This window comes from Nocardia sp. NPDC052254, from assembly GCF_040679495.1.
Taxonomy (GTDB): domain Bacteria; phylum Actinomycetota; class Actinomycetes; order Mycobacteriales; family Mycobacteriaceae; genus Nocardia.
In genome coordinates this window covers 1-461,373 of record NZ_JBFAUW010000001.1, presented here as the reverse complement: position 1 = coordinate 461,373, position 461,373 = coordinate 1, and the positions used below count along the sequence as shown (strand labels likewise).

At 68.0% G+C, this 461,373-nt stretch carries 408 protein-coding genes, 1 tRNA gene, 4 pseudogenes and 1 riboswitch (1 of these 414 only partly in view); of the genes and pseudogenes, 216 read left to right on the top strand and 197 right to left on the bottom strand.

Annotated features, from left to right (window positions below; all coding sequences use genetic code 11):
* Positions 1-797, bottom strand: the beginning of a protein-coding gene (gene acnA, locus AB0L57_RS02065; RefSeq protein ID WP_364955610.1) for an aconitate hydratase AcnA. It extends 2,002 nt beyond the left edge of the window; only the first 797 of its 2,799 coding nucleotides appear in the window; the start codon lies at positions 795-797; the stop codon falls past the left edge of the window.
* Positions 798-1,131: 334 nt separating this feature from the next.
* Here acnA and AB0L57_RS02060 point away from each other — a divergent pair, with 334 nt between their 5' ends.
* The 10 genes from AB0L57_RS02060 (at position 1,132) to AB0L57_RS02015 (ending at position 11,295) form a co-directional block, all read left to right on the top strand.
* Positions 1,132-1,695 carry a DUF6676 family protein gene (locus AB0L57_RS02060; protein ID WP_364955607.1) on the top strand — a complete coding sequence of 188 codons (564 nt, stop codon included), beginning with the start codon at positions 1,132-1,134 and terminating at the stop codon, positions 1,693-1,695.
* 456 nt (positions 1,696-2,151) lie between these two features.
* Positions 2,152-3,570: an NlpC/P60 family protein gene (locus tag AB0L57_RS02055; RefSeq protein ID WP_364955604.1), complete on the top strand. Its 1,419-nt coding sequence runs from the start codon at positions 2,152-2,154 to the stop codon at positions 3,568-3,570.
* 132 nt (positions 3,571-3,702) lie between these two features.
* Entirely contained in the window at positions 3,703-4,779 is a 1,077-nt protein-coding gene (gene mraY, locus AB0L57_RS02050; protein WP_364955602.1) for a phospho-N-acetylmuramoyl-pentapeptide-transferase, read from the top strand.
* A gap of 193 nt (positions 4,780-4,972) precedes the next feature.
* Positions 4,973-6,097: a MoxR family ATPase gene (locus AB0L57_RS02045; protein WP_364957242.1), complete on the top strand. Its 1,125-nt coding sequence runs from the start codon at positions 4,973-4,975 to the stop codon at positions 6,095-6,097.
* A 26-nt stretch (positions 6,098-6,123) separates the two neighbouring features.
* A complete protein-coding gene (locus AB0L57_RS02040) occupies positions 6,124-7,101 on the top strand; it encodes a DUF58 domain-containing protein (RefSeq protein WP_364955599.1) in 978 nt (325 codons plus the stop codon).
* Positions 7,098-8,099, top strand: a complete 1,002-nt coding sequence (locus AB0L57_RS02035; RefSeq protein ID WP_364955596.1) for a VWA domain-containing protein — start codon at positions 7,098-7,100, stop codon at positions 8,097-8,099. The genes AB0L57_RS02040 and AB0L57_RS02035 overlap by 4 nt, the downstream gene beginning before the upstream one ends.
* Positions 8,100-8,194: 95 nt before the next feature.
* Positions 8,195-8,539: a peptidase inhibitor family I36 protein gene (locus AB0L57_RS02030; RefSeq protein ID WP_364955593.1), complete on the top strand. Its 345-nt coding sequence runs from the start codon at positions 8,195-8,197 to the stop codon at positions 8,537-8,539.
* A gap of 82 nt (positions 8,540-8,621) precedes the next feature.
* Positions 8,622-9,341 (top strand): 3-oxoacyl-ACP reductase FabG1, encoded by a 720-nt coding sequence (gene fabG1, locus AB0L57_RS02025; protein WP_364955589.1) that lies wholly within the window; start codon positions 8,622-8,624, stop codon positions 9,339-9,341.
* Positions 9,342-9,391: 50 nt separating this feature from the next.
* A complete protein-coding gene (gene inhA, locus AB0L57_RS02020) occupies positions 9,392-10,228 on the top strand; it encodes an NADH-dependent enoyl-ACP reductase InhA (protein WP_364955586.1) in 837 nt (278 codons plus the stop codon).
* Between the two features lie 20 nt (positions 10,229-10,248).
* Complete coding sequence (locus tag AB0L57_RS02015; protein WP_364955583.1) at positions 10,249-11,295, top strand: ferrochelatase; 1,047 nt, start codon at positions 10,249-10,251, stop codon at positions 11,293-11,295.
* A gap of 95 nt (positions 11,296-11,390) precedes the next feature.
* On the opposite strand, the gene AB0L57_RS02010 is transcribed toward AB0L57_RS02015, so the two are convergent.
* Complete coding sequence (locus tag AB0L57_RS02010) at positions 11,391-12,140, bottom strand: serine protease (RefSeq protein WP_364955580.1); 750 nt, start codon at positions 12,138-12,140, stop codon at positions 11,391-11,393.
* Positions 12,141-12,196: 56 nt separating this feature from the next.
* On the opposite strand from AB0L57_RS02010, the gene AB0L57_RS02005 reads away from it, so the two are divergent.
* Both AB0L57_RS02005 and AB0L57_RS02000 read left to right on the top strand, forming a co-directional pair.
* On the top strand, positions 12,197-12,688 hold the full coding sequence (locus AB0L57_RS02005; RefSeq protein ID WP_364955577.1) for a pyridoxamine 5'-phosphate oxidase family protein: 492 nt from the start codon (positions 12,197-12,199) through the stop codon (positions 12,686-12,688).
* A gap of 75 nt (positions 12,689-12,763) precedes the next feature.
* Complete coding sequence (locus AB0L57_RS02000; RefSeq protein ID WP_364955574.1) at positions 12,764-13,609, top strand: hypothetical protein; 846 nt, start codon at positions 12,764-12,766, stop codon at positions 13,607-13,609.
* Here AB0L57_RS02000 and AB0L57_RS01995 read toward each other — a convergent pair.
* The gene (locus tag AB0L57_RS01995; RefSeq protein WP_364955572.1) at positions 13,606-14,415 is read right to left on the bottom strand and encodes a hypothetical protein; all 810 of its coding nucleotides are present in this window, start codon (positions 14,413-14,415) and stop codon (positions 13,606-13,608) included. The two genes, AB0L57_RS02000 and AB0L57_RS01995, sit on opposite strands and share 4 nt — an antisense overlap.
* A gap of 63 nt (positions 14,416-14,478) precedes the next feature.
* Positions 14,479-15,126, bottom strand: coding sequence for a TetR/AcrR family transcriptional regulator (locus tag AB0L57_RS01990; RefSeq protein WP_364955569.1), 648 nt, complete (start codon positions 15,124-15,126; stop codon positions 14,479-14,481).
* A 146-nt stretch (positions 15,127-15,272) separates the two neighbouring features.
* Here AB0L57_RS01990 and AB0L57_RS01985 point away from each other — a divergent pair, with 146 nt between their 5' ends.
* On the top strand, positions 15,273-15,761 hold the full coding sequence (locus AB0L57_RS01985; RefSeq protein WP_364955567.1) for a nitroreductase family deazaflavin-dependent oxidoreductase: 489 nt from the start codon (positions 15,273-15,275) through the stop codon (positions 15,759-15,761).
* Between the two features lie 47 nt (positions 15,762-15,808).
* Here the strand turns inward: AB0L57_RS01985 and AB0L57_RS01980 are convergent, their stop codons facing one another.
* From AB0L57_RS01980 to AB0L57_RS01960, 5 genes are all read right to left on the bottom strand, one after another.
* The gene (locus AB0L57_RS01980; RefSeq protein ID WP_364955564.1) at positions 15,809-16,273 is read right to left on the bottom strand and encodes a DUF3237 domain-containing protein; all 465 of its coding nucleotides are present in this window, start codon (positions 16,271-16,273) and stop codon (positions 15,809-15,811) included.
* Entirely contained in the window at positions 16,270-17,931 is a 1,662-nt protein-coding gene (locus AB0L57_RS01975; protein ID WP_364955561.1) for a CocE/NonD family hydrolase, read from the bottom strand. Before AB0L57_RS01975 ends, AB0L57_RS01980 begins: the two co-directional genes overlap by 4 nt.
* Positions 17,928-18,383: a MarR family transcriptional regulator gene (locus tag AB0L57_RS01970; protein WP_364955559.1), complete on the bottom strand. Its 456-nt coding sequence runs from the start codon at positions 18,381-18,383 to the stop codon at positions 17,928-17,930. Before AB0L57_RS01970 ends, AB0L57_RS01975 begins: the two co-directional genes overlap by 4 nt.
* On the bottom strand, positions 18,380-19,615 hold the full coding sequence (locus tag AB0L57_RS01965; RefSeq protein WP_364955556.1) for a flavin-dependent oxidoreductase: 1,236 nt from the start codon (positions 19,613-19,615) through the stop codon (positions 18,380-18,382). Before AB0L57_RS01965 ends, AB0L57_RS01970 begins: the two co-directional genes overlap by 4 nt.
* A gap of 106 nt (positions 19,616-19,721) precedes the next feature.
* Entirely contained in the window at positions 19,722-20,543 is an 822-nt protein-coding gene (locus AB0L57_RS01960; protein WP_364955553.1) for a DUF3097 domain-containing protein, read from the bottom strand.
* A 142-nt stretch (positions 20,544-20,685) separates the two neighbouring features.
* On the opposite strand from AB0L57_RS01960, the gene AB0L57_RS01955 reads away from it, so the two are divergent.
* From AB0L57_RS01955 to AB0L57_RS01930, 6 genes are all read left to right on the top strand, one after another.
* On the top strand, positions 20,686-21,117 hold the full coding sequence (locus AB0L57_RS01955; protein ID WP_364955551.1) for an NfeD family protein: 432 nt from the start codon (positions 20,686-20,688) through the stop codon (positions 21,115-21,117).
* Positions 21,118-22,365, top strand: coding sequence for an SPFH domain-containing protein (locus tag AB0L57_RS01950; protein WP_364955549.1), 1,248 nt, complete (start codon positions 21,118-21,120; stop codon positions 22,363-22,365).
* Between the two features lie 105 nt (positions 22,366-22,470).
* Positions 22,471-23,769, top strand: a complete 1,299-nt coding sequence (locus AB0L57_RS01945) for an ABC transporter substrate-binding protein (RefSeq protein WP_364955546.1) — start codon at positions 22,471-22,473, stop codon at positions 23,767-23,769.
* Positions 23,766-25,814, top strand: a complete 2,049-nt coding sequence (locus tag AB0L57_RS01940) for a hypothetical protein (RefSeq protein WP_364955544.1) — start codon at positions 23,766-23,768, stop codon at positions 25,812-25,814. Before AB0L57_RS01945 ends, AB0L57_RS01940 begins: the two co-directional genes overlap by 4 nt.
* Positions 25,811-27,970 (top strand): hypothetical protein, encoded by a 2,160-nt coding sequence (locus AB0L57_RS01935; protein WP_364955541.1) that lies wholly within the window; start codon positions 25,811-25,813, stop codon positions 27,968-27,970. The genes AB0L57_RS01940 and AB0L57_RS01935 overlap by 4 nt, the downstream gene beginning before the upstream one ends.
* A gap of 392 nt (positions 27,971-28,362) precedes the next feature.
* Entirely contained in the window at positions 28,363-28,698 is a 336-nt protein-coding gene (locus tag AB0L57_RS01930) for a transglycosylase family protein (RefSeq protein ID WP_364955537.1), read from the top strand.
* Positions 28,699-28,782: 84 nt separating this feature from the next.
* Here AB0L57_RS01930 and AB0L57_RS01925 read toward each other — a convergent pair whose 3' ends face one another.
* The 4 genes from AB0L57_RS01925 to AB0L57_RS01910 are packed head-to-tail and all read right to left on the bottom strand — an operon-like array spanning position 28,783 to position 32,950.
* Positions 28,783-30,126 (bottom strand): LLM class flavin-dependent oxidoreductase, encoded by a 1,344-nt coding sequence (locus AB0L57_RS01925; RefSeq protein ID WP_364955535.1) that lies wholly within the window; start codon positions 30,124-30,126, stop codon positions 28,783-28,785.
* 31 nt (positions 30,127-30,157) lie between these two features.
* A complete protein-coding gene (locus AB0L57_RS01920; RefSeq protein WP_364955532.1) occupies positions 30,158-31,036 on the bottom strand; it encodes an ABC transporter permease in 879 nt (292 codons plus the stop codon).
* A 4-nt stretch (positions 31,037-31,040) separates the two neighbouring features.
* A complete protein-coding gene (locus AB0L57_RS01915) occupies positions 31,041-31,874 on the bottom strand; it encodes an ABC transporter ATP-binding protein (protein ID WP_364955529.1) in 834 nt (277 codons plus the stop codon).
* Positions 31,871-32,950 (bottom strand): ABC transporter substrate-binding protein, encoded by a 1,080-nt coding sequence (locus AB0L57_RS01910; protein ID WP_364955526.1) that lies wholly within the window; start codon positions 32,948-32,950, stop codon positions 31,871-31,873. Before AB0L57_RS01910 ends, AB0L57_RS01915 begins: the two co-directional genes overlap by 4 nt.
* A 306-nt stretch (positions 32,951-33,256) precedes the next feature.
* On the opposite strand from AB0L57_RS01910, the gene AB0L57_RS01905 reads away from it, so the two are divergent.
* On the top strand, positions 33,257-33,685 hold the full coding sequence (locus AB0L57_RS01905) for a hypothetical protein (protein WP_364955523.1): 429 nt from the start codon (positions 33,257-33,259) through the stop codon (positions 33,683-33,685).
* Positions 33,686-33,708: 23 nt separating this feature from the next.
* On the opposite strand, the gene AB0L57_RS01900 is transcribed toward AB0L57_RS01905, so the two are convergent.
* Positions 33,709-34,398 carry a TVP38/TMEM64 family protein gene (locus AB0L57_RS01900; protein ID WP_364957240.1) on the bottom strand — a complete coding sequence of 230 codons (690 nt, stop codon included), beginning with the start codon at positions 34,396-34,398 and terminating at the stop codon, positions 33,709-33,711.
* Between the two features lie 266 nt (positions 34,399-34,664).
* On the opposite strand from AB0L57_RS01900, the gene AB0L57_RS01895 reads away from it, so the two are divergent.
* From AB0L57_RS01895 to meaB, 3 genes are all read left to right on the top strand, one after another.
* Positions 34,665-36,524, top strand: a complete 1,860-nt coding sequence (locus tag AB0L57_RS01895) for a methylmalonyl-CoA mutase family protein (protein WP_364955521.1) — start codon at positions 34,665-34,667, stop codon at positions 36,522-36,524.
* Positions 36,524-38,785, top strand: a complete 2,262-nt coding sequence (scpA, locus tag AB0L57_RS01890) for a methylmalonyl-CoA mutase (RefSeq protein ID WP_364955518.1) — start codon at positions 36,524-36,526, stop codon at positions 38,783-38,785. Before AB0L57_RS01895 ends, scpA begins: the two co-directional genes overlap by 1 nt.
* 101 nt (positions 38,786-38,886) lie before the next feature.
* Positions 38,887-39,912, top strand: a complete 1,026-nt coding sequence (gene meaB, locus AB0L57_RS01885; protein ID WP_364957237.1) for a methylmalonyl Co-A mutase-associated GTPase MeaB — start codon at positions 38,887-38,889, stop codon at positions 39,910-39,912.
* A gap of 25 nt (positions 39,913-39,937) precedes the next feature.
* Here meaB and AB0L57_RS01880 read toward each other — a convergent pair whose 3' ends face one another.
* Both AB0L57_RS01880 and AB0L57_RS01875 read right to left on the bottom strand, forming a co-directional pair.
* A complete protein-coding gene (locus AB0L57_RS01880) occupies positions 39,938-41,497 on the bottom strand; it encodes a carboxylesterase family protein (RefSeq protein ID WP_364955515.1) in 1,560 nt (519 codons plus the stop codon).
* Positions 41,498-41,603: 106 nt separating this feature from the next.
* Complete coding sequence (locus AB0L57_RS01875; RefSeq protein ID WP_364955512.1) at positions 41,604-42,440, bottom strand: alpha/beta hydrolase fold domain-containing protein; 837 nt, start codon at positions 42,438-42,440, stop codon at positions 41,604-41,606.
* A gap of 95 nt (positions 42,441-42,535) precedes the next feature.
* On the opposite strand from AB0L57_RS01875, the gene AB0L57_RS01870 reads away from it, so the two are divergent.
* A complete protein-coding gene (locus AB0L57_RS01870; protein WP_364955509.1) occupies positions 42,536-43,171 on the top strand; it encodes a TetR/AcrR family transcriptional regulator C-terminal domain-containing protein in 636 nt (211 codons plus the stop codon).
* A gap of 1 nt (position 43,172) precedes the next feature.
* Here AB0L57_RS01870 and AB0L57_RS01865 read toward each other — a convergent pair whose 3' ends face one another.
* The 4 genes from AB0L57_RS01865 to AB0L57_RS01850 all read right to left on the bottom strand — a co-directional run bounded on the left by AB0L57_RS01865 (position 43,173) and on the right by AB0L57_RS01850 (position 46,824).
* Complete coding sequence (locus tag AB0L57_RS01865; protein WP_364955506.1) at positions 43,173-44,102, bottom strand: amidohydrolase family protein; 930 nt, start codon at positions 44,100-44,102, stop codon at positions 43,173-43,175.
* Positions 44,099-45,151, bottom strand: a complete 1,053-nt coding sequence (locus AB0L57_RS01860; protein ID WP_364955503.1) for a nucleoside hydrolase — start codon at positions 45,149-45,151, stop codon at positions 44,099-44,101. Before AB0L57_RS01860 ends, AB0L57_RS01865 begins: the two co-directional genes overlap by 4 nt.
* A gap of 134 nt (positions 45,152-45,285) precedes the next feature.
* Positions 45,286-45,807, bottom strand: coding sequence for a gluconokinase (locus tag AB0L57_RS01855; protein WP_364955500.1), 522 nt, complete (start codon positions 45,805-45,807; stop codon positions 45,286-45,288).
* Between the two features lie 330 nt (positions 45,808-46,137).
* Positions 46,138-46,824 carry a TetR/AcrR family transcriptional regulator gene (locus AB0L57_RS01850; RefSeq protein WP_364955497.1) on the bottom strand — a complete coding sequence of 229 codons (687 nt, stop codon included), beginning with the start codon at positions 46,822-46,824 and terminating at the stop codon, positions 46,138-46,140.
* Positions 46,825-46,963: 139 nt separating this feature from the next.
* On the opposite strand from AB0L57_RS01850, the gene AB0L57_RS01845 reads away from it, so the two are divergent.
* From AB0L57_RS01845 to AB0L57_RS01810, 8 genes are all read left to right on the top strand, one after another.
* Positions 46,964-48,181, top strand: coding sequence for an oxygenase MpaB family protein (locus AB0L57_RS01845; protein ID WP_364955494.1), 1,218 nt, complete (start codon positions 46,964-46,966; stop codon positions 48,179-48,181).
* A gap of 27 nt (positions 48,182-48,208) precedes the next feature.
* Entirely contained in the window at positions 48,209-48,517 is a 309-nt protein-coding gene (locus tag AB0L57_RS01840; protein ID WP_364955490.1) for a hypothetical protein, read from the top strand.
* Positions 48,514-49,488: an FAD:protein FMN transferase gene (locus tag AB0L57_RS01835; protein ID WP_364955487.1), complete on the top strand. Its 975-nt coding sequence runs from the start codon at positions 48,514-48,516 to the stop codon at positions 49,486-49,488. Before AB0L57_RS01840 ends, AB0L57_RS01835 begins: the two co-directional genes overlap by 4 nt.
* Positions 49,443-50,051 (top strand): ferric reductase-like transmembrane domain-containing protein, encoded by a 609-nt coding sequence (locus AB0L57_RS01830; RefSeq protein WP_364955484.1) that lies wholly within the window; start codon positions 49,443-49,445, stop codon positions 50,049-50,051. The genes AB0L57_RS01835 and AB0L57_RS01830 overlap by 46 nt, the downstream gene beginning before the upstream one ends.
* Positions 50,048-51,109: an NADH-ubiquinone oxidoreductase-F iron-sulfur binding region domain-containing protein gene (locus tag AB0L57_RS01825; RefSeq protein ID WP_364955481.1), complete on the top strand. Its 1,062-nt coding sequence runs from the start codon at positions 50,048-50,050 to the stop codon at positions 51,107-51,109. The genes AB0L57_RS01830 and AB0L57_RS01825 overlap by 4 nt, the downstream gene beginning before the upstream one ends.
* Positions 51,097-51,360 (top strand): ferredoxin, encoded by a 264-nt coding sequence (locus AB0L57_RS01820; protein WP_364955478.1) that lies wholly within the window; start codon positions 51,097-51,099, stop codon positions 51,358-51,360. Before AB0L57_RS01825 ends, AB0L57_RS01820 begins: the two co-directional genes overlap by 13 nt.
* Before the next feature lie 134 nt (positions 51,361-51,494).
* Complete coding sequence (locus tag AB0L57_RS01815; protein ID WP_364955475.1) at positions 51,495-52,676, top strand: damage-control phosphatase ARMT1 family protein; 1,182 nt, start codon at positions 51,495-51,497, stop codon at positions 52,674-52,676.
* 171 nt (positions 52,677-52,847) lie between these two features.
* Complete coding sequence (locus AB0L57_RS01810; protein WP_364955472.1) at positions 52,848-53,258, top strand: hypothetical protein; 411 nt, start codon at positions 52,848-52,850, stop codon at positions 53,256-53,258.
* Position 53,259: 1 nt separating this feature from the next.
* Here the strand turns inward: AB0L57_RS01810 and AB0L57_RS01805 are convergent, their stop codons facing one another.
* Positions 53,260-54,516 (bottom strand): FAD-dependent monooxygenase, encoded by a 1,257-nt coding sequence (locus AB0L57_RS01805; RefSeq protein WP_364955469.1) that lies wholly within the window; start codon positions 54,514-54,516, stop codon positions 53,260-53,262.
* An 87-nt stretch (positions 54,517-54,603) separates the two neighbouring features.
* Between AB0L57_RS01805 and AB0L57_RS01800 the strand changes: the two genes are divergently transcribed.
* The gene (locus AB0L57_RS01800) at positions 54,604-55,173 is read left to right on the top strand and encodes a TetR/AcrR family transcriptional regulator (RefSeq protein ID WP_364955467.1); all 570 of its coding nucleotides are present in this window, start codon (positions 54,604-54,606) and stop codon (positions 55,171-55,173) included.
* Here AB0L57_RS01800 and AB0L57_RS01795 read toward each other — a convergent pair.
* Entirely contained in the window at positions 55,127-55,540 is a 414-nt protein-coding gene (locus AB0L57_RS01795) for a DUF2784 domain-containing protein (protein WP_364955465.1), read from the bottom strand. The two genes, AB0L57_RS01800 and AB0L57_RS01795, sit on opposite strands and share 47 nt — an antisense overlap.
* A 562-nt stretch (positions 55,541-56,102) precedes the next feature.
* Complete coding sequence (locus tag AB0L57_RS01790) at positions 56,103-57,578, bottom strand: SDR family NAD(P)-dependent oxidoreductase (RefSeq protein ID WP_364955462.1); 1,476 nt, start codon at positions 57,576-57,578, stop codon at positions 56,103-56,105.
* 203 nt (positions 57,579-57,781) lie between these two features.
* Here AB0L57_RS01790 and AB0L57_RS01785 point away from each other — a divergent pair, with 203 nt between their 5' ends.
* Positions 57,782-58,927 (top strand): acyl-CoA dehydrogenase family protein, encoded by a 1,146-nt coding sequence (locus AB0L57_RS01785; RefSeq protein WP_364955459.1) that lies wholly within the window; start codon positions 57,782-57,784, stop codon positions 58,925-58,927.
* Positions 58,911-59,567: a helix-turn-helix domain-containing protein gene (locus AB0L57_RS01780; protein ID WP_364955456.1), complete on the top strand. Its 657-nt coding sequence runs from the start codon at positions 58,911-58,913 to the stop codon at positions 59,565-59,567. The genes AB0L57_RS01785 and AB0L57_RS01780 overlap by 17 nt, the downstream gene beginning before the upstream one ends.
* Positions 59,568-59,584: 17 nt before the next feature.
* On the opposite strand, the gene AB0L57_RS01775 is transcribed toward AB0L57_RS01780, so the two are convergent.
* The 5 genes from AB0L57_RS01775 to AB0L57_RS01755 form a co-directional block, all read right to left on the bottom strand.
* Positions 59,585-60,625: a DNA primase small subunit domain-containing protein gene (locus AB0L57_RS01775; RefSeq protein WP_364955453.1), complete on the bottom strand. Its 1,041-nt coding sequence runs from the start codon at positions 60,623-60,625 to the stop codon at positions 59,585-59,587.
* Positions 60,622-61,716, bottom strand: a complete 1,095-nt coding sequence (locus tag AB0L57_RS01770) for an ATP-dependent DNA ligase (RefSeq protein ID WP_364955450.1) — start codon at positions 61,714-61,716, stop codon at positions 60,622-60,624. Before AB0L57_RS01770 ends, AB0L57_RS01775 begins: the two co-directional genes overlap by 4 nt.
* A 94-nt stretch (positions 61,717-61,810) precedes the next feature.
* The gene (locus AB0L57_RS01765; RefSeq protein WP_364955447.1) at positions 61,811-62,194 is read right to left on the bottom strand and encodes a cold shock domain-containing protein; all 384 of its coding nucleotides are present in this window, start codon (positions 62,192-62,194) and stop codon (positions 61,811-61,813) included.
* Between the two features lie 32 nt (positions 62,195-62,226).
* Entirely contained in the window at positions 62,227-63,333 is a 1,107-nt protein-coding gene (locus AB0L57_RS01760) for an SPFH domain-containing protein (RefSeq protein WP_364957234.1), read from the bottom strand.
* A 14-nt stretch (positions 63,334-63,347) separates the two neighbouring features.
* Positions 63,348-63,587 (bottom strand): hypothetical protein, encoded by a 240-nt coding sequence (locus AB0L57_RS01755; protein ID WP_364955444.1) that lies wholly within the window; start codon positions 63,585-63,587, stop codon positions 63,348-63,350.
* Between the two features lie 214 nt (positions 63,588-63,801).
* Between AB0L57_RS01755 and AB0L57_RS01750 the strand changes: the two genes are divergently transcribed.
* The 3 genes from AB0L57_RS01750 (at position 63,802) to AB0L57_RS01740 (ending at position 66,599) form a co-directional block, all read left to right on the top strand.
* Positions 63,802-65,325 carry a DHA2 family efflux MFS transporter permease subunit gene (locus tag AB0L57_RS01750; RefSeq protein WP_364957231.1) on the top strand — a complete coding sequence of 508 codons (1,524 nt, stop codon included), beginning with the start codon at positions 63,802-63,804 and terminating at the stop codon, positions 65,323-65,325.
* Positions 65,326-65,571: 246 nt separating this feature from the next.
* Complete coding sequence (locus tag AB0L57_RS01745; protein ID WP_364955441.1) at positions 65,572-65,922, top strand: hypothetical protein; 351 nt, start codon at positions 65,572-65,574, stop codon at positions 65,920-65,922.
* A complete protein-coding gene (locus AB0L57_RS01740; RefSeq protein WP_364955439.1) occupies positions 65,919-66,599 on the top strand; it encodes a hypothetical protein in 681 nt (226 codons plus the stop codon). The genes AB0L57_RS01745 and AB0L57_RS01740 overlap by 4 nt, the downstream gene beginning before the upstream one ends.
* On the opposite strand, the gene AB0L57_RS01735 is transcribed toward AB0L57_RS01740, so the two are convergent.
* Entirely contained in the window at positions 66,508-67,989 is a 1,482-nt protein-coding gene (locus AB0L57_RS01735; protein WP_364955436.1) for an MFS transporter, read from the bottom strand. The genes AB0L57_RS01740 and AB0L57_RS01735 overlap by 92 nt on opposite strands.
* Positions 67,990-68,042: 53 nt before the next feature.
* Between AB0L57_RS01735 and AB0L57_RS01730 the strand changes: the two genes are divergently transcribed.
* Positions 68,043-68,852, top strand: coding sequence for a TetR/AcrR family transcriptional regulator (locus tag AB0L57_RS01730; RefSeq protein WP_364955434.1), 810 nt, complete (start codon positions 68,043-68,045; stop codon positions 68,850-68,852).
* 13 nt (positions 68,853-68,865) lie between these two features.
* Here AB0L57_RS01730 and AB0L57_RS01725 read toward each other — a convergent pair whose 3' ends face one another.
* The 9 genes from AB0L57_RS01725 to AB0L57_RS01685 form a co-directional block, all read right to left on the bottom strand.
* Positions 68,866-69,495 carry a TetR/AcrR family transcriptional regulator gene (locus AB0L57_RS01725; protein WP_364955431.1) on the bottom strand — a complete coding sequence of 210 codons (630 nt, stop codon included), beginning with the start codon at positions 69,493-69,495 and terminating at the stop codon, positions 68,866-68,868.
* A 78-nt stretch (positions 69,496-69,573) separates the two neighbouring features.
* A complete protein-coding gene (locus AB0L57_RS01720) occupies positions 69,574-71,442 on the bottom strand; it encodes a Na+/H+ antiporter (RefSeq protein WP_364955428.1) in 1,869 nt (622 codons plus the stop codon).
* 123 nt (positions 71,443-71,565) lie between these two features.
* Positions 71,566-72,537, bottom strand: coding sequence for a 2-hydroxyacid dehydrogenase (locus AB0L57_RS01715; protein ID WP_364955426.1), 972 nt, complete (start codon positions 72,535-72,537; stop codon positions 71,566-71,568).
* Positions 72,534-72,686 carry a hypothetical protein gene (locus tag AB0L57_RS01710; protein ID WP_364955423.1) on the bottom strand — a complete coding sequence of 51 codons (153 nt, stop codon included), beginning with the start codon at positions 72,684-72,686 and terminating at the stop codon, positions 72,534-72,536. The genes AB0L57_RS01715 and AB0L57_RS01710 overlap by 4 nt, the downstream gene beginning before the upstream one ends.
* Positions 72,683-74,008: a pyridoxal-phosphate dependent enzyme gene (locus AB0L57_RS01705; protein WP_364955420.1), complete on the bottom strand. Its 1,326-nt coding sequence runs from the start codon at positions 74,006-74,008 to the stop codon at positions 72,683-72,685. The genes AB0L57_RS01710 and AB0L57_RS01705 overlap by 4 nt, the downstream gene beginning before the upstream one ends.
* Positions 74,008-75,501: an alanine racemase gene (locus AB0L57_RS01700; RefSeq protein ID WP_364955417.1), complete on the bottom strand. Its 1,494-nt coding sequence runs from the start codon at positions 75,499-75,501 to the stop codon at positions 74,008-74,010. Before AB0L57_RS01700 ends, AB0L57_RS01705 begins: the two co-directional genes overlap by 1 nt.
* Positions 75,498-76,772: a heavy-metal-associated domain-containing protein gene (locus AB0L57_RS01695; protein WP_364955415.1), complete on the bottom strand. Its 1,275-nt coding sequence runs from the start codon at positions 76,770-76,772 to the stop codon at positions 75,498-75,500. The genes AB0L57_RS01700 and AB0L57_RS01695 overlap by 4 nt, the downstream gene beginning before the upstream one ends.
* Complete coding sequence (locus AB0L57_RS01690; RefSeq protein ID WP_364955412.1) at positions 76,769-78,121, bottom strand: aminotransferase class V-fold PLP-dependent enzyme; 1,353 nt, start codon at positions 78,119-78,121, stop codon at positions 76,769-76,771. The genes AB0L57_RS01695 and AB0L57_RS01690 overlap by 4 nt, the downstream gene beginning before the upstream one ends.
* Before the next feature lie 121 nt (positions 78,122-78,242).
* Positions 78,243-78,749 (bottom strand): DUF2599 domain-containing protein, encoded by a 507-nt coding sequence (locus tag AB0L57_RS01685; protein WP_364955409.1) that lies wholly within the window; start codon positions 78,747-78,749, stop codon positions 78,243-78,245.
* Positions 78,750-78,920: 171 nt separating this feature from the next.
* On the opposite strand from AB0L57_RS01685, the gene AB0L57_RS01680 reads away from it, so the two are divergent.
* On the top strand, positions 78,921-80,009 hold the full coding sequence (locus AB0L57_RS01680) for a TerD family protein (protein WP_364955407.1): 1,089 nt from the start codon (positions 78,921-78,923) through the stop codon (positions 80,007-80,009).
* 196 nt (positions 80,010-80,205) lie between these two features.
* Positions 80,206-80,685, top strand: coding sequence for a hypothetical protein (locus AB0L57_RS01675; RefSeq protein WP_364955405.1), 480 nt, complete (start codon positions 80,206-80,208; stop codon positions 80,683-80,685).
* A 57-nt stretch (positions 80,686-80,742) separates the two neighbouring features.
* On the opposite strand, the gene AB0L57_RS01670 is transcribed toward AB0L57_RS01675, so the two are convergent.
* Entirely contained in the window at positions 80,743-82,467 is a 1,725-nt protein-coding gene (locus AB0L57_RS01670; protein ID WP_364955402.1) for a GMC family oxidoreductase, read from the bottom strand.
* A gap of 251 nt (positions 82,468-82,718) precedes the next feature.
* Here AB0L57_RS01670 and AB0L57_RS01665 point away from each other — a divergent pair, with 251 nt between their 5' ends.
* From AB0L57_RS01665 to AB0L57_RS01650, 4 genes are all read left to right on the top strand, one after another.
* Positions 82,719-83,426, top strand: coding sequence for a WHG domain-containing protein (locus AB0L57_RS01665; RefSeq protein ID WP_364955400.1), 708 nt, complete (start codon positions 82,719-82,721; stop codon positions 83,424-83,426).
* 108 nt (positions 83,427-83,534) lie between these two features.
* Positions 83,535-85,469, top strand: a complete 1,935-nt coding sequence (locus AB0L57_RS01660) for an LCP family protein (protein WP_364955397.1) — start codon at positions 83,535-83,537, stop codon at positions 85,467-85,469.
* Between the two features lie 33 nt (positions 85,470-85,502).
* The gene (lexA, locus tag AB0L57_RS01655) at positions 85,503-86,159 is read left to right on the top strand and encodes a transcriptional repressor LexA (protein WP_364955395.1); all 657 of its coding nucleotides are present in this window, start codon (positions 85,503-85,505) and stop codon (positions 86,157-86,159) included.
* Positions 86,160-86,419: 260 nt separating this feature from the next.
* A complete protein-coding gene (locus tag AB0L57_RS01650) occupies positions 86,420-87,358 on the top strand; it encodes an alpha/beta hydrolase family protein (RefSeq protein WP_364957228.1) in 939 nt (312 codons plus the stop codon).
* A gap of 57 nt (positions 87,359-87,415) precedes the next feature.
* On the opposite strand, the gene AB0L57_RS01645 is transcribed toward AB0L57_RS01650, so the two are convergent.
* From AB0L57_RS01645 to AB0L57_RS01635, 3 genes are all read right to left on the bottom strand, one after another.
* Positions 87,416-88,765 carry a family 1 glycosylhydrolase gene (locus tag AB0L57_RS01645; RefSeq protein ID WP_364955392.1) on the bottom strand — a complete coding sequence of 450 codons (1,350 nt, stop codon included), beginning with the start codon at positions 88,763-88,765 and terminating at the stop codon, positions 87,416-87,418.
* Between the two features lie 81 nt (positions 88,766-88,846).
* Positions 88,847-90,862, bottom strand: coding sequence for a glycosyltransferase family 39 protein (locus AB0L57_RS01640; protein WP_364955389.1), 2,016 nt, complete (start codon positions 90,860-90,862; stop codon positions 88,847-88,849).
* 82 nt (positions 90,863-90,944) lie between these two features.
* The gene (locus AB0L57_RS01635) at positions 90,945-92,207 is read right to left on the bottom strand and encodes a KasA/KasB family beta-ketoacyl-ACP synthase (protein ID WP_364955386.1); all 1,263 of its coding nucleotides are present in this window, start codon (positions 92,205-92,207) and stop codon (positions 90,945-90,947) included.
* A 291-nt stretch (positions 92,208-92,498) separates the two neighbouring features.
* Between AB0L57_RS01635 and AB0L57_RS01630 the strand changes: the two genes are divergently transcribed.
* Positions 92,499-92,747: a hypothetical protein gene (locus AB0L57_RS01630; RefSeq protein WP_364955383.1), complete on the top strand. Its 249-nt coding sequence runs from the start codon at positions 92,499-92,501 to the stop codon at positions 92,745-92,747.
* A 98-nt stretch (positions 92,748-92,845) separates the two neighbouring features.
* Positions 92,846-94,345 carry an NAD(P)/FAD-dependent oxidoreductase gene (locus tag AB0L57_RS01625; protein ID WP_364955380.1) on the top strand — a complete coding sequence of 500 codons (1,500 nt, stop codon included), beginning with the start codon at positions 92,846-92,848 and terminating at the stop codon, positions 94,343-94,345.
* A 63-nt stretch (positions 94,346-94,408) separates the two neighbouring features.
* Here the strand turns inward: AB0L57_RS01625 and AB0L57_RS01620 are convergent, their stop codons facing one another.
* The 11 genes from AB0L57_RS01620 to AB0L57_RS01570 all read right to left on the bottom strand — a co-directional run bounded on the left by AB0L57_RS01620 (position 94,409) and on the right by AB0L57_RS01570 (position 105,157).
* A complete protein-coding gene (locus tag AB0L57_RS01620; protein ID WP_364955377.1) occupies positions 94,409-96,118 on the bottom strand; it encodes a hydrogenase maturation protein in 1,710 nt (569 codons plus the stop codon).
* 88 nt (positions 96,119-96,206) lie between these two features.
* Positions 96,207-97,541: a family 1 glycosylhydrolase gene (locus tag AB0L57_RS01615; protein ID WP_364955374.1), complete on the bottom strand. Its 1,335-nt coding sequence runs from the start codon at positions 97,539-97,541 to the stop codon at positions 96,207-96,209.
* A gap of 189 nt (positions 97,542-97,730) precedes the next feature.
* On the bottom strand, positions 97,731-98,633 hold the full coding sequence (locus AB0L57_RS01610) for an Imm49 family immunity protein (protein ID WP_364955370.1): 903 nt from the start codon (positions 98,631-98,633) through the stop codon (positions 97,731-97,733).
* A 241-nt stretch (positions 98,634-98,874) separates the two neighbouring features.
* Complete coding sequence (locus AB0L57_RS01605; protein ID WP_364955367.1) at positions 98,875-99,711, bottom strand: immunity 49 family protein; 837 nt, start codon at positions 99,709-99,711, stop codon at positions 98,875-98,877.
* Between the two features lie 10 nt (positions 99,712-99,721).
* Entirely contained in the window at positions 99,722-100,360 is a 639-nt protein-coding gene (locus tag AB0L57_RS01600) for a metallophosphoesterase family protein (RefSeq protein ID WP_364955360.1), read from the bottom strand.
* Positions 100,357-101,034 (bottom strand): nucleotidyltransferase domain-containing protein, encoded by a 678-nt coding sequence (locus tag AB0L57_RS01595; RefSeq protein ID WP_364955357.1) that lies wholly within the window; start codon positions 101,032-101,034, stop codon positions 100,357-100,359. Before AB0L57_RS01595 ends, AB0L57_RS01600 begins: the two co-directional genes overlap by 4 nt.
* A gap of 95 nt (positions 101,035-101,129) precedes the next feature.
* Positions 101,130-101,606 (bottom strand): HIT domain-containing protein, encoded by a 477-nt coding sequence (locus tag AB0L57_RS01590; RefSeq protein ID WP_364955354.1) that lies wholly within the window; start codon positions 101,604-101,606, stop codon positions 101,130-101,132.
* Between the two features lie 37 nt (positions 101,607-101,643).
* Positions 101,644-102,132 (bottom strand): hypothetical protein, encoded by a 489-nt coding sequence (locus AB0L57_RS01585; protein ID WP_364955352.1) that lies wholly within the window; start codon positions 102,130-102,132, stop codon positions 101,644-101,646.
* Positions 102,133-102,188: 56 nt separating this feature from the next.
* Positions 102,189-103,409 (bottom strand): site-specific integrase, encoded by a 1,221-nt coding sequence (locus AB0L57_RS01580; protein WP_364955349.1) that lies wholly within the window; start codon positions 103,407-103,409, stop codon positions 102,189-102,191.
* A 112-nt stretch (positions 103,410-103,521) separates the two neighbouring features.
* Positions 103,522-104,304, bottom strand: a complete 783-nt coding sequence (locus tag AB0L57_RS01575) for a hotdog domain-containing protein (RefSeq protein WP_364955346.1) — start codon at positions 104,302-104,304, stop codon at positions 103,522-103,524.
* Between the two features lie 91 nt (positions 104,305-104,395).
* Positions 104,396-105,157, bottom strand: a complete 762-nt coding sequence (locus AB0L57_RS01570; protein WP_364955343.1) for an enoyl-CoA hydratase — start codon at positions 105,155-105,157, stop codon at positions 104,396-104,398.
* A 266-nt stretch (positions 105,158-105,423) separates the two neighbouring features.
* On the opposite strand from AB0L57_RS01570, the gene AB0L57_RS01565 reads away from it, so the two are divergent.
* The 3 genes from AB0L57_RS01565 (at position 105,424) to AB0L57_RS01555 (ending at position 106,789) form a co-directional block, all read left to right on the top strand.
* Positions 105,424-105,720, top strand: coding sequence for a DUF6412 domain-containing protein (locus tag AB0L57_RS01565; RefSeq protein ID WP_364955340.1), 297 nt, complete (start codon positions 105,424-105,426; stop codon positions 105,718-105,720).
* A 123-nt stretch (positions 105,721-105,843) separates the two neighbouring features.
* Positions 105,844-106,137, top strand: a complete 294-nt coding sequence (locus AB0L57_RS01560) for a hypothetical protein (protein ID WP_364955337.1) — start codon at positions 105,844-105,846, stop codon at positions 106,135-106,137.
* A 148-nt stretch (positions 106,138-106,285) separates the two neighbouring features.
* Positions 106,286-106,789 (top strand): DapH/DapD/GlmU-related protein, encoded by a 504-nt coding sequence (locus AB0L57_RS01555; RefSeq protein ID WP_364955334.1) that lies wholly within the window; start codon positions 106,286-106,288, stop codon positions 106,787-106,789.
* 65 nt (positions 106,790-106,854) lie between these two features.
* Here AB0L57_RS01555 and AB0L57_RS01550 read toward each other — a convergent pair whose 3' ends face one another.
* The 4 genes from AB0L57_RS01550 to AB0L57_RS01535 all read right to left on the bottom strand — a co-directional run bounded on the left by AB0L57_RS01550 (position 106,855) and on the right by AB0L57_RS01535 (position 109,578).
* Positions 106,855-107,259, bottom strand: coding sequence for a GtrA family protein (locus tag AB0L57_RS01550; protein WP_364957226.1), 405 nt, complete (start codon positions 107,257-107,259; stop codon positions 106,855-106,857).
* A gap of 121 nt (positions 107,260-107,380) precedes the next feature.
* The gene (locus AB0L57_RS01545; protein ID WP_364955331.1) at positions 107,381-108,148 is read right to left on the bottom strand and encodes a TetR/AcrR family transcriptional regulator; all 768 of its coding nucleotides are present in this window, start codon (positions 108,146-108,148) and stop codon (positions 107,381-107,383) included.
* Positions 108,149-108,296: 148 nt separating this feature from the next.
* Positions 108,297-108,788: a VOC family protein gene (locus tag AB0L57_RS01540; RefSeq protein WP_364955328.1), complete on the bottom strand. Its 492-nt coding sequence runs from the start codon at positions 108,786-108,788 to the stop codon at positions 108,297-108,299.
* Between the two features lie 49 nt (positions 108,789-108,837).
* Positions 108,838-109,578 (bottom strand): SDR family oxidoreductase, encoded by a 741-nt coding sequence (locus tag AB0L57_RS01535; protein WP_364955326.1) that lies wholly within the window; start codon positions 109,576-109,578, stop codon positions 108,838-108,840.
* Between the two features lie 349 nt (positions 109,579-109,927).
* Here AB0L57_RS01535 and AB0L57_RS01530 point away from each other — a divergent pair, with 349 nt between their 5' ends.
* Both AB0L57_RS01530 and AB0L57_RS01525 read left to right on the top strand, forming a co-directional pair.
* Positions 109,928-110,902, top strand: a complete 975-nt coding sequence (locus AB0L57_RS01530) for a hypothetical protein (protein WP_364955323.1) — start codon at positions 109,928-109,930, stop codon at positions 110,900-110,902.
* Positions 110,903-111,056: 154 nt separating this feature from the next.
* Positions 111,057-111,863, top strand: a complete 807-nt coding sequence (locus AB0L57_RS01525) for an SAM-dependent methyltransferase (RefSeq protein ID WP_364955320.1) — start codon at positions 111,057-111,059, stop codon at positions 111,861-111,863.
* Between the two features lie 28 nt (positions 111,864-111,891).
* Here AB0L57_RS01525 and AB0L57_RS01520 read toward each other — a convergent pair whose 3' ends face one another.
* Positions 111,892-115,068 (bottom strand): carboxyl transferase domain-containing protein, encoded by a 3,177-nt coding sequence (locus AB0L57_RS01520; RefSeq protein WP_364955317.1) that lies wholly within the window; start codon positions 115,066-115,068, stop codon positions 111,892-111,894.
* A 135-nt stretch (positions 115,069-115,203) separates the two neighbouring features.
* Between AB0L57_RS01520 and AB0L57_RS01515 the strand changes: the two genes are divergently transcribed.
* Positions 115,204-115,962 (top strand): MerR family transcriptional regulator, encoded by a 759-nt coding sequence (locus AB0L57_RS01515; RefSeq protein WP_364955314.1) that lies wholly within the window; start codon positions 115,204-115,206, stop codon positions 115,960-115,962.
* Positions 115,963-116,014: 52 nt separating this feature from the next.
* Here AB0L57_RS01515 and AB0L57_RS01510 read toward each other — a convergent pair whose 3' ends face one another.
* Positions 116,015-116,686, bottom strand: a complete 672-nt coding sequence (locus AB0L57_RS01510) for an NAD(P)H-binding protein (RefSeq protein ID WP_364955310.1) — start codon at positions 116,684-116,686, stop codon at positions 116,015-116,017.
* A 223-nt stretch (positions 116,687-116,909) separates the two neighbouring features.
* On the opposite strand from AB0L57_RS01510, the gene AB0L57_RS01505 reads away from it, so the two are divergent.
* The 4 genes from AB0L57_RS01505 to narI are packed head-to-tail and all read left to right on the top strand — an operon-like array spanning position 116,910 to position 123,623.
* Entirely contained in the window at positions 116,910-120,605 is a 3,696-nt protein-coding gene (locus tag AB0L57_RS01505) for a nitrate reductase subunit alpha (protein WP_364955307.1), read from the top strand.
* The gene (narH, locus tag AB0L57_RS01500) at positions 120,602-122,260 is read left to right on the top strand and encodes a nitrate reductase subunit beta (protein WP_364955304.1); all 1,659 of its coding nucleotides are present in this window, start codon (positions 120,602-120,604) and stop codon (positions 122,258-122,260) included. The genes AB0L57_RS01505 and narH overlap by 4 nt, the downstream gene beginning before the upstream one ends.
* A complete protein-coding gene (narJ, locus tag AB0L57_RS01495; protein WP_364955300.1) occupies positions 122,257-122,892 on the top strand; it encodes a nitrate reductase molybdenum cofactor assembly chaperone in 636 nt (211 codons plus the stop codon). The genes narH and narJ overlap by 4 nt, the downstream gene beginning before the upstream one ends.
* Before the next feature lie 2 nt (positions 122,893-122,894).
* Entirely contained in the window at positions 122,895-123,623 is a 729-nt protein-coding gene (gene narI / locus AB0L57_RS01490) for a respiratory nitrate reductase subunit gamma (RefSeq protein ID WP_364957223.1), read from the top strand.
* Positions 123,624-123,627: 4 nt separating this feature from the next.
* Here the strand turns inward: narI and AB0L57_RS01485 are convergent, their stop codons facing one another.
* Positions 123,628-124,950, bottom strand: a complete 1,323-nt coding sequence (locus AB0L57_RS01485; RefSeq protein ID WP_364955298.1) for a cytochrome P450 — start codon at positions 124,948-124,950, stop codon at positions 123,628-123,630.
* A 182-nt stretch (positions 124,951-125,132) separates the two neighbouring features.
* On the opposite strand from AB0L57_RS01485, the gene AB0L57_RS01480 reads away from it, so the two are divergent.
* From AB0L57_RS01480 to AB0L57_RS01470, 3 genes are read left to right on the top strand one after another with little or no spacing between them, the layout of a single operon-like run.
* Complete coding sequence (locus AB0L57_RS01480; RefSeq protein ID WP_364955295.1) at positions 125,133-125,759, top strand: DUF308 domain-containing protein; 627 nt, start codon at positions 125,133-125,135, stop codon at positions 125,757-125,759.
* Positions 125,760-125,768: 9 nt separating this feature from the next.
* The gene (locus AB0L57_RS01475) at positions 125,769-126,362 is read left to right on the top strand and encodes a 1,4-alpha-glucan branching protein (RefSeq protein WP_364955292.1); all 594 of its coding nucleotides are present in this window, start codon (positions 125,769-125,771) and stop codon (positions 126,360-126,362) included.
* Between the two features lie 19 nt (positions 126,363-126,381).
* The gene (locus tag AB0L57_RS01470) at positions 126,382-126,981 is read left to right on the top strand and encodes a DUF4232 domain-containing protein (protein ID WP_364955290.1); all 600 of its coding nucleotides are present in this window, start codon (positions 126,382-126,384) and stop codon (positions 126,979-126,981) included.
* Between the two features lie 264 nt (positions 126,982-127,245).
* Here the strand turns inward: AB0L57_RS01470 and AB0L57_RS01465 are convergent, their stop codons facing one another.
* The 4 genes from AB0L57_RS01465 to AB0L57_RS01450 form a co-directional block, all read right to left on the bottom strand.
* On the bottom strand, positions 127,246-128,145 hold the full coding sequence (locus AB0L57_RS01465; protein WP_364955287.1) for a class I SAM-dependent methyltransferase: 900 nt from the start codon (positions 128,143-128,145) through the stop codon (positions 127,246-127,248).
* A 316-nt stretch (positions 128,146-128,461) separates the two neighbouring features.
* Positions 128,462-129,232, bottom strand: coding sequence for a glycoside hydrolase family 19 protein (locus AB0L57_RS01460; protein ID WP_364955284.1), 771 nt, complete (start codon positions 129,230-129,232; stop codon positions 128,462-128,464).
* A gap of 1,234 nt (positions 129,233-130,466) precedes the next feature.
* Positions 130,467-130,673, bottom strand: a complete 207-nt coding sequence (locus AB0L57_RS01455) for a hypothetical protein (protein WP_364955281.1) — start codon at positions 130,671-130,673, stop codon at positions 130,467-130,469.
* A 721-nt stretch (positions 130,674-131,394) separates the two neighbouring features.
* On the bottom strand, positions 131,395-132,921 hold the full coding sequence (locus AB0L57_RS01450) for a helix-turn-helix domain-containing protein (protein ID WP_364955279.1): 1,527 nt from the start codon (positions 132,919-132,921) through the stop codon (positions 131,395-131,397).
* A gap of 193 nt (positions 132,922-133,114) precedes the next feature.
* Here AB0L57_RS01450 and AB0L57_RS01445 point away from each other — a divergent pair, with 193 nt between their 5' ends.
* From AB0L57_RS01445 to AB0L57_RS01430, 4 genes are all read left to right on the top strand, one after another.
* The gene (locus AB0L57_RS01445; RefSeq protein WP_364955276.1) at positions 133,115-133,561 is read left to right on the top strand and encodes a GreA/GreB family elongation factor; all 447 of its coding nucleotides are present in this window, start codon (positions 133,115-133,117) and stop codon (positions 133,559-133,561) included.
* A gap of 662 nt (positions 133,562-134,223) precedes the next feature.
* A complete protein-coding gene (locus AB0L57_RS01440; RefSeq protein WP_364955273.1) occupies positions 134,224-135,597 on the top strand; it encodes a glucose-6-phosphate dehydrogenase in 1,374 nt (457 codons plus the stop codon).
* A gap of 6 nt (positions 135,598-135,603) precedes the next feature.
* Positions 135,604-136,134 (top strand): gluconokinase, encoded by a 531-nt coding sequence (locus AB0L57_RS01435; protein WP_364955270.1) that lies wholly within the window; start codon positions 135,604-135,606, stop codon positions 136,132-136,134.
* 140 nt (positions 136,135-136,274) lie between these two features.
* Positions 136,275-136,625, top strand: coding sequence for a UBP-type zinc finger domain-containing protein (locus AB0L57_RS01430; protein WP_364955267.1), 351 nt, complete (start codon positions 136,275-136,277; stop codon positions 136,623-136,625).
* Between the two features lie 512 nt (positions 136,626-137,137).
* Here AB0L57_RS01430 and AB0L57_RS01425 read toward each other — a convergent pair.
* Positions 137,138-138,166, bottom strand: coding sequence for a LysR family transcriptional regulator (locus tag AB0L57_RS01425; protein ID WP_364957220.1), 1,029 nt, complete (start codon positions 138,164-138,166; stop codon positions 137,138-137,140).
* 99 nt (positions 138,167-138,265) lie between these two features.
* On the opposite strand from AB0L57_RS01425, the gene AB0L57_RS01420 reads away from it, so the two are divergent.
* Positions 138,266-139,768 carry a CoA transferase gene (locus tag AB0L57_RS01420; RefSeq protein WP_364955264.1) on the top strand — a complete coding sequence of 501 codons (1,503 nt, stop codon included), beginning with the start codon at positions 138,266-138,268 and terminating at the stop codon, positions 139,766-139,768.
* On the opposite strand, the gene AB0L57_RS01415 is transcribed toward AB0L57_RS01420, so the two are convergent.
* Together AB0L57_RS01415 and AB0L57_RS01410 are read right to left on the bottom strand one after the other, a co-directional pair.
* Complete coding sequence (locus AB0L57_RS01415) at positions 139,755-140,966, bottom strand: cytochrome P450 (protein ID WP_364955260.1); 1,212 nt, start codon at positions 140,964-140,966, stop codon at positions 139,755-139,757. The two genes, AB0L57_RS01420 and AB0L57_RS01415, sit on opposite strands and share 14 nt — an antisense overlap.
* A 400-nt stretch (positions 140,967-141,366) precedes the next feature.
* Positions 141,367-142,197: a TetR family transcriptional regulator gene (locus AB0L57_RS01410; protein WP_364955257.1), complete on the bottom strand. Its 831-nt coding sequence runs from the start codon at positions 142,195-142,197 to the stop codon at positions 141,367-141,369.
* A 137-nt stretch (positions 142,198-142,334) separates the two neighbouring features.
* On the opposite strand from AB0L57_RS01410, the gene AB0L57_RS01405 reads away from it, so the two are divergent.
* Positions 142,335-143,798, top strand: a complete 1,464-nt coding sequence (locus tag AB0L57_RS01405) for an MFS transporter (RefSeq protein WP_364955254.1) — start codon at positions 142,335-142,337, stop codon at positions 143,796-143,798.
* Between the two features lie 43 nt (positions 143,799-143,841).
* Here AB0L57_RS01405 and AB0L57_RS01400 read toward each other — a convergent pair whose 3' ends face one another.
* The 13 genes and pseudogenes from AB0L57_RS01400 to AB0L57_RS01340 form a co-directional block, all read right to left on the bottom strand.
* Positions 143,842-146,742 carry an AAA family ATPase gene (locus AB0L57_RS01400; protein ID WP_364955251.1) on the bottom strand — a complete coding sequence of 967 codons (2,901 nt, stop codon included), beginning with the start codon at positions 146,740-146,742 and terminating at the stop codon, positions 143,842-143,844.
* A gap of 304 nt (positions 146,743-147,046) precedes the next feature.
* Positions 147,047-147,427 (bottom strand): VOC family protein, encoded by a 381-nt coding sequence (locus AB0L57_RS01395; protein WP_364955249.1) that lies wholly within the window; start codon positions 147,425-147,427, stop codon positions 147,047-147,049.
* Positions 147,428-147,434: 7 nt separating this feature from the next.
* Entirely contained in the window at positions 147,435-149,354 is a 1,920-nt protein-coding gene (locus tag AB0L57_RS01390; protein WP_364955246.1) for an FAD/NAD(P)-binding protein, read from the bottom strand.
* A gap of 16 nt (positions 149,355-149,370) precedes the next feature.
* A complete protein-coding gene (locus tag AB0L57_RS01385; RefSeq protein WP_364955243.1) occupies positions 149,371-151,341 on the bottom strand; it encodes an ABC transporter ATP-binding protein in 1,971 nt (656 codons plus the stop codon).
* Positions 151,338-152,204 carry an ABC transporter permease gene (locus AB0L57_RS01380; RefSeq protein WP_364955240.1) on the bottom strand — a complete coding sequence of 289 codons (867 nt, stop codon included), beginning with the start codon at positions 152,202-152,204 and terminating at the stop codon, positions 151,338-151,340. Before AB0L57_RS01380 ends, AB0L57_RS01385 begins: the two co-directional genes overlap by 4 nt.
* A 3-nt stretch (positions 152,205-152,207) precedes the next feature.
* Positions 152,208-153,194, bottom strand: a complete 987-nt coding sequence (locus AB0L57_RS01375) for an ABC transporter permease (RefSeq protein ID WP_364955237.1) — start codon at positions 153,192-153,194, stop codon at positions 152,208-152,210.
* Complete coding sequence (locus tag AB0L57_RS01370; protein WP_364955234.1) at positions 153,191-154,660, bottom strand: ABC transporter substrate-binding protein; 1,470 nt, start codon at positions 154,658-154,660, stop codon at positions 153,191-153,193. The genes AB0L57_RS01375 and AB0L57_RS01370 overlap by 4 nt, the downstream gene beginning before the upstream one ends.
* A 236-nt stretch (positions 154,661-154,896) precedes the next feature.
* On the bottom strand, positions 154,897-155,784 hold the full coding sequence (locus tag AB0L57_RS01365) for an SDR family NAD(P)-dependent oxidoreductase (RefSeq protein WP_364955231.1): 888 nt from the start codon (positions 155,782-155,784) through the stop codon (positions 154,897-154,899).
* Positions 155,785-155,886: 102 nt separating this feature from the next.
* The gene (locus AB0L57_RS01360; protein ID WP_364955228.1) at positions 155,887-156,804 is read right to left on the bottom strand and encodes a hypothetical protein; all 918 of its coding nucleotides are present in this window, start codon (positions 156,802-156,804) and stop codon (positions 155,887-155,889) included.
* A 53-nt stretch (positions 156,805-156,857) separates the two neighbouring features.
* Positions 156,858-160,934, bottom strand: a pseudogene (locus tag AB0L57_RS01355) (alpha/beta fold hydrolase); the annotation flags it as partial.
* A gap of 59 nt (positions 160,935-160,993) precedes the next feature.
* Positions 160,994-169,540 carry a type I polyketide synthase gene (locus tag AB0L57_RS01350; RefSeq protein WP_364955225.1) on the bottom strand — a complete coding sequence of 2,849 codons (8,547 nt, stop codon included), beginning with the start codon at positions 169,538-169,540 and terminating at the stop codon, positions 160,994-160,996.
* A gap of 52 nt (positions 169,541-169,592) precedes the next feature.
* Positions 169,593-174,503 carry a type I polyketide synthase gene (locus tag AB0L57_RS01345; protein WP_364955223.1) on the bottom strand — a complete coding sequence of 1,637 codons (4,911 nt, stop codon included), beginning with the start codon at positions 174,501-174,503 and terminating at the stop codon, positions 169,593-169,595.
* Positions 174,500-182,986 carry a type I polyketide synthase gene (locus tag AB0L57_RS01340; protein ID WP_364955220.1) on the bottom strand — a complete coding sequence of 2,829 codons (8,487 nt, stop codon included), beginning with the start codon at positions 182,984-182,986 and terminating at the stop codon, positions 174,500-174,502. The genes AB0L57_RS01345 and AB0L57_RS01340 overlap by 4 nt, the downstream gene beginning before the upstream one ends.
* A gap of 221 nt (positions 182,987-183,207) precedes the next feature.
* Here AB0L57_RS01340 and ccrA point away from each other — a divergent pair, with 221 nt between their 5' ends.
* Together ccrA and AB0L57_RS01330 are read left to right on the top strand one after the other, a co-directional pair.
* Positions 183,208-184,587 (top strand): crotonyl-CoA carboxylase/reductase, encoded by a 1,380-nt coding sequence (ccrA, locus tag AB0L57_RS01335; RefSeq protein ID WP_364955217.1) that lies wholly within the window; start codon positions 183,208-183,210, stop codon positions 184,585-184,587.
* A 196-nt stretch (positions 184,588-184,783) separates the two neighbouring features.
* Positions 184,784-185,485, top strand: a complete 702-nt coding sequence (locus AB0L57_RS01330) for a hypothetical protein (protein ID WP_364955214.1) — start codon at positions 184,784-184,786, stop codon at positions 185,483-185,485.
* 184 nt (positions 185,486-185,669) lie between these two features.
* Here the strand turns inward: AB0L57_RS01330 and AB0L57_RS01325 are convergent, their stop codons facing one another.
* Positions 185,670-186,224, bottom strand: coding sequence for an OsmC family protein (locus AB0L57_RS01325; protein ID WP_364955210.1), 555 nt, complete (start codon positions 186,222-186,224; stop codon positions 185,670-185,672).
* Between the two features lie 129 nt (positions 186,225-186,353).
* On the opposite strand from AB0L57_RS01325, the gene AB0L57_RS01320 reads away from it, so the two are divergent.
* The 7 genes from AB0L57_RS01320 to AB0L57_RS01290 all read left to right on the top strand — a co-directional run bounded on the left by AB0L57_RS01320 (position 186,354) and on the right by AB0L57_RS01290 (position 194,953).
* Positions 186,354-187,382 carry a helix-turn-helix transcriptional regulator gene (locus AB0L57_RS01320; RefSeq protein WP_364955207.1) on the top strand — a complete coding sequence of 343 codons (1,029 nt, stop codon included), beginning with the start codon at positions 186,354-186,356 and terminating at the stop codon, positions 187,380-187,382.
* A gap of 262 nt (positions 187,383-187,644) precedes the next feature.
* Entirely contained in the window at positions 187,645-189,048 is a 1,404-nt protein-coding gene (locus AB0L57_RS01315) for an NtaA/DmoA family FMN-dependent monooxygenase (protein WP_364955204.1), read from the top strand.
* Positions 189,045-190,268, top strand: a complete 1,224-nt coding sequence (locus tag AB0L57_RS01310; RefSeq protein ID WP_364955201.1) for an acyl-CoA dehydrogenase family protein — start codon at positions 189,045-189,047, stop codon at positions 190,266-190,268. Before AB0L57_RS01315 ends, AB0L57_RS01310 begins: the two co-directional genes overlap by 4 nt.
* Complete coding sequence (locus tag AB0L57_RS01305) at positions 190,265-192,229, top strand: ABC transporter permease (RefSeq protein WP_364955198.1); 1,965 nt, start codon at positions 190,265-190,267, stop codon at positions 192,227-192,229. Before AB0L57_RS01310 ends, AB0L57_RS01305 begins: the two co-directional genes overlap by 4 nt.
* Entirely contained in the window at positions 192,207-192,998 is a 792-nt protein-coding gene (locus AB0L57_RS01300) for an ATP-binding cassette domain-containing protein (RefSeq protein ID WP_364955195.1), read from the top strand. The genes AB0L57_RS01305 and AB0L57_RS01300 overlap by 23 nt, the downstream gene beginning before the upstream one ends.
* On the top strand, positions 192,998-193,711 hold the full coding sequence (locus AB0L57_RS01295; RefSeq protein ID WP_364955192.1) for an ATP-binding cassette domain-containing protein: 714 nt from the start codon (positions 192,998-193,000) through the stop codon (positions 193,709-193,711). The genes AB0L57_RS01300 and AB0L57_RS01295 overlap by 1 nt, the downstream gene beginning before the upstream one ends.
* Positions 193,712-193,756: 45 nt before the next feature.
* Positions 193,757-194,953, top strand: a complete 1,197-nt coding sequence (locus tag AB0L57_RS01290; RefSeq protein ID WP_364955190.1) for an ABC transporter substrate-binding protein — start codon at positions 193,757-193,759, stop codon at positions 194,951-194,953.
* A 697-nt stretch (positions 194,954-195,650) separates the two neighbouring features.
* On the opposite strand, the gene AB0L57_RS01285 is transcribed toward AB0L57_RS01290, so the two are convergent.
* The 4 genes from AB0L57_RS01285 to AB0L57_RS01270 form a co-directional block, all read right to left on the bottom strand.
* Positions 195,651-196,058 carry a hypothetical protein gene (locus AB0L57_RS01285; protein ID WP_364955188.1) on the bottom strand — a complete coding sequence of 136 codons (408 nt, stop codon included), beginning with the start codon at positions 196,056-196,058 and terminating at the stop codon, positions 195,651-195,653.
* A 548-nt stretch (positions 196,059-196,606) separates the two neighbouring features.
* Positions 196,607-196,966 (bottom strand): hypothetical protein, encoded by a 360-nt coding sequence (locus AB0L57_RS01280; protein ID WP_364955186.1) that lies wholly within the window; start codon positions 196,964-196,966, stop codon positions 196,607-196,609.
* A 13-nt stretch (positions 196,967-196,979) separates the two neighbouring features.
* Positions 196,980-197,480, bottom strand: a complete 501-nt coding sequence (locus tag AB0L57_RS01275) for a helix-turn-helix domain-containing protein (protein ID WP_364955183.1) — start codon at positions 197,478-197,480, stop codon at positions 196,980-196,982.
* 32 nt (positions 197,481-197,512) lie between these two features.
* Positions 197,513-197,722, bottom strand: a complete 210-nt coding sequence (locus AB0L57_RS01270; RefSeq protein ID WP_364955180.1) for a hypothetical protein — start codon at positions 197,720-197,722, stop codon at positions 197,513-197,515.
* 446 nt (positions 197,723-198,168) lie between these two features.
* Between AB0L57_RS01270 and AB0L57_RS01265 the strand changes: the two genes are divergently transcribed.
* Both AB0L57_RS01265 and AB0L57_RS01260 read left to right on the top strand, forming a co-directional pair.
* Positions 198,169-199,188, top strand: a complete 1,020-nt coding sequence (locus AB0L57_RS01265; RefSeq protein ID WP_364955177.1) for a tetratricopeptide repeat protein — start codon at positions 198,169-198,171, stop codon at positions 199,186-199,188.
* A gap of 109 nt (positions 199,189-199,297) precedes the next feature.
* Complete coding sequence (locus AB0L57_RS01260) at positions 199,298-199,471, top strand: hypothetical protein (RefSeq protein ID WP_364955175.1); 174 nt, start codon at positions 199,298-199,300, stop codon at positions 199,469-199,471.
* A gap of 43 nt (positions 199,472-199,514) precedes the next feature.
* Here the strand turns inward: AB0L57_RS01260 and AB0L57_RS01255 are convergent, their stop codons facing one another.
* From AB0L57_RS01255 to AB0L57_RS01245, 3 genes are all read right to left on the bottom strand, one after another.
* Positions 199,515-200,069: a hypothetical protein gene (locus tag AB0L57_RS01255; RefSeq protein ID WP_364955172.1), complete on the bottom strand. Its 555-nt coding sequence runs from the start codon at positions 200,067-200,069 to the stop codon at positions 199,515-199,517.
* A 647-nt stretch (positions 200,070-200,716) separates the two neighbouring features.
* On the bottom strand, positions 200,717-201,250 hold the full coding sequence (locus AB0L57_RS01250) for a VOC family protein (protein WP_364955170.1): 534 nt from the start codon (positions 201,248-201,250) through the stop codon (positions 200,717-200,719).
* Positions 201,251-201,747: 497 nt separating this feature from the next.
* On the bottom strand, positions 201,748-202,227 hold the full coding sequence (locus AB0L57_RS01245) for a CGNR zinc finger domain-containing protein (RefSeq protein WP_364955168.1): 480 nt from the start codon (positions 202,225-202,227) through the stop codon (positions 201,748-201,750).
* Positions 202,228-202,333: 106 nt separating this feature from the next.
* Between AB0L57_RS01245 and AB0L57_RS01240 the strand changes: the two genes are divergently transcribed.
* Positions 202,334-203,197, top strand: a complete 864-nt coding sequence (locus AB0L57_RS01240) for an alpha/beta fold hydrolase (protein WP_364955165.1) — start codon at positions 202,334-202,336, stop codon at positions 203,195-203,197.
* 51 nt (positions 203,198-203,248) lie between these two features.
* Here AB0L57_RS01240 and AB0L57_RS01235 read toward each other — a convergent pair whose 3' ends face one another.
* A complete protein-coding gene (locus tag AB0L57_RS01235; RefSeq protein ID WP_364955162.1) occupies positions 203,249-203,821 on the bottom strand; it encodes a TetR/AcrR family transcriptional regulator in 573 nt (190 codons plus the stop codon).
* A gap of 125 nt (positions 203,822-203,946) precedes the next feature.
* Here AB0L57_RS01235 and AB0L57_RS01230 point away from each other — a divergent pair, with 125 nt between their 5' ends.
* Both AB0L57_RS01230 and AB0L57_RS01225 read left to right on the top strand, forming a co-directional pair.
* Positions 203,947-205,470: a hypothetical protein gene (locus tag AB0L57_RS01230; protein ID WP_364955159.1), complete on the top strand. Its 1,524-nt coding sequence runs from the start codon at positions 203,947-203,949 to the stop codon at positions 205,468-205,470.
* Positions 205,471-205,630: 160 nt separating this feature from the next.
* Positions 205,631-206,551 carry an SMP-30/gluconolactonase/LRE family protein gene (locus tag AB0L57_RS01225; RefSeq protein WP_364955156.1) on the top strand — a complete coding sequence of 307 codons (921 nt, stop codon included), beginning with the start codon at positions 205,631-205,633 and terminating at the stop codon, positions 206,549-206,551.
* A 37-nt stretch (positions 206,552-206,588) separates the two neighbouring features.
* Here AB0L57_RS01225 and AB0L57_RS01220 read toward each other — a convergent pair whose 3' ends face one another.
* Both AB0L57_RS01220 and AB0L57_RS01215 read right to left on the bottom strand, forming a co-directional pair.
* On the bottom strand, positions 206,589-208,166 hold the full coding sequence (locus tag AB0L57_RS01220) for a serine/threonine-protein kinase (RefSeq protein ID WP_364955153.1): 1,578 nt from the start codon (positions 208,164-208,166) through the stop codon (positions 206,589-206,591).
* Between the two features lie 95 nt (positions 208,167-208,261).
* Entirely contained in the window at positions 208,262-209,521 is a 1,260-nt protein-coding gene (locus AB0L57_RS01215; RefSeq protein WP_364957218.1) for an MFS transporter, read from the bottom strand.
* A 522-nt stretch (positions 209,522-210,043) separates the two neighbouring features.
* Here AB0L57_RS01215 and AB0L57_RS01210 point away from each other — a divergent pair.
* From AB0L57_RS01210 to AB0L57_RS01195, 4 genes are all read left to right on the top strand, one after another.
* Entirely contained in the window at positions 210,044-211,915 is a 1,872-nt protein-coding gene (locus AB0L57_RS01210; protein ID WP_364957215.1) for an amino acid transporter, read from the top strand.
* 345 nt (positions 211,916-212,260) lie between these two features.
* A complete protein-coding gene (locus tag AB0L57_RS01205) occupies positions 212,261-216,139 on the top strand; it encodes a Pls/PosA family non-ribosomal peptide synthetase (protein WP_364957212.1) in 3,879 nt (1,292 codons plus the stop codon).
* A gap of 43 nt (positions 216,140-216,182) precedes the next feature.
* Positions 216,183-217,517 (top strand): M1 family metallopeptidase, encoded by a 1,335-nt coding sequence (locus tag AB0L57_RS01200; protein WP_364955151.1) that lies wholly within the window; start codon positions 216,183-216,185, stop codon positions 217,515-217,517.
* On the top strand, positions 217,517-217,813 hold the full coding sequence (locus AB0L57_RS01195) for a hypothetical protein (RefSeq protein WP_364955148.1): 297 nt from the start codon (positions 217,517-217,519) through the stop codon (positions 217,811-217,813). Before AB0L57_RS01200 ends, AB0L57_RS01195 begins: the two co-directional genes overlap by 1 nt.
* 10 nt (positions 217,814-217,823) lie before the next feature.
* On the opposite strand, the gene AB0L57_RS01190 is transcribed toward AB0L57_RS01195, so the two are convergent.
* Complete coding sequence (locus AB0L57_RS01190; RefSeq protein WP_364955145.1) at positions 217,824-218,663, bottom strand: patatin-like phospholipase family protein; 840 nt, start codon at positions 218,661-218,663, stop codon at positions 217,824-217,826.
* Between the two features lie 32 nt (positions 218,664-218,695).
* Entirely contained in the window at positions 218,696-221,674 is a 2,979-nt protein-coding gene (locus AB0L57_RS01185; protein ID WP_364955142.1) for a crotonase/enoyl-CoA hydratase family protein, read from the bottom strand.
* Positions 221,675-221,884: 210 nt separating this feature from the next.
* On the opposite strand from AB0L57_RS01185, the gene AB0L57_RS01180 reads away from it, so the two are divergent.
* Positions 221,885-222,196 (top strand): hypothetical protein, encoded by a 312-nt coding sequence (locus tag AB0L57_RS01180; RefSeq protein ID WP_364955140.1) that lies wholly within the window; start codon positions 221,885-221,887, stop codon positions 222,194-222,196.
* A 73-nt stretch (positions 222,197-222,269) separates the two neighbouring features.
* On the opposite strand, the gene mshC is transcribed toward AB0L57_RS01180, so the two are convergent.
* The 4 genes from mshC to AB0L57_RS01160 all read right to left on the bottom strand — a co-directional run bounded on the left by mshC (position 222,270) and on the right by AB0L57_RS01160 (position 225,881).
* Positions 222,270-223,508: a cysteine--1-D-myo-inosityl 2-amino-2-deoxy-alpha-D-glucopyranoside ligase gene (gene mshC, locus AB0L57_RS01175; RefSeq protein ID WP_364955138.1), complete on the bottom strand. Its 1,239-nt coding sequence runs from the start codon at positions 223,506-223,508 to the stop codon at positions 222,270-222,272.
* Positions 223,509-223,679: 171 nt separating this feature from the next.
* Positions 223,680-224,519, bottom strand: coding sequence for an SCO1664 family protein (locus tag AB0L57_RS01170; RefSeq protein WP_364955136.1), 840 nt, complete (start codon positions 224,517-224,519; stop codon positions 223,680-223,682).
* Between the two features lie 6 nt (positions 224,520-224,525).
* Positions 224,526-225,113: a DUF3090 domain-containing protein gene (locus tag AB0L57_RS01165; RefSeq protein WP_364955134.1), complete on the bottom strand. Its 588-nt coding sequence runs from the start codon at positions 225,111-225,113 to the stop codon at positions 224,526-224,528.
* A gap of 24 nt (positions 225,114-225,137) precedes the next feature.
* A complete protein-coding gene (locus tag AB0L57_RS01160) occupies positions 225,138-225,881 on the bottom strand; it encodes a histidine phosphatase family protein (RefSeq protein WP_364955131.1) in 744 nt (247 codons plus the stop codon).
* A 270-nt stretch (positions 225,882-226,151) separates the two neighbouring features.
* Here AB0L57_RS01160 and AB0L57_RS01155 point away from each other — a divergent pair, with 270 nt between their 5' ends.
* The 4 genes from AB0L57_RS01155 (at position 226,152) to AB0L57_RS01140 (ending at position 230,296) form a co-directional block, all read left to right on the top strand.
* Positions 226,152-227,114 (top strand): aldo/keto reductase, encoded by a 963-nt coding sequence (locus AB0L57_RS01155; protein ID WP_364955128.1) that lies wholly within the window; start codon positions 226,152-226,154, stop codon positions 227,112-227,114.
* Between the two features lie 64 nt (positions 227,115-227,178).
* Entirely contained in the window at positions 227,179-228,261 is a 1,083-nt protein-coding gene (locus tag AB0L57_RS01150) for an ABC transporter substrate-binding protein (protein ID WP_364955125.1), read from the top strand.
* Positions 228,258-229,448 (top strand): iron ABC transporter permease, encoded by a 1,191-nt coding sequence (locus AB0L57_RS01145; RefSeq protein ID WP_364955122.1) that lies wholly within the window; start codon positions 228,258-228,260, stop codon positions 229,446-229,448. Before AB0L57_RS01150 ends, AB0L57_RS01145 begins: the two co-directional genes overlap by 4 nt.
* Before the next feature lie 14 nt (positions 229,449-229,462).
* Positions 229,463-230,296 carry a heme ABC transporter ATP-binding protein gene (locus AB0L57_RS01140; RefSeq protein WP_364957209.1) on the top strand — a complete coding sequence of 278 codons (834 nt, stop codon included), beginning with the start codon at positions 229,463-229,465 and terminating at the stop codon, positions 230,294-230,296.
* Between the two features lie 246 nt (positions 230,297-230,542).
* On the opposite strand, the gene AB0L57_RS01135 is transcribed toward AB0L57_RS01140, so the two are convergent.
* Genes AB0L57_RS01135 through AB0L57_RS01125 form a run of 3 tightly spaced genes read right to left on the bottom strand, consistent with a single transcriptional unit; the run spans position 230,543 to position 233,479 of the window.
* A complete protein-coding gene (locus AB0L57_RS01135; RefSeq protein WP_364955119.1) occupies positions 230,543-232,636 on the bottom strand; it encodes an MMPL family transporter in 2,094 nt (697 codons plus the stop codon).
* Positions 232,637-232,643: 7 nt separating this feature from the next.
* On the bottom strand, positions 232,644-233,177 hold the full coding sequence (locus tag AB0L57_RS01130; protein WP_364955116.1) for a hypothetical protein: 534 nt from the start codon (positions 233,175-233,177) through the stop codon (positions 232,644-232,646).
* A 56-nt stretch (positions 233,178-233,233) separates the two neighbouring features.
* The gene (locus AB0L57_RS01125; RefSeq protein WP_364955113.1) at positions 233,234-233,479 is read right to left on the bottom strand and encodes a hypothetical protein; all 246 of its coding nucleotides are present in this window, start codon (positions 233,477-233,479) and stop codon (positions 233,234-233,236) included.
* Positions 233,480-233,739: 260 nt separating this feature from the next.
* Here AB0L57_RS01125 and AB0L57_RS01120 point away from each other — a divergent pair, with 260 nt between their 5' ends.
* From AB0L57_RS01120 to AB0L57_RS01105, 4 genes are all read left to right on the top strand, one after another.
* Positions 233,740-234,762 carry a hypothetical protein gene (locus AB0L57_RS01120; RefSeq protein WP_364955110.1) on the top strand — a complete coding sequence of 341 codons (1,023 nt, stop codon included), beginning with the start codon at positions 233,740-233,742 and terminating at the stop codon, positions 234,760-234,762.
* Positions 234,762-235,052, top strand: a complete 291-nt coding sequence (locus AB0L57_RS01115; RefSeq protein WP_364955107.1) for a DUF5703 family protein — start codon at positions 234,762-234,764, stop codon at positions 235,050-235,052. Before AB0L57_RS01120 ends, AB0L57_RS01115 begins: the two co-directional genes overlap by 1 nt.
* A gap of 3 nt (positions 235,053-235,055) precedes the next feature.
* Positions 235,056-236,153 (top strand): quinone-dependent dihydroorotate dehydrogenase, encoded by a 1,098-nt coding sequence (locus tag AB0L57_RS01110; RefSeq protein WP_364955105.1) that lies wholly within the window; start codon positions 235,056-235,058, stop codon positions 236,151-236,153.
* A gap of 124 nt (positions 236,154-236,277) precedes the next feature.
* The gene (locus tag AB0L57_RS01105; protein ID WP_364955102.1) at positions 236,278-238,107 is read left to right on the top strand and encodes an AMP-dependent synthetase/ligase; all 1,830 of its coding nucleotides are present in this window, start codon (positions 236,278-236,280) and stop codon (positions 238,105-238,107) included.
* Positions 238,108-238,189: 82 nt separating this feature from the next.
* On the opposite strand, the gene AB0L57_RS01100 is transcribed toward AB0L57_RS01105, so the two are convergent.
* Positions 238,190-238,741 carry a YbhB/YbcL family Raf kinase inhibitor-like protein gene (locus tag AB0L57_RS01100; protein WP_364955100.1) on the bottom strand — a complete coding sequence of 184 codons (552 nt, stop codon included), beginning with the start codon at positions 238,739-238,741 and terminating at the stop codon, positions 238,190-238,192.
* A gap of 33 nt (positions 238,742-238,774) precedes the next feature.
* Positions 238,775-240,130: a M20/M25/M40 family metallo-hydrolase gene (locus AB0L57_RS01095; protein ID WP_364955097.1), complete on the bottom strand. Its 1,356-nt coding sequence runs from the start codon at positions 240,128-240,130 to the stop codon at positions 238,775-238,777.
* Between the two features lie 190 nt (positions 240,131-240,320).
* On the opposite strand from AB0L57_RS01095, the gene AB0L57_RS01090 reads away from it, so the two are divergent.
* Positions 240,321-240,974 carry a hypothetical protein gene (locus AB0L57_RS01090; RefSeq protein WP_364955094.1) on the top strand — a complete coding sequence of 218 codons (654 nt, stop codon included), beginning with the start codon at positions 240,321-240,323 and terminating at the stop codon, positions 240,972-240,974.
* 3 nt (positions 240,975-240,977) lie between these two features.
* The gene (locus tag AB0L57_RS01085) at positions 240,978-241,352 is read left to right on the top strand and encodes a hypothetical protein (protein ID WP_364955092.1); all 375 of its coding nucleotides are present in this window, start codon (positions 240,978-240,980) and stop codon (positions 241,350-241,352) included.
* A 17-nt stretch (positions 241,353-241,369) separates the two neighbouring features.
* Here AB0L57_RS01085 and AB0L57_RS01080 read toward each other — a convergent pair whose 3' ends face one another.
* A complete protein-coding gene (locus AB0L57_RS01080; RefSeq protein ID WP_364955090.1) occupies positions 241,370-242,260 on the bottom strand; it encodes a sterol desaturase family protein in 891 nt (296 codons plus the stop codon).
* A 160-nt stretch (positions 242,261-242,420) separates the two neighbouring features.
* Here AB0L57_RS01080 and AB0L57_RS01075 point away from each other — a divergent pair, with 160 nt between their 5' ends.
* Together AB0L57_RS01075 and AB0L57_RS01070 are read left to right on the top strand one after the other, a co-directional pair.
* Entirely contained in the window at positions 242,421-243,842 is a 1,422-nt protein-coding gene (locus AB0L57_RS01075; protein ID WP_364955087.1) for a histidine kinase, read from the top strand.
* The gene (locus AB0L57_RS01070; RefSeq protein ID WP_364955085.1) at positions 243,839-244,498 is read left to right on the top strand and encodes a response regulator transcription factor; all 660 of its coding nucleotides are present in this window, start codon (positions 243,839-243,841) and stop codon (positions 244,496-244,498) included. The genes AB0L57_RS01075 and AB0L57_RS01070 overlap by 4 nt, the downstream gene beginning before the upstream one ends.
* Positions 244,499-244,507: 9 nt before the next feature.
* On the opposite strand, the gene AB0L57_RS01065 is transcribed toward AB0L57_RS01070, so the two are convergent.
* Positions 244,508-244,861 carry a helix-turn-helix domain-containing protein gene (locus tag AB0L57_RS01065; RefSeq protein ID WP_364955082.1) on the bottom strand — a complete coding sequence of 118 codons (354 nt, stop codon included), beginning with the start codon at positions 244,859-244,861 and terminating at the stop codon, positions 244,508-244,510.
* 135 nt (positions 244,862-244,996) lie between these two features.
* Between AB0L57_RS01065 and AB0L57_RS01060 the strand changes: the two genes are divergently transcribed.
* The 5 genes from AB0L57_RS01060 (at position 244,997) to AB0L57_RS01040 (ending at position 247,151) form a co-directional block, all read left to right on the top strand.
* Positions 244,997-245,863, top strand: a complete 867-nt coding sequence (locus AB0L57_RS01060) for an NAD(P)-binding domain-containing protein (RefSeq protein WP_364955080.1) — start codon at positions 244,997-244,999, stop codon at positions 245,861-245,863.
* Between the two features lie 221 nt (positions 245,864-246,084).
* Positions 246,085-246,399 carry an integration host factor, actinobacterial type gene (gene mihF / locus AB0L57_RS01055; RefSeq protein WP_025349974.1) on the top strand — a complete coding sequence of 105 codons (315 nt, stop codon included), beginning with the start codon at positions 246,085-246,087 and terminating at the stop codon, positions 246,397-246,399.
* 95 nt (positions 246,400-246,494) lie between these two features.
* Positions 246,495-246,580 (top strand) — tRNA-Leu (locus AB0L57_RS01050).
* A gap of 226 nt (positions 246,581-246,806) precedes the next feature.
* Positions 246,807-247,001, top strand: coding sequence for a hypothetical protein (locus AB0L57_RS01045; protein ID WP_364955076.1), 195 nt, complete (start codon positions 246,807-246,809; stop codon positions 246,999-247,001).
* Positions 247,002-247,151 (top strand): hypothetical protein, encoded by a 150-nt coding sequence (locus AB0L57_RS01040; RefSeq protein ID WP_364955073.1) that lies wholly within the window; start codon positions 247,002-247,004, stop codon positions 247,149-247,151. It abuts the gene before it with no gap.
* Positions 247,152-247,410: 259 nt separating this feature from the next.
* Here the strand turns inward: AB0L57_RS01040 and AB0L57_RS01035 are convergent, their stop codons facing one another.
* On the bottom strand, positions 247,411-247,803 hold the full coding sequence (locus AB0L57_RS01035; RefSeq protein WP_364955069.1) for a recombinase family protein: 393 nt from the start codon (positions 247,801-247,803) through the stop codon (positions 247,411-247,413).
* 47 nt (positions 247,804-247,850) lie between these two features.
* Between AB0L57_RS01035 and AB0L57_RS01030 the strand changes: the two are divergent.
* Positions 247,851-248,035 (top strand): annotated as a pseudogene (locus AB0L57_RS01030) (DUF1508 domain-containing protein).
* Here AB0L57_RS01030 and AB0L57_RS01025 read toward each other — a convergent pair.
* On the bottom strand, positions 248,025-248,363 hold the full coding sequence (locus AB0L57_RS01025; RefSeq protein ID WP_364955066.1) for a hypothetical protein: 339 nt from the start codon (positions 248,361-248,363) through the stop codon (positions 248,025-248,027). The pseudogene AB0L57_RS01030 and the gene AB0L57_RS01025 sit on opposite strands and share 11 nt — an antisense overlap.
* A gap of 215 nt (positions 248,364-248,578) precedes the next feature.
* On the opposite strand from AB0L57_RS01025, the gene AB0L57_RS01020 reads away from it, so the two are divergent.
* Both AB0L57_RS01020 and AB0L57_RS01015 read left to right on the top strand, forming a co-directional pair.
* Positions 248,579-249,115, top strand: coding sequence for a hypothetical protein (locus tag AB0L57_RS01020; RefSeq protein WP_364955063.1), 537 nt, complete (start codon positions 248,579-248,581; stop codon positions 249,113-249,115).
* A 146-nt stretch (positions 249,116-249,261) separates the two neighbouring features.
* The gene (locus tag AB0L57_RS01015) at positions 249,262-249,462 is read left to right on the top strand and encodes a hypothetical protein (protein WP_364955060.1); all 201 of its coding nucleotides are present in this window, start codon (positions 249,262-249,264) and stop codon (positions 249,460-249,462) included.
* 168 nt (positions 249,463-249,630) lie between these two features.
* On the opposite strand, the gene AB0L57_RS01010 is transcribed toward AB0L57_RS01015, so the two are convergent.
* Complete coding sequence (locus tag AB0L57_RS01010) at positions 249,631-251,322, bottom strand: thiamine pyrophosphate-binding protein (RefSeq protein WP_364955057.1); 1,692 nt, start codon at positions 251,320-251,322, stop codon at positions 249,631-249,633.
* A gap of 253 nt (positions 251,323-251,575) precedes the next feature.
* Here AB0L57_RS01010 and AB0L57_RS01005 point away from each other — a divergent pair, with 253 nt between their 5' ends.
* The 5 genes from AB0L57_RS01005 to AB0L57_RS00985 all read left to right on the top strand — a co-directional run bounded on the left by AB0L57_RS01005 (position 251,576) and on the right by AB0L57_RS00985 (position 255,934).
* The gene (locus tag AB0L57_RS01005) at positions 251,576-251,968 is read left to right on the top strand and encodes a helix-turn-helix transcriptional regulator (RefSeq protein ID WP_364957206.1); all 393 of its coding nucleotides are present in this window, start codon (positions 251,576-251,578) and stop codon (positions 251,966-251,968) included.
* A 31-nt stretch (positions 251,969-251,999) separates the two neighbouring features.
* On the top strand, positions 252,000-252,830 hold the full coding sequence (locus AB0L57_RS01000) for an MBL fold metallo-hydrolase (protein WP_364955054.1): 831 nt from the start codon (positions 252,000-252,002) through the stop codon (positions 252,828-252,830).
* 532 nt (positions 252,831-253,362) lie between these two features.
* Positions 253,363-254,184, top strand: a complete 822-nt coding sequence (locus tag AB0L57_RS00995; RefSeq protein ID WP_364955051.1) for a zinc-dependent alcohol dehydrogenase family protein — start codon at positions 253,363-253,365, stop codon at positions 254,182-254,184.
* Positions 254,185-254,273: 89 nt separating this feature from the next.
* Positions 254,274-254,732, top strand: coding sequence for a hypothetical protein (locus tag AB0L57_RS00990; protein ID WP_364955048.1), 459 nt, complete (start codon positions 254,274-254,276; stop codon positions 254,730-254,732).
* Positions 254,733-255,322: 590 nt separating this feature from the next.
* Entirely contained in the window at positions 255,323-255,934 is a 612-nt protein-coding gene (locus tag AB0L57_RS00985; RefSeq protein ID WP_364955045.1) for a Uma2 family endonuclease, read from the top strand.
* A gap of 637 nt (positions 255,935-256,571) precedes the next feature.
* On the opposite strand, the gene AB0L57_RS00980 is transcribed toward AB0L57_RS00985, so the two are convergent.
* Positions 256,572-257,750: a helix-turn-helix domain-containing protein gene (locus AB0L57_RS00980; RefSeq protein ID WP_364955042.1), complete on the bottom strand. Its 1,179-nt coding sequence runs from the start codon at positions 257,748-257,750 to the stop codon at positions 256,572-256,574.
* A 373-nt stretch (positions 257,751-258,123) separates the two neighbouring features.
* Here AB0L57_RS00980 and AB0L57_RS00975 point away from each other — a divergent pair, with 373 nt between their 5' ends.
* From AB0L57_RS00975 to AB0L57_RS00945, 7 genes are all read left to right on the top strand, one after another.
* Positions 258,124-258,975, top strand: a complete 852-nt coding sequence (locus AB0L57_RS00975; RefSeq protein ID WP_364955039.1) for an alpha/beta fold hydrolase — start codon at positions 258,124-258,126, stop codon at positions 258,973-258,975.
* A 25-nt stretch (positions 258,976-259,000) separates the two neighbouring features.
* On the top strand, positions 259,001-259,861 hold the full coding sequence (locus AB0L57_RS00970) for a VOC family protein (RefSeq protein ID WP_364955036.1): 861 nt from the start codon (positions 259,001-259,003) through the stop codon (positions 259,859-259,861).
* A gap of 35 nt (positions 259,862-259,896) precedes the next feature.
* Positions 259,897-261,681, top strand: coding sequence for an FAD-dependent monooxygenase (locus AB0L57_RS00965; protein ID WP_364955033.1), 1,785 nt, complete (start codon positions 259,897-259,899; stop codon positions 261,679-261,681).
* A complete protein-coding gene (locus AB0L57_RS00960; RefSeq protein ID WP_364955030.1) occupies positions 261,674-263,356 on the top strand; it encodes an FAD-dependent monooxygenase in 1,683 nt (560 codons plus the stop codon). Before AB0L57_RS00965 ends, AB0L57_RS00960 begins: the two co-directional genes overlap by 8 nt.
* On the top strand, positions 263,353-265,473 hold the full coding sequence (locus tag AB0L57_RS00955; RefSeq protein ID WP_364955027.1) for an acetate--CoA ligase family protein: 2,121 nt from the start codon (positions 263,353-263,355) through the stop codon (positions 265,471-265,473). Before AB0L57_RS00960 ends, AB0L57_RS00955 begins: the two co-directional genes overlap by 4 nt.
* Positions 265,470-267,137, top strand: a complete 1,668-nt coding sequence (locus AB0L57_RS00950; RefSeq protein ID WP_364955024.1) for an AMP-binding protein — start codon at positions 265,470-265,472, stop codon at positions 267,135-267,137. The genes AB0L57_RS00955 and AB0L57_RS00950 overlap by 4 nt, the downstream gene beginning before the upstream one ends.
* A gap of 76 nt (positions 267,138-267,213) precedes the next feature.
* On the top strand, positions 267,214-267,642 hold the full coding sequence (locus AB0L57_RS00945; RefSeq protein ID WP_364955021.1) for a hypothetical protein: 429 nt from the start codon (positions 267,214-267,216) through the stop codon (positions 267,640-267,642).
* A gap of 111 nt (positions 267,643-267,753) precedes the next feature.
* Here the strand turns inward: AB0L57_RS00945 and AB0L57_RS00940 are convergent, their stop codons facing one another.
* From AB0L57_RS00940 to AB0L57_RS00930, 3 genes are all read right to left on the bottom strand, one after another.
* Positions 267,754-269,088, bottom strand: a complete 1,335-nt coding sequence (locus AB0L57_RS00940; protein WP_364955018.1) for a hypothetical protein — start codon at positions 269,086-269,088, stop codon at positions 267,754-267,756.
* A 259-nt stretch (positions 269,089-269,347) separates the two neighbouring features.
* Positions 269,348-270,298, bottom strand: coding sequence for a hypothetical protein (locus tag AB0L57_RS00935; RefSeq protein WP_364955014.1), 951 nt, complete (start codon positions 270,296-270,298; stop codon positions 269,348-269,350).
* Positions 270,299-270,407: 109 nt separating this feature from the next.
* The gene (locus AB0L57_RS00930) at positions 270,408-270,626 is read right to left on the bottom strand and encodes a hypothetical protein (protein WP_364955011.1); all 219 of its coding nucleotides are present in this window, start codon (positions 270,624-270,626) and stop codon (positions 270,408-270,410) included.
* A 341-nt stretch (positions 270,627-270,967) separates the two neighbouring features.
* On the opposite strand from AB0L57_RS00930, the gene AB0L57_RS00925 reads away from it, so the two are divergent.
* Complete coding sequence (locus AB0L57_RS00925; protein ID WP_364955008.1) at positions 270,968-272,407, top strand: MFS transporter; 1,440 nt, start codon at positions 270,968-270,970, stop codon at positions 272,405-272,407.
* Positions 272,408-272,628: 221 nt separating this feature from the next.
* Here AB0L57_RS00925 and AB0L57_RS00920 read toward each other — a convergent pair whose 3' ends face one another.
* Positions 272,629-272,826, bottom strand: coding sequence for a CsbD family protein (locus AB0L57_RS00920; protein ID WP_364955005.1), 198 nt, complete (start codon positions 272,824-272,826; stop codon positions 272,629-272,631).
* A 312-nt stretch (positions 272,827-273,138) separates the two neighbouring features.
* On the opposite strand from AB0L57_RS00920, the gene AB0L57_RS00915 reads away from it, so the two are divergent.
* Positions 273,139-274,488 carry a TIGR01777 family oxidoreductase gene (locus AB0L57_RS00915; RefSeq protein ID WP_364955002.1) on the top strand — a complete coding sequence of 450 codons (1,350 nt, stop codon included), beginning with the start codon at positions 273,139-273,141 and terminating at the stop codon, positions 274,486-274,488.
* 141 nt (positions 274,489-274,629) lie between these two features.
* On the opposite strand, the gene arfB is transcribed toward AB0L57_RS00915, so the two are convergent.
* A complete protein-coding gene (gene arfB / locus AB0L57_RS00910; protein ID WP_364954999.1) occupies positions 274,630-275,040 on the bottom strand; it encodes an alternative ribosome rescue aminoacyl-tRNA hydrolase ArfB in 411 nt (136 codons plus the stop codon).
* Between the two features lie 258 nt (positions 275,041-275,298).
* Here arfB and AB0L57_RS00905 point away from each other — a divergent pair, with 258 nt between their 5' ends.
* Entirely contained in the window at positions 275,299-276,324 is a 1,026-nt protein-coding gene (locus AB0L57_RS00905; protein WP_364954996.1) for a serine hydrolase, read from the top strand.
* A gap of 114 nt (positions 276,325-276,438) precedes the next feature.
* Here AB0L57_RS00905 and AB0L57_RS00900 read toward each other — a convergent pair whose 3' ends face one another.
* A complete protein-coding gene (locus AB0L57_RS00900; protein ID WP_364954993.1) occupies positions 276,439-276,717 on the bottom strand; it encodes an OB-fold domain-containing protein in 279 nt (92 codons plus the stop codon).
* Positions 276,718-277,015: 298 nt separating this feature from the next.
* Complete coding sequence (locus tag AB0L57_RS00895) at positions 277,016-277,414, bottom strand: hypothetical protein (protein WP_364954990.1); 399 nt, start codon at positions 277,412-277,414, stop codon at positions 277,016-277,018.
* A gap of 332 nt (positions 277,415-277,746) precedes the next feature.
* On the opposite strand from AB0L57_RS00895, the gene AB0L57_RS00890 reads away from it, so the two are divergent.
* Positions 277,747-279,234 (top strand): FAD-dependent oxidoreductase, encoded by a 1,488-nt coding sequence (locus AB0L57_RS00890; RefSeq protein WP_364954987.1) that lies wholly within the window; start codon positions 277,747-277,749, stop codon positions 279,232-279,234.
* A gap of 216 nt (positions 279,235-279,450) precedes the next feature.
* Here the strand turns inward: AB0L57_RS00890 and AB0L57_RS00885 are convergent, their stop codons facing one another.
* Complete coding sequence (locus tag AB0L57_RS00885; RefSeq protein WP_364954984.1) at positions 279,451-279,786, bottom strand: helix-turn-helix domain-containing protein; 336 nt, start codon at positions 279,784-279,786, stop codon at positions 279,451-279,453.
* A gap of 2 nt (positions 279,787-279,788) precedes the next feature.
* Positions 279,789-280,172 (bottom strand): nuclear transport factor 2 family protein, encoded by a 384-nt coding sequence (locus tag AB0L57_RS00880; protein WP_364954981.1) that lies wholly within the window; start codon positions 280,170-280,172, stop codon positions 279,789-279,791.
* Positions 280,173-280,286: 114 nt separating this feature from the next.
* On the opposite strand from AB0L57_RS00880, the gene AB0L57_RS00875 reads away from it, so the two are divergent.
* Positions 280,287-281,177, top strand: coding sequence for an SAM-dependent methyltransferase (locus AB0L57_RS00875; RefSeq protein WP_364954978.1), 891 nt, complete (start codon positions 280,287-280,289; stop codon positions 281,175-281,177).
* A gap of 126 nt (positions 281,178-281,303) precedes the next feature.
* Here AB0L57_RS00875 and AB0L57_RS00870 read toward each other — a convergent pair whose 3' ends face one another.
* Positions 281,304-282,305 (bottom strand): serine/threonine protein phosphatase, encoded by a 1,002-nt coding sequence (locus AB0L57_RS00870; protein ID WP_364954975.1) that lies wholly within the window; start codon positions 282,303-282,305, stop codon positions 281,304-281,306.
* A 572-nt stretch (positions 282,306-282,877) separates the two neighbouring features.
* On the opposite strand from AB0L57_RS00870, the gene AB0L57_RS00865 reads away from it, so the two are divergent.
* Positions 282,878-283,216 (top strand): nuclear transport factor 2 family protein, encoded by a 339-nt coding sequence (locus AB0L57_RS00865; protein WP_364954972.1) that lies wholly within the window; start codon positions 282,878-282,880, stop codon positions 283,214-283,216.
* Between the two features lie 75 nt (positions 283,217-283,291).
* On the opposite strand, the gene AB0L57_RS00860 is transcribed toward AB0L57_RS00865, so the two are convergent.
* Positions 283,292-283,474 (bottom strand): hypothetical protein, encoded by a 183-nt coding sequence (locus AB0L57_RS00860; RefSeq protein ID WP_364954969.1) that lies wholly within the window; start codon positions 283,472-283,474, stop codon positions 283,292-283,294.
* Positions 283,475-283,620: 146 nt separating this feature from the next.
* On the opposite strand from AB0L57_RS00860, the gene AB0L57_RS00855 reads away from it, so the two are divergent.
* From AB0L57_RS00855 to AB0L57_RS00840, 4 genes are all read left to right on the top strand, one after another.
* Positions 283,621-284,376: a class I SAM-dependent methyltransferase gene (locus AB0L57_RS00855; protein WP_364954966.1), complete on the top strand. Its 756-nt coding sequence runs from the start codon at positions 283,621-283,623 to the stop codon at positions 284,374-284,376.
* A 238-nt stretch (positions 284,377-284,614) separates the two neighbouring features.
* Positions 284,615-284,947, top strand: a complete 333-nt coding sequence (locus AB0L57_RS00850; RefSeq protein WP_364954963.1) for a hypothetical protein — start codon at positions 284,615-284,617, stop codon at positions 284,945-284,947.
* A gap of 105 nt (positions 284,948-285,052) precedes the next feature.
* Positions 285,053-286,306, top strand: a complete 1,254-nt coding sequence (locus AB0L57_RS00845; RefSeq protein WP_364954960.1) for an FAD-dependent monooxygenase — start codon at positions 285,053-285,055, stop codon at positions 286,304-286,306.
* A gap of 226 nt (positions 286,307-286,532) precedes the next feature.
* Positions 286,533-286,793: a hypothetical protein gene (locus AB0L57_RS00840; RefSeq protein WP_364954957.1), complete on the top strand. Its 261-nt coding sequence runs from the start codon at positions 286,533-286,535 to the stop codon at positions 286,791-286,793.
* 140 nt (positions 286,794-286,933) lie between these two features.
* Here the strand turns inward: AB0L57_RS00840 and AB0L57_RS00835 are convergent, their stop codons facing one another.
* The 3 genes from AB0L57_RS00835 to AB0L57_RS00825 all read right to left on the bottom strand — a co-directional run bounded on the left by AB0L57_RS00835 (position 286,934) and on the right by AB0L57_RS00825 (position 289,389).
* Positions 286,934-287,575, bottom strand: coding sequence for a TetR/AcrR family transcriptional regulator (locus tag AB0L57_RS00835; protein ID WP_364954954.1), 642 nt, complete (start codon positions 287,573-287,575; stop codon positions 286,934-286,936).
* 217 nt (positions 287,576-287,792) lie between these two features.
* Positions 287,793-288,938, bottom strand: a complete 1,146-nt coding sequence (locus tag AB0L57_RS00830) for a thiolase family protein (protein ID WP_364954951.1) — start codon at positions 288,936-288,938, stop codon at positions 287,793-287,795.
* Positions 288,931-289,389, bottom strand: a complete 459-nt coding sequence (locus tag AB0L57_RS00825; protein WP_364954948.1) for an OB-fold domain-containing protein — start codon at positions 289,387-289,389, stop codon at positions 288,931-288,933. Before AB0L57_RS00825 ends, AB0L57_RS00830 begins: the two co-directional genes overlap by 8 nt.
* 471 nt (positions 289,390-289,860) lie before the next feature.
* Here AB0L57_RS00825 and AB0L57_RS00820 point away from each other — a divergent pair, with 471 nt between their 5' ends.
* Positions 289,861-290,514, top strand: coding sequence for a TetR/AcrR family transcriptional regulator (locus AB0L57_RS00820; RefSeq protein ID WP_364954945.1), 654 nt, complete (start codon positions 289,861-289,863; stop codon positions 290,512-290,514).
* A 22-nt stretch (positions 290,515-290,536) separates the two neighbouring features.
* On the opposite strand, the gene AB0L57_RS00815 is transcribed toward AB0L57_RS00820, so the two are convergent.
* The 3 genes from AB0L57_RS00815 to AB0L57_RS00805 all read right to left on the bottom strand — a co-directional run bounded on the left by AB0L57_RS00815 (position 290,537) and on the right by AB0L57_RS00805 (position 293,425).
* On the bottom strand, positions 290,537-291,424 hold the full coding sequence (locus AB0L57_RS00815) for an alpha/beta hydrolase (RefSeq protein WP_364954942.1): 888 nt from the start codon (positions 291,422-291,424) through the stop codon (positions 290,537-290,539).
* Positions 291,425-291,584: 160 nt separating this feature from the next.
* On the bottom strand, positions 291,585-292,556 hold the full coding sequence (locus AB0L57_RS00810) for an alpha/beta fold hydrolase (RefSeq protein ID WP_364954939.1): 972 nt from the start codon (positions 292,554-292,556) through the stop codon (positions 291,585-291,587).
* On the bottom strand, positions 292,553-293,425 hold the full coding sequence (locus AB0L57_RS00805; protein WP_364954936.1) for a transporter substrate-binding domain-containing protein: 873 nt from the start codon (positions 293,423-293,425) through the stop codon (positions 292,553-292,555). Before AB0L57_RS00805 ends, AB0L57_RS00810 begins: the two co-directional genes overlap by 4 nt.
* Positions 293,426-293,660: 235 nt before the next feature.
* Between AB0L57_RS00805 and AB0L57_RS00800 the strand changes: the two genes are divergently transcribed.
* On the top strand, positions 293,661-294,908 hold the full coding sequence (locus AB0L57_RS00800; RefSeq protein WP_364954934.1) for an FAD-dependent oxidoreductase: 1,248 nt from the start codon (positions 293,661-293,663) through the stop codon (positions 294,906-294,908).
* A 16-nt stretch (positions 294,909-294,924) separates the two neighbouring features.
* Positions 294,925-298,428: a carboxylic acid reductase gene (gene car, locus AB0L57_RS00795; RefSeq protein WP_364954931.1), complete on the top strand. Its 3,504-nt coding sequence runs from the start codon at positions 294,925-294,927 to the stop codon at positions 298,426-298,428.
* A 50-nt stretch (positions 298,429-298,478) separates the two neighbouring features.
* Here the strand turns inward: car and AB0L57_RS00790 are convergent, their stop codons facing one another.
* The gene (locus AB0L57_RS00790) at positions 298,479-300,758 is read right to left on the bottom strand and encodes a LuxR C-terminal-related transcriptional regulator (RefSeq protein ID WP_364954928.1); all 2,280 of its coding nucleotides are present in this window, start codon (positions 300,756-300,758) and stop codon (positions 298,479-298,481) included.
* A 205-nt stretch (positions 300,759-300,963) separates the two neighbouring features.
* Between AB0L57_RS00790 and AB0L57_RS00785 the strand changes: the two genes are divergently transcribed.
* The 3 genes from AB0L57_RS00785 (at position 300,964) to AB0L57_RS00775 (ending at position 302,141) form a co-directional block, all read left to right on the top strand.
* Positions 300,964-301,338: a hypothetical protein gene (locus tag AB0L57_RS00785; protein WP_364954925.1), complete on the top strand. Its 375-nt coding sequence runs from the start codon at positions 300,964-300,966 to the stop codon at positions 301,336-301,338.
* Entirely contained in the window at positions 301,335-301,565 is a 231-nt protein-coding gene (locus AB0L57_RS00780; protein WP_364954922.1) for a hypothetical protein, read from the top strand. The genes AB0L57_RS00785 and AB0L57_RS00780 overlap by 4 nt, the downstream gene beginning before the upstream one ends.
* 120 nt (positions 301,566-301,685) lie before the next feature.
* Positions 301,686-302,141, top strand: coding sequence for a GtrA family protein (locus AB0L57_RS00775; RefSeq protein WP_364957203.1), 456 nt, complete (start codon positions 301,686-301,688; stop codon positions 302,139-302,141).
* Between the two features lie 7 nt (positions 302,142-302,148).
* On the opposite strand, the gene AB0L57_RS00770 is transcribed toward AB0L57_RS00775, so the two are convergent.
* Positions 302,149-303,324 (bottom strand): cytochrome P450, encoded by a 1,176-nt coding sequence (locus tag AB0L57_RS00770; protein ID WP_364954919.1) that lies wholly within the window; start codon positions 303,322-303,324, stop codon positions 302,149-302,151.
* Positions 303,325-303,693: 369 nt separating this feature from the next.
* On the bottom strand, positions 303,694-304,047 hold the full coding sequence (locus AB0L57_RS00765; RefSeq protein WP_364954917.1) for a hypothetical protein: 354 nt from the start codon (positions 304,045-304,047) through the stop codon (positions 303,694-303,696).
* A 269-nt stretch (positions 304,048-304,316) separates the two neighbouring features.
* Between AB0L57_RS00765 and AB0L57_RS00760 the strand changes: the two genes are divergently transcribed.
* Both AB0L57_RS00760 and AB0L57_RS00755 read left to right on the top strand, forming a co-directional pair.
* Positions 304,317-305,228, top strand: coding sequence for an SAM-dependent methyltransferase (locus AB0L57_RS00760; protein ID WP_364954914.1), 912 nt, complete (start codon positions 304,317-304,319; stop codon positions 305,226-305,228).
* A gap of 184 nt (positions 305,229-305,412) precedes the next feature.
* Positions 305,413-305,643 (top strand): hypothetical protein, encoded by a 231-nt coding sequence (locus tag AB0L57_RS00755; RefSeq protein ID WP_364954912.1) that lies wholly within the window; start codon positions 305,413-305,415, stop codon positions 305,641-305,643.
* 71 nt (positions 305,644-305,714) lie between these two features.
* Here the strand turns inward: AB0L57_RS00755 and AB0L57_RS00750 are convergent, their stop codons facing one another.
* Complete coding sequence (locus AB0L57_RS00750) at positions 305,715-306,629, bottom strand: AraC family transcriptional regulator (RefSeq protein ID WP_364954909.1); 915 nt, start codon at positions 306,627-306,629, stop codon at positions 305,715-305,717.
* Positions 306,630-306,780: 151 nt separating this feature from the next.
* Between AB0L57_RS00750 and AB0L57_RS00745 the strand changes: the two are divergent.
* A pseudogene (locus AB0L57_RS00745) lies at positions 306,781-307,457 on the top strand (nitroreductase).
* Positions 307,458-307,536: 79 nt separating this feature from the next.
* On the opposite strand, the gene AB0L57_RS00740 reads toward AB0L57_RS00745, so the two are convergent.
* Both AB0L57_RS00740 and AB0L57_RS00735 read right to left on the bottom strand, forming a co-directional pair.
* The gene (locus AB0L57_RS00740) at positions 307,537-308,211 is read right to left on the bottom strand and encodes a cupin domain-containing protein (protein WP_364954906.1); all 675 of its coding nucleotides are present in this window, start codon (positions 308,209-308,211) and stop codon (positions 307,537-307,539) included.
* A gap of 58 nt (positions 308,212-308,269) precedes the next feature.
* Positions 308,270-309,706 (bottom strand): carboxylesterase family protein, encoded by a 1,437-nt coding sequence (locus AB0L57_RS00735; protein WP_364954904.1) that lies wholly within the window; start codon positions 309,704-309,706, stop codon positions 308,270-308,272.
* Between the two features lie 59 nt (positions 309,707-309,765).
* Between AB0L57_RS00735 and AB0L57_RS00730 the strand changes: the two genes are divergently transcribed.
* Positions 309,766-310,389, top strand: a complete 624-nt coding sequence (locus AB0L57_RS00730; RefSeq protein ID WP_364954901.1) for a TetR family transcriptional regulator C-terminal domain-containing protein — start codon at positions 309,766-309,768, stop codon at positions 310,387-310,389.
* A gap of 42 nt (positions 310,390-310,431) precedes the next feature.
* On the opposite strand, the gene AB0L57_RS00725 is transcribed toward AB0L57_RS00730, so the two are convergent.
* Positions 310,432-311,403, bottom strand: coding sequence for an SDR family NAD(P)-dependent oxidoreductase (locus tag AB0L57_RS00725; protein ID WP_364954899.1), 972 nt, complete (start codon positions 311,401-311,403; stop codon positions 310,432-310,434).
* 100 nt (positions 311,404-311,503) lie between these two features.
* On the opposite strand from AB0L57_RS00725, the gene AB0L57_RS00720 reads away from it, so the two are divergent.
* Positions 311,504-312,112, top strand: a complete 609-nt coding sequence (locus tag AB0L57_RS00720; RefSeq protein ID WP_364954896.1) for a TetR/AcrR family transcriptional regulator — start codon at positions 311,504-311,506, stop codon at positions 312,110-312,112.
* 87 nt (positions 312,113-312,199) lie between these two features.
* Positions 312,200-312,424 (top strand): hypothetical protein, encoded by a 225-nt coding sequence (locus AB0L57_RS00715; RefSeq protein ID WP_364954893.1) that lies wholly within the window; start codon positions 312,200-312,202, stop codon positions 312,422-312,424.
* Positions 312,425-312,455: 31 nt separating this feature from the next.
* Here the strand turns inward: AB0L57_RS00715 and AB0L57_RS00710 are convergent, their stop codons facing one another.
* The 7 genes from AB0L57_RS00710 to kdgD all read right to left on the bottom strand — a co-directional run bounded on the left by AB0L57_RS00710 (position 312,456) and on the right by kdgD (position 319,264).
* Positions 312,456-313,157 (bottom strand): hypothetical protein, encoded by a 702-nt coding sequence (locus AB0L57_RS00710; RefSeq protein WP_364954889.1) that lies wholly within the window; start codon positions 313,155-313,157, stop codon positions 312,456-312,458.
* A 200-nt stretch (positions 313,158-313,357) separates the two neighbouring features.
* On the bottom strand, positions 313,358-313,831 hold the full coding sequence (locus AB0L57_RS00705; protein WP_364954886.1) for a RidA family protein: 474 nt from the start codon (positions 313,829-313,831) through the stop codon (positions 313,358-313,360).
* The gene (locus AB0L57_RS00700) at positions 313,828-315,483 is read right to left on the bottom strand and encodes a M24 family metallopeptidase (RefSeq protein ID WP_364954883.1); all 1,656 of its coding nucleotides are present in this window, start codon (positions 315,481-315,483) and stop codon (positions 313,828-313,830) included. The genes AB0L57_RS00705 and AB0L57_RS00700 overlap by 4 nt, the downstream gene beginning before the upstream one ends.
* A 23-nt stretch (positions 315,484-315,506) precedes the next feature.
* On the bottom strand, positions 315,507-316,286 hold the full coding sequence (locus tag AB0L57_RS00695) for an ABC transporter ATP-binding protein (RefSeq protein ID WP_364954880.1): 780 nt from the start codon (positions 316,284-316,286) through the stop codon (positions 315,507-315,509).
* Between the two features lie 19 nt (positions 316,287-316,305).
* Positions 316,306-317,349 carry an ABC transporter substrate-binding protein gene (locus AB0L57_RS00690; protein ID WP_364954877.1) on the bottom strand — a complete coding sequence of 348 codons (1,044 nt, stop codon included), beginning with the start codon at positions 317,347-317,349 and terminating at the stop codon, positions 316,306-316,308.
* Entirely contained in the window at positions 317,346-318,200 is an 855-nt protein-coding gene (locus AB0L57_RS00685) for an ABC transporter permease (protein ID WP_364954874.1), read from the bottom strand. The genes AB0L57_RS00690 and AB0L57_RS00685 overlap by 4 nt, the downstream gene beginning before the upstream one ends.
* Positions 318,201-318,334: 134 nt before the next feature.
* Entirely contained in the window at positions 318,335-319,264 is a 930-nt protein-coding gene (gene kdgD / locus AB0L57_RS00680) for a 5-dehydro-4-deoxyglucarate dehydratase (protein WP_364954871.1), read from the bottom strand.
* A gap of 437 nt (positions 319,265-319,701) precedes the next feature.
* Between kdgD and AB0L57_RS00675 the strand changes: the two genes are divergently transcribed.
* Positions 319,702-321,303 carry an aldehyde dehydrogenase (NADP(+)) gene (locus AB0L57_RS00675; protein WP_364954868.1) on the top strand — a complete coding sequence of 534 codons (1,602 nt, stop codon included), beginning with the start codon at positions 319,702-319,704 and terminating at the stop codon, positions 321,301-321,303.
* A gap of 34 nt (positions 321,304-321,337) precedes the next feature.
* A complete protein-coding gene (locus AB0L57_RS00670) occupies positions 321,338-322,231 on the top strand; it encodes a LysR substrate-binding domain-containing protein (RefSeq protein WP_364954865.1) in 894 nt (297 codons plus the stop codon).
* Here AB0L57_RS00670 and AB0L57_RS00665 read toward each other — a convergent pair.
* The gene (locus AB0L57_RS00665) at positions 322,228-323,424 is read right to left on the bottom strand and encodes an aminotransferase class V-fold PLP-dependent enzyme (protein ID WP_364954862.1); all 1,197 of its coding nucleotides are present in this window, start codon (positions 323,422-323,424) and stop codon (positions 322,228-322,230) included. The two genes, AB0L57_RS00670 and AB0L57_RS00665, sit on opposite strands and share 4 nt — an antisense overlap.
* A gap of 409 nt (positions 323,425-323,833) precedes the next feature.
* On the opposite strand from AB0L57_RS00665, the gene AB0L57_RS00660 reads away from it, so the two are divergent.
* Positions 323,834-325,801, top strand: coding sequence for a S9 family peptidase (locus tag AB0L57_RS00660; protein ID WP_364954859.1), 1,968 nt, complete (start codon positions 323,834-323,836; stop codon positions 325,799-325,801).
* A gap of 66 nt (positions 325,802-325,867) precedes the next feature.
* Here AB0L57_RS00660 and AB0L57_RS00655 read toward each other — a convergent pair whose 3' ends face one another.
* Positions 325,868-326,806 (bottom strand): decaprenyl-phosphate phosphoribosyltransferase, encoded by a 939-nt coding sequence (locus AB0L57_RS00655; protein ID WP_364954856.1) that lies wholly within the window; start codon positions 326,804-326,806, stop codon positions 325,868-325,870.
* Positions 326,807-327,113: 307 nt separating this feature from the next.
* On the opposite strand from AB0L57_RS00655, the gene AB0L57_RS00650 reads away from it, so the two are divergent.
* From AB0L57_RS00650 to AB0L57_RS00635, 4 genes are read left to right on the top strand one after another with little or no spacing between them, the layout of a single operon-like run.
* Positions 327,114-329,063, top strand: a complete 1,950-nt coding sequence (locus tag AB0L57_RS00650; RefSeq protein ID WP_364954854.1) for a hypothetical protein — start codon at positions 327,114-327,116, stop codon at positions 329,061-329,063.
* The gene (locus AB0L57_RS00645) at positions 329,060-330,481 is read left to right on the top strand and encodes a hypothetical protein (protein ID WP_364954851.1); all 1,422 of its coding nucleotides are present in this window, start codon (positions 329,060-329,062) and stop codon (positions 330,479-330,481) included. Before AB0L57_RS00650 ends, AB0L57_RS00645 begins: the two co-directional genes overlap by 4 nt.
* Entirely contained in the window at positions 330,478-331,947 is a 1,470-nt protein-coding gene (locus tag AB0L57_RS00640; RefSeq protein WP_364954848.1) for a glycosyltransferase, read from the top strand. The genes AB0L57_RS00645 and AB0L57_RS00640 overlap by 4 nt, the downstream gene beginning before the upstream one ends.
* Positions 331,944-333,590, top strand: coding sequence for a glycosyltransferase family 39 protein (locus tag AB0L57_RS00635; RefSeq protein WP_364954846.1), 1,647 nt, complete (start codon positions 331,944-331,946; stop codon positions 333,588-333,590). Before AB0L57_RS00640 ends, AB0L57_RS00635 begins: the two co-directional genes overlap by 4 nt.
* Before the next feature lie 3 nt (positions 333,591-333,593).
* On the opposite strand, the gene AB0L57_RS00630 is transcribed toward AB0L57_RS00635, so the two are convergent.
* From AB0L57_RS00630 to AB0L57_RS00605, 6 genes are read right to left on the bottom strand one after another with little or no spacing between them, the layout of a single operon-like run.
* Positions 333,594-334,817 (bottom strand): allantoate amidohydrolase, encoded by a 1,224-nt coding sequence (locus AB0L57_RS00630; RefSeq protein WP_364954844.1) that lies wholly within the window; start codon positions 334,815-334,817, stop codon positions 333,594-333,596.
* A 44-nt stretch (positions 334,818-334,861) separates the two neighbouring features.
* Positions 334,862-336,175, bottom strand: coding sequence for an FMN-binding glutamate synthase family protein (locus AB0L57_RS00625; RefSeq protein ID WP_364954842.1), 1,314 nt, complete (start codon positions 336,173-336,175; stop codon positions 334,862-334,864).
* A 23-nt stretch (positions 336,176-336,198) separates the two neighbouring features.
* Positions 336,199-336,933, bottom strand: coding sequence for a protein glxC (locus tag AB0L57_RS00620; RefSeq protein ID WP_364954839.1), 735 nt, complete (start codon positions 336,931-336,933; stop codon positions 336,199-336,201).
* Complete coding sequence (locus tag AB0L57_RS00615; protein WP_364954836.1) at positions 336,918-337,817, bottom strand: glutamine amidotransferase family protein; 900 nt, start codon at positions 337,815-337,817, stop codon at positions 336,918-336,920. The genes AB0L57_RS00620 and AB0L57_RS00615 overlap by 16 nt, the downstream gene beginning before the upstream one ends.
* Before the next feature lie 27 nt (positions 337,818-337,844).
* Complete coding sequence (gene glnT, locus AB0L57_RS00610) at positions 337,845-339,206, bottom strand: type III glutamate--ammonia ligase (protein ID WP_364954833.1); 1,362 nt, start codon at positions 339,204-339,206, stop codon at positions 337,845-337,847.
* 36 nt (positions 339,207-339,242) lie between these two features.
* On the bottom strand, positions 339,243-340,433 hold the full coding sequence (locus tag AB0L57_RS00605; RefSeq protein WP_364954830.1) for an FAD-binding oxidoreductase: 1,191 nt from the start codon (positions 340,431-340,433) through the stop codon (positions 339,243-339,245).
* A 440-nt stretch (positions 340,434-340,873) separates the two neighbouring features.
* Between AB0L57_RS00605 and AB0L57_RS00600 the strand changes: the two genes are divergently transcribed.
* Complete coding sequence (locus tag AB0L57_RS00600; RefSeq protein WP_364954827.1) at positions 340,874-342,223, top strand: ammonium transporter; 1,350 nt, start codon at positions 340,874-340,876, stop codon at positions 342,221-342,223.
* Positions 342,224-342,261: 38 nt separating this feature from the next.
* Here AB0L57_RS00600 and AB0L57_RS00595 read toward each other — a convergent pair whose 3' ends face one another.
* Complete coding sequence (locus AB0L57_RS00595) at positions 342,262-342,930, bottom strand: XRE family transcriptional regulator (protein WP_364954824.1); 669 nt, start codon at positions 342,928-342,930, stop codon at positions 342,262-342,264.
* 186 nt (positions 342,931-343,116) lie between these two features.
* Between AB0L57_RS00595 and AB0L57_RS00590 the strand changes: the two genes are divergently transcribed.
* From AB0L57_RS00590 to AB0L57_RS00530, 13 genes are all read left to right on the top strand, one after another.
* Positions 343,117-344,142: a helix-turn-helix transcriptional regulator gene (locus AB0L57_RS00590; protein WP_364954821.1), complete on the top strand. Its 1,026-nt coding sequence runs from the start codon at positions 343,117-343,119 to the stop codon at positions 344,140-344,142.
* Positions 344,143-344,310: 168 nt separating this feature from the next.
* Positions 344,311-345,585 carry an urea ABC transporter substrate-binding protein gene (urtA, locus tag AB0L57_RS00585; RefSeq protein ID WP_364954819.1) on the top strand — a complete coding sequence of 425 codons (1,275 nt, stop codon included), beginning with the start codon at positions 344,311-344,313 and terminating at the stop codon, positions 345,583-345,585.
* A gap of 24 nt (positions 345,586-345,609) precedes the next feature.
* Positions 345,610-346,494, top strand: coding sequence for an urea ABC transporter permease subunit UrtB (urtB, locus tag AB0L57_RS00580; protein ID WP_364954816.1), 885 nt, complete (start codon positions 345,610-345,612; stop codon positions 346,492-346,494).
* A gap of 110 nt (positions 346,495-346,604) precedes the next feature.
* Positions 346,605-347,624: an urea ABC transporter permease subunit UrtC gene (urtC, locus tag AB0L57_RS00575; protein ID WP_364957200.1), complete on the top strand. Its 1,020-nt coding sequence runs from the start codon at positions 346,605-346,607 to the stop codon at positions 347,622-347,624.
* Positions 347,621-348,415 (top strand): urea ABC transporter ATP-binding protein UrtD, encoded by a 795-nt coding sequence (gene urtD / locus AB0L57_RS00570; RefSeq protein ID WP_364954813.1) that lies wholly within the window; start codon positions 347,621-347,623, stop codon positions 348,413-348,415. The genes urtC and urtD overlap by 4 nt, the downstream gene beginning before the upstream one ends.
* Complete coding sequence (gene urtE, locus AB0L57_RS00565; protein ID WP_364954810.1) at positions 348,409-349,119, top strand: urea ABC transporter ATP-binding subunit UrtE; 711 nt, start codon at positions 348,409-348,411, stop codon at positions 349,117-349,119. The genes urtD and urtE overlap by 7 nt, the downstream gene beginning before the upstream one ends.
* Positions 349,120-349,146: 27 nt before the next feature.
* Complete coding sequence (locus AB0L57_RS00560) at positions 349,147-349,869, top strand: urease subunit beta (protein WP_364954807.1); 723 nt, start codon at positions 349,147-349,149, stop codon at positions 349,867-349,869.
* 6 nt (positions 349,870-349,875) lie between these two features.
* Positions 349,876-351,591 (top strand): urease subunit alpha, encoded by a 1,716-nt coding sequence (gene ureC / locus AB0L57_RS00555; protein WP_364954804.1) that lies wholly within the window; start codon positions 349,876-349,878, stop codon positions 351,589-351,591.
* 11 nt (positions 351,592-351,602) lie between these two features.
* A complete protein-coding gene (gene ureG, locus AB0L57_RS00550; protein WP_364954801.1) occupies positions 351,603-352,232 on the top strand; it encodes an urease accessory protein UreG in 630 nt (209 codons plus the stop codon).
* Between the two features lie 80 nt (positions 352,233-352,312).
* Positions 352,313-353,179: an urease accessory protein UreD gene (locus tag AB0L57_RS00545; RefSeq protein WP_364954798.1), complete on the top strand. Its 867-nt coding sequence runs from the start codon at positions 352,313-352,315 to the stop codon at positions 353,177-353,179.
* A 9-nt stretch (positions 353,180-353,188) separates the two neighbouring features.
* Positions 353,189-353,728, top strand: coding sequence for an urease accessory protein UreE (locus AB0L57_RS00540; RefSeq protein WP_364954795.1), 540 nt, complete (start codon positions 353,189-353,191; stop codon positions 353,726-353,728).
* Positions 353,715-354,422 (top strand): urease accessory UreF family protein, encoded by a 708-nt coding sequence (locus tag AB0L57_RS00535; RefSeq protein WP_364954792.1) that lies wholly within the window; start codon positions 353,715-353,717, stop codon positions 354,420-354,422. The genes AB0L57_RS00540 and AB0L57_RS00535 overlap by 14 nt, the downstream gene beginning before the upstream one ends.
* A 24-nt stretch (positions 354,423-354,446) precedes the next feature.
* Complete coding sequence (locus AB0L57_RS00530) at positions 354,447-355,505, top strand: HoxN/HupN/NixA family nickel/cobalt transporter (RefSeq protein WP_364954789.1); 1,059 nt, start codon at positions 354,447-354,449, stop codon at positions 355,503-355,505.
* 215 nt (positions 355,506-355,720) lie between these two features.
* Here AB0L57_RS00530 and AB0L57_RS00525 read toward each other — a convergent pair whose 3' ends face one another.
* Complete coding sequence (locus AB0L57_RS00525; RefSeq protein ID WP_364954786.1) at positions 355,721-356,659, bottom strand: universal stress protein; 939 nt, start codon at positions 356,657-356,659, stop codon at positions 355,721-355,723.
* Between the two features lie 212 nt (positions 356,660-356,871).
* On the opposite strand from AB0L57_RS00525, the gene AB0L57_RS00520 reads away from it, so the two are divergent.
* The 6 genes from AB0L57_RS00520 to AB0L57_RS00495 all read left to right on the top strand — a co-directional run bounded on the left by AB0L57_RS00520 (position 356,872) and on the right by AB0L57_RS00495 (position 362,645).
* On the top strand, positions 356,872-357,861 hold the full coding sequence (locus AB0L57_RS00520; RefSeq protein WP_364954783.1) for an NAD(P)H nitroreductase: 990 nt from the start codon (positions 356,872-356,874) through the stop codon (positions 357,859-357,861).
* A gap of 125 nt (positions 357,862-357,986) precedes the next feature.
* On the top strand, positions 357,987-358,445 hold the full coding sequence (locus AB0L57_RS00515; protein ID WP_364954781.1) for a pyridoxamine 5'-phosphate oxidase family protein: 459 nt from the start codon (positions 357,987-357,989) through the stop codon (positions 358,443-358,445).
* Between the two features lie 63 nt (positions 358,446-358,508).
* The gene (locus AB0L57_RS00510; RefSeq protein ID WP_364954778.1) at positions 358,509-359,159 is read left to right on the top strand and encodes a response regulator transcription factor; all 651 of its coding nucleotides are present in this window, start codon (positions 358,509-358,511) and stop codon (positions 359,157-359,159) included.
* Positions 359,156-360,154: a hypothetical protein gene (locus AB0L57_RS00505; RefSeq protein ID WP_364954775.1), complete on the top strand. Its 999-nt coding sequence runs from the start codon at positions 359,156-359,158 to the stop codon at positions 360,152-360,154. The genes AB0L57_RS00510 and AB0L57_RS00505 overlap by 4 nt, the downstream gene beginning before the upstream one ends.
* Before the next feature lie 71 nt (positions 360,155-360,225).
* Positions 360,226-360,780, top strand: a complete 555-nt coding sequence (locus AB0L57_RS00500; RefSeq protein WP_364954772.1) for a flavodoxin domain-containing protein — start codon at positions 360,226-360,228, stop codon at positions 360,778-360,780.
* A gap of 137 nt (positions 360,781-360,917) precedes the next feature.
* On the top strand, positions 360,918-362,645 hold the full coding sequence (locus AB0L57_RS00495; protein ID WP_364954769.1) for a GAF domain-containing protein: 1,728 nt from the start codon (positions 360,918-360,920) through the stop codon (positions 362,643-362,645).
* A gap of 134 nt (positions 362,646-362,779) precedes the next feature.
* Here the strand turns inward: AB0L57_RS00495 and AB0L57_RS00490 are convergent, their stop codons facing one another.
* Positions 362,780-363,376 (bottom strand): hypothetical protein, encoded by a 597-nt coding sequence (locus AB0L57_RS00490; protein WP_364954767.1) that lies wholly within the window; start codon positions 363,374-363,376, stop codon positions 362,780-362,782.
* 230 nt (positions 363,377-363,606) lie between these two features.
* Here AB0L57_RS00490 and AB0L57_RS00485 point away from each other — a divergent pair, with 230 nt between their 5' ends.
* From AB0L57_RS00485 to AB0L57_RS00475, 3 genes are all read left to right on the top strand, one after another.
* The gene (locus AB0L57_RS00485; RefSeq protein ID WP_364954764.1) at positions 363,607-364,020 is read left to right on the top strand and encodes a hypothetical protein; all 414 of its coding nucleotides are present in this window, start codon (positions 363,607-363,609) and stop codon (positions 364,018-364,020) included.
* 43 nt (positions 364,021-364,063) lie between these two features.
* Positions 364,064-365,008: a universal stress protein gene (locus tag AB0L57_RS00480; RefSeq protein WP_364954761.1), complete on the top strand. Its 945-nt coding sequence runs from the start codon at positions 364,064-364,066 to the stop codon at positions 365,006-365,008.
* A gap of 294 nt (positions 365,009-365,302) precedes the next feature.
* Complete coding sequence (locus tag AB0L57_RS00475; protein ID WP_364954758.1) at positions 365,303-366,040, top strand: MerR family transcriptional regulator; 738 nt, start codon at positions 365,303-365,305, stop codon at positions 366,038-366,040.
* A gap of 38 nt (positions 366,041-366,078) precedes the next feature.
* On the opposite strand, the gene AB0L57_RS00470 is transcribed toward AB0L57_RS00475, so the two are convergent.
* Positions 366,079-367,581: an alpha/beta hydrolase gene (locus AB0L57_RS00470; RefSeq protein WP_364954756.1), complete on the bottom strand. Its 1,503-nt coding sequence runs from the start codon at positions 367,579-367,581 to the stop codon at positions 366,079-366,081.
* A gap of 90 nt (positions 367,582-367,671) precedes the next feature.
* On the bottom strand, positions 367,672-368,562 hold the full coding sequence (locus tag AB0L57_RS00465; protein ID WP_364954754.1) for a universal stress protein: 891 nt from the start codon (positions 368,560-368,562) through the stop codon (positions 367,672-367,674).
* Positions 368,563-368,745: 183 nt separating this feature from the next.
* Between AB0L57_RS00465 and AB0L57_RS00460 the strand changes: the two genes are divergently transcribed.
* The 6 genes from AB0L57_RS00460 (at position 368,746) to AB0L57_RS00435 (ending at position 374,764) form a co-directional block, all read left to right on the top strand.
* Positions 368,746-369,621 carry a GyrI-like domain-containing protein gene (locus AB0L57_RS00460; protein ID WP_364954751.1) on the top strand — a complete coding sequence of 292 codons (876 nt, stop codon included), beginning with the start codon at positions 368,746-368,748 and terminating at the stop codon, positions 369,619-369,621.
* A gap of 179 nt (positions 369,622-369,800) precedes the next feature.
* Entirely contained in the window at positions 369,801-370,730 is a 930-nt protein-coding gene (locus tag AB0L57_RS00455) for an ATP-binding cassette domain-containing protein (RefSeq protein ID WP_364957197.1), read from the top strand.
* Entirely contained in the window at positions 370,727-371,572 is an 846-nt protein-coding gene (locus tag AB0L57_RS00450) for an ABC transporter permease subunit (protein WP_364954748.1), read from the top strand. The genes AB0L57_RS00455 and AB0L57_RS00450 overlap by 4 nt, the downstream gene beginning before the upstream one ends.
* Positions 371,573-371,765: 193 nt before the next feature.
* A complete protein-coding gene (locus AB0L57_RS00445) occupies positions 371,766-372,221 on the top strand; it encodes a hypothetical protein (protein WP_364954745.1) in 456 nt (151 codons plus the stop codon).
* Positions 372,222-372,541: 320 nt separating this feature from the next.
* Positions 372,542-373,990, top strand: a complete 1,449-nt coding sequence (locus AB0L57_RS00440) for an aldehyde dehydrogenase family protein (protein WP_364954743.1) — start codon at positions 372,542-372,544, stop codon at positions 373,988-373,990.
* A gap of 36 nt (positions 373,991-374,026) precedes the next feature.
* Positions 374,027-374,764 carry an MgtC/SapB family protein gene (locus tag AB0L57_RS00435; protein ID WP_364954740.1) on the top strand — a complete coding sequence of 246 codons (738 nt, stop codon included), beginning with the start codon at positions 374,027-374,029 and terminating at the stop codon, positions 374,762-374,764.
* 34 nt (positions 374,765-374,798) lie between these two features.
* Here the strand turns inward: AB0L57_RS00435 and AB0L57_RS00430 are convergent, their stop codons facing one another.
* The 3 genes from AB0L57_RS00430 to AB0L57_RS00420 form a co-directional block, all read right to left on the bottom strand.
* Positions 374,799-375,140 carry a hypothetical protein gene (locus AB0L57_RS00430; RefSeq protein WP_364954737.1) on the bottom strand — a complete coding sequence of 114 codons (342 nt, stop codon included), beginning with the start codon at positions 375,138-375,140 and terminating at the stop codon, positions 374,799-374,801.
* A 74-nt stretch (positions 375,141-375,214) separates the two neighbouring features.
* The gene (locus AB0L57_RS00425; RefSeq protein WP_364954734.1) at positions 375,215-375,706 is read right to left on the bottom strand and encodes a DNA starvation/stationary phase protection protein; all 492 of its coding nucleotides are present in this window, start codon (positions 375,704-375,706) and stop codon (positions 375,215-375,217) included.
* A 244-nt stretch (positions 375,707-375,950) separates the two neighbouring features.
* Entirely contained in the window at positions 375,951-376,370 is a 420-nt protein-coding gene (locus AB0L57_RS00420; protein WP_364954731.1) for an anti-sigma factor, read from the bottom strand.
* A 414-nt stretch (positions 376,371-376,784) separates the two neighbouring features.
* On the opposite strand from AB0L57_RS00420, the gene AB0L57_RS00415 reads away from it, so the two are divergent.
* Entirely contained in the window at positions 376,785-377,624 is an 840-nt protein-coding gene (locus tag AB0L57_RS00415; protein ID WP_364954728.1) for a SigB/SigF/SigG family RNA polymerase sigma factor, read from the top strand.
* Between the two features lie 73 nt (positions 377,625-377,697).
* Here AB0L57_RS00415 and AB0L57_RS00410 read toward each other — a convergent pair whose 3' ends face one another.
* A complete protein-coding gene (locus AB0L57_RS00410) occupies positions 377,698-378,162 on the bottom strand; it encodes a hypothetical protein (RefSeq protein ID WP_364954725.1) in 465 nt (154 codons plus the stop codon).
* Between the two features lie 268 nt (positions 378,163-378,430).
* Here AB0L57_RS00410 and AB0L57_RS00405 point away from each other — a divergent pair, with 268 nt between their 5' ends.
* Positions 378,431-378,742 carry an SH3 domain-containing protein gene (locus AB0L57_RS00405; RefSeq protein WP_364954723.1) on the top strand — a complete coding sequence of 104 codons (312 nt, stop codon included), beginning with the start codon at positions 378,431-378,433 and terminating at the stop codon, positions 378,740-378,742.
* A 93-nt stretch (positions 378,743-378,835) separates the two neighbouring features.
* On the opposite strand, the gene AB0L57_RS00400 is transcribed toward AB0L57_RS00405, so the two are convergent.
* Positions 378,836-379,333: a hypothetical protein gene (locus AB0L57_RS00400; RefSeq protein ID WP_364954721.1), complete on the bottom strand. Its 498-nt coding sequence runs from the start codon at positions 379,331-379,333 to the stop codon at positions 378,836-378,838.
* Positions 379,334-379,589: 256 nt separating this feature from the next.
* Positions 379,590-379,904, bottom strand: a complete 315-nt coding sequence (locus AB0L57_RS00395) for a hypothetical protein (RefSeq protein WP_364954718.1) — start codon at positions 379,902-379,904, stop codon at positions 379,590-379,592.
* A gap of 305 nt (positions 379,905-380,209) precedes the next feature.
* Here AB0L57_RS00395 and AB0L57_RS00390 point away from each other — a divergent pair, with 305 nt between their 5' ends.
* Positions 380,210-381,118 (top strand): helix-turn-helix transcriptional regulator, encoded by a 909-nt coding sequence (locus AB0L57_RS00390; RefSeq protein WP_364954715.1) that lies wholly within the window; start codon positions 380,210-380,212, stop codon positions 381,116-381,118.
* The gene (locus AB0L57_RS00385) at positions 381,108-381,311 is read left to right on the top strand and encodes a DUF397 domain-containing protein (protein WP_364954712.1); all 204 of its coding nucleotides are present in this window, start codon (positions 381,108-381,110) and stop codon (positions 381,309-381,311) included. The genes AB0L57_RS00390 and AB0L57_RS00385 overlap by 11 nt, the downstream gene beginning before the upstream one ends.
* Positions 381,312-381,361: 50 nt before the next feature.
* Here AB0L57_RS00385 and hrpB read toward each other — a convergent pair whose 3' ends face one another.
* Positions 381,362-383,803 (bottom strand): ATP-dependent helicase HrpB, encoded by a 2,442-nt coding sequence (gene hrpB / locus AB0L57_RS00380; protein WP_364954709.1) that lies wholly within the window; start codon positions 383,801-383,803, stop codon positions 381,362-381,364.
* A 95-nt stretch (positions 383,804-383,898) separates the two neighbouring features.
* On the opposite strand from hrpB, the gene AB0L57_RS00375 reads away from it, so the two are divergent.
* Both AB0L57_RS00375 and AB0L57_RS00370 read left to right on the top strand, forming a co-directional pair.
* On the top strand, positions 383,899-384,336 hold the full coding sequence (locus AB0L57_RS00375) for a hypothetical protein (RefSeq protein WP_364954707.1): 438 nt from the start codon (positions 383,899-383,901) through the stop codon (positions 384,334-384,336).
* 49 nt (positions 384,337-384,385) lie between these two features.
* Positions 384,386-385,063 (top strand): TetR/AcrR family transcriptional regulator, encoded by a 678-nt coding sequence (locus AB0L57_RS00370; protein ID WP_364954704.1) that lies wholly within the window; start codon positions 384,386-384,388, stop codon positions 385,061-385,063.
* Between the two features lie 52 nt (positions 385,064-385,115).
* Here the strand turns inward: AB0L57_RS00370 and AB0L57_RS00365 are convergent, their stop codons facing one another.
* The 5 genes from AB0L57_RS00365 to AB0L57_RS00345 all read right to left on the bottom strand — a co-directional run bounded on the left by AB0L57_RS00365 (position 385,116) and on the right by AB0L57_RS00345 (position 389,694).
* Positions 385,116-386,459 carry a DUF2236 domain-containing protein gene (locus AB0L57_RS00365; protein WP_364954701.1) on the bottom strand — a complete coding sequence of 448 codons (1,344 nt, stop codon included), beginning with the start codon at positions 386,457-386,459 and terminating at the stop codon, positions 385,116-385,118.
* A gap of 92 nt (positions 386,460-386,551) precedes the next feature.
* Positions 386,552-387,607, bottom strand: a complete 1,056-nt coding sequence (locus AB0L57_RS00360) for a DUF4185 domain-containing protein (protein ID WP_364954698.1) — start codon at positions 387,605-387,607, stop codon at positions 386,552-386,554.
* Positions 387,608-387,615: 8 nt separating this feature from the next.
* A complete protein-coding gene (locus AB0L57_RS00355; RefSeq protein WP_364954695.1) occupies positions 387,616-387,951 on the bottom strand; it encodes a hypothetical protein in 336 nt (111 codons plus the stop codon).
* Between the two features lie 21 nt (positions 387,952-387,972).
* The gene (locus tag AB0L57_RS00350; RefSeq protein WP_364954692.1) at positions 387,973-388,923 is read right to left on the bottom strand and encodes a hypothetical protein; all 951 of its coding nucleotides are present in this window, start codon (positions 388,921-388,923) and stop codon (positions 387,973-387,975) included.
* Positions 388,924-389,082: 159 nt separating this feature from the next.
* The gene (locus AB0L57_RS00345; RefSeq protein ID WP_364954689.1) at positions 389,083-389,694 is read right to left on the bottom strand and encodes a DUF4232 domain-containing protein; all 612 of its coding nucleotides are present in this window, start codon (positions 389,692-389,694) and stop codon (positions 389,083-389,085) included.
* 165 nt (positions 389,695-389,859) lie between these two features.
* Between AB0L57_RS00345 and AB0L57_RS00340 the strand changes: the two genes are divergently transcribed.
* Positions 389,860-390,657, top strand: coding sequence for a hypothetical protein (locus AB0L57_RS00340; RefSeq protein ID WP_364954686.1), 798 nt, complete (start codon positions 389,860-389,862; stop codon positions 390,655-390,657).
* A 20-nt stretch (positions 390,658-390,677) separates the two neighbouring features.
* On the opposite strand, the gene AB0L57_RS00335 is transcribed toward AB0L57_RS00340, so the two are convergent.
* Together AB0L57_RS00335 and AB0L57_RS00330 are read right to left on the bottom strand one after the other, a co-directional pair.
* Positions 390,678-392,102, bottom strand: a complete 1,425-nt coding sequence (locus AB0L57_RS00335; protein ID WP_364954683.1) for an amidase — start codon at positions 392,100-392,102, stop codon at positions 390,678-390,680.
* A gap of 269 nt (positions 392,103-392,371) precedes the next feature.
* Positions 392,372-393,334, bottom strand: coding sequence for an acyl-ACP desaturase (locus AB0L57_RS00330; protein ID WP_364954681.1), 963 nt, complete (start codon positions 393,332-393,334; stop codon positions 392,372-392,374).
* A gap of 299 nt (positions 393,335-393,633) precedes the next feature.
* On the opposite strand from AB0L57_RS00330, the gene AB0L57_RS00325 reads away from it, so the two are divergent.
* On the top strand, positions 393,634-394,353 hold the full coding sequence (locus AB0L57_RS00325; RefSeq protein ID WP_364954679.1) for an enoyl-CoA hydratase/isomerase family protein: 720 nt from the start codon (positions 393,634-393,636) through the stop codon (positions 394,351-394,353).
* A 157-nt stretch (positions 394,354-394,510) separates the two neighbouring features.
* On the opposite strand, the gene AB0L57_RS00320 is transcribed toward AB0L57_RS00325, so the two are convergent.
* The 4 genes from AB0L57_RS00320 to AB0L57_RS00305 all read right to left on the bottom strand — a co-directional run bounded on the left by AB0L57_RS00320 (position 394,511) and on the right by AB0L57_RS00305 (position 398,124).
* The gene (locus AB0L57_RS00320; RefSeq protein WP_364954676.1) at positions 394,511-394,774 is read right to left on the bottom strand and encodes a hypothetical protein; all 264 of its coding nucleotides are present in this window, start codon (positions 394,772-394,774) and stop codon (positions 394,511-394,513) included.
* A gap of 9 nt (positions 394,775-394,783) precedes the next feature.
* Entirely contained in the window at positions 394,784-396,091 is a 1,308-nt protein-coding gene (locus tag AB0L57_RS00315; protein WP_364954674.1) for a S8 family serine peptidase, read from the bottom strand.
* 373 nt (positions 396,092-396,464) lie between these two features.
* Entirely contained in the window at positions 396,465-396,905 is a 441-nt protein-coding gene (locus AB0L57_RS00310) for an META domain-containing protein (RefSeq protein ID WP_364954671.1), read from the bottom strand.
* Positions 396,906-396,927: 22 nt separating this feature from the next.
* A complete protein-coding gene (locus tag AB0L57_RS00305) occupies positions 396,928-398,124 on the bottom strand; it encodes an Ig-like domain-containing protein (protein WP_364954669.1) in 1,197 nt (398 codons plus the stop codon).
* Positions 398,125-398,394: 270 nt separating this feature from the next.
* On the opposite strand from AB0L57_RS00305, the gene AB0L57_RS00300 reads away from it, so the two are divergent.
* From AB0L57_RS00300 to AB0L57_RS00275, 6 genes and pseudogenes are all read left to right on the top strand, one after another.
* Entirely contained in the window at positions 398,395-399,081 is a 687-nt protein-coding gene (locus AB0L57_RS00300; protein WP_364954666.1) for a rhomboid-like protein, read from the top strand.
* A gap of 88 nt (positions 399,082-399,169) precedes the next feature.
* A riboswitch (SAM riboswitch) is annotated at positions 399,170-399,259 on the top strand.
* A 7-nt stretch (positions 399,260-399,266) separates the two neighbouring features.
* A pseudogene (locus AB0L57_RS00295) lies at positions 399,267-399,671 on the top strand (GNAT family N-acetyltransferase); the annotation flags it as partial.
* A 264-nt stretch (positions 399,672-399,935) separates the two neighbouring features.
* On the top strand, positions 399,936-401,540 hold the full coding sequence (locus AB0L57_RS00290; protein ID WP_364954663.1) for an ABC transporter substrate-binding protein: 1,605 nt from the start codon (positions 399,936-399,938) through the stop codon (positions 401,538-401,540).
* A 5-nt stretch (positions 401,541-401,545) separates the two neighbouring features.
* Positions 401,546-402,502, top strand: a complete 957-nt coding sequence (locus tag AB0L57_RS00285) for an ABC transporter permease (protein ID WP_364957193.1) — start codon at positions 401,546-401,548, stop codon at positions 402,500-402,502.
* Positions 402,495-403,361: an ABC transporter permease gene (locus AB0L57_RS00280; RefSeq protein ID WP_364954660.1), complete on the top strand. Its 867-nt coding sequence runs from the start codon at positions 402,495-402,497 to the stop codon at positions 403,359-403,361. The genes AB0L57_RS00285 and AB0L57_RS00280 overlap by 8 nt, the downstream gene beginning before the upstream one ends.
* Positions 403,351-404,967 carry an ABC transporter ATP-binding protein gene (locus AB0L57_RS00275; RefSeq protein WP_364954658.1) on the top strand — a complete coding sequence of 539 codons (1,617 nt, stop codon included), beginning with the start codon at positions 403,351-403,353 and terminating at the stop codon, positions 404,965-404,967. Before AB0L57_RS00280 ends, AB0L57_RS00275 begins: the two co-directional genes overlap by 11 nt.
* A gap of 15 nt (positions 404,968-404,982) precedes the next feature.
* Here the strand turns inward: AB0L57_RS00275 and AB0L57_RS00270 are convergent, their stop codons facing one another.
* On the bottom strand, positions 404,983-406,053 hold the full coding sequence (locus tag AB0L57_RS00270; protein ID WP_364954655.1) for an ABC transporter permease: 1,071 nt from the start codon (positions 406,051-406,053) through the stop codon (positions 404,983-404,985).
* 273 nt (positions 406,054-406,326) lie between these two features.
* Here AB0L57_RS00270 and AB0L57_RS00265 point away from each other — a divergent pair, with 273 nt between their 5' ends.
* The 5 genes from AB0L57_RS00265 to AB0L57_RS00245 all read left to right on the top strand — a co-directional run bounded on the left by AB0L57_RS00265 (position 406,327) and on the right by AB0L57_RS00245 (position 411,811).
* Positions 406,327-407,412, top strand: a complete 1,086-nt coding sequence (locus tag AB0L57_RS00265; protein ID WP_364954653.1) for an LLM class flavin-dependent oxidoreductase — start codon at positions 406,327-406,329, stop codon at positions 407,410-407,412.
* Between the two features lie 2 nt (positions 407,413-407,414).
* Positions 407,415-408,779: an NtaA/DmoA family FMN-dependent monooxygenase gene (locus AB0L57_RS00260; RefSeq protein ID WP_364954651.1), complete on the top strand. Its 1,365-nt coding sequence runs from the start codon at positions 407,415-407,417 to the stop codon at positions 408,777-408,779.
* Positions 408,776-409,909: an LLM class flavin-dependent oxidoreductase gene (locus AB0L57_RS00255; RefSeq protein ID WP_364954648.1), complete on the top strand. Its 1,134-nt coding sequence runs from the start codon at positions 408,776-408,778 to the stop codon at positions 409,907-409,909. The genes AB0L57_RS00260 and AB0L57_RS00255 overlap by 4 nt, the downstream gene beginning before the upstream one ends.
* An 18-nt stretch (positions 409,910-409,927) precedes the next feature.
* On the top strand, positions 409,928-410,524 hold the full coding sequence (locus AB0L57_RS00250) for a TetR/AcrR family transcriptional regulator (protein ID WP_364954645.1): 597 nt from the start codon (positions 409,928-409,930) through the stop codon (positions 410,522-410,524).
* 279 nt (positions 410,525-410,803) lie between these two features.
* Positions 410,804-411,811, top strand: a complete 1,008-nt coding sequence (locus AB0L57_RS00245; protein ID WP_364954642.1) for a polyprenyl synthetase family protein — start codon at positions 410,804-410,806, stop codon at positions 411,809-411,811.
* Between the two features lie 21 nt (positions 411,812-411,832).
* On the opposite strand, the gene AB0L57_RS00240 is transcribed toward AB0L57_RS00245, so the two are convergent.
* Positions 411,833-413,737: a VWA domain-containing protein gene (locus AB0L57_RS00240; RefSeq protein ID WP_364954639.1), complete on the bottom strand. Its 1,905-nt coding sequence runs from the start codon at positions 413,735-413,737 to the stop codon at positions 411,833-411,835.
* 135 nt (positions 413,738-413,872) lie between these two features.
* Between AB0L57_RS00240 and AB0L57_RS00235 the strand changes: the two genes are divergently transcribed.
* From AB0L57_RS00235 to AB0L57_RS00215, 5 genes are all read left to right on the top strand, one after another.
* Entirely contained in the window at positions 413,873-414,559 is a 687-nt protein-coding gene (locus AB0L57_RS00235) for a TetR/AcrR family transcriptional regulator (protein WP_364954636.1), read from the top strand.
* 139 nt (positions 414,560-414,698) lie between these two features.
* Positions 414,699-415,517: an SDR family oxidoreductase gene (locus tag AB0L57_RS00230; protein ID WP_364954633.1), complete on the top strand. Its 819-nt coding sequence runs from the start codon at positions 414,699-414,701 to the stop codon at positions 415,515-415,517.
* A gap of 37 nt (positions 415,518-415,554) precedes the next feature.
* Positions 415,555-416,778 (top strand): acyl-CoA dehydrogenase family protein, encoded by a 1,224-nt coding sequence (locus tag AB0L57_RS00225; RefSeq protein WP_364954630.1) that lies wholly within the window; start codon positions 415,555-415,557, stop codon positions 416,776-416,778.
* Between the two features lies 1 nt (position 416,779).
* Complete coding sequence (locus AB0L57_RS00220; RefSeq protein WP_364954627.1) at positions 416,780-417,550, top strand: SDR family oxidoreductase; 771 nt, start codon at positions 416,780-416,782, stop codon at positions 417,548-417,550.
* Positions 417,547-418,587, top strand: coding sequence for a phosphotransferase family protein (locus AB0L57_RS00215; RefSeq protein ID WP_364954624.1), 1,041 nt, complete (start codon positions 417,547-417,549; stop codon positions 418,585-418,587). The genes AB0L57_RS00220 and AB0L57_RS00215 overlap by 4 nt, the downstream gene beginning before the upstream one ends.
* A 3-nt stretch (positions 418,588-418,590) precedes the next feature.
* Here AB0L57_RS00215 and AB0L57_RS00210 read toward each other — a convergent pair whose 3' ends face one another.
* Together AB0L57_RS00210 and AB0L57_RS00205 are read right to left on the bottom strand one after the other, a co-directional pair.
* A complete protein-coding gene (locus AB0L57_RS00210; protein WP_364954622.1) occupies positions 418,591-419,574 on the bottom strand; it encodes a hypothetical protein in 984 nt (327 codons plus the stop codon).
* A 150-nt stretch (positions 419,575-419,724) separates the two neighbouring features.
* Positions 419,725-420,897: a helix-turn-helix domain-containing protein gene (locus tag AB0L57_RS00205; RefSeq protein WP_364954619.1), complete on the bottom strand. Its 1,173-nt coding sequence runs from the start codon at positions 420,895-420,897 to the stop codon at positions 419,725-419,727.
* Positions 420,898-421,292: 395 nt separating this feature from the next.
* On the opposite strand from AB0L57_RS00205, the gene AB0L57_RS00200 reads away from it, so the two are divergent.
* Entirely contained in the window at positions 421,293-421,826 is a 534-nt protein-coding gene (locus tag AB0L57_RS00200) for a hypothetical protein (protein WP_364954616.1), read from the top strand.
* Positions 421,827-421,905: 79 nt separating this feature from the next.
* Here the strand turns inward: AB0L57_RS00200 and AB0L57_RS00195 are convergent, their stop codons facing one another.
* A complete protein-coding gene (locus tag AB0L57_RS00195) occupies positions 421,906-422,499 on the bottom strand; it encodes a TetR family transcriptional regulator (protein ID WP_364954614.1) in 594 nt (197 codons plus the stop codon).
* 63 nt (positions 422,500-422,562) lie between these two features.
* Between AB0L57_RS00195 and AB0L57_RS00190 the strand changes: the two genes are divergently transcribed.
* Positions 422,563-423,483 (top strand): hypothetical protein, encoded by a 921-nt coding sequence (locus AB0L57_RS00190; RefSeq protein ID WP_364954611.1) that lies wholly within the window; start codon positions 422,563-422,565, stop codon positions 423,481-423,483.
* On the opposite strand, the gene AB0L57_RS00185 is transcribed toward AB0L57_RS00190, so the two are convergent.
* Together AB0L57_RS00185 and AB0L57_RS00180 are read right to left on the bottom strand one after the other, a co-directional pair.
* Positions 423,368-425,197: an MFS transporter gene (locus AB0L57_RS00185; RefSeq protein ID WP_364954608.1), complete on the bottom strand. Its 1,830-nt coding sequence runs from the start codon at positions 425,195-425,197 to the stop codon at positions 423,368-423,370. The two genes, AB0L57_RS00190 and AB0L57_RS00185, sit on opposite strands and share 116 nt — an antisense overlap.
* 99 nt (positions 425,198-425,296) lie before the next feature.
* Positions 425,297-425,746: a MarR family transcriptional regulator gene (locus AB0L57_RS00180; protein ID WP_364954605.1), complete on the bottom strand. Its 450-nt coding sequence runs from the start codon at positions 425,744-425,746 to the stop codon at positions 425,297-425,299.
* A 79-nt stretch (positions 425,747-425,825) separates the two neighbouring features.
* On the opposite strand from AB0L57_RS00180, the gene AB0L57_RS00175 reads away from it, so the two are divergent.
* Positions 425,826-426,038: a hypothetical protein gene (locus tag AB0L57_RS00175; protein ID WP_364954602.1), complete on the top strand. Its 213-nt coding sequence runs from the start codon at positions 425,826-425,828 to the stop codon at positions 426,036-426,038.
* A 120-nt stretch (positions 426,039-426,158) separates the two neighbouring features.
* Positions 426,159-426,953, top strand: a complete 795-nt coding sequence (locus tag AB0L57_RS00170; protein WP_364954599.1) for a hypothetical protein — start codon at positions 426,159-426,161, stop codon at positions 426,951-426,953.
* Between the two features lie 13 nt (positions 426,954-426,966).
* Here AB0L57_RS00170 and AB0L57_RS00165 read toward each other — a convergent pair whose 3' ends face one another.
* Positions 426,967-427,707 (bottom strand): M50 family metallopeptidase, encoded by a 741-nt coding sequence (locus AB0L57_RS00165; protein ID WP_364954597.1) that lies wholly within the window; start codon positions 427,705-427,707, stop codon positions 426,967-426,969.
* Between the two features lie 122 nt (positions 427,708-427,829).
* Here AB0L57_RS00165 and AB0L57_RS00160 point away from each other — a divergent pair, with 122 nt between their 5' ends.
* The gene (locus tag AB0L57_RS00160; protein WP_364954594.1) at positions 427,830-428,162 is read left to right on the top strand and encodes a hypothetical protein; all 333 of its coding nucleotides are present in this window, start codon (positions 427,830-427,832) and stop codon (positions 428,160-428,162) included.
* A 53-nt stretch (positions 428,163-428,215) separates the two neighbouring features.
* On the opposite strand, the gene AB0L57_RS00155 is transcribed toward AB0L57_RS00160, so the two are convergent.
* Complete coding sequence (locus tag AB0L57_RS00155; RefSeq protein ID WP_364954591.1) at positions 428,216-429,769, bottom strand: succinic semialdehyde dehydrogenase; 1,554 nt, start codon at positions 429,767-429,769, stop codon at positions 428,216-428,218.
* A 111-nt stretch (positions 429,770-429,880) separates the two neighbouring features.
* On the opposite strand from AB0L57_RS00155, the gene AB0L57_RS00150 reads away from it, so the two are divergent.
* From AB0L57_RS00150 to AB0L57_RS00125, 6 genes are all read left to right on the top strand, one after another.
* Positions 429,881-430,873, top strand: a complete 993-nt coding sequence (locus AB0L57_RS00150; RefSeq protein ID WP_364957190.1) for an endonuclease/exonuclease/phosphatase family protein — start codon at positions 429,881-429,883, stop codon at positions 430,871-430,873.
* A gap of 51 nt (positions 430,874-430,924) precedes the next feature.
* Positions 430,925-432,124 carry an MFS transporter gene (locus AB0L57_RS00145; protein ID WP_364954589.1) on the top strand — a complete coding sequence of 400 codons (1,200 nt, stop codon included), beginning with the start codon at positions 430,925-430,927 and terminating at the stop codon, positions 432,122-432,124.
* 308 nt (positions 432,125-432,432) lie between these two features.
* A complete protein-coding gene (locus AB0L57_RS00140; protein ID WP_364954586.1) occupies positions 432,433-434,799 on the top strand; it encodes a sensor histidine kinase in 2,367 nt (788 codons plus the stop codon).
* Positions 434,777-435,202 carry a roadblock/LC7 domain-containing protein gene (locus AB0L57_RS00135; RefSeq protein WP_364954582.1) on the top strand — a complete coding sequence of 142 codons (426 nt, stop codon included), beginning with the start codon at positions 434,777-434,779 and terminating at the stop codon, positions 435,200-435,202. Before AB0L57_RS00140 ends, AB0L57_RS00135 begins: the two co-directional genes overlap by 23 nt.
* Positions 435,199-435,582, top strand: coding sequence for a DUF742 domain-containing protein (locus tag AB0L57_RS00130; RefSeq protein WP_364954580.1), 384 nt, complete (start codon positions 435,199-435,201; stop codon positions 435,580-435,582). Before AB0L57_RS00135 ends, AB0L57_RS00130 begins: the two co-directional genes overlap by 4 nt.
* Before the next feature lie 6 nt (positions 435,583-435,588).
* Complete coding sequence (locus AB0L57_RS00125) at positions 435,589-436,170, top strand: ATP/GTP-binding protein (RefSeq protein ID WP_364954578.1); 582 nt, start codon at positions 435,589-435,591, stop codon at positions 436,168-436,170.
* A gap of 27 nt (positions 436,171-436,197) precedes the next feature.
* Here the strand turns inward: AB0L57_RS00125 and mtnC are convergent, their stop codons facing one another.
* The 4 genes from mtnC to AB0L57_RS00105 form a co-directional block, all read right to left on the bottom strand.
* Positions 436,198-436,887 carry an acireductone synthase gene (gene mtnC, locus AB0L57_RS00120; protein WP_364954575.1) on the bottom strand — a complete coding sequence of 230 codons (690 nt, stop codon included), beginning with the start codon at positions 436,885-436,887 and terminating at the stop codon, positions 436,198-436,200.
* A complete protein-coding gene (locus tag AB0L57_RS00115) occupies positions 436,884-437,453 on the bottom strand; it encodes a cupin (protein WP_364954573.1) in 570 nt (189 codons plus the stop codon). Before AB0L57_RS00115 ends, mtnC begins: the two co-directional genes overlap by 4 nt.
* On the bottom strand, positions 437,450-439,066 hold the full coding sequence (mtnA, locus tag AB0L57_RS00110; RefSeq protein ID WP_364954571.1) for an S-methyl-5-thioribose-1-phosphate isomerase: 1,617 nt from the start codon (positions 439,064-439,066) through the stop codon (positions 437,450-437,452). Before mtnA ends, AB0L57_RS00115 begins: the two co-directional genes overlap by 4 nt.
* 373 nt (positions 439,067-439,439) lie before the next feature.
* The gene (locus AB0L57_RS00105; RefSeq protein WP_364954568.1) at positions 439,440-440,684 is read right to left on the bottom strand and encodes a KasA/KasB family beta-ketoacyl-ACP synthase; all 1,245 of its coding nucleotides are present in this window, start codon (positions 440,682-440,684) and stop codon (positions 439,440-439,442) included.
* A gap of 39 nt (positions 440,685-440,723) precedes the next feature.
* Between AB0L57_RS00105 and AB0L57_RS00100 the strand changes: the two genes are divergently transcribed.
* Both AB0L57_RS00100 and AB0L57_RS00095 read left to right on the top strand, forming a co-directional pair.
* Positions 440,724-441,302: a TetR/AcrR family transcriptional regulator gene (locus tag AB0L57_RS00100; protein WP_364954566.1), complete on the top strand. Its 579-nt coding sequence runs from the start codon at positions 440,724-440,726 to the stop codon at positions 441,300-441,302.
* A gap of 48 nt (positions 441,303-441,350) precedes the next feature.
* Positions 441,351-441,791 carry an SRPBCC domain-containing protein gene (locus tag AB0L57_RS00095; RefSeq protein WP_364954563.1) on the top strand — a complete coding sequence of 147 codons (441 nt, stop codon included), beginning with the start codon at positions 441,351-441,353 and terminating at the stop codon, positions 441,789-441,791.
* Between the two features lies 1 nt (position 441,792).
* Here the strand turns inward: AB0L57_RS00095 and AB0L57_RS00090 are convergent, their stop codons facing one another.
* The 4 genes from AB0L57_RS00090 to AB0L57_RS00075 all read right to left on the bottom strand — a co-directional run bounded on the left by AB0L57_RS00090 (position 441,793) and on the right by AB0L57_RS00075 (position 444,847).
* Positions 441,793-442,017, bottom strand: a complete 225-nt coding sequence (locus AB0L57_RS00090) for a hypothetical protein (protein ID WP_364954562.1) — start codon at positions 442,015-442,017, stop codon at positions 441,793-441,795.
* A gap of 35 nt (positions 442,018-442,052) precedes the next feature.
* Complete coding sequence (locus AB0L57_RS00085; RefSeq protein ID WP_364954560.1) at positions 442,053-442,829, bottom strand: HNH endonuclease family protein; 777 nt, start codon at positions 442,827-442,829, stop codon at positions 442,053-442,055.
* Positions 442,830-443,094: 265 nt separating this feature from the next.
* Entirely contained in the window at positions 443,095-444,213 is a 1,119-nt protein-coding gene (locus AB0L57_RS00080; RefSeq protein ID WP_364954558.1) for a nitronate monooxygenase family protein, read from the bottom strand.
* A 250-nt stretch (positions 444,214-444,463) separates the two neighbouring features.
* Positions 444,464-444,847 (bottom strand): hotdog domain-containing protein, encoded by a 384-nt coding sequence (locus AB0L57_RS00075; protein WP_364954555.1) that lies wholly within the window; start codon positions 444,845-444,847, stop codon positions 444,464-444,466.
* A 290-nt stretch (positions 444,848-445,137) separates the two neighbouring features.
* On the opposite strand from AB0L57_RS00075, the gene AB0L57_RS00070 reads away from it, so the two are divergent.
* Positions 445,138-447,420, top strand: a complete 2,283-nt coding sequence (locus AB0L57_RS00070) for an FdhF/YdeP family oxidoreductase (RefSeq protein ID WP_364954552.1) — start codon at positions 445,138-445,140, stop codon at positions 447,418-447,420.
* A gap of 9 nt (positions 447,421-447,429) precedes the next feature.
* Here the strand turns inward: AB0L57_RS00070 and AB0L57_RS00065 are convergent, their stop codons facing one another.
* Complete coding sequence (locus tag AB0L57_RS00065) at positions 447,430-448,173, bottom strand: MerR family transcriptional regulator (RefSeq protein ID WP_364957187.1); 744 nt, start codon at positions 448,171-448,173, stop codon at positions 447,430-447,432.
* A gap of 111 nt (positions 448,174-448,284) precedes the next feature.
* On the opposite strand from AB0L57_RS00065, the gene AB0L57_RS00060 reads away from it, so the two are divergent.
* Positions 448,285-449,499 (top strand): erythromycin esterase family protein, encoded by a 1,215-nt coding sequence (locus AB0L57_RS00060; RefSeq protein WP_364954550.1) that lies wholly within the window; start codon positions 448,285-448,287, stop codon positions 449,497-449,499.
* 190 nt (positions 449,500-449,689) lie between these two features.
* Here the strand turns inward: AB0L57_RS00060 and AB0L57_RS00055 are convergent, their stop codons facing one another.
* Genes AB0L57_RS00055 through AB0L57_RS00045 form a run of 3 tightly spaced genes read right to left on the bottom strand, consistent with a single transcriptional unit; the run spans position 449,690 to position 453,866 of the window.
* Complete coding sequence (locus tag AB0L57_RS00055; RefSeq protein ID WP_364954548.1) at positions 449,690-450,841, bottom strand: M20 family metallopeptidase; 1,152 nt, start codon at positions 450,839-450,841, stop codon at positions 449,690-449,692.
* Positions 450,838-452,271: an aldehyde dehydrogenase family protein gene (locus AB0L57_RS00050; RefSeq protein ID WP_364954545.1), complete on the bottom strand. Its 1,434-nt coding sequence runs from the start codon at positions 452,269-452,271 to the stop codon at positions 450,838-450,840. Before AB0L57_RS00050 ends, AB0L57_RS00055 begins: the two co-directional genes overlap by 4 nt.
* A 32-nt stretch (positions 452,272-452,303) precedes the next feature.
* Positions 452,304-453,866, bottom strand: a complete 1,563-nt coding sequence (locus AB0L57_RS00045; protein WP_364954542.1) for a GMC family oxidoreductase — start codon at positions 453,864-453,866, stop codon at positions 452,304-452,306.
* A 93-nt stretch (positions 453,867-453,959) separates the two neighbouring features.
* Here AB0L57_RS00045 and AB0L57_RS00040 point away from each other — a divergent pair, with 93 nt between their 5' ends.
* Positions 453,960-454,481, top strand: a complete 522-nt coding sequence (locus tag AB0L57_RS00040) for a hypothetical protein (protein ID WP_364954539.1) — start codon at positions 453,960-453,962, stop codon at positions 454,479-454,481.
* A 48-nt stretch (positions 454,482-454,529) separates the two neighbouring features.
* Here the strand turns inward: AB0L57_RS00040 and AB0L57_RS00035 are convergent, their stop codons facing one another.
* From AB0L57_RS00035 to pdhA, 5 genes are all read right to left on the bottom strand, one after another.
* Positions 454,530-455,609 carry a Glu/Leu/Phe/Val dehydrogenase dimerization domain-containing protein gene (locus AB0L57_RS00035; RefSeq protein ID WP_364954536.1) on the bottom strand — a complete coding sequence of 360 codons (1,080 nt, stop codon included), beginning with the start codon at positions 455,607-455,609 and terminating at the stop codon, positions 454,530-454,532.
* 73 nt (positions 455,610-455,682) lie between these two features.
* Positions 455,683-457,056 (bottom strand): dihydrolipoyl dehydrogenase, encoded by a 1,374-nt coding sequence (lpdA, locus tag AB0L57_RS00030; protein ID WP_364954534.1) that lies wholly within the window; start codon positions 457,054-457,056, stop codon positions 455,683-455,685.
* Positions 457,057-458,376, bottom strand: coding sequence for a dihydrolipoamide acetyltransferase family protein (locus AB0L57_RS00025; protein ID WP_364954531.1), 1,320 nt, complete (start codon positions 458,374-458,376; stop codon positions 457,057-457,059).
* The gene (locus tag AB0L57_RS00020; RefSeq protein WP_364954529.1) at positions 458,373-459,377 is read right to left on the bottom strand and encodes an alpha-ketoacid dehydrogenase subunit beta; all 1,005 of its coding nucleotides are present in this window, start codon (positions 459,375-459,377) and stop codon (positions 458,373-458,375) included. Before AB0L57_RS00020 ends, AB0L57_RS00025 begins: the two co-directional genes overlap by 4 nt.
* Before the next feature lie 4 nt (positions 459,378-459,381).
* Positions 459,382-460,500: a pyruvate dehydrogenase (acetyl-transferring) E1 component subunit alpha gene (gene pdhA, locus AB0L57_RS00015; RefSeq protein ID WP_364954526.1), complete on the bottom strand. Its 1,119-nt coding sequence runs from the start codon at positions 460,498-460,500 to the stop codon at positions 459,382-459,384.
* A 154-nt stretch (positions 460,501-460,654) separates the two neighbouring features.
* Between pdhA and AB0L57_RS00010 the strand changes: the two genes are divergently transcribed.
* Positions 460,655-461,134 (top strand): Lrp/AsnC family transcriptional regulator, encoded by a 480-nt coding sequence (locus tag AB0L57_RS00010; protein ID WP_364954523.1) that lies wholly within the window; start codon positions 460,655-460,657, stop codon positions 461,132-461,134.
* Positions 461,135-461,183: 49 nt separating this feature from the next.
* Here the strand turns inward: AB0L57_RS00010 and AB0L57_RS00005 are convergent.
* Positions 461,184-461,373, bottom strand: a 190-nt coding sequence (locus AB0L57_RS00005) for a hypothetical protein (protein ID WP_364957314.1), incomplete at its 5' end; no start/stop codon positions are given.

Here is a 461,373-nt window from a genome sequence, read left to right as displayed (position 1 = left end):
ATGTCGGTGACGGTGAGCACGACGTCGGTGGCGGTCACGCCCGGTTTGATCTCACCGGTCAGCTTGAAGCCGACCACGCGCGGGATCAGCATGGATACCGGCTGGCCCAGCATCGCGGCCTCGGCCTCGATACCGCCGACGCCCCAGCCCAGCACGCCCAGGCCGTTGACCATGGTGGTGTGCGAGTCGGTGCCGACACAGGTGTCGGGGTAGGCCTGACCGTTGCGGGTCATGACGGTCGGCGCCAGGTACTCGATGTTGACCTGGTGCACGATGCCCATGCCCGGCGGGACGACGCGGAAATCGTCGAAGGCGCCCTGACCCCAGCGCAGGAACTGGTAACGCTCGGAGTTGCGCTCGTACTCGAGGTCGACGTTGCGCTCGAGCGCGTCGGCGCGGCCGAAGACGTCGAGGATGACCGAGTGGTCGATGACCATGTCCGCGGGTGAGAGCGGGTTGACCTTGTTCGCGTCACCACCCAGCGCGGTGACGGCCTCGCGCATGGTGGCCAGGTCGACGACACAGGGCACGCCGGTGAAGTCCTGCATGATCACGCGGGCGGGGGTGAACTGGATCTCGATACTCGGCTCCGCCGACGGGTCCCAGCCGGCGATGGCGCGAATGTGGTCGGCGGTGATGTTGGCGCCGTCCTCGGTGCGGAGCAGGTTCTCCGCCAGGACCTTCAGGGCGTAGGGCAGCTTCTCGGTGCCGGGCACGGCCGAGAGGCGGAAGATCTCGTAGGAGTTGCTTCCGACCTCGAGGGTGCCCTTGGCGCCGAATGTATCGATACTTGTCATACGTTCAGCTCCACTCGTCGGTGTTCCGATCGGGGCGCGCGTGCGTACCCCGTGGGTGGCCACCGGCGGGGCTGCGCCGGTGGCGTGCGTCGAGGGCGCGTTTCGGGCTGCGCGCCTCGTACCTCAGAACTCTAACAGTACGCTTGTCCTATGAAGCGTGCGGGGCACGCCCGGCGCGGCGTGCCGCAATCCATCATGCCCTCGTCGCGTAATGTGCTCGCAGGCCCCGTCGGAGTGTCGTCTCCGATGTGCGGGCCCGGTGTGTGTGTTGATCATGTGAATGTGTTGGACGTCCGTCGCTGGAGTCGACGGCTCGACAAAGACCGGATGGAAGATGACCGTCTCGTATGCCTCGGTTTTCACCCCCATGGCCGCGGAGCTGCCGCAGGATACCGACGTCGATGCCATCGTGGCGGACCTTGCCGACAATCACGTCGCTGCCTCGGAGGACGTCGATCAATCCGAGCTGGCCGCCGTCGTCGCCGACGCGCGGGACCATGGAATGCCGCTGAACGTCGTGGTGGTCAAGGGGAATCCGGCGCCGGATTCCTCGCTGCGTGACCTGGCGACCGTCATCGGCAAGTCCGAACACGGCACGGTGCTGGTTCTCAGCGACGACTGGGCGGGTACCTCGAGCGACACCGTCAGCCGGTATCGGCTCGAGCGGGCCGAGGATGTGGCGAAGTTCCGGCATGGCGGGCACAGCGTCGAAGCGGCGCGTGCCTTCGTGCACCGGCTGGAGACGCCGTCGACGGTCTCGTGGACGGGGATCACGATCGTCCTGCTCGCCGGCCTGGTCGCGGTGATCGTCGGGCTGCTGATGGTCAAGAGCCGGCGTGGGCCGGACGCGGGACCCGTGCCCGAGGCGATCGCGGAGCAGGACGCGTCGGTTCGGTAGTCCGGCGCCTGTTCGCGTACCTGCTGGCGGCGGGGTCTGCCGGTTGCCCGCGATGTGTGCGGGAATTCGAGGCGCCGCCGATGATGCCGAGAGTTCGCGGTGGTGACGCCGAAGTGTGTGCGGCAGTGCGGTATCCGAATCTCGAGTCGCGCTTTCGGAAAGAGAACTGAACGATCGGTTTGGTTCTCTCCGGTTATCTGAACTTGCGTTAGCAAATACTCGGCTACCTCGAAAATTACCCCTATGTGATTCGTCGTTCGATGTTTTTTCTGTGAAAGAAGTGTCGTACGGTTTCGATTGACGCTTTTGGGGAAGAAGTGTCACATGGGCTTCCAGTGTCCCCTCGGGGATGGATGGGGTGCTGGTGCCCATGCGGCGACGCCTCGACCGGTCGCCCAGCGCAGTTCTGGCGAATCTCGATTCGCCGGGAGTGGCAGCGGGATCCAGGGAGGTGTGATGCGAACATCGACGAAGCGGCCGGGGGGCACCGCGAAGATCGCTGTGGGTTTGCTCTTATGTGGGGTCGCGCTGACGATCGTGGCGCCGTCGGTGACCGCCGTGCCGCCGCCACCGCCCAATCCGAGCGACGGCGACATCGCCGCGGCGGGTGCGCAGGTCGACGCCGGGGTGAATCAGGTCAGCGGACTGATCAACCAGGTCGCGACCGCGGATCAGCAACTGGCACAGCTCGATACCGAGGTCGCGGGTAAGCGCGAGGCGGTCAACAAGGCTCTGGTCGATCTGCAGAACGCCCGCGACGCCGCCGACGCGGCCGCGGCCACGGTGACGGTCACCCAGCACGATCTGGCGGCCGCGGGCACCCAGGTGGGCCAGGCGCAGGGCAAATTCGACGAATTCGCGGTCGACGCCTACACCCGTCCCGGATCCACGTCGATGGTGAACTACCTCGCCGGTTCCGATCCGTCGGCCGCGCTCGATCGCGCCGATCTGCTCGGGATGGCGTCGAAGAATCAGCAGTCCGCGATCGACGGCCTGCGGCGTGCGCAGATCGAACAGGCCAACCGGGATTCCACGGCCCGCCAGGCCAAGAAGACAGCCGATGCCGCGGCGGCCGAGGCCGAGCAGAAACGGCAACAGGCCCAGGATGCGGTGGCGGCGGCCAAGGCCGCCCTCGACGAACAGGCGCAGAAACGTGATGCGCTGATGGCGCAGCGGAATTCGGCCCAGCAGCAACTCGATTCGGCGCGTGCGAACGTCGTGGGCCTGCAGGGGCAGCGCGATGCGTACCTGACCTGGGACCGGCAGCGCCGTGCCGAGGTCGCCGCCGCGCAGGCCGCCGCGAGCGCCGCGGCAGCCCGGGCCGCCGCCGATCAGGCCGCTCGTGACCGCGCCGCCGAACTCGGCTCCAGCCGCCGCCCGCACACCCAGCTCGACGACGCACCGCCACCGCGCCGATCGATGTCGACGCCCAGCCGGCCCAGCGGCGACCGCACCGAACTCGTCGAGACGGTCGTCGATCGTGCGATGTCACAACTCGGGGTCACCTACGCATGGGGCGGTGGCGACGAGGACGGGCCGTCCAAGGGCATTCACGACGGTGGTGTCGCCGACTCCTACGGCGACTTCGACAAGGTGGGCTTCGACTGTTCGGGCCTGATGCTCTACGCCTTCGCCGGCGTGGGTATCTCGCTTCCGCACTACAGCGGTTACCAGTACACGATGGGCACCCGGGTGAAGGTCGCGCAGCGCGAACGCGGCGACATGTTGTTCTGGGGTGCCAACGGCAGTGAGCACGTGGCGCTGTACCTGGGTGACGGCAAGATGATCGAAGCGCCCGAATCCGGTGACGTGGTGAAGATTTCGCCGGTCCGCGAGGGTGGCATCATGCCGTACGCGGTCCGTTTGATCACCTGAGATCGCCACCGGGCCCGTGCCGGGCGGGCCGGAGGCGGTGCGGCCGAATGATCTTGGCTACCATGCGAATCGGCACAATGGTGCCGTTCCGTTCGGTAGGGTGCCGGGAATTCGGCAGTAGTTGGGGTATTGATGAGGCAGATCCTGTTCTCGGCGGCGATCGCACTCGCGGTCTCGATCACCGTGACGCCGTTGCTGATCAGGTTGTTCGCACGTCGCAACATCGGCCAGCAGATCCGGGTCGACGGCCCGCAGAGCCATCAGGCCAAACGCGGCACCCCGACCATGGGCGGGATCGCGATCGTGGCGGGGTTGTGGGCCGGATATCTCGCCTCGCACCTGATCGGCCTGCGGTACGACGTGGCCGGGCCCTCGGCATCGGGCCTGCTGGTGCTGGGCCTGGCGACCGCGCTCGGATTCGTCGGCTTCCTCGACGACTTCATCAAGATCCGCAAACATCGCAACCTCGGCCTCACGGCGACCGGCAAGTACATCGGGCAGATCGGCGCCGCGGTGGTCTTCGGCGCCCTGGCGCTGCGATTCCCCGGCGCCACCGGCCTCACCCCGGCCGGTCGGCAGGTGTCCTATGTGCGGGACTGGCCGACGGTGTCGTTTCCGCTGGTCGTCTTTCTTCTGGCCGTCTGTTTCGTGGTGGTGGCCTGGTCGAACGCGGTGAACATCACCGACGGTCTCGACGGGCTGGCGGCCGGTTCGATGGGCTTCGCACTGGGTGCCTATGTGATCGTCACCTTCTGGCAGTACACCAATTCCTGCGCGGCCCGGCCCCTGCCGGGGTGCTACAGCGTGCGCGATCCGCTGGATCTGGCCGTGGTCTGCGCGGCCGGTGGTGCCGCGTGTATCGGATTCCTGTGGTGGAACGCCGCCCCGGCCAAGATCTTCATGGGCGACACCGGCTCACTGGCGCTGGGCGGTCTGCTCGCGGGTATCTCGATCACCACCCGCACCGAATTGCTCATGGTGGTCGTGGGTGCGCTGTTCTTCGCCGAAATTCTGTCGGTGGCGGTACAGATCATGGTTTTCCGCACCACCCGCAGCCGGGTGTTCAAGATGGCGCCGTTCCATCACCATTTCGAACTCGGTGGCTGGCCCGAAACAACGGTGATCATCAGGTTCTGGCTGCTCGCCGGTATCGCGGCCGCGGTCGGCCTGGCCCTGTTCTACGCCGAATATCTGGCCGCGGTCGGCTGACGGGTAAATCGGCCAATCCGGACACGAATACGCCGCTCCCGATCCGCCCGGGGGCCGGTGTGGCGACATTGTGCGAGCCCAGTTGCGGCAAACTCGCTCGATACCTGGAATAGTTGGGGCGGCACGCATAGAGACCGAAGTGAAAGCGGGGATTTTGGTGACTTCGACGGACGATGTGAGCGCTGCGAGTGCGGTGAAGCAGACGCCGGAACCGGTGTCGGCCAGCCTGGAGCGTGACGTCGCGACCCTGGAGAAGGCGATCTACGAAGTCAAACGGGTCATCGTCGGTCAGGACCGGTTGGTCGAGCGGCTGCTCGTCGGCGTTCTGGCTCGCGGGCACGTACTGCTCGAGGGTGTTCCGGGTATTGCCAAGACGCTGGCCGTCGAGACCTTCGCGAGAGTGGTGGGCGGCAGTTTCTCGCGCGTGCAGTTCACCCCCGACCTGGTGCCCACCGATCTCATCGGTACCAGGATCTACCGGCAGGGCCGCGAGGAGTTCGACACCGAACTGGGCCCGGTGGTGGCCAACTTCGTCCTCGCCGACGAGATCAACCGCGCGCCGGCCAAGGTGCAGTCCGCACTGCTCGAGGTCATGGCCGAGCGGCACGTCTCCATCGGCGGCAAGACCTACCCGATGCCGGATCCGTTCCTGGTCATGGCGACCCAGAACCCGATCGAGAGCGAGGGTGTGTACCCGCTGCCCGAGGCGCAGCGCGACCGGTTCCTGTTCAAGGTCGTCGTGGACTACCCGACGGTCGAGGAGGAACGCGAGATCATCTACCGGATGGGCGTGACCCCGCCGGAGCCCAAGCAGATCCTCGCCCCCGATGAGCTGATCCGGCTGCAGAAGCTCGCATCGAACACCTTCGTGCACCACGCGCTCGTCGACTACGTCGTGCGGGTCATCGCCGCCACCCGTACCCCGGCGGAATTCGGTCTCGACGATGTCGCGGGCTGGATCGCCTACGGTGCGTCGCCGCGCGCGAGCCTCGGCATCATCGCCGCCGCCCGCGCGGTCGCGCTGATCCGCGGCCGCGACTATGTGGTGCCGCAGGACGTGGTCGAGGTGATACCGGACGTGCTGCGCCACCGTTTGGTGTTGTCCTACGACGCGCTCGCCGACGAGGTCAGCCCCGACGATGTCATTCGCCGGGTACTGCAGACGGTCGGTCTGCCGCAGGTCGCCACCCAGGCCAACGCGCCGGCACCCGCGGCGGCACCGATGCCGGGTCAGCAGGCCGGTCCGCCGCAGCCTGTGCCCCCGCACCCGGCTCAGCCGCAGAACGGTCAGGGCGCCGGGCAGCCACAGCGCCAGTGAACAGGGCATCGGATCCGGTTGTGCCAGTGAACAACTCAGCACATGTCCCTGCCCACCCCGACAGCGCGCCGCCGTCGTTCCGCGCTGGTGATCTCCGTGATCCCCGGCTGGCGGCGGCACTGAAGACGCTGGAACTGACGGTGCGCCGCCGCCTGGACGGCGTCCTGCACGGTGACCATCTCGGCCTGATCCCGGGTCCCGGGTCCGAACCCGGTGACGCCCGGCTCTACCAGCCCGGTGACGATGTGCGCCAGATGGATTGGTCGGTCACCGCCCGCACGACCCATCCGCACGTGCGGCAGATGATCGCCGACCGTGAACTCGAGACCTGGCTGGTTGTCGACCTGTCGGCGAGTCTCGACTTCGGCACCGCGTTGTGTCAGAAGCGCGATCTCGTGGTCGCGGCCGCCGCGGCGCTCACCCATCTCACCAGTGGCGGCGGTAACCGGATCGGCGCGGTCATCGCCAACGGCGAACGGCTGTACCGGATTCCGGCGCGCAGCGGCCGTGTGCACGCGCAATCGCTGCTGCGGCGCATCGCCACCACCCCGCATGCGAGCGACGGTGTGCGCGGTGATCTGCGCGGCGCCATCGAATCGCTGCGCCGGCCACAACGCAAACGCGGTCTGGCCGTCGTCGTATCGGACTTCCTCGGCGAGATCGACTGGCAGCGTTCGCTGCGAGCGATCTCCGGCCGTCACGATCTGCTCGGTGTGGAGATCCTGGATCCGCTGGATCTGGACCTGCCCGATGTCGGCGATGTGGTGCTCCACGATCCCGAGACCGGCCGCACCCGCGAGTTCACCGTCACCTCCGCGCTGCGCGCCGATTTCGGGCGCGCCGCCGAACAGCATCGCGTCGAGGTCGAGGCGGCCCTGCGCAGTTGCGGTGCGCCGGTGATGACGCTGCGCACAGATCGTGACTGGATCGCCGACGTGGTCCGTTTCGTGTCCACCAGGCGCCATACCTTCGGCGCTCCGACCGGGCAGGTGCCCCGACAGTGAGTATTTCGCATTTCACGTCCGCGATCTGGCTGGCGTTCCTGATCGTCGTCGTCGCCATCGCGCTGCTGTATGTGCTGGTGCAGCGTCGCCGCAAACGTCATATGTTGCGGTTCTCCAATATGGAGACCCTGGAACGGGTCGCGCCGAAACGGCCGAGCGGCTGGCGGCATGCGCCGGTGGCGCTGATACTGGTCGGCCTGGTACTGCTCACGGTGGCGGCCGCGGGTCCGCAGGCGGCGAAGAAGGTGCCGCGCAACCGCGCCACGGTCATGCTGGTCATCGATGTCTCGCTGTCGATGGAGGCCACCGATGTGCCACCGAGCCGAATCCAGGTGGCGAAGAAGGCCGCCAAGCAATTCGTCGACGGGCTGCCCGCCGGGGTCAACATCGGGCTGGTGTCCTTCGCCGGCACGGCGTCGGTGCTGGTGTCGCCGACGACGAATCACGAATCGATGAAAGCCGCCATCGGGAATCTGAAACTCGCCGAGCGTACGGCGACGGGTGAGGGCATTCTGTCCGCACTGCAGTCGATCGACAATCTCGCATCGGTGCTCGGTGGTGCGGAGGAACCGCCGCCGGCGCGGATCGTATTGATGTCGGACGGCAAGCAGACGGTCCCGGACTTTCGCGATATCGAGAATCCGCGACACGAATTCGTCGCCGCCCGATTGGCCAAGGAAAAGCACGTCCCCATTTCCAGCATTTCTTTCGGCACCAAATGGGGTGTGGTGGAGCTGCCGTCGGAGAACGGGCCGCCGGTTCAGCAGGCGGTGGCGGTCGACGACGACGCGCTGCAGCAAGTGGCGACGCTGAGTGGCGGTGAATTCTATACCGCGTCCTCGCTGCAGGAGTTGTCGAAGGTGTACGACACCTTGGAGGAGCAGATCGGCTACGAGATGACCATGGGTGACGCGAGTCGGCCCTGGCTGCTGCTCGGACTGCTGATCACCGCCGCCGGCGCGGTCGCCGGACTCGCCTACCGGCAGCGGTTGCCGTAGGCGGGCCGGACGTGGCCACCGGGTGCGTGAAACCCGTTGTCGTTCACCGCGGTTCCGGATAAGATCTCCTCGTCTACCAAGGGGAGGAGTCGACAATGCGGGCGGGTATTGCTTTCATTGTTTCTTTTGTTGTCGCGCTGATGATGGTCGGTGCGCCCGGTGCGAACGCGGCAGACGGTTGCCCGGGCGGATCGGTCTGTATGTGGTCCGGCGCGAATTACTCGGGCACGCCCCGGGAATGGATTCCGAAGGTGGAGGTCGCCGCGTGTCTGCCCACCTATCCGGAGGGCGGAACGGCGCGGTCGGTGGCCAACAGCTCCGGTGAGTCACTGACCTTCTGGGAGAATGGCAATTGCACCGGACGGTCGACCAATGCTGCGACCACACCGTCGGACTTCGGTTTCGACGCCGCATCCGTTTCCTGGTGCAAACCGTGCTGATTGTTTGATGCCGTTGTGGCCTACCCTCGAGTCCTGACGCCCCATTGGTCTGCGGCAGGTCTCGGAGGGTAGGTTTACCCCCATGTCGAACTTCACATCTCGGTCCGTTCTGGTGACGGGCGGTAACCGCGGCATCGGTCTCGCGGTCGCCCAGCGGCTCGCCGCCGACGGACACAAGGTCGCTGTGACGCATCGGGGCTCGGGAGTGCCGGAAGGCCTGCTCGGTGTCAAATGTGATGTGACCGATGCTGATTCGATCGACCAGGCGTTCTCGGAGGTCGAGGCCAAGCAGGGACCGGTCGAGGTGCTCGTCGCCAACGCAGGCATCGTCGACAACACCTTGCTGATGCGGATGAGCGAGGAGCAGTTCACCCGCGTCATCGACGCCAACCTCACCGGTGCGTGGCGCTGCGCCAAGCGGGCCAACCGGGCGATGCTCAAGGCGCGGTTCGGCCGGATCGTATTCCTGGGCTCGGTCGTCGGCCAGATGGGTATTCCCGGACAGGTCAACTACGCCGCCGCCAAGGCTGGTCTGGTCGGTATGGCGCGCGCGATCACCCGCGAGATCGGCTCGCGCAACATCACCGCCAATGTGGTCGCCCCCGGATTCATCGACACCGACATGACCCGGGAGGAGATGAGCGAGGAGTTGCGTGAGACCGCGTTGAAGGCCATTCCGGCCGGCCGGATCGGGCGCCCGGAGGAAGTCGCCGCGGCGATCAGTTTCCTCGCCTCCGACGACGCGTCCTACATCAGCGGCGCGATCGTGCCGATCGACGGCGGTATGGGCATGGGTCACTGACCCCACCGCCACATCCACTCCCGAGCTTCCAAGAGGAGAATCCACCACTCATGAGCGGCATCCTGGACGGTAAGACCGTCCTGATCACGGGCATCATCACCGATTCGTCGATCGCCTTCCACGCGGCGAAGGTCGCCCAGGAGCAGGGCGCGAAGGTGATCATCACCGGTATACCCGAGCGGTTGCGCCTGATCGACCGCATCGCGAAGCGGCTGCCGCAGGAGGTGCCGCCCGCGATCGGACTCGATGTGACCAATGAGGAGGATCTGGCCGGCCTCGCGGACAAGGTGCGCGAACTGGCGCCCGAAGGGGTCGACGGTGTTCTGCACTCGATCGCCTTCGCACCCCGCACCCTGATGGGGCCCGAGGCGCTGCCGTTCCTCGACGGTCCGGGGGGTGACGCCGCCAAGGCGTTCGAGATCTCCGCCTGGAGCTATGCCTCGCTGTCGCGCGCGGTTCTGCCGGCCATGAACGAGGGTGGCTCGATCGTGGGCATGGACTTCGACCCGCGCACCGCGATGCCGTTCTACAACTGGATGGGCGTGGCGAAGGCCGCGCTCGAATCGGTGAACCGCTATGTGGCGCGGGAAGTGGGCGCCGCCAAGAAGGTTCGTTCCAACCTGGTCGCGGCCGGGCCGATCAAGACGCTCGCCGCCAAGGCCATCGCCGGTACCGCCACCGACGACGCGTCCAAGCTCAATCAGCTCAACCTGTACTGGGACGGTGCCTCGCCGATCGGCTGGGATGTCGACGACCCGACCGTGGTCGCGCGGTCGATCGTCGCGCTGCTGTCGGACTGGCTGCCCGGCACCACCGGCTCGATCATCTACGTCGACGGTGGCGCCAGCCACAACACCTGGTTTCCGGAGAACTGGTCCGCGAACTGAGTGCCGGGAGGTAATTCGCCGTGTCCGGGACCGTCGATGCGCTGCTCCTGCTGTCCTTCGGTGGTCCCGAACGCCCCGAGGACGTCATGCCGTTCCTGGAGAACGTCACCCGGGGCAGGGGAGTACCGCGCGCGCGGCTGGAAGAGGTCGCGCAACACTATCTGCACTTCGGCGGCGTCTCGCCGATCAATCGACTCAACCGTGAGCTGATTGCCGCCATCGAGGCCGAATTCGGCACGCGCGCACTGGATCTGCCGGTGTACTTCGGCAACCGCAACTGGGATCCGATGGTGGAGGACACCGTCGCGACCATGCGAGCCGACGGTATCGGCCATGCCCTGGTGTTTCCGACCTCGGCCTGGGGCGGGTATTCGGGCTGCCGGCAATACGACGAGGACATCGAACGTGCTCGCGCGGCGGTGCCCGAAGCGCCCGATCTGACCAAAATGCGCCAGTACTTCGATCACCCGCTGCTGATCGAATCCTTCACCGACGCCATTCGCGCGGCGGTGGATCGGCTCCCGATCGAGTCGCGGGACGGCGCGCGGCTGGTGTTCACCGCGCATTCGATCCCGGACTCCGCCGATATCGCGGCGGGCCCTCCCGGCGACGGTGGTCGGCTCTACAGCCGCCAGGTCGCCGAGGCGGCTCGATTGTGCGCCGCGGCAGCGGGTTTCGACGAGTACGACGTGGTATGGCAGTCCCGGTCGGGACCGCCGCAGGTGCCGTGGCTGGCACCCGACATCGTCGACCACCTGGAATCGCTGTCGGCAATCGGGGTCGGTGCCGTGGTGGTGTGCCCCGTGGGATTCGTCTCCGATCACCTCGAGGTCGTCTGGGATCTGGACAATGAGGCGGCCGCCAGGGCGGCCGAATTGGGGATGGCCTTCGCCCGGGCGGGGACACCCGGGCCGGACCCCCGTTTCGCCCGGATGGTCGCCGAACTGGTCGACGAGCATCTGAACGGAGCCACGCCGCGGCGCCTCGGCACGGTGCCCGGATACGGCTGCACCCGCAACGGGCAGCCGTGCGCCCCCGGCTGCTGTGCGCCGGTGCGCCGACCCTAGCGCGACGGTGTGGATGGTCGGCGGCACGGAAAGGCCACCTCGCCGTGCGCATGTCGCGGCCGGTGCGGTTCGTGTGCCGGGTGCGCGCGCAGCGGTCAGAAGTCGAGTGCCGGCACCCGGGCGTAGACGCCGGGGAAACCGGGTTCGGCGGCTCCCTTGGCCCATGAGGTGATCCCGGCGAGTCTGCCGTCCACCAGCAGTGGTCCGCCGCTGTCGAAGTTGGCGGTATCGGCGGCGGGTGAGCCGGCGCAGACGGCCTCACGCGCATCGAACTCGCCGCCGTAGGCAGCCGCGCAGGTGGCGTCGGGCACCAGTGGAATGGTCGCCGATCGGAGCACGGTGTTGGAGTCGTCGTCCTCCGACGTGGCGCCCCAGCCCACGATGGTCGCCGAGTCCCCGTGCGGCACACCGATATCCAGCGTCGGAAGACGGACGGGGGCGGCGAGGACGAGAACCGCGACGTCGTTGTGGAAGGCCAGGTCGGTCCCGAACAGTGACACCCGGAAGTCGGGATGGGTCCGGACATCGGCGATCGCGACGGTGAGACCACCGCCCGCCGCGTTGTCACCGCGCCCGAACGTCGCTGTGGTCCCCGGCAGTGTGCGCGCCAGGACACCGCAGTGCGCGGCGGTGACGATCCGATCCGGCGCGATCAGGGTGCCGGCGCAGAACTGCCCGCCGGGCCGGGTGGCATAGGCGGGGCTGCCGATGGCCGCCAGCCAGGGGTGGTCCGACGCCTGTGCGGGTGTGCCGCCGACCACGGCATGGGCGGCGGTGGTCTGGCCGAGTGCGCATGTGATCGCGGCAGCGGCCACCAGCGCCGCCCGGCGGGATAATTTCGTCATGGGTACGGTCCCTCGATAATCGTCTGGCGTTGCCGCCGCAGTTTTACCCTACGACGATGACGGACTGGACCGAATTCGCCGGTGTCGCGCCGCGGATCGCGGCGACGTTCCTACGCCGGCACGGCGCGACCGGCAATCTCTGCCTGCTGGGCACGACCCGCCGCGACGGATATCCGCGGATCAGCCCCATCGAACCCCGGCTGTTCGACGGGCGGCTGTGGCTGGTCGGTATGCCGGGCACGGTGAAATTCCAGGATCTGCGGCGGGATCCACGCTTCTGCCTGCACACCGCCACGATCGACCCGCAGGTGGGCGACGGCGACGCGAAACTGTGGGGTTTGGTCCATCAGGTGGACGATGCGGATCTGCAGCGACGCTGGGCCGCGGCGTTGTATGCCGACACCGGGTTCGACCTGCGCGGACAGCAGCTCGACCCGTTCTTGGCCGCCGATATCACCGGTGCTTCGGCGGTCGAGGTGGGTGCCGGGCATCTGGATGTGGTGATCTGGAAACCCGGCGGTGGCGAAACGGTGGTCCGCAAACACTGAGTCCTCGATCTCGGTCGTGCGTATTTCCGGCGGTAAATAGCCTGTTATCAGCTATTTCACCGCTATTGTGCGGAGGTGGACATCGCGCTGGAGTGGGACCAGCACCCGGGGACGGGCCTGCGATTGGCGGCCGAGCTCGCGGGGCGTACCGGCCTGCCGGTGCTCGAGGACATCTCCGTGGCCGACGGCACCGCCGATCTGCTCGGGGTGATCGCCGCCCGCGGTGGTGGTGAACTGCTCGGCTGGGCCGAACTGCGCGATGCCGGTCTCGGTGAGGCGTGGGTGCAGGCGGTCTCGGCGCAGCGCCTGGTGCATTCGCTGCAGCTGGGCCGTGCCGACGAGTCCGAGCCGCAGGCCGCGGAGACCGAGATGGTGTGCCGGTTGACGGCCGAGGCGGCACGCCGGGCCACGGTGGGCGGTTATCGCGTGCTGCGATGGCAGGGCACCGATATCGGCCCCTCGGGCCGGGCGGCGGTGTCGCTCGGGGCGCGGCGGGTGGACGAGTACGCGCGATTGTGGGAGTTGAATCCGGCCGCGTCGCGGTACGGCTACTCCGAGGCACGGAACCGGTTGGTACACACCATCGCCGAATCGGACGATCCACCCGGGCGGGTGCTCATCACCGCGGTGTTGTCCGCCGGAAACGGTGTGGAGCCGGTCGCGACGCTCACGACCTTCGCCGGTGTTTCGGACGCCTACATCAGCGCCGAGGAGGGGTTTCCACATCGTGAGGCCGACGCCGATCTGCTCACCGAGATCTTCGGCGCGGTGACAGCCGAATTGCGGTCGGCGATGCCCGATATCACCGTGCTGCGGGTGTTCGAGTTCGACGACGAGACGGTGCGGGAAGCGTTGTCGCGCATCGGTATGCGGATCTGCGGCCGGTACAACGACTACGAGCTGGAGCTGGGAGCGGGTTAGCGCGGCCCGGTGGCCGCGTTGACCGCCGCCAGCCGAGCGGCTCGGATCGCGTTCCACAGTGGCCGCAGCAATGTCTCCTGGGCGTGCAGCGCGCTCGCCGAACTCGGAGAGGAGGGCGCGGTCTGCTGGGCCACGGTGAGGATGGCGGCCACATGGTCGGCCGAGTCGAGGATGCGGCGGGCGCGCAGTGGCGCGGAGTCCGGATAGATGTGGCGGGAGTAGTCGGCCAGTTCGTCCTCGATCAGCTCCCGCGGATCGTCGTCACCGCCGACCGCGGTGGTGTGCAATTGCATCAGTGCCTCGGCGGCCTCGCGGACCGCCTCCCGCATCGCGTATTCCGCCTCACCGAGGGCCATGTCCGGGACCGGGACCGGAATCGCGGTGTCGAACACCGTCCACTGCAGCGTGTCCTCGCCGATCCACTGCGGCACCAGCGCGACGCCGTCGCCGCCGGGTACACCCGCGATCACGCCTTCTTCGGCATCCATTGCCGCGGTGGCGAATTCGTTACCGGTGGGCAGTCCACGCGCATCGCCGGGGACCGGCAGCACCAGCCGCATCTGGGCGTCGGGCTCGGCCATCGCCTGGCGAATGACTTTGAGCAGCATCATGATTCCGGAACCTGCCTCGAGCGGCTCGGCCGTGGGCCACGGCAATCCGGTACGCCCGCCGGTGACCGGATCACCGGCGGCCACACTGTGGTGGGCCGACCAGGCGTGCAGGGCGTCCAGTACGTCGTCGGGCGCGCTGCGGCCGGCCAGCCACGAGCCGGCCCACACCGTCAGCGTGGCACTGGGAGAACACATGTGATCGAGGATAGTGGCGACTCGGCACTCGCGTGGCCACAGACGAGACAACCGCCGGCAAGTTCACGACGGCGCCGTGGTGCGCGGCGATCGTCCGCGACCACGGTCACCGGCGGTGCGGGTGGCTGCCGAGAGCGCCGGCGCGACCCAGGTGGTGAGGTAGTCGCGCAGCTCACGCCCGGTTCTCGGAGGGCGGCCCGGGTCGATCACGAAGGACTGGACGATGCGCAGCATATGTTCGACGAGTTCGTCGAGATCGGTGATACCGGCCGCGGCCCAATCGACCGGAAAGCGTTGCAGGATGGAGCGACCGAACGCCAGGGCGGTGTCGGAGGTCACCCCGGCGGAGAAGGCGCCGGCGCGGCCGGGGGTGAGCAGGAGATTGAGATATTTCTCGTGGGGCAGGCGTTCGAGGGTGTGGGCGATGCCCTCGACGACGGCCGTGGCGGGGTCGCGGACACCACTGAGATGTTCGGCCAATACGTCGAGGAAATGTCCGGTCTGCGCGACCGCGGTCGCGGTCACCAGGGCGTCGGCGCTGGGGAAATAGCGGTAGACGGTCTGCCGCGTGACGCCGAGATCGCGCGCGATCTCGGCGATGGTGAATTCGCCGGCCGTCCGATCGATCACCGTGCGCGCCGCGGCGAGAATGCGCGCGATGGCCTCGTCGTCGTCGGCCGGTGCGGCTCCCGACCATCCGTGCGTGCGCACCACTCACCTCCTCGCCGTGCCGATCGCGATCGACGGTACCGGCTGGTGCGATCGGGCCGGGGTGTGGCGGCCCCGGCAGGGTTGACCATACACACGGTCCCAGATGTATGGTCGCTCCGACAGGTTGTTCGATGGAAGGAAGTGCCATGGCCGCAACGACGCCGCCGCGTCCGAAACAACTCGATCACCCGATTCTGCCCAAGATCTTCAAATACGCTGGGCGAGTGCAGGTGTGGGTGTTCCGCCGCACGGGCGGGCGGATCGGCGGCACGTGGCGCATCGGCGCCGGATTCCGCAAGCCGGTACCGACGCTGCTGCTCGAACATCGCGGCCGCCGGTCCGGGACCGCCTACACCACGCCACTGCTGTACATCACCGACGGCGCCGACACCGTGATCGTGGCCTCACAGGGCGGGCTGGTGAAGCATCCGCAGTGGTACCACAACCTGGTCGCCGATCCGGACGTGCACATTCAGATCGGCCGTGACCGGCGTGCGGTGCACGCGGTGACCGCCGACGCGGAGCAGCGGGCGCGGTTGTGGCCGAGGCTTGTACAGGCCTACGCCGATTTCGACACCTACCAGGCATGGACCGAGCGTGAGATCCCGGTGGTCGTACTGCGGCCGCGCGCGTGAAGTGATCGGGGTGCACACGAAGGGCGTTGCGCGCGTGCGTTGTCGGTTCAGGTGACCCGGTAGGCGATGTAGCGGACCCGGTCGGCCTCGCGTAGCGCCGAGGCCACGTACAGGTGATGTTCGAGCTGGGCCAATCCGGGGTCGGACGTCTCGAGCCGGACACCGAGCCGGAAGTAGTAGTCGGCCGGGTCGACCGCACTGCCGGCGTGCAGCGCCCGCAGGATGTCCGGCGGTCCGGTGCGGACGCCGAAGGTACGGAGATGGACAAGGGGACCGGCGTCGGTGCGGGCGGAGTAGCGGGTGTCGATCTCGATCGCGCCGTCGGGTCGCACGATCTGCCAATCCGCGCCGCCGGCAAGGATGTTCGCGTCGAACTCGCCGGTGATCCGGCCGCCGGTGATCGGCACCACCCGCCGGTGCCCGGCGCGGGTGACGCCGTGGTCCTCGAGCGGGCCGAGGTGTGCCTCGACCTCGAACGCGGGTTCCAGTCCGGGTACGGGCGGGGTGGTCATCGGCGGCTCCAGACCGGCAGATCGATGCGTGCGGGCGCGGTGGGCGAATGCGAGATCTGCTGAGTGGCGCGATGCAGCGTCGTCGCGGTGACAGCGGGCTCGCCGTTTCCCGGATTGCGGGCATACCGCGGGTGCGCTCCCGAGCTGATCTGCACGCCGATGCGATGACCGGCCGCGAATCGGTGGAAGGCGGGCCACAGTCGCACCTCGACCTCCCGGAAGCCGTCGGCGTCCGGCTCGGGATCGGTGCCGGTCACAGCACCGATGCGGCGGATACCGTCGCACACCGTCATCGACCGGCCGTCGGGATGAATGTCGCAGAGCCGGACGAACACGTCCGCGCCGGGCCGACCGGAGCGGAACCCGATGCGGGCCACGGGTTCTCCGGCCACGATCACCGGCTCGGGCAGGGAATCGCCCCGGAATACGACGACATCGTCGCGGCGCTCGTGGGCCGCGTTGTCCAGCGGCACGCAACGCGGTTCGAGACTCGGACCACCCACGGCAGGGGTGGGATCGGCGGGATCGTAGACGTACTCGGTGACACCGCCGTCCGGACGCTCGGGACCGATGGCGCCGCGGCGGTGCAGGTAGGCCGGTTCGGTGCGGACACCGGGCGGTGGCCAGGCCGTCAGATCGTGCCACTGCCGGGCACCGGTCAGGTACGCGCGCACCGGTGCGACCCGGGTGTCGGGTGCCACCGCGAAACGCTCACGCAGGAATGCCGCCGACTCTTCGACGGCAGTCGCACCCAGCCCACGTGACAGGTGACCCCAGGGCCCGATGGTGAGCCGTGGTGGCCGGCCCGCGGCCGCGAGCTGGGCGTAGTTGCGCAGTTGCCAGGGCAGGAAGATGTCGTACCAGCCCGTGATCATGTAGACGGGCGCGGTGACGTGCGTGACGTCGGCGGTGTGCGACTGCGAGGTCCAGTAGTCGTCGGTGAGGCTCTCGTGCGCGACCCAGTCCTGATACCAGTGCACGCGGCGCCCGGTCGCCGCGATGTCGCCGTCGGCCAGGGGCAGGGTGTCGAATCCGCTGCGCAGCTTGCGATCCGGGCCGCGCATACCCAGCAGCAGGGCGCCGAACTCGCGGTGGGCCATGCGATCCATGAGCTGGGTCCAGCCCAGGGCATTGCGTAGTGCGAATGCGCCGTTGTCCCAGGTGACGGCGCCGAAGTCGGGCATGGTGGTGATCAGGCAGAGGGCGTCGGGGGCATGTGCCGGTTCCTGCGCGCACAGCCGCCCCGCCACCGCCCATTGGGTGTAGCCCATGTAGCTGGTGCCGAAAGTGGCCACCGTTGCGGTCGCCCACGGCTGCGACCGTACCCAGCGATGGGTGGCGATACCGTCGCGCTGCTCGTCGACCTGCGGGGTGAACACGCCACCGGAACCCCAGGTGCCGCGGCAACTCTGGAACAGGACGGTGAATCCCGCACGTGCGAGAGCGCGCGCCTGGGCCGCGACCGGCCCGCTACGGCCGTAGGGGCCGCGGATCACGATGGTGGGAAGCCGGGGATCGGCGCCGTGGGTCGGTGTGATCAGATCCGCGAGCAATTCCACTCCGTCGTCCATCGGCACGCGCAACTTCTTGCGGACGGTGACGGCGAACGGCCCGGGGACGGCCTTGCGGATCCATCGGGTGAGGCGCGTGGTGGTCATTCGGTGTCCTCGGGTAAGTGCCGCAGGGCATCCCGCAGCCGTTCGAGTGCGGGCAGGGCGGCGGTGAGCGCCGCGCGGTCGGCGGGGTCGAGGGTGCCGACGGCTCCGGACATCAGCGTGCTGCTCGCGGTATCGAAGCGGGCGAACAGGTCGCGGGCGCGGGCGGTGGTGAGAATATCGACGCGGCGGCGGTCACCGGGCCGGGGACAACGTTCGATCAGTCCGGCCGCCTCCATCGTGGTCAGGAGATTGCTGACCGTCGGGCGGCTCAATCCCAGGTGGTGCGCCAATTCGCCCGAGGTGACCGCGGTTCCGGGCGGCAGTGCCCGGATGATCTCGATCTGCGCGTCGGGGATCTCGGGCAGGTGCTCCACCGCCCGGGTGGCATTGAGCAGTGTGCGGCGCAGTGGGGAGATCACCGCCGCCAACCGGGCGGAATCCTCGGCCTTCACAGCTGTTCCCGGATATTCGGGGGTGTCAGCGAGGCGCGGGTGTTGAGCTCGTCCGGATGGAATCCGGCGGCTCGCTTGTACGCGGTGGCGATCGCGCCGAGCTCCTCGGCTCCGATCACATCATGGATGTCGTCGAATCCCTCGGGTGCGCGTTCGTGGGCGAGCACCATGACCTGTTCGGGTCCCTGACTGCGATTGCTGCGCACCAGTGCGGTGGTGGCCGGCCGGCGATCGTTCTCGTAGGCCGTGAGCGCGGCCTCCACCGATTGCGCGGTGGCGAGATGGAAGGCGAGGGTCCGGGCATCGAGCACCGCCTGTGAGGCCCCGTTGGAACCGTTGGGGTACATCGGATGTGCGGCGTCTCCGAGCAGTGTGGTGCGCCCGAAGGTCCAGCGGGACAGCGGGTCCCGGTCCACCATCGGATACTCGAGGATCTCGTCGCACGCGCCGATGAGGCCGGGGACATCCAGCCACGGGAACTGCCACTGCCCGAAGAGTTCGACGATCGGCCCCGCGGCGACCGCGCGATTCCAGTTGGCCTCGTGCTCGGCCGACCCGGCGGTGCGGCGCTCGGCGATCACGTTGACCCGGTCGCCCAGCGGGTACGCGACGAATTTCTGTTCGGCGTCGCCGGCCATGATCATGGTGCGTCCGTCGAGAAAACCGGGCGCCCGGGCGGTGCCGCGCCAGAGGACGAGGCCGTTGGACACCGGCGGGCCTTCGTCCGGTCTGCGCCGGCGGCGCAGAGCCGAATGGATTCCGTCGGCCCCGATCACGAGCTCGGCGGCGACATCGACCGTGCCCTCCGCGGTGGTGAAGCGCGCGCCGCCGTTCGCGTCCGCGTCGACGAGCCGGTGCCCGAGGCGGACGGTGCCGCGGCCGAGCCGCTCTCGCACGGCGGCGAGCAGTTCCATCTGCAGCGCGCCGCGATGCACCGACAGCTGTGGCCACCGATAGCCCGCTGCCACCCCGCGTGGCTCGGACCAGATGAGCTGGCCGTGTCGGTTGTAATAGGCAAGTGTCTCCGGTGCGGTGCCCAAGGCGGCCAGCCGGGAACCCAGGCCGAGTTCGGTGAGCTCCCGGACCGCGTGGGGGAGCAGATTGATACCGACCCCGAGCGGGCGCAGGGCGTCGACGCGGTCGTATACCGAGATGTTCCGGAATCCGACCGCGTGCAGGCTCAATGCCGCAGTGAGACCGCCGATGCCGGCGCCCGCGATCACGATCGTCATGGTGCGATAGTTTTGCAACAAAGCTAATTTCGGTCAACCGTCGCCGCGTGCGGATCCGCATCGTCGACGCCGCGATCCAGGCGTGGCGGGTGCGGCCGCCGCGGGGTCAGGCGGGCTCGGTGACGAAGTCGATGAGCCTTTCCACCGCACCGAGCAACGGCGCCTCGAGATCGCGGAACGTGTCCACGGCGTTGTAGATCCGCCGCCAGCCGTCGGACGGTGCGCCCCAGCCCAGACGGTGGCACACGCCGGTCTTCCAGTCCTCGCCGCGCGGGACCCGGGGCCAGGCCTCGATCCCCAGTGTTCGTGGGCGCACCGCCTGCCAGATGTCGATGTAGGGGTGTCCGGTGACCAGGACGTGCGGACCGAGACCGGTGGTCAGATTCGTCTCCTTGGACCCGGTGACCAGGTGATCGACCAGCACTCCGACGCGGCGCCCCGGTTCGGGTACGAACTCGGCGAGGCGTTCGGCGAGGTGGTCGAGCCCCTCGAGTTGTTCCACGACCACGCCCTCCACCCGCAGGTCGTGTCCCCAGACCCGTTCCACCAGCGCCGCATCGTGCACGCCCTCGACCCAGATGCGGCTGCCCCGTGCGACCCGGGCGCGCAGGCCGTCCACCCGGGTGGATCCGGACGCCGATCGGGTCGGCTTCGCGGGCCCGGCCACCTTGGGCCGGACGAGGGTCACCGGCTGCCCGTCGATGAGAAACGCGGCCTCGCGCAGTGCGAACAGCCGCACACGTCCCGCGCGGTCCTCCAATTTGACGAATTCACCGTCGTAGGTGCGTTCGAAACCCACCACCGCGCCGCAGAATCCGCTCGCGGCGTCCTCGGCGACCAGATCACGCTCCGCGGCGACCTGCGGTACCGCGCGCTTGCGGGTTCGATCGTGGCCGGAATAGATGTCACCGTAGTTGCGCGCGCTCACCCGCCCGAAACTACCTGTTTCGCTTGTTCTTTGGTGGGACGCGAGATCGCGGGGCGGCATCGGGCCCGTCGGCGACTCGGCGATGCTCGACTCTTCCGCATGAAAGGCGCGGAAATTCGGACAGGCGCGGTACGGTGAACGCGTGGCCGCAATCGTATGGCTGGTCGCGGGAATTCTGCTCGCCGCAGCCGAGATGCTCACCGGTGATTTCACGCTGCTCATGTTGGGCGGGGCGGCGCTGGTCACCGCGGGGGTGTCGGGGATCGGACAGACGTCGTTGGTGATCGACGCCGTGGTCTTCGCCGTGTCCGCGATCGCGCTGCTTCTGCTGGTGCGGCCGATGTTGTTGCGCCGCTTCGCAACTCCGCCGCCCACCCCCACCAACGTCGACGCGCTGCCGGGAAAGACGGCGAAGGTGCTCGAGGCGGTGAACGAGAACAGCGGTCAGGTGAAGATCGGTGGCGAGGTGTGGAGTGCGCGCTCGTTCGATCCGGCCGATGAATATGCCGAGGGTGACACTGTCTACGTCATGAAGATCGACGGCGCGCACGCCGTTGTCTGGAAGGGGCCGTAAATGGCTGTACTGATCGTCGCGATCGTCATCGTGGTGCTGGTCGCGGTGGTGGTCTTCAAGTCGATCGCGCTGGTGCCACAGGCCGAAGCCGCGGTGATCGAGCGGCTGGGCAGGTATTCGCGCACCGTGTCGGGGCAGCTGACCTTCCTGGTCCCGTTCGCCGATCGGATCCGTGCGAAGGTGGATCTGCGCGAGCGGGTCGTCTCGTTCCCGCCGCAGCCGGTGATCACCCAGGACAACCTCACCGTGCAGATCGACTCGGTGGTGTACTTCCAGGTCACCAGCCCGCAGGCGGCGGTCTACGAGATCAGCAACTACATCGCAGCCGTCGAGCAGCTGACCATCACCACGCTGCGCAACGTGGTCGGTGGTATGACCCTGGAGGAGACGCTGACCTCCCGCGATCAGATCAACTCCCAGCTGCGCGGCGTTCTCGACGAGGCGACCGGCCGCTGGGGCCTGCGGGTCGCGCGAGTGGAGCTCAAGGCCATCGATCCGCCGCCGTCGATTCAGGAGTCGATGGAGAAGCAGATGAAGGCCGATCGTGAGAAGCGCGCGATGATCCTGACCGCCGAGGGTAATCGCGAGGCGCAGATCAAGACGGCCGAAGGTGCCAAGCAGTCGCAGATCCTCGCCGCGGAGGGCTCCAAGCAGTCCGCGATCCTGTCCGCCGAAGGTGAACGTCAGAGCCGGATCCTGCGGGCACAGGGTGAACGCGCGGCGGCCTACCTGCAGGCCCAGGGCCAGGCAAAGGCCATCGAAAAGGTCTTCGCGGCAATCAAATCCGGCAAGCCCACACCGGAACTCCTTGCCTACCAGTACATGCAGACCCTGCCCCTGGTCGCGAAGGGGGACGCGAACAAGGTGTGGATGGTGCCGAGCGATTTCGGCAAGGCACTGGAGGGTTTCGCTCGCAATTTCGGAACCCAGGGCGAGGACGGAGTCTTCCGGTACGAGCCCAGTTCCGAGGACGACTCGGCCACCTCACCCGAGGACGATGCCCAGGAAGTCGCCGATTGGTTCGACATCAAGACCGACCCGGCCGCGGAGCGAGCCGTGCGTGCCGCCGAGGCGGCGGCAGCGACCCCGGTCGATTCACCGCTGACCGCACCTCCGCCGTCGCCACGGTCGCTGCCCACCCAGAGCGCCCCGATCCCGCCGGCACCTCAACAGCAACCGCAGCAGGCCCCGCGGCCCGGTGAGGCCGAGGGCAGGCCGTGGCAGCCGCCGGAATATCCGGGGCGTTAACGGGTACCTGACAACCAGCGATGATCCGAATGCCGGCCCGCGAGTGCGGGTCGGCATTCGAATTTTTGTGCCCGGCAGGTGGACTCGGTTCTCACGGGGGTGGCGATGGCGAAGCGGAGGACGGTGTTGCGGGCGGCCGCGCTGGCACCGCTGTTGTCCGCATGCGCACCGGGGGTCCTGTTCGGCCATCCGGCGTCCGTCCGAATCGCGGTGCCGTGGAGCGGATCCGAGCTCACCGCGTTCCGCCGGGTCCTCGGTGATGCGGGGCTGGCCGATACGGTGGCCGTCCTGCCGCTGGGCGACGATATCGACACCGCCCTGCAGGCACGCGGGCGCTCGGCTCCAGATCTGGTGATGCTTCCCGATATCGGCCGTATCGCCGAGCTCGCGGGCGATACGTTGCGTGCTCTGCCGGCCACGCTGTGGTCGGGCGAGGACGGTCCGCGCTATCCGCGGCAGTGGGAGTCGCTGTTGTGGAAAGACCACGCGCTCTACGGCATTCCGTTCAAGGCCGCCGACAAATCGCTGCTGTGGTACGACCGCTATGCCTTTCGCGGTGGCGGTCCGCGCGACGACCCGCAGGAGTGGACGGTGTCGGACTGGCCGATGCGCGCCGCGGCGGCGACCGAGCGGAATCCACTGGCGCTCGGAGCGGCCGACGGCTGGGTGCTCGCGGATCTGTTCGGCAACCTGCTCTACAGCGAGTCACCGGAGGACTACCGCGATCTCGCGGCGGCCGGTGATTCCCGGACCGAACCGCGGAACTGGAATCGCGGCGCGGTGCGCGCCGGTATGCGCGGTCTGGCCACCCTGTGGTCACCGCGCGACACCTTCCCCGGTGGGCTGGCCGCCACACTGACCTCGCAGTTCCCCGATTCGGTCCGGCAGGTTTTCGAACATCGCACCGCGGCCATGGTGGCGGCACCCGATTTCGCGGAACCGATCGTCCGCAGTTGCCTGCGCCGTGCGCGGCGTCCCGCCGACGCGGTCGGCGTGATGCCGTTCCCGGCGGTGGCGCCGGGCAGGCCGCGCCCGGCGATCGGTGGCGGTGACGTGATCGTGGCGACCGCTTCGGGGGCCCACGACATCGTGCCGGTGATCGAGGCGCTGATCGCACCCGGCGCGGTCTCGGGCTGGATCACCGATTTCGGTGGTTTCCTCGCACCCGGGCGCCGGACGTTGCCCGATCACCCTCCGATGCTGGAACCGGTTGCCGGCGAACTGCATTCGTGGACCGACTTCGATTTCGCGGACCTGATCGGTGCCGCCGGTCGCCGGGAGGGACTGTGGCGGGCACTGACCGATCTGCTCATCACCGTCGGTGACGGCCGGGGGGACCGCACCGACACGGCCGTCGATCACGCGGTGCGCACACTGCAAGATTTCGAACGGAGGCCGCGATGACGGCCGGCAATCTGAGCGCGCACGGCCTGACCCTGGAGCTGGCGCCGGCACGCCTGGCGGGGCCGGTCGTTCCGGGGCGGCATCCGCGCCGGTGGGCAACCTGGCCGGCGCAACTACCGGCTCTGGCGCTGATTCTCGTACTGCTGGTGGGGCCCGCGGCCACCACCGTGTGGACGGCGGCACGCGCGCAGTGGGCCATGGTCGCGTGGTGCACGCTGCTGGTGGTGCTGATCGCGGTGTCGACGGTGCTGTGGCGGGCCGGAAAACCGAAGCCGGGTGCGGTGACCGAACAGCCCGTGGCCCTCGCGGAATCGGCCCGCGACCGCACGGACCCCGCCGCGGATGGCACGGACCCGCTCGTCGACACAGCGGCTCCGTGGTCGCCGGCCGGTGGACCGGTGTCCTCGGCTGCCCCGGGGACGAGCAGGTCCTCGTGGTGGCGAAAGACGCTGCGGCAGCGAAAGGTCGGCGTCGGCGAATCGCGCAGGCGCCGGTGGCCGCGGTGGCAGTCGCTGTGGTGGCCGATTCTGGTGGCCGCGCTCGCGGTGACCATCTACGGCATCGGCGTCGAATTGGGCCCCAGCGGGCGAGGCGCCTACTTCCGCACGTTGCTGTGGGTGCTGTGCGGGGTGGGAGTACTCGCCTTGGCCCTGGAACTCGCCTGGCACGGCCGCCGCGGCTGGTGGCCGTGGCAACCGCTGATCCTGCCGTTCGGTGTCTCCGCCTTCGTCGCCGGGCTGGCGCTGCGACTGCTGACCGAGAACCCTGGCTACCGGATGCCGGTTCCCGGGGTCACCGGGCAGCGGATCTGGTTGATGTCCATGCTGATCGTGGCCTTCCTGTGGTGCTGGCTCGGTGCGCTGTTCTGCTTGTTCCGGGCCGCGATCGCCGCGATCGAGGCCGATCCGGTGCGGCGTGGCTATCTGGAGGACGCCGGAACCACGATCCGGACCCGGATGCGGTTGCTCGAACTGGTGCGCCCGGTATTCCTGATTCTGGGCCTGGTCGTCGCGGTCGCCGCGGCCCGCATCTTCGATCTCGTTCTGATCGCCGTACCCGGCGCCCTGCAGTACTCCCTGGATTCCGCGACCGTGCACTGGTGGCGGCTGGTGTCGGACCCCGATGCCGATCCCGGTGTCGCGGCGGCATATTCGCTTCCGCTCGCGGTTTTGATCGGCTCGGCGGCGTGGATCCTGCAGACCACCGTGCGCCGCCACCGCGTCGGATGGATACGCCGGCCCGGCGCCGATCCGGTCCGGGCACGCCGCAACGCGCGCGGCATGGTGCGCGTCGGTGTGGTGTCGCTGCTGTCGATCGGCCCGCTGGTGGCCCTGGGGATCTTCAGCTGGGCGGGTGCCGACGGGCCCGCCTTCACCGGTCCCGGTTCGGTCTGGCAGCACCGGGAGTTGTTGCATGCCATGGCCAATACCGGGTGGGTCGCGATCTGGGCCACCGTGCTGGTGCTCGGCGCCGCGTTCCCGGTCACGCATCGCCTGGCCGCGCTACCGGCCGACGCACCGCTGTCGCGGCTGGCGGTGGTGGTGCTGGTGGTGTTCACCGTGTTGCCCGCACAGCTCTACGTCGGGCCGATCCGGCATGTGATCGATCTGTTCGGACTGTCCGGTACATCGATTTCCTCGTTGATCGTGGTGCACGCCGCGATCGGATTGCCCATCGCCATCCTGATTCTGCGCGGTGCCCTGCTGGCACCGGCCGACAGTTCGGTCGCCGACACCCTGCGCGGCTTGGCCCGGCCGTGGGCGGTACTGGGCCGCTTGGTGTCGACGGCGTGGCCGGCGGTGGGCGCGGTCGCCGTCCTCGAATTGGTGCAGGTGTGGAACGACTTCTTCGTCGGCTTGCTGGTCAGTGGTGCCGATGTGAGCCCGTGGTCGCTGCTGCTGTGGGGTGATGCGCGCCAGTTCCAGGAGAACAGCGCCCACCTGGCGGCCGGGGCGCTGCTGTCCACCGTGCCACCCGTCCTGCTTCTGCTGGCGACTTGGCGCCGATTTCTGGTCCCCGGCCTGACCGGCGGGTTCGTGCGATGAGCGACACGCCGCAGGGAGAACGGCACGAGTCGGTGTCGGCGCTGATAGCGACGCCGAAATCATCGGTGTGGCAGGGTTTTCTGGGCGCGGCCTGGGTGCTGTCGTCGTCACTGCTGCTCGAAGTGGTGGCGAAACTGCTCGAGGGATCGGTCGGCCAGAGCCACTTCTTGAACTCACTGGCCGGCGTGCTGCGCTGGGTCGCGGTCGCGGTGGTGTCGATCGCGGCGCTGTATGTGCTCTGGCGCAAGTGCATGGACCTGCGCGAGAGTTTCCGCATCAGGCGGGAACTGGACCTGACCGCCGATCTCGTCGAACCGCCGACAGCGCTCGGCACGACTCCGGAGATCGTCGCGGAGCCGGGTGCCGAGATGGCTCGCCAGAGCCCCGACGCCGACCCGCGGGACCCGGATATCGCCGGTGTCCTGTGGGACCTCCCATTCGGCGAGTACGAATCGGCCGCGCTCTACGACATGGTCACCGCCATGCTCGACTGTGCCGATGCGCTGCCGGGCGAGCACCCGGTGGCGTATCGGGACGCCAGTGGTGTCCTGGCCCGGCTCACCGGCGACCATGTCGTGGTCCACAGTGGCCACGACAGGTTCCAGGTGAACAAACCGTGCCCGCCGCGCGATGCCGATACCGAAGATCACACCGCGGACACCGGCGGCACCCGCACGCCCGCACAGCCGCTCGATGTCCGCCGGACACCGCAATGGCGGGCCGCGCTGCCCGCGCTGATCCGCCACTACGCGGATCTGGCGGACCGGTGGTCGGTGGCCCTGGATTCCGAACGACTCGGCGCCGGGGCGCATCGATGGTTCGATGGTTCGGCCGAGCGGCTGGCGGATCTGCTGCAGGAATGCGCCGCGTTCGACCACGGCATCGAGCTCGACACCGTCGCCCTGGCCAGGATCGCCGACGCACTCGACATCTGGTACGCCCGCATCGGGGTTCGCGGCTGCGCACAGACCGCCGAGGCGATGCGCGTCCTCGCCGGGCCGTCGCATCCCGAGATCGCGGATCTGGCGGCGCTGCGCTGCGGTGATCTCGGCGAACTGCCTGCCCGACGCTCACGGTGGCGCCGCCGACGCGCAACGACCGGGCTGCGTGCGCGACGCGCACACGAGATCGCACTGCGCCGCCTCGACCGGTACCGGCATCCCGACACCCACATCGCGGACCCCGCCGCGGCGGGGTCCGCCGAGAACACGGCACGCGTGGTTGTCCCGGCACCCCTCGGGTCGGCGAGGCAGTACGACGTGCTCCGGACAACCCCGGATGCGGTCGACAAGGCCGGTGATGCCGCGGTCAAGAGTGATGTCTCCGTGACGATCGATATCTCTGGGGATATTGATGCCCCTGTGGCACATGGTGCTCTTGTGAAAAATGTGGCTGTATCGGACGGTGACTCCGATGCGGGCACAGATGCCGTCGAACGTGCTGCCGGTGGGAACGACGCTGCGATGACCGGTGAGGCCGAGGTGGTCCCCGGCACGGACCCGGTCGCCGGCGAGACAGGTCGACGCAGGCGCTGGTCGTGGCGTCGCCGATCCCGGGTGCGGGCCGATGCGAACCCGCTGGCGGCGGCCGTGGACGGGTTCGAGCGGGCGTGGTGGTTGTTGCCGCGCCGCGATGTCACCGGCGAGGTGGCCGCGCTGGTGGACCTGGCCATCGCCCATCTGTATCAGGGTCGTCTCGATGCCGCCCGTGACCGGCTGGAGCTGGCCGAATCGCTGACCCGTGGCGGTCGCAACCCGTCCGGCCGCGCGCACACCTTCGAGATTCTCGGTGTGCTGTGGTGGATGCGTGGCGAGCCGCGGCGTGCGCTGCGGTGGTGGCTGCTCGCTCTGACCCGATACCGGGATCTCGGTCACGAGCTGGGCATCTGCCGGTGCCTGCAGCATCTGGGCAGTGCGGCGGTCGTGGTGCCCGGCTATGGCGGACTGTTGCTCGGTGAGTTGCCGGATCAGGAAGAGGTCCTGGTCCAGGCATGGGCCTGGCTGTCCTACGCGGAGAATCGGCGCCCCGACCGTGCGGCGGAGAAGTCCCTGATCACGGGCATGTACCGGGCGAAAATCGAGAGTCATCTGGGCCGGACGGATCGTGAGCTGGCCGGGGTCCGGATGCGCTGGCCGATGACGGTCTCCGAGCACTGATATCGCGCCATATCCCAATTTGCGGGGCATTTTCTGGGTGCCGATGGACCAGTTTTCGGTGAAATCGTGCGACTGACGTCACTATATCTCAGTGATCTCCGACACATAACGTTTGAATAACTACAGATATGTAAGGCGTGTTTATCCGCCGATGCGCTGGGTAAATGCGAATACTCGACGGAGTTGCTGGAAAGTAGTTGGTTGTTACCACAACGTGATCAAGCGAGATTCGTTCGTTACCGTCTTTGGCAGCTCGGATTTCCGGGCTGACGCTCGAATCGCTGAACACCGGCAACCCTGTCCCGCGGTTCGAGATCGACCCCGACACACCTGGGGACAGGGACCCGCGATCGTCACCGTCGGGCCGGATGGGCGCAGGCAGGAATGCTCATATGTCTCGTAACCGGAAGTTCAGCACTCGCGCTCTCGGCTTCGCCGCCGTCGCCGGCGCCATCGTCGCCGTCCCCTTCGGCCTGACCGCTACCGCGTCTGCGGACGGCGGCCACGACTGGGACGCCGTGGCGCAGTGCGAGGCCAGCGGCAACTGGGGCGCCGACACCGGCAACGGATTCTACGGTGGCCTGCAGTTCACCCAGAGCACCTGGGAGGCCAACGGCGGCAGCGGCAGCCCGTCCAACGCCAGCCGTGCCGAGCAGATCCGCGTCGCGGAGAACGTGCTCGACAGCCAGGGCCCCGGCGCCTGGCCGGTCTGCGGCGCGAACCTGTAAGGGTTTTCCGTGCGGCACGTGCCGCATCAGCTCTTCGACAGGGCCCACCCGCAACATTCGGGTGGGCCCTGTCTGCGTATCGGATCAGGCGCTGACCGGGCGCTCGGTGGCGAATCGGCTCTCCACCGGCGACAACCCGTAGTGCCCGCGCAGGGTGTCGGTGGTGTATTCGGTACGGAAGATGCCGCGTTCCTGCAGGATCGGCACCACGTGGTCGACGAAGTCGGTCAGCCCGCCGGGCAGATACGGCGGCATGATGTTGAAGCCGTCGGCCGCGCCCGCCTCGAACCAGCTCTGCAGCTCGTCGGCGATCTGCTCCGGGGTGCCGGCGAAGCTGCGGTGACCGCGACCGCCGCCGAGCTTGCCGATCAGCTCGCGCACGGTGAGCTGCTCGCCGGCCGCCAGCTCCTTGATCAGTGTGAACCGGGACTTGCCGCCCTCGATGTCGGTTTCGTCCGGGAGCGGGGGTAGCGGTGCGTCGAGGGGATGGCCGGTCAGATCGATGCCGAGCTGGGTGGACAATTGGCGCAGTGCGTAATCGGGTGAGATGAGGTCGGTGAACTCCTGTTCCAGTGCCAGCGCCTCGGCGGTGGTCTCGGCGATGTAGGGCACCAGACCGGGCAGTACCTTCAATTCGTCGGGGCCGCGGCCGTACTTCGGCATCCGCGATTTCAGGTCACGGTAGAAACGTTGTCCCTCGGCGAGGCTGCGCTGGGCGGTGAACACCGCCTCCGCGTAACGGGCCGCGAATTCCCTTCCGCTCTCCGAAGATCCGGCCTGCACGAGCAGTGGCCGCCCCTGCGGGCCGCGCGGCGAGTTCAATGGCCCCCGGACCCGGAAACGGTCGCCGGCGTAGTCGATGGTGTGCACCCGGTCCGGATCGGCGAAGACCCCGGCCTCCGGGTCGAGCACGATCGCCGAGGACTCCCAGCTGTCCCACAATTGCAGTGCGACATCGACGAATTCGGTGGCGCGCTCATATCTGCGAGCATGTTCGGGTATCGCGTCGTAGCCGAAATTGAAGGCCTCGTCGACGGTGCCCGAGGTGACTATGTTCCACCCGGCGCGCCCGCCGCTGATGTGATCGAGTGAGGCGAATTTCCGTGCCAGATTGAAAGGCTCGTTATATGTGGTCGACGCGGTGGCAATCAGGCCGATGTGCTGGGTCGTGGCGGCGATGGCCGACAGTAGGGTGACGGGTTCGAATACCGCGAGTGTGTTGCGCTGAATTCGCGGGCCCACCGCCAATCCATCGGCGAAGAAGACCGAATCCAGTTTGCCGCGCTCCGCGATCCGGCCCAGCTCCTGGAAGTGCTCGACATCCAGGACCCCTCGCTCGTCGGTGCGGGGATGGCGCCAGGCCGCCTCGTGGTGGCCGACGCCCATCAGGAAGGCGTTGAGATGAAAGGTTTTCGGTGAGGGCGACATCGGTCGTCGACGTCCTTTCCGGGGAAGTGCTTCAGCGATCCGACTCGGGGCGCCAGCGCGTGAGACGGCGCTCGATGGCCACGAGAACGGCGTTGTACCCCAGACCCACGACAGCGATGGCGAGGATGCCGACATACATGTCGGGAATCTGGAAATTCTGCTGGGCCGCGGTGATGAGGTAACCGAGACCGGCTCGTGCACCGGCCATCTCGGTGGCGATGAGGACCAGGATGGAGGCGGAGGCCGCCATCCGGATCCCGGTGAAGATGGTGGGGACCGCGGCCGGCAGAATCACCTTCTGGAACAGGCGCAGGGGTGAGAAGCCCAGTGACACCGCCGATTTGATGAGCAGAGGGTCCACCGACCGGACACCGCTGATGGTATTGAGCAGGATCGGGAAGAATCCGGCGTAGACCACGATCGCGACCTTGGAGGTCTCACCGATTCCCAGGATGAGGATGAAGACCGGCAACAGCGCCAGCGCGGCGGTATTGCGGAACAGCTCCAGCAGCGGATTGAGGAAGTCGGCGATCGGCTTGTACCAGGCGATCGCGACTCCGGCTGGTACGGCGAGGACCACCGCGATCGCGAAGCCGAACAGGGACCGGCCCAGACTCGCGGAGGTGTTGTCCCAGAGCTGGCCGTTGCGGATGAGCTCAGCGGCTCGTTGCACCACGGTGGAGAACGGCGGCAGGAAGATCTGGTCGACCAGTCCCAGCCGGGGAGCGAACTCCCAGAAGGCCAGGAACAGGGCGATGACCACAGCCGGCTTGAGCAGTCGCCACGCCCAGCGACCGGTCAGGACGATCAAGCCCCGGCCGGCGGCGTCGGTGCGCCGGACCGTGGCCGCAACGGTCGACTTCTCGGATACCGGTGCGCGTTCGGCGGTGGTGGGCAATGCGGTGGCCATGGTCTTACCTCCTGTCGGTGGCTGCGAGATCGGCTTGCTCCAGGCCCTGGGCGCGGGTCACCTCGTCGTGCAGCAGTGACCAGATGTGGTGCCGGATCTCGCTGAAGCGCTCGCTCGAGCGGATGTCGGCGTTCGGATCGGCGTCGCGGTCGAGATCGATGTCGACGACCGCTTTGATGCGCCCCGGCCTCGACGTGAGTACGGCTACCCGCTGGCCCAGATGGACCGCTTCGTCGATGTCGTGGGTGATGAACAGAATGGTCTTGCCGGTGGTGCGCCAGATACGCAGCAATTCGTCCTGCAGCGATTCGCGGGTCTGTGCGTCGAGCGCGGCGAACGGCTCGTCCATGAGCAGCACTTCGGGATCGAAGGCGAGGCTGCGCGCGATCGCGACACGCTGTTTCATGCCACCGGACAATTCGTGCGGGTAGCGGTCGCCGAATCCGGTGAGGCCGACGAGATCCAGATACTGCTCGGCGATGTCGCGGCGCCTGCGCCGGCGAATTCGCTTGGCCTCCAGTCCGAATTCGATGTTGCCACGCGCGCAGCGCCAGGGCAGCAGTGCGTACTGCTGGAAGACGATGCCGCGGTCCAGTCCCGGGCCGGTGACCGGTCGGCCGTCGAGCAGGATCTGCCCGCGGCTGGGGCGGGTGAGCCCGCCCAGTAGATCGAGCAGCGTGGATTTACCCGAACCGCTGGGGCCGACCAGGACCAGGAATTCCCCGTCCCGTACGTCGACGGTGATGTCTTCGAGAGCGGTGAACGCAATCGCGGCACCCCGGCCGGCGAATTCCTTGCGCACTCCGTCGAGCGCGAGTTTGACTGCCGTGTCACTCATTTGGCGGCTACCGCCTCTCCGGTCGGCCCGCTGCCTGGCGGGTATTGCCCGTTGGCGTAGGGATTGAACTCGTTGGTGTAGATGTCCTCGGCGGCCAGCTTCCCGGCGGGCAGTTCACCGTTGCGGACCAGCCAGTCGATCCAGATCTGCACTTCGCGGTCCTCGATCACCGCGCCGGGCACCGGGATGCCGGCGGATTTGTAGGAGTTGAGCAGCGTCGTGTTCTCGTTGCGGCCGCGCTTGCCGATGATGTCGGCCAGCCGTGCCACCACCCGGTCGTGCGGGGTGGTCTGCAACCAGCGGGTGGCGCGGGCGGTGCCCTGGACGAAGTCGGCTACCGCATCCTTGTGGCCTTGGATGTAGTCCTTGCGGAAAACGTAGGTGCCGTAGTCGAACTGGCCGAACAATCCCTTGTCGGTGTAGAGCGGATGAATGCCGCCGTGGGCGAGCGCGATGTCCTGCAATGGTCCGCTCAGTGCCGCGATATCGATCTGTTTCTCCCGCAGGGCCTGTTCGGTATTGACGGGCGGCAGCACCACCAGTTGGACCTGCTCGATCTCGCCATCGGTGAGGCCCTGATCGTGCAACCACTGGCGGGTGACGAATTCATGATGCGCGCCGAGGGTGTTGACGCCGACCTTCTTGCCGATCAGATCCCGGGCGGTCGTGATGCCGGAATCGTCACGGACGTAATAGCCGGTGAAGCTGAGGTCGTCGGCGCCGTAGGAACTCAGCACCGAAGTCACCGGCGCACCGCCCGCGACCAGCTTGACGACCGCACCGTTGAAAGCGCTGCCGAATTCGATCTGTTTTGTGGTGGCGGCCTGGATGTTGGCCGGGCCGCTGGTGGTATCGCCCACCCACTTCAACTCGATGGCGGCGAAGTAGCCGAGGTCAGCGGCGAGTTCGACGGGGCTGACCGTGCCGGTCTGGCCCTGATAGCGGAGGATGGTTTTGCCGTCGGCGGTCGTGCCGGGGCCCGAATTCGAGCATCCGGAGGCGAGTGCGACGAGCACGGGCAGGGCCGAGACGGCGGCGAGGATGTGCGTGATCCGGGGTCGTCCGAACGACAACATGGCTGGTTCTTTCAGTTCTTCGAAACGAATTTCGTTATGTCGCACTCTGGTCCGCCCGTGCACCTGCGGCAATGGTTGTGCGCAGGGAGAGCGGATTCGCCTCCGCAAGTGAGCGGACCCATCGGTGTGTTCTGTCCGGGTGAGCTGTCCGGACCCGATAGACTCCGTTGCGCGCCGCGGGGCCGGTGCGCGGGCCTGGCGGCCCGAAGTCGCCGTGGGGCGAAATGTGCTGCGGTGCACGGTGTATCGGTGGGGAGCCGGTTCGGTGCGGCCGGCGTCGACTGCGGAGAGAAGGAGTGATGCGGCGTGCGGTATTCCTCCGGTGAGGAGTTTGCGGTCCGGCTCAATGTCCTGTTCGACCGATGGGAGTGCGCGAACGGCGAACGCCTGTCGAATTCCGTTGTGGCGGACCGGCTGACCGCGGCCGGGCATCGGGTCTCCAAGCCCTATCTCTCGCAACTGCGCAGCGGCAAACGCGGGAATCCGTCCTGGGACCTGGTGCGCGGGCTGAGTGAAGTGTTCGGAATGGACGGGGAATTTCTCGTGCACGGACTGCTGCCGACCGGAGCCGGTGACGGGACGATCGTCGGGCGGTTACGTGACGAATCGCTGCGGGAATTGACCAGTATCGCCGCCGTGTTGACCGCGGAGAATCTGGACTATCTCGTTCGGATCGCGGATATGTTCCGCGCGGCCGAGGGCTTGCCGAGCGAAGACGGCTCGGCCGGGCTGTAGCGGCGGTTGCGCTGTCGCCGCGGTCAGCGTGCCGCGGGTTCCGGTTCTGTCGCGGTCGCCGTCTCGGTGAACTGGTCTGCGCCCCACCGCGCGTCGACGATCAGGCCGATCACGCCGATGGTGATGCAGACCCCGGACAGTACGAGCAGCCCGGGATCGGTCCGCCCGGTGAGGGCGTCGCCGAGGACGACCACGCCCACCGTGCCGGGAATGATGCCGATGAGTGTCGCGAGCAGATACGGCACCATGCGTACCGAGGACAGTCCGGCACAGTAGTTGATCACCGAGAACGGCACGGGGGCGATCAATCGCAGCGATCCCACGGCGAGCCAGCCGCGCCGGGCCAGTCGCCGGTCCACCGCGCGGACCGCGGGATGGTTCAGCCGGGCCGCGACCTGGTCCCGGTCCAGGGCGCGGACCAGCAGCAGTGCCACGATGGCGCTCACCGTCGTCGCGGCCACGGCGAGGGTGACTCCGAGAATCGGACCGAACAGCAGTCCGGCGCTGAGCGTGAATACGGTGCGCGGGAACGGCGCGACGGTGACGATGGCGTGGACCAGGAAGAAGACCAGCGGGAAGATCGGGCCGACCGAATCGGCCCAGTCGCGAATCTGTTGCGGGGCCGGATGCGGAGCGAGTACCGCGACCGCGGCGAGCGCGGCGGCGAGCACCAGCAGCATCACGACTCGTCGATTGCGAAGCAGCCGCACCACCACTTCTCTCGTCCTCGCCACCGCGACAGGTTACCGGTAGGTAGGGCGAGGCTGTGCGAAGAGCCTGCGAATGCCGGGCTAGCATCAAATGAAGGTTGAGGAATGATCGTTAACCAAAATGCGTGTTGACCTGCCGATATCGCCTATCGGGTGCGCTGTGAAGCGGGCACACAGCCGGTTGCGAAGACCCTGCGAAGAGTTGGGTTGGACAGCGGATTCCGGTACAGGTGGATTATCGCCAGTCGAGTGGAAGAGGTACAGCAGCGATGCCGATCGGTTCAGATCCAGGTGCGGACACCGTGCCTGGATACGCCGCATGGCGTAAGGGTGTGGCCGGAGTACTGGCCAAATCCCGCAAGGTGGATGCGTCCGAACTCGGAGACGAGCCCGAGCGCCTGCTCGAGGTCACCAACTACGACGGCGTGACCATCGCCCCGCTGTACACCCGGCGTGATGAGCTGCCCGAGCAGCCGCTGCCGGGCCGGTTCCCGTTCGTCCGGGGGAACGACGCCACCCGGGACGTGCATCGGGGCTGGTATGTCAGCGCTCGTTTCGGCGGTGCGGATCCCGCGGCGGTGAACCAGGAGATCCTGGCCGGGTTGGACAACGGCGTGAGCGCCGTGTGGCTGCGGGTGGGTGCGGACGGCGTGGCCGTCGATGCCGTGCCGGCCGCGCTGCGCGGACTGCTGTTCGAGCTGGCGCCGCTGACGGTGCAGGCCGGGCCCGACACCACGGCGGCCGCCGAGCGGGTGCTGTCGGTGCTGGACGGCTACCAGGTGGCCGACCGCTCCGATATCCGCGTGTTCCTGGGTGCGTCTCCACTGACCAGCGACTTCGCCGCACTGCCGGATATCGGCGCCGACGATGCCATCGCGCTGGCCCGCACCGCGGCCGGTCGGACCGAGTCGGTGCGGGCGATCACCGTCTCCGGCACCGTGTTCCATGATGCCGGTGCCTCCGACGCACAGGAGATCGGCGCCGCCGTCGCGGCGGGCCTGGAGTACCTGCGGCTGCTCACCGATGCCGGACTCGACACCTCCGATGCGCTGGACCAGGTGAGTTTCCGCTTCGCCGCGACCGACGATCAGTTCGAGACCATCGCGAAATTCCGTGCCGCACGGCGGCTGTGGGCGCGAGTGGCCGAGCGGGTCGGCGCGCCCGAATTCGGGAACGCGCCGCAACACGCGGTCACCTCCGAGGCGATGCTGAGTCGCCGCGATCCGTGGGTGAACATGCTGCGTACCACCCTGGCGGCGTTCGGCGCAGGCGTCGGTGGCGCCGATCTGGTCACCGTGCTGCCCTTCGACGCGGCCCTGCCCGCCGGGGAACTCGGTGTGTCGCAGCCCTTCTCCGAGCGCATGGCACGCAACACCCAGTTGCTGCTGCTCGAGGAATCGCATCTGGGGCATGTGCAGGACCCGGGTGCGGGCTCCTGGCACGTGGAGAGCCTGACCGCGGAGGTGGCGGCCGCGGCGTGGGGGTTCATGCAGGACATCGAGCGCGCCGGCGGATACCGTGCCGCTCTGGAATCCGGACTGCTGGGCGAGCGTATCGCCGAGACGAAGGCGCGCCGGGAATCCGATATCGCGCATCGCCGCACCGCGGTCACGGGTGTGAACGAATTCCCGAACCTCGCCGAGGAGCCGCTGTCGGAGGCGGCGCGGTCGACGGTGCCGGTGGCTCGCTACGGTGCGGCCTTCGAACAGCTGCGGGACCGTTCGGACGCATATCTGGCAGCTCACGGCAGCCGCCCGCGTGCACTGCTGGTGCCGCTGGGACCGGTGGCCGAGCACAACGTGCGGGTCACCTTCACGGCGAACGTACTCGCCTCCGGCGGTATCGAGACCGTCAATCCCGGCGCCCTGGAGATCTCCGGAATCGGTGCGGCCGCAACCGAATCCGCCGCGACCCTGGCGGTGCTCTGTGGAGCCGATTCGCGCTACGCCACCGAGGCCGCGGCCGCGGTGGAGCGGCTGCGTGACTCCGGAGTGACCACGGTGTTGCTGGCGGGGCCGGAGAAGGCGGTGGCCGAGGTCACCGGCACCCAGCGGCCCGATGGATTCCTCACGGCCCGTATGGACGCGGTGGCGACCCTGTCCGGCCTGCTCGAGAAGCTGGGAGCGTAATGACTACTCGCGATGTGAACGACGTGATCGGCAGCTTCGCCGAGATACCGCTGGGCGATCCAGCGGCCGCGCAGGTGGACGCCGACGAGGTGACGGCATTCGTCGCCGAATCCGCGTCGGCCAACAACTACGCGCCCGAACAGCTGGTGTGGCCCACGCCCGAGGGCATCGACGTCGCTCCGGTCTACACCAGGGCCGACCGCGATGCCGTTGCCGAGCAGGGCTATCCACTCGACAGCGTGCCCGGTGTGGCCCCGTTCCTGCGCGGACCGTACCCGACGATGTATGTGAATCAGCCGTGGACCATCCGCCAGTACGCGGGCTTCTCGACCGCGGCCGATTCCAACGCCTTCTACCGCCGCAACCTGCAGTCCGGTCAGAAGGGCCTGTCGGTCGCCTTCGACCTGGCCACCCACCGCGGCTACGACTCCGATCACCCGCGCGTCACCGGTGACGTCGGTATGGCCGGTGTCGCCATCGACTCCATCCTCGACATGCGGGAACTGTTCGATCAGATTCCGCTGGACCAGGTTTCGGTGTCGATGACCATGAACGGTGCGGTGCTGCCGATCCTGGCACTGTACGTCGTGGCCGCCGAGGAACAGGGCGTCAAGCCCGAACAGCTGGCCGGAACCATTCAGAACGACATTCTGAAAGAGTTCATGGTCCGCAACACCTACATCTATCCGCCGAAGCCGTCGATGCGGATCATCTCCGACATCTTCGCCTACACCAGCGCGAAGATGCCGAAGTTCAACTCGATCTCGATCTCGGGTTATCACATCCAGGAGGCGGGTGCGACCGCCGATCTGGAGCTGGCCTACACCCTCGCCGACGGTGTGGAGTACCTCCGCGCCGGTCTGGACGCGGGAATGGAGATCGACAAGTTCGCGCCGCGGCTGTCGTTCTTCTGGGCGATCGGCATGAACTTCTTCATGGAGGTCGCCAAACTGCGCGCCGGGCGGTTGTTGTGGAATGAACTGGTCTCGAAATTCGAGCCCAAGAACCAGAAATCGCTGTCGCTGCGTACGCACTCGCAGACCTCGGGCTGGTCGCTGACCGCGCAGGACGTGTTCAACAATGTCGCGCGCACCTGTGTCGAGGCGATGGCCGCGACGCAGGGCCACACCCAGTCGTTGCACACCAACGCCCTCGACGAGGCGCTGGCGCTGCCCACCGACTTCTCCGCGCGCATCGCCCGCAACACCCAGCTGCTGCTACAGCAGGAATCGGGTACGACCCGCCCGATCGACCCGTGGGGCGGCTCGTACTACGTCGAGTGGCTGACCCATCAGCTGGCCGAGCGCGCGCGGGCCCACATCGCCGAGGTCGAGGCCCACGGCGGTATGGCGCAGGCGATTTCGGAGGGCATCCCGAAGCTGCGCATCGAAGAGGCCGCCGCACGCACCCAGGCGCGCATCGACACCGGCGCGCAGCCGGTGATCGGCGTCAACAAGTACCAGGTGCAAGAGGACCAGGAGATCGAGGTCCTCAAGGTCGAGAACTCGCGGGTGCGGGCCGAGCAGAACGAGAAGCTGCAACGGCTGCGTGCCGAACGCGACAGCGCCGAGGTCGAGCGGGCACTGGGCGAATTGACCCGTGCCGCGGCCTCTTCCGAGGGCGGCATGGGCAACAACCTGCTCGCCCTGGCCATCGACGCCGCCCGCGCCAAGGCCACCGTCGGTGAGATCTCCGACGCGCTGGAGAAGGTGTACGGCCGCCATCAGGCCGAGATCCGTACACTGTCGGGCGTCTACCGGGAGGAGGCCGGCAAGGTGACCAACATCAGCAAGGCGATCGAGCTGGTGGAGGAGTTCGCCGAGGCCGAGGGGCGTCGTCCCCGCATCCTGGTCGCGAAGATGGGCCAGGACGGTCACGATCGCGGGCAGAAGGTCATCGCTACCGCCTTCGCCGATCTGGGTATGGACGTCGATGTGGGCCCGCTGTTCCAGACCCCGGAAGAGGTGGCGCAGCAGGCGGCCGACAACGACGTGCACATCGTCGGTGTGTCGTCGCTGGCGGCCGGGCACCTCACGCTGGTGCCGGCCCTGCGGCAGGCGCTGGCCGATGTCGGGCGCCCCGACATCATGGTCATCGTCGGCGGTGTGATCCCGCCCGGTGACTTCGACGAGTTGTACGCCGCGGGCGCCGCGGCCATCTTCCCGCCCGGCACCGTGATCGCCGATGCCGCGATCGGCCTGCTGCAGAAGTTGGCGGCCGAACTCGGGCACGAGATCGGCGGACAAGCCGAGGCACAGTGAGCGACGCCGACCTGACCCCGGCGGGCGCCGCGTCCGCCGGGGCCGAGTTGCCCGGCACCCAGGCATTGTCGACCGAGCGCGGAATGCCACCACCACTGCGGATGGCGGGCCCGGAACGCGGGGGCGGGCCGTCCGGCAGGCGTGAGATCGATATCGCGGCGCTGGCCACCTCGATCCGCGGGAACCAGCGTGCCGCACTCGCGCGGGCGATCACCCTCGTCGAATCCACCCGGGCCGACCATCGCGAGGCCGCGCAACGTTTGCTGCTGGAGTTGTCCGACGCCGGCGCTGCGGTCGCGTCCAACCGGGTCGGCATCACCGGCGTGCCCGGGGTGGGTAAGTCGACCTTCATCGACGCGCTCGGGATGTATCTGATCGGTCAGGGCCACCGGGTGGCGGTGCTGGCGGTGGATCCGTCCTCGACCCGCACCGGCGGCTCGATCCTGGGGGACAAGACCCGCATGGCGCGGTTGTCGGTCGAGCGCGACGCCTATATCCGTCCGTCGCCGACGGCCGGCACCCTCGGCGGTGTCGCCAAGGCGACCCGGGAGACCATCGTGCTGCTGGAGGCGGCGGGCTACGACGTGATCCTGGTGGAGACCGTCGGTGTCGGCCAGTCCGAGGTGACCGTCGCGAACATGGTCGACGTCTTCTGCTTCCTCACCCTGGCTCGCACCGGAGATCAGTTGCAGGGCATCAAGAAAGGTGTGCTGGAGCTGGCGGATCTGGTGGCCGTCAACAAGGCCGACGGCCGCCACGAAATCGAGGCGCGGGCCGCCGCGCGAGAGCTGCAGGGTGCGATGCGGCTGATCCATCCGCGCGAATCGCTGTGGCGCTCACCGGTACTCACCATGAGCGGGCTCAACGGGAGTGGTCTGGACACCTTCTGGGACACCGTGCTCGAACACCGCCGGGTGCTGACCGAAGCGGGGGAGTTCGCGGAGAAGCGCCGGCGTCAGCAGGTCGACTGGACCTGGACCATGGTGCACGACAACCTGCTGCGGCGGCTGGCCGACAATCCGGGCGTGAGATCCATTCGCGCCCAGGTCGAAAAGCAGATCCGTGACGGTTCGCTGACCCCCGCGCTCGCCGCCGAGGAATTGCTGCGCGCCTTCGACGAGGGGTAGCGGCCACAGCCGGCTCGGCCGGCGATCAGGTGAGGGCTATACCGTCCCACAGCGTCCGGACCGGGTACGGGTCGTCCACGACCGCGGGCGGCAGGTCCCATCGTTTGGTGGTCCTGCGGGCCGGGGTGTATCGCGGCCAGTTCACCCGGCCGGTGGCCGCGAACTGCACCCAGGCGCCGTGCACCAGATCGGCCAGTTGCTGCGGTGGGGTCGGTCCGGTGATCCAGTGCATGCGCGGATCACCGAGTTGGTCGAAGGCGAACGGTACCTCCAGGAAATGGCATGATCCGAGCTGGCCATCGAACTGGGGCGAGCGCCAGGTGAATTCGTACATGTAGGTGGCTGCCGGTGCCTGGGCCCGGGCATCGGCCAACCGGAGGCCCGGGACGGTGTAGAACCAATCGGCCTGCAGGATCGCCAGCAGCGCGCCGGGGCTCGCCCCCGGATACGCGGTGCGGTAGGCGGCCAGTGCCCGGTCGACGGGTAGCCGGTACAGCGCCATCGCGGTAGCCAGTTCCGTCTCGGAGACCGAGTCGAGGCTGCGGAAGGGCACCAGCGACAGCCGTCCCTCCTCGCTGTTGTGCCCGAGCAACACCTCCACCCGTGCACCGGCACCGGCTGCGACGGCGTCGAGGGGAATCGCAGGCAGAACGGTGCCGTCGACCGTGGGCCGCCACATGTTGATCCGGCACCCCGGTTCACCGCCCCATCGCTGCGGATCCGGTTGCCGTGCCAGATCCTTCATCACCGCGGTCTGCGCGGCCAGCACTCGTTCGACGCCGACGGTCGCGACCGCGTCCCGGGTGGCGGCCACACCCAGCTTGTCGACGAGGCGCTGCCCGATCTCGCGGGCAGTGCCGGTGGAGTAACAAAGGTTGCCCGCTCCGCTCTCCATGATCGCCCGCTGGAACAATCCTTCGGCGCGCGGCATCGTGAGCAGGGTGCCGATGGCCATCGCTCCGGCGGATTGCCCGGCGACCGTCACGTTGCCGGGGTCGCCACCGAAGGCGGCGATATTGTCGCGCACCCATTCCAGTGCCGAGATCTGATCCAGCAGAGCGACATTCGCCACCCCGTCGTCGAGAAACAGGAATCCTTCGGCGCCGAGCCGGTAGTTCATCGCGACGAACACCACGCCGTCGCGCGCGAAGGCGGTCCCGTCGTAGAGGCCCGTAGTCCCGGTGTCGAAGCCGCCGCCGAAGATCCACACCAGCACCGGCAGCCGCGCCGCACCGGGGCCGGGCGTCCAGATGTCGAGGTTGAGATAGTCCGTGCCCGCGATCGGCGGTGCGAAGAAGTCGAGCGGCGGCGGGGTCGGCGGTTGCGGCGGCGTGGGACCCGGTGCGATGGCGTCGCGCACACCGGTCCACGGCTCGACCGGGCGCGGCGGAAGATACCGGCCCGTCCCCTGTGGCGGCGCGGCATACGGCACACCACGGAAGGTGTGGACCCCCGCGCGCACGCTGCCACGCACCTGTCCGGAACCGGTCGCGACGACCGAATCCGCCTCGCCCTCGGTGCAACCGGTGGCGAACGGGAGTGTGGAGGCCGCGGTCAGTCCGCGCAGAAATGCCCGGCGGTTCACGACAGCGAGATTCGCAGGAACGCGGCGATGTCGTCCCGCGCGGCGTGCGCCTGTGCGACCACACCCGACAGTGTGAGGAATGCGTGCGGGGCGCCGGGATACTCGATCATCCGGACCGGCGTGCCCGCGGCACCGAGCCGCTCGACATAGCGCCTGCCATGATCGGCGACCGGACCTCGGTGGGCACCAGTACCAACGCGGGGGCCAAGTCTGCGAGAACATCGGCATACAGCGGAGATACCGCGCGCGGATCGGTGCCCGGTGGTGCGGCCAAGCGCCGGAACAGCGGAAATTCGGTATCGAACCGGGTGTGTACGAGCCCCGAGGTCTGCGCCTGCGCGGTGATCGACGGGTAGTCGAGCATCGTCCCGGTGACATCGACAGCGGGGTTCACCAGCACCTGTGCCCGCAGGCGCAGTCCCGCCTCCCGTGCCCGGATGGCGATGAGTGCGCTGATCAGCGCACCGCAACTTTCGCCGAGGAGGGCGATTCGGGTGGGGTCCAGGCCCCATCCGGTGGTATTGCCCAGTATGTGGCCGAGTGCATCCCACCCGTCTGCCACGGCGGCCGGCAGCGGCGTTCGAGAGTCCAGCAGACGGTGTTCGACCGACACGACCACTGCGGGCAGGTGCGCGGCGAGATAGCTGTTGGCCCAGTCGCACTGCGCCGCCGTGCCGACGAACCCGCCGCCGTGCACATGCAGTACCACGGGCAGATCCGTGGACCCGGTCGAGGGGCGATACACCCGGACCGGGAGGTCGCGGCCCGGCAGTGCGATGTGCTCCCATTCGATGGTGGCGCCCGGATCGGGAAATCCGATGATCGCCCGCGCGCCCGGCGAGGCGCGAAAACGGTTCTCCGCCTCGCGATAGGTGATCAGTTCCTCGTCGGTGACGGTCGTCCAATCCGGCTCCGGCGGCCGCTGTGCGGTGGTCTCGTACATCCGTGCTTCCTGTCGTTCCGCTTTATACCTACGACGTAGGTTTCGAATGGACGGTATAGCCTACGGTGTAGGTTTCGCAAGGGAAGGGAGCACGGGTGGTCAGGCGGGCACAGGGGACATCGGCGGGGCTGAGCCGGGAGCGGATCGCGGCCGCCGCCGTGGCGCTGGTCGATCGCGACGGTCTCGAGCGATTCGGGGTGCGGCGGCTCGCCGATGACCTCGGCGTGGACCCCATGTCGATCTACAACCACATCAAAGGCAAAGCGGCTCTGCTGGATGCGGTATCGGAGGCCGTGCTCGCGGAGATACCGGCCGAGCCGGGGGTGGTGGGCGAGTGCTGGGAAGACATCGCGCGCCGCACGGCGCACGGCTACCGTGCGGCGGGCTGTCGCCATCCGCATGTGGTTCCGCTGCTGGCCACCCGGCCGCAGACCTCGCCGGCGGCCCTGTCCGCGCTCGAGCGGCTCGTCACCGCGATGCGCGAGGCCGGGCTACCCGACGAGGTGGTCTCGGACACCCCGACCGTCCTGTTCGGATTTCTCAACGGCTATCTGCTGGCGGTTCTCGGAGGCGGCGCACCGAACGTGCCCGAGATCGACTCGGCGCTGCATCCGACGTTGGCCGGCCTGGCATCCCGGATGGCGGGCTTCGGCGCCTCGGAGGATTTCGACCGGATGCTCGACACCGTGCTCGCCGGCATCCGGAGCCGCGCCGACGGGCCGCACGGATGATCTACCGGCGCGAGGTTCGTCCGCGCGGATCGGGTTCGGGGACTCGGTCGAGTGCGAACAACCGCGCGGCATTGTCGTGGCAGACCGCGCGCAGCCAGTCCTCGCCGAGATCGAGTCGTTCGAGTGCCTCCAGTGCGTGGGCATAGGAGTACGGGATGTTCGGGAAGTCGCTGCCGAACAGGATTCGGTCACCGAGATCGGCCAGCCGGGGGTATTCGTCGCGCGGGAAGGGATCTCGTTCCTCGACGAAATCGGTGAACGACATGGTCGTGTCGAGATGGACGGCCTCGTGGTGCTGGGCGATATCGAGGAATTCCGAATATTCGGGCACGCCCATGTGCGCGACAATCAACCGCAGCCGCGGAAAACGGCGCAGCAGTCCGGCGATGGGCCCGGGTCCGGTGAACTTTCCCCGCGCCGGGCCGGAACCGCAATGAATCAGTACGGGAATTCCGGCATCCTGTAGCAGGCCCCAGACCTCGGTGAGTAGTGGATCGCCGGGATCGTAATCGCCGACCTGGATGTGGGACTTGAAGATTCGCGCGCCCGACTCGACGGCCGTGCGCACATAGTTCTCGGCGCCCCGCTCGGGATAGAAGGTGGCGGTGTGCAGGCAGTCGGGTGTGTGCGAGGCGAAGTCGGCGGCCCACTCGTTGAGCCACGCGGCCATATCGGGTTTGTGCGGGTATATCAGTGAGGTGAACGCGCGCACCCCGAACGCGCGCAACGTGGCGATCCGTTCGGCCTCGTCGTCGCGATAGGTGATCGGCCACGGCCGGCCGATCAGCGGTCCCGCGGAGTCGAAATACTCCCACACCTTGCGCAGCACGCGATCCGGCATGAAATGCGTATGCACATCGATGATTCCGGCCAGCCCGAGCCGTTCCCGGAAATCCGCGACCGCCGCCAGGTCATCGTCGTCGACACTCACCGAACCTCCTGAACCGCGGGCGGATACACCGTGGCCGCGAACTCGCCGATACGCGCGATCATCTGGTCGAAGAACGCCGCCGGATCCGTCCGGACGGCGATATCGGCATTGGGCTCACGCCCCCACATGCCGGCCCAATCGGCCACGGTCGTCGCTCGAGTGATGGTGCCCGCGAGCTCGACATCGACGGTCGCCGGTCGCAGCACCGCCACTGCCGGATCCAGCGCCACGGCCGCGGCGAACGGATCGTGCATATGGGCCAGATAGCCCTGTCCGTACTGCCGATGGAATTCGAAATAGAACCGGACGGCGTCGATGAGAAACCGCACGATCGGGTTGGTGGCGGCCGACCGCATACCGAGCGGATCGCCGGGATCGGGAATCGTATCGGGTTCGGTACAAGCGTATTCGGCGATCCGCCGCAAGTGGTCGGGCACCATCTCGATGGTCTCGGTGATATCGAGCGCGCACACGATCGGGCGGCGGTCCGGGGGTGCCGCGGAGAACGCGTCGAAGACCACCTTCGCGGCCTCCGGGTCCACGTGCACGTTCCATTCGCTGGCCGGCGTGGTGTTGCCCGGATGCTGGAACGCGCCGCCCATGATGACCAACCGCCGGAGCAGTTGCGGCAGTGCGGGTTCCAGCTCCAGCGCGAGCGCCAGGTTGGTCAGTGGCCCGGTGCACAGCCCCAGGACCGTACCCGGCGCCGACCGCGCGACGTCGACCCACACCTGCGCGGCCGAACGCGGCGACAGCGGGCGTGCGGAGACCGGCAATTCGGCGTAACCGATTCCCTGCGGCCCGTGGGTGTCCTCGGTGGTGCGCAGCGGGATCGCCAATGGTTGCGCGGCGCCGAGCGCGACCTCGATTTCGGGAGCCCGGCACAGATCCAGCAGTGCCAGATTGTTGGCAGCGACTTGTTCGACGGGGACGTTCCCCGCGGTCGAGGCGATGGCGGCGATGTCGGCCCGCGGATCCGCCAGCAGATACAGCAGTGCCAGCGCATCGTCGATCCCGGTGTCGACGTCGACCATGATCTTCTGGCGCACGGGACGAGACTATCCACCGGTGGGCCGCACGATCCGCCCGCCCCGGTCCCGATCACTCGGCCGGCCTGTTCGATTCTCCGGGACGATCGAGGTGCCCCGATCGGTCCGTACCGAGAGGCACACCGAGGCCGTGGTCATCGCCCCAGGAACTGTGCGGCCCGCTCGACGACGGCGTCCGGCGGCCGATCGGTGCGGACAATGGCGCCGCGTTCCTCCGGCGCGAGCGGTTCGAGGGTGCCGAGCTGCGAATCGAGCAGCGCCGCCGGCATGAAATGGTGCTCGCGCCGGGCGAGCCGATCGAGCAGGACGGCGCGGTCGGCTGTGAGGAGCAGGAAGAACAGTTCCGGTGCGGCCGTGCGCAATCGGTCGCGATAGCGGCGCGCGAGAGCCGAGCAGGCGATGACGCCGCCCTCGGTGTCGTGGTCGCGCAACCACGTACCGACGGTGGCCAGCCACGGCTCGCGATCACCGTCGTCCAGTGGCACCCCGGCCGACATCTTGGCGATATTCGCGGGCGGGTGCATGTCGTCGGCGTCGGCATATGCCACGCCGAGCCGGTCGGCGAGCAGCCGTGCCGTCACCGTCTTGCCCGACCCCGAGACGCCCATCACCACGACGACGCCGGGCCTGGTGCCAGGGACTTCTCCGGCGCTCATAAGTTTCTAGTCATTCTTTCCGGATTTGATGTGCATCGCTGCCCTCCGCGCTGTATGTTAATTGTTATTCTCGCTGTTTTCGGTTGGCGCGTGCCGCTGGCCGGTCGCATCCGCACCGTCCGGACCGGTGAGAACCCCGCCGCGGCCGGAAGAGCTCCGGGCCGCGGGTGATCGACACCGGCGAAAGGGATCAACGATGAACCCATGGGTACTGATTCAGAATTTCCTCTACCAGATCGACATGGGCTCCGCCGGATTCGGCAGCTGACCGCCCGGCGCCCGGATCGGCCGCTCGCGGCCGGCCCGCGTACTCGCGGAACCTGCTCGTAGTCAACGAGTTCGGGCCTCCGGTGGCGGCGTCAGCATCGGAACCAGATACCGGCGAGCCAGATCGGCGAGTTGTTCGTCGTCGTCGAGATCGACCACGCCGCTGGGAATGGCCAGGAACGACGCCGAGATGCGGACCATCAATTCGGCCACCATCTCGGTGTCTACCTCGGCCGGGACCGCTCCGGTACGTTGTTCGCGCCGCAGCTGGCCCGCGACGAACTGCCGCACCATCGCGACGGTGCGGCCCTGGTCGCCGATCATCGTGCCCACGAGCATGTCCGGTTCCGCGGTCAGCAGGCCGCCGATGATCGGGTTGCCGCGAATCGTTCGCAACGAGGTGACGAAGCCGAGTACGACACGGTCGGCGGCAGTGTGCCCGCGGCCGATCTCGGTGAGGAACTGATCGAAGTAGCGCCGGTATTCACGCAGGATGACCTGTTCGACCAGAACATCCTTGGTCGCGAAGCGACGGTAGACGGTGATGCGGGAGACGTTGGCCCGCTGCGCCACATCGTCCATCGTCGAGCGGCGAACGCCGAGCTCGCCGAATTGTTCGCAGGCCGCGTCGAGCACTCTGGTGCGGATGTCGTCGCCGTCGTCGGACCTGTCGACGGCCGCGGTGTACGCGCGTTCGATCAGTGACGCCGTGGATGGTGCGGGATCGGGCACCGATGGTCCTGGCTTCATAATTTCCTCTCATCCGGGGCCGGTCACCGAAATTTTTCCAAGTCCTTGTGATCAAGGACACGATGTGTTCTCATCAAGATACTCGGATACAGACTTTGTATCTCTGTATCTGACGGACTCAATGAAGAGGGACGTTAGCATGGATGGACTCAGCAGACGTGACGCGTTGCGGGTCAGTAGCGGACTCGTGGGCGCGGTCGGGGCGCTGGCGCTGGGAGCGCGTACGGCACGCGCGGAACCGTGGACATGGTCACCGTCGGGTTCGGTTCTCGGCAGCGGCGGTGGCGCCGATCCGCTGAAGATGTGGGATCCCGAAGCCGACCCGGTATTGGCCGATGTCATGGACCACGCGGATGTGCCGGCGGTGAACCGGCTGCTGGCGACATGGACCAAGAATGATCAGCCCATTCCCGAGGGGTTGCCGAAGAATCTGCGCGACTTCATGGAATACGCACGGCAGCTGCCGTCGTGGACCGATCAGAACAAACTGGCCGCGGGGTTCGAATTCAACAAGAAGCGCGGCACCTATCTCGGTGTGCTGTACGCCTTCGCCAGCGGCATGATGTCGACGGTGATCCCGCACGAGGCGCTGGCGGTGTATTACTCGCGTGGCGGCTCGCATCTGAAGGACCGCATCGCGAAGACCGCGAAATTCGGTTACGACATCGGCACGGTCAACGCCTACGGTCCCGGTGGCGAGATGATTGTGACCTGCGTGAAGACCCGGATCATTCACGCGTCGGTGCGGCATCTGCTGCCGACGTCGCCGCATTGGCCGGACGAGGTCACACCGATCAGTCAGGACGATCTCATGGTCACCTGGCACAGTCTGGCAACCACGATCATGCGAACCTTCCATGCCTGGAATGTGCGAATTCCCGAGGTCGAATCCGACGGGTATCTGCATGGCTGGCAGTTGGCCGGTCATCTGCTCGGCATTCGTGACGAGTACATTCCGGCGACCTGGGCGCAGGCCGATTCACAGGCCAAACAGGTCCTCGATCCGATCCTGGCCCCGACCGCCGAGGGGATCGACCTCGCGCACAAGCTGATGGAACTCGGCTTCGATCTCGACCTGAGCTTGCTCAGCGGGCCGATCCTGGGCGCGTTCACCAGGTTCATCCTGGGCGACCGGATCGCCGACTGGCTGAAGATCGCGCACGAGCCGGTATGGGATCCGCTACTGCGGTTCAGCTGGGGACCGTTCGTCGCGGTCAAGGAAGGCGTGCAGGGCGTGATCCCGCCGTCGGCGGACGCCGCGTGGCTGTTCGATGAGTTCCTGCGTCAATTCGTGCTGTGGTACGTGGCCGAGTTGCGCATGCCGATCAGCATCGAGATCCCGCAGACCAACCGGTGATTCGGGCGAAGTAGAAGGAAAGACCCGATGGGAACGAACCCGAATCTGAAGCGGATCCGGTGGATCGCGGCCGGTGTCCTGGTGACGGCGGCCGGTGCGGTAGGCGGAATCTCGGCCCAATTGGCGGCCGGGGCGCCGCATTCCGCGCCCGCCACGACCGGGCAGTTCGTGCCGCTACCGGCCGCGCCGGATCGAACGGTGTCGAATCCGTTACCGCACGGCAGGAATTCGACGCCGGTTGCCGACGGCGACGAGGTCGCGGTGGCGGGCTGGTCACCGACGACATCGCTGCGCGCTGCCGACACCGACTCCGATACCGACACCTCCGGGTCATGAACGGGGCGCGGGGCACTGCCTCGGCCACGTTCGCGGCGATCGGTACCACGGTCGGTGTGGTGTGCACCGAGGCTCGTGCACTCGCCTGCGCGGTGGAGTTCGTGCGGGGCAGGCTGGGGGAGTTGGACCGGGCCGTGTCGCGGTTCCGGCCCGATTCCGAACTCGCTGTGATCAATTCACGCAGCGCGCAACTCCTGCGCACCGCACCCGGTGCGCGGCTGCGGGTTGCGGTGAACGGGACGCTCGCAGCATGTTTGGATGCGGCGATGCGCGCCGAGCGGATGACCGGTGGGCTGGTCAGCCCCTCCCTGGGAGCGGAGCTCATCGCCTGCGGCTACGACGAGGACATCGAGGTGGTGCGTGCCCGTACGGGCACGCCCGCCGCGGTCCGGATCGGGGTACCACCGCGCCGGCAGGTGGTGTTCGACGCGGACCGGGGCGAGCTCGTCCTGCGGGCGGGAACCGCGCTCGATCTGGGTGCTTGTGCGAAAGCCTGGGCGGCGGACACGATTTCGGCCGAGCTGGGCGCGGGATCGTCCGGCGGATTCCTCGTCAATCTCGGTGGTGACATCGCCGCCGCCGGACCACCGCCACCCGGCGGCTGGGCGATCGGGGTCCGGAACTGGAACGATGTGGTCACCCAGGTCGTGCACTCGACCGATCACGCCTTCGCCACGTCCTCGACTCGGCTGCGGACCTGGGTCCATGGCGGCGTGCACCGTCACCACATCATCGATCCGCGCACCGGGCAGCCGGCCCGGACCCGCTGGGCGCAGGTCACCTGTGCGGGACCGGACGCGGTGCAAGCGAACGCCGCCTCGACTGCGGCGATCATCCTCGACGAGTGCGCACCGGCCTGGCTCACCGCGCGCGGCGTCCCGGCCCGCTTGACGACCGCTGACCATCACGTGACGACAACCCCGCGATGGCCGAACACCGCCCCCGCGCCCAGACACCGGCGGGCATCGTGAGCAACCCCTGGTTGTGGTACGCCTCGCGGGCTTGCGGAGTCGTGACCATGGTGTTGCTGACGGTGGTGGTGCTGTTGGGCCTGTTCACCGCATCAGGCTCGCGTCCGCACGACAGCTCCCCGACCGTCGCGATGGGGCTGCATCGCACGCTCGGGCTGGGAATCGCGGTATTCCTGGCCGCCCACGTCACCACCGCCGTCATCGACTCCTATGTGCCGATCGGCGCGATCTCGGCGGTCGCCCCCTTCACCGCTGACTATCACCGCCGGTGGGTCGGTCTGGGCACGATCGCGTTCGACCTTCTCGTCGCGGTGGTACTCACATCGCTGCTGCGCCACCGGCTGCCGGCGCGGGTGTGGCGGGTGGTGCATGGGGCGACCTACGTTCTGGCGCCGATCGCGGTGATCCACGGTCTGATGATGGCGACCACGAAGCAGCCGATCCTGTCGGCGGTGACGCTCGGCTGCGCGATCGCGATGGCCTCGGGCGCCATCTGGCGGTGGCTGAGCCGCCCAGCTGACGCGCGCCGCCGTGCCGACCTCTCGTCCGGGGAGTGGACATGAGCGCTCTGGCGCGCCTGCTGCGGGCGGCCGGGCTGACCGGCCGGGGCGGTGCCGACTTCCCGACGGGCACCAAACTCGAACTGGCCCAGCGGCACAACGCCGAGTTGATCGTCAATGCCTGCGACGGCGAACTCGACGCGCGCAAGGACGGCTGGGTGATCGCCCACCACCTGTCCGAGGTTCTCGAGGGGGCGGGCCTGCTCACCGCCCGGCGAATCCGGTTCGCCGCGCACCGCGGTTCCGGTACCTGGGAGACGCTGCGGGCGGCCGGTGTCGACACTCTCGCGGTACCGCATCGGTATGTGTCCTCGGAGGAATCGGCGCTGACCCGGCTGGCGCACGGCGGCCCGGCCCGGCCCGTCATGCGGTTCGAGCCGATCACCGCCGGTGGCCGGGTCGGTGGTAGCGCTCGGCGGCTTGCGCCCACTCTCGTACTCAACGCCGAAACAGTCTGGCGCGTACAGCAGATCGTCGAGCACGGGCCGCGCTGGTTCCGTTCCTTCGGCACCGCCGACGAACCGGGCCCGCGGCTGGTGACACTCGTCGACGGCGTCGCGGTGCCCGGCGTCTACTCCGCGGAGGCAGGCCTGATGCTGCGTGAGATTCTCGATTGCGGCGGCGGACTCACCGGATCCGCGCGGGCGATATGGCTCAGCGGACTCAGCGGCGGCTTCGTCGCCGCCGATGATCTCTCGCGGATCCGCTGGTCGCGAGCGGGGTTGGGACCCTACGGAATCGGGCCCGGAGCGGGGACCGTGCACATCCTCGCCGAAGCGGCCGATCCCTGGCCGCGCGTATTGCGTGCGCTGATCTACGCGGTGGGGGAGTCCGCAGGCCAATGCGGTCCGTGCATGTTCGGATTACCGGCCGTGCTCGGAGATCTGACCACTGTCCTGCGTGCGGGCCCGACCGCCCAATCCACCGGAACCCTCACGCGCAGACTGGGACTGGTCACCGGTCGGGGAGCCTGCCGATATCCCGACGGCGTCGCCGGATTCGTCGGCTCGGCACTGCGGACTTTCCTGCCGCCGGTCGAGGAGGATCCATGTCACCGGTGAACCGTCTTCTCGGCGTGTCGGCGCCTTCGGCGTCGAGCATGCTCGCGATCGACCGGACCGCGTGCACCGGGCACGGTATCTGTGCGCACATCCTCACCACCGCATTCGATCTCGACGAATGGGGCTACCCGATCGTGCTCGATGCCACGCCGGATCGGTCTCTGGCCGCCGAAGCCGTCAAACTCTGTCCCGTCCGAGCTCTCCGGTGGATCGAGCCGGCCGCCGCGCCGACCCGTCGGACTCATGATTAGCTGTTCCGCCGCACGGCGCCGGTAGCCACAGGCAAGATCGCTCTGCTACGGATCGCCCAGGGGTGCGCCGGTCACCGCGGCCCGCCGGGCATGATGGGCGGGGCACATTCCGGGCCGAACGAGGGAGCAGCACAGTGACAGCAGCGACGCCGGCACCGATTCTCAGCGATGCGCCGGGTTCGTTCGCGCACGGCGTGTTCACCGAACGGCATCCGAAACTGGTGGAGCGGCTCCTGGACGCGCTGCCGTTCGGACCCGCCGAGCGGACCGCGATCCGGCGGCTGCTCGCCGAGAGCATCAGCGGCGTTCTCGAACCCCTGCCCGAAACCGCGGGTGATTACGAACGCTGGCGACGATGGGGGGCCGGCCTGTACGGCACACCGTGGGGCGAGGCGCCATTTCTGTGGGCGGAGAGCTTCTTCTATCGGAAACTGCTGGAGGCAACCGGCTACTTCGCGTCCGGAGCCTGGCGCGGGGTCGACCCGTTCGCCTCCTTCAAGGCCGCCGAGCTCACCGGTGCCGCGGTCGACGATCAGCTTGTCGCGCTGTCGGCCCGCATCGACCTGCCCGAACAGCGCCGACGCGAAGTTCTGCTGGATTCCGCACTGTGGGGAAACCGAGCGGATCTCGGATTCCGGCTCACCGCGTCGACGGAGGCCACCGGCTCGAATCGGCTGCTCGTCGACGACGGCACCGCGCTGTGGTCGACCCTCGACGGTGCCACCGATCCGACCGTCGCCCTGATCGCCGACAACGCGGCCGGTGAACTCGTCCCGGACCTGGCGCTCGTGGACCATCTGCTGACCAGCGGCCTGGCCGAACAGGTCGTGGTCTGGGTCAAGCCCTGTCCCTACTACGTATCCGATGCCACCATGACCGATGTGGTCGCCACCATCGGATTTCTGCGATCCTCGCCGCACTCGGCAGCGGCGCTGCTGGGCGGACGCCTGCATCAGCTGATGGGCTCCGGCCGCCTCGCCATCCGAACCCACGACTTCTTCTGCGCCCCTATGTCATTCGCGCAAATGCCCGCCGATCTCGGTGCGGACCTCGCCACCGCCACTCTCACCGTGCTCAAAGGGGACCTGAACTACCGCAGGCTGGTCGGAGATCTGCACTGGTCGCCGACGACCCCGTTCGACCGGACGACCGCGCATTTCCCGTCACCGGTGATCGCATTGCGAACACTGAAATCCGATGTCGTCGTCGGACTCACCGCCGCGCAGGTCGCCGAGCTCGACGCGGGCGATCCGCGGTGGCGTACCAGTGGTGAACATGCCCTCGTCCAAGCCGACACCGCGCCGCGCGTCGGGTGACGGGTCGGCGCAGCCGCGACGGCGCGCCATGTCTGCGCGTGTCTGCCGTCGGCGCGTCTTTTCGGCCTGTCGGTGGGCGAATCGGACCGTCGCAGAGTAGCTTTGACACGTCAGTTGCTCGTTGTGGACCCGTGCGCGGATATCTCGCCGCGGCCTGGGGGTGTGGTACCGGTGAGATTCGCGGATCGATTCAACGAAGTCGTCTCGCAGTGGGAGCAGGCGCACGGCACCCGGATGTCCAACCGTACATTGGCTTTTCAAGTCACGCAGGCCGGGCATCCCGTCTCGGCGACCTACCTGTCGCAACTTCGCTCCGGTAACCGCGAGAACCCTTCTCCGGCATTGGTGGAAACCGTCGCACGGGTGCTGGCGGTGGAGCCGGCACGGTTCAACGCCGCGGGCGGGTCCGATCCGGTGCCCGAGGACGAGGTGGTCGTGGCGAGGTTCGCCGACCCCGGGGTGCGGCGGCTGCTCGTGGCCGCCGCGGGACTGTCGTCGCCATCGGTGGGGTTGCTGTCGGATATGGCGGGCAAGATGCGCGTGGCCGAGGGACGCGCACCGGGGGCGACCGCCGACCTCTGAGCTAGTTCGGCGCTGCGGACAGTGCCGGATAGTCGGGGAGTTCGTAGTCGTCGGTGGTGCCGAAGAACAATTTCGCGACCACCGGCCGCATGACCCGCGCCATCATGATCCGGTTCGCCGTGCGCCGGACCGCGGTGCCGAATCGATTGCCGGACAACATGGATCCGATGCCACCGCCCGGCAGGGTCTTGGCCTTGTCGAGGAACGGGGTGATCGTGTCCTCGTAACGTCGCAGCGCCGCCGGGATATCGCCCGGATCGGATGCGATCTCACCCGCCAGTACGTAGGCCCCCACGATCGCCATCGCGGTGCCCATACCCGTCATCGGTGAGCCGCAGTAACCGGCGTCGCCTGCGAGGGTCACTCGTCCCGCCACCAGCGTCGGCATATCGATGCGCGCGAGTTCGTCGAAGTAGAAGTCGTCGGCCACGGCCATGGCCTCGAGAATCGCCGGTGCATGCCATCCGGGATTTTCGCCGACCTTGTCGGCGATCAGGCGCTGCTGTGCGGCCACATCACCGCGAAGGGCCGGATCGGGATCGGCGAGCAATGTGAGAATCGCCTTGGCAGTGGCTGGATCACCATCGGGACGCAGTCCGACAGCGGCATGCGGAATGAGCTGCAGGGCGAACCAGCCCGGCCTCGTGCCGGCGGGAGTCGGCATCGTGAAGAACGACGCGTAGCCACCCAGGAATGTGCTGAAGTCGGACTCCGGTCCGAATGCCAGCCGCCGCGTCGCCGAGTGCACACCGTCGGCGCCGATCACGAGATCGAAACGTTCGCGGTGCCCGGATGCGAAGACGGCCTCGACCGACGTCTCGTCCTGGTCCAGGGCCTCGACCCATTCGCCGTAGCGGTAGGTCAAGCGGTCGTCGGTCTCGGCCAGGGCATCGAGCAGTACCTGATTGAGATCTCCGCGCGTGATCTCGATTTCGGCCACGGGGCCCTTGCCGTCGAAATCCTCCATGGTGAGATTCGCGTAGGTCCGGCCGTTGGGGTCGACATAGGAGATGCCCAGTTCTTCGAGCTGATACCGCGCGATCGTCGGCATCAGTCCCATCCGCTCGGCGGCTTCGCGGCTGGGGCCGCGCAGATCGACGGCCTGCCCGCCGGGACGCGGTGCGGGCGACCGTTCCACGACGGTGACCTGGATGCCTGCTCGAAGCAATTGCAGCGCAACGGCATTACCGGCGATACCGCCGCCCGACACGAGGACGTTCAGACGGCTGGAGGGGTTGTTCATGACCGCGATTCCCATCGTTTGGTTCTAATGTCTGAGACAAATGTGCCACAGACTTGGCACGCTTGTCTAGTACAAATGTCTAAGACGTTGTAGCCTGGGCTTATGGGTAATCGAGAGGATCTACTCGCGGGGGCGCGGCAGGCGATTCTGGAGCGAGGGCTGGCCAAGGTGACCGCGCGCGATATCGCCGGCGCCGCGGGGGTCAGCCTGGCGGCCATCGGCTATCACTTCGGTACCAAGGACCGATTGGTGGCGGAGGCGATCGCGGAAGCAACCGGCAACGAAATCGGCGAGGGAATGCGACGGGCAATCCTGGACGCAGGCGAGGGCCGGTCGCTGGCGCAATCGCTCGAAGCCACCTGGAACGGCATGGTCGATGTGATCCAGAGTCACCAGGACGAGCTCACCCTGAGCTTCGAGAGCGGGGTCGGGACCGCGCGCTCCACGGAATCCCAGGCATTCATGTCCGAGGCCACCGCAGAGGTCTACGCCGCCCTGTCGGGTCCGCTGCGCGAGGTTCATCCGGAGCTGTCGGAAGACGATGCTCATGCGGTGGCGAAAGTGTACTTCGCTCTGTTTCAGGGCATCGCGCTGCAATGGCTGGTCGCACCGGCCGGGGAGCAGCTCACGGGTGCGGATGTGGTCCGCGCTGTGCGGGCGATGGGCCGGTGATGGCGGCGGGTGGGTGTCGCCGCCGCAGCTGAGCGAATCCGATCCACGAGACGGCGACGACCACGATCACCAGAACGCGCACCGCATCCAATGCGCTGCGCGGATACAACACTCCGGTGATGTAGTGGTCGATGAACCCGGACGAGGGGAGCAGGGCCTGCCCGCCCCGCACCCGTGACCAGTTCTCGAGGTAGGTCAGCGGACAGGCGAAACCGAACAGCACGGTGCTGAAACCCCAGGCCACGGCCGCGATGTGGGTCCAGATGGTCCACCGCCACCGCCACGCGAGGAAGCCTCCTACGACGAGGTAGGCGACGAACAGGAAATGCACGCCCGCGGTGGCGTCTGCCAGCATCCGGTACAGCACATCTTCAAGATTAGGTCGGCTGTCCCTCCGATGCGCGGAATTTCGCCGCTACTCGGACAGTGTCCGGACTGATGAACGGCAATGTCTCACACCCGTTTCCGGGGCCTGCACGCCCTTCTAATACCTATATTGAAATATGCGCATCTACTTATTGAAGTGTCAGCATGTCCCCTCGTGCGAGAGCGGGGGATGAGCGGCCGGAATCCGCGGTCGCAGTGACCGGTGGCCAGAAGAAGTGCGCCGTGAAGTGACACGCTGAGGAAAGCTACGCCGCCGGGGCGCCGACAACGACATCCACTGCGTGACCCTTCCGTGGTCTGGGCCCCGCATCCCCTGGGGTGGGGGAGTGGAACATCGGGGCGGACGCACATGAAGCGAAGGCGAGCGCGTTCGCTCTGCGGAGAAGGCGTGGGCAACAAGAAGAGTAGAACCTCGAGAGGCGTCTCGATACGGATATTCAATATTGGTACGTCGATATGCGTATCTATGCATGTGCGTCACCTTGAGTGTCGCGGTACACGACACAAGCACAACTACAAAAACAGCCCAGAGAGGCGGGTGATCACCAGTTGGCGGGTTCGTAGTCCTTGAGGAAGCATCCGAAGAGGTCGGTGCCGGTTTCGCCACGGACGATCGGGTCGTAGACGCGGGCGGCGCCGTCGACGAGGTCCAGGGGAGCGTGGAAACCTTCTTCGGCGAGGCGGATCTTCATGAAGTGGGGGCGTTCGTCGGTGATCCAGCCGGTGTCGACGGCGGTCATGAGGATGCCGTCGGTTTCGAACATTTCCCGGGCGCTGGTGCGGGTGAGCATATTGAGTGCCGCCTTGGCCATATTGGTGTGCGGATGGCCGGGGCCCTTGTAGCCGCGGGCGAAGACGCCCTCCATGGCGGAGACGTTGACGACGTACTTGCGGCGGGCCGGGGAAGCCGCGAGGGCGGGGCGCAGCCGGGAAATCAGGATGAAGGGCGCGGTGGAGTTGCACAGCTGCACTTCGAGGAGTTCGGTGGCGTCGACCTCGGCGACGGTCTGGACCCAGCTGTTGGTGTGGGCGAGGTCGGGGACCAGGCCCCCGGCATCGATCGCGATGCCCTGTGAAATTCGTTCCGGGGTGGCGGATCCGGCGACCAGGGCGAGGTCGGTGATGTCGGCGGCCGACATCACGGCCGGGATCGGCGCGGTCTCGAGTGATGCGGTCAATGCGTTGGGATGGGCTTGGGTGGTCGTTCCGAAGCTGATGGTGTCGGGGAGTTCGCCTGCCGGCAGGGGAGCGGATTCGGCCTCGATCAGAGCGGCATAGGAACCGGCGGAACGACGGACTGTCTGCGCGGCGTTGTTGATGATGATGTCGAGCGGTCCCTGGGAAGCCACATCGTCGGCCAGCGCAACAACCTGGGCGGGGTCTCGCAGGTCGATGCCGACGATGCGGAGCCGGTGCAGCCACTGTGCGCTGTCGGGCTGGGCGGTGAAGCGGCGGATCGCATCGTTGGGGAATCGCGTGGTCACGGTGGTGTGGGCGCCGTCGCGCAGCAGCCGCAGGGCGATGTACATGCCGATCTTGGCGCGGCCACCGGTGAGCAGGGCGCGGCGGCCGGACAGGTCGGTGCGGGCGTCGCGTTTGGCGTGGCTGCGGGTGGCGCAGTCGGGGCAGAGCTGGTGGTAGAAGTGGTCCACGTGGGTGTAGCGCTGTTTGCAGATGTAGCAGGGGCGCGCGCGGCGCAGGGTGCCGGCGGCTTCGCCGATGGTGTTGGTGGACAGCGGGATTCCGGCGGTCTCGTCGTCGATGCGATGGGGGGAGCCGGTGGCGGTGGCGGCGACGACGGCGCGATCGGCCGTGGCGACCTCTTCGCGGGAGGCCATGCGGCGTCGCTTCTTGAACTTCTTGAACATGTGGCCGACCGCGCGCTGTACCGCGAGGGAATCGGGATGGTCGTCGGCGAGTGCGGCGGCTTGGTCGAGCACGCGCAGGCAGGCGGCGAGTTCGTCGGGATCGATGGCGGCGCCGGGCGGGGGTGTGGTGGGTGCGGTGTGCTCAGCCATCGTGGTGCCGGGTGATCCTTCGTGAGTGTTGCGCGGTCCGGGTGTGGGTTCGCTCCATTGTCGCATCGGGGTCGTTTCGCGTTCTCGGTGCTCCTGAGCGTGCCGGACCGTGCGTGCGGATGTTGTTGACATAGCGCCAATAGTTCGCCAGGCTGGTGCTCACGATCGGTTGTGGTCGTGGGTACGAGACGAAGGAAGTGACGATGGCGCGCGCCGCGTGGAGCGACGATGAGGTCGAGGCCGTCCGGGATCTGGCGAAGACGTTCTTCGAGAAGGATGTGCTGCCGAACGAGGAGAAGTTCGTCGCCCAGGGGCATCCGGACCGGGAGTTGTACAACCGCGCCGGTGAACTCGGTCTGTTGTGCCCGGCGATCCCGTCGGAGTACGGCGGCGGCGGGGGCACGTTCGCGCACGAGGCGGCGGTGATCGAGGCGCAGTCGTATGCGGGCGACGGTTCACTGGGTATGCCGGTGCACTCGTCGATCATCGCGCCCTACATCAAGGAGTTCGGTTCCGAGGAGCTCAAGCGGCGGGTGCTGCCGAAGGCGGCCAGCGGTGAGATGGTGCTGTCGATCGGTATGACCGAGCCGGGAACGGGTTCGGATCTGCAGAACATCAAGACGCGTGCGGTGCGTGAAGGTGATGAGTATGTGATCACCGGGTCGAAGATCTTCATCTCCAACGGCTGGCTGTGCGACGGGATCATCATCGCGGCCAAGACGGATCCGACGAAGGGGGCGGCGGGGGTGTCGTTGATCTTCGCCGAGGTGGGCGACGCGACGCCCGGTTTCCGGCGTGGCCGGATCCTGAACAAGATCGGTGGCAAGGCGCAGGACACGGCGGAGTTGTTCTTCGACGAGTTGCGGGTGCCGGCGTCGAATCTGCTGGGTGAGGCCGAGGGACAGGGCTTCTATCAGATGATGCAGTTGCTCGCGCAGGAGCGGCTGGTGACCGCGATCATGGCGGTGTCGATGATGGAGCGGGCGGTGGAGTTGACCGTCGAATACACCAAGGGCCGTGAGGCTTTCGGCAAGCCGCTGTTCGCGATGCAGAACACCAAGTTCGAGCTGGCCGAGTGTGCGACGATCGCGCGGGTGAGCCGCACGTTCCTCGATGATGCGATCGTGAAGCATCTGCGTGGCGAGCTCGATATTCCCACGGCCGCGATGTCGAAATACTGGCTGACTGACCAGTTGGGTATTGTGGTGGATCGCTGTCTGCAACTGTTCGGTGGCTATGGATACATGACGGAGTACCCGATTTCCCAGCTGTACACCGGTGCGCGCGTGCTACGCATTCTCGCCGGTTCCAACGAGGTGATGAAGGATCTCATTGCCCGCTCACTCTGATACCACGACCCGGCCGGCGGCCACCGATGCCGATTCGGCACGGCGGCGCCGGCTGGAGCCGGACGAGCGGCGCGCTCAGATTCTGGCGTGCGCCATCGAGATGTTCGGTGAACGTCCGTATGCGGCGGTGTCGACCGCTGAGCTGGCGCAGCGTGCCGGGGTGGCGCGCGGTCTGATCAATCATTATTTCGGCAACAAGCGGGACCTGTATCTCGCGGTGGTGCGGCGGATGGTGACGATGCCGCGGCCCGATCACATGGTGATGCCGACCGGTGATTCGCGTGAGCGGGTGGATGCCAGTGTGACGTGGCTGTTGGACACGATCAGTGGCTTGGGTAGTACGTGGGTGAAGGTGACCGGCCACGAGGGGATCGGTGATGATCCGGAGGTGCAGCGGATTCTGGACGAGGCCGATGATGTGGCGGCGGATCGGTTGCTGCAGATGGTGGGCCTGAGTGGGGGCGGTCGTGACGAGGAGTTGCGGGCGTTGGTGCGCGCGTACAGCGGTTTGGTGAAAACCGCTGGGCGGGAGTGGATTGCGCGCGGCACCCTGAACCGTGATCAGGTGCACCATCTGTTGTCGGATGTGCTGATGGCGTTGGTGGAGACGACGTTCCCGCGGATTGCGCGCGAGCGTTGAGCCGGTAGCGGCGTGGTTCAGCCCGGTGTGCGGGCGCGGCTGGGCTGGACGCGCGGGGGTTCGTTGGGCATCTTGGGGTATTGCGGTGGCCAGGGAGCGTCGAGGAGTCCGGATTCGAAGTCGCGGCGCGACATGTCGAGTAGCGGCTGGATGGTTTGCGGGGCGCGGTCGGCCCAGGGGTCGCCGAGTTCGGTGAGCCGGTCGGGGACGGTGGCGATGGTGAGCTCGTCGGGTACGACGGTGTCGAGGGCGTTCCAGGAGATCGGTGTGGAGACCTGGGCGCCGACCTTGGGGCGTACGCACCAGGCGCCGAATACCGTTTTGTGCGGGGCGTTCTGGTTGTAGTCGATGAAGACGCGGCTGCCGCGTTGTTCCTTCCACCATTGGGCGGTGACGGTGTCGGGGTGGCGGCGTTCGAGTTCGCGGGCGAGTGCGACGGCGGCGGCGCGGACCTGGTAGCCGTCCCAGAGTGGTTCGAGCAGGGCGTAGATGTGCAGGCCGCGGGATCCGGATGTTTTGACGCGTGCGTCGATGCCGAGTTCGGCGAGTAGGTCGCGGGTGAGGACGGCGACGTTGCGCAGATCGTCGAATCCGACGCCGGGGGAGGGGTCGAGGTCGATGCGGAGTTCGTCGCTGATGTCGAGGTCGCCGATCTCGCCGTCGGTGCGGGCTGGAACGCCGCCTGCGGGAACGTGATTGGGCCACACGTGGAATCCGAGGCAGCCGAGGTTGACCGCCCAGAGGATGTGGGCGAGGTTCGCGGCTACGAGGGCGTCGCTGGTGGTCCCGTTGGGTGTCGACACCGTGACCGTTTGTAGCCAGTCGGGGACCGATTTGGGGACGCGTTTCTGGAACCAGGATTTGCCGCCGGCGCCGTCGGGATGGCGTTCGAGCAGAACGGGCCGGTTGCCGATGGTGCGCATGAGGGGTTCGGCGACGGACTGGTAGTAGCGGACGAGGTCGAGTTTGGTCTCGCCGCGTTTGCTGAAGTAGATCTTGGCGGGGTTGGTGATGCGGACGGTGACGCCGTCGGTGTCGATGTCGAGGGCTTCGCTCATTGCGGTGCCTGCGCTTTCGCGGTGGTGAAGATGTCGCCGAGTTCGGCGGGTGCGATTTCCTCGAGTTGAGCGTAGGTGCACGATTGCGGGGTGCGGTCGTCGCGGAAGCGGACCAGGCGTCCGCCGTGGCGCAGTCGTCCCGCCATGAGGTGTTCGTAGCGGACCTCGGCGACGAGTTCGGGGCGCAGGGGTTCCCAGGAGAGGTCTTTGCCGCCGGTCCAGCGGCTGACCCCGCCGGGCATCTTGCCGTCGGCTCTGGCTTGTGCGGCGGCGTCGGCCCAGGTACGCCAGGGGTGGTCGGTGAGGGCGTCGGTGCGCAGGGGTTCGAGTTCGTCGACCAGTTGGCGTCGGCGGGCGGCGGTGAAGCTGCTGGCGACGCCGACGTGATGCAGCGTGCCCTGTTCGTCGTAGAGGCCGAGGAGCAGGGAGCCGACGCCTTGGCCGTCTTTGTGCCAGCGGAATCCGGCGACGACGCAGTCGGCGGTGCGTTGGTGTTTGACCTTGATCATGACGCGTTTGTCCTGCAGGTAGGGCAGGTCGCGGGATTTGACCATGACGCCGTCGAAACCGGCGCCTTCGAAGCGGGTGAACCAGTCCTGGGCGATGTCGGGGTCGGTGGTGATGGGGGTGAGGGTGATGCCGGGGTGCGGGGTGGCGAGGATTGTTTCGAGTTGCCGGCGGCGTTCGTGGAATGCGGTGGTGGTGAGGTCGGTGTCGTCGAGGGCGAGCAGGTCGAAGGCGACGAAGCTCGCGGGGGTTTCGACGCTGAGTTTGTCGACGCGCGATGCGGCGGGGTGCAGGCGGTTCTGCAGGACGTCGAAGTCGAGGCCGTGGTCGGTGACGACGACGATTTCGCCGTCGAGGACGCAGCGTGGCGGCAGTGCGGCGGCGAGCATGCGCACGACTTCGGGGAAGTACCTGGTGAGGGGGCGGTCGTTGCGTGATCCGAGTTCGATGTCGGTGCCGTCGCGGAAGACGATGCACCGGAAGCCGTCCCATTTCGGCTCGTAGAGGATGTCGTCCTCGCGGGGCAGGGTGGCGGCGGATTTTGCCAGCATCGGCTTCACCGGTGGCATGACGGGCAGGTCCACGCGATCCTCCTCGGCTCGGTCTCACCATGCCGACGGTGCGGGCGAGCGAAATTCATCGCCCGCGACCGTCGTCATGATCGTAGGCCGGGGGAGGTCAGTTCTCGAGCCATCCGTGGTGGTCGGCGAATTCGGTGAGCCGGTCGCGGATGGTGACGATTTCCCCGGCGGTGAGTGCGGGGCTGGCGTCGAGGAGTAATTCGGTGATGAGCCGTTTGTGTTCGGCGGCGGTGAGCGGCCCGTTACTGCGGCCGCGGTGGCGCGGTGGTGGCGGTGCGCCGCCGACCGCGGTGAGATTGATGGCCTTGGGCCCGCGGTCGCCCTCGGTGACCTCGAATTCGAATACCCGGCCTTGTCGCAGTTCGTCCTCGTCCAAGCCGATGTCGTTCACGTGAACGAATACGTCGGGACCGCCGTCTTCGGGGCGGATGAATCCGAATCCCCGAGAACTGTCGAAGGACACCAATTTCCCGGTCGACACCTACACCTGCTCCTCATTGCTGTCTTGTTCGGTCACTCTATCGGTGTGTCGGAGTGGTTGTCGGTGGAAAGCGCCTTTTGCAGGGAGTTGAATACCGTGAGTCCCTGGCCGACCATTCCGTTGACGAGTTCGCTGACGCCGTCGGGTCCGTTGAGGACGGTGAGGTTGGCGTTGGACAGGCCTTGGGCGGCTTGTTTGACGATTTCGGGGAGTTGTTCGATGAGCAGCTGGTCGAGTGCGATGCGGTTGTTGGACGCGGCGGCCTCGGCCTGGATGCGGGTGCGGTCGGCTTCGGCTTGGGCGAGGACGCGGACGCGTTCGGCTTCGGCTTCGGCGGGTTTGACGACCTCGGTCTGGAGTTGCTGTTCGCGCAGTTGAGCTTCTTTGCGGGCGCGTTCGGCCTGTGCGGTGAGCACTTCCTGCAGGGCGATGGCTTCGGCGAGCGGGCCGGCCTGGCCGGCTTCGGCGCGGGCCTTGTCGATGTCGCGCTGGTATTCGGCCTGCAGGATTTCGGTCTGGCGCTGGTATTCGGCGCGTTTGCGCAGTGATTCCTGTTCGGCTTCGGCCGCGGCCTGGGAGGCGGCGGCCTGGGCGATCTGCGCGTCGCGCTGGACTGCGGCGTTGTGTGGGGCGGCGAGGGCGGTGATGTAGCCGAGTCCGCCGTCGTCGATGGATTGGATCTGGAAGGAGTCGACCCACAGGCCGATGTTGCCCATTTCGACCTTGGAGGCGATGAGGACCTCGTCGGCGAGTTTCTGGCGTTCGCGGATGATCTCCTCGACGGTCATGGAGCCGACGATGGAGCGCAGGTGGCCGGAGAAGATGCGTCCGGTGAGCACGGACATCTCGCGTTCCTGTTCGGACAGGAAGCGCTGGGCGGCGTTGACGACCGAGGGGGTGTCGTTGGCGACCTTGAACGCGATCACGGCGCGGACGTCGAGCTGGATGGCTTGTTTGGTGACGCAGCGCTCCTGGATCTCGGATTCGAACATCGCGAGTGAGAGGTAGCTGACCTTGCGGAAGAACGGCATCACCCAGGCGCCGTGGCCGGTGATGACGCGGAACGGGGTGTTGTCTTTGACGCGCCCGCCGCTGATCAGCATGGCTTCGTCGGGATCGGGCACGTGGTAGCCCAGCACTGGTGTCTCCCTTGCTAATTCGTCATGTCCCCACCCGGTCCGAGGTCGAGTGGGATCCACGGGATGACATCCACGATCCGGCCGGGCTGGACGGCGACCACGAGAACTGTGGTTCCGGCGTCCAGGGGTTCGCTGGATCGCGCGATGTACAGTTCCGTGCCCCCTCTGATCGCGACCAGGACCTCCCCGAGCATGCCTGCGCCCCGGATCGGCGATGTGAGCTTACCGGTCGATCCGAGTACTGGGTCCTCCATCGTGGGAACTCCTTGCGGGACAGGCGATGAACGGTGTGGCCTCAATGTAGTGCGGTGGTGGTGAGGCGGAGGCGCCGCACCGAATGCGAGATATCGGTCACATCGGTCAAATAGGGCGCAAATTCGCAGGTTTCGATATGGCCTCCCCTGGGAAAGGGGGCTGTTCAAGCGGACGGTCGCCTGGCAGGCTGAAGCGGTGACCTCTCCTCCGGATATGCCGGCGACGACGACGGATCCCGCATCCGGCCGTCTGGACGCCGCGGTGTTCAAGGTGGCCGGCGTGGTCGTGATCGGCGCGATCATGTCGATCCTCGATGTGACCGTCGTGACCGTTGCACTGCCGACCTTCCAACACGAATTCGACACCAGCTACGCGATCGCGGCCTGGACGATGACCGGCTACACGCTGGCGCTGGCCAGCGTCATCCCGCTCACGGGATGGGCAGCCGACCGATTCGGCACCAAGCGGCTGTATCTGCTCGCGCTCACCTTCTTCGTCATCGGCTCGGTGCTGTGTTCCACGGCCTGGAACATCGAGTCGCTGATCGCCTTCCGCGTCCTGCAGGGCCTCGGCGGCGGCATGCTCATGCCATTGGGTATGACGATCATGACCCACGCCGCGGGCCCGCAGCGGATCGGCCGGGTGATGGCGGTGCTCGGTGTGCCGATGCTGCTGGGCCCCATTCTGGGCCCGATTCTGGGTGGCTGGCTGATCGGAAGTTTCAGCTGGCACTGGATCTTCCTGATCAACGTGCCCGTCGGCATCATCGGGCTGATCCTCGCGATCGTGGTACTGCCGTCGGACCGGCCGGAACCGTCGGAGTCGTTCGACGTGCTCGGAATGCTGCTGGCCTCACCGGGTCTGGCGTTGTTCCTGTTCGGTGTGTCCTCGATTCCCGAACAGCACACCGTGGCCTCGGCGCGAGTGCTGGTGCCCGCCGGGATCGGCCTGGTGCTGATGATCGGTTTCGTCTTCCACGCGCTGCGCACCGAGCATCCGCTGATCGATTTGCATCTGTTCCGTAACCGGCAGTTGACCTTCGCGGTGCTGACCGCGGTGTTCTTCGCGGTGGCGTTCTTCGGTTCGGGTCTGCTGCTGCCGAGTTATCTGCAGCAGGTGCAGGGTAAGTCGACGTTGGTCACGGGTCTGCTCATCGCTCCGCAGGGTCTGGGTGCGATGGTCACCATGCCGATCGGCGGCAGGCTGGTCGACCGGATCGGCCCGGGCAAGGTGGTGCTCACCGGTCTGGCCGTCATCGGGGTGAGCCTGCTGTTCTTCACCCAGCTCTCGGCCGACACTTCGCTGCCGCTGATGTGTGTGGTGCTGTTCGTGATGGGCCTCGGCATGGGTTGCACGATGATGCCGACCATGACCGCGGCGATCCAGACCCTCACCCATGCGCAGGTGGCGCGGGGGTCGACGCTGATGAACATCGTCAACCAGGCCGCCGGATCGATCGGCACCGCGATCATGTCGGTGGTGCTGACCAACATGCTGGACAATCAGCCGCTGGCGCAGGCGGCGATCGGATCGCAGTTCGACCCGGGGATCGCGGCGAAACTGCCGCCGGGAGCGCTCGATACGGGGTTCGAGCAGGCCGCCACGGCCTACTCGCACACCTACATCGTGGCGGTCGTGCTGATCGCGGTGACCCTGATCCCGGCGGCATTCCTGCCCCGGTCCAAACCGAAGTTGCCCCAGGAGGGTGCGGATGCGCCGGTGCTGATGGGGCACTGACCTTCCCCTCACGCGCGGCCGGGTGGGCCGTCGTGCATCGAATGCCGTTCCGGGCGCTGGCGTTTCGGCCGCCGACCGGGGCGGCATTCGTCGTTCCGGTCGGTGCCCGACAGTCGGTCGCTGGTTAATTGCTGACGATCTTCATGTGACAGTTGGATCACTTTCGGTGAGGCACCGGCGATTCGAGTTGTACCTTTGAATTCCCAGTTCAATTGCACCCGGAGCAGGTGATCGAAAGGGGAGGTCATGTCGCTGCACAGGAGTTTGCTGGGATCTCGACACGGGTCTGCGAAGGAGGTTTCCGCACCTGCCGCGGGCTCGCTTCCTCCCGAAGCGCTGGCCACCGGCGGCATGTTGCTCACCGCTGCCGGGCTCGCGCTGATCGGGCCGCTGGCCGCGGCGTTGCTGATCCGCTCGCGCGGCGCGGTGGGCACCGATGCGGCGACCACGCCGCTGGTGCTGGCGGCGCTGGCCGTGGTGCTGGCGGTCGCCGCGGGGGTGGCGCTGTTCGTATCCGCTTGGCGGCGCGCTCATTCGCGGGCACCGCTGCCCGCGACCGATTCGTTATCTTCCCGCGGTCCAGGTGGTGCGCTATGACTCTTGCAGATATCGGTCCATTGGACGGTGACGGCGGCCTGCGGTGCCGGTTGTTGCAGGAATTGGTTGTCGTCGAAGACGAATCGCGGTGCCTCGATGCGGCCGGAGTGCTGCTCGAGCGCGCGTATCGGCGCTGGTCGGGGCGGACGGACTGTGATCGGTTCCCGCCGCTGCAGCGGTGGCAGGCGGTCGAGCCGGGCTGTCTCGGTGGCGCCGAACGGCTGCCGGGCGCGCTGATCGGCGCGGCGGCCGCGGGCCGTCGTGCGCCCGCGGCTGGATTGCCGGCGTTGTTGCAGGCGGCGGTGGTGCTGCATTCGGGCTGTCCGGCGCTGGTGCACGACACGCCGTTGCCCGGCCGGGGGCCGGGGCTGCTGGCCGATTCGCTGCGCCACGGCGTGCTCGTGTCGATCTACGGGCTGCGTGAGGACGATATGGCGCTGGCCGAGAGTGTGCTGGCCGGATGTGTGCGCCTGGGGGTACTGCAACTGGTGGAACGATTTTCGCGATGGTTGCCGGTGCGGGCGGCCCACCGTCCGGTGTCGGCACCCGGGAGTGCGCCGGGCGCCGACACCGGAGGTGAGGGGTTCAGCTCGCCGCTGCCGGTTCGGACTGTTGATCCGATTGCGGCGCGCGATGACGCAGTAGTACCAGTCCCAGTAGTGCCGCGGCGAGGCTGAAACCGGCGCTGATCCAGGATCCGTAGGACATCGCCGAGGTGAACGCCGATTTCGCCGGATCGCCGAATCCCAGCGCGAAGGCGCTGCCGATGTTGTCGCGCGCGGCGGCGGGTGCGTCCGGGGGCATGTGGGAGGTGAACACCCCGGCCAGCACACTGCCGAGGACCGCGATGCTGATCGCCATGCCGACCTGCTGGATGGTGTCGTTCATCGCCGATCCCACACCGGCGTGTTCGAGGGGGATGGCGCTCATGATCGCGGCATAGGCCGCGGGCCCGGCCAGCCCACCGCCGATGCCCATCACCAGCATCGATGCCAGGACCCAGAGATAGCTGTCGGCCTGGGCCAGGACCACGAACGCCGCGGCCATCACCGCCAGGCCGGACACGATCAGGGTCTTGTTGCTCAGCGTCTTGCCCAGGGTGGCGCCCAGGCCGTTGCACACCGCGGCGGCCACGGCGTAGGGCAGCAGCGCGAGCCCGGCCTTCATCGGGCCGTAGCCGAGAACGAACTGCAGGTACTGGGTGAGCATGAGCATGACCGCGCCCATGCCGAAGACCATCAGCAGCAGCGTCAGGCAGGTGCCGGTGAAATCGCGGTTGCGGAAGATGGCCAGCGGCAGCATGGGATGGGGGCTGCGGTACTCCCAGTACATGAAACCGGCCGAGGCCAGCACCGCGAGGGCGATGACCGGAATGTTCCATTCGCGTTCGATGATCACGTACACCGTCGCGGTCAGTGCGACGATCGACAGCAGCACGCCGGCTGCGTCGACCGGGCGTTGTTCGCCGTAGGTTTCGGGCATCAGGACCACGGCGGCGGCGATGGCCAGGATCGCGACGGGGATGTTGAGCAGGAACACCGACCCCCACCAGAAGTGCTGCAGCAAGAGCCCGCCGAGGGTGGGGCCCGCGACGATGCCGACCATGGAGACCGTCGACCAGCCTGCCATCGCCTTGCGGCGCTCGCTGTCGTCGAAGGTGGTCATGAGGATCGACAGGGTCGAGGGCATCAGCAGGGATCCGCCCACGCCCATCGCGGCACGGGCGGCGATGACCTGCCACGGTTCGGTGGCCAGTACCGCCAGCAGTGAGGCTGCGCCGAAGACCGCCAGGCCGGTGATGAGCATGCGGCGCCGGCCGAATCGGTCGGACAGGCTGCCGGCGGTGAGTAGGAGTCCGGCGAAGACGAGGACGTAGGCGTCGAGGATCCATTGGATATCGGACGGGCCGGCGTCCAGTTCGCGGATCAGCGAGGGGATGGCCAGGTTGAGGACGGTGCCGTCGATCATCAGCACCAGCAGGGACAGGCACAGCACACCCAGGATCCACCAGCGTCGGGGATCGCGCTCGGGTGCACCCGCAGTTTCTCGTACAGTGTTCGATTCCACGGGTGCAGCGTACGATGAACTCGAACAGTGTGCGAGGGAATTACAGTGAAGCCGTGACCGAACCGATCAGCACAGTGTGGCTGCGGCCGACCCGCCCGCCCCGCACATCCGGGCTGACCCGCGATCAGATCGTCGCGGCCACCGTGGAGCTACTCGACGCCCAAGGGCTCGATGCGCTGAGCATGCGCAAACTCGGGGCCCGGCTCAACGCCGGCGCCACCTCGCTGTACTGGTACGTGGCGAACAAACACGAACTGCTCGAGCTCGCCCTCGACGAGATGTGGGGCCTGGTCGAGATGCCCGAGCCGGAGAGCCGGGAGTGGCGGGAGGTCTTCACCACCTTCGCCTACAGCCTGCGCACCACCCTGCGCACCCACCCCTGGGCGGCGACACTGCTGGGGCGGCTCCCCAGTATCGGACCGAATGCCCTCGCCCTCACCGATCGCATGCGCCGCAGCTGTCTGCGCGCCGGTTTCGCGGGCCAGGACGTCTATCTGGCCGCCGGTGTGTTGATGAGTTTCATTCTGGGACAGATACTTCCGGAGATGAGCTACCGCAGGGACGCCGGTGGCGAGATCGACCACGACGCGATCCGGGCATCGGTCGACCGGCTCGCAGCCGACTATCCGCAGTTGCGCGCGGACTACCGCGACACCGTTCCCGCCGACCCCGAGGTGGCACGGGCGCTGGCCTTCGACTTCGGACTGGTCTGTGTGCTCGACGGATTGGCCGCGCGCCTGGGCCTGCCCCCGACCGGCGGTCTCGGACTCGCCCACACCGAACACCCCGGCACCGACCGAACCACGAATCCGGATCGGCTACCGCGCAACGATACTCAGCGGCACACAGCACAGCGCGGGTGACCGCGCCCGGCGATCACCGCTCGCGATACATGCTGCGATAGGCCCCGATCACCTCGACCAGATGATCGACGACCTGATCGCGGTCCGCGCGCAGCGACCCGTTGAGCCATGCCGCGAACAACCCCGCATTACCCGAGGCCATCGTCACCGCCGCCATTCGCCGGCGCATCGGATCGGCGATATCGGTGAACAGGTGATCCTGGATCAGGCGGGTGAAGGTCGGCATCACCGAGATCGTGGTCTGGCCCAACCCGGTGCTCGAATACGGTTCCACCAGAAACAACCGCGACTTGCGCGGATCGGCGAGCACCTTGTCGACCAGCACGGAGGCGAGCTCGCGATCACGCGCGGGATCGGCGGTGGCGGCGAACGCGGTCATCGGTGCACGGAAATCATCGGCGACCAGGCGGTAGAGCACATCGAGCAGATCATCGCGGCTGGTGAAACTCTCGTAGAAATAGCGGTCGGTCAGCCCGGCACGACGGCACACCGCCCGCATGGTGACCGCGCCCGCCCCGGCCTCCCCGATCAGGTCCAGCGCGGCCTCCAGCAACGCGGTCCGGCGCGCCTCACGACGCTCGGTGAGCGTGGTCCCACCCCAGATACGGGTGTCGTTGCCGGTGGAGTCCTGACCTGTCTGCACCCGGCCGAGCCTATCGGTTCGCCCCGGCACGGCCTCACCACGCGCGGGCGGCGGAGGCGCCACCGGGCGGCACCGAGGTCAGCCGAGGATCTCGTCGACGTAACACCACCGCCACGTCTCACCGGGCTCCACACTGCGCATCACCGGATGTTCGCTGCCGTGAAAATGCTTGGTGGCATGGTTGCCGACCGAGGAATCGCAGCAGGCGATGTGACCGCAGGTCAGGCACATGCGCAGATGAACCCACATGAGACCTTCGGCGAGGCATTCCGAACAGGCATCGGGGTGATCGGGAACGTGGGTGTGCGGTGCGGCCACCAGATGTTCACAGCCGCCGGTCACCGGTGCGGTCAGCAGATCGCCGGGCTCGTCGTCGTCGGCCTCACCGATCCGGTCGATCGTCGACTCCTCCAGATCGATCGAGGTCATCACCTGTTCGAGGACTTCGTGGTCGATTCCGCCGGCATCGCGGGCGGCCAGTACCGCCTCCCGTTCGGCGTGCAACATCACCAGACGCAGGCGCCGATACTCACCGCTGGGGGTGATGCGCAGCGATTCGGCCCGGCCCAGCTGCTCCCACGCGGCGTGCGTGCGCCGGGCCACGCCCTCACGCAGGTTGGCCACGACCTCGGGCGGGGTCTCCGGGGCGATCGCGCCGTCGAGGGCGACGAGCCCGGCACTGGTGGCCTGCTGCAGCAGCGCCGCCTCCTGCAAGGCGTCCTCGGCGCGGCTGGGACCGCGTAGTTGCAGCACGCGCACCAATGCAGGCAGTGAAATCCCCTGCAGGAGCAGGGTTCCGCCGACCACGACGAGGGCGAGCAATTTCAGCGTTGCCAGCTGCGGTGTGTCGTCGGGCAGCAGCGTCGCCGCCGCCAGGGTGACCACTCCGCGCATGCCCGCCCACGACACCACCGCGGGCCCGGTCCAGGCCGGGCGCGGCTTGCCCCGCGGGCGGCTCTCGACGAACCAGGAGAAATAGGTCGCCGGGAACACCCAGATCGGCCGCACCACCACGACGGTGACCAGCACCGCCACCGCGGTGACCGCGATGGTGGTGCGGTCGAGACCGGAATTCCAGGCATCGTCGACGATATGGCGGACCTGCAGTCCGATCAGCAGGAAAACCGCACTCTCCAGCAGAAATTGGATGGTGCGCCAGTTGGTGCGCTCGGCCACCCGGGAGGCCGCCGACTGCCACACCGGAGCCCCCTGGCCGAGGATCAGACCACACACCACCACCGCGATCACCCCGGAAGCGTGCACGGCCTCGGCGGGCAGGTACGCCGCGAACGGCGCCAGCAGCGACACCCCCGTATCGAGAACCGGATCGGTGATGCGCCGGCGCAGCAACACCAGCACACCCGCGGCCACGATGCCGATGACCGCACCACCGGCAGCGGCGTAGACGAACTCCCCGCCGGCCTGCCACATACTGAAGCTGCCCGCCAGCGCGGCGATCGCGGTGCGCAGCGACACCAGCGCTGTGGCGTCGTTGAACAGCGATTCACCCTCGAGCAGGGTCACGATGCGCCGCGGCATACCGACCCGGCGCGCGACCGCGGTCGCGGCCACCGCATCCGGCGGCGCGACGATCGCGCCCAGTGCGACCGCGGCCGCGAACGGTACCGGCAGCAACAACCACACCACCGCGGCGACCGCGAACGTCGTCGCCAGTACCAGGCCCACCGACAACAGCGTGATCGAGAGCTTCTTGGGCTTGAACTCCAGCAGCGATGTGCTGATCGCCGCGGTGTAGAGCAGCGGCGGTAGCAGACCCAGCAGCACCCATTCGGGATCGATGTCGATCTGCGGAACGAACGGCAGATACGACGCCACCACTCCGGCGACGGTGAGCAGCAACGGTTCGGCCATGCCGATCCGGCGTGCCAGCGCCGCCAGCGCGACCGCTCCAGCGAGCAACACCACGATTCCGAACGCGATATGCACGCGCCTATCGTGCCAGCTCCACGGACCGACACTCGCATCCGGGCGAATCCGGCGGCGGTGCGGCGCCGCACCTGGCAGTCGATGCCGCAGCGCAGTGCGTGCCGGCGGCGCTGAGGGGATGGATCAGCCCGCGGTGTGCTCGCCGATGAGATTTTCCGGTACCCGCCCGGTGAGGAAACGCTGGATCTGCGCGGCGGCGACCTCATAGGCGCGGGTGGTGCTGTGGCTGCTGGTGCCGGCGGTGTGCGGGGTCAGGAACAGGCCCGGCGCACCCCACAGCGGATGCTTCGGTGGCAGCGGTTCGGGATCGGTGACATCGATCGCGGCCCGCAACCGATGCGAAACCAGTTCCGTGACAAGCGCGTCGGTATCCACGACCGGGCCGCGCGACACGTTGACCAGGATGGCGCCGTCGCCCATGCGGGCCAGCATCCGCGCATCCATCAATGCCCGGGTCCGGTCGGTCAACGGCACCGCCAGCACGACGACGTCGTGGTGCGGCAGCAGGGCGGCGAGCTCGTCCACCGCGTGCACTCCCGGGCGGGCCGTACTGGCGACCGTGGTGACCGCGGCCCGGAACGGAGCCAGAACACCGGTCAGCGCCTGTGCCAGATCACCGGCACCGACGATCAGGACGCGTTTGCCGAACAAGGTGGCGGTGGAATGGGTGTCCCACCGGCGTTCCTGACGGCTGCGAGCGAACGCGGGAAAATCGCGGTACAACGCGATGAGTGCGCCCAGCACCCATTCGGCGACACCTGCACCGTGGGCGCCGCGCGCGGTCGACAACAGCACGCCCTCGGGTAACTGCCCGATCCACCGGTCCGCACCGGAGGTGAGCAGTTGCACGAGCTGCAGTCGCGGTAGCCGGCGGGCCAGTGCGACCGCTCCCGGATCGGGCCGGAAGTCGGGGATCAGGATGCGGGCGGTGTCGGCGCCGGGCGGTATCTCGTCGCGCCGGTAGTACAGGGTCCGCACCCGGTCCACCTGCGACAGTGCGGCCACCCCGAATTCGTGTGGGACGAGCACCGTGACGTTCTCGCGGTCGTGATCGGCAGGGATCGCCTGCCGCACGACGGGACGTTGCTGGTTCACCGACGGTCGCCTTCCCACATACCGTATTCGCGCGCCACGTGCCCGCGCGTCCGGCATATCCGCTCACGGTAGTCGTCGTGGCCGGTGCGGGCGCCGGCTTCGGCGCGTGGGGCGGTGTGCGGGCGGTGGCCGGGCAGTACAGCGGTCATCGACTCGATGGCGGGTGCCTCTCCAACTCGAATCCGGCATCGCGCCAGGCGAGCACACCACCGTCGAGGCTGACGGCGGTGTAGCCGTCGCGGGCGGCCAGGGCCGCGAATCGCAGCGACAGATCACCGACCGGGCACACGAACACCACCGGGCGCGAACGGGAGAACGGCACGCCGTGGGCGAACATGTCGTCGAGCTGATCGTCGCGGATGTTGATCGCGCCGGGAATGTGGCCGATGCGGTAGGCCATCGCACCGCGGGTGTCGACCACCGTGGGGTGTTCGCGGGCGTCGAGCTCGCGCAGCTGTTGCGGGGTCATCCGTGTGACGGCGTCGAGTTCGGCGGCTGTGGGCGCGGTGACGGCGGCGCCGCGGGCGAACAGGTCGGGCCGGCGTTTCTTCACATACGACAGATACGGTTCGAGCCGATCGCACACGATCACCACCGCGACCGCAGGCTGCGATCCGGGTGCGCGTTCACGCAGCACCTCGAGAGCGGCGGAATAGGCCGCGCCGCTGGTCGGACCGGCGAGAATGCCGTAACCGGTGGCCATCTCGAGGGTCGACTCGATCGCGCGGCCCGAGTCCACGGTGACGATCCGGTCATAGAAGTCCGGTTGGAACAGTCCCACATCCCACATCTCGGCCTCGGATCGGATACCGGGGATGAAGTCCGACCGTTGCGACACGACCGCGATCGTGCGGAGGTCCGGATTGTGTTCGCGCAGATAGGTGGCGGTGCCGCGGGTGGAACCGGTGGTGCCCAACCCGCCGATCAGATAGTCCGCGCGCAGCCCGGCCGCGGCGAGGTCGTCGTGGATTTCGCGGCCGGTGCCGCGGTAGTGGGCATCGATGTTCTTCTCGTTGGTGTACTGGGACGGATGATGATAGGCGCCTGGGTTTTTCGCCATCGTGGTCTCGATCACCGAGTACACGTCGTTGGGGGTGGTGGGGTCCGGGCATTCGGACAGTCCGGGCAGCTCCTCGATCCGGGTGCCGAGCAGCTGCAGCAGATCGCGCACCTCCTCGACCTTGATGCGGTTGGTGATCGCGTGCAGTCCGATCCCGCGCCGGGCACCCAGAACACGCAGCGCCTTGGCCGTGTTGCCGCTCGAGGCCTCGATCAATGTCTGCCCGCGCGCGGCGATGTCGTCGATGTCGTCGCCGATCATGCCCCAGGCGACGCGGTCTTTCACCGAACCGAACGGATTGCAGAATTCGAGCTTCGCGTACAGCTCGACCTCGCGCAGCCCGTGGACGGCCGGATCCAGGCGCAGCAACGGCGTATCACCGATGAGTTCGGTGATGTGGTCGTAGCGCATCACGACCTCCCGGCAGTAGCGGCAGCCGGATCGGGTGGTGCGGGCCGGTAGTCGGCGTCCGGACACAGGTGGAAGCCGGCGCGGTAATGCACCGCGATCTTCGGTGGTGGCGGATGCTGCGCGGCCCGGGCCGCCGACAGATCCATGTGATAGGCGCCGGTATTGGGGAACACCAGCACATCGCCGGGCCGGGGCCGGCGCGGCAGCCACACCTTGTGGTTGCTGATCATGTCGCGTTCCAGGCACAGATGTCCGGCGATGTAGACCCCGATCGGGCCGTCGCCACCGGCCGCACCGGGCGGGGAATCGCCGGATTCGGGACCGGGCAGCAGCAGCGGGTCCACCATCACCTCCTGGTCGGCCGGCGTGATCGTGTCACGCCCGATGTCCACGCTCACCACGATGCTGCCGTCCACCGTCCGTTTCACGAATTCCACACCGGCCACGGTGATTCCGGCGTGATCGAGCAGCGCCTTTCCCGGTTCGCACCACAATTCGAGCAGATTGTCGGCCAGGACGCGCGCCAGCGGCTGTCCACCGTGCGCGGGTAACCGGGTCGCGAGCAGATCGTCGAGCATCCGGGTGGCGGGTTCGGTGTTGGCGTATTTGTGGAAGACCGGCACACCGTGGGTGCCGGTGCCGGTGCCGGTGCCGTGGAGCTGATAGCCGAAGGTGTTCGCGCCCCAGCTCATCGGCTCGCCGTGGCCGAGCAGCGACTGCCGCAGCATGCGCGTGTAGTGATCGAAACGGTCCGGGTCGGCGGTGAACACCTGCCGGAACCCGCCGCCGATATCGATCACGTCCGGAGCCAGGCCGTAGGTGTGCGCGCGTTCGATCCAGGTCAGGCACGCCTGCACTGCCCGGACCCGGTCGCCGAGCTCGCCGGTGTCGAGGTGAAAGGCGAATCCGCGCAAGATGATCCGGTCCTGCAGGCCGGCCAGCAGGGCGAGCAGTTCGTCGACGTCGTCGGGCCCGATGCCGAATCGGCTCACCGTGCCCGACCCCGACAGTCCCGAGAAACCGCTCAGGCGCAGCAGGACCGGAACCGGTGCGCCCGGGTCGGCCAGGGCGGCCAGCTCGCCGAGTTCCCAGGGATTGTCGACATTGACAGTGACACCCGATCGTGCCAGTGCGGTGAGCATGCGGCGGCCCTTGGGGCCGGTCACCTCGATATCGGCTACCGCGAAACCCAGCTCCCGGGCAGCGGCGAGTTCCTGTGCGGAGGCGACATCGACCGCGATTCCCGCACCGCGAGCGGTCCGCAGCAGCGCCGTCGACCCATTCACCTTGTGCGCGTAATAGATTCGGGCCGGCAACCGGTGCCGACTCGGCACCGCCCGCAACCGTGCCAGATTGTCCAGATAGACCTGCGGAAACAGCAGATGTGACGGGGTGCCGAATCTCATCAGTGCGCCGGCGAGGGCCTCGGGGGCGTCGAGGAAGGCACGCACCAGCGGATGCAGCAGCGCCGGTAAGGCGGGTGGTGTGCTCACGGCGCGGTGTCCGGCGCCGCGAGGGTCGGGTTGTAGCCGCTGTCGCGCAGCGCTTCGAAGGCGCGGTGCCGGTTGCGGGCACTGCGGAATTCGGCCCGCACCCGCTTGCTGATCAGATCGATCTCGTGGACGGTGATCCGCATCGATTCCAGCACCGTGCCGATGGTGCGTACACAGTGTTTGCAGTTCATATCGGGCACATAGAACAGATGGTCGGCGGCTCCGGTGAATTCGGCTGCCGTGTCCTCGGATTCGATGATCTCGATACCGGACACGGTTGCGCAGAACAGGGTGACGAAGCGGTCGACGACATCGGGCAGCACACTGTAGTGCTCACCGTCGAGCCGATGCGGCGCGGCGGCCAGGCACGCCGGGCGCACCCCGTCCGGTAGCAGCGCGTACTGGCGCGAGATCAGATCCAGTTCGTCGTGGTATCTGTCGATCGCCGCCTCGACCGACAACCCCTCCTCGGTGGTGGCGCGCCGCATGACGGTGTGCGCGTCGCCGATGGTGGCGTCCTTCATCGCGCGCAGGGTGGCGATCGTGTCCGCGGTGTAGCCGACGGTGCCGTCGGAGTGGGTCTCGAATGTGGCCGCGATCATGCCGCGCCGGTAGGTGGAGGCCTGTTGCTCCCAGTACCAGCGGGTCGCGACCGCGGCGAAGATTCCCGAGTCGCGCAGGCCGCGAGCGAATTCCGCCGGCGTGCGATACGGGCCGGCGTCGGCCAGCAGGGCGTGCTGGGTCAGTGCCCGCCCGGTGGCCTCGATGCCGACCCGGAAGATGTCGATCGGATCCTGATCGGTGGTGGTGGCGGCCAGGACCGCGCGCTCGTGATCGGTCAGCGCGGCGATGCGGGCGGCCAGTGCGCCGTCGGCGTGCAGGCTGTGCCACATCGCCAATACCGTCTCCCGGACCGCGACCGGCATGATCGCGCCCAGTCCCGGCTCCCGGATGTGGCCGGTGTTGGGGATGCCGTCGCTGTCGGTCCAGGTGATGCGATGAGTCGCGGTGGTGACCTGATCGGCACGACACGGCGACATGAACGCTTCCAGATACAGCCGCTGCGACAGCGTCAGGCGCGCACCGGGTTCGGGTCGCATCGGGGTGCGGGTCACCGTGACCGGGCGCGGACCCGTCGTCGTCGCGGTGCGCGACAGGCCCGGGCGGGCGAGGTCGGCGAGGATCCGGGAGGCGGCGCGGCGATCGTAGTCGGCGGGGGAACCGGACCCGGCCGCGACGGCGGGAGCGGGGGCCTCGCGGCGTGTGGTCATCGCACCTCCGTGGCGAGAGTGGTGAGACAGTCGAGGAACCGGTCGATCTCCTCGGCGCTGGTGTAGATGTGTGTACTCACCCGCACCGAATGATCCTCCGCTGCAACGATATCGGTGCGATCGGCGACGTCGGCGGGAACGCAGTGCGCGCCGGTGCGGACCAGGAAACCCAGTTCCGACAGGACGAATCCGAGGTCGGTGGCGCCGATTCCGTCCAGAGTGAACGACACGATGCCGTAGCCGGTGTCGCAGCGACCGTGCGCCGGACCGGGAAGCAGCCGCAGCCCCGGCACCGACCGCATCCCGGTCACGAGACGGCGGGTGAGCCGGTGATTGTGTTCGGCGATGGTGTCCACACCGATCGCATCGATCACCCGCAGGGCGGCGCCGAGGGCCAGAATTCCCGGGAGGTTGTGGGTGCCGCCTTCGAGCCGGCCCGGCATCTGCTCCGGCACCAGAATCGAATCACGCACCTGCACAGCGGAATTGCCGCCCGGCAGGAACGGCTGCAGCCGGTCGTGGATGCGGTCGTGGCAGAACAGGACTCCGGTACCGGGCGCGCCGAACATCTTGTGCGCCGACAGCACCGCGAAATCGGCGCCGAGCTCCCCGACGTCGATCGGCAGATGGCCGGCGCTCTGGCTGCAGTCGAAGCACACCGCCACCTGCGATCCGATCCGGTCCCGGATCTCTTCGAGAGTGTTGCGTGCGCCGAAGACGTGATGCAGATGGCTCACGGTGAGCAGCCGGGTACGGGGCCCGAGTTTGGCGGCGATGTCGGCGATGTCGGCCTCACCGAGCGCGGTGGTGCGGTAGGGAACCAGCCGGATGTGGCGGCCGAAGTGCGCCAGCGTGGCTCGCAGCTGCATCCACGGGTAGACGTTGGAGGCGTGGTCGCGTGGGCTGTAGAGGATTTCGTCACCGTCGCCGAGTGTGGTCAGCCCCCACGACAGCGCCACGGCGTTGAGTGCGGCGGTCGCTCCGGAGGTGAAGACCACCTCGTGCGGGCGGGCACCGAGAAAGCGGGCGGTGTCGGCGCGGACCTGTTCGATCGCGCGGGTGAGGGTCGTGGCCCACGGATAGGTGCCGCGTCCGGCGTTGGCGGTGTGGCGGCGGTGATAGTCGTCGATCGCCTCGATCACCGGGAGCGGTTTCTGCGTGGTCGCGGCACTGTCGAGATAGACCGGTCCGGCGCCGCGTAGTGCGGGAAAAATGGCACGGATCGCCGTCGAGTCCGCGCCCGCGGCGGGGGGAAAGAGGTTCGCGGGCAAGGCTGTCGGGTGCGCAACGGGCGCAGCCGGGGCATCGGCCGGATCGGCGGGCGTGGGACCGGTGGCTGGTGACCGCAACGTGACGCTCCCTTCGGCTCGTACGCTGGCGACCGTATCCACGATACCCACACTTGCGAATCCGGTCGTGGACAACGCATTTCACCGGTCGTTCGGCCGGGTCGGCCCGAAAGCGAGGCGATCAGTTCCCGGCCGGGTCGGGTCCGCCGGGATTGCACATCGCCTGCACGGTGGCCTCGTAGCCGACCGCGGGCCGCCACGGCTCCAGATTCCAGCTCGGCTTGTTCGGCGCGACCAGCCGCGCCCACACCCAATGGCAGGCGAACTGGTCGTGCATGCCGGGAGAATCGGCATCCGGTGTGGCGGCGACGATTTCGGCCCACGCGCGGTCCTGCGCGGCCGGGAACCGATCCTCGCGTCCGGCCGGGGTGGGATACACGTGCAGCCGGCGGCCGTCGACGTCGTCGGTCCACTCGGTGTGGTCGATCAGCGCACTGTCGGCGTACGGATCGGTCGTCGGTTCGCCCGGCCCCGGGTCCGCCGGTGCGCTGATCTGCGGGGCCGCCGGGGCGGCGGGCTGCGCGGAGACCGTCGCGGACGAGGTGGCGTCAACGGCCGGGGCGGTATCGGCGGAGTCGTCGCCGCAACCGGCCGCGACCAGCACGGCTGCCGCCGCCAGCGCGGTCATCGGACCACGCCGGACCCGTCGTTTCCACCGGACACCCGGTCGCATCGGTCCCCCTTCGGTCGCGTCGTCGAAGCTGCGCTCACGCTACCCGCCGCCCGCGCGCGCACAGCAACCGGCGGGGCGAATGCTCACCAGGCCCGGAGAGCGCTCGAATCGACGTAGAGTAGGAGGGTGGCCGCACAGTTGACCAAGGGACAGGTGGACCGTCTGACCCACGACGACATCGTCGTGTCGGTCCAGCACAGCGAACCCGTCGATGTATCGGCGCTGCTGCTGGATTCGGCCGGGAAGGTCCGCAACGAAACCGATCTCGTCTTCTACAACCAGACCGCCGCGCACGGTGTGAAGCTGGCTTCCGACCGGCCGGAGGTGTCGATCGGATTGCGTTCGCTGCCATCGGAAGTCGAGCATGTGCGGATCGTGGCGTCGCTGCCCGAACCCGACTCGCGGTTCGGTGATCATCCACCGGCGCTGCTGACGGTGTCGGACCGGGCGGGAAATCCGGTGTACGAGTACAGCGTCGAGGGCCTGGGGCAGGAGTCCGCGGCCATCGTCGCGGATCTGGACCGAGTGGGCAGCAGCTGGCAGTTGCGCCCGCTCGGGCACGGTTTCCCGGCCGGGTTCGCCGCACTGGTCACCGCGCACGGTGTCGCGGTGGGCGCAGCGGCCGAGCAACTGCCCTATCGCGGTCCCGCGGTGCTGGACCCCGGTCAGGAAGTGGCGCTCAACCACATCCGCGACGGTGAGTTGTCGATGGTGCGGATGGGTGTGGGCTGGGATCCGATGAAGGTGCACGGCCCGCGCGGGCTGCGGCCGCTGGAGGTCGACCTCGACGCCTCGGCGTTGCTGTTCGTCGGCAAGACCCTTGTCGACACCGCCTACTACCAGCAGCTGTCCTCCCGTGACGGCGCGGTCCGGCACTCCGGAGACAACCTCACCGGTGACGGGAAAGGCGACGACGAGGCCATCACCGTGGATCTCGCGCGGTTGCCCGCACAGGTGTCGGCGGTGGTCTTCGTGGTCACCTCCTATGCCGGACACACCTTCGAACGCATTCGCAACGGTTACTGGCGACTGGTCGACGGTTCCACGACGGCCGAACTCGCGCGCGGCAATCTCCGTGGTGGCGGGCCGAATACCGGGATGGTGGTGGCCAAGGTGTATCGGGACGGTCAGGTGTGGCGGGTCGCGTCCATCGGCACGCCCATCCAGGCAGGGCATCCGGTGGAGGCGGTCCCGCTGGTGATGCCCAACCTGTGAGGGCCGCGGTGAGCGAGTGGTTTGCCAGGGCTGGTGTGTGCGGCCCGGCATCCCTACTATGACCTCTCGCGGGACCGGCCCGGAAAATATATCGGGACGGTTCGGTGCCATCGGAACTCGATGGCGTGGTATCCGTCGGCCGCATGTGCGCTACGGGCGGTGACGGGTGTCGAGGAGAGTGGATCGTAGGGGCGAGATGACAGCACCGGCAGTGAGATGTCTTGTCTGGGAATTGGACAACACCGTCTGGGACGGTGTCGTCTGCGATTCGACCAGTGGTGTGGTGCGGGCGGACGCGGTGCGCGCGCTGCACACACTCGGCGGCCGGGGGGTTGTGCACGCGGTGGCCAGCCGCGGTGAATGGGCGTGGACGACCGACAAATTGGAACGTCACGGCCTCGGCGAGCTGTTCGCTGCCGTCGAGGTCGGATGGGGCCGCAAATCGGCGGCGATCACCCGGATCGCGGCACAGCTACGGATCGAACTCGACGGCATCGGCTACATCGATGCCGAGGCGATGGAACGCAGCGAGGTCGCCCACGCGCTGCCGCAGGTGCGCTGCTACGCGGGGCGGCATGTCGATGTCCTTGCCGCGCTACAGGAATTCGCGGCGCCACGGACGTCGGCACCGCCGCCTACCTCGCCGATGGGTTTCGCTCACATCAACGCGAAATGAGCACTCCGCCGCGGCGAACCCTGTCGCCGCGGCGGAGCGCTGCCGGCCGGACCACGATCAGGCACTGTCGCTGTTGATCGCGACGATGGGCAGCACCAGGGCGGCGGGAGCGGATGCCGGCACCACCGGCTGCCGGGGTGCGACAGGGGAGATGCGCCGGTAGGCAGCGTCCTGAGCGGGACGAGTGTCGTTCTGGCCCTTGTTCGGCCACATCGCGGCCGCGCGTTCGGCCTGCGCGGTGATCGTCAGTGACGGGTTCACTCCGAGATTCGCCGAGACCGCCGCACCGTCGACCACGCTCAGCGTCGGATATCCGTACACCCGGTGATAGGGGTCGATCACACCCGTTGCGGCGTCGGCGCCGATCACCGCACCACCGAGGAAGTGCGCGGTGAGTGGAATGTTGAACACCTCGCCCCAGGTACCGCCCGCGATACCGCCGATCTTGTCCGCGACCCGGCGGGTCACCTCGTTACCGGCCGGGATCCAGGTCGGATTCGGTTCGCCGTGGCCCTGCCGGGAGGACAGTTTGCGGCCGAACGCGCCACGCTTGGTGTAGGTGGTGATCGAGTTGTCCAGATGCTGCATCACCAGCGAGATCACCGTGCGCTCACTCCAATTGCGGACACTGAGCATGCGCAGCAGGGTGACCGGATGTCGCAGCACCTCGAGCAGGAACCGCAGCCATCGCGGGGTGCGCCCGCCACCGTCGACCATCAGCGTCTGCAGCAGGCCCATCGAGTTGGAGCCCTTGCCGTAGCGCACCGGCTCGATGTGGGTGTCGGGGGTGGGGTGGATCGAGGAGGTGATGGCCACGCCGCGAGTGAAGTCGCGGCCCGGATCCAGTTTCGGGGTCGCCGCACCCAGGATGGATTCGGAGTTGGTGCGGGTCAGCTCGCCCAGGCGGGGCGACAGATCCGGCAGAATCGCCTTGTCGCGCATGGCGAACAGCAGTTTCTGGGTGCCGAGGGTGCCGGCGGCCAGCACGACATGCGCGGCGGTGTAGGAGGCGGGCCGGCGCCGGACCCGCGCGCCGGTGCGGCGGGTGTCGACCTGCCAGCTGCCGTCGGGCAGCGGCCGTACCGCGGTGACGGTGGTCAGCGGCAGTACCTGTGCTCCGGCCCGCTCGGCCAGATACAGGTAGTTCTTCACCAGGGTGTTCTTGGCGCCGTGGCGGCATCCGGTCATACACTCACCGCATTCGAGGCATCCGGTGCGGCGTGGCCCGACACCGCCGAAATACGGGTCGTCGACGGTCTTGCCGGCCTGGCCGGCCTCGCCGAAGAACACGCCGACCGGGGTCTGCACGAAGGTGTCGCCCACTCCCATGTCCTCGGCGACCTGCTTGAACACCTCGTCGGCGGGAGTGATGTGCGGATTGCGCACCACGCCCAGCATTTTCGTGGCCTGCTCGTAGTACGGTCCGAGTTCGGCGCGCCAGTCGGTGATGTCGCGCCACTGGTTGTCGGCGAAGAACGGCTCCGGTGGCACGTAGAGGGTGTTGGCGTAGTTGAGCGAGCCGCCACCGACCCCGGCGCCGCCCAGGATCAGCACATCGCGCAGTAGATGGATGCGCTGGATGCCGTAACAGCCCAGGGCCGGCGCCCACAGGAATTTGCGCAGATCCCAGCTGGTGTCGGGCAATTCGTCATCGGAGAACCGGCGGCCGGCCTCGAGGACACCGACCCGGTAGCCCTTCTCGACCAGGCGCAGAGCGGTGACGCTGCCGCCGAAGCCCGAGCCCACGATCAGAACGTCGAAATCGGTGTCGCGCGCGCTCACCGGGCACCCCCGGAATGCGCCGATACGCCGGGCCCGGGGAGGGGCTGGACAGGACAACTCATCGGGCCTCCTGAGAGTGGGTGTCACCGCTGACGACAGCCAACGCTACTACCCGACAGATTATGTGTGTCGGTCGGTATCTGTAATCGTTTCGGGGGTGCGGCGCGGTGGCGGCACGGTCGGAGCTGCGGAAATGACAAGATCGCCGATCACTGCTGTAAGCACCGCTCTCTATATGGCAAGCTGAGCGGATGAGCACCCCACGATCTCGCGCACGCGCCCGCACGATGGAGGAAATCGTCCGGATCGGCCGCGACCACCTGGCCGTGCACGGTGCCGCGGCGCTGTCGCTGCGCGCGGTCGCCCGCGATCTCGGCGTGGTGTCCTCGGCGGTGTACCGGTACGTGCGCAGTCGCGACGAACTGCTGACCATGCTGGTCGTGGACGGATATACCGAACTGGCCGACACCGTGGACGCCGCCCTGGCCGGCGCATCCACCGACAACATCACCCGGCTGCGCGTCCTGGCCCACGCCGTACGCGACTGGGCACTGGCCGAACCCGCCCGCTACGGGCTGCTGTTCGGCACACCGGTGCCCGGCTACGACGCGCCCGCACAGGAGACCACCGTCCCCGGCACCCGGGTGATACTCGCGTTGCTGCAGATCATCGAAACCGCCTGCCGTGACGGCGAACTGACCGAACCCGCCGGCGGTGCCGGTGTCCCGCCGGACCTCGGCGCCGACATCGCGCGGATCAGGCAGGAATTCGGCCTGCAGATCCCGGACTGGGCGATGGCCCGGACCCTGACGGTGTGGACGGGCCTGTTCGGCGCGGTCAGTTTCGACGTGTTCGACATGTACGGTGCGCGGACCTTCAGCGATCGCGCGCAGGTTTTCGACGTCCATCTGGACAATCTGGTCACGATTCTCGGATTCCGCGCTGCGCCAGCACAGTAGGGGGCGCGGCAGGTGTGCATTCGTGCCCGGCATCATGCAGGATGACACAACCCGACGAAGCGCATTCTCAGCTTTCCCACACCCGGGGATGAAAGACTGAACGGCGACATGAACGACGAAACCGAACCGATCCCGGTGGTGGATCCTCGCGGCGGCAGCGGACAGGCACGCCACACACGATCCCGCGGCGAATCACAGGAAGATCGGTCCGGCAGTCGCGGTTCGCGCGCCACCCCGGCCGCGACTCCACCGTGGGACCGGTCTCTCGCCACGGTGTCCGAACAGCGCGGCAGCGAGCAGACGCGGCGCCGCGCCCAGGGCGCGCCCGAACGTCGCGCGGGCGCGCGCCGGCGGGACGCCGCCGACGAATCCGGCGCCGACCACGACACCGCCTCCGAGGCAGCCGAACCCGGCCGCCGCCGCGCACGCAGCGCCGCCGCCATGGCCGTCGAGAGTGGCACCCCGCCGCCGAACCGGCGCGCACGTCGCGCGCGCACCGCGCCACCGCCGCGGCCCGGTGGCGGGAATCGGGCGGCGCGCATCGCCGCACGACTGCTGGCCGCGGCCACCGCCGTGGTCGTGGTCACCGGCACCGGCTTCGCCTACTACACCGAGCGCAGCGTCGATCAGGGCTTCACCCGCTCCAACGCCATCAGCGATGCCGACGCCGCCGCCCTCGACGGCGACCTCAACATTCTGCTGATCGGCCTGGACACCCGGAAGGACCAGAACGGCAACGACCTGCCCAAGGACATCCTCGACCAGTTGCACGCCGGTGACGGCAGCGAAGGTGGCTACAACGCCAATTCCCTGATCCTGGTGCACATTCCGAAGGACCTGAAGAAGATCACCGCCTTCTCCATCCCGCGCGACGACTACGTCCCGGTCTCGGGCATCCCCGGTTACGACCACGCCAAGATCAAGGAGGCCTACGGGCTGAAGAAGGCGACGGTGGAACAGAAGCTGGAGAACCAGGGCGTCAAGGACAAGGTCGAACTCGAACGTCAGGGCCGCGAAGCCGGGCGCGAATCGATTGTGCAGACCGTCAAACAACTCACCGGCGTGCCGATCAACCGGTTCGCCGAGATCTCCCTGATCGGCTTCTACCACCTGGCCAACATCCTCGGCGGTGTCGACGTGTGCCTCAACCACGCCGTCGACGACGAGTACTACTCCGGCGCGGTGTTCCCCGCGGGCCACCAGCACCTCGACGCCGCCAACGCATTGTCGTTCGTGCGCCAGCGTCACGGACTGGACAACGGTGACCTCGACCGCACGCACCGGCAGCAGGCGTTCCTGACCTCGGCCGCCAAGGAACTCAAGGATTCGGGCACGCTCACCAATTTCGGCAAACTGCAGGACCTGATCAACGCCGCCCAGCAGGACATCGTGCTGTCGCAAGGCTGGAATCTGCTCGACTTCGCCCAGACCATGGGCCGTGCCGGATCCATCCCGATCGAATTCCAGACCCTGCCGGTCAAGGGATACGACACCGTCGACGGCCAGGACGTCAACGTCATCGACGCGGGCGCGATCAAGAAGGCGGTGCGGACCGCGTTCGGTGTCGCCGAACCACAGCCGAGCGCACCCACCACCACCCCCACCAGCACCATCGACGTCGTCAACGCCGGCGGCTCGAACGGGATGGCGGCCAAGGTGTCGACCGCGCTGGTGGACAAGGGGTTCCACGAGGGCAACGTCGGCAACGCCACCTACAACGACGGCTCGAGCTCGGTGGTCTATTTCGGCTCCGGCGCCGACACCGACGCCACCCAGGCCGCCGACATGCTCGGCGGCCTGCCGACCGCGGCCTCGAAGACACTCGATCCCGGACACGTGAAGATCGTGGTCGGCAGCGATTTCAGCATGCCCGACAGCCTGAGTCCCGGCTCGGCATCGGGCACCTCGACCACCGACACCACCACCGGGGCGACGACCAGCAGCACCTCCGGCACCTCGGCGACCGCCACCACCGACGACCGCCCCGACTCCGGTAAGCCCGTCACCACCAGCATCGGCTCCGACATCCCCTGCGTGAACTGAGGTCCGCGGTACCGGGGCGTCTACGATTTGCCGGTGACCGGATACGACGACGCGTTCGACCATCTCGACACCTCGCGGCTGCCCGAACGGCAGCGCCGCATCCTGACCGTCATCGCGGACGCGGTCCGGCGCAACGGATACGCGCCCGCCACCCGCGAGATCGCCGCGGCGCTCGGGCTACGGTCGACGTCGTCGGTGTCCAAACATCTCGGTGACCTCGAAGACAAGGGATTTCTGAGCCGCGGCGCGACCGTGTCCCGCCCGATCGACGTGCGCCTGTTCCTGGCGCCCACCGAAACCCGTGCCGCCGAGGCGGATTCGGTGACCGTGCCGGTGGTCGGCGACATCGCCGCGGGCACCCCGATCCTCGCCGAGGAACACGCCGACGACCAGCTCACCGTGTCCCGGCAGCTCGTCGGCCGCGGCACCGTGTTCGCGTTGCGGGTCCGCGGCGACTCGATGATCGATGCCGCCATCTGCGACGGTGACATCGTCGTCGTCCGCCGCCAGCACGAGGCGAACTCCGGCGACATCGTGGCCGCCATGATCGACGACGAGGCCACGGTGAAGGTCTATCGCCGCCGCGGCGGCCACATCCACCTCGAACCACGCAACCCCGCCTACCCGGTACTCGACGGCGATCACGCGGTGATCCTCGGCAAGGTGGTCTCGGTCATGCGGCGAATGTGACCAACCTGCCCGACGCGCCCACCGACCGACCGCCAAACGGTAGCCGCTGAACTAATCTGCGCAGGCAGGTTCCGCGCAAGACCGGACGTCAGTCGGAGGTGCACGTGGCGAGCAGTGATCGGCCGGGCAGGTTTGCGGCAGGACATCGAATCGGTTCGCGGATCACGGCGGTGACGGTCTGTGCCGTGCTCGCCGCGATCTCGGTGACCATCGCGACCGGACCGGCCGCCGCCGATCCGATCGTCGATTCCGGAGCGCCACTGGCGCATCCGGTCGCCCCCGACGGTTCCAGGATCGACGACTTCCAGGTCGTCGACAGTCGCAACATCACCATGAAGGTGTACTCCGCGGCCATGGACACAGCGATCGTGGTCAACGTGCAACGGCCCGCCGACACCTCGGTGCCGCGTCCGACGCTGTATCTGCTCAACGGCGCCGGGGGCGGCGAGGACACCGCCACCTGGGTCCACCAGGTGCCCGACGCGCTGGCCTTCCTCGCCGGCAAGGACGTCAACGTCGTGCAGCCCATCGGCGGCGCGTGGAGCTACTACACCGATTGGCGCGCACCCGATCCGGTACTCGGGGTCAACAAATGGCGCACCTTCTTCACCGAGGAACTGCCACCGATCATCGACGGCGCGCTGGGCACCAACGGGCTCAACGCCATCGCCGGGCTGTCCACCTCCGGCACCTCGGTACTGCAGTTGCCGATCGCCAAGCCCGGGCTCTATCGATCCGTGGCCGCCTACAGCGGATGCGCACAGATCAGCGACCCCACCGGCTACACCTTCGTCAACCTCGCGGTGCGCGTCTGGGGCGGCGGCGACACGGTGAACATGTACGGCCCGCAGAACGATCCGATGTGGGCCGCCAACGACCCGTACGTGCACGCCGACCAGCTACGCGGACTTCATCTGTTCATCTCCAGCGGATCCGGGCTGCCCGGCCCCTACGACACGCTCAACGGCCAGTACGCGCTGCCGGGTGCGTTCGGCCTCGCCGATCAGGTGGTCATCGGCGGCGTGATCGAGGCCGCGGTCAACTACTGCAGTCACAACCTGCAGACCAAACTGAACGATCTCGGTATCCCCGCCACCTACGACTTCACGCCCACCGGAACGCATTCCTGGGGCTACTGGCACGACGCGCTGATCCAGTCGTGGCCGGTGCTGGCGGCCGGGCTCGAACTACCTGCCTGAGAAACGAACCACGGGTCCGGACACCCCGGACCCGATCGGGGGCCGCCGGTGCGACGATCAGCGATCGGTGGCGGCCTGATCGGTTCCCGGCAGCGTCACCGGATCGTCGCAGCTGGCGGGCGGATCGACCTGGGAACACGCCACCGGCGCGCGAGTCGGGCGATAATCGGCGGGCACCCCGCCGCTGCGAGCCAGCGTCGCGAACACCTCCACCGCGTCGGTGGGGCGGCGCACCAGCTCCGGGTCCGAGGTGACGTCGACGGTATAGAGGCCGAAACGCGGTGCGTAGGTGCCCCATTCGTAGTTGTCGGTCAGGCCCCAGTAGTTGTAGCCGCGCACATCGATACCGTCGGCTCTGGCACGCTGGATCCAGTACACCGTGTCGCGCAGATGATCGGCGCGGGTGTAACCGTCGGGACGTGGCGCACCGTTGTCGGTCGGCATCCCGTTCTCCACCACATACAGCGGCTTGCCCGGGAACTGGCCGCTGTAGTGGCGCAGCGCGTAATAGATGCCCTCCGGTTGCAGCGGCAGCTCCCACATCGCCGGTGCGCCCGCGGAGGTCGGTGACGAACCGGCATCGGCGGGCCCGAAATAGAAGTCGACGCCGATGAAATCGAGTTTGTCGCGCACCTTGTCGACGAAGGGCTGATTGACCTCGGTCTCGGCGCCGGGCACGAATCCGATATTGCTGGTGACCATCGCATTCGGGTGCGCGGCGTGGATGATGTCGTAGATCTGGTTGTGCGCCTGCGCGAGCCGGTCCATCGCCGCGGGCCACTCCTCGTTGGTCAGCGCGCCGATCCGGCGTTCGGTGCCCAGATAGGCGGCCGGCTCGTTGATCGTCACCCAGATCGGATCTCGATCCCCGTAGCGTTGCACCACCGTGCGAGCGTTGGCGACCCAGTCCTCGACCATGCCCTGATTGCGCCAGCCGCCGCGATCGGCCGCCCAGCCCGGATACACCCAGTGATCCAAGGTGAGCGTCGGGGTCATCCCGGCGGCGAAGACGGCCTCGACGATCCGGTCGTAGGTCGTGAACGCCTCCTCGTCCCATTCGCCGGGACGAGGCTGGACCCGCGCCCATTCGATACTCATCCGGAAACTCGTGGCACCCAGCCGCGCGGCACGGTCGATGTCCTCGGCGTAGAAGTCGAGGAAACGCACCGAATCGTGATACGGCTCGACCGCGCCGGTGGCGACGTAGCGGGTCCAATTGCTGTCGGGGGCATGGCCTTCGGCCTGGAAACCGGAGGTCGCCACCCCCCACACGAAATCGGGGCCCAGCGGGGCCAGGGCGGAGGCCGATCGACGCAGCGGATCGGCACCGGCGCGCACCGGCAGCAGCAGTGCGGCCGCGGCGGCCAGTCCGGTGGCCAGCACCTGGCGGCGGCTCGGCTCTCGCATCCCCCGATCGTAGCTACGAGATTGCTGAAATCCGGTGTGCGCAAGGCGTGTCGGGGCGGGCAAACCCGACCCCAGGCAGTGTCAGTGCGGGGGATCGGTGAGGGTGTAGACCTCCAGCGAGTCCATGCGCTGCGGCGTGTAATGCGCAGAAACCCACTGGTAGATGTCGGTATTTCCGACCGGATGCCAATGGCCGCGCGACGTCGGGGCATCGGGCGCGCGACGCTCGCTGCCCGAAGCCGGATGCCCGGCCCCGGTGCGCCACGAATCCGGCAGGGCGATATCGGGGGCGAGATAGTAGGTGAGCCGGTGGGCGCGGATCAGATCCTGGAACTGCGCCAGGGTCGGCACCGGATCCGCCGAGGTGAAACCGCCGATCGCGAGCACCGGGGTGCGGCTCGCCAATTCGAGCCCGGCGGCCGGTCCGGACCGGTCGATGGCCGCCGACCAGGTCGTGGTCGTGGCGGCGAGCATCGAGGCAAGTTTCGGATCGATATCGCCACTGCCGGTCAGCACTCCCATCCGCGCCCGCATCGGGTTCAGTGCCTTCGGCAGTTGCGGGCGATCGGGTCCCACCACCGGGCTGCCGCCGGTATGCGATTGCGGCAGGGTCGCCACCGCGTAGGCGCCGGTTCCGGCCAGGCTCGCCAGCACACCGGCACCCACCAGGACCGTGCCGGCCCGGCGCGCGCCGCGGCGCGCGACCGGCGGCACCATCGTCGTGGCCAGCCCGGCCGCGCTGGCCACGGTGACGACCAGGATCGCCCAGCGCAACCAGCTCTGCCAGTGCGGATTGCGGTCGAGCAGAACGAATCCCCAGATCCCCGCGGCCAGGATCAACACCGCGGCCCCCGCCCGGCCCCACGCACTGTCGCGGCACCGCCACACCTCGGCCAGACCCAGCACGAAACTGCCGACCACCGCCGGGGCGACGGCCAGGGTGTAGTAGGCGTGCATACCGCCCTGCATGGCCGAGAACGCGATCCCGTCGATCAACAGCCAGAGACCGAAGACCAGTGCGGCGCCACGGAACACATCGGTGCGCGGATACCGCCTGCGCGCCACCACCACGATCACGAATCCGACGACCGCGGCCGGCAGCAGCCACGAGATCTCGAAGCCGATCTCACCGGTGAAAAGACGCGTCGGACCCGACCCGAAACCCCCGAAACCGCCGTGTCCGGGATCGGGCATCGCATAGCCCGCCGGCAACTCGAACATCTTGCGCCCGGCGTGATTGTGCCCCAGATAGCGTGCGAATCCGTTGTAGCCCAGCACCAGATCCATGAAGGTGTTGTCCTTGGAACCGGCCAGATACGGCCGCTGATCGGCCGGCCACAAGACCGTCAGCAGCACGTACCAGCCCGCCGAGACCACCAGTGCCGCCGCCGCGGCCAGCAGATGCGCGATCCGCTTGCCGATGGTCACCGGGGCCACCACCAGATAGGCCAGTCCCAGTGCCGGCAGCACCATCAGACCTTCGAGCATCTTGGCCAGGAACGCGAAACCGAGTGCCACACCGGCCAGCATCAGCCACCGCGCACTCGCATGCCGCAACGCGCGGATCGTGCAGTAGGCGGCGGCGGTCATCAGCAGCACCATCACCGCGTCGGGATTGTTGAACCGGAACATCAACGCCACCACCGGCGTCACCGCCAGCAGTGATCCGGCCAGCAGCCCCGCGCCCCGGCTGCCCGTGGCGCGGGCGATGGCGGCGTACATCAGCGCCACCGCGGCCACGGCCATCAATGCCTGCGGGATGAGCATCGAGGCACTGGAGAAGCCGAACAGCTGACCGGAGGCGCCCATGACCCACTGCGAGACAGGAGGTTTGTCGACGGTGATGAAATTCGCCGGATCCAGCGAACCGAACAGTGTCGCCTTCCAGTTCCGTGATCCCGACCAGGCCGCCGCGGCGTAGAAGCTGTTGCCCATCCCGTTGACGGTGATGTTCCACAGGTACGCCGCGGCGGTCGCGACCAGCAACACCGCCAGGGCGATCCGGTCGCGCCGCCGTGGCGCGGGCAGATCCGGGTCGGCAGGTGGTGCGGATTCGGGCGATACGGGCACAGCGGTGCCGGCAGTCGTCACTGTCACCGCGGGAGCCTCTCAGCTGATCCGGTGACCGTCCTGTCCGAAAGCTTGGAGCTTTCTGTGAATACCGCGGCGGCGAGCCGGATCAGTAGCGGCCGAACAACACCGCGGCATTGTGGCCGCCGAAACCGAACGAGTTGTTCATCGCGAACCGGATGTCGCCGTGGCGTGGTTTGTCGCGCACGATGTCCAGATCCACCTCGGGATCCTGATTGTCGAGATTGAGCGTCGGTGGCACGACTTGATCACGCAGGGTCAGCACCGAGATCGCGGCCTCGAGCGCGCCGACCGCACCCACCGAATGCCCGAGTGCGGATTTCGGCGCGTACACCGATGGATGGGTGCCGATCGCGGCCGTGATCCCCTTGGCCTCGGCCAGGTCACCGATCGACGTGCCGGTGGCGTGTGCGTTGACATGATCCACATCCGCGGCCGTGACACCCGCGGTCTCGATGGCTCGGCGCATCGCGCGCGCACAGCCCAGGCCCTCGGGATCCGGTGCGACCAGGTGGTAGCCGTCGGCGGTGAGCCCGGCGCCGAGCAGCCGCGCCAGGGGGGTGGCGCCTCGTGCCAGCGCGTGCTGCTCGGATTCGAGCACCAGCAGCGCCGCGGCCTCACCGAAGACGAATCCGTCGCGATCGCGGTCGAAGGGCCGCGAGGCGCGTTCGGGTTCGTCGACCCGCGAGCTGAGCGCGCGAGCCATGGTGAAACCGGCGATCGCCATCGGATTGATGTAGCCCTCGACACCGCCGGCCACGACCATGTCGGCCTCGCCGAACACGATCGAACGCCAGGCGTGCACCAGCGCCTCGTTACCCGACGCGCAGGCCGACACCGGTGTGACCAGCCCTGCGCGCGCACCGATTTCGAGGCCCACCACACCGGAGACACCGTTGGGCATGCTCATCGGCACCGCGAACGGCGAGACCTTGCGGTAGCCGTGCGCGCGCATCGCGTCGTTGGCATCGACGATGGTGTCGGCGCCACCGAGCCCGGTGCCGATGCAGACACCGAGCCGGTCCTGATCGACCTCGGGTGTGCCGGCGTTGTCCCACAGGCGCCTGCCCATGGCGTAGGACATCTGCTGGACGTAGCACATGCGACGCTTGCGCACCCGGTCCAGATCGGTGGTGGGATCGTGGACGAGCTTGCCGCCGATGGCATTCGGCAGATTGTGACGGGTGATGTCCTCATCGTCGAGAACCCTGATCCCGCTGGCGCCGGAAAGCAGTCCTTGCCATGAACTTTCGGTATCGGCGCCGATGGAGGTGGTGATGTCCATCGCGGTCACCACAACGTCGCGGAAACCACCGTTGCGGGTGCTGAAACTGGTGTCGAGCGTGCGCACGTCCGTCGAATCCTCACTTGTCGGTCCCTCGATGTCCCCAGACACGAAACGGCCACACCGCCGAAATCCGCGACCTCGCCGTCTTCGGTTCCGGGCCGCCGACCCGCGACCGGTGCGCCTGGGGTCAGCGTAACCCCCGCCCCGGCCCCGGCAGCCGATCACAGGAAGATGCCCAGAGTTAGCTGTGAGGGGTATCGTGGGAAGACCGGGGTGGCCGCGCACGACAGGGCACAATCCGGGAACGGGCTAGGGAAGGGCGTGCCCGAGATGGATATTCACGCTGTTCACCAGATGATCACTGCCCAGTGGGACGATGTGGGGCCGCAGGCTCCGCCGGGTGCGGGGGCGACGTCGATGGTGCTGCGGCAGCTCGTGTGGCTGCATTTGCTGGCAACCGCGGTCGCGGTCGGATGCTGGATCCGAATGGCCGCCCGGCGCGGCGTGGCGAGGGCCAAGGTCTCGAGTGTGGCGTTCGGTTTGGCGTTTCTGGGGATGGCCACCGCCGGAGCGGGGGAGATCCTCGGCGCGGCGATGCACTGACCCGCTCCGCGACTAGACGTAACCAGAAATAACACGTAATCTCCGGGTATCCGGACGGTGAGGTCCGGGCTCTGCAGTCGGACGAAACGGATACCTCAATGGCGCGGCACGTCGACGTATTGATCATCGGTGCGGGACTGTCCGGAATCGGGATGGCCTGTCACCTCGGCCGGGAGAACACCGGACGCACGTACGCGATCCTGGAGCGGCGCGAGTCGATCGGCGGCACCTGGGACCTGTTCCGCTACCCCGGTATCCGCTCGGACTCCGACATGCTCACCTTCGGCTACGGATTCCGCCCCTGGGTGGGCACCAAAGTTCTCGCCGACGGTCCCAACATCCGCGACTACATCGCCGAGACCGCCGAGGAATACGGCGTCACCCGCCACATCCGGTTCGGCCGCAAGGTCGTGCAGGCAGCCTGGTCGAGCGAGGATCAGGTGTGGACCACCACCGCCGTCGACGAGCGCACCGGCGAATCCGAGACCTACACCAGCGATTTCCTGGTCGGCTGCACCGGATACTACGACTACGACAAGGGTTTCCGGCCGCAGTTCCCCGGCGAGGAGAACTTCGGCGGGCAGATCGTGCACCCGCAGCACTGGCCCGAAGATCTGGACTACCGCGATAAGCGGGTCGTGGTCATCGGCAGCGGCGCCACCGCCATCACCCTGGTGCCGGCCATGAGCACCGACGCCGAACACGTCACCATGCTGCAACGCTCACCCACCTACATCGCACCGCTGCCGGCCGACGATCCGGTCGCGGTCGGCTTGAAGAAGGCCAAGCTGCCCGCTGCCCTGGCCTACAAGACCGGCCGCGCACGCAATATCGCCCTGCAGCGCGCCAGCTTCGCGCTCTCGCGCAGCAACCCCGCCCTGTCACGCACACTGCTGCTGCGGGCCGTGCGCGTCGCTGTCGGGCCCGATGTGGACATGCGCCACTTCAGCCCGACCTACAACCCGTGGGATCAGCGCCTGTGCATCGTGCCCAACGGTGACCTGTTCCGGGTGCTGCGCAACCGACGAGCCTCGATCGTCACCGACCGCATCGCCTCGTTCACCGAAACCGGTATCCGTCTCGAATCCGGCGCGGAACTACCGGCCGACATCGTGATCAGCGCGACCGGGCTCAACGTCCAGATGCTCGGTGGTGCCGCACTCGAGATCGACGGCGCGCCGGTGGCCACGCGAGATCTGGTGGCCTACAAGGGCGCGCTGATGAGCGGGTTGCCCAACGCGATGATGATCATCGGCTACACCAACGCCTCCTGGACGCTGAAGGCCGATCTGGCCGCCGAGTATTTCTGCCGCCTGCTCAATCACATGAAGGCCGAGGGGTATTCGACGTTCGTGGCCGTCGCCGAGGAGGCCGACCGAGCGCCGGAATCGATGATGGGCGGGGCACTGACCTCCGGCTACATCGCCCGCGGCGACGCGGTGATGCCACGCCAGGGCCGCCGCGGGCCGTGGAAGGTGATCAACAACTACTATCGCGACCGCGCCCTGCTGCGCAAAGCCGCGATAGACGACGGAATCCTGCGCTTCGGCAAGAAGTCGGCGGCCGCTCGCCCGGTCGCCGGATCCCGTTCCGCCTGAGCGGGATCCGGCGAAACCCGTCCGGTCGTGGCCGTGCGCTGCCACGACCGGACGGTGCTCGGCTCAGCCCAGCAGATACGCCGGCGTCGCCAGCGGCTTGACGCCCGCGACGAATTCCCGCCGCAGCCGCGGATAGTTCTCACCGGGAGAGAAGAAGTTGCGGTGCATCTGCGCCAGCTCCGCGGCCCGGTATTCGGCCAGCGGCGCCACCGCCTCATCGGCCTCGCGGCGGCGCTTCTTGGCCAGGAGCAGATTCGCCAGTTCCGGTGTGGCGGCGAGGGTCTCGGCCTCGTGACACACCCGGGCCAGATACTGCGTGGTCGAACCCGCGAACACCCGGTCCACCAGCCCCACCACGGCCGCGGCCCGGGCGCCGACCGGCAGCGTCCGGGAGGTGAGCTCCTCGGCGACCTCGGCACCGACCCGCCGCGGCAAGGTGTAGGTCCAATACTCCGAACCGTGCAGACCCATCAGTCGGTAGTGCGGGTTGAGCACCGCCGATTCCCGGCACCACACCTGATCGGCGGCCAGCGCCAGCATCACGCCACCGGCCGCGGCATTACCGGCCAACGACGCGATCACCAGGGTGTCGGTGGTGGTCAGGATCGCCTCCACCAGATCGTTCATGGCGTTGATGTTGTGCCAGGACTCCTCGGCCGGATTCGGCGCGGCCTCGATGACATTGAGATGGATGCCGTTGGAGAAGAAATCACGTTGCGGCCCGAGGACCAGCACATCCACCGGCCGCGCGCAGGCGTCGCGATAGGCGGCCAGCAGTCGCCGGCACTGCCGGGTGTCCATCGCACCGCCGGCGAAGGCGAATTCGAGATAGCCGACACCGGCCTCCTCGCGATAATGCAACTCCGACCAGGTGTCGCGTTCGGCGGCCTCGGCCGGCGACACCGGAATCTCGGGGATACCGGCGGGCAGATCGGGGCCGAGCGCATCGGTGGCCGGCATCTTGAATGTGGCCGGCCCGCCGGGAATGCGACGCGGACGCAGCTGCGGCAACCACACCGCACCGTCGACGGTGGCACGGCACACGGCGCCGTCGCGAGTGGCGATCACCGCGCCGGGCTCTCCACGCAGCCGATCTTCGAAATGACCGCCGTGGACGAAGAATTCACGACCGAACAACGTGTCGAGAATGCCCGGCTGGGAATCGGCGGCACGCAGCGCACGCAACACCGAACGGGTGTCGGCGGTGGACCAGTCGATGCGGCGGACCTGCTGGGTCAGAAACGGGCGCAGCTGCCCGGTCACATCGGGCCGGCCGTAGTCCAGTGGTTCGGGCAGGTGGTCGCCGGATCCGAACCGGCGCACCGCCGTCAGCACCGCGGCGACCGCGGCATCGGACACCTCGTTGCGGTACAACTCGCTCTTACCGCACGGTGCCACATCGAAATTCACCGAAGCCCAGATCGGGCCCGCGTCCATCTCCGCGACCGCCTGCAACACCGTCACGCCCCACCGGGTCGCGCCCTCGGTGATCGCCCAGTCCAGCGACGACGGGCCCCGATCGCCCTTCGGGCCCGGATGGACGATGAACACCGGATAGTCGGTCCACACATCCTCGGGGATCGCGGTGGTCAGCATCGGAGCCAGGATCAGATCCGGCCGGAACCGGGCCACCCGGGCGCGGAGCAGATCGTCGCCCAGCGCCAGTTCGACACCGATCTCGTGACCGCACTCGCGCAATTCGGCATGCACTCGCTGGGTGAGACTGTTGAATGCGCTGGCGACCAGCAGGATGCGCACGGGGGTGTCCTCCATCAGGCTCTAACGTCGATCCCGCACCGGAACCGAAGGGGTCGTTCGCCTTCCGAAACTAGCCGCACCACGCGGCGCCCGCATATTCGGCTCAGCGTGGCACGGTCAGCGGGTCGGCGCAGCTGGCCGGAATGTCGACCAACGAGCAGGCCACAGGCCCCCGCGCGGGCCGATAATCGCCCGCAACGCCACCCGCGCGGGTGATCTCACGATAGGCGTCCACGGCATCGGTGGGGTGGCGGGTCAAACCCGGATCGGTGCGCACATCGACGGTGTACATTCCGAAACGCGGTGTGTAACTGCCCCATTCGTAGTTGTCGGTGATCGACCAGTAGTTGTAGCCGATCACGTTCATGCCGTCGCCTCGGGCGCGCTGGATCCAGTACACGCTGTCGCGCAGATTCTCGCCGCGGGTGTAGCCGTCCGCGCGCGGGGCGCCGTTCTCGGTCGGCATGCCGTTCTCCACGATGTAGAGCGGCTTGCCGGGAAAACGACGCGAATAGTATTCCAGCGCATAGTAGATGCCCTCGGGCTGCAGCGGCATCTTCCACAGCTGCTTGATGTCGCCCGGCGACAGGCGGGTCAGGTCCTGCGGTGTGTGGCCGTAGTAGTAGTCGATACCGACATAGTCGAGTTTCGCGGCGATCCCGTCGATCATGGCGCCGTTGACCACCGGCTCGGCACTGCCCACGATGTAGGCGAGATTGCTGGTGACCATCGCGCCCGGCTGCGCCCGGTGGATGTCGTCGTAGATCGTGTTGTGCGCCTGGATCAGCCGCTGCTGCATGAGCGGAATGTCCACCGGGGACAGACCACCGTTGGTGGTTTCGTTGAGAATGTAGGCGGCCGGTTCGTTGAAGGTGACCCACAGCGGATTGCGGGAAGCATAACGCCGCACCACCGTGCGGGCATTGGCCAGCCAGTCGTCGAGCATCGCCGGATGCGCCCAGCCGCCGCGATCGGCCGCCCAGCCCGGATACACCCAGTGATCGAGGGTCAGCATGGGGCGGATGCCGTGCGCGGCCATGGTGTCGAGAACACTGTCGTAGAACGCGAATCCCGCGTCGTCCCATTCGCCCGGCCGGGGCTGCACGCGCGCCCATTCCACACTGATCCGGTACACCCCCGCACCGAGCCCTGCCGCCAATCCGATATCGGAGCCGTAGCGGGTGAAGAAATCGACCGCGTCGCCGTAGGCGTCGTAATCGGGATGGGCCGCCACATACCGCGTCCAATTGCTGTCGGGAGCATGGCCTTCGCACTGGAACCCGGCGCTGGCCACACCCCACAGGAAATCGCTGCCCAACGACGGAACAGTGGCCGGTGGTGCGGGCCGTGCGGCGGCGAGAGCGGCTGGACCGGCCAAAGCAGCGGCGGTCCCGGCGGCGAACAGTCCGAAAACCCGGCGGCGGCTGACGTTACGCATCGAACTCCTCGGCATGTGGTGACGTGGTCGATATTCGGTCCCCGCCACGCTGGTCGGGGGACACGGGCGGAGGATTCGCCGGACGCCTGCGGTTGCCGCCCGTGGCGAGGTGCGCTCGATGATGTTATCCGGTACCGGGGTTGTCGGCGGCCTGTCCGGGCGACAGGACCGGTGACGGAAGCAGGGCGCTCAAGAACCGGTCCAGCATCCGGTGATCAGCGTGCGCGGCAGGTAGTCGGTCTCGACGGGCGGTTGCCAACCCTCGCGGCGGTAGGCGAGGGCGGTCAGGGCCAGCGGCACGAGGGGAAGCAGAGCGCGAGGCTTGCCGAAAGGGCCGGGCACGGCGCCGGTCTGGACCAGCGCCTCGGTGATCTCGGTGAAGGGGTCGGGCACAGTGCCGTATTGCAGCAGCCACTCGGTCAACACAGCGTTGAAGGCATCCTGGTCACCGACGGCCAAGGCGTACAGGCCGCGCAATGCGCTGTGGTCCGGCAGGTCGGAAAAACGCTCTCCCAACTGGACTCGGGCGAGCGCGGCGGCGATAGCGGCGGCCACAGCCTCCCTGGACGGCGGGTAGTCGTCGAGGTCGTCGGTGTAGCCGTTGACGTAGGCCATCAGGCCGTTGGCCAGCTCGACGTTGGGCTGGCCGCCCACGTCGCCGTCGAATCCTTCGCGAGCGAAGTGGAACGCCTCACCATTCTCCAGCGCTTTGTCCGACAGAATAGCCAGGCAGAAGGCGTCCAGCCACTGGTTGGCAGAGACCGGATCCGGGTCGCACGGGGTGTCTGTCCGATAGTCCATCCCGAAGTTCGCGTAGTCGAGGAAGACGAAGAAGCTGGTGTTGTTGAAGTACGCGGCGCACTGCACGCCCCCGACAGCGGCCTCGGCGGCGTTGTCGAGGACCGACTTGACCTCTGGAGCGTCGAGATCTGGGAAGACGACGGAAAGAGCACCCAGATGGTCGAGGAACTCCTCCGAGATCTGCCACCACTCGCAGGTTCCGATCGGACCGGCCTTCGACATGGAGTGGCACTCGCCCTGGATCCGCTCGGCGAAGTTCTCGCGGGCGGCCACCAGCACGGCGTCATCCATCCGGCAACGCTCTATCCGCATCTCTCATCCTTCATCTGTAGGTACGTGCTGATCATCCGCCGATCGCGAACGACACCGGCGGTAGACGGTACCGGCGACCACCGGCCGCTCATGCCGCCCAGCTTCCCGCAGTTGGTGTTTCGCCACCCAGCCGCACAGGCGCGGTCCTTGGCCGGATCCACAGCGCCCGCAATTGGGCGTGTCGAGATGCTGTGTGGTGGGGTGCCCGCGCGATCTGCGCTCAGGACACGCGGTGCCCGCGCAGCAGACCGACGGGCAGATACGGCGACCGGATATCGGCCGACATCCCCACCGATCGCGCCAGGATCACCAACGCCAGCGGAGCCAGCGCCAGCAGCCCCGCGGGATCGGAGTCGAAATCCGCTGTCGCCCAGTAGCTGTGGTGCCGGTCGACGGCATCGGACAACGCGATCGCGAACTTCTCCTCATCGCGGCGCAGGAGGTGGTAGAACATGCGCATCGGCGGATGGACCACCCACAACATGAGCTCGGGTGAGGTGAACCGCGCCAGATCCGGATCGGTACCGTCCATCGCGGCCAGCAACATCTCCGGCGTCACCTCGCGATGGCCCAGAAAGGTCTGCAGCGTCTGCACCCAGGGATACAGGTACGCGTCGTAAGCACTGTCCGCATCGCGCATGACCTCGAGCGGGACGGCCACGAGCTTGCCGATCATCGCGTTGTCCCGAAGCGTGACCGCCAGCCACGCCGCCGTCAGCCAGGTTCTGCCGGTCGCGTATTCGGTCGGGCCGGTCGCGGTGAGTCCGTCGAACCAGCCGACCCTGGTATCGGTCACCGTTCCCGCCTCGGCCGCGGCGAGGGTGAAGATCCCCGTCGCGGCTTCGGCGGCGAAGTCCAGATCCTGCCAGGTATCGGGGTCGCTCGCCGCATCGTCGACCACCGCGCGGTATCGCAACATGGTGAGCAGATGCTCGAACAGTGCCGGCAGTGCGGTGCTGTCGGCGGCGACGGATTCGACGAGGCCGCGAACCTGCGGCGACAGCTCCTCGATGTGCCGCCACGCGGCATCGACATCGGCGAATTTCGCGGTGGACATCGGTCTCGATTCAGTGTGTCGATTCGGCATGGTCTGCGATCGTCGCACGTGCCGGCTCCGCACCGTCCTCGATCACCTGCCGGATCCACCGCAGCGGCACCGGGGCGAGATCGTGCGCGTCCAGACCGACGTGGATGCTGCGCCCGCGAACCCGCACCGGGCTGTGGGTGTGGCCGTGCAGCAGCCAGCGGCCGGCGTTGTCCCCCGTCGCGGGCAGCCGCCACTCCTCGAACCGGTTCCGGACCGTGTGATCGCCCTCATCGTCGCCGTGGAACGGGAAGTGCGACAGCAGGACTCGCCGGGCGTCGATCTTGCGGATCGCCGACTGCTGGACCGAGGCGAACGAATCCAGATAGATCCGCTGCCACCGGTGTGCTTCACTGCGCATCGGATGGCAACCGTCGTGGTTGCCGGCGACGAGATGCTTCACACCCGGACGCTGCGCGATCCAATCCAGCGCGGCCAGCTGCGGCCCTTTGCCACCGACGGAGATATCGCCGAGCACCCACACCTGATCGTCGTGGCCGATCCGTTCGTCCCAGCGCTCGGCCAGCCCGGCGTCGTGCTGTTCGGGCGTGTCGAATCCGCGCAACCCCGACACCAGCCGGTGGCCGATGTGCGGATCGGCCAGGAACCACACCTCACTCATGCGGGCTCTCGATCCAGATACACCTGCCGGATGCGTTGCAGCAGATCATCGATCGGCTGTTCGTCCGGTTCGCCGGGCAGCGCCGTGGTCGCGGTGTCGAATGCCGTCTCGTATTCGGCCAGCAGCGCCCGCACCGGGTCGGCGCCCTCGGCCGCGGCGTGCTCGCCGAAGTCGTGGACACGATCGGGGTCCGGCAGCCGGATCGGCAGGACCGCGGTGGTGTAGAGCTGATATCCCTGCCACAGCAACCGCATCGAGTGACGTGCCTGCTTCGCGCGCCGCATCGCCGATGGATGTGGACTGCGCCGCAGATCGCGCACCTGCGCGGACGCGTAGCCGACATAGGCGCGCCGCACCCGCGGCGCGGATGCGAAACACTGCCGCAACGCCACCAACTCACGCCCGAGTTCGGTGAGGGCGAGGTAATCGTTGAGCCACAGCAACTCATAAACGGTGGGATTGCACGACAGCATCAGCTCCATCGCCTTGGCGACTTCGTGATAGACGGCATCGGCGCCACCACGACCGGTCCGGCTCGACCGGGTCGGTGGATGCAGGCCGAGCAGACGGCGAGTGGGCTCCACATAGATACCGGCGTAATCGGTATCACTGTCCGCGGTGGCCAGCCCGTAGGCGCGCGACCCGACCACACCTTCCAACAGCAGATTCTGCACCCGCCCACCCCGTTTCCGATCACTGCGGGCACCAGAGCCCGGGCGGCAACGATAATGCCGCCGGCCGCCATGGCGCATCCGATTTTCGGCGGCGCTCACAACGCACGATCGCCGCGGCGCAGCTGCGCGCGCAACCGATCGGTGTGGACCCAGCGTTGCGCGCCGGAAGCGAAGCCGGGCAGCGGATCCGAACGATACAGCTCGTCGTCGCGGTACCGGGGGAACACGTGCACGTGGTAATGCCACACGTCCTGACCACCGCGAGGTTCGTTGTGCTGCCGGGTGGAAATCCCCTCACAGCCATAGGCCGCGCGCATGGCCACCGCGATCTCACGGACGACGTCGTGCACCGCGTGCCCATACCGCGACGGCAGGTCGTAAATGTTCTCGTAGTGCGCATTCGCGATCACCAGCACGTGCCCGAGATTGTCCGGCCACCATCGGGCGGCGGTGAACGCGGTCGCGAACTCGGTGCGCAGGACGATGTCGCGGGGGCTGTCGAGCGGTGTCTCACCGCCCGCCAGCAGGAAGCAGAACGGGCAGTCGTAGCCGGGGGGTTCGTGGTTGTACACGATGGAGACCGTAAGAGACGAGCCTGCGCGGTGCGTCCTACTGCGCTCGAGGTTTGTCCGGACAGTCGGCCTCGACCCACGCTGCTGCGAGGTCCTGGCTGACGACCGTGATTGTCCCTGTGTGGCAGGCGATCTCATGGGTGCATCCGTCCGGATGTGGCAGCACCTCGTCCAGGATGACTTCACCGAGTCGGGTTGCGCTCGGCATATCCGAAGCGGTCTGCAGTGTGAAGCCGACCACGCCTGTATAGCGTATGGTCAGGTCTTCGTCGTGCTTCCAGCAGTTGTGCCGCAATTCGAGTTGCATCCACGCGCCGTCACTGTCCTCGCCACAGCCGATCTGATTGAGCGTCAGATCCTTGACGCACCGAGCACTGCCGAAGTCGTAGTGGCCGGGTTCGGCGGCGTAGGCCGCGGCGCCCTCGGGCAGCGCCGCGCAGAGTTCAGGCAGTCGGTCGAGATAGGCCCGCGGGCTGATCACGCCTTCGATCTGGCCTACGGTGGCGGAGAGGTTGACGTACTTCACTTGGCCTGCCAATCATCGGGTCCTCGTACGGAGAAACGAACGCTGCGTCCTGTGCGTCACAATCCGAGTTTCGTCACCGCGTTGTCCTCGAGCGGGTTGGCGGTGCGGATGTAGCCGTGGACGGTGCGCGGATTCGACCAGCGGCCCTGGCGCATGATCTCCCGGTCGCTGGCCCCGCCGAGCGCGGCCTGGGTGGCGAATCCCGCGCGCAGCGAATGCCCCGAGAACAGGGCGGGGTCCAGTCCGGCGCGGGCGGCGTAGCGCTTCACCAGTTCGGCCACGGCGCGGCCCGACATCGAATCGGTAGCGATGCCGCCGTGCCGCGAGACCGGAGGGAACAACGCGGCCTGGGCGCTGACACGGGTGGCGCCGGTGAACCCGTGGCATCGATGGATGTCGTTCGAGGTGCTCGCGGCCGCGGCCACGGTCCATGCCCGCAATTCGCCGGCTCCACCCCGGAAGTGGATGTCGCGCAGAGCGATCCAGTCCGCGAACGCGCAGACCGGGCAGGTCGCCGGGCGCACCCCGCGCGGCAGTGCCACCGACTGTCCCGCGGCACCGGTCGGATCGGTCTTGGTGGCGGGCAGCCGGACCAGCAGGACCGGTTCGCCGGTGCGGTGATCGATCGTCACGGTGACATCACCGATCCGCAATCCGGCCAGCTCGCTACGCCGCAACGCGCCTGCGAAGCCGACCAGCAACACCAGCCGATCGCGGCGGCGTGCGGGTTCGGTGGGCCAGCCGGGCGCCGGCAGACCGTCGAGCAACTGTTCGAGTGTGTGCAGCAGGACGGGTCGTTTGCGGTTGGGCACGCTGCGGCGCGTGCGCCGGATACCGCGCAGTGTCAACCGCACGACATCCGAGCGGGTCGGGGAGGGCAATCCGTTGGCGGCGTGCACGGCGGCGATGGCGGCGCATTTGCGTTCGAGTGTGGCGGGTCCGAATGCCCACTCGCCGGAGGGTTTTCGCGCATCGGCGGCCGCGGCCAGATATACCGCGACATCCAGGGCGTCGGCCGGCAGCGCGCACCGTGCCTCGGCCGCGCACCACGCCGACCAGCCGATCCAATCGGATCGGTAGGCGCGCACCGTATTCGGTGACTGCGATGCCGCGAGATAACGCCCCAGCGCGCCGGCCTGCTCGGAGTCGAATCGTTCACGCACCATCCGCAACGCGACCGTGTCGACGAGCACACTGCGCACTCCTCGGCGCAATTCGGTCCGCACGGCATCCGGCACGGCGATATCCACGACAACGGAATCCGGCGAGGTGCTCATTGCCGGACACGCTACCGGGCAGCGTCGACTGCCGGGAACAATGGCCGAGATGACCGTGGTGCCGGTCGCCGCTACGCGCGCGGGAGCATGGGAACCGGTGCGGCCCGTCGGCTCATCGCGCGGTCGCGGAACCGAAGGTGCGGGCGGTGGCCAGGGTGGCCAGGCGGTCCTCACTTCCGGAGTCGCGCAACTCGATTCGGCCGACACCACCGCGCAACGTGGCGGTCGCGGTCACCGGGCCGACCCGGGCCGGTTGCAGATATCGCAGGCCGAGGAAACTCAGGCTGTCGTCCGGTGCCAGGGACAGCGCCGCCTCCTCGGCGGCGACGGCGATGAGTCCACCGTTGACGGTGCCCGCGGCGTTGAGGACCTCGTCGGTGCGGGGCAGGACCGCGACGCCGGGACGCACGCGCCGGCAACCCAGTCGTTCGGCCAGGGGAGTGGCCAGACGCCGTGTGCCCGCCGGCATGTCGGTACTGAGCGGCCGCGGGAGTTGCAGGCCGGGGTCCGGGGCCACCATGAACGACGCGCCGGCCAGCGCGAGTGGTTCGTCGTCGACGCGGAATTCGACCTCGGCCACGAAAACCGAGCGTCCCACCTTGACCGTGCGACCGATCGCGGCCACCTGTCCGCTCGCCGGTGCGGGGCGGTACAGGTTGACATCGAGTTCGAGGGTCACCGGCACCCGCGGATGCATCACCAGCGAGGCCAGCAGGCCCGCGACGGTATCCGCCCAGGTCGCGAGGATGGAGGTGCGCAGGTGGCCGGTGCCGGGAACGTGCAGCTCCGGCGCGATCGTCGCCGAACCGTGGAGTTCGTCGCCCACCCGGCGCGTGGCGAAGCCGAGTTCGAGCAGTACATGACGACGTTCGGACAATCTGCTTTCGATGCTCACGGCATCTCCTCCCGATCGGCATGCCGAGATCGACCCAGCTGTGCAATTATGATTCTACTTCATAGAGAATTAGATTCTCGGCGTCAGGTTGTCACCGCGGCGATGCGATACGGGACTTCATGGCCGCGAGCCGTGCGCCGAATTCCTCGGAATCCAGCGACGCCACCTGTGGTGCGATCTCGGTATCGACCGCCTCGGCATGTGAATCCAGCGTCCGGGTGACCGCCATCGTGCGCTTGGTGGTGATCAGCAGATCGCGAGGCGCCGCACCCGCACCGGCGGCGTATTCCACCGCGGCGGCCAGCAGATCGTCGTGGTCACCGAGCACGACTCGACGCACCAGGCCCGCTCGATACGCCGCTTCGGCGTCGAGGATCTCACCGAACAGGGTCATGCCCGCCGCTTGTTGCGGACCGACGATGCGTTGCAGCATCCAGGTCATCCCGCCACCGGGATGGATCCCCAGGCGCAGGAACCGCGCGTCGAATCGGGCCCGCGGTCCGGCCAGGCGCACGTCGGCGGCGAGTGCCAGATTCAGGCCCGCGCCGACCGCGGCGCCACCGACGGCGGCGATCGTGGGCAGCGAGCACCGCGCGACGGCCAGGAATCCCGCGTAGATGGCCCGCAAGCCGTCTTCGGCCGCGTCGCCGAGCGCGCTGAGATCCGCGCCCGCGCAGAAAGCCGGCGGTGCGCCGGTGATCACGACCGCGTGGACACCGGTGTCGTTCTCGGCCGCGGCGATCGCGGCCGCGAGTTGTTCGGACAGCCCGATCGTCAACGCGTTTCGGTGTTGCGGGTCCGAAACCGTCACCACCGCGACCTTGTCGTGCCGCTCCGTCGTGATCTCCGCCATGGCCGCCATGGTAACGACAACGCCGCCGTCGCCGTTTTCGTACTGGCGTACCAGGCAGCACAGTTTTCGACGAATTACGTTGTTGTTTCGTTTCGTTTGGAACAACGGAACGAAACGAAAGAAAATCAGTCGATTTTCGACGGAGGTCACCTGCTTGACCTCCGATAAGGTTCACTTATCGGAGGTCAAGCGAAAAGGGGAATCGAAGGGCGGAGCGGGTGCTCGACCGTGGTCGAGCAGGCGCGGACTGTCGTACGATTCATCACGTGCCCACCACCTTCAGCGATCACGCGCTCGTGCTGAAGTTCTTGGCTGCGGCCATGCTGCTGGTCCTGCTGCCGGTAACTGTCGGGAGCGCCACCCAGGCGATAGCCGCGACCGCCCTCGTGGTCCTGGTCGCCGTGTTCACGTTGATCGGCGTATCCGGTGAGCTCGTGCAGGGTGGGTCGTCGGCCGGTGTGCGCAATCGAGATGTCCTCGGCGTGGTCTGCCGTCAGAGCGACCCCGACGCCGCCGGTCACGTGCGCGCCCGAGCCCCTGGTGCGGCGCTGCCGTCGACGTAGATCTCTCGGGGACACCACCGTCCCCGGGGCCGCGTCGCTACGTGCCACCTCTTCATCTCGTGTGCGCCGCACCCCCATACCGACGCGTACTGGTCGGGCGGCGCCCTGCCCACAGGGGATTCGATGCAATTTCTCGGCAAGAGTTTCGCCACCCGAACCGCACAACGACTGCGAGCGGCACGCTCGCGGATCGGCCGCCACCTGATTGTCACCTATTATTCGGCGCTGCAAGCGATGTCGATATTCGCACTGTGGGCCGGCGCGCTGTTGCTGGTGGCCGTGCCGATCGGGGACATCGCCATCGGCGTGGATGTGATGACCACGGTCGCACTCGTCGCACCGGAATGGGCGCTGCTCGCGGCCGCGGTGGTGACAGCCGTCCACGTCGTGCGGTGGTGGCGCCGGACCCAGAACTGATCGGCAGCCGTCGCCGGCCGGGAACGGGGCCGACCAGGACGGACAACAGTGGGTTGTGGTTCACCCTGTTGTGGTTGTTTGCCCAGGGCCACCGTTTGCTGATTCTCTCTTTCTTCCGCAAGAGGGTTGTTCGACCAGAGGGAGCAATGTGAATTTCGCGGAGAGAGTCCAGCGTGCGATCCGACTGACCGAGGAGCTCAACATGCTCCGGTACGCCGATCAGAAGGCGATCCGACAGTGCTGGAGCGAGCTCACCGGCGAGCCTGTCGAAGAGACTTTCCAGCTGATCCCGCCGGTCTACTCCGACCACGGAATCAACATCCGGATCGGGCGCAACGTCTTCGTCAATCAGGGCTGCCGATTCAATGACATCGGTGGGATAGCGATCGGCGACGACGTCATGATGGGGCCCGGCGTCAGCCTGATCAGTGCGGGCCATCCGGTCGAACCGGCGCAGCGCCGCAAGGCGATAACCTCGGCGCCGATCCGGATCGAGCGCAACGTCTGGATCGGCGCTTCCGCGATGATCATGCAGGGCGTCTGCGTCGGCGAGAACGCGGTTGTGGCCGCCGGGGCCGTGGTCACCCGTGACGTACCCGCGGATACTTTGGTGACCGGCGTGCCGGCGGCTGTACTCCGGCAGATCGGTTAGCCGGCAATGTCGTGGCCGCGTGCGATACGCCGATCAGCGGCCATCGAGGGCCGGCGTGATCGGCGTCAGATCATTGTGAAGATCACCTTGCGTTGGACGACGAAGTTGACGATCGTCGCAACACCCTGGGCGACGACGAAGGCGACCAGTACCCAGATGGTGCCCGGTGGTAGCACGCGGTGCAGGGCGGTGCTGATGCCGACCTGCACCACGAACATCGATCCGTACAACACGGCAACGGCGAGGAAACGGGTCCGGCTCGGCGTCGCCTGGAAGGTCCAGCGCCGGTTGATCATGTAGGCCGTCGTGGTCCCGGCGATGAAACTGATCGTCTTCGCGACGGCGAAGGGCAAACCCACATGCAGCAACACCAGCAGCAGACCGAAGTCGACCACCGCGGAGAACCCGCCGGAGACCGCGAATCGGAACAACTGGGTCGCCAGTCCGCCGACGGGAACCTCGACGGGCAGCGGGGATTGGTTGGAGTCCTCGAGACCAGATGCGGACACGACCACGATTGTTCCATCCGGAGTCGTCCGGCGAATGGCGGCCGCGGCGGGTGCCCTACATCGGAGCCGCCCGATTCCGGGATCAGCCGCCGGGGGGCCGGAACCGGTCGATGTAGAGGTGCAAGCCATCGAGAAGGCGTTGCAGTCCGAAATCGAAGGCACGCGCGGGGTCGTAGGCGGCCTCGTACTCGGCGCCGGCGGTATGACCGACACGGACGGCGGTGGGGTAGCGGGCGGGGTCGAGGACCCGGGCCAGGGCCGGCGCGACCCGTTCCCACCACTGTTGGTCGGTGAGCCCGGTGTCCGATTCGGCGGCGGCGGATTCGGCGGCCGATCGGGCGGCGCCGCGCACGTAGTCGTTGACGAGGCCGACGATGAGATCCATGTCGAGGTCGCCGAGGCCGATACCGTCGACGGCACGCAGTTCGTAGTCGTATTTGGCGGTGTGGTTGGGGCCGAGCAGCGGGCGGCTGGTCGCGATCTGCAGCAGCCACGGATGTTGCTGATAGATCAGCCAATTCGCGCGGGCGACGGCTTCGATCCGGTCCCGCCAGCCGGAATCGCCGTCGTCGGGCATCGGATAGTCGCGCCAGGCGCGGTCGGCGAGCAGGTCGAGCAGTTCGGCCTTGCCGGGCACATATCCGTACAGCGACATGGCGGTGACGCCGAGTTCGTCGGCGACACGGCGCAGGGTGACCGCGGCGAGCCCGTCTCCATCGGCGATGCCGAGGGTGGTGGCGGCGATGTCGTCGACGGAGAGTTTGGGTTTGGGGCCGCGCCGCGGCGGTGCCGGCACCCCCCAGAGCAACTCGACGGTCCGCTGCGGGTCGCCGCTTCCGGTGAAATCCATGCCGACATCATCTCCGCTCTTCGGGCCTGCACCCGGCGATCCCACCGGTGCCGAACGCACCTGGATCGCCCAGCACGCTACCCGGTGGCCGTGGTCGGGCCCCGCCGTGCTGTTCGCGGTCGGTGTCGCGATGTCGGGTCGGCGACACTCAGCGGGCGCGGTCGTGCACCGACCGGTAGAACTCGCGCATCGCGGGTCCGATCTCGGCCAGTTCGACGTAGGGAACCCCGGCCTCGGCACCGTCGATGTACGCGAACCGCATCATCTGGCCCACCGCGCCGTCCTGGATGACCGGCAGGCCACGGGCGGTGGCCTGCGCGATCGCGGTATCGAAATCCGACGGTTCGAAGCACACATGATGCAGACCCGGTCCGCAACGGTCGAGAAATTCGGTGTAGATACTGGTTCCACGCACCGGCTCGATGAGCTCCAGTTGCATGTCCGCGGAGTAGGACAGGGAGATGTGGGCCGTGAAATCGGCCGGCTCGCCGCGGTACCGGCACATCTGCGGACCGAAGGAGGTGTCGGGCAGCCGAGTCCACTCACCGACGCCGAACTGTCGGCTCAACATTCGTTCGGTCGCCGCGATATCGGTACTGACCCAAGCGATTTGGGTGATGGGACCGTACTCGAGGGTCATCGTCGCCCCTTTCGTGGACACCGTCGGCGGGATGCGGCCCTGGACCGGATCAACCGGCGGTTTTGCCGTTGTCGGCGGTGTATACCGCGCCGTGCACCGCGACGGCGTCGTCACTGGCGAGGAACGCCACCACTTTGGCCACATCGCCGGGATCGCTGATACCTCGTGGCGAGGCGGTGCGCATGACCAGATTCGGGTCCGCGCCGTCGGGGAGGGTGAAACCGGTGATCTGCGGGGTCAGCATGCCGCCCGGGCACACGGCGTTCACGCGCAGGCGATCGGCGGTGAATTCCACCGCCAACGCGCGGGTCAGGCCGACGAGACCGTGTTTGGCGGCGCAGTAGCCGGCCGAGTAGGCCTGACCCTCGACTCCGGCGATCGAGGCGACATTGACGATATTGCCGCCGGTTTCCAGCAGATGGGGCAGCGCGGCACGGCACAGGTGGAACGGGCCGTGCAGATTGACCGCGAGGTCGTGGTCCCAGTCCTCGTCGGTCATCTCGGTGGTGTGGCGCATCCGGTGAAATCCCGCGACATTGATCAGGATGTCGAGCCGGCCGAAGGTCTCGACACACTGCGCGACCACCGATCGGCAGGCGTCGGCGGTGGACAGGTCCGCGACCGCGTAGCGCCCGGTGCTCGTATCGGCGAAGGTGGCGGCCAGTCGCTGCTCGTGACGCGCCACGCCCAGTACCGAGGCGCCACGGCCGGCCAGCAATTGTGCGACCTGAGCGCCCAGTCCCGACGACGCCCCGGTCACCAGTGCCACTTTTCCCGATACACCGCTCATTTCCGACTCCTGTCCGGCGACGTCCACCACGGCCCGCGTCGATGTCCGAGGACGCGCTTCGAGGTGAAAATGTAACACGTTCTGATTTTGCGGTCCGGTGGCCGGACCGGACGGACCCTCGCGGCGGCGGGCAGGGATTGCCGGACGAGGCGAATTCGCCACCGGCATTAGGATTCCCGGGGTGTCGAGTATCTGCAACTACCCGGGTTGTACGCGCACCATCACTCGCGGCGGAACGCCGGGACGCCCCTCGGAATACTGCGATCACCCTGAGCACACGCGATGGCGAGCATGGAAGGAACGCCAGCGCCGCCAGCAGGAGGACGAGAAGACCCCCGAGAACGTCACTGTGACACAACAGGGTCCGGTGACCGCCGCCCGATTACGCGCCGATGAACTGCTCACTCAATTCCGGACCCTGGCCGACCAGCTCGGCACCACACTGTCGGTGGCCGTCGCGGAGTTGTCGACACTGGCCGATCCCGCGGTGGCGGAGGCTCAGGTGCAAGCGGTCCAGGCCGATGCGGCGCGGCGTATCGCGGAGGCGGAGGTCGCGGCCGTGGCCGCGGAGCAGGCACGCCGGGCGGCGCAGGAGGCGCGCGAGGCGGCCGACTCCGCGGCCGAGGATGCCGCGGCCGCCGCGGAGTCGGCGGAGGGCCGGATCGCCGAAGCCCTTGCGGCACGTGATGATGCGATGGCCGAGGTCGAACGGGCCGGCAAACAGGCAGCCGACGACGTGTTCGCCGCGCGCGCGGAAGCGGAGGCGGAGATCCGCGATATTCGCCGGCTCTGTGCGCAGGATGTCGAGGACGCGCGTCGGCAGGCGAAACAAGACATCGAATCGGCCCGCGCCAAGTCCGCGACCGACATCGAACAGGTCCGACGCGAGAGCGCCCAGCGCGTCACGGCCGCGGCGGCCGAACGCGATCTCGCCGTCCAGCGCGCCGCCGATGCCGAACGTGCGATCGAGCGGGCCGAATCGGCGGTGGCCGAACGTACTCGCGATCTCGCCGAGATGAAGGACGAACTCGCCCACGCCCGCCGCGAGACCGACCGGGTCCGCGCGGCCGGTGAGGCTGCCGGGCGCCGGGCCGCCGAGGACATCGCCGCAGTGCGCGCCGAAGCCGCCGCGGCGGCCGAACGGGTCGCCCAGCAGACAGCGGAACGGCTCGCGGCCCTCGACGACGCCCGGCGCCAGACATTGACCAGGGCCGAACGTGCCGAAGCGCAACTGGACGCCGAACTGTCGCGGCGTACCTCGCGGAGATCGGCCACGCCGAACGAAAACGGTACGGGCGCACCGGATGTGGCCGATCCCCGCTGATACGCCCCCCGTTCGGGCAATCCATCGGCGACTCGCCAGGGATTCCGAGTCGAGACCGGTGTCGATCATCGGCCCCGAGGCTCCCGGGGCGCTATGCTCGACAACTGAATCAGCCACCCCCGCGACCGACCTCGCGGGAATCGAGAGGTGACAAGTGAACGACGACGCCATGCGAGCACGGCAAACCAGGCCGAGCGTGGCACGGGTATACGACTACATTCTCGGCGGGCGTGACAACTACGGCGTGGACCAGAACCTCGCCGACTACTTCATCGATTTCCTGCCGGGTTCCGAACAGGTGGCCATCACCGCGCGCGCTGCCACGCTGCGCGCGGTACGCAGTATGTGCGCCAAGGGAATTCGCCAGTACATCGATCTGGGATGCGGTCTTCCTGCCAGCGAGAACGTGCATGAGGTCGTCCGCCGTGAGTATCCCGACGCGCCGATCATCTACGTCGACAACGACCCGTTCGTCGTCGCGCACGGCAAGGCCCTGATGCAGATCGACGACCGTATCGCGGTGGTGAACGGCAACCTGTGTTCGGTCGACGAAATCGCCGCCCATCCCGATGTGCGGCGGCTGATCAATTTCGACGAGCCGGTCGGGCTGCTGTTCGGTATCGTGCTGGCCTTCGTCGAGGACGGCGAGGACCCGGTCGGTGTGGTCGGCTCCTGGTCCGACCGGGTGTCTGCCGGAAGCCAGATCTATGTGTCGCACTTCCGGTCCGGGCACAACCGCGAAACCAGCACCACCGAGCGCAAGATCCTCGATGCCTTCGGCCGTGGCCGCTGGCGCAACGACGACGAGGTCCGCGCGCTGTTCGGTGATCTCGAACTCATCGAGCCGGGATTGCGGCCGTGTGCGCAGTGGTGGCCTGATGTGCGCGCCGACGACTCCGGGCGTGAGCTGAGCCTCTGGGAGCAGCTCATCGTCTCGGGCCTGGCGCGAAAAGCCGGCTGAATCTGCGTCCGGATCGGCACCCCTCGCCTCAGCGCAGGGTGCCGATCCAGCGTCGTGTCTCGGCCGGATCGATCACATCGTCGAGTTCGAGAACCGTTGCGGCGGTGAGTGCTTTGCCGCTGTCGTAGGCGGCCCGGACGAGATTGTCGAAGGCCTCGGCCCGTTGTGCGGGATCCTCGATCGCCGCCAGTTCCTTCGCGAACCCCAGCCGCACCGCTCCCTCGAGTCCCATACCGCCGATCTCGCCGGTGGGCCAGGCGATGACGAATCGGGGTGCCCGGAACGATCCCGCAGCCATGGCCTGGGCTCCGAGCCCGTATCCCTTGCGCAGCACCACGGTGCCCCACGGCACCGTCATGCCGGCCGCGTCGATGAACAGGCGGCTGAATCTGGTCACCGTGCCCTGCGCTTCGGCCTCCGGCCCGACCATGAACCCCGGTGTGTCGCACAACGATACGATCGGCAGCCGGTGAGCATCGCAGAGCCGGAGGAAGGCGCCGAGTTTGTCGGCGGCCGGAGCGTCGATGGCCCCGCCCAGGTGGTGGCCATCGTTGGCGACGAGTCCGAATGCCTTGCCCCGCACCCGGATCAGGGCGGTGAGCACACCCACGCCCCAGTCGCGCCGCACCTCCAGCACCGAACCGATATCGGCGATCGCCGCGACGGCCGCGCGGATATCGTAGGCGCGCAGCCGATCCGCGGGCACTGCATGCCGGGCCAGTCGCGGATCGGGTTCCTCCCATTCGTCGAGGGCCCCTTGGAAATAGCCGAGGTAGGTCCGTGCGATCGCCACCGCCTCGGCATCGTCGGCGGCCACGATGTGCACCACACCGTTGCGGCGCTGTACCCGCACCGGGCCGATGTCCTCCGGCGCGTACACGCCCAGGCCGCCACCCTCGATCATCGCCGGCCCGCCCATGCCGATGGTGGCCTCCGGTGTCGCGATGACGACATCGCACATGCCCAGCAGGGCCGCGTTGCCGGCGAAGCAGCGACCGGACACGATACCGATCAGCGGGACCTCGCCGGAGAGTTCGGCCATGGTGCGAAAGGTGCCGACGTCGAGCCCGGAGATGCCGGAGTGGTCGGTATCACCGGGGCGCCCGCCACCGCCCTCGGTCCAGAAGATCACCGGAAGTCGCTGGGCGCGAGCCAGTTCCAGTATCCGGTCGGTCTTGGCGTGATTGCGGATACCCTGTGTCCCGGCCAGGACGGTGTAGTCGTAGGACAGCACCACCGCCCGGGACCGGTCGGGCCCGAACCGATCGGCGCCGATCGTCGCCACACCGGTGACCAGCCCGTCCGCGGGGGTTTTCTCGATCAGGTCGGCCAGCGTCCGCCGGGAGCGCTGGGCCGCCACCGCCAGGGCGCCGTATTCGACGAAGCTGTCGTCGTCGACCAGGTCGGCGATGTTCTCGCGGGCGGTGCGGCGGCCCAGCCGATGTCGTGCGGCCACCGCCTCGGGCCGGGCCTGGTCGCGTCCGATCCGGTGACGTTGGCGAACCTCGGCCAGATCGGGTCGTTCAGCATCGAGGTCGACGGCCACGACAGCGGCGGATCCACCGTCGTGGTCCGCGTCGTCGCGGATCAGCAGCGCGGTGTGCGGATCGACCACGGTGCCGGGCTCGGCCAGCACCCGCACGACCCGCAACGTCCGATCGGCCCGGACCACGTGGTGCATCTTCATCGCTTCCACCACGGCGACCTCACCGCCGGCCGCGACCAGGGTGCCGGGCGCGGCGATGCTGACGATGGTTCCGCCCAGTGGACAGCGCAGTGCCTGTTCATCGTCGTGCCCGGTTTCGGTGGCCACGGCACCGGCGTCGGGCAGGAGTGGCGTGGGAGCGCTGAATTCGGTTGCCCGGGTGAGCAGTTCGGCGCTGTGGCGTTCGAACCACAGGGTGTCGACCGTGTCCTCGGTGAGCAGGGCGTCCACGATCGCTCGCTGTAGGGCGACCGTGGTGTCGATGCCCTCGATGGCGGTCTCGGTCAAGGCGTCGGCGGCGCGACGCAAGGCCGCGGCCCGGTCGGGGCCGCGGGTGATGATCTTGGCGAGCAGTGAATCGAATTGCGCGCCCTGTCGCATTCCGGGGTGGAGTGCGGTGTCCACGCGCACTCCCATTCCGGTGGGCGGCGTGAAGCGGGTGACGACGCCGGTGGCGGGCAGCAGATCCCCGGTCGCACCGAGAATTTCGGCATTCACCCGGATCTGCACCGCACAGCCACGCGCGGAGACGGGGGACAGGTTCACCTCGTCGAGCGATCGTCCCTGGGCCAGATCGAATTGCAGCCCAACCAGATCGAGTCCGGTGACCTCCTCGGTGATCGTGTGCTCGACCTGCAGCCGCGGGTTGACCTCCAGGAACCGGCACTCGTCGCCGTGGACGAGGAATTCCACCGTCACCACGCCGCGGCAGCCGACCGATTCGGTCAGGCGCACCGCCTGTTCGTGCAGTGCCGCGCGCACCGCCGGGGTCAGCTGTGGTGCCGGCGCGATCTCGACAAGTTTCTGCCGACGGCGTTGCACACTGCAGTCCCGGTCACCCAATGCCATCGCGCGGACGCCGTCGGCGGCGATCTGCACCTCGATGTGGCGGGCTCGATCGATCAGCGCCTCGGCATAGACGGTGTCGTCGCCGAAACCGGCGCGAGCCTCGGCGCGGCACTGGGCGTAGGCCTCGGCGAGATCGGCGCGGGTGTGCACGATCCGCATGCCGCGCCCGCCACCACCGGCAGTGGCCTTGATCATGACGCCGCCGGGGTGCTCGGCCAGCAGGGCCTCGATCTGCTCGGGCCCGGCCGCGCCCGGGGTGGCCGGAATCGATGCCAGCCCGGCGCGTGCGGCCGCGTCGCGTGCGGCGACCTTGTCACCGAACGTCCGCAACACCTGCGGTGCCGGCCCGACGAACACCAGTCCCGCGTCGGCACACGCGGTGGCGAAATCGGCACTCTCACTGAGGAATCCGTACCCGGGATGGAGCAGCGCGCCGACTCCGGCGGTACTGGCGGCCGCGATCACCGCGTCGATGTCGAGGTATGCCGCGGCACCGTGGCCGGGCAGGCGGTGGGCGCGGTCGGCCAGTCGTACCGCCATCGCATCGGGTTCGTCGCCGGTCGACAACACCAGGGTGGGGCACCCTCGTTCGCGTGCCGCGCGTACCACCCGTACCGCCACTTCACCGCGGTTGGCCACCACCACCTGCATGCCGCACAGTCTGATCGACAACCGATGCGAACGCCACCACCGGTACCGGAGTTGTCGGCTTGACCTTCACGTAGCGGAAACTTCTACCGTCGAAGACGAGGCCGGAAGGACCGGTCTCGCGGAGGATGGAGTGCCATGAGCCGGTCGATCGCGGAGGTGGCGAAGATATCGGGCGTCACCGCGCGCACGCTGCGCCACTACGACGACATCGGGCTGCTCACCCCGGCCCGGGTGGGTGCCAACGGCTACCGCCACTACGAGGATGAGCAATTGTTGCGGCTGCAGCAGATTCTCGTGCTGCGGGAGCTGGGGCTGAGCCTGTCCGAGATCGCGGCGGCGGTCGATTCCGAACCGGACACCCTGGCGGCGCTGAAGCGTCAGCACGCGCGGCTGCTCGCCGAGCGCGACCGGCTGGGGCGAATGGCCGCCACCGTGGCACGCACCATCGCCGAACTCGAAGGGAACCAGGGGATGGCAGTACAGATCAACCGGCCGGAGAATCTGTTCGAGGGCTTCGACCACACTCGCTACGACGACGAGGCCCGGCAGCGCTGGCCCGAGGAATTCGAGGAGTCGCGCCGGGCCACCGCCGACATGACGCCCGCCGATGTCGAGCGCATGCAGCGGGAGCTGACGGCGGCGATGATCCGCATGGCGGACTTCATGGCCGCCGGAATCCCGGTCGACGACGCGGCGGTGCAGTCGGAGATCGGTGACCACTACGAGGGCATCAGCCGGTTCTGGACCCCGAACCGGCAGGCGTACGAATGCGTGGGCCGGATGTATGTCGACGACGAGCGGTTCAAGGCGAACTACGACCGTATCGCCACCGGCCTGGCCGAATACCAGCGAGACGCGATGCTGGTCTACGCCGCCCGCAATCTGGGCGAATAGGGCAGGGTGTTCCCGCCGCGGCCGGTGCGGCGGGAACACCCTGCCATCACGCTCATCGCGGGCGCGGCCCCGTCGCGGCGAGGACATCGGCCACCGCTTCGGCAGCGGGGGTGGACCCACCGGTGAGTTCCACGATGACCCGGCTCAACGCGGGCTCGTGCAGCGCGGCATCGATGAACGCCGCGACATCGTCGCGGCACACCGTGCCGTACTCGATGGCCACACCCGCCGTGACCGTGCCGGTACCGGGATCGTCGAGCAGCGTGCCCGGGCGCACGATCAGCCAATCGAGATCGGTGTGTGTGAGATACACGTCCGCGGACTTCTTCACCCGCATGTAGTGCTCGAATCCGGCGGAGGTCTCGCGATCGCGTCCGGCGTCGGGGAACACCGACACCAGCACGAACCGTGAGACTCCCGCACTCGCCGCGGCAGCGGCCGCCTTCTCGAGGCCGGTGCCGTCGATCGCGGTGGTCATGTCGGCGCCGGTGCCGTGCGCACCAGCGGAGAACACGATCGCGTCGTGGCCGGAGAACTTGGTGGCCAGCTCCTGCACGCTGTCGTGGATGAGGTCACCGATCAGCGGGGTCGCGCCGGACGCGGCCACGACCGCGCCCTGCTCGGGGTTGCGGTGCATGCCGGTGACCTGGTCACCGCGGTCGGTCAGCAGTTGCGCGAGACGGCGGCCCACGCCGCCGGCCGCGCCGATCTGGAACACCTTCACGAGTGGACACCTCTCCGTCGGCGAATCCGGTTCCCACCGATTGTGAATGCCGCGCCGCGAGCGCTCGCGGGCGGGTGGCGGTGAGCCGGATCGTGCTGCCGACTCGGCTGCCTTCCCCCGAAATACCACGGTTGCCGGTCGTTTGCGACTACGGTTCAGTTGTTCGTGTGACGGGTGAGTCGATCGCGCGGCACGCGCGCGATCCGCACCGAGAGGCGGGAAGATGGCACGTACCGCGCGCGGGGACGGCGGGTCCCTGGATTCCGAACTGACGGCGGCATTGATCCGAACGCGCCGATTCTTCACCCGCGCAACCGTTTCCTCGGATCTGCGCACCGAGTACGTGCGCGGCGGCCGCCAGGCCGACGAGTTCTATCGCGACCGCTGGGCACACGACAAGGTGGTGCGCTCCACCCACGGCGTCAACTGCACCGGATCGTGCTCGTGGAAGGTGTATGTCAAAGACGGCATCATCACCTGGGAAACCCAGGCCACCGACTATCCGTCGGTCGGGCCCGACCGGCCGGAATACGAGCCCCGGGGGTGTCCGCGCGGGGCGGCGTTCTCCTGGTACACCTACAGTCCGACGCGCATCCGGTACCCCTACATTCGCGGTGTTCTGCTGGAAATGTATCGAGAAGCCAAGGCGCGCACCGGTGATCCGGTGACGGCGTGGGAATCGATCGTCTCCGATCCCGAGGCAGCGCGGCGCTACAAGAGCGCGCGCGGCCGCGGTGGTCTGGTCCGTGCGGGCTGGGAGGAGGCCGTCGAACTCGTGGCCGCCGCCCATGTGCACACCATCAAGACCTATGGGCCGGACCGGGTCGCGGGATTCTCACCGATCCCCGCCATGTCGATGGTGTCGTTCGCCGCCGGATCGCGATTCATCTCGCTGATCGGTGGTTCGATGCTGTCGTTCTACGACTTCTACGCCGATCTGCCGGTCGCCTCCCCGCAGGTCTTCGGTGATCAGACCGATGTGCCCGAATCCGGGGACTGGTGGGACGCCGGATACCTGATCATGTGGGGATCGAATGTTCCGGTGACCCGGACACCGGACGCGCACTGGATGACCGAGGCCCGCTACCGCGGGCAGAAGGTCATCGCGGTAGCGCCCGATTATGCCGACAATGTGAAGTTTGCCGATGAATGGCTGGCCCCGCGTCCCGGTACCGACGCCGCCCTCGGGATGGCGATGGGCCATGTGATCCTGCGTGAATTCTTCGTCGACCGGCAGGTGCCGTACTTCCAGGACTACGTACGCCGCTTCACCGATCTGCCGTTCCTGGTCCGGCTCGACGACACCGACGGAGTGTGCCGGCCGGGCAAATTCCTGACCGCGGCCGACCTCGAACAGTTCGCCGACACCGAACACGCCGAGTTCAAAACGGTACTGCTGGACGAGAACGGCGAACCGGTGCTGCCCAACGGGTCGCTGGGATTCCGCTACGGGGACACCGGCGCCGGCCGCTGGAATCTGGAACTGGACGGAGTGCAACCGGCCCTGTCGGTGGGTGGCGACGCCACGGTCCTGGTCGAGCTGCCGCGTTTCGACACCGCCGACGGCGCGGCGAGGATGCTGCGCCGCGGGGTGCCGGTGCGCACGATCGGCGGACACCGGGTCACCACGGTCTTCGATCTGATGCTGGCCCGCTACGGCGTCCGCCGCGACGGTATGCCAGGCGATTGGCCGACCGGGTACGACGACGCCACCCGGCCCGGGACACCGGCGTGGCAGGAAACCATCACCGGTGTCCCGGCCGCGATCGCGGCCCGGATCGGGCGCGAGTTCGCCGCGAACGCCGAAGAGACACAGGGCCGTTCGATGATCATCCTCGGCGCCGGCACCAACCATTGGTTCCACTCCGACACCATGTACCGCACGTTCCTGGCACTCACGACCCTCACCGGCTGTCAGGGCCGCAACGGCGGTGGCTGGGCACATTACGTCGGCCAGGAGAAGTGCCGCCCGGTCACCGGATGGGCCACGGTGGCCAACGCCCTGGACTGGACTCGCCCGCCGCGGCACATGAACCAGACCGTCTACTGGTACCTGCACACCGACCAGTTCCGCTACGACCCCTTCACCGCCGCCGATCTCACCACCACCACCGGTGCCGGCGCGCTGTCGGGACGCAGCACCGCCGATCTGATCGCCCAGACCGCCCGGATGGGCTGGACCCCGTCCTACCCGACCTTCGATCGCAATCCGCTCGACCTGGCCGACGAAGCCGAACAGGCAGGGCGCACACCGGCCGAACATGTTGTGGCGCAACTGAAATCCGGCGAACTGCGCTTCGCCTGCGAAGACCCCGACGATCCCGCGAACTACCCGCGGGTGCTGTCGATCTGGCGGTCGAATCTACTGGGCTCCTCGGCCAAGGGCAACGAGTACTTCCTGCGTCACCTGCTGGGCGCCGACTCGTCGCTGCGCGCCGAAGAGGCACCGCCGCAGTCACGCCCGCGCGAAGTGGTCTGGCGCGAGCAGGCACCCACCGGCAAACTGGATCTGCTGCTGACCCTGGACTTCCGGATGACCAGTACCACGATGTACTCCGATGTGGTGCTGCCGGCCGCGACCTGGTACGAGAAATACGATCTGTCCTCCACCGACATGCATCCGTTCGTCCACTCGTTCAGCCCGGCCATCGCCCCACCCTGGCAGACCCGCACCGACTGGGACGCGTTCCTCGGTATCGCCGCCGAATTCAGCCGCCTCGCCCGCCGCCACCTCGGAGTCCGCACCGACATCGTGGCCAGCGCACTGCTGCACGACACCCCCGACGAACTCGCCAATCCGCACGGTGTGGTCAAGGACTGGAAAACCGGTGAATGCGAACCGATTCCGGGTGTGACCATGCCACGGCTCACCGCCGTGGAACGCGACTACGGCGCCGTGCGCGCCAAGATGGGCGCACTGGGACCGGTCGTGGACCGGCTCGGCGCGGCGACCAAGGGCGTCACCTTCGACGTGACCGCCGAGGTCGCGGATCTGGCCGCACGCAACGGCGTCGTGCACGGCGGCCCCGCGGCCGGACGGCCCAGCCTGGAACGCGATGTCGATGCCTGCGAGGCGATCCTCGCACTGTCGGGCACCACCAACGGCCGCCTCGCCGTACAGGGCTTCCGGACGCTGGAACAACGCACCGGCACCCCGCTCGCCGATCTCGCGGCCGAACACGAAGGCAAGCGAATCACCTTCGCCGACACCCAGGTCGCACCGGTCCCGGTCATCACCTCACCGGAATGGTCCGGATCCGAAAGCGGCGGTCGGCGCTATTCACCGTTCACCGTGAACGTCGAACGCGCCAAACCCTGGCACACCCTCACCGGGAGACAGCATTTCTACCTCGACCACGACTGGATGGCCGAAGTCGGCGAACAACTTCCGGTCTTCCGGCCACCACTGGACATGTCGGCGTTGTTCGCCGAACCCCGGCCCGGCCAGCACAGCGGCGACGGTTTGGCACTGCGGTATCTGACCCCGCATTCGAAATGGTCCATCCACTCCGAATATCAGGACAACCTGCTGATGCTGAGCTTGTCGCGCGGCGGGCCGACACTGTGGATGTCGGATCGCGACGCCGCGAAACTCGGTGTGCGCGACAACGAATGGATCGAGGCCGTCAACCGCAACGGTGTGGTGGTGGCGCGTGCGGTTGTCACCCACCGGATGCCGGAGGGCACCGTCTACATGAATCACGCCCAGGACCGGCTCATCGACGTCCCCCTCGCCGAAACCTCCGGTAAACGTGGCGGCATCCACAATTCCCTGACCAGGCTGCTGATCAAGCCCACCCATCTGATCGGCGGCTACGCCCAACTGTCGTTCGCGTTCAACTACCTCGGTCCCACCGGCAACCAACGCGACGAAGTGACCGTCATCCGCCGCCGCAGCCAGGAGGTGAGCTACCGATGAGACCGATGGCGCAGCTGGCGATGGTGATGAACCTCGACAAATGCATCGGCTGCCACACCTGTTCGGTGACCTGCAAACAGACCTGGACCAACCGGGCCGGTGTCGAATACGTCTGGTTCAACAATGTGGAGACCCGCCCCGGACAGGGCTATCCGCGTACCTACGAGAACCAGAACCGATGGAAGGGCGGCTGGGTCCTCGACCGCAAGGGCCGGCTGCGGCTGCGACGCGGTGGCCGCATGCAGACACTGTTCACCATCTTCGACAACCCCACCCTGCCCGAACTGTCGGACTACTACGAACCGTGGACCTACGACTACGACACACTCACCACCGCGCCGCTGCAACAACACCCACCGGTCGCGCGGCCGCGCTCACTCATCACCGGCCGCGACACCAAGATCACCTGGTCTGCCAACTGGGACGACAATCTCGGTGGCGCACCAGAACTGGCGTCCGCGGACCCCCTGCTGGAAAAGGTGGGCGACAAGGTCAAATTCGAGTTCGAACAGACCTTCATGTTCTATCTGCCACGCATCTGTGAACACTGCCTCAACCCGGCCTGTATGGCCGCCTGCCCCTCGGGCGCGATCTACAAGCGCGCCGAAGACGGCATCGTACTGGTCGACCAGGACCGCTGCCGAGGCTGGCGGATGTGTGTGTCGGGATGTCCGTACAAGAAGGTGTACTTCAACCATCGCACCGGCAAAGCCGAGAAATGCACCTTCTGCTTCCCGCGGCTCGAGGTCGGTCTGCCGACCGTGTGCGCGGAGACCTGTGTGGGGCGACTGCGCTACATCGGGGTGATGCTCTACGACGCCGACACCGTCGGCGACATCGCCTCCACTCCCGATGAACACGATCTCTACGCCGCCCAGCGCGACGCCTTCCTCGACCCGTTCGATCCACAGGTCGTCTCGGCGTGCGAACAAGCCGGAATACCGCGCGACTGGATTCAAGCCGCCCAGCGCTCACCGGTATACGCCCTGATCCGCACCTACGGGGTGGCGTTGCCGCTGCATCCGGAATACCGCACGGTGCCGATGGTCTGGTACATCCCGCCACTGTCGCCGGTGGTGGACGCGCTGCGCGACACCGGCCACGACGCCGAGGACCACGGCAACCTGTTCGCGGCGATCGAGTCGTTGCGCATTCCGGTGGAGTATCTGGCCCAGCTGTTCACCGCCGGCGACACCGCACCGGTCGAGGCGGTGCTGCGGCGCATGGCGGCGATGCGCAGCTACATGCGCGACATCAACCTCGGCCGCCCGCCACGTCCCGAAATCCCCGGCGCGGTGGGTATGTCGGAGGAACAGCTCTACGACATGTACCGCTTGCTGGCACTGGCGAAATACGACGACCGCTACGTCGTGCCGGCCGCACACGCCGAACAAGCGCACGGACTCGAAGAATTGGCCACCGAATGCGATCTCGATCGCGACGGCGGCCCCGGCATGGGCGGCTGGGGGCCTTTCGGCGAAACCTCGGGCGGGCCCACACCGGTGGCGGTGGAGAACTTCCGCATGCTGCAGGACCGCCAGACCGCCGACACCCCCGCCACCGGACCGGCGCGGGTGAACCTGCTGAACTGGGACGGCCGCGGGCGTCCGGAAGGCTTGCTGCCCAAGCGTATTCCAGGAAGGCATCGGAAATGATCCGCACCGAGGTCCGCTGCGCGGCCTGGCAGATGCAGTCGCTGCTGCTGAACTATCCCGATACGGCACTGCAGAACTCACTGCCGATGCTGACCCGCGTCGCCCACGCACTGCCGCTCGCACTCGGTGCGCCGGTGCGTCCGCTGCTCTCACATCTGGCCGGTACCCCGCCGGTCCAGCTGGCCACCGAGTATGTCGACACCTTCGACCACCGCAAACGATTCAGCCCCTACCTGACCTATTTCACCGACGGCGACACCCGCAAGCGGGGGATGGCACTGCTGCGTCTCAAACAGCTCTACCGCCGTGCGGGCTGGCAACTCGACGACGGCGAACTGCCCGACCATCTGGCCGTGGTGCTGGAATTCGCGGCCACCGAACCGAAACCCGGGCTGCGAGTGCTCACCGACTACCGGGCCGGTGTCGAGGTGATGCGCGCGGCGCTGCACGAATCACGGTCGCCGTGGGCGGGAGTGCTCGATTCGGTCTCGCAGACGTTGCCATCGCTGCGCGGTTCCGACAGCGACGCCGTGGCCCGCCTCATCGCGGCCGGCCCACCGGGGGAGGAGGTCGGCACCGAACCGTTCGCGCCGCCCACCTACATGCCGACACCGATCGGAGGCCGTCGATGACCGTGAGCGCATCCGATGTGCTGCTGTGGGTCGCGGTGCCCTACGCGGCGCTCGCCGTCTGCGTGGTGGGCCTGATCTGGCGCTACCGCTACGACAAATTCGGCTGGACCACCCGCTCCTCGCAGCTCTACGAGAACCGGCTGCTGCGACTGGGCAGTCCGCTGTTCCACTACGGCATCGTGTTCGTATTCCTCGGCCACGTACTCGGCCTGGTCATCCCGCAGTCGTGGACCGAAGCCGTCGGTATCGGCGAAAGTGCCTATCACGCGGTGTCGTTCAGCCTCGGCGTCGTGGCCGGCGTCGCGACCGTGGCCGGGCTGATCATCCTGATCTATCGGCGCCGCACCGTCGGATCGGTGTTCTCGGCCACGACCCGCAACGACAAGATCATGTATGTGCTGCTGGGCCTGACCCTGCTGCTCGGGCTCGCGGCCACCCTCTACGGCAACCTCACCGGCCATCCGCACAACTATCGCGACGACATCTCGCCGTGGTTCCGGTCGCTGTTCTACCTCGACCCGCATCCACAACTGATGGCCGAGGCGCCGCTGGGCTTCCAGCTGCACGCGCTCTCGGCGTGCGCACTGTTCGCCTTCTGGCCGTTCAGCAGGCTCGTGCACGTGTTCTCCGCGCCCATCGGCTATCTCACCCGGCCCTATCTCGTCTATCGCAGCCGCGACGTGAACCTCGGCGCGCACCGGCCGCCACGTGGCTGGGAACGCGTGCAGTGATCGATCAGGGTGCTGCCGCAAGCGAGCGCAGCACCACCGGCCCGCCGTGCGCGGGCACCTGGGTGATATTGCGAATCCGGCCCCGTTCGTGACCGCGCGTCGGTACCAACGCGAAACGCGTCAGCACCTCCGAGAGCACCGCCGTGCCTTCCATCAACGAGAAACCCGCACCGATACAGCGCCGCACACCACCACCGAACGGCAACCAGGTGCCTGCCGCCACATCACCGTCGAGAAAGCGCTCGGGCCGGAAGGTTTCGGGGTCGGGATGGTGGCCGGGGTCGGCGTGCGCGAGCACGATCGAGGTCTGCACCACGGTTCCCCGGGGCAGCCGATGGCCGGCGATGGTCATATCGCGCGTCAGCCGGCGCACGGCACCGCCGATGACGGTGCGCCGCCGCATCGCCTCCTTCAGTACCGCCTCGAGATATTTCTCGTCATCCTCCGCGGCCGCGCGCCGGGCCCGCTCCTGCACCTCGGGATGAGCGGCCAGTTCGAACATCGCCCACGACAATGCCGAGGCGGTCGTCTCGTGCCCGGCCAGCAGCAGAGTCACCAGCTGATCGCGTAATTCGGCATCGGACAGGGGAGCGTCAACGGTGGTCTCGCTCGGCGATCCCACCGCCAGCAACCGCGACAGCACATCGGCGCGAGCATCCGGGTCGGCATCGGTGCGCCGCTGCGTGATCTCGGCATAGAGGAGGTCGTCGATGGCGTTCTTGTTGTCGGCGAAGCGCTTCCACGGACCGAAACGCTGCAACCGCTGCCATTTCCAGCCCATGAACATCAGCGGGCCGACGTCGACCAGGTACCGCAGTCGCGGCGCGAGTTCGTCACGGCCGCGTCGTTCACCGACTCCGAACACCACCTGCGTGATCACATCGAGGGTCAGGTCGTTCATCCGGTCGAGGGTGGCCAGTGTGGTGCCCGGCCGCCACCGATCGACGTGGTCCTTGGCGATCGCCGCCACCATGCCCCGGTATCCGCGCAGTGCCGATCCGGTGAAAGCGGGCATCAGCAGCCGCCGAGCGCGGGCATGCTCGCCCTCGTCGGTGAGCAACACCGAATGCTGCCCCATGACCGGGCCCAGCACCCGGTTGCCCTCACCGGCATGCAGATCCGCCGGGTCCCCGGCGAAGATCTCGCGAATGTGCTCGGGGCGGGAGAACACCACCAGATGTTCTGCATACGGTGCAATCATGCGCATCGTGTAGACATCGCCGTAGCGGCGAGACAGCGCCGCGGCGAACCAGCCGCGCCATTTGGCGTGCACCAGCGTCTGCACGACCCTCGGCAGCCGGGGCCCCGGCGGATACACGGCAGTCATGGCACAACACCTTCCGACGGTTCCCGGCACCGCGAATTCCGGTATCTCCCTACCGTAGCCGGGGCCTTGACCACCGACCACGGCCATCCGGACACCGAGGGAGGCTGTCCGGTTGCCAACTCGGCCCGGCCGAGGTTGCCGAATTACCAGATCCGCAGCGTCGGGGCCCATATCATCGGGCTATGCCCACCTTCCGAGTGGCCGGACGTACTGACGTCTTCGCTGGTGATGCGTGGCAGATGGCCTGTGTGATCGGGTGTTCCTCGATCAGCGTGGGTGTCGTTCTGCTCGTTTGGCCCGATAAGTCCGTTCAGATAACGGAGCTGTTGCTCGGGGTCACGCTGTTCTTGACAGCGGCCTGGCAACTCACCGTGTCCTTCCGTGCCCGAATCAACGGCCTGCTCAAGGCACTCGAATTCCTCAGCGCGGTGCTGTCGGTCGTACTGGGGGTGTCGTGTTTACACAGTGGTGATTCGGTGGCGCTGCTGGCCATGTGGATCGGGATGGGCTGGATGATCCGCGGCATCGTGCAGGCCATCGTCGCCGCCTGGTCGCAGAATCTGCCCAAGGCCGGGCGCCGCGAGGGCTACGGGCTGATCACCCTGTTGGCGGGAGCGGTCGTGCTGGTGTGGCCGATCGACACCATCGCCGCGCTGTCGGTACTGGTCGGAGTCGGCCTGATGCTGCTGGGAGCCATGGAAATCCGGCTCGCGACCCGCATACGCCGGCACGCCGGCGACGGAGATCAGGTAGGGGTGCACGGCCTGCTCGGTCCGCGCGCCGAGCGCCCCGCCCGGGTCACCGATTAGGGTCGCGCCATGGCCGTCGTCCACCACACCACCCTCGAACCCGGCAAACTCGACCTGCTCACCGCGTGGCTCCCGACCCGCACCTGGTTCACCGGCACCACACCACAATTGCGTCGAGCCGGCGGATTCCGGCTCGACGATCCCGCGGGCGAAGTCGGAATCGAATGCATGATCGTGATCGATACCGCCGATGCGCGCCTGCCGGTGTACCACATTCCGCTGACCTACCGCGGCGCTTCGCTGCCCGGCGGAGACCTCATCGGCACCACCGAGCACGGCGTACTGGGACAGCGGTGGGTCTACGACGGCGCCTCCGATCCCGTCGCGATCGCACAACTGACAGCGCTGCTGACCGGGCAGGCCGAGCCACAACACCAGGACCGCAGCGATACCCGAGCCGACACCGTCGAATGCGTCACCACACAACCGGACCCGTCGCTGTCGGTGCGGATCAACCGGACACCCGCCCCCGCGGCCGAATTCCCTCGCGGCTGGATACTTTCCAGCTGGACCGATCCGGCCGGTGACACCGCACAGGGAGTGGTGCTCGAAACGACGACCGACTCCGATCACGGGCAAACCGTGGACTCATCCAGGAGGTGACGCAATGAGGATCGGCGCGATGAGACGACATGCCGCCGCAGCGGCACTGCTCGCGGCGGCCGGGACAACGGCCCTGACCGGATGTTCGGAATCCGGCAGCGGAACCACCACCGCACCCTCGCAACCCCCGGCGCCGCCGTCGACCACACCCCCGCACACCGCCGCGACCGCGGTGACCTCGCCCGCCACATCCACCACGACCACGATCAGCGCATGCGGGCCCAGGCACCTCGATATCGGCGCCCAGACCATGTCGCCCGGAATGATGCACCGCGGCGTGGAACTGACCTTCACCCTCGCCGCCGACACACCGCCCTGCACGATCAGCGGATACCCCGGTGTCGACACCGGCGAGGGCGGACCGGTTCTGCACGCCGAACGCACCCCACGCGGATACCTGGGCGGCCTGCCCGCCGACGACGACACCCCACCGGTGGTGACGGTGTTGCCCGGACGTCCCGCTCGAGCCGTCGTCGAAGGCTCGGCCATGGGCCCCGACGGAAAAGACTGCCCCCTGTATACGAGTCTGGTTGTCACAGTCCCCAATTCGACCGAGTCCCGCACCGTGCACACCACGATCGACACCTGTGCGTTGCAGGTACATCCCGTGACCGGCTGAACCTGGTACGGGAAACGATGTCCCGATACGCGCGGAACCGTGACACGACCCGGTCGACTGGGACGCACTGCGCGTCGATACCGGATGGGAACTGCCAGCCGACCATCGCGACTTCGCCGCGGTGTACGGCATGGGAATGGCCGAGCTTCTTCTACACCTGGTGCGGGGCGAGATTCATCCGCCACTCGCGTGGCACCGGACGAGGCACGCCTGGCGATCAGTCACCTGCCGTGCACGGCTCGCGGAGCCCTCGTCCGGCGAGAATCACGAACGCTTCTCAGCCGACACATAGCGTGGTTGCCGCATCCGGTCCAGCAAAGCCTCCGGCAGGTCGGCGGGCAGATCGGTGATCGGGCGTCCGTAGTCGGCGGCCAGATCGAAAGGGGAGGCGTGGTGGACCGACCAGCCGTGCCGAGACAGCCAGTCCTCGGGCTCGGCGCGGGTGTCGTCATACCACAGGTCACCCACGTTCAGATTGCCGAAGGGGTTGCCGCCGAAGAACTTTTCCTCTGTGTCGAAGTCGTGCGAATCCAGCCCCCGGCCGAAATCGTCGGTGGCAACGCTGCTGCCAGGTGCGGACAGGGCGTCGATGCGTTCGAACAACGCGTCGTGTGCCGAGCCCGGAAGAAATGGCAACAACCCCTCGGCCGACCATGCGGCCGGCCGCTCAGGATCGAAACCCGCGGCAGTCAGCGCGGCAGGCCAATCGTCGCGCAGATCGACCGCCAGCACCCGCCGGTCTGCCTTGAACACCGCCCCATGCTGCGCGAGAACCCGATCCTTGAACTCCAGGACCCGGGGTTGATCGATCTCGAAGACCACCATGCCGGCGGGCCAGTCCAGCCGGTATGCCCGCGCGTCCAGGCCCGATGCCAGGATCACCGCTTGTCGCACACCCCGCTGCCACGCCGCGGCGAAGAACTCGTCGAAGAACCTCGTCCGCACGCCCATGAACCGCCCGAACGGACCCACCGGCACCGATGCCGGGTCCTCGAGCATGTCCACGAAGCGCGGCTCACCCGCCGCTTCGACGAACCAGGCCGCGTACTCGTCGTGGATCATCGGCTCGGGATCGATCGACTCGAGTGCGCGGAACGCCGCGACACCCAGGGCGGTCAGACCCACGCTCGTCACGATGTCCCAACTGTCTCCATCCGTTCGCATAAACCTCACCCCATGGTGTTGTCAGCGATCATCAGAGCAATCCGGAGCGGAACCAGGCGCACGTATCCGCCCAATAGATCTTGCTCTTCCACGCAACGTATCGGCAACCCCAGGCGAGACCAGAAACGCTCACGCACCCCCCCGGAAGCCGATGTCCTCGTCCGGCAGTTCCCACCGTATTCGGACGGCACGGTCGAGCAAGCTCGAGTAATCGGCGGTCCGGCGAGGTGGAGTGCCCGCCGGCTACCGGCTCAGCAGTGCGCGGAATTGTCCGAACTCAACTGGGGGACAACATATTCGCGGCGAATACGTCGACTTACGGGCACTTCAGCACCTGGCACACCTGGATGAAGTGGTCGCGCCGGACATCTCTTCCGTTGGATCCGCCGTTGATGATCTGCGAGACGGGGTCGATGCTCGCGGGATCCTGCGGGTGGGCGTTGTCGGCGGCGGCATTGAGGTTGTGGGTGGCCCAGTACCACGCGGCCGTGGCGAACGCGTACTGCGGATCCGCCACCAGCTCCGGATGGTTGACGAAGTCGACACCCAGCGCCTGGCTCGCACGTTCGTAGTTGTTGCGACCGGTCAGCTGGAGGCCACCTCGGCCCTTGTACTTCTGCCCATCACCGGGTTGTGTGTTACCGAGATCTGCCCGGCCGTTGTAGTCACTGCCGTCGGCGTACTCGGTCAAGGTGGCGAAGCCGGCTGTCTCCTGCCCGACCTGAGCGAGGAAAGCGGCAGCACGCTGCGGTGTGTCGATACCGGCCGACGCCATCGCGCTGTTGATCTGCGGCAGCCATGTGGTGACATTCGCCTGATCGGCGCCGGGTAGGGTCGGTGGTGCCGCAATGGCCTGGGGAGCAGGGGCGGACGCCTGAACTGCTGCGGGCGCGCTCGTCGCTGCGGCAGGAGCCGGCAGCGTTTGGGGCGTCGACAGCGCTTCCAGCCCGACCGCCTGTGAATTGGCCGGCTCACCACCGCCGGCGGTGGTGATGATGGTCGCGGCCGCGGCGGCGGCCAGGGTCACGGCGCCGGCAGTGCGGACGACCGACGTCATGGACTTGCGGCGTGCGGGTGTTGAAGACATGCGGTCTGATTCCTGTTCTCGACTGTTGGGGCCGTGTTCGGGCATGCAAAGGCAGCGCGCAGCCAGGCGTGATCGGAAAAGAACTCGCCTCTGCACGGTGTGCGGTGGGGTATGACCTGCCCCGGAACGACGAACTGCTGCGATACTGCGGGGCGCTGGGATGTACCGCGGCTCGACCGAAGTCGGGCGTGCGTCCTGCCGCTATCAGTCCGCCGGCCGGGTTCTCACGCCCGAAGGCGCGGCCGAATATGGCGACGGTTTCAATTGGGAGACACGAATTTCAATTCGCATTACATATTCGAACCAGATAAGCCGAATATATTTCAATACGATAACGCTCCGACATCACGGCGGCAACGATGAAGCGTCAAGCGCGTGTGGCATCGGCGGGCTAGTGTCGGCTTTTCACACGTCTGACCGGGCAATCTTTTTCAAACTATGGCCCTGGTCACAGTTGGTGATTCTGTATTCCAGATCACGTATGTATCACGGCGACTGTTACATGTTCGAGTCCGCGGCTTGTTGGCGGCCTTCTTTGTGTTGCGACAATAGATGGGAACAACCCTCCCGGTCAGGCCGCCCTCCCGGTGCCGAGCAGGCGCTCGGCGAAACTCACATCGGCGGCCGCTCACGTTCCATTCCGCAGCCCTTGGCATGTCTGGACTGGACGAAGCGGTAAACCCGTGCGTGAGGTGCGGAGCGCAAACGCGGCAGGGGTAGCGGCCAGTCGGGTCCCAACTGGCTTCTTCAGCCGACCGTGGGGCCGACCGGGTAGTGGCGGTCATGTCGGGCGGCACGCATCGGGCTGATCGCGATGGCACGGAGAAATGGGCGCGGCCCGGCACGAGGAGGCGGGCCGGCGAGCGGGTGTCGGTACGCGTGACCACGACCGGAACCAGAGGGCAGGTCGCACCGGACCCGGCTGCCAAAGGGGAGTAGGGCGCGTCACACCGCCGGGTGGAATGCCGTCACGCCATCGGCGGTTGTACCCGCTGTCGGCGTCCGGACAGCCCCGGGCCCCACCCCATTTGTCGCTTCGAGCGACCACACGCCGAGAGGCGCATGTTGGACGTCGACTCAGTCAGTGAGAACGCCGCTGGGTGGACCACCTAGCGGCGTTTCGCGTCCTCGTATGTGCGCGGACAGCGCCTGTGGGTTCTGTAGAAACTCCCGCGACGGTCGAGCATCGCGGCCGAGCCGCGTCAGCACGGGGGAGACGGTCGTCTCGGCTGGGTCAGCGGGTGAACAGCTCGAACTGGTCACCGGACGGTCGGCAGAACCAGGTCTTACCCAGCCCGTCCGCACCGAATTTGCCCACCCCATTCGCCACGCAAGCCCCCTGTGTGCGGTAGTAGCCAACGGTTGTATCAGCCGTCGCCAGACCCGCCACCCCCAAGGAGAAAGCCGCGATCATCGTTCCAGTGATCAAGAGCTTCATCATGGCGGTGATTTTATCGCGGAATGCTCCTGTCGCGCACCTGAATGTCATTGCCTCGCCGCAGGATTCGATGGTAAGGCCGTGCGTCGCAGCTTGACTCGAGGCAGCGGACGGGAGAGGGGAAGGCAATTCGTCGGCATCGTCAGTTCGCCCATTACTTGACATAATGTAGATTATCGGTGAACTGGAGTCGGTGCTGGGGCGCGGTGATCGTGGTGTGCGGCAACAGTATTCGGTCTTGCCCGCCATGCCGCCCGCCGCGACCGGCTGCCTGGCGTGGGCTCGGATATTCGGATTCGACGTGAGGTTGCCGCGTCGTCAGGCCTCGGAATGCTGATCTTGATCTTTCTGGCAATCCGATGATCTGCCGGAAAAATTACACCGATGCCTGACGGCCGCTATTTACCCCCAGCTTCGGGTTACGACTCTGCCCCACGCCAAACCGTCACTGTGACATATTGATTGAGCAATCCGGGGCTCGGCTGAATCGACTCGCCGACAGGGTTCCGCGCCGCCAAATTCGGCGGGCGAACAATGTTGGCGCGACGGCGCTTCGTAGCCATGCGGTGTTGACGACGATCGCGACCACTCGGTGTCGCACATCGCTCGCATTCTCGAAATGAGCCACTCCCCTGGAGATTTCGGAGGCAGGTAAGCCCTCCCCTTTGAAACGTCACTGTGACGTTTCAATCGATCGTTCCACCTCCGATCACCACGTGCGGCGTCATCCGGCGTGGATCGACAATGCGATCAGCATGGCTGTGCGCTTGCCTGGATCCTCCAGATCGAGGAAGTCGAACCGGCGCATCCGCTGCAAGCGATGTCGCACCGTATTGGGATGGACACCCAGTGTGCGAGCCGTGGCGGTCGGATCGCCGTGAGCTTCGAGCCACGCCTTCAATGTCGGCACGTACTGGGTGTTGTTGATCGTGTCGGACTCCGCGAGCTGGGCGATGGGATCCCGCGATGGCAGTCGACCGGTGGCGGCCATCGATTTCAGTCGTTGGATCAGTACGCGGTCCCATGCGGTGTCATAGCAATGGGGTGTCCGGGTGGTTGCGGACAAGGCCATGCATTCGTCGGCTTCCTGCCGGCTCGCGGTCAGCTCCCGCACGCCGGCCACTCCACCGATTCCGGCCACCACGTCGATATGGGCGGGCAGACCGGTCGCGATGTCGGCGATCCATCGGAAGGCCGGTGCGGGATCGTCGCCGGCCGGGAGCAAGGTGTAGACGGTGTTGCCGAACAGGGTGCTGCGGCCGGGGCGGGACCAGCCGAATCCGGTGGTGGCGCGTTCGAAGGCGAGCAGGATTCCGGCGTTGCGTTCCTGTTCGGCGTGCGCCTGCAGGGCGATCACGCGCAGGTGCTGAGGCGCGATACCGAGCTTGCCGATCGCGGCCTCGGCGTCGGGGCTGCCTTCGATCAATTCGATGACCAATTCGGACTCGACCTGACGTTCCAGATCGGCGCTCACCCGCGAGCGCAGCAGGTGCAGGGCGACAGTGTGTGCACCTTCCTGCAGGATCGCCGCCCGGCCCGGTGGCAGCGGCTCCGGGCCCGACACCCATACCGAGCCCAGGAGTTCGCGTCCGGCCCGCACCGCGGCCACGGTCCGTCCATGCAGTCCGTGCTCGGGTGAGGGCGGAATGTGCAAAGGTGCATCAGATGCGGCGAGGTGGGCGAAAACGCCCCGGCCTTCGAAGAATCGGCGCATGTGCTCGGGGATGCGGCGGCCGAGGATGGTGTCGGAGCGCACCGGGTCGGTGCCGTGGTGTGCGGTCGAGTAGGCCATGACGCGGGAGAGTTGGTCCTCGATGGTGACCGGCCCGTCGAGCGAGGCGGAGATGGTGTCGGCGAGGGCGAACAGATCGCTGGGGCCGCGGCCGGATTCGGTTTCGCGGCCTTCGAGGACGAGTCCGTAGACGACGGAGGCGATCTGGCTCCAGGACACGCTCGGGTCGACGGTCAGCAGTGCCGATCCGGATTCCTCGAGGGCTCGGCGGACCTGTTCGCCGGGCGGTTCGGTGGTTCGGCTGACGATGACGGTGGCGCGGGCCGCGGTGGCGAGGGTGAGGGTATGGGTGAGGTCGGTGGCGCCGACGGCGAGGAATACGTCGCCGGTGGCGGCGTGCGGGCGGATCGGATCGTGGACGGCGACGCTGTGTAGTTCGAGGTCGCGGTGTGCGGCGGTGCTGTGTAGTCGCGCGCCGTACCGGCTGAGAATGTTGATCAGGCGGTCCAGTTTGACCATCGGGGCTGTTCACCTGTGCTTCCGGTATCGACGTCGGCTCGGCGGTGTGCGAGGGATACAACGATGGTCCATCAGATTGTGGTCTGGTGACAACATGACGGCTGGTCGGGCGGGTCAATCTGGAAGTGAATCCACGGTGTGGCGGCGGGTGCCGCCTGTGGTTCGGGTGCTGGCAGGCGAGGCGGAGAGTGAGATGACCGGAATCGAAGGTGTCTGGCTGACACAGGACGCATATGAGCGACTGCGTCAGGAATTGGTGGAGTTGCGGGCGGCGCTGCGCGGTCCCGCGGGCGAGGACGGTGAGTTCGCGGCCGGTCGGCGGTTGCGGCGGCTCGAGTTGGAGGAGTTGCTGGACCGCGCGGTGGTCGGGCAGGCCCCCGCCGACGACGGTATCGCCGAACCTGGAATGGTGCTCACGGTCCGATTCGACGACGAGCAGACCGAGACGTTCCTGCTGGGTCGGCGCGACGGTGCCGATACCGATGAGCTGGAAGTCTATTCACCGGATTCGCCGCTGGGCAGTGCGCTGTCGGGCGCGCGTCCGGGGCAGGTGTGCTCGTATCGGGTCCCCAGCGGCGACTCGGTGAGCGTGACATTGCTCGAGGCAGTCCCCTACGGCATGCATCAGCGGCGGCGTTGACCGTGTGCACCCACGGCGCGCTCGGACGAGACTTGGGGGTGTGACGTGGATTGGCCGCATGTACTCGAGGTTGCCGGTGTCACGGTCGCGACCGCGGCTGTCGTGCTGGTGGTGGTTCCGCGGAAGGTGAGCCGCCAATTGTGTTCGCGCTGCGGGCATTCGAATATCGTTCATGATCCGGTATCGGGGCGGTGTCGTAGTTCGGTGGATGCCGGGCTGGCGCTCCCCGGTGCGGACCGGGTCGATCGGCGTGCGGCGCGGTGCCGGTGCGCGGGTTTTCGTGGTGAGCGACGATCGGGTGCGGCGTTGTCATCGAGCGAGTCGGCCCGGTGGTGATACGCGGCGGAGTCGGGTGTGGTCCGTGGGGACGTAGTGCTCGAGACGAGCCTGGAACGCTAATAGCTATCTCTTTGCCAAATTCGGTACATGGAACGATTTAGCAGTTCAAGGCATTTACCATGCGTATGCCCGCTGATAGCCTGACTCTTGTTGTCGCCATCCGCGCATTTCATGTCCACGCGATGGGGAGGTTCGGGGATCATCGGCGGATGAGGGCGGTGGCAGCAGCGGATCGATTCGGATGCCGGTGACGGACTGCTGCTCGGTCGTCTCGGTGTCGTGTCCGGCGGTGTGAATCTCGCGCGAGCGAAGGCAGGTGCGGCATGATCACGCGTTTGGTCGTCTTCGGTGGAACCGGCGATCTCGCCGGACGTTACCTGTTGCCGGGCGTCGCCGCGCTGTTCGCGGCGGGATACCTGGACAGCCGCTTCCAGATGGTGTGCGCCGATCGGAAGGCCCGCAGCGGCGAGGAATTCGACGCATGGGTGGCGGGGGCTCTGGATCGTCATGCCGCCGATGCGCCGATCGAGGCGCGTAAAGCGGTCGCCGCCGCCGCGAGCCATCGGCAGGCGGATATCCAGCGGCCCGAACAGGTCGCGGCGGCGATCGCCGGCGAGGGACCGGTCGCTGTCTATCTCGCGCTTCCACCGGCGGTGTTCCCCGCGGCGGTGTCGTCGCTGCATGCGGTCGGCCTGTCACCGGGCAGTCGGATAGTCCTCGAGAAACCGTTCGGTGAAGACCTCGCCGGCGCGGAGGATCTCAACCGGCTGTTGGCCGATCTCGTGCCCGAGCAGGCCGTCTTCCGGGTGGATCATTTCCTCGCCATGACGACCGTGCAGAATCTGCTCGGAAGCAGGCTGGCCAACCGTGTGCTCGCATCGTTGTGGAACAGCGCCCATATCGCCGCGGTGGAGATCACCTGGGACGAGACCCTCACACTCGAGGACAGAGCCGGATACTACGACCATGTGGGCGCGCTCAAGGACATGGTGCAGAACCACCTTCTGCAGCTGTTGTGCCTGATCGCGATGGAACCGCCGATCACGCTGTCCGAACGCGATCTTCGCGACCGGAAGGTCGATGTCCTGCGATCGGTGCGGCCTCTGACCGACGACGACGTCCGGGAGCGCACCCGCCGCGGGCGTTATCTGGCGGGCACGATCGGCGAGCGCGATGTCCCGTCGTATGTGGCCGAACGGGGGGTCGACCCGCGGCGCCGGACCGAGACCTTCGCCGAGGTCGAGCTGTCGATCGACAGCTGGCGCTGGTCGGGTACGAACTTCGTGCTGCGCAGTGGCAAGGCCCTCGCGGCCGACCGCAACGAGGTGGCCATCCACTTCCGCCCGGTGCCGTACATGCCTTTCGGGCATCTGGGCACGGCGACGCCCAATGTGCTGCGATTCGGGCTGGACCCCGAAAGTCTGTCGCTGGAACTCACCGCGGTGGGGGCCACCGTCAACACTCTGGAACCACTCACCCTGACCGCACAGATCCACGCTCCGGAGCTCCCGGCCTACGGCAGGCTCCTGCTCGACGTGTTGAACGGTGACCCGTCGCTGTCCATCCGCGCGGACGAGGCCGAGCAGGCCTGGCGCGTTGTCGAGCCGATCCTGTCGGCGTGGTCGCGCGACGTGGTGCCGCTCGAGGAGTACCCGGCCGGATCACACGGACCGGCCGGTGCCGATCGCGTGGGTTGAGCGTCCGTGCCGGCGCCGACGTCCAGCGAGACGGCGAAGCCGTGTGTCGTCGTCATCGGAGTTTCGGGAACGGGAAAGACCACGACGGCACGGCTTCTGGCCGAGCGGCTCGGTCTTCCGTTCGCGGATGCGGATGATTTCCATTCGGCGGCGAACATCGCGAAGATGACCGCCGGCGTCGCGTTGAGCGACGCCGATCGCGAACCGTGGCTGGCCTCGGTCGGCCGCTGGCTGCACGACCGCGAGAGTCGGGGAAGCGGCGGCGTGCTCGCCTGCTCGGCGCTCAAACGCCGTTACCGCGACGTGCTGCGAGCGGCCGCTCCGGACACGGTCTTCCTGCTTCTGGTTGCCGAACGTGAACTCCTGACCCGGCGAATGTCGCATCGGCACGGCCACTACATGCCGGTATCGCTGATCGAGTCGCAGCTCGCCGCGCTCGAGCCGCTCGATGAGTCCGAACGGGGTCTCACCTTGCGCGCGGACCGGCCTCCCGAGCTCCTCACCGACCAGGCCGCCGCTTTCCTGGGGGCCCGATGATCGCTGTCGGGCACCGGTATCCGACCCATGACCCCGGGAACAGTCCCGATGCCACGGCGGCGCGGTAGCGTTCGAGCTGTGGAACGAATCCGCGAGGCCTCCCCCGCGACGCTGGTCGCGCCACGGAAAGGATGTGTGTGATGACCGATTCCGGTCCCGTGATCAATGTCGAGGTGCCCGCCACCGGAACCGGCTGTGTCGAATGCCTGGCGGCCGGCGGATGGTGGGTGCACCTGCGCCGCTGCGCCCAGTGCGGGCATGTCGGCTGCTGTGACACCTCCCCCGCCCAGCACGCCACCGCACATTTCCGCAACACGGGCCATCCGATCATCCAGAGCTTCGAGCCGGGTGAGGACTGGTTCTACGACTATCGTGACGGCGCGGTGGGTAGCGGGCCGGAGCTGGCGGCGCCGACGAGTCATCCGGAGACACAGCCGGTTCCGGGACCAGCGGGTGGTGTCCCCGCGGACTGGCAGACCAAGGTCAACTGAATTACTTACTGCTACAGTGCATTTCATGCAGGGATAGCTGACTTGAGTCTGCGCGCGACCAGCCTGGCAGCTCGGTGTCTGGACCGGACTCACCGCCGGCGATTTGTGGCAGCGTGACATCGGTCGTCTGCGGGGCCGCCGGTTCCTTTTCCTGTATCCGCACCGAGGTGGCGGTGTACGGCCCGGCTGCGGGCACCCCTCCGATCCCGCGGGTGACTCGTTCACCTGCCCGGCGATCGGCACGGATGTCGTCGGGGCCGGAGCCTGCTCGCCGGTACCGCAGGCCGAAAGCAACATGGCACCGATCAACGCCGCAGCCTACGACGATTTCCGCACAGCAACTCCCCCTGCTATTCGTGTCGAACGGCAGCATACAACCCGGCTTCGGCTCACACTCGCCTTCGGCGAAGACCTCGGGATCAGTTCGAAGGTCGATGGGACCGCGCCCGGGTCGCGATCGTTGTCGCCGCACGGGAGGCCTGACCACAGCCCTGCCGCCCGTCGGCGATGCATCACGCCCCCTCCGAGAACCCCGGTGGAACCGAGCGATCGAAAACCCCGGCGGCCGGCTCGGTGCTGCTGTCGATGCCGGGCTCGACAAGCTGCCCCATGGCAGCCAGTTGCCCCCGCGACTGCTGTGCGGCGCGAATCCGCTCGGCGGACAGCCCGCGCAGGGTCGCGACCGGGTCGGCGAGCGCTCCGCCGGGGCGCAGCCGATCCTCTCGCCAGGCGGCGACAGTCGTGATCGAGGCGTCGATTCCCTCCAGGGGCAGGACATGTACCCGCTCGCCGGCGAAGACCTTCCGGGCGCCCGTGCAGCGCCCGACGATGGTGAAGGCCTGGCCGCCGGCCACCACATGCGCGACACCGTCCGGGCTCAGCGCCGCGGCCTCGGCGCAACGGCGCGCCCCGGCTCGCCGGAGGACTTCCTCCACCGATGCCAGCGGTGTCGGTCCGGCACCGAAACCCATGGGGACATAAGGGAGATGGGCAAGGTCGCCGAGCCGGAGGGAGGTGCGCTCATCGAATCCCATACCGGCCGCGACCACCACTGCGATCGGCTGGCATTCCAGTTCGGCGCGACCGACTCCCGGGCCGCCGACCGGCTCGGTGACCAGTGCCAGGTCCACCGCACCCGTGTGCAGTGCGCGCAGCAGGCGCTCCCCCTCGGCGGGATGCAGCCGGACAGCGATATCGGGATGGGCGGACAGTGCCGTCAGCACCGCGGTCCGCACCGCGGCGGACACTTCGGGTGCGATCCCGAGAGTCAGTGTGTGCGGACAGGATCCGGTGGACTCGCGCACGAGTGCCGGGACCGCCTCGACCCGCCGCATGATCTCGCGGGCCGCGGGCAGCAGACTCGTTCCGGCGGCGGTGAGCTCTATGTGATGGTGCCCGCGCAGGAAGAGCTCGCGGCCGAGTTCGCGCTCGAGATCGCGGATTCGCCGGCTCAACGGCGACGGCGACAGGTGCAGACGGGCCGCCGCGCGAGCGAAGTTGAGCTCCTCGGCGACGGCGATGAAGTAGCGCAAGTGCAGCATCTCCACCCGTCCAGCCTACGGTCACGCGACCGTTGCGGTCATATGCACCTGTCCGGATCGGTCGTGGTCACGGCCGTCGGCCGGACCTACCGTCGAGACATGATGCCCACGGATGTTCCGCTGACCGATCGGCTGCACGACGCGGTGGCGAGCCCGGCCACCGACGACGATTTCGACCCGAACGCCGAATTCGGCGGAGTCCTCGCCGGCATCGGGATGAGCCCCGGCGATACCGGCGGCAGCGTCGAGTTCGTCGGGGCGGATCCGATCGTGCCGAGTACCTTGCGGCTCGGTGCGGCCGGGGCGATCGGGCTCGCCGTCAAATCCGCCGCGCTGGCGAAACTTTCGCGGATGCGCGGCGGGGCGGGCCAGGACATCGCGGTGGACCTGCGCACCGCGGTGCACCGGCTTGCCCCGTTCCACGGCCGCTGGGAGCGACTCAACGGCTACTCTCCCGCCGCACCGGTCAATGCCTCGCCCGCATTCGGTTTCGAGTTCTACCGCACGGCCGACGATCGCTGGGTCATGCCGCTGAATCCGTATCCGGCGATCAAGGTCGCCGCGCAACGGCTGCTCGGTGTGCCCGATGACGTGGACGCGGTCGCCGCCGCGGTGGCGCGATGGCGGGCAACCGATCTCGAGGAGGCGGGGGCCGAGGCCGGTGTGGTCCTGCCGATGTTGCGCACCCTCGAGGAGATGACGGCCGAACCGCACTTCCGGGACGGGCTCGCCGATCTGCCGCTGATCGAGATCACCCGGATCGCCGGCAGCCCACCGGAACCGTTGCACGCCACCGGAGATCAGCCGCTCGACGGCGTGCGCGCGCTCGGGATGGGCCATGTCATCGCCGGCGCCGGAACCGGCCGGGCACTGGCCCTGCACGGCGCCGATGTCCTGAACCTCTGGCGGCCCGGCGATTTCGAGCACGACGTCACCTATCTGACCGCGAATGTCGGCATCCGTTCGAGCACCGTCGACCCGTTCGACGCCGACGGCGCCGGGCTGGTACGGACGTTGCTCGCCGGTGCCGACATCTTCTTCGCCAATCGGCGGCCCGGATATCTGGGCCGGATCGGGCTGACCGCCGAGCAGGCCGCCCAGGTGCGGCCCGGCATCGTCCACGCCACGATCTCGCTGAACGGTGAGCGCGGGCCGTGGGCCGACCGGGTGGGCTTCGATCAGTCGGCGGGCTGCCTGACCGGCGCCATGTTGCTGGAGGGCACATCCGACCGTCCCGCATTGTCACCGATCACGGTGGTCAACGACTACATCGTCGCGTGGCTGCTCACCGCGGGCATCGTGGAGGCGCTGGCCCGGCGGGCGGTGGACGGCGGCAGTTACCGGGTCCATGTCAGCCTGACCCGGGTCGCGCTGTGGATTCTCGGGATGGGGTTCTTCGACCGGGACTATGCCGCCGAGGTAGCCGGAACCGGTGACCGGCACGGTTGCCGGGCACCGGAGATGTTCACCGCGGATACCCCGCTGGGCCGCTATCGTGGTCTCACCGACCAGGTGTCGATGTCGGCCACTCCCGGGCGGTACCGCACGGTCCTGATTCCGCGTGGCGCCGCCCGGCCGCAATGGCTGGTCAGGCAGCGATGATGCGCACCGGCATGGCGGTGATACCGGTGAACTGGTACGACCGCAATCGCGGTGTGGGACCGGTGATCTCGATGCGTTTCACCTTCCGGGCGAGGGTCCGGAACATGATTTCGATCTCGGTCACGGCCAGGTGCTTGCCGATGCAGAAGTGTGGTCCGCCGCCACCGAATCCGAGGTGGGGATTGGGATCGCGGCCGATATCGAAGGTCTCCGGATCGGCGAAGACGGTTTCGTCACGATTGGCCGACACCAGATGTGCCATCACCTTGTCCCCGGCGCGGATCGTCTGCCCGCCCACCTCGGTGTCGGTGAGTGCGGTCCGCCGGAACACCTTGGTCGGCGAGACCCAGCGCACGATCTCCTCGGCGGCGGTGCGCGCCAGCTCCGGATCCTGCTTGAGCCGCGCCCATTGATCGGGGAATTGCGCGAACGCCTCCACACCTCCGGCGATCGAGTAGCGGGTGGTCTCGTTGCCCGCGACGGTCATCAGGATGAAGAATGCCTGAAATTCCTCGTCGGTCAGCTGATTTCCTTTGTCGTCCGGGCTGACCATCTTGGTCACCGTGTCGTCCAGCGGGCATCGGCGGCGCTGGGCGCCGAGCTCGGCGGCATATCCGGACATACCGACCACCGCATCGCGGGTCGCCTCGGCGCCACCGTGCTCGTGATCGGTCTGCCCGGCGATGGCGCGCGACCATTCGAAGATCAGATGGCGGTCCGAGCGCGGGATCCCCATCAGTTCGGCGATCACGATCAGCGGCAGTTCGGCGGCCAGGGTCGGCACCAGATCGAATTCACCGGTGGCCAGCGCATTGTCGACGATCGCGGCACATTCTTCCTCGATCCGGGGCCGCAGGCGATCGATCGCGCGCGGGGTGAATCCGCGATTGACCAGACCTCGGACGCGACTGTGCCGGGGCGGGTCCTGATGAATCATCATGCGCCGCTGCACATCGATGGCGACCTCGTCGAACTCCTGCGGCTGCGAGCCCTTGCGCTCGGAGGAGAACAGTTCCGGATGCCGGGCCACCTGAACGATATCGGCGTGCCGGGTCAGCGCCCAATGTCCCTCGGGCACTTCGGGATCACGGTGATGAAAGACCGGTGCCTGCCGGCGCAGCACCGCGAAATCCGCATACGGGGGGCCGTCCAGATAGCGTTCCTGATCGAAGACGTCGATGGTATCGAGACTGGTCAAGGGAATAGCTCCTTCACGGTCGGCCGTTTCGGCGACTCGCCGCGATCGTGCACGAGATCTATTGCGGGCGAGCATGTTTGCGCACCGGAAAGCCTACGAACGGAAGGTGGGGACCGGCACCCCTATACCGGTGGGGATGGTCCCCTAGGGTGTGGGGCGCGGCATGGCGGATTAGGGGTTCGCGGGTATGGGCCGTTCGCCGCCGAGCAGGCTCCTCATCGCCGCGGCCGTAGGCTCGTCCCGGAGCAAGGCCGAGGCCCGTCGCCCGGAGAGAGCGCACCATCAATGGACGACCGCGACCGTCATGACGACAACTCAGGTTGTCATTCTCCTCCAGCGCGGTGGGGCGATCCGTGCTGCGCCCTCACGCGACAACTTTCATTGTCGCGTGCCGTATGTGCTATTCAGCACCTTCGCAATTCTCGGCACCGCTCGGGTGCCCGACGTCCCCCGCCTGCGGCCAGCGCTTGCGGGCTGCCTGCCGGGTGATGCCCACGACACGACCGACCTCGCCATAGGACGCGCCGGCCGCCAGTGCCGTGCGCGCGCATTCGTCCACCCGCGCCACCGCCGTGCGGCGCGCCGCGTCCGCTTCGGCCAGCGCGTCCAGGGCCGAACCGGGAGCCGCGCGGGCGGGTTCGGCATCCCCCTCACCCAGCACCAGCGGTTGCAGGCATGGGCCGACCAGTTCGACCAGGCGCTCGGCCGGCGCATCGGCCACTCCGGGTAGATGCACCATGTAGCGGGCAATCAGTACACCCAGAACCAAGGTGCCGATCAGCGCGGATCGCCGGCCGGCATCGGGGCCGACCAGCACCCGGGTCCACGGACTGGTCTCCGGATTCATGATCGCGCAGCGCACGGCATGTGCGGCCTCGGGATGGGTGAGCATCGACCGCAGCACCGGCATGGTCCGGTCCTCCTTGCGGTCCACATCGGCCAGGGCGTGCCGGAGCAACCGCTCGCCCAATTCCTCCGGCGGGCCCTCGAGTGCGTCGTCGAGAGTTTCCGGAATGCCCGCGACCTCGGCGAAAAGCGCGCTCTTGGTACCGAAATGCTGCATCACCAGCGCCGGGTCGACATCCGCTCGCTGCGCGATGGCCCGGATGGTGGTCTCGATATAGCCGCGCTCGGCGAACAGTTCGCGCGCGGCCTCCAGGATCAGCTGCCTGGTTTGCCGACGGCGCTGCGCCCGGCTGGCGGGAACCGCCTCGACTTCCTGAACCGGCATCGTAACCTCACTCAACACGTGTAGACGAAAAGGATTTCGAGACCTATGCTGATTCGAGTCTACAAGCGTAGAGCGATGTGCAGCGCCGCGCAGTAACTCCCGCTACCTTCCTCCCCCATCCTTCGAACGGACTGTCGATGACCAGCCGAGATATCCAGCCCGACACCCGAACTCCCGGCGCGGACGCGCCGGCGGATCCTGCCACCAGCACTCGCAATCGCAGATTGTCGATCGCGCTCGGCGTCATCGTGACGTGTCAGCTCATGGTCGCGGTGGACAGCAATGTCGTCAATATCGCCCTGCCCGAAATCCAATCCGGACTGCGGATGTCGGCGCAATCGCTGGCCTGGGTCTTCAGCGCTTATTCCCTGGCCTACGGCGGGCTGCTGCTGCTGGGCGGACGGGCCAGCGACATCCTCGGCAGGCGCCGCATGTTCTCGTGGGGCCTCGGTCTGCTGGTGGTGGCCTCGATTCTGGGTGGGATCGCGCCCAACGGCATCCTGCTGATCGCCGCGCGGGCACTGCAGGGTGTCGGCTTCGCCTTCGCCGGGCCGGCCGCCCTGTCGATGATCGCGGCCACCTTCGCCGAGGGCCCGCAACGCACCCGGGCATTGGGGGTGTTCTCGATGGTCACCGGGCTCGGTATCACACTCGGGTTGATCGTCGGCGGTGTGCTCACCACCTTCAGCTGGCGTCTGGTGTTCTTCATCAACGTGCCGATCGGCCTGGCAACGATCCTGCTGGCCCGGCGCTATCTCGACGAAACCGAGCGTCACCGTGGCACTTTCGATCTTCTCGGAGCGATCGTGTCCACCTTGGGCATGGTCGGCATCGTCTACGCCCTGACCAATGTGACCCACGGCTGGACCGCACCCGGGACCGTGCTGCCGTTCATCGCCGGTGTGGTGCTGGTGGCCGGTTTCGTATTCATCGAACGCCACGCCGAGCAGCCGATCATGCCGTTGCGGTTGCTCGGCAACCGGATCCGGGCCGGAGCCTATCTGACCTTCGTCCTGCTGATGGCGACCATGGCCGGTACCTACATCCTGCTGTCGCTCTACATCCAGGACGCGCTCGGCTTCGGTCCGCTGCTGGCCGGACTCGCCTTCCTGCCCATGGCGATCGTGCAGTTCGCGGTGGCGAAGTGGGCGCCGAAACTGATCGCCCGGTTCGGGCGCAAACAGGTTCTGGTGGCCGGGGTGATCCTGATGCTGGCGGAAGCGGTCTGGCTCACCACCACCACTGCCACCAGCAACTACTTCACCGGAGTCCTCGCGCCGTTCATCCTGCTGGGCGCCGGCCTGAGCCTGGCATTCGTCACCTTGAACATGACCGTGCTCGGTGGCCTGGAGCCGCGCGACATGGGCGCGGCTTCCGGACTGTTGCAGGCCACCCAGCAGATCGGCCTGTCCCTCGGGGTGGGCATTCTGACCACCATCTACCAGTCCGCCCGCACCGGGCGCGAACACACCGGCGCCTCGATCCACGAGGCATTGGCCCATGGATTGTCCACCGCGGTGATCGCGGCCGTCGTCTTCGCGGCGGTGGCACTGCTGATCAGTCTGGTCGTGATCAAGGAGCCGAAGCGACCGGCCGCGTGACGCCGGTCCTCCCCTCCGGGGCCGGCCCCGGAGGGGAGTGCTTTCAGGCCGCGCCGCGCCGCCCGAGATCCGGCCCGCCGGTGCCGGGCCGCAGCTCGACTTCCACACTGCGCCGGGCGAATCCGCCGCCGTGCAGATAGGCCGCCAGATCGCCGCGCCCCTTCACGCGAAGCTTCCGGTAGACCCGCGTCAGATGCTGTTCGACCGTACTGACCGTGATGTACAGCTCGGCGGCGATCTCCCGGTTGGTGCGACCACCGGCCGCGAGGATCACCACGCGCCGCTCGGCGGCGCTCAGCACATCACTGTCACCGTCGGCCGGGCCGACCGACCGCACCGGCTGCGCCGATTCGACCGGCCTGCGGCCGATATCGAGGCGGTGCAGCAACGGCTCCAGCGACAACTCCTCGGCCAGCCGGGTCGCGCGCTGTGCGGTCCGCCGGGCGCGACGGGGCTCACCGAGCAACACCTGCGCCTCGCTCAGGTCGGCCAGCGTGTACGCCAGCTCCATCCGGTCCGGCGCGTTCTCGAGAGATTCGATGGCGCGCAACAGGATATCGCGACGGGGACCGGGATCGCGTTCGGTCGCGGCGACGGTACGCAGCGCGATCCCGTATGCCCGCGGCTGGCCCGGATTCGTACGGTCGAGTTGTTCGGCGGCCAACTCGGCGGCCTGGCGCTCACGCCCCAGACGCAGCAGCACCGCCACCGCATCGGCCCGCCACGGAAGAAATGTCGGCTGATCGATCCCCCATTCCCCCATCAGCCGGCCGCAGGTCGACAGATCGTCCAGTGCGGCCCGCAGCCGATCGCCCGCCAGCAGCCGCCGGCCACGGGAGTAGAGGAACTGAACGCCGTAGCGGGTGTCGAAGACGGCATCGGGCAGCTGAATCAGGCAATCACCGGCGATCTGCCAATCGCCCAGTGCGGTCGCGGCGGTCAGCACTCGCGAGACGACGATGCCGAGTGCGACCCCCCACGCCTGCCGGGGGATCAGTTCCAGCGCCGCCAGCCCGTCGCGCCGGGCCGCCACCATATCGCCGCGGCGGATGGCGATCTCGGCGCGGGTGGTGGTGAGCATCGCCTGCCACGTCACGGCACCCCGCGCGGCCGATTCGCGCAGTAGCGATACGCACCAGCGCTCCGCGAGATCGACGCGATCGGCATGCACCAGAGCCAGCAGCGCGGACACGATCGACGGCAGCGACGCGCCCGACAGCCGGGTGGTCTGCAACAACCACTCGGCTGTCGGGACGGTGTGTTCGGTGGGGCCGATCTCGAGTACGTCCGCCAGCAGCGCCGGGCCGCGCACCGACCGGTTGGCCACGATTCGCGCCCGCGCGCCGCCCGACGGTTCGCCGAGCAGACCCGCACCGGTGAGCAGACCCGGATGCGTCGAGCGCATCCAGGCGCGGATCGAGGTGAGATCGGCCGAGCAGCGATCGTCCAGTACCGCGTCCGCCTGTTCGATGCGCTCGAGTATCGCGGTCGCCGCGCCCGCGCACCCCTGCCACAGCAACGGATTCAGCAGCCCGATCATCTGATCGACCGCCACCCGGCCCGCGCGCACCGCGTCGAGCACGGTCACCACCGATTCGGTGATGTTGTCCGGATTGCTCCGTGACTCGACATGGATGCGCAGAATCGCCAGTGCCAGTTGCTCTTTCGCGGTCGACACCGCGGGCTCCGCGGTGCGCAGGCACTTGGCGGCGAACTCGGGATCGTCGCGCTGCAACGCCTCCCGCGCCGAGGCCAGCAGAATCTCGAGCGCCCACGGCTCGCGCACCGAGCCGGCCGCGACCAGATGGACCGCGATCCGATCCGGACGGCGGTCGTCGGCGTAGAGCAGATCGGCTACCCGGCGATGCAATTCGGCGCAATCGGCAGTGCCGAACTCGCCGAGTACTGCGGCTCGTGCCGCCGGATGCCGGTATCGTTCGCCGTCCAGAATGCCGGCCTCGGTGAGCGCCAGCACGATCGCCGCCGCGATGGCCTCGACCTCGCCGATCAATCGCGGCAGCAGGACGAACGACCCGGATTCGGCCAGCACAGCCAGACAACGCGCCGCGTCCAAGAGCCGGCGGTCGCCACGATACGCGCAGGCCAGGGCGGCCTTGGCGAACTCGTCACCGGCGACCGGTTCGGAAAGCCGTTGCGCCAGAGCCAGACCAGCCGAACCGTTGTCCTCGGCCAGCGCTCGCAACAGAAACGGGCTCCCGCCCGTGACACGGTGCCAGGACTCCGCCAGCCCCGGCCCCACCGGCACGCCGATCCGCTCGGCCAGCATCTCCCGGACACCGTCGACGGTCAGCGGGCCGGTGCGCAACAGATGAAATCGGGGCCGCCGCAGCAGTTCGGTGATCAGCACCGCACGCTCGTCACCGGCGGGCGACGGGAGATCGGTACGGGTGCAGATGATTACGACGCGAGCCGACCGTAGGCGGCCACTGAAATAGAGCAGCGACTGCAGTGAGGCCAGATCCGCGTACTGGAGATCGTCGACGATGATGGCGACCGGCGCCCGCATCGACAATCGCCGCACCATCGCCCACAGTTCCTGATTCGCGTGATTGCGCAGGAACTGCGCATCCCGGTCATCACCCACCCCGGTCAGGTGGGATGCGCTGTCGGACAGCAAGTGCCGGGTCCGAGCGCGCTCCGCGTGGTCACGCAGGCCCGCGAACAGTTGCTGAAGAATTCCGAACGCCTGGTCGCATTCGCGTGGCGAACCCACCGCTTCCAGGATTGTCGCCCCCTGGTCGGACAGCTGCTCGGCGAATATTTCGAGCAATTCCGTCTTGCCGCTTCCGACGGGTCCGGCGATGAGTGATGTTCCCCCCTTCCCGGCAATACATTGGTGATAGATTCGCTCCAGAGTTACAAGCTGTGATCGACGTTCGACAAACAACGGGGCGCCCTCATCTCGCTCTTGGCGACCACGCACCAGGGATCGAGGAACCTCGTCGTTCTGCCCCGGAGCACCACGATACGGGACTTCCGGGGCAGTCCTCGTACCGTTCGGGCGAAAAGGGCACGGTATTTCGAAAAGCGGTACCGTGCCGTTCTGTCCGACTGAGTGTGAATTGCGGTCGGCCGAATAGAAGCATTACCGTGCAGCTATCGTAACCGACCGCTCGACCGGGTGCAGGATACCGTTGGGGGCCATGGTCGGTCGATATCCGGAATACAGGGTTTTTTCCGTTTTTCCGATTCCATTCACACTGAGCGGAAAAGGCTCGGCCGAAATCTCAGCCGAACACCTGCCGGTCCAGCTCCGAGTGGAACTGGACGTATTCGAATTCGACGCCGTCGGGATGCCGGACCAGGAACCCGCGACCGGCCGGCCCGTCGAACGGCGGCACCGTCACCTCGGCTCCGGAACCCACGAGCAGAGTCACCGTGGCGTCGAGATCCTCGACGATCACCGGCCCGACCGTGCCTCGGTAGCGGTCCAGTGCCTCGTCGATTCCGGCCACCACACAGAAGTCGCCGATGAGCGCGATATCGAAGCGGCCGAAGGTGACCTGGAAATCGGGCGCTCGGCCGACGAGTTGGCGCAACACCTCGACGGTGCCGTCCAGATCGTTGGTCAGAACGCGGGCGTAGGTCTTGCGGGTCCGGTGGGTCATGGATCTCCTATCGTTGCGGCTGCCGGTCCGCACCGACCAACCGCAGCACCTGTCTTGCGACACTGTCGTTTTCGCGAAAGCCGAGCGCATTGGTGCGCGGCCTGCTGAAGGCGCCCGCGATTCGCAGGCTGGTATGTGGCCCCAGGGCGAAGCGCCGCGGGTGCACGACACCATCGATGTCGAAAAGCTGTCCGTCGATACCGGAGGTATGGATGCGGCCGGTGCTGTAGGCGGTCGTCTCACCGACGAGTCGCTCCGCGCCCAGCCGGCCGCGATCGTGCAGGGCGCGCACGATCGGATTGGTCGTACGGGTGACATCCGGTGGTGGCAGCCGGGCGTCGACGAGGGTCGTGGCCGTCACCGTGCCGAGCGCCTTGCGACTGCCGCCGAGGAACAGCCCCCGCTTCTCATCGGTCGCCACCCACATCTCGGGTCCCACGAATGTGACGACCCCGGCCCGTTCCAACGCCAGTAGTTCCTCGAGTCGCGCCCGGGGCGGGCCGCTGCCGATATAGCTGAAAAAGCCGAACCACCATCCGTCCACATCGAACAGTTGCGAAGCCGGGTCCAGCTTTCCGGTGGCGACGGCGGCCGGCAGTTGCCGGAACACCGAGAGCATCGCGTTCACCGCGCCGAGATCCGCGCTGAACGCGCTGTCCCCGCCGCGGTCGAGCACCTGCGCGATGTGCTCGCGGACCCGCGTGGCCAGTGCGGATGCGTCGGCGGCGGTCACCTCCACCAGAGGGCTGTCGAGTGCGACCGGGTCGAATCGATCTGTTTCGGCGGGAACGGCTTTGGCCACCAGTGTTCGTAATTCCACACTGTCCCAATCGAGTTCGCGATAGAGATCGGCGAATTCGGCGAACTCCATACGCACGCGTTGCGGATGGGCGGTGAACAACTCGGTGTAGTAGCCCCAGCCGAGTTCCTTCGCGATCAACGGCCACAGATCCGGCCGGAAGCGGATCGGGCCGGGGCGGGCCGCCAACCCGGCGATCTCGTCCGGGCTGAAGAACCGCGGCAGTTCCGCTGCGGCACCGAGCAATCCGTAACCGGGCTTGGGCCGGTACGGGACGCCGCGGCGCGAACCGATGTACAGGGTCGGCTCGGCGCCGGAGCGGCGGTAGACGAGTTCTCCGTCGGCGGCGGTGGTGTACCGGCCGCCGCGGCCCTCGGTCAGCAGGGTCAGCAGATCGATGAACGCCAATCCGAATCCGCGCACCAGCACCGCTTCGCCGGATTCGATCGGCGACAGGTCGGTATCGGCGGTGTAGCCGGGTGGAAAGTACTTGCGGCCGTGGCGGTCTGCGAAATCGCTCAGCGACCACCCGGCCTCGTCGGTCTCGCCGTCGAGGTGACCGACGGTGAGTACGACCACGTCGGCCCGCAGCGGCTGCGTTTCGTCGCGCAACCACACGAGCTGGTCCCCGTCGTCGGATTCGGTGAGATCGACCGCCTCGGTGGTGTGTACCCGCACCTCGACCGAGTCCGGACGGGTGTCGAGGATCCGGCGATAGCACCACGACAGGTAGGCGCCCTGCATGCGGCGGGTGTGGAAGGTCGCGGGTGTGGCGCGGTGCAACTCCTCGCGCAGATCGGGGTCGACGTCGAGGCTCAGGGTGCCGTCGCGGACCTGGGCAATCCATTCGGCGAGAGTGGGTCCCGGCATCGGCGGCCCTTCGCACCGCACGGTGTCGTCGGTGAACATGGTGACGTCGGCGGCCTTGGAGTTCATCAGCAGCAGCGGCGACTGATCGTGGCGCCAGACCCGTCCGGGGCCGGGTGGATAGGGATCGATCAGGTGGATCACGAGGTGGTGCTCGCCGAGTAGTTCGGGCGCGCTCGCGCAGATTCGCTCCAGGACGCCGACGCCCTTGGGCCCCGCGCCCACGATGGCAACGGCGGCCGGCGAAGCAGGTTGATACATGGACGACTCCGCTGGATCAGCCCGGCACCGTGGCCACCGGCCGATCGGAGACCTGCCGGTCCTCCGAACGCACCGCGGTCGCGGCGAGCAGCTGTCTGGTGTACGGGTCTCGGGGATGGGCGAATACGCGGGTCGCCTCGCCGTCCTCCACGATCCGGCCGTCCTTCATCACCAGGATCCGGTCGCTGAGATGGTGGATGACCCCCAGATCGTGGGAGATGAACAGCATGGCGACACCGAGTTCGTGCTGCAGGGATGTGAGCAGGTCGAGGATCTGCGCTTGGACCGATACATCCAGTGCCGAGACCGGTTCGTCGCAGACGAGGATCTCCGGATTCGGTGCCAGCGCGCGGGCGATACCCACTCGCTGCCGCTGACCACCGGACAGTTCACGCGGGCGGCGGTCGAGCACATTGCCCGCCAATCCGACGTGATCGAGAAGTTCGAGGGCGCGGGTGCGGCGAGCCGGCCCCCGGGGTACGCCGCCGCGCGCGATGGCGGCACCGAGAATTCCGGCCACGGTGAGCCGGGGATCGAAGGAGCCCAGCGCATCCTGGTAGATCGCCTGGATCCGGTGCCGATGCGGGCGGCGGCGGCGTTCGCGCAGTTCACTCCACGCCAGCCCGTCGAAATCGACAGTGCCGGTGTCGGGCCTGGTCAAACCGAGCACGATCCGGCCCGTCGTGGTCTTGCCGGAGCCCGATTCACCGACCACGCCGAGCACCTCCCCCGATCGAAGCCGGAACGACACCTCGCGCACCGCATGGTGGCGTACCCCGCCCGGACCGCGGTAGGACTTGCCGATGGAGTCGACCTCGAGCAGGATGCGGCCCGCCTCGGTGGCGGGTGCGACCGAGGGGATGCGCAGTGGCGCGACGAGCACGGCATCGGGATGCCAGCATCGGACGTCATGCGCATCGGTGGCGGAATGTGCTGCGAGGAAGGGGAGTTCGTGTAGGCATCGCTCGTCGACATGCGGGCAGCGGACGGCGTACGGGCACCCCCCGGTGTCGGATACTCCGCTCCCTGGCGTGCCCGGCACGCCGCCACCCCGGCCGTCCGGACGGGCGCTGCCCATGCCCGAAAGGTTGCCGCCCTGGTCGTCCGGCGGTGTGCTGAGCCCGCTGCCGTTCCGGCTGTCCGACAGAGTGTTACTCCTGTTGTCCGACAAGCGGTTGCCCCGGCTGTCGCCCGTGGGCACCGCCGCCAGCAGCGCGCGCGTATAGGGGTGCCGTGGGTCGCGCAGAATGCGTTGGGCGGGACCGTATTCCACGATGCGTCCGCCGAACATCACCGCGACCCGGTCCGCGAGCCGGGACACGACGGTCAGGTCGTGACTGATCAGCAGGATCGACATCCCGCCCGCTCGCAGTTCCCGCAGCAGATCCAGGACCTGCGCCGCGACGGTGGCGTCCAGGGCGGTGGTCGGCTCGTCGGCGAGCAGCAGATCGGGTCCCGCGGCGATCGCCGAGGCGATCAGCGCGCGCTGGCGCAATCCGCCCGACAGCTCGTGCGGATACTGGCGGGAGCGGCGCTCGGGTTCGGGCACGCCCACATCGGTGAGCAGCGACAACACCGTGCTGTCGACGGATCCGCGCGCGGTAGCGGTGTGGATTCGCAGCGTTTCCGCGATCTCGGCGCCGGTGCGACGCAAAGGATCCAGCGCGACCATGGCGTCCTGCAGAACCAACGCGATGCGCCGGCCGCGCAGTGTGCGCCAGCCGGGCTCGTCGAGCGCGAGCAGATCGGTGCCCGCGAAGCCGAGCCGGCGGGCGGTGACTGCCGCGTCGTCACCGGTCAGTCCCATCAGAGTGCGCGCGGTGACGCTCTTACCGGAACCGGATTCGCCGATGATGGCCAGGCATTCGCCCTGATGCACCTCGAACGACACATCCCGCACCGCGTGGATCCGGCCGGGACCGGATCCGAAGGCGACATCGAGACCGTCGACCACCAACTGCGGTCCGGTCGTGCCGTGCCCGCTCATGCCACACCCCGCCCGGTGAAACGGGTCCGCAGTGCGCGGCCCACCACATTGACCGCGATCACGGTGCAGGTCACCGCGATTCCGGGAAAGACGCCCACCCACCAGGCGGCCGCTAGGATGCTCTTGCCCTCCGACAGCATCGCGCCCCACTCCGGGGTCGGCGGCTGCAGGCCGAGCCCCAGGAAACTCAGCGCCGACGAGTACAGCATCGAGGTGCCGAAACCGAGCGGCGCCATGACCAGCAACGGCCCGAGCGCATTGGGAACGACGTGCCGGATGATCACCACCGGCCGCGGAATGCCGAGGCCGGTAGCGGATTCCACATAGCCGGACCGGCGCACCAGCAGTGCTTCCGAGCGCACCAGCCGCGCGTACAACGGCAGGAACGCGATCGCGACCGCCACCGCGACATTGCCGGTGCCCGGTCCCAGGGCGGCGATGACCAGCAGGGCCAGCAGCAGCGGCGGCAGGGCCAGCAGGACATCCGCACCGCGCATGAGGACCTGATCGGCGAAGCGGCCACCGAGTGCCGCGAGCAATCCGGTCAGCGTGCCGATCGCCACGGCCAGCGCGGTCGCCAGGACCGCGAGCAGGATCGCGGGCCGGGTGCCGTAGAGCACCCGGGTGAACACATCGCGGCCCAGTTGATCGGTGCCGAACCAGTGTGCGCCGCAAGGGGCTACGAGTGCCTGCTTCATATCGGTCGCCGTCGGTGAGAAGTCGGTGAACAGGCCCGGTGCGATGGCCACCACGACGATCAGAGCCAGCACCGCGGCGGCCGTCACAACGGCGGGCCGGGGAATCCGGAGCCGGGTCTCGAGTGCCGCGGCCGTTTCCGGCACGGCGATATCAGGGGCGGTCAACGGTCAGTCTCCGTTCGTGCGGATACGCGGATCGAGGGCGAGCTGCAGCAGATCGACGAGGGTGGAGATCACCACGAACACCACCGCCGACAGCAGGATGACGCCCATGACGACCGGCATATCCCTGCTGGTAACCGCTTGCAGCACAAGCGATCCGATTCCCGGGCGGCCGAAGACCGTCTCCACCGGGACGACGCCGCCGAGCAGAGTTCCGGTCAGCCAGCCGGTGAGGGTGAGCAGCGGTGCGGCCGCATGCCGCAGGGCATGCCGCACCCGGACCGCCGACAGACTCGCGCCCCGTGCTCGCGCGGTGAGGATGAACGGCTGAGTCAGCGCCGCCTCCAGCCCCTCGCGCAGCACTTGTGACAGCACTCCCGCGATGGACAGCGCGAGCGTGATCGCGGGCAGCACCAGCGCCGCCGGGGTCTGCGCCCCCGCGACCGGGAATGCTCGCAGCTGGAACGAGAACACCGTCAGCAACAGGATGCCGACCCAGTACTGCGGTGCGGAGGTGACGACGAGTTCGGCGGTGGAGATCCCCGCGCGCAGCCGGGGCCGGCGGCCGGCGGTGGCGACCGCGGCGGCGATCGCGATCGCCATCGCCAGTACCAGCGCCGTGACGGCGAGTTCCGCGGTCGGCGCGAGCTGATTCGCGATCAGCGTCGTCACCGGCTGCTGCAACTGGTAGGAGGTCCCGAGTTGTCCGTGCAGCACCATGTTCAGATACGACAGGTACTGCTCGAACACCGGCCGGTCGAATCCGTAGTCGGCGCGCACCTGCGCCCGCAGCCCGGGCGAGGCGGTCATACTCGGGCCGAGCAGCCAGTCCACCGGATCGCCCGGCAACAACTGCAGGGCGATGAATCCCAGTGTGGCGGCGCCGAATACCACCGCGACGGCGGCCAGCAGGCGTTTGCCCACAGCCGTCACCATCCGGATGGCGGCACCTCCGACGACGGCGTCGGGCATGCTGAGTACTTGCACGGTCATGCCTTCCAGGCGTCGTAGAACTGCAGCCAGCCGTTCGGGTCGAATTTCTGCCCGTGCACGCGCTCGGACGAGCCGTCGACAGAGGCCAGGACGCAGAGCGGCACCATCGCACCGGTCTGCAGCACCCGGCGCTGGGTGTCGCCGTAGACCCGATCCCGGATGTGCTGATCGGTGGCGGCCGCGCCGGCGCCGGTCCAATCGTCGATCTGCGGATCCTTCAGATGCGAGACGTTCTGCCCGGCCGGAGGAATGTTCGCGCTGTGGAAGAACAACCGCAGCAGATCGGCTTCCGAACGCGCCCAGCTCACCGAGAACAGCTGGAACCGGCCGTCGCCGACGCGGGCGTTGTACTCGCCCGCGGTCAGGTGCGGATGCTGAACCTCCACACCGATTTTAGCGAGATCGGCCTGTACGGCCTGGTCCAGCAGATTCCGCTGATCGCGGGTGCTCGCCTCGGGCAGTGCGGGCCAGAACAGGGTGAGCCGCTGACCGTTCCTGGTGCGGAAACCCGCGCTGTCCCGGCCGGTCCAGCCCGCGTCGTCGAGAAGCTTGCCGGCGGCTCGGGGATCGTAGTGCCAGGAGTTCTCTACCGTGGGGTCATAGGACCCGGTGGTGGGCGACAGCGGACCCCACGCGCGCTTGTACTGGCCGAAGTAGACCGTCTCTACATCCTGGGCCACATCGATGCCCTGCTGGATCGCCGCGCGGACCCGCTGATCGTCCAGTGGCGCCGCGGCGGTGTTGAGGTGGATGCCGTAGGTCAGGCCGGGTTGATCCACCCGGGTCACCGTCAGATTCGACGCCGCCTCCACGGTGCGAACCTGAATCGGCGGAACAGCCTTGGCGATATCGACCTGGCCGCTGGTCAGCGCTCCGACCCTGGTGGCATCCTCGGGCAGGATCCGGAAGACCAGCGAATCCAGATAGGCCGGACCCTGGTGCGCGGCATCGGCCGGACCCCACCGATAGTTCGGATTGCGGGTCATCACCGCGCTCTGTCCCTTGGTGTACTCGCTGAATACGAACGGCCCGGAACCGACGTCGACCGGACCGCCCGCGCACAATTTGTCCGCGGCGGTGGCGAGGGTCTGCGGCGAGTAGAACCCCAGATACGGCGTACTCGCCGCCTGCAGGAAGGGCGCGAACGGCGCCGAGAAATTGATTCGGACGGTGTAGTCGTCGAGGACGTCGGTACCGGTGTAGGGGCCGAGCAGATTCTTGGCATATTGCGATTTGGTGGACGGTGCCAGGATGTGATCGAAATTCGCTTTCACCGCCGCCGCGGTGAACGGCGTGCCATCGGTGAATGTCACATCCTTACGCAGTGTGAAGGTATAACTCCGCAAATCTTCGGCGGTTGTCCACGCGGTCGCCAGCCAGGGATGGAATTTATGTCCGGAATCCTCGGAAACCAATGAATCGACCACATTGCGCTGAATTTCCGCGGCAATGTCGGCGGACGTCACGTGGATATCGAAACACCCTGGCGCGTCGTTGATTCCGAAGGTCAGCGTACCTCCGGAGACCGGCGTCGACGGTGCCGTTCCGGATGTGCCGGCCCCGGCACATCCGGCAACGAACAAGACGGAAACAATGGAAAGGATCACCAGCCGCAACGGCGAAATCGAGCGCACATATCGGACATTAACAACGAAATTGTCGGCGAGTTACCCCAGAAACGGCGCTCGGATCGCCCGGGAAGCTAGGGGTTGACACCGGTATTCGCCGGCGCGAGCCACTGCCGGGTGATCGCCTGCACCGCAGACCCGTCGACGTCGTGGAGTTTGTCGGCCACGAAACTCCGGGAGAAGTCCGAGGTCTGGATCCGGAAGGGCGGTGCGGGGTCGGTCAGCGCGTACACCACGTACTCGGCGACTTCGGCGGAGGTCTGCACCGCACCGGCGATCATGCCGGGCAGATATTCCAGATAGTTCGCATAAGCGGCCTTGTACTGCCCGGCATCGGCCGCCGCCCGCAGCGCCACCCGGTCGATGGGCATATTGTCGCCGAACGAGGAGGCGATCGGGCCCGGCTGCACGACCGATACCGTCACCCCCACCTCCGCCGCTACCGCGGCCAACGCCTCCATATACGTTTCGGTCGCGGCCTTACCTGCGCAGTAGGCCTCGTTGAACGGCTGGCCGACCGAGCCGTAGGCACTGCCCACGGTGATCAGGCGTCCACCGGCGGCGCGCAGATGCGGCAGGGCGGCCCGGCTCACCGCGAGGACGCCGAAGAAGTTGACCTCCATTCCGAATCGGATCTGGTCCAGGCTCAGCAACTCCAGGGTGCCGATACTGCCGACTCCGGCATTGTTCACCACCGCGTCCAACCGGCCGTGGGTGTGCAGCACACCGGAGATCGTCTCCTCGATGCTGTCCGGTTCGGTGACGTCGAGGCGACGGATGTCGAGTTCCACCCCGGCCGCATCTGCCGCCTCGCGCAGGGCATCGGTCCGGCCGAGGTCGCGTACGGTGGCGACGACCGCGTATCCGGCACGGGCGGCCGCGACCGCGGCGGCGAGGCCGACACCGGAGGAAGTGCCGGTGATCAGGACGGTTTTCGTTGCGGGGGCTGCGTTTTCGCTCATGGTTCGGACGCTAACAACCGGGCCGCGCGCATATCACCCCTAAGCAGCGCGGTCTGGTACCCGCGGCGCGGCCCGGAAATAGGGGTTCTGAACTGTTGACGGTCACCGGCGAGCGAGCCGGGGCAGCACCGTCTCGGCCAGGTGCCCTACATCGGCGGCGCCACACGGCCGGAATCTGATGCCGTCGAATCCCGCACTGAGCCACTCGTCGCATCGCGCCAGCAGCTGTTCGCCGGTGCCGACGACGATCGCCGCATCCGAACGCAACGGGGTCGCGGCCCGGCGATCGAGTTCGGCCATCCGATCGGCGGCCGCGCCGGCCGCCTCGTCGAGGCAGACCGTCACATCGGCGAATGTCCGCAGCGGAGAATGCCGTTCGGATTCCATGGCACGCACTTCCGCCAGTATGGCCCGCGCCTGCGCCGCGGTCCGGGGCGTGAGCGCCACATCGTCGCACGAGCCGGCCGCGAGCCGGTACGGGATCGTCGTATGCGCGAGGGCCCACAGCCGGGGCCGAGTGGAGGCTCCCGCCCATGCCGCGCGCACGCCGGTGAGTGTCCGTGCCGCGTCGGTGAATCGGAGATCCATCCCACGCAGGATCTCGGGGTCGGTCAGGTCGAGATCGGGTGGTGTCGGCGAGGGCATGGGCCCGGCGCCCACGTGGCGGTTGGTCACCCGCACTTGCAGATCGATGCCGGTGCCGAGAAGGTCGCGTGCGGTCTCTCGATCGAGATCGGCGACGGTGACCGTGGGCACCGCGATGCTGCGCGAATCGCCGTCCGTCGACCGGCGCGCGATCGACAAGGCATCGACCGCGACGAGCCGCCAACTGTTCGGTCCGTCGTGCGCATGCGCGACGTTGTCGATGCCGAGGTATCGCGGCGGATATGCCGCGCGCCGCAGCAGCTCGGCTTGTGCGACCAGATCGTCGGCCCACCGCCGGGCCGAATAGTCTCGGCCCACAACCGATCCCGGATGCCAGCCCCCTGCCCGCAGAACGACGGCGGTGAGTACGGCCATCAGCGTCCACCCCCGTCCAGCGCGCCGATCCAGTGGGCGACGGCGGCGGCGGTTCCGGCGGAACCGTCCTCCAGCACCGAGTAATGATCACCGGAGACATCGGCGGTGTGGTCCGCGTACGGCCAGTCGGCCTGCCAGCCGTCGTCCTCGCTCGGCATACCGGGCAGAGGATCCAGGGCGCGCACCAGCAGTGCCGGTACCGGGATCGAGTCCGCGGTCAGCTCCGCGGTGAGCCGCAGATAGGCGCCCATCGTGGTGAGCCGATGAGGTGACAGCTCGAGCCCCAGATCGTCGATGCGTCGCACCATGCCGTCGATGAGGGCCGGCATCCACCACTGTTTGCCCGGCAGTGCGGGTGTGTCCATCGGGTAGGTGTCGATCACCGCCAGCCCGCGCGGCGGTCGCTGTGCGGCAACCAGTTCGGCGGCCACCGCATGCGCGACACATCCGCCGAGTGACCGGCCGACCAGGAAGAATTCCCGATCGCCGACAGTGTCGAGGATCGTCGTCAGCTGCGAGCGCAGATAGGTGCGCAGATCCCGGGGTACCGCGGATTCCGCGCGGTACCCCGGTGCTTCCATGGCGTACACGGGATGACGATCGCCGAGAGCCCGGGCGAAACCGGCGAATTCGTGCGGGCCCGACATCGCGGTCAGTGCGGGGAAACACACGATGGGGGGTGCGTCACCTCCGGCGGCGAGCCGGACCGGCGGTGGTGTGGCGGTCCGGACGTCGCCCGGGCCGAATCGGGGGCGGGTGTGCGAGGCCGCGGTGATCAATGTCGCGGCCGCCTCGATCGCCCCCGCCCGATTGAGTTCGAGGTAGAGCGCGGGCAGCGAGCCGTCGCTTGCCGCCCGAGCGCCGTCGGCCCGGTTCGCCCGCAGATGGTCCGCCAGTGCGGCGGAGGTGGGAAATTCGATCGGCGCGCTGACCGCCACCGCGGTGCCCAGTCGCGCACGCAACTGCTCGGTCAATTCGACAGCGGCCAGTGAGGTCATCCCGAGTTCGGCGAAGGGCGTGTCCCCCTCGACCCGGCTGACGTCGCCGAGTCCCAGCACCCCCGCGGCGGCTCGGCGCACCAGCTCGAGCAGCTCGGCGGCGGAGCGCGGTGCGGGATCGGGTTCCGGTGCGGCCGCGGCGGGCGGAGTCGGCAACGGGGTTGGTTCGCGCGCACCGGTGAGGGCGGGTCCCGGTGGGAGCCAGTAGGTGTCCCGATCGAAGGCATAGGTCGGTAATCCCCGTGCCGCGGGCCCGGTGCCGATGATCCGTTCCCAATCGATCCCCGCGCCCGCCAGCTCCAACCGGGCCGCGGCCGCGAGCACGGTATCGGCTTCGGGCCGGTCGCGGCGCGTAGTGGCCGTCACCGTGGGGCCGGGTCCCGTGGCGGCGACGGTGGCGGTCGCCGGTGGTGTCAGATGTGCGTCGGGCCCGATTTCCACCAGGTCGGTGACACCGAGCCGGAGAAGTTCTCGCACGGTGTCGTGGAACAGCACCGGCTGCCGGACCTGGCGCACCCAGTACCGCGGCGCGCCGATCGTCTCGGCGGAGGCCACCGTGGCGGTCACCGTGGACAGCAGTGGAATCGACGGCTCGCCGAAAGGTAGTGCTGCTATGGCTGTTTCGAATCCGTCGAGCATGGGATCGAGGCAGCGGGAGTGGAAGGCGTGGCTGACATCGAGCCCTCGCGCCCGCCGCCCGAGGGCCAGTACCGTCTCGCGCACCGTGCCGACCGCGCCGGCCGGTCCGGACACGACGATCGCGGTGGGCCCGTTGACCGCGGCGAGGTCGACTCCGTCGTGCCAGCCCGGCGCGGCCGAATCCAGCTCCTCCACCGACATGTCCACCGCCAGCATCGCACCGACGGGTGGTAGTTCCTGCATGCGGACCGCGCGCTCGGCCACCAGCTCGGCCGCGGCCTCCAGGGTGAGTACGCCGGATACGTGCGCGGCGGAGATCTCGCCGATCGAGTGACCACAGACGTAATCCGGTCGCGCACCCCAGGATTCGAGCAGTCGGAACAGCGCGACCTCGAAGGCGAACAGCGCGGGTTGCGCGATGACGGTCGGCGCCACTGCGGCCGGATCGCTCGCCTCCCGTACGAGGGTGGCGAGTGTGCCGGCGATCCGGCCGCCCAGCCGCTCGTCCAGTAGCGCGAGGGTCTGTCCATAGACCTCCGAGAATGCCGGGAAGCGTTGCGCCAGTGCGGTTCCCATTCCCGGGCGTTGGCTGCCCTGACCGGTGAACAGGTAGCCGACGATCCCGTGGCGGCGCGCGATGCCCGACACGGTGGTGGGCGCCCGTGTACCCTCTGCCCAGGCCGCCAGCCGATCTCCGAATTCGGCCGTACCGGAGCCGATCACCACCGCCCGGTGCGGCAGCCGGGCCCGGCCGGTGAGCAGCCCGCGAGCGATATCGGCCGGGTCTGCCCGGGGATTCCGCCGTACATAGTCGGCGAGATTGTGTGCCTGCCGCCGCAAGGCCGAATCCGTGTGCGCGGACAGCAACCATGCCGTCGTTCCGGCGGATGCTCCGCTGATGCGCGAGTCCGGCGCCGGAGTGGACGACGCCAGCCGAACAGTCTCGCTGTTCGCCGCAATACTCACGGCTTCCCCGGTCGCACGCGACCCCCCACTCGACGCCGGTTCGGATGTGACAACCGGTTCGGATGCCGTCATTGTGACAAATGCGGACTCGTGGGCGGCCGGCTGGAGTGGACCCACCTTCCCGTTGCGGCCCAGAGGTTCCGCTGCACCGGGCTCGACCACCGGTGCCTGCTCGAGGATCAGATGCGCGTTGGTCCCGCTCACACCGAACGCCGACACACCCACCCGGCGCGCTCGACCGTTATCGGGCCACACCACCGGCTCCGACAACACCCGCACCGACCCCGCCGACCAATCCACATGCTCACTGGGCACATCGGCATGCAACGACACCGGCAACACACCCTGCCGCAACGCCTGCACCATCTTGATCACCCCACCCACACCCGCCGCCGCGGCGGTGTGGCCGATATTCGATTTGAGGGAACCGATGTACAGCGGGTGGCGGCGATCGGCGCGCCCGTAGGTCTGGATCAGCGCGTTCGCCTCGATCGGATCGCCGAGCGTGGTTCCGGTTCCGTGCGCCTCGACCGCATCGACATCGCCCGGCTCCAACCCCGCCGCGGCCAATGCCCGGCGGATCACCCGCTGCTGCGCGGCACCGCTGGGCGCGGTCAGACCATTCGACGCACCATCCTGATTGATCGCCGTGGAACGGATCACCGCCAGCACGTCCCGGCCCGACCGCTGTGCGTCCGACAAGCGTTGCAGGACGATCACTCCCACGCCTTCGGCCCAGCCGGTCCCGTCGGCTCCCGCCCCGAACGACCGGCACCGGCCATCCGGCGACAGTCCCCGCTGCCGGGAGAATTCGATGAATCCGGCGGGCGAGGTGAGCAGGGTGACGCCTCCGGCCAGTGCCAGATCGCATTCACCGCCGCGCAGCGCCGAGACGGCGAGATGAATCGACACCAGCGACGATGAGCACGCCGTGTCGACCGACACCGCCGGCCCCTCCAGACCGAACGTGTACGCCACTCGACCCGACGCCACACTCACCGAGGTACCGACACCGACGTACCCCTCCAATTCCGGCGGTACCGCCGTCCAGTAGCCATCGGCGTAGTCGTCGGCGACGATGCCGGTGTAGACGCCGGTATTGCTGCCCCGCAACGACAACGGATCGATCCCGGCACCCTCGAGCGCTTCCCACGACACCTCCAGCAACTGACGCTGCTGCGGATCGGTCGCCAGCGCTTCCCGAGGCGACATACCGAACAAACCCGCATCGAAATCCGCCACACCCGAGACAAATCCACCCGAACGCACATACGACGCCCCCACTCGGGTGGGATCCGCATCGAACAGGCCTTCGGCATCCCAGCCGCGATCGGCGGGCCAGGGCCCGACGGCATCGGTCCCGGCCGCGACCAGTTTCCACAGATCGTCGGCCGAGCGCACCCCGCCGGGATACCGGCAGCCCATCCCCACCACGGCGATCGGCTCGACCGCCGCGGCGCGCACCTGCTGGAGTTCGGCGCGCAAGTCCTGGCCGTCGGCGATCGCCTTCTTCAGGTATGCGCGCAGTTTGGCTTCCCGCGAGGTGCCGGGTTGTTCGCCGGGTGCGGTGGCGGTATGTCCGGTGGTCACGAATTCCTCCCGACGTCGACGATGTCGAACAGTTCGTCGTCACTGGCTTGTTCGAGGTCGATCTCCGGGCCGAGATCGTCCCCGGGGTCGAGATGGCCGGAGGGTCCTGCCGACGCGAGGACGGTCCGTAGCCGCACCAGGGCCGTGGCGTCGGTGGCACCGTCGCGCAGGGCCGCCTCGAGCCGATCGACCAGCCCCTCGATATCGGGTTGCCCGGTCGTATCGAACAGCGTGCAGATGTGCGCGGCGATGGCCTCGGGGCTGGGGTATTCGAAGGCCAGTGTGGTGGGCAGCCGCAGACCCGTCACCCGGCTCAGCCGTGTGGTGAGATCCACCGCCGACACCGACTCGAATCCCAGTTCCTTGAGCGGTGATTCGACCGCGAGTTCATCGGCCGGGTCCAGGCGCAGCACGGTCCGGATCTGAGTCTGGACCAGTTCCCGCACCGCGCCCAGCCGTTGCCACTCCGGCAGGGCGGCCAGTGTCGCACCATGGGTTTCGTCCTCGCCGGCGTGGTCGTCGCCGGTGGCCGAGGCGACCTCGGGCAGCGCGACCGAACCGTCGAGCCAGTAGCGGCGACGCTCGAAATCGTAGGACGGCAAGGGAATCGGCGCCGCTGACGGAGTGAGCGCCGACCAGTCGACAGTGACCCCGCCGGCCTCCAGCTCCGCCGCGGACTGCAGGAATCGGGACAAATTCCCCTCGTCGCGCCGCAGCGTCGCGGTGGCCAGACCCTCCGGCGACGCGGAGTTCTCGATGGTGGTCGCCAGCGGACCGGCCAGTACCGGATGCGGGCTCACCTCCACGAAAACATCGCAGCCACTGTCGATCGCGGCCTCGGCGGCGGTGTGGAACTGGACGGTCTCGCGCAGGTTCCGATACCAGTACCCCGCATCGAGTTCGTCGGCCGAAACCGGAGCGCCGGTCACCGTCGATATCATCCGGGCCGTCGCCGATTCCCGGTGCACCTCACCGAGTTCGGCGAGCAGATCCGCCGCCACGGCGTCGATGACCGGCGAATGCCCGGCCAGTTCGGCATCGAGACGCCGGGCCCGGATGTCGTCGGCCACGCAGGCGGCGATCAATCGGTCGATACCGTCCGATTCGCCCGAGACCACCACGGCCGCGGTGCCGTTCACGGTCGCGATATCGACACCGTTCACCTCGCGCAGCAGCTCCCGGGCTCGTTCCCGCGGCAGTGCCAGCGATGCCATCGCACCGCGCCCGACGAGCCGGGCCAGCAGTTTGCTGCGCACGGCGACGATGCGCGCGCCCTCGGCCAGGCTCAGGGCCCCGGCGCCACAGGCCGCGGCCACCTCGCCTTGACTGTGGCCGATGACGACGTCGGGGGTGATTCCGGCCGACTCCCACAGGGCGGTCAGACCCATCATCACCGTCCACAGCGCGGGCTGGTCGACCTCCACATTCGTCCGGCCCGCCACGGTGCCCGCGCCGGATCGCAGCAGTTCGGCCACATCCCAATCCAAGTGCGGGGCAAGCGCTTCGGCGCAGCGTTGTACCGCGGCCGCGAATACCGGTGCGGTATCCAGCAGGTTCGTGGCCATACCGGCCCACTGGGAGCCGTGCCCGGGGTACACGAAGGCCACTCGCTGTCGCGGCTGGGCGGTGCCGGCGACAGTGGTCTCGGCGGGCCGATCATCGGCGAATGCCTCGAGGTGATCGGCGAATTCGCCCGCGTCGCGGCCGATGACGACCGCGCGGTGGGCGAGCCGGGCCCGGCCGGTGGCCAATGTCACCGCCGCCGCGGCGATATCGATATCGGGACGCGCCCGCACATGGGTGGCCAGGCGCCGTGCCTGACGCCGCAGTGCCGCAGCCGAATTCGCACTCACCAGCCACGCGAGGGGCGACACGGGAACGGCCCCATCGGTGACAGCGCCTGGTACAGCCACCGTCGCGGGTTCCGCCGCACCGGCTTCGACCACCGGTGCCTGCTCGAGGATCAGATGCGCGTTGGTCCCGCTCACACCGAACGCCGACACACCCACCCGACGCGGCCGACCCGAATCGGGCCATACCTGCGCCTCCGATAACACTCGCACCGACCCCGCCGACCAATCCACATGCTCACTGGGCACATCGGCGTGCAACGACACCGGCAACACACCCTGCCGCAACGCCTGCACCATCTTGATCACCCCACCCACACCCGCCGCCGCCTGGCTGTGGCCGATATTGGATTTCAGCGACCCCACGTAGAGCGGATGCTCGCGGCCGGGGCGTCCGTAGGTTTCCAGCAGTGCGTTCGCCTCGATCGGATCGCCGAGTGCGGTTCCGGTTCCGTGCGCCTCGACCGCATCGACATCGCCCGGCTCCAACCCCGCCGCGGCCAGCGCCCGGCGGACCACCCGCTGCTGCGCGGCACCACTGGGCGCCGTCAGACCATTCGACGCACCATCCTGATTGATCGCCGTGGAACGGATCACCGCCAGAATCGGCCTGCCCGACTTCTGCGCATCCGACAGGCGTTGCAACACGACGACTCCCACGCCTTCGGCCCAGCCGGTCCCGTCGGCTCCCGACCCGAACGACCGGCACCGGCCGTCCGGCGACAGCGCGCCCAGCCGTGCCGCCGAGACGATGCTCGCGGGCGACGACAGCAGGGTCACACCTCCGGCCAGGGCCAGATCGCATTCACCGCCGCGCAGCGCCGAGACCGCCAGATGAATCGACACCAGCGACGACGAGCACGCCGTATCCACCGACACCGCCGGCCCCTCCAGACCGAACGTGTACGCGACCCGACCCGATGCCACGCTGGCGGCGCTGCCGTTGGTCAGATACGCCTCCAGATCCTCGGGGATCGACTCGAGTCTGGTCGCGTAGTCGTTGTACATGATGCCGGTGTAGACGCCGGTATTGCTGCCCCGCAACGACAACGGATCGATCCCGGCACCCTCGAGCGCTTCCCACGACACCTCCAGCAACTGACGCTGCTGCGGATCGGTCGCCAGCGCTTCCCGAGGCGACATACCGAACAAACCCGCATCGAAATCGGCGATATCGGAGACGAACCCACCCGAGCGCACGGCCGCGCCGGCGCGGGTGTCGTCCACCTCCCAGCCACGGTCGCCCGGCCACGGGCCGATCGCGTCGACCCCGGCCGCGACCAGCTCCCACAGCTCCTGGGCAGAGCGAACCCCGCCCGGATAGCGGCACCCCATCCCGACTATCGCGATCGGCTCGTGCATCGCCGCCACCGGCGCGGCGGCCCGTTGTGGTGCCGGTTCGGTTCCGGCCAGGTCCGCGCTGATCTTGGCGGCCAGCGCCGCCGGTGTCGGATGATCGAAGACGACGGTGGCGGCCAGGCGCACCCCGAGCGCTCCGGCGAGCCGATTGCGCAATTCCACCGCGGTGAGCGAATCCATCCCCAGCTCTTTGAAAGTCGCGGTGGCGGTGATCGCGTCGACGCCGTCGTAGCCCAGTACCGCGGCCGCCTGCTCGCGCACGATCGCCCGCACCGCGTCCAGGCGGTCGCGTTCGGCCAATGCGCCCAGGCCGCTGCTGCGGACCTCGTCCCCGGTCGTGGCCCGGCGCAGCTGCGGCCGGTAGCGCAGCACACCGCGCAGGATCGGCGACATCCCGTCCTGCCACCGGCCGGTGACCAGGTCCACCGGCACCAGATCGACCGCACCCGCGCGCAGCCCGCGCGCCAGCAGGCCGGCGCCCGCGTCGAGAGTGATCGGTCGTACGCCCTGGCGGGCCAGCCGCTTGCGGTCGGCCCCGCCGAGGTGGCCGGTCATGGCACTGGCGGTCTCCCACAGTCCCCAGGCCAGCGAGGTCGCGGGCAATCCCTGTCCACGCCGATACTGCGCCAGGGCATCGAGAACGGTGTTGGCCGCGGCGTAGTTCGACTGCCCGGCGATACCGAGAGTGCCTGCCGCCGAGGAGAACAGGATGAACGCGCGCAGATTCAGCCCGGCGGTCAGCTCGTGCAGATGCCAGGCGATATCGGCCTTCCCGCGCAGCACCTCGTGCAATGCCGCCGCGGACAGGTTGTGCACCGGCCGGTCGGCCAGGATGCCCGCCGCGTGCACCACGGTCGTGACCGGGCGGTGTGCCGGAACGGCGGCGAAGACGGCAGCGAGCTGCGTTCGGTCGGTGGCATCGCAGGCGACGATCTCGACGTCGAGTCCGGCCGATTCGAGTTCGCGCCGCGCGGTGGTTGCCTGCTCGTCGACGGGTCCGCGTCGCGATACCAGCACGACCGTGGACACCGGGGATTGCCGGGCCAGCGTGCGTGCCGTCAGCCGGCCGAGCAATCCGAGTCCGCCGATCACGATGGCGGTTTCCGCGGCCGCAACACCGACACCGTCCGGCGGGGAGGACTCGCCGGGGAGCGTCGAATCACGCTGAGCGGCAATTTCTTCCGGCCCCGCCGGGGCCGGCCCGAGGCGTGGTACCACGGCCGGACCTCCGGCGCGGACCGCCACTTCCGATTCGTCGGCGGCGACCGCTGCCGCGGCGACGGCCACGAGTGCCGGGTAATCGGCGGATCCGTCGTGGTCCACCAGCACGATGCGGCCGGGGTTCTCGGTCCGGGCCGAGCGGACGAGACCGGGCACGGCAGCGGCCCGCAGATCGGGAACCTCCCCGTCCGCCACCGCGTACGCGCGCCGGGTGAGTATCACCAGTCGTGCTCGGGGGCTGCCGTCGGCGAGCCAGGAACGTATTCGCTCGAGGGTATTTTCGGTGACCGTGTGCAGATCGGCGAGCACCTCCCCGGACCCGTCGCCGGTACCGAATTCGGTGGTGTCGACCACCACGAGATCGGCGCCGGACAACTCGCCCAGGTCTGTCGCACAGGCGATGTCGCCGGCGCGGCGCACCTGCGGATCCGCGGTCCACAGTGCCACGGACAAGTTCTCCGCCCCTGCGCCGGACAGTTCAGCCCACCCGACCCGGTAGGCAGCCGCCGCGCTCGTGGTCACCATCTCGTTCCCGGTGGGACGCAAGGTCAGCGAGTCGATACTCACCACAGGCTCGCCGTGCGCGTCCACACCGACCACACCGAATTCGTGTGTGCCCAGCCGGGTCACCCGCACCGACAACTCCCGCGCGTCGCGCGCCCACAACCGCACCCCGGACCAGCTGAACGGCAGCGCCAGTTCCCCACCGGTGTAGGGCAGTGCGTGCAGCGCCGCGTCCAGAAGTGCCGGATGGATACTGAAGTCGGTCGCGGCACCGGCGCTTTCGGGCAGGTCGGCGGTCGCGCCGATCAGATCGCCCACCGCCGATACCTCCCGCAGCCCGCGGAAAGCGGGGCCGTAGTTCAGCCCGAGCTCACCCAGTTCCCGGTAGACGACCGCCGGGTCGGCCGAACCTCCCACCGGACCCGTGTCGATACGCGGCGGGGATATGACATCGGCGGTGAGCACACCGGTCGCGCACTGTTGCCAGTCCGCGCCGGACTCGTCGTCGCCATCGGCACGGTAGAACGTGATCGCCCGCGCACCGTCGTGCTCGGGGCCGAGATGGACCTGGATCCGGATGCGACCGGATTCGCCGATCACGATCGGGCGCTCGTTGACCAGCTCCGACAGCGTCGGCCAGCCGAGTTCGGCGCCGATCCACAGTGCGATGTCGACACAGGCCGCGCCCGGCACGATCACCGTGTCCCCGACCGCGTGATCGGCCAGCCACGGATGATCGGCGAGGCTGAGTTGCCCGACGAACAGCGTGGCATCGGAGGCCGATATCTCCACCGCTCCGGCCAGCAGCGGATGACCGGCCGGCCGCACACCGAGCCGGCGGGCATCCGCGACACCGGTGGTGCATTCGTCGGCGCCCCAGAACCGCTGCCGGTCGAAGGCGTAGGTGGGCAGGTCGATCCAGCGCGCGGCGGCCGATGGCAGCAGCGCCTGCCAGTCCACCGCGATGCCGTGCACGTACAGGCGGGCCGCGGCCAGCAGCAGTTCTCCCCGGCCGCAGCGATCGCGGCGCAGTGTCCCGGTGGAGATCACCTCGGCGATCTCGGCGGATTCGGCGATGGCGTCGATGGTGTGGCGCAGCACCGGATGCGCGCTGACTTCCACGACGGTGTCGTAACCGTCGGTCAGCGCGCGGCGCAGCGACCGCTCGAACTGCACCGGCGACCGCAGATTGTCGAACCAGTACCGCGCGTCCATCACGGTGGTGTCGATGGGTTCACCGTTGACGGTGGAGATGAGCGGGACGGTCGCCGCCCGCGCGGTGATCGGCGCCAGGCCTGCCAGCACCTGCGCTTCGATGGCATCGACATGGTGCGAGTGCGAGGCGTAGTCGACATTGACGCGGCGATTCCAGATATCGTCGCCGTCCAGTTCGGCGGCCAGTTCGTCGACGGCGGCACTGTCCCCCGAGATCAGCACGGCGGCCGGGCCGTTGATCGCGGCGAGCGCGAGCACACCCTCCCATCGGGCCAGCCGCGCACGGGCCCGGTCTTGCGGCAACGCCACGGTGAGCATCGCCCCGCGGCCCGACAGTGCGGTGATGGCCTTGCTGCGCAACGCGACCGCGCGCGCCGCATCGCCGAGGCTCAGCGCGCCGGCGATATGCGCGGCGGCGATCTCTCCCTGGGAATGCCCGATCACGGCATCGGGCCGCACGCCCAGACCGATCCACAGTCTGGCCAGCGACACCATCATCGCCCACAGCACGGGCTGCACCACGTCGACTCGGTCGAGGCTCGGCGCGTCCGGGGATCCGGCCAGTACATCGGCCAGCGACCAATCCACGAAAGGTGCCAGGGCATCGGCACATTCGGCGATGTGGCCGGCGAACTCCGGGCTCGTGCGCAGCAGCGAATCGGCCATCCCGGCCCACTGTGAGCCCTGCCCGGGGAAGACGAACACCACCCGGCGGCCGGTGGCGGCCACGCCTCGCACCAGATCCTCGTCGGCGCCGCCGTGTGCCAGCGCCTCGAGTGCGCGCAGCAGGTCCGTCCGGCCCGAACCCACGACGACGGCACGCTGATTCAGCAGCGCGCGGTGCCGCAGTGCCGCGGTGACCTCCGCGACGGCGGGACCATCGGGCGCCGCCACCGCGGCCCGCAACCGATCCGCCTGACCGGCCAGGGCGGCCGGTGAGTTCGCCGACAGCAGCCACGCCGTCGTCTCCGCCACATCCGGATCGGCCGCGGGAATCGCCGGCGGGCCGGGCTCGGGCGCGGGTGCCTCCTCCACGATCAGGTGCGCGTTGGTGCCACTGACACCGAATGCGGAAATACCCGCACGCCTCACCTTCTCGTGCCGTGGCCACGGCCGGGCGGTGTCGAGGATCCGGACCTGCCCGGCGTCCCAATCGATCTTCGAGGACGGGTCTTCGGCGTGCAGTGTGCGCGGCAGCGTCTCGTGGCGCAGCGCGAGCACCATCTTGATCAGTCCGGCGATCCCTGCGGCGGCCTGAGTGTGCCCGATATTGGATTTCACCGAACCCAGCCACAGCGGATCGCCCGTGCGCCGCCGGCCGTAGGTCGCCATCAGGGCGTGTGCCTCGATCGGATCGCCCAGCACCGTTCCGGTGCCGTGTGCTTCCACGGCGTCCACATCGGCGGGGCGCAGCCCCGCGGCAGCCAGCGCGTCCTCGATGACCCGCTGCTGCGCGGGACCGTTCGGCGCGGTCAGGCCGTTGGAGGCGCCGTCCTGGTTCACCGCCGAACCGCGGATCACGGCCAGAACGCGGCGGCCGTTGGCGAGCGCGTCGGACAACCGCTCGGCGATGAGCACACCCGCGCCCTCCGCCCACCCGGTTCCGTTCGCACCGTCGCCGAACGCTTTGCACCGCCCGTCCGGGGCCAGGCCGTGCTGGCGGGAGAACTCCACGAACAGTGTCGATGAGCTCATCAGGGTGACCCCGCCGATCACCGCGCTGTCGCATTCTCGATCGCGCAGCGAGCGCACCGCCAGATGCGCGGCCACCAGCGATGACGAGCACGCGGTGTCGACGGTCAGAGCCGGGCCCTCCACTCCGAATGTGTAGGAGATGCGGCCCGAGGCCACACTCGCGGCGTTTCCGACGGCCAGATAGCCCTCCAGCTCCGGCGGATATCCGCTCAGCGTCGTGGGATAGTCGTTGCCGTTGGTACCGATGAACACTCCGGTCCGGCTGCCGCGCACCCCCGTGGGATCGATGCCGGCGTGTTCGAAAGCCTGCCAGGTCGTCTCCAGCAGCAGCCGGTGCTGCGGGTCCGAGGCCAGTGCCTCCCGCGGGGACAGCCCGAACAGCCCGGCGTCGAAATCCGCTATCCCACCGAGGAATCCGCCGTGCCGGGTGGCCGAGGTACCGGGCCCCTGGTCCGGGTCGAACAGCGTGCCGGGGTCCCATCCCCGATCGGCCGGGAATTCGCCGATGGCGTCGCGCTCGCCGGCCAGCAGCTGCCAGAAACTGTCGGGTGAATCGGCGCCACCCGGAAATCGACAGCCGATGCCGACGATGGCGATGGGCTCCCGGCGGCGGTGCTCCACAGTGGCCAGATCCTGCCGCGATTGCCGCAACTCGAGCGACACCTTCTTGAGCAGCTCGCGAATCCGATCGTCTTGCATCCATCTACCTCACTGGTCACATCGGGTGGGGTGGTCGTCGAACCGGGGTCGATCAGGTGATCCCGAGGTTCTTCTCGATGAACTCGGCGAGTTCGGCATCGGTGGCGTCGTCGAGACGCTCGGCTCGGTCCGCCTCGCCCGGCGGGCCGCCGAGGGTGGCCAGGACGGCGGTCAGTTCGGCTCGCGCCCGTGCGGCCAGGTCGTCGTCGAGGGCACTCAGCGATTCCCCCAAACGCGTTATCTGACCGAAGATGTCGGGTTCGGCCGCTTCGGCATACCGCAGTGCCAGCACATGATCGGCGAGTTCGGCCGGCGTCGGATAATCGAACAGCACCGCGGGCGACAGGGCCAGGCCGGTGCGCGCCCGCAGCCGGTTGCGCAGTTCGACGGCGGTGATCGAATCGAAGCCCTGATCGCTGAAACTGCGCTGCGGATCGATCCGGCTCGGTGAGTCGACGGCCTGCACCGCGGCGATATGTTCCTGTACGAGACCGACCACCCGCGCGTGCCGGTCGGCCGCGGGCAGCGCGTCGAACTCCTGCCACATCACCTCGTGGGCGGCCTCGGCGACGACGGTCGCGGCGGTGTCGACCAGGGCGGCGGTGATCGCGTTGTGCTGGCGGGCCGCCAGCCGATCCCAATCCATATCGGCGACCGCGAGATGTGCGGCCGGGTCGGCGATCGCGTGGGGCAGCACATCCAGTGCCCGCGCCGGATCCATCGGCAGGAATCCGTTGGATGCGGCGCGGCGCGCACCGGTGTCGTCGATGATGCCGTCGCCGGCCCACAACCCCCAGGACACGGCGGTGGCGGGTAACCCGGCCGCCTGCCGATGCCGCGCGAGCGCGTCGAGGTAGGCGTTGGCCGGAGCGTAGTTGGCCTGTCCGGCCACCCCGCACAGTCCGGCGATCGAGGAGAACAACACGAAGGCCGACACATCGAGCGCACGCGTGACCTGGTGCAGATTGTGCGCGCCGATCGCCTTGGCCGCGAGCGCGTTTCGGAGCTGATCCGGTGTCAGCGCGGCGATCGACGCGTCGTCGAGCACCGCCGCGGTGTGGAACACCGCCGACAGCGGGGTGGTCACCGCCACCGAATCGACAACCGTGCGCAGTTGTTCCGGATCCGCGACATCGCAGCGGGCGACCCGCACCCGCGCCCCCTGCTCGCCGAGTTCGGCCACGAACTCCCTCGCACCGGGGGCGTCGATACCGGCGCGGCTGGTGAGTAGTAGATGCCGCGCGCCGTCGGCGGCCAGCCGGCGGGCCAGCGCCCGGCCGAGCGCGCCCAGGCCACCGGTGATCAGAACGGTGGTATCGGGCCGCGGTGCCCAGGGTGCCGCCCATGCGGTGGTGCGATGCCGAATCAACCTGCGGGACAGCACTCGTCCCGATCGGATGGCGAGCTCGGTCTCGGCCGAACGCCGGTCCGTGACGGCCGCGACAGCGGTGTCCAGGGCCGACCGATCACCGGGATCGTCGATGTCGACCAGGCCGCCGCGCAGATGCGGTAACTCGACCGCGGCGACCGCGCCGAACCCCCACACCAGTGCCGCGGCGGGATTCGGCACGGTATCGCCGTCGACCGCGGCGACCGCGCCGGAGGTCACCATCCACAGCCGGGTCTGCCAGCCCAGTTCGTCGCAGGCACGGGTGAGTGCGACGGCCGGGGCCAGGCCCGGCGCGACACCACGGGCGGGGTCGGTTTCGGCCGTCCACACCGGCAGCACCGAGACGATCCCCGCGGGCGCTGCGGCCGGTGCCGCGGCGTGCAGAGCCGCCGACAGTGCCTGTGGCTGTTCGAGTTCGGGGGTATCGACCACCAGATCGGTCACGGTCGCACCGAGTGCGCGCAGCGCATCGGAGGCTCGGGCGCCGAGATCGTCGCCGGGGCGGGTGACGATCAGCCAGTCGCCGGGATCGGCAGGGGGCGAGGGCACTCCGATATCGCCGAACTCGGCGGTATAGGTCCAGCGGTCGCGCTGCCCGGCATCGGCCTGTCGCCGGTGGTAGTCGGCGAGCGGCGCCACGAGGGCATCGACATGCTCGTCCGCTCCCGTATAGCCGAGCAGACTGCGCAATGCCGCGGCGTCCTGCCCGGCCACCGCATGCCAGAACTCGCTGTCGGTACCGGTGCCGGCATCGGGCCGCGCGCCGGCCGGCCAGTGCCGTTCACGGTCGAAGGCATACGTGGGCAATGCCATCAACGGCGATTGCTGATGCAGCCGTTCCCAATTCGGTGTCAGACCCGCGACGTGTAGTTGCGCGAGTGCCGCGGTGACCGATTCGTCGGCGCGGGTGTCGGAGCGCAGAGTCGTGATCACCACGGGCTCGGGCCGCGCGGCGTCGGCGGACCCGGATGCCGCGATCGTCTCCGCGGCCAGGGCCGCCAGAACCCCGCCCGGCCCGATTTCCAGGAAGGCGTTCTCTCCCGCGCTGTACGCCGCCTCGACGGCAGGAGCGAATCGGACCGGTTCACGGATCTGCCGGGTCCAGTAACCGCCATCCAGGATCGTCCCGGCGTCGACGACAGCGCCGGTGGTGACGATCGGCACCGCGGCGGCTGCGTAGGTCAATTGTGCCGCGGCATCCTCGAATTCGGCGAGCAGGCCGTCCATCTGAGTGGAATGGAACGCGTGCGAGGTGTTGAGCCGCTTGGTGCGGCGCCTGCGCTGCCGGAACTGTTCGGCCAGGGCATCGGCGGGCTCGGGCGCCCCGGAGATCACCACCGATCGCGGTGCGTTCACCGCGGCGATGTCGACCGGCGACTCGGTGCGCCGGATCTCGGCCTGTACCTCGTCGGCGGTGGCCTCGATCGCGAACATCGCACCGGCGGTATCGATCTCCTGCATCAGCCGGGCGCGCACCGCCACCAAGCGGCAGGCATCGTCGAGCGACAGCACCCCCGCGACCTGCGCGGCCGCGATCTCCCCGATCGAATGCCCGATGACCCGGGCGGGAACGACATCCCACGACCGAAAGAGCTCGGCCAGCGCGACCTCGACGGCGAACAGGCCGGTCTGGGTGTAGAGCGTGCGATCGAGCAGCGACCGGCCGCCGTCGGTGTCGGTGGCCTCGCCTGCGATCACCTCGTACAGCGAGTGGCTCGCGATGCCCGCCAGCAGTTCGTCGAAGGTCGCGCAGATCCGGTCGAAGACCTCCCGGAAGACCGGAAAACGTTCGCGCAGTTCGCGACCCATCCCCGGAAATTGGCTGCCCTGTCCGCTGAACAGGAAGGTCACCGAGCGATGCCGCGCACGACCGGTGTAGCCGCGGGCCCCGCGCCCGTCGGTGCCGAGCGTGCCCAGTTCCGACAGCAGGTCGGTGACCGAATCGCCCACGATCGCCGCCCGATACTCGAACGCCGTCCGGCCCAGGGCCAGAGTCCTGGCCAGGACACCGGGTTCGGGCGCCGGTTCGCGGCGCAGCCGGTGTGACAGCGCCTCGGCCTGCGCCACCAGGGCGCGCTCACTGCGCGCCGAGAGCACCCACACATACGGTGCCACCCCTGGCGCGGTCTCCGTTTCCCGGGCGTGCGCGGGCACCGCGACAGGCTCGGGAGCCTGCTCCAGAATCAGGTGGGCATTGGTGCCGCTGATGCCGAACGACGAAATGCCCGCTCGGCGTGGATGATCGCGACCCGGCCACGCGCGTTCCTCGGCCAGCAGTCGCAGCGGAATCTCGTCCCAGTCGATATGCGGTGTGGGGTCGTCGGCGTACAGGGATTTGGGCAGTCGTTCGTGCGCCATCGCCATCGCCATCTTGATGACCGCGCCGACACCGGCCGCGGCCTGACTGTGCCCGATATTCGATTTCAGCGATCCCACGTGGATCGGATCGTCGTGGCGCCGCTGTGATCCGTATACCCGTGCCAGCGCGCCGATTTCGATCGGATCTCCCAGTACGGTTCCGGTACCGTGCGCCTCGATCACATCGATGTCGGCGGGCCGCAGGCCGGCCTGCTCGAGCGCCGCGGCGATGACGCGTTCCTGTGCGGGCCCGTTCGGCGCGGTGAGCTGACTACTCGCCCCGTCCTGATTGATCGCACAGGATCGGATGAGCGCGTGAATTCGGTGCCCGTTGCGACGGGCGTCGGATTCACGCTCCAGCAGCAGCAGTCCCGCGCCCTCGGCCCACCCGGTTCCGTCGGCGGCAGCGGAGAACGATCGGCACCGGCCGTCCGGTGACAGTGCTCGCTGCCGGCTGAAGTCGATGAAGGTGGTCGGGGTGGACATCACCGTCACACCTCCGGCAAGGGCCAGCCGGGCCTCACCACGCCGTAGCGCCGCACACGCTTGCGCGATGGCCACCAGTGACGAGGAACAGGCCGTGTCGACGGTGACGGCGGGACCGGTCAGCCCGAGGTGGTAGGCGATTCGCCCGGAGACCACGCTCGCGGCACTGCCGATCACCACATAGCCGTCCTGCGGTGATCCGGCGGGCAGCTGGGTGCCGTAGTCGTAGTACATGACTCCGGTGAACACACCGGTCGCGCTGCCGCGCAGGCTCTCCGGAACGATATTGGCCCGCTCCAGCAATTCCCAGCTCAGTTCGAGCATCAGCCGCTGCTGCGGATCGGTCGCGACGGCCTCCCGATTGCCGATATTGAAGAATCCGGCATCGAAGCGGTCGGCGTCGTACAGGAATCCGCCCTGATCGGTCAGCGACCGTCCCGGTGCGTCCGGGTCGGAATCGTGGAGCCCGGCCGGCCATCCGCGATTGCCGGGGAACGCGCCGACCGCGTCGGTTCCGCCGGCCACCAAATCCCACAGTTGTTCGGGACCGCGCACACCGCCCGGATAGCGGCAGGCCATGCTGACGATCGCGATGGGTTCGTCGGTGCGGGCGGTGGCCTCGGCCAATTGCCGCCGCGTCTGCTGCAGTTCGGCGGTGACCCGTTTCAGGTAGGCCCGCAGTTTGTCCTCGCCCGATTCCGTCCGGGGTTCGCCCGATACCGTCGTCACAGCGCCTCATCTCTGCTCAGCCCGAGCTCGTTGTCGATCAGATCGAATAGTTCGTCATCGGTGGCCGCCCCGGGGTCGCGATCGCCGGCAGCCGGCGGTGCGGTCAACCGGCGCAGCTGGGCCAGCAGGAGTTCACGCTGCCCGCCTTCGAGCGCCGGCGAATCCTGCCGCACGCGTTCGAGATCCGCGATCAGCGTCGAGATTGGTACGGCCTCGGCGCCGCGCTCCGATGGTTCGGCGCCGCCACGCCCGGATACTTCGGGTCCGCCGAGTTGTTCGGTGAGCAGGGCGATCACATGTTCCCCGAGCCGGTCGACGGTCGGATAATCGATCAGCGCGGTCGCGGACAGCCGCACCCCGCAGGCCCGGGAGAGCTGATTGCGCAATTCCACCGCCGCCAGCGAATCCACTCCCATATCCAGAAATCCGCGCCGCGCGTCGACTTCGCCGCCGGAGGAATAGCCGAGCGACTGCGCGACCGCGTCCCGGACCAGGGCGACGACGGCCTGCTCGCGTTCGGCCGAAGACAGCGCGGCCCAGCGGTTCTCGCCACGGGAGGGCTCTGCCGCCCGTCGCTCGCCGCGGGCATCCGGCGTGGATGCCGGGACCGGCGACCGCACCGAGCGGACCCGGATCGCCGCCTGCCAGGCCGATGTGGCCAGCACATGCGGGTCGCCCGATGCGAGTGCGGCATCCAGATAGCGCACGGCCCGTTCGGGTGTCAGGGACCCGACTCCGGAACGACGCAGTCGCGCGAGCTCGGCGCCGGTGAGCGTGGACCCCATCCCGTCGACGTCCTCCCAGAACCCCCACCCGATGGCGGTGGCGGGCAGACCCGCGCGGTGACGGAACCGGGCCAGGCCGTCCAGAAACGCGTTGGCGGCGCCGTAGGTGCCCTGTCCCGGATTACCGGTGATCGCGACCATCGAGGAGAACAGCACGAAGGCCCCGACCCGCGGCAACCGTTCGGTGAGCCGATGCAGATTCCACGCACCGTCCACCTTCGGCCGCAGCACGGTGGTGATCTGCTCGGGAGTGATGTTGATCAGTGCCGCATCGTCGAGTACACCGGCGAGGTGAAAAACCGCGGACAGCGGCGCATCGGGGTCGATACCGTCGATCAGCTCCCGAACCTGTTCGGCCACAGCGATATCGCAGGTCACCGACCGCACCTGTGCGCCCAGTTCCCGCAGTCGCGCCACCGCCGGCGCCCCGACACCGCCGCGGCTCACCAGCAGCAGCCGTGTCACCCCGTGCGTGGTGACCAGATGCCGGCACACGACCCCGGCCAGCGCGCCCGACGCACCGGTCACCAGGACCGTGCCGGACAGCGCGCCGGTCGTCCGGCTCTCGTCCGGAACCGGGACGGCTTCGACCGCGGCCTGCTGAATATGGTTGTCCCGCAGCATGATCTCGGGGCCGGAGACGGCCTGGGCGGCGGCGGCGATCCGGCGGGGTTCGCTGACGGTGTCGGTCTCCACGAGCCGGAAGCGGCCTGGCCACTCGTGTTGCGCACTGCGCACCAGCCCGGCCACCGCGTGCCCCGGCAGCGCACCGGGTGCGCCGTCGCCCGGATTCTCGACCACGATCGCGAGTGGGGTCTCGGCGAACCGGTCGTCGCCGGCCCAGTCCCGCAGAACCGTGATCATCTCGGCCACACCATGATGCGTCGCTGCCGCGAGATCCTCCGATCGGGCGCGGGAAGGGAGTGCGACCACCAGATCCGGGATGTCGCGTCCGCCCCGCACGGCCGCGCGCAGCGCCACCGGGGTCGCGAAATCGCCGTCGGCACCCCCGACGACCACGACATCGCCGTCCGGCGCGGTGCCGACCGGCACGCCCGGGTGCCACACCAACCGCCCCGGCCGTTCATCGCCGGGTGCGGCGGGAAGTGTGGCGGGCAGGAAGGTGACGGCATCGATCTCGACGAGGGTGCGTCCGTCCGGGGCACTCACGCGCAGTGCCGCCCGGTACCGGCCGGTGCGCGTCGCCTCGGCCAGGACCGGCCCGGTGGGTGCGGCGGCGACCCGCACTCCGCGGAATTGGGCGGGCAGCACCGGCCCGGATTCGTCCGACGACAGGGCGACCACGAGCGGATGTAGTGCGGCGTCGAGTAGTGCCGGATGAGCGCGGTGCGCCGCGGCCGCGGGCGTGGATCGATCCAGTTCCAGGTGGGCTCGCAGGCGCTCGGGACCGGTTGTCCCATCGTCGAATCGGCGCAGATTGCGGAAGGCGGGGCCGTAGCGGTAGCCGTCGGCGGCGAGCCGCCGGTACAGCTCCTCCGGATCGGCATGCGGCACCGGCAGTTCCCCGGCGGCTCGGTCCGGCCCGCCACCGTCGGGGCCGAGCCGTCCGGTCGCGTGGGTGACCCACTGCTCGCCCGGGGCGTGGGAGCGAATGGTCAGTTCCCGGTCCTCGCCGTCCCCCTCTCCGGCCACCGAAATCTCCACGACGCGATCGGAGTCGCCGAGGATCATCGGTACCGTCAGGTCGAGTTCGATGATCCGATCCGCCCCTGCCCGGTCGGCCGCGTACAGCGCCAGGTCGAGGAATCCGGTTCCGGGGAATATCGCCGCACCGCCGATGGTGTGATCGGCCAGCCACGGGGCCGAGTCCAGCGAGATGGTGCCGGTCAGCAGTGTCGCACCGTCCGCGGACCGCGCCGCGGCACCCAGGAACGGATGGCGGTGATCCGTCCTGTCCGGTGTGCTCCAGAAGCGGGCCCGGGTGAAGGCGTAACCAGGCAGCGCGGTCGTATCGACCGGTCGGGTGCTCAGCAGCGCGGGCCAGCGCACCTCGGCGCCGTCCAGATACAGCGTTTCCAAAGCTTGTGTCACCGAAACGGTCTCGTCGGCGCGGCGGGTCAGGGTCGGCACCACGGCGACGGGTTCCGCGGCCGATTCGGTGATCATCGGCAGCAGGACGGCATCCGGCCCCACCTCGAGGAAGGTCCGCACGCCCGCGTCGTACAGGGTGCGCACCACATCCGCGAAACGCACGGCACGGCGTGCGTGGCGCACCCAATGGTCGCCGTCCCATTCGGTGGCCGAGGAGATCACCGTGCCGGTCAGCCCCGACACCAGCGGAATCCGCGGCGTCGCGGCGGGCACGCTGTCCGCGATCCGGCGGAACTCGTCGACCATCGCGTCCATATGCGCCGAGTGGAACGCATGCGATACCTCGAGCTGTCGCACCTTGCGGCCGTCGGACCGGAACGCCTCGGCCAAGGCCTCGACGGCAGCGCGGTCTCCGGAGATCACGGTGGAACGGGGGCCGTTGACGGCGGCGATATCCACCCCGGGGTATCCGGGCAGCGCCGCGGCCACTTCGGCTTCGGTGGCAGCCAGCGCCGCCATGGTCCCGTCCGCGTCGATCTCGTCCATCAGCCTGCCGCGTGCGGTGACCAACCGGCAGGCGTCGTCGAGGCTCAGCACACCGGCCACATGCGCGGCGGCGAGTTCGCCGACCGAGTGCCCGGCCACGAAATCCGTTCGCGGGCCGATGGTTTCGAGCCAGCGGAACAGAGCGACCTCGACCGCGAAGATCGCCGGCTGGGTGTATCGGGTTCGATGGACGAGCCCGGACTCGTCGGCGAGTACGGTCGCGAGCGGTACCGGCAGATACGGGTCCAGCCGCGCGATCACCGCGGTCAGCTGCGCGGCGAAGGCCGGGACGGTCGCGGCGAGCCGCGCACCCATGCCGACCCGCTGACTGCCCTGGCCGGAGAAGACATACGCGCGCAACCCCACTCGGTCCGGCGGACCGGCCACCACGGAATCGGGATGCGGGGCACCGGCCGCGACCGCCGCCAGCGCATCGCCGATATCCGTCGACGCCCGGACCACCGCACGGTAGGCGAAACCCTCGTCCACCCGGTGCGATTCGGCCGCCCCCGCGGCCGTCCCGCCGGCATCGATAGCCTCGGCCAGTGCGGTGGCGTGCGCGCGCAGGGACGCGGCGGTGCGGGCCGAGAACACCACCGGCCCCGTGAACTCCGGAAGTGCACGCGGCGCTGTAACTCCCGGCTCCTGGAGGATCACGTGCGCGTTGGTGCCGCTGATTCCGAACGAGGAGATCGCCGCGGTGCGGGGCCCCTCGGTGTCGGGCCACGGCACCGGTTCTCCGACCGGCACCCGCAGATGTGCCGCCGACCAGTCGATCAGGCCGCTGGGAGTGGTGAGGTTGACCGTCGGCGGCACGGTCGCCGATCCGAGCGCACCGATCAGCTTGATCACGCCGGTGATACCCGCCGCCGCCTGGGTATGGCCGATATTGGATTTCGCCGACCCGATCAGCACCGGCCGGTCCGTGCTGTGCGCGCTGCCGTACACCGCGCCCAGCGCCCGCGCCTCGATCGGATCGCCGAGTGCGGTACCGGTTCCGTGCGCCTCGACCACATCGATATCGCCGGGCGAGAGCCGCGCATCCGCGAGGGCCGCCTCGATGACGCGCCGCTGTGCGAGACCGTTCGGGGCAGTCAGTCCATTGCTCGCCCCGTCGGAATTGATCGCGGTGCCGCGCACGACGGCGAGAATCCGGTGTCCGGACCGGACAGCATCGGATCGGCGCTGGACCAGCAGGGTCGCGACGGCCTCGGCCCACACGGTGCCGTCGGCGCCGTCGGCGAAGGGTTTGCAGTGCCCGTCCGCGGCGAGCCCGCCCTGTCTGGCGAATTCGGTGAACATACCGGGCGTGGCCATCACGCACACACCGCCCACGACCGCGAGATCGCATTCGCCCGAGCGCAGCCCGCGGACCGCGAGATGCAAGGCGACCAGTGACGACGAGCAGGCGGTGTCGACGGTGACCGCCGGACCGGTGAAGCCGAAATGGTAGGCCAGCCTGCCCGATATCACGCTGTTGGTGGTCCCGGTCAGCAGATAGCCGGCCGCCCCGGTCGCCGCCTCGTGCATCCGGGGGCCGTATTCCTGTTGAACCGCACCGATATACACCCCGGTGGCGCTGCCGCGCAGTGAACTCGGCGCCACCCCGGCCCGCTGCAGGCAGGTCCAGGTCGATTCGAGCAGCAGTCGTTGCTGCGGGTCCATCGCCTCTGCCTCGCGCGGGCCGATGCCGAAGAACGCGGCATCGAATTCGGCTGCGTCATAGAGGAAACCGCCACTGCGGGCAGGACCCGGCGTCGGCATCCGGGTATCGACATCCCAGCCCCGGTCCGTGGGGAAGGCGCCGGTGAATTCTTCCCCGGCCAGCAGCGCATCCCAGAATTCTTCCGGAGTACCGAGCCCACCCGGCCACCGTCCGGCCGCGGCGACGATGACCACATCATCCTCATCGGATCGAATAGTCTGTGCGCCACCGCTGTTCACACTCGAATGCGCCTCCGGAGTCGGCGTATCGAGCACATCGCCGATGTGATCGATCACCGCGCGCGGGGTCGGATAGTCGTAGACCAGGGACGCGGGCAGGCTCAGTCCGGTCAGCTCGGCGACGGTATCGCGAAATTGCACCGACCCCAGCGAGTCCATCCCCAGAGCGGTGAACGCGCTGCGTAATTCATCGTCTCCGACGGCGCTGGAGCCGAGCGCCCGGCTCAGCGCCTCCACCACGGCATTCGCGGCGTCGGTGGCCACCGCACCATGGCGATCGCCCCCGGACGCAGCGTCCGGTGTGTGCGGCGTCGCCCCATCGCCCCTGCCACTTCCGGACGCACCGGCGGGTACGTGCGGCTTCCCGGCTTCCTTGCCGAACCCGGCCGCGTGGGACCGTGTGTACACGGATGCCGGCCCTTGCCCGCCGATCTCCTGTGTTCCTGCCGATATGTCGGCAGAATCGGCGAGCACTGTGGACGCGGCGCCGAGCGCCCCGTTCAGCCACTGCGGTGTGCGCTGAAAAGGGTAGGTGGGCAGGTCGATTCGACGGCGCGAGCGCACCAGCCGCTCCCACCTCACGTCCGCACCCGCGCATTCCAGTTCGGCGAGGACTCGGAGCAGGCCGTCGGCGTCGACGGTGCCGTCACGCAGTGCCGGAACGGCAGCGATCGTGCGGCCACCGGCATCGATTCCCGGTGCTGTGCGGATCGTGCTCGACAGTCCGGCGCCCGGTCCGAGTTCGAGGAAGGTGGTGACGCCGTGATCGAGCAGCGTTTCGATACCGGCACCGAAGCGCACCGTGCCGCGCAGCTGCGCGGTGAGGTAATCGGGTTCGGCAAGTCGTGCATCGGTCAGCAGCTGCCCCGTCGTGTTCGACACGACCGGCGTGGTGAGGCGCGCAACCGCGATATCGGCCACCACATCCCGGAACTCCGCGAGAACCGGGTCCATATGGGCGGAGTGAAACGCATGACTCACGGCCAGACGTGTGGTCCGGTATCCACGCCGGGCGAATTCCGCACCTGCCGCGGCCACCGCCGGCACATCACCCGATACGACGGTCGCGAGGCGATGATTCACCGCGGCGATATCGAAATCGGCATCGGCGTCGTCGCGATACGCGCGGATCTCGTCCTCGGAGGCCCCGATGGCGATCATGGCCCCGCCCGCGGGAGCGGCCTGCATCAACCGGCCGCGCTCGGCCACCAGCCGCACCGCATCCGGGAGCTCGAACGCGCCGGAGGCGGTGGCCGCGACCAGCTCTCCGATGGAGTGGCCGATCAGATGGTCGGGCCGGATACCCAGGTCGCGGAAGTGGAGGTACAGCGCATACTCCACCGTGAAGAGCGCGGGCTGGGTGTAGCGGGTCCGGCCGAGCGACTCGGCACTGGCTGCGTCGTCCTCGATCAGCAACCGGCGCAGGTCGAGGTCGAGGTGGGGAGTGAAGTGCGCGACCACCGTGTCCAGGTGCTCGGCGAAACCCGGTAGCGTCCGGTACAGCGCCCGGGCCATGGCCGGTCGCTGTGCGCCCTGGCCGGGAAATACGAAGGCCAGCTTCCCTGCCGCACCCCGGCCGGTGCGAGTGCGACGTCCCGATACCACGTGCGGCACAACCGAATCCGCTGCGACCGCGGCGAATCCGTCGACAATGCCCGCGTGGTCGCGCCCGAGCACCACGACGCGGTGGTCGTGCCGTGCCCTGGTCGCGTGCAGTGAGTAGGCCAGCGCGTCGAGATCGGTATCGGCCGTGACGACTTCGCTCAGCTGCCGGGCCCGGTCCCGCACGGCACCCGGACTCGCGCCGGTGAGGACGAACGGAGTGAGACGCTCACCCGGCGGAGGAGACGCAGTAACCACCGGCGCCACCGGCTCGGCCGCCGATACAACGATATGACAGTTGGTTCCGCCCATCCCGAACGAGCTCACACCGGCTACGACCGGATCACTGCCGGGCCAGGACGTGTGCCGGGGTACCACCTGTAACCCGAGTTCCGACAGAGGAATTCGAGGATTCGGCCGCTCGTGGTTCCGGCTCGCCGGTATTTCGCCGCGATGCACCACCAAGGCCGCCTTGACCAGCCCGGCGATTCCGGCCGCTCCCTCGAGGTGGCCGATATTCGTCTTGACCGATCCGACCCGCAGCGCGGCCGCCCGGCCCGGCGCGGTGCCGTAGACGCTGCCGAGTGCGGCGGCTTCGATCGGGTCGCCGACCGGCGTTCCGGTGCCGTGCAATTCGACATAGCCGACCCGATCCGGCTCGACCCCCGCATCGGCGAGTGCCGCGCGCAGCACGTCGGCCTGCGCGTCCGCACTCGGCGCGGTGAGGGTGGCCGATGTCGCACCGTCGTTGTTGACCGCCGAACCGTGAATCACCGCATAGATCCGGTCGCCGTCGGCGAGTGCGGCGGTCAGTGGCTTCAGCGCGACCAGCGCACCGCCCTCGCCACGGACATAACCGTTGGCGCGCTCGTCGAACAGGTGGCACGCGTGATCGGGTGACAAGGCGCCGAACTCTTCGGCGATCCGCGTCTCGTCCTCACTCAGTGCGAGATTGACCCCGCCGGCCAAGGCCGATTCGCACTCGCCCAGGCGGATGCTCCGCACGGCCAGATGCACCGCCACCAGCGATGACGCCTGACCGGCGTCGACGGTCAGACTGGGTCCCCGCAACCCGAGAAAGTGCGAGATCCGGTTCGCGAGCATGCCGCGGTTGAGCCCGGTGAGGGTATGGCGCGAGGACTCGCCCGCCGCATGTGAGAGCAACTCGTAATCGCCGTGCATGGCGCCGATGTAGACGCCGACGGGCGCGCCGCGCCGGTCGTGCGGGGAGGTCCGGCTGTCCTCCACCGCTTCCCATGCCAGCTCGAGCAGGAGCCGCTGTTGTGGATCCATCGCGGCGGCCTCGGTCGCCGCGATCGCGAAGAACCCGGTGTCCATACCGGTCACATCGCGCAGGTAGCCCCCGGGCCGGCGCTGCCGGTCGCTCACCGTGACGGCGTCGCCGCCCCGGGTGAGCAACTCCCAGAACTGCGCGAGATCGCCGGCACCGGGAAGCCTGACCGCCATACCGACGATCGCCACTGCCCGGCCCGGATCCGGCCGGCCGGGTGCCCCCGCGGATGACGGCTCGTGAGTGCGATGTTCGGCTGTCATACCGATCAGCGTCGCCGGAAACGCCGGCCCCCGACACCCCTACCCGCGCCGTTGCGGCACAACCCGGTTTAGGGGGCCGCTAGGGGATGTCAGTCGCTACCGGCCCACCCTAGCGTTCCCGTTGAGGATCGATTGTCCACCCCGGCCGGGCGGATGAACAGTGTTGCAGCCCAGGAGATTACCCGCGCGAGCAGACCGCGTGGTGGAAAAGGAGCACGATCATGACGGATCGACTCGCCGCGGCGGTACTCGACGGCGCACCCGCCGAAGTGCTGCTCTCGCAAGAGGTTCCAGCGCACTACCCGGCGGCACATCTGCGCCGCGAGGATGTCGGCATATTCGAGGGAGAGACCGACAAGGATCCACGGCGGTCCATACATCTCGGCGATGTGCCGATGCCGGAACTCGCGCCCGATGAGGCGCTGGTCGCGGTCATGGCCAGCTCGATCAATTTCAACACCGTGTGGTCGTCGATCTTCGAACCGGTCTCCACCTTCGACATGCTCGACCGTTACGCGCGGCCCGGCGGTTTCGCGGCGCGGCACCGGCGCGACTATCAGGTCATCGGATCGGATGCTTCCGGCGTCGTCGTCCGCACCGGTGCCGGGGTGCGCAACTGGAAGGTCGGCGACCATGTGACGGTCTCCCCCGTCGTCGTCGACGATCAGAATGCGGGCGCACACGACGACGCCATGCTCGATCCCGCGATGACCGCATGGGGCTATGAGACCAATTTCGGTGGGCTGGCGCACTATTGCGTCGTCCGGGCCAGTCAGTTGCTGCCCAAACCGGCGCATCTGACCTGGGAGGAAGCCGCCTGTATCAATCTGTGCGGCGGGACCGCCTACCGGATGCTCGTGGGCGAGCACGGCGCGCGGATCAAACAGGGCGATATCGTGCTGATCTGGGGTGCAGCCGGCGGGCTCGGCGCGTTCGCGACTCAGCTGGTGCGCAACGCGGGCGCCATACCGGTGGGTGTCGTGTCGTCGGAGGAGAAGGCGCGGCTGGTGCGGGCGCTCGGTTGCGAGGTCGTCGTCAATCGCGCCGAACTGGAACTCGACAGCGGTGATCGCGGCCCGGAGGCGACGATCGCGGCCGCCAAGCGGCTCGGCCGGGCCATCCGCTCCGCAGTCGGTGAGGATCCGCACGTCGCGTTCGACTACACCGGCCGCGACACATTCGGTATGTCGGTGATCGTCGTCCGTCGCGGTGGGACCGTCATCACCTGCGGATCGTCGAGCGGATACCGGCACGAATACGACAACCGCTATCTCTGGATGAATTTGAAACGCGTCATCGGAAGTCACGCGATGAATTTGAAGGAAGCCGCGGAAATGATCCGGCTGTTCGATCTGGGTAAATTGGCGCCACCATTGTCCGCGGTGCATCCGCTGGACGATGTGGCCGATGCCGTGCGTTCCGTCCAGAAAAACGTACACGTCGGCAAGGTCGGCGTGCTGGGGCTCGCTCCACATGCCGGTCTCGGCGTCACCGACCAGGAGAAGCGAGATCGGCTCGGTGAGGAATTCCTGTCACCTCTGCGCCCGCTAACTGCGCTGATCTCGGCTCCGAGTATCGAGCGGGTGGCAGTTCACCAGTAACTCCACACCGAAATATCGGCACAAGATTCCCGTCGCGTGCGACGGGAATCTTGTCGTGTCCCGACATGGAAAACCATCACCCGAATATGCGATTCACATGGCATAAGAATTTTAAATCCGGACGATTTTTGATATCGCATCCTCAATCACAGTACTCGATCGTGGTAAATGCACATTGCATGATGAGGAGATATAAATGAATACCAAATCAATGATGGCCGGTGCGGCATTTTCGATCGCCGCACTGACCATCGGTTCGGGCAGCGCGTACGCCGGAACCACGGACGAGGACCACAATGTCGGCTACCGGGCCACCACGTCCGCTTCGTCGGTCACGATCGAGACCGATTCCGGATCATTCACGAACGACGCCGGCGTGTTCCAGGTGATATCCGACGGCGGCAAAGTACTGGGCGGCACCGAATTGTCCTTCCGGGTGGACGATTTCGTCTTCCCGATCCGGGCCGATATCAGCGATCGGACCGCTACGCTCACACCGGAATTCGATCCGGCCCACGCGGTGTACCGCCCCGTCGCGCTGCCGTATGAGGATCAAGCGCCCTGGAAGACACCCTACGATCGCGAACAGGCTGCCTGGACCCGCCTGACCAGCACTCTCGGGGCGGGCGCGACCATCGGCACGCTGGTCGGGGGCATCACCGGCGGAGCGGTGGGCTGCCTGCTCGGCGGCATCGCGGGCGCGACCGTCGCCACGGCGACCATCGTCGGACTGTTCGGGCCGATCGTACCGGCGGCGGTCATCGGCTGCGTGGGCGGAATCGTCGCGGTGGGCGCACTAGGAACGCTGGCGGGGCAACTACTGGTCACCGCCCCGGTCGCCATCCTCGCCGCGGCCCAGTACTTCACCACGATCAATTCACCTTTCCCGCAACGCTGAACCACCGCAGATCCTCGCCTCCGATCCGCTGTGTCGCGGTGGATCGGAGGCGAATCGTCGCCATCGAACCCAATGTCACTCGCCCTGTCGCACAGGGTAACCGGCAGATCGCGACCGTTTCCGAGCTGTGACACGAGTCTGTCGGTCGCGGGATAGAGCATGCCCGCCAGCGACGAGCAGTTGACTATGCGGCCGAATCGAAGGTCAGATGGGAGATGATCGAGGTCGGGCGTCCTACGGTCTGCGCGACAGGTGAGCCGGATACTGCGCGATTCCACAGATCGATCAGCTGTTCGGGTTCTGCATCGGCTGCCACTGTGCCGGATATCTCGAGCGCGCCGAAGCCGGGGTTACCCTCCTCGGCCAGGCCCGCCCACCGCAAGATGTTGTCGAAGGAGCCGGTCACCCGGACGTTCAACGTCCGGATTTCGATGCCGGCCAGCGTAGCGTGCAGGACCATGCCGTCTGTGATACATGCACCGACGGCGGACAGCAGGTACTCATGTGGCGTCGGAGCGGAGTCGTGGCCCGTGAGATCGGCGGGCTCGTCGAAAGCGATGGTGTGCGAACGAACTCGAGCGTCCACGCGGAAACCGCCACGCCAGGTGGTCGTTGCCGTCCACGGTCCGCTGAATCGGCCGACGCGGTCGGGGTCGCGCATCTGTTCGGCCAACGCGGCGCGATGTTCGAAACCGATACCGTTGACTGCATCGGCGTCCGCCTCACGATGTTCGGTCACGGCACCAGAATAGGCGGCGTGGCGATGCCCGTCTGCTCTGGCGGCATCCTCGGCTGCGGCATTGGCTACGCTCGTTGCAGGCAGGGCGGCGGGTGCCGGGGGTTGCAGGTCGATGAACGGATGCGGGGTATGGGACGCACGATGGAGCTGGGGTCGGGCCCGGCCGCGGACGGACCCGGTAGTGGGATATCCGGTGTAGACCGCGTAATCGGGCCTTTCATCTCCGGGGAGAACGTCGCTTGGGGTTTCGAGAGCGGTTCTGCTGTCGCGCTGCGGGACCTCATCACCAGTGCGGCGGGGCGGGATGTGGAGGTGCTCGATCTCGATTCCCTCGACCGGATGAGTCAGGATGTCACTGGCACCTTCGTCGTAGATCTGTCCGAAGTCGATGCCGAACTGTTGGAGCCACCATGGTCGGGTCGTCTCGGTGAGTGCGCCCGGACGGTGTTTCGATCCGGCGCTGTGTGCCACTGGCTCGTGTCGCGACAGGTTCTCGATGCCGCGCCGTGGGCGTGGTCGATGCAGTGCGTATTCGGACTCGACGAGAACGACATGACGATTCTGCGCGCGGACGGACGCCGGACCGCCCGGGCTCGGATCGCGCTCGCACCGCAGGCGTCGGTCGGCGGCCGGCGTTCATCGATGAACGCGGCGCATCTGGGCGCCGGGTTGCGGCACGCGAGAATCGAGAAGGGCTGGAGCCAAACCGAACTCGGGCGCCGGGCAGGCGTCAGCGCGAGCGCGATTTCGCAGATGGAACGCGGCCGCCTCGGCCTCTCGCTGGAGACGGCACTCGAAGTCGCCGGCCAACTCGGCGTGGCGCTGGACGACCTGCTGCGCGGCGGCGTCGACTTCATCGTGGTCGAGCAACGCCCCGGTATCTCAGCCCAGTTCGCTCCGCCGCGAACACGGTCCGCACGTGAGTTGGTGTCCAAGGATTCCGCACGCGGGTACGTTCTCGGCGCCGGCGGGACTCTCAACCCGCCGATCGGGTCGAGTGGCCACGTCACCCTGATGATCGGCAGCGGCTTCGTCCAGGTCGATCGGCTGCCGCAACGCACCCTGGCCCGATCGGGAGACATCCTCGCCGTCGAACGCGCAACGGGGGTCTCGGTGTCGAACCTGGGTTCCGAGGATGCCGTTCTGTTCTGTCTCTGAACAGCCAGAGCGCAGACTCGATCGGCTGCGCATGACGTGGGGTTCACCCACGGCTAGCACTCGATACCGGTTCCGGCCGATAGTTTTTGAAGTGGTGATTAATACGCCCGCGTGAGGTCTTGTCGCCTTGTAAGTATTACTTCAATCTGTTGATACTGGTTGCCATGGCGTCGTCAGTCCTTGGTGCTGCAACGCCCGCTCGGGTCCGGCTGTGTGCCGTCCGGAGCAGTCCCGGACAAGTGCCAGCCAGAAAGGTCTCGTCATGCCACGGCCACCGATCTACAACGCGTTCCTGCATCTGACGCCCAACCACCACAGTCACGGCTTCTGGCGGACGCCGGAGGGGCGAGTGCAGTACGGCTACAAGGATCTCCAGCCCTATGTCGACGTGGTGCGGACGCTCGAGCGTGGCCGTTTCGACACGCTGTTCATCGCCGATGTCGTTGGGGTCTACGACCTGGATTTCGGCGACGGCAAGACCACGATCCGGGCCGGCTCACAGTTTCCGGAGAACGATCCGGTCACCATCGTCTCGGCGCTCGGATATGTCACCGAGCATCTCGGCATCGCACTGACCAGCAACATCATTCAGGATCATCCGTTCTCGTTCGCGCGTCGACTGTCCTCGCTGGATCACTACACCCACGGGCGCGTGGCATGGAACGTGGTGACCTCCTATCTCAGCAACGGATTCCGCAATTACGGCCACGACACCATCGTGGGTCACGATGAGCGCTACAGCTGGGCACAGGAGTACGTCGATGTGACCTACAAGCTCTGGGAGCATTCGTGGGAAGACGGTGCGGTGCGCCACGATCCGCAGAGCGGGCAGTTCTTCGATCCGGACAAGATTCACACCATCGACCATGTCGGTGAGCGATACAAGGTCGAGGGACCACATTTGGTGGAACCGTCACCACAACGGACGCCGGTCCTGTTCCAGGCCGGAAATTCTACTGCCGGTAGAGATTTCGCAGCGCGCAACGCAGAGGTCACATTCCTGCCGTCACTGACACCCGAGACGGCTCGCGCCGATATCGCGACACTCGACGAATCGGCTCGCGCGGCCGGGCGGGCACCGGAGGCACTCAAGAAGATCGTGGCACTGTCGACCATCATCGGCTCCACCGAGGAAGAGGCGCGGCGTAAACAGCAATACTTCCGTGACAACATCGATTTCGATGCGCTGCAAGCATTCTGGAGTGGCGGCAGCGGGATCGATCTGTCGTCGGTGGACCCGGACACCCCGCTCGATGAACTCGCGAAGAGGGTGCAACTCGGCGATCATGTGCGTTCGATCTTCCGGGCTGCCGCGGATTCCCAGCTCGACCCCAGTGCGGTGTCGTGGCGGGAGTACTTGCTGACCAAGGGGCTGCTGCCTGGGAAGTTCGCCGGCACGCCGGAGCAGATCGCCGACCACGTCGCCGATTGGGTCGCCGCCGGGGTGGACGGATTCAACGTGGTACCGGTCACCACGCTGGGCTGGTGGCCGGAATGGGTGGACCACGTCGTGCCGGTCCTCCAGGAGCGCGGCCTGGCGCAGCGTGAGTACGAGCCGGGAACGTTGCGGCACAAACTGTTCGGCAACGGTGACCGGATCGCACCGGACCACCGCGCCCGGACCGTCGGATTGTCGGCGCCGACCACCGTGAGCGGTGCGGCATGAGCACTGCCGAAACCCCGGTCGCCAGCCAGGCGGGCACGTCGCCCGACCGATTCGGTGACATCTTCGCCCGCATCGCCGAGACAGCGCCGGAGCGTGACTCGGGCCGCCGGCTGCCGCACGATCTGGTGGGCGAGTTGAAGCGCGCGGGCTTCGGTGCGCTACGTGTTCCGGCCGAATACGGTGGATCCGGCCTCACGGTGATCGAGCTGACCGAGCTGCTGCTGGATCTGGCGGCGGCGGACTCGAATCTCACCCAGATTCTGCGTGCGCACTTCCTCTACACCGAAGCACTTGTGCACGCGCCCGATTCCGAGGGGCGCACGCGTTGGTTGCGGCGGATCGGCGCGGGAGAGCTGCTGGGCGGCGCGTACACCGAGCGCTCGGCCACCACCGTGCCGCGATTCTCCACGACCGTCACCGAACGCGACGGCCGGCGCATCGTCGACGGCGAGAAGTACTACAGCACAGGATCGTTGTACGCCGACTGGATCATCACCGCCGGAGAGGCACCGTCGGGAGTAACCCACGTGATCGTGCCCGCCGGCGCCCCCGGCGTGACGCTGGTCGACGACTGGAACGGATTCGGACAACGACTGACCGCGAGCGGAACCACACGATTCGACGCCGTCGACATCACCGACACCCCGCAGCTGCCCGACGGTGTCACACCAGGAAGCTACGGCACGTCGCTGGCACAGTTCTGGCACATCGCCACGCTGGCGGGAATCGCGCGACGCCTGCACACCGACCTGCTCGACTACGTCCGACAGCGCACGCGGTACTTCAGTCAGGGAGCGGGGGTTGTCCCCCGCGCGGATGCGGTGATCCAATCGGTCGTCGGCGAAGTCAGCACCGCCCGCTATGTCGCGGAAACGCTCGCCCGCCGGATCGGTGCCGCTCTCGCGGACCTCGACACCGCGATGCGTGCGGACGCAGCCACCGAGGAATTGTTCGACGCTGTCGAGACGGAGGTCTACCGGGCCCAGGTCGCGGTGATCGATACCGTACTCACCGCCGCGGGACGCGCGTTCGATGTCGGCGGTGCCTCCGCGGTCGACGGCGGCCGTGCCTGGGATCGGCACTGGCGCAACGCCCGAACCCTCGCCAGCCACAATCCGACCCCGCATCGCCTGGTGAGCATCGGCGACCACGAATTGAACGGTACCTCTCCCTTCCGTGCCTGGCTCAGCGGAATCGACCTGCGGGACCGGTCGTCGTGAACCTGCTCACCTATGCCGCACTGGGACTGTCGACCGGTGGCGCCTACGCACTGGTCGCTCTCGGCCTGGTCGCCGCGTATCGAGGTACGGGCGTCATCAATTTCGCCCAGGGCGCGCTCGGGATGTTCGGCGCCTACGTGTTCTGGAAACTGTTCGCCCAAGCAGGTTTTCCAGTCGGGTTCGCCATGGTGATCGGCATCGTGGTCAGTGCCGTGATCGGTATCGTGTTCTTCGCGCTGACCGGCAAGCGGCTGGCCAAGGCGCCGGCGATCACGCGGATTCTGATCACCATCGGACTGATGCTGGTGCTCGAGGCTGTGGTTCGCATCGTGTGGACCAATCATCAGCAAACGGTCACGTCGTTTCTGGTCAGCGGCGGTTTCGACCTTGTGGGTGTGCGGGTGCAGTCGATCGGGCTGCTACTCGCCGGTGTCGCCGTCGTGGCGACGATCGCGCTGCATCTGCTGTTCACCTGCACCGCATTCGGCCATATCACCACCGCCCTGCGCGACACCGACCTCGGGGCTCAGTCCATCGGCCTGAATCCGCGCTTGTGGGGTTCGCTGGCGTGGGGACTGTCCGGCGCACTCGCGGCGATCAGTGCCATTCTGGTCGCGCCGATCACCCAGCTGTCACCGACCGCCCTCACCACGCTGCTGGTCCCGGCTCTCGGGGCGGCCCTGGCGGCGAAGTTCTCGAATTTCCCGGCGGCACTGGCGGTGGGGCTGGGGGCCGGCGTGCTGGAGGGCTTGTGCACGGGTTTGATCAATGCCCAAGTCGCGCGAGCCGTCCCGCACGTGATCGCGTTGGCGGTACTGGTCGTGGCCGCCCGCACGGACATGGCACGCGGCACCCGCGAGGTAGCGACGGTCTTCCACGTCGGGTCGGGCCGAATTCGCCCGCTGCCGTTGTCGGCCGGGTTCGTCGTGGTGCTTGTTCTGATATTCACGGCAACCGGGACGGTGGTCGACGCGCTGAGTCTGACCGCGATCTTCGGTCTCGTCGCCCTGGGGATCGTCGTCTCCATCGGTTTCACCGGCCAGGTCAACGCCCTGCCACTCGGCATCGCCGGTGTCTCGATGATCGTCTTCGGGGCCCTCAGCGACAGCGGATACGGAATGCTCACCGCCGCAGCGGGTGCGGTGGGCGCGGCCGCGCTGTGCGCCATCGTGCTGAGCGTGCTGTTCGTGCGTGCCCGCGTATATGAGGTGACCATCGGGGCGCTGGCGGTGGCTTCCATCCTGCAGACCGTCGTCTTCGCGGTGGACTACTTCTTCAACGGTCGTGATGGCTGGACCGTCGGCGATACCCACCTGTTCGGCATCGACGTGGGAAATATCGGCAATCCTCGCGGTTTCGCGGTGTTGACGTGGGCGGTGCTGATGATCGCGGCGATCGCGGTGGCCAATGCGCGCCGATCCGCGTCCGGCCGCTACATCCTCGCCGTCAGACAGGACGAGCGGCTGCCCGCGGCTCTGGGAATCGTGGCCGCCCGGGCGAAATTCACCGGGCTGCTGATTTCCTCGTTGCTGTGGGGGCTGGCTGGCGCACTGTTCGCGGTCCAACGCGGCTTCATCGCCAAGGGCGACATCCGCCTCGAGGGATTCGACTACTCCGATTCGCTGGCGCTCATCGCCTTCGTGATCCTCGCCGGTTCCGGTTATCTGGTCGGCGCGGTCCTGGCCGGCGCCTTCGCGCCGGGCGGATTGATGGCGAGTCTGCTCTCGTTCGCGCCCGATATCAACGATTGGCTGTCATTGTTCTTCGCCGCCAACATGATCTGGGTCCTGGCAACCGAACCCGACGGTGTCGTGGGCCAATTCCTGCGCGGGCGAACGCTGCTGGCCCGGCGGTGGCCCGCGGCGGGAACCGTGCTGCACGGCGGACGCGACGAGGTCCGACCCCCTGTTCAGGGCAGCACATCGAAAGGAGAAACCGGTGTCGCAGCTCGAAGTGCGTGATCTCACCGTCACGATCGGAGCGAGCACCATCCTCGACGGGGTATCGCTCACGGTCCCGCCCGCCACCGTCGTCGGACTTCTCGGCGCGAACGGAGCAGGTAAATCGACCACCATCGACGCCGTCGCCGGTTACCAGCCGACGCGATCCGGCTCGGTCCGGCTGAACGGCCGCGAGATCAGCCGACTCAGCGCGTCTCGACGTGCCCGTCTGGGCATCACCCGCACCTTTCAGGACTATCTGCTGTTCGAAGACCTCACAGTGGAAGAGAATCTGCTCAGTGCGGCCGAGATCGGCCTGCGCAAGAATCTCCTGCGCGACCTGGCGCGATTCGGTAGGCCGGTGGACTCGGCACAACACCGTGTGGAAAATATCCTGGACGGCCACAACTTGACTCGCTATCGCCGCACCCCCGTGGAACAGCTGTCACTCGGCTGGCATGCCCGGGTCAATCTGGCACGCGCCGCCGCACAGGACCCACAGGTGTTGCTGCTCGACGAGCCCGCGGCCGCGTTGAGCCTCGATGCCCGCCGCGCTGTCACCGACACCATCGCAACGCTGCGTGATCACGACGGTCTCGGCATCCTTCTCATCGAGCACAACCTCGATGTGGTGCGCGCGGTCTGCGATGAGGTGTATCTCCTGGACGAAGGACGACTCATCGCACACGGCCCCACCGCCGACATCCTCGAGCTTCCGCAGGTGCGAGCCGTCTATTTCGGCGAACAACCCGACGACACCGAATTCGCCGCCCCGGTCGGTGCGGCATGATGAGCGCGACCGAAACGGCAAGGGGCGCCACCGACGGCCTCGACGTACGTGGACTGCGCGTCGACTACGGCAATGGCGCAGGTCTGTGGGATTTCCACCTGCGGGTACCACCGGGAACCGTCACCTGCGTGATCGGTCGCAACGGTGCCGGCAAGTCCAGTGCGCTACTGGGGATTTCGGGATTCGTCACACCGGCCGCGGGCACGATCCGGGTGAACGGGACGGCGTTGACCGGTGCGCCCTACCGGCGTTGCCGGGATCAGTTGTCGCTCGTGGTCAAGGGGCGGTCCCTGTTCGCCAGCCTCACACTCGACGAGAACCTGACGCTGGCCAAGATCGATCACGACGAGTTCTACACGCTGTTCCCGCAATTGGCCCCACGCCGCGGCGTCGCAGCCGGCAGCCTCAGCGGCGGGCAACAGCAGCTCGCGGCAGTCGGCCGAGCGCTGCTGCGAGACGTTCGGGTGGTATTGCTCGACGAACTGACTTTCGGCCTGAGCCCGGCCATCCGCGGCCTCATCGCCCGGGTCGTCCGCGCCGAAACCACTCGCCGCCAACTGTCCGTCGTCGTTGTCGAACAGCACGTCGACACCGCTCTGGCCATCGCCGACCGCACCCTGGTGCTGTCCGAGGGCGCAACCGCGCTCGACCTCGACGCCGACGAACTGGCCGCACAACAGGACCACGTCGAAAACACCTACCTCCACCCATGACGGCACCGCCGACACCCGTCCCGTAGAAAGTGGGGCCTCGCAGCCATGCACACAACCAGATGGACGATCGCCGCACTCGCGGCCACCGCACTCACCGCCGGTTCACTCACCGCGTGCTCATCGAGCGACAACTCCGACACCATCAACGTCGGATTCATCGCGCCACTGTCCTCCTCACCACGAGCATTTCAAGATCCCGCCCTCGCCGCACAGGTCGCCGAAAAGGCCGTCAACGATCAAGGCGGTATCAACGGCAAGAAGCTGCGGGTCATCGTCTACGACACCAAAGGCCAGCCCGCGAATGTCGTCGCGGGTGCTCGGAAAATGGTCAATCAGGACAAGGTCGTCGCGTTCATCGGCGGCAACAGCAACGACGGCCTCGCCGAGATCGGCAAGAAGGCAGGCGTCGTCAACTGGTTCCCGATGGGCTGCGCCGCCGCCGACGTCCGCAACGACCTGTCGATGATCGCCGCCCTCAATTGCGCCGGCGCGGCGCAGGGTACCTACCTCGGCGGCCTGCGATTCAAACCCAAACGCGCCGTCTACGTGGCATTCTCGGGCAACACTCCCTACATCGAGAACGCGAAACTCGGCTATCACAACGCCGGTGTGGACGACGTCCGTGTCATCGAGATCCCGCCGGAGACAACCGATTTCGCACCCGTCATCGCCCAGGTGGCAGCGGCGAAACCGGATGTCTGGGGCGGAATGATCTTCACACCGGAAAAACTCACCGCACTGTTGCGGGCCGCGGTCGACCAGAACCTGCGAATCCCTCTGGTACTCAGCAACAACGTCATGGAAGACGCGACCATCGATCTGGTCTCCGCATCCGGCATCCCCAACTCCGTGGCCCTCGAAAAGGGCGAGGACGCAGACCGGTTCCCCACCTGGAAGCAATACGAGGACCAACTCGCGAAGTACGATCCGGACCACCGCATCAAAACGCCCCACGACGGCTCCGTGACGACCGACTGGCTCGCGGTCTGGACCTTCGCACAAGAAGCCCGGAAACTATCGACGGTAACCGCTGCGTCCTTCCGCGAACACACACAGAACCTCACCGACTTCCGCACCGACGTACTACATCCACTCGACTTCACAAGCGCCGACGGCGGCGTCCCCACCGCCCCACGACAAGCCAACTTATGGGCATTCCCCGGACACATCGCCAACGGCCGCATCGAAGTCGACAGCTCACAACCATTCAGCGCCATCCACAAAACACCGATCACGGGGTAAGCAGGCAACACGGCCACTGCCCAGCACCGACCGTGCGCGACGCGTCGGCTCGTCGGCCGGATTCGCGGCCTGGGAGGCCCAGCTGGCCGACGAGCCGACGCACACGACATACCGGCCGGATCTTCCATGGCCGACAAGCCCTCGGCGGAATCGCGCGGCGTCACCATTCTCGACGAGTATGTGCGCTGGGCAGGCCACAGCGGCTTCGACTGCGCGCAGTGAGTAGGGCATCGATGAGGTAGCTGATCGCGTCGACCGCGACCGACACGGGGGCTCCGAACAGGCCGACGAGTCCGCCGCCGAGGTTGTTGCGGCGGCGTCTGTTTGATCGAGGCGCGCGTTGGCCGCGACCAGCCTCGCTCCGGCGCGCTCGCCTTGGAAGCGCGGCCTGGCCGCCCTTGCCGAACGTCAAGTCCTCAGAGCCTGTGAGGACTGGTTCTACGACTGTCGTGACGGTGCGGTGGGTAGCGGGCCGGGGCTGGCGGCGCCGACGAGTCATCCGGAGACACAGCCGGTTCCGGGCGCGTGCAACCCGGTGGGGGCCGGTGTTCTCCGCGCGGAGAACCCGATGTCGTCTGGATCGCGTGGCCGCGGCCGGTTCCACATCTGCGAAGAGGGTGGGCTGCAGAAAGTCTGGGATACCCGGAACCAGTCCCTGGGATTGCGGGCATCCCGCCGGACATGTGCTTGGCGGGGATCAGCCGCAGTGCGACTGCGACTCCGGTGAGACCCACGTGATCGAGCCGGAGGCACCTGTCCACATGATGCAGATACCTCTGGCATCGAGCCTCACCGGGCCGGCGTAGTAGGCGAATACGCCCGAGTCATTGATGGCAGCGGGGTGCTTGTCGGACGATATTCCGGCCAGCATGTACTTTTTCGTTCCCGGGTTGTCATTCGTCGTGACCACGCAGTTGGTGGTGCCGTTGTAGAGCAGGTGAATTCGCGCGCCGGGGATGTCGTGGTGATCGATTTCGTGGTAGTTGCTGCCACATGCCTCGGCCGGGGTCGCGACCGCATTCGCCGGTCCGGCCACAGCTATTGATCCAGCAACGACCGCCGATGCGGCGAGAGCCAACCTGACCGCCTGGGTGAGTACACGCATCGATTACACATCCGTTCAGTGTCCGCTGGTGCGGGCAAACCTGGAAAGTATGAGATAGCGACAATATGAGACGCATTCAACCCTTCGCGTCGATCACTTCCCCAGTGGTGGTGGCACCATGACACGCCGACGCGCATCTGCGGGCCTTTCCCGACACACGCGGGCCTGTTGAAGGTGCGTCCGTTCGGGGTACACCCCAACACCCGCTCATTGATCATCATGCAGTCCGGTTGTGCAGTCGATCCCGGTAGATCCGAAATGCCTTGCGGTCGGCGGCCGAAGCGCTCTCACCGACTGTTTCGGCGGCGGCCAGCAGCGCCCGACGAGCTTCCGGTGGGGTGCGGTGACGGGCAGGCCGCGGCCTTGGCCGCGCCGCAGCCGAAGCGCCAACTGGCGTTGCGAGGACACCGCCATCTACTCCTGCGAGTCACAGCGTGCGGAGTTCCGGGAGTGGTGCCGCCAGGGAGGAACGCCCCGATGGCGACTGGGGAACGGTCCTGTGGTTGGCGGGTTCGGCGCCGAAGTCCCCGCCGCGCCAACGTATCGGGTCATCTCTTTCCGTGCAGGGCGTTCTCGACCAGTGCGACGGTCGCGCGCGGGTTGTCGACTTGCAGGACCAGGCGGGCGTAGCGCTCGTCTGCGAGTTCGAGCACGATGGCCTTCGACGGATCCTTGACGTCCCAGAAGACCTTTTCGCCGTCGAGGTGGAACGTGCCCGCCGTGATCACGCCGGGTACGTGGGCGCCCGGCGCGCGGATCCCCTTGGGATCGGCGGTGATGCCGGGGTCGGCGGTCGCGCCGCGGACGTTGGTCAGCGGGATGGTCAGGCTGCTCTTGAAGGCCCAGAGCTTGTCGAGACCCTCGATCACGACAATGAGGTCGTCGCCGTCGATGTTGACCAGTGCCATAGCTATTTCCTTGTCAGTTGAGCGGATCGAGGCGTTGGGTCAGCGCGGTGCCGACCCCGTCGGGGTTCCCGCGCAGGCGGATGCCCAGTGCGGCAGCCGTGAGGGCGGCGGCCAGGTCGGTGGAGATGCCGAGCGCGTCGGCGATCGCCTGGTCGACGGCGGCCAGCGCCGCGGCCACCTCGGCGGTCACCTCCTCGTCGGCCGGTGCCCTGTCGACCGCCGCCAGCAGTAGCAGACCGAGGTCGGCCGACGTGACGAGTCGCAGCGCGGTCGCGGCATCGGTTGCCGCGGCGAGCGCTTCGGCCAAGGGGCGGACGTCGTCGGCGAGGTGGCGGCGCAGGGCAACCAGGTAGAGGCCACGCTTGCTGCCGAACGTCTTGTACAGGCTGTTGCGGTGCACGCCCAGGTGGGTGACGAGGTCGTCGATGGATACCCCGTCGTATGCGCGCCCACCGAACAACTCCACGGCGGCACGCACCACCTCGTCCTCGTCGAACGCCCTTCGCCTGCCCATGCCACGACAATAGACATTTGAGGAACGATCAGTCAAGAACGACCGTTCCTGAAAAGGATATTTCCAGGCGGGAAGGTGCCGTCCGTGGCCTCGCTGTCAACCGGAGCGGCCCAGCCCAGGACATCCAGGAACTCGGCCAGCGTGGGTGGGCCACCCACCTCCTCGCCGAGGCCGGAAGCGACCGCGGCGAGCCCCGCGGCAACCTCCTCGAGGGCGTCTGCCGGAGGCGAATCATCCTCCACCCGAACATTCTTCCCGGTGTGTTTCCTATTCACACGATGGATTGAACCAGTGTGGGACCACCACGACGTGCTGACCACGACAGCATGGCGCGTCTGCGGCGCGGAAGAGGAAGCCGAGCGCGACGGCTGCCTGATCGTGGAGGTCGAGCCAGCCGGCCGCTCTTCTCGCTCGGCGCGCTGAATCGAGTCGTGGTGGGTGCCTTGTCGAGCGGTACCCCGATGTTCGAGACCCAGTGAGCGGCCTGACCGCATCCAACGAGCTTCGGAGGAGCGGCCGAAGCTTCACGGCTCCGGGCGGCGCCCGGTAGCGATGAGGAAGCGGTTACCAGAGCGGGCGTACAGCACCTCGATTCCGACCTCGGGGTGATCGATGCCGACTCGCGCAGACCGTTTGGGACCACAGGCGGCTGAGGCAGAATGGTGTTGTGTCTGAAGCAGATCCGAAGGTGATCATTCGGGAGTACCAGCGTGCCGCTGAGGCCGGCGATGCGGACGCGATGGTCACGGTGGCAGCCTTGCTGATGCAGCGTGGGGAAACAGTCGAAGCCGAAACCTGGTGTCGGCGCGCCGCCGGCACCGGCCACCTGGACTCGATGGTAACCCTGGCCATCCTGCTCGACCGGCGCGGGAAACCGAGCGAAGCCCACACCTGGTACCGGCGCGCCGCCGACCGCGGCCACACGGACGCGATGAACCTGCTGGGGCTCATGCTCCGGGATCGCGGCGATATCACCGATGCCGAAGGGTGGTTTCGGCGCGCGGCCGACACCGGCCACACGGAAGCGATGGCGACGCTGGGCCTCCTGCTGAAGCGTCGTGGCGATCTGGACGAAGCCGAGAGCTGGTATCGCCGAGCCGCCGACGCCGGCGAGACCGAAGCGATGATCAACTTCGGGGTGCTGCTCCAGGAACGCGGAGATGACGCCGAAGCCGAAACCTGGTACCGCCGAGCCGCCGACGCCGGCGAGACCGGCGCGATGAACAACCTCGGACTGCTGCTCCGAGACCGCGGTGCGGTCGCCGAAGCCGAAACCTGGTACCGCCGAGCCGCCGACGCCGGCCATCCGGACGCGATGAACAACCTCGGGGTCCTGCTCAAGTCGCGCGGGTTACTCGCCGATGCCGAAATCTGGTATCGGCGCGCCGCCGACGCCGGTCACACGACCGCGATGTTCAACTTCGGCAATGCGCTCGAGCGCCGCCGGCAATTTTGCGAAGCCGAAGCCTGGTATCGCCGTGCCGCCGACGCCGGCGAGACGGGCGCGATGAGCAATCTGGGAGTCCTGCTCAGGCGGCGCTGGAAATTTCGGGAAGCCGAGCTGTGGTATCGCCGTGCCGCCGCGACCGGCGACTGGACCGCGATGCACAACCTGGGGGTGCTGTTGGAACTTCGCTGGAAATTTCGGGAAGCCAAGACCTGGTACCAGCGCGCCGAGAACGCACGCATGAACAGACGGGACCACTGACCGGCCCCTCTGGTCGATCAGCTGTGAGAAAGTCACTGCACGGGAGGCCGCAGGACGAGGTCGCCGTGTCCGAAAGCTGTTGCCCGAAACCATGTTACGGAGGAAGATCGTGAGGTGTTCAAGTGACGAGGAGAGGGCGCCGATGGCGATAGACGTGGAGCAGCTGCAGTCGATCGAGGCGGAGCTGGGCGATGACATGCTCGCCCGCTGGGCGGTGGGCAAGCGCCTGGAGGAGGCCGGGCTCCCCGAGGTCGCGAAGTTCATAGGCAAGCTGCAAGAATGACCGCGGCGATGGTGGCCGGCCGCACTCGGGGTGTGGACTGCCGTCAGCGCGGGGCGATATGTCGCGCCCAGCCAGGAATTCGCCCATGCCCCAGTTCCTGCATTATTTCCAGACGTTCTCGATAGCGGGCGACGTCGGGTGTCACCGCCTGGAACCAGAAAGACACGGTGTCCCAGCGCTTTTCGGCCGTCTCTGCCTCGGTCACGAGCCAAACGGGTGGATCGGGCAGGTCGGTTTCCGCGCCATCGACGACGTGGAACGTGTACGACTGGTGGTCCACCAGTACGAGGGCGCCCTCGGGATCGTCGAGCGGGTCGCCCAGCGTGGACAGCGTCGCAAAGAAATGGTTCTTCGCCTCCCCGCGCACGGCGTGCACACCGAACGAGCTGCCGGCCAGCCAGAGTCCATGCTCGCGCCCCAGCAACCGAAGTACTTCGCGGACCGCCAGAGGGACAGCACGGGCGCCTTGTTCGGTCGCCCACGCATCGATTTGGGCGTCGGAGGCGCCGCGCACCGAATCGGGATGCAGACCGTCCGATACGGCGGCGGCGAAAATCTCGCGGATCAGCCGGGCGGGCTCGACGTTCGGTTCAGTCATCGGATCGGCCCCTCGTCGAGGTCGATGACCTCGACGCCGACATCGAGAACGGCTTGTCGAATCGCACGCCGACATTCTGGCATCGGTCTCGGATGGTCATGGTGGGCGCCGCCCCGTGTGGTCGTCACAACCAACTTCGGGGCGGTGGATCCAAGCCCGGATCCACCGATCGCACATCGATGTGCAGCCGCCTGGCTCCAGATAGCCTGCAGTGCAACGACTTCATGCGGCACGTCCACACATCACGGCTCAACGACCATCGTGACAGCGCGGTGGGTTCGGACCGGCGCCGTCGGCGCCGTCGAGTCATTCCGAGACACGGCTGTTCCGGGACGAGCGGGTAGCGTTTCGTCTACCGGAATACCAAATGTCACTGAAATCAACTCAGCTGCAGTCTATTCGACGCACACTACCCTGCCACCGACCTTCGGCGCCCACCTGTTCGGACCGTTCCGGGTCTTCCGTGACGGCCGGTCGCTCGATCTGATCGCCAACCGCCGTGGCATGCTCGAGCCGGACCTGGGCGCACGGGCGAGGTCGTCGTTCATCCGGCGGTCCAACACCACCTTCTATCGCCTCGGGACCGGCACCGGCTGGCAGTATGCAAGGCGCGATCCGCACCTCACGCACCGCGCCTCGGCATCCGGTCAGGAACCGGCTGCGTGTCGTGCGGCCAGCCGTTCCCACACAGCCGGATCGGTGCGTGGACCACCCGGGGTGGAGGCGCCGTAGCGCTCGATCTCGGCCGCGAGGTCGAGCGGAGCGGTCGGTGGGGTGCCCGGAGCCAGCGCCTGCTCGACAGACTCGTCGGGTACCAGCCAGCACACCTCGAACTCGATACCGTCGGGGTCACGTCCGTAGAGCGCCTTGGTGGAACCGTGGTCGCTCGCGCCGGTCAACGCTCGGGCAGTCATCAGGCGTTCTCGCATCGCCGCGAGTTCGGCGAGGGTGTCGACCTCCCATGCCACGTGATAGAGCCCGACCGCACCGGGTGCCGGATTCGACGGACCACGCGATTGGAACAACCCGAGATCGTGGTCGTTGGCCGAGCCCGGGTATCGCAGGAACGCACCACCGGGAAAGGCGCCGGGTAAGCGCTGGAAGCCGAAGACCTCCTCATAGAACCGCAGGCTGCGCCGCAGCTCCGAGACGTACAGGACGACGTGATTGATCCCGCGCATGTCCGGCCGCCCTCCTCGACGGCAACATCGCGCCCGCGCATCGGGCGTACACCGTTGTCCCACATACTCCCCCGGCCCCACCGGCAATCGAAACGACCGTCCCGGACAACGGGCACGAGCGCTGCGGTGCGATGCCGGTCGACTCGTGGATCGGGCGGGAAAACTCTTTCGGCGCAAGGGTTCACAGCGGCAAGGGCAGTGATCGTTGCGGTGCCGAGGGCCGTCGGCCGGATTCGGCTCGCGATTCGCGAGCCGAATCCGTCGTGCTCACCAGCCGGAGCCGGAGCCACCCGATCCGGTGTTCGCCAGAATGGTGCCGATGACCATCTGCGCGATACCGGCGACAGAGCCAAGAAATTCCACGGTGTCCTCCGACTTTCTCATCGCCGCTTGTCCGGCGTAGCGGTGAACATAGCCGGACCCACTTGTGAAGTGGGGCGATTTCAGAAAAATCGTACAGAGGGAGCATTTCGGATGCGCGGCCGGTCGAGACGTGATCAGCGGGTGCGCTCATAGTGTCGGCGCGCCTTCTCGCGATTGCCGCAGGTGGCCATGGAGCACCAGCGGGCACGGTTGGCCCGGCTACGGTCGAGCAGGAACAGCTGACATCTGTCGTTGGCGCAGGGGCGCAGCCGGCCGGGTAGTTGCTCTTCGGTAGCGGCCCAGGCGAGGATCGTCTCGACCGCCAGCCTGGCATGCCGCGGAGTGTGCAGCGTCCACCGGAGGCCGTCCGGAGTCGCCTCCGGGACGTGACGGACCCCTTTCAGCAGCGGGGTCAACGCGGCGGGCGAGCACTGCCCACTGACGATGTCGCGCAAGATGTCTCGCGCCTCACGCAGCATCATCAGCTCGGCACGGGTGCCGTCGCCGCCACGCTCCCGCGCCCAGCGCCCACCCGCGGCCGGGTCGCCGAGGGCGTCGCACTCCTCGCCGTCGACCAGCGGCCTGCTGTTGAGCAGTTCCAGCAGGATATCCATCCGCGCGCCACCTCCATCTAACCGGATAAAATCCATTGACAGGTTAGTGCATCACATGTTTGCATGACTACTACCTAACCGGATCAAAAAATCGAAGGGGTTAGTGATGAGATCGGTGCATCATCGGACCGCCACCATCGACGGCCACGAGCTCTTCTACCGCGAAGCAGGTCCAGCCGACGCTCCCGCGATCGTTCTGCTGCACGGATATCCGGCCAGTTCGTTCATGTTCCGCGAACTCATTCCGTTGCTGGCGGCGGACCACCACGTCATCGCCCCCGACCATCTCGGCTTCGGGCACTCCGCGGCCCCCGGTGTGCGGGAATTCGATTACACCTTCGACGCCCTCGCCGAACTGACCTCCGGGCTGCTCGACCACCTCGGCCTGGACCGCTACGCGCTCTACGTGCAGGACTACGGCGCCCCCATCGGCTGGCGGCTCGCACTCGCTCACCCCGAACGGATCTCGGCCCTGATCACCCAGAACGGAAACGGCTACGAGGACGGTTTTGTCGACTCGTTCTGGGCGGGCCTCTGGGCGTACGCGGCGAGCCCCGGACCGGAGACCGAATCCGTCGTGCGCGGCGCGCTCACCCCCGACGCCATTCGCTGGCAGTACCTGCACGGCGTGCCCGACCCGAGCGTGGTCAGCCCGGACACCTGGGAGCACGACGCCGCGCTCGTCTCCCGGGCGGGCAACGACGAGATCCAGCTGGCACTGTTCCGCGATTACGTGAACAACCGCCCGCTCTATCCGCTGCTGCACGAATTCCTGCGCACCAGCGGGGTTCCCGTGCTCGCGATTTGGGGCCGCAACGACGAGATCTTCGGCCCCGCCGGTGCGCGCGCCTTCGCCCGCGACGCCGAAGATGCCGAGGTCCATCTGATCGACGGCGGTCATTTCCTGCTCGAAAGCCACCTCGACGTGGTCGCCGGATATCTGCGCGGATTTCTCGGCCGGGTGCTGTGAACCGGGAAAACCACTGTGGCGCTCGGGCTGTCGGCGACGCGGTGCGCGGGGTCAGGGTTGCACCAGCGGCAAGAACAGGGTGTCGAGGATCTCTTCGACATCGTGGTCGGCGACCGGACGGAAGGTCATCATGTACTCGTGCTGCAGCAGGTCGAAGGGCAGCGATTTCATGCGCTCGGTGATTCGTCGCGGGTCGACCTCGCCGCGTTCGGCGGCACGGGCGATGGCGATGTCGATGCCTTTGGTCGCTCCGGGGCCGAGGGTGAGGCCGAGATCGGCCGGACCGGTGCCGGTCTCGTGGAAGTAGCCGGCGAGGTGTGCGCCGAGCAGGGTCGCGACCTCACCGGCCAGCGAGTTGGCCGCGCGCATCATCAGCAGCACATCACCCCGCAGTGTCCCGGTGTCCGGCAGCGGGGCCTTGTGGCGTTCGACCGCGTGGGCGAAGGTCGCTCGCAGTAGCGCATGCCGGTCGGGCCAGCGTCGATAGATCACCTGGCGGCTGGTGTGCGCGCGTTCGGCGACCTTGTCGATGGTGAAACCGGCATACCCGCGCTCAGTCAATTCCGCCCATGCCGCGTCGAGCAGAGCGTGTTCCAGTTCGGCTCCCCGGCGCCGTTGCGGCATGCCTTCCTCCCGAATAAGAGTCAATTGCGTCTCTTGTCGGCACGATGTACCGTCGCCGCATAAGAGACAATCATGTCTCCAATGTAGTGCATGTGGCGCACCTCAGCACCCCGCACCCATCGACAATGCCCGCCGCCCAGGAGGTCTCGGTGCCCCTCGAACCGCAACCCGCCGTCGTGTCCCGCCTACGGCCTCCCCGCCGCCGGTGGGCGGGAGTGGTCGCGACGCTGGCGGTGACCGCGGTCATCACACCTGCCGCGCCGGCTCGGGCCGAGCCCGAGGTGATCACCGTGACCGTCGATGCCGCCGCGACCGGAGGCCGGGTTCTCCCGCAGAACTTCCTCGGCCTGTCCTGGGAGGCCGACCAGCTCCACCAGCCGTGGATGGGCGCCGACACCGGCAACCTCGCGGCGCTCCTACGCGATCTCGGCCCGGGCACGCTGCGATTCTCGGCCAACGCCGTGGACAGGACACCGTGGCAACACGACGCGCCCGCGGAAGTCCCCGGACCGGTGATCACCGCAGCCGATCTCACCAGAGTGGGCCGGCTCGCCCGTGAGATCGGCTGGCCGGTGGACCTGGGCGTGAACCTCGGCGCGAACGATCCCACCGCGGCCGCCGACGAGATCCGCACCGCCCAGCAGGCGATGGGATCGATGCTGCGCTCGGTACAGATCGGCAATGAACCCGATGTGTTCCCGATGACCCAACTCAAACCCTACGACCAGCACACATACCTCGATCAGGTGCGCGCGTACCGCGCAGCCGTGGACGCGGCCGCGCCCGGCCTGCGCTACGGAGGCCCCGATACCGCGATGGCCGCGCCCGCGTCGGTGGTCGGTGCCACCCTCGAACCCCGGGCCCGCGCATTTCGTTCGGCCTACCTCGACGCATTCGGCCAGAACGGCGACTTCCTCGACCAGCACTACTACCCACTGTTCCGCACGCCGGGCGCGAATCCCGCCGACATGGTCGATCAGCTCAACAGCACGGACACCGCGGACCGCACTCGCCGGTTCATCGACGACATCGTGCACGAGGCCGACACCGCCGGTGTCGAACCACACCTGTCGGAGACCAACAGCGTCGCCGGCAACGGCCAACCCGGCGTGGCCGACACCTTCGGTGCCGCACTCTGGACCCTCGACTACCTGCTCACCGCGGCGAGCTCGGGAATCACCGGCGTCGACATGCACCAGCAACCGCAGGATTGCGGCAGCTACGCCTGGGTGTGCCTGGCCGACGGATCCGGCCGGCTGCGCGCACAGCCGCCGTTCTACGCCGGCCTGCTGATGGCGCAGTTGCGCGGCGGAACCTTCCTGCCCGCACAGGTATCCGATCCAGGCGCCGGTGTGTCGGCCCACGCCGTGCGGATGCCCGATGGCCACATCACGGTCGTCGTCGCCGATGTCGCCCGCGCGGCACACCGGTCGGTGTCCGTGCGGGTCGTCGGCACCGGCGCCGACACCGCGGCCGCGCGATGGCTGACCGGTCCCTCGCCGTACGCGACCGCCGATGTCCGGTTCGCCGGGGCCGAAGTCGCCGCCGACGGTACCTTCACCCCGGCGCCCCCGCAGCGCGTATCGGCCACCGCGGGCGCCTTCGGCCTCGACTTCGACGGCCCCGCCGCAGTCGTGCTCGCAGTCTGAGCGGTCTGCTCGAGGAAGTGTCGTGCCCGGCCGACCGCATGGGCGCAACCCCGGGGCCGGAGCTGAATTCGGATTAGGGTGAGCCATGTCGTTTCGCCCGAATCGCTGGACTCCCCCACCGGCTCCGGCCCGTGCCCACCACTCCTCCAGTACACCGCCGATGCCGCGACCGCGATTGCTGCCGCTGCCCGGTGCCGGACCCGAGGACATCGTCGTCGCCGCGGACGGCCGGTTGCTGACCGGTATCGCGTCCGGGGCACTGCTGGCCGTGGACCCGGGCACCGGGGCCGTCGAGGAGATCGGTCACACCGGCGGGCGGCCACTGGGGCTACACGCCGCAGCCGACGGTTCGCTGCTGATCTGCGATGCCCAGCGCGGGCTGCTGCGCCTGGACCGCCCGCACGGCACCCTCGAGACGGTCACCGACCAGGTCGACGGACAACAATTGAACTTCGCCAGCAATGTGGTCGCCGATACCGACGGCACGATCTACTTCTCCGAATCGAGCCGCCGTTATCCGCTCGACGACTACATGGGCGACATCCTCGAACACTCCGGGACCGGGCGGCTGTATCGCATCTCCCCCGGCGAGCATCCCGAAATCCTGGTGGACGGGCTGGAATTCGCCAACGGAATCGTGCTCGCGCCGGACCGGTCACACATACTGATCGCCGAGACCGCCGCCTACCGGATCGCCCGTCACCATCTGACCGGACCGCGCGCAGGCATCACCGACCATCTGGTGCAGAATCTGCCCGGCTGCCCGGACAATATGGGGCTCGGCAGCGACGGGCGGATCTGGGTCGCCCTGGTGTCGCCGCGAAACCGGTTGCTGGACATGCTACTTCCGTTGCCGGGAGTGTTGCGGCGCATCGTGCGCGCGGTACCGCCCGCACTGCAGCCCAAGCCCGCGCGTACCACCTGGGCGCAGGCCTACGACTTCGACGGTTCGCTCGTGCACGATCTGCAGCGGCCGAGTGACGAATACGCGATGGTGACCGGAGCCGCCGAAATGGACGGGCGGCTGTATCTGGGCAGCCTCAGCGAATCGGCCATCGCGGTGGTCGAGCTGCCACGTTGATTCATCGCGGCTCCGTTCGGCCGCGGGCGAGGCGGACTCAGCGGCGGTGCAGGGTTCCGGTGATCGCGCCGATCGGGCCGGTCATCGAATAGTTGACACCGCCGTCGTCGCGCAGAACCAGAGTGGAGGGCTGATTGTCGTCGGTGCACAGGAATCCCGACAGCAGCCGGGCCCGCAGACTGATCTTGACTGGTGTTGCGGCGGTGAGAGTTTCGGCTCGCTTACAGGTCGTTCCCTGGTTCTGTCCGGTATTCGTCGCGGTGCCCACCTCGGTGCCGACCGAGCCGTCGTGCAAAGTGACCACGATGCGGAACTGGACCGCGCCGTCGGTGGCCATGCCGGCCCAGGTTCCGGTGAATGCGGGCGGCATGGCCGTGCGCTCACCCGCCGGTGTGGTCGTCGCGGCAGCGGAGGTGGCCGGTTGGCGCGTGGCCGCGGGCCGGTTCGCCGAGGCGGAGCGGAAGGCCAGGGTGGTGCTGATCGCCGCGACGGCCCCCAGCACCACCACCACCGCGGCGGCCAGGACCAGGGTGCGCCGGCGGGGCGAATTCCGTTGCGGTGGTGTGTGCACGGTGCCGGCGCCCGGTGGATGCGCCATCGGCCGGGCAGGGCTCGGCGACGGCGCCGACGGGACACCCGGCGGACCGGTCGCGACACCGGTGGTCGCGAACCGGGCCTGGGCCGCCGGCCGTGCCGCGGGCGCCGGCGCCGCGGTGGGTGGCAGTGCCGTGGCGTGGTCGAGGTCGAGCACCGCCATCGCTCGCCGCCCGATGGCTTCCAGGATCGCCGCGGGCAGTGCGCCGGTGTCCGAGATCGCGGTGGTGATTCCGGCGATCTGTTCCGGTGTCGGGCGCTTGCCGGGATCCTTGTCGAGGCAGGCCGCCGCGAGCGCTCCGATATCGCCGGGTACCGCGTCGAGCCGGGGTGGCTCGTACATCACCCGCCACAGCATGTTGATCGAATCGCCGGTGCCGAACGGTCCCTCGCCGGTGGCGGCGTAGACCAGTACTCCGCCGAGGGCGAAGATGTCGGCGGCCGGGCCCACCGGGGCCTCGCCGGAGATATGTTCGGGCGCAATGTAACCCGGTGAACCGATGATCTGGCCGGTGGTGGTGAGGGTGCCACCGTCGTCGGCGGCGCGGGCGATCCCGAAATCGATCAGCCGGGGCCCGTCGACGGTGAGCAGCACATTCGACGGTTTGAGATCGCGATGCACCACCCCCGCGGCGTGTACTTCGGCGAGCGCGCGTCCCAGTCCCGCGGCCAGCGGCGCCAAGGCCGGTTCCGGCAGCGGCCCGAACTGTTCGATCACCTCTCCCAGGGACAGCCCGGCCACATAGGCGGTGGCCAGCCACGGGCGCTCGGCATCGACATCGGCGTCGAGTACCGCGACCGCGCAGGTGCCGGTGATGCGCCGGGCCGCGCCCACTTCGCGGCGGAAACGGGTGCGGAATCCCGGATCCCCGGACAGATCCGGGCGGACCACCTTGACCGCGACGGTGCGCCCGCCGGCCGTGCGGCCCAGGTACACCTTCCCCATTCCGCCCGCACCCAGCACCCCCAGGATCCGGTACGGGCCGATGGTCGCCGGATCACCGGGTTCTGGTGGGCGCATCTGAACTTGTCTTTCCTTCCCCATCACCTGCCCGCCGCGCGGGCTCGCGCTCGATCACACACGAGCCGGACAGCCGCCGCAACCCGCGGCCACGCTCAGGTGCGCTGCACGACGGGCTGCTCGTCGGTGTGGGGAACCTCGGTGCCGGCCAGCGACACTCCCGCCGTTTCGCGCAGGAAGAACCAGGCGATCAGACCGATCAGACAGGCCCCGACCATGTAGTAGGCGGGGAACAGATGCCAGCCGGTGACGTCGATGACCGCGTCGTTGATCAGCGGTGCGGTACCACCGAACGCGGCGGTGGAGATGTTGTAGCCCAGCGCGAACCCCGCGTACCGCACGTGGGTGGGGAAGATCGCCGGGAAGGTGGCCGAGATGGTGGACAACTGCGGGACATAGAACAGACCCAGCACGACGAACGCGATGACCGCCCAGCCCGCGCCCTGACCCATCAGCCAGTACATCGGAATCGCGAGGATCGCCAGCCCCACCAGCGACACCAGCCACATGGGCCGTCTGCCCACCCGGTCGGACAGCGCGCCCGACACCGGCAGCACGAGTGCCATCACGATCTCACCCACCAGCACCATGGCGGTGGTCTCCGAATCGCCCATGCCCAGGGTGTGGTGCAGATAGGTGGGCTGATAGGTGAGCAGGGTGTAGTTGACGACGTTGAGCGCCACCACGAGTCCGGCGAGGGTCAGCAGTTCGCGGCGGTAGTCGCGCAGCAGGACCCGCAACCCGCCCTGGTTCTGCTTCTGCTTGGACACCTCGGTGAACACCGGGGACTCGTCGAGTTTGCTGCGCAGATACCAGCCGATCATGCCCAGCGGCACCGCCAGCAGGAACGGAATGCGCCAACCCCAGCTGGCCATGGCGTCGTCGGAGAGCAGGACCTGCAGGATCAGCACCACCGTGGAGCCGCCGACGAATCCGGACAGGGTGCCGAATTCGAGGAAGCTGCCGAGGAATCCGCGGCGGCGTTCATCGGTGGACTCGGCGATGTAGGTGGCCGCGCCACCGTATTCGCCGCCGGTGGAGAAGCCCTGAACGACACGCAAGGTGATCAGCAGGATCGGTGCGGCGATACCGATGGTGGCATGGCTGGGCACCAGGCCGATGCAGCCGGTGGCGGCGGCCATCAGCAGAATGGTCGTGGCCAGAACGGCCTTGCGGCCGACCCGGTCACCGAGTGGGCCCCACACCATGCCGCCGACGGGGCGCAGCACGAACGAGATGGCGAAACCGAGCATCGTGCCCAGCGTGCCGAGCGAACCCGGGAAGAATGCGTCGGTCAGATAGCTGGCCGTGGCGGCGTAGACGCCGTAGTCGTACCACTCGGTAGCGTTGCCCATGGCCGCAGCGGCTACCGAGCGTCGTTGCTGGTCTTGCGGCAGGCTGGTGCTCACCCGCGCTCCTCCTTACCGGTACTTTCGATTGCCCGTGCGCCCGGCCGCAATGAGGCGGTAAGAACACGAAATGTTCGGATACCCGGTAGCGGGTTGCCCAAACGAAGCGACGGTGGCGCGTCGGAGACACCCGTTCGTGCCCACCTGCGAGGATATCGGCATGGGTGAGTCCGGTCACAGATGCCGACCGGTGGCCGCAATGCTCCCGGTGGCCGGGATCGCGCCGTATTTGCCGGAAACAGCGTCCGAATTGCCGCTTCCGCTGCGGCGCGGCGTATCCGGTGCGCGAGCGCTGATCGCCCGCCCACGTACATTGACCCCGATAGTGCCGGACTCCGGGCAGTCCGGATATGAGCTCCCGAGGGGGACGACGTGACCACCACAGCGACCGGACGACACCGTTCGGCGTTCACGCAATGGTGGCTGCAGGGTGCCGACGAGGACCGGTACTCCCGGCATCCGGGCCCGATGGTCAAACAGGCCGAGGAACACCATCAGCGATCCTGGTGGCAGGTCATGTGCCTGACCGGTGTCGACTATTTCTCCACCCTCGGCTATCAACCCGGCATCGCCGCTCTGGCCGCAGGTGTGCTGTCCCCGCTGGCGACACTGGTGCTGGTGGCGCTGACATTGCTGGGCGCGCTGCCGGTCTACCGGCGGGTGGCGCGTGAATCCCCGCACGGCGGTGGATCATTGGCCATGTTCGCCGATATCCTGCCGCGCTGGACGGGCAAACTGTTCATCCTGGTCCTGCTGGGATTCGCGGCCACCGACTTCGTCATCACCATGACCCTGTCGGCCGCCGACGGCGCCGCGCACATCGTCGAGAACCCGTTCGTCCCGCATGCGCTGCACGGCCATGCCACCGCCATCACCCTGGGCCTGCTGGCCCTGCTGGCCGCGATCTTCCTCAAGGGATTCGCCGAGGCCATCCGGATCGCGATCGCGTTGGTCGGGGTCTATCTGGCATTGAATCTCGTGGTCGCGGTCGTCGGGCTGTGGAAGGTGGCCACCGCGACACATCTGGTCGTGGACTGGGGGCATGCGATGACCGCCCAGCACGGCAGCGTGTTCGCCATGATCGGCATCTCACTGCTGGTGTTCCCGAAACTCGCGCTGGGACTGTCGGGATTCGAGACCGGTGTCGCGGTGATGCCGCAGATCAAGGGCGGATCCGGCGATACCGAGGAACGGCCGGTCCGCCGCATCGCCGGCGCGCGCAAACTGCTCACCACCGCCGCGCTGATCATGAGCGGGTTCCTGATCGTCACCAGCTTCATCACCGTCGTGCTCATCCCGGAGCACGAATTCGAATCCGGCGGTTCGGCCAACGGCCGGGCGCTGGCCTATCTCGCCCACCAGTATCTGGGCAACGGATTCGGCACCGTCTACGACATCTCCACCATCGCGATCCTGTGGTTCGCCGGCGCCTCGGCCATGGCCGGACTGCTCAATCTGGTGCCGCGATATCTGCCGCGCTACGGTATGGCGCCGGAATGGGCGCGCGCCACCCGGCCGCTGGTGCTGGTGTTCGCGGTGATCGCCTTCGGCATCACCTGGTATTTCGACGCCGACGTCGACGCCCAGGGCGGCGCGTACGCCACCGGCGTGCTGGTGCTGATCACCTCCGCCGCGGCCGCGGTCACCCTGTCGGCGGTCCGCAAACATCAGCGCGACAAGGCCATCGGCTTCGGGGTGGTGGCCGCGGTGTTCGTCTACACCACCATCGCCAACGTCATCGAGCGGCCCGAAGGGGTGCAGCTGGCGTCGCTGTTCATCATCGCGATCATGGTGGTGTCGTTCGTGTCGCGGGCGCGGCGAGCCTTCGAACTGCGGGCGATAGAGGTCGATTTCGACGAACGCGCCGCCTGGCTCATCGACACGATCGCGGCCTCGGGCACCATTCGCATCGTCACCCACGACCTCGACGGGGTCGAGGACCGCGCACCCGACGAATACCGGCAGAAGGAAGCCGTACAGCGGGTCGAGAGCCACATTCCGGCCAAGGACCCCGTCCTGTTCCTCGAAGTGATCGTCAAGGACGCCTCGGAGTTCTCCACCTCGCTGCACGTGGGCGCCGTCGAAGTCGACTGCTACAAGATCCTGTCGGTCGAAGCCGCCGCGGTGCCCAACTCGATCGCGGCCATCCTGCTCGCCATCCGCGACCGCACCGGCATGAACCCGCACGTGTACTTCGAATGGACCGAAGGCAATCCGATCCTGAACCTGCTGAAATTCCTGTTCGTCGGCGAGGGTGAGGTCGCGCCGGTGACCCGTGAGATCCTGCGCCGGGCCGTCTCCGACCCCCATCAGCGCCCGCACGTCCACGTCGACAGCTGACCCGACGGGGTCCGGTATCCGGGATCGGTCCCGGCCAGGCATACATCGGGCGAACACGCCGACCGCACCCGCGGCGGCGGGCACCGTCGTGCGCTGGGACAATAGTGCGGGCCGACCGGGCGAGGATGGCGCCCGCGTGCAATCGGGCGCGCGGACCCGCCGGACAGCTGGAGTTCGCTCAACGGTAACCCGAGTGTGAGACAACCGAACGTCGGATCAGCGGGTGTGGGAGAGGCAGGCAAGAACGTGATCGTCGATTCGCAGTCGGATGCGGCAGCATCGAATCGGTCGCCCGTGGCATCGCAGGTGGTGGACGGGGCCGGGCGGACGGGCAGCGTCTCGCCGCTGCTGCGCTCGGGCACGGCCGCACCGCCGCGAACGCTCGTCGACATTCTCGCCGACACCGCCCACGCCTACCCCGACGCCGCCGCACTCGACGACGGCAGCCAGGTGCTGACCTACCGGGAACTGCTCGACGAGATCGACACCGCCGTCACCGAATTGCGGGCCGCCGGGATCGGCCGCGGTGATCGGGTCGGCGTCCGGATCCCCTCGGGAACCGCGCGCCTGTACGTGACCATCCTCGCGGTGTTGCACGCCGGTGCCGCCTATGTCCCCGTCGACGCGGACGATCCCGACGAACGCGCCGAACTGGTCTTCGGAGAGGCCGCGGTCGCCGCCGTCGCCGGCGCCGCGGCCATCACCGCCGTCACCGGGCGCGGCGACGGCTCGGGCGCCGAATCCGCGGCGGCGCTCGACGCCGATGACCGCGTGGTCCCCGACGAGGACGACGACGCGTGGATCATCTTCACCTCCGGCTCCACCGGCACTCCCAAAGGTGTCGCGGTCACCCACCGCAATGCCGCGGCGTTCGTCGATGCCGAAGCGCGACTGTTCCTGCAGGACACGCCGATCGGTCCCGGGGACCGGGTGCTGGCCGGGCTGTCGGTGGCCTTCGACGCCTCCTGCGAGGAGATGTGGCTGGCCTGGCGGCACGGCGCCTGCCTCGTGCCGGCCCCGCGTGCGCTGGTGCGCAGCGGAATGGATCTCGGGCCGTGGCTGGTGCGCCGCGGAATCAGCATCGTGTCGACCGTGCCGACCCTGGCCGCGATGTGGCCGCCCGAAGCCCTCGACGCGGTGCGACTGCTGATCTTCGGCGGTGAAGCGGTCCCGCCGGAGCTGGCCGAGCGCCTGGCCGGCACCGGCGAACGCGAGGTGTGGAACACCTACGGCCCCACCGAGGCGACCGTGGTGGCCTGCGCGGCACAACTGACCGGCGAACCACCCGTGCGGATCGGCCTGCCGCTCGACGGCTGGGATCTGGCCGTCGTCGACCCCGACGGGCAGCCGGTCGCCGACGGCGAATCGGGAGAACTGGTCATCGGCGGTGTGGGGCTGGCCCGCTACCTGGACCCCGCCAAGGACGCCGAGAAGTACGCGCCGATGCCGACGCTGGGCTGGCGGCGCGCCTACCGGTCCGGTGACCTGGTACGCAACGATCCCGCCGGACTGATCTTCCTGGGCCGCGCCGACGACCAGGTCAAGGTCGGCGGGCGCCGCATCGAACTCGGCGAACTCGATGCGGCACTGCAGAATCTGCCCGGAGTCACCGCCGCCGCGGCGGCGGTGCGTACCACCGCCGCGGGCACCCCGGTACTGATCGGCTATCTGTCCAGCAGCGACGACGAATTCGATGTCGCCCGCGCCCGCGAACTGCTCGCCGGACGGCTACCGGCCGCGCTGGTGCCGCGGCTGGCGGTCCTCGACGAACTCCCGGTACGCACTTCCGGAAAAGTCGACCGTGGCGCCCTGCCCTGGCCGTTGCCCGACAGCGGCGCCGACTCCGGTGCCGATCTCGAGGGCACCGAGTATTGGCTTGCGGGACTGTGGAATTCGGTACTCGGTGCCGAGGTGAGCGGGCCGGACGCGGACTTCTTCGACCTCGGCGGCGGATCGCTGTCGGCCGCGCAACTGGTCACCGCGCTGCGCGAACGGGTACCGCGGATCACCGTCGCCGACCTCTACGATCACCCGCGGCTGGGCGCGCTGGCCGAGCTGATCGACGCCACCGCCCCCGCCGAACAGACACCCGAGCGGATCGTGACGCCCACACCGCGACTCGCGCAATGGTTCCAGGTGCTGGCATCGGTGCCGCTGACCACTCTCACCGGACTGCAGTGGCTGACCTGGCTGGGCGTGATCACCAATATCGCCTCCCGATTCGGCGCGCTGCCATGGATGCCGGGCCTGTCGTGGTGGTGGGCGCTGGCCGGATTCGTGCTGTTCATCTCCCCGCCCGGGCGGATGGCGATCGCCGTGGGCGGTGCCCGGATCCTGTTGCACGACATCCACCCGGGCACCTACCCGCGCGGTGGAGCGGTACATCTGCGACTGTGGACCGCGGTCCGGCTCGCCGAAGCCGCGGGCGCGGAGAACCTGTCGGGCGCGCCGTGGATGGTGCCGTTCGCTCGCGCGCTCGGTGCCACGATCGGCCGCGGCGTCGACCTGCACACCCTGCCCCCGGTGACCGGCATGCTGGAACTCGGCGACGGCTGCAGCGTCGAACCCGAAGTGGATCTCGCCGGTTACTGGATCGACGGCGACCTCGTGCACATCGGTGAGATCCGCATCGGATCCGGTGCGGTCGTGGGCTCCCGCTCGACCCTGCTGCCCGGTGCGGTGATCGGCCGCAACGCCGTCGTCGAACCCGGATCGGCGGTCTTCGGCAAGGTGAAGGCCGGCCAATCGTGGGCCGGATCGCCCGCGGTGAAGATCGGCCCCGCCGAACACCGCTGGCCCGCCGCCACCCCGCCGCGCGCAATGTCGTGGGTGCTCGTCTTCGGCGTGACCTCGTTGCTGCTGGCCGCGCTGCCGGTGCTGGCCCTGGCCGCCGGTGGTCTGCTGCTGGCCTGGTGGGTGCGCGCGGAGACTACCCTGCCCGGTGCGCTCGGGCACGCCATGGCGATGCTGCCGGTCGCCGCGCTGATCGTGCTCGCGGTGTTCGCCGCGGTGACCGTCGTATCCATCCGGGTGCTGTCGATCGGACTGGCCGAGGGATATCACCCGGTGCGCAGCCGCGTCGGCTGGCAGGCATGGGCCACCGAACGGCTCACCGACTCCGCGCGCACATTCCTGTTCCCGCTGTATGCCAGCCTGCTCACCCCGATCTGGTTGCGACTGCTCGGCGCCAGCGTCGGCAAGAACGTCGAAGCCTCCACGGTGCTGCTGCTGCCGAAGTTCACGAAAGTCGCCGACGGGGCGTTCCTGGCCGACGACACCATGGTCGCCGGATACGAACTGGGCGGTGGCTGGATGCACATCGGCGGCGCCAAGGTGGGAAAGCGGGCATTTCTGGGTAACTCCGGAATGACCGCACCCGGACGGCGGGTGCCGAAGAACGGTTTGGTGGCGGTGTTGTCGGCGGCTCCGGAGAAGGCGAAGGCCGGCTCGTCGTGGCTGGGCAGCCCGCCGGTGCGGTTGCGGCGGACCGCCGGCGACTCCGACACCAGCCGCACCTTCGATCCCCCGCTGCGGCTCAAACTCGCACGCGCCCTGGTCGAAACCTGCCGGCTGATCCCGGTCGTGCTCACCTTCGGCATCGGGCTGGCGGTGCTGTTCGCGCTGGCGTGGCTGGCGTCGGGTCCCGGCTACTGGCTGGCCGCGCTGTGCTCGGGTGTGGTGTTGCTGATCGCGGGCGCGGTGGCCGGTGCGCTGGCGGTGGCGGCGAAATGGTTGATCGTCGGGCGGATCGGCGCGGTGGAGCATCCGCTGTGGAGTTCGTTCGTGTGGCGCAACGAAGTATGTGACGCGTTCGTGGAAACCGTTGCCGCACCGTGGTTCGCGCGCGCGGCCACCGGCACCGCGGTGATGAACGTCTGGCTGCGCGGGCTCGGTGCGCGCATCGGGCGCGGGGTGTGGTGCGAGTCGTACTGGCTGCCGGAAGCCGATCTGGTGAGCCTGGGCGACGGGGCGACCGTGGAACGCGGATGCGTCGTGCAGACCCATCTGTTCCATGATCGGATCATGTCGATGGACACCGTGGTCCTGGAAGCCGGTGCGACACTGGGCCCGCACTGTGTGGCGTTGCCCGCCGCCCGCGTCGGCGCCGGCGCCACCGTGGGGCCGGCGTCGCTGGTGATGCGTGGTGACACGGTGCCGCCTTCCACGCGCTGGCAAGGCAATCCGATTGCGCCATGGCAGGATTCGGGCCACGGCGGGAAGTGAGAAGGGTAGTGGGTCGGCGGTGAAGACGGGGAAGGGTGGTGACATGACGGCGATCGATGACTACCTGCCACAGAACGGCAATCGCGGCTATCGGGTGTCGCGCTACGAACTGGAGCTGGTGTACAAGGTAGCGGCCAACCGGTTGTCCGGGCGGGCCACCGTCACCGCGATCACCACCGCGGTCCAGCCGCGCTTCGCCCTGGATCTGTCACCGGCGCTGACGGTGGCCAAGGTATTCGTCAACGGCGCCAAACCCGGCAAGTACACCCACTCTCGCGGCAAGCTGACCGTCACTCCGGCCCGGCCGATCCCCGCCGGCGGGGTGTTGTCGATCGTGGTGCACTACAGCGGCACCCCTCGTCCCGTGCGCGGGCCCTGGGGTGAGGTCGGCTGGGAGGAACTCACCGACGGCATGCTGGTGGCCGGCCAGCCCAACGGCGCCGCATCCTGGTTCCCCTGCGACGACCACCCCAGTTCCAAAGCCAGCTACCGCATGTCGATCACCACCGACTCGCCGTATCACGCGGTCGCCAACGGGGTGCTCACCGAACGCACCGTCAAGGCCAGCCAGACCACCTGGGTCTACGAACAATCCGAACCGATGGCCAGTTATCTGGCGACCGTTCAGATCGGGCCCTACCGTTCGCACCGCATCGACACCGGGCGCGGGGTCAAAGTGCCGATGACCGCGGTGCTGCCGCCACGGCTGCGCCGGCGCTTCGACCACGATTTCGCCCGCCAGCCGCAGATGATGGCCGAATTCCAGCGCCGCTTCGGGCCGTACCCGTTCCAGGGTTACACGGTCGTGGTCACCGACGACGAACTCGAGATCCCGCTCGAGGCACAGGGCTTGTCGATCTTCGGCGCCAATCACTGCGACGGGCAGCGCGGCGCCGAACGGCTCATCGCCCACGAACTGGCCCACCAGTGGTTCGGCAACAGTCTCACCGTGCGGCAGTGGCGTGACATCTGGCTGCACGAAGGATTCGCCTGCTACGCCGAATGGATCTGGTCGCAGGCCAGCGGCGGCCCCAGCACCGACCAGCAGGCGCGCGCGGCGCGCCAGAACCTCGCCCGTGCTCCCCAGGACATCGTCGTGGGCGATCCCGGCCCGGAGTCGATGTTCGACGATCGCGTCTACAAACGTGGCGCGCTCACCCTGCACGCGCTGCGGCTGCGTCTGGGCGACGACGCGTTCTTCACCCTGCTGCGCGACTGGACCGCGCGGCACCGCCACGGCAGTGTCACCACCGAGGACTTCGCCGACCTGGCCGGGCACTACAGCCCGGTGTCGCTGCGCGATCTGTGGGACGGATGGCTCTATCGCACCGCACTGCCCGAACTGCCCCAGCACGGCCTCGGCGCCGTCGGCAGCTGATGACCACCGGGACCCGGACCGAGCAGATCGCCACCATCCTCGACCGCGTCCTGGCGATCGCCGGATCGGGGCCGCAGGACCTCGAGTGGCAACGCCGCTACCGCGACACGGACGAACTGATCCGCGACCTCACCGCACACGCCGCACGCGTGCGGCGCGGCGATCTCGGTGCGGTGGCCGACCTGTCGTTCCTGTTCGCCCCCACCGGAGCGCTGTGCGAAATAGCGGCCGGCAGCGGCTGGCTCGCGGAATACACCGCACTCGCCAACCGGCTCGACCCGCTGCTGCGCGGTTGAGAGCCCGCGCTCAGGCGCCGAGCCCGCCGTCGGCCAGACGAGTTGCCGCCGTGACGGATTGGCGCACACCCGCCGCGTAGGCCGGAGCCACGGCGTCGGGTGCGAACACGTTGCCACCGAACGCTGCCACCGCCTCGGCGTCGGGAACGATCGAGATCTCCCGGCCCGCACCGTGTGCGCGGTCGGCGCGCGTGCGTGGCATCATGTGCGCCAACGGCTCCAGGATCACCACGGTCCGCGCACCCGCCGCCAGATCGGCGTTGAGCGCCGAACGCATCCCGCCGTCGACGAAGATCGACCCGGCGATCGGGATCGGCGGGAATATGCCTGGCACGGACGTACTCGACGCCAGCGCCTGCGGCAGCGTCGCCTCGCCGGTCCGGGTCCACACCCGCAGCTCCCCGGTGCCGATGTCGACCGCGGTGACCCACAGATCGGCATCGGGCCAGGCGCTCACTCCGGTCAGTGCCGCGATCCGCTCGATGTGAACATCCGGCTCGACGGTGTCGGCAGCCACGGCGAGCGCACCTATCCGGCGGCGCATCTGGCGCGCATCGCCCCCGGCGCGGCGCAATGCCAGGACCTCCGAGAGGCATTGCGTATCCGGCGGCGGTGTTTCGGCCGACGGCGGCCGGGGCCGACCCAGCGATTCCAGATCCCCGCCGCCGGTCAGCGCGGCGCCCACGACCGAGCCCGCCGACGTTCCGACGATACGTTCGGCGCGGGCGGGATCGATTCCGGCAGCGCGTAATCCGACGATCAGCCCAGCCATCCATGCGATCCCGACCGGGCCGCCGCCACCGAGCACCAACGCCGTGGCGAACGAATCGGAGGTGTCCTCGATGCCCATGTCGACGACCCTACCGATGTGCGCGAGCCGGTTCAGCGGCCTTTCCACACCGCCGCGCGCTTCTGGGTGAAGGCCAGCACCCCCTCGCCGGCATCCTCCGACGACAACGCCGGCGCCGCCACCTCGAGTTGCCGGGTGAACGCGATATCGGTCGGCCAGTCCGGTGATTCGTCGATGATCCGTTTACTCGCGGCCAGACTCAACGGTGCGTTCACCGCGATCCGCTGCGCCAGCTCCAGCGCCGCGGCCAGTGCGTTACCGGACTCGGTGACCTCGTTGACCAGACCCAGCGCCGCCGCGCGGTCCGCGCTGATCGGGTCGCCGGTCAACGCCAGCTCCATCGCCACCGCCCGGGGCAGCCGCTGCGCCAGCCGCAGCACACCGCCGCCGACCGCGACCAGCCCGCGTTTGACCTCCGGGATGCCGAACGTCGAATCCTTGGCCGCCACTACGAGATCCGCGGACAGCGCCAGCTCACATCCACCGGCCAGAGCGGGCCCCTCGACCGCCGCGATCAACGGCTTCACCGGTGGTTGCGCGGTGATGCCCAGCGGGCCGCGCCGCTCGGTGATCGGGGTCTCCCCGCGCGCGGCGGCCTTGAGATCCATTCCGGCGCAGAAATATCCGCCCGCTCCGGTGATGATCGCGACCTGCGCGCACGGGTCGGCCTCATAGGCGTCCAGCGCCCGCTCGAGCCCCAGTGCGGCCGCCATGTTCACCGCGTTGCGCACCTGCGGCCGGTTCAGGGTGATGATCGTGACCGGGCCGCGCCGCTCCACCAGCACCGGCGGGGCGGGCGGTGCGGCGAGCTCCGCGCGTTCGCGGTCCTCGACCCGGATCGATCCCTGTGACACCGTCACCGGCAACCCCAGCAGATCGTCGCCGATCAGCTGTCCGATGAGCTCGGAATCGGTGGTGCGCAGCAGAATGCGGGCGCCCTTCGGTTCGATCAGGCTCAGCACCGCCGACTCCGGTTCGCCGTCGCGGCCGTAGGGCACGGTGTAGGCCTCCACCACTGCCGGGCCGTCGTAGTCGCTGCGCGCCGGGCGAGCCGGTGGGTTGTCGACGATCGGGCGCAGATGCCGATACGGCTGCGCCGGCGGTAGCGAGGAATACACTCCCAGCGCGTGCTTGGTGACATACCAGCCCAGGGAACTGGCCAGCCCGTAGGTTCCCGGCTCCGCCCGCAACCGCCGCACCATCGTGGCCACCGCGTGCCCGCCGTAGTTGTTGCCGGGTCCGCCACCGAAGGTCAGCCCCCCGGTCACCGACAGCGGGCGCTCGGGGTCGTCGATCGGCAACCCCAGTTCGCGGGCGGCGATCTGCACCGCCACCGGGAAACACGCGTACAGGTCGATGTGGGTGAGTGCTTCGGCGTCGATTCCGGTGTGCTCGAGGACCGCTCGCCCCAGCGTCGCGATCGCCGGTGAGGCGGCCAGCTCGGCGCGTTCGCTGGTGAACCACTCGTCGTGCCCGGAAGCACCGGCGTGGATGAAAACCCACTTGTCCTGCGCGATGCCGGCCTCCTGCGCGGCCGCGGCGCTGCACATCACGATGCCGCTGGCCATGTCGACGGTCAGATTCGCGCACTCGAGTTTCGTGTACGGGGTCGAGACCATGCGATTGTCCGGCCCCACCGACGCGATCCGATCGGCGTCCAATTGCTCGGGCTGCCACGCGTATTCATTGCCCGCCGCTACCGCCGACAGCCGCGACCACAACCGCGCCACGGCCGCGGCGTGCTCATCGCGGCCGAGACCGAGCCGGTGCCGGTTCGCCGACTCCAGCAATGCGTACATGTTGATCGGCGCCAGCAGACCGGCCGCGGTCTCGGCATCGTTGTTGGCGGCCTTGTCGATGCCGATCGATCGTGTCGGCGCGACCTCCGAACCTTGGTGCGGCCACGCCAAGTCGACGCCCGCGCGTTGCGCGGCGGCCTGCGTGGCACCGGCCTCGGCGCCGGTCACCAGCACCATGTCGTAGTCGCCGGCGGCGATCGCCGCGGCGGCCTCGTTGACGACCAGCTGTCCACCGTCGCCGCCGAACGGGCTCGACTGCGCGGTCTGCACGTCGTCGATACCCAGCCGTTGTGCCACCACCGCGGCCATGTCCCGGTACTGCCAGGAGGTGCACGCCACCGCGAAGACGGCGTCCGCCTGCTTCAGCAGCTGCTCACCGGCACCGGAATCGACCGCTGCGCGCTGCAGCGCCGTCACCGCCAGCGATGCCGGATCGCCGTAGCCGGGATCGGGAGTGCGCCGGGTGATCTGCCCGGCACCGATCAGCACGGGCGTGCGTGGATCGATCTCGGTGCCCGAGGCGGAGTGCAGGATCGGCTGGGCCGCGCGGCGCAGTGGTCCCGCCGCGGCGATCGCGTCGGGCAGTTTCGCCAGCGACTGATCCAGCGCCTCGCCCAGACTGCGCGACACCGACGCGCCCAGCGGGCCCTCCACCGGCGGACCACCCAGTCCGGCATCGAAATACACCGTCGACTGCTCACCCGAACCGGTCACGGTGAGCCAGTACGCCAGCCGCACGCCCTGCGGGCCCTCGCCGCGCAGCTCGAAGCCGGCGTCGTCGACCGCCGCGACCGTCCAATGCAGTTCGGCCGGAATGCCCATCACCATCGCCTGCTGGGTGAAGCTCAGGCCGGTACGCGCCGCGCCCGGTGCCTGCCCGCGCCATCCCGCGTGCATGCTGAACCAGTCCGCCAGCCGGCTCAGATCCGACAGATACGCGCACACCGTTTCCGGCGGCGCCGCGATCGTGCGGCGCGCGTGCGCGGACTTGATGTAGTCGGCCAGGCCCGCGGGCGGCGTGTGGTCATCGGCGGGCGTCGCTGCGGTGGGGGCGGCCGGGCTTTGGGCTTGCTGCCTTCGCGCCGCTATCAGGCCGGAAACGAGATCTCGTGCGATGCGGGGATCCTTGCGCACTGCCGACAGCAGCGCGCCCCCCGCCTGGAATCCGCCGCGAACGGCGCGAATTCGGTCCGAACCCGGAAATGGCGACACCGACAACCTCCTTGTTGCATCTCGACACAACTAATCATCAAGTCTTTCGACGCGTCAAAGACTTGTGGCCTGCGGCACATCCGGAAAGCAGCGACGACCGGAACGAAAACGGGTCGCGGACAATGGTGGCTGGCCGGTCCCGCCGCCGTGCGGTCGCCCGGCCGATCGAAATCCCCGTCCCGGGGCGATGTGTGTTGGAGGTTTGTGACCATGGCCGGAATTTCTTCGGTACCGACATCGGCGCTGGCCGCCGGCGGGCTGCTCGGCGGATTCGCGCTCGCGCAGGCCACCGGGCAGCGTCAGCTCGGTGGCGTCGTATTCGCCGCCGCGACCGCGGCTGCGGTACCGCGCTGGCGGCGGGCCGCCGGCACGGCCGGTGCCGCCGCACTGACCGGGCTGTCGGTGGGCGCGATGGGTGCCTCGCATCCACTGGCCAAGAAGATCGGCGCCTGGCCCTCGGTCGCCGTGGTCTCGACCGCGGTGGCAGTGAGCGCGTGGGCGGTGGCCGACCGCCGTGGCTGAACCACACGGGCGGTGACACGTGGTGCCGGTGGGTCGAGGACCTACCGGCACCACATGAGCGGGTGGATCGCCCTCAGAGCCGAACACCGAGCAGCGCGTCGACCGCCTGGCTCACCAGAGCGGGAGCCGACTCGTCCGGGCCACCGTATTCCAGGGCCTGGCTCACCCAGCTGTCCACGGCCGCAAGAGCTTTCGGCGTATCCAGATCATCGGCCAGATGCCGGCGCAACCGCGCCACCACATCCTCGGCCGACGGCCCCGCGCCCAGCGCCGCCGCCTGCCGCCAGCGCGCCAGTCGCGCTTGTGCCTCCTCGAGTGACGCGTCCGACCACTGCCGATCCGTGCGGTAGTGCCCGGCGAACAGTCCCAGCCGGATCGCGGCCGGATCCACGCCCGCACGCCGCAGCTTCGAGACGAACACCAGATTCCCGCGCGACTTGGACATCTTCTCCCCGTCCAAACCGATCAGTCCCGCGTGCACGTAGTGCCGCGCGAACCGGCGATGCGACACCACCGCCTCGGCATGTGCCGCGGAATACTCGTGATGCGGATAGATCAGGTCGCTGCCGCCGCCCTGGATGTCGAACTCCGGGCCCAGCCGGTTCAACGCGATCGCCGCGCACTCGATGTGCCAGCCCGGACGGCCCGTACCGAACGGCGCCGTCCACGAGGGCTCGCCGGGGCGGTGTGCCCGCCACAGCAGCGCATCGATCGGATCGCGCTTGCCCGGCCGCTCCGGGTCGCCGCCGCGCTCGGCGAACAGCTGTTCCATCGTCGCGCGGTCGTAACCGGACTCGTATCCGAACTGATCGGTGGCATCGTGCCGGAAATAGATGTCGGGGAACTCGGCATCGTCGACGACATAGGCCGCCCCCGAGGCCAGCAGCTTGTCCACCAGCTCCACGACCTCGCCGACCGATTCGATCGCGCCGATGTAGTCGCGCGGCGGCAGCACCCGCAACTGCGTCATGTCCTCACGGAACAACTCGATCTCCCCGGTGCCCAGGGCCCGCCAGTCCACGCCGTCACGTTCGGCCCGCTCGAACAGCGGATCGTCGACATCGGTGACGTTCTGCACGTAGTGCACCTGGTGACCGGCGTCGCGCAACACGCGATTGACCAGATCGAAGGCCAGGTACGTCGCGGCATGACCGAGATGGGTGGCGTCGTAGGGTGTGATGCCGCAGACGTACATGGTGGCCGTCGGGCCGGGGGTCACCGGGCGCACCTGCCGGTCGGCGGTATCGAACAACCGCAACGGCGGTCCGGATCCGGGGACGGCGGGAACGGAGATTTCGGACCAGGACTGCATGATTCGAGGGTAAGGGTGTGCACGGCCACCGCAAGCGCCGCCCCCGCACAGCGAGCCCCGTGAGCCCGCACAGACACCGCATCCGACCTCGATCGAGGCCGGGCAGGGGACGGCGTCAACCCTTGTGCGCGGTGAACGCCGAATTCGCTCGCCGCACCCGCGGGTGCCGGATCAGAACGCCGGCCACGGAATCGGACGTGAGCTGATCGGTTGCGGCAGCACCGGATCGTCGAGCAGATCCCGGGCCCGCGCGCCCAGCGCCTCGATCTCGGTGTCGGTGATGTGCTCGGCCAGCGCCGTGCTCACCGCACCCGGCAGCCGTTCGGCGAACGCGGCGATATCGGTGAGCAGCTCCGCCGCGACCGGCTCACCCGCCCAGCCCCACAGCACCGTCCGTAACTTGGGCTCACTGTGCAGGCAGATGCCGTGATCGACGCCGTACACGCCGCCGTCGACGCCCTCGAGCGCATGCCCACCCTTGCGGTCGGCATTGTTGAGCAGCACATCCAGTACCGCCATCCGGCGCAGCCGCGGATCATCGGCATGTACCAGCGACACTCGCGTACCGGTGCCGTCCACCGCGCGCAGGACCTCGCGGAAACCGTCCGGCACCGCGCCCACGGGCACCAGATCCACCAGATCGAGGTGGTCGGCCTCCTCGTCGTCGGGATGGGCGTCGACGGTGTCGATCCAGCGCTGCACCATGCCCGGCCCCAAGGGGCCCTCACGCAAGATGGTCTCCGGGATCACCGTCCACCCCAGCGCCTCGGACACCAGGTACGAGGCGACCTCGCGCCCGGCCAGGGTGCCGTCCGGGAAATCCCACAGCGGCCGCTCCCCGCGCACCGGTTTGTAGACCACGCGCAGCGGCTCACCCGCGTCGTCGGATCGGATCTCGCAGACCAGTGTGAGATTGCTGGCGGTCGTCACCCGCCCGATGATCGACAACTCACCGGTGCACAGGCCGTCGCGGGCCGCACCTTCGTCCGCGGCCGCCGTGCTCGTGGTCACCGGGCCTCAGTCCTCTTCGAGGTCGGTCGCGCCGAAGATGTCGCCGCGCTTGTAGCCGTTGGTGCGCACACACATGTGTCCGTTGGGCGACAGCGGTTCCCCGCACAGCGGGCACGGCGGGCGGCCCGCCGCGATCACCTTCGTCGAGCGCAGCGCGAACTCGCGAGCCTGCTCCGGGGTGAGGAACACCCGCACCGCGTCGGGCCCTTCCTCGGTGTCGTCGAGCACCACCGATTCGTCCACCTCGGTCTCGGTGATGGCCAGTAACTCCACCACCACCGCACCGGCATCGGCGTCCCAGCCCAAACCCATTGTGCCGACCCGGAACTCGGTATCGATCGGCATCTGCAGCGGATCGGTGTCGGAGACATCCTCGGCCTGCGGTGGCACACTCGCGCCGAAGCGGCGAGCCACCTCGTCCAGCAACAGACCCATCCGATCGGCGAGCACCTTCACCTGCTGCTTCTCCAACAGCACACTCACCACGCGGGGTTCCTGCACGGCCTGCAGATAGAAGGCGCGATCTCCTGGTTCACCGACGGTTCCGGCAACGAAACGGTCGGGGGTGCGAAACACATGGATTGCTCGGGCCATCTGCACCTCCTGAAACCGACTGCATCACTGATCACGACTCCCCGTATCGGAGGGATTCGCAATATTCCCATTATCCGCCCTCGGTGCGGCATCCACCTCACCGCCCGGGACGGGCCCGGCCCGTTGGGACTGCTGCCGCGCCGCGGCCAGCGCCGACAGATCCGATCCGGTGTCGTTGACCCGCCACACCGACGGCCCCACCGGGGTGTAGCGCACGACACTGATCGAGGCCGGCTCGACCACGATGCGCTGGAAACCGTCGAGATGGATTCCGAAGGCGTCGGCCAGCAGCGACTTGATCACGTCTCCATGTGTGCACGCCACCCACAGCACATCGCGCTCGTGGCGTGCCGCCAGTTCGGCATCGATGGCGCGCACCGCCGACACCGCCCGGAACTGCACCTGCGCCAGCCCCTCACCGCCGGGGAACACCGCCCCCGAGGCGTGGCCCTGCACGGTCTTCCACAACGGCTCTTTCACCAGGTCGGACAGCGCGCGCCCGGTCCAATCGCCGTAGTCCACCTCGAGCAGGCGCTCATCGGGTTCGGGTTCGACGCCGAGCTTGTCGGCCAGCGGCGACACCGTGCGCGTACAGCGCAGCAGCGGTGAATGCACGATGTGCTCGATCGGTAACGGCGACAGGCGTTCTGCCACCGCCAGGGCCTGGTCACTGCCGCGTTCGGTGAGATCGACGCCAGGACTTCGACCGGCGAGGGTGTGTGCGGTATTGGAGGTCGACACCCCGTGCCGCAACAGGATCACCGTCATGGCACCCAGACTAGGCGATGGCACCCGAAGCGCTGTCCCCATCACGCGCGCACCGGCCGCGCGGGCCCGATCATCGGACCGTAATCGGCTGTGGTGCAAGGTATTACGCCCTCGGAGGAATCGTGTCCGGCGGTGCGGGCCATTCGGGGCCCAGCCGGGCGACACTGTGGCACACCTCGCATCTCCGGCGGTTCGTGACCGGTATCCGTCTGCGGGACCGCTTGTGGCCCTAGGCTCGGACACCGTGACAACAGCTGTGGTGGTGCGGTGATGGAACAGCGGCCGGTGGGGCGCAGCGGCCTGCGTGTATCGCGACTGGGACTGGCCACCCACACCTGGGGGCGGGAAACCGACGCCGAGGACGCGGCCGCGCAACTGGTGGCCTTCGTGGAGGCCGGCGGCACCCTCGTCGACACCTCACCGGTCTATCAGGGCGGCGCCGCGCAGCGCATGCTCGGCGAACTCGTCGGCGAACTGATCCCGCGCGACGACCTGGTCATCAGCGGCTGCGCCGGACTGGTTCCGATGCCCGGTGTCACCGATCCCGACGGCGGTCCGGCCGCCGGGATCCAGTGGGGTGTGGACGCCTCGCGGCGCACCCTGGTACGCCAGCTCGACCGCACCCTGGCCGAACTCGGCACCGACTACCTCGACATCTGGAGTGTCGCGGCCTGGGACCGGCACACTCCCCTCGACGAGATCGCGGCCACCCTCGAATACGCGGTGCGCTCGGGCAAAGTGCGTTACGCGGGGGCACGCGGGCTCGCGGCCTGGCAATTGGCCACCCTCGCCGCGTCCGCGCCCATCGTGGCCACCTACTCGCCCTATTCACTGCTGGCGCGTGGTGCCGAACGGGAACTGGTGCCCGCCTCCGCGCACCACGGCATCGGAATGATCGCGGCGTCTCCGCTGGCCGGCGGCATCCTCACCGGTAAATACCGCGACGGCGTGCCCGCCGACTCCCGTGGCGCCGACGAGGCCACCGCCGCCGAGATCCGCGAGCGGCTCGATGATCACGCCACCCGCGTCGTGGACGCGGTCGTCACGGCCGCCGACGGATTGGGCACCTCTCCACTCGCGGTCGCGGCAGCCTGGATCCGGGACCGGCCGTGCGTGGCCTCCATGATCGTCGGCGCCCGCGACATCGGTCAGCTCACCGGCGTGCTCGCCGCCGAAACCCTCGAGCTGCCCCGCGCCATCGCCGCCGCCCTCGACGATGTCAGCGGCATCTGAGCGGCCCGGTGGGCGCGCACGGGCCGGTGACTCCCCGTTCCCGCGACCACTTAGGCTTGCCTACATGAGGTGTCTCGACCGTGCCCGCCCGGCGTCCTTCCCCGAGGCCGCTGCCCCATCAGCGCCGTCGTCCACACCGGCCCGGTGGCTGATCGCGCTGCTCGGCGCGGTGCTGGTCATCGCGGCCGGTACCGGCTGCGGCAGCGGCGGCGGCGCGGGCGGTGACGGGCAGGGCCCCGCCACCGCGACCGTCGCCGATCTCGACCCGGCACCGATCGAGCCCGCACCCGCTCCGGCGCTGCCGGTCACCGTGCGCTCCTTCGACGGCTCCGACGTCACCGTCACCTCCGCCGACCGGATCGTGGCGGTGGATCGGTCGGGCACTCTCACGCAGATCGTGTGGGCGCTGGGCCTGGGATCGAAACTCGTCGGCCGGTCGACCTCGGCGTCGTTTCCGGCGGTGCGCGATGTGCCCAGTGTCGCCGGCGGTAACGGCAGCATCAATGTCGAAGCGGTGGCCGTGCAGCGGCCCACGGTCTTTCTCACCGACACCACCAGCGCCACCCCCACCATGCGGGATCAGTTGCGCGCACTGGGCATCACGGTCGTCTACTTCGATCCGGGTCGCACCCTCGATGGTGTCGTCCCGCAGATCCGGGCCGTCGCCGACGCACTCGGCGTACACGAGCAGGGCGTGAAACTGGCCGATCGCACCAGTTCCGAGATCAGCGCCGCCACCGCGGCGGTCCCCGGGCACACGCCACCGCTGAAGATCGCGACGGTGTATCTGCGCAGTAGCGCCATCACCATGCTCGCCGGACCGGGCTCGGGCGCGGACGCGCTGGCCACCGCCCTCGGCGGCGTCGATGCGGGTACCGCGGCCGGGCTCACCGAGCCGTTCACCACCATCACCAGCGAGTCCATGATCGCCGCGGCGCCCGATGTGCTGGTGGTGATGACGGACGGCCTGAAATCCGTCGGCGGCGTCGAAGGCCTCGAGAAGGTACCCGGTGTCGCGCAGACACCCGCCGGTCGCAACCACCGCATCGTCGACATGTCCGACGCCGTCCTGCTCAGCTTCGGCCCACAGACCGGCCACGTGATCGCGGCGCTGTCCGACGCCGTCTACGGCACCCGCCCGGCATGAGCGATCCGGATTCGGCCGGGCGACCCGCACCCGCCCCGGCCGGTGCGACCGAAACCGTTGCCGCACAGCAGGTCGGAGCCGGCTCCGATGGTGCCGGGCGGGCTCCGGGATCGTCGGCCGCGCCGGACGCACCGACCGTGCGCGCGCCGCGCCGATGGTCACGCATCACGCTCGTATTCGCCGTATCCATCGCACTGCTGGTGGTGCTGACGCTGATCTCGGCCGCGGTCGGGCAGGTTCCCACCACACCGCTCGAGGTCACCGGCAGCGTGCTGCACCGGATCGGCCTGGACTGGGGACCCATGCCGCATCATCCCGCCGGAGAGGTGACGCTGTGGCAGGTGCGTTTCCCGCGCGTGGTGCTGGCGATCCTGGTCGGTGCCGCACTGGCCACCGCGGGTGCGCTGCTACAAGGAGTGTTCGCCAACCCGCTGGCCGAACCGGGCGTCATCGGTGTCTCGGCGGGGGCGGCGGTGGGTGCCGGTGTGGTGATCGTCGTGGGCGGGGCGTTCGCCGCGGCCTGGTCGGTCGCCGCCGGTGCGTTCGTGGCCGGGCTCGGCACCACCCTGGCGGTGTATCTGCTGTCGCGCTCGCGGGGCCGCACCGAAACGGTGACCCTCGTGCTGACCGGTGTGGCGATCAACGCCTTCGCCGGTGGCGTGATGTCGTATCTGCTGTTCACCGCGTCCCCGGCGGCCCGCGACCAGATCGTGTTCTGGCAGATGGGCAGCCTCAACGGCGCCACCTGGCAGGCCGTGGCGATCGTCGCGCCGCTGACCGCGGTCGGGGTGGCCGCGGCGGTACTGCTGGCTCCGCGACTGGATCTGCTGGCCCTGGGCGAATCGGCAGCGCGTCACCTCGGCGTCGACGTGGAACGCTTGCGGCGCAACGTGATCGTGATCGTGGCGATCCTGGCCACCGCGGGTGTGGCGTTCACCGGCATCATCCTGTTCGTCGGACTGATCGTGCCGCATGTGGTGCGCATGCTCGTCGGTCCCGCACACCGGGTCCTCATCCCGCTGTCGGCGATCCTCGGTGCGGTCGTGCTGCTGGCCGCCGATATCGGTGCCCGCACCCTCGTGCACAACGCCGATCTGCCATTGGGCATGCTGACCTCGCTGGTCGGCGGGCCGTTCTTCTTCTGGCTGCTGCGCCGTACCCGGGCCCGCTCGGGCGGCTGGGCATGAGCGAGGGCCGTTCGATGCGTGCGATCATCCGCAAACTGCGTCCCGCACACGGGACTCCGCGCACGGTGTCCGCGGGCACGGTGACGCTGCGAGCCCGTGGTGTGAGCGTTTCCCGTGGCGGTCGGCCGATCCTCGACGATGTCGACGTCGAGGTCGTCGCCGGGCAGATCTTGGCGCTGGTCGGCCCCAACGGCGCGGGTAAGTCGACGCTGCTCGCCGCGCTGTCGGGTGAACTCGAAACCGGCAGCGGCACGGTCGAGCTCGACGGCCGGCCGCTCACACACTGGTCACCGGTCGACATGGCGCGCCGGCGTGCGGTACTTCCGCAGAACCACACCGTCGGCTTCCCGTTCACGGTGCGCGAGGTCGTCACGATGGGCCGTGCCCCCTGGGCGCGCACCGTGCGTGAGGACGGCGACGCCGAGGCGATCGCCGCGGCCATGTCGGCCACCGACGTCACCCATCTGGCCGAGCGCCCGTTCCCGTCGTTGTCCGGCGGGGAACGAGCCCGCGCCGCGCTGGCCCGGGTGCTGGCCCAGGACACCGAGACACTGCTGCTCGACGAGCCGACCGCCGCACTCGATCTCGGCCACCAGGAGCAGGTCCTGGGGCTGGCGGCGGACCGGGCCCGGGCCGGCACCGCGGTGGTGGTGGTCCTGCACGATCTGGGCCTGGCCGCCGCCTACGCCGATCGCGTCGCCGTTCTGGACCTCGGACGGCTCGCCGAGACCGGAACACCCCGCGAGGTCCTCACCACCGAGATCCTGACCCGCGTCTACCGGCATCCGGTGGAGGTCATCGACCACCCGGCCACCGGCGCCCAGCTGGTCCTGCCCGTTCGTCGCTGAGCGGCCCGCCCCGCGAATTCGCCACCGCGGTGCGGTGATCGGCCACGACGCCCCCACGGTGACGTTCCCGGCTGTCGGGCCACCCGGTCGCGCCGGTATGGTGCTCGACGGTCGAGTTGCCGCGCGCCGGTGACCGAACCACGCTGAATCAGGACACGCTGTGCCACGACGGATCGCACAGTGCGATCAGCAACGCCGCCCGGTTCTCCCGCGCCGCCGCCGGACCACGGTTCGCGCCACGCGCGCTCACCGCCACACCAGCTTCAGCACCGCCGGTGTGAGCAGCATGCGGATGACCGTGGCGTCGAGGACCAGTGCCGCGATCATCCCGTAGGCGATGTATTTCATCAGCACCAGATCCGAGAAGCCGAACGCGCCGGTCACCACGATCAGAATCGCCGCCGCCGAGGTGATCACACCGCCGGTGTGGGCGATGCCGTAGCGGATGGCCTCCTGTGGTGGCGCGCCCCCGGCCCGTGCCTCGGCCATCCGGGACTGCAGGAACACCTCGTAATCGGTCGACAATCCGAACAGCACCGTCACGATCAGGACCAGCACCGCGAACATCAGCGGCCCCGGTGTGAATCCCAGCAGGCCGGCGCCGTGTCCCTCCACGAACACCCACGTCAGAATGCCCAGTGCCGCACCGAGACTCAGCGCGCTCATCACCACGGCCTTCAACGCCAGCACCACCGACCGGAACGCGATGTACATCAGCACCAGCGCCGCGCTCGCCAGGATCGTCGCCAGCAGCGGCAATCCGCCGATCAGCCCGTGGATGGCGTCACGCTCCAGCGCCGGGACCCCCGCGACCATCACCCGCACATCCGGTGGATGCGGGATCGAGCGCAGCGACGAGATGGCGGCGTCCGCGTCGTCTTTGCGCACCAGCCCCGTCGAGAGCACATTGATGCCGTCGGTGGTCGGTGCGGCCGCTTCGAACGGGCCGGTCAGCCCGGGGGCGAAATTGGCTTGGAACCGGATGTCGGACAGCTGTTGCGGATTCGCCCCCACGACCACCAATTTCAGTGGTTCGGTGCGGAATTCGGGAAACAACGAGTCGAACTTCTCCTGCGCCACCCGGGCCGGATTGTCCGCGGCCAGATAGCGTTCCGACAGGCCACCGAATTCGATGTTGCGGAACGGGATCAACAGGAACAGCAGACCGGCCACGATCGGCACGATCACCCGCACCGGACGACGCATCGCGAACACCGCCAGCCGGGCGAAGAACCCCCGGTCGACCTGCTCGGCATTGCGGATACCGGCGAACCGGTGCCAGCCCCACATATCGATGCGCCGGCCCACGATACTCAGCGCCGCCGGCAGCGCGGTCACCGACAGCACCGCCGCCAGCAGCACCGAACTGATTCCGCCGTAGGGCACCGATCGCAGCACCCCGTTGGGGTAGATGAACAGTGCCGCCAGGCTCACCGCGATGATCGCCGCGGAGAACAGCACCGTGCGCCCGGCCGTGGCGACGGTCCGCGCGGTGGCCTCCTCCACGGTGCGGCCCGCGGCCAGTTCCTCCCGGAAGCGGGTCACGGCGAACAATCCGTAGTCGATGGCCAGACCGAGACTGACCAGTGTCACCACCGCACTGGCGAAGACGTTGACTTCGATGTATCCGGTCAGCAGGCGCATGATGCCTTGACTGCCCAGAATCGTCATCCCGCCGATCAGCACCGGCAGCAGCGCACCGATCAGCCCACCGAACAGGAAGTACAGCAGGATCGCCACCACCGGCAGCGCGATCAGTTCGGCGCGGTGGATGTCGTCCTGCATCCCGATGTTGATGCCCTCGACCACCGGCTGCAGCCCGGCCAGTTCCACCGTGGTCCCGCCCGGCCCCCGGCCCGGACCGCCTGCGCCCAGATCCTTTTCGATGGCGAGATAGTTGTCGACCGTGGCGGTGTCGGCACCGTGCAGCCCGATACTGGCGAAGGCATGGGTGCGCGTGGCGTCGGCGAACTGGCCCATCATCGAACCGTCGAAGTAACTGTCGATCTTCTTGATGCGCTGCGGATGGCGGTCGTGCAGATCGGTCAGTGCCGTGGTGATCGCGTCACGGACGGGGGGATCGTCGACGGTGTGGCCCTCGGGAGCGGTGTAGAGCACGATCACGTCGGCGTCGGTGTCACGGCCGAAGGTCTGATCGGCGAGTTTCGAGGCCACCACCGATTCGCTGTGCTCGTCGAACCAGCCCCCCTGGGTCAGCCGCGAACCCAGATCTCGGCCGAGGAATCCGGACACCGCGACGATCAGGACGAACACAGCGAACACGACATAGCGATGGCGATGGACGAACCGGCCCCAGCGCAGCAGGAGGTCTTCGAGCATGCCGCGATCAGCCGCAGGCCGGGGTGCGGTAGTCGGCCGACCGCAGGATGCCGCACAGATCGTTGCGCGAGATCTTCCACTTACCGTCGAGATCGACGAAATGCACGATCGTGGTGCGCACGTTCTCGCCACTGCCGTCCTTGTCCAGGCGCATGGTGGCGGTCAGGGTGCCGTCGTGATTGTCGAACACCGGGTCCACCACGCCGTAGACGGCGCGGGGATTGTCGTGCAGTGCCTTGTACATATCGGGAATGGCGCCGGAGAACGCGGCGCCGTCCTCGATGAGGTCGGTGCGTTCACTGTCGGGCAGCGACGGATCCAGCGCGCGTTTGATCTGTGTGTCGAGCTCGGCGGAGGTGGGGATGGGTGGCCGGTTGGCGCTGCTGGTGGCCGCGGCCGCCGAGGAGGAGGTCAGAGCCGCGTACGCCGAGGAGCGGGCGGCCGCCACCGAGGCTTCGTCGGGTCCGCTGTCGCAGGCGGCGATCGTCAGCGCGAGCATCGTGATTCCGAATGCGCCGTAGACCGTGCGTCGCAATGCCATTACGTCCTCGAATGTGTCGTAAGTAACCGATGATTCCTACAGTCTGGCACGGGCTGTCAGCGGCCCTCGATGACCGCGCTCAACCGGTCGAGCAAGGCGCGCACCGTGGTGGTCGCACCCCGCTGCCCGCGCACGGGCAGTGCGGTCGGGACCAGATCGTGCACCAGGGCGCGCACGCTGCGTGCGTCGCCGAGGTCGATATCGGTGACCGCGGCTTCCACCACGGCCACCACATCCTCGGGGCCGGGCACCTCGGTCGCGGCGTCGGCGCGATAGATCTCGAGGGTGAGAGTGGCGCGCACCGTGCGGAAGGCGAACGGCAGCCCCTCGGCGGTTCTCCCGAAACCGTGCGCGTACGGACCAACGGTTAGATCTTCAAGTGTGAATTCAGACGTTCGGTCTGTTTCCAACCGAGACTCCCCTGGTTCGATATCGGATAGGTGTTCACGGTAACGGGTGAGGCGCATGCCACGCCGGAACCACCCCGGTGAGCGGGCCGAGTGTCCGATCATGGTCAGATGAAGCAGTACGCATGAGTTGTCGGCGCGAAGGAGTTCGAAGCATGCGCGGGAACCGGTCGGTTGTTTCTGCGGCGCTCGCGCTCGCCGGTGCCGCCGCACTTGTCACCGGCTGTTCGTCGCACAGCGACAACGCCTCCACGCCCGCGGCCGGAGCCCCCGGAACCGCGGCCGCCGCACCCGTCGCGACCGTCGCACCGGCCGGTGCCGTGACCGCGTTCGGCCCGATCGGCGCCCTGCTCGCGGAACCGGGCAGTGGGCGAATACTCGCCCTGGATCCCACGGGTCTGTCCCTGCGTATCGCCGATCCCGCCGATGCGGGCGCGCCACGCACGATCACCCTGCCCTCCCGCGCCACCGGCCTCGCCCTCGGAGCACCCGGTGAGGTGCTGGTCTCGGCGGGCCGCGAGGTACTGCGCGTCGACATCGCCACCGCCGCCGTGCATCCGGTACCGGTCGACGGCGAGGTGCGCGCGGTCGCCCGCCGCGCGGACGGCAGCCTGGTGGCCGGGCTCGACGGCGGCCGGGTGCGGATCCTCGACCCGGCCGGGCGGCCCTCGCGCACGATCGACGGGCTGGGCACCGTCGACGCGGTCGCGGTGACGACCTCCGCGATCGCCACCCTCGACCTCGACCAGACCAGCCTCACCGAACTCGATCTCGCCCACGACCGCGCCGGATTGGCACTGCGCGCCGGACTCGGCGCCACCCACGTCATCGGCGACCGGTTCGGCCGGATGCTGGCCACCGACACCTCCGGCGGCGCACTGCTCGTCTACAGCACCGACCCGCTGCTGCTGCGTCAGCGCTTCCCGGTCGGCGTGGCGCCCTACGCACTGGCCTACGATGAACGGTCCGACACCGTGTGGCTGACCCTCACCGGAAGCAATGAGGTCGTCGGATTCGATCTGTCGACCGGTATACCGGAAGAGGTGGGTCGCTTCGCCACGGTGCGACAGCCCAATTCACTGACGATCGACAGCCGCACCGGCGACATGTTCGTCGGCTCGGCGACCGGAGACGGTCTGCAACGCATCGGTGCGGACCAGAGGAAGAGAGGTCAGTGATGGCTCGAGCGCCTCGATACGAGTCCGCGGCCGGCGCCGCACACAGCGGCCACCGCAGAAGGTCGATCCCCGCCGGGTGGGAGGAGACCAGCGAAGAAGGAGATTACGAGTACGTGCCGCTACGACTACCCCCGGACGTGAATCGGGTGACCGCATCCATGCGCCTGGCGATCCAGGCCGAATTCGGCGGGTGGGAGCTGTCGCGGGTGCGCGCCTACACCGACGGCAGCCGGCGAGTACTGCTGCGGCGCCGCAAAACCAGCTTCCCCGTGACCGAAACGGGGATGTGAGGAATGGCGTATTCCTTATTCCTGCGGTTGCTGTTCCTGGTGCCGCCCGAGCGTATCCACCATCTGGTGTTCACCGTCATCCGGCTCACGACCGCTTTCCCGCCGACGCGGTGGCTGGCACACCGCCTGACCGCCGCCCCCGATCCGATCCTGGTGACCACCGCCTTCGGCCTGCGCTTTCCGGCGCCGCTGGGTCTGGCCGCCGGTTTCGACAAGGATGCGGCAGGGGTGAATGCCTGGGGCGCACTGGGTTTCGGCTTCGCCGAGATCGGAACAGTCACCGCGCAGGCGCAACCCGGTAATCCGGCGCCCCGGCTGTTCCGGCTCGCCGCCGACCACGCGCTGATCAACCGGATGGGCTTCAACAACCACGGTGCGGCGGCCGCGGCCGGCAGGCTGGCCACCCGCCGGGCCGGCGGGGTGCCCATCGGTGCCAACATCGGCAAGACCAAGATCGTGGAACCCGAGCACGCCGCCGAGGACTACGCCGTCAGCGCACGCCTGCTCGGCCCGCTCGCGGACTTCGTCGTCGTCAACGTCAGCTCGCCCAATACCCCCGGGCTGCGAGATCTGCAGGCCGTGCGATCGCTGCGCCCGCTGCTCCAGGCGGTGCTGGACAGCGTCGCCACCGCCGGCGAGACCAAACCCGTCCTGGTCAAGATCGCCCCCGATCTGTCCGACGACGACATCGACGCGGTCGCCGACCTCGCCGTCGAACTCGGACTGGCCGGAATCGTGGCCACCAACACCACCATTCGCCGCGACGGCCTGGCCACTCCCACCGCCGAGGTCGAGGCGATGGGTGCGGGCGGATTGTCCGGACCACCGGTCGCCGATCGCTCCCTCGAGGTGCTGCGCCGGCTCTACACGCGCGTCGGCGACCGGCTCACGCTGATCTCGGTGGGCGGCATCGAGACCGCCGACCAGGCCTACGAGCGCATCCTCGCCGGTGCCTCGCTGCTGCAGGGATACACCGGATTCATCTACGGCGGCCCGTTCTGGACCCGGCGCCTGCACCGCGGCCTGGCCGCACGCCTGCGCGCGGACGGATATGCCGCCCTCGCCGATGCGGTGGGCGCCGCACACACAACGGCGGCCTGAGCGTCGATCCCGCTGTCACTACCGGTCGGAAGCACCACCCGGATGTCCGAATCCGCGTTTAGGATGGGTGATCCACATCACGTCCCAGGACGTGGTGGTCGTGCTCCGACCGGGAAATAGGGATATGACAGCAGAGATCGAATTCACCCACCAGACCGGCGCCACGGTTCGCACCGTGCCCGAGGCCTTCCAGCAGACCGCCGCACTACGCCCGAACCAGGTCGCGCTACGCACCGTCGGCGGAACCCAGCAGATCACCTGGGCCGACTATGCGCGCCGGGTGCGCGCCATCGCGGCGGGACTGGCGAAACTCGGTGTCGGACACGGTGACACGGTCGGTTTGATGCTCACCAACCGGCCCGAATTCAATCTCGTCGACACCGCGATCCTGCACCTGGGCGCCACCCCGTTCTCGGTGTACAACACCAGCTCGCCCGGCCAGATCGCGCATGTCTTCGGCAACGCCGGCAACACCGTGGTCGTCACCGAGCAGAGCTTCCTGCCCGCGATCACCGCGTCCGGAGTAAAGCTCGAGCAGTTGATCGTCGTCGACGGTGCCGCCCCCGAAGACGGCACGACCCTCGAACAGGTCGAAAGCGACCCGGCCGAGGATTTCGACTTCGACGCCGCCTGGCAGGCGGTGCGACCCGATGACCTGGCCACACTCATCTACACCTCCGGCACCACCGGCCCCTCCAAGGGGGTCGAGACCACCCACGCCAATGTCACCGCGCAGATCATTGCGCTCATCGGCGGCGCGCTGGTCGCCGACCTGGACTCACGCGCGGTGTCCTACCTGCCGGCCGCGCACGTGGCCGACCGCATCTCCGCGCACTGCCTGAATCTGTTCACCGGCGTCACCCTCACCTGCGTGCCGGACGCGCGCGAAATCGCCGCCGCCCTGCCCGACGCGCGTCCGACCTACTTCTTCGGCGTGCCGCGGGTGTGGCAGAAGATCAAGGCGGGGATCGACGCCGCCGTCGCCACCGAGGCGAGCCCGGTGAAGAAAGCGTTGGCGCGCTGGGCGATCGGTGTGGGCGTGGCCACCGCCCGGGCCCGCCTCACCGGCGGCAGCGGCGGCCCTGTGCTGGCAGCACAACACCGGATCGCCGATGCGCTGGTGCTCTCGAAACTGCGCGCCACTCTCGGGTTGGACGAGTTGAAGGTCGCCTCCTCCGGTGCCGCCGCGATTCCGCCCGAGACGCTGGAATTCCTACTCGGCCTGGGATTGACGGTCAGCGAGGTGTGGGGCATGTCGGAGACCACCGGCGTCGGCACCTTCACCGAACTCGACAAGCCCCGGCCCGGTTCGGTCGGCCGGGCCGCCGACGGCGTGGAGATCCGGCTCGACAGCGACGGGGAACTGCTCATCCGCGGCGGCATCGTCAGCCACGGCTACCGCAAGATGCCCGACAAGACGAAAGAGGCGCTCGACGACGACGGCTGGCTGCACACCGGCGATATCGCCACCATCGACGGCGACGGGTACGTCACCATCGTCGACCGCAAGAAGGAACTGATCATCACCGAGGCGGGAAAGAACATCTCCCCCACCAACATCGAGAATTCGGTGAAGGCCGCCTCGTCGTTGATCGGTCAGCTCGTCGCCATCGGGGACGGCCGCGCCTACATCGCCGCGCTGGTGGTCCTCGACGCCGACACGGCCGCGGTGCGCGCCAAGGCACTCGACATTCCCGCCGCCACCCTCGAGACCCTCACCGAGCACCCCCGGATCATCGACGAGGTCCGCGCGGCGATCGTCGCGGGCAATGCGAAACTGGCCCGCGTCGAACAGATCAAGCGATTCCGCATTCTCGCGCGGGCCTGGGAACCCGGCGGAATCGAACTCACGCCGACCCTCAAGCTCAAGCGCTCCCCGATCGCCGCGGAGTACGCCGCCGAGATCGCCGATCTCTACACCGATCCGGTTCTCGGCGGCATCCACAACCTCTAGTCGCCGAATCCGGTTACCGGACAACCGTATTCATGTCGATGGGTGGCCCCGGAACCCCGGGACCACCCATCGGCGCCACGGACTACTTCTGTTCGTAGGTGCCCACCAGCGTCGCGCGGGCGATGGCATGGGAGAACAGATTGAATCCCAGGAATGCCGGGCTCGCGTCGGCGCCGACACCGAGCGATTCGACATCCACCGCGTGCACGACCACGAAATAGCGGTGGTAACCGTGCCCGGGCGGCGGACCGGCACCGACGAATCCGGGGAAACCTCCGTCGTTGCGCAATTGGACCGCGCCACTGGGCAGTGCGCCGCCCTCACTGCCCTCTCCGGCGCTGCCGGCACCGGATTCCAGTGACGTCACCGACGCCGGGATGTCGGCAACGGCCCAATGCCAGAAGCCCGAGCCGGTGGGGGCATCGGGATCGTAGACGGTGACCGCGAAACTCTTGGTCTCGGCAGGAAATCCACTCCACGACAACTGCGGCGAGATGTCCTTGCCGCCGGCGCCGAACACACCGCTGACCTGTTCGTTACCCAGCGGCTGCCCGTCGGTGACGTCGGTGGAAGTGAGTGTGAACTCGGGCAGCTGAGGCAACGCCGCATACGGATTGTGGGAATAGTCGGGCACGAGGGCCGTCCTTTCTGCTCATCGAGTGAATCGTCAGCTGTGCAACAGGAAATGTTGCATCACCCGGGTGCCGAACTCCAGGGCCGGGACCGGCACCCGCTCGTCGATACCGTGGAACAGTGCGGAGAAGTCCAGCTCCGGCGGCAGCTGCAGCGGCGCGAACCCGAAACAGCGAATCCCCAAGCGGGCGAACGCTTTCGCATCCGTGCCCCCGGACAGCATGTACGGCACGGTGCGACCGTGGGGATCGTGGGCGAGGATCGCGTCGTTCATCGCGTCGACCAGATGCCCGTCGAAGGTGGTCTCGTAGGAATCGAGTTTGGTGATCCACTCCCGCTCCACGTCCGGGCCGATGAGCTCGTCGACCTCGCGCTCGAACGCGGCCTGACGCCCCGGCACCACCCGGCAGTCCACGGTGGCCTCGGCGGTCTGCGGGATCACATTGGCCTTGTAGCCGGCCTGCAGCATCGTCGGATTCGCGGTGTCGCGCAGGGTGGCGCCGATGATGCGGGAAATGGTGCCGAGTTTGGCCAGCTGCCCCTCGATATCGGGACTGTCCGGATCGAACTCGATCCCGGTCTCCTCGCTCACCGCGGCCAGGAATTCGGCCACCGAATCCGACAGCACCAGCGGGAAGGTGTGGTTACCGAGCCGGGCCACCGCCTCGGCCAGAATCGTCACCGCGTTGTCCTCGTGCAGGAACGAGCCGTGGCCGGCGCGCGCCTTGGCGCGCAACCGCATCCAGCCCAGCCCCTTTTCCGCGGTCTCGACCAGATACAGCCGGCGTTCGGTACCGTCGCGGCGCGGCACCGTCAAGGAGAAACCGCCCACCTCCCCGACCGCCTCGGTGACACCGTCGAACAGGTCGGGCCGGTTGTCGGCCAGCCACTGCGAGCCCCATTTGCCGCCGTTCTCCTCGTCGGCGAGGAAGGCGAAGACCAGATCACGCGGCGGGACCGTGCCCTCGATCTTGAACTGGCGAGCCACCGCCAGCATCATGCCGACCATGTCCTTCATGTCGATCGCGCCGCGGCCCCACACGTAGCCGTCGCGGACCGCGCCGGAGAACGGGTGCACACTCCAGTCGGCCGCCTCGGCGGGCACCACATCCAGATGTCCGTGGATCATCAGAGCGCCACGTTCGGAGTCTGCGCCGGGCAACCGCGCGAACACATTGCCGCGTCCCGGCGCACCCGACTCGACGTACTCGGTCACATACCCGGCCTGCTGCAGCTGATCGGCCACCCACTGCGCACACTCCCGCTCGCCCTTGGTGGTCTCCAGGACGCCGGTATTGGAGGTGTCGAAGCGAATCAGCGTGCTGACCAACTCCACCACTTCCGATTCCGCGCGGGAACGGGATTCGCGATGTTCACCGGTAGCTGTCACGCCCCTTTCCTACCACGCGGCCCGCACCGGCCGTGGACAGCCGCTGCCACCTCGGCTCCGGGGCCAGGCGAGACGGGTCCCGCGAGATTGCGATCGGATCGATCGGTATCCGGCTTCGAGCGCGCGGACCCCGGGCTCGTGGTGGACGACTCGGCGAGCGCCGGGCGTCCGCACTGCTTATCATTCCGGTATGCGCCGTCGACGGCGGCTGCGAGCCGCGGTGTGCTCGCTGGTCCTGGTCACCTGTGGCTGCGCCGGTGCGGTGGAGCGTGGCGATTTCGAGCAGCAGATCCGTGCCCGCGGCGGCGGGCTGGTGAGCGCACTGCCCGCCGATGCGGTCGAGGCCCTGCGAAACCGGCTGGGCAGCAACGACATCGAGGCGAGTGTCGTGCTCCTGACCGCCCCCGACTCGACCGGTTTCCGGCTGACCCTGATCGACCAGCCCGCGCAGGTTTCCGGCTTTCTCGCCGAGCACACCGATCTGTCCACTCGCGAACCCGCTGTGCGACTACGCATCCGATCGCCGCAACGACCCACGGAACTCGACGACTTCACCTTCCGGCTCGGCCGCCTGGGCGCGCCACAACCGGTGCGGGTGTCGGCCGCCGACGATCTCGACGGGCAATGTTTCGCCCTGTCCGACGTTCCCGGCCTCGCCCGCCTGGAATCGGTCGTGGACACCGCCCGCGCCCGCAGCGAGCTCACCGACGCGACCGTACCGGTCGTCCTGGTGAGCCGATTCGGCCACGACATCCGCATCGTCGCGAACGTGGTCTCCCCGCGCGCGGAAACCGTCGCCGAATTCGACGCCGCCGGTGCGTTTCTCCGGATTCGGCGGGTGTGATCGATGGCCAGGGCCCTCACCACCGCACTGACCACCGGGATCGGTGCCGGGCCCCTCATCGGATTCGTGCTGCCGCTGGCCGTGTGGCCCGGTGAGGCACGGCTCACCGGGCCCCTGTTCTGCTCGCCCCACCTCGACCCCATCGTGGTGTCGGATACCTTCCACGACTCCGAGGGCACCTCGGTGAACTACACCCTGTACTGCGTCGACGACCACGGCGCATTCACCGACGAGGGATTTCTGCTGCCGTTCCTGGTGCTTTTCGCCGCACACATCCTGATCGCCACCGCGCTCGCGTTCATCGTGATCGTGACGGGACGCATCGGCTCGCCGAGTGTGCCGGCACCCACACCCGATACCGGCGCTGTCGAGCTCTGACCCGGCCCCGGGGCGGATCAGGCTGCCGCCGAAGCCTTCTCGGCGGTCGCGGGCGTCTCACCGCCGTGTTCGCGCCAGCCGGGCGGCCCGACGAGGTAACCGATCCGGCCGCGCCAGGTCCGGGCGGTGCGGACATCACCCAGCATCGCGGTGAATTCGTGGTAGTTCACCCGCAGCGGATTGCCCGTGCCGATGTCGTGGGTCAGGCCGTAGCGGATGGGTTCGGATTCGGCGGCGAAACTGCCGAACAGCCGATCCCACACGATGAACACACCCCCGTAGTTGGTGTCGAGATACGGCTGATTCGAACCGTGGTGCACCCGATGATGCGCCGGAGTGTTGAACACGAATTCCAGTGGCCGCCACAGCGTGCCGATGCGCTGCGTGTGGATCGGGAACTGATAGAGCAGCCCGAGACTGTTGAGCAGGAAGATCATCCACGCCGGGAAGCCCAGCAGCGCCGCCGGCACCCACGCCAGACTGCGCACCACCGAGGCGAACGGGTTGAGCCACGGCAGCCGGATCGCGGTCGACAGATTGAAGTATTTGCTCGAGTGATGCACCGAATGCGCCGTCCACAGCAACCGGACGCGGTGATCGGCCCGATGCGCCCAGTAGTAGCAGAAGTCGGTGACCACCAGGCCCAGCACCCACACCCACCAATGGCTCGGCGACAGGTGCAGCGGTGTCACCGCGGCCGCTGCCACGATGGTGGAGAACGGCAGCACGTACTGCAACAGCGGTTTGGTCACCTGCCCCAGCACATAGGTGGCCCAGTTGGTGGCCGCCTCACGGCCGTAACGGCCACTGGGCGCGCGCTGCGGATCGCGGCGGATATCCCACCACTCCACCGACATCGACAGCACGAAAGCCGGCACCGCGTATATCGCCAGGTGCGCGTTGTTCATCCGGACTCCTGTTCCGTTCCCGGGCCGCGGGGCACTGCCGCCCGGTGGGCCGGGGTCGACGTTAACGGCGATGACCGGTGCAAACATCAGGCGGAGGAGGGATCGGCCGTCCCCCGTGGGAGGGACTCGCGGCCCCCCGGGCGCCGGTATCGTCGCGGGGGTGCCGGTGCAGCCAACAGTGAGCTCGTCGCGGTGGTCGCCGCCGAGCTGGATCCGCCGCGCCGGCCTCGCCGCCGAGCGGGCGGAACAGCCGCCGGTCGTCGCGGTCCCGGGCGAGCTGCGTGCGTTTCGTCGATCGCTGACCAGACAGTCGGTGGCCGTCGCCGTGGTCGCGGCGGTCGTGGACGCGATCGTCTTCGCGGTGTCGGGCATCTTCTCCACGGCGCCGGTGTCCGGCGGCGTCGTCCTGGCGGCCATGATCGCCGTCGATCTCGCCTTCGCCGCCCCGCCCAGCACCGCAGCGGTGGTCGCGCTCGCCCAGGTGGTCCTGCGGATCGTGGTGGCGTGGCTACTGCATCGGCACGGTCTGACCGTCCGCATCGCCGATGTCGGTTTCCTCGTCGCCGGGTATCGCGCCGGAGCCTGGATATCGGGACGGGCCTCGCTGTTCATCGTGCCGGTGCTGGTCCTCGGCGCATCGGCCGCGCCGTTGATCTCGCGTGGCGCGGCGTCCGGTGATTGGCGGCTGCTGGTCACCGGCGCGGTGTCCGGCGGCCTGGTGCCCTGGCTGGTCGGTCGCTACACCGCCGGCCGGGGCGCCTACATCGCCGAATTGGAACAGCGCCAGCGACTCGCGGGCCAGCAGCAGTCCGCGGCTCTCGAGCGCGCCCTGACCGACGAGCGCGCCGCCATCGCCCGCGACCTGCACGATGTCATCACCCACCACGTCAGCGCGATCGCCGTCCATGCCGGGGCGGCCCGGATGGCGCTCGATGCCACGGCGACCGGTGCCGAAGATCCGGCCGCGCGATCGTTGTGCGCCGTCGAATCCGAGAGCCGCGCCGCCATGGTCGACCTGCGCCGTCAGCTCGATTTCCTGCACGGCCGCGAGGACAGTGAACATCGCCAGCCCGGCATGGCCGATATCGAAGATCTGGTGGATCGGATGCGGGCCGCGGGACTGCGGGTCGCGGTGCTGACCGCCGACTCCGCTCTGCCCCGATCACTGGACATCACGGTATTCCGGATCGTGCAGGAACTGCTCACCAACGCGTTGCGTCACGGGACCGGCACGGCGACGCTGACTGTCGGCGTCGACACCGAATGGGTCGTCGTGCAGGAGTCCAATCCGGTTGTCGCCCAACCCGTCAGGCACACGCAACCAGCGCACGGCCTCGCGGCGGCAGATCCGCGGAGCGCGAGCCGTGGCCCTCGGGGCCCCCTCGCAACACTGCCCGCGGCCCTGGTCCCGGCAGCCGTGCTCGCGGCGCCCGAGCCCGACCGGTCGCGGGCAGCCGTGGTGGCGCGCGGACTCGAGGGGATCCGGCGCCGCGCCGAACTTTTCGGCGGCACCGTCACCGGTGGTCTCGTCGCCACGGACCGCTGGGAGATCACGGTGCGCATTCCGGGGGGCGCGGCGTGACCGGTCCACTGCGCGTACTGATCGCCGACGATCACGCGATGTTCCGCTCCGGTCTGCGCGCGGTCCTCGACGCCGCACCCGATCTGGAATGCGTCGGCGAGGTCTGCGACGGCCGCAGCGCGATCGGAGAAACCGCTCGCCTGCGCCCCGATGTCGCCATCCTCGATGTCCGCATGCCCAAACTCGACGGCTTGGCCGCCACCGAGGCCATCGTCGCGGCCGGCGGCACCCGCGTTCTCGTGCTGACCACCTACGACAGTGAGGACAGCCTTGCCCGCGCGCTCCAGGCCGGTGCCAGCGGATTCCTGTTGAAAACGCTGCCGCCGGAGGAATTGATCGGCGCCGTCCGGGTGGCCGTCCGCGGCGACGCCGTCATCGATCCGTCGATGACCCGGCGCCTGGCTCCACGATTCGCCGGCACACTGACCTCACCCGCCCCACCGGTTCATTCCCTCACGGCCCGCGAACAGCAGGTCCTCTTGCTGCTGGCCGATGCCCGCAGCAACAGTGAGATCGCCGCGGCCCTCGGTGTCGGCGAGGAGACGGTCAAGACCCACGTCTCCCGAATCCTGTCGAAACTGCAGGTCCGCGACCGAATCCAGGCCGTCGTCCACGCCTACCGCCACGGCCTGGTGCCCCCGGGGCCCGGCCGGTAGCCGCCGCGATCATTCCGGATGCGGGACTCGCTCGGCGCCTATCCGATCCATGCGGTCTCGTCCCCACACACCCAGCGGCGCCAGCGCGGCGTTCAACTCCACCCCGAACGCGGTGAGTGAATACTCCACTCGCGGTGGCACTTCGGCGTACACCTCACGATGCACGACATCGTCGTGTTCGAGCTCACGCAACTGCTGAATGAGTACCTTCTCCGACACTCCGGGCAGTCCCCGCCGCAGCTGCCCGAACCGGCGGGTGCCGTGCGTGTCGAGATCCCAGAGAATCAACGCCTTCCACTTGCCGCCGACGACATCCATCGCCGCGTCGATCCCGCACAGATACGGACCTCGCCGTTCGCTCATCACGCTTTCCACCTGGTCACAAACCTACGGGTAAGTACTGCACAAATTAGTAGGTACTTGGCGCACAAGCCAATACGGGACAGGATCGACAGCGGCGCGCCGACCGATCCGAAAACCTGAAGGAGTTGAACCGTTTTGCCGGACCAGCGAACAATCAGCGTACTCGGCCTGGGCGCGATGGGCAGGGCACTGGCGATGACCGCGTTGCACGGCGGGCACCGCGTCCGGGTGTGGAATCGCACCGGCGGCAAGGACATCGAGCTCGTCGCCGCCGGCGCCGATCGTGCCGCGACACCGGCCGACGCTGCCGCGGACGCCGATCTCGTCATCGCCTGCCTGCTCGACCACGCTTCGGTACAGGCCGTACTGGAACCGATCGCGGCGACGCTGTCACACACCGCGCTGGTCGACCTGACCAGCACCACCCCCGAAGAAGCACGGCAGCTCGCCGACTGGGCGCGCGGCCACGACATCGCCCACCTCGATGGCGGCATCATGGCCGTGCCGGACATGATCGGTGGCCCCGCCGCCGCGATCCTCTACAGCGGCGACGCCGGCACCTTCGCGACGGCACGCCCGGTACTCGACCTGTTCGGCTCCGCGGAGTACCTGGGCGCCGATCCCGGCCTGGCCGCCGCCCACGATTTCGCACTGCTCGCGGCGATGTACGCCATGTTCGCGGGTTTCGCCCAGGGCGCGGCGATGCTGCGGTCCGCGGGTGTCTCGGCCACCGACTTCGCCGAGCGCGCGGTCCCCTGGCTCACCGCGATGACCCGCTCACTACCGGGACAAGCGCTCCTCGTCGACAGCGGTGACTACCGCACCGACGTGCAGAACCTGCACTTCAACAAGGCGGCTCTGGACGCCATCGTGCGGTCCGCCCGCGAGGCGGAAACCACCGCTGACGTGCTACGACCCGTCAAGGCCCTCGTCGACGAACAGGTCGCAGACGGCCATGGAGAGCTGGCGTTCGCGCGGATCGTGGAGGGTTTGCGCCCCTGATCGGGGCGCATGCCGAACCGACCGGCGGGGGCTCCGGCAGCGTCCGGATCCTCCACCGGGGACGATCCCGCGGGCAAATATCCCGCATCACACAGGCCCGAACGCTCGTCACCGCCGTCGAACCGGGATTATCCTCGCGGTGTGTCGACCCATCACCGGGCCGCCGGTGATGTTCAATCGGTGCCGTTGAGGTTCCAGCGAACGAGTGAAAGGTTAGAGACATGGCACTTCCCACCATGACCGCCGAGCAACGCTCCGAAGCGCTGGCCAAGGCGGCCGCGGTCCGAAAGGCGCGGTCGGAGCTGATCGAGCAGATCCGCAAGGGCTCGGTCTCCTTGTCCCAGGTGCTCGAGCGTGCCGACAAAGAGGACCTGGTCAAAAAGACGAAGGTCGCCGCGGTCATCAAAGCCCTGCCCGGCATCGGCCCGGTCAAGGCAGCCAAGCTCATGGACGAGGCCGACATCCCTGTCGACCGTCGCATCGGCGGACTGGGTTCGCGTCAGCGTGCCGCACTACTCGAGGCGTTGACGAACTAACCCTCCAGAAGGCGGCGCTCAGCAGCCAGGACCTGCACGAAGACCCGTGATTTGGACCTTGCGGATTGATCCGTTAACCTTGCTGAGCACCACCGGTCCGGGTGGCGGAATGGCAGACGCGCTAGCTTGAGGTGCTAGTGTCCTATTAACGGACGTGGGGGTTCAAGTCCCCCTCCGGACACAACCAGTACACCCACGGATGGTCGCGGTTGAGATTCAACCGCGACCATCCGTTTTTCATGGTTGTAGGTAAGTTTCAGGCCAAGTTGCTGGTAGACCGGCCGTTTGTCGCGGGCATCGGAGGTGCGCAAAATTCTTGTCAGTCCGCCGAGATGCTCTACCACTTCCGTGATTTCGGTTCGGGTCATGCGACGGCGGGTTGGTGAGTCCCGGCCGCTGGCGTCGATTTGCGCTTCGGCCAACTGGCGCTCTCGCTGAACTTCTTGGATCCATTCAGTGACCAGGACTGGGTCGGCTCCGGCTTCCAACGCGGCACGGTGCCGAGCGAGTTTCCGATCGTATTCCTCCAGGGAGGTCGCTGGATCAGCCTGCGCCTGCGCGCCGAGATGGACGGGCTGCGACTTCTCAAGGCTCGTGAGTGAGTGTTCGATCCGGTCGGCGTCGAATACGCCGGCCAGCCATGTGTCGATCTTCTCGATGACGGCATCTTCGCGGATGTGCACCGACTTCGGATGGTCGATCAGGTTGGCGATCGCGTATTCGGCGGGACAGCGGCAGCGGTGGTGCGCTGATCCCCGGACCCAGTTGCCCTGCATCCGTCGACCGCAACTCTCGTGGAACACCATGCCCGTAAAGCCGTAGGGATGCTGGTGACGGGTTATCTCCCGCCCCGTGGACCGCGGTCCACGCGACGCCAGCCGCAGATGAACCAGTTCGAGGGTTTCGTTCGTGACGAGCGCGTCGTGGACAGGCTGATCGGAAAATCCCAGTCACTCTTAGGATTCCATGCCAGCTTGGTTTCGTGCCCCAGCGCGACATCTTCGACGTTGATCAGCGCCCCTGCTTGCGCTGCTTGTTCCACACCTCGTATCTGGTGTAGCGCGGGTTGGTCAGGATCGCTCGCACGGCGCTCTTCGACCATGCGATCGCCACCCGGTGAGGGTTGCGCTTTCTGTCATGGGCTGACAGCGACAGCACACGGTCTGCGGTCAACCGTTGCGCGATCGCGAAAACGCCTATTCCCGAGAGGTATTCGCTGAAGATGCGCTGAACGATGGGTGCAGTGAGAGGGTCCGATTCGAGCTTGTGGAGCCGTTTTCCATCGGCGGCCTTGCCCGGGTTCGGGTGTGGACCGGCGTCGGCGAGTCGGTAACCGTACAGTGGGCGACCGCCGTGCGTGGCGCCTACCGCGCGCCGTGACTCGAACCGCAGGACCATTGACATATCTGCCCTGGTCAGACACTTTCCTCTGCGAGTGGATAGAGGCGATCATGGCAGCGAAGTTCGAGCTCTTCGAAGACGCGTCGAGAAAGTTCCGATTCCGGCTCAAGGCCGGCAACGGCGAGATCATCGCCCAGAGCCCAAGCTCTACGACAGCAAGGAATCCGCAAAAAAGGGCATCTCCTCGGTTCAGTCCAACGCCGCCGGCGCCGCGGTCGTCGACCTCACCGCCTAAGTCGCCTCTCCACGTCCGGGCGTATGTTCAGTCCGGCGAGCCCACATCGCCCGGGATCTGATCCGCGCAAGCCTGCCCAGCTCGGATGGCGCAGCGTGGTCGTGAACTCGCGGTAGTACACCGTGGCGACCAGTGCGGGCTCGACCCAGTACGCCGGCGTCGACCCGAACCGCGGTGGTGACGCGAACGGGCTTGCCTCGCTGGTGATCCCGTCCAGGCGAGCCTGCAGCATGCGGCGCTGCGGGGTCGAGAACCCGGTGCCCACGGTGCCGACGTAGACGAACTCTCCGGTCGGCGTGTGTCCGCCCAGGATGAGCGACCCGAACACCCCGGAATCGGGCCGGCGGCCCCGGGGGATCCAGGCGGCGACAACGACATCGGCGGATCTGCGTAGCGGGGTCTTGATCTACGACCTCGACTGGCGCCCAGGGCGGTATGTCGAGTCCAATCGTTTGGACACGATGCCCTCGAGGCCGTGTTCGGCCGCGGCGTCGAGCAGCTGCGCCGGGGCGATATCGGTCCAGTACGAGCGACACGGAGCACATGCGCGCAGCGCAGTCGGTGTTGCGGTGCTGCCCCTCGAGGGCGTGGTTTCACCATTATGATGTCGAAGTGTCCGGTAGCGACGGAGAGCCGAGGCAAGTCGAACTCATCGGCCCTGTTGCTCAAGTGTTCACGTACTCGATCGCGGCCGGTCTGATGGTGGCGGGGCCTGCTCTCGCCTTGACGGGTGATTCGTTGTGGGATGGGTTGTGCCCGACGATCGTCACGTTCCCGATCGGCCTCGCCATCGCGGTGACAACCTACGGAGAGCGGTGGAACGCCAAGCGGTTCCGGAACGCCGGGGTCGTTTCGACAGCGGAGATCGTCGCGGTCCGAATACGTCAAGGGGGTGAGAATCCGGATGTTGCCGAACTTCGGGTCCGCATCAGCGGTCCGGGCTTCGATACGTTCGCGGCGGACTGTGAAGTACCGGCCGTTCTCCCGCTTCCGAGGATCGGTGACCGGCGCCAGGTGGTAGTTGATCCCTCCGACTACACCTTCGCAATCGGCTACGACCACTTGTTCGAGAGCGACTGACCCGCCACAGCGCCGCCGCCGTCCCCACACCCGTGACACGGCCGGCCGCGCCACTCCCGACCGTTCGGCGCAGTGCTCGTCGCCACGTGACACCGCGGTCTGATGCAGAAGTCGAAAGCCATATCGCTGAGCCAGATTCGCGGTCGATGGCGGGATTGGCCGAGTTCGGCCGCATTCTGGATCTGGTCGAGTGTGCATTGCTTCACCGAGGAGACCAACACATCGACCACGATGGCGTAGATGCGGTCTGCAACGACGCGAGCCATCCCGACCAACACCCCTCCCCGTCGTCGGCCACGACCGCGAACAATGACGCCGCCAACGCCGCCACCTTCCAATTCCTCTGATCTGCAATGAAATCCTCTTGCGCACAAGGTAATTTGCGCTCATTGAGAACTCATTATCGTTGGTTGCCAACCAGCGTTCGCTCGTGCGCTCCTGCTCCAGAGGCTTCATTCGTCTTGACGACGGCAGGTGGTTCCGGACGATCGCGACTTCAGCGCCGGTCGTGCGGATTACACGGGCCGGAGTTGGGCGCCGTGCTCGTATTGCGGGCCGCGGGGACCGTAGTCGAGTTCGGCGCCACGATTGCCGCTTTCTGTGACCGCGGCCGGTGAGTCGAAGGGATCCATGATCGATTCGACGAAGATCAACCGGTCGTTGGGTGCGGCCAGGGCGTTGTGCAGGTCCGCCGGGGTCTCGGCGACGAACGAGCGTGCAGTGGTGTCGGGACGGAGGACTTTGGGCAGGCCAGCATAGGCCCAGGTCGCGATGTCGTTGTAGGGCTTGCCCTTGCCGAGGTAGCCGCGTTCGATGGTGTATCCCCCGTTGTTGATCAGGAAAATCACCGGCTTGTGGTCGTATCGCAGGATCGTCGAGAGCTCCGCAGCCGTCAGCTGGAACGATCCGTCGCCCACGAACAACAGGTGGCGCCGTTGCGGCGCTGCTGTCAGCGTGCCGAGCAACGCCGCGACCGAGTAGCCGATGGACCCCCAATTCACCGATCCGATGAAGGTGCAGCCCGGCGGGAGCTGCAATCCGAACAGCGCGTATGACGTGCCGTTGTCGACCAGGAGCACGTCCCCGGGCCGGATGTAGCTTTGCACAGCCTGCCAGTACGCGGCCTGCGTCAGCGCGAACGAGTTGTCAGCATGAGTGCGTGGCGCGGTGTCCATCGGCTGGTGCGCGCCACGGGTGGCATGACCGGTGGCGTGGGGCATCGCGTCGATCACGCCGCGAAGAATTTCCGCGACCGTCACTGCCTGGTAGTTGGCATTGCCGACGTCGGCCGAGTGTCCCCGTAGGTGAATGGTGTCGGCGGGCAGAGAGGCCGTGAAGTCGCCTGTGGTCGCTTCGATCGGTCGGTAGCCGATGCAGAGCAGGCAGTCAGCGGACTGGATCGCATCGAGTGTCTGGGGCGCACTCGCCTTGCCGTTGTAGACCCCGGCGTAGTGAGGGAATGTCTCGTCGATCACGGCTTTGGCCGTGCTACTCACTGCAACCGGAATCTGCGTCTTACCAGCCAGTTCCATGACTTCGGCGGCGACACCGAATCGGTCCACGTCCAGGTCCACCAGAATTGCCGGTGAGGCGGCGTCGGACAGATGTGCCACGACAGCATTGACGCACGACTCCAGGCGTTCGGCGTCGCTCGGCGGCTGTTCGAGCATAAGCGGATCGGCCGGAACCTCGATATCGAGATAGGCGATATCGGAGGGCAGCTCCACATACACCGGCAGCTTCTGCCGCCATGCGGTGAGAATCAGTCGGTCGATTTCGATCGCCGCATTGCACGGGGTCAGCCTGGCCTGTGCGACAGTCACCTGGGCGAAGGCCCCGAGGAAACGGTCCCAGGTCCCGTCGGCCATCGTATGGTGCATTCCCAACCCGCGGTCGATGGACCGCAGCGGTATCGATCCGCAGATACAGACCACCGGAACATGCTCGGCGTAGCTGCCGGCGACCCCGTTGATCGCACTCATCGCGCCTACGGCGTTCGTCACCAACAACGCCCCCATGCCGTTCAGTCGCGCATAGCCGTCCGCCGCGTAGGACGCGTTCAACTCACCGCAATTGCCCACCCATTGTATGGAGCTGTGGTCCTCGAGCTGGTGGAGCAATTCGAGGTTGTAGTCACCGGGGACGCCGAACAAGTGGCCGACCCCAGCCTCTTCCAGACGGCGAAACAAAAAGTCGCCGATGGTCATTCGCCGGGTTTCACGCCTGGACATCGCATGCGCCTTTCGCATCGTCTCGCGCTGATATCACTGTCTCGAGCCGGTCCGATTCCACCGAGGCCGGACGCCCTGACCGGTCGTGACGGCTCGGATCCCGAATGTGCCCACGCGACGTGCGGGGCTGGCATTCTGCCCATCAACCGGCGGCGTGTGGTTCGATGTGCGGCACTCGGTCGGCGTCGATCGAACGCGGCGGGCGGTTCTTGGCAACCTCTCAGCGACGATGCTGATCGGGTCGGTGACAGGCGGTTTCGATTACTCGTCCCACAGACCCAACAGTATAGCTAACTCACCACATCGAGTACGATCAACGGGACGCATAGCTGTCGTGCGGTCCACGAGCTTCTCGGCCCCGCGCATGAGATCCAGGGCGCGGTTCACCTTGATTCCTGCCGAATGGCAGGTCGCGCAGTTGGTCACCGAAGGCAAGATGAATCGGCAGATCACAGAGCAACTGTTCATCTCCCGGAAGACCGTCAGCACGAACCTGCGCCGTGTGTTCGACAAGTCGGCGTCAATTCCCGTGCCGAGCTCACCCGAGCCGTCACCGGACCTCGCGATCGACGCGACAGTGGCAGTAGCGGTTCGCCCATCGCTCCCTCATCCAGGTGAGTGACCGCCGGGCATGCGCGGCCCATACTCAGCCCATGACGAACCGACTGGAGTTCAACGTGTTCACCGCACCCGCCAAGGCGCTGGTGGGCGAGCGCCCGAGACCGTTCGGAGAGCCATTCGCCTTCGATGCGGGCACCTCCACCCTCATCTACGGCGAATACGACGCCGTTCTGGTCGATGCGTTCCACACCACCGCGGAGGCAGCCGCCCTGGCGGACTGGGTGGCGCTGCACCACCGCAACCTGACCACCATCTACATCACTCACGGCCATCTGGACCACTACTTCGGTCTCACCGTCCTGCTCGACCGCTTCCCGACCGCCCGTGCGATCGCAACCCCGGGCACCGTGGCCGAGATCCGGGCCGCCGACCCCGACATGACACGGGTCCTGCTCGGACTGCTGCCCGGACAGGTCGTCCCGAACATCACCGCACCACAGCCCTACGACAACGACACGATCACCCTCGAAGGGCGCGAACTGCGCATCATCGAGCAAGGACGGACGGACTTCCCGCACAGCACCTCGCTGCACGTTCCGTCGATCGACCTCGTCGTCGCCGGTGACGTGCTGTACAACAAGTGCCACATGTATGTCGGCGAAACGACCGCCGACAGCCGCGACAATTGGATCGCCGCCCTGGACCGGCTGGCTGCCCTGCAGCCGAAATACGCTGTGGCAGGCCACAAGAAGACCGGCGAGCCCGATACTCCGGATGCGATCGCGCAGTCGCAGAACTACCTTCGCCACTTCAGCCGATTACAGCGCAGCGGCCTCTCCGATCAGGAGTTGTTCGATGAAATGGGCGAGCGGTTCCCCGACTGGGTCAGTCACCAGTCATGGCTGATGTTCGGATTTTCCTGAGCGCGGCCCGGTCCGTGAGCCGGTGGCGGTCTCCCGGTCAGATCCGAGACGTGATCGATCAGGATACGATGCCGGCTCCACCTCGGCACCACCTGCCCGCCCGGCGAGAGTCTGTGAAGGTACAAGGATCGAGAGCTGTGTCGCCGCGTGAATCGGAAGAGGTCGATTCTGAGTTCGTCTGGCTCGTGGTCGGCTACGAAACAGTTATAGACCGCGTGGCTGCGAACCGTCGGGGACCGACGAACGGCGACTGTCACAAGGTTGAGGGCCCGTCACGCCGTGCCATGGGAGATGAATCCGATCGAAGGAGCGCTGGACATGACAACCATGCGGTCTCTCGTTGCCGACACAGTGGGCGAACCATCCGAGGTCCTGCACCTGCAAACTCGCCCTGTTCCGGAGCCCGGCCCTGGCGAGGTCCGGATCAAAGTGGCAGCCGTGCCCGTCCATGCCAGTGATCTGCACACCATCCGCGGCAGGTACGGATTCACCCCCCCAGTTCCCGACCGTCCCCGGAATCGAATCTGTCGGCGTGATCGATGAACTCGGTAGCGGGACACACGGTTTGAGCGTCGGGCAGCGAGTCGTCACGATCGGCGTCACCGGCACATGGCAGGAGTACGTCGTCGCCAGCGCCGAGCGGGTCTTGCCCGTTCCCGCAAGCATGAACGATTCCACCGCCGCCCAGATTCTTGCCAATCCGCTCACCGCCGTGATCCTGACCGGAGATGTGCTCGATGTCGGACCGGGTGAATGGCTGTTGCAGACCGCGGCCGGTTCCACCGTGGGCCAGTCGGTCATCCAACTCGGAACGCACATAGGCTTCAAGACCCTCAACGTGGTCCGCCGTCGAACCGCCGTCGACGACATCCTCGCGCGCGGCGGCACCGCGGTGATCTGCACGCAGGACGAGGACCTGCGCGAACGAGTAGCGGAGATCGTCGGCCCCGCCGGCGTGCACAAGGCAATCGATTGCGTCGGCGGGCAGGTAGGTGCCGACGTCTCGCACGCCCTGGCCCCACACGGTGAGCTGATCGTCTACGGTGCACTGTCCACGCACCGCCACACCGATCCCGCCGAACTCACCATCCCGATCTTCGCCCGCTCACTGATCTACGACACCAAGACCGTTCGGGGGTTCTGGCTGCTGCGCTGGCTCACCGAAACCCCGGGAGATCGATTGACCGCGACGATCGACCGGACACTTCACCTCGTCAACTCCGGCGCGCTGCGCGTGCCCGCGGGCCGACCGATTCCCCTCGAAATGTTCGGCGACGCCGTCTACTTGGCCGAAGCTCCCGAACACGGGGGCAAACCGCTTCTGGTATTCGAACGAAGCCTTCCTGATGAGTAGATCTCACGGTCCGGCACGCGAATTCGCTGGGACGTTCCCGAATGAAAAAGCGGCAACCCGCCGCCCATGAGGACAGAGGAAAATCCGAGATGACCACACAACATCTGCACGCGAACACCACCGTGACCCCTCAGCAGTTCATCGCCGGTCTGACCGATTTCGGGCCGGGAAGATCCGAACTCTTCGGAAACAGCGCCGACGACCAGCTGAAAGTCCACGACTCCGGCGACGGCTTCGCCGACGTGACCGAAGGCTCCAGTGGTGCCTGGGAAACGCTGCACTACGACTGGTCCAACCCGGCGCACGTGGTTCTCACCACCACGGACTCCAACGCGTGGGGACGCCACTCAGGACACACCTACGACCTGACCACGCGTGCAGATGGAACGACCGACATCGACTACACCGTCGTCCGGGAGGGCAAGAACCTGCGGGGATGGGCACTCGAAACCGTACTGAGCACAGTCGGCCGCGGCGCGCTGCCGAAAGCATTCCGCAACTCGGTCACAGCCATCGAGAAACGAAGCGCGACCCGCACCGACCAGTAACACATCTGCAACGGCACGGTGCACCGCCAGCCCGGACTTCATGCGCGAATCGAGAAACCCACGACCGCCCGCTCGGCAAACGACATCCCGGAACGTCCGGTCGTCGGCACGCCGCGCAGTGCGGACCGGATCGAGTTTCGCCGGACTTGGATCAGACGAGTCTCCAATCCCTCTGCCAAGAACCTCGACAAACGTTGAAGGTGACCCTGAAACCTGTTGGTCAGGGCCACCTTTGGCAGTAGCGGGGACAGGATTTGAACCTGCGACCGCTGGGTCATGAGCCCAGCGAGGAACAGTCCCCGGCCGCGTCTCCACAGCGCAGTGACGTCCTGCGATCCCAGAGATCCCCTCGGCCTGGCGACAGGAGTCGACTGCGGCCCGCTTGGGTTAGCGTGGCCGCGGCTACCTGCCGGGTCACTGAAGACGTGATCATCTCGTCCTCGTTCGCAGTCCGGTCAGTCCAGCCGAGCGCGGCGGTGGTCCGGAGAGGCCGGCCGCTACTTCCGGCGGTCCTCCGGGCAAAGCAACCGCCTTCCGCTGTGTCCGGTGTCGTAGGCTCGGGCAGACGAAACCCCCATGAGGAGCTGACCGTGACGGTATCGAATCCCGACGCGCATCCCCGTATCGCCGCCGAGGAGTTCCTGGCCGCTGAGCCCGACGCTTTCAGCACCACATTCGGCGATGTCGAGATCGTCGACGGTGCTGTGGTGCGTTTGATGGCCCAGAGCGAGGCGCACAGCCGTGTCGTTCGTCGGCTGGGGACGGCACTCGAGGATGCTCGCGATCCTGCGGGCCCGTGCCTGCGGGTCGGGTCCGACGTCGCCGTCAGGTTCCCCGACGCGGACGATCGCCGAGCCGACCATCGACTCAACGTGCGTTACCCCGACCTCTTCGTTCGTGATTGCGATCCGGATGACGTCAATACCGTTCGTGACCACATCGCTCTCATTGTCGAAGTCGTCTCCAAGGCCACCGTCGATGCCGACACCAGCGACAAACACACCCTGTACGCGCGCGCCGGAATACCGGTCTATCTGATCGTTCATTTCGACAAGAGTTGGGAAACGATCGACCGTATCGAGGAATACCGGCTCGAGTGGTCCGGACTGCGCTACATGCCCCATAAAGTCCACCGCACCGCTCTGGTCCTCGACACCCCCGTCACGCTCGCCATCACATTCGACGCACTCCACCGCCCCTGACAATCAGCTCGACGTCCTGCGCAACCGGGTCGGCGCACGAAGCACTGACGCACTGCAACCCGCCGCCCGCCAAGCGATTTCGTGTCGGCCGATGCGGGATCGCTCGACGCCCTGTCCAAGTTGGCTCGGCAGACTCGCGCCGCCGAATTCCGCGCCTCACGGTGCACAAGGAAACCGAGAGCGCGCCCGAGAGCACGCAGATGCCCTCGCCGGCGGTGCGGACCATGATACTGTGCGGGCCTCGTCTGACCACCGTGGAGGTATCGTGCATCGTCTCATGCCGAAAATGATTGTCGCTGGGGCGATCTCACTGGCACTCGCTCTGCAGCCCACGATCGCGGCGGCAGCCCCGGACAGGACACCGTCGGACCCCGCACTCCCCGCCCGGACCCAGACGACAGCTCCTTTCGACCCCATCTGCCCCCTGTGCTTCCTGCGAGAATTGCTCGAGAGCGGTTCCGGCGGGATTGTCTGATTGCCGGCTCTGGCGCACTTCCGGTGGTAGCTGACGCGCGATCTCCGTCAACGCCGCCTTGTCCAGCTCCCCCTCCGCGAGAAGCCTTTTCAGCACATTGTTTTTCGCGCTCGAGTACGCTGTTCGGCACCGTGAGCCGATCCGGCCCGGGCACAGCGGGTTTCATGTCTGCGGCCACATCGCCGCCAATCGGGCCACCCGGAGTCCGGCGTGCAGGTCCAGCCGGGTCCCGCCGTCGGCGATATCGCTGCCCGTCACCTCACGAATGCGGTCCAGGCGGTAGTAGAGGGTGCTGCGGTGGATGTTCAGACTGCGTGCAGTGCGCGCGACCTCGCCGCCGTTGTCGAGATAGGACTCCAGGGTGGCCGCCAGCTCGCGGCCGTTCGGTGCGGCGAGCAGGCGCTGAATACCTGGCGGGAAGTCATCGGTGGTCAGATGATCGAGGGGCAGTTGCAGCAGCAGCCGATCCAATCCCAGTTCCTCCCAGAACACGCGCTGCCCGTAGCGAGTGGGGTCCAGTAGCGCTGCACGGCAAGCCAATTGGGCCTCGCGGTAGGAATTCACGGCCTCGTTCAGCGACCGTTTGAGCCCGCCGACCCCGGCGATGACTGTCGTGGCCCCGACCGGGACGAGCGCACGTTCGAGGCGTTCGTGGTTGACCGGCCGGGGGAACAACACCACACCCTCCACGCCGAGCACCGCGCCGATGATCTTCACGGTGGTGGCGCGCGCGGTGAACTCCAGGGTCGCCTCGACCGCGAGCCGGGTCACCGGCTTGGGCGAGGGCTCCGGGGCGCGGAACACCAGAACCGAGTAGTGATCGACGTTCTCGATCAGGCCCTCCTGCAGCAACAGGTCAGCGGCATGGCGGCTGTCGAGCGCCGAATCGCCGAACAGCGAGGACAGCAGCGATCGGGCGTGGTCGGCGCTGTGGCGCTGCTCGGACAGCTTCAGCGCCAGCAGCATTCCGATCTCCGCGCTCGCCGCGGCCAGCGCCCAGGACGCGGCGGCCTGCGCCGATGTGTCGCCGTCCGGGTGGTCGTCGACGAAGCAGAGGTAACCGAGCAGCCGCTTGTCGTGCCGCAGGGGCATCACCACCCGAACGCCCACATCGGCCTCGCCCGGGATCCGCACCGGGGCCGTCGCGGTCCGTAGGCCGTATTCCTTCACGGCAGCATCGGTCAGCAGGCTGCCCGTGCCGGCCAGCAGCCGGGCCAGCCGCGCCCAGCGGGCGTCGGTGTCGTGCATGCTGTAGGCGGCGACGTTCAGATCGAGATCGAGCGCGACCAGCGGCGAGCCCAGCCGATCGGCGAGATCTTGGACGGTGTCTTCGAGGCTCACACGATCACTCCTCTCTTCCGACATTCTGACGGATCGTTGCCCGGCGGTTGCGCGGCCCTCGCCAGCCGCTGCGGCAGGTCGATGAGCTGGGCATTCCGATCCGGTGTCGCACCGCCATCCTGCACGGCGCGACCGGCTGTTTCCTCCGACGCAGTGTCGGAACTTTTGGCCCAAACAGCGACATTTCGTCCGAGGCGCGAGAGTGTGTCCCGCTCCTATCGTGAGTCTCGGATCACAGAGCTGACCGTGACCGACCCACACCGGTCGTGAGCGACGGTCACCACATTCGCCCCGGAGCGGGACACCCGAATCGCGATCGTCTGCCCGGGTGGATGCGCGTATTCGCCTGCCCGGCGAGAGGAGAGGAACACGTATGAGCGCGATCACCGAGCGTTTCGTCGACACCATCGGGTACCGGACCCTGATCTGGGACAGCCATCCCGACGACAGCGGGAAACGGGAGACCGTCATCCTGCTGCATGGTGGCGGGCCGGGCGCGAATGCCAAGTCCAACTGGATCGAGTTCATCCCGGAGATCGCCGGCGACTACCGCGTGATCGCCCCGGACCTGGTCGGTTACGGCCGCACCGACCACCCCGAGGACATGCCGGGCAGCCTCACCGGCTGGATCCGGATGCGGATCGAGCAGGTGCTCGCGGTGATGGATCAGCTCGGCATCGAGCGCGCGCATCTGGTCGGCAACTCCATGGGCGGCTCGGTGGCCATGCACCTGGTGATGACCGCCCCCGATCGTTTCGACCGGATCTCGCTGATGGGCAGCGCGGGCGGCGAATCCCACCCGACCACCGAGGTGATCAAGATGGTCGGCTTCTACAAGGACCCCTCGATCAGCGCGCTCGAGAACCTCACCAAATGGTTTGTCCACGACGAGAGTCTGCTCAGCGCCTCGATCGCCGACATCGTCGCCGAACGCCACCGCGAGGTGATGCGCTCGGAGGTCCGGCGCTCCTACGAGTGCTTCTTCTCCTCCTCCCCCACCGAGATGGCAGTCCCGCCGTCGGCGCTGCGCCGCATGCCGCACCCGTTCCTGGTGGTGCACGGGCGAGAGGACCGTTTCGTACTGCCCGAATCCAGCGTCTTCCTGCAGCGGCACCTGCCCAATGCCGAGCTGCACATCTTCAACCACTGCGGGCACTGGGTCCAGGTCGAGAAGCGCAGCGCTTACGCGGACCTGCTGCGGCGATTCCTGGCCGCCAAGAACTGACCCCCGGAGGAAAGGGACCTGATCAATGGAGATCAAGCAGCTCGGCTACCTCGGCCTGAACGCACGCGAACCGGAGGCGTTCGCGGCGTACGGCACCGACATCCTCGGCATGCAGCGCGTCACCGGTGAGGACGGGGCCATCCACTTCCGCATCGACGACCGGCATCACCGGGTCACTGTCGAGCAGTCCGACCGCGACGGCGGCGCGTACTACGGCTGGGAATTGGACGGCGCCGACGCCCTGGCCGACGCCCTGAACCAACTGAGCGACAACGACATTCTCCCGGTCGAGGCGACCGCGCGGGAGCTGGAGATCCGCCGGGTGGCGGGCATGGCGCACTTCGTCGATCCGGCCGGCAACCGGGTGGAGCTCTACCACGGCGCCACCGACGGGGAGGGCGCGTTCACCTCCGCACGCGACGTCGAACAGTTCGTGACCGGTGACCTCGGCCTCGGGCACGTCGTGCTGGCCAGCCCGGATGTGGCCGCGCTACAACGCTTCTACACCGAGGTCCTCGGCTTCAAGGTATCCGACACCATGCGGGAGCCCTTCACGGCGAGCTTCATGCACACCAATCCGCGCCATCACAGCATCGCGTTCGTGGACGGGCCGTTCTTCGGCATCCACGAGCCGTTCCTGCACCACTTCATGCTCGAGGTGCCCGATATGGACCAAGTCGGCCGCACCTACGACCTGGTGCTGGATCGCGATGTGCCGGTGGCGATGTCACTGGGCCGTCACACCAACGACAAGGTGTTCTCGTTCTACGCGCAGTCGCCGGTCGGCGTGCACACCGAATTCGGTTTCGGCGGTGTGCTCATCGATGACGAGACCTGGGAAGTGACCGAGATCCCCGGCCCCGATCTGTGGGGCCACCGGCACTGATCCGGACACACCCGAATTCGCTCAGGAGCACACCCATGACCACTGATACCACCTCCGTGCCGGTCGTCGAGACCGACGTTCTCATCGTCGGCGCAGGGCCCGCCGGATCGGCCGCGGCGGCGCTGCTCGCGTCGTACGGCATCGGCACCATCATGATCAACAAGCATCGCGGTGTCTCGAACACCCCCCGCGCGCACATCACCAATCAACGTGCGGTCGAGGTGTTCCGGGACCTCGGACTCGAGGACGCCGTCATCGAACGGGCCACCCCACAGCATCTGATGGGCGAGCACGTGTACGCGACCAGCCTCACCGGCCGCGAGCTGGGCCGGCTGCGAACCTGGTATACGCACCCGCATTTCAAGGCCGAGCACGATCTGGCCAGCCCCTCCGCGGTGTGCGACCTGCCGCAGTTCCGGCTGGAGCCGATCCTGGTGGACGCGGCCGCGAATCGCGGTGCGGTGGTTCGATTCAGCACCGAACTGCTGACCTTCACCCAGAACGGCGCAGGCGTGACCGCGCGCCTGAAGGACAGGGTCAGCGGCGCGGAGTACGACGTCCGCAGCAAGTATCTGATCGGCGCGGACGGCGGCAACTCGCGGGTCGCCGAGCTCGCCGGGCTGCCGCTGGTCGGCCAGATGGGCCAGAGCGGCTCGATCAATGTGGTGTTCGAGGCCGATCTGACGCGCTTCGTCGAGCACCGGCCAGGGGACATGTACTGGTTCGTGCAGCCCGGCGTCGGACACGACGGCAATGGCATCGGCGTGCTGCGAATGGTGCGGCCGTGGACGAAATGGACCGGGGTATGGGGGTACGACCCGGCGGCCGGGCAGCCCTCGCTCTCCGAGGCCGACGGCATCCGCATCGCACATCAGCTGATCGGCGACGACACCGTACCGGTGAAGATCGATTCGATGTCCACCTGGGCCGTCAATGATGTATACGCCGAGAACAATACGGCCGGGCGAGTGATGTGCGTCGGCGACGCCGTCCACCGGCATTCGCCGATGAACGGGCTCGGCTCCAACACCTCCATCCAGGACAGCTACAACCTGTGCTGGAAGCTCGCCATGGTGCTACGCGGACAGGCCGGGCCGGCGCTCCTCGACAGCTACGCCGAGGAACGCGTGCCGGTGGGCCGGCAGATCGTGGATCGGGCCGGGCGCAGCAATGCGCTGATGGGCCCCATCTTCGGGGCGCTGAACCTGCCGTCGGCCTCCGACGAGCAGTCGATGCGCAAGGCCATCGACGCGCTCGAGGAGCCGACCGCCGAGGCCGCCGAGCGCCGCAAGGCGTTCGATGCGGCCCTCGCCGGAACGATCATGTGTTTCAACACCCATGGCGTGGAGACCAATCAGCACTACAGCTCCGGGGCGATCGTGTCCGACGGCACTCCGGAGCAGCCCGCGCCGCGTGATGAGGAGATCTACTACTTCGCCACCACCAGGCCGGGACGGCATCTCCCGCACGTGTGGCTGACCCGCGACCAGCGTCGCGTCTCCACCTTCGACCTGTGCGGCAAGGGCGAATTCACGCTGCTGACCGGACTCGGCGGGCAGGCCTGGCGGAATGCCGCGGCAGCGGTCGCCCAGCGACTCGGGGTGCCGGTGCGCGTCCAGACCATCGGACGTGGCGGCGACTACGAGGACAGCTACGGTGACTACCGGGCGATGTCGGAGGTCGAGGAGGACGGCGCGATCCTGGTGCGGCCGGACCACATGGTGGGCTGGCGGTCCCGCACGCTCGTCGACTCGCCGGAGACCACGCTGATCGGTGTCTTCGAACAGCTTCTCGCACTGCGGGATTCGACCGATGCATGACCACGGGGCCGTGCTCCGGATCGCCTGCGTCGGCGGCGGTCCAGGGGGCCTGTTCGCGGCCATCGCCATCACGCACGCGCTGCCGAACGCGACCATCGACGTCTTCGAACGCAATCGTGCCGACGACGTGTTCGGGTTCGGTGTCGTGTTTTCCGACGCGACGCTCGACGAGATCGACCGCGTCGATCCGGTGCTGCGCGACGCGCTGGCCGCCGAGGGACGCCGCTGGGACCGTATCGAGGTGCGCAGCGGCGGTGAGTCCCACGGCGCGGGCGGCAACGGCATGTCCGCCATCCATCGGCGGGTGCTGCTCAGCGCGCTGCAGGAGCGGGCCACCGAGTTGGGTGCGCGCCTGCACTTCCAGTCCCCGGTGACAGTCGACGCACTCGACGCCACCGGCGAATACGATCTGATCATCGGCGCGGACGGCGCGAATTCCGCAGTCCGTGAACGCTTCATCGATCAGCTCGCGCCTTCGGTGACCGAGGCCGCGGTGAAATTCATCTGGTTCGGCACCACCTACGATTTCGACGGCCTGACCTTCCTGCACGAACGCGGCGAACACGGCAACTTCGCTGTGCACGCCTACCCGATCGGGTCGGGGCTGAGCACCTTCATCGTCGAGACCGACGAGGACACCTGGCGGCGTGCCGGATTGGACGAGTTCGACACCTCGCAGCCGCCCGGCGTATCCGACGAGAAGTCGCAGCGCTACCTCGAACGGCTGTTCGCCGACCAGATCGACGGGCACCCGCTGGTCGCCAACAACTCCCGCTGGGCCAACTTCCGCACCCGCCGCACCGAACGCTGGTCGGCGCGGGGCGCCTGCGGCACACCGGTGGTACTGCTCGGCGACGCCGTGCACACCGCGCACTTCTCCGTGGGATCCGGCACCAAGATGGCGATGGAAGATGCTGCCGCGCTGGCATATTCGCTCGCGCAGCAGCCCACCGATCTGGACGCCCCGATCCGCGCGTATGAGGCGGCGCGCCGCCCCCAGGTGACCAAGATCCAGGATTCGGCATTACCGAGCCTGTCCTGGTGGGACCACTTCGCCGACTATCACCGGGCACTCGAGCCCTGGCAGTTCGGCGTCCATTTCTTCACGCGGGCGATCTCCGCGGAGAAGATTCGGGTGCGCGACCCCGCATTCGTCGGAGCCGCGGGACAGCGATGGGCGAGTCTGCACACCACGGACCCGCTCGACACGCCGTTGCGGCTCGGCGACCACCTGATACCCACGAGGTTGCTCACGGTTGTCGCCGGGGCCGATGGCGAACTGCTGCTCAGCGCCGGAGGCGCCACCGTGTACACCGGACCGGGCAGCAGTGCCGGCGCCGACGGCATCGCGATCTGTGATGCGCCGCAGACGGATTCGACCTCGCTCACCGACATCGACCTCGAGCGGCTCGATCGCGTCTGCGCCACCGGGCCCTCGGCGATCGTGGTGCGCGGCGGCACCCCGCTGACCCGGGTGTTGTGCGCCGAACGAATCCGGCTGCGGCACGGCATCACTGCGGTGCTCGTCGACGATGCCGCCGCGGTGCGTGCCCGGCGGTCGGTCGACATGGTCGACAACGCCACCACGCTCGTGCTCTCCGGACGCGCCGACGCGGTCGGGTTCGAGGACACGCACAGCACAGCGTCGGTCACACACAGCGAGGTGGTTCGATGACGCTCGAGTCCCGCTCGGATCGGCCGACCGATCAGCTCGACCGGCTGTTCCTGCCGGTCTCGATCGCCGTCGTCGGAGCCTCGACTTCCCCGGCCAAGCTCGGGTCGGTCATGGCCGCGGCCGTCACCAGCGGTGGCGGGGTGGACATCTATCCGATCAACCCGCGGGTCGAGGCTCCCGGATTCCACCGGTCGATCGAATCGGCCGGAGTCGCACACGGCGCGCCGATCGACCTGGCGGTGCTGTGCATCCCCGCCGCCGCCACCCCCGCGGCGCTGCGTGCGGCGGCCGAGGCGGGCGTCGGCGGTGCTGTGATCTGCTCGGGCGGCTTCGCCGAGGCAGGGCCGGAAGGTGTTGCCGTGCAAGCAGAGATCGCCCGGATTCAGGCGGAGACCAGGATCCGCGTGCTGGGTCCCAATACGTCCGGGTTCTTCCGGCCCGGCCGCGGTCCGCGCGTCAGCTTCGTGCCGACCGTGGGGGAGATTCGCACCGGGTCGGTCGCGGTGGTGGCCGCCAGCGGTGGGATGAACCATGCGCTGTCGTTCCTGCTGTCCGAGCGCGGGGTGGGCGTGGGCTTCGGTGTGGGACTCGGCAACTGTGTCGATGTCACCGATGCCGATGTGCTGCGGTATCTCTCGATGGACGACTCGATCTCGGCGATCGCCCTGCACGTGGAGTCCGTCGCGGACGGTCGGGCGCTGCTCGACGCCGTGCGCGCGGTCAGCGCGCGCAAACCTGTCGTGGCGCTGGTGGTCGGGCGAGCCGATGTGTCGGCGTTCTCCGAATCCCACACCGGTGCGCTCGCCACCTCGTGGAAGGTCACCCGGTCGCTGTTGGCGGAGGCCGGTGCCGTCGTGGTCGATACCGATCACGAGCTGGTCGACGCGCTCGCAGTGCTGAGCCGGACCCGGCTGCCCGCGGCCGTCGCGCCCGGCATCGGGCTGGTAACCGCACAGGCCGGACCCGGTCTCATGGTGCTCGACGACCTGCGCGCGCACGGCGTGAACGTTCCGGCGCTGCACCGGGGCACGCAACACGAGATCGCGAAACTATTGCCGCCCATCACATTCCAGGCCAATCCGGTCGACACCGGGCGACCTGGTGAGTCCTTCGCGGACGTGCTGGCGGCGACCGCCGCCGATCCGGGCGTCGACGCGCTCGTGGTGTACGCGCTCGCCGAACCCGATGCGATCGATCTGGCCGACGCGGTCGTGCGATCCGGCGTCGCCGACCGGCTGCCGATCGTGCTGGGCAGCGGCGGACCGGCCGCCGTGCTGGCGGCGACAGCGGATTCGGCGGGCACACTGGGTGTTCCGCTGCTGGCGGGCCCGACCGCGCTGGCCATGGGCGTGCGGGCGCTGGTGGCCGACGCCCGCGCCCGATACCTGGCGGCCCCGCACGAGGCCCCGGATGCCCCCGACAAGCATTTCGCGGCAGTCGAAGAGCGCAACGATCATTCGAAAGACGTCGTGGCCCTGCGGTTCCCGCTCGACGAACACCAGGCCAAGGACTGCGTGAACCGGCTCGGCGTGCGCACTCCCGCCCGGCGGGTCTGCCCCGACCGCGTGACCGCGCACCGGGCGCTCGGCGAACTCGAGCTGCCCGTGGCGGTCAAGATCCTCGACGCGACCGTGGTCCACAAGACCGATATCGGCGGCGTGCATCTGGGCGTCCGCACCCCCGCCGACCTGGATGCCGCGCTCGACGCCCTGGACGCGATCGACGCGCCCGCCTACCTCGTGGAGAGCATGGCCGCAGCCGGCCCCGACCTGATCCTCGGCGTGCGCCGCGACCCGGTCTTCGGGCCGATTCTCGTAGTGGGAGCGGGCGGTACGACCGCCGAGGCGATCGGCGATGTCGCGATCCGCGGCGCGCGGGTGACCCCCGAGTCCGCTGCGGCCATGCTCGACGACCTGGCGGTCGGCGCGATGTTCGACGGCTGGCGTGGCGGACCGGTGCTCGATCGGAGCGAGTTCGCCCGGATCGCCGTGGCTCTCGTGCGCTTTGTCGCCGCCCACCCCGAGATCGCCGACCTCGAGATCAATCCGCTGCGCGCCACCGCGGACGGACCGGTCGCCCTGGACACGGTGATTCTGCCCGAGGAAGGACAGTCATGACCACAGCGAGCTCGTTCCCGCTCACCGACGGAGTCGTCCCCTGGCCGGACGATCTCGCGGCACAGTACCGCGCGGCGGGGTACTGGCAGGACCGGTCGATCCCGTCCTACATCGCCGAACACGTTGCCGCGCACCCGGACCGGATCGCCCTGGTGGACGGCGACACCCGACTCAGCTATCGGCAGATGTGGGATCGGTCGTCGTCGATCGCGCAGTATCTGCTCGATCTGGCGATCGAGCCCGGCGACCGGGTCGTGGTGCAGCTGCCCACGGGCTGGGAATTCGTGGTGCTGACGCTCGCGTGCATGCGTATCGGGGTGGTGTCGGTGATGGCGTTGCCCGCGCATCGTCGCCACGAGATGACGCATCTGGCCCGGCTTTCCGGCGCGGTCGCGTTCATCGTCCCCGATATGGACCGGGACACCGATCTGCGGGAGATCGCGCAGCGGGTGGCGACCGACGTGCCATCGGTCCGCTCGGTCGTGGTACTCGGTGAATTGTCGGCCGGGAACGCGAACCACGTGCCCGAGTATCGATTCCGCGACGGGCTCCACGCTGTGGCCGAATTCGACCGCGCCACATACGAGCCGGTCGGTGGCGATGTCGCCTGCCTGCTGATTTCGGGCGGCACGACCGGACTGCCCAAGCTCATCGTCCGCACTCACGACGACTACGCATACAACGTGCGCGTCTGCAACGAGGTGTCGCGATTCGATTCCGGCACCGTGTATCTCGGCGCGCTACCGGCCAGCCACAACTTCCCGCTGGCCTGCCCGGGCATCCTCGGCGCACTGTTCGCGGGCGGGCGGGCGGTCATGCTGCCCTCCCCCGCAGCCGAACACGCCCTGCGCACCATCGAGACCGAGGGGGTCACCGTGGCCGCGGCGGTCCCGGCGGTCGCACAGGCGTGGATCGAATTCCAGCGGGAACACCAGGTCCTGACCGGCACGTCGTTCGCGGTGCTGCAGGTTGGCGGGTCCCGCATGCCCGACGAGCTGGCTGCCCGCGTCGAACCGGTACTCGGCGCGCGGTTGCAGCAGGTCTTCGGCATGGCCGAGGGCCTGATCAATATGACCCGGCTCGACGACGCCGCCGACATCATCATCGGCACCCAGGGGCGCCCGGTCAGCGCCGACGACGAGGTCGCCGTCGTCGACGAATCCGGTCGACCGGTTCCCGACGGCACCCCGGGCGCGCTGCTGACCCGCGGCCCGTACACGCCCCGCGGCTACTTCCGCGCCCCCGAGCACAATGCCCGCGCCTTCACCCCGGACGGCTGGTACGCCAGCGGCGACATCGTGATTCGCCGCCCCGACGGCAACCTGATCGTCGCCGGTCGCGACAAGGACATGATCAACCGGGGCGGGGAGAAGGTCTCCGCCGAAGAGGTCGAGGACTTCGCCTACCGTCTCGACGGCGTCGAGATGGCCGCCGCGGTGGCCATTCCCGACCCGCTACTGGGCGAGCGAGTGTGCCTGTGCCTCACCGTCACCGACGGTCACCGAGTCGAGCTCGGCGATGTCGTCGCCGTGATGGACACGGCCGGTGTGGCCCGGTTCAAGCGGCCCGAACGACTCGAGATTCTCGACACCATGCCACTGACCAAGGTCGGAAAGATCGACAAGAAGGCGCTCAGAGAACTGATCAAGGAAGAGCAGCCATGACCACCTTCTCGGTGATCGCCGAAACCGCGTGCCTCGACATCGACCCTTCATGCCTGAGGATCCGGGATCTGCGGTTGTGACCGATCCTCGCCATACTGACATCGTGGAAAACTGGTTCGAAGCAGCTGTCGCGGCGGAGGCCCGGCGCGATTGGGATGCAGCGATTTCCGCCGTCGAAGCCGTTGAGGAATGCTACAGCGTTGCCCCTGAGCGCCACGATGCGCATCTGTGGCACATGGATCTACTCGTGAAGGCGCGATATCTCGATGAGCTGGCCGCTCGGAGCGAGACCGATGTCCACGCCCGACGCAGGTTGGACCGGTTCCTGTACGAAGACGGTCGCGACCGTGATCTCCGGCAACGGGCCCTGCATGGGGACAAGCAAGCGCTGTATTTCCTCGTGCGGTTGCTTCGTCAGCGAGGTGATGAAGCCGCTGCTCGGCGCGCGGTCGCGGAGATTGACGGAACCGATGGATACGCACTCGAACTCGCGATGCGGCCCTGATCAGGCGGCACCGGATTTCAGCTCGCGATTGTCCTACCGCCGCACGGCAGAGCTCCCCGAGGCTCCACCGTGCACGGCTGACCGTGTCCCCGGCGGTGCGGACAAGCAGTATCAGCCCGACGGCGAGGCCTCACCCACCCCGGTCACTCCGGGACTGTCGGAGGAACGTTTCGCCACGCCCCTCCGTGGTCGAGAGGATCGAGAGCCCACGTCCAGTGCACCGGGTCGCCGTCGCGTCGATGCGGACTCCGCGACGAGGTCACTGTCGGTGGTCGTGGGCTTCTCGGCCCAGGGGCTCGTCTTGGCGCGGGCGGGCGCACTTCCCCTTCTGACACGCTTGGTGGCCCAGGGGGTCGGCATGGCGGGCAGCTCACGACTCGAACCGCTTGTCGGTAGCTTTCGAACCTCCTCGAGCGGGCCGCCGGGCCGCTCGGAAACCGAGAGGCCGACCATTGGGGGGCGCTGTGGGGTCGCCGAAATATGCTGCTCCGCAGCATATTTCGGACCTTGGTGCGCGTGTGCCGTGTCCTCACCGAAAACGCCGGCCCGCGCCGCCCGAGGTACTGATACGGCGTCGGCGGCACCCGCATCGATGCTCCGAGCGACAGCGGGTGACGCTTGTTTCTCTGCAACGGGTCCGCCTCTCGACCACAGCGAGGTCAACGGCACGATGTCATCGACGTCGATGCGCTCACCGTAAGGCGGTGTGCGACAACGTAGCTCCGTCGCCTCGTCGTCTTGCGATTCCCGACTACGCGACGGAACCGCTGGAGGGTGAGCGGACTCAGCCGATACTTTCGGAAGAAGTGCAGGCCCCGCCAGGCCGTTCGCGGCGGTCGGGAGACCCGAGCCCGGCTCGGTGGCACTGTGTGGAGTTCCATCGTCGGGCATGACCCCCGATTTCGCGACCGTAGGCGAATCCGGCATCACCCCGGGCGGCCCGATTGCCGGACTGTGCATCCTGAAGGTCAAGGCGCCGGTGTGATCGGTGAAAGTAGCAGTGTGGCACATAATATTGTCCGCCAGATCATCGAGTATGCGTGCACACCGTGCCACTCCATCGGAATCGATCCGCAGCACCTTTCCCGCACTGCCGCTGTCCGGAATGCCGAGAATATCGCGGGTGGCATCGCGGAGGGTGCCGTTCACGAACGAGTCGATGGTGCGCTCGAGCGGTTCGATGGCTTTACCGAACACTTCCGACAGAATGTATCCCAGCAGCATCTGCTCCATGACACTGCACAACTTGCGCGCCGCGGCACACGCCGCGTCGGCGAGTGCCAGCGATAGTCCGGAGGTAGCGACCGATATGGTCAGCGCCGCGCCGTAACTGGCTGCCAGTGCGGCCAATTCAGCGAAAACAACGATCTTCACCGTACGGATCACCTCGGCAGCGATATCGAGCGCATCGGCGACCCGCCCGCATCCACGATCGAGCGCACACATGTGGGTCCCGCTCATCACCGCCCATACTCGCACCAGCTGCTGGTAGGAATATCCGGAGTAGACCGATTCCATCTCCTTGATGACCCCGCCCGCGCATTCGTGCGTCGCACGCACGCCGGCCGCAAAACTCCGCACATGCCAAGCGAGTTCGTGCACCTGATCCTCGTCGATATCTGGGTACGGAATTCCGCAGAGGTCGAGAAACAGCGCGACCTCGTGCGGTATCTCTATCGCCACGAGAGACCACCGACCGGCGGCGTCATGCGGTCAGTGGCACAGTGTCAGCACCCGTGAAGCCGTGGATATGCGGCAGCACGTAAGGCATGTGCGTCTGGCCATACAGTGCGAGGATCGAATACCCGTCGTCGAGGTGGCCGTTGAGAATGTCCACCATGTATTGCTGACGACGCTGGTGCACCGCGAAGGCGACCTTCTGCAGTGGGCTCGGGTTTTCGACAGCGGCGGGGTCGACCAACACGTCGGCCTGCTCACGCAAGATCCACGCCTCGTCGTCGCTTCGGAAGTCTCGAGGGAAGTCCCTGTGCGCGTAATTCTCCACGAGAAGAGACCGGAACCGCTCCGACGCATCGCCGAGTGGGCCGGTTCGTCCGTCGAGAGCGGGGCCGAGGATGAAACTGTTCTGGTCGATGGTTTGTGCGATTCGACTGTCGATATTCTCGCCGCGTCGAACAGCCTGCGGAATCATACGCATCACGTGGTGAAAGAACAGCATGTCCGGCGCAGTCCCGTTCGCGAGTAGCCCTCGCACCTGATCGCGCGGATGTTCTTCCAGAGAGACCTTCGCGACGCCATGCTGATCCGCGAGGTATTCACCCCAGGCCATCTCACCGTCGCGCATTGCCGCGTCGGCGTCGCCATAGACCTTACGAGCGGTTCGGCGGGCCCCGCCCTCGAACAACATTGCCCGCAGGGTGCCGTCGGTACGGTCGAGCCACTGGTCCACGACGCGGTGCAGAGCCACGGCCTGCGGATGGCGAGGGTTACTGCGGTGCACTGTGCCGACAACGACGTTTCGACCAGCATCGGTTTCTGTCACCCAGTGTGGCTCGTCGCTCAGGTGTCCAGGGGTCGCGCCGGCGGCATGGAAAACCGATCGAGGGAAGCCGATGAATCCGTTCTCGTCCAACGCGACTCGGCCACCGAGAATGGTGGATGACGAGCGATCGGTCCCGCGCAGTTCGTCGTCCACTCGCTCCGCCTCGCTTCCGAGTCCCGCGATCAGTTTGCGATCGCGTCGACCCCATGCATCGAGGCCACCGGAGAGTCGTTCGACGATGGCTCGCAGGGCCGCCGCCATGTCAGCTGGCGGGCAGGCCGTGGCCAGACCAATCGATGGCGACAACACCGAAATTCGCAGCCGATCGATCTGCGATCGGATCGACGTCACGGTGATCGCGCAGCAGCACGAACGGACGACCCGCGCCACGTTCGACCACATGAAACCGGCCGGCTCGGGTGGCGATCATGGCTGGCTCACTCATGTCAATCTCCATTTCGTCGACCGTCCGGTCGGTCACCGATTGTAGGTCGATCGACAAGGTACGGCAAGCGGTCGACACGGTGCGCGCGACGACCCTGGTGGCCGACGACCTCGACCGCGCGATTCAATCGAGCACAGCACGCGTGGCGGGAACACGACGGTGACCGTGTTGGAGACAGGCCCAACAGGTTTGATCGAGTCAGCGGTCGTCGAGGCGCTGTTGTCTGCGGGAGATACATGCCCCCTTGCACAAGGCGATGGAGTCCGCGGTCGAAGCATCCGGTGTGCGGATGGCCCCTGTGCGTCGCGGCGCGTGGCGTATCGGCGGGCTGGGACAATGGCTCGCGCACTTGTCCTGTCACATGAAGGAATTGCCGTATGACCGAACTCCGGACCGACACCGTCCCGGGCAATCGGCGATCACGAGTGGTGATCGCGAGTTTGATCGGCACGTCGATCGAGTTCTACGACTTCTACATCTACGGCACGGCAGCGGTGCTCGTATTCCCGAAACTGTTCTTCCCGCACGAAAGCCCCACCGCGGCACAGTTGTCGTCGTTCGTCACCTTCGCGCTCGCATTCTTCGCCCGGCCGATCGGTTCCCTTGTGTTCGGGCACTTCGGCGACCGGATCGGACGCAAGCGAACGCTGGTCTCCTCGTTGCTGATCATGGGCACCGCGACCGTGCTGATCGGCTGCCTGCCGACCTACGCCATCGCCGGACTGTGGGCGCCGATCTTGCTGGCGGTGCTGCGTTTCGTCCAGGGCGTCGGGCTCGGCGGTGAATGGAGTGGTGCCACCTTGCTGGCCACCGAGAACGCACCGGCGGGCAGGCGAGGGCTGTTCGGGAGCCTGCCGCAACTGGGTGCGCCCATCGGGTTCTTCCTCGCCAACGGGGTGTTCCTGCTGCTCACCGCGAGCATGCCCGCGCACTCCGACGGCCCGGGCGCCATCGCCTTCGACAACGTCGGCTGGCGAATCCCGTTTCTGCTCAGCGCGATTCTGGTCGTCGTCGGTCTGTATGTGCGGTTACAGATCGTGGAGAGCAGTGTGTTCACCGATGTCGCCGCGGCGGACAATATCGCGCGAGTGCCGGCCGCCCGGCTCGTACGCACCCATTGGCGCCATCTCGTCCTCGGCACCCTGCTGTGCGTGTCGACGTACGTGCTGTTCTATCTCATGACCACCTTCACCCTCACCTATGGCACCGCGGCCGCGAATCCGGCCACCGACACGAAGGCCGGCCTGGGATTCAGCCGCACCGGATTCCTGACAATCCTGCTGATCGGCGTGGTGTTCTTCGCCGTTTTCACCACAGTGGCAGGTCTCCTCACCGACCGGATCGGCCGACGACGGACCCTGCTGGCGACCCTCGCCGCGGTCACGGTGTTCGGGTTGATGTTCCAGCCATGGTTCAGCACCCCGGAATCGGTTCCGCTCAGCGTCTCGTTCGTCATCGTGGGCCTGGCCCTGATGGGGGCCAGCTACGGACCGATGGGATCGCTGCTGCCGGAACTGTTCCCCGCCGACGTCCGATACACCGGGTCCGCGGTCGTCTACAACCTCGCCGGCGTTCTGGGCGCCTCACTCGCGCCGATCATCGCGGTTGCGTTGTGGCGGCCCGACGGCAACATCGCCGCAGTCGGCCTGTATCTGTCGGCGGCCGGTCTGCTGTCGCTGTTCGCGCTGCTGGGCGTCCGCGAGACCCGCGACATCGACTACACCGCTCAGACCCCACCTGCCGAGCGCCCACCCGTCCCGGCCGACCGGCCGACCCGCCCTACGACCGAGGTCGTCGTCGGAGACGGTCGACCATGACCGTTGGCCTCGCAGCGCTCGGGCGGGCGCGAACAGAGCCGGGTCGTGCGCGCCGACGAGCAGTGGATCAGCGCCGGTGGCCGTCCACCCTACGGACCCGGCTCCCAGACGAATGACACCGCGACTTCCGTACCGACGAATGTCGACAGCGACCGCGGGACCCCGGCGGTCAGCCCTCGGCCGGGGTCCACGCTCGTTCGCGCAACAGCGCCCTGCGGGTGTCAGTGACCCTGCAGTTTGTCCTTCACCGAATCAGCGGCGTCCTTGATCTTGTCGGCGGCGTCGTCGACATGCTGCTTCACCTTCGACGATCCCTGATCGGCCTGACCTTCGGCCTTCAGATCTTCGTCGCCGGCGAGGCTACCCGCAGCCTCCTTGGCCCGGCCCTTGAATTCCTCGGCCTTGTTGTCTGCGCTCATGGCGGTCCTTCCACTCGGGATTGTGCCTCCATGGATGCCTCTTTTTCGACATCCATACTTCGCGTTACCCCGATATCCCGATTCCACCCACTGCGCGATGAACGCCACATCCGTCCCCGCGTGGATCGAGACGCCCAGCGGACGGATGACGGCGCTCGACGCCGCCGCGAACCCATCGCCCACCTGGGCAACCCCCCAGCACCTGACCATGCGCCGGCGCGGCGACGCGGCTTCCTCCACGCCGACGTTCCGCCGCGCGAAGACGAGCTCGACTGCACCGAGACGCGGCAGGCAGGTCGCTAGAGTCGAATCATGAGCATCGAGTGTTCGAACGCGATAGCGGCACCTCGGGCTGAAATATTCGAATGGTTCGACCGACCTGGTGCCATTCGCCGGTTGACCCCGCCCTGGCAGCCGATATCGATCGAGTCCGAAGCCGAGTCACTCGCCCACGGCACCGCGGTCATGCGGCTGCCGGGAGGACTGCGCTGGGTGGCCCGGCACCTGCCCGCCGGCTACGACCCACCGCATCGCTTCGTGGACGAAATCGCCGTCGACGGACTGGCGTCGATGCCGTTGGGCCGGCTCCTGCCGTGGCGGCACACCCACGACCTCGACGTGATCGACAGTGAGCACACCCTGGTCTCGGACCGGGTCGACACACCGGTTCCCGCCGGCCTGCTGCGGCCGATCTTCGACTACAGGTACCGCCAGCTCGCCGACGACCTCGCCGCGCACCGCCGCGCCGCGGCGCGAGGGTTCGAACCGGCGACGATCGCGATGACAGGCACATCGGGTCTGGTCGGTTCGGCGTTGTCCGCCTTCCTCACGACCGGCGGCCATCGGGTGATCAGGCTCGTCCGCCGCGCACCCACAGATCCCGCAGAGCGGCAATGGGATCCGCACGCGCCGGCTCACGACCTGCTCGACGACGTCGACGCGGTCGTGCATCTGGCCGGTGCATCGATCGCGGGCCGTTTCACCACCCAGCACAAACGAGATATCGCCGACAGCCGCATCGAGCCGACCCGCACACTCGCCGAACGTGCGGCGAGCGCGGGTGTGCGAACCTTCGTCAGCGCCTCGGCGATCGGCTACTACGGCTACGACCGAGCCGACGAGATCCTCGACGAAACCAGCTCCCCCGGTACGGGATTCCTCGCCGACGTCGTCGCCCGATGGGAGGCCGCGGCCGCCGCCGCAGCGAACAGCGCAACCCGGGTGGTGTCGGTCCGCACCGGGATCGTGCAATCACCACGCGGCGGTACACTCCGGCTGCTACGCCCACTGTTCGAAGCCGGATTGGGCGGACGCGTCGGTGACGGTCGACAATGGCTGTCCTGGATCGGGGTGGACGATCTCGTGGACATCTATCACCGGGCACTGTGGGACAGCGACCTTTCCGGACCCGTCAATGCCGTTGCACCGCAGCCGGTTCGCAATCTCGAATACACCCGGGCGCTGGCGCACGTACTCCATCGGCCCGCGATACTGCCGATTCCGCGGTTCGGTCCCGAACTGCTCCTGGGGCGGCAAGGATCCGACGAGCTCGCGGCGGCCAGCCAGCGGGTCACACCCGAGCAACTCACCACGGCGGGACACCACTTCCGCGACGAGGACATCGAGTCCGCGCTGCGGCACCTGCTCGGTCGTCACACCTGATCGCGCCCATGTCGAATCGAAGAATGCGGCCGTCCCGCTCGGGCTGCTGCGCGCGAGGACAGGACACGGACGGGCAGTGCGAGCACCGACCGGTTCGACAACGACCGCTCCGCCGTCCCGACGGGCGGCGCTGCCGGTCGGCTAGTCGTCGGAGGAGGCGCGGCGGTTGCGTTTGGTGGCGCCGCGCCGCTTCTTCGCGGCGATGCGACGTTCCATGGCTCCACGCGAGGGCTTGGTGGGGCGGCGAACGGGTGGCGGGGCGGCAGCCGCGGCACGCAGTAACGACGCGAGGCGCTCGCGGGCTACCGCGCGGTTCTGCAACTGCGCGCGCTGCTCCGATGCCGCGACCGTGAGCACCCCGTCGACCAGCCGGTTTGCCAGGCGGTCGAGCATCCGGGTGCGCAGCCGCTCCGGCACAGCGGGCGAGTTCGCGAGATCGAACGACAGCTCCACCCGGCTGTCGGTGGTGTTGACATGCTGTCCTCCCGGTCCCGCGGACCGGGAGAAACGCTCGCGTAGCTCGGACGCGGGTATCACCAACGCCCGAGTCACGGTGAGGTCCGCTGCCACGATCCGATGCCGCTCTTTCCTGTCTGCGAGTCCACCAGGCCATATCGGTCCAGCAGCGACTCGATGGTGACCTTGTCGTTCACGATAGCGACAGCGAGACCGCACGATCGGGTGACGGTGCTCGAGCCTTCCGCCGGGCCGCTGGGGCCATGACCGTGTCGCACCCGATCGAAACCACGGCCGGAGAGTTACCGATGAGGACTTGACCTTGCCCCAGGGGCAAGGTTCGAGCATGGAGACATGAACGAGATGACCCAGCAATTACCGGATTTCGTCGCGAACGAGGCCGAGAGGTTCGGCCTGCCGGGTGTCGCCGTCGGGGTATCGATCGATGGTCGAGAAGATTTCGCGTGCCACGGGGCGACCAGCGTGCACAATCCGCTTCCGGTGGACCGGGACACGATGTTCGGGGTCGGATCCGTCAGCAAGACGTTCACCGCTACCGCGCTGATGTGCCTGGTCGCCGAGGAGCGAGTGGAACTGGACGCGCCGGTGCGGCGCTATGTCCCCGAATTCGCCCCCACCGACGCCGACGACATCACGGTGATGCGGCTGCTCAACCACACGGCCGGTCTGGAATGGAAGCTCGGCGTCTACCATCAGCGCGGCCTGCTCCCGGAGCCGGAGCGCGACGACTCCGGCTACCGCCGCTACAGCGCGGAAGACGCCGTCGCCCTGGTCAAGATCAAGACATTGGCGCGGGCCGGTGTACCCCTGGCCCGGGTCAAGGAACTGCTGGCCGCGAACGCCGAGGAGTTCGCGGCGGCGATCGCCGAAATCGACACCATGCTCGCCGAACGCGCCGAAGAGATCCGCCGCACCCGCGAGCAGATCGCCGAATTGAGTTCCGGCGAACGGCTGTTCGTGTCCACCGAGGTCGCCGATTACCTCGATCTCCTGAAACAGCTCGGGGCCAGCGAGCGGAGCATGCGAATGGAGCGCGACATCTGGATTCTGTTGCAGTCGGTCGCCCCGGACCAGGCGTCGGAGTGGATCGCCGACAAGCTCGACGCCATCGACGATCCGCAATTCCGGGCCATCTACCTCGACTACGACACCGCCTTCGACTGGCCGCCCGACGACCCGCGCCTGGTCGACCTCGCCGATCGCAGCCACCGATGGCTGACCGTCGAATCCGCCGAAGCGGGCCGGGCAACCCCGGCGCTGGACCCGAAACTGGTTCGCCTGGTGAGCGAATCGATCGGCATCACCTCACCGGCCTGGGAACGACTGGCACAGATCGCACGAACACAGACCGTCGAATAGTTCTCGCGCACCGGGACTGGACCACTGGCCGATGTCGTTGCCCGGCAAGCGGTGTGCCCGGGCCCCGCACCGCGCGAAACGACGGAGTCGTTCTCGGCGTATCGACAAGACGAGTCAGCGTTCCAGGTCGACGCCGACCGACCCGCACCGCCGGTGCTCGGGATCTGCGCACACCACGAAAACCGGAAACCTGTCCTCCCGCGGGCACGGCTGAAAATGCACACGCACCGGCCGATCCGGAACCAGCGGCACCTCGCCCTCCAGCGACGTGTACACCCACGGCCCCTCGTCGAGTTCCACCACCGCGACCGTCAACGACCCCGGCTCACCACGAAAGCCGGCCCGATCCACCACCCGCCACGACACGACCGAACCGGCACCCGAGGACGGCACCAGCTCCAAATCCTCGGACGCACACGAGGAACATCCCGCAGTCAGCGGCGCGAACAACTTGTCGCACTTCGCACACCGCCGAATCATCAGGACACTCGCCACCATCACGGTGCCGTCATGAGATCTGTGCCGAAGTGTGGATACAGACATCGAATCCTCCGCGCGAAGCTGTCGACCGAACACATCTCAGCCTCGTCACCGGCGAGCAGCACCACATCGGTCGAACTACGTGTCGACATACCCGTTTTCCGGCAGGCAACTTCCGCTGAACCACAACCCATGACCCCGCAGGACTTCCCTAGGCGAACCCGGGCTCCCGCCCGGGCACCAGCGAATCCAGAAGCCTCTGCTTGAGCCACCGCGCCTCGCGGTTGTCGGTCTGGCGAGGTCGCAGACCTTCACGGACCAGTTCGAGAAAGCGGCGACGACCGACTCCGAAGGCAACGAGCAGATCAGCGGGGTCGGCACCGCCGAACGGCGCCCAGCGGATGGCGAACTCGATCACGCACTGGGCGTCGGCATCGATGGATCGCCCGCGATACAGATGATCAAGCTGGCTCAGCGACGACAGCACCCAGCACGAGCCGTACATCGTGTCGATATCCACCGCGTCTCGCCCGGCACGGACGCCGTGCCGGGAGGTCGAGGCATCACGAGTTGCCCTGGGGTACATGCGTCGGCGATCGTGCGGGTCCATGAGAGTCCTCGCGGATAGGGGCTGATCCATCGGCTACCAGAATTCACGGCGCAACCACCGCGAACCACCGGACAACTACCCATACGCATACCTGTTTTCGCGCCGCTCGACGAAGAACCACATGGCGCGTCATCTGCCCCGAGAACGACACCCGTCCGGTGGCTGGGAACGATTGCTCATCCCGGCCGCGCCGTCGGACACAATGCCATCGGGTAGTCGGCGTCGGAGGTGATCCCCCAGATCACCACGCCGCTGGACCGGTTCCGCGCACACATCCGAAGGGCACCGCGTACCGCTCTCCGCGCTGCGTCTTCGACCGAAAGGACGATCACATGTCTACCGGGGCATCTTCACTCCACCCGATCCGCGAAGATCAAGTCTCCACCTGGGCCGCCGAGGCGGACGTGGTGGTGGCCGGCTTCGGCGTCGCCGGCGCGTCGGCCGCGGTGGGCGCCGCACAGGCAGGCGCCGACGTACTCGTCCTCGAGCGCGCGGGCGGGTGGGGCGGTGCCGCGGCGATGGCCGGCGGCTTCATCTACCTGGGCGGTGGCACCCCACTGCAGAAGGCATGCGGGTTCGACGACACCGTCGACAACATGAAGTCCTTCATGAAGACCGCACTCGGCCCCGGCACCGACGAGGCGAAGATCGACGCCTACTGCGAAGGCAGCGTCGACCACTACCACTGGCTCGCCGACGAGTGCGGGGTGCCGTTCAAGGCGAGCTTCTGGGGCGAGCCCGGCTGGGAACCGCCCGGGGACGACGGCCTGCAGTACACCGGTGGCGAGAACGCCGCACCGTTCAACGCGACCATTGCCCCGGCACCGCGCGGCCACGTCCCCCAGATGCAGGACAAGCATGTGAGCTCCGAGCGAGGCGGCGGCTACATGCTGATGAAGCCACTCACCGACAAGGCCGCCGCACTGGGTGTCCGCGCCGAGTACGACATGCGCGTGCAGACCTTGATCGTCGACAACGACGGCCGGGTCGTCGGCCTGCAGGCCAAGCAGTACGGCAAGGATGTCGCGGTCCGAGCACGCAAGGGTGTCGTACTCGCGACCGGCAGCTTCGCCTACAACAACACGATGCTCGAGTCGTTCGCGCCGAAGATGGTGAACCGACCGGCCGCCTCGATCGAGGAGCACGACGGCCGCGCGATCCGCATGGCACAGGCGCTCGGCGCCGACCTCGCCCACATGGACGCCGCGGAGGTCGCGTTCTTCTGCGACCCGCAACTGTTCGTCCGCGGCATTCTGGTCAACGGACGCGGCCAGCGCTATATCAACGAGGACACCTACCCCGGCCGCGTCGGCCAGGCGACGCTGTACGAGAACGGCAACCAGTCGTACCTGATCATCGACGAGGCGGCGTACGAAGAGGGGATGACCCGGCCGACCGCGACCGTCCAGCTGCGGCACCGGCCGAAGTGGGTCGCCGAGACGGTCGAGGAGCTCGAGGCCGAGATCGGGCTGCCCGCCGGGTCGCTCCAGGCCACCGTCGAGGTATACAACCGGCACGCCGCGAACGGCGCGGACCCACTACTCGGCAAGAAATCGGAATGGGTCACACCGATCGGCTCCCCCGTGGCCGCGATCGACCTGCGGAACATGACCGGCGGGTTCACCCTCGGCGGCCTCCGTACCAGCATCGACTCCGAAGTACTGCACGTCTCCGGCGACCCGATCCCGGGCCTGTTCGCCGCCGGACGCTGCACGTCCGGTGTCTGTGCCGGCGGCTATGCCTCCGGAACGTCGCTCGGGGACGGCAGCTTCTTCGGCCGCCGCGCCGGGCAGAGCGCGGCCGCGCAGAACCCCGCCTGACGGCCAGGTCGGACGACGTCGACCACGATCGCCCACGCCGACGCCCCACGCACCGTTCGCCGCAGCGGTGCATCGGCGCGGAGCTCGGCGGGTCGGTCCGGCAGTTGCGCACCCTCGTCGACATCGCGTTCCATCAAGCCTCCAAGACCGAAACCTCACTCGACGCCACCGCGGCCACGCATCTGTGGCTCGGCCCGATCGATCCGAGCTGGCGAGTCATCCATCGTCGTCTCGCCACTCGGCAGCCCACCGCGTCAGTGGCGCGAGCCGCTCGACGAGTGTCCGCCCGGCCGCGGTCAGCCGGTACCCCTGCTCGTGTTCGACGAGGCGCGCCTCGGTGAGCTCGGACAGCCGACGCGTCAGAACGCTCGAGGAGAGGTCTCCGCACGCGGTGCGCAGTTCACGGAAGGTGAGCGGGCCCGGAGCCTGATCGAGTTCCCAGATCACCCGCAACACCCAGCGCCGCCCGAGCAGATCGAACAGCGCCATGATCGGGCGCCCGGTGGTCGATCCGCGCACCGGGCGGCCCGGACGTGGCGTTTCGGCCGCCACGATCACGCCGCTCGCGGCGGAGGCGACTCGTCCAGTCGTCGTGCCATTTCCGCGATGGCCGCGCGCAGCACCCGATACGGCCGCAGAAACAGTGTCACGTGGGTCAGGCTGCCGGTCTCGGAGACCTCTTCCCGCAGCACCCCCTGAAGTTCCTGGCCGGCGAAGCGCGCGGTGAAGGCGAACATCGCCTGCTGCCCGTCGGACCACCTCCGGGTCTCGCACACCGAGTCCACCACCGTCGCGATCGTGGCCAGCAGGTGTGCCGCACGAGCCCGGCCGTGATAATCGGCGACCGGACTCGAGAAAGTCGCCTCTTCGGCAAGCATGGCCGGCAGTTGTGTGGAGTCTTTCGATTGCCACACCCGCAGGATGAGACTTTCGGTCATGCCTCTATTTTAGAGGCATGACCCGGTTCCTGCCAGTCATAACCCGCCACACCGCGGAAACGGCGCGTCCACGGATGTGGTAATCGCGTGACGTTCATGAGTAGCGTCGTGAGCATGGACCATGAGGGACCCAGCCGCACCGCACTCGTGACCGCCTACGCCCGCGCCTATCATCAAATCGCCGACCGGCCAGTGATTCTCACCGATCCACTGGCGGCACCGCTACTGGGTGTCAGCGTCGATGAGCTCACCGAATTGGGCCGGCCGGCCGTGGAACGCCCCGGTGGCGCCGACGACTCGGACATCCTGCGGCTCGGCGTCGGCGATCGACCGCGCCGCCTGTTCTTCGCCGCCCGTGCCCGCTTCGCCGAAGATCGGGTGGCCGCCGCGGCCGCCGGCGGCGTGCGACAGGTCGTGATCCTCGGCGCGGGCCTGGACACCTTCGCCTACCGCAACCCACATCCGGGTCTACAGGTGTTCGAGGTCGACCATCCCGCCACTCAAGCGTGGAAACACCAACGCCTCACCGCATCCGGGATCGACCGGCCCGAGCAGTTGACTTTCGTACCGGTCGACTTCGAAACCGACACACTCGCAACACGATTGGAGGCCGCGGGATTCAGCCGGACCGATCCGGCCGTATTCGTGTGGCTCGGTGTCGTCTTCTATCTGACCCCCGACGCCGTCCGCGGCACGCTCGAATACATCGCCCGGCAATCCGAACCGGTCGAGGTGATCTTCGACTACCTGCGGTCGGCGGACACCGACGAGGACCGCGCGCAGCTACAGGCGCGCGAACAGCGGGCGACAGCTGTCGGCGAACCCTGGTTCAGCTACTTCACCCCCGACGGCATCGCCGCACAGCTGCGTGCGCTCGGCTTGACCGACGTCGAAGACCACACCGCTGCGGACCTCATCGCCGGATACCTCGATGGCTCAGCGGAATTCGAGGGCGAACCACCCCCAGCGCTACGCCCGGTCCGCATACTGCGGGCGAGCCGCTGACATTTCCCCGCACGTTCCCGCTGTCGACACCACCCGCCGCGTCACGATGACTCCGCATCCGGGTCGTTCGCGGCGTATCGATCAGAAACTGGCGCCGACGTGACGGGCGAAGCAGCTCACTCCCCCTCAGATGTCGGGATACTCCGCGTGGTCGCCGCCGAACAATTTCCAGTAGAAGGCGTTCATCTTCGCCGCGGCGGGTGCGTGCCGGGTCAAGATCGCGGCGACACCCGGTGGCACGTCATCCGGTATACATCCGGAGGCGCACCGGAGTACATACTCGTTGCGCGCGACCGGACCACCACCGTGCGATGACGACCGCCCGCAGACATCGGCCACCAGCCAGTTGACCAGCCGCATGGCGGCGTAGTCGGCATCATGAGCGACGTGCTGTTCGGCGAAGTCGCGCTCAGCGGCAGACAGGTCGAATCTCGGCGATGTGACGAGCCCGAAATCGCTGAGATAGAGCCGCTCCATGTCGGTGCGCACATTGCCGAAATGCGCGTCCATGTGCAGCAATTCCCGATCCCGCAGAAACGCCACGATCTCCGAAAGCTGCCGCTCCACTGTGGCCGCCTTACCGGCTGGGTCGTCACGCAGCCAGTCTCCAATCGGGTGCGGGATGTACTCGCAGAACAGCACCAGGCTGCACGTTGCGGCGGCCAGCGCTTCCAGACGGGCCCGCACGGCCGAGGAACCGCCCTGGGCAGCGACCACCGTATCGATGTCGGCATGTTCGGATGCGACCGGCGACCGGCCGGGAAGTACCCGCCAGTGGTACAGGATCGGGAACGATTCCGTCTCGCCGGCCAGGACAGCATCGGTGACGATGACGTTCGCGGCCAGCTCGCGCCAGGCGTTGAAACTGGGGCCGCCGATACCGTACTGGCAGAACATCGGCAGATCGAACAGGTTCGCTGTCGATCCCGAATCGCCGACCTCCCGGCCGGTCAGTGGGATCCGTTTGGTGAACACCGGCACGCTGTCGACATCGATGAGCGCCGAGCCACCACCCACACCCACACCGATGACTCGACCGGCACCCATCAGCTCCGCGAGCTCGAAATCACTGCGGGCTGCCAGGAAAGCCGAGATTCTCTGGTGGCATGCAGTTCTGGCCGCTGTCATCGCACGATTGTGTCACCGGCAGAGCAGACCGCCACCCGAACAAGACATGCCCGAGCCGCATGCGGGGTTGCCACGGGGATTCCGCCACCCCTCTCCCCTACCAGCAGCGAAGCAGCGTCCCACGCAGGCCGGCTCTCCTCGCGGCTGTCTTTTTGCGGTTGGTTTTCGATCTTTGCGAGGGGAAAAGTCGAACTCTCATGCATAGATGCGCATATCGAAGTAAATAGATACTTTTGAGGCGTCGTGACGCGTCCGTCCAGGAACCGATTTCCCCACATCGAGCCGCGCTCGAAGGCGAGTCGGATACCGGCCCGAGGCCGGCACGCCACGTGAGGCGCACTCCCCCGCGACCCGCTCAACGCGAGCGAACCTCTCCCCTCCCCCGAACGTCCGGGCACCAATGTCGCCGTCTCGCAGCAACTGCGGAGACGGCGACATGGAACAACGCCGACGTGCGGTGATGAAGGCCCCCATTTGCCTCGCCATGAGACACGAGTCGTTCCATCCTCGGCGTGCTCGACGGTGATTACATGGCAAGGGAGTCCGGTAGCCGACGAAAGGAAGCCACAATCATGGCCGACGATCTCGAGATCCCGAGCCCGGTCGACACCGTCATCGGTGTGGTCAATCAGCACGAGGCCCAGCGGTTCCTCGACTCCTTCACCGAGGACGGATTCGTCGACGACTGGGGCCGTATCTTCACCGGTAGAGATGCGATCGCCGCATGGAGCGACCGTGAATTCATCGGTTCCGACGGCACCCTGACTCCGCAGGAGGTGACCGTCGACGATGACACCGGGGATGTCACCGTGGTCGGTGACTGGCGCAGCAACCACGCCAACGGTCTGTCCCGATTCACCTTCCGCAGCCGCGGGGACCGCATTGCGTCGATGACGATTCGAGAGGGCTGACAGCGGCCGGAACTGCCACACGGCGAGTTCTGGCCCCTTCCCGCCCGATATCAGAGGTAGTTCTGTAGCGGCACTTCATCCGAAGTCGACGAACTCGTCCCAGGACTCCACATCCTTGTCGACCAGGACCGCGTCCGTCCCAGTTTCGGGTCGGCACGGCGACACCGTGAAATCGTCTCCGGCACAGGTGATGCCGGCCGGCGTCGCGGGATACTCGGGACGGACGACGGCGTATTCCCGACACCATAGCGTGGGCATCCGGAATCCATTGCGCCCCTGTCGAACCGCGCCGTGCCACGAGGGAGCGTATATCGCGTGTGCTGCGGCCCGCTCCCTCCGACAGCGTGGATCGCGGGGGTAAATCAGTCGATCTCACACGAGGCCGAGGGGCAGTATGGTTCCCCATGACAGGGACGTTCGAGGATCTGGTGCGCGAAGCAGCGTCGGTGTCCGTGGCCGGGTGGGACTTCTCATGGCTCGACGGCCGAGCCACCGAGGCACGCCCGTCGTGGGGCTACCAGCGGCTGATGAGCGCCCGCCTGACGACCGCCACCGCGGCACTGGACATCCAGACCGGCGGCGGTGAAGTCCTCGCCGAGGCGGCGATATTCCCACCGACCATGGCTGCCACCGAGTCGTGGCCACCCAACATCGCCAAGGCCGCGGCACTGCTGCACCCACGCGGCGTGGTCGTCGTCGCCACGCCCGATGAGCCACCGCTTCCGTTCGCCGATGCGGCGTTCGACCTCGTCACCTGCCGGCATCCGGCGACCATCTGGTGGGGCGAGATCGCCCGCGTCCTGCGATCGAACGGCACCTATTTCGCCCAGCACATCGGCCCGGCCAGCGTGTTCGAATTGGTCGAATACTTCCTCGGACCGCAACCGCGGGCACGGCGCGCCCGCGACCCCGACGACGAAGCCGCCGCCGCCCGAGCAGCCGGGCTGGAAATCGTCGACCAGCGGACCGAGCGGCTGCGGATGGAATTCGACGACATCGGCGCCGTGATCTATTTTCTGCGCAAGGTCATCTGGATGGTCCCCGGATTCACCGTCGACGCTCACCTCGACCGGCTGCGTCGACTGCACGACCAGATGCAGCGGCAGGGCCCGTTCATCGCTCACTCGACCCGCACGCTCATCGAAGCCGCCAAACCCTGACCACCAGCCGACGCGTGCCGAATTCCGAATTGAACTGTGACACTGTCTTATTCGCTGCCCCCGCACACCACATGCATACCGTGCGTCGCGGCGTGGGACGTGTTCCTGTTGCGGTATACGCGGCCATCTGGCGATCGAGCACTCGCGAAAATGTGTCAGGGATTGTACAGGGACCGCTGGACTTTCGCAAAAACGCGTAGAATTTCACCAGGTCGGGACTGTTATCTGGAGCCCTATCATGATCAAGAACAAGAATTCACACTCGAAATTGGCCCGATTGGCGGCCGCCGCCGGTATCGCCGCAGCTGCCGCCATTCCGGTAGTCGCTGCCGCAGCGCATGCACCTACCGCGCAAGCGACGACGCCCACGGCCACAACCCAACATGTCAACAGCCCCGGCTGGGGTCACGGCGGTGGTTGGGGCAACAACGGCTGGGGCAACGGCGGCGGCTGGGGCAATAACGGCTGGGGTCACGGCGGTGGCTGGGGCAACAACGGCTGGGGCAATGGCGGCGGCTGGGGCAACGGCGGCTGGTGGAACCCGTTCGGCGGCGGCTGGGGCAGCTTCTAGCGCCGACGACCGAGCCCGGACACGCACGACGTGCCGGGCTCGGCGACTTCGAGGACCGATCACAGGAAGCCGGGTTCGACCGACCGCGCCGAAGCGGGTGACGAGATGAAGATCGTATGTATCGGCGGCGGGCCGGGCGGGCTGTATTTCGCCATTTCGATGAAGCGACGCGACCCGGCCCACGACATCACCGTGATCGACCACCACCCCCTGGGGTCCACCTACGGCTGGGGCGTCGTGTACTGGGACGACCTGCTCGACATTCTGTACCGCAACGACCCCGACAGCGCCCATGCCGTCCGCACCAGGTCGGTCCTGTGGCAGGAACAGGCGATCCACCTGCGCGACAGCGACACCGCATATTTCGGGGGCTACGGGTTCAGCATGGGACGCGCGGCACTGCTCGAGGTCCTTTCCCGGCGGGCGAGCGACCTCGGCGTCGATGTCCAGCACGGGCGCGAGGTCCTCGATCTGTCGGACTTCGGCGACGTCGATCTCATCGTCGCCGCCGACGGCGCGAACAGCCGAGTCCGCCAGCGGGACAGCCATCGTTTCGGCACGTCCGTCACGCTCGGCGAGAATCGGTACATCTGGCTCGGTACGGACAAGGTCTTCACCCGATTCACCTTCGCCTTCGAACACACCTCGGCCGGATGGATCTGGTTCCATGCCTACCCCTCGGTGGCCGAAACAATCAGCACCTGCATCGTCGAGTGCCAGCCGCGGACCTGGTGCGGACTGGGATTCGATTCCCAGGACAACCGGGGGAACCTGCGCGTTCTGGAGGAGATCTTCGCCCGTCCGCTCGACGGCCACTCGTTGATCAGCAGCACACGAGGTGAGTTCGCCAGGTGGAACCGCTTTCCCGAGGTGACCAACACGAGCTGGTATCACGACAACGTGGTACTGCTCGGCGACGCGGCCCATACGACACATTTCACCATCGGGTCGGGCACCCGGCTGGCGATCGTCGATGCCGTCGTACTGGCACAGGTCCTCTACGAGCATGCCGAGATCGCCGACGCGCTGGACGATTACGACGCGCAACGCCGTGCCGCGCTGCGCCCGATACAGGCCTGCGCCCGGACCAGCATGGCCTGGTTCGAACACGCCGACCGCTATCTCGACCGCAGTGCCGTGCAGTTCGCCTATGCGATGGCAGCTCGGCACGGGATGCAGATGCCGTGGCAATATCAGCAACACCTGCTCACGCAGGTACCCCCCGTGCGAAAGGTCCGGCGCGCCATCGACTCCGCGCACCGGTGGTGGCGCGCTGCCAGACGCGGGGAACGCGCGATGGCACCGCCCTCGCCACTCCGCCCGCCGGCTCCGATCCGCTCCGATCCGCCGATTCGCTGAGCCCGTGCGAGTGAGCACCGGGTAGCGACAATTCGACGACTCACCCGATCCGCGACCGGTGCCGGCAGTAGAGATTCTTATCGAATTATCAACCGAATCCCCATGTTCGGGGGTTGGCCGGCAGCGCCACACTGGATACTGTCTACGTACGCAGATAGTAGATGGTGTGGCGCTCGGGCGGCTCGTGTACTCGAGCGCCACAGCCGAAGAAGGGATCGATCGAACAATGTCGAGGAATTCGTCCAGCCTCCGGCGCGGCACCGCGCTCACGCTCGCGGCAGCGGCACCACTGATCGCCGTCGCGGCATTCGCCGGCCCGGCTGCCGCATCGCCGACCGCGTCCGGCCCGGAGCAGACGGTGCAGGATGTCAAGGGCCACGGCCACGGTCGCGGACACGGCAGTCATGGTCGCGGACACGGCCATCGCGGCCATTGGCAGGGAGGCTGGAACGGTCTCCGTCTGCCGCGAACGGGCAGCGCCTTCTGATCCGGCCTGGCGATGTCGCGCGTCCGGCCACCCGCTCACCGGACAGCTTCACGATCGCGGTCCTGACCCGAGGACGCCCGGGCACCTCCCCGCGACACCGCCGGCCCTCAGAAAATATTGGTCGACGTCAATAAAAGTAACTATGTGGCTCGGGGCTGGTTCGATCGCGGATCGTCGGTATCCAGCCCGAGCGAATTGGCCCACAACAATGTCAGCTGCTCCACTGCCGGATCGAGGTCGTAGGACCAGCCGCCGATGAACATCATCTCGGCGAAGCGCGCGACCATTCCGCCGAGTGCCATGGCCGCGTAGCGCTTGTCGATTCTCGGATCCGCCGCTCCCTCCTCCTGTAACCGGGCGACCGCGGACTCGAGGCGAAGCCCCAGCAGATCGTCGCGCTTGGCCCGGATCGACCGCACATCATCGTCGTAGCGGCTGACCTCTTCGATCACCCGCATGATCTTGGCCTCGCGACGATAGGCCAGCAAGTATGAGCGATTGGCGGCGCGGATACGGTCGACGGCGCTGCCCCTGCGTTCGCCGTCCTGCGCGATGTCGTCCATCGATACCAGCCGGACCTCGACCTCTTCGGCGATCTCCCGGAACAGCGATTCCTTCGAATCGAAGTAGTGGTAGAACGCGCCGTGCGATACATCTGCCTCGTTCGCGATATCGGTGATCCTGGCCTGCAGGAATCCGTCTCGCTCGAACACCGCTTTTCCGCCCTCCAACAGGCGGGCACGGGTGCGGCGGCCCTTCGCGGAACGCGGCCCGGCATCCATCGGAACATTCTCCTCTCCGGCCTGTGCCCACCTGGGCACCACCGAACCGCAGCGTAGCGACTACGCCGCTCATCACCACATCACCGAGACACACCGCGTCCGGCGCCCGACTCGAAAGCCTCGCGCGCGGCGATCCCCGGCAGCTGGTGTCCCCTCGTGATCGAGGGCGCGCCCGGCTCACGGATGTGTGCGGACCTGCCATCTCCCGCGGCGGTGACTATCGGCTCAGGATCGACACCGCCGCCACACCGGGTGCACCGTACAGTTGCGCCAGTGCGACCGACGGCGCGCCGTCGACCTGCCGGTCACCGGCCCGGCCGCGCATCTGATTCACCAACTCGAACACCTGCCGCAGTCCCGATGCGCCGACCGGCTCGCCGTTGGCGATCAGTCCCCCATCGGTGTTGACCGGCAGTGCGCCATGCAATGTGGTGGCCCCGCGCGCGATGAGATCGTTCTGCTCCCCGTCGGCGCAGAGGCCGACCTCGGCCATGTGGATGACCTCGGCGCCCGCATCGGTGTCCTGCAACTGCGCGATCTGTACATCCTCGGGCCCGATGCCCGCGATCTCGAATGCCGCGCGCGCCGCGTCGACGGTCGGCGCGGGGATGTTGTCGGTGGAGGTCGACGGGGTGTGCACCTCGTAGGCGCCGTACCGCCGGGTGCGGGTCACCACGCTGCGCAGATAGATGGGGGTGTCGGTGTACTTGTGCGCGATCGAGGCGTCACAGACCACGAGCGCCGCGGCGCCCTCGTCCGGGCTGCAGAACATGTACTGCGTGAGCGGATAGTTGAGCATCCGCGATCCGAGGATCTCCTCGACGCCGATCGGCTTGCGCCGGAAGGCATTCGGATTGAGCGCGCCATTGTCGAGGTTCTTGGCCACCACCGCGGCGAGGGTCTCGGGGGTGATGGCGTGGTCGTGCATGTAGCGGTTGATCTTCATCCCGAAGAACTTCGTCGTCAGGAACAGACCCAGTTCACCGAACCATGCCGGACAGCCGTAGTCGGTCGGGTCGGAGGTGAAGGCACCACCCTCATGTTTGTCGAGCCCGACCACCAGGCCGAGTCGATGATCGCCCAGCTGGATCGTCTGCCTGGCCACCGACAGCGCACTGCCCGCGGTGGCACAGCCGTTGTACACATTCGTGAACGGAATGCCGGTCACGCCCAGCTGGGCGACCACGGCGTCGGGCTGGTCGACCTCGAAACTTCCGCCGACCGCGAATTGGATGTCCGGCCAGGAGATTCCAGCGTCGGCCAGCGCCATCCTGGCGGCGTAGGCACCCATTTCCAGCGCCGGTTTACCGGGGAAGCGCCCGAACGGGTGCAGGCCGACTCCGATGATTGCCACGTCAGGCATCGACGACCTCCGTGGTGCGCGCGCCGGCGGCCGCGGGTTCGAATGCGAACGCGGCGATGGTCTCGCCCGAGTCATCGGTTCGGACCGGAATCACGGTCAACCGCAACGGCATCCCGATCTGGAGATCCCCCTCCCCGACCCCGGTCAGCAAGCTCTCGACCCGGATCTTCCCGCCGATCTCGACCAGACCCACATACCAGGGCTCGCCGCCGGCGCCGAGCAGATTGCCCGCGAACGGCTCCTTGGGCCGGAAGCCCTGCGACGTCCACGACCACAGCACGCCCTCGCGCTCGAGCAGCTCCCGCTCGATCGTCGTACCGCCGCACCGCGGACATCCAGGCCGCAGCGGGAAGGCGACCGCGGCACACTCCGCACAGCGTCCGGCGATGAGCGCAGGATTGTCATCGGGCCAGGTGAACAGCTCCTCGGCCACCGGTTTCCAGCTCTGCATGAACACCCTTTCCCATCGCGATGCCGTTGGCGCCGTACGCAATCGCCGTCGGCACCATCGCGGAGCGCCGGTGCTCGCCGACCTTGTACAAGCGTCGCCAAATTTTACACTGACGTCGAAATCAATGTAAATGCCGGCGGAGCGGCAACTCGCCGGCCTTCCTCCGGTTCCCCCTGCTCGAAGGGACATCTCGCGCAGAGCTCCGCGCCGATCACCCCGTGGTGCGCGCGGCCGTGCAGACCCCCTCCGCCGATTCCGGCAGATCCACGGCGGCACCGAATCTCAGTCGTTCGCCGGAAGGTGCTCGAGGCCGAACTGCGCGCCGCGCACGGATGGCTTCTCGGCCCATCGCAGCCGCGCAGGCCGCGCGGCCCGCCGCGTCACCGCGGGTAAGGTGCAGGCGGTCGACATCGGAATCGAGGTCGGCCGAGGCGAAGGCGACGCGGTATCCGGCAACCGGACGGGGAGTGTATGGCCAGGACAGCGCGTGGCCGCGCGACGCGAGAAGCGTTCCGGGAAGGTGCTCGCCGGGTCTTCATCCGGGACGGATACCTCAACGCCCGGCTGACCGACATCGCCGCCGAAGCCGGCCGCTCGCCCGCCCTGCTCTATCAGCACTACGAGGGCAAGGAGGCCCTGCTCGCCGAACTCGCGGAGGATTTCAGCGAGCAATTACAGGCCAGGATCGCCGAGCCCTATCGCAGCGGCCTGTCCCCCGTCGCCGCGTTACGCGAGGCCATCCGACTGTTCTGGCTGCACTATCGCCAACATCTGGCCGAGATCATCGGGATCACCCAGGCAGCCATGATCGATCCCGCGTTCGCCGCACGATGGCGCGACATCCACCGCAGCGCAACAGAACTCATCGCGAACGGTGTCCGCGCGGCGCAAGCCGACCGATACTGCCCGGGCCTGGACCCCGATATCGCCGCTTCGGCATTGGCCGCCATGGTCGAACAGTTCTGCCTCACCTGGCAGTACCACAACGACGATCCGCACACCGCCCTCACCGACGACGTCGCAGTCGAGACCCTGTGGCAACTGTGGGGTCATGCGGTCTATTGGACCGACCCACTTCCGCAGCGCCCCACGGACACCGATCCCACCGGCACCGCGACCTCGTGACGCCGCAGGCACCCGACCGGCTTCACCGGGACTCCCACTGGGCGAGCGCGGTGCGCAGCGTCGCGACGAGTGGGAGTGGCTGATCCATCATCGGGTGATGGCCGGCCGCACTCAATTCGACGACAGTCGCGGGGCGTTCGAACAACGCCGCTATCTCCCGCGCCCGCTCCGGCGTCACCAGCCCCCGCTCGCATCGGATGTAGAGCACGGGGGCCGCGACACCGCGCAGTGAGCCCAGGGGCGGGATACGCCCCTGTTCGAGGCGCTTGCGCAACATGTCGGGGTCGAACTTCCAGACCCATCCCTCGCCGGTGTCGCGCACCGATTCCTCCGCCACATGCCGCGCCACGTACGGGAGCAGGACGGATTGTTCGGGCACCGTGCGAAACCGGGCGCAGATGTCGTTCCGGGTCGGATGAGCCTTCGGGGTGCGGCGCAGTTGCCGGACGATGGATTCCCCGGACGGCTCCTGGAACGGCGAATCGATGATGATCAGACCCGCGACCGACTCCCGGTGGCGAGCGCCGACGACCGCGGCCACCCTGCCGCCCATACTGTGCCCGACGATGTAGGGCCGACCGGCGATCCCACCGGCCGCGGCGGCCGCCATCACCTCGTCCGCCCAGCCCTCGATCGGGTACTCGGATCGCACGACGCTGTCACCGTGACCGGACAGATCCAGCGCCACCACGCGATGTGTCGTCGCGAGCAGCGGAGCGATGTGATCCCACCAGCCCGAATGTGCCGATCCACCATGCACCAGGACCACGCCGGGGGTTCCGGTGCGGCCCCAGCAACGCAGATGGATCGCGCCGCCGGCGCTCTCGACCTCGCGATGTTCGGGCAACTCCGCGATGGCCTCGGTGAACCATCCCGGAGCCGCCGCCACCGACTCCGCCGTCGCCACCATCGTCATCTCCTTCGCCACAGACCTACTCCAAGCGACCATATAGCGGCAGCACGCGACCCCGGACGAGTGAGCCGCCGGCAGTGCTCGACGTGGCGGTGCCACGCCTACCGGATGCACACGTCGATCGTCGAAGACCCCGTCGTCGGCGCGGAGCAGTCGCTCACGGGTGTACGGCGTCGTGCGCGGCGAGGCTGATCGTCTCGAGCACGATCCGAAACGCCGGCGCGGCCGGATCGACGATCGACGAGTGGTCGGCACGGTCCACGAGCACGAACTCGGCGGTGCCGCCCGCTGCTTTCACGGTGTCGACATACCGCTGCGACAGCGACGGCGGAACGGTCTTGTCCGCCGAACCGCCCATCGCGATCACCGGCATCCGCGGATCGATGTTCTCGATCGGGTCGACGGAGTCGTACCGGTCCGGAACCTGTTGCGGGGTGCCTCCCAGAGCGGTCACGATCCGGCCGTCTCCCAGAGCGACGGCTCGGCGCATGTCGAGTGGCCCGGCGAGTGAAATCGCGTGTGTCGGACTGAACTTCGGGCCCGCTCCGATCTCGTTCGTCGTCAACCGGCCACGGGTGCCCGCCCACATCGCGAGTTGCCCACCGGCGGAGTGCCCGACGACGATCGCGTTCCGGGTGTCGATCATCGGCTGCGCCCGTTCCACTTCGGGCACGAAATCCACTGCGGCAGCGACATCTTCGAACGTCGTCGGCCAGCCACCGCCCGAGCCGACCCGCCGGTATTCGACATTGAGCACCGCCAGTCCGCGTTCGGCCAGTCGCCGCGCGAGGGTGACGAAACTGTCGGCCCCGATCCGGGCCTGCCACGCACCACCGTGGATCAGGATCACCAACGGAACTGTCCCGTTGCCGAATTCACCACGCGGCCGGAACAGATCGACCCAGTTCTGGCGATCGTCTCGGCTGCCGGTGGTCGTCGGGTAGAGATACCTGGTGGCATCGACGTTCGTCGACGCGGTGACCTTGGCGAAGTCTCTGCCCGCATCTCCGGGATCTGCCGACTTCACCGGCGGCCGCCCCGACTGCCCGCAGGAGGTCAGCACCACCGCGACCAGTAACGCGGCGACCAGCCGCGCCGCCGCGACACCGCCCGTACCGGCCCCGTTCAACCGGTCGCCCCGTTGATCGTCGAGTGCTGCACCGCTCCCTGTCCCACGCCCCAGCGATCGGCGATCGCCGCGAGCCCTCCGGAGTCGATGAGAACCTGAATCCGCTGCTGCAACAAGGGGCCGAGCGGAGAACCCTTGGCAACGGCCATACCGTAGGGCTCGGTGTCGAAGGCCGCACCGGCCGCCGCCAACCGGCCGCCGGACTGTCGTACCGAGTAGGAGGTCACCGGCGAATCCGCGGAGACCGCATCGACGTCGCCGCGGGTCAACGCGGCGATCGCGTCGGCCTGGCTGCCGAAGGCCACCACCGTCATCGCGGGCCTACCGGCGTTCGTGCAGGCGAGATTCTTGGCGGTCAACTCCGCGTCGAACTGCACCGTCGCCACCTGGGCGGCCACCGTGTGCCCGCAGGGCAGGTTCGGGTCCACCGAGCCGCCGGCGCGCTGCGCCCACAGGGTGCCGGCACTGAAGTAGGTGACCATGTCGACCGACGCCTCGCGCGCCACGGTGTCGAACAGTGATCGCGTCGCGATGTCGTAGTCGCCTCGTGCCACACCCGGCACGAGATCGGCGAACGGTACGTCTCTGACATCGATCCGGACGTCCAGGGCTTTCCCGATCGCGGTGATCACATCGATGTCGAAACCGGCCGGCTGTCCCGTGTCGTCGATGAATTCGTTCGGCGCGTACGGGGTGCTCGTCGCGACGATCAGCGTCCGATCGCGCCGCGCGCGATCCGGCAGCGCCGCCTGCCGCATCCCGGTGCTCAGCTGGCCGGACGGCGCCGGGGCGCCCGGCTGCGCGCCGCAGGCGGTCACCGACAGCGTGAGAATCGCGATCGCCAGCACGCTGCCTCGACGTGCAATCACTCGACCACCTCGACATCGATTGCCCACCGGTGTGCCTGCCGGATCGGTGCCTGCGACTGTATTACGTGCCACGCCATCGGCTCGGCCATTTGAACCCGGTGTGTCCGCTGCCGCCCGCCCACCCGAACCGAGCCGTTCCGAGACCGTTGCCAGTAGTGGGCAGGCGGTCGGTTGTCGGCGGGCGCGCCCCTCATTACCATCGCGGCTTCCTGGATTCGACGGTCCGGGTGACGAAATGATCCGCTGCCGGATTCTCTCATTGGGGCACACGCTGAACGACCGATCAGACCTCCACCACGATTCGAATTCCATTGCCCAGCACGTTGTCTTGTTAGGGGCGGGCTATGTCTGCATCTGGGCCTACCGTGCGTTACGCCGCCGATTCGGGCACGAGGTCACCATCACGGTCGTGAGCCCGGCGCAGGAACACGTGTTCCACGGGTTCACCGGCGAAGTCCTTTCCGGGGCATGGCCTTCGGACGCGCAGCTCAGCCCGCTCACCGAGGTCTTCCCGAAGGCCGAACGGGTGCACGGACGCGCCACCGCGGTGAACCGTGACGAACGCACGGTGGCGATCGAGCTGGCCGACGGCGGCACCGGCACCCTGCACTACGACCATCTGGTCATCGGCACGGGCGCGGTGGAGAACGTGGAATCCGTTCCCGGACTGCAGGAGTACGGATTCCGGCTGCGCGATGCGGGCCGCACCGCCGCACTGGCCGCACACCTCGACGAGTGCGTGGCGGCCGGCGGATCCCAGCCGCCGCGGGTGGCTGTGGTCGGCGCCGGGCTGGCCGGGGTCGAGGCCGCGGTGGCCATCGCCCAGCGCCTGGCCGACGCGGCGAATCGGACAGGGGCCACTGCGCCGGGCGAGGTGGTACTGATCGGCGCGGCCGACGCGGTCGGATACGAACTGTCGCCCCGGCTGCGCGAGCAGGTCGGTACCGAGTTGTCCCGCAACAAGATTCGGCTGCTCGCGCCGGCCCGGGTGGTCCGGGTGAGCGCCGCGGAGGTCGAACTCGACGACGGCGATCCGATCGCGGTGTCGACCGTGGTCGCCGCGGTGGGCAATCGGGTCCGGCCACTGCCCGGACTCGACGATCTGCCGGTCGACGATCGGGGCGCGCTGATCACCGACGACCGGTTGCAGATCGCACCGGGAATATGGGCCGGCGGTGATGCGGCCAGCGTGCCGCTGCCCTCGGGGGAACCCTGCCCGCTGGATGCCTCGTGGGCGATCGGCCAGGGCACCTGGGTAGGACGCAACATCAGCCGCGTGATCCGGGGCACGCCACAGCGCCCGTTCACGTGGCGCAGCGTGGGCGTGACCGCGGGATTCGGCAGGGGGCGAGCGGTTCTCGACGCGTGGGGAATGGGCTTTCGCGGGTGGCCCGCCTGGGCATCGCGCCTGGCGTTCTTCCTGTTCTACCTGCCGTCGCGACGTCACGCGCTGCGCGTGATCGCTGCACTCGTGCGCCGCTGACCCGAGAGGGACCGCCATGACCACCGAGCACACACAGCGCCGGTTCCGCACCCGCCAGGAGCGCCGAATCGCCGAGCTGTTCGAGCGCGACGGCCAATTCCGCGCTGCCGCACCACTGGACGCCGTCACCGGTGTGCTGGAACGGCACGGTATGCCACTGGCCGAGGTGGTGGCGGCCGTGATGGATGGCTACGCCGACCGCCCGGCGCTCGGGCAACGGGCGCACGAACTGGTCACCGACGAGCGGACGGGCGGCACCGAACTACGCCCACTCGCACGCTACGACACGATCACCTATCGCGAGTTGTGGTCGCGCGCAGGTACTCTCGCGACCGATTGGGCACACGAGCAGACCCTGCACCCTGGCGAGTTCCTCGGCCTGCTCGGATTCACGAGCACCGATTACGCCACCTTCGTGCTGGCCTGCGTGTATTCCGGAGTCGTGGCGGTTCCGCTGCAGTGCGGTGCGCCTCCGGCGCAGTTACGGCCGATGGTGGCCGAGACCGGGATGACGGTGCTGGCCACCAGTTCCGAGTACCTCGCGATCGCCGCCGAAGTCGCCGCGATCTCGCCGAACCTGCGCCGGATCGTCGTGTTCGATCACCACCGGGGCCACGACGCCGACCGTGCCGCGCTCGATCGGGCGCGCGCCCGGGTGTCGGAGCTGTCACATCCCGTCCTCGTGGAGACATCCGCCGAAGCATTCCGACGCGCGCGCACACTCCCCTCGATCCCGCACCACACCGGAAACGACGACGCGCTCACGATGCTGGTCTACACCTCCGGCAGTACCGGTGCGCCGAAGGGCGCGATGTACCCGCAGCGGCTGGTGGCGGCACTGTGGCGGGGGTTCCAGTCGAGTGTGAACCGGATACCGGTCATCGGGTTCAACTATCTGCCCATGAGCCATCTGGCCGGGCACGTCTCGCTGATCGGCACCCTCGCTCGCGGCGGCACCGGATATTTCGCCACGGCCAGCGATCTGTCCACTCTGTTCGACGATCTGTCGCTGGCCCGGCCCACCGAGCTGAATCTCGTTCCGCGCATCTGCGACATGCTCCATCAGCTCTACCAGAGCGAGCTGGGATCGTCCTCGGATGACGCGCGACCTGTCGCGGCCGAACAGGTTCGCACCCGCCTGCGCGAGCGGGTCCTGGGCGGGCGCGTGGTGCGCGCGGTGTGCGGGACCGCGCCGCTGGCCGCGGAGACGGCCGCCTTCATGGAGAGCTGCCTGGACCTCGAGCTGCACGACGGTTATGCCTCCACGGAGGCGGGCGGCATCATGATCGACACCCACCTGCTGCCCCCGGTCACCGGCTACAAACTGCTCGATGTCCCGGAACTGGGCTACTTCGGAACCGACCGGCCGCATCCTCGCGGCGAATTGTTGTTGCGCACCGCGAACATCATTCCGGGCTACCACCAGCGCCCGGAATTGAACGCGACCATGTTCGATGCCGACGGATACTTCCGCACCGGTGACATCGTGGCCGAGCTCGGGCCCCGGCAGATCACCTATCTCGACCGCCGATCGAATGTGCGCAAGCTGGCCAACGGCGAGTTCGTGGCGGTGGCTCAGCTGGAGTCGGTGTTCACCGGGTGCCCATCGATCCATCAGATCTTCGTGCACGGCGACTCCTCGCGGTCGTATCTGCTCGCCGTGATCGTGCCGACGCCAGAGGCGCTGGGCGCGGCCGCCGATGAATCGCTCCTGCGCCGGCGACTGTCCGGCGAGCTGCGCGCCGCCGCCGAGCGAGCCGGACTGCGGAATTACGAGGTACCCGGTGACTTCGTGGTCGAACCGGAGCCGTTCAGCCCGGCCAACGGACTGCTGTCGGACTCACGAAAGGTGCTGCGCCCCACTGTCGAACGGCGCTACGCGGACCGGTTCGAGCAGCTCTACGCCGATGCGGCGCAACGGCGGGCGCGGCACCTTCGCGAGCTGCGCGAATCCGATGGGGCGACACTCGACACGCTGTTGCGTGCGGTGCGATTGCAGTTCGACGGCACCGATCCGGTGACCTCGGCCGAGTCCACATTCGCCGAGCTCGGCGGAGATTCGCTGTCGGCGGTGCTCTTCGCCGAACTCCTGCAGCGGATCTTCGATGTCGAGGTGCCGGTACACGTCATCGTGTCGCCCGATACCGACCTGCGCGGGCTGGCCGGCTACCTCGACAGCCGACGCGGTGGCCCCTCGCCGCGTCCCGGCTGCACCGAGGTTCACGGTGCGGACGCGACGCATGTGCGGGCCACCGATCTCACCGTCGCACGGGTGCTCGGGGACGATCCGCGCCCGATCGCCACCGATCCCGGCACGACAGCCCGGCGCGGGCACACCCTCGTACTCACCGGGGCGACCGGGTTCCTCGGCCGGTTCGTCCTGCTCGAGCAGCTCGCCCGGCTGCCCGAGGGCGGCACGGTGATCTGCCCGGTCCGAGCCGGTGACGACGCCGCGGCCCGGCGCAGACTCGACGACATCTTCGGCGCCACAACGGAATTGGCGGCACGGTATGCGGCACTGGCGCCGGGCAGACTGGACGTGGTGGCGGCCGATGTCACCGCACCACATCTGGGGCTCGATGAGCGGCGCTGGCAGCGCCTGGCCACCGAAGCCGATCGTGTCGTGCACGTCGGCGCCCTCGTCAACCACATACTCCCCTATCGCGAACTGTACGAACCCAATGTGGCAGGCACCGCCGAACTGATCCGGCTCGCGGTATCGGAGCGGTTGAAGCCGTTCAGCTATGTCTCCACCATCGCCGCGGCCGATCCGCAATCGCTCACCGACGAGAACGCCGATGTGCGCTCGACCGCACCGATTCGGACGCTGGGCACGGAATACGCCGCGGGTTACGCGACCAGCAAATGGGCCGGCGAGGTCCTGTTGCGCGCGGCCCACGACAGCTACGGATTGCCCGTGACGGTCCTGCGCCCCAGCATGATTCTCGGGCACAGCGACTACCCCGGCCAGCTCAATCCGGCGGACATGTTCACCCGTCTGCTCGTCAGCCTCGCGCTCACCGGCCTGGCGCCACGCTCGTTCTACCGCGACGACAGTGGCTCTGTGGCAGCGCATTTCGATGGGCTGCCGGTCGAGTTCGTCGCCGAGTCGATCGTGGCCCTCGGCGGCGGTGACGCGGGCTACTCCACCCTGCACATCGTCAATCCGCACGACGACGGGATCTCACTCGACACCGTCGTCGACTGCCTGATCGAGGCGGGGCATCCGATGCGCCGCATCGACGACTATGACGACTGGCTGGCCCGTTTCGGGATCGCGTTGCACGCCCTCCCACCGGGGCAACGACAGCATTCCGCGCTCGCGATCCTCGACGCCTACCGGACACCGGCGGCGCCGATCGCCGGTTCGGCGGCCGCGTGCGCGGAATCTCGCGCCGCCGTACGCCGGGCGCGACTCGGTCGATCCGGTGAGATTCCGGGGCTGTCGCGCATGCTTGTCGGCAAATACCTCACCGACACCGTCCGGCTGGGTCTGGTTCCCCCGAACCCGCAGTGGTGAATCCGTCGCTCACGTCGCGGCCTGCCCGGCCGCGGTGCCACGTCATCGGCTCACCTCGAGACGCCGTCCTGGTTGTGCGCCTGCAACCAGGCGACGACGAGAGTTCGTGATCCGACTCCGAGCTTGTCGAGAATGTGTTCGACATGGCCGTCGACGGTGCGCCGGGAGACAATCAGCGTCGCGGCGATCTCCCGGTTGCTGAGCCCCTGTGCGATCAGACCGGCGACCTCGCGCTCGCGTTTGGTGAGCGGATTCGTGTCGGCCCGCGGTGCTCGCGGGCGCCGGGCGGGCCGTTCCAGCGCCAGATCCACCGCCTGCTCGATGCTCAGCTGCGCGGCGGGAGTGGTCAATCGGTGGAAGACCTCGGTGCCGAGACTCGATTCGAGCATCTGCTCGGCCCCTTCGGAATCCGCCGAGATATCGGGACCGAATGCCGTCACCGACGTACCGATGTTCTGCCACACGGCGTGGGCCGCACCGAACAGCCGCGCCGCCTTGCTGTGCTCGTTCTCGGCTGCGGTGGCCCAGGCGAGCACCTCGATCGACAGTGCGGTGCAGATCCCGTCCTTGAAATCGCGCTGCAGGCGCAGCGCCTGTATGGCCGACTCGACCGCCACAGCGATATCCCCGCGGTGAAAATGCGCGATGCTCCCGATCCACAAGCCGTATGCCTTGTTCCACCGTTCGCCGCACGAGTCCGCGATACCGATGACCTCTGCCGATGTCGACAGTGCGGCATCGAGCTGCCCGTTGTATGCCTGCGCCATCGCCAGCTGGAACGACGCGGTCAGTGCCGCCGGATCGCCGTACTCGCGGTGCACCGGAATCGCCCGGCCGTACAGAGCGATCGCGTCTCGATGACGACCACCGAACATGGCGTGTACCCCGGCCCACTGATCGTGGTTGGCCTGTAATCGCCGGTCGCTGTGCACCAGCGCGATATCCGCGCATTCGTCGAGATGGCGCGCGGCACCGTCCCGGTCGCCCTGAACGAGTGCGATCCACGCGGTCACCCACAGCACGTTGCCGCGCTCGGTGTGGGCATCGGTCAGCTGTCCGAGCAACCGTTCCAGCCGGACCCGTCCGTCCGCGAGGGTGCCGCCCGCGATCCAGTGGTACCGCAGAGCCACGGCGAGCCGTGCCGCGGTGTCGAGGTGGTTGTCGTGCAGGGATCGGTCGAATGCGGCGGTCAGGTTCGCATCGTCGATGCGCATCTGTTCGAGCAGGTCGGATTGATGCGGACTGAACCAGTCGCGGGCGTAACGCTCGGCTCTGTCGAGATAGTGATCCCGGTGCCGGGATCGCACGGCGGCTTCGTCGCCGGCGGCCACCAGCAACTCGTGACCGTACTCGCGCACGGTCATCAGCTGCGAGTAGCGCGGGACCGAACGCGAACGATCCACTCCCACCAGGGATTTGGCGATCAGCTGGTCGAGGATGGTGCTGACATCGCAGCTGTCGGTGCCCGGATCGGTGCACACCGCCTCGGCCGCTTCCAGATCGAAACTCCCGGGAAACACCGAAAGCCTTGCCCACAATCGCTTTTCGGCCGGGGTGCACAGGTCGAAACTCCAGTCGATGAGCGCGCGCAGGGTCTGCTGCCGTGGCATGTCGGTCCGGTTGCCGCCGGTCAATACATCGAACCGGGCACCGAGGCGATGCACGAGTTGCTCCGGTGACAGCGACCGTAACCGTACGGCGGCCAGTTCGATCGCGAGCGGAATGCCGTCGAGCTGGATACACAGTTGCGCTATCGCCCGCGCATTCGAATCGTCGATCGTGAAATCGGCGACGACGTCGTGCGCGCGCTCGACGAGCAGGGCGACCGATTCACAGGGGGCGAGTTCGGCCGCCGTGCGCTCCGCGGACAGCGTCGGGGTCGGCAGCGGCGGCAGTTCGAAGATCACCTCACCGCCGACTCCCAGCCGTTCCCGACTGGTGGCGAGTACTCGGATCTCGGCACCGGCCGCTAGGACCCCGGCCACGAAGGACGCGACCGCATCGAGCAGATGCTCGCAGTTGTCGAGTACCACCAGGACGTTCTGATCGCGCAGATAGTCGGTGATCTTGTCCATCACCGGCCGGTTCGACTGATCGGTCACCCCGAGTGCCGCGGCCGCGGCCGAGGGCAGCGCAGCCGGATCCAGCACGGCCGCGAGTTCGATCCAGCGAGCGGGGTCCCGGAATGCCCGCGCCGAGCGGCACACGACAGCGTCGGCAAGTCGCGTCTTGCCCACTCCGCCGGGACCGACGACGGTCAGCAGCCGCGTGTGCTGCAGCCGCGCGCGGGCCTCGTCGATCTCGCGTCGGCGCCCGATGAAGCTGGTCATAGCGTGTTTCTGGTTTTTCACATAGCTCAGGGCCGACCTCCGATCACGCACCCCGAAAGGTACTGAAATCGAACCTACCCCTCTTCGATGTGAGGCAGAACACAGGTAGCGAAGGGGGTATTTCACCCCGTGCGAACGGCTCCGACGTCGGCCATATTCGATGCTCATGGAGCCCGCCCCCCAACATCAGCGCAGGTACGCCGGTATGGTGCGCGCCACGCGCCGCCCCTCGTCCGAGCCGGTCCCCGCGGCCGACGCCATCGCGGCCTACGACTGCTCCTGGGTCCGGTCGTCGCTACGGCAATCGGCCCACCTGAAGGCCACCGGGTCACTGGGTGCGGAGATGAAACGAATGCTCGACTTCGCCATCCACTGGGCGCCCTTCGGTGGCGCCGGCACCGGCGAGCTCCTGGTCGCCTTCGGCGTCGACCGCAGCCGCTTCGTCGAGATGATGGGCGCGGGCTTGCGGCCCACCCACGCCGACAACCGGGAAGCGCAATGGTTGAAGCGGGCACTCTCCGATGCGCTGACATCGGCATGGCGGATCAACGGCACCCGCGCCGCCGGGGCGGCCTCGTGACGAAGCCGGACCGGGCCATGACGGCACCGGGGCACCGTGACGTTCATCTTCGTATCTGGCTGCGCGGGATGGTCTTCGACTATCGCGCCACCGCGGCCGCCGCCCGCAACCTGATCCAGGATTGGCACCGAAAGCACTGGTACACCATCGAATTCAGTGTCCGTGTGACCGATGGGCATCTGCTGAAGAACCGTTTGCCGAACGAACGATTGTTCTCCGGACCGTAGTCTCGCTCACGAACCCATCTCACCCGCCGGTAGTTCGACTGCTGTTCGGCCGATGATCACCGGGGCACAACCTCGCCGTGGCAGTTTGGCGGCGTGCATGCTGTGGCGAAGACGGAGCCGATGGGACCGGCCGAGCGATTCCACCGGGCCTGCGCAGTGACGGTCGCACGCCTGCCGTTCGGTCTGAACACCGTGGTCGCACCGACCTTTCTGGGATTCGCGGTGATCAACAGCGCCACCTTCGGCATCGATCTGTTGTTGCTGACCGTGCTGCACGGCGGGTTCGGATTGCCGGTGCCGCTCGCGGTCACCGCAGCGTACGGCTGCGCGTTCGGCCTTGCCTACATCCTGAACCGGACGCTGAATTTCCGCTCCCACACCGCGGTGGGACCGCAGGTCGCGATGTATGCCGTCGTCGTGGTGGTGAACTATCTGGTATTCGTCCTCGGCGTCTCGGCGGCGCTGTCGGCCCTCGGCGTCGAGTACCACCTGTCCCGCCTCGCCGCCGGGGCCTGCGAGGCGGTGTACATGTACTGCGCCATGCGGTGGATCGTGTTCGGGCGAACTGAGCGATGACCACCTGTCACGCGGGTTCGACGACGACCTCGAGATAGTCCAGTCCGCGCAGCCCGTTGTTGATCAGTGGCCGCGAGTGCCGGATCTCGAACCGGTGCACCCGGTCGGCCAGCCGTTGCAGCAGCACCCCGATCTCGAGGCGGGCCAGGTGCATGCCGACGCAGACGTGTTCGCCGCGGCCGAAGGCGAGATGGTCGCCGGGCCGCCTGGTGATGTCGAACCGTTCCGGGTCCGGGTAGTGCCGTTCGTCGCGGTTGCCGGATCCGTAGAGCAGCGCGACTCGTGAGCCCGCGGCCAGTGGTACCCCGCCGATGTCATGGTCGGCAGTGAGCACCCGGCTGAACTGGGGTACCGGGGACTCCAGCCGCAGCGACTCGTTGATCGCGTGCGGGATCAGCGACCGGTCCTTGCGCAGCAGATCCCACTGGTCCGGGTTCGCGGCGAACAGGGCGATCGTGTTGGTGATCGCGAGGATCGTCGTGTCCAGGCTGGGCGTGATGTAGTCGAGCATCACCATCGGGCATTTCTCGCGTGCGATCTCACCGCGATCGGCGGCCCGATACAGGTGGGCGGCCCAGCCCTCGGGATCGATGGTGCCGGGCACGGCCTCCTCGGCGGCGAAGGTGAGGAACTCCTGCACGGCCGGCATCGCCGCGGCGGCCCGCTCGTCGGCGGGGCCCTGGGTGTTCCAGACGGCCTCGGCCCAGCCCAGCATCTTCCTCCGCGCGTGGCCCGGCAGGCCGACCAGATCGGATACGACGGTCATCGGCAGGTGCTCGGCCAGATCGGCGACGACATCGAAGCGCCCGCGCTCCACGAGCTCGGCGACGACGCGATCGGCCTCGGCTTCGATCCGGGGAGTGAGCTCGCGCATCCGGTCCTGGCGCAGCGGACGGCCCAGCACCGACCGCAACGCCGTGTGCTCGGGCGGGTCGCTGCACAGTGTGATGCCCTCGAGCTGAGCATTGACCACCGGGTCCACGAACACTCCGCGCGCGGAGGAGAACGTCTGCCAGTCGGTGGATGCCGCGCGCACGTCGTCGTAGCGCGGCAGCGCGTAGAGGTCGTAACGGGACAGGTACACCACCGGCCCCAATTCCCGCAGTCGCGCGTAGATCGGATACGGGTCGATGCGCGCCGACTCGGTGTGGAGGTCGACATCGGTGGCCGGAATCGTCGGCATGAAACTCCTCGAAAGATACTGGGAGACCGAAGGGTTCGCAGACCGGTACGCAGCCGCCGAGACGCGGCGTCTTCCGCCGGTCGGGGGCATGGGCACGGACGGACGGACGGCGGTGGCCGGCAGCGCCGACACCACGTCGAGCAGAATCGCCGGAACCTCCCAAGAACATCAACTACCGCTCACACGGTAACCGTGCGCGTTCGGGTGGGCACGAGTCCGCAGCGTACGGCCGGGTCGACACCGGCGCTGAATGGACCGGCGGCCGATCGGTGTCGCTGCTCGGGACATGTTCGATTCCGCGACAGGCGTATTCGCCGGACAACGAGTTCCGAAGGCTGCCGGTGGACGGGCCGCGGCCGACCGGTGACGTCAGGGCAGCACCTGAGGAACCACTCCCGGATTCGTCAGGCCGACCAGCGCGCCGATCAGGGAACCGAGGAGCGAGCCGCCGGAACCGGTCGCCGAACCGGTCACCACCCCGACGGCCGAACCGACCGCCGAGCCGACCGAGGCGCCCGCGGACGAACCGTTCAGCACCGGATCGGGAATCAGGGCATCGGGGTTCGTCGCGGTATCTTGGCTCTGCAGGGGAATACCCGCGACCGGCTGGGCGGCCGTACCGGCGTCAGCGGAGGCGACCCCGGCGAAGACGGCCGTCGCGGCCAGCGGCAGCGCCACCATCGCGACCGCACGCCGCATGGCGAATGGAATGTTTCGAGGCATCATCGCCCGCCTTTCCAGCCTTCGGCGCAACCGAGACCACGAGCGATGTGGCCGTATCCCATTGCCGGAAGAATCCGGGCTTCAGCGGTGACGCCTTCTCCAACGATACTGTGGGACATGCGATCTCATCGCTCATCGGGATAACAGGTCGGCGTAGAGCCGGTTACGAGACCCCAACGCCCGATCGATCGCGCGCCGGATCCACCATCGGACCGGGCCCGCCCCGTGGATGATTCGCATCCCGGCCGCACAGTGGCCGATCACCGGCGGTGCGGCGAGCCGCAATTCGTATTCCCGGCCAGGGTTCGAACGGCGCACATCCGGATACTTCCCCGCTTGATACCTTGATCTTGCTCAGTTTCGGAAAGGACGCCACCGTGGAACCCGGCTCTCCTGTCGACCTGCGACAGAACCAGCCTCACACCGCTCGAATGTACGACTACTACCTCGGCGGCCAGGACCATTACAACGCGGATGCGCAAGCGGCTGAACAGGTCGTGACCATCTGGCCCGGCGTGCGCATGGCCGCGCAACAGAATCGGGCCTTCATCCACCGCGTGACACGGTTCCTCGTGAATGCGGGCATCCGCCAATTCCTCGATATCGGAACCGGAATCCCCACCGAGCCGAACCTGCATCAGGTGGCCCAGCAGATCGCGCCCGATTCGCGAGTCGTCTACGTCGACAACGATCCGATCGTGCTCGTGCACGCGAGGGCGTTGATGGTCAGCTCCCCGCAGGGGCGCACCAACTACGTCTCCGCCGATGTCACGACACCCGAAAAGATCCTCGACGCAACAGGATTGCGCGACACCCTGGACCTCAGCCGGCCGGTCGCGCTCAGCCTCAACGCGCTGATGCATTTCGTCCCCGACGAGCAGGACGCCTACGGAATCGTCGAGACGCTGATGGACGGGCTGGCTCCCGGCTCGTATCTGGTGATGACCCATGTCACGCCGGACCTCGATCCGACGGCAATCGCCGCCGTGGTCGACATCTACCGGCGCAGCGGCCTGCCGTGCCAGGTCCGCAGCCGCGACGAATTCATGCGGTTCTTCGACGGACTGGAACTGATCGACCCCGGTATGGAGGTGCCGCACCGCTGGCGCCCGGACAAGGTCGCACCGCCGAAGAAGATGGACGCGCAGGTGTCGGCCTACGCGTGCGTCGGACGCAAGTAGTTCCGCACCGAGGCAGGACCGCCCGGGCCAGGTTCGAGGCTCGGGTGCTCGCTGTGTATCGGTCGATACCCGTCGATGCTTCTTCGAGCCGCACGACCGGGCGCTAAGAATGCGTCAACGACCTCGTCCGCGGGCACCGGTCGTGATGGACTGGACAGTGGGCAGCATGTGGTGGAGAGCGTGGGTGACAGCGATGCCTGTGAGCAAGATCGTCGGTACGGCCGGCGCGCAGGGCGGTGACACGCCACTGTCGACACTGCATGTGCACTGGTCCGCCGAACTCGATGCCTTCGTCGCACTGTCGAGTAGACATCCAGGGATCGCGTATCACGACCATTGGTCGTCACTGGCGGCCATCGAAGGTCTGCTGGAACTGATCGAGCAGTCGTCACGGTCGGCGGCGATCCGCGGGTGAGATGGTCGCCGATGCCCCGGCACCGGCATCGCCGATCGTCTCGACAGCTGCCTGCGCCGGGCGTCGTGCGGTCACACGGCGACGGCGGCGGAGTCGTCCTCATGATGGCGGTATCGGCCCGGGGCCAGGCCGTATTCGCGCTTGAATGCCTTGGCGAAGGCGAATTCGCTCTGATAGCCGACCTTGTGGGCCACGCTCGCCAGGGGCGTATCGGTGTCACGCAGCAGCCGGGCGGCGGTGAGCATGCGCCAGCGGGTGAGATAGGACAGCGGTGGCTCCCCCACTGTCGCCGCGAACCGCCGCCCCAGCGTGGCCCGGCTGACCCCGGCGATCGCACCGAGTTCGGGGACCGTCCACGCACGTTCGGGTGCCGCGTGAATGGCACGCAGTACCGCGGTGACCGCCGGATCGGTGAAGGCCGCGGCCCAGCCGGTCGAGGTGGGAGCCTGATCCTCGAACCAGGCACGTAACGCGAACAGCACCAGCGTTTCCAGCAGCGTGGCGATCGCGGCATCGGTGCCCGCGCGCGGCTCGGCGATCTCGGCGGCCAGCAGATCGAGGACACCGCGCAGCGCCGCGTGCCGGCTCGGATGCGCGGGGAGATGAATGAAGTCGGGCAGCTCCTCCAGCATCGGGTGGCTGCGCCGACGGCCCAGTTCATATGCGCCACACATCAACTCACTGCGTATGCCGGGGCCCGGAATCTCCCGTGGTTCACCCGGGTGAGCCTGCTCGGTGACCGCGGTGTCCAGACTGTCCACCAGCACGTGGTCGGCCCCGTGTGGCATCAGGACGACATCGCCCGCTCGCAGGTCGATCGGGTCACCGGCGGGTGGAATCAGCCAGCAGGAACCGTGCAGTACGACGTGGAAACCGGTTCCGGGCACCACCGGATAGGCCCGCCCCCAGGGCGCGTGCCGCACGAACAGGCCGGAAGTCGGATCACCGGTGCGAATCGCCGCGATCGTTTCGCTGAGTACGTCCACGTGCTCAATCTACGTCGCGCCCGACCCACCGAACACGTCGTCCAGGGCGTATCACCGACCTGCTCGGAGCCGGTCCCCTTTGCGCGTCGCAGAACGTCGATACAGCCGAGAGACCGCCATGATCGACACGGACAGGGGAGAAATCCACCCGATGGACATCTACACAGCAGTCGAGAGCCGCCGCGCCGTGCGCGCGTTCACCGCAGAGCCCATCGCGTCGACGGTGCTCGAGCGTGTGCTGACCGCGGCGGCACGCACACCGTCCGGCGCCAATCTGCAACCCTGGACCAGCTATCTGGTGACCGGTGCGGCGTTGACCGAGCTCACCGAGCGCGCCGGCCGGCGGGTCGCGGCCGGTGACCCCGGCGATCCGCCCGAATTTCGGATGTACCCGACCGATCTACCCGCGCCCTATCGCCACCGCCGGACCGCTGCGACCGAACAGCGCTACCGCGCACTCGGCATTCCCCGCGGCGATGCCACGGCCCGGGCCGCGCAGGTCGCCGCGAACTGGAACTGCTTCGGCGCCCCGGCCGCCCTGTTCTGCTACATCGACCGGGTCATGGGACGCCGCAATGGGCGGACCTCGGCATGTACCTCCAGACGGTCATGCTGTTGCTGCGCGCCGAGGGCTTGCACAGCTGTACCCAGATGGCGTGGTCGGTGTATCACCGGACGGTTGCCGACACGGTGTCCCCGCCCGCCGGGGCAATTCTGTTCTGCGGCATGTCCATCGGATTCGAGGACACCACGACCCGTCCGCCACGGATCGAGCGCGCACCACTCACCGAGACCGTCACCTTCATCGACGGCCGGGCCCGTGGGTGAGACCGATACTGCGCGAGCCGATCACCTCGATCCGGTCCTCGGTCCCTCGCCACCTGCGGGGCCTCGGCCCGGTTCGGCGTCAGCCGCGTTTCGCGTAGCGGGCCGCGCCCGCCCAGTCGATCAGTACGCATGCCTCGTCGCCGAGGACCCAGGCGTCGTGCCCAGCTGGGCAGAACATGAAATCACCTGGGCCGATGTCATTTTCGGTTCCGTCGTCCATGTGGATCCGCATCCGCCCGGACACGCAGTAGCCGGCGTGCACGGTCCGGCAGCTGTCGGTTCCGGCGATCGGCTTGACGTGTTGCGACCACCGCCAGCCGGGTTCGAACACGGCGCGCCCGACCGGACCGTGCGGTGTTTCGACCAGATCCATCCGGCCGCTCTCGGCTTCGAAGAGCCGTGATTCGTCGGGGGTGCCGAGATTCTTCACGAGCAGGGTCTGTTCCTGGCCGTCGGACATGTCGTCCTCACGCAGCAGATCGAGGTTGCGGAAGACCGCCGGGCCGTCACACAGTTGCGCCAGCTCCTCGGCGAACCTCGTCGTCTCGGGAAGGCCGGAGTTCTGCATCGCCTCGCTGTAGGAAGGGAATTCGACCATCTGCAGGTACGTGTCCGCGCGGTCACGATCCTTGGTCTCCATGCTGTGCAGTGCGGTACGTCTGCCTGCCGTGGCGGTGAGCCAGTCGTCGAGTTTCTCGTTGAACTCGTCGATGTGGGTGGTCGTGAATTCGATCGCCTGAACGAACTTCGTCATTGCCGGGGCTCCTTTGCAGAAGGCACCCCGTCCAGGATGTTACTCCGCGTCGAGCGGCTCAGTGACGGAGGTTCTGCCAGATCCGGCGCGACACCGACAGTGCGTCGCTGCCCAGCTCGGGTGGCGTTTTCCAGATGCGATGGGCCCGTTCGGTACGGTCGAATTTCGGCCAGCCCGGGTCCCCGGTCGCGGCGAAGGTGGTGAAGGCGTCGCGCATCGCGGCCGACAGGTCGGCGAAGTCCGGCGGAACCCGCGGGCCGATGAGGCTCTCGGCGAGGGGGCCTCGGGGGGTGTTGAAGGTGAAGGGCACATCCAGGCCGTGGCAGGCCCGCAGCGCACCGTCGCGCGCCGGGCTCCGCCACGCGAATTCGTAGAGATGGGTGCCGGTTCCCGCGTCGGCTGCGGCCTCGGCGCACCACAGCGCGGGCATGCGGAACAGGCCATCGGACAGGATCAGTGCGTGCAGGTCGTCGTCGGTGCTGCCGGGATTCGCCGTCCGGTAGTCCTCGACCGCGCTCGCGTCCAGGCCGCACGCGCGCGCGGTGTCGGCGGGTCCGGCGGCCGACAGGTCCGCATCCACCGTGAACATCCGCGCTTCGTCGGTGGTGAATCCGCAGACGAGCTCACGGTTCACCGCACAGGTGCGCAGCCCGATCCATGGTGGGGCATCGAACAGTTCGCCGTCGACGATCATCGAGTACGGAGCGTTGGGATGTGTCCACTGCTCCGGTTCGGCCGACATGGCGACCACCGGTGTCATCTGTACCGCGTGGATCGCCTCGGACGGCACCTCCGCCAGGGCATCGACGGTCGGACGGACGCCGAGTTGTGCGGTGATCATCGCGGAGACGGCACGGGCCTCCTCCTCGGGAACGAAGATCCTTCCCGGGCTCTGCGCGATGCCGCGCCGGAACAGCTCCGGTGCGGTATCGCCGGCCATCAGGCCCAGGATCGACGAGGCGCCCGCCGACTGTCCGATCAGGGTCACCGCGTCCGGATCTCCGCCGAAGGCGGCGATGTTGTCGCGCACCCAGCCGAGTGCGGCGAGCTGATCGAGCACACCGCGATTGCACGGCGCGTCCTCGACCCAGCCGAACCCCTCGTAGCCGACCCGATAGTTCACCGTGACGAGAACGACCCCCGCGGCGGCGAGAGCCGCGCCGTCGAAGTCGGTGGTGGCCGTGGTTCCACCCATGCACGCACCACCGTGCAACCACACCAGGACCGGCAGCCCGGCGGTGCCGGGATCGGGGGTCCACACGGTGACGGTGAGGCATTCCGCGTCGTCGCCGGGGTGCCACAGTATCGGCTGTGGCACCGACGGGCCGAAGGTCCGCGCGTCGCGCACACCGTCCCAGCGAACCGCCGGAGCCGGCGCGCGGAAACGGTGGCGGCCGTCGAGGGGGGCGGCATAGGGAATGGCGTGGAACACCGAATATCCCGGCCCCCGCACACCGCGTGCGGCACCGCACACTGCACGGACGATGACATCCATCGGTGACTCCCCTCGCTCCGAACTCTGATATAAGTCACTGTACTAAAAAGGAGGAACGGATGCCGAAGATCGTCGATCGGACGCAACGACGCGACGAGGTCGCCGCCGCACTGTGGCGATTGGCCTTCCGGGAGGGCTGGAACGCGGTGAGCCTGCGCCGGGTCGCCGGGGAGGCCGGCCTGTCGCTCGGGTCGCTGCAGCACTACTTCGCCGGAATCGACGACCTGCTCGACTACTCCGTCGGCGGCGTGCTCGACATTCTCGACGACCGACTCCTCGATCAACTCACCACTCTCGCCGACCCGGGGCACGCCGAATCCGCTGTCCGCGAAGTGCTTCGGAAGATGATTCCCGGTGCGGCCGAGGACTCCGCAACCACACCGCTGCCGGAGAACGGCTGGCGCATACAGGTGATGGCATGGCTGGCCGTCGTGAACAGAGCCGCCCGGAACCCGGACCTGTCGGCGCGACTGTCCGCCGGGTCCGACCGGCTCGCGGACGCGATCGCCGCCGCCCTGCACGCGAGCGCGCCTCGCCGCTCACCCGGCGATGCGCGCCGCGATGCCCGCGGACTGCTGTCGCTCGTGGAGGGCCTGCTGCTCCAGCTGTCCCGCCGCGATATCGACCCCGACGAAGCGGCCCAGGTGATCACGCGCTTCGTCGCGCTCGCGTTCACCCCGTGAGGCCGGTGTCGGCGACACGACTTCCGGCACGGCCCACCTCGGTCACAAGCCGAGCATCGCGCATGACACCGACCAGAGCCGACGGGCGGTGTCCGGATCGAGGGCCCACTGCTTGACGCCATGGCTGTGGCCGGACAGGTCGGCGTCGTCGGAGACCGTGTACGCCTCGCGACAGTCGTCGAGGTAGTGCCCGCCCGTCGCCTCGAACTCGGGAGCCACGGCCGCCACCACAGTCGTGGCAGCACCCTGGGCGACGGTCTTGTAGGCGAATACACCGGCGGCTTCCGCGGCATCGAGCGACTCTCGTTGTCGCCGAGTGAAGTTGCGCTGCAGCCCGGTCCGGATCCCGCCGGGGTTCACGGCATTGGCCACGATCCGCTCACCGGCCCACTGCCTGCTCGCCTCGACGGCGAACAATGCGTTCGCTGTTTTGGACTGGGCATACGCGAGCTGCGGATCGTAGGCCCGGTATCGGAAGTGGATGTCGCCGAAGTCGATCGGGGCACGCATGTGCGCGGTGGAGCTCACCGCCACGATGCGCGCGCAGCCTCGATCGGCCGCGCCGCGGGCCAGGGCACCGTGCAGCGAGTACGCGAGTCCGAAGTGCCCCAGGTGATTGGTCGCGAACTGGAGCTCCCAGCCCTGCCCGGTTCGTTCCAGACCGGCGGTGACCACGCCCGCGTTGTTGATCAGCAGATGCAACGGACCGTGCCACCGCGCGGCGAAACGAGCCACGCTGTCAGGGTCGGCGAGGTCGACGACCGCCACGGCGGGCCGGGGCCCTCCGGCGGGAACGGCGATCCGGTCGGCCACGCGCGTCCCGGCCGCGCCATCGCGGACGGCGAGTGTGACATCCGCACCGGCCGCCGCCAGGACCCGGGCCGTCTCGGCCCCGAGCCCCGACGATGCGCCGGTGACCACCGCCCGCAGACCGCACAGGTCGACCCCCGCGATCACCTGCTCCGCTGTGCTCGAACCGTCGAAGCGGGTGGTGATGGGCGAACTTCGGGTCATCGTTCCTCCTGGGCGGCCATCGACCCGTGCAGCGGACCTCTGCGACTTTACAACTTAGACTCATATTGTCTAGTACGTACACCCTCGGTATGGTGTCGAAATGACCGGCAGCAGCCAGGATGCACCCGATCCGCCCCGGACGGACGGCGGCCGTCGCGAACAGGTCCTCGCCGCGGCACTCGATACGTTCGTGCGCTACGGCTACCGGAAGACGTCGATGGAACAGATCGCCCGGGCAGCCACGATCTCCAGGCCGGGCCTGTATCTGCTGTTCGGTTCCAAACAGGAACTCTTCGCCGCCGCCGTCATTGGAGACCTCGACCGCAGCCTCGCCGCCGCCACCCTGGCGCTCGCCGACCCCGACCGGCCCGTTCACACGCGCCTGCTGGACGCCTTCGACCACTGGACCGGGCGCTACATCGGCCCGATGAGCAACGAGGTGAACACGATGGCGATGGAGTACGCCGATCTGCTGCCCGGCATCACCGCATATCCTGCGCGATTCGCCGCACTGCTCGAGGCCGCCGTGGCCGACTCGACGGACCTCGCCGGCGGCCGCCGGTCATCGGCAGTGACCCAGACTCTGATCAGCACATCGATCGGAATCAAGCACCAGGTCACGACGCGCGAGGAGTTCCTGCGACGCATGGCCACCGCCATCGGACTGTTCGTCGACCGAGTGCCGGAAAAGCATCGAGAGAGTGGGTGACCCCGAGGCCCTCGCGAAACTCGGCTTTCTCGAGGTCATCCGTCCGGAACTCGTGGTACCGCCGGTTGTGTTCCTGGCGAGCCGCGAGTGCGCACCGACCCACCACACATCCGCGCGTGCGCCGGCCGCTGCGCGCGGGTCCTCGTGGGCATGGGTGCGGGCCGGCTCGCCGAGCCCGGTGGCGATCCGACCGCCGATGACATTGCCGCTCATCGGCCGGACATCGGCGCGGCCGAACCGTTCGGCGTTCCGGAATCGATCTTCGAGGAGGTCTTCGCCGTCTGCGCACGACTCGGCATCGAGGCCGTGTGACCCGCTGGCCCGGCCCCGACGCCGTCGTCGGTCACTTCCGCGACTGTGGCGCGGGAGCGTTGATCGTGCTGAAGTACTGGATCACGGCGGCCACGGCGATCGGGCCCGTGACCAGGAGCTGGCCCGCGGCGGTGCCGAGGGCTCCGACCGCGATGACCCCGCCGAGACAGCCGATCGCCGCGGCCGGAATGAACGGACCGAACATGCCGACGATGGTGGCCGCGGCGACGGTCGCCCCGGCCAGGCCGCCCAGGACACAGCCCAGGGCCGATCCGCCGATTCCGCCGATGACGGTGCCGAGAGCGGCGCCGGAGGTGATGGTGCTGGTCAACCGGGTCCAGGCCGCGGTCTCGCGGTCGTATTCGGTCTTCCACGGGGCCTGGTCCTCGTAGGGCAGAGCCACCGGTTTGTAGGTCGCGTGTTCCCGGTCGATGCGCGGGGTCAGCGTGGCGGTGTCACCGGAAATGGCTGGGGTGATGGGAAATTCGAAGTCGTCGATCCGGAAGCTGAGTGGCATTCCGGCCAGCACCCTGCCGTCGGGGGCCTTGACTTCGAACACATTGTCGTCGATCCCGAATGTTCCCCGGTCGATGGTGATGACGCTCTGCGACTCGGTGGCGTGCGCGCTCACACCGACCGCCCCGCCATCGGCGGGCGGTGCGGCGGTGGCCGCCCCACCGGTGATTCCGACGGTCGCGATCATTCCGGCGGCGACGCCGACGATTTTCCTCATCGTGAAATATTTCCTCTCGGATTTCGGGCAGCACGGATTCGCCGGACAGCTGATGCCGGCGTGATACCCAGGGGGAAGGCGGTCGGGCACATGCGGGCCCGGCCTCGGTGATTCGTCGGCGCCGATGCCGCGATCGCGACGGCGCCGCCCGGACCTGTGCCCCCTGCACAGTCCGGCGATGCGAGCCCTTCCGGGCCTCGTCAGGGTCGGATGGCGACCGTGGCGTCGAGTTCGACCAGTGCGCCCTGTGGCAGGTTGGGCGCGGGCAGCGCGGTCCGGGCATGCCTGCCGGCATCACCGAGCACGTCGATGAGCAGTTGCGAGGCCCCGTCGACCACCTCGGGCTGGTTGACGGCCTCGGCCGTGCTCGCCACCCAGGCGTTGAGTTTCAGTACCCGGACCACACTCTCCAGCCCGACCGCCTCGTCGATGCGCGAGAGCAGGTTCAACGCACTGACGCGGGCCGCGGCGATACCGTCGGCCACCTCGGCATTGGCGCCCAGCCGCCCGCCCAGTATCTCTCCGGTGGCGCGGCGGGAGATCTGCCCGGAGACGTGGAGCACCTCACCGAAGCGGGTGACGGGATCGTAGGCGTACTTGGGCGGGCCGAGGACCGGCAGTTCCAGCGACAGCTCGGCGAGCCGGCGGCGGATATCGCTCCCGGTGGCGCTCATCGCTTGCTCACCACGTAGGTCCGGTCCCGGCCGACGTACCAGAGATCTTCGGTGCCGATCGCGACATTGTCGTAGCGCCAGGGGATTTCGGCGGCACCGTAGGATCCGATGTCGATCACGTGCTTGTAGCCCGGGCGCAGCTCGTTCGCGAACGACTCCTGTTTACCCATCAGGTGGCCCACATTGCGTTTGCGGTATTCGGTCTCGAAGTCGACCTCGGTGCCCAGCATGCCGAGCTCCCGCATCCGGTCCAGATGCGGGGCCAGATACCGCATGGTGCCCTCGTGCACGTCCTCGCACACCACGCCGGGGCGCAGCTGGCCGATGATGGCCTCCCGGACGACATCGAAGAAGAACGCGTAAGCCTGCTTCGCGCCCTCGGTGCGCGGCAGTGACCTGGCCATATCGCTGGTGGCCAGCACGACACCGTCGACGGCGACCCGCACACCGGCATCGAGCTGGATGCAGGTCGTGCCGGCATCGATCGGGAAGTCCACCGGAGGTCCGGGGAACAGCATGCGATTGGACGAGTGCAGATTCGTGAAATACGGCTCGACGGCGAACGGAATATCCTGCACCGCAACGAATTCCGATATCTTGTCCAGGTACACCGCGTAGATGTCGAGCTCGGTGAACTCGCGCCCCTCGGCGATGCCCCGCTCGGCCCACGCCAGCGCCTCCTCGATCGCGAAGACACTGGTACGTGCCGCGATCACCTGGAACGGAAGGTCTTCGCAGTCGCGGACATCGCGCCAGGAGCCCAGATCGGCGGTCACCTCGATCAGTTCGGCCCCGGTGGCCTCGAGCTCACGAGCCAGCCCGATTCCGATGAACTCCTCCTCCACACCAAGACGCGGTCCCGGGCGCAGGGCCGCGAGAGCGGCACCGATACCGGAGTAGTGACCGATCGGCGTCCCGGGCACCTCTGCGGTGTCCTCCGGTGCGAGCACGATCAGCCGCTCGGTGGCCGGCAGCCAGACGGCGACCGCACCCGCGGGCTGGGCCGCCGCGGTCGCCTCGGTGTAATTGGGTGTGGCAGTGAGCAGAACCGCGTCCAGCGCCCGCTCCCTGGCCAGCGCCGTCAACGCCGGGAACCGGGTATCGGTGTCGGTGGTGAACTCCTCGGCCAGGCCGGTCAGATGCTCGACCCCGTCGATCAGCCGGCGGGCGACCCGCACGCCCTCGGCACGCCGGGCGGCGAACCAGCTCAGCACGCCCGCGGTGTCGACCTCGCAGGCGACCACGGCGGTCGGATCCTGTTCGGCGGCAGTCACTTCCAGCGTCGCGACCTCCGACAGCACGCGGTGGTGAGCCAGCACGACCTCGGCGCCCAGGTGCACGCGACCGTCGGTCGCCAGCTCCGTGACCAGACTCGCCAGCGAGCTCGCGGCCGGGGTGTCGGCGACGACGCGCGGGTCGATGGTGACCCACGGCGCGTAGAACCGGATCTGCTCGGCGGGTACGCCCGCCGAGAGCGCGTTGCCCTGCTCCTGTTGCCGGACCAGCAGGGTCGACGCACCGTCCTGCTCGGCGATCAGCGGTGCGACCAGTGGGTAGGAATCGAGTCGGATCGCCGAGAACAGCAGGCTCCGTTGGGCATTCAGCCCGTATCGCTGCTCGACCTGTGCAGCGTCGGCGGTGAGGTGCAGCATATTTCTTCCTTCTGTCGCAGGGGTCAGCTGATACCGGTGGTGACGCCGATATACGACTCGATCTCGGTCGCGTAGTCGGAGAACTCCGGTGAGAAGCGGTGTTCCTTACCGCGGGGACGCGGCAGGTCGATCTCGATGTCGGCCACGATGCGCCCCGGCCGGTCGCCGAGCACGACCACACGATCGCCCAGCCAGACCGCCTCCGGGATGCTGTGGGTGACGAACAGGACACTGCAGCCGGCGGCCTGCCAGATCCGCTGGATCTCGAAGTTCATCGAGTCCCGGGTCATGGCGTCGAGGGCGCCGAACGGCTCGTCCATCAGCAGCAGTTCCGGATGCGACACCAGGGCCCGGCAGATCGCGACGCGCTGCTGCATACCACCGCTGAGCTCATAGGAGTAACGGGTCGTCCGGTCTCCCAGCCCGGCCATGTCGAGCAGTTCCCGCGCATAACGTTCCGCCTCGCGGGTCCGGGTGCCGCGAAACTCCATCGGCAGCAACACGTTGTCGAGGTTGTTGCGCCACGGCAGCAGGACCGGGCTCTGGAACACCATCGCGATGTCCTCGACGCCGTCCTTGATCGGCCGCCCCTTGACCAGGATCTCGCCGTGGGTCGGATCCTGCAGCCCGGAGATCGTCTTCAGCAGCGTCGTCTTGCCGCTGCCGGACTGGCCGACGATCGAGACGAACTGTCCGGGCTTGACGTGAAAGTCCAAGTCCCGCAGGACCGTATTGTGCTCCCCGTCGCGGGAGTGATAGGTCTTCTCGACGTTGTTCACCGAGATGGCGTACTCGTGGTCCATCCGATTCTCCTTCCGGCCGTCACGGCGCCTGGATGGCATCGCCGCGATGCAGCGGCGTGAGAGCGACGTTGCTGTACACGTCTGCGGGGGTGAGGTGGGCGTCCGGCTTCAGCCCGAGGAACCGGTGTGCGATGTCGATGACGTTCTGCACGCCCGCATCGTCCATGACACCGAACTGGTCCGCCGAGGCCCCGGTGCCCCAGTTCAGGGCGCACTCCTGGTCGATCGCCATGACGACGGTCCTGTCGTCGTAGCCGCTGACTTCCTTGCCGAAGTCGTGCGCCGCGTCCGTCGGGTGCTGACACGCCCAGAGGAAGCCCTTCTGCATGGCCCGGTTGAACCGCACCACCTTCTCCGGATTCGTTCGTAGTGTCTTGTCGGAGGCGATGATTCCGTTGCCGTACGTCTCGATCCCCAGGTCGGACCACTTGAGGATGGTGGACTCGCGGCCGATCGCGTCGATCGCCGGGCCGTCGGAGACGTACAGGGCGAGATTGGCGTCCCATTGGCCGGCCAGCAGCCCGGGCAGCTTGGCGGCGCCGGTGGCATTCACGACGTTCACATCCTTCGCCGACAGGCCGAGCTTGTTCAGCACATACGGCCACATCGCGGTCATCGCGCCCGACGCCTCGGTCGCCACCGTCTTGCCGCGCAGGTCTTTCCAATCCTCGATGCCGTGACCGGCCAGCCCGACGACCGCGTACGCGGAGCGGGCCTGCAACAGATCGACCTGTTTGATGTGCGCGCCGCGACCGCGGCTCAGGACGCTGACGCCGAAGTCGGCCCAGCCGAAATCGACCTTGCCGGTATCCACCGCCGTCACCGTGCTGCCCGACCCCGAACCCGGCATCACCGTGAGGTCGATACCCTCGGCCTCGAAGAACCCGCGCTGCACCGCCGAGACGAACAGCGCGTGCTTGGGCAGCCAGCTGACGTCGAGCATCAGCGACATCTTCTCCCCACGGCCGCCGGAACCGCAGCCGGTGAGAGCGACCAGCACGACGGCCCCGAGCGCGAGGGCGGCGGCACGGATCGAGCGGCGCCCGCGTACTCCCCCGATCATTTGGCGTACTGCTTCCACGGGACGAGCTTGCGGCCCGCCAGATCGACCAGATAGAACAGCACCAGCGCGATCGTGGCCAGCACCATGAACGCCGCGAACATCGACGCCAGATCGACCTGACTGTTGGCCAGCATGATCACATAGCCCAGGCCCTTCGAGCCGGCGATGAACTCACCGACCACCGCGCCGCCGACGGCCAGCGAGATCGAGATCTTGGCGCCGGACAGGATCGACGGGATCGCGTGGATGAATTCGATCTTCGTCATCTTCTGCCACTGGGACGCCTTGTTGATGCGCGCCAGTTCCTGCAGCTCGTGCGGTACCGAACGGAGACCGTCGTAGGTGCTGATGACGAGTGGGAAGAAGGCGATGGCCATCGCCACGAACGTCTTGGACTCGAAGCCGAACCCGAACCAGACGATGAACAGCGGGGCCAGCGCGACCTTCGGAATGGTGTCGATCGCGATGAGCGCCGGATACAGGAAGCTCCGGATCGTCGACGAGTAGTGCAGTCCGGCACCGCACAGCACGCCGAGCGCGGTACCGAGCGCGAACCCGGCCAGTGCCTCCTGCAGTGTGATGAAGGTGTTCTCCGCGAAGTAGCCGGGCCGCTCGGCGAGCTCGGCGAACGCCTCGATCGGTCCGACCAGCAAATACTCCGGCGGATCGAAGATCACGACCGCGAGCTGCCACAGCGCGAACAGACCGACGATGCCCACGACGGCCTTGACCGCGGCCATGACCGAGTCGCGGCGCGGCCCCCGTCGGCGCGCGGGTTTACCGGGAGGTCCGGTCTCCGGTGCCGGCGCGGATCGCTGCGGACCCTTCGACTTGACGTCAGGAGTTACCACGTTGTAGTTCCCTTCGAGCTGGTGGACGGCGCCGGGCTCGTGCCCGCGGCCGCCGTGTCGGGGCGAATCGCCCCACGGGGCGAGCGGCTCCTGTCCGGTCTCGCCGCCGATCCCCGGAACATTCTGTTGAGGTTCTAGGCCGCAATGTCGACGCGCGACGCTGCGATGACTTCGGTGAGCAAGGCACGCTCACTGTCGTCGAGGTCGGTCAGCGGCGGCCGCACCGGACCGGCCGGATGCCCGGTCAGGTCCATGCCCGCCTTGACGATGCTCACCGCGTAGCCGGCCTTCCGGTCCCTGATGGCGGTATAGGGAAGCACCACAGTATCGAGCAGCCGCTGCACGGTGGCACGGTCGCCCGCCCGGACCGCCGCGTAGAAGGCCAGTGCGAACTCGGGCAGGAAGTTGAAGATCGCCGAGCTGTAGGTCGTCACGCCGAGTTCCAGATAGGGCAGGGCGTAGGTCTCCGCGGTCGGCAACCCACCGACATATACGAGGCGATCGCCGAGCTGGGAATGGATGCGGGTGATCGTCTCGAGATTGCCGACGCCGTCCTTGAAGCCGATCAGGTTCGGGCAGGTCTCGGCGAGTTCGGCGACGGCCTCCGGAGTGTAGACCGCGTTGGCACGGCTGTAGATCATCACACCCAGCGAGGTGGCCGCGCAGACCGCCCGCACATGCGAGACGAGACCGTCCGCGGAGGCCTCGGTGAGGTAGGGCGGGAACAGCAGGACACCGTCGGCCCCGGCCGCCTCGGCGTCCTGCGCGAAACCGATCGCGGCGGCGGTGCCGTGGCCGGCGGGAGCCAGAATCGGCGTATCGTCCGGGGCGCTCTCGACCGCGGCGCGCACGACCTGCCCCACCTCGTCGGGCTGCAGCGAAAAGAACTCACCGGTCCCGCCGGCGGCGAACAGACCTGCTACCTCGTATTTTCCGAGGCGGGCGATATTGTCGCGGTACGCGCTCTCGTCGAAGGCGAGATCACGGGTGAAGTGGGTGACGGGGAAAGACAGCAGCCCCGAGCCGAGACGCTGCGCTAGCTCGGTGGGAGCGAGGGCGGACATGTACGGGTTCCTCCTTGGCGGTCGACGACAGCGATTGGCGATGAGCGTAAGAAGCAGCAAGGATGCGTGTCCAACACTTCTTTCGCATCGAACAATGCTCGGATTGAATCGCTATCGGTCCGACTCGGCTCTCCACACCGGCTCCGGACCTCGTCGCCCACACCTCGGGGCCTGGCGAAACGTCCAGCGCCGCCCGCCGGGTGACCCACCCCACTGCGGCCTCCCCCCATGCATGGCCGCGGGACCCGCGCCACCGCCGCCCACCAGTATCCATGCCACTTCGGCATCGTCGATACCAATATTTGTGTTGGACACGTATCGAAACCACTCGTACGGTCAGGAAAAGACGGTCCGGGTCATGTCGAGAGCGGCGCTTCTCGACGGCCCCGGATCGCCTCCGACCACGACGAGCGCCGATGCGGATGAGGTACCGACCGATGACCAGCACAGCAGCGACCACTCCGACTCTCACCGGGCAGATGATCATCGCCGGTGAGTTCGTGACAGGGTCCGGTGCCGCGATCCACGCGATCGACCCCGCCACCGAGGTACGCCTCGATCCCGCCTACGCCTACGGCGACGCCACCGACGTCGTCGCCGCGACCACCGCCGCCGCCGCGGCATTCGGCGCCTATCGGGCCACGGACTCCGAGACCCGCGCCGTCTTCCTGGAGACCATCGCCGCGAATATCGAGGCGGGCGCCGACATCATCATCGAGCGCGCCTGTGCCGAATCGGGGCTGCCGGTCGGCCGGATCACCGGCGAGGTCGCGCGAACCACCGGTCAATTGCGCCTGTTCGCCGCCGTACTCCGCGAGGGCAGCTGGCACGGCGCCCGCGTCGATCGCGCACTGCCCGACCGCACGCCGGCCCCGCGCGCCGATATTCGTCAGCGCAAGGTCCCGCTCGGCCCGGTCGCGGTGTTCGGCGCCAGCAATTTCCCGCTCGCCTTCTCCGTCGCCGGCGGCGACACCGCCTCGGCGCTCGCGGCCGGTTGCCCCGTGATCGTCAAGGCTCATGACGCCCACCCGGGCACCTCCGAACTCGTCGGGCGCGCGATCACCGACGCCGTCGCGGCCACCGGCATGCCCGCCGGAACCTTTTCGCTGCTCTACGGCTACGGACCCGAACTCGGAACCGCACTGGTCACCGATCCGCGGATCAAGGCCGTCGGATTCACCGGCTCCCGGTCCGGCGGCACCGCACTGGTTCGCGCCGCGGCCGGGCGGCCCGAACCCATCCCGGTCTACGCCGAGATGAGCTCGATCAACCCGGTCTATCCGTTGCCGGGCGCGCTCGCGGCACGCGCGCAGGACCTCGGACGTGAGTTCATCGGCTCCCTCACCCTCGGCTCCGGGCAGTTCTGCACCAACCCGGGGCTGGTGATCGCCGTCGACGGACCCGACCTCGAGCGCTTCGTCTCCGCCGCGGCCGCGGCACTCGCCACCACCACACCGACGACCATGCTCACGCCGAACATCGCCGGCGCCTATGCCGCCGGAGTCGCCGAACTGTCGCGGGAAGCCACCACCGAGGCGCGCGGACAGGACGACCCGTCGGCCTCCACTGTCTGCCGGGGCGCATTGTTCAGCATCGACGCCGACACGTTCCTCGCCTCGGAAACGTTGCAGCAGGAGGTGTTCGGCGCTTCGTCGCTGATCGTCAAGTGCCGCGACGACGCTCAGCTGGCCGACGTCACCGAGGCACTGGAAGGCCAGCTGACCGCCACCGTCCACACCGGCCCGTCGGATCTCGGCGCGGCCCGCGACCTGCTCGCCCGCCTCGAACTCAAGGCCGGTCGCATCCTGTTCAACGGGTGGCCGACGGGGGTCGAGGTCGGGCATGCGATGGTGCACGGCGGACCCTACCCGTCGACCTCCGACTCGCGGACCACCTCGGTAGGATCGCTTGCCATCGAACGGTTCCTGCGTCCCGTCGCCTATCAGGACGTGCCCGCGGATCTGCTGCCCGCGCCGATCGCGGACGGCAATCCCGAACACCTCTGGCGACGGATCGACGGACAGCTCGAGCGCGACTGACCGTACGCCGATCACCGAAACCACGAGTGGATCAATGTTTTCGCTGCCCCGCCTGACCTGCTTCATCGCCGTCGCCGAGGAATTGCATTTCGGCCGGGCGGCCGAGCGGCTGCGTATGACGCAGCCCCCGCTGAGCCGGCAGATCCAGCAGCTCGAACACGAACTCGGCGTCCAACTCGTGGACCGCACCAGCAGGTCGGTGACCCTGACCGCGGCCGGGGTCGCCTTCCTGCCCGATGCGCGCCGCATCGTGCGACTGGCCGAGAGCGCCGAGTTGACGGTGCGCCGCATCCCGACCGGCGATCTGGGCACCGTGGCGATCGGGTTCACCGGGGCCTCGGCGCACGCGGTGCTGCCCCAGCTGCTCGGTGCCGCCCAGGAGAAGCTTCCCGACGTCGAACTCATTCTCCGCGAGATGGTTTCGTCCGCGCAGTTGGATGCCATCGCCAGCGGTGAACTCGATCTGGGGCTCGTGCGGCCGACGTCGTCGCGCCCCGGGATCGAGACGCGGCCCCTGCACCAGGAGCAGTTGGTCGCGGCATTGCCCACCGATCACGAACTGGTCGGCAGGGATCGGCTCGCGATCGAGGATTTCGATGATCAGCCGGTGGTGATGTATTCACCGGTCGATGCCCGCTACTTCAACGAATTGCTGGTCTCGACGTTCATGGCGGTGGGCGCCGCGCCACGCTACGTCCAGTACGTGACGCAGATCCACACGATGCTCGCGCTGGTACGCGCCGGTCTGGGCATGGCACTGGTCCCCGAGTCCGCGTCGACCATGCGGCCCGACGGGGTGGTGTTCAGGACGCTCACGGCCATCCGCGACCGGCCGGTGCAGATGCACGCCGCGTGGCGTACGGACAATCGCAATCCGGCGCTCGCTCGGCTGATGAAAGACGTTCTGCCCCAGACCGAGTGGATCTAGGCGAGGATCGTTTCCGGCCGCTGCGCGAACCAGAACCGCTGGAACACCTGCGCGGGATCGTCGCCGTCGCATCGTGCCGAGCGGGCGAGTTCGTATGTCAGGGCGGTGAGCATCAGCAATTGCGGTGTGGGCCGGGCCGATTCGGCCATGTGCGCGAATCTGAGGACGGTCGTGGCCTCGTCGCCCATCCCGGTGGCGATGTGGACCCCGTGCCGGTGTGCGAGGGCACGTCTGAGCTGGAGCACGTCGGTGTCGCCGAACCGGAAGGCACTCACGGTCGGTGATTCGTAACCCGCTGCGGCGACCGGTGACGCGCCGAGGCAGCGCAGGGCAGCACGCAGCGCCTCGGCGATTCGACGGTGCCGCTCCCAGGTCCCGCGCACGTGTTCACCCGCGGCCAGGCGCAGCGCGGTGTGCAGGGCGACGACGACGTTGGTCGGCATCGTCCACGGCAGGCGCCGGTAGCCGGAGGCGAGACGACCCCCGCGGTCGAGCGGCACCCACTGATCCCACCAGCGGCGTAACTGGAGGTAATGGCCTTCGCCCTCCGCACCGGACTCGACCGCGGCGATGCCACGTGGACCCAACGCCACGAACCCGACGCCCGGCGGCGCCCCCACCGCCTTCTGCGTGGTCGACGCGCACAGATCGATGTCGTGACGGTCCATCTCCACGGCGGTGCCGCCCAGCGACGACACCGTGTCGACCACCAGCAATCCGTCGCGTCCGCGCACCACCTCCGCCAGACCGTCCAATGGATTGAGCATGCCCGTCGACGTCTCGTTGTGCACCACACCCAGAATGGGCCGGTCATGCCTGGCCACCTCCTCGGCGATGCGGTCGCGGTCGAGGATCTGCCCGGCGCGGTGGGCAAGTTCGACGACGTGCATACCCAGGCTGCGCCCGATGGTCGCCATCATGCGCGCGAAGGTGCCATTGGCGGGCACGACGAGCGTGCGCCCGATGTGGTCGACGCTGGCCAGTGCCGCCTCCACCGCGCCGCGTCCGCTGCTCGGCAGCATCACCACCTCGCCCGAGGTGCCGTAGAACGAGCGCAGCAGATCACAGGTCTCGTCCGCCAGGACGGCGAACTCGGGACTCTGGTGATACATGGGCTGCGCGCTCAACGCCGCGACCACTCGGGGATCGATGATGGTCGGGCCGGGCTCGAGGTGCACACCATTGTCCGGCAATCGTTCGTCCTTCCGGTGAGGTTTCGAATCGGCTTCTGCACCAAGGGCTCTCAGGAACACCACATTTCCCGACGAAGCCGGTAATGGATCCGGGCAGCGAATCGACCGGCACGCTCCCCGCAGCCACCGATGATTCATATCGAGGAATGCGTTGTGCGAGCGGACAAGACGTCGCATGACCTCGGTGCGACTACCGTGATCACGATCACGGTAGACCGGCGCACGAAGAGCGGTCCAATTCAATTCGCCTCGAATTCGATGCCGTTTCCGTATCGGACGCCGCATCCGAACCGCCGCGCGCACCACCACGTCGATCGGATGGCCGGTCACGACGGACCACACTTGACGGTGCCCCGACGGCACGGTGTGGACTGGTGGCACACGCGAAGGCTCCAATGAGAGGACATCGATGGGTACACCCGACGCCGACGTCAGCACCGATCACGTGGCCGCCACCTCCGATCGCGGGGTGTTGCCCGCGCTCATCGCCGTGGCGGAGTTCTTCGCCGATCCCGAGTTCGCGGCGCCGACGATCTCACCGGACGGGACGAGAATCGCGTATCTGGCACCGCGATTCGGGCATCGGAACCTGTGGGTGCGCGGGCTGAGCGAGGAACACGCGGACGCGGTCTGCGTCACGCACGACGATCGGCGCGGAATCACCACCTACTACTGGAGCGACGACTCGCGCCGGCTGCTGTATCTCCAGGACACCGACGGTAACGAGGACTGGCACCTCTACCGGGTGGACCTCGATGCGCCGGGTGAGCCCGCGGTCGACCTGACCCCGATGGCGCCGGGATCGCGTGTGTTCGGGGTCGCACCGCTGCCGTCGGCTCCCGGAAGCATGCTGGTGTGGATGAATCGGCGGCCGATGTTCATCGACGCGTTCCGGATCGATCTCGCCACCGGTGACACGACGGTGCATCACGAGCAGAGCGATCCGGCCGACACGGTCCTGCTGGATCGCGAGGGTGAACCCGCGTTCGCGATCCGGCTCGGCGATGACGGCACCCTCGAGTTCTCCGCGATCGATCGCGCGACCGGGGCACGGCGGCTGCTGCGCAGCATGGGTGGTGCGGAGTATCCGGTGAGCGTGCAACCGCAACTGGTCACACCCGACGGGCGCGGACTTCTGGTCGGTGCCTATCAGGACGGTGACGATCTGCGGCTGATCCGTATCGATCGGGAGACCGGCGCGGAGACCGTGGTCGCCGCCGTCGACGGGCACAGCCTCGACATCATGGGCACGATGGCGCCGGAGGTGTTGCCGCCCACGGTGTTCACCAGCCGGGCGACCGGGGAGGTCATCGCGGCGCGCTTCGTCGGCGACCGGCCCCGCATCGAGGTGCTGGACCCGCGATTCGCCGAGGTGTACGCCGAGTTGTCGAAGCTGTCCGATGGCGTGCTGGGCACGCTGTCCTCGGACGAATCGCAGCGCTGGTGGATCGCGAGTTTCATCCACGACCGCGACCCCGGTGTCGCCTGGCTCCACGACCACGCCACCGGGCAGAGCCGAATGCTCTTCCGGCCCTACCCACGCCGCAACCACGCCGACCTCGCTTCCATGACGGCGGTCGGATTCCCGGCTCGCGACGGATTGCCACTGCACGCCTTCCTCACCCTGCCGGTCGGTGTCGCCCCCGAGAATCTGCCGCTGGTGCTGATGGTGCACGGCGGACCATGGGCTCACGACACCTGGGGCTACAACCCGCAGGCGCAGTTCCTGGCCAACCGCGGCTGCGCGGTATTGCAGGTCAACTTCCGCGGCTCCACCGGCTACGGCAAGCGCCACACCACCGCCGCCATCGGAGAATTCGCTCGGGCGATGCACGACGATCTGATCGACGCCGCCGACTGGGCGATCGAGAAGGGCTACGCCGACCCCGCCCGGATCGGCATCCTCGGTGGTTCCTACGGCGGCTACGCCGCCCTCGTCGGAGTCACCGTCACTCCCGACCGCTTCGCCGCCGCGGTCGACTACGTGGGAATCTCCGACCTGGCGAGCTTCCTGCGCACCCTGCCGCCGTTCACCCGCCCGTACAACGCCAACAGCTGGTACCGCTACGTCGGCGACCCCGGCGATCCCGCGCAGGAAGCCGATATGCTGACCCGCTCACCGCTCACGATGGCGGACCGGATCCGCACCCCGCTGCTGGTGGCCCAGGGCGCCAACGATGTTCGCGTACCGCAGGCCCAGTCCGACAACATCGTCGCCTCACTGCGCGATCGCGGCGTCCCGGTGCGTTACCTCGTCGCCGAGGACGAGGGGCACGGTTTCGACAACCCCGCGAACCAGGTCCGGTTGTACGAGGCGATCGAGGATCACTTCGCCGAACATCTCGGCACGCGCCGCGACCGGACCGACCCCGCGTAGTACACCGGCCCGGGCCGCCGATCCGTCTCCCGCAGTGGCGGATTCGGATCGGCGGCCCGGGCCGGCTCACTGGTAGATGGCAACGGCCAGCAGGACGATCCAGGCCAGGCCCAGCAGTTGCAGGCGCGTGTCGTGCAGCGTCACTTCCTCCGGTTCGTCGGCCGTTCCCCCGTCGATGGATGCCGCGTAGTACAGCACGGCGATGGTGAACGGGATCAGCGACAGCTCGAACCAGATGCTGTCGTGCCGGTCCGGTCCGAAGGCCCACAGACTGTAGAACACGACCAGTGCGGTGGCCGCCAGAGTCCACACGAAGCGCAGATAGGTCGGGGTGTAGTGCTGCAGCGATGCGCGCAGCGGGGTGCCGCCGTCGCGGGCGATCATCAACTCCGCGTAGCGTTTCCCGGCCGCGACGAACACCGAGCCGGAGGCCATCACCAGCAGGAACCACATCGACAACGCGACCTCGGCGGCGACACCGCCGGCGATGGCGCGCAGCAGGTATCCGGCGGCGACCAGACAGATGTCGATCACCGCGACATCGGTGAGCGCGAGCCAGTAGGCCAGCTGCACCGCGATGAAGATCGCGGTGACAACGGCGAGTTGCACGGACACCGCGAGCGCGGCCCCCAGCGAGGCGGCCAGCAGTAGCGCCCCCAGCACCGACGCCACGCGCACCGGCAGGCCCGGCGTGGCGATCGGGCCGCCGCGACCTGCCGGATGAACGCGATCGGACACCGCGCTCACCGCATCGCTGATCAGGAAGATGCCGGAGGAGGCCAGGCAGAAGACCGCGAAGGCCACCGCGACTCGGCCGACCCCGGCGGCATCGACGAGATATCCGCCGGTGACGGGATTCTTTCCGGCACCCACCAGTGCGGGCAGAACCAGCAGATTCTTGATCCATTGACGAGGCCGCAATGCGACGAACACCCTCGCGAACGATGCGTCGGGCACCTCGTGGTGTGCCGCGATCGGGTCGGGGCGGATCGGCTCCTCGCTCATCGGCATCCCATCGCATCCACCCCCGCAGAGTAGCTAATCAACAGCGATCATCACTCAGAGTTTGCTTCATCGATGTCGGATTGCGCTCTACCGCACGTCCGGCATCGGTCCGTCTTCTGGCGACGATTCTCCGACAGACGGCGTTGCACCTCGGAAATAGGTGCTGTACCAGTAGCATCCGGGGAAGATGGGTCGCAAGTGTCCGGTTCGGTGAGCGCGAGGCAAACCTCAGGCATGTCCGCAACGTTCCGGATCTGCCGGCCACGTTCGGAAAGTACGTGTTCGCCGGAACATGAGAGGGCTGCCGATGCCTATTGCCAATCGATTGCTCGGGGTGCTCGCGATCGGCGCCGCCCTGATGACGATCGCCCCGATCTCGGCTGTGGCGCAACCTCCCGCGTCGGCATCGGGTGACGAGTCGCTGGCGATGGACTCACGCGCGCTCGGACTCGGCGACACGGTGGCTCTGCGCGGCACCCAGGACCAGCGATCCCTGACCATCCCCGTACCACCGGGACTCACCCCGTCCACGCTGAGCCTGCAGGTGGACATGCCGGCCAATGTGGCCCGCGGCTGGATCGAGGCCCGCTCCGGCACTCTCACCCTGGCCCGGACGGAACTGCCCGCGGGCCCGGCCACCTCGGTGCCACTGACATTGCCGCTGACCGGAATACCCGTCGATCGGCAATCGTCGTCGATCACCCTCGATGTGACACTGCTCCCGCAGGACGGCCTGTGCCCGGACGTCTGGTACGACCACAGTGTGGTGCTGCGGAATCTGAGATTCGGATTCAGCGGGACACCGGCGATGCCGACGGTGATCGCCGAGTTCCTCCCACCACTGCTGCAGCGCCTGCGGATCGCGATTCCGGCGCAGCCCGATTCCCAGGAGATCGACGCCGCTCTGCAGCTGGACGCCGCGGTCGTCGCGCACTACGGCACCCAGCCGGTGCGAGTGGTCACCGAACCGCTGGCCGGTGACGCGAACACGCCCGCCGAGCCCGACGGCCCCCTGGAGCGCACCGTCGTCATCCGGCACGGGCAGAACGCGGGGACGAATCTGACGCCGATGCCGAGCGGGCCACCCGCCCTGCTGATCACCGGCGAGGGCCAGGCACTCATCGATCAGGCGCGCCTGATCACCAGCGATGTCGCCGCGGTCGCGGTCGACACCGGCGCGGTGGCCGGTTCCATCGACCAGCCGCCGGTGCTGGCACCCGCGAACACCACCCTCGGCAAGATCGGCGCCGGGACGCTCGGTGCCACCTCGCACGGTGAGGTGTCGGTCGAATTCGGCTTGGACCAAACCCATCTCGGCCGCGCGGCACACAACATCCGGGTGCTGTTGTCGGGCACCTACACACCGCCGCCGCCGACGCAGAGCGGGCTGATCACCGTCACGGTCGGCGATCGGGTCGTGGCCAGCTGGGCGGCCGAGTCCTCCGGGCGCATCCAGCGCTGGATCGACATCCCCGACGATGTCCTCGCGCGCACCAACACCGTCGCGGTGACACTGAAGACCACCGGTGGTACCGCGGGCTGCGGGCTCGATCTGCCACTGACTCTCACGATCTTCCCGGAATCGCAGGTGACCAGCGAGCCGTCGCCGGGCGGCCCGCCCTTCGGATTCCAGGCGCTGCCGCAGACATTGCTGCCGAGCGTCGATGTCGCCGCCGACGGCGACGGCTACGCCGACGCCGTGCGCGCGATCACCCTGGTCGCCGCACAGCAGCGACTCACCTCGACCAGACTCGATCCACGGTGGGTGGCGATGTCGGAGGCCACCGATTCCACACATCCGGCGATCCTCATCGCCGCGCGGGGACAGGTGCCCGACGGCATCACCCTGCCGCTGTCGGTGTCGAAGAACAACACGGTCCGGCTGACCCATCCCGACGGTGACACCACACAACTGAAGGTCGACGCGTTCGAGAAATATGCCTCGATCCAGACGCTTCAGCAGAACCAGCGCGAACTGCTGGTGGCGACCTCCGACTCCGGTCCGGAGGAACTGGATCGGACGTTGACGTGGCTGGACGCGCAGCCGTCCGGATGGGCGAACCTCACCGGCGATCTCGTCTTCACGGTGCCCGGCCGTGATCCGGTGGAGCTGAGCCTGCCGCACAGCACATCGAACACGTCCGCGTCCTCGGGCTTGTCCTCGACGGCGGTGACCGTGCTGGTGATCGCCGCACTACTGCTGGGACTCGGAGTGCTGATCGCCGTCATCGTGGCCTGGCGGCGGAGTACCCGATGACCATCCGCGCGGTCGCGTGGCGCCTGGCGCTCATCGCGGCCGCGACCGCCGCGGGATTCTGGGAGACCTGGGTCAGCGTCTGGAAATCGGCCGTCGACGGTGGCTCGATCGGCTACATCGTGTTGATCCCGCTGCTGGCCGCGATCGTCGCGTTCGGTGTGGCGCACCGGCCACACCGCGGCCCGCTCATCCAGGATCGCCAGACCGATGTCATCGTCGGCCTCGTCGTCCTGGTGATCGCGCTCTCGGTCGATCGAATGCTGGTGCCGCGCTTGAGCCCCTACTATTTTCTGCTGAATCTCGATGTCCTCGCCGCCTGGTTGTTCGTCCTGTCCGCGGTCGTCCTGCTGTTCGGACTTCGACTGGTCAGCTGCTACTGGCAGGTCGCGGTTTTCGTCCTCGTCGCGTGTCCGCTGGTCTATCGGGTGCTGGCTGTCGCTCTGGGCGGTGGTGGCTTCGCCTACGGCTTCGTGATGGTGATCTTCTCGTCGGTGGCGGTGTCCTTCGCCTTCGGCCGGGGTCGCCGAGCGCTGATCCTGTTCGGCCTCTGCCTGATCGCCGGTGCCGTGGCGATCGTGATCGCCCTGCAGCCCAGGCTGGTGACCTTCGAACTACAGCTGATCGGCACTGTCGTCACGATCGCCATCGGCGCGGTCTGGTGGCCGGTGTCTCGACGGCGCGGACCGGTGTCGGTCGCCGCGGCACCACCCGTATCCCTGCCGCGCGCCCTGCGCGCGGTGATCCTGGTGGCCATCGCCTGCGTATTGTTCGCCTTCATTCCCCTTCCCGCACAGGCCACGGCCGAACCACCGGCCGGGCCGCCGTGGACCGGCGACACCGGCCTGATCGTCCCGCCGGGATGGACCCAGCTGTCGACCACCCCCTACGACTGGGCTCAGCACTATTTCTCCTCCCGCACATCGACCCTCGTGCGGCAGACCATCCGCACCACGACGGCGGATCCGCGGTGGGATTCACTGGGGCGCAAACGAACTGCGCAGATCGACGTGCTCACGGTCGGCAATCCGGTCGCCCTCGAGGTCACTCCGGTGCGGATGAGTTACGACCTGTCCCACGGCCGGGTCAGCGCGACCGTCCCCGTCGACATCGGACGCGGGATCACCGCCCACATGTCGACCGTCGTCGACGACAACCTCCTACTGACCTGGACGAACCTCAGCTTCGAATGGGATCGCGGGGACAAACGCGTGCAGCGGATCACCATCGTCACGGTCGACAATCACGAACCCGACGCCTATTTCCCGGAACCGGTGCCCTCCCCCATCGGCAATATCGGCGACTTCTTGCAGTTGCTGTTCCGCGGGGTGGCGGCGGTATCGGATACCCGCTCGGAGTTCAAGGACAGCGATCTGGTCCAGACTCTGGCCCGGCAACTGGTCGAGGTGCAGAAGTGGTGAGCGAGAACGACAGCCGCACCGACCCCGAGGTCGAGGCCGCACTGCACAAGGCGATTCACGGTCTGCGCGAGGCACATCCGGACGCGTCGGCGGCCGTGGTGCTCTATCCCTGGCAGCGCAATGTGCTGATCGGGGTGCTGGTGGTCACGATCGGGTGCGCGATCGCCTTTCCCATCCCCACGCTGATCACGCTGACGTTCCTGTCGACCTTCTTCTATGTGTGGACGCTGATCGACCGGCTGATCCTGTTCTATCGAGGACTGGACGGGCGCACCATCATTCGTGTCTCCGACGAGCAAGCGCTGGCATTCCCCGATACCGACCTGCCGACCTATACGGTCCTCGTCCCGGCCTACGACGAGCCCAACATCATCACCCAGTTGGTCACCAATGTCGGAGCACTGAACTACCCCAGGGAAAAGTTGCAGGTCCTGTTGCTGCTCGAGGCCGACGACACGGCCACGGTGGCGGCCGCGCGCGGGATGAGCGCCGATTTCGGTATGACGATCCTCGAAGTGCCGCCGTCGGATCCGCGGACGAAACCCAAGGCCTGCAACTTCGGGCTCGAATTCGCCACCGGCGAGATCATCACCATCTACGACGCCGAGGACAACCCCGATCCACTGCAATTGCGCCGTGCCGCGGTCGCCTTCTCCCGGCTGCCGGACAACACGGCGTGCGTACAGGCGAAACTCGCCTTCCACAACGGCAGCCAGAACCTGCTCACCGCTTGGTTCACCGCCGACTACGCGCTGTGGTTCAACTTCGTGCTGCCCGGTCTCATGCGCGGCTCGAGCCCGATTCCGCTGGGCGGCACCTCGAATCATCTGCGCCGCAGCGTCCTGGACCGGATCGGCTCGTGGGATCCCTACAACGTCACCGAGGACGCCGACCTGGGGGTACGGATCGCGGCCTCGGGATATCGCACCGCGGTGCTGGATTCGACGACACTCGAGGAAGCCAACAGCGACGCCATCAACTGGATACGGCAGCGTTCGCGCTGGTACAAGGGCTACCTGCAGACCTGGCTGGTGCACACCCGGGCTCCGGTCCGGCTGTGGCGCACACTCGGCCCGATCGGTTTCGGGCGGTTCACCACACTGCTGGCGGGCACACCGATCATCGCCTGCATGAACATGGTGTTCTGGCTCATCACACTGGCGTGGATTCTGGGCCAGCCCCGCGTGATTCAGGACGAGTTCCCCGCCTACGTGTACTTCCCGGCGCTGTTCTGTCTGGTGTTCGGCAATACCGCGATGTTGTACATGAACCTCGTCGCCTGCCGCGAGACCCGGCACGCGGCGCTGATCGTGGCAGCACTGACCACACCCCTGTACTGGCTGCTGATGAGCGTCGCGGCGATCAAGGGCACCTACCAGCTGATCAGCAATCCGTCCTATTGGGAGAAGACCGCGCACGGGCTGCCCGGCTCCGACGGTTCACCGGAAGAAGGCGCAACGCCATGAAATCGGCTCCCCGCTGGCTGTTCTGCGGTACGACGCTGGTCTACGTCGCCGTCGGTCTCTACCTCGCGTTCGTTCCGGGCTTCTTTCTCGGCGATTCGCTGAGCCGGGTCGCCACCGCGCGCAGCGTGATGTTCAGCCGCAGTCCACATCTGGCCGCGATCGGCTTCGTGTTCACACCGCTCACCGCGGTCGCGCAGCTGCCGATCGTGTACTTCAGCCAGTGGTGGACGGTGCTGACCGAGCGTGGCGTGAGCGCGGTGCTGATGTCGGCGCCGTTCATGGCCGGCGCGGTGGTACAGATCCATCTCACCGGCCGCGATCGCGGGCTGCCACCGTGGCTGGTCTGGGTTGCCACCGCCGCGTTCGCGCTCGATCCGATGGTCGTGTTCTACGGCGCCAACGGGATGAGCGAGGCGCCGTTCCTGTTCCTCGTGATCTGGGCGGCGCGCCGGCTGATCCGCTGGTGCCATACCGACGACGTGCACGACCTGTGCCTGGCCGGGTGCGCGTTCGGGATCGCCTATCTGGCCCGCTACGACTCGCTCGCCGCGGCGGGCGCGGCAACCCTTTTCGTCATGGGCGTCACCGTATTTCGCTCGAGCCGCCGGAGCAGGCGCGGCCGGATCGTCGAGGCCCTGCTGGACGGGGTGATCATCGCGATGCCGTCGGCGATTGCCGCCCTGGGGTGGGCGTTCGCGAGCTGGATCATCACCGGACAGGCCTTCGCGCAGCTGTCGTCGAGTTACGGCAACACCAGCATTCTCGAGCAGAGTGGCGGCGGTGCGGCCACACCGCTGTACGGGCTGTTGTTCAGCCTGGCCGAGATCGTCGTGATGGGCCCGTTCCTGCCGGTACTGATTCCGGTGGTGGCGGTACTGGCCTGGCAGCGCCGCGACCTCGAGGTCGCCGCCGCCGCGGTGGTGTTCGGCGCGATCATGATCTTCGCGATCCGTAATTACATGACCGGCAGCACCTTTCCGTTCCTGCGGTTCTATTTCGCGGCACTGCCGTGGATGATCATCCTGATCTACCAACTGTTCGCGGCCCACGGGCAGCAGTGGGCCCGCCGCCCGGGGCGCTATCGCCGGATCCGGCTGTCCGGCACCGAACGCCGCGGGCCGGTGCCGGCCACGGTGGCGGTGCTGATCCTGGTGAGTACCCCGATCCTGACCGGTGCGCTGATGAGCTCGCCCACGCTGTCGGATCAGCAGTACGCGCTGCAGGCCATCGTCCGTCCCGACCCGGACGACACCACCGCCAAGCACACGCAGGAGCTGCAGATCATCGCCTCCTTCAGCACCGAAAGGCAACTGGCGCACTACATCGACTCACTGCAGCTGCCCGATTCCTCGGTGCTGATGGACACCGTCTACGGATTCGCCGTCTACACCGCGACCACCCGGCCCAAGACCTTCGTCATCCCATCGGATCAGGATTTCGTCGACGTCCTCAACAACCCGTCCGGCAGCGGAATCCGCTACATCCTCGCCGTTCCCAATGCCGGGCGTGGTACCTCCGACGCGATCAACCGCCGCTTTCCCACGCTCTACGACACCGGCGGCGACATCGCCTCGCTGGAACTGGAAGTGCCCAACGACGGTGACGATCTGCCGACCTGGCGGTTGTATCGGGTCACCGGGTGAACCTCAGCCGATCCAGTCGGCCATGACATCGGCGAGTGCCCGCGCCCCGTGACGGCAATCGTCGAGTTCGGCGAATTCCTCCGGAGAATGCGATATTCCGGTGGGATTGCGGACGAACAGCATCGCGGTCGGCACCAGGGCCGACAAGATGCCCGCGTCGTGTCCGGCGGCGGTGGGCTGGACCGGGATGTCACCGAGATGTCCCAGCGCGGTCTGCAGACGCTGCCGGGTGTCACCGGGGAATTCGACGATGGGCGTGACGGATTCGGCCTCCACGTCCAGGCCGATGCCATCGCCGCCGGCATGCCGGCGGGCCTGTTCGGTGATCTCGGCGACCAGTGCCGTGAGGGTGTCCTCGTCGGCCGCGCGGGCATCGAGCCAGGCCCGCACCTGCGAGGCGATCGCATTGGTGCCGTTGGGCAGAATCGCGACCTTACCGAAGGTGGCGACCGCGTCGTGCAGGGCCGCGGCACCGCGTGCGGTCTGCACGGTCGAGGCGAAGGCCAGCATCGGATCGCGGCGATCGGCCAGCCGGGTGGCGCCGGCGTGATTGGCCTGCCCGGTGAAGCTGAACAGCCAGCGCCCGTGCGGCCAGATCGACGACGCGATCGCCAGCGGCCGCGCCACGAGATCCAGGGCCCGTCCCTGTTCGACGTGCAGCTCGACATACACGCCCACACGTTCGGCCAGTCGCGGATCGGCGCCGAGCGCGCGCGGATCACGGCCGTGACCGCGCAGCGCCTCGGCCAGGGTCACGCCGTCGGTGTCGCGTAGTCGCAATGCCCGCTCGGGTGCGAGTGCACCCGTACTGAGCTGAGATCCGATGCAGGCCACGCCGAATCGCGCGCCCTCTTCGTCGGAGAAGGCGGTGACGGCCACCGGGCGGGCCGGCACGATGCCGCGGGCGCGAACCAGATCGACGGCGGCGAAGGCGGACACCACGCCGAGCGGCCCGTCGTAGGCGCCGCCGTCGGGTACCGAGTCCAGATGCGAACCCGTGACGAAGGCGTCGCGCGGATCACCCAGCCAGCCCGGCGGCATCCACCAGGCCCACAGGTTGCCGTTGCGGTCCTCCTCGACGCTCATCCCGCGTCGATCGGCCTCCCCCCGAAACCATTCCCGCAGTGTCATCTCGGCGTCGTTCCAGGCGAAACGCCGATATCCGCCGGTGGCCGGATACCTGCCCACCTCGAGCAGGTCCGTCCACATCGAGTCGAACGCGGGCACCGGCACTCCTTCCATCGCAGCCGCTTCGGTCACCTGTCGGTTCTTCACAGTCGCCCCGGAATCCAGGTCGTCCCGGCCAGCGGCACCCGGGCCATCGCCGCCGATTCGACGGTCAGGGCCACCAGGTCCTCGGGTTCGAGGTTGCGCAGATGCGATTTGCCACAGGCGCGTGCGAGGGTCTGGGCCTCCATGGTCAGCACCCGCAGATAGTTCGCGAGGCGGCGACCGCCCTCGACCGGATCGAGATTCTTCGCGAGTTCGGGGTCCTGGGTGGTGATTCCGGCCGGATCGCGCCCGGCCTGGAAGTCGTCGTAGAAACCTGCCGCCGAACCCAATGCGCGATACTGCTCGTCGTAGCGGGGATTGTTGTCGCCCAGGGCGATCAGCGCCGCGGTGCCGATCGCGACCGCGTCGGCGCCCAGTGCCATGGCTTTGGCGACGTCGGCCCCGCTGCGGATACCACCGGACACGATCAGTTGCACCTGCCGGTGCACACCGAGTTCCTGCAGGGCCTGCACCGCCGGTGGAATCGCGGCCAGCGTCGGGATGCCGACGTGTTCGATGAACACGTCCTGGGTGGCGGCGGTGCCGCCCTGCATCCCGTCGACGACCACGACATCGGCACCGGCCTTGACCGCCAGCTTCACGTCGTAATACGTCCGGGTGGCGCCGACCTTCACATAGATCGGCTTCTCCCAGTCGGTGATCTCGCGCAGTTCGGTGATCTTGATGGCCAGATCGTCGGGACCGGTCCAGTCCGGATGCCGGCACGCGCTGCGCTGATCGACCCCCCGGGGCAACGTGCGCATCGCCGCCACCCGCTCGGTGATCTTCTGTCCGAGCAGCATGCCGCCGCCGCCGGGTTTGGCGCCCTGCCCGAGCACGACTTCGATGGCGTCGGCCTTGCGCAGGTCCACCGGGTTCATCCCGTAGCGCGACGGAAGATACTGGTACACCAGGTTTTTCGACTGGCCCCGCTCCTCCGGGGTCATGCCGCCGTCGCCGGTGGTGGTCGAGGTGCCGACCTCGCTCGCGCCGCGGCCCAGCGCCTCCTTGGCGTGGCCCGACAGCGCCCCGAAACTCATACCGGCGATCGTGATCGGAATATCGAGGTGCAGTGGGAATTTCGCGTGCCGGTCGCCGAGCACGACATCGGTGTCGCAGCGTTCCCGATAGCCCTCGAGCGGATACCGCGACATGGACGCGCCCAGGAACAGCAGATCGTCGAAATGCGGCAGCGGGCGTTTGGCGCCCCAGCCACGGATGTCGTAGATGCCGGTCTCGGCGGCGCGCTGGATTTCGGCGATGACCCGGCGGTCGAAGGTCGCCGACTCGCGCAGTGCGGGATCGTTGGTCATGGGGGGACTCCTCCGGACACGGACTAGTACGCCGAGGCGTTGTCGACATGGAAGTTGTAGAGGCCGCGGGCGGAGCCGTACCGGCTGAAATCGGCGGGTTCGGCCTCGATTCCGGCGGCGGCCAGCAGCTCGGCCAGCTCGGCCAGGTGTTCGGCGCGCATCTGTTTGCGCACGCAGTCCGCACCCAGGGAGGCGACGGTGCCGCGCACGTAGATGCGGGCCTCGTAGAGCGAATCCCCCAGTGCCTCACCGGCATCGCCACAGACGACCAGCCGTCCGGCCTGGCCCATGAAGGCGCTCATGTGCCCGATGTCGCCACCCACGACGATGTCGACGCCCTTCATCGAGATCCCGCAGCGAGCCGCCGCATTGCCCTCGATCACCAGCAGACCACCGTGGGCGGTGGCGCCCGCCGACTGCGACGCGTCGCCGCGCACCCGCACGACGCCCGACATCATGTTCTCCGCCACCCCGACCCCGGCATTACCGGTGACGCTGACATGGGCGCGCTGGTTCATACCGGCGCAGTAGTAGCCGACGTGACCTTCCACGGTCACCTCGATGTCACTGTCGAGACCGCATGCCAGCGCGTGCGCGCCCTGTGGCTCGGTCACCCGTGCGCGATCCGGCGCGTCCGGTGCGCGCAGAGCCTGATTCACCCCGCGCACACCGAGGGTGCGCGTATCCAGGGCGACGGGCTCGACCGCGCCGACAGCAGCCGGATCACCGATCGGGGCGCGGGTCACTGACGGTGCCATACGTACACCTTTTCCGGTTCGGGCTCGAAGATTCGAGCGGATTCGATGCCCGGCAGGTGGGCCAGGGCGCGGTATTCCGAGGCCATCGCGACCCAGCGCGGGGTCTCGGCGACCACGGCGGGTTTGCAGGAGATGGCGTCGCGGACGACGGCGAAGGAGTCGCGGGTGGACACCAGCAGCGTGTAGAAGCCGTCGAAGGTCTCGTTCAGCAGCAGCAGGGCCTTTTCCAGATCGGCTCCGGCGGCGAGCTGTTCGGCGACGTAGCGGGCGCCGACCTCGGTGTCGTTCTCGCTGTCGAAGACGACGCCACGGCGCTCGAGGTCGTGTTTGATCGACATGTGGTTGGAGAACGAGCCGTTGTGCACCAGGCACTGGTCGGTACCGACCGAGAACGGGTGTGAGCCGGTGGCGGTCACCGCGGATTCGGTGGCCATCCGGGTGTGCGCGACACCTTGCCATCCCGCGGCCCGCGGCAGTCCGAACCGCCGCGCCAGTTCACTCGGATCACCGGTGCCCTTGAGCACCGCGACCTCGTCACCGAATCCGATGACACGGGCATCCGGCACCGCCGCGCAGACGGCCTCGCGCAGCGCCACCGGGTCCACGGCGCCGTGCACCAGCGTGGTCGGATCGAGGTCGATCACGGTGATCGGGGCACCCGTTCGCGCACTCAGCGCGGCGGCGAGTTCCGGTGCGGGAAAACGATTGCCGAGTAACGAGACAGTCGCCTCCCCCGGCGGTGACCAGTTCGGGTCGCCGTAGATCGACATGCCGGCCGAATCCGGCCCGCGCTCGACCATCCGGTCGAGCATTCCGGTGAGCAGTTCGCCGAGCCGCGGAGACAGCTCGGGATCGCGCAGGTGCAGCCCTACGATTCCGCACATGGTGGCAGACTCCTGTAGTCGTCGGTTTCAGAACGCCGTGAGATAGGTGTCGATCTCCCACTCGGAGACCGTGTTGTGCCAGGCGAAGAACTCCTCGCGTTTGCGGGCGGTGAAGTAGTCGGCCACGCCCGCGCCGACGATGTCGAGCACGCCGGTGATCACCGGATCGGCGGCCACCTGATCCATCGCGTGCAGCAGTGTCATCGGCAGCGTCTGCCCATGGGCCGCAGCCGTACCCGGCGCACCGGGATCCAGCGACCGGGCCACCCCGTCCAGGCCCGCGGCCACCGTGGCGGCGGTCGCCAGATACGGATTCGCCGACCCGTCACCGCCGCGCAACTCCACCCGGTTCGAATCCGGTACGCGCAGATAGTGCGTCCGGTCGTTGCCACCGTAGGTCGCGAACCGGGGCGACCAGGTCGCGCCGCTGCTGGTGGTGGTCGCGCCGGTGCGCTTGTAGGAGTTCACCGTCGGCGCGATGATCCCCTGCAGGGCACAGGCGTGTTCGAGGATTCCGGCGATGAAACCGTAGGCGGTGCGCGAGAGCCCCAGCCCGTTCGGGTCGTCGCCGCCGGGGAAGGCCGAGCCCGCCGCGGTCCACAGCGACAGGTGCAGGTGCATACCGGAGCCGGTGCGGTCGGTGAAGGGCTTCGGCATGAAAGTGGCTTGCATACCGCGCTTCTCGGCGATCACCGAGAGCAGGTATCGGGCGGTGATCACCCGGTCGGCGGTGACCATGGCGGTGTCGTAGTCGAAGTTCTGCTCGAACTGACCGTTGGCGTCCTCGTGGTCGTTGGCGTAGTTGCCCCACCCGAGGGCGTTCATCGCCGCCGAGATCTCGGTCAGGTGGTCGTACATGCGGGTCACATCGCGCGCGTCGTAGCAGGGCTGGAGTTTGGTGTCGGAGGTGTCGGCGGTGGTCAGCCGTCCTGCCGCGTCCTTGCCGACCAGGAAGTACTCGATCTCCGCACCCACCTTCACCTCGAAACCCGAAGCCGCTGCCCGGCGCAGGGTTTCGCGCAGGATCACCCGCGGCGCGAACGGCCACGGCCGCCCCTCCACATGCGGATCGCAGTGCACCAGCGCCAGACCGGGCCGCACGAACGGAATCGGGGTGAACGACGACGGGTCCGCTATCGCGACCAGGTCGGGGTCGCGTGGTTGCTGGCCCATCATCCCCGCCGCGTAACCGGCGAAACCCACGCCCTCGGTCTCGAGCTGCGCGATCGCCTGTGCGGGCACCAGCTTCGCGCACGGCTTTCCGGACAGGGTCACGAACAGCGCCAGGACGAAGGTGGTGCCGGTGGCGCGCACCAGCTCGGTCAGGGTGGGCTCGGCCGGCAGCACGGCGCGGACGGTGTCGGCGGGAGCGACGGTGTGAACGGTCATGAGAGTTCCTGTGGGCCGGAGGGTTTCGATCGTGGCTCAGCGCATCTCGCCGGCGCCGGCATAGGGGTGGAGGCTGCGCAGTGGGTCGTTCTCGACGAAGCGCGAATAGCGGAAGTCATGCGGGTCGACATGGGGCAGCCGCGTGGTTCCGGTGGTCAGCAGGTCGGCGACGAGTTCACCGACCGCCGGGGAGATCTTGAATCCGTGTCCGGAGAAGCCGGTGGCCAGAAACAGCCCGTCCGCCGGTGCCGGTCCGATGATCGGGTTGTAGTCGGGGGTCACGTCGTAGGCGCCGACGTAGGAGCTGGTGATGCGCGGGTCAGGCATGTCCGGTAGCCGGGTGCCGAGTTTGACGACCGTCTTCTCGATGGTGTCGGGATCGGCGCGATTGACGAAGTCGTCGGGATCGATGTACTGCGGGGCCTGATGATCGGAGTTGCCCACCAGGAGTTCGCCGTTGGGTTCGCGGCAGATGTACTGCAGGCCCGACAGGTCCGACAGCACCGGAACCTCGGGTGTGGGCACGCCCTGGTCGACCAGAACCAGCTGGGCGCGTTGAGCTTTCACATCGACTCGCACACCGGCGGTGGCCGCCAGCGCCGGTGTCCACGGCCCGGCGGCGAGTACGACCTGCTCGGCGTGGATGTCGCCACCGTCGGCCAGCCGGACCCCGTAGACGGTGCCGGCGTCGTTCTGCAGCAGGCAGTCGACCGCGGTCGACTGCCGGATGCGCACGCCCATCCCCCGTGCGGCGGCGGCGAACGCCATCCCGGTCATATAGGCCTCGCCGCGACCGCCCAGCGGCTCGTAGGCGAATGCGGCGAAGTCGTCGAGGTGCAGGCCGGGCCACAACTCCGACATCACGTCGGATCCGACGAGATCGACCCGGATGCCCAAGCCTTGCATCATGGCCACATTGGCTTCGAGCGCCGCGACATTGTCCGCACCGACCCCGACGACGTAGCCGCACTGCCGGAACGCGAGGTCGTCACCGAACAGATCGGTGGCGTTGCCGAAGACCTCGACCCCGTACCAGGACATCGCGGCCAGCGACGGGGTGCCGTAGTGACAGCGCACCACCCCGCTGGACTTTCCCGTCATTCCCGAACAGAGCGTATTGCGTTCCAGGACAACGACATCGGTCTCGCCGCGACGCGCCAGGGACCAGGCGATCGCGAGACCTTCGAGTCCGCCACCGACGATCACGTACTTGACTGTCTCTGCCACTACACCCTCTGTTTCCTACCATTTGTCGCTGTTGCCTTTCATGAAACACTCGGAATGTGACGATTACGTTTCGCGAACATCAATTACAGCGACTCGATCCGCGGTAGACGACATCTCTCGCCCGATAATCAGAAGCGGGACACAGGCTTCCAGCACAACACCCAGCCCGGCGATCGCGCCGATCCGCGAAGCCTACAGGTTTCCTCCAAAGAGATCATGTTTCCCCGGCAGCCAGCGATCGCGCGGCAGACCACATCCGTCCACGGGCGCGTGCCGATCATCGCGAACCCGTCGGCGCCGAATCCGCCGCGCGCAGTCCGGCAGTTAACGCAGCTTTCACAGACGTGCACGTGCCGCTAACCAATCGCGGTTGAACATAGATAAACACCGATTCCTGTCAGGAACTCGGTGAGTTGATCACTCGAAGGCAGGTACTCACGATGAACGAAGCTGTGGCAGCGGCGGACACCGCCTGGATCCTCGCCGCCTTCTGCGCGGTGTCACTGATGGTGGCGGGGCTGGCGCTGTTCTACGGCGGCATGGTCGGCGTACGCAACACCCTCAACATGGCGATGATGATCTTCGGCGCGCTCGCCGTGGTCGGCGTGTTGTGGATCGTCGTCGGCTACTCCGCCGTATTCGGCGACTCACTCGGCGGGACCGGCCTGCTGGGCAATCCCCTCGACCATCTCGGCTCCTCGAAGCTGCTCACCGCACCGGCGAGCCCCGGGCTGCCACCGGCGATCTTCTCCGCGTTCCAGCTGTTGTTCGCCGCCATCACGGTCGCGCTCATCGCCGGTGCGGTGGCCGACCGGATGAAGTTCGGGTCCTGGATGGCGTTCGCCGGACTGTGGGCGGTGCTGGTCTACTTCCCGGTCGCGCACTGGGTCTTCGCATTCGACGCCGCGGACGGGTCGACCACCGGCGGCTGGATCGCCAACACCCTGGGCGCGATCGACTTCGCCGGCGGCACCGCGGTCCACATCAACGCGGGTGTGGCGGGCCTGGCACTGGTCCTGGTCCTCGGCCGGCGCCGGCTGTTCCCGAACTCCCCTCGCCCGCACAGTCTCCCGCTGACGATGCTCGGCGCGGGCATCCTGTTCTTCGGCTGGTTCGGATTCAACGGCGGTTCCGCGCTCAGCTCGGGCAACAGCGCCGCGGTCGTCGTCCTCAACACCCTCGCCGCCTCGTGCGCGGGCATCTGCGCGTGGCTGATCGTCGAGCGGGTCCGCGAGGGGCACGCCACCTCACTGGGTGCGAGCTCCGGGCTCATCGCCGCGCTGGTCGGCATCACGCCCGCCTGTGGTGCGGTGTCACCGCTGGGCGCGCTGGCCGTCGGCGCGGCGTGCGGCGCGACCTGTTGCTTCGCGGTCTCGCTGAAATTCCGTTTCGGACTCGATGATTCGCTCGATGTGGTCGGCATCCACCTGGTCGGCGGTGTTCTCGGCACGGTCCTGATCGGCCTGCTCGCCGATCCGTCCGCACCCAATGGCGTGGCCGGACTGTTCTACGGCGGCGGCGTGGCACAGCTGTGGCGCCAGGCCGTCGCGGTGGCGGCGGTGCTCGCCTACACCTTCGTGATGACCTGGGTGATCGCCAAGACTCTCGATCTCACCTCCGGTATCCGGGTGGACGGCGACAGCGAGGCCGAGGGGCTCGACATCACCGTGCACGGTGAAACCGCCTACGTGTTCGACACCATCGGACTGCCCGGTAAGTCTGTTGCCCCGGGTGACGCCGTCACCGCCGCGACCGCGATCACCTCGGCCGCGGCCGACCCCGTGCACTGAGCGGTGCCGCACCCCGCCACCCGGCGGGGTGCGGCCGTTCAGCCCTCGCCGTGCCGGTCCGGATACGCGGTGACGGCCAGGAAGCGAATCGGCAGCCGCACCAGCTCATTCGGGCCGTGCGGCCCTTCACCGTCCAGTAGCAGCGCGTCTCCGGGCCGCAGCGTGTAGTCGGAGTCGCCGTGGCCGTAGACCATGACCCCCTCGAGCATGTACAGCAGTTCGGTGCCCGCGTGCTGGAACAGTGGGAAGGCCTCACTCGCCTCGGTCAGGGTCACCAGCACCGGTTCCAGCCGTTTGTGCTGCCCGCGCAGCGCCCCGAGCAGTTCGTAGTGATGCCCGATCCGGGTGCCGCGGCCCACGATCACCGCGCCGTGCCCGGACCGGGTGTAGACCGCCTCCCGGGCGCTGTCGGCACCCCGGAACAGCGAGGTCACCGGAACGTCCAGTCCCCGGGCGAGATTCGCGAGTGTGGACAGGCTGCACGAGGTCTGCGCGTTCTCGATCTTGGACAGCATGGCCTTGGAGATGCCGACCCGGGCCGCCAGTTCGGCCACGGACAGCCCGCCCGCCAGCCGCAGACTGCGGACCTGGGCACCGATCACCCGCTCCAGATCCACTCCGGTCGGGGCGTTCGGCGACACCTCTCGTTGCACGGGTGCCGGATCGCCCGTGTCGCGGTGCTCGGACTGGGCAGCGGGGCGCGTCATTTCACCATCGTAATCCGCCGTTTCCTGACAGTGGACATTCGCGACGGTAGGACAGACATCACAGCACCGCCGGACAGCTGCGCCGAGGCCGTAGCCGCGACGAAACAGACCGGAAACGTCGCCATCCAACAATCGCGGGAGTGGAGTCGCACGCCGCGCGACGCACCGGGCTGTGAAGGATCGAGCATGAAATCTGGTGGCTTCTCCAGCACCTGGACCGAGGCACTGACGGCAGAGACCGATATCGCGGCCACCGCACACGAGGTGCTCGACGCCGTCGATGCGGCCATTCCGTCCGCGGCCAGCGCGCTGTGCCTGTGGGATCCGTTGCGGCAGCGGCACGTCACGCTCGCCAATCACGACTACCCCGAGCACGTCCTGGACCACCTCAACACCTGGTTCATCGACCGCGACCCGCTGTTCGAGGCCATGAAGCGCACCGGCTCGGGAGCCCTGCGGTGGTGCGACTTCCCGGAGTACCGGACCTCCTACTCGGTGACCGAGATCTTCCGGCCCGCCGGATTCGACGAGGGCCTGTCGGGGCGGCTGGTGACCTCCGCCGGGGTCTACGCGGGCACCATCCACGTCAACAGCGACAGCCGCGCCTACCCCCGCGACAGCGACGTGGCGCTGATCGACTCGTTCCGCGCCGAGGTCGCCCGGCTGCTGGACATCTCCGCCCGCCCGGCCCTGGTCGCCGGATTCCTCGCCCCCGGCGCCACGTCCTGGCTCGTCGACAGGCACGGCCACCGGCAACCGCTGTTCCCCGACGCCGCGGGCTACTCCACCTCGGAACTCGTTCTCGTCGAACAGATCTCGGCTGCGGTGGCACGAACCTGGCCGATCCGTCCGGTCGAGCGCATGCTGCGCTGGCAGCACGACAGCACCTGGCATCTGGTCCGGGTGATTCCCGCGCCACCGCGCTACCGGGGTGCGGCGCCGGCCGCGATCGTCGCCGTGCACACCGAACCCCTGCCCTTCGGGCTGACACCGCGTGAACTGGATGTGCTCACCCTGCTCACGCACGGACTCACCAGTGCCCAGATCGCCGACCGGCTCGTCATCAGCGAACGCACGGCCGCCCATCACGTCGAACACGCGATGGCCAAACTGGGGGTGACGAACCGGATCGCGTGCGCGTCCATGGCGGTGCGGTTCGGGCTCGTCTCCGGGAGACTCGAGATCGCGGACCCCGCACCGACACTCGCGTAATATCTGCGAAACAATTACTCCTCGAAATATGGGAGATTCTCCCCATCGTGTGACGCGTCCACGGTCGATAGGCTTTTGTTCAGCCGATCGGAAGAATACCGATGCTGCTCCATCTCACGCCGTAGGTGCCTCACATTCCCGGCGTGAATTCTGTTCGGGAGATTCGCCATGGGAAATCATTCACGGTCCGCGCGCGGCCGTCTGCGCCCGCCACTCGGCGTGGCCGCGGCGGCGGCCGCACTCTGCCTGCTGATCAGCGGATGCGGCAGCCACGCCACCGGCACCTCGAGCGACAGGGGCCGCGTCGACTGCGTGAACACCTCGGGGCCGACCGTCACGGTCGGATCGATCGACTCGCTGTCGGGCGGGCTGGCAGCCAGCGAGACGGTGATTCACGACGCGATATCGATGGCGGTGCGCGATATCAACGCCGAAGGCGGCGTCCTCGGTAAACAACTGCGCCTCATCAGTGAGGACGGCGCCTCGGATCCGACGGTCTTCGCCGAGAAGGCCCAGAAACTGATACACGGCGACTGCGTCGCCGCGGTATTCGGCGGATACACCTCGGCAAGCCGCAAGGCGATGCTGCCGGTGTTCGAGGATTCCCGCGCGCTGCTCTTCTACGGGCAGCAGTACGAGGGCCTGGAAAGTTCCGAGAACATCTTCTACACCGGCGCCACGACGAATCAGCAGATCATTCCGGCCCTCGAATACCTCAAATCCCAAGGTAAACGCTCGCTGTATCTCATCGGCACCGATTACGTATTTCCCCGCACCGCGAATGCGATCGTCCGCAAATTCGCCGCGGCGAACGATATGGAGATCAAGGGCGAGGACTACGCCCCGCTGGGCGCCACGGACTTCTCCACCATCGTGAACAAGATCCGCGGTTCGAAAGCCGACGCGGTCTTCAATGTGGTGGTCGGCGACTCGCTGGTGTCGCTGTTCCGGGAGTACGACAACGCCGGTCTGAACGCCGCCACCACACCGGTCATGTCGATGTGCGTGGGCGAGGAGGAGGTGCGCAGTATCGGCGCGAGTGCGCTGACCGGGCAGCTCACGTCGTGGAACTACTACCAGAGCCTCGACACCGCCGAGAACCGGCGGTTCGTCCGCGACTTCAAGGCCGCCTACGGCCCGGCACGGGTGACCTCGGACCCGATGGAATCGGCCTACACCGCGGTGCGGCTGTGGCAGGCCATGGTCACCGAGGCGCACTCGTTCGCGGTGCCCGATCTGCAACGGGTCGCCGACGGCGTCACCGTGCACACCCCGGAGGGCACCGTGACCCTCGACGGGGACAACCACCACGTCACCAAGACCGCGCGCATCGGCCGGGTCGCCGAATCCGGCCTGATCGAACAGGTGTGGCACTCACCCCGCGACATCGCGCCCGACCCGTTCCTGCGCACCTACCCGTGGGCCGCGGGCATCGCGGGCTAGCCGGAGCCGAACAGGAGACATGTGATGGACGCTGTCATCGGGCAGATCTTCATCGGGCTCAGCATCGGATCGATTCTGCTGCTGGCCGCACTGGGCCTGTCGCTGACCTTCGGTCAGATGGGCGTGATCAACATGGCGCACGGCGAGATCATGACCGCCGGCACCTACACCGCCTATGTGGTCCAGCAGCTGATTTCGAATACCGTTGTCTCGCTGATCGTTTCGCTGGCCGTGGGATTCGTGGTGGGCGCCGCGCTGGGCGGCATCCTCGAGGTGGTCCTCATCCGGCGCATGTACCACCGTCCGCTGGACACGCTGCTGGTCACCTTCGGCGTGGGACTGGTGTTGCAGCAGCTGTTCCGGCAGATCTTCGGTGCGCCCGCGGTGAACGTCGTACCGCCCGACTGGCTGGTCGGCGGAATCGCGGTGTTCGGAACCACCGTGCCGAAGGCGCGTTTGTTCATCCTGGTTCTGGCGATCGCCGCGGTGGGGACACTCATCGGGGTGCTGCACCACACCGGGTGGGGCCGCCGCATCCGCGCCGTGATCGGCGACCGCGATCTCGCGGAGGCCTCCGGAATATCTTCGCGCACAACAGATGTCGCCACCTTCATGCGGGGTTCCGCACTCGCCGGAATCGCGGGCGTCGCACTGACCCTGATCGGCCCGGCCGGCCCGACGGTGGGCCAGGGCTACATCGTCGACGCGTTCCTCGTGGTCGTGCTGGGCGGGCTCGGCCATGTGAAGGGCGCGGTGCTCGCGGCCGGGCTACTGGGCCTGCTGGAGTCGTTCATCGAATACTCCACGACCGCGTCCACCGCCAAGGTCGTCGTCTTCGTCATCGTCATCGGACTCCTGCAGATACGGCCGCAGGGACTGCTGACCACCACTTCGAGGAGCCTGGCATGAATACCGCCACATCGACGCGGGCCGGCGCCGAGCCGCGCACGGGAATCGGAGCCGCTGCCGCCGGGCACCATTGGCGGCCCGTGCTCGGTCTGGCCGCGGCGCTGGTGCTGATGTTCGCTGTCGCACCGGCCGTCCTGGACGACTACCGGCTCGGCCTGCTCGCCAAGTTCCTGTGTTTCGGCCTGGTGGCGATCGGCATCGGCCTGGCGTGGGGGCAGGGCGGCATGCTGACGCTCGGTCAGGGCGTGTTCTTCGGTATCGGCGCCTATCTCATGGCCATGCATCTGAAACTCGCCGACGCGAGCCTCGAGGGCAGCTCCGCACCGGACTTCCTGCGTTTCGCCGGTGCCACCGGAACACCGTGGTACTGGCAGCCTTTCGGCTCCGGAATCACCACCGTCGTGGCCATCGTCGTGCTGCCCGCGCTCATCGCGGCCGCGCTCGGTGCCCTGGTGTTCACACGCCGGGTCAAGGGCGCCTACTTCGCCATCCTCAGTCAAGCGCTCGCGGCCGCGGCCGCCGTCTTCCTGGTGGGGCGCCAAGGCCTCGGCGGCAGCAACGGCATCAGCCGGTTCCATTCCTTCTTCGGCTACGACCTCGCCGATCCGGTGAACCGGCGGATGCTGTACTTCCTCATCGCCGCATTCGTCGTCGTGGCCGTGCTGATCGTGCGGCAACTGATGCGCAGCCGTTTCGGCGAACTGCTGATCGCGGTGCGCGATCAGGAAGAACGCGTCCGGTTCCTCGGGTACGACCCGGCCAACACGAAGGTCGCCGCCTACACGGTGGCGGCGGTGTTCGCCTCCGTCGCCGGCGCGATGTTCGTGCCCATCGTGGGCATCATCTCGCCCGACAACATCGGTGCGGTCCCCTCCATCGCCATGCTCATCGGGGTCGCGATCGGCGGCCGCACCACACTGCTGGGACCGGTCCTCGGCGCGGTCGTCATCGCGTGGGCGCAGTCCAGCCTGTCCGCGGCGTTCCCGTCCGGCTGGACCTACCTGCAGGGCCTGCTGTTCATCGTGGTGATCGGGTTCTTCCCCGCCGGATTCGCCGGGTCGACCGTTCTGCTACACCGGCGCCGAAACGCCGGCGCCCCACTCCGGCCCGGACAGGAGACCATCCGATGACCGACCCACATCGCACACCGAAGCTCGGCGGAAACGCGGGACGCGTGTCGCAGTATCTGGAAATACGTGGCCTGACCGTCGATTTCGGTGGCTTCACCGCCAATCGCGACGTCGACCTGACCCTGTTCCAGGGCGATCTGCGCTTCCTGATCGGCCCGAACGGCGCCGGAAAGACCACACTGATCGACGCCGTCACCGGTCTGGTACCGGCCACCGGATCGGTCACCAAATCCGGAATCGAACTGCTGGGCAAGAAGTCTCATCACATCGCCCGCGCCGGTGTCGGGCGCACCTTCCAGACGCCGAGTGTGTTCGAGCAGCTCACCGTGCTGCAGAATCTCGACATCGCGTGCGGTGCGGCGCGCCCACTGCGGTCCCGGCTGCGGGCACGGCACGGCGTACCGGCGATCGTCGAGCAGGCGCTCGAGACCATCGGCCTCACGGCGGTGCGCGATCAGCTCACCGGCACGCTGCCCCACGGCCGCAAGAAGTGGCTCGAGATCGGCATGCTGCTGGTCCAGAACGCCGATGTGCTGCTGCTCGACGAGCCGGTGGCCGGAATGAGCCACGAGGAACGCGAACTCACCGGCGAACTGCTGCGCAATCTCGGCGGGGAACGCACCGTCCTGGTCGTCGAGCACGACATGGATTTCATGCGCACCTACGCCACCTCGGTGACGGTGATGGCGCGCGGCGGCGTACTCGCGCAGGGATCGGTCGCCGAGGTGCAGGCCGATCCCCGCGTCCAGGAGGTCTACCTCGGCACGGCGGCGGAGGTGCCGCAATGCTGACTCTCACCACCGTGTGCGCCGGTTACGGGCGCAGCCGCATCGTGCACGACATCGACCTCGAGGTGGCCCGGCACAGTGTCACGGCCGTGCTCGGCCACAACGGTGCCGGTAAGTCGACGCTGCTGAAGACGGTCGTGGGACTGCTTCCGGCCCAGGCGGGAACGATCGAACTCGACGGTCTGGACATCACCCGGTTGCGCCCGCATCAGCGGGTCCGGCACGGCCTGGCCTACGTACCGCAGGGGCAGCGATCGTTCGCGCAGCTGACCACCCGCGAGAATCTGCTCGTCGTCGCCGAACGGCGGGTCCGGGCGGGCCGCGCCACCACCTCGCGGACCGCCGTCGACGCCACACTGGATCTGTTTCCGGCACTGCGCGATCTGCTCGACCGGCCCGCCGGACTGCTGTCGGGCGGCCAGCGCCAGCAGTTGGCCATCGCCCGCGCGCTGCTCACCGAGCCGAAACTGCTGATCCTCGACGAGCCCACCGAGGGGATCCAGCCCAATGTGGTCGCCGAGATCGAGTCCGCCATCACGCAATTGACGTCGAACAACACCCTGTCCGCACTGCTGGTCGAACAGCACATCGGCTTCGCCCTCAATTCCGCGCAGCGGTACCACGTGCTGCAGGCGGGCCGGATCGTCGCCTCCGGCGCGGGCGGCCGGGAGGCCGAAGCCGCGGTGCGACAAGCGATCACGATCTGACCGGACAGCGAAGGGAGGACGCCGACCATGCATCTCACACCGAAGGACGAGGACCGGCTGCTGCTGTTCCTGGCCGCCGAACTGGCGCGCAAGCGCCGCGCGGCAGGACTGGCGCTCACCTATGCCGAGGCGCGCGCGCTGATCGCCGACGAGGTCGTGGAGGCGGCGCGTGCCGGCGCCACCGTGGCCCAAGCCGCCGAACGCGGCGCGCACGTGCTGACCGACGACGACGTACTGCCGGGAGTGCCGGTGCTGCTGGGCTCGATTCAGGTGGAGGGCTTCTTCGATGACGGCCAGAAACTGGTCACGGTGCACGATCCGATCCGGCCGGGTACCCGCACCGCGGCCGAACTCGACCACCGCCCGGGCGAACTGCTCGTCGCCGACGGTGAGATCGAACTGTCCGCCGGCCGGCCCGTCGTCACACTCGTCGTGACCAATACCGGGGATCGCCCGATCCAGGTCGGCTCGCACTTCCACTTCTTCGAGGTCAATCGGGCGCTGGAGTTCGACCGCGCGGCCGCCTTCGGCATGCGCCTGGACGTTCCGTCGGGCACCGCGGTGCGCTTCGAACCCGGCGAGCAGCAGGAGGTCGAGCTCACCAGGTACGGCGGCACCCGCCGGGTGTCGGGCCAGAACGACATGACCGATGCCGACACCACCCGGGCGCCGAGTCCGGATCTGCTGGCGCGGCTGCGCCGAGCGGGCTTCCGCGACAGCGGGTTCCGCGACGAGACCGGACAGGAGTGATACCCGATGCCCTATCGCATCAGCCGCCGCCGATACGCCGAAATGTTCGGCCCCACCGTGGGCGACCGGGTGCGCCTCGGCGATACCGAACTCCTGGCCCGGGTCGACGCCGATGCCACCGTCTACGGTGACGAGGCCGTCTTCGGCGGCGGAAAGACCATGCGCGAGGGCATGGCCGTCCACAATGGCATCACCAACGCCGACGGGGCATTGGACTTCGTCATCACCAACGCGCTGATCATCGACGCGGTTCTGGGTGTTCGCAAGGCCGACATAGGGATTCGGAACGGGCGCATCGCGGGCATCGGGAAGGCCGGCAATCCCGACACGATGGACGGCGTCGATCCGGAGCTGATCATCGGCGCCGGTACCGATGTCCGCTCGGGCGAGGGGATGATCGCCACCGCGGGCGCCATCGACGTGCACGTGCACTTCGACAGCGTGGGACTGGTCGAGGAGGCCATCTCCAGCGGCATCACCACCATGATCGGCGGCGGACTCGGCCCCGCCACCGTCGGTATCACCACCTCGGGCCCGAACAACATCGGCCGGATGCTGCGGGCCGCCGAGGCGTTCCCGATGAATTTCGGATTCATCGCCAACGGCAGTGCCGCACATACCGCTCCGCTGCTCGAACAGGGGCTGGCCGGGGCGATCGGCTTCAAGATCCACGAGGACTGGGGCGCGACCCCGGCCGCCATCCGGGCCTCTCTCGACGCCGGCGACGAGCTGGACCTGCAGGTGCAGATCCACACCGACACGCTCAACGAGTCCGGATTCTACGAGGACACCATGCGGGCCATCGGCGGCCGGCCGATCCACACCTATCACGCCGAGGGCGCCGGCGGCGGGCACGCGCCCGACATCCTGCGGGTGGTCGGCGCGCCGAATTGCCTTCCGTCATCAACGAATCCGACCAATCCCTACACGATCAACACCTTCGACGAACATCTGGACATGGTGATGGTGTGCCACCACCTCGATCCGCGCATTCCCGAGGACGTCGCCTTCGCCGAATCACGCATCCGGCGCGAGACGATCGCCGCCGAGGACGTCCTGCACGATCTCGGCGCCATCTCGGCGCTGGGATCGGATTCGCAGGGCATGGGGCGGATCGGCGAAAGTATCGCCCGCACCTGGCAATTGGCGTCCCACATGAAGGTGACGCGGGGCCCGCTGGCCGCCGATGCGGGTACCGGGGCCGACAACGCGCGCATCCTGCGCTACATCGCGAAGCTCACCGTCAATCCGGCCCGGATGTTCGGAATCGACCACGAGGTGGGCTCACTGGAGGCCGGCAAGCTCGCCGATATCGTGCTGTGGGAGCCGAAGTTCTTCGGCATCCGGCCGGAGGTGGTCTTCAAGGGCGGGTTCCCGGCGTGGTCGGTCATGGGTGAGGCCAATGCCTCACTGATGACGTGCGAGCCGCTGCGGTATCGCCCGCAGTGGGCGGCATACGGCAAGACTCCGGCCGATGTCTCGGTGAATTTCGTGGCCGCGGCGGCGGTCGAGGCCGGACTGGCGCAGCGCTGGCAGCTGGCGACGCCCCTGGTGGCCTGCCATGGCGCCCGTCGACTGTCGAAAGCCGACTTCCTGCACAACGATCACCTGCCCGAGATCACCGTCGACCCGGACACCTACCGGGTCGAGGTGGACGGCGAGCTCTGCACCAGTACCCCGATGACCAGTGTGCCGCTCGGCCGCCTGTACACGCTGAAATAGAGGAGGCACCCATGCACGATGTCGTTCGCATCGGAATCGGCGGACCGGTCGGATCCGGTAAGACCCGGCTGGTGGAGCGGCTGGTTCCGGAACTGGCCGCGGCGGGACTCGACGTCGCGGTGATCACCAACGACCTGGTCACCGACGAGGACGCCCAGCGCGTGCGGCGTAGCGGAATCATCGATCCCGCACGGGTTCTCGCGGTGGAGACCGGCGCGTGCCCGCACACCGCCATCCGTGAGGACCCGTCGGCCAATCTCGCCGCCGTGGACACCCTGCGGGTCCGCTTCCCCGCGCTGGAGGTGGTGCTGATCGAGTCCGGCGGCGACAACCTGGCCGCCACCTTCACCTCGGATCTGGTCGACTACTGGATCTTCGTCATCGATACCGCTGCGGGAGACGACATCCCCCGTAAACGGGGCATCGGCGTTCTGCAGGCCGATCTACTCCTGGTCAACAAGACCGACCTGGCGCCGCTGGTCGGCGCCGACCTGTACCGGATGCGTGCCGACTGCGCTGCCGCGCGCCCGCACAAACCGACCGTGTTCACCGACCTGCGCAGCGGCGCCGGGCTCGAGGAGGTGGTCGACCGTCTCATCACCGGCGCCATGCTGCCGGCGACGGTGCCGGGCGCCCGGTGACCCCGACCGCGGGCTCCGCGCGCTGTCGAGCGCCCGTATCGAATCCGGCCGCACCCGAGCGGCGCCCGGATGGGCCGGCTGTGCGCTCCTCGCGCGGCGAATCGGCATCCGGCTCCGTCCTGCCCGGCCGGATAGCGCTCGAGGCGGTGACCGATGCCCGCGGCCGCACCCGGCTGCGTTCGGTGCGACACAGTTATCCGCAGCGCGTGGCCGCGCCGATGTACATCGACGACCACCATCGCGGTGCCGCGTATCTGTGCGTGCAGAGCCCGTCGGGCGGAATCTTCTCCGACGACTCCCTCGAGACCACCGTGACCGTGGATACCGGTGCGCACCTGATCCTGGCGACGCAAGCGGCCACCCAGGTCTTCGCCGGGCCGGGCCCCGGCGCGCAGCACCGGCTGACCTTCGACGTCCGCGATGGCGCGCTCCTCGAGTACCTGCCGAAAACGGTTATTCCGCAAGCCGGTTCACGCTACTTTCAGACCACCAGCGTCTCACTCGCGGGGACCGGCACGGTCGTCGCCTGGGACGCGGTGGCGGCCGGGCGGATCGCGCACGGCGAGCGGTTCGCCTACGACCGCCTCATCGCCGCGACGACCGTGTCGGTCGACGGCGAGATCACGGTGCGCGACCGTCTCGACCTGCACCCGGCGCGGTGCGGCGATACGAATGTGGCCCGGCTGATCGGCGCCGACTACTTCGCCACATTCCTGGTCCTCACCCGTGCCGCCGCCGGACCGGCCGTGCTCACGGCGGTGCGCGCCGCCGTGAACTCGATGCCACACCTCACCGGGGGCGTGAGCGCGCTGCCCGGCGGCTGCGGCGTCATCACCCGGCTGCTCGCCGACCGGGCGAGCGATCTGCGACCGGCACGGCACCGATTGCTGTCCACGGCCCGTGCGGCCGTCCTGGGCACCGGCCACGTGCCGCCCGGAATTCTCTAGGAGGTTGTCATGAACGAAATAATCACTCCCGCACCGCTTCCGGACGCACGCCACGGTGTCGTGACGGCGATCCTCGGCGCCGTCACCGATCCCGAATTCGCCGATCGCCGCCGGTGCTTCGTCGACATCGGCTGGGGTGACGCCGCCAAGCACCGTCAACTCGCCCGTTCCGAGGACGGCCGCGAACTGCGGATCATGTTGCCGCGCGGCAGTTTCCTCGGCGACGGCGCTGTGCTGGCCGATGACGGCACCGAGGTGCTGGTGGTCCGCCGTCCACCCGAGGACGCGATCTCGGTGCCCTTCGGACCCTGCGGTGATGCCGACGGCGCCCGGCGCATGCTGCTGCTGGGTTACCTGCTCGGCAATCAGCACGCGCCACTCGACGTCGGCGGCGCCGGGGTCGCGGTGCCGTTGTTCACCAGTGCGCAGGCAGCGCGGGCGGTACTCGCCGAGCTCGGGGTCCGGGGCGAGGTCGCCGCCGTGCCGCTCGCCGCGCACGGCTGGACCAACACCTCCTCCGATCACCGCCACTCCCATGCCCACGACTGACGAGCTCTGCGGTCTGTCCGCGTGGCTTCAGGTGCACGACAGCGCATTTCCCGCCGGTCGCCTCGTGCACAGCAACGGGTTCGAGGAATGGCTGAACAGTCGTCCGGACAGTTCCGGCCACGATCTGGAGCAACTGGCCCTCGATCATCTCGAACATGCGGTCGCACCGCTCGACGCGGCCGGCGCCGCGCTGGCGTGGACGGCCCGAGCCGGCGCCACCGCATCGGCGAGCCTGGCCCTGCGCCGGCTCGATGCCGTCCTCGACAGCCACAAACTCTCCGAATCCGCCCGGATCGCATCGCACACCGCCGGCACCCAGCTCGCGGCCACCGCGCGGCGCGCCGGTCTGGCCGACGACGAAAGCTACCTCGCCGCAGCGGTGTCCGGGCACACCCCGGGGAATCTGGCGATCGTCGAGGGGGCGCTGCAGGCGGCGCTGGGCATCCCCCGGCGGATCGCGGTGCTCGGGGTGCTGCAGTCGGCGTTCGCGGGCGTCCTGAGCGCCGCGGTGCGGCTGGGTCGGCTCGGCCCGCTGTCGGCCCAGCGCATGCACACCCGATCCCGGCCGCGGCTGGTCATGCTGGTCGATCGGGCCTGTGCGACACCGGTCGAGGAGCTCCGTTCGAGCACGGTGCTGCTCGAGATCTGCGGGATGCGGCACGAGACCCGGACGAACCGGCTGTTCGCCACCTGAACGACGCTTCGAGCAGGAGAAGGTATGTACGACAGAGCGAAACAGGCGCTGCGGGCCGACCTGGCCCCCATCACGCTGATGGCCGGGTCCGTGCTCGCCCTGCACGTCATCGGATTCGCGATGTCGGCGTGGGTGGTGTCCGGGCATCATTCGCCGGGGCACGGTCCGGTGTTCGGCATCGGCATGGCCGTCACGGCATACACCCTCGGCGTGCGGCACGCCTTCGACGCCGATCACATCGCCGCCATCGACAACACCACCCGTAGCCTGATCACGCGCGGCACCCGGCCGCTGACCGTCGGATTCTGGTTCTCGCTGGGACATTCGACGGTGGTGTTCGGCATGTGCGCGCTGCTGGCCTTCGGGGTGCGCGCACTGAACGGTCAGCTCGGGGACGAGTCGTCGACGCTGCGGACCGTCACCGGAACCTTCGGCACCGCCGTCTCCGCGACCTTCCTGATCGTCATCGGAATCCTGAACCTGCTGATCCTGATCCGCCTGCTGCGCAACGCACGCGATCTGCGCGCGGGCGCGACACCGGCGCCGGCCTCGCCGGGCGACCTCGGTGTGCTCACCCGGCTGATCGGCGGTCTGCTGGGCAAGGTCCGCGGTCCGGGCGCGATGTACCCGATCGGCCTGTTGTTCGGGCTCGGCTTCGACACCGCCAGCGAGATCGCCCTGCTGGTCCTCGCGGGCACCGCCGCGGTCGCGCTGCCCTGGTACGCGATCTTGACCCTGCCGATCCTGTTCACGGCCGGGATGGCGTTGTTCGACAGCCTCGACGGCGCTTTCATGTACTACGCCTACGAATGGTCCCGGGACCGGCCGATGCGCCGGTTGGTCTACAACATCTCGGTCACATCGATATCGGTCGCGGTGGCACTGCTGGTCGGTGGTATCGAGCTCACCGGTCTGCTCACCGAGCGACTGCACATCGGCGCCGGCCCGCTCGCCCGGATCGGCTCGATCGATCTCGAATACGTCGGGTACGCCATGGTCGCCGTCCTGGCGGCGATAATCCTCGCGCCGCCGGCGATGCGGTGGACCCGGCACCGTCCCCGGGAGTCCGGCACGCAGCACTGAGCCGCAACGCCCGGCCGTCGACACCCCCCCGGCCACACGCCGCTTCGCGGGCGAGGGCTCGATCGCGATGTTCCTCGAAGCGGCTGTGGCACAACGCATGTGAATCGTCCTCGGGTGGGCGGGGTCCGTCGATGACGGCGACCGCCGCGATCGCGGCGTCGACAGGGCTGTCGCTGTCGTCCCGCTCCAGGAAATCGGCGCCGCACGGGCCGAACTCAGTCATCGTGACCATCGGTGCCGGGACGGACGACCAGCACCGGGCACCAAGCATGCTGCACCAGGGAGCGAGAGGTCGACCCCAGCCACGCCCGCACACCGCCGCGGCCGTGGCTTCCGACCACCAGCAGCTGGGCCGCTTTCGACGAATCCAGCAGCACCGCAACCGGATCGGTGAGATCCACCCGGCGGCTCACCGGGACCTGCGGGTACTTCTCCTGCCAGCCCGCCAGCCGCTCGGCCAGCAACGCCCGCTCACGCATTTCGACCTCCGGCACCGAGTACAGCAGGTGCGGTTCGTCGGCGAACTCACCGGAGTACACGTCGTGGCAGACGTGTACGGCGACCAATTCGGCCTCGCGTTCGGCAGCTTCCTCGAAGGCGGCGCCGATCGCCCGCTCACTGATCGGGCTGCCGTCCACGCCCACTGTCACCGGACCTTCGCTGTGGACCCGGTCCGGCTCGTGCGGATCGGTTCGCACGACGAGCACGGGACCGGGCGCGGACGCCGCGACATCGGCCACCGTGGATCCGAAGTGTCCGGTGAGCCGGCTGGTGCCGTGGGCCGCCACGACCACCGTGTAGGCCGATGTGCTCCGCCCGACCAGAGCGGTCACCGCATCGGTGTCGGCCACCTCGGTCGACAGCCGCAGACCCGGCAACACCGCCCGTACGCGCTGCGCCGCCCGTTCGACGAGGCCCGCACCCCGCGCCCGGGAACGGGCCAGCATCGCGGTCGCGAGGCTGTCGAACAGGCCGAGCCCGAGCCGAATTCGATTCGGATCCAGCGCGTACACGATGCGCAATTCCCGGCCGCGCTGAGCAGCCAGACCCGCGGCCCAGTCCAGCGCGATATCGGCGGCCGCGGACCCGTCCACCCCCACCACGACCGGTGCCGACACGAGATGGCGAGCGTCTGGCGCCGGATTCGATGTCATATCCGGAACCCCCTTCCGTGCGACGGCGGTCCGTTTCATCGTCTCCGGGTCACGCTAGCGACGGTCACACCTCCCCCGATGCGGTCGAAAGTCCCCTGTGCCCGCGCCGGACGGACGCACCGGGCCGGCGACGGCCGAGGCGACCATGGTCGCGTGCGGATCGGGACCAACGACTCCTGCTCCACCGCGAACGGGCTCCTACCGTGAAGCGCATGAGCACGGTTCCCACGCGCGTTGCCGTCGAGAAGGCCGTCGAACTCGCCGGACACGCACCCTCACTGCACAACAGCCAGCCTTGGCGCTGGACGTTCGACGGTGCGGTGCTGCGCCTGTTCGGCGTGCACGAGCGCATGCTGCCGGCCACCGACATCACCGGGCGACAGCTGGTCATCAGCTGCGGCATCGTCCTGGACCACCTGCGCGCCGCGATGGCGGCCCAGGGCTGGCGCACGCTGGTCGCGACCTTCCCGGATCCGAACGATCACGCCCATCTCGCCGACGTCCGGTTCACACCGTCGCGGTATGTCACCGACGGCGATCGTGACCGCGCCGCCGCCATCACCCGGCGCTACACCGACCGGTTGCCCTTCGGCGAGCCCCGCGACTGGGCGCAATTCCAGTCGGTCCTGAGCGCGGTCGTCGCCGCCGAGGACGTCATCGTCGACGTGCTGCCCGGCAGTCGCCGCGCCGAACTGGCCCGGGCGTCCGCGCTGAGTGCCTCGCTGCGTCGCTACGACGCCGACTATCACGCCGAATTGCATTGGTGGACCGGGCATGTGGTGGCCGATGCCGGCGTACCGCGACAAGCGCTGGTGACCGAGGACGAGCATCAACGGGTCGATGTCGGCCGCCGGATGCCGGTCGTGACCGGCGAGGCACGACGGCCGGAACTACCCACCGACCGATCCGAGATCCTCGTTCTGTCCAGTGCCGGTGACACCGCCGAGGACTGGCTCGACTGCGGACAGGTGTTGTCGGCGGTACTGCTGGAATGCACGCTCGCCGGCTATGCGACCTGCCCGCTGAGCCATCTCACCGAGTTGCCGCGCAGCCGGGCCGTCGTGACCCGGCTGGTGGGCCGGAATGTCTTCGCGCAGGTCCTGGTTCGCGTCGGCACCCCACCGGATGCGCAGGTCCGCCCGGAACCGACTCCGCGACTCCCGCTGACCGACATCCTGCAGGTCACCGGAGACGCCGGATGACCCACCGCGGCGCACCCGCCGCCGATGCCGCGGGCTCGGTGGACCTTCGGCTCCATCCCCCGCCGGGCGCCGGTGCTGGGATGTGGTGAACCGACGCTCCCGCTTCACGAAGGAGGTGCCGCACCGTGACCACGCCCGATGGCGCCACCGGCCTTCCGGGTCGCGTGGTCTCCCTCGATCGGCACGAGGCAATGGGGTTGCTGCGCGGAATCGGTTATGGCCGAGTCGTTTTCACCCGGGACGCGCTGCCGGCGATCCGAACGGTGAATCACCTGGTCGACACCGACGACAGAATCGTCGTGCGCACCCGGGTGACGTCCCGGCTGACCTCGTCCATCCGGTCCGACCCGGAGGTGGTGGTCGCCTTCGAAGCCGACGACATCGACCCGGTGTCGCGCACCGGCTGGTCGGTCGTGGTGACCGGATTGGCTCGCACCGTCACCGATCCGGGCCGGATCGCGCGATACGAGCAGCTGCTGCGCCCGTGGGTGGCGGCGGCCATGGACACCGTTGTCGAGATAGAGCCCACGCTCGTGACCGGCGTCCGTCTCGTCGACCAGCAGGAAAGGGACTTTCGTCCATGACGGGGCGGCAACCGGGTGTTTTAGGGTGAAGGCATCATCGTCACTCCCGATTGGACGCCAACCATGATCAAGGTGTTCCTGGTCGACGACCACGAGATCGTCCGCCGCGGCCTGAGCGATCTGCTCGACGGCGACCCGGACCTGACCGTCGTGGGTGAGGCGGGAACGGTGGCCCAGGCACTCGCCCGGATTCCCGCGCTGCGCCCCGATGTCGCGGTACTCGATGTGCGCCTGCCCGACGGCAACGGGATAGAACTGTGCCGCGAGCTGCTGTCCAAACTCGACGATCTGCGCTGCCTGATCCTGACCTCGTTCACCGATGAGCACGCGATGCTCGATGCGATTCTGGCCGGTGCCAGCGGGTACGTCGTCAAGGACATCAAAGGCATGGAACTCGCCCGGGCCGTGAAGGACGTCGGCTCCGGCAAGTCACTGCTCGACAACCGGGCGGCGGCCGTACTCATGGAACAGTTGCGCCACGGCACCGAACCGGAGGGCCCGCTGGCAACCCTCACCGAACAGGAACGCAGACTTCTCGATCTGCTCGGTGAGGGTTTGACCAACCGGCAGATCGCCGAGCGCATGTTCCTGGCGGAGAAGACCGTCAAGAACTACGTTTCGCGACTGCTGGCGAAACTGGGCATGCAGCGCCGCACGCAGGCCGCCGTCTACGCGACCAGAATTCATTCCGAACACCCCGCGAACCGGCCGTGACCGCCACGGCGCGTCCGGCGACCCGGCGCCGACCCGACGAGCCGGCGGTCACGGCGATGCTCGCGCTGGCACAGCGGGCACCGTCGGTACACAACACCCAGCCCTGGCGATGGCACTTCGACGGTGAACGCCTGCACCTGTTCGCCGATCCCGATCGGATGCTGCCGGCCACCGATCCGCACGGCCGTGAGCAGACGATCAGCTGCGGTGCGGTGCTGCACCACGCCCGGACCGCGTTCGCCGACCGCGGCTGGCACACCGACACGGTGCGACTACCCGAACCGGCTCGACCCGATTATCTGGCGATCATCGACTTCCGGCCCTGGGCGGATCCACCGGCGGGCATCGCCGCCCGCGCGGCGGCGATCACCCGGCGTTACGCCGACCGGCTCCCGATGGGACGGCCGCGACACTGGTCCGAGCTGGTACCGAAGCTGCAACGGCTCACCTCACCACACGGGATCCACTGTGATGTCCTCGCCGAGGATCTGCGCGCACAGCTGGCCGCGATCTCCGACACGGCCTCGGCGGCACGCCGCGACGACCGGATGTATCAGAACGAATTGAACTGGTGGACAGGGTCTTCCGGGACGGCGGAGGGTATTCCGCCGGGCAGCCGGATCTCCGCAGCCGAACTGTCCCGGGTCGGTGTCGCGCGGGAGTTTCCCTCGGTGCCGCCGTCCGACCGCCGGCCGGATCGTGTCGACGAGGCCCGGCTGCTCGCATTGAGCACACCGGAAGATTCGCCCGCGAGCTGGTTGCACACCGGCGAGGCGCTGTCGGCGGTGCTGCTGGAGTGCACGGCAGCGGGAATGAACACGTGCCCGGTCACCCATCTCACCGAGGTACCGTCGGGCCGGCGAGCGCTGGCCGCCCTGCTCCCCCGGCACGATGTCCCGCAGGTCCTCGTCCGGGTGGGTACGACGGCGGACCGCGACCCACAACCGCCCATCACCGGACGGCGCCGGGTCGGCGAGGTGGGCACCCCGATCTGAGGACATTGGTCCACATCGCAACGGTAAGAAGGCCTCTCACCACGGCCGCCGCCGCGGTGCAGGCTCACGATATGGGCACCGGAACTCACCGCATCGCGGTCATCTACGCCAGCTCGCAGGGGTCGACCCGGGAGATCGCCGGTCACATCGGAGCGGAACTGGCCAACAGTGGTGCCCGGGTCGAGATCGCCGACGCCGCGCACGCGCCCGAACTGACCCGGTTCGACGCGGTGATTCTCGGTAGCGCCATCCACAACAACGACGTCCTGCCCGAGATGACGGATTTCGCGCGCACTCACCACGGCGATCTCACCGCTCGCCCGGTCTGGTTGTTCACCGTCGGACTCGGACCGGCCCTGCACGGCCCGCTCGGTCGCCGGCTCGCCCGCGCGATTCCCGGCAGAATCGCCGCCCTGCGGGATTCGGTGTGCGCGGCCGGCTACCGCACTTTCGCCGGGCATTTCGAGCGTTCGGGCATCTCGTGGTGGGCACGCGTGGTCTACCGGTTGCTCGGTGGCGGCCGCTACGGCGATCTCGAGGACTGGCTGTCGATCTCCGACTGGACGGCCGGGATCGCCCGGACGCTGCGGCTGCCCCAGCCCACGACGAGCACGGCGCCCCTGTGACACCTTCGCTCGCGCCGCGGCGCGAGCGACCGGGACTTCGGCGGTGACCGACCGGCGCCAAGGCGTCGTCGGTAATCTTTCGGCAAGCGTGAACGCTGTCGTTTCGCCTTTCGAACACCGCACACAGGACTGACGACATGGCCGATGAGCTGCGATCCGGTGCGCACTCCGTGCGCGCGACGCTGTCGCAGCTGCGGCTGCGCGAGTTGCTGTCCGAGGTCCGCGATCGGGTCGACGAGATCATGGACTCCCGCGACCGGATGGACGGCTTGGTCGAAGCCATGCTGTCGGTGACCGCCGGGCTCGATCTCGCCGAAACGCTGCGCACCATCGTTCACGCCGCGATCGACCTCGTCGATGCCCGATACGGGGCGCTGGGGGTGCGCGGGCACGACGAGCATCTGACGCAGTTCATCTACGAAGGCATCGACGAACCCACGCGGGAACTGATCGGTGATCTGCCGGAGGGGCACGGTGTGCTCGGGCTGCTGTTCACCCAGCCCAAACCGATCCGGCTCGACGACCTGGCCCGCCATCCTTCCTCGGTGGGCTTCCCGCCGCATCACCCGCCGATGCGGACCTTCCTGGGTGTGCCCGTGCACATCCGCAACGAGATCTTCGGCAACCTGTACCTGACCGAGAAGGCCGACGGGCAGGCGTTCACCGAGGACGACGAGTTGATCGTGCAGGCGCTGGCCGCCGCCGCGGGTATCGCCATCGAGAACGCCCGCCTCTATCAGTCGGCCCGCAACCGGCAGGTGTGGATCGAGGCCACCCGCGATCTGACCACCGAATTCCTGGCCGCCACCGATCCCGACGAGGTACTCACCCAGCTGGTCGACCACGCTCGCCAGTTGACCGATTCGGAAAGCGTGCTGCTGGCCACGGTCGACGACCCGGATGTGCCGATCGCGGAGATCACCGAGCTGACCATCACCAGTTCCACCGTCTCACCGCCGGGGACTATCACCCGCTCACTGGCGGTGGCGGGCACGATCGGCGCGGCCTTCGCCGACCGGACGCCGCAGCGTTTCGATGATGTCGCCGCACTGGAGTTCGCCGCGCTGTTCCCCACCGGAGGCCCGGCGCTGGTGATTCCGCTGCACACGCGCGATTCACCGCAGGGAATCCTGATCACGGTGCGCCCGGGCGACGCTGCGCCCTTCGACGACGAAATGCTGGAACTCGCGGCCTCCTTCTCCGATCAGGCAGCACTCGCCATGCAGTTGGCGACCACCTATCAGCGACTGCGTGAACTCGATGTACTCACCGATCGCGACCGGATCGCCCGCGATCTGCACGATCACGTCATCCAGCGGCTCTTCGCCATCGGCCTGTCCCTGCAGGGCGCGGTGCCGCGCACCCGGGTACCGGAGGTGCGGATCCGGCTCATCGATGCGATCGATGGGCTACAGGATGTCGTGCAGGAGATCCGCACATCGATCTTCGATCTGCACGGTGGCACCAGCACCCGCCTGCGGCAGCGCCTCGAGCAGGTGATTCGCCAGCAGTCCGCCGAGACCACGATCCGGACCACCTTCCGGGTGGCGGGCCCACTGTCGGTGGTGAATTCCGAACTGGCCGACCACGCCGAAGCCGTCGTGCGCGAGGCGGTGAGCAACGTCGTCCGCTATGCCGGGGCCACCACCCTCGATGTCGAGATCGCCGTGGACGACGATCTGGCGATCCTGGTGACCGACGACGGCTGTGGTGTCGGCGCCGACATCACGCCCAGCGGACTGTCCAACCTCGCCCAGCGCGCACACTCGCTCGGCGGCCGATTCGAGATGGGGCCCGCCGCCACGGCGAGCGAGGACTCCGACCGGCCGGGCACGCGCCTGTTCTGGTCGGTGCCGCTGAGTTGATCACTGCCGTACGACGGTGATCGGGCATTCCACCGAGTGCACCATTTCCGAGCGCCGCCACGATCGGCGCATCGATGTGCCGCTGGGCAACCGCGGGGCTCTCGGACATGGGTGATCTCCTCCGGATCGAGTGCTCACTGAGTTTCGATGGGGCGGCACACCATTCGCCATTCCCGGGCCAGTACGGCGCGGCGCCTGATCTCGCACAGCCACATGGTCGCCACCACCAATGCGGCCGTGCCGGCACCGATTTCGACGAAGGCCACCACCGCGGCGCCGATTCCCCGCACCGCCGCGGTGTCGGCGGGCAGCGGCGGCTCGGTCAGGTGCCCGTCGGGCCGGAGCCAGACCGTCGTCTGCTCGCCGCGGTGCGCCGAATCGGGCACGGGTGCGGTCGCGGTTCCGGCGTGACCGTCGTGCACCCACCGCACGGTCGCATCGGTGCGCTGGGCCGAGACCTCCATTCCGATGGTGGCCGACCGGATCGGATCATCGACCACGGTCGCGGAGACCTGGGTCTTCGCGGCGTCCGCTGCCCGGATCCGGTCGGCCGCGTCGGTGTAGTGGGCGGTGCCGATCGCCGCGGACACCGGTACCGCGGCCAGCAGCACCAGCACCGCCAGGATCCCGACGATCGCCTCGATCCGATCGGATACCCGCATCAGCGGATTGGCGGTCCAGGGGCCGCGGCGCCATGCGCGAACCGGTAGCGACGGGTATCCAGCAGCCATCGTCGGCCTCCTCACGGGTACACGACAACCGCGCCGGGCGGCGGGGTGCCGGCAACGGTTGCGGTAACAGCATCGCGCGCGGCGTGGCCACCGGGGCACGGCCGAAAGTCACCCGAACGCCGAGTCTTCGGACAGTCGCGGCGTGCGGTCGCGCCGGGCGAATCATCGCGGTGCCCGTGCGGGACCAAAGACCCTTTCCGCACGTGGCGGCGGTCGGGAAGTGTCACGGTATGGCAGGAATCGTGCAATGGGAACGCGTCCGGCACCCACGAACCTCGCTGGTGGTGGCCGCGGCGGCCGTCGCTGCGGCCGCGTTCGCGGGGGCTGCCGTCCTGGCCACCCGGCAACTACGCGAGTACGCCGCGGTGCCGGGCCCGCTCGCCTGGCCCGGTGTGATCAGCGGTGCGGTGATTCTCGTCCTGGCGGTCGGATTCCCGATGGCGGTCACCGCCGCCATCACGCTGGCCGGCGACCGGCGCGCGTCCGCCGCCGCCGTGGTCAGCGGCACGCTGCTCATCTGCTGGGTGCTCGCTCTGATGGCCCTCGCGCAGACGTTGACCTGGCTTCAGCCGGTGCTGCTGACCGTGGGCATCGTCATCGTCGCGCTGGGACTGCACCTGAAGACCGAGGAGACCGGCCCCTGATCGCGGTATCGCGGGAACCGCTGTCGAGGAAAAGGGCATCACGATGACTCATCGGTTCGTCGATGATCCGCGCCATCTGGCGTCCGCGCCGGTGGTGGCCGGGACCGACGGATCCGATGCCGCGCGCACCGCGGTGCTCTGGGCGGCGGAGATGGCCTGGGCGCGCGGCCGTGAGCTGCGGATCGTGTACGGCCTCGACCTCGACCGGGCCCGGCGGGTGTTCAATCCCTACGACATCTCCGAACCGGCGGTGCTCGACCGATTGCGGGCCCACGGTGCCGCGCTCGTCGCGCGCGAATCGCTCGCGGTGCGCCAGGTGCTGCCGGAGCTGCGGGTGATCACCGAGGTGTCCTCCGAACATGGCGCGCGAATCCTGTTGCGCTACAGCGCCACCGCGTATCTGGTCGCGCTCGGCGCGCACGGCGCCGGCGGATTCGGCGCGCACATCGGTTCGGTTCCGCTCACGGTGACCGGTCGCGCCGAAGGTCCGGTGGTCGTGGTTCGCACCGCCGCCGACGCGACCGCTCCCCGCGCCGAGGGCCCCGTGGTGGTCGGAGTCGACGGCGGCCCGCTCAGCGAGGCCGCGGTGGCGGCGGCGTTCGAGGAGGCCTGCGAACGCGGTGCCGAACTGGTCGCCGTCCACGCCTGGAGCGATGTCACGTTCGGCGACTTCGCCGGCGACCCGTACACCTGGTTTCCGCCCGCACGGATCGAGCGGAACGAGGAGGCGCTGCTGGCCGAGCGGCTCGCGGGCCGGCAGGAGCAGTACCCCGGCGTCGTCGTGCGCCGCCACATCGCCATCGCCGATCCGGCACCACACCTGCAGCAGTGGAGTGATCGCGCCCAGCTGATCGTGGTCGGCAGCCACGGCCGGGGCGGCTTCCGCGGCATGCTGCTGGGCAGTGTGCCGAATTCTCTTGTCCAGCACGCGAACTGTCCTGTGATGGTGGTTCGTGCGACCACCTCCGACGACCACACCGCCGTCTGAGCAACCGGCCCGCCGCCGACGGCGACCGCGAAATGTTCGGGTTCGATCGCGATTCCGGGCGTCCGGCGCAGTCGCTCGGCCAGTTCGGCGGCCGCCCGCACGAGTGTCTGCTCGGTTGTCGGCCCCACGTCATGGTCGTGGCGGGTCCCGCCGAAATCCAGCGCGATCACGACGGCTCCTGGTCTCCCCGGCGTCGATACCCGGCGCTGCCGCGATGTTTCGGGCACCATCGGGGGGGCACACGCGGCGGGCCGCGTGGTGCGGAGCAGTCACAGCGGACGACGGAGGCAGACCATGGCGTGGAGCACCCGCCGGCTCGCCGATCTGGCCGGCTCGACGGTGAAGACGATTCGGCACTACCACGAGATCGGGTTGCTGGAGATGCCCGAGCGCACGTCGAACGGATACAAGCAGTACACGATCACACATCTGGTCCGGCTGATGCAGATCAAGAGGCTCAGCGACCTGGGCGTGCCGCTGTCGCAGATCGCGGCGATGGAGCGGGCCGACGTGGACACCGACGAAGCGATCCGCGCCCTCGACGCCGAGCTGGCGGCGGCGGCCGCACGGATCGACCGGGTGCGCACGGAACTGGCGGCCATTCTGCACCACCGCGCACCGATGCACGTGCCGCCCGGATTCGCTCCCGTCTCCGCGAGGCTCTCCGAATCGCAGCAGTCGCTTCTCACGGCCTACTCGACGGTTTTCAGCGAGGACGCCATGGCGGAGTTTCGTCAGATGATCGCCGTGCCCGACGACACCGACGACGAGTTCGAAGCGCTCCCCGCGACCGCCGACGCCGCCACGATCGACCACCTCGCCGAGCGCATGCTGCCGGTCGTGCGCGCACTGCACGCCCGGTACCCGCGAACCGCAGATCCCTCAGTCGATTCGCCCGTGGGTCCGCAGCTGGCCACGCACACGTTGGCGCAGGCGGTGGCCGAGTTCTACAACCCGGCACAGCTGCGGGTGCTGCAACGCCTGAATGTTCTTCTCCGACAGGCGCCGGACGCGGACGACGACACGCCCTGAGCCGACCCCCTGCGCCAAGAATGTCGCGGTCGGCGCCGTCACCCGTGGGTCTTGTCCGCCGCGCAATCCACGTCTCGTTCGGGCATCGTGGCGTCCACGAGGTAGCTCGTGACGACGTCCGCGGCACAATGATTTCCGCCGATGACGTAGACCCCGTGCCCGCTCCCGTCGACGCGCAGCAACCGGGATCGCTCGCCGAACTTCTCGTCGAGCAACTCGCCACCACGCAACGGGGTCACCGGATCGCGCCGATTCTGCACGATCAGGACGTTCGCCGGACCTCGGCCGACGACCTCGGCCGGTGGCTCGACCGGCTCGTGCGGCCAGAAGGCGCAGGGCAGAATGTCGGCGGCGGCGGCACCGAAGAGCGGGTACTTCTCGCGGTCCTCGGCCACCGCGCGCCGGTAGGTCTCGACGTCCTCGGGCCACTGGACATCGTTGCAGGTCACCGCGAGGAAGACCGACCACATGTTGTCATTGGGCGAGGGTCCCGCAGCTGTCGGCGGGGTGTCCGTGGGCGGGCCCGAGCCCAGCAGCGACTGCCACGCCTGCGCCATCCGATCGTAGGACCCCGGGTTGTAGAGCCCCACGAACGTGTTCAATCGGAAGACTCCGCCGTTCATCGCACCGGCCGGGGTCTTGTCGAGGCGTTCGGCGAGGGTGAAGTAGGTCGTGCGGACATCCTCCGGGGTGCGCCCCAGCCCGTAGGTGTCGTGGCGCTCGGCGGCCCATCGCGCGAAGTCCGGGAACGTCTGCTCCATTCCCTGCCCATACCGGCGCAGGCCGTCGCGGTCGAGGTGGGTGTCGCCGTAGTTGCTGTCGAGCACGATCCGGTCGGTGGTGCCGGGGAACATCGACGCGTACGCGGCGCCCAGCGACGCGCCGTAGGAGTAGCCGAGATAGCTGGCCTTCTTCTCGCCGAGTGCGGCCCGGATCCGGTCCAGGTCGCGGGCCATGTTCGCCGTCGACACGTGCCGTAGCAGTCCCTGCCGGTCGTTCGCCGCGCACTGCCCGGCCACCTGTTCGGCGATCGCCGCCTGCGCGGTGACCGCCGCGTCGTCGACCGCGTACGGCGGGATGTTGCCCTGATATCGCCCGTCGCTGGTGAAACCACAACTCAGCGGTGCCGAATGCCCGATGCCGCGCGTGTCCATTCCGATCAGGTCATAGCTGTCGCGAACACTGCCGGGCAGCCCCTTGGATGTCAGGAACACCGGCTGCGTCAGCCCGGACCCACCCGGACCACCCGGATTCAGCAGCAGTACACCGCGCCGCGCGGCCGGGTTCTCACTCGCCAGCCGCGAGATCATGATCTCGATCTGGGTGCCTCCGGGATCGCCGTAGTCCAGGGGCACCGGCACGGTCGCGCACTGCAATCGTGGCGAGTCGGCGGCGACATCCTCGGGACACGCGCGCCACCGCACCTGTGCCGTGTGTCCGCCATCCTGCGCGGAAGCCGCGGGCATCCCGGTCGGCGCACCGGCGAGGCCCAGTACGGCCGCCAGCGCCACCACCGGGCCGGCACGTCGTTGTCGATTCATGTATTCGCACCCGCCCTGGATTCGCAGTGGTCCTTGCCGCTGCCACTGCACACCGTGCCCCCGGGGCACGGTCAAGCGCGGATGACATACTCAGCGCTGCTCGCTCGTCTCGGGCACGATCAGGGTCGGGCACAGGCCGTGGTGCAGCAGGGCCGCCCGCGTCGATCGGGTCGCGATTCCGGTCGGGCCGGCCCAGCCGTGCCGGCCCACCACCAGCAATTGCGCATCGCCGGAGTGCACGAGCAGCGCATGCGCGGGGCTGTCGAACACCACCATCGGCTCCAGCGGCACCTCGGGGTATCGGCTGGCGGACGGGGCCAGATGTTCTGTCAGAGTGAGCCTTTCGTCCGCACGGACGCGGCCCAGTTCACCGGACAGAGCGAATGCCGTGAGCATTTCGTCGCACGCCCGGACGGCCGTCACGGCGACACCCCGCAGTGACGCCTCGACCAGGGCGCAGTCGATCGCGGCGTATTCCTCGTCCACACCCACCACGATGGGCCGCTCGTCGGAATCCACCGCGATCACGCTGTCGCGGTGCACGATCGCGACCGGGCAGTGCGCCCGCTTGGTGACCGCGGTGCTGACCGAACCCAGCAGCGCTCGGCGTACCGGCCCCCGCCCGTGGCTCCCCGCGACGATCATCGCCACCCGTTCGGAGCTCTCCACCAGGGCGGGGACGATGGAATCGGATGTCAGTTCCGTGCTCACCTCGATATCGCCGGCGACGTGGTGCGCCATCGCGGCGGCCTCGGACAGCACCCGCTCACCGTTCCAGCACAACCATTCCCGGCCACCCACGATCTCGAGCGCGCTCAACCCGGTGCGGGGCGCGGACGCCGACGACAACAGGAGCCGAAGTGCGCACTGCCGCAGGGCCGATTCCAGGGCCGCCCACCGCACGGCCTGCAGCGCGGTCGCGGAGCCGTCGACCGCCACGACGATCGTGCCCCGCGCTCGCGCATTCCTCGCACCGGCCATCGCGTCCTCCTGATCCCGGACTCCTCCGATGGTCCGGTACCCGGTTCCCGGGGCCAAGGGCCGAAAGTCGATCGGTCCCACGGTTTCGGACGCTTTCGGCCCCGGTGCCCGGGCCGTTCGTCCCTCGCGCACACGAACCCGGCCGAGCATCCTCGAGTCGGGACGCGAGAGGAAGAGGACGCGATGACCTACCGGGTGGACGTGTGCGAGGTACCGCCGCAGGCATTGCTGCGACTGCCCCGTGCCGTCCGAGCCGACCGGCCGGGCGAGGACATCGCCGCCGGGATGCAGGAGCTGACATCGACCGTGACCCGTTCCGGGCTCACCGCGAGCGGACCACCCACCATCACCTACTCCGAGTCCGACCGGCCCGGCGGCGCGACCGTCGTCGACTTCGGCGTACCCATCGAACCGGCGTCCGACCTGAGCATGCGATCGGGCGCCGAGGTGGTGGTCTGCCCCGCGAACCTGGTGGCCAGAGCCTGCCATCGCGGCGGGTACGAAGGGCTGGGCGCCGCCTACCGCAGCATCGCGGAGTTCATCCGGCGCAACGGGTACCGAGTCGTCGGCCCGCCGACCGAGGCCTATCTCATCGGTCCCGACGAGGTCAACGACCCGAGTCTGCTGGTCACCGAGATCCGGGTCCCCATCGGCCCGGTGCCCGTACTGGTCGCCGATCTGCGAACCGATTTCGACACCGCACTGCGAGTCACCCGGGAGGCACTGCGGCACAACGGTTTCACGATCATCGCCGAGGTCGATCCCAGTACCGCACTGCCCGGCGTGCGGCAACTGCGCACCATCCGGCACACCATTCTCGAGATCTGCCGGCCGAGCAGCCTCGCCCAAGTCCTGGCGGACGACGACGATGCCAGCGCGATGATCCCCACCCCGGTCGTCGTGCGCGAGCACCCCGGCCGGGTGGCGGTCGCGGCCGCCGATCCGAGCATCTGGGCACAGGCACTGGATCATCGAGGGCTGATCCTCGCCGCCGCCGAGATCCGGCGCCACCTCGTCACCGCGCTCAGCGAAATCGACACCGTCACCACCGGCCGGTAGCCCCGATCGAAGCGGCGATTGCCGAGGTCCGCGGCGTTCCTCAGAAAGTTGACAGGCCGCGCCAACAACTCGCTCATACACGACGGTGACACTCGAACCGGACAGCGTGGATCACGCCGCGCGGTCCGTACCGCAACCGGGGTGTGGACGCGCGCATTCGACTGCGAACGGGAGGAATGATGATCCGAGCGTGCCGGCTCACCAAGCGATACGGGCACAAGACCGCGGTCGACGGGCTCGACTTCACCGTCCGCCCCGGGGTGGTGACCGGTTTCCTGGGCCCGAACGGTGCCGGCAAATCGACCACGATGCGGATGATCGTCGGACTCGACGCGCCGAGCGACGGATCGGTGACGGTCAACGGCCGCCGCTATGCGCGGCATGCCGCACCCTTGCAGGAGGTCGGCGCCCTGCTCGAGGCCAGGTCGATCCATCCGGGCCGCTCGGCCTTCAACCATCTGCTGGCGCAGGCGCGGACGCACGGAATACCGCGCCGGCGCGTATCGGAGGTGATCGAGCTGACCGGCCTCGAGGCCGTGGCCGGCACCCGGGCCGGCGGTCTCTCACTCGGTATGGGCCAGCGACTGGGAATCGCCGCGGCGCTACTGGGCGATCCGGAGACCGTCATGCTCGACGAACCGGTGAACGGACTCGACCCCGAAGGCGTGCTGTGGATCCGCACCCTGCTCACCACGCTCGCCGCTGAGGGGCGCACGGTCTTCGTGTCCTCGCATCTGATGAGCGAAATGGCTTTGGTCGCCGAAGATCTCATCATCGTCGGGCGCGGCCGGCTGCTCGCGGACACGACGGTGACCGAGCTGGTCCGCCGAGCCGGCGGCGATACGGTCACCGTCGCGAGTACGGACCCGGCACGGTTACGCGAGGTGCTCGCCCGCCCCGGCGTGCGGATCACCGGACGAGCCGAGAGCCTGCTGGTCACCGGAATGTCCACGCACGCAATCGGATCCACGGCCGCCGAACACGGCATCGCGCTGTACGAACTGAGTGTGCAGGCCGTTTCGCTGGAGCAGGCATTCATGGACCTGACCCGGGACTCCGTCGAATACCACGGCGGCATCGGAATCGAGACCCTCGGGAGGGCGGCATGACCGCGACCGGCCCCCCGGCTCCGATGGCCACCTCGGCGCGGTCCACCCGCCCCCGCTACCGGGTGACCGGAATCCGGGTGCTGCGGTCGGAGTGGACGAAGCTGTGGTCGTTGCGCTCCACCTGGATCACGCTCGGACTGGGACTGTTGTTCCTGGTGGGCTTCGGTGTCGTCGCCGCCTTCCAGTACCGGTCGAAGATCGGATCCGGGCAGGCGGTCGACGCCCAGTGGGCGGGCGCGACCACACTGAGTCTGTCCCTGTTCGGTATCGACTTCGCCGAGCTGGCGCTGGGAGTGCTGGGCGTCCTGGTCGTCGCCGGCGAATATTCGACCGGGACGATCCGCTCCACTCTCACCGCGGTGCCGCGCCGGCTGCCGGTGCTGTGGTCCAAGGTGACCGTCTACGGCGTGGTCGCATGGGCCGCGGGCACCGCCGGTGCGTTCGTCGCGTACCTGATCGCCCACGGCGTCACCGCCGGAACTCCAGCGGCGCAGTCGATGACCGACAGCGGTGTGCTGCGTGGCCTGTTCGGCGCGGGCCTGTACCTCGCGCTCGTCGGTGTCATCGGCGCCGCACTGGGCGTGTCGATGCGGTCGATGGCCGGCAGTGTCGCGGTGCTGATCGGCGTGCTGCTGCTGGCCCCCAGCCTGGTTTCGCTGCTCCCGCACGCCTGGCAGGACCACGTGAGCCGGTACCTGCCCAGCAATGCGGGCAAAGCGATGTTCGCCCTGCACCACGACGCGGCCACATTGTCTCCAGCGGCCGGACTGTGCGTTTTCCTCGGCTGGACGGTGCTCGCGCTCGCCGTGGCCGCCTATCGTCTGGCGCGGACCGACTCGTGAGGGAATACTGGTGGATCGGGGTATCGGGCGGGTTCTCGAAGCGGGCCCGGCCGTCGTACCCGGCACCACTTCCAGCCGGAAGTGCACAACGCCATAGCAGTAGCAAATATTCAGCAATTATACTGGCCGTGGATCGCGTGTGAACCTGAGCCGGTTCCGGCGTCGAGTGGTTCCGCGACCGGAGGTGGTGACAATGGCAATGATCCGGGAAATCCCACTCCGCCTGTCCGGATTGCTGGTGCAGTGGCGCGCCGACGACGGGTATTCACGCATCACCGCCCCACCCGGCGGGACTCCACTGACCCGCAACATCACCGCATGGCAGCCGTGCGCGGGGGCGGACACGATCTTCGCGGCATCGGGCGCCGCGAGCGACGACGCGGACCCTTGGTGGGCGGTGTGGGGCACCTGCCCGCCGAGCGCGACCGACGTCGTGGTCGTGCTGCCCGACGGCTCCACCCCGGCGGTCGGGCGGGCAGATCGCCTCTGGGCCGCCGAATGGGCCGGCCAGCCACGGTCGGTACGGGTTCGCATCGGCAAGCACGAAGCCGCGGTGCCGTTCGAGGTTCCCTCGTTCATGGGATCCGGTGGGCCCACGCCACGAACCGGACGCATCTCGGCGGGCTGGGCGCAGTTCGTGGAGCCGTGACGCCGATTCCGGTTCGGCCACAACCGAATTCGCTCGCAGCGCCGGTCCCGGCCGCGAGTCAGGTCGAACCGCGGGCTCCGATGCCGTCGAGCAGGAGGTCCGGGCCGATGCGAAAGATCTCGTCGGCATCCCGGTGAGCCCCGTCGCGAATCACGTGGCGGCCGGCCGTAATTTGTAAGCGAGCACTCACTAGATTTCCAGTCGATCCATGTGCAATCATCATTACCGATTGCCAAGAGTGTGATTCTCCCCTCGGTCGCGGAGGGTCACTTCCCACCGCGCTTCTCCCCGCCGGAGCGGCTCGGCGAAAGGATGGGACAGTGAGTAACGCCGTCGATGTCGATCCCGTGGTCGAAAACTCGAGCTCCGGGATCATCCCGGTCTTCGACCCGTCCACCGAGGAGCAGATCGCGGAGGTCGCCGATTCCGACCGCGAGGCCGTCGACGCCGCGGTGGCCCGCGCTCGCGAAAGCTTCGAATCGGGAGTATGGCGCAAGCTCCCCGCCGCCCACCGCGCCGACGTTCTCTTCCGGGCCGCCACCATCATTCGCGAGCGCACCGACGAACTCGCCGAGATCGAGGCCCGCGACAACGGCATGAACGCCACCGCCGCACGCCACATCATCAAGGTCTCGCTCGAGATGCTGGTGTACTACGCGGGCTGGGTCGGCAAGATCCACGGCGAGTCCGGCAATCTCGTATCCGACGGTCTGCTGGGCGAATTCGAGAACTATCACACCTTCACCCAGTACGAGCCGGTCGGTGTCGTCGGCCTGATCATCCCGTGGAACGGACCGTTCTTCGTCGCGATGCTCAAGGTCGCGCCCGCCCTCGCGGCCGGCTGCAGCGCAGTGCTCAAGCCCGCCGAGGAGACACCGCTGACCGCGCTGAAGCTGCAGGAGATCTTCCGCGAGGCGGGCCTGCCCGACGGTGTGCTCACTGTCGTCACCGGCTACGGCGAGACCACGGGTGCGGCGCTGACCGCGCATCCGGACGTCGACAAGATCTCGTTCACCGGATCGACCGAGGTCGGACGGCTGATCGTCACTGCCGCCGCCGGTAACCTCAAGCGGCTGACGCTCGAACTCGGCGGTAAGTCACCGCTGATCATGTTCGACGACGCCAATCTCGACAAGGCGATCCTCGGCGCCGGGATGGGCCTGCTCGCCGGCTCCGGGCAGAACTGCTCGTGCACCTCACGCATCTACGTCCAGCGCGGAATCTACGACCAGGTCGTGGACGGCCTGGCCAACCTCGCCAGGATGCTGCCGATGGGCGGCAGCGACGACCCCAACTCGGTGCTGGGGCCGCTGATCAGCGAAAAGCAGCGTCAACGGGTGGCCGGCATCGTGAACGACGGCGTGGCCGGTGGCGCGCAGGTGGTGACCGGTGGTCAGATGATGGATCGCCGCGGCTATTTCTACGAGGCCACGATCGTCACCGGAACGACCCCCGATATGCGCCTGATCCGCGAGGAGATCTTCGGCCCGGTCGGCTCGGTCATCCCGTTCGACGACGAGGACGAGGCGATCGCCGCCGCGAACGACACCGACTACGGGCTCGCCGGTTCCATCTGGACCGAGAACCTCGGCCGTGCCCATCGCGTCGTGAACGAGCTTCGCGCGGGTCAGGTCTGGGTCAATTCCGCCCTCGCCTCGGACCCGTCGATGCCGATCTCCGGGCACAAGCAATCGGGCTGGGGCGGTGAACGCGGCCGCAAGGGCATCGAGGCCTACTTCAACCTGAAATCGGTCTATATCGGTCACTGATCCGCGAATCACCCGGGAGCGAATACCATCGGCCCGGTGACGATTCATGCCGTCGCCGGGGCGGCTGCCCACACCCAGGGCGTGCAGCAGTTCGGTGATCTGCTGCTGGCCTTCGCGCTGTCCTCGGTGATCGGGGTCGAACGCCAGTTCCGGAGCAAGAGCGGCGGGCTGCGGACCCAGACCATCGTGGGTACCGCCTCGGCACTGTTCCTGATCGTCAGTAAATACGGATTCGGCGATGTGCTGGAACCGGGTGCGGTGGTACTGGACCCCTCGCGGGTCGCGGCCCAGATCGTCTCCGGGATCGGCTTCCTGGGCGCGGGCCTGATCATCACCCGGCGCGGGGCGATCCGCGGCCTCACCACCGCGGCCTCGGTGTGGGAGACCGCCGCCATCGGCATGACCGCCGGGGCGGGCCTGGCCTGGCTGGCCTTGCTGGTGACCGGGCTGCATTTCGTGGTCGTGCTCGGATATACGCCGCTGGGCCGGTGGATCTCTTCACACGGACATGCCGAACGCGGGTACACGATCACCTACGAGGACGGCCGGGGCGTGCTGCGCGATCTGCTCGCCGCCTGTACCGCCAAAGGGTGGACCATCAGTTCCATGTCCGTACTGAGCCACCGGCCGGGTCACGAGCCCGTGCCCACACGAGACCGTCTGGTGACGATCGGGCTCACCATCAGCGGCACCGGAACCGTGGACGCGGCCGGGGTCCTCGGTGTCATCGACGGTGTGGTCCGGGTCGATATCGGCGACGACGAGGAAGAGTGACGGCCGGCCCCGCCGCGAGGACGAGGGCCCGCACTCACCCCGCAACGGCCAGGTACACCACCATCACGACGAACAGGAACCAGCCCGCCCCCTGCCACACCGGCCAGGGCTGTCCGCCGCGCCAGTGCCGGAAGGTGACGACGAAGGCGCCGATCCCGCCGAGCAGCAGGATGATCCCCGGCACCAGTCCCACCACCAGGGTGGACGCCGTATCGCAGGTCACGCGGTCCGCGTCCGCGCACTGCGGCCGCCGGCCCGCCCAGCCCACGGCGATACCGGCCACGACGGCGGTGGCCACCAGCACGGCGGCGACGTATATCGCCGCCCGCCGCGAGCTCGCCGGATCACTCCACCGGGGATTCACCGCACGCACCACCGTCGTGCACCTCGCCGTCGTCGTTGCACCGAATTGCCTTGCCGCGCAAGGCATCGGCGATCGTCAACGCCTGGTCAGGCGGCCTGGGCCTGCCACATCCAATGCAGCTGTTCCAACCGTGCCGCCACCGCGATCAGCAGGTCCTGGGTGACCGGATCCGCCTTCTCCGACTCGCCGATGCGTTCGCGCAGACGGCGCACGACCGCGCCCAATGTCGCGACGACGGCGGCGACGACATCGCCGTCCTGCTGCCATCCCGGGGGAAATGTGTCGCCGCTCGAATTGCCGGCGACGGTACGCGCCCGGCCATCGGGGCTGACGCCGATCGCGGTAGCGCGTTCGGCGGCCGAATCGGTGAAATCTCTTGCTGTGTCGACCAATTCGTCCAGCGCCAGATGCAGGGTGCGGAACCGGGGTCCGATCACATTCCAATGTGCTTGTTTGCCGATCAGGCTCAGGTCGATCAGATCCACCACGGTCGCACACAACACCTCTCCGGCCACGCGTTGCTGTTCGGGCTCGAGCACGGTGGTGATCGGATTGGCGGTGGTAGCGGGATGTGCCACTGTTGTGTCCTTTCATTCGCTGCCGGTTACCGTTCGACGGCCGCGCCGGCGGCTGCCACGGTCGACGAACAGGGTCGGCCTACCCCGTCGTGACAGTCCGAAACGGGACGGCCCGTTCCGTCCACGACGGAGCAGGAGTGCTCTTCGATCAGATGCCGACGAGCCCGCGCATCTGGTCGAACCAGTGCGCGGCCATGTTGATCAGCTGTGACATATCGCCCATGATCATGGCTCTCACCTCCTTCTAACGCGCGAAACTTCCGCTGCGACGACCGAATTCGACGGTCACGGGATAACCGCCCCGGATCCGGTCGTACGATCCGACATCAGCGGTCGGAGTCTCGGCCACCGTACGTATCACATGCCAGGCGAACCCCTGCTCGTCGATGATTTCCCGGGTCACGGCCATCGCACTGATACATACCGTGATCCAACCGGCGTCGACGGCCAGATCGCAATCGATCGTGGATCCGTCGATGGCCACATCGACCAGACCCGTGGCGACCTCATCGATCGCCACCTGCAGATCGGTGACCTCGTCCAGTCCGAACTCGGCGAGCAGCAGGGCCGTTTCGGTGAGTCCGCGCAGCATCAGCAGATGGCGGTGATCGGCAGGTACCCGCACCCCTACCGCAGTTGCGGTGCCGCAGTGCTCGCTGTTCACGGCCTCGAACTCTCCCCTCCACTGTCTCGACCTGCGCCGGATGTGGCACAGGGACGCACCCGCGGCTGTCCCGCGGCAGCGCCCCACGAGTATCGGGCGTCACTCCGATGGGCGCTTCGATGTTCTTCGTGACCGCGCGCAGCGCCGGCCCACTTCCTTCGCCTTCCCCTTCACGCTGTCGACGACGCCTTCCAAACCTGCACGGGCACTGTTGTTTTCGTGTTCGGACAAGACATCCACCTCCCAAACGTGGAATCGGCTCACGTTGGGGTGCTACCCGGCAACCAGGGTCCGAAACAGGACACCTCGAATCGGACCGGGCGCGTGGGCCGCGATGTCGTCGGACGTTTTTCCCGGCGGCGAGAGTGGGTACCCCGTAGAAATCGGGCTCACGTGACAACGAGAGGATCTCGAATGACACAGGAACCGATGATCGACAGCCCGCGCGCACGGCACGGACCGAACAGCTACGACAACATCGAGCCCTGGTTCGACAAACTGGCTGGATTCGACCCCGATGACCCCGAGCGCGATGCCACACGCAGCGAAATCGTGCGGCTGTGCCTGCCGCTGGCCGATCACATCGCCCGCCGCTTCATCGGCCGCGGGGAGAATTACGACGATCTGCACCAGGTGGCCCGGCTGGGCCTGGTCCTGGCGGTGGACCGTTACGACGTCGGCCGTGGCACCTCGTTCCTGTCGTTCGCGGTCCCGACCATGATGGGCGAGGTGCGCCGCCACTTCCGCGACGTCACCTGGGCGACGCGGGTGCCGCGCCGGCTCAAGGAACTGCGCACCCGGCTGGTTCCTGCCACCGACCGGCTCGCCCAGCGGTTGGGACGGATGCCCACCGCCCGCGAACTGTCCACCGAACTGGACACCGATGTCGTCGAGGTCAGCCAGGCGATCGCCGCCGGCAATGCCTACCGTTCGGACTCGCTGGACGAGATGATCACCGCCGACGAGAACGAGACCTCCCCGGTCAATGCGAGCATCGGCGCCGAGGAACCCTGCTACGAGCTCACCGAGAACGCGATGGCGGTCCGGCCGCTCATCGCGCAACTGCCGCGACAGGAACGGCGCATTCTGATCATGCGGTTCTTCGAGTCGTGTACCCAGACGCAGATCGCGCGCACGCTGAACATCTCCCAGATGCAGGTCTCCCGCATCCTGTCCCGCACCCTGCGCCGACTCCACGACCAGGCGTTGGGTGAGGAACCCGCCGCCGAAGCGGCCGCGAACGACCGGGGCTGACACCGCGGTAGCCGCGCACCGCCGCGCACCTCGGCGGAGGACCGCTGTGCGCATCAGCAGCTTTCGCGCGGCATCACAGATCTGTCTGCCGAAGGATGAAGGTGCGGTACGCGAGCCAGACGATGAATGCCTGATGCTCGAGCGGAACGGTGACCGGTACCGCAAGCCATTGCCGGTGAACGAACAAGGCGGTGAACCAGCCGTCGCCGAGCAGATCACCATTCTCGTCGAGGGTGTATCGATCGCCCCTGCCCTGAACCATCCGGTAGCGGCGGTCCCCCGCCCGGATGTCCCAGGCGTACTCCGCGATCCGCGTCGTGGTGCCCGTCATCGTCGCCGGCCCGGCTGGCGGGACCCGCGGATCGGCACCGGCGGGCACGGCGTAGGCGCGGGTGTCGAACTTCGAGTGATTGTTGAAGGCCAGTGTCGCCGCCGGCAGATACGCGACCGCACGCCCACCCCGCTGTGCGAGCCGCCCAGCGGGCTGATCGTCGCAGGTCAGTTCCAGGCGTCGCCACCTGCCCCGAGCTACCAGCATGCCTCGACGATAACCCGTCGGCACCGCGAGGACCTGCGGAAACTCTCCAATCTGCCGATGACCTCGTCGTTTGCCGCGCGCGCATCGCGAGCCAATTTCGGTCCGGATTCGATCCGCGCGGCCGAGGCGCGGTCCGCGCCATGTAATCAACACTGCGACATCACCTTTGACCGATTCGCCCCAATCCTGGGAATGCAACCGATGCGATGACCCCATTGCCCGCTGTTACGTTCCCCGCGGCAATCGAATGAATCAATCGAAGGAAATAATGATCAAACTTGCACGAGTCGCGACCGTTGCCGCACTGCTCGGCGGTGTTGTCGCCGGCATCGCCCCGACGGCCTCAGCGTCACCCGCGAAGACCAAGGTGCTGGAGACGATCACAGTCCGCGCGGAGGCCAAGACCAGCGCTACCGCCCTGGGGACCATTCCCAAGGGAACGATCATCACGGTCGACAACACCGGCGCGGTGCGCGGTGGGGAGTACACAGCGTGCAACAGGACCGAGCGGGCCTGGTACCCGGTCAAGTGGAATGGCGCGCACGGCTACGTCGTCGCCGCGTGCATTCACTCCATGTGATCCACGTCCACGGCGTTCCGTCGGGGGGTGTACCTGCACGGCGCACCCCCCGCGGGAACCGTTCACGCGTCGGGACCGATCGCGGATCGGACGTCAGCGGGGCTGGATCGTGTATTCGACCGATACCGAGTCCGGTGAATGCTGCTCATGGGTGGTGACGGTGGCCTTGTAGCGGCCGGCGTCGGTGGGCAGTTGGGCGGTGTCGTACCAGGGCATCTGCTGGTCCGGGTTGGCGATCGAGCCCGCGGCCCCGGCGAACGGCACAGCGACCTCGCCGCTCGCCCCGGTGCCGAGGTTCTGCCAGGATATGTACGCCGTCGTCCGGCACGGGCTGTTCGGATCCGAGGGTTTGTCGGCGACGAACGCCGGGTCGGTGTTGTAGAACGCGAAGGTCAGTGTGATGCGAGCGGTCGGCTCGTCGACATTGCCCCGGATATTTCCGTAGCAGTTGCCACTCCCCTCGGTCACCGACGTCTCGAGCGGCTGATCCAGCGCGGCTCCGGCCGATGCCGGGCTCGCGAACGCGATGACCGGGACGCAGACGAGCGAGGCCGCAGCCACAGTGGTGCCGAGCTTGCGCGCAGAGCGCATGGTGTCCTCCTGATGTCGGTGCGTAACCCTTTCCCTTGCGTGATCGTCACACACCGGTGCGGGTGTTATCGGCATCGGCCGGTTCACGCCCTACCGGTATAGCATCCGGCCCCGAATCGACTGCCGGCACCCGCGCACCCGGTGCACTCGATGTTTCGGTACGACAACGGTTTTCGTGCCGAGAGAAGCGTTCGGACCGCGGTCTCGGTGCACGCTTGCCGGGCGCGGCGAACCCTCGCGGGTCGGCGGTGGAGTTCTACTCGGCCGGCTCGGTACCGGGTTTCGCCGGCCACCGGGAGAACGACAATCGTGGAGTGACGGTCTCGACATCGGCCACCCACATCACCGCGTGCAGGCTGAGGATGCCGATGTGATCGGTCGACGGTGTGATCACGGCATCGGCCCCGGCCGCGCGCGCCTGGTCGGCCAGCGGTATCCGGCTGGTTTCCGGCGACCACACCAGGGTGTATCCCAGATGGCGCGCCAGCCGCCGCACCTGGGCCATATCCCATTCCAGCGCAGGCGATTCCGGGTGTACCCAGCCGAGCGCGATGATGAGTCCGTCCTTCATCGGTGGTCGTCCTCGCGGCGTTCACCACGCAGCGGGACTCGCAGCGCGGCGACCGTGAATACGATCAGTCCCGCGATCAGCAGCACTACCGGCACTGTCACGCACCCTCTCCTTTGCCACATTCGGATCGACGGCACCCGGTGGCGGGTGCGCCGTCGAGAGTGCGTAAGAGCGAAAAGCGATGTGCGTCAACACGATGACCTGACAGAACTCGCGCGAAACGCCTGGTCGGGTTGTACAACGGCGCATATGATCGGGGCGTTCTGCAACATGGCTCGACTTCGGAACGCAACGAGGGGAGAACGTTGATCGTCGATGACGACGAGTCGGGCGCAGTAGGCAGCACGTTGCCTCGGCGACAGCTCGGGCGGTACCTGAAAGAAGCGCGTGAAGGGGCCGGACTCACGGTCGAAAGAGCGGCCGGGCTCATGGAATGGAACAAGTCCACCCTGAGCCGACTGGAACGCGGGCTGACCGAAAGAGTAAGAGTCCGTGATGTTTCAGGTCTGTGCGAGGTTTACGGCCTCGATCAGGAGAAGACCGACGCGGCCAGACAATTGGCCGAACAGACACCGGCGCGCTCCTGGTGGCGAAGCTACGGCGACGTGATCGCGGCGAAGTTCAACACCTATGTCGCTCTGGAGGGCGACGCCAGCGAATTGGCGATCTATCAACCACTGATCGTGCCCGGCATCCTTCAAACCGCCGACTACGCGAGAACCGTTGACCGGCAATATTTCTCCAACGGAACGGACGAAGAGCTCGAACGCCGCGTCGCGCTTCGAATGCAGCGGCAGCACTGTGTCACTCGACAGCGGCAGCCGATACGACTCTCGGTCATCCTGCACGAGAACGTTCTCCGCACCGTCGTGGGCGATCCGCGCATGATGGCTGCGCAGCTGCGCCACATCGCGGATATGAGCACACGCGAGAATGTCCAGGTGCGCATCTTGCCCTTCCGGGCCGGATTCCCGACCGGCACTGCGCTGTCCCAGTTCATCGTCATGACATTCCCCAAGGACGGTAGGGGCAAGCCGGTCGAACCGACCATAGTGTTCGCCGAGAGTTTTACCGGTGACGTGTACCTTCAGGGCGTGGACGACGTGCGTCGGTGCCGTCAAGCGTTCCACGGTCTGCTGGCAGCGACATTGGACGATCGGCCGAGCAGAGATCTAGTGCGTGAAATAGCAAGGGAGCACGAGCGTGAAGCCTGACCTGACCACAGCACGGTGGTTCAAATCCAGCCACAGTTCCGCCGGAAGTGAATGCGTCGAAGTCGCATTCCTCGAGGGGAACATGGTCGGTGTGCGGGACTCCAAGAACGTGAACGGCCCGGCATTGGTATTCACCCCGGACGAGTGGGATGCGTTCACCGCGGATGTGGCAGGCGGAAGGCTCGGGCGCTGAGGATCTGACCACAAGGCCCCGCCGCGCCGTCGAATCAGCTCGCGCATCTCTCATTCGCGGCCCGCATTGCGTGCGGTGCCACGATGGGCGGGCACCGTCGCCGGGTCTTCCGGCCACGCGTGTTTGGGATAGCGGCCGCGCAGGTCGGCGCGGACCTGCGGCCAGCCGGTCCGCCAGAAGGAGGCCAGATCCGCGGTCACGGCAACCGGACGCCGGGCGGGTGAGAGCAGGTGCAGCACAATCGGAACGCGGCCGTCGGCCAGGCGTGGTGCGTCCGTCCAGCCGAACACCTCCTGCACCTTGACCGCGAGCACCGGCGGATCGGCCGAGTAGTCGATACCGAGGCGGCTGCCGGACGGGACCGTCAACCTCTCCGGCGCCCACTCGTCCATCCGGGCGGCCTCCGGCCAGGGCAGTAGCCGGCGCAAGGCCTGTTCGGTATCGATGCGTTCGAGGTCGGCGCGGCGCCGGGCGGTGGCGAGTTCGGGACCGAGCCAGATGTCGGCGGCGGCGAGCAACGAGTCGTCGTCGACCGCCGGCCACGGCGCTCCGAGCGTGCGGTGCAGAAATTCCAGGCGTTGCCGCAGGGCAGTCGCCGCGGAATTCCACGTCAGCAGATCCACACCGGTCTCTTCGAGTCCCCCGCGCACCGCGGCGCCGAGCAGTCGGCGATCAGGATCACGAATAGTCTTCTCCGACAGTGTGATCGCGCCCAGCCGCTCGACCCGCCGCGCCACCACATCGCCGTCGGCCCACGTTATTTCGTCGACGGTGCTCAGCAGATTCGATGCCGCGCGGCGAGCCAGTTGCTCGTCGGCGACCGCGGCCAGCCGGACGATGCCCTCGGAGCGGCCCGGATCGCGGGTCGCGACGCCGACCGCCAGCCACGGTGCGTCCCCGGTTCCGGCGCCGGGCGGCACTGTCACCGCGGTGCCCCCGGCCATCAGATAGCTCGTCGACCCCGGTCCGCGCCGGCGTGCCAGCCGTTCCGGATATGCCAGTGCGACAACGTGAGCCGGGTCGTCGTCGCCGCCCTGGTCCGCCACCAGTCGTGCCAGTCGCTCGACCTCGCGCCGCCAGCGCCCCGGCTGCTCGCGCCGCAACACCCGCAGCCCCGCCGTCAGGTCGACGCCGGATATCAGAGTGTCGTCGTCCAGGACGGTGACCACTTCCGCGGCCGTCCGCGCACCGACGACCGCGGCGCCGTCGAGCAGGGCGCGGGCCAGCCGGGGATGCAAACCGATGCGGGCCATCCGCCGGCCACGCTCGGTCACCGCGCCGGACTCGTCGACGGCGTCCAATGCGCGCAATACCGCTGCGCCCGCGGCCAATCCGCCGGCCGGTGGCGGATCCCACCAGTTCAGCGCGTGCCCGTCGGCCGTGCCCCAGCACGCCAGTTCCAAGGCCAGCCGGGTCAGATCCGCCGTCCGGATCTCCGGCTCCGGATAGGCAGGCAGGGTGCCGTGCTCGTATTCCGGCCAGCACCGCCACACCGTGCCGGGCGCCTCGCGTCCGGCCCGCCCGGCCCGCTGCGCGGCCACCGCCGCCGAAACCCGCACTGTCGCAAGGCCGGACATCCCCCGCGCTCGATCGATGCGCGGGACCCGGGCCAGCTCGGAGTCGACCACGGCCCGCACACCGGGCACCGTCAGGCTCGACTCCGCCACCGCCGTGGACAGCACCACGCGCCGCCGCGGTCCCGGGCGCAGCGCCGCGTCCTGCCGACCCGCCGCGAGCCTGCCGTGCAACGGGACGATGTCCACATCGTCGAGATCATCCAGAAGCGCTGTCGTTCGCCGGATTTCGGCCGCACCGGGCAGGAAGACCAGAATGTCGCCCGTGGTGGCGGCGAGTGCGGCCCGGGTGGCGCGGGCGACGTGCGCCTCGCTGCGTTCGCGTGGCAGCGGCGCGACATATCTCGTGTCCACCGGATGGGTCCGGCCCTCCGCTCGCACGACCGGGGCGACGCGATCTCCGCCCAGCAGGGCCGACAGGCGTTCGGCCGCCACGGTCGCCGAGGTGGCGAGCACCCGCAGATCCGGCCGCAATCCCGCCCGGGCGTCCAGCAGCAGGGCGAGCAGCAGATCCGCGTCGAGATGCCGCTCGTGACACTCGTCGAGCACGACGACATCGACCCCGGCGAGTTCGGGGTCGTCCTGTAGTCGTCGCACCAGCAGGCCGGACGTGACGACCTCGATCCGGGTCTGCCGCCCGGCTCGCCGCTCGCCGCGAATCGAGTAGCCCACCGTTTCGCCCACCTGCTCGCCCAGCAGCGCCGCCATCCGCCCGGCTGCCGCGCGCGCCGCCAGTCGGCGTGGCTCGGCCACCAGCACCCGCCCCGTGGTGTTCGCCGCCAGCGCCAAGGGCACCACGGTCGTCTTACCGGTTCCCGGCGGCGCCACCAGCACCGCGGTGGCGTATTCGGCCAGTGTCTCGACGAGGTCATCGAGCACGCCGCGTATCGGCAGGTCGGGAAGCTCGGGCAGTTTCATCGACCACCAGTCTGAGGGCTCGCCGGTCGAGGGAGTTTACCGGCACCGCAAAGGGGGGTAATCGGCGCCGAAGTCCCCAGAGAGGAATACTCGTTGTGCGAATGCTTCTGCGTCCCTTGACCCTCGCCGCCCTTTCCATTCCGGCCCTGCTCCCGCTCGCCGCACCGGCGAACGCCCAGCTGGCCGGCGACTTCCAGGATGCGCGTGTCGAGGTGTCGCCCGGTTGCGCCGGAACGGTGCGCGCAGAGGTGTCCGTGACCCCGCTGCCGACGCACGCCGTCGGAGTCGGAGTCGGTGTGCTGTTCCGGGGGGACAGGCAGGATCCGGCCTGCTCGGCGGCCACGACGGTGTCCTGGCACAACACCACGTCCGGAACCACCGGATTCCAGGACGTCACGGTGTCGTCGGTACCGGAACCCGGCGGCCTGTTTCCCACCGACCACGGCTACGCCCGCGTCCTCGCCGACACCGGGCCCGGCACCATCGTCGTCACCACCAGCACCAATCCGGGCGAGGTCAGCGTGACGGTGTGACCACGGTGACCTCGCGAGTCGTGTTCGGCGGGTCGTTAAACTGTCGAGGATGACAAAGGATCCGGGGACTCCCGGGGCTTCGGTGAGCACCGGAGCCCCGGGTACGCGCAAACGCATGAGCGCGCAGGGCCGCCGCGAGCAGATCCTCGATGTCACCCACGCCATCGTCGACACCGAAGGGTTTCACGCGGCGACACCGAATCGGATCGCCGAGGCCGCGGGTGTCACCCGGCCGGTGCTGTACCAGCAGTTCGGCGACCTGGCCGGCGTGTTCGTCGCACTCATCGACCGCGAATCCGCTCGCGCGGCACACCAATTCGAACGTGCGGTGCTGGAGCCGGCACCCTCCGCGGCCGCCGATCCGTTCGTCCGGGCGTTCGCGGGCGCCCTGCACGCCCTCGACACCCGTCCGGCCACCTGGCGGCTGTTCCTGCTCCCGCCCGAGGGCGCGCCGCCGGAACTGCATCAGCGCCTGGCCCGGTCGCAGGAAGCGGTGCGCCAGTTCCTCGAGCACGAGTTGCTGAAGGCGTTTCCCGACCTCCCCGATCCCGAGTACATGGCGCGGATTCTGCACGCCTCCGGACGCGAGTTGCTGCAGCAGCGGCTCGTCGACCCCGGTAACGCCACCAGCGAGCGCTTGATCGCCTTGGTGCAGCACATGAGAGACGGCGCCCTGCCGGGCCCCCGGGGCGGCCGGCGATCCGCTGCTCGCGAAGCACCGGCCTGAGGTCCACGGCGCCGGGCGAATCCGGTTCGCCGCCAAGGCCGTTCAGCATGGGTCAGTGGTGCTCCGCCCCGCGATTCTCCGGTTCGTTCGACGGATAGTGACGTGCGTCGGTGGTGTATTCGGGATTGCCGTACCTGACCAACTGCCGCTCGATGGACCGAATCGAGTACGCATCGACCATCTTTCGCAGCATCCGGCGCCTGCCCGCCACCACCACGACGACGAACCGGCCGAGAATGAACGGGACGGTGGCGGCGATCCGGACGGCATCGCCGACGCCGAAGAACACGCTCATCCGCGCGGCCGCCTTGCGGCTGCCCCCGCAGAATCCCAGGAAGAAGGCGCGGCTCCAACTGCGCTCGACGCTCTCGGCGGCGCGGTCGAACCAGGAATGTCCGGGCCGCAGATAGGCGTCCATCGTCGAGCGGACGAGTTCGCCGCAGGTGGCATCGTCGAATCCGTCGCGCAACAGCGCGGCCCGCGCGTGGAAGACCTGGACGATCCCCTCGGCCGTGGTGGGCAGCAACTCCTCGGGCAAGCCGAGCAGAAAGCAGCGATACCGGCAGAACTCCAGGATCGCCCGCTCCTGGGTGGTGAAGTCGGCCCGCCCCCGACGCAGGACACCGATCGCGAGCAGATAGATGTTGATCAGCCCGGCGGGCATCTGATCGACCTGCGGCACCGGGATGCCGTACACCTGCGGATCCCATTTCTCGTGGCGCGCAAGGGCGTTGTACCGCACCATCGAATGCATCAGCCGGACCATGGCCGCGGCTTCGAACCCCGCGCCGTGGCGTTCGAGGGCGCCGGGCAGTGTCGTCACCGCGAAGAAGGACGCCGTTTCGTTGACCCGGCGTTCGGCCCGGCGCCCCGAGAGCGCTCCGGTCAGCGCCATCGGTAGTGCCGCATAGGTGTTCAGGAACGTCGCCAGGAACGCGCCACGGACCAGGAACGGCGACAGGAACGCCGTACCAGCGCGCGAACGCCGGGCCCCCTTCTCGACCAGCGACATGTCCACCCACGACGGGGTGGCCGCCATCGAGGCGATGAAGGCGCGCAACTCTTCCGGCGCGTCCGGCACGGAATCGATGCCGGAGCGGCAGGCCTGCCGGAGCATGCCGATCAGGCCGCCGACACCGTAGCGCGGCACCAGGGCGGCATACGGGTCGGCAACGGCATCACCCAGCATGGTCGCGGTACGCATCAACTCGACGATGCGATCGTCGGCCAGGATCGGACCGCGTCGCGCAACCCACTGCGGCAGTGACGACTTGACCGCGGGGTCGGCGGTGAAGCGGTGCGGGGTCCGATCGAAATCGATGGTGCCGTAGAGATCGGGCTGCACTCGGCCCTGACTGCGAACTCGCTGCGCGAGATCCGGATAGTGGAGCGTCATCGAAAACCTCAACTTCCAACGTGTCGATGCCGATACTGACAGGTTGTAAGTTGTGGTGTCAAGCACGGAAGCGGGGCGCCGACCCCGCCCCGTCATGCCTCGATGCCGTCGAACTGCATCACCCAGTACGGATTGTTCGTGGTGGTATTCCATTGCGACACATACAGAGTCACCTCGGACGCCGATGCCGAGCGCGGATGGATGTAGCCGCCGTAGAGCTGCGGGAAGGAGCGGACCCAGACCTGCCACCACGGGGCCGAGCCGAAGATCTGCGGCTTGGCCTCGGTCCACACGCCGTCGATCGTGGTGGCGGTGCGGGTGGATATGCAGTAGCCCGCGACATCGAAGTAGGACATCACCCACGTACCGGCGATGTTCTTCACGCTCAGTTCGCCGATGGGTCCCATTCCCGCGAAGAGCGGCGTCGGCGCCGCAGCGCCCCAGTGCCAGCCCGAATCGCCGTAGCCCCAGTATTCGTATTCACCAAGAGTCTCGATCTGCTGCCAGGGCACACGCATCAGGATCGGCCCGTCGCGATTGTGGCTGCGCCCCCATTCCTTGGACACGATGTACAGATGGCCGTCGTCGTCGTTGTTCCCGATCCCGGCGAAGGTCTGCATCATGAACGGGCTCCAGCCGCCGTAGCCGTCGCTGCCGTCGTTGAGCCGAACGGCCGCGTAGTCGGTCCACGTATTGCCGTCGTCGTCGGAGAAGGCCAGCCCGCAGAACAGTGCCCCGTGGCGGTCATCGGGCGCGTACCAGTCGTGAACGCTGGTGTAGGTCAACCAGGTTCGCCCGTTCGGGTCGACGTACGCGTCGTTGGGAATCCGGCTCACCTCGGTGCCGTACCCGTTGTCGGCGTTGTGGGCGTAGGTCAGGGCCTGGCGCGCCTCGGCTCCCCCGGGCGCCGCGGTGAAGGTGGTGGTGGCCTGCGGTGGGCCGGCACCGAACAGCACGACCGGTGACCCCAGCCAGGTCCCGGCGCCCTGACTGTCCTCGGTGAACGTGTCGCCGAAGACGTATCCCGCGCCGCCAGGATCGAAATGCTCACGGACATAAGGGATTCCCAGATCGGTACCGCCCACCCCGAACCGCTTCGCCGTACTTCCGGCGAACCCCGTGATCGCGGTGCCCCAATGCTTCGCCATGGCCCGCGCTATCCGGACGTGGCAAGGACGAATCGGGTCCAGGCCGCGGCTCGGTTGGCGTTGTCGGTCCACACCCGCCCGGTGGTGAGATCGATGGCGTAGACGCAACCGGTGGGGACACCGCCGTTGTAGGTGGCGAACCACGCGGTGGGGCCGGGTTGCGCGGTGTCGCAGGTGGATACGGTGGCGAAAGCTCCTTCCGGGAAGGTGATCTCGGCGACGGTGGCCGAGGTGAGGGCGGCGAGGCTGCCGCCCGCGGCGGTAGCTGTCGCCGCCGCCCGCACCTGTGGCACACAGTCGGTGACAACGAAGAAGCGGCCGTTCGTGCTCGCGATTGTCGGCATTCGAGTACTCCGTTGGTGATGTTATCGAGCAGGTGGCTGGAAACCCGCGATGTCGAGTTTCTGGCCGATGGTGGCGATGGCGTCGACGAGTGAGCGGCCACCGAGTTGTGGCCAGCCGTTGCCCTCGATGCCACGCATCTGGATCCATTCGTCGCGGATGCGGCCGTCGGTGTCGCGCGGCAACGGTACCTGGGTCGGCCCCGGCGGTGGCGCGAAACCGGGCAGGCCGAGGGTCTGCCCGACGGTGGCCACACCGTCGACGAGGGTGTGGCCGGCCAGCTGGGGCCAGCCGTTACCGCCGATGCCCATGAACTGAATCCACATGTCGGTCACGGGGTCCGGCGCGACGGCGCCGACACCGACCTGATTGGCGAACTCCTCCGGTGAGAATCCGTCGGCGGAGTTCATATCGCAGTTGCCGAACGGTGCGGCTCCCTCCGGCAGGCCACCGCCGTAGCCCTGGCCATCGGTGTATTGATGAGCGATCTGGCCGGGCAGATTCGGGTTGCTGCCGTACCCGGCGCCGATCATGTTGAGCCCGTCCGGGCGCACCGGCCACATACTGTCGAAGTCGGGCCGGTTGGCATAGCCGATGACGCGGCGGGTGGATCCCAGCCAGTCGGCCAGCCGCCAGTACGCGCGATTGATGCCGTCGGATTGGTCACCGCCCGGATTGCCGCCCGACTCCACATCGATCATGCTGATCATCTTCGGATGTGGTCCACCGGCCTGACCCACCATGCCCCGATGGTTGTCGACGGTGTCGAGCCAGTTGGGCCGCCAGTAGAAATAGACGATGAAGCAGGATATTCGCCCCGAGTCGGCGGCGGCCGACGCCCAGGCGTAGTTCTGATAGAAGTTGTGGTCCTGATAGGTCCCGTCGTTGGAGCGGAACGAGAACAGCTGGTACGGGTAGGAGTCGTCGACCGGAACCTGGAACTCGGATACGTCGGCGAAGAGCGAATCGACCATGAACCCCTCCGAGAGGTCGACCGGCCCTCGATCCCGGCCGGGTGCGGATGGTTGGCTATTTCATTGTCCCGGGCTCGCACCCGCTCCGTCATCGATTGTGCGTGTGTCGTAATCGCGTCGTAATCGCCGATGCGGCAACGATATCCATGATCTTGCGGATCAGCGTCCGTCGGCTCCGGCTACCACCGCGCGTACTCGCAGCTGCGTCGTGGTCACCTGCGCGTTATCGCACGCCGTCGCGGACCGCTCGACATACAGCGATTCGGTGTTGTCGGGTGGGTAGATCCGCAGCCCGGGCACCTGGACCGGCCGGCATCGATCGGCCGGAATGTTGTGCACGTCGACCGCGAACACCAGCGCCGATGCCTGTGCGCCCGGTGCGATCTGCACCGGATCCGACGCCGCGCCCTCGCGTGCGGCGGGTGCGCCCACGGGTGCGCCGTCGGCCGCCTGGGCATAGGAGACGCCCGGAAAACCCGCGAGCGCACAGGGGCCGGACCCGTTGTTGGTGAACACGATCGGGAAGGCCACCGTTCCCGCCGCCGCCTGTGCCGGGCCCGCCGCCGCCGACAGATCCGCTGTCCGGCATTGCGGCACAACGGCATCGGCGTTCTGTGGGGCGGGTGCGGCGCCGTCCTGCGGCAGCGAACCCGCGTGCGACGCCGAACCCGCGGTGTCACCCCTGGATTCGGCCGCCGGCTGCTGGCCGCACCCGGCAACGGACACGGCGGTCAGGGCGATCAGCCACCACATCATCGGACTTCGACTCACACTTGCCGACCGTACTCCGCAGGCGGGCGCACGCACAGGGGGAACGCCGTCATCACAACCCGGGCACGCCGGAGGATATGCGGCGTAATCGGTGGCCGTAGCGGGCGTCACGGGTCTACCGTGGATGACGTCGCGGGGAGTTTCGGCGCGGGTGAGGAGGACCCGATGATCGACATCATCACGTTGCGAGGAACCGGCGAGACACGAAACGCCGACGGATCGCCCGCGGGGCTGCTGGCCGCGGTGACCGACCTGCTACCGACCGACAGCTTCAGTTTCTTCGAACCGGACTGGCCCGCGTCGGTGGGGCCCGATCCGAATCTGTGGGGACCGTCCCTGGAAACCTCGGTCCAGCTGGGCACCGCGGCCGGTGTGCAGGCGATCCAGCAGTCGCCGAATGTCTGTGGGCTGTTGAGCTATTCGCTCGGCGGCATCTGCGCGAGCCGGATTCTCGAGGGCGTCGCGTCGGGGAAGTACACCAATACCGACGGCAGTCCGCTCGAGATCGCCTTCGCCGTGTTCCTCGCCAACCCGCTGCGCCGAGCGGGAGATTCGGTGAACAACCTGTGCCCGCCCACGACTTTCGGACTGTACGGCCAGCACGGTGGCTGGCCCGCCGGGGTCGCGACCCGCGAGTACGCGAATCCCGGCGACATCATCACCGCGTCACCCGGCGATTCGCCGCTGCGCATCATCGCCGTGGGGATCTCGCCGTTCTCGTTCGTCGAGGGCGCACGGCTGGGCAACGCGAGTTATCTGATCTTCGCCCAGCTCCTGCAATTCCTGATGCTCAACCCGCTGGCCAACCTCGCCCGGTACGCGGCAGCGATCAACGGCGTGATCGGCTACCTGACCCCCTATCCCGAGGGCCAGCACGTGCTGTATCCCGCCAAGGACATGCCGGGCACCGATGTCACCTGGACGACTGCGGCCGCGACCTTCATCACGAGCGGATTCGCCTAGACGTTGCGCGACGGCGCTTCTCACTCGGCAGGCGGCCACACCGGCGCGATGTTCCAGGGCCGGGCCGCCTCGAGCTGGGCCGCGGCCTGCAGCAGCAGATCTTCGCGTCCGAACGCGGCGACCAGCTGAACACCGACCGGCATTCCGGAACTGTCGGTTCCCAGGGGCAGCGAGATCGCCGGCTGCCCGGTCACATTGAACGGGCTGGTCAGCCCGCTGAACGACATCCCGTGCTCCCACAGCGACGCCGGGTCGGTGGTGTCGAGCAGTCCCAGCGACGGGACCACCGTGCCCAGTGTCGGGGTCAGCAGCAGATCGTGGGCGCCGAAATAGTCTCCGAGCATGGTCGCGGCCTTCTCGAGGTCGCGCAGCGCCTCGAGGTACTCCCCCGCACCGGTCCGCTCGGCGTGATCGTAGATCACACGGGTCATCGGTTCGAGATCGTCGTCGCGCAGTGCACGCCCGAGGGCGGCCAGCCGGTTGTTCACGTCCGCGGCGACCGGGACCGCCATCAGATGGTGCAGGCCGCTCATGATTTCCGCGACCGGGAAGTCGGGAGCCTCGTCGCGGACATCGTGACCGAGATCGGAGAGCACCCCGGCGATATCCCGCGCCACGGCAACACAATCCGGATGTACCTCGGCACCCGAGGGCAGTGTGGTGGCGATGCCGATCCGCAAGCGTCCGGGGTCGGTGCCCACGACATCGACGTAGGGTGCCGACGCCGCGGCGATGACATACGGATCGCCCGCGACGGGGCCCGCGGCGATGTCGAGCAACAGCGCCGAATCCCGGACGCTGCGAGTCAGCGCATGATTGACGGTCATCGGCGCCGCCAGCAGATTGCGCGCGGGGAACGCGGGCACCCGTCCCCGGCTCGGCTTGAGCCCCACCAGTCCGCAGGCCGATGCCGGGATCCGGATCGACCCACCGCCGTCACTCGCCTGACCGGCGGGCACGATACCGCTCGCGACCGCCGCCGCCGAACCGCCCGAGGAGCCACCCGCGGAATGGGTGCGGCGGCGCGGATTTCGGGTCGGCCCGGACAGCTGCGGCTCGGTACTGGCGTTCAGCCCGAACTCGGGCGCATTCGTCTTTCCGATGATCACCATACCGGCACGGCGGTACCGCGCGACCAGTTCCGAATCCGCGGTGGCCACGGCGTCGGCGAACAGCCTGGAACCGTTGGTGGTCGGCAGACCGGCGACGTCCATGTGGAGGTCCTTGATCACGAACGGGATGCCGCGCAGCGGACCCTGCGGCAGTCCGGCGGCCACCTCCCGGCGTGCCTGCTCGCCACACTCGCTGACGACCGCGTTGATCGCGGGATTGCGCTCCCGCATCCGGCCCAGGCTGAATTCGACCACGTCTCCGGCCGATACCTCGCCGTCCGCGATCGCCGCGGCCAGACCGGTCATATCGGTGTTGTCGAACAGATCCTGCATGGAAATCCCTATCGATCGCGCCGCTGCCGAAGCAATAGGGTCCGTGATACCAACGAGTGACGCGCGACCGTCGCCGGATTCCGCCCACTGGGACCGCCGGTCGGGATCGGTTGTCACCCGCGTGCTCAGGGCCGGCACCGCACGTGAATGCCGACGTCCGCGGTCATCCGGACGTCGGCGTCGGGTGGGGGCGCACCGGGGCGAGAATCGAGGGGGTGCCCGTGGTCGTGTGAAAGCCGATGGTGCACAGCGACTTCCACACGACGCCGCTACACCTTGATCGGATTGCGCCCTTCGGCCTTGGCGGCCTCTCGCGCCAGGATGCGGGCGCGCTGCTCCTCGAAACGAATGACGTCGCGGCCGAGCTTCTCGAGATATTCCGCGAGTTCCTCGCGGCTGCGCTCGCCGCGGGCGGTGAAATCGGTGCGGTCGAAGACGTTCCAGCTCCGCAGTACCGGGTTGAGGACCTCGTCGAGATGCTGGCGCAGATCGTAGATTCCGTGCTTGACCATCAGCACACCGTTGCGGCGCCAGTTCGGCATCCCGGTACCGGGCATCGCGAAACTCTTGGCGATCTTGGTGACCGATTCGATCGTCTGATCCGGCGACAGATCGAAGGCCGCGGCGGTGAGCGTGCGATAGAAGACCATGTGCAGGTTCTCGTCGGTCGCGATCCGGGCGAGCATACGGTCGGCGATCGGGTCACCGCAGACGCGGCCGGTGGCACGGTGGCTGATCCGGGTCGCCAGCTCCTGGAAGGTCACGTAGGAGACCTGGTCGAGGACGCCACCGAAATCGTCGGGCGCGTGGACGCCGCGAGTCATGTGCACCATCCGGTCGTTCTCCAGCGCCACCGGGTCCACCCCGCGGGTCACGACGAGATAGTCGCGCATGGCGATGGCGTGCCGGTTCTCCTCGGCGGTCCAGCGCCCGACCCAGGTGCCCCATGCGCCGTCGCTGGAGAAATGCTCGGAAATGGTCCGGTGATAGGAGGGCAGATTGTCCTCGGTGAGCAGATTGGTGATCATCGCTACCTTGGCCACTTCGGACAATCGGGATTGTCCGGGCTCCCAGTCGACCCCGCCCATGGCGGCGAAGTTACGGCCCTCGTCCCACGGCACGTAGTCGTGCGGATGCCATTCCTTCGCCGTCGCCAGATGCCGATCGAGGGTGGTGGCGACCACGGGCTCGAGCTCCGTGAGCAATTGCAACTGCGTCAAATCCTTTGGCATACAATTCCTTTCGAAATGTTGAACCATCGGTACACGAAACCCGCAAGGGCGCTTCGATAGCGGCGGTGCGCGGCGCCACGCTACCGGGTCGACCCCGGCGGCGGTGCCGTTCGGCTGTGTTCGGCACCCGGACGAGAGCTCGAGGTGCGCGCAACGCACCGGTCGGCGGCTCGCCGTGGACGTCATCGGTCGCACATGATGCTACGACGGCCCCGGCACGATCCCGGTGTGTCGACACCGATCCGACACCGATAACCGCTAGATTGCCCGGCGTGCCTCATCTGCGTCGAGAAGGGTCCGTGTACATCGTGCATCTGGGCGAGGAGGGGGAACGCGACACCGAGAACCGTTTCCACCCCGATTGGCTCGCCGCCCTGCACGCCATGATCGACGAAGCCGAGGCATCACAGGGTCCGGCCGCCCTGGTGACGGTGGGTGCGGGCAAGTTCTACTCGACCGGCGCGGATCTCGAATGGGGCGCCGCCAATCCCGATCACATCGACCGTTACCTCACCGAGGTCCAGGGGTTGCTCGCCCGCATTCTCACGTTGCCGATGCCGACCGTGGCCGCGGTGAACGGGCACGCCTTCGGCGCCGGGGCATTTCTCACCGCGGCCCACGACTACCGGGTCATGCGCGCCGACCGTGGATACATCTGTTTTCCCGGTGTCACTCTCGGCGCGGACTACGCGCGCGGTTCGGTCGAGCTGATGCGGTCCCGCGTGCCGGCGCACATCGCCCATCACGCACTGGTGTCCGGGCAGCGATACGGCGGCGGCGCGGCCCTGGCCGCCGATCTGGTCGACGCGATCGCCGCCGAATCCGACGTGCTGCCGTCCGCGGTGCGCTATGGCGAGCGACTCGCCCACACCCGCGGACCGGTGCTGGCGCACATCAAGTCGACCCTGCATCACGACACCGTGTCCGCGCTGACCGAATCCATCGCCGGTTACAACAACCACACCCTGGTGTCGAACTCACCGGCCGAACACCGCCCCGCCGACGCGGCGATCCGGTAGCGCCGCGGCGGAGCCGGCCCGATTCCGGCCTGTGCCGCGGCCGCGGTTTCACTGTGCGGCGGGGTGTGGGTATAGTGACCGCAGCCCATTCGGGCGGGGGAAATTTACATGTAACTCGGAGTTACATTAACTTGCTGTCACCGGCATATCGCGGTGATCAGATGTCCTCGTCAGCGTGATCGTCCGGTGACGAGGCGGCGGGACCTATGCGCGGATCGGCGAAAACCTCTGCCGCACCGCAATCACCGGCCACGAACCGGCTCGCGGCGGAGTCGGTCACCCGCAGGGCGTAGAGCTGCTGGTCCGGATCCACCGCGACGAGGCCGAAATCGAGATCGACCTCGTCGTCGGTGAGCTCCAGCGCACTCAGGGCCGCCGTCAGAGTGGCATCGGCGGACAGCCGGACGGTCAGCAACGGCATGGGTTCAGGTTACGCGCGGACGTCGGTGTTCTTCAGATCGGCGAGCACCGCCGCGGCGTCGAGGACACCGTATCCGTAGTCGTAGTCGTATCCGCCCGGTTGTGCGGCGGCGGTGCGCTGCAGTACCGCACGCAGCTGCGCGGGCGACACCTTGCTCGCCGGGTACACCGTGCGGATCGCGGCCACCAGGCCCGCCGCGACCGGGCACGCCGCCGAGGTGCCGGTGTCGGGCTCGGTGTCGCCGAACACCTTCGAGCCGAGGAAGTGGGTGTACGCGCAGATGTCGGGTTTGCGGTCGGCCAGCCGGCCGGGCCCCTGCGAGGAGTAGCCGACCCGCTGACCCTTGGTGTCCACACCGCCGATACTCAGCACGCTGGGATGCGAATTGGCGCCGCCGATCGGGCGTTCCTTGTAGGCGCAGCGTCCGTCCGGGCAGTCGCGGCCGCAGTTGCCCGCCGCGAACAAGATGTCGGCACCCGCGGATTCGAGCGAGCCGACGATCACATTGAACGGGTGCGACGGATTGTCGGAGTAGTTACCGGGCTGGCCCACCGGGAAATCCCAGTCGGGCGAGAACGAACCCCAGCTGTTGCTGACCACCAGGGCGCGGCTCGCTTCCGGCTGATCGGTGAGCACCGTGCGCAGATGCGCGAACCCCGCGAGCGCATCGGACAGCAACCCATCCATCTGCGTGCCGCCCTGCTTCTTGCTCTGCAGCACCGGAATGTCCAGCAGTACGGCCTGGGGCGCGGACAGCAGCACGTCATAGGCGCACATCGAGCCGTGTGCGACCGGGAACTGGCCAGCGGTACCGGTGACACCCGGCGGGTTCCAGCTACGGGCGGCGTCGATGTTCACCTGTCCCCCGCGAACCTCCTGTACGCGTGCGACATTGATACCGGTGTCGACGATGGCCAGCGCGACGGCCCGGCCATCCATGCCCGCGGTCCCGAGATCGCCGCTGTGCAGCAACTTCTGCACATCGCCACCGGTGCCGACGGCCTGGTCACCACCGCAGGTGAGGTTGTTCTCGATCCGGGGATCGGAGAAGACGCCCACGACGGCGGCGCTGCGACCGAGCCGCGCGAGGGTGGCATCGAGTTCGGCGTCGGCGATCTCGCCACGCACCACCACCGAATCCGCGGCGACCGCCTGGGCCGCACCGGCGGGCCCGGGCAGCGACAACGGGTTGAAGGACTGGTCGAGATCGAATCCCGGAAGCTCCCCCGTGACATCGGAGGCGGCCACCGAAACGTTCGGATCGGCTACTGCGGCAATCAGATCGGACGAGGGACGGAGTTGAATCAGTGCGCGCATACTCGCCATCCTGCCGTCCCCGGCCACAAAAATCTCGACGTTGCGGCGAACAACCTGCTAGCGACGCCGCGCGAGAGATGATGCGGCGCTCGAAGATCCGAAACGCACCAGCCCGAACCGAATCACCTGGGCCACTTCGCCCCCATTGATACCCCTGTGAAAGAAACCGAAACATGCTCTCGCACAACCATTTCTATCGGCCGCATCGGCTCGGCAACTCGGCCGCGCCCCGCGGGCACCGACGGCATCGGCGAGTACCGGCGACGGGGCGCCGGCTACCCGGCGGCAGCCCGCGATGACGAGCCCGGTGCATTCGCCGCACAGTCGTCGACTGTGCGGCGCGGCCGAAAGCACGCGGCGATATCGGCGCGGCTCATTTCTCGTTCGCCGTCTGCTGCAGGGTGACCGTGCGATCGCCGGTCCGCAGCGTCAGCGTCGCGCCGTCGAGACTCCACGACGGCTTCGCCTGCAGCAGCGCCGTCGCCCAGTCGTCGGCGCCCGCACGATCGCCCAGACACGCCATCCGGGTGCTCGCGAACGGGCCGGTGCGCATGATGCCGCCGGACAGGTCGGCCGTGCCCATCAGGGTGTTGCAGCCGGCGTTCGCGCTGATGCGGTCGGGTTCGCCGAAGGTGAGCCGTAGAGGCCCGGCGCCGGGGATCTGCGGCCCCTCGACCGTGGTCGATTCATAGCTGTGCCCCACCGGTGACGCCGATCCGGAGTCCGGTGCCGCGGCGTCGGTCCCCGCCGAGCAGGCGGCACCCGTGGCCAGCAGGGCCAGCAACGGAACGATTCGTACACTCTTGGCCACCATTCCTCGATGGTAGCGATGCCGGTCAGCTGGTCGCGTTACCCGCCTGCCAGACGTCCCACGGCACCTCCCAGTCACCGTAGGTGTCCCAGACCGGCAGCGTGGGGCCACCGGAGTTGGTGATCTCGACGACGTCGCCGATCCCGAAGTGGTCGAAGAACCACTGGGCGTTGTCCGGCGCCAGATTCACGCAGCCGTGTGAGACATTGCTGGATCCTTGCTGCCCGACCGACCACGGTGCCGAGTGCACGAACTCACCGTCGTTGGATATGCGCTCGTCCAGATCGACCGTTTCCCGGTAGTAACCGGCCTGGCCCTGGCACACACCGTAGGTACAGGAGTCCATGACGATCGAGGGCGACTTCTCCGAAATCACGTGCGGTCCCTCGTGGGACGGGAATCCGGGGGAACCGAGACTCATCGGCATCTGGTTCACCTGCGCGCCGTTGCGGAAGATCGTCAACTGTTCGGTAGCACCGTCCGCCTTCGCGACCCAGGCGTCGTGCACGGTGTAGTCGGCACTGTTGTTCTCCGCGCCGAAGACCCCGCCGCCGAGATCGACACCGAAGACGTCGGCCTCGATGTGGATCCTGGTGCCCGGCTGCCAGTACTGCGCCGGGCGGAAGTGCACATCCTTGTCGTCGACCCAGTACCAGGCGCCCGGCTGCTCCGGCGTGACCGAGATCTTCAGATGCTTCTGTGCTTCCACCTTGTCCGACACCGGCGCGGTGAACTGGAACACCATCGGCTGGCCGACCCCGATTCCGGTGTCGGCCACCACATCCGGTGCCGGGACCACATTGGCGTAGGCCTTGTGCGCGGCGTCGATCGTGTTCACGGTGAAGGTCTTGTCGGTCGCGATCTGGGCCAGATCCACCGCCTCGGCGGCGACGCGATAGCTCACCCCGTAACCGAGCGGGTCCTTGGAGGTCCAGCTGTGCCGGTCCGCGGCGTAGGCGCCGTTCACGGGCTTGCCGTCGGCATCGGTGACGGTGACCGCGGTGAGCATCCCGTCGGCGGAATTCACCACGATCGGCGCCGACGGATTGAGCGGTCCGTGATCGGCCGCGGGCACATCGATGGTGGCCGGCGCGGTGAATTCCGGGGCCTTGGCCCCCGGTGCCGACGAGGAACCACCGCCGGAGTCTCCGCAACCCGTGGCCGCGACGACGATCGCCGCCATGATCGCCGACACCACCAGTAGAGATCGACGTCCACGCACGCCATCACCGCCCTCTGCTCGCCACCCACGCATGCGCTGCGCCCACCGGAAACCACCATCTCCAGTGGACACCACGAATCCGGTTTCGCGCCGCAGCAGCAGAGTACGTGTCGGCGCCCGACTTCGCGCGCCCGGCATTCCCGGACCAGGCATTTTGTCGGATTAGCGGCATTCCGCACGGTGTGGCCGTCTCACCCCATCCGGGTGATTCCGGGATCGCGGCGACGGCCGACAGTTGGGGTGAACCGCGGATCGCCAGGAAGGTATCCGATGTCGAGAACAGGCCTGCGATGGAAAAGCGTGCCGGTCACGGTCGGACGCTATGTGCGCAGTGCGCCGGGGACCTACATCTGGCTGGCCATCCTGCTGGTGTCCACCGTGGTGGTGCGGCACCTGTCGCCGCAGGACGCGCAGATCCTGCTCGGCAACCGGTCGACCAATCTGCACCACCTGCGAGAGGATCCGTTCCGGGTGCTGGTCACCAGCGCCTTCTGGCTCGCGGGCGGCGGCTGGCTCGGGTACGCGGTCACCTACAGCATCTTCCACGCTCAGGCCGAGCGCTGGCTGGGAACGCTGCGCTGGCTGATCGTGCTGGTGATCGCCCATGTGGGCGCGACCTACATCAGCGAAGGCGTGCTCTACTGGGCCATCCGTCACGGGTACGCACCGCCATCGGCGGTGAACACTCTCGATTACGGGGTGAGTTATGCCCTCGCGGGTGTGGTGGCGGTGCTGGTGTACCGGATCGCGTCGCCGTGGCGCTACCTCTATCTCGTCGGGGTGATCGTCTTCTACGCGATTCCGGTGTTCTCGAACCGAACCTTCACCGACATCGGCCATTTCAGCGCGATGACGCTCGGGTTCGCCTGCTATCCACTGACCCGAGGTCGGCCGGGGCCATGGGATCCGGTGGCCGCGTTGCGCGCGATCGCCGGATCCGTGCGACATCGGTCATGACATCGCCGCGCGATGTCCGCGACAAGGATTGGATTCAGCCCGATCCAGAGTGCTGACCGCGCATCGAGATTCGCCTAGCGTGACATTCCGCCCATCCAGAGCGATCGAGAGACCCGGCTCGCCGACGTCGCAGCAACCCCCTGCGGGGTGTGGGTGCTACCGCCGGGACCGATGGAGGAAATATCATGGTACGCACCGTTTTTCACGTCCACCGGAACGATCCGATGGTCGCGCCGCTGCTCGCCGGACTGGCCATCGAATACAGCGGCCGCTACGGCGGCAGCGCCGGTGCGGTGCACGCGGATCTGGTGAACCACCCGGCCGCCGATTTCGCGGCCCCGCACGGTGATCTGCTGGTGGTCGTCGAGGACGGCGAACCCGTCGCGGGCGGGGCGTTCCGACGCCACGACGAACGGACCGCCGAGCTCGAGCGCATCTGGACCGCGCCCGAACACCGCCGCCGCGGGCTGGCGAGTCTCGTCCTCGCCGAACTCGAGGCCGAGGCGCTGCGCCGCGGCTATCGCCGGATCCTCCTCACCACCGGCCCACGGCAACCGGAAGCGGTCGCCCTGTCCCGCCGCGCCGGATACACCGCCCTCGAGCCGGCGGTGTCGTCGCCGTCCGGACCGCTCGTGCACGCGTTCGAGAAGTACCCGACACGCTCGGCCGCAATACCGCTGCGCCGCAGCCGGTTCGGGCGCGACGGTGGGTACGGCCCGGCCCGTTCCGGATTGCGGTATCGGCCGATACCCAGCGGGCCCGTTCCCGCCTGAAATTCCTGCTGCCGACGCCGACCCACCGGCCCGGGTCGCGGCGCCGGCCGCCCGCCGTATCGATCCTCTCGGAGTCACCGAATGAAACGAATCCTCTCGCTGGCGAGCGCGGTCACCGCGACGCTGGCGATCGCCGCCTGCACACCCGCCTCCGGCGGTGGCGATGCCGGTCCACCGCAGCCGGGAGGCACCCTGCGTTACGGACTGTCCCAGGCTCCGACCTGCTCGGACCCGGCCCAGGCCGGCACCAACCAGACCCTCTACGTGACTCGGCAGATCGTGGACTCGCTCACCGATCAGAACCCGGCGACCGGCGAGATCACACCGTGGCTGGCCACCAGCTGGCAGGTGAGCCCGGACGCGAAGAGCTTCACATTCCATCTACGGCCGGATGTCACCTTCAGCGACGGCACGCCGCTGACCGCCACCTCCGTGCAGAAGAACTTCGACGCCATCGCCCACACCCTCACCACGGCGAAAGCGCCGCTGGGGGCCAGTTATCTGGCCGGCTACGCGGGCACCACGGTGATCGATCCCCTCACCGCCGACATTCGCTTCGACGCGCCGAATGCCCAATTCCTGCAGGCGTCCTCGACGCCACAGCTGGGCATTCTCGCCGATGTCACCACGGCGAAACCGGCCGAACAGCGCTGCCTCGGCGACGATATCGGCAGCGGCCCGTTCGTCTACGCGGGATACCGGCAGGACATCTCCGCGACCCTGGCCAGACGTCCCGGTTACCGATGGGGTTCGGCGGTCTTCGCACACCCTGGTGAGGCGTATCTGGATCGCATCGAATTCACGGTGGTTCCCGAGGCCGGCGTACGTACCGGAAGCCTGTCGTCGAATCAGCTCGATGCCGTCAGTGACGCACTGCCACAGGATGTTCCGCAGCTCGAGGCGACCGGCGCCGAGGTGCAGTTCGCCTCGAATCCGGGCGTCCCGTTCGGACTGCAGCCGAATCTGAGCCGGGCACCGCTGTCGGACGCCGCGGTGCGCCAAGCCCTGTTGCACGGAATCGACCGCACACAGCTGGTGGATACGGTCCTGGGACCACAGTTCCTGCCGGCGACCGGAGCACTCGCCTCGAAAACGCCCGGATACGTGGATCTTTCGAACTCGATCGGCTACGACCCGGAGCAGGCCCGCCACCTCCTCGACAACGCCGGATGGGCGCCCGGCGGCGACGGTATCCGCGTGAAGGACGGGCGTCGACTGTCGTTCGGCGTGCTGTTCAGCACCGCGTTCGCCGCCAATCGGGCAACGCTCGAACTGGTCCAGCAGCAACTACGCTCCATCGGGGTGGATCTGCGGCTCGAACTCGCGGCCGCGGGGGAATACACGGCGCGGCAGAATGCCGGAGATTTCGACACCACCTACTACAACACCACTCGCGCGGACGGCGACATCCTGCGCACCACCTTCGGCCGGGGCCAGCGGAATCTCAACCAGCGCGAGCCCATCGCAGCACTGGATCGAGCGCTCGCCGACCAACTCTCGACCACCGATCCGGCGGCGCGCGGCGCACTCGTCGCCGCGGCCCAGCGGTCGGTGATCGACAACGGGCTGTGGCTGCCGACCATCGAACTGTCGCAAGCGATCGGACGCTCGGCCGCCGTGCACGACCTGAGGTTCGAGGCCTCGGCGCGGCTGCAGTTCCACGACACCTGGCTGAGTACCCGATGAATCCGCTGACCCGGTATGTGATCGTGCGCGTCCTGCAGGCCGCCGGAGTGCTGTGGGCGGCCTTCACCGTCTCCTTCGCGGTGCTGTTCCTGCTGCCGTCGGATCCGGTACAGATGGCCGTCGACGCGGATCCGGGCGCGGTCCCCGACCCGGCCGCGATCGCCGAGTTGAAGGCCAGGTACGGGCTGGATCGCTCGGTGCCGGAACAGTATTGGACCGCGCTCACCCACGCCGTGCGGGGCGACCTCGGCCACTCGCTGAACACCGGGCAACCGGTGACGGGCGCACTGGCACAGTCGATTCCCGCCACGCTGGCGCTGGCCGGGCTCGCCCTGCTGCTGGCGATCGTGCTCGGCGGCGCACTGGCCCTGGCCGCGTCCTACACCCGGCGGCCGTGGTTACGGAATCTGCTGACGGCGCTGCCGCCGATCGGCGCGGCGATGCCCACCTTCTGGGTGGGACTTCTCCTGCTGCAGTTGTTCTCGTTCCGGCTGCGGCTCGTGCCCGCGTTCGGCGGGACCGGATTGCCCGCGACGATCCTGCCCGCGGTCACCCTCGCCGTTCCGGTGGGCGCGGTCATCGCACAGGTGTTGTACAGCGGTCTGGCCGCCACCTGGCGCCAGCCGTTCGTCGAGGTCGCCTTCGCCAAGGGCGCCTCGCGGGCCTGGGTGCAACGACACCATGTGCTGCGCGCCGCGGCCGGACCGGCGTTCACCGTGGCGGGCATGTGGGTGGGTACCGTCCTGGCGGGATCGGTGGTCGTCGAGACGGTGTTCTCGCGTGCCGGACTGGGGCGGCTCACCCAGAACGCGGTACTGCACCAGGACATTCCGGTGGTGCAGGGCATCGTGCTGGTCGCCGCGCTGGCGTTCGTGGTGGTGAACCTGGTGGTCGATCTGAGCTATCCGCTGCTCGACCCCCGCGTCGCGGGCGTCCGCGTGACGGTGGGCGCGGATGTCTGAGACATCGCCCCTGCTGCGGTTCGGCGGCGCCGCCCTGCGCACGACGGCGTCGCCGAAGCGCCTGCGGGCCATCGCAGGCCCCGCGCTGTCGATCGTCGTGATCGCGATCGTTCTCGGATGGGCCTTCGTCCCTTCACTTTTCGCCGGCGCGGACCCGCGGACGACGGTCCCGGCCGAGAAGTTCCGCGGGCCCAGCCCGCAGCACTGGTTCGGCACCGACAATCTGGGCCGCGACATGTACACCCGGATGGTGCACGGTGCCACCGCGACCTTGTCGGCGACCGTCCTCGCCGTCGCGCTGGGACTCGTCGTCGGCTCGGCGATCGGACTCGTGTGCGGCACCGCGGGCGGAATTCTGGACACGGTGGTGATGCGCGGTGTCGATGTGCTGCTTGCCATTCCGGAGCTGCTGTCGGCGCTGGTGCTCATCACGGTACTGGGGCCGGGCACCCGCAACGTCGCGGTCGCGGTCGGCGTGGCGCTGGTCGCCCGCTTCGCCCGGGTGATGCGCGCGGAAGTGCTGCGGGTCAGGCGTGCGCCCTATGTGGAGGCCGCTTTCGCCTCGGGTGTGCGCTGGCACACCGTGGTGCTGCGGCACATCCTGCGCACCGCCTACCCGCCCGTCGTCGCGCTGGCGGCGGTCGAATTCGGTGTGGCGGTGCTGGCGATCTCGTCGCTGAGTTTTCTCGGTTACGGTGCGGCACCGCCCAGCCCCGAGTGGGGTTCGCTGATTTCGGAGGGCCGCGACTATCTCGTGCTCGCCTGGTGGATGACCACCCTGCCGGGTCTGGTGATCGTCGCGGTGGTGCTGGCCGCGCAACGCCTCGGACGGACGATCGGGAGCAACGATGAACGGTGAGATGTTACTGCGGGTCACGGATCTGCGGGTGCGCTACGGCGCGGACGAGCGCACCGCGGCCGTCGCGGGGGTGAGCCTCGAGATCGCGCGTGGCGAGACGGTGGCCCTGGTCGGTGAATCCGGTTCGGGCAAGTCCACTCTCGCGCACGCGATCATCGGTCTGCTGCCGGCGTCGGCGACGGTCGCGGCGGGCGCCGTCGACTTCGACGGCCACCGGCTCGACACCGCATCCGGCCCCACTCTGCGCGCGATTCGCGGTGCGCGCATCGGGCTGGTGCCGCAGGATCCCGGTACCTCACTGAATCCGGTGCGGCGCATCGGCGATCAGGTGGCCGAGGTGCTGCGAATCCATCGGCGGGCCGATCGCCGCTCCGCACGATCGGCCACTCTGCGCCTGCTCACCGAGGCGGGGCTGGACCGGCCGGAGCTGCGGGCCCGGCAGTATCCGCAGGACCTGTCCGGCGGACAGCGCCAGCGGGTACTGATCGCCATCGCCTTGGCCTGCGCCCCCGACCTGGTGATCGCCGACGAGCCGACCAGCGCCCTGGACGTCACCGTGCAGCGCCGCATTCTCGACCATCTGGCCACCCGTACGGCACAGCTGGGCACCGCGGTCCTGCTGATCACCCACGACCTCGCCGTGGCCGCCGAACGGGCCGACCGGATCGTGGTGCTGCGTCACGGCCGAATTGTCGAAACCGGCACCACCGCAACCGTTCTCACCGATCCGCGACACGACTACACCGCACAGCTGCTCGCCGCCGCACCCGATGCCGCCACCCCGCTGCGACCCGCGCGAGCGCGGACGGACCGGCCACTGCTGGTCGCGACCGGGCTGCGCAAGAGCTTCCGGATCGCGCGCGGTGTCCGCACCGACGCGGTCGACGGTGTTTCGCTGGATCTCGATCGTGGCGAAACACTGGCCGTGGTCGGCGAATCCGGCTCGGGTAAGACCACCACCGCCCGCATGCTGGCCCGGCTCACCGCCCCGGACGCGGGCACGATCGAATTCGACGGATACGACGTCGCGGGGCTGCGCGGTGCGCGACTGCGAGAGTTCCGGCGACGGGTCCAGGTCGTCCACCAGAACCCGGATGCCTCCTTGAATCCGGTGCTGAGCGTTGCCAAGATCATCGGAGAACCGCTGCAGGCCAACGGTGTCGGCCGGGACGTGCGCCGGGAGCGGGTCCGCGAGTTGCTGAGCCGGGTGGCGCTGGCCGGCGAGTTGGCAGATCGGCGCCCGGCCGAGCTGTCGGGCGGGCAACGGCAGCGGGTGGCGATCGCACGCGCGCTGGCGTTGCGGCCGCAGGTACTCGTTCTCGACGAGCCGGTGTCGGCGCTCGATGTCGCGGTGCAGGCTCGGATTCTGGCCCTGCTGGACCGGCTGCAAACCGAACTCGGCCTGGGCTATCTGTTCATCTCCCACGATCTTGCCGTGGTTCGCCGGGTCGCCGATCGGGTGGCGGTGATGCGGCAGGGCCGGATAGTCGAAATTGCTTCCGCGGCAGCGCTTTTCGGGCAGCCTGGGCACGAGTACACCCGAGAGCTGCTGGCAGCGATACCGGGCACCGCGGCGGGCCGAGGCCCGGTCGAACGATCCGCGTGAGGTACCGGCGGCCGGTCACTCGGTGTCGCGCGGGTCGGGCCCCTCCGGGTGCCGGTCGCGCCAGATCCAGAACACCACACACGCCACCAGCGCCCAGCCCGCCAGCACCAGATACGGCAGCACATGCTGATGCCCGCGGAAGTACACCGCCGTGTGCTGGGCATTGACCGAAGCACCCGGCGGCAGCCAGCGCCCGATCGCGCCGAGTACCGAGGGCAGCAGCGGCCACGAGACCGCGCCTCCCGAGGACGGGTTGCCCAGCAGCACCATCACACCCCAGGTCGGGATCATCGCCCAGCGCCCGAACAACGCGCTGAACATGGAGAAGATCATGCCGGAGGTGAACATCGTGAATGTGAGGATCGCCCACGACTGCGGGAACGGTAACGACAGCGCGCCCAGCCACCAGTCGACCACCGCCGCGATCGCGAACCCGCCCAGCAGCGCATAGGCCACCGTGAATCCGATCCGCTCCCACGGGCCCAGCGACCGCGCGTGCACAGTGAGCTGGATGGCTCCCACGAACCCGATGATCACCGCGGCGAGGGTGATGTAGAAGATCGCCAGACCGCGCGGATCGCCCGGCTGCAGCGGATTGATGTCGGTGACCACGACCGGGATCCGCGCCTCGCCTCCGGCGGCCGTCGCCGACTCGGTCACCACCTCGGCCACCGACGACCCCGACGCGCCCGACACGTCCACGGTCACCCGGGTGGCGTCACGCACGTCCAGAATCGCGAAGACCCGCTGAGCCTCGACGGCGGCCCGCGCGGATGCCGGTGTCTCGTAGCCGACCGCGTGCAGCGCGCCGTTCAGGCCCCGGTCCATCGCGTCGAGAAAACCCCGGCCCGCGGCCGGTACCGCGGCATCGCCGTCGACCACCGCGACGGGAATACGGTGCGGGGTCGGATTGGCCAGGATGTAGGTGTAGGAGCCGGCGAACAGTCCGGCCGCCACCGCCAGGATGAACACGAGCACCGTCGCGGGCAGATACGGGGACGAGCGGAACCGACGCCAGCGATCGTGCCACCCCGCCGCGTCCGCCGGTGTCCCGGCGGGAATGATCCGCTCGTCGCTGTCGGGCATGGGGGTCACCTTAGAAGCTCGCCCGGCCGAATCGGGGAAGCACTCGCGGGCGCGGTGACCAGCCGATTCCGGTGCCGTACCGGCCGCTCGCAATCCCGCCCGGCCGCCGCGGGCAAGAATAGAATTCACCGCGATCGAGAGTGCTGACGCCGCAAGGTATTTCCCATAGTTTGGGCTCCTGCCCATCCAGCGCGTCGCGGAACATCTCGTCCCGTACACGCCGTGGCCCAGTGTCGACCCCTGTGTCTCGTGTCGATCGAAAGGACCTCTCCCATGTCGTCGTTCCCGCCTCTGCTCGGGGTGGAATTGTCCGGCACCGGTGTGCACCCGGCGTCGTGGCGGCGCACCGATTCCCGGGCCGAGGAACTGTTCACGGCCGAGTACTGGCTCGACGCGATCACGGCGGTCGATCGGGCGGGATTCGATCTGGCCTTCCTGCCCGACTCCTTCGGCTCGCACGGTGCGGGCGGGTTCGGGCCGCTCGATGCCGTCGCGCTCGCCGCCCGCGCGGCCGCGGCCACCCGGACCGTCGGCTTGGTCCCACAGGCCACCGTCACCCACACCGAGCCGTTCCACATCTCCAAGGCGATCGCATCGCTCGATTACGCCACCTTCGGCCGGGCCGGCTGGGAGGTCGCCGTCTCACCGGGCGCCGAGCAGGCCGGACTGTTCGGGCGCAAGGGCGAACAGGACGACACCTCGCTGTGGCGGGAGGCGAACGAGGCGATCGAGGTGGTGACGCGGCTGTGGGACAGCTGGGACGACGACGCCGAGATCCGCGATCAGGCGACCGGGCGGTTCGTCGACCGGCACCGGCTGCACCACATCGACTTCACCGGTGAGCACTTCTCGGTCAAGGGCCCGTCGATCACACCGCGGCCACCGCAGGGACTACCCCCGGTCGTCGTGCGGGCCGGATCGGCGGCCGGTACCCGCCTGGCCGTGCACCGCGCCGACCTCATCCGGATCGCCGCGCCCGATCTCGCCGAGGCCGCGGCGCTGCGCAGCCGGTTGCGCGCCGCGATCGCGGCGGCGGGCCGGACTCCCGATGAGGTGCGGATCCTGCTCGATGTCGACGTGCATCTGGCGCCCACCGAGGAGCAGGCCCACGCCGAACTCCGCGAACTCGACTCCTGGGACAGGTCGGCCGCACCGGCTTCGGTGCGCTTTCTCGGGACGACAGGCGGACTGGGGGCGCTGCTCGAGGACGTCCAGCGCGAGTGTGCCGCCGACGGGCTGGTGCTGCGGCCGCTGGCGCTGCCCGCCTTCACCCGAGCCCTGGTCCGGCCCGCGCGCACCCTGCGCGCCCGGCTCGGCCTGGCCCGTCCGGCTGCCCGTTACGCACTCCCCCGAGGATGACCATGCCGAAATCTCAGGTACGCAAGCAGATTCATCTGGCCGCGCACTTTCCGGGGGTGAACAACACCACGGTGTGGAGCGTTCCCGAATCGGGGAGCCAGATCGAGTTCGATTCGTTCGTCCATCTCGCACGGACCGCCGAACGCGGCCTGTTCGACTTCTTCTTCCTCGCCGAGGGACTGCGCCTGCGCGAACACCGGGGGCAGATCTTCGATCTCGATGTGGTGGGCCGCCCGGACACCTTCACGGTGCTCAATGCCCTCGCCGGTGTGACCACCCGACTGGGCCTGGCCGGCACCATCAACACGACATTCAACGAGCCCTTCGAATTGGCCCGGCAGTTCGCCACTCTCGATCACCTCTCCGGCGGCCGGGCGGCCTGGAACGCCGTCACCTCCTCGGATGCGTTCACCGGCGAGAACTTCCGCCGCGGTGGATATCTCGAGCACGCACAGCGATACGCGCGCGCTGCGGAGGTGATCGACGCGACCCGCGCGATCTGGGACAGTCGCGCCGGCGAGACGCCGGTCGTCGACCGTGAACGCGGAGTATTCGGCGTACCGGCGTCTCGATTCGCCTATCGCGGAACACAGTTCGACATCCACGGCACATTCGGCCTGCCGGTGAGCCCGCAGGGGTATCCGGTCCAGATCCAGGCCGGTGATTCCGAGGAGGGCCGCGAATTCGCCGCCGCCAAGGCCGACGCCATTTTCAGCCGCCACGGCGAACTCGGGGACGGCCAGGCCTTCTACATCGATGTGAAGTCCCGGCTCGCCAAGTACGGCCGCGGCCGCGACGATCTGAAGATCCTGCCCGCCGCGACGTTCGTACTCGGTGACAGCGCCGCCGACGCACAGGAGCGCGCGCACGACATCCGATTGCGCCAGGTCGGTCCGCAGACGGCGATCGCCTTCCTCGAACAGGTCTGGGGCCGTGACCTTTCCGCGTACGATCCCGACGGCCCACTGCCCGATGTCGACCCGGTCGACAACGCGACCATCACCCGCGGCCGGGTCCGGCACGCCAAGGATCCGGCCGAGGTCGCGCGGTCCTGGCGGGAACGGGCCGCGGCGGAGAACCTCAGTATCCGCGAGCTGATCATCGAGGTGACCGCGCGCCAGCAGTTCGTCGGGACGCCCGCGCAGGTCGCCGCGGAGATCGACCGATACGTGCAGTCCGACGCGGCCGACGGATTCGTCCTGGTTCCGCATCTGACCCCCGCGGGTCTGGACGAATTCGTGGCGAAGGTGGTGCCGGAACTGCAGGATCGGGGCAGCTTCCGCACCGGATATCACGGCACGACCCTGCGCGATCATCTCGGATTGCGCCATCCCCAGCACGGCACCGAAGGAGTGCGAGCGTCATGACCGTGCCGCTGTCGGTACTCGACCTGTCCCCCATCAGCACCGGATCCACCGCCCAGCAGGCGCTGCGCAATACGATCGATCTGGCCCGGCATGCCGAGGCGTGGGGCTATCGCCGATTCTGGGTCGCCGAACATCATTTCGTCGCGGTCGCCTCGTCGGCACCCGCCACACTGATCGCACTGATCGCGGCGGCCACCGACACCATCCGGGTCGGTTCGGCGGCCGTCCAGGTGGGCCATCACACCTCGGCGGCGGTGGTCGAGGCGTTCGGCACCATCGATGCGCTGTATCCGGGCCGGCTCGATCTGGGCTTGGGCCGGTCGGCACACCGCATCGCCGAGGTGCGCTCGGCCGGGGTACCACCGGCTCCGGTACCGGACCGGCCCACGCGCGTCCGCGACGGCGTCGTGATCCCCCCGCCGTTCACCGCGGGACGGCTTCTCGACACCGCCCGGCTGGCAGCGACTTTCGAGGCATTACAGCTGCCGGGTACACAACCGCTGGATTATGGACTGCAGGTCCGGGAGATCCGGGATCTGCTCGACGGGAACTATCGCAGCTCGAAAGATGTTGCGCTGCACGCCGTCCCCGGTGAGGACGCCGATGTCGAGATCTGGCTGTTCGGCAGTTCGGGCGGCGAGAGTGCCCAGCTCGCCGGACGACTGGGCCTGCCGTTCGCGGCCAACTACCACGTCTCCCCGGGCACCGTTGTCGAGACCGTGGCGGCCTACCGCGCCGCGTTCCGGCCCTGCGCGCACCTCGAACGGCCGTACGTGGTGGTGTCGGCGGATGTCGTCGTCGCCGACGACGACGCGACCGCGGCCCATCTCGCCTCGACCTACGGTCACTGGGTCTACAGCATCCGCAGCGGCGCCGGTGCGGCGCAATACCTCGATCCCGACACCGCGCCGGCATTGACCGAACAGCAGCAGCGCCTCGTGCACGATCGGGTGACCACCCAGTTCGTCGGCGCACCGGCGACGGTGGCCGAACGGCTGTCGGCGCTGCAGGAGCTCACCGGCGCCGACGAACTGGTGGTCACCAGCGTCACGCACCGACACGAGGATCGGCTGCGGTCGCACCGGCTGCTCGCCGCCGAGTGGGGTCTGCCACGCTCGAAGGCGGCGTGATCGACCTACTATGGACCGGTGAGTCCATTGACGGCCAAGGGTGCGGCCACCCGGCAGCGCATCATCGAGGGTGCCGCCGCCGAGATCCGTGCCCGCGGTGTCGCCGTGACCACGCTCGACGACATCCGAGCACGCACCGGCACCTCGAAAAGCCAACTGTTCCATTACTTTCCCGACGGTAAGGACCAGCTGCTGCTCGCGGTGGCCCAGCACGAAGCCGATGCGGTGCTCGCCGATCAGCAACCCCATCTCGGCGCGCTGGATTCCTGGGCGGCCTGGCAACGCTGGCGCGATGTGGTGGTCGACCGCTACCGGCACCAGGGGCAGTTCTGCCCGCTGTCGGTCCTGATGTCGGAACTCGGCCGCACCACCCCGGGCGCCCAGCGGGTGACCGCGGAGCTACTGCGGCAGTGGCACGGCGACATCGAGCGCGGTGTGCGAATCATGCAGGCGGACGGGGGTGTTTCCGGGCAGGTCGACCCGCACCGGGCCGCGGCAGCACTGCTGGCCGGGATACAGGGCGGCGTCGGCATCCTGCTGGCCACCGGCGATATCGGGTTTCTGGAAGCCGCGCTCGACACCGGGATCGCCACCTTGCGCGAGACGGCGGACTGACGTTTCCGGCGGCCGCGACATCCGGAAACGGCCACACGCGACTGTTGCGGTGCCTCCGCCCGCGGTCCGCGAATGCGACGATAGTGTTTCAGGCATTGCCGAGGGCGCCGCACGGCGCCGCCGTCGGAGGTGCACGAGCGAGCGGGGCCCGTCATGCGATCACCCAAACCCACCAGTCATCCACCGACACACCACGTTCCCGCGAGTGAACGCCGGGTCGGTGGGCTGGCACACGATGGCGTCCGCGGGGGGCGGCCCACGGCCGAGACCGTCGCGGGGATGCGCGATGCCGGCGAACTTCTCGCCGACGCCCGCACCGCGATCACTCCGGTGCTGCGCGCGGCGGTGGCCACCTTGGGCCACCCCCTCGACCGGATGGCCGGATATCACTTCGGCTGGTGTGACGCCGAGGGGAATCCGCAGGCCGGTGCGCACGGCAAGGGCCTGCGCCCCGCCCTCACCCTGGCGGCCGCGGCCGCCTGTGCCGGATCGGTGGCCGACACCGTGCACGCCGGCGCGGCGGTGGAACTGCTGCACAACTTCTCGCTGGTGCACGACGACGTGATGGACGCCGATCCGCTGCGCCACGGACGGCCCACGGTATGGCGGGTCTGGGGTCCGACGAATGCGACTCTGCTGGGAGATGCTCTGCAGGCGTTGGCCTTCGCCGTACTGTCCGACGGCGGGGTCCCCGAACATGCCGGCGCCGCGGCGATCATCCGGCTGGCACGCACCACCGCGACTCTGTGCCACGGTCAGTATCAGGACTGCGATTTCGAGACCCGGCCCGATGTGAGCGTCGAGGACTACCTGTCGATGGCCGCGGGCAAAACGGCTGTGCTGCTGGGATGTTCGTGCGCGCTGGGCGGGCTGTGTGCCGGCGCCGATTCCCGGACCGTGGCCGCGCTGAACACCTTCGGCCGCAATCTGGGGCTGGCGTTCCAGCTCGTCGACGACGCCATCGACATCTGGGGCGATCCGGTGGTCACCGGTAAACCCCGGTACAGCGATCTGCGGGCGCACAAGCGTTCCTTCCCGATCGTGTGTGCCCTGAGCTCGGGAACGCCGGAGGGTGCGGAACTGGCCCGGATGTACCGTGATCCGGAGCCGATGCCGGAAGCCGATGCCGTCCGCGCCGCGGAACTGGTCGCCGCCGCCGGCGGGCGTGACCGGACCCAGCAGCGAGCCGATCAAGCCCTGCGGGCAGCGCTCACGAGCCTGCCCGCGGGCTTGGCTTCCGGCGACCTCACCACCCTCGCACACGTTGTGGTGCAACGTAATCGGTGACGGTGAGGTCGCCGGGAGCGGTTACTTCCGGCGGGCCGTCCGCCGTCCCAGCAATACCGCGCCGACCAGCAGTGCGATCAGGACGATCACACCGGCGATCACCAGGACGACGAGCGTCCCGGACACCCCGTCGTCGACACCGTCCTCGACGTCGGCCACCGTCGTCCCGGGCCCGGTCACCGGCGGTGCCGGGGTGGCGTTCTCGCCGAATATGCCGTCGGCCATGGACGTTTCGTAGACCGGCCCCGGCTCGGGGGTGCCGTCGACGGTCAGGTCCAGGCGAATCGGCACGGGCCCACCGGCACCCTCGGTGTGCGAGGGGCCCAGCGAGACCGCGATGTAGTACCAGCCGTCGAGGCCCTCCCGCTTGGCATCGCCGAACCCGGTGTCACGGTTGCGGTAACGCACCGGCACGGTCGCCAGCGCGGGATCGTTCGCGGGCATCGAGTTCGCTTCACCGTTGTAGCTGGTGAAGTCGTGATCGATCTCCTCGCGGATCGGTGAGTACAGTGTGGTCGTGGTCGTCGAGACCCCATCGAGTCCCTGCCCGCCGGCCGCGGCCAGGTCCACCCGATACGCCAGGCTCTGCCCCCAGCCCAATTTGACGCGGTAGAACACGAACTCACCGCGCTGCAAGGTGTCGGAGTAGCTGCCCGAACCGTTCAACGTCGTCGCGGCATTGAACGATCCGCCGCCCGCGACCGGTACGGGATCGCCGCTCGGCCGGGTGAACTGCGCCGCGGTCGTCGATGACGCCGGGCCCGGATCGGTGGCCGCGGATTCGATGCCGAACAGCAACTCCATCGGCAGCTGCTGTGGCATGTGGTCGGCGACACCGTGCCATTCGGGTGCGAAATAGTAGCGGCCACCGCCACGGCAGTTGTCGGAGCTCGTGTTGTTGCCCGACTTCTTCTGTGTCGCTCCGTCCCAGGCTTTGGTGACGGTCAGGGCCACACCGTCGCTGGTGTTCACCACCTGCTCGAACTCGAATACGTTGCAGTCCTGGCCATCCGCGCCGTACACCCGCAGATACAGCACACTGTTGTCGTTGTCGAGCTGTTCTCGTCGAACGTGCGGGAAGGCCATCGTGGCGCTGAAATACGCCATGGCGCCCTGTGGCACATCGATCGCGTAGTACTTCGTGTCGTGCTGACCGATGGTGTCCAGGTACTGGCCGGGCGTGGCGACCGGGGCGTCGCGATAGCCCGCGGTACCGGCGATCGGCGTGCCGAGTGGCTTGTAGCTGCGTAGTGCGGCCTGACTGACCCGGGGCAGAATGCGCCCCAGCGACTTGCCGTCGACGGCATCGGTGTAGGTGCCGCCGGTCTTCTGCGCGATACAGGTCAGCTGCCGGCGCGAGGCCTCGTCGACACCGAATCCGATGGCGTGGACGACGATTTTCGCGCCCTTGCTGTTGAGCTCCTGGGCCACCTCACAGGGATCCGGTGGCGCACAGGTGTCCTCACCATCGGAGACCAGCACGATCGAGCGGGGGCCGGACTCGGGCAGAGATTGCGCGGCGGTGCGCAACGAGGTGCCGATCGGGGTGTAGCCGCTGGCCCGGATGCCATCGACGGCGGTGTTCAGCGCGCCGCGGTCGATGATGTCGGCCTTGCGCAGCGTCTGCACGTCCTTGCAGCCGGTGGCCTTCTCCGCGTCGGAGGATCCCGTACCGGTGCCGTAGACCGTCAGGCCGACCTTCGACTCGGCCGGAGCGGCGTCGACGAAACTGTGCACCGCGGCCTTGGCCGCGTCCATCTTGGTCCCGCCGCCGGGGTCGGCGGCCTGCATCGACCCGGACGCGTCCAGTACCAGCATGGTGGGCGCGTATTCCGGCTTCTGTTCCTGGGCCTGTACCGGCACCGCCACCAGCGAGACGGCCACCGCCGTGACGGCGATGGTCAACAACTTGTGCAATCTGGACATTCTCTCCAACTCCGGTGATCCACCAAGATCAGCCATCAGATCACAACTTCACGACAAACCGGGCTTTTGTCGACCAGAAAGGATTTCGACGACTCGGCGTCGATCGCGCCAGCGGTGGTGAGTTATAACTGCTGCATGGGAAAGTCTGCTGATGACATCGCCGCCGACGCTACGGCGCCGTCGATGGCGCGGACTTCCCTGCTGCGGGAATTACCGAGCACCGAGCGCGGCCTGCGTACCCGCGCGGCATTGATCACCGCGGCGCGCCGGGTTTTCGAGACCAGCGGCTATCTCGACACCCGTCTGGTCGACATCACCACCGCGGCGAATTGCTCCTCCGGCACCTTCTACACCTATTTCTCCAGCAAGGAGGAGATCTTCGCGGCGGTCCTCGAGGTCGCCCAGGAGGACATGCTGCATCCCGGTATGCCCCATGTACCCGAGGCCGACGATCCGGCCGCGGTCGTGGCCGCGAGCAATCGCGCCTATTTCGAGGCCTATCAGCGCAATGCGAAGCTGATGGGCCTGCTGGAACAGGTCGCCAATATCGACCCGGAATTCCGGGTGTTGCGACAACGCCGGGCCGAAGCCTTCATCGACCGCAATGCGCGCAGTATCGAATCACTGCAGCGGCGCGGGCTCGCGGATACCGGCCTGGATCCCGTGCTCGCCTCGCGGGCACTGTCGGGCATGGTCAGCCGGCTCGCCTTCGGCCACTTCGTCACCGCCGACGATGTCGACCGGCCGGTCGACATCGATGCGCTCACCCACACCGCCACCCAGCTCTGGGTCAACGCGCTGCGGATACCCGCCAAATCCTGAACCGCTCGCCGATTCCCCGTCCGCCGGGACCCGCACCTGCTACAACAGCCAGGTACGGCGCTCACCACAAGCAGAATTGAACTTGACGTCAACCTCAACTACGGTGAGCGAAAGCTCGCAGACGAACAGGGGTACGCCAGTGCAGGTTGCGCAGAAGGTAGCCATCGTGACCGGCGGTGCAGGCGGGATCGGCAGCGCGATCGCTGCCCGGCTCGCCGCCGCCGGAGCCCAGGTGCTGGTGGCCGATATCGACGGTGATGCGGCGAAGGCTGTCGCCGGCGAAGTGGCCGCGACCCAGCCGGGTGCGTGTGTCGGGGTCGGCGCCGACGTCGCCGACCCGGACGCCATCGCCGGGCTCATCGCCACCGCCGAACAATCCTTCGGGCCGGTCGATCTGTACTTCGCCAACGCCGGTATCGCCGGTGCGGTGGGACTCGATGTCGCCGAAGCGGATTGGGACCGATCCTTCGATGTGAACGTGCGCGCGCACATCCGGGCGGCGAAGCAACTCGTCCCCGGCTGGCTCGAACGTGGCGCGGGCTACTTCGTCAGCACGGCGTCGGCGGCCGGACTGCTCACCCAGATCGGATCGGCGACCTATTCGGTCACCAAGCACGCCGCGGTGGGATTCGCCGAATGGCTCTCGGTCACCTACGGCGACCAGGGGATCCGGGTCAGCTGCCTGTGCCCGATGGGGGTCGAGACTCCCCTGCTCTACGCCGGTCGCGACTCCGGCGACGCGCTCGGCGAGGTCTCCACCCGTGCGGTCACGGCCGCGGGAGAAGTCCTCACACCCGCACAGGTCGCCGAGGTGGTACTGGCGGCGGTCGAGGCCGAGCAGTTCTTGATCCTGCCGCATCCCGGCGTGCTCGAGATGTATCGGCGCAAGGGTTCGGACTACGACCGGTGGCTGGGCGGAATGCGCCGCTACCAGCGCAGCTTGCTCGACGAGAACTGAATCCCGACAACAGCTTTCACGACGACCAGGAGATCACATGTCGATGTTCGACATATCCGAGCGGGCCGAGGACTATCGCACCCGGCTGCTGGAGTTCATGGACTCGCACATCTATCCGGCCGAGGCCGTCTACGACGAACAGATGCGCGCCGCCGGTGATCCGCATTTCCAGCCGCCGATTCTCGAGGAACTCAAGGCCGAGGCGCAGCGGCGCGGACTGTGGAATCTGTTCCATCCACATCCCGAGTGGGGGCCGGGATTGACCAATCTCGAATACGCACCGCTGGCCGAGATCATGGGCCGCAGCCATCTGGCGCCGGAGGTCTGCAATTGCAACGCGCCCGACACCGGAAATATGGAGGTGTTCACCCTCTTCGGAACCGAAGAGCACCACGAGAAATACCTGAAGCCACTGCTGGCCGGCACCATCCGCTCGGCTTTCGCGATGACCGAGCCCGCCGTCGCCAGCTCCGATGCCACCAATGTCGAGCTGTCGATGGTCCGCGACGGCGACGAGTATGTTCTCAACGGCCGCAAGTGGTTCGCCTCCAACGCCCTGCACCCGCACTGCACGGTGCTCATCGTCATGGGCAAGACCGATCCCGACGCCGCTCCGCATCGGCAGCAGTCGATGATGGTCGTGCCGATCGACGCACCGGGTGTCACCGTCATGCGTGGGCTGCCGGTATTCGGCTATCAGGACCGGGAAGGCCACGCCGAGATCGACTTCGACAATGTCCGGGTGCCGGTCACCGATGTGCTCGCGGGTGAGGGCGAGGGATTCGCCATCAGTCAGGCGCGTCTGGGACCCGGCCGCATCCACCACTGTATGCGCGCGATCGGAATGGCCGAGCGCGCACTGGAATTGCTGTGCCGCCGCGCGAGTACCCGCATCACCTTCGGTAAGCCCATCGCCGCGAACGCCAACATCCAGGACTGGATCGCCGAGGCCCGCATCGATATCGAGATGATCCGGCTGCTGACGCTCAAGACCGCATATCTGATGGACACCGTCGGCAACAAGGAGGCCCGCACCGAGATCGCGGCCATCAAGGTGGCCGCGCCACAGATCGCGTTGACGATCGTCGACCGGGCCATTCAGGTCCACGGCGGCGCCGGTGTGACCGACGACTTCCCGCTGGCGATGGCGTGGGCTCATCTGCGCACCCTGCGGCTGGCCGACGGCCCCGACGAGGTGCACAAGCGCACCATCGCCCGCCAGGAACTGCGCAAATACCGAGAAGTCAAGGCGGGCAACTGATATGGCGGCCACGAATCTCACCGGCCGCACCGCGATCGTCACCGGCGCGTCCCGCGGAATCGGGCTCGCGACCGCGCAGGCGCTGGCCGCGGCGGGTGCGAATGTCGTACTCACCGCCCGCGAGCAGGCCTCGGCCGAGTCGGCCGCGGCGCAGGTGACCGGTACCGCGGTCGGTGTCGGCGCACACGCGGTGGACGAGCAGGCCGCGCAGGCGTGTATCGACCTCGCACTCGACCGGTTCGGCAGCGTCGACATCCTGGTCAACAATGCCGGCACCAATCCCGCGTTCGGGCCGGTCGTCGCCCAGGATCACGGGCGGTTCGCGAAGATCTTCGATGTCAACGTGTGGGCGCCGATCCTGTGGACGTCGCTGGCGGCCCAGGCGTGGATGAGCGAGCACGGTGGCGCGATCGTGAACACGGCCTCGATCGGCGGAATGGGATTCGAGGCGAATCTGGGTCTGTACAACGCGTCCAAGGCCGCGCTGATCCACCTCACCAAGCAGATGGCGCTGGAGCTGTCGCCGAAGGTCCGCGTGAACGCGGTCGCACCGGGCGTGGTCCGTACCAAATTGGCCGAGGCGCTCTGGCGTGAGCACGAGTCGGCCGTCTCCGGCGCGACGGCGCTGGATCGGATCGGCGAACCCGAGGACATCGGCGCGGCCATCGCGTTCCTGGTCTCCGACGCGGCCAGCTGGGTCACCGGTGAAGTGATGGTGCTCGACGGCGGTCAGCGCCTCGGGCATCCGGCGGCGTTCCGGCCGATGCGATGAACCCGGGCGCGAATCCGATCCCCGGGCTCGACACGGCCGCCGTACGCCGCTGGATCGCGGACCACGACGCCGATCTCACCGGCACACCGGCCTTCACCCGGATCGGCCTGGGACAATCCAATCTGACATATCTGGTCGGCGACGAAGCCGGTCACCGCTGGGTGCTGCGCCGCCCGCCGCTGGGCCAGCTGCTCGCCTCCGCCCACGATGTGCTGCGCGAGTCACGCATCATGTCGGCCTTGGCCCCGACCGCGGTCCCGGTGCCCGCGATACTCGCTGCCACAACCGATTCCGAGGTGTGCGAGGTGCCGCTGGTACTGATGCAGTACGTCGAGGGCCGGGTCGTGGACACCATGGAGATCGCCCGTTCGCTCACGCCCGGGCAGCGCGGCGACATCGCCGGGTCGCTGACCCGGACGCTGGCCCGTATTCACGCCGTCGACCTGGACGCGGTGGGGCTGGCTGATCTGGCCGGCCACAAGCCCTATGCGCAACGGCAGCTCAAACGCTGGTCACGTCAGTGGGAACAGTCCAGGACCCGGGAGCTGCCCGGCATCGACGATCTGACCCGGCGGCTCGGCGCCGCCGTACCGCCACAACACGAAACGACGCTCGTGCACGGCGATTTCCACCTCCGCAATGTGATCACCGCCCCGGACACCGGCGAGATCGTGGCCGTACTGGACTGGGAGCTGTCCACTCTCGGGGATCCGCTGGCGGACATGGGCAGCCTGCTCGCCTACTGGGTCGAACCGGGCGAGGACATCGGCGGTGACTTCCCGGCCTCGGCACTGCCCGGTTTCCCGGATCGTGCCGAGATGGCACGCGGCTATCTCGACGCGACCGGCCGTGACCGCGAGGCTCTCACCTTCTGGCACGTGCTCGGGTTGTGGAAGCTGGCGATCATCGCCGAGGGAGTGATGCGGCGCGCGGCCGACACCCCCGGCAACAAGGCCGCGGCCGGCACTCCGACCGTCGAACGGATCGACGCCATCGTGGACAAGGCCCGCGAAATCGCCACTGCCGCCGGTATGTGAGGGTCAGCGCGCCGCGGTCGCGACCGACATGACCTCGTCGGCGGGCCGCCGCGGCGTGTGCGGCAGCGGGGCGGCACCGGACGGCAGCCAGCCCACCCGGACCATGGTCTGCGGATGGGCGCATTCCGACAACACGTGACGCCGGAGCGCGGCACGGAGATCGGGCATACCCAACGGCTCGGACTGCAGACTGGTCGACAATCCCAGGGTCGTCGCCGACAGCAGCAGCGCGCTGGCGGCCTCCCCCGCGCGCACGCGAGCACGCCGATCATCGTCGAGGGTGCACAGCACCAGCCATTCGGCAGCCTCCGGCAACGTCGACCGATCGACGAGCTCCGGAGAGGTGAATCCCCGTTGCGTGATCTCGTCGTCGGCGCGCAGGCGGGGCGTGTTGGCGGCGGGAACGCCGTCGGCGGTCCCGTGCCGCCCGCTCCACGCCGTCAGCTCACGCCGATACGCGGGATCGGCGTCGTGCCGCAGCGCGGCGGTCCGGGTGGCGGCGGCGAGTTCGGGCAGCAAGGTCTGCGGGACCTGCCGGGCGGCCGCACCGTAGTGGCGCACACTCGCGGAAATCTCCCGCACGCAGGCCGCCGGTACCGGCCGGGAGCTGTACCGGCGACGGTCGGATTGCCGCCGCCCGATCGCCGCGGCCAGTTCGATATCGCGTTGCGAGGGTCGTCGCGGCATGAGCTCGAGCACCGCGAGGTGCCCCGGGTCGGTGCCATCGGGCAGATAGGTCACCTGCGCCGACCAGCCCAGCATGCCCAGGGCCACCCGCATGTGATGCAACGCGGCACCACAACTCATCAGCAGGGCACGCTGCAGCGGATCGGTCACGGCCAGGTGCCGGGTCCGGTCGGCGTGCAGATGGATCCGATCCTCGCGTAACGCCCATCGCCACGGCTGTGTGTTGTGTACCGACGGCGCGCGCACGGCCATGTCCACGGCGTCGGCGAACACATCGGTGATCGGGGTGGCGACTGTCATGGTGCCGGTTCTGCCTTTCGACCTCGCGCGGATGGTGCGGATCGACACGCCGGCGGATCTCGGTGGCGGAATCGATCCCACTATCGATCAACAGCCGGCGAGGCCGGAGAGTTTCGTAATAGTTCACAAAAACCGCACCGGCCGGTTCGGCTATGTCGCGGAGCCCGCGTCGGGTTCGCGGGGACCGGATTCGAGTTCGCGATAGCGCAGCGCCCACCAGACCTGCTGCACGACGTGCGGATCCTTCAGCGATACACCGGTCAGCTCCTCGAACCGGGACAGGCGGTAGCGGACCGTGTTGTGATGCAGGAACAGCCGCTGCCCGGTTTCGCTGGCATTGAGGCCCGCCTCCAAATAGGCGTCCACGGTCGGCAGGACCGCCGCGGCCTCCGCGTCGTCGATCGGGGTGATGTAGCGAGCGACCAGGGTGGCCCCGACCTCGTTGTCACCGACGACGGCGGGCAGCACACCGAGATCGGCGAGGGTGTGACGGCCCGGACGCCCGAACAGGCGCGCGGTCTCGGCGACCCGTCCGGCGATGTGCAGCGAATACGGCACCTGTTCGAGCGGGCACTCGGGTCCGACGCCGAGGAAGACACCCGGCACCGTCGCCGGCCCCTCGTGCGGATCGCAGATGCCCACCACGTCGCCGTCGAGAATGGCGACCACCCCGCGCGGCGGGCGGCATCCCGGTAGCTGGCGCAGATCCCATTCGGTGCGTCCCGGCTTCGCGGTGATCGCGCGGAACGCGGTGTAGGAACTGTCCAGGCGCAGGCCGATGTACTGGGCCCGTTTGCGCAGTTCGGCCGCGGGCAGAGCGCCCTCGGCGAGCGCACGCACCGTATCGTCGCGCCGGGCGTCGAGGCGGCGGGTGATCTGGCTCTCGGCCTCGCGGTGACCGGAACTGAAGGCGACCGTGGCGGCATCCGACACCCGCAGCAGAGCGCCGAGCATGGAGATCAGGGCCGATCCGCGCTGAGCCGCCCAGTAGTCGGAGGTGCCGATGCGCTCGATCGCCTCGCGGACCGCGATCTGCCAGCCGTGCATCATCGAGTCCAGTGGCACACCCAGTTCGGCGCGCAGGGCCCCGTAGCCGCGGAACAGGGCCAGTTCCCGGTCGTCGAGCGGGCGGTCGTCCGCGGTGGCGGTCATCAGCCGCTCGATCGCCGCGGCGATCGACGGGACCAGTGATGACGAGGCAATTCCCCGGTAAGCCGGTATTTCCGCCTGTAGCCGGGCACAGATGTGTTCGGCGAACGCGACGGGATCGCCCAGTGCGGACGGGCGCAATCGGGGGCGAGTCGAACCGTCGTCGTCGCTCACACCGACCGACGATACGGCGACGGCCGCTCGATACCCGTCGGCACGCCGACACTCGCCGGCCCGTCGGCACAGCTCGCGCCACGCGCACCACGCTCCCGCACCGGGTGCGCGGTTATACCCGGCAGCGGTCGGCGCGCAGCCCCCACCACACGATGGCGCGCACCGGAGCATCCCGGCGGCAACCGGGCACGAGACCCGAGACGGTTCCGCATTCCGGCAGCAGGCCGAGCGCATGGCGAATGATCGGCAATCATGATGGGCGCGAAGCCATTTCGGCCACTACGGGACGGAAACCTAACACTGTCACCGGATCTGGGTAAGAATGAGGACGGCCGAGATTCGGCCGCAGGGGAAAGGTCGGCGCACGTCGGGCCGACGGAATGTGGGGAAAGATCATGAGAGCCAGAAAATTCGCTGCCACCGCGCTGCTGGCAGCCGGTGCCACCGCCGCCGCCGCGGGCATGGCACAGGCCGCGCCCGCGACCGCCGCCGTGCACGGTGTCGAGCAGGGAGTCGGCTTCGTCACCGCGCCGACCGCCGACCACACCGGTCTCACGACCACCGTGGCGGCCGGATCCTTCACGGTCACCGGCGATTCGGTCACCCTCACCGACGCTGCGGGCCGCACCGTCACCTCGGTGCCGCTGGGCCTGCGCACCGTGTCCGGAACCGTCGGGCTCACCCCGGTCATCGAGAACTCGGGTCGCACGCTGACACTCACACCGCAGGCCGCCGGTACGCAGACCGCGCAGGCCATCGACGAGGCCTCGGACACGCTGGCCCGCAAGCAATACAACGCCGGTGTCGGAGCCGTGATCGGGGGCGGCATCGGCGCCGTCCTGGGCTTCTTCCTCGGTGGCGTCGGCGCACTGGTCACCATCCCGATCGGCGCCGGGATCGGAGCCCTGATCGGCTACTCCACCCCTTAGCCGGTTCGGATCCGTCGCGCGGCCGTGCGGAGGACACCCGTCCGCACGGCCGCGGAACCGCGGTCGCACCGGGCGTGCGTCACTGCCGCTGCCGGTCGGCGAGGCGAAATGTGGTCCGGATCAGGGCACGAATCTCGTTGTGCGACAGCGCGGAATCATCGAAGAACACCTGCCGGTGCACCAGGCCGTCGATCAGGATCACGCACAGTTCGGCGGCGGCCGGGTCGAGCGGGTGTCCGCCGTCGGCCGCCCGATCACGCACCAGCCGCACGAACGCCGCCCGCTGTGTGTCGAATCGGCCACGCAGCGCCGGATCGGCGCGGGCCTCCGCGAGCAGATGGTGTCGCGCCACCACCCGGAAACGGGCGTCGGGATGCGACAGCTCGAGAACGAAGTCGGTCGCGATGTCGGCGAGAGTCGGCGCGGCGGGATGAAAATGGCGCGCCGCCACGGCCATATCCTGGGCGAACAACTCGTCCAATGCCATCTCCAGCAGCCGCCGCCGGGTCGGAGCATGGTAATTCACCGCTCCCGGCGCGAGATTCGCCGCGGCGTCGACCGCCCGATGGGTCAGTCCGCGCGGTCCCTGCTCCCCCAGCACACGCAGTGCGGCGGCGGCGATGTCGGCGCGCCGCTGAGACGAATCAGCTCGTCGTTGCCGCGGTGCCGCCATATCCACGAATCTACCGGCCCCATCTTCTGCTCCCGCACAGCGCAACTCCGATAGTCTCAACAGATGTTGAGACTATCGGACATGACCCGGCGGCAGGCCCTGACCCTCGCGGTGGCGGGGGCCGGCGCCTGGGCCGCGGCACCAGCCGCGACCGCCGGCGCCGACACCCCGGACAATGTGCGCTACCCCGGGTACTCCGCGGCGGACCGGGCGCAGCCGTACGCGCACTACATGGCCGAGCACACCGCACCGCCGCAGTCCGCCGTCGCCACTTGCCATGCGGGCGCACCGGTACGCTCGGAGCACATCCCGCCGTTTTCGGAGCTGCCGCACGATCTGGCGCCCACCGGCTACTCCCCCATCGAAACCGGTTACGGCCACACCGATTCCGGCATCGTCTGGGTGGCGGTGCACACCACGATGCCCCGGGTCGATGCCGCGATGTGGGATTGGTGGTTCGGCTGGCATCTGGTCGAGTCCGCGCGGTACAAGCTGTGGCATCCGGATGCGCACATGTACGCCGAGGTCGCCGCGGACCGGCTCGACCAGCCGATGCCCGACCGCGCCCGCTACATCGGCAACATCTCCTACGTCGACGAATACATCGGGCCGAAACTACAGCAGCTCGCCATCGCCTTCGAAGACCCGCTCGCCCACGGATTCGATGTCCCGGACGGGCACACCGTCGTGTTCGGCCGGGTCGGCAGCAGTGTCGCGCCGGTCGACCTGGGCCGGCTGGCACATCAGGTCCGCCCGGTTCCCGGCGGCTGCGAAATGCGCAGTCGTTTCTACCTGCGGCAGTACGGAACCCACGCACCCGATCCGGTGCACACCGCCCGGGCCGTCGCGCGCGGTGCCGCCGCCGACGTCAGCGATCTGCTGCCGGGCCTCGATCTCGCGCGTGATCTGATGTTGCACTGCGGTCAGGAGATGAATCATCTGTCCCGATTCCTGCCCGAGCTGTATCACGAGTTCGCACACTGACTTCCGCGGTGCGTGCGCCGGGACTGCGCAGCCAGGACGCGGCGGCGGCGAGCAATCCGAGTGCGGCCGACACGGCGAACACGACCGTCAGGCCGTGGTGGAACGGGCCCGCGATCATCTGCGGGAAGAATTCACCACCCGTGAGCGCCTGCTGTCGATCGGCGGGCAGCGTGGCGAGCACACCGCTGGGCGCCAGCAGGGTGCCGATCGGGTCGACGCCCAGAATCGCCGCGAACAACGAGGTCACCGGCGGCATCGAACCCACATCGGCGGCCACGTGCGGCGGCACGCCGTGCTGCTGCAGACCGGCGGTCAAGGTCTGCGGCAATGCCGCCGACAGCCCGGCGATCAGCAACGAGAAGAACACCCCGATCGACAGCGCCGTTCCGGTGTTCTGGAAGGTCGATCGCATGCCGGAGGCGACCCCGCGGCGCGCGGCGGGCACACTGCCCATGATCGCCGAGGAGTTCGGCGAGCTGAACGCGCCCATGCCGATTCCGTTGGCCGCGATGAGCACGGCGAAGGCCCAGTAGGGGAAGTCGACCGGCAGCACCATCAGGCCGAGGAAGCTCGCCGCGAACACGAGCATGCCGCCCACGGCCGGTCCGCGACTGCCAATCCGGTCCGACATCGCGCCGGAGACGGGTCCGGCGAGGAGGAACCCGATCGTCAACGGCAGCAGATAGATACCCGCCCACAACGGTGTCTCGGCATAGTCGTAACCGTGCAGCGGTAACCAGACCCCCTGTAACCAGATGATCAGCATGAACTGCAATCCCCCCTGGGCCAGTCGCGCGGCGAACCCGGCCAGATTGGCGGCGGTGAAGGTGCGATTGCCGAACAGGCCCAGGTCGAACATCGGCTCGCGGATGCGCCGCTCCACGACGACGAAGGTCGCGAGCATGGCCGCGCCGAGTGCGAACAATCCGATCACCTGAGGATTGGTCCATCCCATCGCGTGCCGCCCGTAGGGGTGGATGCCCTCGGTGATGGCGATCAGCAGTGCGCTGACCCCCACGGTGAAGCTGATGTTGCCCAGCCAGTCCACCCGTGGCCGCGGTCCGCCGCGCGCGGTGATGTCGCGCAGATTGCGATAGGCCCAGATCGTGCCGAAGATTCCGACCGGCACGTTCACCCAGAACACCGCCCGCCAGTCCCACAGCACGAGGACTCCGCCGGCGATCAGGCCGATGAACATGCCCGCCAATCCGGCGATCTGATTCACGCCCAGGGCGAACCCGCGCCGATCGGGCGGGAAGGCGTCGGTGAGGATGGCCGCGGAATTGGCGGTGAGCATGGATCCGCCGACGGCCTGCAGTACGCGCCAGCCGATCAGCCAGGCCGCGGCCGCGCCACCGTGCAGCGGATCGAACGACAGCAGCAGTGACGCGACGGTGAACACCACGAAGCCCGCGTTGTAGATACGAACCCGCCCGAACATGTCGCCGAGGCGGCCGAGCGGAACCACCAGCACCGCCTGGACCAGGCGATAGCCCATGATCATCCACAGCAGGAAGCCGATGTTGCCCGGTGCGAGCGGATCGAGCCCGATACCCCGGAAGATCGCGGGCAAGGCGATGAGCACGATCGATCCGTCGAGTGCGGCCATGAACACCGCGGCGGTCGTATTCGCCAGCGCTGTCCACTGATACCGGCCGTCCGGATCGGAGGCCGCTCCCCCGTGAGTCGCGGATTCCGTCGAGGCGACCGCCATGAGCACCGGCCTTTCTAGCTATGTCACATAACTAATTAATCGTTATGCTAGATAACCACCCGGCGGGTGTCAATGCCCAGTCGGCACGAAAGGCCCCGGTCAGCGTGGAAGTGCGGCGGATTCCGGCAATTCACTCAGGCGCCGCATGAGGTCGGCGGCACGCAACAGGATTCGCTGCTCCTCGGCGGTCAGCTCATCGTCGATGGCATGCTGCAGCCAGGCCAGCCAGCCGCGCCGCGCCACCGCCACGACGCGACTGCCCGCATCGCTGATCGTGATGAACGCCTTGCGGCCGTCGGTCGGATCACCCCGTCGCGCGATCAAACCGTCGGCCTCGAGGGAGCGCAGAGCGGAGGCGACATTCGAGCGCGCCATATCCAGCTCGTCGGCGAGTTCACTGGGCCGCAACGGTTCTCTCGCGCGATCCAGGGCCGCCAGCATCTGCAACTCGGTCAGCGGCCGCCCCTCGGTGGCCGGGCGTTCGCGCTGCACCCGCCGGTACAGCAATTTGAGTTGGCGCTGAAACCGGCGCACATCTTCCTCGCGCATATAACTATGCTACATAGCTATCTTGCGGATTCGGACACTTCGCCGAGCCGGGACACCGACTCCGGGACACAATGGTGCGGTGCCGGATTCGCAGAACTGCCCCACCGATCCCGTCGCCGATCTGATCCGCTGGCAGGACAGCGGTGGCGTCTGGCGGGTACTGAGCCGGCACGGTGACGATCTGACCGTCGGGTTGTTCGAATGCACCGGCGGCGCGCAGGTCGGGCGGATCGTCTCCGCCGATCCGGCACTGCGGGCTCTTGTCGCCGGGCGCAGCGGTAGCGAGGAATGAAACCACCGGATCGGTGCCATTTTCCGCGCGCGGCGACTACGGTGTGCGCGGCACCACATCGACACCTACGAGGCTTCTCCACACGGCTGCGCGTTCCCAGCGGCAGCGAAAGGCGGCATCATGGCCGGTCCCGGTGAGGCGAACAGTCCTCTGGCCGACCGATTTCAGGGCACCGAACCGGTCGCCTGGCGCGGCGCCACGGTCCATCCGATGTACTCCCAGCGGCTGGCCGCCGACCGCACGGTCGTCCGGTTGTCGCTGCTGTCCGAGGCGCCGCCGCGCAGCCTGCGCGGACTGGGAATCGGCCTGTCGGTACTGGACGGCTACGTGCTGCTGCGCGGCCGGAAACTGTCCGGGGTCGACGTGTGGTCCGATGCCATCGGCGCGGGTGCCGAACTGAGCCTGGGCCGCACCGGCCCCGCGGCCGCCTACACCCTCACGCCGGTGTGGATGACCGCCGAGGGCGTCGTCGAATCCTGGACCGGGAACTACGGCATGGTGATCGAGCCCGGTACCGACGGCGCGATGCGGCTGCGCTGCAGCAGCGGGGTCGGCGCGCCCGACTTCGGCGAGCTGGTGGTCACCGTGACCGCGACCGCGGAATCCTCCGGCGAGCAGGACCGGTTCCGGGCGGCGCTGTACGACAGCGGCGTGCAGGCCCACACCCGCGGCGAGACCGACCGAGCCCGCCAGCTCTGGCGGCAGGCGGCGGATCTGGGCCATCCCGATGCCGCCTACGATCTCGGCGTCCTCGGCTTCCGGGCCGGTGAATACGGTGAGGCGCAACGCTGGTGGCGCCTGGCGGCCGAGCAGGGCAATCCGCGGGCGATGGCCGGACTGGCCGAAGTGCTCGAACGCCAGGGCGATCCGGGCGCCGCACGCCGCTGGCGATCGCAGGCCCACGGCGGGCAGTGACACCGGGATCGGGTCAGCCGTGCAGGTCGCCGGCACCCACGCCCAGCAGCTGCGAGCCGCCGATCACCAGTGCGGCCACCGTGAGCAGACCGAACACCAGCACCCACACCCGCGCCGGAATCCGGGTGAGCCAGGCGAGCTGATCGGCATCGGAGCCGTCCCCACGTACCGAGACCCGCCACAGTTCGATCACCGCGCGCAGACCGCCGAACAGCAGGAACCAGGTCACCACATACCCGAATACGCCCTGCCACACCGCGTCTCCGTACCACGAGACCGCGAACGCGGCCCCGCCCGCGCAGACCACCGCGAGGAATCCGAACATGTTGCGGATCACCAGGATCAGCACGACCAGCGCCGCGATCAGGATCCACAGCATCAGGGTCTGGCGGCCGGTGCCGAGCAGCAGTGCGAAGCCCAGCCCCACCGCCGAGGGCGCGGGATAGCCCGCCAGCGTCGTGAGGACCATGCCGAATCCCCGCGGCTTACCGCGCGACACGGTCACCCCGGAGGTGTCGGAGTGCAAGCGGATTCCGCTGAGGGTGCGGCCGGTGCAGATCGCCACGACCGCGTGCCCGATCTCGTGTGCGATGGTCACGCACGTCCGCAATACCCGCCACACCGGACGATAGATCACCACCGCGGCGGCGACCACGGCCGTGACGACCACCACCCACACCGGCGGCTGCGGAGATATCGTCGTCAATCTATCCGTCACCGACGACACCGCATCGGACACTCGAGACAACTGCACCGCCGTAGGGTAGCGACTCGACTCCGATTCGGCCCGGTGCGGCGGATATCGGACGAAACGAACCTTCTAGGCTAGCGGTCGAATTGCCGGGATCGGCCCGGCGCGCTCGACGAGGAGACCAGATGCATTCCAGCCCCACCCGGACACGTACCGCGCTGCTCGCCGTCGCCGCGGCCGCCCTGAGCGCGGTCCTGATGACCGGATGTTCGGATGTGCAGCAGGCCCTCAACCAGGGCGGTGACACACCGTGCAGCGATTACGTCAAACAAGATGCCAACGGCAAGCGGATGACGATCACCAAATTCCTGAAGCAGCAGTCCGGCAATGACAACGAGCCCGCGGGAACGGCCGTCGACGCGAACATGGCGGCCGCCGACTTCCTGTGCGCCAATCAGCGCAACGCCGACACCCTCATCAAGAACGCCAGTCTCCCGGGGATCTTCCTCAACCAGTGAGCACACACCGGCCCGGCCGTCGGCGCCTGTGATCGACGACCGGGCCGGGCGGCTCAGCGTCCTGGCAGCAGGCGCAGACTGCGTGCCAGCGTCATCAGCGCGCCCTGCCATCTCGCCTGCGGAATGCCGAACGGCGCATCGAGATTGAGACCGCGCGTGACCACCACGGTCTGCGGTTCGGTGAACTTCAGCAGTCCGTCCGGTCCGTGCCGGCGGCCGACGCCGGAAACCCCCATACCGCCCATCGGGGCACCGGTGGTACCCCATGCCGGGGCGTACCCCTCGTCGACACAGACGGTTCCGGTACGCAGCCGCGCGGCGATGGCCTCCCCCTCGGCCGCGGTCGCCGCCCACACACTGGCGTTGAGACCGTATTCGGTGTCGTTGGCGCGAGTGATCGCCTCCTCCACATCGGCGACCGGATAGATCGACACCAGCGGGCCGAAGGTCTCGTTGCGGCCGCACTCCATCTCGTCGGTGACGCGGGTGAGCACGGTCGGCTCGAAGAACAGCGGCCCGAGGTCGGGTCGAGCGTCACCGCCCGCGAGGACTTCGGCGCCCTTGGAGATGGCATCGGCGACGTGCTTGGTGACCGTCTCCAGCTGCGCCGGCGAGATCAGACTGCCCATATCGGCCGAGAAGTCGTAGGCCGGACCGAGTTTCGCGGCCCGGACCGCGGCGACGAATTTCTCGGTGAACTCGGCGGCCACCGATTGCTCGACATACAGCCGCTCGATCGAGATGCACAGCTGCCCCGCGTTGGAGAAGCAGGCGCGCACCGCGGCCTTGGCGACCTTGTCCAGATCCGCGCCGCGCGTGACGATCATCGGGTTCTTGCCGCCCAGTTCGGCCGAGAAGCCGATCAGCCGCTTCCCGCACTGCTGAGCCAGCGTGCTGCCGGTCGCCGAGGAACCGGTGAACATCAGATAGTCGCACTCGTCGACGATCGCGGTACCCACGACCGTGCCGGGGCCCGGAACGACCTGCAGCAGATCGCGCGGGAGTCCGGCGCGCAGCAGTAGCTCCACGTTCGCCAGCGACGAGTACGGCGTCTGACTGTCGGGCTTGACGACGACCGCGTTTCCGGCCAGCAACGCTGGGATCGAATCACCGATCGACAGCAGCATGGGATAGTTCCACGGCGCGATCACGCCGACCACGCCCTTGGGCTGGGTCCGCACCCGCGCGCGATTGAGCAGGGGGAAGGCGCCGGGGACCGAATGCGGCGCGAGCAGCTTGGGCGCGACCCGCGCGAAGTACCGGGCCGCGAACATCAGGCCCATGATCTCTTCCTGGGCCGCCCACCGGGCTTTGCCGGTCTCGGCCTGGATCACATCCATCAGATGGTCGCGCTCGGCCACCACGAGCCCGCGATACCGCTCGAGCACCGCGGCGCGTGCGGCCGGTGATCGCTTCGCCCATTCGGCCTGTGCCGCGCGAGCTTTGGTGAAGGCCGCGCGCACATCCTCGGCGGTGCCCACCGGCACCTCGCCCAGAGCGCGCCCGGTGAACGTCTCGGCGATGGACTTGTTCGCGTGCGCGGTGGCATCGTCGACGGACGCGAACGCCCGCAGTCGCTCGAACACCGCAGCTTCCGGCACCGGCATCGTCGCCTCCTACTTGTCAGTAACCGTCGGATACACACAATCTACCGCGCTCGCGGGCCTCCAGTGCTGGACGGGCCCGGCGCGGACGGATGTGCTTGTCTGTCGGGCGTGATGTCGAAGGTGGTCCGGGACGGACTCACGATGGCGGCCTGGCCGGCGACACTGGCCGGCGCGGTCGGAATCGGCCTGCACTTCAGCGAATCCGGCGCCTGGTGGCTGATCTTGGCGGCATCGGGTGCGCCGTATCTGATGTGCGGCGCGCTGCTCGGCGCGGTCGCATTTCTGAGCTGCCGACGCTGGGCCGGCGCCGCGCTGGCGGTCGTGATCTCGATGGCGGCGGTCTGGACCCAGCTGCCCCTCTACATCGGCGACGACGGCGGCGGAGACGGACCCACGGTACGGGTCATGCAGGCCAACCTCCTGTTCGACGGTGCGGATCCGCAGGCGGTGGTCGACGAGGTCCGCACCCGCCGCATCGAGGTCCTGACCGTCGACGAGCTCACCCCCGCGGCGGTCGGCGGGCTGGAACGCGCGGGTTTGGATCGGCTGCTGCCCTACCGGCACATCTCCCCCGCCCGCACGGCGACCGGCACCGGGATCTGGAGCAGCCATCCACTGTCGGACACCGCCGAATACGACGGCTTCGTCCTGAACCAACTGTCGGCGACGGTCACCATCGCGGGCTTCGGGCCGCTGACCGTGTACGCATTCCATCCGGTTCCGCCGGTGTACGGCGCCGGAGTGTGGGCCGACGAATTGTCGCGGCTGCGCGCCATTCTCGACCGATCCCCGGCGAATCGGCCGGTGATCGCCGGTGGCGACTTCAACGCGACTTCCGATCATTCGCAGTTCCGGGCGCTGGCCTCCGGGCGTTTCGGCGATGCGGCCGAACAGGCGGGCGCCGGTCATCTGGTCACCTATCCGACCGATCAGCCCTGGCCTCCGATGATCGGCGTCGACCACATCCTGGTCGCCGAGGCGCATGCGACCGATGTCGCGACGGTATCGATCCCCGGTTCCGATCACCGCGCCCTCGTCGCACGGATTCGCGTGAACGAACCGCGCCGACAGCAACAGGCCCAGGTGCGCCCTCCGGTGCGATGATGAACCGGCTCGGAATTCGCTCGGGTGACGGATGGAAATCCGGAGGCGACGATGGCGACAGGCGACGACGCACCGCGACTGAGTGCGTGGGGCTTCATCGCCCGTTTCGGGGTCGTGAGCCTGCTGGCGGATGTCGTCTACGAGGGCGCCCGCTCGATCACCGGCCCGCTGCTCGGTTCCCTCGGTGCGACCGGATTCGTCGTGGGCCTGGTGACCGGCGCCGGCGAGGCCGCCGCCCTCGGACTGCGGCTGATATCGGGGCCGTTGACGGATCTGAGCGGCCGGTTCTGGGCGTGGGCGATATCGGGATACCTGCTGACCGTGCTCAGCGTCCCGCTCCTGGGCGTCGCCGGTGTGCTCTGGGTGGCCTGCGCGCTGGTGATCGCCGAGCGGATCGGCAAGGCCGTGCGCAGCCCGGCCAAGGACACCCTGCTCTCGCACGCCACCGCCGTCACCGGACGCGGACGCGGCTTCGCCGTTCACGAGGCCCTCGATCAGATCGGCGCGATCATCGGACCGCTCATGGTGGCGGCCATCCTCGCGCTGACCGATACCGGTTACACCCCGGCCCTGACCGTCCTCGCGATACCGGGTGTGGCAGTGCTGTTGCTGCTCTTGCGGATTCGCCGGCTCGTGCCCGACCCCGCCCACTACGAATCCGCCGCCGCGGCCACACCCCGGCCCGGCCGCGTGGCACTGCCGTGGTCTTTCCGGCTCTACTGCGTCTTCACCGCCGTCTGCATGTTCGGCGCCACCACCTACGGTGTGCTGTCGCTGCACATGGTGCGTGCCGGAGTACTGGGCACGACGGCGGTTCCGCTGGTCTACGCCGCGGCGATGGCCGCCGACGCCGCCGCGGCGCTGGCTTCGGGCTGGCTCTACGACCGGATCGGACCGAAAACCCTGCTTCTGCTTCCGATTTCGACCGCGCTGGTACCGGTCCTCGCCTTCGCGAACGGACTCGCACCGGTACTGGGCGGCGCATTGCTGTGGGGTGCCACGGTCGGGGTTCAGGAATCGACATTGCGCGCGGTGGTCGCCGACCTCGTCCCCGCCGCCCGGCGCGCCACGGCCTACGGGACCTTCGCCGCGGTCCTCGGCGCCGCGACAGCCGCCGGCGGGGCGATCACCGGATCATTGTCGGACACATCGTATTCGGCACTCGTCGGCACGGTCGCCGCGATCGAGGGCGCGGCCGTCGTCCTGGTGGTCGCATTGGCCGTGGCCGGACATCGGACGACACACCGATAGCGGATTCCGGCATCCGATCATGGTGCGATACACCGCATTCCGGTGTAACTATATGTCCAAACGGTCAAACGTGTGACTTACCACAAAGAATTCGCGCGCCGATCTCGGGGCTCTCCCGAGAAATATGTGTTCACCAGCGAACTCATAGCCGCACAGGGAAGTCAATATTGCTCCCGCTCAGTGGTATCCGACCTGAAGTTTGAAACATTGCCAGTTATGTTGTGCCGATGTTGAGAGCGAGGCTCGGAATCCGGACCCGCATCCTGGCCATTGCAGTGGTTCCAAGCCTGGCTTTGCTCGGAATCGGTGTGGGGACAGCGAGCCATCTGGTACGGGAGGGGCAACACGCGAAGGACTGGGCAGCCATTCTCGGCAACGCCAATGTCCATACCCGCGAGATGATCGCGTCCGTCGAGCAGGAGCGCATGCTCTCGCTGTGGCAGCTGGCCGGACAGCGCACCGACCCCGGAGCCCTCACCGCCGCCCGCACCCGGCTCGACAAGGCGCTCGAGGCCCTCGCGTCCACCGAAACCGCCCTCATGGCAAATGATGCCGACAACCGCATCATGGGTACCGACACCGGCGGTTTCGAGACGCTAAAGAAGCAGCTCCCCCAGATTCGCGGCGGAATCGACGCCGGCGCACTGCCACTCGCCCAGACCTACGCCATCTACAACCAGATCCTCGACGCCGTCGTCCTCGGCACCAATCTCGTCATCCCGACCGCTCCCGATGCCACGGTGGCACAGCAACTCGCGGGCGGCCTGCGCACCCTGCACGCGATGGAGGGGATGTCGCGCAGCCAGGCACTGACCGCCGCGGAACTCAGCGGCCCGGCGCTGGCCGGGCAGATGCGCGACGACTACCGCAATCTGGTCGGCTACTACCGCACCGAGATGACGCAGCTGGGCGATGAACTCACCGGCCCGGCCGCGGGCAAGATCAAGGTCGTGATCGGTTCACCGGCCTGGCAGCAGCTGGCGGCCATGGAGGACTACCTGATCCATCCGCCCGCGCCGGACAAGTCCGGTGAGCTGCCGCCACCGCCGATGAGCTTCGACGAGTGGCGCGCGACCGCGGAGCAACTCGGCGACCAGCTGCTCGCGGCCTGGCAGTACCAGAACGACAACGCCAACCAGACCGCGGTGCGCGACGGTGAACGGACAGCGACGAATTCGCTGTGGGCCGGCGCCGGCGTACTCGCGGTCGCGATCCTGGCGTTCCTGTTGTCGCTGTGGCTGGCCAACCGGCTGATCGGACGCCTCAAGCGGCTTCGGACCGAAACCCTCGCCCTGGCCGAGGTCCGGCTGCCCGAGACCATGCGCCGGCTCGGCGACGGTGCGGACATCGACGCCGAGACCGAGGCCGCCCGGCTCGATTTCGGCCACGACGAGATCGGTTCGGTCGCCAAGGCGTTCAACCGCGCCCACACCGCCGCGGTCTCGGCCGCGGTCACCGAGGCCCGCACCCGCGAGGGCGTGCGCGCGGTCTTCCTCAACATCGCCCACCGCAGCCAGATCGTGGTCCATCGCCAGCTCGAGATCCTCGACGAAGCCGAGCGGCAGCAAGAGGATCCGAATCTGCTCGAGACCTTCTTCCGGCTCGACCACCTCGCCACGCGCGAGCGCCGCAACGCCGAGAACCTCATCATCCTCGGCGGCGGTGAGCCCGGCCGGCAGTGGCGGCGCCCGGTGCCGCTGGTGGAGCTGGTGCGCAGCGCCATCGGTGAGACCCTGGACTACGCGCGGGTGCGCGCCCATCGTATGCCGCAGGTGTTCATCGTCGGCACCGTCGTCGCCGACCTCATCCACCTGCTCGCGGAACTGGTCGACAACGCCACCTCCTTCTCGCCCCCGCAGTCGCGCGTCGAGGTGAGCAGCAACGTGGTCGGCAAGGGCGTCGCCATCGAGATCAGCGATCAGGGTATGGGCATGGCGGCCGACGAACTCGAGCGCGCCAACGACATGCTGCGCAACCCACCGGATTTCGGTGTCGCGACGCTGTCGGCCAATTCGCGGCTGGGACTGTTCGTGGTGGCCCAGCTGGGCGCCCGGCACGGCATCACGGTGCGGCTGTCGGAATCCGACTACGGCGGCATCCGGGCGATCGTGCTGGTTCCGACCGCCGTGGTCGCCGCCGACGCGCCGATGGCCGACCACCTGCCCGAGCGTTTCTCCGGCCGCCGGCCCGAACCCACCATGACCGGTGAGATCCCCGCTGTCTCCGCGGCCGAGTCCACCTCGAGCGCAACCGGTCTGGCCACACTGCCGCCGCGCACCGAGGCCTGGTCCGACTTCGGTCGCACCGGCACCGAGCCGCCCGCCCGTGACGTGGAGCCGGACCGCTACGAGACGCCCAGCCGCTACCAGCCCCGGCACGAGTTGCAGGCGCCGCCCGAACCACCGGCTCGCCGCACCCCGCCGCGTCCGTCCTACACTGGCAGCGATGCCCGCCCACCGTTGCCCCGCCGTCGCCGACAGGCAAGTCTGGCACCGGAATTGGCGCACGACCCCCAACCCGAATCGGCCGCGGACGAGCGGCCGCGCTCGGCGGAGCAGGCACGAGACCTGATGTCCGCCATCGAGAACGGGACCAGGCAGGGCCGGCGATCGCAGCCCGGCCGCTCCACCCCGGACGAACAGGAAGGCGAAGGTGACTTCTTCCAACGTAGGTGATCTGAACTGGCTGCTCGACGATCTGGTAGATCGTCTGGCCGGGGTGCGTTACGCGGTGGTGCATTCCACCGACGGGCTGCTGCTGGGCCGCTCCACCTCGATGAGCCGTGAGGACGCCGAGCATTTCGGTGCCATGTCGGCCACGCTCTACGGACTCGCGCGCAGTGCCGGCCATCGTTTCGACGGCGGCGGGGTCCGGCAGGCCGTCATCGAACTCGATCGCGCGGTGCTGTTCGTCACCGCCGCCGGTGACAACGCTTGTATCGCATTGCAGGCCAACGAGAACGCGAATCTGGGTATGGTGGCCTACGAGATGAATCTGACCGTGCAACGGGTCGGCGGATATCTGTCCACCGATCCGCGTAGCGGTCTGGCCGAGCACGCGGAGCATAGATTGTCATGACGCGCTTCGGTCAACCGTGGTTCGACGATGCGGCCGGTCCTCTGGTCCGTCCGTACGCCGTTACGCGGGGCCGCACCATGGGGGCGGGACACGATCTGGACATGCTCACCCTGGTGGTGACCGTGTCAGCGGGTCCGCCGCTACGGCGTGTGGAACCCGAATACGCGGAAATTGTCCGGCTCTGCCGGAAACCGCAATCGGTGGCGGAGGTCTCGGCGAGACTGAAGCTACCGCTGGCGGTGACCAAGATCCTCGTCGGTGATCTCATCGGCGAAGGTCTACTGAACTTCCGGGCCCCGGCCCGAACCGACACCGATGCCGGCACCACCGGCGAATTGAATATCCTGCGTGCAGTACTCGATGGAATCCGAAAGCTGTAGAACACCGTGCCTGAAACTTCGTCCTCGACCGACCTGGCTGCCTCGGTCAAAATCCTCGTAGCCGGAGGTTTCGGCGTCGGGAAAACCACCATGGTGTCCTCGATCAGCGAGATCACGCCGTTGCGCACCGAAGAGCTGATCACCGAAATGTCCACCGGCATCGACGATCTGTCGGGCGTGGAGGGCAAGACCACCACCACCGTCGCGCTGGACTTCGGTCGTATCACCATCGATCAGAATCTCGTGCTGTATCTGTTCGGTACCCCGGGCCAGGACCGATTCTGGTTCCTGTGGGACGAATTGGCGCGTGGTGCGCTCGGTGCGGTGGTGATCGCCGATACCCGCCGGCTGGAGAACTCGTTCGCCGCCATCGACTTCTTCGAGCGGCGCGGCCTGTCCTTCGCTATCGCGGTCAACTGCTTCGACAACGCCCCGATCTACACCACCGAAGAGGTGCGTGAGGCGCTCGATCTCGACACCCACATTCCGGTGGTGCTCTGCGACGCCCGCGACCGCAGCTCCTGTAAGACGGTGCTGATGACCCTGGTCGAACACCTCATCTCCCGGGCCACCAGCTCGGTGGCCTGAGCCGCGGACCGGGTGCGGCGGCGGGCCTCAGCCTGCGGCCGGATCCAGCTCGCCCAGATCCGACAGCCAGCGATGCGGCGGGCGAGCCACATTCGGTTCACCGGTACGGGTGACGCCGACGACCTGCCATCCGGCCGCCACCGCCGCGTCCAGTTCGTCGGGATGGTCCGACAGGAACAGGATCTGCGCCGCGGGCACGTCGATCGCCGCGGCGATCGCACGATAGGACTCGGGCTCCCGCTTCGCCCCGGCATTCGCGAGGTCGAACCAGCCGCCGATCAGCGACGCCAGCTCGCCCCCACGCGCATGAGCGAACCAATCCCGTTGGTTGCGAACCGAGCCCGACGAGTACACGTACAACGCGAATCCGGCAGCGTGCCACGCCCGCAACGCGGCGGGCGCATCCGGGAAGAACTCCCCGAACAGCGCGCCCTCGCGAAAACCCTCGGCACAGATCAGCCCCTGCGCGGTCTTCAGCGGGGCGGCCTTCACATCCGAATTCAGCCAGCCACACAGGATTTCGGCGACCTCACCGACCCCGGCGCCGGGACGGCCGGCCAGTTCGCGGGTCTGCGCGATCACCTCGGCCGCGGCATCGTCGCGCCGGTCGGCCAGCCACCGCGGCAGCCGACGGCGGGTGTAGCCGTAGAGGTCCTCACGCACCGCGCTGGTCGGGCTGATGGTTCCCTCGATGTCGACGACGACGGCGCGGATCATGCGACGAGCTGATCCAGGCTCGGAAAGTGTTCGGCGATCGGTTCACCGGTGAAGTCGCCGACCCAGCCGTCGGCCTCCTCGAAGAACCGGATCGCCACGAAGTCCGGGCGCGTCCCCATATCGAACCAGTGCCTGGTGCCGGCGGGAACCGAGAGCAGATCACCGCCCTCGCACACCACTGCCACCACCTCCGGCTCCAGATGCAGATAGAAACAACCGCGCCCGGAAACGAAGAAGCGCACCTCGTCCTCGGCGTGGCGATGTTCGGACAGGAACTTCTCCCGTGCCGCGCGCGCCTGCTCGGCCCACTGCGGATCGGCGTCGTCGGGGTGCAGGCGGGCCAGGTCGATGTGGCGATAGCGCCCGTCGGAGTTCAGCTCGCCGATCCGGTCGCGGTACCGCCCGAGGATCTGCTCCCCCGACTCCGCGGCGGTGACGGGGCGGGCCGGCCACCGGTCGAAAACGATACCGCGAGTAGCCAGTTCGGCGGTGATGCGCTCCGGATCGGCGGTATGGAGGCGGACGTCGGCCGGGTCGGTATCGGCCGCGATATGCAGCAGGGTCATCGCTTCTGCTCCTCGGGAAGACGGACGGTGGAGATGTCGCGGCGCCCGGTCAGCGACGCCAGTTCACACAGGGATTCCAGACATTCCGCGCGGTCGCGCGCCTGCGCGAGATCGGCGCCCCAGGCAGTGATGCCGTGTCCGGCGATGAACAGCACCGGCGGCGTGTCCGGGTGCACCCGCAGATACCGTTCGACATCCGCGCCGATGCGCGCCACGTCGGCGTGGTTGGCGAAGACCGGGATATCGACGGTCTCGGCCGTGCCGAGGCCCTTGATCAGCTCGAATCCGGTGAAACGCAGCGCATCCACGGCATCCACCGAGGCGGCCGTAGCGTGCGGTGGATGCACATGGACCACGGCGCCCGCCGCGGTGGCACGGTAGATCGCGGTGTGGATGGCGGTTTCCGCGGAGGGACGCCGCGCCCCGGACACGAGCACGGAATCGGCGACCCGGACGCGGACCACATCGGCGGCCGTCAGCTCTCCTTTGGACAGCCCGCTGCCGGTGATCAGCGCGGTGCGCCCGCTGCCGGGCCCCGCGGCATCCGCGGCCGAGATGTTGCCCGCGGTGCCGGGCATCCAGCCCCGCGTGTAGAGCTCGCGTGCGATATCGGCGATCCGGACGCCCGGTCCGCGCCCGGCGATCGGCCCGTTCTCGGTGACCACCGCGGTCACCAGGTCGGGCGGGGTGACATCGAAAGCCGGATTGAACGCCGCGGTCCCGGCCGGTGCGCTCGCATGCCCGGCGAATCCGGTGACCTCGTCCGCACCGCGTTGTTCGACGACGATCTCGGCACCGGTGGCCGTCGCGAGATCGCGGGTCGATTCCGGGGCGACCACGATGAACGGTATGCGGTGATGGCGAGCGGCCAGTGCCAGCCCGTAGGTGCCGATCTTGTTGGCCACCGAGCCGTCGGCGGTGATCCGATCGGCGCCGACGACGACACAGTCGACCTGACCGGTCGCCATCGCCCAGGCGGCCGCGGAATCGACCGTCAGCCGATGCGGAATCCCCGCCTCGGCCAACTCCCAGGTGGTCAGGCGCGCGCCCTGCAGCAGCGGCCGGGTCTCGTCGACGAGCACACCGTCGATCGCGCCGCGGTCGTGCAGCACGCGCAGCGCACCGATCGCGGTGCCGACCGCGGTGGTGGCCAGCCGACCGGTGTTGCAGTGGGTGAGCATGCGCAGCGGCCGGTCGGGGCACAACCGCTGGACGAGATCGGCGGCATGTGTCGCGGCGGCGCGATTGACGCGGCCGTCCTCGGCGAGCATGGCCTGCGCCTCGGCGAGCACCGTCGCCGCACCCTCGGGCACCTTCGCGAGTGCCCGGCGAACCCCCCAGGACAGGTTGACCGCGGTGGGCCGCGCGGCTTCGACACGGGCGGCCTCGGCCTCGATCCGGGCGAGGTCCCCGGGGTGTGCGCGGGCAGCCAGTACGACGCCGAACGCGCCCGACACCCCGATCGCCGGCGCACCGCGCACGGCCAGCGTGGCGATGGCCTCGATGATCTCGTCGACGCTGGTGAGCCGCAGTTCACGCACTTCGTGCGGCAGGGCGCGCTGGTCGATCGTCACCACAGCACCGTCGACCCACCTGATCGAACCATCACCCATGTGCGCGTACAACCCTCATCACTCGACCGGCTACCCCTCAAACGGTAGCGAACCAGGGCGCACCGCACCGCACCAGGTTTGCCCTCGCCGCGATCCGATCGAACAGGTGCGGTCGCGGCACACGACGCCGTTGCGGAGTGCCGGAGCACGGCACGGTGTGCATGTTCGCAGCGCCCGCCATGGCAGGGCGTCGCTACTTCGCGAACGGCCTGGCGGTCAATGGTTTCGGTGCCCGAAATACCGAAATCTGCTGGTAGCGCCGTCATCCCGGGAACTGGATCGTGCACAGGCGGCCGCACAGTCCACAGCATCCGGTGGACAAGCGTGGAGATCCGCCGTTCCACATTTCCGGGCGCCTGTGCGCAACTCTGGCTCAGGCCCGGCCGAATGCGAGCGTGACGTTGTGTCCTCCGAAGCCGAAGGAATTGCTCAGTGCCTGTGCAATGCGCTGTGGACGCGCGACGGCGTGCACGACGTCGAGGTCCACCCCCGGGTCCGGATTGTCGAAATTCAATGTGGGAGGCACGGTCTGATCCCGAAGCGTGCACAGGGTGAGGATCGCCTCCAGCGCACCCACCGCTCCGATGGAGTGCCCGAGCGCGGATTTCGGCGCGTAGACCGAAGCATGCTTGGCCACGGCCGCAATGGCATTGGCTTCGGAGGCATCGCCGACCGGGGTGGAGGTGGCGTGCGCGTCGATGTGATCGATGTCGGCCGCGCTCAGCCCCGCCGCGGCGATCGCCTTGCGCATGGCGCGAGCAGCGCCGGCGCCGTCGGGTTCGGTGCCGGTGATGTGGTAGCCGTCGGAAGTGATTCCGGCGCCGAGGATCCGGCCGTGCACCGCCGCGCCGCGGGCTCGCGCGAACTCCTCCGATTCCAGCACCAGCAGCGCCCCCGCCTCGCCGAAGACGAATCCGTCGCGGTCGCGATCGAAGGGCCGCGACGCCAGGCCGGGCTCGTCGTTACGGGTACTCATCGCCCGCATCATCGCGAAGCTGGCGATCGGCACGGCCTCGATGTAACCCTCGACGCCACCGGCGATCACGACGTCGGCCTCGCCGGTGCGAATCAGCCGCCAGGCGTGCGCGATCGCCTCCGCCCCCGAGGAGCACGCCGAGGTCGGTGCGTAAACCCCTGCCTTGGCGCCGAATTCGAGCCCGACCCGGGCGGCCGGGCCGTTGGGCATCACCATCGGCACCGTCAGCGGCGGCACCTTGCGATACCCCCCCTCGCGCATGGCGTCGACCGCGGTCAGGAACGCGTCGCCGCCACCGAGCCCGGTGCCGATGGCGACACCCAGCCGTTCGGTGTCCAGCTCCGGCGCCCCGGCCTGCTCCCACACCTGACGCCCGAGCACCAGCGCGAGCTGCTGCACATACGAGTGGCGGCGCTGCTCGATCCGGGTCAGATGCACACCCGGCTGCTCGACGAGCCGGCCGCCGATGCGCACCGGCAGGTCGTACCGGGTCACGAAGTCGTCGGTCAGCGGCCCGATCCCGGATTTGCCGGCCACCAGGGCGGCCCACGTGCTGTCGAGATCCGGTCCCAGGCAGGTGGTGGCCGCCATCGCGGTCACGACCACATTCCGCTGAGTTTGTGTAGCAATCGGTACACTCATGATGACAGAGATACCCGTAGCGACCGCTACAGTCAACACGTGCCACGACCACTGGACCGGGCCCGGCGCGCGGAACTGCTCGCCGGAGTCATCGCCTACATCGGCGAGTACGGCTTGACCGAACTGTCACTGCGTCCCCTGGCGGACTACCTCGGCACGAGTTCACGCATGCTGATCCACTATTTCGGCACCAAGGAAGCCATGCTGATCGCCGCCCTGGAGACGCAGCGGCCCGATATCCCGGCCATGTTCGCCGATGTCGCGGACCTGCCGACGTTGCGGCGACGGCTCATCGAATCGTTCTCGGTGAACATCACCACCGAATGGGTCGCGAGCACGCGGGTGCTGCACCAGGTCCTCGGCGTCGCCACCATCCCCGGCAGCCCGTTCCGGTCCTACGGCGAGGATGCCGTGCACGTACTGGTCGCGGCCCTGACCGACGTCCTGCGCGGTTTCGATCCCACCGTGCCGGACCCGGAATCGACCGCGACGCTGCTGGTGTCGGGCGTGCGCGGACTGCTGCAGGACCGTCTCGTCACCGGCGACACCGCCCGGGTCTCGCGGGCGGCGCGGCTGCTCATCACCCAATCCCTGCCCCTGCCCGCCCCGGACCGCTGAGCGGCCCGCGAGTGTCGCGCATGGAACGAGTTTCAGTATTGTGGCCGCATGGCATTCGAGATCGATGAGACCGTGGAAATCGACGCACCCGTGGACGTGGTGTGGAAGGTGCTGACCGATCTCGGCAGCTACGGCGAGTGGAACCCCTTCGTCACCGAGTGCCACAGCACGCTCACCCCCGGCGACCCGATCGAGATGCTCGTGGTCCTCGGCGGCCCGAAGCCGCGCAAGCAGCGTGAGTACATCCGGACCAACACTCCCGGAATCGAATTCAGCTACAGCATGAAGCCCGTTCCCCTGGGCGCACTGCACAGCCGCCGCTCGCACACCCTGACCCCGCTCGACGGCGGCCGCTGCCGGTACCGGTCGCATTTCCAGCTCGGCGGATGGCTGGGCCCGGTGGTCAGCGGAGCCATGGGCAAGGCGCTGCACTCGGGTTTCGGCGGGATGACCGCGGCGGTCAAGGAGCGCGCCGAGCAGTTGCGCTGATTCAGGCTTCGAACGGAATCACGTTACCGGCCGCGTCACGCTCGCCGCGGCCGGTATCGATGGCGGTGACGAGTTCGGCGAGGTCGGCCCACACGCGCGCGGGATCGCCGTCGAGATTGCCGATGTGGTACCAGGTCTCGGTGCCGCGATAGCGGACCAATCCCCTGCCCTGATCATCGACGGTGACATCGAGATCACCGGACACCGTCCCCTCCTCGTCGGTCATGACGGCGGCCCTACCGGTGATCTCGATGATGTCGGCTATTTGAATTCTCCCTTGTGGAGGCACTCGTCGACCGCGGTCCGCAATGCCTTCTGTTCCGCGTCGTCGATGGTCAGGCCGTACTTTACCTTGATCCGAATATAACGCTGGACATATTCACAGCGGAACACGCCGGGTGGCAGGTAATTCGCGGCATCCTGATCACCTTTCGACCGGTTCGCCGACGGATCCGAGGCGACGAGATTGATGGCATCGTTGGCAATATTGCGGCGCGTGCCGATATCGCCGGACTGGGCTCCCGAACGCCACGCCTCGGCCAGCGGAACGATATGTTCGGCGTCGACTCCGGCCGAATCGGTGATCCATTTGTAAGGCTTGAGTTTTCCGGTCTTGGCGTCGAGCACACCGTAGCGATCACGCCAGCCGCCGTCCTTGCCGATGGTGAGTTTGCAGGTGGCGGCGTCGAGAGTCACCGACCCGGTGGCGTCGCGCAGCATCATCACATCGCGGGTGGTGCATTTGGCGTACTGGGCGTACTGGTCACCGAATCCGTGCTCCGGGGTGTTCTGATCCCAGTGCGGAAACTTCTCCCGGCTGTATCCGGTCATCGGCGCTTCCTGCGCCACCACCAATTTCGCGAGCAGATCGTTGACGTCTTTTCCGGAAAAGGTTGCCGCGGCGGCGGAATCGGGTTTGGGATCGGTGGTGGCACTCTTGTCGCCGAGAAAGCTGTAGCCGACCGCCACGACGACGGCGAGTACCACGGGCGCGAGCACCGCGACCAGCCGCCGCAGGCCGCTCGAGGATGTTTTCATCACCGCGCCCCGATCGCATCGGCGCATACCGGCCGCGGGCAGCCGAATATGTTGGTATCGAATGCGATCCGGGCAAACATCCGGATCGCGGGGAACTTGTCTGCTTGTCGGCCGCGTTCGTGCCGCTCACCATATGTACTTCTCATCGCGAATACAGAGTGTCAACCGGCACCGGCAAACCGCAAGTGCACCAGCCGGTTCCATTGCCGGAAAATGACGAGACCCGTCCCGGCGGATGCCGCGACGGGTCTCGACGGAGCGTGCGTCAGCTGTTGAGCTTGTTCAGCCGCTCGCACGACTCGAGGTACTCCTCCATCAGCCGCTGCATGACATCGGAGGTGCGCTCGATCTTGTTCATCAGGCCGACGACCTGGCCGACGGGGTTGAAGTTGACATCCTTGGCGGCCTCCGGATACCGGTGACCACGTTTGACGCCGTCGAGAGCCACCATCATCTGCAGCGGCATACCCAGCGGATCGGGGGTGTCGGACTGCTCCCAGGCTTCGGTCCAGTCGTTGCGCAGCATGCGGGCCGGCTTACCGGTCCACGCCCGCGAGCGCACGGTGTCGTGGCTGGAGGCATCGATGTAGCTCTGCATCTGCGCGGGCGGCACATTGGCCTCCTCGACGGTGAGCCAGATCGAACCGGTCCAGGCGCCCGCGGCACCCATCGCCATGGCGGCCGCGACCTGGCGGCCGTTGCCGATGCCACCAGCCGCGAGCACCGGCAGATCGCCGACCGCGTCGATCACCTGCGGCCACAGCACCAGCGAGGAGATCTCACCGCAGTGACCGCCACCCTCGGTGCCCTGGCACACCACGAAATCCAGGCCGGCGCGCTTGTGGTTCATGGCGTGCTTGACCGAACCGCACAGCGCGCCGATCAACCGGCCCGAATCCTGAACCTTCTTGATGACATCGTCGGGCGGGGTGCCGAGCGCGTTGGCGACCAGCTTCGCCTTCGGGTGCTTCAGGATCACGTCGACCTGCGGCCCGGCGGTGGTGGCGGTCCAGCCCAGCAGCTGCTCGTGGTGCTCGCCCTCGGGCAGCTTCGGGACGCCGTGGTCGGCGAGGATCTTCTCCGCGAAATCACGGTGCCCCTGCGGAACCAGCTTGGCCAGTTCGGCTTCCAGCTGAGCCGGGCTCAGATCGTCGATGCCCTTGCCCTCGTACTTGGACGGGATCACGAGGTCGACGCCGTACACGCCGTGGACGTGCTCGTCGAGCCAGGCCAGCTCGACCTCGAGCTCCTCGGCGGTGAAACCGACCGCGCCCAGGACGCCGAGACCGCCGGCGTTGCTCACCGCGGCGGCGACGTCGCGGCAGTGGGTGAAAGCGAAGATGGGGACATCGATGCCCAGTCGTTCGCAGATCTCGGTATGCATGGCGGGGTGACTCCTCTGGTCTTCCGGCGCTGGCACTTCAACACAACAGCCACAACACTAGAACACGTTTCATATTCAGACTAGTGAGACCTCGATCGAGAATCGATAGGAGACCCGAAAACATGCTTCGATTGGGCGCGATGAGGGGGCTCCGACCTGCGTTGGAAACGCGTCCGGCACCTTTTTCGGTAAGACAACATGTTCTAGTTGACCGGCGCTTCCCGAAGGGGGTACGCGCGGCCGATCGCGGTCAGTTGTCGTGGGCCCGCGCGAGAAAATCCCGGCGATCGACGACGGTGCGGCGCACGGTGCCGTCGGCCACGAGCACCTCGCCGACACGGACCACGACGCGGAAGGTGAGCCGTGCACCGTCGACCTCGACCAGCCGGGCGCAGACGGTGAGAATCGTGCCGGGCACGCTGGGCCGGCGATGTCGCACCGACACCTCGGTCCCCACCGAGGTGCGCCCGCTGGGGAGCGCGTCCCCGATCGCGCGCATCGTGGCCTCCTCGGCAAGGGCGACGATGCGCGGGGTGGCCAGTACGTCCACATCACCGCTACCGAGGACCGATGCGGTGTCCGCCGCGGTCACCTCGATGCCGAATTCCGCCTCGAGACCGGGCTGCAGCTTCACACCGCTACGGTAACGCCGCGCCGCGCACGGGGCCGGGGATGTTGCCCCGGAGCGTGTCGTCGGACTCCTGCGACGCGAGGGCACGGGTTGTTCGGCGCCGACCCGGGGCAACCGGCATCGGCTGCGGTTGCGCATCGACTGCAACGACGGAGGCCGGCCGCCCCCGATATGCCCGGGCGGGCCGTCGTTGTCATCCGCCGGTTTCGGGGCAAGAATCGAATACGGGCACGAACTTCGGACATCTCCACCGCGTCACCACAGCGACCTCGGAATCGTCGAAGGGATACGTCATGGCCGTCAACACACGCGCCGATCGGGCCGACGAGCCCGAGTTCCACCCCTATGACCATCCCGCGGCGGGATGGGGTGCCGCCGAGAGTGTCACGCGATTCCTGCTGCGCGAGGGCGAGCCGATCGCCGGACCGCACGCCATCATGAAGATGAACCACGAGAACGGCGGATTCGACTGCCCCGGATGCGCGTGGCCCGACGACCGCAAGGGCTTGCGCCTCGACATCTGTGAGAACGGCATCAAACACGTGGCATGGGAGATGACCCACAAGCGGGTCGACCGCGACTTCTTCGCCGCGCATACGGTGAGCGAACTGTCCGGGTGGAGCGATTTCGATCTCGAGGATCAGGGCCGGCTCACCGAACCGATGAGCTACGACCCCGGCACCGACCACTACGTGCCGATCGGCTGGGCCGAGGCCTTCGAACTGATCGGGCACACCCTGCGTGAACTCGACGATCCCGGCGCTGCCGCCTATTACACCTCCGGCCGCCTCGGAAACGAGGCGACGTTCCTCTACCAGCTGATGGCCCGCGAACTGGGTACCAACAATCTGCCCGACTGCTCGAACATGTGTCACGAGGCGAGCGGCCGGGCATTGCAGGCGGCGCTGGGCACCGGCAAGGGAACCGTCGATCTGGTGGATTGGGAAGCCACCGACGCGCTGTTCATCTTCGGCGTCAACGCCGCCTCCAACGCACCGCGCATGCTGACCTCACTGGTGGAGGCACACCGCCGCGGCGCGCAGATCGTGCACGTCAATCCTTTGGTCGAGGCGGCTGCCCGCCGCGCCATCATCCCGCACGACTTCACCCGGATGGCGACCTTCCACGCCACCGCGACCAGCTCGCTGAATCTGCAGCCGCACATCGGCGGTGATATGGCACTGGTCCGCGGTATCGCGAAAGCCGTGCTGGAGGAGGCGGAATCGAATCCCAAGGCGGTCGACGCCGAATTCATCGCCCGCCACACCGCCGGTTTCGAGGACTACCGCACGGTCTGCACGAACACCGAGTGGGGCGAGATCGAACAGCAGTCGGGCGTGAGCGAGGCCGATATCCGGAGGGCCGCCCGGATCTACTGCGATGCCGACCGCAGCATCATCAGCTGGTGTCTCGGCGTGACCCAGCACGAGCACGGTGTCGACACGGTGCGCGAGATCGTGAATCTGCTGCTGTTGCGGGGCAATCTGGGCCGGGAGGGGGCCGGCCCGTCACCGGTGCGCGGCCACAGCAATGTGCAGGGCAACCGGACCTGCGGAATCGACCACCGTCCGGCGCCGGAATTCCTCGACCGGCTCGCGCGCGTGTGCGATATCGATCCGCCCCGCGCGCACGGGCTCGACACCGTCGGCACCATCGACGCCATGCACGCGGGCACCGTGCGGGTCTTTCTCGGCATGGGCGGTAATTTCGCGCTCGCCGCACCCGATACCGGCTACACCTTCGAGGCACTGCGCACCTGCGATCTCACCGTGCAGGTCAGCACCAAACTCAATCGCAGCCATCTGGTGCACGGCCGCCGCGCGGTGATCCTGCCGTGTCTGGGGCGCACCGAGCGCGACGAGCAGCGCAGCGGTCTGCAGCAGTGTTCGGTGGAGGATTCGATGAGTATGGTGCACCTGTCCAAGGGGATGAAGAAACCCGCCTCCCGGCATCTGCTGTCCGAACCCGCGATCATCGCCGGAGTCGCTCGCGCCGCACTGCCGCACAGCACCACCCCCTGGGAGCGCTACGTCGAGGACTACGACCGCATCCGCGACACCATGGCACAGGTGCTCGACGGTTTCGAGGACTTCAATCGCCGTGTGCGCCTGCCGCTGGGTTTCCGAATCCGCCAGCCCGCGAGGGAATTGGTCTTCCGCACACCGTCGGGCCGCGCCGAGTTCTCCGCCGCGCCGCTGCCCGTGATCGACCGGGAGCCGGGAACGCTCACCCTGGCGACCATGCGTTCGCACGATCAGTGGAACACCACCATCTATTCCGACGACGACCGCTACCGCGGGGTGCGCAATCTGCGGACGCTGATCTTCATGAACGCCGGCGATATGCGCGAACGCGGCCTGTCGCAGTTCGATCGGGTCGACATCACCAGTATCGCCCGCGACGGCAGCACCCGTTCGGTGCGCGACTACACGGTGATTCCGTACGACATCCCGCCCGGCTGCGCCGCCGGGTACATGCCGGAACTGAATGTGCTGTGCGCGATCGGCGACGTCAGCACGCAGAGCGACCAACCGATCATGAAGAATCTGAAGGTCACCGTCCGGCGCCACGACTGAACGGCACCGTCAGGGCCGCGGCGGACGATGGGCGGCGGCGGCCGAAACATCTTCCCGCGCAATCTCATCGCGCATGGTCAGGTATCGGTCGAGTTGTGCGGCGCCGGCGAGCAGATTCCGGCTGCGGACGGTGAGGCGCTGCTGCCACGATTCGAGGAAGACACCGAGGGCCTCCGCGCCGCCGGCGGCGCGCAGCGACTCGAGGAACTGCGCGACCTGCCGTAATCGGTACCCGCCGCGCCGCAGTTGTCGCGCGATTTCGGCGTCGCGCACACCGTCGGGTCCGTAGTGGCGGTAACCGGTCACCCGATCACGGTCCGGGCGCAGGATGCCGGCGGTCTCCCACGTGCGCAGGGTGGCCGGATGCAGACAGAGTCGGCGCGCCAACTCCCCCACTGTGAGCGGACGCCCGCGCAGCGGTGCGGGCGCGGTCGCCGACAGACCGGCGAGCGCGGTGGCCACCTCGGTCCGGGTCCCGCGCTCGGCGCGCAACGCGACATGCGCGACATCGATGAGCCGGTAGGCGGATTCGTTGTCGCCCTCGTTCACCGCGCGCATGATCTCGACCGCCTGCCCGTGCCCGTGCCCGGTGCGCAGAGCCAGGAACGACCGCAGGGCCTGGGCGTGCAGGGGGGTGTAGCGGCGATGACCCGACGTGCTGCGCTCGGTCGGCGGCAGGGCGCCCGCATCGTCGTAATTGCGGATCGCCTGGGCCGACAATCCGTGTTCGCGCGCGAGATCGATAGGTCGCAGGTTGCACCCCCGTTTGATGTTTTCGACAAATAACCCGAGGAATTCTCGCAGAAGTTTCACCCGGTTCTTCAACGATAGCGTCGAGGGTGACTGCTTCGGAAAGGGTGTTCCATGTCCATTGCCACCACACCGCGTGCCATCGGCCGGCAGCTCGACGATGCGCCGGGCCTCGCCCGCACCGTCGACGAGTTGCTCATGACGCGCGGCGAACCACCTGTGCTGTTCGGACTCGGTGAGCCGACCCACGGAATCGCGGCATTCCCCGTGCTGCGCAACGAACTTCTCGCCCACCTGGCCGGTCGTGGGTACCGGTCGATCGTGCTGGAGACCGACTTGTTCGCCGCCTCCGCCGTCGACGACTATGTGCGCGGTGCGGCGGCCGATATCGATACCGTGCTCGCGACCGGATTCAGCCACGGTTTCGGCGCCGTGCCCGGCAACCGCGAACTCGTCGAGTGGCTGCGCGCCTACAACGCCGAGCTCGCCCCGCCGGACCGGGTACGCTTCCACGGCTTCGACGCACCGTTGGAGTTCGGCTCCGCACCGAGTCCGCGCCGGGCCCTGTACGCGGTCGCCGACTACCTCCCGACGCCGATGCGCCCGGATTCGGTTGCCACCCTCGACACCCTGCTCGGCGAGGACGCGCGGTGGTCGGACGAAGCGGCGATGTTCGACGCGGCCGTCTCGATCGGCGCGTCCGAGCGCGCCCGCGCTCTGCGGGTCGTGGCCGACGACCTGGCGGGCGCACTGCGCCGTGCGGCACCGGCCCTGCGGCCCGCCGACCCCGGCCGCTACTACCAGGTCGCGGCGCACGCGCGCACCGCACAGGGTTTGCTGCGCTATCACGCCGCCATGGCCGATCCCGCGCCCGAGCGGATCGCGACCCTGCAGAGCCTGCGTTCGGTGATGATGGCCGACAATCTGCTCGCGATCGTGGCCCGCGAACAGCAGCGCGGCCCCTGCCTGGCCTTCGCGCACAACGAACACCTGCGCCGCACCCGACCCGCCGCATCGGACGAACAGCCCGTGAACTGGTGCGGTGCGGGAGAATTGATGGACTTCGAGTTGGGTGAGCGCTACCTGTTCGTGGCGACCGACGCCGCCCCGGACCCCGATCCGGGCACCCTGCAGGCCGTGCTGTCGGAAGCGAGCACCCGCCGCACCCTGTTCCCGGCATCCGCGCTGCGCGCCGCACTCCCGCCGGCTCTCGAGGCCGGAGAACCCATTGTCCCGGGCCACATCCCGCTCGGCCCGGCGGATACGGCAGGCGCCGACGCGATCGTCTTCATCAACGACACCGACGGAAAACGGTTCCAGTACTGGTAACCACGAGCGGTTCGGGCAGGACGAAACTGCCGGCCCGCACCTGCGGTCCACCACTGGGGCGAGGAGGACGACGCCGGCGGAGTGATCGCGTATGCCGGCGCAAGAGTGTCGGACACCGGGCACTCGGTAGGGCCGACCCCGTGGCAGCCCCTCAGCCCGATCCTGCGCCGACCGCGACGAGGTTCTGCGGTCAGCGCGAACGCGCCGGATGGTGTGCCGCGAAATCGATTGTGGTCCATGCCATGGCGATAGCGCCATCGACAACGGCCCGATCGGCCGCCGGGCCGACGCACGCGTCGGCGAACTCGGGCTGGTGGTTGACCGCGGGATGACAGTTCAGGCCGAGCATGGGATGAATGGTCGGTACCACGTGCGATACGTTGCCCATATCGGTCGCTGCTCCTGTCAATCCGTCCGGCAGATCGGGAAAGCTGCGGCCGAGCGCTTCTGCGTTGGCGCGGTATCGGGCGAGCAGAGTGGCGTCGGGGCGCAGGTCCGCGTAGTCCGGGCCGTTGGGCGTGATCGACATGGTGCATCCGGTGGCCAGCGCCCCGGCCTCGAAGCAGCGTTTCACGCGCGCGGTGAGCGTGGCGAGCGCCGCCGCGGTATCGGAGCGCACGATCCAGCGTCCGGACGCGGTGTCAGGGATGACGTTGACGGCGGTTCCGGCGTCGGTGACGATGCCCTGAATTCGGTCGGCTCCCCGAGTCTGTTGCCGCAGTTGGCCGATCGCCACCTGCGCGATGAGCATCGCGTCGGCAGCGTTGATTCCCAGTTCGGGATAGGCCCCGGCATGAGCGGGCTTGCCGGTGTAGGCAACTTCGAACTGGGACACGGCGGTACCCGGCATCGCCGTCATCTCGACGGCTGCGGGGTGAACCATCATCGCCGCGTCGAGCCCGTCGAAGGCGCCGCGTTCGAGCATGAGGATCTTCCCGCCGCCGCCCTCCTCGGCAGGGGTGCCGAGCAGGGTGACGGTCAACCCCAACTCGTCGGCGCACTCGGCGAGGCCGAGCGCGGCACCGACGCCGGCCGCGGCGATGATGTTGTGACCGCATGCGTGACCGATTTCGGGGAGGGCGTCGTACTCGGCGCAGATTCCGACATGCACCGGACCCGATCCGATCGTGGCACGTACCGCCGTGGGCAGGCCGTAGCAGCCGTGCTGCACCTCGAAACCCCCGCCGCGGAGCTCGTCGGCGACCCACTCACTGGCCCGGTGTTCTTCGAATCCCACTTCCGGGTTCGCATGGATACGGTGAGACAACTCCAGAATCGTCCGTTCGTATCGTCGAATCCTCTGCTCGACAGCAGCTTTCGCGTCGGTGCCCGGGTCGGTCATGAGAGTGCGGGCGCAGCTGCGGGAGCCATGTGAATGGTCGCGGGACGGGTGGCGGCGTCATATGCCGCTCGGGCGCCGGTCGCCCCCATACCGCTGTCGCCCGCGGGCTCGTAGAGCCGTTCCGGGCCACCGCCCTGCCACTGGTTGATCCACGTCACTCCGGCAGGGATGGCGGCGGCCGCGGCGGCGTGCTCGGCGCTGCGCGTGTAGACGGTGGCCCCGAGAGCGAAGCGGGACGAACTTGCCCGCTCGAGTGCCTCCTCGAACGAGGAGACGACAACGACCGGCGCGATCGGGCCGAATGTTTCCTCGGTCATCACGAGCATGGAATCGTCGACATCGGTGAGGACGGTAGCCGGGTAGAAGAACCCCTTTCGCTCCGGGATCTCGCCACCGATGCGAACGCGGGCCCCGCGTTCGATGGCATCGGTCACATGCCGATGGACGATGTCGCGCTGGCGTGCGTCGACCAGCGGCCCCAGCACGGTGCCGGCGTCGTGCCCGTCACCGAGGGCATAGGTGGACGCTGCGTCGACCAGGGCATCGACGAACGCTTCGGCGATGTCCCGGTGGACGTAGATGCGTTCCATGGAGGTGCAGATCTGCCCGGTGTTGACGAACGCGCCGAACGCCACCGCGGCGGCGGTCGCGACCGGATCCACATCGGCGTCGACGACGACGGGGTCCTTGCCGCCGAGTTCGAGGATCGACCGGCACAATCGTCCACCGGTGCCGGCGCCGATGCGGCGGCCCGCCTCGACCGACCCCGTGAAGTGCACCAGCCGGATCCGATCGTGCTCGACCAGCGGGGCTCCCGCCCTGGCGTCACCGAGGACGAGGTTGACCACGCCCGCGGGCAACGGCGACAACTCGAACAGCCGGGCGATGGACAGCGGTGATCGTTCGGACGGCTTGACCACGACGGTGTTGCCCGAGGCGAGCAGTGGCCCGAGTGCACCCAGCACCATCGGCACCGGGAAGTTCCACGGGGTGATCACGGCGGTTGCGCCCAGCGGGTGCCGCAGGATCGTCGTCGCGCCGCCGTCCGCGCCGGGGAGGGTTTCGGAGAACGGATAGGTCAGGGCTTCTTCGGCCGCGGCCCGGAACCCCTGGACACCGCCGTCGATGAACGTTCTGCCGAGCGCGACCGGTTTCCCCATTTCCTGACATTCGAGCGCCGCGAGTTCCTCGGCATGCGCGGCGATCTCGGCGGCCCACCGGGTCAGGTATTCCACACGTTTCGCGACCGGCAGCTCCGCCCACCCGGGCTGCGCCGCCACGGCCGCGTCGACGGCGCGGTCGACATCGTCGGGCGACCCGCCGGGGTAGCGTGCGATCACCTCTTCGGTAGCCGGGTTCACCAGATCGTGCGTCGACGCGCTCCGGGAGTTCTCCCATTTTCCGCCGATCGAGTTCTGCAAGGTCTTCATGTGAAAGCTTCTGCCTTCCTTGTGATTCGAGTTCAGCGGATACGGTCGGCCATGAGCTCGCCGACCATGATCGCGGTCAGGTTGGTGTTGGCTCGCGGGACGGACGGGAAGATCGAGGCGTCGACGACCCGCAACCCGTCGGTGCCCAGGACCCGGCAGGACGGGTCGACCACGGTGTCCGCGTTCGCGGTGGCACCCATTCGACATGTGCTGGTGGCGTGCTGAACATCGCTCACGGTCGCCAGCAAGTGGTCATCGAGCTCACTGTCACTGCCCAGCACCGCGAACAGGGCCTTGTTCTCGGCCTCGAGCGACCCATGGGTGATGGCGGCGACCGCCGGGTCGCCTGCGAGTTCGACCAGGTCGCGTATTCCGTCGCGCAAACGGGACAAGTCCCGCTCGTCGGAGAGCATCCGGGTGTGGAGCTGAGGTTGATCGGCCGGATCGGCCGAGGTGAGCGTCAACTCGCCGCGGGAGTAGGCCTGATTCACCCAGACGCCGAACGCACCTGCCAGCGCGCGCATATCCGGGTTGGCCATGGCCACGACGTTCTGATTCTGCGATACGAACATCATGTCGCCGACGGGAGCGCCGGGATTGCTGGTGTAGCGGACGCAGACGTTGGTGTGCCGGTCGTCCGGGCTCTGGATCCCCGCCTCGTCGATCAGTGGAATCGACACCACCGCCATCGGATGGTCCTGCAGACCGCGTCCGACCGGAAGATCTTGGCGCACATCGATTCCCAGCGAACGCAGCTGGCCGGACGGACCGATTCCGGACCGCAGGAGAATTGCCGGGGAGTGTACCGCGCCCGCGCTCAACACCACCTCGTCGGCGTGCTCGGTCACCACGGTGCCGTCGGCGATGATCCGGACGCCGATCGCGCGGTCTCCGGCGAAGATCACCCGGTCGACCAAGGCGTCGCCGCGGATCGTCAAGGTCGGGCGATCGCGAGCGGCCTCGAGGTAGGCGTCGTTGACCGACACTCGCCGGCCGGCCCGCGAGTTGATCGGATAGGGCGAGACCCCCATCGCGTGGGGTGCGTTGACGTCCGCGGCCCACGCATGACCGGCCGTCAGGGCGGCCCCGCACAGTGCGTGGTCGACGGACCCCCAGTCCTGTTGCGGCATGCGGTGAATCGGAGTCGGGCCTCCGCGACCGTGATAGGGCTCGGCACCGAATTCCTCATCGTCCTCGAGCTTGGCGAAGTACGGCAGGACGTCGTCGGGACCCCACCCCGCACAACCCCAACCGACCCAATCGTCGAAATCCTCCACCGGGGGGCGAATCGCGATCTGCCCATTGATCGACGAGCTGCCGCCGACTCCCCGGCCACGCCAGTAGGGCGCTGCCGCCTGCTTCTCGGTCCGCGCCGCGTCGAGCCCGGTCCACACCAGATTTTCGATCGCTGTCGGGTCGAGCAACGCCCTGATCGGGTTGGGTGAGCGCCATGCCGGGTGCATGTGCGCCGAGCGATAGTCCGGTCCCGCCTCGAGCAGCAGCACCCGCTTGCCTTTTTCCGCGGAACGGACCGCGAGCGCGGCCCCTGCCGAACCAGCACCTACCACGATGACGTCCCAGGCTGTCTCGGTCACTGCAAACCTCCGTAAACAGTTGTGCGAATGAGGTCTCCGGGAGAGCCGGGTTCCTGCCGAGTATGATTCCGAACACAAAGTGTTCAGTCAAGAGTGAATATTCAATTTATTCTGATCGAATTGGAGATGGTGATGTCGGCACAGGTCGGCGACAGCGACAAGATTTCCCTCATCGAGGACTTCGGTGTGCGTATCGGTGGTGCGATGGGCTGGCCTCCCATGGCCGGCCGTGCCGCAGGCGTGCTGATGCTCAGCGATACCCCGATGACCCTGACGCAACTGCAGCAAGCCCTCGATGCGAGCAAGGGTTCGGTGTCGGAGACAACCCGGTTGCTCGTCACCACCGGCACTGTCGAGCGATTCAAAGAGCCCGGCAGTCGCCAGTTCGTGTTCCGGTGGCGCGACGACGCCTGGATCGGATGCCTGCAGCACCAGCTCGAGCAGACCGCCGAATTGCTGGAGCTGGCGCAGACCGCCCGGACACGCGGCAGCACCCTCGCGCCCGGACAACGTGCCCGCTTCCACGCCATGCACGACTACTACAGCTTCATGGTCGGCCGGCTCGAAGCGCTGCTCGCCGAATACACGGCACAGGTCGACGCGGCCCGGCGGTGAGGGATCGGCCGGTGGCGATCACACGCGATGTGGACGTCGTCAGGGACATCATCGGGGCGCCGTCGCCGCGCCGGCCCGAACAGAGGTTTCGACCCGACGACGCGCGAGGAGTCGCGCGGCCGCGTCGGTGGTGGTGTTCTCGGCGTCACTGATCGTGAAAACCTCGGTGAGGGTGTCGCCGATACGCCGGGTGTGTTCTCGGACAGTGTCTTCGTTCCACCCGAGCACTTCGTGCCCTACCAGATGGAAGGCGCCGCCGGCGTTCGCGACGAAGTCGGGGGCATAGAGGATGCCGCGCTCACGGAGAATCGCTCCCGCCGTGTCGTCGGCGAGAATGTTGTTGGCGGCGCCGACAACCGCTGAGGTGGGAAGCATTGCGGCAGTGACGCTGTCGATGATCCCGCCCATCGCGCAGGGAGCGAAGACATCACAGGCGGTGCTGAGGACCTCGTCCGCGCCGATGACGGTGTGCCCCGACGCACGTGCCCACGCCAGGCGGTCCGAATCGGTGTCTGCCACCAGAAGCCGCGCACCGGCGGCAGACGCCAGTGTGGCGAGCCCACCGCCGACCGCACCGAGCCCCTGGATGAGCACGGTCAGTCCGTCGAGTGCGCCGAGCCCGCGATGGCGTGCGGTCGCCCGCATGGCCTCGAATACACCGAGAGCGGTGTTGTGGGCGCTCGATCCCGCACCACCACGTTCGAGGGAACGGCCGAACACATAGTCGGTGGTCTCGTTGAGAACGTCCATGTCGGCGGAATTGGTGTTGACGTCGGGGCCGGTCCAGTAGTTTCCTCGCAACTTGTCGATATTCTCCGCGTGCAGGGTGAGGATCCGATTCCAGGTGGGCGGGTCGATGTCACTGCGTCTCGCCGGCAGTGCGATCACCGATTTCCCGCCGCCCATCGGCAGGTTGCTCACAGCCATTTTCAAGGTCATGGCACCGGCGAGCTTGCCCGCGTCGGCGAGGGCGTCGGCGAACGACGGGTAGTGGGCCGCGCGAGTGCCGCCGGCGGCGGGGCCGAGCCGGGTCGAGTCGAGTCGGATGACAAACGATGCACCGGTCTCCCGGTCGTGCCGAGTGACGGTCAATTCCCCGTCCCACAGCAGGGCGTCGTTCACGGTCATGGTGATTCCTTTCGGAAGTGTTGTCGGCATGGACAATTCAGCGCATCCCGAATCCGGGAAGGCCGACCATCGGTCAGCTGTGGGCGTGCAGGGGTGTGCCCGACAGTGACAACATCGCCTCACCGAACGCCTCGTTCTGGGTGGGATGAGCGTGGATGAACGGAGCGATATCCGAGGGCAGGGCTTCCCAGGCGACGGCCAGCTGGGCCTCGCCGATCAGTTCGCCGACGCGGTCTCCGACCATGTGCACACCCACCACCGGGCCCGTGTCGCCGGCCCGCACCACCTTGACCCCGCCGCCGGTCTTCAGGATCTGGCTTTTGCCGTTGCCCGCGAGGTCGTAGACCGCGGTGGTGACATCGAGGTACCGGTCCCGGGCAGCTTCCTCGGTGAATCCGACGGACGCGACCTCGGGGTGCGAGTAGGTCACACGCGGAACAAGCTGTTCCGCAACAGGAACCGGAGCGAGTCCGGCGACTTCCTCGGCCACGAAGATGCCCTGCTGGAAGCCTCGGTGCGCCAGCTGGAGCCCTGCAACGACATCCCCGACGGCGTACACCCCGTCCACGGTGGTGCGCAGGCGCTCGTCGGTGACGATGAAGCCGCGGTCGAGGCACAGGCCGTGGTCGGCGAAGCCGCTGTCGGCTGTGCGAGGCCCGCGGCCGACGGCGACCAGCACGATATCGGCCCGGATGCGGTCGCCGTCCTCGAGTTCGACGACGACATCTTCGGCGCTCTCCTCGGCCGACCGCACCTTCACACCCGTGCGGATGGTGATGCCGCGCTTGCGGAACGCGCGCTCGAGCTGTTTCGAGCACCACGGATCTTCCGCGGGCACCAGGCGAGGCAGAGCCTCCACGACAGTGACCTGTGTACCGAACGACGCCCAGACGCTGGCGAATTCGACACCGATCACACCCCCTCCCAGAACGATGGCCGTCTTCGGAACGACGTCGAGATTCAGTGCGCCCTCGCTCGTGAGGATCCGCTTCCCGAGTTCGATACCACCGACGGTGCGGGCGTAGGACCCGGTGGCCAGCACGACGGAGGTACCGGTGTAGCGAGTGCCGTCGACATCGATCGTCTTGTCCGAGACATAGGTGCCGTGCCCCGTCACCAGCCTGATCCGATGATGGGCGGCCAAGCCCCGCAGCCCTTTGTACAGGCGGGTGACGGTGCCGTCCTTGTATTTGTGGACGGCGTCGAGATCGATGCCCTCGAACGTGGCCCGTACACCGAAGGCCGGCCCGGCGCGGGTGGTGTCGGCGACCTCGGCGGCGTGTAGCAGAGCCTTGGTGGGAATACAGCCGCGGTGCAAGCAGGTGCCACCGATCTTGTCCGCTTCGATCAGGGTGACCGACAACCCGAGCTGCGCGGCGCGAAAGCCACAGGCGTAGCCGCCGGATCCCGCCCCGAGGATCAGGACGTCACTGTGCGTGCCGGTCATCTACAGCCTCCCCAGTACGGTGATCGGGTTCTCGATGTAGTCACCGAACAGCCGGAGGAATCCGCCGGCGGTGCCACCGTCGCAGACCCGGTGGTCGAAGCTCAGCGAGATCTGGGCAATCTTGCGGATCGTCAGTTCTCCGTCGACGACCCAGGGCCGGTCGATGATGCGGCCGACGCCGAGGATCGCGGCCTCGGGATGGTTGATGATCGGCGTGGATCCGTCGACGCCGAAGACCCCGTAGTTGTTGAGGGTGAAGGTGCCGCCGGTCAGCCGGACGGGCGGAAGCTTGCCGTCGCGGGCCAATACGGTGGTCTCCCGTAATTGTCGTGCGAGCTCGGCGGTGGAGCAGGAATCGGCGTGTTCGATCACCGGGACGACCAGACCGCGCGGGGTTTGGGCGGCGATCCCGAGGTGGACGTGTCCGAACCGGACGATCTCGTTCTGTTCGTCGTCGACAGTGGAGTTGAGGTCCGGGTACTGCGCCAGCGCGGCGATCGTCAACCGGGCCAGCAGGGCCATCAGGGTGATCTTCTCCCCGTCGGGCAGCGCCGCATCGATCGCGCGACGGGCGGCGACCAGAGCGGTGGCATCCACGTCCACCCAGGTGGTGGCATCCGGAATCTCACGGCGACTGGTCGAGAGCTTGTCGGCCACCGCCTTGCGGAGACCCTTGATCGGAATCCGCAGCTCGCGGGGCTCCCCGCGCCGGTCGTCGGTCTCCACATGTTCGGTCCCCGGTGCGGTCCGGGCTCGTTCGACATCGGCACGGCTGATGATTCCGCCGGGTCCGGTGCCCAGTAACGCTGACAGGTCGAGGTTGTGTTCTCGCGCCAGTGCGCGCACCACCGGCGATATCACCCGAGGAGCGGACGGTGTGGACAGCATTCCGGGGGACGCGGGCACGCTCGGTGCAGCCTCGTCGCCGGACGCGCCGCGCCGCGCCCGGCGGCGCCGGGGGCGGGTCTCCTCGCTGGTTCCGTAGCCGATGAGGACGTTGCCGGATCCGGCGCGTTCCTCTGCCCGGTACTGCTCGTACGCGCGAGGAGTGGAAGCGTCGGCGGTGACGGTGGTGGACACGGCACCGCTGACAGTGATCAGCGGGGTACCGACCTTCAGCGTCGCGCCTTCGTCGCCGTGCAGACAGATCACCGTGCCCTCGAACGGAATCGGCACCTCGACGGCGGCTTTGGCCGTTTCGACCTCGACGACCACCTGGTCGACGGTGACGGCATCACCGACCCGCACCTTCCATTCGGCGATGTCCGCCTCGGTGAGCCCCTCACCGAGATCGGGAAGCAGGAAGACCTGGTCGCTCATGCGGTCACCGCCCACCGGGTGTCGGCGGACTCGTTCCACTGCAGTCGATCGACACTGTCGAGGACGCGGTCGACGCTCGGCAGGTGGAGGCGTTCGAGCTTCGGCGCCGGGTAGGGGATGTCGAATCCGCTGACGCGCAACACCGGTGCGTGCAACTGATGGAAGCACCGTTCCTGGACACGGGCGGCGATCTCGGCACCGACTCCGGCGAAACCCTGCGCCTCCTGAATGACGAGGCACCGACCGGTCTTTCGGACCGATGCCATGACCGTGTGGTCGTCGAAGGGCACGATCGAACGGAGGTCGATCACTTCGATGTCGCGTCCCTCCGCCATCGCGGCCTCGGCGGACTCGAGCGCAACGGTCACCGACGGTCCGTACGCGACGATGGTCGCGTCCCGGCCCGCACGCCGGATGGCGGCCTGTCCGATCGGCGCTCCCGCCGCCAATTCGACGTCGGCGCGGGAGAAGTACAGACGTTTGGGTTCCAGGAAGATCACCGGGTCCGGGTCGTCGATCGCCGCGCGCAGCAGGGCGTAGGCATCCTCGACCGTGGACGGGGCCACGACCTTCAGCCCGGGGGTGTGAGCGTAGTAGCCCTCGCTGGAGTCGCAGTGATGCTCGACCCCGCCGATGCCGCCCGCGAACGGGATCCGGATGACCATCGGCACCGACAGCGCCCCCTTGGTCCGATTCCGGATCTTCGCGACATGGGAGACGATCTGCTCGAACGCCGGGTACGCGAACGCGTCGAACTGCATTTCGACGACCGGCTTGAACCCGGCCATCGCCATGCCGATGGCGAAGCCGATGATGCCGGATTCGGCGAGCGGGGTGTCGAAGCACCGGCCCTCGCCGAAGTCGCGGGTGAGTCCGTCGGTGACGCGGAAGACTCCGCCGAGGGTGCCGACGTCCTCACCGAAGACGACGACGTTCTCGTCGGCGGTGAGAGCGTCGCGCAGTGCGCTGTTCAGGGCTTGGGCCATGGTGAGCACGGGCATGGTGTCAGTTCTCCTCGGATTCGGCGGCCAGTTCGGCTTCCACCTGCGCGTGCTGCTCCCGAAGTTGCGAGGTTTGCTCGGCGAAGACGTACCGGAAAAGGTCGGTCGGATCGGCGCCGCGGTCGACGTTCATGCCGGCGCGCAGGGCCGATGCGGCCGCTTCGGCCTCGGCGGTGACGGCGGCCGCGGCTGCGTCGTCGAGCACACCCTCACTGCGCAGGTACTTCTCCAGCCGGGCCAGTGGATCGCGCCCGAGCCACTGCTCGACCTCGACGGAATCGCGGTAGCGAGTGGCGTCGTCGGCGTTGGTGTGCGCCTCGATCCGGTACGTGTGAGCTTCGACGATGACCGGACCATTGCCGGCACGGACGAACCGGACGGCTTCGTCCATCACGGCGAGCATGGCGACCGGGTCGTTGCCGTCGACCTGCTCGCTACCGATTCCGTAGCCGACTCCCTTGTGCGCCAGCGTCGGCGCGGCGCTCTGCCGGGCCAGGGGCACACTGATCGCGAATCCGTTGTTCTGCACCAGAAATACGACCGGAGCCTTGAACACGGCCGCGAAGTTGAGGGCCTCATGGAAATCACCCTCACTGGTCGCGCCGTCGCCGCAGAACGCCAGCGCGACGGTGTCGTTGCCCCGGCGGTGTTCGCCGTAGGCCACACCCGTCGCATGCAGCAACTGGGTCGCCAGCGGGGTGCATTGGGGCGCGCTGCGATACCGGGCCGGGTCGTAGCCGCAATGCCAGTCGCCGGCGAGCATGCTGAGGATCTCCACCGGGTCGATCCCGCGTGCTGCCAGCGCCACCGAGTCGCGGTATGTCGGGAACATCCAGTCGGTGGGCCGCAGGCTCATCGCCGCCGCGACCTGGCACGCCTCCTGGCCTCGCGAGGATGGGTACACCGCCAGCCTGCCCTGTCTGGTCAAGGCCGTCGCCTGCTGATCGAATCGTCTGCCCAGCACCATGTTCCGGTGCATCTGCAGCAGGCGGTCGCCGCTGGGCCTCGGATACCGCGCCTCGCTTCCGGTCAGCTCGCCGGCCGCGTCGAGATATCGCACCGCGCGCTCGGCGGGCAGGAATTTCCGGTACTGCAGCGTGCCCAGGGGCTCCACCAACGTCACGTCCACCTCCAAGATGCAATCTGTTCACCAATGCTCGCAATTGGAGGACCAAACAACAACGAATGAACAATATTGAAGACGAATGGTCTAATATCGCGGTGAACGTGACAAAACGTCTCACGACTGCATCCGCGACCACAGCAGGAATGGACAGATGGCCACAGACACATCCGACGCCGAGGACCACGAACTCGACCAGATCGATCGAAGGATCATCCACGAGCTCGTCACCGACAGTCGCATCTCGATGCGCGCGCTGGCGGACAAGGCGCACATCTCCCGCGCACACACCTACGTCCGCATCGAACGGCTGCAGAAAGCCGGCATCATCGACAGCTACACCACCCGAATCGCGCACGAAAAGGCCGGACTGGGCTCCTCCGCCTTCATCGCCCTGTCGATCCGGCAGGACTCCTGGCGCGGGATCGCCACCCGGCTACGGACACTGCCCTTCGTCGAGCACTATTCCTTGCTGGGTGGTGATTTCGATGTGCTGGTACTCGTCCGGGCCCCGGACAACAACGCCCTGCGCCACGTCGTCCTCGAGCGACTACAGAGCCTCGAGGGTGTGCAATCGACCAGAACCTGGTTGATCTTCGAGGAGGCCAGCGGCCCCGGACCGGAATGGGTGTGACGATCGGGACTGCCCATCGAGCCTCGTAAACCATTGACCGACAGGGCGTTTACGAACTGGACGGGCGGGCCGGCCGTGCGGTCGGGTCCGCGCTTCTCGGCGACCACGCGCCGGATCCGTTGTGCTGAACACCGTCTGGCCACCAGAAGTGGTCCTCCCAGATGTGCAGGCCGTCTTTGGTTTCCGCGCATTCCATCGCCACGCCCGGGCCCATGACCTCCGACAGGCCGTAGATGTCG

Bases quoted from the DNA above. Each gene is read 5' to 3' on its own strand.
- AB0L57_RS00965 (WP_364955033.1), top strand. From the start codon at position 259,897: ATGACCACTGATACCACCTCCGTGCCGGTCGTCGAGACCGACGTTCTC.
- urtC (WP_364957200.1), top strand. From the start codon at position 346,605: ATGTTCGCTGTCGCACCGGCCGTCCTGGACGACTACCGGCTCGGCCTG.
- AB0L57_RS00510 (WP_364954778.1), top strand. From the start codon at position 358,509: ATGATCAAGGTGTTCCTGGTCGACGACCACGAGATCGTCCGCCGCGGC.
- AB0L57_RS01275 (WP_364955183.1), bottom strand. From the start codon at position 197,480: ATGGGCAGGCGAAGGGCGTTCGACGAGGACGAGGTGGTGCGTGCCGCC.
- ureG (WP_364954801.1), top strand. From the start codon at position 351,603: ATGCACGATGTCGTTCGCATCGGAATCGGCGGACCGGTCGGATCCGGT.
- AB0L57_RS01005 (WP_364957206.1), top strand. From the start codon at position 251,576: ATGCTGATCGGGTCGGTGACAGGCGGTTTCGATTACTCGTCCCACAGA.
- AB0L57_RS00840 (WP_364954957.1), top strand. From the start codon at position 286,533: ATGTCGAGGAATTCGTCCAGCCTCCGGCGCGGCACCGCGCTCACGCTC.
- AB0L57_RS01625 (WP_364955380.1), top strand. From the start codon at position 92,846: ATGGCGCGGCACGTCGACGTATTGATCATCGGTGCGGGACTGTCCGGA.
- AB0L57_RS00320 (WP_364954676.1), bottom strand. From the start codon at position 394,774: ATGCCGTTGCTGACCGTCCGGCTGTCCGCCGATGCCACTCTGACGGCG.
- AB0L57_RS00400 (WP_364954721.1), bottom strand. From the start codon at position 379,333: ATGCGCTCTGCGCGCAAGCTCGGCACCACTGTGGCTGCGGCCTCGCTC.
- AB0L57_RS00300 (WP_364954666.1), top strand. From the start codon at position 398,395: ATGTCGAGAACAGGCCTGCGATGGAAAAGCGTGCCGGTCACGGTCGGA.
- AB0L57_RS01855 (WP_364955500.1), bottom strand. From the start codon at position 45,807: ATGAGCGCCGGAGAAGTCCCTGGCACCAGGCCCGGCGTCGTCGTGGTG.
- AB0L57_RS01145 (WP_364955122.1), top strand. From the start codon at position 228,258: ATGAGCGATCCGGATTCGGCCGGGCGACCCGCACCCGCCCCGGCCGGT.
- AB0L57_RS01385 (WP_364955243.1), bottom strand. From the start codon at position 151,341: ATGAGCGGGCACGGCACGACCGGACCGCAGTTGGTGGTCGACGGTCTC.
- AB0L57_RS00645 (WP_364954851.1), top strand. From the start codon at position 329,060: ATGACCATCCGCGCGGTCGCGTGGCGCCTGGCGCTCATCGCGGCCGCG.
- AB0L57_RS00010 (WP_364954523.1), top strand. From the start codon at position 460,655: ATGGCCACAGACACATCCGACGCCGAGGACCACGAACTCGACCAGATC.
- AB0L57_RS00255 (WP_364954648.1), top strand. From the start codon at position 408,776: ATGACCGTGCCGCTGTCGGTACTCGACCTGTCCCCCATCAGCACCGGA.
- AB0L57_RS02060 (WP_364955607.1), top strand. From the start codon at position 1,132: ATGACCGTCTCGTATGCCTCGGTTTTCACCCCCATGGCCGCGGAGCTG.
- AB0L57_RS00270 (WP_364954655.1), bottom strand. From the start codon at position 406,053: ATGCCCGACAGCGACGAGCGGATCATTCCCGCCGGGACACCGGCGGAC.
- AB0L57_RS01450 (WP_364955279.1), bottom strand. From the start codon at position 132,921: ATGGTCAAACTGGACCGCCTGATCAACATTCTCAGCCGGTACGGCGCG.
- AB0L57_RS00940 (WP_364955018.1), bottom strand. From the start codon at position 269,088: ATGTGTGCGCTCGATCGTGGATGCGGGCGGGTCGCCGATGCGCTCGAT.
- AB0L57_RS01750 (WP_364957231.1), top strand. From the start codon at position 63,802: ATGCCGGCGACGACGACGGATCCCGCATCCGGCCGTCTGGACGCCGCG.
- AB0L57_RS00535 (WP_364954792.1), top strand. From the start codon at position 353,715: ATGCCCACGACTGACGAGCTCTGCGGTCTGTCCGCGTGGCTTCAGGTG.
- AB0L57_RS01390 (WP_364955246.1), bottom strand. From the start codon at position 149,354: ATGTATCAACCTGCTTCGCCGGCCGCCGTTGCCATCGTGGGCGCGGGG.
- AB0L57_RS00055 (WP_364954548.1), bottom strand. From the start codon at position 450,841: ATGACCGACCCGGGCACCGACGCGAAAGCTGCTGTCGAGCAGAGGATT.
- AB0L57_RS01010 (WP_364955057.1), bottom strand. From the start codon at position 251,322: ATGACCATCGGCGACTTTTTGTTTCGCCGTCTGGAAGAGGCTGGGGTC.
- AB0L57_RS01290 (WP_364955190.1), top strand. From the start codon at position 193,757: ATGCACACAACCAGATGGACGATCGCCGCACTCGCGGCCACCGCACTC.
- AB0L57_RS00710 (WP_364954889.1), bottom strand. From the start codon at position 313,157: ATGAGGAAAATCGTCGGCGTCGCCGCCGGAATGATCGCGACCGTCGGA.
- AB0L57_RS00330 (WP_364954681.1), bottom strand. From the start codon at position 393,334: ATGCCAAAGGATTTGACGCAGTTGCAATTGCTCACGGAGCTCGAGCCC.
- AB0L57_RS00530 (WP_364954789.1), top strand. From the start codon at position 354,447: ATGTACGACAGAGCGAAACAGGCGCTGCGGGCCGACCTGGCCCCCATC.
- AB0L57_RS01365 (WP_364955231.1), bottom strand. From the start codon at position 155,784: ATGAGCGAAAACGCAGCCCCCGCAACGAAAACCGTCCTGATCACCGGC.
- AB0L57_RS00155 (WP_364954591.1), bottom strand. From the start codon at position 429,769: ATGCCGGTGCCGGAAGCTGCGGTGTTCGAGCGACTGCGGGCGTTCGCG.
- AB0L57_RS00730 (WP_364954901.1), top strand. From the start codon at position 309,766: ATGCCGAAGATCGTCGATCGGACGCAACGACGCGACGAGGTCGCCGCC.
- AB0L57_RS01560 (WP_364955337.1), top strand. From the start codon at position 105,844: ATGCAATTTCTCGGCAAGAGTTTCGCCACCCGAACCGCACAACGACTG.
- AB0L57_RS00480 (WP_364954761.1), top strand. From the start codon at position 364,064: ATGACTCATCGGTTCGTCGATGATCCGCGCCATCTGGCGTCCGCGCCG.
- AB0L57_RS00595 (WP_364954824.1), bottom strand. From the start codon at position 342,930: ATGACGCGCCCCGCTGCCCAGTCCGAGCACCGCGACACGGGCGATCCG.
- AB0L57_RS01465 (WP_364955287.1), bottom strand. From the start codon at position 128,145: ATGCGAACGGATGGAGACAGTTGGGACATCGTGACGAGCGTGGGTCTG.
- AB0L57_RS00845 (WP_364954960.1), top strand. From the start codon at position 285,053: ATGAAGATCGTATGTATCGGCGGCGGGCCGGGCGGGCTGTATTTCGCC.
- AB0L57_RS00500 (WP_364954772.1), top strand. From the start codon at position 360,226: ATGGGCACCGGAACTCACCGCATCGCGGTCATCTACGCCAGCTCGCAG.
- AB0L57_RS00860 (WP_364954969.1), bottom strand. From the start codon at position 283,474: ATGCCCACGCTATGGTGTCGGGAATACGCCGTCGTCCGTCCCGAGTAT.
- AB0L57_RS01460 (WP_364955284.1), bottom strand. From the start codon at position 129,232: ATGTCTTCAACACCCGCACGCCGCAAGTCCATGACGTCGGTCGTCCGC.
- AB0L57_RS01840 (WP_364955490.1), top strand. From the start codon at position 48,209: ATGGGAACGAACCCGAATCTGAAGCGGATCCGGTGGATCGCGGCCGGT.
- AB0L57_RS01850 (WP_364955497.1), bottom strand. From the start codon at position 46,824: ATGAAGCCAGGACCATCGGTGCCCGATCCCGCACCATCCACGGCGTCA.
- AB0L57_RS00350 (WP_364954692.1), bottom strand. From the start codon at position 388,923: ATGGTCGATTCGCTCTTCGCCGACGTATCCGAGTTCCAGGTTCCGGTC.
- AB0L57_RS01375 (WP_364955237.1), bottom strand. From the start codon at position 153,194: ATGACCGTGCAAGTACTCAGCATGCCCGACGCCGTCGTCGGAGGTGCC.
- AB0L57_RS01775 (WP_364955453.1), bottom strand. From the start codon at position 60,625: ATGAGCGAAGCCCTCGACATCGACACCGACGGCGTCACCGTCCGCATC.
- AB0L57_RS00830 (WP_364954951.1), bottom strand. From the start codon at position 288,938: ATGCCTGACGTGGCAATCATCGGAGTCGGCCTGCACCCGTTCGGGCGC.
- AB0L57_RS00560 (WP_364954807.1), top strand. From the start codon at position 349,147: ATGCATCTCACACCGAAGGACGAGGACCGGCTGCTGCTGTTCCTGGCC.
- AB0L57_RS02030 (WP_364955593.1), top strand. From the start codon at position 8,195: ATGCGGGCGGGTATTGCTTTCATTGTTTCTTTTGTTGTCGCGCTGATG.
- AB0L57_RS01160 (WP_364955131.1), bottom strand. From the start codon at position 225,881: ATGACGGTGATCCTGTTGCGGCACGGGGTGTCGACCTCCAATACCGCA.
- AB0L57_RS01845 (WP_364955494.1), top strand. From the start codon at position 46,964: ATGGATGGACTCAGCAGACGTGACGCGTTGCGGGTCAGTAGCGGACTC.
- ccrA (WP_364955217.1), top strand. From the start codon at position 183,208: ATGACGGATCGACTCGCCGCGGCGGTACTCGACGGCGCACCCGCCGAA.
- AB0L57_RS01420 (WP_364955264.1), top strand. From the start codon at position 138,266: ATGATGCCCACGGATGTTCCGCTGACCGATCGGCTGCACGACGCGGTG.
- AB0L57_RS00445 (WP_364954745.1), top strand. From the start codon at position 371,766: ATGGCAATGATCCGGGAAATCCCACTCCGCCTGTCCGGATTGCTGGTG.
- AB0L57_RS01910 (WP_364955526.1), bottom strand. From the start codon at position 32,950: ATGTTGTCGTTCGGACGACCCCGGATCACGCACATCCTCGCCGCCGTC.
- AB0L57_RS00275 (WP_364954658.1), top strand. From the start codon at position 403,351: ATGAACGGTGAGATGTTACTGCGGGTCACGGATCTGCGGGTGCGCTAC.
- AB0L57_RS01285 (WP_364955188.1), bottom strand. From the start codon at position 196,058: ATGCGTGTACTCACCCAGGCGGTCAGGTTGGCTCTCGCCGCATCGGCG.
- AB0L57_RS00460 (WP_364954751.1), top strand. From the start codon at position 368,746: ATGACCTACCGGGTGGACGTGTGCGAGGTACCGCCGCAGGCATTGCTG.
- AB0L57_RS00820 (WP_364954945.1), top strand. From the start codon at position 289,861: ATGGCCAGGACAGCGCGTGGCCGCGCGACGCGAGAAGCGTTCCGGGAA.
- AB0L57_RS01350 (WP_364955225.1), bottom strand. From the start codon at position 169,540: ATGCAAGACGATCGGATTCGCGAGCTGCTCAAGAAGGTGTCGCTCGAG.
- AB0L57_RS00925 (WP_364955008.1), top strand. From the start codon at position 270,968: ATGACCGAACTCCGGACCGACACCGTCCCGGGCAATCGGCGATCACGA.
- AB0L57_RS00290 (WP_364954663.1), top strand. From the start codon at position 399,936: ATGAAACGAATCCTCTCGCTGGCGAGCGCGGTCACCGCGACGCTGGCG.
- AB0L57_RS01090 (WP_364955094.1), top strand. From the start codon at position 240,321: ATGCGCCGTCGACGGCGGCTGCGAGCCGCGGTGTGCTCGCTGGTCCTG.
- AB0L57_RS01675 (WP_364955405.1), top strand. From the start codon at position 80,206: ATGACAGCACCGGCAGTGAGATGTCTTGTCTGGGAATTGGACAACACC.
- AB0L57_RS01630 (WP_364955383.1), top strand. From the start codon at position 92,499: ATGATCACTGCCCAGTGGGACGATGTGGGGCCGCAGGCTCCGCCGGGT.
- AB0L57_RS01245 (WP_364955168.1), bottom strand. From the start codon at position 202,227: ATGGATATCCTGCTGGAACTGCTCAACAGCAGGCCGCTGGTCGACGGC.
- AB0L57_RS00225 (WP_364954630.1), top strand. From the start codon at position 415,555: ATGTCGATGTTCGACATATCCGAGCGGGCCGAGGACTATCGCACCCGG.
- AB0L57_RS00905 (WP_364954996.1), top strand. From the start codon at position 275,299: ATGAACGAGATGACCCAGCAATTACCGGATTTCGTCGCGAACGAGGCC.
- inhA (WP_364955586.1), top strand. From the start codon at position 9,392: ATGAGCGGCATCCTGGACGGTAAGACCGTCCTGATCACGGGCATCATC.
- AB0L57_RS00850 (WP_364954963.1), top strand. From the start codon at position 284,615: ATGATCAAGAACAAGAATTCACACTCGAAATTGGCCCGATTGGCGGCC.
- AB0L57_RS01915 (WP_364955529.1), bottom strand. From the start codon at position 31,874: ATGAGTGACACGGCAGTCAAACTCGCGCTCGACGGAGTGCGCAAGGAA.
- AB0L57_RS00160 (WP_364954594.1), top strand. From the start codon at position 427,830: ATGCATTCCAGCCCCACCCGGACACGTACCGCGCTGCTCGCCGTCGCC.
- AB0L57_RS00880 (WP_364954981.1), bottom strand. From the start codon at position 280,172: ATGACCGAAAGTCTCATCCTGCGGGTGTGGCAATCGAAAGACTCCACA.
- glnT (WP_364954833.1), bottom strand. From the start codon at position 339,206: ATGACCGTTCACACCGTCGCTCCCGCCGACACCGTCCGCGCCGTGCTG.
- AB0L57_RS00825 (WP_364954948.1), bottom strand. From the start codon at position 289,389: ATGCAGAGCTGGAAACCGGTGGCCGAGGAGCTGTTCACCTGGCCCGAT.
- AB0L57_RS01875 (WP_364955512.1), bottom strand. From the start codon at position 42,440: ATGTACGAGACCACCGCACAGCGGCCGCCGGAGCCGGATTGGACGACC.
- AB0L57_RS01165 (WP_364955134.1), bottom strand. From the start codon at position 225,113: ATGGCCCGAGCAATCCATGTGTTTCGCACCCCCGACCGTTTCGTTGCC.
- AB0L57_RS01695 (WP_364955415.1), bottom strand. From the start codon at position 76,772: ATGACCACACGCCGCGAGGCCCCCGCTCCCGCCGTCGCGGCCGGGTCC.
- AB0L57_RS00365 (WP_364954701.1), bottom strand. From the start codon at position 386,459: ATGACGCTCCACTATCCGGATCTCGCGCAGCGAGTTCGCAGTCAGGGC.
- AB0L57_RS00020 (WP_364954529.1), bottom strand. From the start codon at position 459,377: ATGCCCGTGCTCACCATGGCCCAAGCCCTGAACAGCGCACTGCGCGAC.
- AB0L57_RS01065 (WP_364955082.1), bottom strand. From the start codon at position 244,861: ATGAGCGAACGGCGAGGTCCGTATCTGTGCGGGATCGACGCGGCGATG.
- AB0L57_RS01330 (WP_364955214.1), top strand. From the start codon at position 184,784: ATGAATACCAAATCAATGATGGCCGGTGCGGCATTTTCGATCGCCGCA.
- AB0L57_RS01105 (WP_364955102.1), top strand. From the start codon at position 236,278: ATGACAGCAGAGATCGAATTCACCCACCAGACCGGCGCCACGGTTCGC.
- AB0L57_RS00655 (WP_364954856.1), bottom strand. From the start codon at position 326,806: ATGAGCGAGGAGCCGATCCGCCCCGACCCGATCGCGGCACACCACGAG.
- AB0L57_RS01485 (WP_364955298.1), bottom strand. From the start codon at position 124,950: ATGACTGCCGTGTATCCGCCGGGGCCCCGGCTGCCGAGGGTCGTGCAG.
- AB0L57_RS01920 (WP_364955532.1), bottom strand. From the start codon at position 31,036: ATGGCCACCGCATTGCCCACCACCGCCGAACGCGCACCGGTATCCGAG.
- AB0L57_RS01015 (WP_364955060.1), top strand. From the start codon at position 249,262: ATGGCGGGATTGGCCGAGTTCGGCCGCATTCTGGATCTGGTCGAGTGT.
- AB0L57_RS01480 (WP_364955295.1), top strand. From the start codon at position 125,133: ATGCCCACCTTCCGAGTGGCCGGACGTACTGACGTCTTCGCTGGTGAT.
- AB0L57_RS00215 (WP_364954624.1), top strand. From the start codon at position 417,547: ATGAACCCGGGCGCGAATCCGATCCCCGGGCTCGACACGGCCGCCGTA.
- AB0L57_RS01220 (WP_364955153.1), bottom strand. From the start codon at position 208,166: ATGCGCCCACCAGAACCCGGTGATCCGGCGACCATCGGCCCGTACCGG.
- urtA (WP_364954819.1), top strand. From the start codon at position 344,311: ATGGGAAATCATTCACGGTCCGCGCGCGGCCGTCTGCGCCCGCCACTC.
- AB0L57_RS00495 (WP_364954769.1), top strand. From the start codon at position 360,918: ATGGCCGATGAGCTGCGATCCGGTGCGCACTCCGTGCGCGCGACGCTG.
- mtnC (WP_364954575.1), bottom strand. From the start codon at position 436,887: ATGATCCGCGCCGTCGTCGTCGACATCGAGGGAACCATCAGCCCGACC.
- AB0L57_RS02010 (WP_364955580.1), bottom strand. From the start codon at position 12,140: ATGACGAAATTATCCCGCCGGGCGGCGCTGGTGGCCGCTGCCGCGATC.
- AB0L57_RS00590 (WP_364954821.1), top strand. From the start codon at position 343,117: ATGAAATCTGGTGGCTTCTCCAGCACCTGGACCGAGGCACTGACGGCA.
- AB0L57_RS00790 (WP_364954928.1), bottom strand. From the start codon at position 300,758: ATGACCAGCTTCATCGGGCGCCGACGCGAGATCGACGAGGCCCGCGCG.
- AB0L57_RS00145 (WP_364954589.1), top strand. From the start codon at position 430,925: ATGGCGACAGGCGACGACGCACCGCGACTGAGTGCGTGGGGCTTCATC.
- AB0L57_RS01200 (WP_364955151.1), top strand. From the start codon at position 216,183: ATGACGGCGATCGATGACTACCTGCCACAGAACGGCAATCGCGGCTAT.
- AB0L57_RS00915 (WP_364955002.1), top strand. From the start codon at position 273,139: ATGAGCATCGAGTGTTCGAACGCGATAGCGGCACCTCGGGCTGAAATA.
- AB0L57_RS00025 (WP_364954531.1), bottom strand. From the start codon at position 458,376: ATGAGCGACCAGGTCTTCCTGCTTCCCGATCTCGGTGAGGGGCTCACC.
- AB0L57_RS00690 (WP_364954877.1), bottom strand. From the start codon at position 317,349: ATGATCGGGGGAGTACGCGGGCGCCGCTCGATCCGTGCCGCCGCCCTC.
- AB0L57_RS01240 (WP_364955165.1), top strand. From the start codon at position 202,334: ATGAGATCGGTGCATCATCGGACCGCCACCATCGACGGCCACGAGCTC.
- AB0L57_RS00700 (WP_364954883.1), bottom strand. From the start codon at position 315,483: ATGCTGCACCTCACCGCCGACGCTGCACAGGTCGAGCAGCGATACGGG.
- AB0L57_RS00240 (WP_364954639.1), bottom strand. From the start codon at position 413,737: ATGTCCAGATTGCACAAGTTGTTGACCATCGCCGTCACGGCGGTGGCC.
- AB0L57_RS00800 (WP_364954934.1), top strand. From the start codon at position 293,661: ATGATCCGCTGCCGGATTCTCTCATTGGGGCACACGCTGAACGACCGA.
- AB0L57_RS00740 (WP_364954906.1), bottom strand. From the start codon at position 308,211: ATGACGAAGTTCGTTCAGGCGATCGAATTCACGACCACCCACATCGAC.
- narJ (WP_364955300.1), top strand. From the start codon at position 122,257: ATGATCCGCACCGAGGTCCGCTGCGCGGCCTGGCAGATGCAGTCGCTG.
- AB0L57_RS01395 (WP_364955249.1), bottom strand. From the start codon at position 147,427: ATGACCCACCGGACCCGCAAGACCTACGCCCGCGTTCTGACCAACGAT.
- AB0L57_RS00450 (WP_364954748.1), top strand. From the start codon at position 370,727: ATGACCGCGACCGGCCCCCCGGCTCCGATGGCCACCTCGGCGCGGTCC.
- AB0L57_RS00735 (WP_364954904.1), bottom strand. From the start codon at position 309,706: ATGGATGTCATCGTCCGTGCAGTGTGCGGTGCCGCACGCGGTGTGCGG.
- AB0L57_RS00415 (WP_364954728.1), top strand. From the start codon at position 376,785: ATGACACAGGAACCGATGATCGACAGCCCGCGCGCACGGCACGGACCG.
- AB0L57_RS01520 (WP_364955317.1), bottom strand. From the start codon at position 115,068: ATGCAGGTGGTGGTGGCCAACCGCGGTGAAGTGGCGGTACGGGTGGTA.
- AB0L57_RS01440 (WP_364955273.1), top strand. From the start codon at position 134,224: ATGATCACGCGTTTGGTCGTCTTCGGTGGAACCGGCGATCTCGCCGGA.
- AB0L57_RS00470 (WP_364954756.1), bottom strand. From the start codon at position 367,581: ATGAATCGACAACGACGTGCCGGCCCGGTGGTGGCGCTGGCGGCCGTA.
- AB0L57_RS01980 (WP_364955564.1), bottom strand. From the start codon at position 16,273: ATGACCACCCCGCCCGTACCCGGACTGGAACCCGCGTTCGAGGTCGAG.
- AB0L57_RS01830 (WP_364955484.1), top strand. From the start codon at position 49,443: ATGGCCGAACACCGCCCCCGCGCCCAGACACCGGCGGGCATCGTGAGC.
- meaB (WP_364957237.1), top strand. From the start codon at position 38,887: ATGGCGGGCCCGGAACGCGGGGGCGGGCCGTCCGGCAGGCGTGAGATC.
- AB0L57_RS01755 (WP_364955444.1), bottom strand. From the start codon at position 63,587: ATGGAGGACCCAGTACTCGGATCGACCGGTAAGCTCACATCGCCGATC.
- AB0L57_RS01740 (WP_364955439.1), top strand. From the start codon at position 65,919: ATGACTCTTGCAGATATCGGTCCATTGGACGGTGACGGCGGCCTGCGG.
- AB0L57_RS00245 (WP_364954642.1), top strand. From the start codon at position 410,804: ATGCGCGATGCCGGCGAACTTCTCGCCGACGCCCGCACCGCGATCACT.
- AB0L57_RS00990 (WP_364955048.1), top strand. From the start codon at position 254,274: ATGACCACACAACATCTGCACGCGAACACCACCGTGACCCCTCAGCAG.
- AB0L57_RS00770 (WP_364954919.1), bottom strand. From the start codon at position 303,324: ATGCCGACGATTCCGGCCACCGATGTCGACCTCCACACCGAGTCGGCG.
- AB0L57_RS01470 (WP_364955290.1), top strand. From the start codon at position 126,382: ATGAGACGACATGCCGCCGCAGCGGCACTGCTCGCGGCGGCCGGGACA.
- AB0L57_RS01410 (WP_364955257.1), bottom strand. From the start codon at position 142,197: ATGCCGGTTCAGGAAGTCGAGGCGGTTCCCGCCAGCCGGGCGCAGCGC.
- AB0L57_RS00775 (WP_364957203.1), top strand. From the start codon at position 301,686: ATGGGACCGGCCGAGCGATTCCACCGGGCCTGCGCAGTGACGGTCGCA.
- AB0L57_RS00520 (WP_364954783.1), top strand. From the start codon at position 356,872: ATGAGCACGGTTCCCACGCGCGTTGCCGTCGAGAAGGCCGTCGAACTC.
- mtnA (WP_364954571.1), bottom strand. From the start codon at position 439,066: ATGGGTGATGGTTCGATCAGGTGGGTCGACGGTGCTGTGGTGACGATC.
- AB0L57_RS01745 (WP_364955441.1), top strand. From the start codon at position 65,572: ATGTCGCTGCACAGGAGTTTGCTGGGATCTCGACACGGGTCTGCGAAG.
- AB0L57_RS01685 (WP_364955409.1), bottom strand. From the start codon at position 78,749: ATGACCGCGCTGGCGGCGGCAGCCGTGCTGGTCGCGGCCGGTTGCGGC.
- AB0L57_RS01940 (WP_364955544.1), top strand. From the start codon at position 23,766: ATGACGGCCGGCAATCTGAGCGCGCACGGCCTGACCCTGGAGCTGGCG.
- AB0L57_RS00180 (WP_364954605.1), bottom strand. From the start codon at position 425,746: ATGCGCGAGGAAGATGTGCGCCGGTTTCAGCGCCAACTCAAATTGCTG.
- AB0L57_RS01805 (WP_364955469.1), bottom strand. From the start codon at position 54,516: ATGGGAATCGCGGTCATGAACAACCCCTCCAGCCGTCTGAACGTCCTC.
- AB0L57_RS00615 (WP_364954836.1), bottom strand. From the start codon at position 337,817: ATGTGCGGAATCGTAGGGCTGCACCTGCGCGATCCCGAGCTGTCTCCG.
- AB0L57_RS01320 (WP_364955207.1), top strand. From the start codon at position 186,354: ATGGGACGCACGATGGAGCTGGGGTCGGGCCCGGCCGCGGACGGACCC.
- AB0L57_RS01790 (WP_364955462.1), bottom strand. From the start codon at position 57,578: ATGGCTGAGCACACCGCACCCACCACACCCCCGCCCGGCGCCGCCATC.
- AB0L57_RS01135 (WP_364955119.1), bottom strand. From the start codon at position 232,636: ATGCTCGAAGACCTCCTGCTGCGCTGGGGCCGGTTCGTCCATCGCCAT.
- AB0L57_RS01950 (WP_364955549.1), top strand. From the start codon at position 21,118: ATGGCTGTACTGATCGTCGCGATCGTCATCGTGGTGCTGGTCGCGGTG.
- AB0L57_RS01570 (WP_364955343.1), bottom strand. From the start codon at position 105,157: ATGGCGGAGATCACGACGGAGCGGCACGACAAGGTCGCGGTGGTGACG.
- AB0L57_RS01085 (WP_364955092.1), top strand. From the start codon at position 240,978: ATGGCCAGGGCCCTCACCACCGCACTGACCACCGGGATCGGTGCCGGG.
- AB0L57_RS01710 (WP_364955423.1), bottom strand. From the start codon at position 72,686: ATGACCGCTGTACTGCCCGGCCACCGCCCGCACACCGCCCCACGCGCC.
- AB0L57_RS00865 (WP_364954972.1), top strand. From the start codon at position 282,878: ATGGCCGACGATCTCGAGATCCCGAGCCCGGTCGACACCGTCATCGGT.
- AB0L57_RS01800 (WP_364955467.1), top strand. From the start codon at position 54,604: ATGGGTAATCGAGAGGATCTACTCGCGGGGGCGCGGCAGGCGATTCTG.
- AB0L57_RS01315 (WP_364955204.1), top strand. From the start codon at position 187,645: ATGCCACGGCCACCGATCTACAACGCGTTCCTGCATCTGACGCCCAAC.
- AB0L57_RS01605 (WP_364955367.1), bottom strand. From the start codon at position 99,711: ATGTCCACCGCGAAATTCGCCGATGTCGATGCCGCGTGGCGGCACATC.
- AB0L57_RS01660 (WP_364955397.1), top strand. From the start codon at position 83,535: ATGAACGACGAAACCGAACCGATCCCGGTGGTGGATCCTCGCGGCGGC.
- AB0L57_RS01250 (WP_364955170.1), bottom strand. From the start codon at position 201,250: ATGCGCGGGATCAATCACGTCGTCCTGTACGTCTCGGAGCTGCGGCGC.
- AB0L57_RS00465 (WP_364954754.1), bottom strand. From the start codon at position 368,562: ATGGCCGGTGCGAGGAATGCGCGAGCGCGGGGCACGATCGTCGTGGCG.
- AB0L57_RS01430 (WP_364955267.1), top strand. From the start codon at position 136,275: ATGACCGATTCCGGTCCCGTGATCAATGTCGAGGTGCCCGCCACCGGA.
- AB0L57_RS00765 (WP_364954917.1), bottom strand. From the start codon at position 304,047: ATGCCTCGAAACATTCCATTCGCCATGCGGCGTGCGGTCGCGATGGTG.
- AB0L57_RS01620 (WP_364955377.1), bottom strand. From the start codon at position 96,118: ATGGAGGACACCCCCGTGCGCATCCTGCTGGTCGCCAGCGCATTCAAC.
- AB0L57_RS01210 (WP_364957215.1), top strand. From the start codon at position 210,044: ATGGTCAAACAGGCCGAGGAACACCATCAGCGATCCTGGTGGCAGGTC.
- AB0L57_RS01945 (WP_364955546.1), top strand. From the start codon at position 22,471: ATGGCGAAGCGGAGGACGGTGTTGCGGGCGGCCGCGCTGGCACCGCTG.
- AB0L57_RS00310 (WP_364954671.1), bottom strand. From the start codon at position 396,905: ATGGTGGCCAAGAGTGTACGAATCGTTCCGTTGCTGGCCCTGCTGGCC.
- AB0L57_RS01820 (WP_364955478.1), top strand. From the start codon at position 51,097: ATGTCACCGGTGAACCGTCTTCTCGGCGTGTCGGCGCCTTCGGCGTCG.
- AB0L57_RS01925 (WP_364955535.1), bottom strand. From the start codon at position 30,126: ATGTCGCCCTCACCGAAAACCTTTCATCTCAACGCCTTCCTGATGGGC.
- AB0L57_RS01545 (WP_364955331.1), bottom strand. From the start codon at position 108,148: ATGGATTTCACCGGAAGCGGCGACCCGCAGCGGACCGTCGAGTTGCTC.
- AB0L57_RS01035 (WP_364955069.1), bottom strand. From the start codon at position 247,803: ATGTCAATGGTCCTGCGGTTCGAGTCACGGCGCGCGGTAGGCGCCACG.
- ureC (WP_364954804.1), top strand. From the start codon at position 349,876: ATGCCCTATCGCATCAGCCGCCGCCGATACGCCGAAATGTTCGGCCCC.
- AB0L57_RS01020 (WP_364955063.1), top strand. From the start codon at position 248,579: ATGCGCGCAGCGCAGTCGGTGTTGCGGTGCTGCCCCTCGAGGGCGTGG.
- AB0L57_RS00950 (WP_364955024.1), top strand. From the start codon at position 265,470: ATGACCACAGCGAGCTCGTTCCCGCTCACCGACGGAGTCGTCCCCTGG.
- AB0L57_RS00130 (WP_364954580.1), top strand. From the start codon at position 435,199: ATGACGCGCTTCGGTCAACCGTGGTTCGACGATGCGGCCGGTCCTCTG.
- AB0L57_RS02005 (WP_364955577.1), top strand. From the start codon at position 12,197: ATGACGGACTGGACCGAATTCGCCGGTGTCGCGCCGCGGATCGCGGCG.
- AB0L57_RS01115 (WP_364955107.1), top strand. From the start codon at position 234,762: ATGGCTCGAGCGCCTCGATACGAGTCCGCGGCCGGCGCCGCACACAGC.
- AB0L57_RS00070 (WP_364954552.1), top strand. From the start codon at position 445,138: ATGGCCGTCAACACACGCGCCGATCGGGCCGACGAGCCCGAGTTCCAC.
- AB0L57_RS01150 (WP_364955125.1), top strand. From the start codon at position 227,179: ATGAGGTGTCTCGACCGTGCCCGCCCGGCGTCCTTCCCCGAGGCCGCT.
- AB0L57_RS00525 (WP_364954786.1), bottom strand. From the start codon at position 356,659: ATGACATCGAATCCGGCGCCAGACGCTCGCCATCTCGTGTCGGCACCG.
- AB0L57_RS01895 (WP_364955521.1), top strand. From the start codon at position 34,665: ATGCCGATCGGTTCAGATCCAGGTGCGGACACCGTGCCTGGATACGCC.
- AB0L57_RS01110 (WP_364955105.1), top strand. From the start codon at position 235,056: ATGGCGTATTCCTTATTCCTGCGGTTGCTGTTCCTGGTGCCGCCCGAG.
- AB0L57_RS01225 (WP_364955156.1), top strand. From the start codon at position 205,631: ATGCCGCGACCGCGATTGCTGCCGCTGCCCGGTGCCGGACCCGAGGAC.
- AB0L57_RS00835 (WP_364954954.1), bottom strand. From the start codon at position 287,575: ATGGATGCCGGGCCGCGTTCCGCGAAGGGCCGCCGCACCCGTGCCCGC.
- AB0L57_RS01515 (WP_364955314.1), top strand. From the start codon at position 115,204: ATGAGCCGGTCGATCGCGGAGGTGGCGAAGATATCGGGCGTCACCGCG.
- kdgD (WP_364954871.1), bottom strand. From the start codon at position 319,264: ATGTCCGCCCTCGCTCCCACCGAGCTAGCGCAGCGTCTCGGCTCGGGG.
- AB0L57_RS01080 (WP_364955090.1), bottom strand. From the start codon at position 242,260: ATGAACAACGCGCACCTGGCGATATACGCGGTGCCGGCTTTCGTGCTG.
- urtE (WP_364954810.1), top strand. From the start codon at position 348,409: ATGCTGACTCTCACCACCGTGTGCGCCGGTTACGGGCGCAGCCGCATC.
- AB0L57_RS01360 (WP_364955228.1), bottom strand. From the start codon at position 156,804: ATGGCCGTACTCACCGCCGTCGTTCTGCGGGCAGGGGGCTGGCATCCG.
- AB0L57_RS01295 (WP_364955192.1), top strand. From the start codon at position 192,998: ATGAGCGCGACCGAAACGGCAAGGGGCGCCACCGACGGCCTCGACGTA.
- AB0L57_RS00035 (WP_364954536.1), bottom strand. From the start codon at position 455,609: ATGACCGTGAACGACGCCCTGCTGTGGGACGGGGAATTGACCGTCACT.
- AB0L57_RS01455 (WP_364955281.1), bottom strand. From the start codon at position 130,673: ATGATGAAGCTCTTGATCACTGGAACGATGATCGCGGCTTTCTCCTTG.
- AB0L57_RS00920 (WP_364955005.1), bottom strand. From the start codon at position 272,826: ATGAGCGCAGACAACAAGGCCGAGGAATTCAAGGGCCGGGCCAAGGAG.
- AB0L57_RS00080 (WP_364954558.1), bottom strand. From the start codon at position 444,213: ATGCATACCGAGATCTGCGAACGACTGGGCATCGATGTCCCCATCTTC.
- AB0L57_RS01235 (WP_364955162.1), bottom strand. From the start codon at position 203,821: ATGCCGCAACGGCGCCGGGGAGCCGAACTGGAACACGCTCTGCTCGAC.
- AB0L57_RS00970 (WP_364955036.1), top strand. From the start codon at position 259,001: ATGGAGATCAAGCAGCTCGGCTACCTCGGCCTGAACGCACGCGAACCG.
- AB0L57_RS00335 (WP_364954683.1), bottom strand. From the start codon at position 392,102: ATGCAGGATCTGTTCGACAACACCGATATGACCGGTCTGGCCGCGGCG.
- AB0L57_RS00705 (WP_364954886.1), bottom strand. From the start codon at position 313,831: ATGAGCGCCACCGGGAGCGATATCCGCCGCCGGCTCGCCGAGCTGTCG.
- AB0L57_RS01610 (WP_364955370.1), bottom strand. From the start codon at position 98,633: ATGGATGACGCCGTGCTGGTGGCCGCCCGCGAGAACTTCGCCGAGCGG.
- AB0L57_RS00540 (WP_364954795.1), top strand. From the start codon at position 353,189: ATGAACGAAATAATCACTCCCGCACCGCTTCCGGACGCACGCCACGGT.
- AB0L57_RS00090 (WP_364954562.1), bottom strand. From the start codon at position 442,017: ATGACCGACGAGGAGGGGACGGTGTCCGGTGATCTCGATGTCACCGTC.
- AB0L57_RS01280 (WP_364955186.1), bottom strand. From the start codon at position 196,966: ATGGCACTGGTCAACATCGACGGCGACGACCTCATTGTCGTGATCGAG.
- AB0L57_RS02055 (WP_364955604.1), top strand. From the start codon at position 2,152: ATGCGAACATCGACGAAGCGGCCGGGGGGCACCGCGAAGATCGCTGTG.
- AB0L57_RS00195 (WP_364954614.1), bottom strand. From the start codon at position 422,499: ATGGCGGCACCGCGGCAACGACGAGCTGATTCGTCTCAGCGGCGCGCC.
- AB0L57_RS01930 (WP_364955537.1), top strand. From the start codon at position 28,363: ATGTCTCGTAACCGGAAGTTCAGCACTCGCGCTCTCGGCTTCGCCGCC.
- narH (WP_364955304.1), top strand. From the start codon at position 120,602: ATGAGACCGATGGCGCAGCTGGCGATGGTGATGAACCTCGACAAATGC.
- AB0L57_RS01475 (WP_364955292.1), top strand. From the start codon at position 125,769: ATGGCCGTCGTCCACCACACCACCCTCGAACCCGGCAAACTCGACCTG.
- scpA (WP_364955518.1), top strand. From the start codon at position 36,524: ATGACTACTCGCGATGTGAACGACGTGATCGGCAGCTTCGCCGAGATA.
- car (WP_364954931.1), top strand. From the start codon at position 294,925: ATGACCACCGAGCACACACAGCGCCGGTTCCGCACCCGCCAGGAGCGC.
- AB0L57_RS00150 (WP_364957190.1), top strand. From the start codon at position 429,881: ATGTCGAAGGTGGTCCGGGACGGACTCACGATGGCGGCCTGGCCGGCG.
- AB0L57_RS00975 (WP_364955039.1), top strand. From the start codon at position 258,124: ATGAGCGCGATCACCGAGCGTTTCGTCGACACCATCGGGTACCGGACC.
- AB0L57_RS00895 (WP_364954990.1), bottom strand. From the start codon at position 277,414: ATGGACCCGCACGATCGCCGACGCATGTACCCCAGGGCAACTCGTGAT.
- AB0L57_RS01340 (WP_364955220.1), bottom strand. From the start codon at position 182,986: ATGACAGCCGAACATCGCACTCACGAGCCGTCATCCGCGGGGGCACCC.
- AB0L57_RS00490 (WP_364954767.1), bottom strand. From the start codon at position 363,376: ATGGCTGCTGGATACCCGTCGCTACCGGTTCGCGCATGGCGCCGCGGC.
- AB0L57_RS00455 (WP_364957197.1), top strand. From the start codon at position 369,801: ATGATCCGAGCGTGCCGGCTCACCAAGCGATACGGGCACAAGACCGCG.
- AB0L57_RS00960 (WP_364955030.1), top strand. From the start codon at position 261,674: ATGCATGACCACGGGGCCGTGCTCCGGATCGCCTGCGTCGGCGGCGGT.
- AB0L57_RS01405 (WP_364955254.1), top strand. From the start codon at position 142,335: ATGACCAGCCGAGATATCCAGCCCGACACCCGAACTCCCGGCGCGGAC.
- AB0L57_RS00050 (WP_364954545.1), bottom strand. From the start codon at position 452,271: ATGAAGACCTTGCAGAACTCGATCGGCGGAAAATGGGAGAACTCCCGG.
- AB0L57_RS01140 (WP_364957209.1), top strand. From the start codon at position 229,463: ATGCGTGCGATCATCCGCAAACTGCGTCCCGCACACGGGACTCCGCGC.
- AB0L57_RS01985 (WP_364955567.1), top strand. From the start codon at position 15,273: ATGGCCGCAACGACGCCGCCGCGTCCGAAACAACTCGATCACCCGATT.
- AB0L57_RS01600 (WP_364955360.1), bottom strand. From the start codon at position 100,360: ATGAGTGAGGTGTGGTTCCTGGCCGATCCGCACATCGGCCACCGGCTG.
- AB0L57_RS00265 (WP_364954653.1), top strand. From the start codon at position 406,327: ATGTCGTCGTTCCCGCCTCTGCTCGGGGTGGAATTGTCCGGCACCGGT.
- AB0L57_RS00235 (WP_364954636.1), top strand. From the start codon at position 413,873: ATGGGAAAGTCTGCTGATGACATCGCCGCCGACGCTACGGCGCCGTCG.
- AB0L57_RS01195 (WP_364955148.1), top strand. From the start codon at position 217,517: ATGACCACCGGGACCCGGACCGAGCAGATCGCCACCATCCTCGACCGC.
- AB0L57_RS00410 (WP_364954725.1), bottom strand. From the start codon at position 378,162: ATGCTGGTAGCTCGGGGCAGGTGGCGACGCCTGGAACTGACCTGCGAC.
- AB0L57_RS01190 (WP_364955145.1), bottom strand. From the start codon at position 218,663: ATGGGCATCGAGGACACCTCCGATTCGTTCGCCACGGCGTTGGTGCTC.
- AB0L57_RS00220 (WP_364954627.1), top strand. From the start codon at position 416,780: ATGGCGGCCACGAATCTCACCGGCCGCACCGCGATCGTCACCGGCGCG.
- AB0L57_RS01665 (WP_364955400.1), top strand. From the start codon at position 82,719: ATGAGCACCCCACGATCTCGCGCACGCGCCCGCACGATGGAGGAAATC.
- AB0L57_RS01835 (WP_364955487.1), top strand. From the start codon at position 48,514: ATGAACGGGGCGCGGGGCACTGCCTCGGCCACGTTCGCGGCGATCGGT.
- AB0L57_RS00875 (WP_364954978.1), top strand. From the start codon at position 280,287: ATGGACCATGAGGGACCCAGCCGCACCGCACTCGTGACCGCCTACGCC.
- AB0L57_RS00890 (WP_364954987.1), top strand. From the start codon at position 277,747: ATGTCTACCGGGGCATCTTCACTCCACCCGATCCGCGAAGATCAAGTC.
- AB0L57_RS00190 (WP_364954611.1), top strand. From the start codon at position 422,563: ATGTTGAGACTATCGGACATGACCCGGCGGCAGGCCCTGACCCTCGCG.
- AB0L57_RS01230 (WP_364955159.1), top strand. From the start codon at position 203,947: ATGCCCGCCGCCCAGGAGGTCTCGGTGCCCCTCGAACCGCAACCCGCC.
- mraY (WP_364955602.1), top strand. From the start codon at position 3,703: ATGAGGCAGATCCTGTTCTCGGCGGCGATCGCACTCGCGGTCTCGATC.
- AB0L57_RS00725 (WP_364954899.1), bottom strand. From the start codon at position 311,403: ATGACCCGAAGTTCGCCCATCACCACCCGCTTCGACGGTTCGAGCACA.
- AB0L57_RS01000 (WP_364955054.1), top strand. From the start codon at position 252,000: ATGACGAACCGACTGGAGTTCAACGTGTTCACCGCACCCGCCAAGGCG.
- AB0L57_RS01935 (WP_364955541.1), top strand. From the start codon at position 25,811: ATGAGCGACACGCCGCAGGGAGAACGGCACGAGTCGGTGTCGGCGCTG.
- AB0L57_RS00785 (WP_364954925.1), top strand. From the start codon at position 300,964: ATGGTGCGCGCCACGCGCCGCCCCTCGTCCGAGCCGGTCCCCGCGGCC.
- AB0L57_RS01975 (WP_364955561.1), bottom strand. From the start codon at position 17,931: ATGACCACCACGCGCCTCACCCGATGGATCCGCAAGGCCGTCCCCGGG.
- AB0L57_RS01785 (WP_364955459.1), top strand. From the start codon at position 57,782: ATGGCGCGCGCCGCGTGGAGCGACGATGAGGTCGAGGCCGTCCGGGAT.
- lpdA (WP_364954534.1), bottom strand. From the start codon at position 457,056: ATGACCGGCACGCACAGTGACGTCCTGATCCTCGGGGCGGGATCCGGC.
- AB0L57_RS00115 (WP_364954573.1), bottom strand. From the start codon at position 437,453: ATGACCCTGCTGCATATCGCGGCCGATACCGACCCGGCCGACGTCCGC.
- AB0L57_RS00720 (WP_364954896.1), top strand. From the start codon at position 311,504: ATGACCGGCAGCAGCCAGGATGCACCCGATCCGCCCCGGACGGACGGC.
- AB0L57_RS00670 (WP_364954865.1), top strand. From the start codon at position 321,338: ATGTTTTCGCTGCCCCGCCTGACCTGCTTCATCGCCGTCGCCGAGGAA.
- AB0L57_RS00170 (WP_364954599.1), top strand. From the start codon at position 426,159: ATGGCCGGTCCCGGTGAGGCGAACAGTCCTCTGGCCGACCGATTTCAG.
- AB0L57_RS01580 (WP_364955349.1), bottom strand. From the start codon at position 103,409: ATGAGCACCTCGCCGGATTCCGTTGTCGTGGATATCGCCGTGCCGGAT.
- AB0L57_RS01615 (WP_364955374.1), bottom strand. From the start codon at position 97,541: ATGCGTAACGTCAGCCGCCGCCGGGTTTTCGGACTGTTCGCCGCCGGG.
- AB0L57_RS01215 (WP_364957218.1), bottom strand. From the start codon at position 209,521: ATGGGCAACGCTACCGAGTGGTACGACTACGGCGTCTACGCCGCCACG.
- AB0L57_RS00660 (WP_364954859.1), top strand. From the start codon at position 323,834: ATGGGTACACCCGACGCCGACGTCAGCACCGATCACGTGGCCGCCACC.
- AB0L57_RS00635 (WP_364954846.1), top strand. From the start codon at position 331,944: ATGAAATCGGCTCCCCGCTGGCTGTTCTGCGGTACGACGCTGGTCTAC.
- mihF (WP_025349974.1), top strand. From the start codon at position 246,085: ATGGCACTTCCCACCATGACCGCCGAGCAACGCTCCGAAGCGCTGGCC.
- AB0L57_RS00200 (WP_364954616.1), top strand. From the start codon at position 421,293: ATGAGAGCCAGAAAATTCGCTGCCACCGCGCTGCTGGCAGCCGGTGCC.
- AB0L57_RS00485 (WP_364954764.1), top strand. From the start codon at position 363,607: ATGGCAGGAATCGTGCAATGGGAACGCGTCCGGCACCCACGAACCTCG.
- AB0L57_RS00370 (WP_364954704.1), top strand. From the start codon at position 384,386: ATGACAAAGGATCCGGGGACTCCCGGGGCTTCGGTGAGCACCGGAGCC.
- AB0L57_RS00405 (WP_364954723.1), top strand. From the start codon at position 378,431: ATGATCAAACTTGCACGAGTCGCGACCGTTGCCGCACTGCTCGGCGGT.
- AB0L57_RS01255 (WP_364955172.1), bottom strand. From the start codon at position 200,069: ATGACTGAACCGAACGTCGAGCCCGCCCGGCTGATCCGCGAGATTTTC.
- AB0L57_RS01155 (WP_364955128.1), top strand. From the start codon at position 226,152: ATGGAACAGCGGCCGGTGGGGCGCAGCGGCCTGCGTGTATCGCGACTG.
- AB0L57_RS00870 (WP_364954975.1), bottom strand. From the start codon at position 282,305: ATGACAGCGGCCAGAACTGCATGCCACCAGAGAATCTCGGCTTTCCTG.
- AB0L57_RS01310 (WP_364955201.1), top strand. From the start codon at position 189,045: ATGAGCACTGCCGAAACCCCGGTCGCCAGCCAGGCGGGCACGTCGCCC.
- AB0L57_RS01645 (WP_364955392.1), bottom strand. From the start codon at position 88,765: ATGCGAGAGCCGAGCCGCCGCCAGGTGCTGGCCACCGGACTGGCCGCC.
- AB0L57_RS01425 (WP_364957220.1), bottom strand. From the start codon at position 138,166: ATGCTGCACTTGCGCTACTTCATCGCCGTCGCCGAGGAGCTCAACTTC.
- AB0L57_RS00085 (WP_364954560.1), bottom strand. From the start codon at position 442,829: ATGAAAACATCCTCGAGCGGCCTGCGGCGGCTGGTCGCGGTGCTCGCG.
- mshC (WP_364955138.1), bottom strand. From the start codon at position 223,508: ATGCAGTCCTGGTCCGAAATCTCCGTTCCCGCCGTCCCCGGATCCGGA.
- AB0L57_RS00260 (WP_364954651.1), top strand. From the start codon at position 407,415: ATGCCGAAATCTCAGGTACGCAAGCAGATTCATCTGGCCGCGCACTTT.
- AB0L57_RS00340 (WP_364954686.1), top strand. From the start codon at position 389,860: ATGATCGACATCATCACGTTGCGAGGAACCGGCGAGACACGAAACGCC.
- AB0L57_RS00395 (WP_364954718.1), bottom strand. From the start codon at position 379,904: ATGAAGGACGGACTCATCATCGCGCTCGGCTGGGTACACCCGGAATCG.
- AB0L57_RS00955 (WP_364955027.1), top strand. From the start codon at position 263,353: ATGACGCTCGAGTCCCGCTCGGATCGGCCGACCGATCAGCTCGACCGG.
- AB0L57_RS00625 (WP_364954842.1), bottom strand. From the start codon at position 336,175: ATGACCAACGATCCCGCACTGCGCGAGTCGGCGACCTTCGACCGCCGG.
- AB0L57_RS01535 (WP_364955326.1), bottom strand. From the start codon at position 109,578: ATGAGCGGTGTATCGGGAAAAGTGGCACTGGTGACCGGGGCGTCGTCG.
- AB0L57_RS00060 (WP_364954550.1), top strand. From the start codon at position 448,285: ATGTCCATTGCCACCACACCGCGTGCCATCGGCCGGCAGCTCGACGAT.
- AB0L57_RS00475 (WP_364954758.1), top strand. From the start codon at position 365,303: ATGGCGTGGAGCACCCGCCGGCTCGCCGATCTGGCCGGCTCGACGGTG.
- urtB (WP_364954816.1), top strand. From the start codon at position 345,610: ATGGACGCTGTCATCGGGCAGATCTTCATCGGGCTCAGCATCGGATCG.
- AB0L57_RS00600 (WP_364954827.1), top strand. From the start codon at position 340,874: ATGAACGAAGCTGTGGCAGCGGCGGACACCGCCTGGATCCTCGCCGCC.
- urtD (WP_364954813.1), top strand. From the start codon at position 347,621: ATGACCGACCCACATCGCACACCGAAGCTCGGCGGAAACGCGGGACGC.
- AB0L57_RS00185 (WP_364954608.1), bottom strand. From the start codon at position 425,197: ATGGCGGTCGCCTCGACGGAATCCGCGACTCACGGGGGAGCGGCCTCC.
- fabG1 (WP_364955589.1), top strand. From the start codon at position 8,622: ATGTCGAACTTCACATCTCGGTCCGTTCTGGTGACGGGCGGTAACCGC.
- AB0L57_RS00650 (WP_364954854.1), top strand. From the start codon at position 327,114: ATGCCTATTGCCAATCGATTGCTCGGGGTGCTCGCGATCGGCGCCGCC.
- AB0L57_RS00360 (WP_364954698.1), bottom strand. From the start codon at position 387,607: ATGGCGAAGCATTGGGGCACCGCGATCACGGGGTTCGCCGGAAGTACG.
- AB0L57_RS01995 (WP_364955572.1), bottom strand. From the start codon at position 14,415: ATGTGTTCTCCCAGTGCCACGCTGACGGTGTGGGCCGGCTCGTGGCTG.
- AB0L57_RS00855 (WP_364954966.1), top strand. From the start codon at position 283,621: ATGACAGGGACGTTCGAGGATCTGGTGCGCGAAGCAGCGTCGGTGTCC.
- AB0L57_RS01705 (WP_364955420.1), bottom strand. From the start codon at position 74,008: ATGCGCTACGACCACATCACCGAACTCATCGGTGATACGCCGTTGCTG.
- AB0L57_RS01965 (WP_364955556.1), bottom strand. From the start codon at position 19,615: ATGACGATCGTGATCGCGGGCGCCGGCATCGGCGGTCTCACTGCGGCA.
- AB0L57_RS01120 (WP_364955110.1), top strand. From the start codon at position 233,740: ATGCGCGGGAACCGGTCGGTTGTTTCTGCGGCGCTCGCGCTCGCCGGT.
- AB0L57_RS00210 (WP_364954622.1), bottom strand. From the start codon at position 419,574: ATGACAGTCGCCACCCCGATCACCGATGTGTTCGCCGACGCCGTGGAC.
- AB0L57_RS01505 (WP_364955307.1), top strand. From the start codon at position 116,910: ATGGCACGTACCGCGCGCGGGGACGGCGGGTCCCTGGATTCCGAACTG.
- AB0L57_RS00105 (WP_364954568.1), bottom strand. From the start codon at position 440,684: ATGAGTGTACCGATTGCTACACAAACTCAGCGGAATGTGGTCGTGACC.
- AB0L57_RS00815 (WP_364954942.1), bottom strand. From the start codon at position 291,424: ATGGTGGCGACGGCGGAGTCGGTGGCGGCGGCTCCGGGATGGTTCACC.
- AB0L57_RS00620 (WP_364954839.1), bottom strand. From the start codon at position 336,933: ATGGCACCGTCAGTGACCCGCGCCCCGATCGGTGATCCGGCTGCTGTC.
- hrpB (WP_364954709.1), bottom strand. From the start codon at position 383,803: ATGAAACTGCCCGAGCTTCCCGACCTGCCGATACGCGGCGTGCTCGAT.
- AB0L57_RS01180 (WP_364955140.1), top strand. From the start codon at position 221,885: ATGGCCGGAATTTCTTCGGTACCGACATCGGCGCTGGCCGCCGGCGGG.
- AB0L57_RS00675 (WP_364954868.1), top strand. From the start codon at position 319,702: ATGACCAGCACAGCAGCGACCACTCCGACTCTCACCGGGCAGATGATC.
- AB0L57_RS00355 (WP_364954695.1), bottom strand. From the start codon at position 387,951: ATGCCGACAATCGCGAGCACGAACGGCCGCTTCTTCGTTGTCACCGAC.
- AB0L57_RS01445 (WP_364955276.1), top strand. From the start codon at position 133,115: ATGACCGGAATCGAAGGTGTCTGGCTGACACAGGACGCATATGAGCGA.
- AB0L57_RS01825 (WP_364955481.1), top strand. From the start codon at position 50,048: ATGAGCGCTCTGGCGCGCCTGCTGCGGGCGGCCGGGCTGACCGGCCGG.
- AB0L57_RS00695 (WP_364954880.1), bottom strand. From the start codon at position 316,286: ATGGACCACGAGTACGCCATCTCGGTGAACAACGTCGAGAAGACCTAT.
- AB0L57_RS01540 (WP_364955328.1), bottom strand. From the start codon at position 108,788: ATGACCCTCGAGTACGGTCCCATCACCCAAATCGCTTGGGTCAGTACC.
- AB0L57_RS00280 (WP_364954660.1), top strand. From the start codon at position 402,495: ATGTCTGAGACATCGCCCCTGCTGCGGTTCGGCGGCGCCGCCCTGCGC.
- AB0L57_RS00315 (WP_364954674.1), bottom strand. From the start codon at position 396,091: ATGCGCGCACTGATTCAACTCCGTCCCTCGTCCGATCTGATTGCCGCA.
- AB0L57_RS00095 (WP_364954563.1), top strand. From the start codon at position 441,351: ATGGCATTCGAGATCGATGAGACCGTGGAAATCGACGCACCCGTGGAC.
- AB0L57_RS01130 (WP_364955116.1), bottom strand. From the start codon at position 233,177: ATGGCATTGCGACGCACGGTCTACGGCGCATTCGGAATCACGATGCTC.